Source organism: Xylanibacter oryzae DSM 17970, assembly GCF_000585355.1.
Classification (GTDB): domain Bacteria; phylum Bacteroidota; class Bacteroidia; order Bacteroidales; family Bacteroidaceae; genus Prevotella; species Prevotella oryzae.
This window is the reverse complement of sequence record NZ_KK073873.1, coordinates 336,703-798,075: the sequence shown is the minus strand read 5'-3', so window position 1 is coordinate 798,075 and position 461,373 is coordinate 336,703. Positions and strand designations below refer to the sequence as shown.

Here is a 461,373-nt window from a genome sequence, read left to right as displayed (position 1 = left end):
TATAATTTTTCGTAAGGGCCATAACACTTCATACATACAGCAGTTGATACAGCAGGTAGTTTCTTAAATTTGATTATAGAAGAGTCTTGCCCCATCTCCTCTACCTGTTCAAAGTATTCAATATCAACGTTTGTAGGTGTATATTCGTCTCCATGCTCTATACTGAAGCAATAGCCAGGCTGCGAACACTTACAACCTAATCTATACATTTCAGGACCTATAACATTTACACATAGAGGTCCAAGTTCACTAAAGTTTGCAATGATTCTACGATGTGATGCCACAATAATTTCTGGCAAAGACTGAATTGTAATTTTTTCCATTTCATTCATTTGTTTTTGAGAGTCAACTATCTGCATAAGTTGAGCACGCTGATTTAACAACTTATTGAGTCTGATATTACACTGCCTGATTTTCTCTTCCAGTTGGGAAATACTCGGTTTGTGAGTGTCTTTCTCAAGCAAGTCTCTTATCTCTTCTAATGAGAATCCAATGGCTTTCAACTGACGTATCTGACTCATCGTCTGCATCTGTGCCACATTATAATAACGATATCCGGTCCATTCATCTACCTCGTCAGGTACAAGAAGTTCGAACTGTTCATAATAACGTAACGTCTTGACGGTAACCCCTGTAAGACAAGAAAACTCTCCGATTTTAAACTTCATTTTATTTTTCATTAATCGTACGATTTTTGAATTCATTTGCAAAGTTACACCATGCCCTTAGGTACGAGTCAAACGTTTCTTTATATTTTATAAATTATTAACACACTCAATTTATTTGAATAAAAATGCTCTTATGTCAACTAAAATGTGTAATTTTGCAACCTGTAGTTTACAAAATAGACTACAAGAACCAATTTAAGGATAATAACAACAAACTATTTAAGAGTATGGAGAGTAATTCTTTTCAGGTGGTAAACGAAATATTTACTACCAAAGAAGCTATTGACGAGGCTAAAAGATGTCTAAATTGCAAGGTTCCTATGTGCAGAAAAGGATGTCCTATAGATAATGATATTCCAGAATTTGTACACCAACTTTCAATGGGCAATATGGGAAAGGCTATGAGTATCATAAATGATAAAAGTAACCTGCCTGCTATATGTGGTCGTGTGTGTCCACATGAAAAACAATGTCAGGGAAATTGTATTTTGAATAAAAAAGGAAAGGGCATACAGATAGGAAAACTGGAGTGTTTCATTGCTGACTTCGATACAGACATGAACCTTATACGTGAGAGAATCCAAAAAAATATACGCGGAAGAGTTGCGGTAATAGGTTCGGGCCCTGCCGGATTGACTGTTGCAGGAGATCTAGCACGTCAGGGATTTGATGTTACAATATTTGAAGGACAGAATGTTGCTGGTGGCGTATTAATGTATGGTATTCCTGAATACCGTCTGCCAAAAACCGTAGTTCGAAAAGAGATAGCAAAAATTGAGGCCTTGGGAGTAAATTTTGTCCTTAACTGTCTTGTGGGGGAAAATAACATTACCGTAGACAGTCTTTTCGATGAAGGTTATGATGCTATTTTTATTGGTACGGGTACTTCTATACCAATGAATATGAATGGAGTGAAAGGTGCTGACCTTAGAGGTGTAAACCAGTCTACATACCTTCTACACTGTGTAAACAGTTATAACGAAGGAGTTATAAGCCGTGACATGGTACCTATTAATCCGGGAGAAAGAGTCGCTGTAATTGGCGGTGGCAATGTAGCTATGGATGCTGCGCGTACTGCAATACGTCTTGGAGCTGATGTAACAGTGATATATAGAAGTACACAAGATAAAATGCCGGCAATACCCAGTGAGTATAATGATGCCGTTGCTGAAGGAGTTAAGTTTATGTGGGAATCTTCCACGATAGATTTTGTTGGAAATGAAAAAAATCGGCTTAAGGCTATACATCTGAACACTCCTGATGGTGAGAAGAATGTTGAATTTAGTCGCGTATTTCTTGCAATAGGCTCAAGACCGGCAAATCGTATTGTATCTACTACTGCCGGAATTGATGTGGATGAAAGAGGATATGTCATCGTCAATGAGCGCCCGATGGGTATGACCACACGTAGTGGCGTTTTTGCAGGAGGCGATGTTGTTCACCATCCTAAAACAGTAGTTCTTGCAATGAAAGCGGCAAAAGAAGTAGCATCTGGCATAGCCCAATATGTAGATGCAATCAAACTACTTGAAGACTGTAAAAAACTTGAAGAAAAAGGATAGTCTAATCACTTAACAGAAAGTGATTTGGCTACAACATATCCCATTGTCCAGGCTGCTTGCAAATTAAAGCCTCCGGTAATGGCATCAACATCCAAGACTTCCCCGGCAAAATACAAGCCGGGGCATGTTTTGCATTCAAGTGTACGTGAATTTACATTGTTTAATGCTATACCTCCACATGTCACGAATTCTTCTTTGAATTTGTTTTTACCTTCGATGTTATATATATTGTTTGTCAAGGTATTTACCATACGGTTATAACTTTTCTTACTTAGTTCACACCAACGCTGTTCAGGGTCTACCCCACTTTGCAACAATAGGTTTAACCACAAACGCGAATTAATATGTTCGGGACGTGTAGTGGAAAGTTTTTTCTGAGGATTGGCTTTTGCTGTCGATATAAAATGTTCTAGTACATCGTTCTCGTTTTTGTCACCAAACCAATTGACAGAAAGTTTGGCTTTGTAGTCATTATCAAAGAGACTACGGGCTGCATAAGATGAAAGCTTAAGTATTGCCGGTCCACTTACGCCCCAATGTGTAATAAGTAAAGGGCCTGATGCACGATGCTTTGTACCAGAAAGACTTACCTCTACTTCATTTACCACAGTACCTGTCATTTCAGTAATACTATTTTGTGGAAGACAAAAACTGAATAACGATGGTCTTGGTTCTACTATTTCTAGTGTGAAGTTATCAAGAAAAGCGAGCCCTTTGCTATGAGGACTACCACCGATAGCCACAACTACAGCATCGGCTTTTATATCTTTTATTTTAGTATCTGAAAATTTAATACGAAAATCATTGTTCTGTTCATCAGTATTATTTTTCTCTATATTGTCCACACGATGACCTGTACAAATTTTTATCTTATTCTTATTCATAAGATTTATAAGTGTATCAACTATCTCCATCGCATCCTGCGACTGTGGAAATACACAGTAGTCATCTTGCGTTATTAAGCGAACTCCTTCACGTTCGAACCATTCGCATGTATCTTTATTACTAAATTCATGTAGGAGTCTTTTCATAAGACGCTCGCCACGTGGATAAACAGCAGACAAGCTCTTTATACCATCAAAAGAATTAGTAAGATTACATCTTCCTCCGCCTGTTACAGAGACTTTTGCAAGAGGTCTGTTACCGCTTTCATATACAGTAACGTCAACAGATGGGTTTAATCTCTTCAGATTTATGGCTGCAAAGCATCCTGCTGCCCCTGCACCAATTATGGCTACATGCATATATATTATGTATCTTATTTACATAAAAGACTTACCGGTCCATTTAAGTGTTACCTTACGCAATACAGCATCTAACGCTTTTTTATCTTCTTTATTGAGAAGAGGCAGACTTAATGAATAAGTGATTGTGTTATCTTTCGAAGACAGGATTACATAATACATCACAGGTTCTACCATTTTTTTAAGTTGAACAAAACGCTCTGTATTAATACTATCCGGCTTTACAAAAAAATCGTCAAATGATGGAACTGCAGACTTTATATCCAGGGGTTTCCAGTTTAATGAGAAAAATTGAACCTTGCTATCAGCTTCCGGTCCAAAAAATGTAGTAACCATACATATTACCTTTGTCGAATCTTTAGGCAATAGTCTGATCTGGAGATTGGATACACTGCTCAATTCCACTTCAATGTAATTATCTGTAAGAACTTTCATCTCACTCTTTCCACCAAGACTATTGTTTACCTCTGCCTTCATGTTAGCATCCTTAAAATCAATAAAATCCAAACGATTTGTATTGGTAATATATGGGAACATGCTATCAGGCATCTGCTTGAAAACTTCTCTTATATTCTGTGCCACTACCGGAGCGGCAAGAAATAATATCAAAAATGATATATATACTTTTTTTAGTTTCATTTTGTACATTGTTATCCGCGTCCGTCACGGAGGTCTTTTACTCTTACGGCCTTTCCGTCACTCTGCGGTAACGTACCTTTTTTTACAAGTTTTACTTTTGGTGTCAAAAGTATCTCGTCTTTAAGTGCACGTTTTATATTATTTGTCATTCGTTCTAATTCTGGATAATTCTCTGTATTGAGATTATCAAGTTCAACCTCAACAGTCATTATGTCATTGTCGTTTTCTGTATCAAGTGTTATCAAATAATTACTTCCAAGTCCGTGATACTGTACAAGTATTTTCTCTACCTGCATTGGGAATACATTTACGCCCTTAATGATAAACATATCATCAGTACGCCCCTTTATACGATCTATACGACGATGTGTGCGTCCGCACTCACATTCACCGGGTATTATACGTGTAAGGTCATGCGTACGATATCTCAATATAGGCATCATCGTACGGTCTAAAGTTGTTAGAACCATCTCTCCTATCGTACCGTCTGGAACAGGCTCAAGGGTATCAGGATCAATTATCTCTACGATATAATTGTCTTCCCATAAATGCATGCCATTTTGATATTTGCATTCGAAAGCAACTCCCGGTCCGTTCATCTCTGTCATTCCAAAACTATTATATGCTTTTACACCAAGCATACGTTCTATCCTTCTCCTTTGTTCCTCTGTATGTGGTTCTGCGCCAATAAATAGTGTATGTAATTTGGTATCACGCGGATCAAGACCTTCTTCTTGAAAAACTTCTGCAAGGCGTATCGCATAACTAGGAATAGCATGCAAACATGTAGTACCAAAGTCTTTTATAAACATTATCTGGCGTTTGCTATTACCTGCTGCTGCCGGAACAGTTGTAGCTCCTAATTTTTCTGCACCATATTGGAATCCTAAACCACCGGTAAACATTCCATAACCTGAACTGTTCTGAAAAACATCTGTATTTCTACATCCAACCATATACATATTGCGAGCTATCATATTTGCCCATGAGTCTATATCATGACGGCTATATACTACTACTGTAGGATGACCTGTTGTACCACTTGATGAATGAATACGTATTGCATCTTTCATATCTCCACCAACAAGTCCGAAAGGATAATTGTTGCGCAAATCTTCTTTTGTAGTAAATGGAATTTTCCTTATATCATCAACAGTATTAATTGACTCTGCATTAATGCCAAAATCTCCAAGACGCCTCTTGTACAGAGGAGACTTCAAGGCAATGTTTATCGTACGTTTCAACTTTTCGACCTGCAATTTTTCTAACTCAGGTCTTGGCATTGTTTCAATTTCTCTTTGCCAAAATTCGCTGTCCATGATTTAATTTTAGATTTTCGGTTGGATTATTTGTTTGCGGAAGGTGAGGGATTCAAACCCCCGATACCCGAAAGGGGTATACCGGATTTCGAGTCCAGCGCATTCGGTCACTCTGCCAACCTTCCTTTAAACGAATACAAAGGTAACATTTATAATTGAAAAAAGGGTATGAGAAATTGAGAATTTATTATTTTTAACTGGGGTTCAGTTATTCGAAGGATAACTTTTTTAGTTTATTTCTCAATTGTTCGGCTTTGCTCTGTCTGATTGACATTGTAATTTCGCATGTATTATCATATGTCTGAGATATTATTTTAGGATCCATCTCTTTTATTATACGCATTACATCGTTCATCATAACATACGGAAAGCTATATTTTACTTCCTCTTCTACATACTTGCTTATTATTTCTGAATTTGCAATAGCCTCAGCTGCCGCAGTACGATATGCAACGATCAAACCTCCTGTACCCAGGTTCACCCCTCCATAATATCTTACAACAACAACTAATATATCTGTTAGTTCACTGCTATTAATCTGACCTAAAATAGGTTTGCCCGCAGTACTACTTGGCTCTCCATCATCATTAGCTCTGAATTCATGCCTGTCGGGACCCAATACGTATGCATAGCAAACATGCCTTGAATCATAATATTTTTTATGATACATGTCTAATATGTCTCTGGCCTCATCAACGTTCGAAATATGATGTGAAAAAGCAAGGAACTTACTCCTTTTCTCAGAATAAGTTCCTTCACCAATATTATTTATTGTTTTATATTCGTCTCCCATTTATGGTTATAGACTATAAATAATTAGCTTAGCTTATGAATGATAAGACCTGAACGCAGTTTAGGCTCAAACCATGTGGCCTTAGGAGGCATTATTTTACCACTGTCTGCAATATCCATAATCTGTTTCATAGATACAGGATAAAGTGCCAAAGCCATTTTCATTTCGCCATTGTCTACGCGGCGCTTCAATTCTTTAAGTCCTCTCAATCCGCCTACAAAGTCAATACGCTTATCAGAACGTAAATCCTTTATACCCAAAAGATCATCTAAAATCAGTCTGCTGGAAATGTCAACATCTAACACCCCAATAGGATCCTGATCATTGAATGTTCCTTGTTTGGCTGTAATACTATACCATTTCTCATCAAGATATAAAGAGAAATTATGCAGAGCTACAGGTTTATATATATCAGAACCTTTTTCTTCTACGTTAAAGTTTTTATTTAATGCAGACAAGAACTGTTCTGAAGTCATCCCATTAAGATCTGTTACCACCCTGTTATAATCAAGTATGGTAAGTTGTGAAGCCTGAAAACATACCGCCATAAAATAATTATACTCTTCTTTGCCTGTATGGTTAGGATTCTGTTTGGCTTTTTCTGCACCAACAAGAGCAGCTGCTGCTGAACGATGGTGACCATCTGCAATATACAATGATGACATCTTAGCGAATTCATCTGTTATTGTATTAATGTCTTTATCGTCAGTTACAATCCAGAATTGATGACGAAAGCCATCTATAGGAGCAATAAAGTCATATTCAGATTTCCCTGCTGCATACTTTTTAATAAGGGCGTCAAGTATTGAGTTGTCTGGATAAGCAAAAAATACCGGTTCTATGTTTGCATCGCACACGCGGACATGCTTCATTCTATCCTCTTCTTTGTCGCGGCGGGTAAGTTCATGCTTTTTGATTACGCCTGTAAGGTAATCATTGACATATGCACCGACAACCAGTCCATATTGAGTCTTACCGTTCATAGTCTGGGCGTAGATATAATATTGCTCCTTTTCATCTTGAACAAGCCAGCCTTTATTTTGGAATTTTTTAAAATTCTCAGCAGCTTTTTCATAAACACGAGGATCATACTCACTTGTACCTTGTTCAAAGTCTATTTCCGGTTTAATTATATGATATAGACTCTTTTCATTGTCACCTGCCTCTTCGCGAGCTTCCTCGCTGTTAAGCACGTCATAAGGACGAGATTCTACACTCTCAACAAACTCCTTTGGAGGGCGAACACCCTTGAATGGTTTTATTGTTGCCATCGTTTTTATTTATTTACCTGAAATTTAGTGCAACCGTCTTTAAAGAATGCATTTATCTGCTTTGCAGCAGCAATACCTGCATTTATATTTGCCTCAGCTGTCTGAGCACCCATTTTCTTTGGTGTACTGAAATAGCGTCCTTCAAACTTTGCAAATTCTGCATCAGCATCAGGTTTGATATCTGTAATGTATTTCAGATCTTCACGATCAGAAAGCAATTTGATAAGTTCTGGTTCATTAATAACCTCTTTACGGGCCGTATTTATAAGGATACCACCCTTCTCCATCATATTTACTTGTGCATAGTTAATGCTTTCCTTTGTCTCTGATGTAGCAGGTATGTGTAGAGAAACAACATCACAATTTTTAAACAATTCATTTTGACTGTCAACAGCATGTACGCCAGCCTCTTCTATAGCAGCTTTAGGACAATATGCATCGTATGCATATACATCCATGCCAAAACCTTTAGCAACACGTGCCACGTTACGACCAACATTTCCAAAAGCAAGAATACCAAGTTTTTTTCCTTTCAGTTCTACGCCTGATTTTCCATTATAGAAATTACGTACTGCATAGACTAAAAGTCCGAAAACTAGTTCAGCAACAGCATTAGAGTTCTGTCCGGGAGTATTCTCAACAACTACACCTTTTGTCTTTGCATAAGCTGTGTCTATACTGTCAAAACCGGCACCGGCACGAACAACAATCTTAAGTTTTTTTGCAGCATCAAGAACTTCAGGCGTTACTTTGTCTGAACGAACTATCATGGCATCAGCATCCTTAACTGCGTCAAGGAGTTGTGACTTGTCTGTATATTTTTCTAATAAAACCAACTGATTACCAGTTGCTTCAATTTCTGCTTTAATACCATTTACAGCAGCCGCTGCAAATGGCTTTTCTGTTGCTACTAATACTTTCATAGTTTTTTAATTAATATGTTGTTTAAAACGAATATAGGGCGGAATAAATCCGCCCTTTATTTGAAATGTCTAATTAATTCTGTGCTTCAAAATCCTTCATGCACTTCACAAGGGCGTTAACGCCTTCAATAGTCTGAGCGTTATAGCAACTCGCACGGAAACCTCCGACAGAACGATGCCCTTTTATACCAACCATACCCTTTGATATTGCGTAATCCAAGAAAGGTTTTTCAAGTTCTTTATATTCATCATTCATAACAAAGCATATGTTCATTACAGAACGATCTTCTTCTTTAACAGTACCCTTGAATAGCTTGTTACGCTCTATTTCTGAGTAAACTATTTCAGCACGTTCATTGGCTCTCCTGTCCATTGCTTCAACACCACCTTTTTTCTTAATCCAACGAAGATTTTCGAGTGCTGTATAAATAGGAACAACTGGAGGAGTATTAAACATTGAACCTTTGTCAACATGTGTACGATAGTCTAGCATTGTAGGTATCTCTCGTGGAGCCTTACCTAATTTATCATTTTTGAGAATGATAACTGTTACACCTGCCATTGACAAATTCTTCTGTGCACCGGCATATATACAGTCATATTTTGAAACATCTACAGGTCTGCTGAGTATATCAGATGACATATCTGATATCATAGGAACATTTACATCAAGATCTTTACGAATTTCTGTTCCGTAGATAGTATTATTTGATGTGATATGAAGATAGTCAGCATCTGCAGGACAAGACCAATCCTTTGGAATAAATGTATAATTAGCATCAGCAGAAGAAGCAACTTCGACTACCTCGCCAAAAAATTTAGCTTCTTTCATTGCCTTCTTAGCCCAAACACCTGTGTTCAGATATGCTGCCTTCTTTATTAAGAAGTTGAATGGAATCATACAAAACTCTAAGGAGGCACCGCCACCAAGGAATAATACGGAGTAGCCTTCAGGAACATTTAATAATTCCTTAATGAGAGCTTCTGCCTCATCAACAACTGGTTGGAAATCTTTAGCACGATGGCTGATCTCTGCTAATGAAAGACCAGAACCATTGAAGTCTAAAATCTGCTTTGCCGTGTTCTCAATCACCTCACGTGGAAGCATTGACGGACCTGCATTAAAGTTGTACTTCTTCATTTGATTGTTTATTAAAATATTTGTTTATTAATAAATTCTTTTTTTGAAAATTCGACGGCGAAGTTACATTTTTTCTTGCAATCAGCCAAATATTTCGACACAAATATAGGAATTTGGTACTTTTTTTGTCTATTTGACAATTTCAACAACAGTCTTTATACCTTTGATTTTTTCTCCTCTGGTAAGTTTCAATAATTGGTTCAGCATTGGTCTACTAACTGCTGCATATGTATAACGATCATTTACATCAATACGGCCAATCTGTGTTTTTTCAAGGCCTCCTTTTTTACATAAGAAACCTACTATATCGCCTTTACTTATCTTATCATTTTTACCTTTTCCGATATAAATGGTTACCATTTTCGGTAATGCTGGATCTGGCAGATCGGTTGGTATTTTAAATTCTTCAACATCGTCATTTATATATTCAGGCATCGTCTCATCTGGACCTAATATAAAGAAAGACTCTCCATGTGCTTTCCACCTTGCTGTACGGCCTACCCTATGTATGTAACTCTCTTCATTTAAAGGAAGATGATAATGTACAATATTGTCTATATCAGGAATGTCAAGTCCACGTGATCCTAGATCTGTAGATATGAAAATATTTGTAGAACCGTTACTGAATTTGTACAGAGCATCTTCACGTAATTTCTGTTCTAAGCCTCCATGAAATGCACTTGTAGCAAACCCTCTTTTATGTAGTAACTCTTCTGCTCGCTCTACACTATCTCTATAATTGAGGAAAACAATACTGCTCTCTTCTCCAAAACTCCGCAGAAGTTTCTGAAGGGTATCTATTTTATCTTTTTCTTGACTATGTACTTCATACAGCTTTATTCTATCTGGTACTTGCTCATCCTTATCAAGGAAGTTTAGATTAGTTGTCTTACCCATATTTACGAAATCGGGTATTTCATCAGCATCTGTAGCAGATAACAAGATATGACGCTGTGCACCTTTCAGTTTGCTGATTATATCACTCATCTCATCACGGAAACCCATCTCAAGGCATTTATCAAACTCGTCTATTACTATATACTTAATTGCATATGGTGATATATTTCCTTTTTTAAGATGATCATTTAATCTGCCTGGTGTAGCAAAGACAATTTGCGGATGTTGCTCACGTATTTTACGATGTTCATCCATAGCGGCACGTCCGCCATAGCAACAACAACTACGCAAACCTGAACCTGCATTCTTTAACACTGTATCAGATTGCAATGCCAATTCACGTCCTGGGACAAGTACAACAGCCTGAACATTTGAATTGTCGCTATCGACTAGACTGATTAATGGAAGAAGATACGCTAAAGTCTTACCTGAACCTGTAGCCGAAAGTATCACTATATCATTGTCAGAATTCTCAACAGCAGCTATAGAAGCCTGCTGCATTTCATTCAATTCTTTAATTTTAAGTTTCTCTAAAATTTTATTTAAATCCATATTTATTCTCTTTTATTTATCGCAAAGGTAACATTTTTCCGCGTTATTTTATAAAAAAACTAAAAATTTGCACAATAGTTAAGATAATTTATTATATTTGCACTTATAAGAATTAGCTCGCGTGGTAATGAGAACGAATGTTAAGAACAAAATTATACTAGCTCTTGGTTCAAACACAGACCAAGAAATGAATATGATGAAAGTTGAACAATTACTAAAAGATTTGTTCGGTGAAGTCGCATTCAGTACACAACTGTGGACTATGCCCATAGGCCTTACGTCAGAAAAATTCATAAATTGTCTTGCTTTTATAAAAACCACACATGGATTGCCACAAGTTTCCAGAGCTATTAAACAGCTGGAGCGTAAATGTGGAAACACTAAAGCGGAAAGATCTAAAGGTCTTATAAAAATGGATATTGACATACTTAAATTTAATGATACTATCTTTCACGAAGATGACTGGGAACGCAACTATATCAAGACATTAATGAAACAGGATCCTTTTGACATATAAAATTATAAATATGAAAAGATTATTATTTGCCGCAATTATAGTATGCGGCATATTTTTTTGCCAATCATCAAAAGCACAAAATTTTGATGATTATTTTGTTAATAAAACATTAAGGTTGGATTATATCTTCGGTGGTGATGTAAAACAGCAAAGCATCTTTCTTGATGAGTTGAAAACAGAGCCACACTGGTATGGAAAGAAACAAAAACTTGCAGAAATACCTGTTGAAGGTAATGGACAAATAACAGTAAAAGATAAAAAGACAGGCACTGTTATTTACCGTAATTCGTTTTCTACATTGTTTCAAGAATGGTTATCATATGATGAGGCAAAAGCTACAAAGAGATCTTTTGAGAATGTATTTCTAGTTCCTTTTCCAAAAGATACCGTCTCAATAACAGTTGATCTCAGAAATAACAGGCGTGAGATAATCTCATCATATACTCATATTGTTGCTCCTAAAGATATTCTTATACATAGTATAGGAGAACATAATGTTACGCCTTATATAACTCTTCAAGCAGCAGCAGACAGTAATAGATGTATACATATAGCATACCTGTCTGAGGGATATAAAAAGGATGAAATGCAGACATTTGAAAATGATGCAAGAACTGCTATGGAGGCACTGTTTGAACACGAGCCATTTAAATCAATGCGCTCAAAGTTTAATATTGTTGCGGTAGAGGCACCTTCTATAGAAAGCGGAACAAGTGAGCCATCTAAAGGTATATGGAAAAATACCGCTCTACATTCACATTTTGACACTTTCTATTCTGATCGCTATCTAACGACACTCAACCTGAAAGATATGCATGACATTCTTGCTGGTACACCTTATGAGCATATTATTGTTCTTGTAAACACTGAAAAGTATGGAGGAGGCGGCATACTAAATTCTTACAATCTTTCGATGACACATAATAAATGGTTTAAACCTGTAGTAGTACACGAGTTTGGACATAGTTTTGCTGGACTTGGTGATGAATATGCGTATGAATCTGAGCAAATTCCAATGTATCCTCATGATATAGAACCTTGGGAACCTAATCTCACTACATTAAAAGACTTTCACGGGAAATGGGAAAATCTGATATCAAAAGGAACGCCTATACCAACACCTGAAAGTAAAAAAGAGAAAACGCAATACACTCGTATTGGTGTATTTGAGGGTGCAGGATATAGCATGAAGGGGGTATACCGAGGTGTACAGAGATGCAGAATGAGAGATAATACGACTCCTGAGTTCTGCCCTGTTTGCATACAGGCTATAAAAAGACTTATAGATTTTTATACTGAATAATTACGAAGCAAAACAGTTTATTATTTAAATAAAATAATCCGCCATCCTAAATTCTCAACAAAACATTATTAGGATGGCGGATTTCATTATTTATATTGCTTTCATTTTCTCTTGTGATAAATTCCACCTACTGTTGTATTAGGGTTCACATCTTCTCCTTCTTTTGGAAAAGCAGGTATAAATTTCATATTTGAAATAATCTGACGCTGGCGTTTAAACATATACGATGAAGGATGACCAGAATCAAATTTACGAGGATTAGGCAATGACGATGCTATTAGTGCACATTGCAGTTTTGATAATTCGTAAGCATTTACTCCGAAATGTTCCTTAGCAACAGCTTGTGCACCGTATATTCCCTCACCCATCTCTATAGAATTAAGATAAACTTCCATAATACGTTGCTTGCTCCACATGAACTCAATGAGTACTGTAAAATAGGCTTCAAAACCTTTACGTACCCACGAACGTCCTGGCCAAAGGAAAACATTCTTTGCCGTCTGCTGACTTATTGTAGATGCTCCTTGTTTTTTTCCGCCATCAATATTATGCATAGCAGCCCTTTCTATCGCATCATAGTCAAAACCATGATGAAGGAGGAATCTCTGGTCTTCACTAGCCATAACTGAGACAGGAAGATGGGGAGATATTTCATCCATCGGTACCCAATGATGTTTCATTTTTAACGACTCGCCACTACCCATCTGCTGAAGACAGCGGATGAACATAAGTGGAGTAAAATAAACGGGAATAAAGCGGTAAGCTACAACCGAAAGGATTGTGGAGCCAAAAAAAGCAACCACAATCCATCGGATAATTTTTTTTACTAATTTGATTTTCACAAAACTATTTTTTCAACAATAAATTAGTTATTCAGATTTCCATTATTAGCTGCATTGATCATGTCTGTACTTGCATACATGTATACTTCAACACGACGATTCTGTTGACGCCCTTCTGCTGTTGAATTATCAGCTACAGGAGTAGATGAACCCTTGCCATCAACTGACTTGAAAACTCTAGACTGTACGCCACAGCTACTCAGATAGTTCTGCACACTCTGTGCCCTCTGAAGAGATAAAGGTAGATTGATACCATCATTGCCGGTATTATCTGTATGACCATATATTGCTATATCGCAATCTTTGTTGTTATTAAGTACTTGCGCAAACTTAGCCAGAGATGTCTTAGCTGAACTACTCAATTCAGATTTGTTAGTAGCAAAAAGAATTCCTGAATCAAAAGTGACCTTAACAGCCTGTAGACCATTTTTGTCCTGAACAGTTTCAACCTTAGCATTTTTAACTTGAGCCGCTTCCTGTTTTACTTTATCCATATGCTTGCCAATAACAGCACCGGTTCCTGCACCTACTGCTGCACCTACTGCCGCACCTACTGCCGTATTTCCTGCTATATTTCCAATTATTCCACCAAGTACAGCACCACCAGCAGCACCTATACCAGCACCTTTGGTAAGGTTATTACAACCGCTCAGTATTATTCCTAAACAAAGGAACAACGTGAATACTTTAAACTTCTTCATAATCTTTCATTTTAAATTGTTTAATAAATATCGTAATGCAAAGATACTCTTTTTTGAGTATAACAACACCTTTACCAACTTTTTTTAGTACTTTTGCAATCAAATTTATCAATAAGACAAGAATTTATGGCTAAAGAATTAAAAGAACTGACAAAAAGAGCTGATAATTATAGTCAGTGGTATAATGATCTTGTAATGAAAGCTGACCTTGCAGAACAATCTCCTGTGAGAGGATGTATGGTTATCAAACCTTACGGTTATGCCATATGGGAAAAAATGCAACAGCAACTAGACAAAATGTTTAAAGAGACGGGTGCTCAGAATGCATACTTTCCTCTGCTTATCCCTAAATCTTTTTTAAGCAAAGAAGCGGAACATGTGGAAGGGTTTGCCAAAGAGTGCGCAGTAGTTACTCACTACAGACTTCGTGCAAAGGAGGATAAAAGCGGTGTTGAGGTTGACCCGACAGCTAAGCTTGATGAAGAACTTATCATACGCCCAACTTCAGAGACAATTATATGGAACACATATAAAAACTGGATTCATTCATGGCGTGATCTCCCACTAATGTGTAATCAGTGGTGTAACGTTATGCGCTGGGAAATGCGAACACGTCCTTTCCTCCGCACAAGTGAGTTCTTGTGGCAAGAAGGACATACGGCACATGCTACGAAAGAAGAAGCTGAAGCTGAAGCACAGAAAATGTTACACATATATGCAGAATTTGCAGAAAAATGGATGGCTGTGCCTGTAATGCAAGGCGTAAAGAGTGAAACTGAGCGTTTTGCCGGAGCACTTGACACGTATACAATTGAGGCTATGATGCAAGACGGAAAGGCTTTGCAAAGTGGTACTAGCCATTTCCTCGGGCAAAACTTTGCCAAAGCTTTTGATGTAACATACCTAAACAAGGAAAATAAGCCTGAATATGTTTGGGCTACGTCATGGGGCGTTTCGACACGACTAATAGGTGCATTAATTATGACACACAGTGATGACAATGGTCTTGTTCTTCCACCACAGTTAGCTCCAATACAAGTTGTAATTGTGCCAATATCCAAAGGTGAAGAGCAACTAAAGTCTATTACAGAACGTCTCTCTCCGATTATTAACGGTTTGAAAGATTTAGGAATTTCTGTAAAATATGATGACGCAGACAATAAACGTCCAGGTTTCAAATTTGCTGATTATGAACTTAAAGGTGTTCCTGTACGTCTTTGTATGGGTGGCCGTGATCTTGAAAACGGTACTATTGAAATTATGCGCCGTGATACACTAGAGAAAGAAACTGTTGCCATAGAGGGGATAGTTGAACATGTTAAGGTTTTGTTAGATGAAATACAGAATAATATGTTTGAAAAAGCTAAGTCTTATCGCGATTCACATATATATGAGTGTGACAATTATGATGAATTTAAAGAGCGTATTAAAGATGGTGGATTCTTCCTTTGTCATTGGGACGGTACTTCTGAAACTGAAGCAAAAATAAAGGAGGATACTCAAGCTACTATACGTTGTGTACCTTTTGATTTCGAACAAACTCCTGGTACAGATATGGTATCTGGAAAGCCTGCGACAAAACGTGTACTAATAGCTAGAAGTTATTAATAATGAATAAGTATAGTTTATTATTAGCTATATGCTTTGTATTGTTGCTATCATCATGTGGGCAACAGTACAAAGCTAAAAGTCTAGTAAATGATTTTATGGAGGCCAATGTCAAGGACTTTTCTGTTATAAACGAGAAAAACTTTGGCAAAATTGATTCATCCAGTTTCATATCAGACAGTATGGTCATGGATATGCGTAAAAAGGCTAACGACCTAAAATTATATAAAAATGGTATTAAATATACAGCAGGGAAACTACCTGACGTATATTATTTTATACGGGTGACTTATAACACGCAATCTGGAAAAGGAAAGACACATAAGAATTTACAAACATTTTATTTTGACAAGGAAATTACCAGAATTATAGCTTTCAAATAAAAATAAGAGGATGTTGTACATCCTCTTATTTTATTCTGAATACCATCTACCTTAAATTAAACTATTACCTATTGAGATATTTTCTTTTTGTACTGCAAAGTTATTAATATATATCTTATTAAAATATATTTTTACTCTGTTTTTATTCAAAACAATGCTATTTTTGACTTAAATCAATATAACTGTTTGCGCTAACGACTATAATATACATATATTACAAATCGTTGCATTCTGCTAGCCATAAAGCACTGCTTGCATCTGTTGGCATACGCCAGTCACCTCTCGGACTAAGGCTTACGCTACCAACTTTTGGTCCGTCAGGTAAACAACTGCGTTTAAACTGCTGATTAAAGAATCGTCTAAAGAATGTAGTAAGCCATTTTTTAATTATTTCATCAGAATAAATTCCAACTTCTTTATGTGTACCATCAAATGCTTTTTTTGCAAGGAAGTAAATCTTTGAAGGACGAAATCCATAACGCAAAAAATAATATAAAAAGAAATCATGTAATTCGTATGGACCAACTAAATCTTCTGTTTTTTGCTTTATATTTCCTTCTTCATCAGCAGGTATGAGCTCCGGACTTATTGGTGTTTGAATAATATCGAGAAGGGTTACCCGCGACTTATCATCAATTCCATTTTCTGCCACATAATTAACTAGGTATTTAATAAGTGTTTTGGGGACTCCTACATTTATTCCATACATGCTCATATGGTCTCCATTATATGTAGCCCATCCCAAAGCCAATTCGGATAAGTCACCAGTTCCTATGACAAGCCCACCTAGCTTATTACTTAAATCCATTAGGATTTGTGTACGCTCTCTTGCTTGAGAATTTTCATATGTAACATCATGATTTTCTGCATCTTGACCAATGTCGCTAAAGTGTTGGCGAACTGCATCTGATATATTAATCTCTCTTGAAGACACTCCCAAGCTGTCCATAAGACTTACTGCATTGACATGAGTACGGTCTGTTGTGCCAAATCCTGGCATTGTAACACCTATTATACCTGTACGAGGTATATGAAGTTTATCAAATGTCTTTACGCATACTAGCAAAGCCAAAGTAGAATCCAATCCTCCACTTATTCCAATTACGACATGGCGACTTCCTGTATGATTAAGCCGCTTTGCAAGTCCTGCTATCTGAATATTAAAGATCTCCTGACAATTCTTTTCCATATCATTACCTGTTGGAATAAATGGATGTGGATTAACATCACGAAGAAACTCAAAATCTCTGGGCGTTACAGGTTTTGCATCTATTACTCTTGATACAGCACCTTTCTGAGCATTAACAAATGTAGTGTTATTGCGGCGCTCAGTACGTAATTTTTCTATATCTATCTGGGATATAAGCAATTGTTGTGAAAAACTGAAACGATCTGACTGAACTATCAGTTTGCCGTTCTCAAACACTAACGCGTTGCCCCCATATACTACATCCTGAGTGCTTTCACCATATCCACATCCACTATAAACGTATCCACATATAGTACGCGCACTTTGTTGAGAAAGTAGACTTACCAGATAATCATGCTTGCCAATTAGTTCGTTACTGGCAGAAAGATTAAAAATAACGTCAGCACCAGACAATGTAAGTTGATTGCTTGGAGGTGTAGGTGCCCATACATCTTCACATATTTCTATTCCAAAAGTCATTCCATCGCAAGTTCTGAATAATTGCGGTTCTGAAGATATTGTTATAACATTACCTGCAAAACGGAATTGAGATGGATTTATATCACGTGCAGACGCGAACCAACGTTTCTCATAAAATTCATTATAGTTTGGCAAATATGTTTTTGGAACAATGCCTAATATTAGTCCTTTCTGTATTACTACTGCACAATTAAGCAAAACACCACCAACAGCTATAGGAAGCCCTACAATTGTTATAATATCTAACTTTCTTGTAAAATCAAGCAGTTGAAGTATTGAGGTCTCAGCCTCATCCAATAGCATCTGACCGCGAAACAAATCCTGACAAGAATATCCTGTCAATGAAAGTTCTGGAAAGACGATTACTTCGACTCCTTTGCCTTCCGACTGGGCTATCAAAGACTCTATCTGCTGCACATTGAACCTGCAATCTGCAACTTTAACCGCTGGAATAGCGCTTGCCACTTTTATAAATCCGTGATTCATACTCGTTTGTTTTATTATGCTGTTAGCGTATTGTTACTTGTGTCGCTCCATAACCATATTCCTGAAAACTTGCGTCTTGATATGAATATTGCTTATAACGATAACTCAATTCATGTATCAAAGCATGGCGAAGTACACCTTCTCCTTTTCCATGTATAAAAACTATCTTAGTACCGCGTTTATCCTTAAAAGTCTCTAAAGTATTACGGAATTTTTCCAACTGAAAATTTAATATATCTGCAGAATTCATTCCAGCTGTTGTCTCTAATAATTCGTCTGAATGTAAATCTATTACTACAGGAGAGTTCTTATCATCTGTACGTCTGGCTGGCTGAGGAATAAGTCTATCATCTAAGTCTTTTTTCCTATACATCTCATGCTTCAATTTTTCAACATCAACAACAAGAGGGCGCACAGACTTGTCATTTTCTATTATTGTATAGATGAGAGCCGGAGTCTCAAAGAAGTCATTATCCTGAAATGTATGGAGTTTGTAAAATTTTACAGAGTCAATTCGAAATTGAACATCTACGGTAGGTTTTAACAAGAAAACTTTTTCTTTTTTATAAGCTACTATCTGAATGGCTACGCGTTCTATATCGCCCAATGCCTCTCTTCCGAATTCTTCTATAAACATCTTTGTATTAGGTTCAACCTCACCAGTATTGCGAAGGTGCCATTCACTGCCTTCAGCAGAAAGATACGTATAATGCATATAATAGTTACTGTCATTAACAAAGTATGCATCGAATGTTGTTTTGCTAACTTCTTTAATATCAACAGGAACAAAAGCTAGATATGCAGATAGTTTATCTCCACCTTTTCTCTCGTTCACCTGAGCTTTAAATGCAATAGGCCTGTCAGAAGGATCATAATCAGAATCATCTTCTTCTTTATTTGTTAATTTATCACTCTTTGCCTGTTTTGCTGTTGTACCTGGCGCAGCACCAGTATGAACTTTTGCTATATTATAATCGTCAGTCTCTACTATAACAATGTCATTTAATGGCGTAGGTATCTGAAAACCGTCCTCATCCTCAACAAGAACAGTATATTTGTCTTTGAAACCAGCTATAATGCCACCACCCGTTTCGCTTAAGAACCTTACTTTATCACCTTTTTTCATGTTTTTATGGTATTAAGAGTGAACTGTCGCCATAGCTCAAGAAACGAAAATCGTGAGCAAGGGCATAATCATATATCTTATGCCAATCACCATTAACAAAAGCACTTACTAAAAGTAATAATGTACTCTGAGGTTGATGGAAATTGGTTATAAGCATTTTTACTATTTTATATTTATAGCCAGGAGCTATTATTATTTGAGTACTAGTATGTAGTGCATTAAGACCATTACGGTCAAGATATGACAAAATTTCTTTAATTGAATCGACAGCCGACATCGTTGGATTAGTATCATATGGTTCCCACTGATTAATATGCAATTCCTCTTCTGTAGCTTCTGGATATTTACTTAAACGGACACCTATATAATAAAGGCTTTCAAGTGTACGTACGCTTGTAGTACCTACTGCTATAGCCTTACCTTCGTGGCGTATAAGTTTCTCTAGTGTGGAACGATGCACGCTAATATATTCTGTATGCATCTCATGATTTTCAATTTCTTTGCTCTTCACAGGTTTAAATGTACCAGCACCAACATGCAATGTCAATTCTTCACGGTCAATGCCATGATCATCAAGATCTTTAAGTACAGACTCTGTAAAATGCAAACCAGCTGTTGGAGCAGCCACTGAACCTTTTATTTTAGAGTAGACCGTCTGATACGTCTCCTTGTCACTCTCCTGAGTCTCCCTGTTAAGATATGGAGGTATAGGTAGTTCCCCTACAGTTTCGAGTATATCAGCAAAAGTTATGTTTGCATTATCCCATGTGAACTTGACTAGTTGGCTTGTCCCTTGTTCTTTTATACGCTCAGCAACGAGAGTAAGGTTTTCATCCTTTATCTCAAAATCACGCTTTAGAACACCTTCTTTCCATTTCTTAAGGTTTCCTACCATACAAAGCCATGAACAAGTTGATGTAGTCTGAAACATTAGTTCATAATCTGTTGGATCTGCAGGCTCTAATAGGAAAACCTCGATAAGTGCACCCGTTTCCTTCCTAAAATGAATACGGGCCTGTATCACCTTAGTGTTGTTAAATATCATTAGAGCGCCAGATGGCAGATATTTGGGTAAATTGTAAAATACATCCTCTCCCACTTCACCATGCTTATACAACAATAGTTTTGAATGGTCACGCTGAGCTATAGGGAATTTCGCTATACGCTCATCAGGTAAAGGATAATTGTAGTCACTGATTTTTATATGTTTTGTATCCATAATCATAAATTAAAAAAATAGCCCACATAGCATCGCATATATTATAGTAAACACAAATACAGATTCCGCCACATCTATATCAGCAAAGCTATAACCACTTGATGTATACTGAGATGAAATATAATTGTCTGGCGAAGTTATCTTACGATGAATACGCCAATATAATACATAAGAAATGAGACCTGAAACACATCCCCATAATATCCCGCAAATCACATCGCCGGGATAATGAACGCCAAGATAAATACGTGAATAACAATTAATCAAGGCCCATATTACCATAGTAACTGAAAGAACACGACTTCGCACTATGAGAATAAATAACATAGTTATACCTACCGTATTTGCCGCATGAGATGAGAAAAAACCATAAGGCTGTGCACCTGTTATTCCATCTACGGTATCAATTGTATCTTTAATAAAGGGATCATATGTAGGACGGAACCTCTCAACCATCGGTTTAACAATTCCTTCAGCCACCCCTTCTGATAAAAGTAAACACAATGCACTACATCCAACTACAAGTAATATCTGAGACATATTTTCATTGTTCCGCACAATAATATAGAAAAGCGCAAGATACAAAGGTATCCATGTATATCCTGATGAAATTGTTTTTATTAATCCATCAAGAAAAAGTGAATCACTACCATTTAGCGAATGTAGCAACTGTTGGTCTAATTCTATCAACCCCTGTAAACTCATTTTTATATAATCTCAATTTGTTTTATTGGAATCCAACCTTCTTTTCCATCTGCCACCTTTATCTCTTTCCAGCCCTTCATAGAGCCATCTGATATTGTGACTTTCGTACCTTCATGGAGTACAAAAAGATCGGTACCTCCTACTGATGGTGTACTTTTTACCGTCGCAGATGAGGATATTATAATAGCGCCTGTTCTATTTATCAGTTGTTGTTTCTGTTGGTACGCAAAAACATTACTCAAAAGGAATGATACAAAAAGAAACGCTCCAGCAAAAAAGCCTGTTTTACGGACCCAAACTTTACCTGAAAAAAGATAAAATAAAGCTAATATCAAAGATATAACAAGACTAACAAGGCCAAACTCAGCCCATCCATCTACACTCGTTATATTTACAAGAGAATGGTACCATGTAACAAAAAACATTTCACTTTCTGGAGTTATTTTATCTATAGTTTTGCTACGCGCTAGCTGCAGATTAAATCTAATATCCCTATCACCTGGTGACAAAAGCAAAGCCCTTTCATAATTGAGCACGGCCTTAGTAATATTGTCTGTACGATAATAGGCATTTCCAAGGTTATAATATATTGTTGCACTCACACCACTTTTAAGCAACTCTTCGTAATCAGCAATCGCCTGTTGATAATTCTCATGCACATAAGCACTATCTGCATTCATTTTTGTTATGGCATTAGCCGATAACGACAAAGAAAGCATGGCAAACATTATAAGCGATTTTGCCATAACATTTTTGCCAACGCGCACTTTTCCAAGTATACTGTCAATATTTTCAATAGCATTCATAGCTTTACCAAATACTTTTTCCATATTACCAGACGTATCTCCAGGTGCATAGCGTTCAAACTCACATTCATTTATTGCGTCTATAAAAGTGTATATCTTATCTGAATCGACACCACGTGATTGCAATTTATCACTTATATTATCCTTGGATAATCGCTCCACCGGTATGTTGAGTTTATCACCGACATACCCCCAAAGGGCCCTAAGCACTTCATCATAGAATTCATTATGTTTGCCTTCAAACATCAATTTACTAGCCATTTTAAGGCGTTTAGTGGCTATTTTATTAGCCTTCTTACCTCTCATCTTACCGATGTTCGCATTGTCAATAGCACGTTTTCTGAAAACCACTATTAATGTTACAAATGCTATAAGCAGTATTGACAGTAAAGTTACATATGTTGTCGAACCATAGAAGAAGTCGGTTATATCGTGCTGCTTAGTATCTCCAACTTTAATAAAATGTATATCACTATTCTGCAATCCAGCTTCATCTCCGCTAAAATCACTAACAGAACCATTGCCACTACCTTTAAGTACATTCAGCTCATACTTACTTGTCTTAATCGTCTTATAACTATTGGTACTAGTATCGTAATATGTAAATTCTACAGCTGGGATAACAAACTTTCCTTGGTGACGAGGTACTGCAATGAAATCATATATCATGTTACCCTCAACACCATTAGCAGTTAGCTTTGTTTTGTCTGTTATCTTAGCATCATACTTATCAAAGTCTTTAGGGAAATTAACAACAGGTTGCTTGATAAGTTTAAGATTACCCACACCACTTATTACGACTCTCAATGTAACAGGATCATTAGCACGAACCTCTTTCTTGTTGAGTTGGGCAGATATATTAAAAAGTCCAACACCACCAGAGAAATTGGAAGGACGCGTAGGAAGAGGATCTACCTGTATTGTCAATCCTGGTGCTTTTACTGTCTTACGTTGTTCAACATATCCGGAACCTCCATTAAAAAAAGCTTCGAAGGGATCAACATTTCTATTTTGCTGTACTACTACTCCATTAAAATCTATTGAAGGAATCTGCAATTTACCAGTCATCTGGGGATACATTACGTATTGGCTCCAAGTAACAGTGCGGTAAGCACGTCCATTCAAACGTTCCACACGAAAACTCTTTTGTTGTGGTAACGTAACCTCTTGTGTATGAAAGCCTTTAAGATCAGGCATTTTTCCTTCCAACTGAGTAAGATCTACCAATGTATATACCTTATAAGTCAACAATACAGGTTCTTGTTCATGAACCCTTGTCTTGTTTGCCTTTACTTTTATAAACAAGTCAGCTGAACTAACACGCGAACCAGCAGTTCTCATATGCGATTTACTATCATAATTACCGCCAGAATTTGAATTTGAAGAACTAGCATGTCCTGATACAGATATACGCAACGCATTGGAAGAGATGCTTCTTCCACCTACATTTATATGAGCAGGCGGAATAACAAATGTTCCATTCTTGTTTGCACAAATAATATAAGTATATGTAATACTAGAGGAACTACTAGTATGTCCATTCACCATTTGAAAACTTGACTGAGATGATGTACTAGGTCCCATTAAGACTTCCAGAGCGTCTGGAATATTGCCTGAATGAAATCCGTTGGCATTCTGCGTATTAACAGTATATGTTAATCTGAACTGTTCACCTACTGCTACATGCGAAGGCACTGATGCAACAAGACGTTGCGCAAAAGTAGCTGTAGTAATTATAGATAATATTATAAGTAAGTATAGTCTCTTCATATACGTTGATTAATAACATTATTACCAATTTTTCTGTAATTGACGGGTACGTGGCTGCTGCATAGCTTTTTTCAAACGTTCCTGTGTAGCCTGTTCCTGCTGTATTGCTGCATTAAGTAGCTGTTCAGCATTATCTTTACTCATCTGATTTTTTTTCTGCTGATCCTTTTTCTGCTGATCCTTATTTTTATCTTTGTCTTTATTCTGGTTTTTCTTGTCCTTTTTGTCCTTATCCTTGTCCTTATTTTTCTTATTTTTATTTTTCTTCTGTGGATTCTGCTTCTGTAGCCTCTTACAAAGTACGAGATTATATCTTGTTTCATTGTCACGAGGATTATTTCTAAGAGCCTGTTCATATGCCTTTATAGCTTCATCATACATCTGGTGAGCCTGACATATAACACCTATATTATGAAATGACTTTGAAAGTCTGATTTTATTTGTTTCCATCTTAGAAGCATTCTGATACTGATTAACAGCCAAAGAATCCTTTTTCTGCATAAGGAGTGCATTACCAAGATTGTATATTGCCTGTGCATTACGTGGATTCTTCTCAATAGCCTTTCGATACAGAATCTCAGACTTGGCATACTGTCCGCCATGGTAAAGCTTATTGCCTGCCGTAATATACATACGGTCTGTCTGGGCCATTACAGTCACATTGATGACTAATGCTATAAGTATGAATATATATCTTATACCTTTCATTTCCTACGGAATAATTTTATGTTTTTAAGAAGAGGATTCTTACGATCAAGAATACAAATCTCTATTACCAATACAACAATAGCAAGTATACCAAAAGCCTGGAACTGCTCGTCATATTCACTATATATGGTACTGTTCATATCTTTCTTTGACAATTTTGCGAGTTCCGAATTCAACTGTTCCTGGGCTGTACTATTATTGTCAACATGTATATATGCGCCTCCACCTGCAGATGCTACTTCCTTACACATATTTTCGTTAAGAACAGAAATTACAGTCTGGCCTGTATTGTCTTTCATATAACCACCTGAACCAGATAATGGTATTGGTGATCCCTTTGACGATCCTACGCCCAAAACATAAACACGCATACCTTTCTTCTTTGCAGCCTGCGCAGCTTCTACGGCACCACCTTCATGGTCTTCACCATCTGTTATCACTATAATCGCCTTACCAACACCTTCCTCTTGTGTAAAACAATTTGTCGCCATATCAATAGCGCCCTTTATGTCAGTTCCCTGCGTAGCTATCATGCTAGGATCGATGTTGTTCAAAAACATTTTTGCAGAGACATAATCACTAGTAATTGGTAACTGTACAAATGCATTACCTGCAAATACAATAAGTCCTATCTTATCATTAGTGAAATTGTCTACCATATTCTCTATAAGCATCTTACTTTTGTCAAGACGTGATGGCTCAACATCTTCAGCGCGCATAGAATTACTTATATCCAATGCAATAATTGTCTCTATACCATTACGTTGCTCGTGACTAATTTTAGTTCCCATCTGTGGACGGGCTAACATCACAATTAGCAGGAATAAAGCAAATTCCAATAACCAGAACTTTAAAGATGGGCGATACCATGATACATCAGGCATCATCTGTTTTAGTATTTCGGGGTCACCAAACTTGCGCAATCTCTTCTTTTGGCTTCTGCAACTGAAGAATCTGATGAGAGCCAATACAGGTATCACCAATAATAAATACAGAAATATAGAATCTTCAAATCGAAACATTTTCTTATTAAATTTAAATTACAGTCAAGGTATCCTACGTAAAACTGTTACACGCAGTAATATCTCAAGTAACAACGACAATACAGCTACTATAGCAAATGGCTGATATGCCTCATATTTTTTACTGTATTTCTTAACATTAAGTTTTGTTTTTTCCAGCTTGTCTATCGAACGGTATATCTGTTTCAACTGCGATGTATTGGTCGCTCTGTGAAAGTCAGCATCAGTAGTCGCTGCGATATCAGATAAAGTTTGCGTATCAATCTCAACAGGTATATTAACATATTGCACGCCACCTGCTACAGGCATAGGATAAGGGGCCATCCTATTTGTACCGACACCGATAGTATAAACTCTAATACCAAGACTTTTAGCTATTTCAGCAGCCGTCATTGGTGATATATCTCCCATATTATTTGAGCCATCTGTAAGTAGTATCACAACTTTACTCTTAGCTTTACTATCTTTTAGTCTACTTACTGCATTTGCCAGTCCCATACCGATAGCAGTACCATCCTGTATCAGTCCTCTTGCAGCAATATCAGTACGAACATTCTGAAGCAAATTAAGCAATGACTGGTGATCGGTAGTTATAGGGCATTGAGTGAAAGCTTCACCTGCAAATATAGTAAGGCCAATATTATCATTTGGTCTACCTGCAATAAACTCTGCAGCAACTGCCTTCGCAGCCTCTATTCTGTTTGGTTTCAAATCCTCAGCCAACATACTGGTAGAGACATCCATGGCAAGCATAATATCTATACCTTCTACATTTTCATGCTTCCATGAATTATGCGTCTGAGGACGTGCCAAGACCAATATAATCATTACAAATGTTATTATACGAAGGAAAAAAGGTAAATTTATAATTCTAACTTTCCAACTCTTTGGCGCATACCTATATGCATAAGTATCGCTCATTTGCATTGTAGGCTCACTCTTCTTGCGATACAACATGAACCACAAGATGTAAGGTATCAATAACAATAGCAAAAACAAATATTCTTTGTTGGCAAATTCCATGATTTTTCCTTTATATTAATTCTAACATCGTGTATACAATATATGTGAGCATAGCTGCACATACAACCACAATAAGCAAGATAAGAGTTCGTAATATTATGCGAGATTTTCTGCTTCGTTTCTCTTTTTCTGTTAATTGCGGAATAGCTTTCTCTGCTGTAGCCTGATTCTCTATCTTTGTACTATTGATAAAATCAATTGCATTAACAAGATTCATATCATTTTCGTTAATCAGTGTAGAGTACTTTGCAAATTTTACTAGATCAGCCGTACGGAATAACCCTTTAAGCTCTTCTATCATCTTCTGATCACCTGTATCTTGCAACCTGCTGATAATCTCACTACTAGTCATCTCCATTGCAGAGAATCCAAAGCGATCTTCTATATACTTTCTTAATGTATCTGTAAGACGCGTATAATATTCCTTTGCATTCTCTGATGTTACCATTTTATTGGCTTTTATCTGCTCTATCTCATTCATTGCCTTCTGATGTGGCAACAAGCGTTTAATCATCTTTATGTTTACCGATACTGGTTTATGACCTTTATATATAAGATAAAGATAATATCCTATACCACATAAAATTACCATTAATACACTAAACCAGAATATTAAGCTCCAATCATTCCATTCGAATGGATTGTTTTGCACATCTTTGGGACCAAAAAATTTTTCAGGATGCTTCATGTCCACATTAACCGTGAGCACTTTCAAAGCAAGGCTTTTACTTTCATATAGTTTACCATCAACAGTAACTTTCATTGGTGGCAAATAATACAATTTTTCATCAAAAGAAGTAAGTGTATACTTCTTTGATACTGATATCATATTATTATCTAGCGATATAGTATCTGCAGGATCAGAACCAAGCACTTCAACACCTGGAGTAATATACTGAGAAGCTTTGAATACAGGCATTTTAAGGTGCTGTTTTTCACCCATAGTAACAGTAAGAGTTATATGGACCTGTTCACCGACAAACATCTGTATAGAGTCAATTTTGGTCTCTACATTCACATTCTGAGCACTAACATTAAGTACTGCAACCAAACCTATAATAAAAGATAAGACTCTCTTCATTTTAACTTCTTTGAGAAAATAATTGCAATAGCGACTTGGCGAAATCCTCATTAGTAGCAATTGCAACATTATCAATGTTACTCTTATTAAAAATATTCTTAAGTGTTTTCTCTCTATTTATCCAATACCTCTCATGAGCCTGTCTAAGTCGCTTGCTGCTTGTATCAATGTACATTTCATGTCCTGTTTCTGCGTCCTTGACACGCATAAGACCTACGTCAGGCAGACGTTTGGCTCTTGGATCATAAACCTGTATAGCCACCATATCATTTTTTCTGTTACATATGGTAATAGCATTTTCAAAGTCATCCCTTGTATAGAAGTCACTAAGAATAAAAGCAGTGCAACGGCGTTTCATAACCCTTGTCAGATATTCAACAGCCATCTTTATATCTGTTTTCTGACTTTCTGGATGGAAATCTAACATCTCTCTTATTATATAGAGAATATGCTTGCGCCCCTTCTTAGGAGGTATATATTTTTCTATCTTATCAGAAAAGAATATTACACCTATTTTATCATTATTCTGGATAGCGCTGAAAGCCAATGTTGCAGCAATCTCAGTCACCATGTCTTTCTTCAACTGCCGAGCAGTACCGAAATCAAGTGAACCACTGACATCAATCAGTAACATTACAGTAAGTTCTCGTTCTTCCTCGAACACTTTAATATAAGGACGATGAAAACGTGCCGTGACATTCCAATCTATATCACGTACATCATCTCCAAACTGATACTCACGAACTTCACTGAACGCCATACCCCTGCCCTTAAAGGCCGAATGATATTGGCCTGCAAAGATATTATTGCTCAGTCCACGAGTTTTTATTTCAATTTTGCGGACTTTTTTTAGTATATCCGAAGTGTCCATTAAGGAACCTCCACTTTGTTTATTATCTTACTAACTATCTCTTCGCTGGAAATATTATTAGCTTCTGCCTCATAGGTAAGTCCTATACGATGACGCAAGACATCATGTGCAACCGCACGGACATCCTCAGGAACGACATATCCACGTCTCTTAATAAAAGCATACGCTCTTGCTGCCTTTGCAAGATTTATACTGGCACGCGGAGAACCTCCAAAGCTTATCAACTCTTTCATATCCTTCAGTCCATAACGGTCTGGATAACGCGTAGCAAAAACTATATCCGCAATATATTGTTCTATTTTCTCATCAATATACACATCACGCACAACCTCACGAGCCTTCAAAATATCTTCGGCTGTTATTACAGGAGTCACATTTGGCAGTCCACTAGTGAGATTCTCACGTATAATCATTTTTTCTTCTTCCAAAGTAGGATAATCAATAACGACCTTTAACATGAAACGGTCAACCTGGGCCTCTGGCAATGGATATGTGCCTTCCTGTTCTATTGGGTTCTGAGTGGCCATTACAAGAAACGGATTAGGCAACTTGAATGTTTCACTTCCTATAGTTATTTCATGTTCCTGCATAGCCTCTAGCAATGCACTCTGAACTTTAGCTGGTGCACGGTTTATTTCATCAGCCAATACGAAATTGGCGAACACAGGTCCTTTTTTTACATTAAATTTCTCCTCTTTCTGAGAATATATCAATGTACCGATAACATCTGCAGGCAACAAATCTGGCGTAAATTGTATACGACTATAATCTGCATCAATAAGTTTTGATAGAGTCTTTATTGCTAAAGTCTTAGCAAGTCCAGGCACACCTTCCAGAAGAATATGTCCGTCGCTTAACAGACCGATAATAAGTGAGTCGATCAAATGTTTCTGACCTACAATAACGCGGTCCATACCTGTGGTAAGGTTTGTAACGAACGCACTTTGTTGTTCAATCCGCATATTTAGTTCACGGATATCAATAGCTTCTGCCATAATCTCTATAATTTGATATTTATTGTTCTATATTCATTAAATTAGACGCAAAAGTAATACAATAATAGATGAACAGCGAAGAATAGCATCTAAAATATATTAAAAAAGTTTCTTAAAACTTACATTTTAAGAAACTTTTAAACCTAATGCGTCTTATGATGACGAAGTTCTAACTTCGGTATCTTTATTTTCTGTCCCTTATTGAACGTTTTAGATCCATTTATATCATTTATAACTGATATGTAACATTCCATCCCTGGCCCAAGCATACGATCTGAAAGACTTTTAACAGATTCGTCAGATTTCAACGTTATAATCTTATCTACACCTATTATACGATAAGCACCAGTCCTTACTTGTGCGTTTTTATTATCATATATAATAGATTGTGATTCATTATCTTTGACCTCAGCCAATTCTGATTTTGCTTTCACTTTATTATCTGAACCAATCGTAGGTTTCAAATCAGATTTCACTTTCGATTGAACATCTGACTTAGATATTTGTCTCCCCATATGCTTAACAGGAGATCTATATGCAGATTTATCTATCGGTTTTACTATCGGTTTATCTGCCTTCCCAAATATATTTGTACATTCCATCACATTGTAAATGCCTTTTTCTGACATATACTGACCTATACAGAACCCTACTCCGAATATTATCAAAGCAGCAAATATAGAAAATATAACTTTCAAAAACAAGTGATTTGAGTGTTCTTGCAAATCTACATCCTGGGAGTCTGTTGATATCTCTTTTTCCGATACATTTTCAGAATCAACCTCTTCTAATTTTTCTTTTACCAATTTAGGTTCTGTAACTGATTCTGATTTATTTACAGATTTAGAATCAACAATTTGTTTCGGCTGAGATGAGGATTTTTGTTCTGCTTCCTGTAATGGTTCTCTTTCACTTTTTGAGTATGATTCAGTGTGTTTTATTTGTTCTGCTCTAACTTCAGTATCCTGTTTATCTTTATTTACAGATTCAGGTTTAATTATCTGATTTGGTTCTATAACCGATTCTGATGATGATTCTTTTATTGATTCTGATTCTGTTACAGACTCAATTTCTATTGTTAACTTCTGTTCTGATGCTTTTTCAGGTTCAGGCTCTGACGTATATTCAGATTCAGGACTTTCATTATAATCATTAATCTCAGCTAATATAGCAGCGTCTTCCTCTTTATTATCTATCTCAGCAAAGTCTACATTATCATTGACTATTACCGTTTCGAATTGAGAAAAAGGTTTGTTAACCAAATCCTTCATTGAATTATCAGGTGTAAAACTTACCTTTCCATGGCCCTCTATCACCACTCGTTCACCTGTGTTCACATTTACACTCTCTCTGTCTTGCACTTCAATTATTTTAAAAGTGCCAAGTCCTTTCACCTTAACAATCTTGTCAGATGGTAACGCATCAGAAACAAGTTTGAACATCTCATCGACAAAATTGTCTGCCTGAATAGGTGGTAAACTATGTTTGTTAACAAGTTCGGCAGCTATATCCTTAATAGTCTTCTTACTCATCCTGCGTCGTGTTTTTAAGTTTCTCTTTTATACTTGTAACAGGCTTGAAGTTGAGCACCAATTTAGGTGGCACAAGCATTCTCTGCTGTGTAGAAGGGTTTACAACTATCCTTTCAAGTTTCTTTTTCACCTCGAAAGTTCCGAAATTTGGAATGGTAACTGAGTCTGCATTCTCAAAATTGTTGCTCATAGCATCAATCACCGCACGCACAAGTCGCTGAGTATCATCAGTAGAATAACCTGTACGCCTAGAAAGTTCTGTAATGAAGTCTTTATTATTCATAAGCATTATAATAAAGTGGTTCCGTATAAATCAAATTCTTCTGAAGAAGTAATTTTAGTCTTATAAAAAGTACCAACTCTTAGCTGTTTTTCAACTGTGGGGATAAGAACCTCTGGATCTACCTCGGGAGAGCAATATTCTGTTCTTCCAATATAATAGTCTCCCTCTTTACGATCTATAACGACAGTCATAACCTTTCCAACTTTTTCAGCCTCAATTTCAGCACTTATATTCTGCTGAAGTGCCATCAATTGGTCAAGTCGACTGTTTTTAACATCCTCAGGTATATCATCAGTATAATGTTCTGCGCTATATGTACCTTCTTCTTCAGAATACGTAAAAGCGCCCATACGTTCAAATCTGGCCCATTTCACAAATGCCATCAGTTCATTAAAATCTTCGTCTGTTTCACCAGGGAATCCAACCATAAGTGTAGTTCTAATATGTATGCCAGGCACTTCTTCACGCAGTTTGCTCACAAGATCATATGTATCTTGCTTACTTACATGTCTTTGCATTTTTTGTAACATATTGTCAGAAACATGTTGTAGGGCTATATCCAAATAGTTGCAAACATTATCTTTTTCTCTAATCACCTTCAACAGTTCCCAAGGGAAATGTGCAGGGTAAGCATAATGAAGTCTTATCCATTTAACACCTGGAATATCAGCCATTTTAGATATAAGTTCCGCAATATGCCTATTTCCATCTATATCTACGCCATAATACGTTAATTCTTGAGCTATGATCTGAAATTCCTTTGTACCATCAGCCACAAGTTGACTGACCTCATCTAGAATCTCTTGCATAGGTCTGCTTACATGTTTTCCTGTTATTATTGGTATTGCACAATAAGCACAATGACGGTCGCATCCCTCACTAATCTTTATATATGCATAATGTCTCGGAGTTGTAATGTGACGTTTTCCATCACATGCTTTCACCTCAGCCTTACCAAGATCCTGTAATAATTGCTTATAATTAAACTTTCCATAAAATTTATCGACTTGTGGTATTTCAGCTTCTAGCTCCTTTTGATACCTTTGAGAAAGGCACCCCATCACAAACAATTTATTTAGTCTGCCCTCATCTTTTGCCTGAGCAAATTCAAGTATAGTATTGATACTTTCTTCTTTTGCAGCTTCAATGAATCCACACGTATTGATTACAGCAATTTCGCCTTGAGGTTTTTTACTGTCATGGGTACATTTATATCCGTTAACCTCAAATTGACTCATTAGCAATTCGCTGTCTACAAGATTTTTTGAGCATCCCATTGTTATTATGTCTATAGTATTTTTTTTCATTCGCCGTTATTCATTAATACTGAATAAAGAATCAACAAACTGGCGTTTGTTAAATAACTGCAAGTCTTCCATACCTTCACCAAGTCCGATATACTTAACCGGCACCTTAAGTTGGTCGCTTATTCCAACAACCACGCCGCCCTTAGCCGTACCATCCAATTTAGTTATCGCCAGACTAGTTATCTGCGTTACTGCGGAGAATTGTTTAGCCTGTTCAAAAGCATTCTGGCCTGTACTGCCGTCAAGAATTAGCATAACTTCATCAGGAGCTTCAGGGAGCACCTTCTTCATCACATCCTTAATTTTCTTTAGTTCATTCATAAGTCCGACCTTGTTATGCAAACGTCCTGCAGTATCAATTATTACCACATCAGCGTCATTAGCTTTTGCAGAAGACAAGGCATCAAAAGCGACAGAAGCAGGATCAGACCCCATCTGCTGCTTTATTACAGGCACACCTACTCGCTCGCCCCATATACACAACTGTTCTACCGCAGCTGCGCGAAACGTATCAGCGGCACCAAGAAAAACTTTCTTTCCAGCTTTTTTGAATTGATATGCAAGTTTGCCTATAGTAGTAGTTTTACCAACTCCATTAACACCTACAACCAATATCACATAAGGCTTATGGTCACCTGGCAAATCCCAATTATCGTTATCATCTGTATTATTTTCAGACAGCAAAGCAGCTATCTCATCTCTTAGTATAGTATTAAGTTCAGAAGTACCAACATACTTGTCTCTAGCCACCCTTTCCTCTATTCTACCAATAATTTTCAGAGTAGTATCTACCCCAACATCAGATGTGATAAGTACCTCCTCCAAGTTATCTAACACATCATCATCCACCTTAGATTTACCGGCAATAGCACGTGTCAATTTATCAAAGACACTCTGCTTCGTTTTCTCCAGTCCCTTATCCAAAGTTTCCTTCTTTTGCTTATTAAAAAGTCCGAAAATTCCCATAAAAAGTTAATTACGCAAATACTCTATTATTTATGAGTGCAAACTTACACAAAAAAATCCGATTTAGCGAGTTTTTAATTAAAAAAGTTAAGTAAGGTCCTTAAATGAATAATGCCCAATTTGTTAGACTTTACAATAAAAAAATATGGTCACAACAAATGTTGTGACCATATCTAAATATTTTATTAAGAATTATTTCTTAAAGAAGTCCTGTACAGCCTCGTTAGGGACCATCTGCTCATCAAAAATATAAGCACCGGTCTTCGGGCTCTTTACCATTTTGATAACCTTTGTATAAGCGCGACCATCCTTTGAACCTTCATGGAGGGTAGCGACAACTTTCTTTGCCATTTCTTAGACTGTTTTATTCGTTATTACTTAATTTCCTTGTGGAGGGTCATTTTCTTCAGAATTGGATTGTATTTCATCAATTCCATTCTCTCTGGAGAATTTTTACGGTTTTTAGTCGTTACATAACGACTAGTTCCAGCCATTCCACTGTTTTTTATTTCAGTGCACTCCAATATGACTTGCACTCTATTACCTTTTGCTTTCTTTGCCATGGTATTAGTCTCCTATCACTTTAATGTCTTTCCACTCACAATAGCCATTAGAAACAGCTTTTTTCAGTGCGGCATCAAGACCTACTTTATTAATCAAACGTAGACCAGCAGCACTGATCTTCAAGCTAATCCAGCATCCTTCTTCTACATAGAAGAATTTTTTGCTGAACAGGTTTACATCAAAACTGCGCTTTGTGCGATGTTTTGAGTGGGAAACATTACAACCCATCTGGGCTTTTTTTCCTGTAATCTGACAAATCTTCGACATTACTATCTAAATTTTTTATTTTCTTTTAATACTTATTCCAAACAGGATGCAAAGGTACAAAGATAATTCGGAAAAAACAAATTATTTTTCTAAAAAACAGTACTTTTTTATATTTTTGTGCGTTTTAACCTTCAGAATCCTCTTTCTTGTAGTTTTCATCGAGGAATTTTAGGAACATCTGCAATGCTCTGTTGGTTGCAATAGCTAAATTTATATCGCGTCCGAAATCTTCTGTAAGTTTTTTCGTTACTATATTATCGGCTGTTCCACACGCCACCCATATTGTACCTACTGGTATACCATCTGTTGCTCCTCCTGGACCAGCTGTACCAGTTGCAGAAATAGCAAAATTTGTATTTAGCGTTTTTATAGCACCTTTTACCATTGCTATAGCTACATCCTCACATACGGCAGTTTTCTCCTCCAGCAGCTGATGATCCACATTAAGGAGTTCTTCTTTCACCTCGTTAGTGTAACATATTACGCCACCTTTAAAGTAAGTACTGCTTCCTGGGACTGATATTATCGACTCAGCTATTCTGCCCCCCGTGCAACTTTCGGCTGTAGACAGAGTCATACCTGATTCATATAATTTCTGTGAAATTTCACGACTTATAATTTTACTTTCGAATTCCATATTTTTTTTACTTTTTATTTAAAGGTTACCTTTGAAAACGCTGGCTTATCTATTGAACAGAAGTCACCATCGAGATATTTATAATAGCCTGTAATACCTATCATTGCAGCATTGTCTGTGGTATAACTAAATTTTGGTATATATATATTCCATCCATACTTTTCAGCATGTTCTCTGAAAGCATTTCTAAGTCCATTATTTGCACTTACACCTCCGGCAACAGCTACATGGTTAACGCCTGTCATCTTCACGGCCTTGCGCAATTTTTTCATCAGAATGTCAACTATTGTAAATTCAAGACTGGCTGCTAGGTCATTTTTATTATGTTCGATAAATCCAGCATCATCCTCTATCCATTTACGCAATGAATATAAGAACGATGTTTTCAATCCGCTGAAACTATAATTCAAATCAGGAATCTGTGGTTCTGCAAATTCAAATGCATGCGGATTACCTTGGCGTGCTAATTTATCAATTATAGGACCACCTGGATATCCCAATCCCATAACCTTAGAACATTTGTCTATAGCCTCACCTGCAGCATCATCAATAGTCTGTCCCAATACTTGCATGTCATTATATGCATTAACCTTAACTATCTGAGAATTACCACCGCTTACCAACAAACAGATGAAAGGTAATGGAGGTGCTGTTTTGTCATCATCACTCTCTTTTATGAAATGTGCCATAACATGCCCCTGGAGATGATTCACATCTATAAGGGGTATTCCTAGAGAACGGGCAAATCCCTTTGCGAAACTTACGCCCACAAGAAGTGAACCCATAAGTCCTGGTCCACGTGTAAAAGCGACAGCCGTCAACTGTTCTTTAGTGATACCAGCTCTTTTTATAGCCTGATCAACCACCGGAACAATATTCTCCTGGTGAGCTCTTGACGCCAATTCTGGAACCACACCACCGTAAGCCATGTGAACATCCTGACTAGCCGTAACATTACTCAAAAGCACACCATTAAGCAGTACTGCAGCAGAGGTATCGTCACAGCTACTCTCTATTCCTAATATATAAACATCTTTTGTTTCCATACTTTCTATTTTATTCTGTAAGAATTTCCAGGCCATGTTCTGTCATCACGAACGTATGCTCCCATTGTGCGCTAGGTTGCTCATCCGCAGAGATTACTTCCCATCCATATTTGTCATCTGCATCAATAAAGACTTTCCATGTACCCATATTTATCATTGGTTCTATTGTGAATACCATACCCGGGACAAGAAGCATACCTGTACCTTTGTGTCCATAATGCAAAACCTCAGGGTCCTCATGAAATTCAAGTCCAACCCCATGTCCACACAAATCCTTCACAACACCATAGTTATATTTTTCAGCATACTTTTCTATTGCATGCCCGATATCGCCAACAAAACTATATGGTTTTGCTGCCTCAGCACCTATTTCGAGACATTCTTTCGTTACACGTACCAACTGTTCCTTCTCAGGAGTCGTCTTTCCTATTATGAACATACGTGATGCATCGCTATAGTATCCATCCAAAATAGTAGACACATCAACATTTACGATATCACCTTCTTTAAGTACATCCTCCTCTTTAGGTATGCCATGACATACCACCTCGTTAATACTAGTGCATACACTTTTGGGATACCCCTCATAATTAAGAGGTGCCGGTATAGCGCCATGAGCCACAGTATAGTCATATACAATCTTATCAATTTCAAGAGTGTTCATGCCCTCATGTATCTGACTAGCCACTTCATCCAGAACGCCAGTGTTTACTATTCCGCTCTTTCTGATGCCTTCTATCTGCTCAGGAGTTTTTATCAATTCACGAGTTGGCACTAACTTGCCTTTATTCTCCCAATACATTACCTGTTTGTCCATTTCAGTCAGAGGCTGACCTGAAATAGCATGCCATCTTTTCTTATGAAAAATCATTATTAAAATTTTAATCGGTTGCAAAATTACAATTATTTCTTTAATTATGATATGATTTCACATTATTTTATTTCGTAATATTATTCTTAATACTCTATTTTTAAACATTCTATATTTTGTTTACTTCATCTAATCGTCCACTTTTATTATTACATCAAATTACCATGCGTTTCGATACATTCAATATTTTTTCTTTTTAAATTATTAACCTGTCCATATATCATTTTGATTTAATGTATGAAATAAAATAAATCAAGAACCAGCACTACTCATTATATAATATACTATTCAAGAAAGGCCTAACGGTAAAGAATAATACACATTATAACACACTGACAATAAAAAAAATAGTAAATATTTTGGTAATATGATTTTTTATCATTACCTTTGCAGCCGTTTTAATACAAAAACGACATACAAGACGTTTCCATCCGTGAAGCGTTATCACCAATTTTTAGATTTCATATATTCAATTTATATGTACAGTAAGGAAGATTTATTATCCAAAGATGTCTCCGATTTAGTAGACATCGCAAAGGACTTGGGCATTAAAGTAAGTACCAAAAATCCAAAAGAAGAAATAGTTTACGATATTTTAGATAAGCAGGCAGAAGAAGCAGGCAACAATAATCCTATGAATCCACGTCGAAAGCGTGCCCGCATAGCAAAGGCTGCAACCAACCGTGTCTACTCCGTAAACGGTAAGGAAGGTGAAAACTTCGACGTTAAGAAAAAGAAAGATATGACTAAAACTACGCCATCGTTATTCAACGATGAACCATTAAATAACTCCTTAGACGACAAAGCTGAAAGCGAAAAACTTTCAGTAGAGCCGACAGTAGCGCTACCTAAACACCGCGGACGCAAATCCAAAGCCGAAAAAGAGTTGCTTGCAGCTCAGGAAGCAGCACAAAAAGAGCATGAAGAGTTGGATAAAGCAGACAAACCAGCAAACATAAAGCCTGAATCAGAAATTATAACTGAAGAAGAAGCATATAATGATTCTGCAGCAGATGTCATTCCTGAAGCAGCTTTTGCAAAAGACGAAAGTGTTACAGCAGATGTAGACACAAGTGAGGAGAACGACCTCATAGCCCAATTACAAGCAAAGATAAATGCACACAACGTGCAGACAGCAGAACCTGTTGAGCCAACAGCGTCTGCAGAAGCCTCTGTAGATGGAATATGGGAAGGTGATCCGGGCGATGGCACAGACTTCATTACGGTTGTAGACCTGCCGATCTCAGATCAAGGAGCAATACCTACTACAGACATTTTTGATAATCCAACAATACCACAGCAGGCTGTTGCATCGTATCAGATACCACCATCTGCGCCATCAAGCCGCAAACCAACATACGATTTTACTGATATTGTATCTTCAAACGGAGTACTAGAGGTTATGCCTGATGGATATGGATTTTTACGTTCAAGTGATTACAATTACCTTTCATCTCCCGATGACGTATACGTATCAATATCACAAGTTAAAAAGTTCGGTCTTAAGACAGGTGATGTAATAGATGGAATGGTACGCCCCCCACACGATGGTGAAAAATATTTTCCGCTAACAAGCGTAAATAAAATAAATGGTCGTAATCCTGAAGAAGTAAGAGACCGTGTACCTTTCGAACATCTCACACCTCTCTTTCCTGAAGAAAAATTTACTCTCTGTGGTGATCGTGCCACTGCTAATGCCAGTGTACGCATTGTAGATCTTTTCTCACCTATCGGTAAAGGACAGCGTGCTCTTATCGTGGCCCAACCAAAAACAGGTAAAACTGTTCTTATGAAAGATATAGCCAATGCCATTGCTGCCAACCATCCAGAGGCATACCTCATGATGCTACTCATAGATGAGCGTCCTGAAGAGGTAACTGATATGGCCCGAACAGTCAATGCAGAGGTTATAGCCTCAACATTTGACGAACCTGCCGACCGTCATGTAAAAATAGCTGGTATTGTGCTGGAAAAAGCAAAACGTATGGTAGAATGTGGCCATGATGTTGTAATATTCCTCGATTCAATAACACGTCTTGCACGTGCATATAATACTGTAGCCCCGGCATCAGGCAAGGTTCTCACCGGAGGTGTAGACGCCAATGCTCTACAGAAGCCTAAACGTTTTTTCGGAGCAGCCCGCAATATTGAGGGTGGTGGTTCTCTTACCATTATAGCTACTGCTCTTATAGACACCGGTTCAAAGATGGACGAAGTTATCTTCGAAGAGTTCAAAGGAACCGGTAATATGGAGTTACAACTCGACCGTTCGCTAAGCAACAAACGTATTTTCCCAGCTGTAAACCTAGTCGCGTCAAGTACACGAAGAGACGATCTACTGCTTGACCGTCAGACCCTAGACCGTATGTGGATACTTCGTAAATTCATATCCGACATGAACCCAGTTGAAGCAATGAATACCATACATGATCGTCTGATACAAGCACGTTCTAATGAGGAATTCCTCGTATCAATCAATAGTTAGATTTTAATACTCTATATAAAACTTAAGAGGCATCCTTATTGGATGCCTCTCTAATTATTTGTAGTTCTATATTCTCGTTAATATAACGCAAAGACGGTATTAATTAACGATATTAACCATTAATGTTTAACAACCTTCTTGCCCCCTACTATGTATATACCTTTAGGTAAACTACCAAAATTAGAATAATCCTCAGATACGACCCTACCTTGAATATCAAAAACTTTCTTTAAACTGTGGTCATATTTAATTTTTGATATTGAACTCACATGATTGTCTATTAGATTCAACTTAGCATTTGATATATTCGAGTTGAAGTACCATCTATAAGGTTGTATTAACAATGGCTTTTCATTAGACTCTTTGCATTTCATAATGTCATTAACAGTTAATATATAACCGTTTTTTGCTTGCATAGATTTATAAACTCCAATGACATTACCATTATATTTTTGACCCGAACTAACAGGATGAATAGTTGTTGCATCTATTATGTATGGAGATACGTTGAATGATGAACCTTTTATTATATATGGAGTATTCGCATTCAACTTGTCTGAATTAATTTCAGTGAAATTTATTGTATTGCCTTCAACACACGAATATTCATAAGCAACAACATTATCGCCAAAAACTTTTTTATAATTTGGTACATCAAAAGGCAATATAAGTGTATTTTTCACATTATCCACAAAAGTTCTTTTAAGAACAACACTATCTACATCAAAAGATGAAAGATAAGATGGAAAATCTGAATTTTCGTCTAATGTCAATGTACTCAATTCGTAAATCTTTGGATACAAATATTCATATGGTTTAGCATGAGACGCCTTCTTTATAACCGATTCAGACACAAGACCATAATAGTTTCTATTCCGTAAAACGAAGACTAGATTAAGATTATCTGCGATGTGACTCTTTATATACTTATCATCTATCAGCCATTTTGAGGGTTCTACTCCATCAGGTTTATCTATTAGACTTATAGGAGAGTAAACTGTGGCATTTACATATGAGCCTCTGCATACGTTATACAAGTTCCAATATCCATCACCGGCATTTTTCAACTGAAATGTAAAATAATTATTAAAGTAATCATTGGAAGAAGGATCTGGTATACTGTAATAAACACCACTACGATAAAGATCATTTTTCATATGGTAGTATCGATTACCATACTCTGATATTATCAGATACACTCTTTGCTCATTGAGTGTACTTATTTGATCCACTTTTTTCCAGCAACCAGCTGACAATGATAAACTTATAGTTGCCAATAAAGGCAATAAATACTTTTTCATCTGTTTTTGTTTAAATTTAGAAATGCAAAGATAATATAAAATAATGAAATATACAAATTATATACAGGAGTATTCGGACTGTCATATGTGTTTTGCTTTCAGTAAACATTTAAAAGAATGAAAGCAAAACGCAAATAATTTCAAGCAATATACAAAAATATGATAGCTGATATCTTATGTATTCTGACTATAATGATATCTGAGTGTACAAATTTTTTACATTACAAACTAGCAGAAATAGTGTAAGTCATTTTGGCTTTAGGAGCAGTCGTAGTCACAGTCAATATATAAGTAACAGCAGTTGACGTCTTTGTCTGAGTAACACTAACCTGTCCATTCTTACTAGTAATTCCTGCAAAAACAAGCTTTTCTGTCGGTGAAATCCAAGCATAATCCAATCCTACGGAATTAGATGTATAAGAACTCCCCACCAGCACTAAAGGCGAATTCTTGTCTTCTGTAATTAAAAGACTACTGGGCGTAAGAGTATAATTTGTGTTATTTATTGTAATTTGTTCTATACCAAAAAGAGTGTTGTCCATAGAGAATGTCTCTTCTTTGTCTTTTTGACAAGAGAGAAGTAAAAAAACAGAGGCGATGAGTAATAGTATTTTTTTCATCTCTTAATTAGTTCATTTCTTAATTTTGTGGCAAAGATATACATAAGTTTCAAAATCACCAAATATATACTTCTATTACAGGCAAAATCTTTCACATCATTATATTACTTGTACAGATAATGTCAATATATTAGAAACAATAATTATGATAGTATTTATTTACGATTACGTATACGGTAATAATTATGTCTTGTAAGCAACTTCCGACTTATAAAAGTTACAATGGTACCTGTAATAAGAGCTGCGACAATAGTGCCTTCTCTTACACCCTCAATATGTTTTGACATAACTAGAGAGATTATAACAGCTAATATTACAAGAGCGATATCAAACTTTCGTTTAAGATTACCAAACTCTTTGTTATAACGATCTGATGCATACTTAACAAAGCCTTCTGCACTCATCATCACCACATTTGGTTTTACCTCAAGCACAACACCTGTAGCTTGAATAAGACATCCAATAAGCAAAAGAAAAATCGATGCAAAATAATTTGGAGGAATAATGCTGCTAGAAAAGTACATGTTGCTATCTATGAAAGCACAAAAGACAAAAGAAAACGGCAGTTGCAAAAGTATCTCCACAATTTTTTTTCTTGAAGACATTCCACGTATAAGCCAAAATTGACCTGCTATAAGAAAGATGTTCAGAATAAAGGTACATGTACCCAGAGATAAAGCTGTGTTAATACTCAGTACATAATTTACACTTGATATTGGTGTTGTGCCAAGAGCAGAACGAATTATCAATACTATACCCAAACTCAATAAATACAGGCCAGCTGTAAATATAAGATACCTTGCTAAAATTTTCTTCATTATTGTTATCCTTTTCGGTGTGCAAAGTTAATAAAAAAATATTAAAAACAGCAAACATTTCCTATTTTTATGGCAATTGGACAATATAATAAAGTACACTTCATAATATGCCACATCCCCTAATAAGAGATCAACAGAAACATTAATTTAAATTACGTACGTATATTTTTTGCGTATGTAAAAGAATATTAATACCTTTGCAGTCAATTCAAAAACGGGATAATAAAAACGAAAAAAAAGATAGTATGCGGAAACCCCGCTTTTTAATAATTTCACAAACTAAAATCAAGATGAACAAACAGGAATGGCAAGGGTTCGAAGGAACACTTTGGAGAGATGAGATTAACGTACGGGATTTTATTCAGAAAAACTACACAATCTACGATGGTGGTGAAGAGTTCTTGGAAGGACCTACAGCTGCTACAGACAAATTATGGGGAATGCTTCAAGACTTGCAAAAGCAAGAGCGTGCCAAAGGTGGAGTTCTGGATATGGAAACTAAAGTTGTATCAAGTCTTACATCTTACGGAGCTGCATATATAGGAAAGGACACAAAAGATTTAGAACAAATAGTAGGTCTGCAGACAGACAAACCGCTGAAACGTGCCTTTATGCCTTATGGCGGAATAAAGATGGCTGAACAAGCTTGTTCTACTTACGGATATACACCAGACCCTGAAATACACAAGATATTTACTGACTATCATAAGACTCATAATGAAGCCGTATTCGACGTTTATACTGACGAAATGAAAACGGTACGTCATAATCATATCCTTACCGGACTGCCAGACACATACGGACGCGGACGCATCGTAGGCGACTATAGACGTGTGGCTCTATATGGTATAGATTTCCTTATTGAAAAGAAGAAGGCTGATCACAAAAATTCAGGCAGCGGCACTATGAGTGACGAAGTTATAAGACTTCGTGAAGAGATAGCAATGCAGATTAAAGCCCTAAAGGGAATGAAAGAAATGGCTGCAAGCTATGGTTTTGATATTTCTAAACCTGCTACAACTGCTAAAGAGGCTGTTCAGTGGCTCTACTTCGGTTATCTGGCCGCTATCAAAACTCAGAACGGTGCAGCAATGTCGGTAGGACGTGTATCTACATTCCTTGATATATACATACAGAGGGATATGGAGAACGGAACACTCACAGAGGCACAGGCACAGGAACTGATCGACCACATGGTGATGAAATTCCGTATGGTTAAGTTTGCACGTATTCCTTCTTACAACGAACTTTTTTCGGGTGACCCTGTATGGGCTACTCTCGAAGTTGGAGGTATGGGACAGGATGGCAGGTCTATGGTAACTAAGAACGACTACCGTTTCTTGCATACACTTGAGAATATGGGACCTTCGCCAGAGCCAAACTTGACTGTTCTTTACAGTTCACGTCTACCTGAGGCTTTCAAAAAATACGCTGCAAAGATATCTGTAGTGACTAGCAGTATACAATATGAGAATGATGATGTTATGCGCCCTGTATGGGGAGATGATTACTCTATTTGCTGTTGCGTATCTGCTACACAGACAGGTAAGGAAATGCAGTTCTTCGGTGCACGTGCCAATCTTGCCAAATGTCTGCTTTACGCCATCAATGGTGGTGTTGATGCAAAAACACGCGAGCAGTGTGCTCCTGGCTTCAGACCTATTATCGGCGAAGTATTACAATATGATGAAGTAATGCCACGCTTTGACAAGATGATGGATTGGTTGGCTGGCATTTATGTCAACACCCTGAACCTGATACATTATATGCACGACAAGTATTTCTACGAAGCTGCCGAAATGGCTCTTATTGATACAGACGTAAGACGTACTTTTGCTACAGGTATCGCAGGTTTCTCTCATGTTGTCGACTCTCTTAGCGCTATAAAATATGCTCAGGTAAAACTGATAAGAGATGAAGAAGGCTTTATCGTTGACTATAAACCGGAGGGTGAATTCCCACGTTATGGTAATGATGATGATCGGGCTGATGATATCGCTGTATGGTTGCTAAAAACATTTATCACTAAGATAAAGAAGTTTAAGACATACCGCGACTCTGAACCTACAACAAGTATTCTTACTATCACTTCGAATATCGTTTATGGCAAGTATACGCCTAATTTACCTGACGGACGCCGTGGCGCTACCCCTCTTTCTCCCGGTGCAAATCCTTCTTACGGAGCTGAGAAAAACGGACTTTTAGCATCTCTAAACTCAGTAGCTAAACTTCCATACGAATATGCTCTTGACGGTATCTCTAATACACAGACGATAAGTCCTTCTGCTCTTGGTCATAATCAGGAGGAACAAATCGAGACTCTTACAGGAGTGTTAGACGGTTATTTTGATCGTGGTGCTCACCATCTCAATGTTAATGTATTCGGTGTAGACAAACTAATCGATGCAATGAACCATCCTGAGAAAGAGGAATATGCGAACTTTACAATACGTGTAAGCGGTTATGCTGTTAAGTTTATCGACCTGACCAAGGAACAGCAGATGGACGTTATTTCACGTCAGGCTCACGAGAAATTGGCATAACAAATTATGATAAAAGCAGCAGTACACTCAATAGAATCCTTCGGTTCGGTAGACGGACCGGGGATTAGATTTGTAATCTTCTTGAAGGGTTGCAACATGCGATGCAGATACTGCCACAATCCAGATACCTGGAAGATGACAACCGATGATATGCGAAGCGCTGACGAATTGCTGACGCAAGCTACACGATTCCATAGTTACTGGGGGAAGAAAGGTGGCATAACTGTAAGCGGAGGTGAAGCACTGCTGCAAATGGACTTTCTTATAGAACTTTTCTGTAAGGCTAAAGCTATGGGAATTAATACGGCTCTCGACACATCCGCACAACCGTTCGGACGTGTGGAGCCGTTCTTCTCTAAGTTTAAACAATTAATGCAATACACAGATCTTGTATTGCTTGATATAAAGCACATTGACAACGATGAGCACAAACAACTTACCGGTCATGGCAACGCAAATATTCTGGACTGTGCCAGATATCTCTCTGAAATTTCAAAACAGGTATGGATAAGACATGTGCTATTGCCGGGAGTAACTGACAAAGAGAGTGACCTATTGCGTCTGCACGATTTTTTATCTACACTTGACAATATTCAAAAGGTAGAAGTTCTGCCCTACCATACTCTTGGCGTATATAAGTGGGAACAACTTGGTATAAAATATACATTAAAAGGCGTTGAGCCTCCTTCAGCTGAAAGTATAAAGCGTGCAGAGCAGATTTTGAATGCAGAATAATAAAATAGCATGATATTTGCGTATTATCGCCTACCCTATTTTATTATTTTATAGTCTTTACCATCTGCAACGATGCTGCCTTCAGCTATAAGTTCGCTTATTGCACGGGCAAGTGACGGACGGGCCACACCGAGAATCTGTGACACTTGCTGTTGAGAGCCGATATATTTATGGGCTTTGATATAATTGAGCAAACGCGGTTTGAGATTCTGAAGTGCAAACTGATTCAGTCGGTCTGACAGCAACTGACTACGATTTGATACTACCATTATGAAATTGAGCATGGCATCTGGATACTGATGTAAAAAATCAAGGAACACTTCTTTATTGATAAGGATAACCTCACTGTTGGTTATTACTTCTACATTTACAGGAAACTTATTATTCTTGGCAAACACAAAAGCAGGAGAAAGGAGTAAAGGGGCATCAAGTACTTCTATCGTGATTTGCTTGCCTTCTTCATTTACCATCTGGGTTAACACCTGCCCCTCTGTAAGCAAGTATATTGAACGGCATTCATCACCCTGAAAGGCTATAAAAGAACCCGGACTGTAATTGCGACGACCGTTCCTTGGTGACAATAGCAGAGGTAAGACTTCTCTTTCTGTCATGCCCTTGAAAAAGGGAGCTTGCAAAATATAATCGATATTCATGATTTTTTTATTTATTTATCAGTCTGTGTAACATAAGTGACAGTTTTGACTCTTACATAGCCCTACCTTTGCAACATAATTTTTCACAAAAGTAATAATAAACAAATTAAAAAACAAGTATTATGGAAGAAAATCAGATGTTTTGTTTCCAATGTCAGGAAACTGCAAAAGGCACAGGTTGTGTATTGAAGGGGTTTTGTGGCAAAAATAGCAGTACATCAAAATATATGGATTTATTGCTCTTTGTTACCCGTGGCGTGAGTGTGGCAACAGACTTGCTACGTAATAATAATAAGGTTGTGGATAAAGGGGTAAACAACTTTGTGATAGACGCTTTGTTCTCTACTATCACTAATGCTAACTTTGACGATGAGAGTATCCTAAAGAGGGTACGAAATGGTATAGTACTTCGTAGCCAGTTGATAACCCAACTTAAGAACCGTAATATCAATGTACCTGATGTTTACGAAATATCTTGGAGCGGTGATGAGGCCACTTTCGACAAGACAGCTTCCATAGTTGGTGTTTTAAGGGAGAAGGATGAAGACTTGCGCTCACTGAAAGAACTTATTGTCTACGGACTGAAAGGTATTGCTGCATATATGGAGCATGCTATGCGTCTGGGATTTGACGATGACAGCTTGCATGTTTTCATACAGAAGACTCTTGCCACAATCGCTACAAAAGAAATGGCAGTTGCCGACTGGGTTTCGCTGGTTCTTGAAACTGGTAATATGGGTGTTAAGGCTATGGAGATGCTTGACCGTGCTAATACTACTTCGTATGGTAACCCTGAAATAACAAAGGTGAATATCGGTGTTAGCAACAAACCTGGTATATTGATAAGCGGTCACGACCTGCATGATATAGAGGATCTGCTCAAACAGACTGAAGGTACAGGCGTGGATGTATATACTCACGGTGAAATGCTGCCGGCACACTACTACCCTGCTTTCAAAAAGTACAGTCATTTCATAGGCAACTACGGTAATTCGTGGTGGAAACAGCGTGAAGAATTTGAATCTTTCAACGGTCCTATAGTATTCACGACCAACTGTATTGTTCCTCCGTCGGCTAATGCTTCATACAAAGAACGCATGTTTACGTCCAACGCTACCGGATTTCCGGGATGCAAGCATATTTATGCTAACGAAGACGGGCATAAGGATTACAGCGAAGTAATAGCAATGGCTAAAAACTGTAAGGCTCCTGATGAAATTGAAACTGGCGAGATCGTAGGTGGATTTGCTCACAATCAAGTCTTGGCTTTGGCTGACAAGGTGGTAGATGGTGTGAAAAGCGGTGCTATCAGAAAGTTTGTTGTTATGGCAGGATGTGACGGTCGCATGAAGAACCGAAATTATTATACAGATTTTGCAGATGCTCTGCCTAAGGATACTATCATTCTTACAGCCGGATGTGCTAAATACAGATATAACAAACTGGCTCTTGGTGATATAGGTGGAATTCCTCGTGTACTGGATGCCGGTCAGTGCAATGACAGTTACTCTCTAGCAGTAATAGCTCTTAAATTGAAAGAAGTCTTCGGTCTTGATGATGTCAACAAACTGCCTATCGTATACAATATCGCTTGGTATGAACAGAAAGCTGTTATCGTGCTGTTGGCCCTGCTGGCACTAGGTGTAAAGAATATTCATCTCGGACCTACATTGCCAGCTTTCCTCTCTCCTAATGTTACAAAGGTGCTTGTTGAGAATTTCGGCATCGGAGGCATTTCTGATGTTGAAAGTGATTTGGAATCAATGGGTCTTAATAGTTAATACGGATAATATGGAATTAAATATTGATATAAAGAACTGGCCTCTCGACTTGCTTGTAGATTATGTGCTGAAGATTTATCATCGTAATGCGCTTGAGATGTACTATATCCATACATAACAGATATGTATAATGCAGTGGCAAACGGTAGTACTCCTGAACCTATTCATTGCGGTTCGGTATCGCATCCGATAAATGTGATGGTAAGTGACCACGAGAACGAAACTGAAAGGTATAATAGAATATCAAAGTTGACTGGCAGTTATACCACTTCTAGAAGCAAGAGTGATGACTATAATCTTTTAATGAACAAGTTACAGTTATTTCATAAAGCTTTACTAGAACATATCTATCTTGAAAATGAGATAATATTTCCAAAGGCGATTGGATTCGAAAGCAAGTATGCCGGATGATTTATTGGTAGTGTGATTAAGGTAAAAAGAGAACTTGTATCCGACTCTTCAGCAGTATCTGAGGGGCTTCGGATACTTGTTGATTTTTAATACCTGCAACAACAAATTTAAGAATCACACGTTAATACTACAAGATGTCATAAATAAGAAATTGAACACGAATATAATGGAATACACTAATCAAGATGTAAGACGTCAGGATAGGCTGATGGATGAAAGCCAAGCTAAAGAAATGCTCGAGAATAGTGAATATGGTGTGCTGTCTATGCAGGCCCAGGATGGTGGCGGATATGGCGTGCCGGTCAACTATGTGTGGGATGGTAAAGACTCAATCTATATTCATTGTGCCATAGATGGCGAAAAGATGAGGTGCATTGAGAAGAACAAGAACGTATCATTCTGCGTAATAGGCCACACCCGTCTGATTCCACGTATGTTCACCACCGAATACGAAAGCATCATGCTTAAGGGTACTGCTCATATTGACCTTGATGATGATGAGAAGATGAAGGCTCTTATGATGATTGTGAAAAAATTCTCGCCTGATTTTATTACGTTGGGGGCTAAATATTCAGAAAAATCTTTTCACCGTGTAAACTTGATACGTGTTGATTTCACCAAATGGAGCGGAAAATGTAAACATGTCAAAGAATGATGTTTGGGTTCTAAATTTTTGATTTTTTGCTTCGTGTTCGAAGCGGTTGGTTTTCTTCTGTATCAGAAGCGGTTTTCCTCATCGTGAGGAGATATTGTGTTTTTCATAAGTCGGATCTTATGTACGATGGTTGTGTTGTCAGTTAGCTATGCGTGACGGTCGGCGACAGGTGATCAAACTGTCGGTGGAGAGGCCGTTTGGCTCATTTTCATTGACGGTTGCAAAGGTACGGCAAAACCCTGAGAACTCAAAATTTTTGAGGTACAACTTTGCTTTTCAACGAAACCTGAACTTTAAAAAAAGCTCTGAAATGCCTATCTATACAGATGTTTCGGAGGATACACAAATTTCATTTCAGCAGAAACTAAGTTTAGCATTTTGCACTGAACTGGTAGACAGAACTAAAAAAGTCTCGGTCTCAAGTCTCAAACATGTCGTTTAAGAAAATCCTATTAATAATCCTCCCTATGCTTAATTATAATATATAATAATATTATATATTATAATTATATTATTATTACATATAATATTTTTTTGAGATGAAATAGATGTTTTGAGACTTGAGACCGAGACCTTTTTGTTTTAAAATTACATATTTTGTAAATATAATATCAACAATGGCAGTACACAAATTTTACTTTTTTTTACGATAAAAGGTTTCATTCTCAAGTCTCAATGTAATAAATCAACTATACCGAATGTGTCTTTTTCTAATTTCAGTAGGCATTTTTTGATTATTTACTGAATTACTAGATATAACTTTTCTAACAAAGTAGACACTTCCTGAATCTTTTCAACTGTCAATAATTAATACTTATATTGGTAGCAAACAAACTTTATTCATCATCATTATAATAATCACTATCGAAACGAGTAGTAGCACTCTTGAATTCGGCGATGTGTATCTCCATCTCATCATAGAAGAAATCTCTATCCATAAATGTAAGTTGTTTTACAGCTCCCAATTTATTAAAGTAAGATGTCAGACCATTAGCCACACTCTCCATGCTTGGAATATTTTTTTCATTATCCTTTAAATACTGTAGAATACCAATCGCAGCTTCTTTATGTTGAATAACCTTACCTATACCAAATCGAACGTAACGCAAAATATAATTTTTGAATAACATCTCTGTTAACTCATATTTATTGTCTCTGCTTTCATCTACAGACAAATGAACCAACCACCACAATCCAGCCAATCCTTGTCTTATTAAGCCATGGGATTTTACTGTAAAGTGATTTAAGATTGCTTTTTGCAAATTCTTGGACTCTTTAAGATTCCAACGCTTTTGCATATAAGGGAATAAATCAGTCAAGGCTATCGACTCCCAAAATTGAATATTAATTGCCTGTAAGGGTTTTAGGGTTTTGTATGCATCATATAAAGCAATTGCAGATTTATAATCTTCTTCTGTAGTAGGTATCATTCTGTACAATAAATTTTCAGGTGCCTTTACCTGTGGGGTAATTAAAAAATTATCTTCTTCAAACGTTATATCATCTTGCAAAAATTTATCAAGCCCTATTCCATTCTCTACATCATCAAAAACTTTTTCAATGCATGTTTTTTTAAATATTTTTTGTAATGCCATAATTAGTCTTGTTCTGATTCATTTATTAAATAATCAAACATTCTCTCATAAGGTTTTCCTAGTAATATTTGAGAAAGTTTGTCCACTCTCCAATCAATGGGATCTTGGTCTTTAAACTCTTCTAATTCACTTTCTGTATCAATGCGTAACTTTATTGTCTGTGCCCATTTTTTTCTTCTATATAACGATCTATTCTGCACAAGACGTAAGTCAGAGAATTTAAGACCAATGATGAATGAAGTATGTCTGCTTTACTGTTTATAGCCTTTTCATCTCTATATTGTCTATAAAGTTTTGAAGGTAATCGCAGTTCAATTTTACTCTTATCAAGAATAGTAGATGGTAATTCTACATCAGTCTCTACAATTTCCATAAATGTACCTACAGCTTTCAATTTATCATACTTTATATCCGCTATGTAATAGAACTGGGCAAACATACATAACAAGTCTCCCGGTTCCATATTAAATTTATGACCATAATAATCTGGATGAAAACCTTTATTTACATAATTGCTTATTGATTTTTTTACTGTAATAGTACACGTAAAATTGATTTTACCAGCAACACTTTTACGTGGGATATCTATTAGTATATTAAGTTTTTCCCCTTTATAACATCTTCGATACTTTGTCATATCGCAACTTACCTCACAAACATAGTCAGCATAATCTTCATTAACTAAACTTTCAATATCTTTATTTTCATAAGAAAGTTTTATATCGAAATAATAGTTTTTTTTATCTTGAAATATTTTAACTTCAGGTTCATTTGGAGCAGGCATTATATCATCAAAACTGCCTAATACAGGATAAGGGAAAGATACATTATTCAAATTCATATGATGTTAATTTTATTGCATGTTTCATTTTATCAGCAAATTCCAATTCAATTACATTTTTGCACTTTGATGAAAACTTGAGATTTGTTATTATATTGCCAGATATTTTTCCCATTGATGAAGACACTATATCTATTTTTTCGTCATTGTCCTCACCGCAAACAAGAATTTCAATTTCGCCTCTTTCTACATCGTAATCTGAGTTAATGACAATTGTATGTATTATTTTACCATTTTTATGTTCTGCCATTACTCGATAACGCACCGGGATATTTTCCATAAAGTCTCCATGTTTTTCATTTTCCATTTGAGAGAATGCTGTCTTGTCTGGACTATTTCCTATACCAAATCTCGTTTTTTTGCCATTACTACGTTTATGTCCGGCTATAACTAGATTGCCGTTCTGTTCCCTGATTGGAATTAATAGTTACAACATTACCAAAAGAATCTTGGGGAATTTTGTCAATATGAGGAATTGGAGGTGCTATAATTGATATTGGTGATGCTCCATAATCTTGTTGTTCTTCACTTGGCTCCCCAAAGAAAGGATTGTCTTCTATGCTGTCTTTATCCGTGGCAATCAATTCTTCAGGCATGAAAAGATAGTTTTCCAGACCTGTTATAGCTAAAGGTCCACCGCCTTCCGACACGAAAGTATCATGCAGACTATTATTAATAAACTCATTTAGTTCTTCAATAATTTCTTTCCCGTTTTTGGGATTTCGTCTTTGCTCCCATTTCCTATGTGAAGGATCTTCTATTTTTTGCAAAAGTTTATTACAATGCAAATCTGTGCAAAGGAATACCGCAAAATAGCCATAACAACTCGAGTATAAGCGTGAACGATTAATAAACATACGTTGTCTCCTCATATGTACAACTGCATCTCTTGCTTCTTTATTTTTCCATATGAAAAGTAAAACATCTCCCAGAAGATCTAGATGTTGATTTATTTGAACAAAATCTTTTGATGTATTTGCATTTTTTACTGCTTCATAATATGGTCGTGGATTGTAGTTATCACCAGACTTAATTCTGTCAGTCATTTCAGGAAAGTATTTTTGCATCAAACCGTCCAATTTTTCAGCATTAATAAGTATTTCTCCAACTTTAACTTCAAGTTTATTATGCATAAAAGCCAACCAAAAATGGCGCAAAGCAGCCTCAATCATTTCATTATAAGCCCCTTTTCGCTTTTCTTCCGACCCGTCTACACCCATAATAAAGATGTCAGTACCAACCTCTTCCCTCTTGAATTTATTAGGGATATCGATAGGTGAGCATGAAGGTTGCATTCCTTTTTGGTTATCATAATAACCATAGTGTTGATATTTTACGGCATTTCCATATTCATCTTTATATAGATGAGTACAAAGACTGGCAGCCCCCTCAAAAAACATTTTATGATCCTCAGTCATTGTTGATACAAGTACTGTATGAATTGGAGACATCATAAAATAGGTAGCTTTACCAAACCCAAAAGAGCCACCAGAACTTTCGTCATTTTTAACAGTCAATCCAACAGCGCGTATGAAAGCATAAAATGGTGAATCATTAGGTTTATAGTTCATACCTTTTGTATTGTAATCAGAAACCTTAATATACTCAATAACATTTTGAAAGTTAAATCTTTTATCAAAGCAATTAAGCATCTCTTGATATTGAGGTTTTGCTTTATCACCATATAGTTCCAAAACACCATATATATGATTACGTAACTCATAAAACGCTTGATAGGTTAGACCTCAATAGACCAAATTCGAACTTCATTTTAACAGGTAACGTCTTATCTCTAACAGCATCTAACGAGTTTTGAATTGATTCTCGAATTAATGATGGATATGGTGTTGCCGTAAAGTGCTCTACGGCGGCATTATTTGGTCCTACGTCTTGACTAACATAAGGTTGTTTGGCAAAATGCCATGGACAATTACATTCCAATATATTCATATGCTTTTCTACATATTAGCTTAATAGATATTCAATTATAATGGTAGTCTAAACTCTTTATTTTTAAACTTATAATTATCAAAAAAGGAAACATGTCTTAAGTGAATAAATAAAACATAACGACATTTTAAATTGCAGAATTTTATTACCTTTTTTTATCTGAATATGGAGTTGATTTGTAGCCCATTACTTGAAGTTTACTTACCATTTTATCTAAAACAGGCTTCCATAAATTTTTAAACCAGGATGTTTTTCCGAACCGTTTTACTATTATTGGGCTAACAGTATAGTAAAATTCTATAAAAAGTCTCCCATACCATGATTTAGCCAGCCTGAAATCTCTATATCGTCTTAATGTCCATACTTCATGACAATCATAAGAACCATATATTGAAGTTGCAATATAACATCCTGATTTATAATTATGATGCTCATAAGACGGTTCTATTTCCGAGATTTTATCCTCATATTTATGGGCAATTTTTTCTAAAATCTGAATAGAATTAATATCCATTGCAGAATCAATCGCCGTTCCTAGATACATTACACCATTTTTCCACATTTCTAGAATTATGGTTTTATATGTATTATTTTCTTCCTCTGCTAAGATATCTCCCCATTTTAATATTACACTTATAGAACAACATGCATGAGTCATATACTCATCGTTAAACCGTTTTCTTATTGTTCCATCAATTTTTTTGAATTGAGTAATAGATGCATCAAATAACATATAGCCTAAAGATTTAACTTTTTCAGTAATTTCTATTATAGCATTGTCAGCATCTTCAAGAGAAAGATTCTTTTTTATTAGACTCAAAGTAGATGAATATGCATTACAAACTTTTTCAGCTGATAATGATATTTCTCCTATCTTGCACGACATAGCTTCAAAAAACACAACATAAAAATTAGCTTCCCAACTTTTAGGATCCTTTATAAGAATCATCTCATAATATTTAGCAGCTTTTTCACTATTATTACTATCTTTTGCACGCCTAGCTATCTCGTAAAGATTTTCCAGATCATCTGAACATTCAGCTTTTAAAAAAATATTTTTAATTGTCATTTTTTGCGCTTCCTGAACTCTAATTTTATTTCCACAATAAGAACAAAAACCTTCAGTTAGTTCATTATCTAGTTGGATTATGGCTCCACAATTGGGACATTTTACAGATATCAAACTCATTTTTTTTGTTTTTTAAGTTATTAGATTTTACATATAAACCCTTATAATTCGTTTCAAAATAAATATACTTATATATAATTGGTGAAACATTAAAATGTTGCAAGGTGTTTTTATAATTTACTTACTAACCATTTTCAGTTATTAAATATACAGCCAAAATTGCTTGTAGCATATTGGCAACTATAATTTTGAAATTTATTACCATTTACAAAGATACATATTGTTCTTGTAAAAATAAAAATAAACACGAATATATTTATATAAAGAGCCAAATTTATTGTTACTAACATAAATAAAATGTTTTACAACATATTTAATACTTATGAAAAAACTTTCATACAAAACAAATGCGAGCATACTATTTATTTGTTTTGAAATGTAATTTATCAATTATACTATGTTCATATATTTAGTATATAGCGTATCAAAAATTTAATGCTCGTACTGATATAATACAAAACACAAAAGATTATACAAAACATAAAATTAGATATATAAGTTTAGAAACTTGTAAAATATCAATCATATATCGTTTTTTTTGTGAAAGATCTAAGATCATCAATATTTAAGATTACGCTTATTCTCTTATTTACTTTTTGCAATAACAAAAAGCTATTTTAATATAGAAAGACTAAAAGGTCTCAGTCTCAAGTCTCAATGTAATAAATCAACTAGCTGAACTTATTATTCTCTTTTTCAATCTATGATAAAGTATAATGCCTGCCGGAACCAAGAACATATCTGCAAATATCCATGCAGTAGGATCGCCTAAACATACACCAAGGAAACCCAAAGCCGGTACAAGCCATAAGCTAATACCTGTACGTGCTATCATCTCTGCCACTCCTGAACACATAGAAAGATTACTATATCCAAGACCCTGAATGCTATACCTGAACACGGTAAGCACACCGAGCAATATATAGAAATAACTGTTTATCTGTAGATACATCGTTGAGTTTTTAACGATTTCGGTCTGTGATGGGTCAACAAACAGATATGTAAAGTCAGATGCAAAAAAGTACATGATAACCACAATTATTATTACATATATTACGGATATCTTTAATGCAGCACGTATTCCCTGTGATATACGCTGTATTTTCTTGGCACCTAGGTTCTGCCCGCAATATGTGGCCATCGCTACACCTAGATTTTCGAGTATACATGTGAAAAAATATTTTACTCTTAATGATGCCACAAAAGTTGCCACATATAATGTGCCCAGCGCATTATTTGCCCTCTGAAGCATAATTATTCCGATAGCTGTAATAGAGAATTGCAATCCCATCGGAATACCATTATTAATAAGAGTCAGGGTTTTCTTTTTATTATATTTGCACTCATTGCCTTTTGGTAAAAGTATATGCATATTCTTCTTAATATAGACATAGCACCAATAAGCAGCAAGGGCCTGCGAAAACATTGTGGCCAGAGCGGCTCCCTCTACTCCTATCTTCATCTCTATAATTAGAATGAAATCAAGTATGATATTTATAAGCGATGATAATATAAGGAAATAGAATGGTATCCTGCTATTACCTAGTGAACGCATAAAACTAGACAATAAATTGTATGCAATAATAAAGGGAATAGACAATACGGTTATAAACAGAAATTTGTAAGCATCTCCAAATACATCAGCCGGGGTTTGTACCATATGTAATATTGGTGTACACAATGTTGCTGCAACTATTGTAAATATTACTGCTATGACGACAGAGAGTCTTATTGCATTGCTTACATATGATCGCATTGATGAATAATCACCTGCACCAAACGACTGAGCTACAGGGATTGCAAATCCTGAACAACAACCGTTGCAGAATCCAAGAATAAGAAATGTTATGGATGTGCTCGAACCTACTGCCGCTAAAGCATCAACCCCGATAAAACGCCCTACAATTGCTGCATCAATAATCTGATACATAGACTGTAACATATACCCACAAATCAAGGGTACTGCGAATTGTAATATATGCCGTGCCGGCGAGCCGGTGGTCATGTCTATAACTTTACTAGCCATGTTGTTGTCCTTCTTTCTTTTAAAATAAATTTCATGGCATGTACGTGAGCACGTAGGCTTCTGTTATCTCATAATGAACGCTTACCGAAGTGGATCGCTTCATATTCTCTATTATGACACAGCCTTTATTGGCCGGCTGAATATGATGCATTTTCATTTGGAAGTATTCAAGGTTATCGGATGAAAAATACTTATATACCGTCTCTTTTGCCGACCAGTTTATCAACTGCGACAGCACATCCGGGGCTTCTTCATCTTCTCTTATAAACTTATTTGCTACCTTAGAGACTCTGTCTGAACGGTATTCTATGTCAACGGCTACGGCATCTTTCTCTGATACGATAAGTACAGCATATCCATTTGTATGACTTATGCTCACGTTATACCCATTACTCAATATGGGCTTGCCGCTCAATTCATGACTTACAAAAGGTGTATCATCTGGATATATCTCATGTAATAATGCACGTATGGCCAAGAACTCTTTTTTTCTGTTATCCGACCTAAACTTTAAGTCTACTTCCTCTCTATAAATAGACAGGTAAGGATCTTTTAAATAAAATTCGGCTGTGGATTCTGATATCTGCCACAATCCCAAAATAGTTCCCGGTGAAAAATGTCGAATATCAATTAGTGCCATTTTCTTCTGATGGATTTTCACGGACGATCACCTTAACCTTGCTGATACGGCGTTCTTCCAGTTCCATAATTTCGAATGTAAAGTTATGATACTCCAATTTTTCCTGTATCTTAGGAAAATCGCCCTTTAGTTCTAGCATAAGTCCTGCTAAAGTGTCAGCGTCACCTTCTATATCTTCAAAAATTTCATCATCAACTTTTAATATCTTGTAAAAGTCACTTAACAACGTTTTGCCTTCAAAAATATATGTGTTCTTATTAAGACGCACAAAGGCTTTCTCCTCGTCATCATACTCGTCATTAATCTCTCCTACTATCTCTTCAAGAATGTCTTCAAGAGTAACAATACCACTGGTACCGCCAAATTCGTCCACGACAATAGAGATATGCACTTTATTCTCCTGAAACTCACGCAGCAAATCATCAATCTTTTTAGTTTCAGGCACAAAATACGGAGGTCTGATCAATAACTGCCACTCGAAATTAGATGGTTTGTTTAGGTGTGGTAATAAATCTTTAATGTATAGAATACCTTTAATATTATCTGTATTGTCCTGATATACAGGTATACGACTGTAGTTATTGTCTACGATGCTTTTCAATACTTCATCAAAAGAACACTTAAAGTCAAGGTCAACAACGTCTTGTCTTGACGTCATTATCTCTTTGGCTGTCTCATCACCAAATCTTATAATACCTTGAAGCAGGTTCTGTTCATTTTTTATGTCATTTTTGTCTGTTAGCTCAAGCGCCTGTTCCAGATCATCTACACTTAAGATATGATTTTCTCGTTGCACGACTTTCTGAGCCAATATACCGCTACGCAATAAGATTGTCTCCATAGGCCAAAATAAGTTTCGCAAAAACATGATACCGTTAACAGCCTTGCGACAAAAACGCAAAGGGTTCTGGGCACAGTATACCTTAGGCATTATCTCACCAAACAGAAGAAGAATAAAAGTAAGAAGGATTGTTATACAGATAAACTGCAACCAATGAGAATTTCCAAAATTTATCATGCTTGAAAATATATAATTACAAAGCATAATTATAGTAACATTGACAAAATTATTGGTAATAAGAATTGTTGCAAGTGTACGCTCCGAATCTTCACGCAACTTGGTTATCATAGCATCACTTTCATTCTTTTCAGGATTCAAATCATCTATATCTTTTGGTGACAAAGAAAAGAAAGCTATCTCGGAACCACTCGCAAATGCGGATATCATAATCAATATAACAGTTATTACTGCTGTTATTACTACGCCTGTGGAAGGTTGTCTAAACGACACTTCGCGCAGGGCATCAATCAAAGGTTGTATATCCAATTATTATTTTCTAATTTAAAACGGAACTTCTCCACTTTCTGCATTTTCGGCAGCAGAAGAAGGCTTATTAGACTCATGTAGATTTTCTCCGGCGGGATGCGCATTGGCAGAAGAGCTCTTTGATGTAAGCATCTCCATATTATCTACATAAACCTCTGTAACATATCTTTTTATTCCTTGCTTATCGTCATAGCTTCTGGTGTGCAGTTTGCCTTCAACATATAGTTTGTCGCCTTTGTGCACATACTGTTCAACGACTTTAGCAAGACCACGCCACAAGACAAGATTATGCCAGTCTGTACGGTCTGGAACGACAGTGCCATTCGGCATAGTATATCCTCTCTCCGTTGTAGCCAGACGAACACTTGCTACAGCTACATCACTATCCACATAGCGGACGTCAGGATCTGCTCCCACATTTCCAATAAGCATTACTTTATTCATATCACTTGCATTGACCTAAAAAATGAAACTTAAAATTCTTGCCTTTTGCTGAAGGGAACTGACTGCGGTCATCTACTCTGCTACGAAGATATTCAACAATACGATTATAGCAATCAATGCCTGATTCAGCTTTACAGTCTGCAACAAAACGAGTATCAAAATATTGAAACTTTCCTGTTCCGGGGACTTGCATCACTCTCTTGAAGAGGATGTCACCTTCATACCATCCTAAAGCCGACTCACTTAAGCGGACAATAGAAGGGGATGTCAACTCACGCTTCTCTACCGGAGAAACCTGATGAACGGCTCTTTTTTCTTTAAAATCAATCATTGTTGCAGCCTCCGTTTTGATAATAATAAAATAAACCCTCGGTCTTATCTTATATCTCTTAGGATAATATACATTACTATCTGCATATTCCCTTATATCTGCCTCAAGTTCCGGGTTCATCCCTATTTCGGGAATCGATCCAATAAAGTCTATCGCTTGTTCGACATTATTGACTAATGTCTCTTTATCAAAATATCTTATATATAAATTCATTGATTTGTATTTTTCCAAAAAAAGAGCGGAAAACGGGACTCGGACCCGCGACCCCGACCTTGGCAAGGTCGTGCTCTACCAACTGAGCTATTTCCGCAAGAAAATAAAAATGTGTGAAGAGGAGGAGACTCGAACTCCCACGAAAAATTTTCACTACCCCCTCAAAGTAGCGCGTCTACCAATTCCGCCACCTCTCCAACATGTGCCATTTTAAATAAATATGTGCCCAGAACAGGACTCGAACCTGCACGTCTTACGACACACGCACCTGAAACGTGCGCGTCTACCAATTCCGCCACCTGGGCTTGAGATAAAAATCCCTTACCTTTATTCAAAATGTGAGCGGAAAACGGGACTCGGACCCGCGACCCCGACCTTGGCAAGGTCGTGCTCTACCAACTGAGCTATTTCCGCATTAGAATCCTTATTAATAAGGAGCATTTCTCCAAATGCGAGTGCAAAGGTAATATATTTTTTCGATTTCACAAATATTTGGCATAAAAAAAATGAAAAAAATATGTCTAAAGTAATCAATCCATCCTTTTTTTATAGTCTTCATAACTGTATTCACGCAGGATTTCAAGTTCTCCATCGGCATGCAATAAGCCTATTGATGGATGGGTTATTCCATTAAACATTGATGTCTTCACTGTTGTATAATGAAGCATGTCTTCAAATATGATGTTATCGCCTGCCTTTAATGGGGCTTCAAATTTCCATGAACCCATAAAGTCGCCTGACAGACAACTATTACCACCTAATCTATATATATTACCATCTCCAATAGGGGTATCTAAGGGCAATGTCTCGGCTCCTCTTACAGTAGGCTGGTATGGCATTTCCAGACAATCGGGCATATGACATGTAAAACTAACATTCAGGATGGCTGTTTTTATCCCATGGTCTTCTACAATATCCACGACCTGTGATACTAAAGGTCCTGTCTGCCAACCAAAAGCGCTTCCCGGTTCCAGGATGATCTTTAATGACGGATATCTTTTATGGAAATCTTGCATCATCTGAATAAGAAGAGAGATGTCATAGTCTTTTCTTGTAATAAGGTGACCACCACCAAAGTTTATCCATTTCAACTGAGGGAACCACTTTGCGAATTTCTCCTCTATATGAGATAATGTACGTTGGAATACATCTGCCCCACTCTCACAATGACAGTGACAATGAAATCCATCTATGCCTTCGGGCAACTCTTCAGGTAACTTATCTGCAGTAATACCGAATCTTGTGCCGGGAGCACATGGATTATATAGTTCTGTTTCAACTTCCGAATATTCAGGATTGATTCTGATTCCGCAACTTATATCCGGGTTTACCGAACGTACCACCTTATTATAATTATTAAACTGATTTAGTGAATTGAATGTAATATGACTGGAACATGCTGCAATATCAGCTATCTCATAATCAGTATATGCCGGTGAGAAAGTATGCGCCTTATTGCCAAATTCCTCTTTGGCAAGTCGTGCTTCGTATAGAGAACTTGCTGTCGTTGCATTTATATACCGGCGAATGATAGGAAATGTTTTCCATAATGCATATGCTTTAAAGGCAAGAATTATCTCAATCCCTGACTTATCAGCCACATCACGAATCACACTTAGATTGTGTATCAGCTTGTTTTCTTCTAACACATACATTGGTCGATTTAAACCGGAAAAGTTCAATTTATCTACTTTCATTTAAAATCAAATTACGTTTTTAGAGTACAAAGATAACTTTTTATCACCGTTAAATTGCATTATTAGCATAAAATTACTACATTTGCATCCTGAAAAGGGACTATACATATAATGAAACTTATTATAATGACTAAATCCACATTTTTTGTGGAAGAAGACAAAATACTTTCAGCCATGTTTGATGAAGGTCTGGAAAACCTACATTTATACAAATCTGGCGCGGCACCGATATACTCGGAAAGGCTATTATCACTTTTGCCTGACGACTGCTATAATAAGATAACGGTTCATGATCATTATTATCTGAAAAGCGAATATGGATTAAAGGGTATTCACATTGACGACCCTAATGCCCCCAATCCAGAGAATTACAAAGGAAACATCAGTAGAACTTGCCTTTCTATTGACAGTATTAAGGAGACTAAAAAGAAATCCGATTATATTTTTCTTAAAAATATATTCGATTGCATAGAATTCAAAGACGAAAAGGCTAATTTCACAATGAACGAGCTTAAGGATGCTGCCAAAAATGGACTTATTGACAAAAGGGTCTATGCTTTAGGAGGTATTGATATTGATAATATCAAAATAGCTAAGGACCTTGGATTCGGAGGTGTTGTAGTTTGTGGAGATTTATGGAACAAATTTGATATCCACAATGGGATGAACTATAAAGAGATAATATCTCATTTCGAGAAATTGAGAAAAGCAATAGGTTGATAATTCAAGTTTAAAGTATTAACATAACATAAACTAACAATAACAATGAGTGAACAAAACTCTTTTATGGTATTTTCCGGGACCAACTCGAGATACCTAGCAGAAAAAATCTGTCAAAGCTTGAAATGCCCCCTTGGCAAGCTTCTGATTACAAAGTTCTCTGATGGTGAATTTGCTGTATCTTATGAGGAATCTATCCGTGGTCGTGATGTATTTCTTGTACAAAGTACGTTCCCAAACTCAGACAATCTTATGGAGCTGTTACTTATGATTGATGCGGCTAAACGTGCTTCAGCAAGAAGTATCATAGCTGTAATCCCATACTTCGGATGGGCACGCCAGGATAGAAAGGACAAACCAAGAGTTAGTATCGGTGCTAAACTTGTAGCCGACTTGCTTAGTGCAGCCGGTATAGACCGTCTTATCACAATGGATTTACATGCTGATCAGATTCAAGGTTTCTTTAATGTTCCTGTTGACCACCTTTATGCTTCTGGTGTAATCCTTCCTTATCTTCAGAGTCTTAAACTTAAAGATTTGGTTATCGCTTCTCCTGACGTTGGTGGTTCTAAACGTGCAAACACTTACGCTAAATACTTAGGTTGCCCATTAGTTTTATGTAATAAGACCCGTGCTCGTGCCAACGTTGTAGACAGCATGCTGATTATTGGTGATGTAAGCGGAAAGAATGTTATAATAATAGATGACATGGTAGATACAGCCGGCACAATAACAAAAGCTGCTGATATCATGAAGAAAGCCGGTGCTCTTACTGTCAGGGCTTGTGCATCTCACTGTGTAATGAGCGGTCCTGCTAGCGAGCGTGTTCAGGATTCTGCATTGGAAGAAATAGTATTTACTGATTCTATCCCATATTCTAACAGATGTGCAAAGGTTAAACAACTATCTGTTGCAGATATGTTTGCTGAAACAATCATCAGAGTGGTAAATAATGAAAGTATAAGTTCTCAATATTTAGTGTAATACTTTATATACTAAATAAAAAACGTGTCTGAATTTTCAGACACGTTTTTTGTTCATTCTATTTTAGTCTAACCATTTGACATAGCAGAAATCCTGACGGTGTGGAAGAAGATCATTTTTTGGATACATTCTTACACAACTCTTATAAGAGCCTGCTCCATCCGGTTCTATCTTACCTTCGAAAGTATAGTTATTGCCTTCATGACCTACCATATTCAATTGACGTACATTGAACACATGCTCTTCTCCTGTTGAATCTGCTCTAACTGCTACGATTTCCAAACCTACGGCATCATTCAAACCTTGTTCGTCTATAACATACTTTAGGGTATATTCATGACCTGTCAGCATACCTCCGGATGGAATATTAGTCTCTTGAGACACAACGCGGATACTATCCCAACGCTCTGCAACAGATTCCTTCCAAAGTGCTATTTCTTTAGCTAAACGATTATCATTTTCAGATATTTTCTTGAAACGTTTTGCTTCTTTAATGTAGAATTTGTCATAATAATCATCCAACTGGCGCTTCATCGTATAGTGTGGAGCGATCTGTGCAATTGAGTTCTTAACGACTTTAACCCAGCCTTCGCTATATCCCTTATTACATGTGTTGTAATATAATGGTACTATTTCGTTCTCCAATAATCCATATATTGTAGCGGCATCAAGTTGATCTTGATATGCTTGATTCTGATAAGTTCGCTTCTCTGTAAGAGCCCATCCTGCTCCTTCTCTATATCCTTCAAGCCACCATCCATCAAGTACTGATAAATTTACAACGCCATTCATCTCAGCTTTTTCACCTGATGTACCAGATGCTTCAAGAGGACGGGTCGGAGTATTCATCCAAATATCAACACCCGAAACAAGACGGCGGGCTAGCTGCATATCATAATCCTCCAAGAAAATAATCTTACCCAGGAATTCAGGACGCTGACTTATCTCAAATATTTTTTTAATCAGTCCTTGACCTGCGCCATCAGCCGGATGAGCCTTTCCTGAAAACAGGAACTGAACAGGACGTTCAGGATCATTTACGATCTTTGAGAGTCTATCCAAATCTGTAAAGAGCAAATGAGCACGCTTATATGTAGCAAAACGACGGCAGAAACCTATAATGAGGGCATTAGGTGTGATCTTGTCCAAAATTGAGACAACACGAGATGGGTCGCCTTGATTTTTCAACCATGATTCGCGGAACTTGTCTCTTATGTAATCTACAAGTTTTTTCTTCAAAGCCATACGGGTATCCCATATTTCATTATCCGGAACATTATAGATAGCTTCCCATATCTTTTGATTACTCTGATCACTCATAAATGATTCATCAAATGCTTGTGTATAGAGTTTTCTCCATTCGGTAGCAGCCCATGTTGGGAAGTGAACGCCATTGGTAACGTAACCTACGTGATTTTCTTCCGGATAATATCCATTCCATATTGGAGCAAACATCTTCTGACTAACCCAACCGTGTAATTTACTTACTCCATTAACCTCTTGACATGTGTTACATGCAAAGATTGACATGCAGAATCTCTCTGAATGATCATCAGGATTTTGACGTCCCATACCTATAAACTCATCCCAGGTTATTCCTAGTTTATCAGGATAGTTTCTCATATATTTACCAAACAACGCTTCATCAAAATAGTCATGTCCTGCAGGTACAGGTGTATGTACTGTATACAAACCTGATGCACGAACTAGTTCCATTGACTGGTTAAATGATAGTCCACTGTCTACATAGTCGCAAAGACGTTGCAGATTGCAAAGTGCTGCATGACCTTCATTGCAATGATAAATATCTTTTTTTATTCCAAGTTTCTTTAATGTCAGAATACCACCTATGCCTAACAAGATCTCTTGCTTAAGGCGGTTTTCCCAATCTCCACCATACAGTGAATGAGTGATTGGTCTATCGAACTCAGAGTTCATATCATTATCTGTATCAAGTAGATACAATTTGATACGACCAACATTAACTCTCCATACATATGCATGAACCTGATAATTAACGTAAGGTACATCTACCACTACTTGTGTACCATCTTCGTTAAGCTCTCGCTCAATAGGCAATGAATTGAAATTCTGGGCTTCGTATTTAGCAATCTGCTGCCCTTCCATATTCAATGTCTGAGTAAAATAGCCATATCTATACAAGAAACCTACAGCACAGAGATTTACATTGCTGTCTGATGCCTCTTTAAGGTAATCACCTGCAAGCATGCCTAGGCCACCCGAATAAATTTTCAGAACCTGATTCAGACCATACTCCATACTGAAATAGGCAACTGATGGGCGTTCTTCATTAGGAGCTTCATCCATATATTCACGGAAAGAGCTGTATACATCCATTACCTTTTTCATTAAAGACTTATCTTTAACGATTTCTTCTTTCCTTTCGTAGCTCAACCTCTCTAACAGAAGTACTGGATTCTGTCCAACTTCCTCAAAAAGTTCAGCATCTAGAATTGCAAAGAGATCTCTTGCTTCATAATTCCAAGACCACCACATATTATGTGCCAATTCATCCAAACATTCAAGTTGCTTAGGAAGCGTTGACTTCACCATCGTTTCTCTCCACTTTGGAGTATTAGCATAATCTGATTTAATTTTCATAACCTATCAAATTTGAATAATAAAAATATTATTTGTTTATGTTTCTTTGTAATGTCTTCTCAAGAGCAATATCATATGCTTCATAATAATACTTTATAAAACTGCTCCACAATGCTTTCTTTGATAACTTTTCTGCGTTTCCTCGTGCTTTTTTTACTGCTGTATCATCAAAATTAGAATATTCGACAACAGCTTTTTTAATTTCATCAGCCACTTCAGAGTAATTATAGTCGGTGCGATGTATCACTTTTACTCCATCTGCTATTTCACTATACCCGCCTTTTTCTGTATTTGCCCATAAGCCAAACCCAGATAAATCGGTCGTAATACATGGAACTTTGAATGCTATCGACTCTAAAGGTGTATAACCCCATGGCTCATAATACGATGGATAGATACATAAGTCATATCCTAAAACAAGATCATAATATGGAATATTCATAATACCATCATTACCGGTAAGATAGCATGGTACAAATATGAATTTCACTTTATCGTTCTGTCTGTTCCTAATGTCAAGATAATTAAACATAGACATCACTCTATCTTCATCCATTTGATGCAACCAGTGAGTCAGCACCGGATTTTCTAGAGGAGTATCATATTCTCCCCCATTTTTTAATCTTTCAATTAAGTCTTGGCGAGGTTCTGCCACCCATCCCGGAACTTCAATAAAAGCTAACACATTTCTTGTCAATGAGTCATCTTTCAATAACCTGTTCATCGCTTCTATATATACATCGATGCCTTTATTCCTGAATTCATATCTTCCGCTTGTAGATACTAACAAAGTAGAATCATCTAAATCAGTTCCTAACAAAGCATTTGCCACATCAAGCATTTTCTTTCTTGCTGTATTCCTTTTCTTTATAAAGCTTGCCGATTTTGGTATAAAATTATTGTCAAATCCATTTGGAATTACAACATCGACAGGCTTATCCAGTAGTTCTTTGCACTCATTGGCTGTAATATCGCTCACTGTTGTAAAGCAATCCACATACTTTGCAGTCTGTTTTTCTATCGAATGCTTACTTTGCATATTAAGCTCTTGAGCCATCTGATCACCATTATACGCATACAAATAATCATACAACGGTTTATTATTACCGGCAATGCTTCTGCCTATACTAGTAGCATGTGTTGTAAATATTGTTCCTACCTGCGGCAACTTATTATTGATATAAAGAAGACCTAAACCAGTCATCCATTCATTTCCATGGTATATAACTTTTGAAGGTTCACTTATATTATATTTGTAAAAACTTTCTACCACCAAAGCAGCTGCATACGAGAACATTGAAGCTTCATCGTAATCACCATAAGCATGGAGACTATCCACTTGATAATTATCCCATAACCAACCATATATTTCATCTTTGATTTTAAAATAAGGTTTGAAATCAACCAGAATGGATATTGGATAACCGGGTATGTCCCATCGGCCTATTCGTATGTTTAATCCAGACGATAAAGCCTTTTTTCTCCACTCACTAAAGATATTACTATCTTCAATAAAATACGGATTATCATTACCGATCCATATATCTGGACCTATAAAAATAATCTTATCATTCATCACATCTTGTAATGTTTTTGCACGAGTAGAAAGTACTGTATATATTCCTCCAACTTTGTTACAGACTTCCCAACTTGATTCTAATATATAGTCAGGTTTCGACATCTCTCTCTATGTAAAATTTGCTTAATAATTAGCGCAAATATACTATTATTTTTCTAAAAAACAAATTCATAATAGATTATTTTTCTTAAATATGCCCATTTAATGATGTAAATTATTTATATTTGCAGAAACAAAATAAAATGAAAATGAAAAAGTTATTTATACTAAGTTTACTACTAATTAGTTCCTTCAATTTGTTCGCACAAGACAGTACAACTTTCAAATGCAAAATATACAATGATGAACACAAAATATACATAAATATGAATTTGTATTCTCAGGATATACTTGTCCCCGATCAGGAAATACTAGGAAAATTAGCCGGTTATGTTGGTTCACTACAATGTACACAAGTATGGGCAATTGCAACAGCAAAAATTATAGACAGCAAGACAGCAAAAATAACCCTGGTAAATAATTATGGAAGCGAAGATCTTACATGCACACTAAAACTTAACAATGATAATACCTATACTCTTAATAAAGAAGAAGGCAGTACATTGAAATTTCCGGTGAGAGGAAAATGGCAAAAGATACCCGGTAATCTTACTTTTCACAAATAGTAAGAACTGGGAATCACATTTCAGTCTTGCTAGAAGACAAACATATATATACAAAAAAAGCCTCGAAACATAATCGTTTCGAGGCTTAATTTTAAAAAAAGGCAGCCACCTACTCTCCCGCATTGCATTGCAGTACCATCGGCGCAGGCGGGCTTAACTTCTCTGTTCGGAATGGGAAGAGGTGGGACCCCGCCGCAATAACCACCTGATATTGGGTTTGACTTTTTCGGTACATGATAACCTTATCGTATTTCTCCTGCAAAAAAAAGCAGATACATCTGAAATTATGACTCTAAAAGGAAGTTTCGGGCAATTAGTAGTGCTCGGCTTTGGCGTCACCGCCTTTACACCTACACCCTATCAACGTCATAGTCTATGACGACCCTTATGTGGAGTTCTCATCTTGTGGCTGGCTTCGCACTTAGATGCTTTCAGCGCTTATCCTTCCCAGACTCGGATACCCGGCGGTGCGCCTGGCGGCACAACCGGTTCACCGGAGGTCTGTCCATCACGGTCCTCTCGTACTAGTGACGGCACCACGCAAAACTCCCACGCCCACGATAGATAGAGACCGAACTGTCTCACGACGTTCTGAACCCAGCTCGCGTGCCACTTTAATGGGCGAACAGCCCAACCCTTGGGACCTTCTCCAGCCCCAGGATGTGACGAGCCGACATCGAGGTGCCAAACCACCCCGTCGATATGAGCTCTTGGGGGGGATCAGCCTGTTATCCCCGGAGTACCTTTTATCCTTTGAGCGACGGACCTTCCATACGGATCCGCCGGATCACTATGCCCCAGTTTCCTGCCTGCTCGGGATGTCTCCCTCCCAGTCAAGCGCCCTTATGCCATTGCACTCTATGAGACCGGTTACCAATCGGTCCGAGGGCACCTTTGGAAGCCTCCGTTACGCTTTTGGAGGCGACCACCCCAGTCAAACTACCCACCAAACAATGTCCTCGTTATACGAGTTAGACTTCAGACAGCCAAAGGGCCGTATTTCAAGGATGGCTCCACACAGGCTGGCGCCTGCGCTTCGAAGCCTCCGGCCTATCCTACACATCGGATGACCAAAGTCAATGCTAAGCTATAGTAAAGGTTCACGGGGTCTTTTCGTCCCATCGCGGGTAATCGGCATCTTCACCGATACTACAATTTCACTGAGCTCATGGTTGAGACAGCGTCCGGATCATTACACCATTCGTGCAGGTCGGAACTTACCCGACAAGGAATTTCGCTACCTTAGGACCGTTATAGTTACGGCCGCCGTTTACCGGGGCTTCAATTCAATGCTTCTCCCGAAGGATGACATCTCCTCTTAACCTTCCGGCACCGGGCAGGTGTCAGGCTGTATACTTCGTCTTTCGAATTCGCACAGCCCTGTGTTTTTGTTAAACAGTTGCCTGGACCTATTCTCTGCGCCTCTCCCGGAGGAGAGGACCCCTTATCCCGAAGTTACGGGGTTAATTTGCCTAGTTCCTTAACCATGAATCTCTCAACGCCTTAGTATGTTCTACCCGACTACGTGTGTCCGTTTGCGGTACGGGTACCGTACGGATTAAGTTTAGCGGATTTTCTAGGAAGTATGTTTACCCACACTATCAGCCTTCCCCGAAGGGACAGCCGTACTATCAGGTTCGGATCTTGACGGGGATTTGCCTCCGTCAATCAACTCCTACACCCTTCAACGCGCAATTCCGTCTGCGCGCGGTGGTTTCACTGCTCCGTCCCCGCTTCACTCCGTACGCTAGTCACGGAATATTAACCGTGTCTGCCATCGCCCTCGCCGTTCGGCTTAGACTTAGGACCCGACTAACCCCGGGCCGATTGACGTTGCCCGGGAAACCTTAGTCTTATGGCGGGGGGGGATCTCACCCCCCTAATCGTTACTTATACCTACATTTGCTTTTCCAGACGCTCCACCGGGGGTTATCCCCCGGATTCAACGCAGACTGGAATGCTCCCCTACCGATACTTTTATTATTACTATCCCGCGTCTTCGGCATCTGCCTTATACCCGATTATTATCCATGCCCGGACCCTCGACTAGTGAGCTGTTACGCACTCTTTGAATGAATGGCTGCTTCCAAGCCAACATCCTAGCTGTCACAGGGACCAGACTTCGTTAGACTAACTCAGGCAGAATTCCGGGGCCTTAGACGGCGGTCAGGATTCTTCTCCTCTCGGGCACGGACCTTAGCACCCGCGCCCTTACTGCGACACTGCGGCCGTAGAGCATTCGGAGTTCGTCAGGACTTGATAGGCGGTGAAGCCCTCTCATCCTATCGGTCGCTCTACCTCTCTACGGGATCGTGCCACGCTGCACCTAAATGCATTTCGGGGAGTACGAGCTATCTCCAAGTTTGATTGGCCTTTCACTCCTACACTCAACTCATCCAGAAGCTTTTCAACGCTTATTGGTGCGGACCTCCATCCGGTGTTACCCGGACTTCATCCTGGTCAAGTGTAGATCACTTGGTTTCGCGTCTGCCTCCGCCGACTCAGCGCCCTATTCAGGCTCGCTTTCACTATGGCTCGGGATGTCTTCATCCTTAACCTTGCCGGCGACGGCAACTCGTAGGTTCATTATGCAAAAGGCACGCCGTCACCGATTGCTCGGCTCCGACCGCTTGTAGGCGCAGGGTTTCAGGATCTCTTTCACCCTTCTAATCGAAGTGCTTTTCACCTTTCCCTCACGGTACTGGTTCACTATCGGTCTCACGGGAGTATTTAGCCTTACCGGATGGTCCCGGTGGATTCGCGCAGAATTTCTCGTGTTCCGCGTTACTCAGGAGCTCGCTACGGCCTTATCGTCTTCTCATACTGGGCTTTCACCATCTATGGCCGTTCTTTCCAGAACGTTCCGATCGATTCTAAGGTCCGATGTCGCGGTCCTACAACACCGCTCTTGCGTTACCACAAAAACGGTTTGGGCTCTTCCCCGTTCGCTCGCCACTACTAGGGGAATCATTAGTTTATTTTCTCTTCCTGCAGGTACTAAGATGTTTCAGTTCCCTGCGTTCGCCTTTGGACATAAGTCCAAATGACAGTCCTTCAGACTGCCGGGTTGTCCCATTCGGAAATCTTCGGATTAACGGTTATTTGCACCTACCCGAAGCTTATCGCAGCTTATCACGTCCTTCATCGCCTCCGTGAGCCAAGGCATCCGCCCTGCGCCCTTATTTACTTTCTTTCTTACTATCCGGCTCTTGAGAGACCGGATGAGTAGCTCATACTTTCAGCTGTATCTTGAGATTGCTCTCTTTTCTTTACTTAAAAGTCTTACTTACAGTTTCATGTACCAATATGTCAAAGATCGTTTGGGAACTCTTTAAATCCTTGCGGACTGTTCCCGAGTGTGGAGAATAACGGATTCGAACCGTTGACCCCCTGCTTGCAAAGCAGGTGCTCTAGCCAGCTGAGCTAATCCCCCGTATGTTGTATATATACGTCCTGGGCCTTGTAGTCCCAGGCAGACTTGAACTGCCGACCTCCACATTATCAGTGTGGCGCTCTAACCAACTGAGCTATAGGACTCTATCCCGGTTTTATCGTTCAAGCCTTAGGGGCTTGTCCGCCCGGCTTCCTTTTCCTCTATATTTTATAAACAGTTCCGTGTACAAGAAGCTAAAAGGATAACTATATCCACTCGCCTCTTTATTCTTACTTTTATGGTGCCTCTCGTCTTGCATAACGTTGTATGAGAAACGTCTCCAGAAAGGAGGTGTTCCAGCCGCACCTTCCGGTACGGCTACCTTGTTACGACTTAGCCCCAATCACCGGTTTCACCCTAGGCCGACCCTTGCGGTCACGGACTTCAGGCGCCCCCGGCTTTCATGGCTTGACGGGCGGTGTGTACAAGGCCCGGGAACGTATTCACCGCGCCATGGCTGATGCGCGATTACTAGCGAATCCAGCTTCGTGGAGTCGGGTTTCAGACTCCAGTCCGAACTGAGGCGCGTTTTATAGATTCGACCGACGTTGCCGGCGGCCATCACTCTGTACGCGCCATTGTAACACGTGTGTCGCCCCGGACGTAAGGGCCGTGCTGATTTGACGTCATCCCCACCTTCCTCACACCTTACGGTGGCAGTATCCCCAGAGTGCCCAGCTTAACCTGATGGCAACTAAGGAAAGGGGTTGCGCTCGTTATGGCACTTAAGCCGACACCTCACGGCACGAGCTGACGACAACCATGCAGCACCTTCACAGACGCCCCGAAGGGCCTTGGCATCTCTGCCGCGTTCGTCTGCAATTCAAGCCCGGGTAAGGTTCCTCGCGTATCATCGAATTAAACCACATGTTCCTCCGCTTGTGCGGGCCCCCGTCAATTCCTTTGAGTTTCACCGTTGCCGGCGTACTCCCCAGGTGGGATGCTTAACGCTTTCGCTTGGCCGCTGACCACATGGGCCAACAGCGGGCATCCATCGTTTACCGTGCGGACTACCAGGGTATCTAATCCTGTTCGATACCCGCACTTTCGAGCTTCAGCGTCAGTTGCGCTCCGGTAAGCTGCCTTCGCAATTGGAGTTCTTTGTGATATCTAAGCATTTCACCGCTACACCACAAATTCCGCCTACCTCGTGCGTACTCAAGCCTGGCAGTTCGAACAGCAAGTCAGAGGTTGAGCCTCTGCATTTCACTGCCCGCTTACCAAGCGGCCTACGCTCCCTTTAAACCCAATAAATCCGGATAACGCCTGGACCTTCCGTATTACCGCGGCTGCTGGCACGGAATTAGCCGGTCCTTATTCTTCTGGTACCTGCAATAAGCCACACGTGGCTCACTTTATTCCCAGATAAAAGAGGTTTACAACCCATAGGGCAGTCTTCCCTCACGCTACTTGGCTGGTTCAGTCTTGCGACCATTGACCAATATTCCTCACTGCTGCCTCCCGTAGGAGTTTGGACCGTGTCTCAGTTCCAATGTGGGGGACCTTCCTCTCAGAACCCCTACTGATCGTCGGTTTGGTGGGCCGTTACCCCGCCAACTGCCTAATCAGACGCATCCCCATCTTTTACCGCTAAGCCTTTCGTCACGTTCTGATGTCGTCACGTGACCTCATACGGTATTACTCCCTCTTTCGAGGGGCTATCCCGTGGTAAAAGGCAGGTTGGATACGCGTTACTCACCCGTGCGCCGGTCGTCATCTGATCTAGCAAGCTAGATCAATGTTACCCCGCGACTTGCATGTGTTAAGCCTGTAGCTAGCGTTCATCCTGAGCCAGGATCAAACTCTCCATTGTAAAATATTGTTTCTACTTCTTGTCTCGGACATTACTGTCCTACACAATCCGTAAAGTTGTCTCTGTTTCAGAACGCTTCTCCGTAATTCAAGTCTAAAAGCACCTATTCATTATAAATGACGGTTCGTTTCTTTTTGTTACCCGAGTACCAATATATCAATACCAGCACTCGCTTCTTGTACTACTTCTCTGTCTATGTAAATCTTTTCAAAGAACTCTTTCTTTTTGCCTTCGTTTTAAAGCGAAAGCGGATGCAAAAGTAATGCAAATATTCTTTCCCTCCAAATATTTCTACGCTTTTTTTCTATTTTATCCTGAAATTTTCCAGTTATTTTACATATTTATGATATTAAGCATGTTTTTCGAGTAAATAAGACACAACGACTGTGTGATCAAAGAATATAATAGATAACAAAAAAGCAGTAGTAATACAAGAATCAACGCTAAAAAAGAAATATACTGAAGATAAACAATAAAGATTGAATTTTAATATATTATATATAAGGTGTAAAAAATCTATTTTTCCAGAGCTGCCATGGAAAATACCTCTGGCAAAAAAAACTTTTTCTAACCTCAACCTCACTAATTCTGCATAACGTATTCATTACCAAAGTATTATATACAGTGAGGTTTGTTTTTCAAACCTCACTACACTTTTTGCCAATCAACCATTACTTTTAGCTGATGTTTTTTATTTGGGCTATTTTTATTACCTTTGTAGACCCAAAACAAAAAAATTGGTATAATAGAAATTTATTAAATATGAAATTTACCTTAACGAGTATAAAGAATAATCGACGTACGTTGAAGTGTATAGAACAAGATGAGATAGTTAGGATGATTCGCAATATGGAACTGACTTATGAGGTCAACACGTTTCGCAATATGTCCCCCACTCTTTCTAATATTAAAATTATAAACAGCACACCTGTCTGCCTTGCTACAGAGGATAATTTACCGTCAGTGTATTTCTCTGCAGAATATTTTAATCTCAAAGGGCAGACAATGATAAGAAAAGCTAATCCTTTGTTTCTTATTGAAATCAGCCATCTGGTAGAATATAAAGAGGTAGCATATCTACGTAAACTTGCCGGGCAACTACCACAAACAAGAATGGCGTTTATAGGTGCCGACGGCAGATCTCTTGAGATTGTATGCGGGGCCAAAAGCGATAAGAACATTGAAGAGATGGAGCCTTCTGATGTAGAGAGACTGATCAAAAGAGCATACTCCATGGCTGTGAAATACTATCAAGCACAGTTGGGCACATCTGTAGATATGAATATTCCTACACTGGCATCGGGATGCAAGATGAGTGCCGACCCTGAAATTTACTACAACCCCGACAGCTTAGACTTTGCGGTCGTCAATATCGACGCTGAAGATGAAGAGATAAAAAAGATGGAGCTAACTAAGGATAGCGAACAGGTTCTACCGGGATTCGACCTTAGGCATACTCAGCGGATTCAGTATGAGAATTATCTATCACAAGCCATAGAGGCAAATCTTGATAAATCACCCGATGAGAGCACAGAAGGTATTATCCGCCGGCTCGCCTATTTGTGTCACGAGGACGGATTACCCAAGGAGATGTGCATATCCCGCACTCTCGGCAATCCGGCACTAGGGTCTGACGAAATGTATGTAAGGATGGTTTTCGATAACGCTTATCTCAAGGATATCGTGAAAGGAATGCCATTCAAGCATCTATCACCCGAAATGCTGCTCACCCTTAAAACAAAGGCTTTTATGGAAGATCGCTGGCAGATGAGACGCAATGTGCTCACAGGTGTAGTGGAATACCGTGTACGGGATGGTCAAGACCGTGCATTTGTGCCTCTTACCCAATATGCGATAAACTCAATGACTCAGGAGGCTTTGCTAGCCGGCCTGAAATCATGGGACAAGGACGTCAGAAGATATATCGACTCTGACATGATACCTGAATTTGATCCGATCAATGATTATCTGGAACGTCTGCCTGCATGGGACGGCGAAGATCGTATCGAGGAGCTTGCCCAAAGGGTGCCAACTGATAATAAGGACTGGGCACACAACTTTCATGTGTGGATGCTGTCTATGGTGGCTCATTGGATGGGCAAAGACTTGATACACGGTAATGCATACACACCTCTTCTTATAGGAGCACAGGGTTGTGGAAAATCATCATTCTGCCGTCGCATACTGCCACCGTCGCTCGACAGTTACTATTACGACCGTATTGACTTCAAGAACGAACAATCTGCCGACTTGGCTCTAACCCGTTTCGCACTTATCAATATAGATGAATTCGACCAATTGTCTACACGCAGGCAGGCTATTCTAAAGTATTTATTGCAGAAGTCGTCGGTTAAGACACGCCGTCCTTATGGCATGGCTATCGAGGAATTGCGCCGCTATGCCAGTTTTATAGGTACAACAAACAATCCATCACCGCTTAGCGACCCAACCGGAAGCAGACGTTTTATCTGTATAACAGTGGATGGCCTTATCGATTTCAAGTCGTCTATCGAGCACGACCAACTGTATGCGCAGGCAATAGCAGAGATAAACGCCGGCGCAAGATACTGGTTTGATGATAAGGAGACTGCCATCATCATGAAGCAGAACAAAGATTTCGAAATGGAGAACGGTCTGAGCACAATGGTCTCCACCTTTTTCAAGCCTACCAATGATGAAAGAAATGGTGAATGGCTTGGTATAGCAGAGGTTCTTCTAACTCTTAGGGGCAGGTTCAAGAATCTGAAAGATGATATCGGCACAATGCAGAAGTTGGGCAAACAACTCAAGGAGATGCACTTCGTTCAGCACCGCTCTACCGGTGGAAAAAGCAACTATCTTATTGAAAGAGTTTAGCTATCATATTGTGTAATTAAAGCTATGCTCTGAATAAGCAAAACAACTTGTTTTGTAAAGCCAATCAAGTTGTTTTGTCTAACAAATCAACTTGATTTGTTGATACAAACAGTCTATTTTTCAGAGCTGAGAGCAATTTCAAACCTCACTAAACCTCACTGGCAATAACATATTATGTATCAATACGTTACCAATAAAAAGTGAGGTTGAGGTTAAAAAAACTTTTTTATTTTTAGAGAGTGATTACATACATTTGTAAAACATAAAAAAACATATATGTCAGTAAAATACAGATTAATAAAGAGTAACATGAAGGGCAAGAGTAGCGGCCGCTATTATGCCAAAGCAGTAAGTCTAGGAGAGATTCACACCAGAGAGATATCTAAGAAATTAAATCATTCGGGAACTATTACCGAGGGAGATGTGTATGCCGTTATTACAGACCTGGTAAACCAGATGAAACTAGAGATGGCAAGCGGCTTAACAGTAGTACTAGATGGTTTTGGCCGTTTTAAGTTAGCTATCGACAGTGACACCGTTTCTTCGCCCGACGAATTTAATGCCGGTAAGCACATAAAAGGTTTGCGTTGCAAATTTATCGCCGAAGGCAAACATGCAGATGTAAGTACCAGTAGACTGAAGAAGGTTTTTACAGAAGGTGTAGATTGTACCCCGGCACCAATAAACGACATAAGAACTCATTAATAATGAGTTTTTATGTCGTTTAACTATATCTATTTTGTCATTACAATAGACTCCTTTTTGCAATACTAATTTCTAAACCTAATATGATTTTATCCACATTCTATTTAATCAAAAGAAATTATTACGTATTTCTTTTGCGATATATCTTCCCATAAGTTGCTGGCCCTCTGTTTCGGGATGTAATCCATCCCTTAAATATCGGCCATGGCCTTTAGACTGCTCAAATTTCTCAGTAATGCCGGAATTTGAATAACAATCTATCACTTGCACTGATAAAGCACGGCATATTTCCCGTAGAATTTCTATCTTTTTCAAATTTATCTTATTGTGTTCTACATCACCTGTTTGTATTGGTGTGCAAAGAAAAACGCGACATTTAGGGAAACGTTGCAAAATTGTCTGAATGGACCAACGAGCTCCACCTGCCATTGTCTTCACATCTACACTATCTAAGGTCTTCCCCTCCAAAGCTTCTGTGGCACTTCCCAAATTAGTATCATTGGTTCCCATCGAAAAGACGAAAACATCCGGTTCCGGATATGTTCCATTATCAACCTCTGAGATAAATTTCTGTATATGCACTTTAGACACATTATTATGACGTTTTTGCAGTTCCACTTTGTCTTCTGTAGGTTGCCATCCATTAGATATACCTGCAAAACCGGCACTCCCATAATCTTGAGTATCCGGATGACAAGCCCATGTAGCTGAACCTACCGCCACATTGTGATGAGTGGCAAATGCCAATAAATCTACAACCGTTTTAGACCATTGGTTACCGGCTGTTATGCTATTACCATCACATCCGAAATTCATTTTACTAAAATCCGCAAATTGCCTTATTTGTGCTTGAGCAAACAACCCCCCGATGCATAACATCGCAATTAAAAATATCTTTTTCATTTTATATTTAGGTTAATTCTTCTAAGAAACAAACACAATGTTACATGATATATTTCGTTCAGCACAAAGATAAACAATCAATCCAAACTTTCAAATATTTTGTTATTTTTATTCATTTCTATAACATCTTTATATTGAATAAGTTAATAGATATATGACATAATACTGTAAATAAAGAATCGTAATTGGCCCTATCTTGTAACCTTACTAAAAATAGAACAGAAAAGAACGAGCTATCATTTCACTTTAATAATTTCACATTTAAGGCTACTTATAAAGAATACTCTTTTATGATTTATGTAAAAGGACATTTTTTATATTAGTTCATAATAACTTTATTTGATTGTTTTTCTCCTTTTCATTCAGATAAATAGGATACAGCGAACTCTCTTCGTTCAGTGAACCAAATACAATGTTCTCTGCATGGTCTACAATATACCTATTACGAATTTCTGCCGTTGCTATCGAATTGCGAGGATTGTCTGAAAGTGATATGATAAGCACCTTACCCTTTTTGCAAGCCTCATCAAGTTCATCCGGTAGTTTCTTATACATTCTTCGGCCAAGAACCACGATGACAGGTATATCCTTTTTCAGCAGGAAGTGCAATACATCTCGTTCTATTTTCGACTGAAAGCCACTGATCACACAATCTGACTCTTTATCAAGCGATGTAGCCCAGTCATAACACTTCAGTATGCTTCCGCTATTTACCTTTCGTGAGCAGAAGAAAGCGGTTTTCTTTCTCTTGAGCAGTTCCTTGTTTCCTATTAGAGATAATTCTTCCATAAACACTATTATTTTTAAGTTCTTTCATATATAGTCTGTTAATTTTAAATTATACAATTTTGTCATAGTACTTTTACTCCTACCATAAACCACATAAAGCTTTACGAAACATTTCAAATTCCAGTTTCTTAGATTTGTATTTTCCATATCTATTTCCAAGATATCGGTTAAGTTCTTTTTCACTGCTAATTTCTTCATTCAAGTAATAACCTGAACCTTTTATAAGAGCTTTTATTATAGGACATTTAAATTCTTTTTCTAATAGCTTCAAATCTTGTAAAAAGACACAATCTGAATTCTCTATACGTTTAACTATTTCGATGAATTTATACTTGTAATCGTCTTTATTTGATAATTTTACAAAATGGTCTATTGTACTCATCATTGGATAATCATTGTTTATATTATAATATTCACTCATTGCTTACAATTATTTGATAAAAATAGAAAATATAGTAATTCCTAATGAAATAACAGATATTACTAGAACCCATAAACTTCTTTTGTTATTTTTAATCCTTCTATTTTAATAATATAGGCCTTATGTTAAAAACATTATCCGGATCGTTTTTCATGTCGTAATACTTTACTTTTTTACGACGAAGAGTATTCCTTATTGTTCTCTTATTCTTTTCTTCCATTTTAATCCCAAAATACACAGCTTCTACACATGATTCAGAATCTAATGGAACTCCATAAAAATGGCTAGAGACATCTGGATTATAGTAAATCAGTCTTACCTCATCTTCTTTTTCCCACACGTGGGATTTTGTTGCATAGGCAAGAGTTGTACCGATTTTAGTTAAATTCACAGATATATTATTCTGCTCATAGCTAATTTTTCTTAAGCATTGACTTATCAGTTTCTTATCGTTGAAGCTTTCAAAGAAAGATTTTGATAATCGATATCTCAGACATAGACCTTTATGAGAATCTGCATAATGCGACCACATTAATATCTTGCTAACGATGTTGTCATCAACGTCCATCGTTTCCAGATTGGCAACAAAACTGCGTATTTTGTAATAATCAAAAGATTCTTTGAATGGTTCTATATGTGTTTTTTCGGTACAAATATTCAGTAAATTCCTATTCCATTCAAAAACTAATGTATCAAAGGGGTCATTCATTTCTGAAGGATGACATACAGTTATTTCTTTATTTATTAGGTCAGCCAATGTATATTCATTAAATCTTCTGAAAGAATAAACAATAATGGACTTTTTATCAGAAAAACTTGATTTTGTTTTTAAATAAAACTGATATTTCTGATAGCATTCTAATGATTTTTTTTCTTCTCCTTTTCTTGCGAACAACTCACCAGCAAGGAAATAAAAATTAGATAATAATTTTTCATTATTTATATTATATATACATAATTTTTCCCCATTCATGAATTTTTCTAAAGCTGTATTTGGATCTTTCAATTCTATTTTGAATTTATTAATTTGATCTAGGGATTTATTAATTTCAACGAGAGCATGTTTATAATCCTTTTTAATATAATAAATATCAGCTTTAATATAATGAGACACCCAAGAATCTATATCTTTTATTTTTTCAAATAAACTTAATTTTGATTCATCTTGAACGTAGTCTTCTATTGCATTCTTAAAAATAGTTTCATTGTCCATAGTTACTAAATTATTCCAACTTTTAAATTTAGATTCAACGCATTTGATATTTCATCAAGTTGTTTCTTTTTCTGACCCGTTGATGAATGAGTTACAACTAGCCAGCCACCTTTTATTTCATGTTGGTTATAATAATCATCTTTTTGTTTTGAAATCAAAGGAAGTCCAAGCCATTTCATTCCTATATTTGCGACTTTTTCAACTCCAATGTTTTCTACTACTTCCAAGAATGTCTCGTAAGCAAAACGACGTTCTATTTTCTTACCATCGGGATACGTAACAGAAAGTCTTGTCTTTTGAGATTTCGAAGATGATGTTATTTTGCGACTTAGCTTTCTTTCAGATTGCTTTGGAACCAACGAATATTGTTTTGTATCGCTTTCGTCTGTAATAACACGCTTTCTAGTTAGGCGTACACTTAGTTCTTCATCAGGAATGTAATCAACAACTAAGACAATAGGTCTCTCTATTTTTGTAATAATCGGTTCAATACTTTCTGATAAACGAGGAATAATCTCATTTTTGATTAAATCTTCTTCGAGATTATTAACAGCTTCCAAGGTTTCTTCATTTAATGGCAATCCTAACTCCTTCAAGGTGTGGATTGACTTGTATAAATCTTCTAATTTACTCATTATTATTCCTCCTCATTATTTAATGCATCACCCATACGATACTTAATATCGTAATTAATTATATAGTCTAATTCTTCTTCTGTGAATCCGTAGTGCTGGGCTAATTTAATGTCTATATTATCTAATATATTTTTAGAAAGTCTTGGATAGAATTCTTGATATGTTATTTTTCCTGTTTTCTTTGAAGTTTTATCTTTAAATGAAGATTTTATTTTATAATCACTCATCAATTTTTCAGATAAAAATTTCAAGCTATCAATTATTTCATCATTTACCTTTATAATAGAAATTGGAAAATTATTTAAATCTGATGGATTTAAGTCACGGCTATTCGTTGTTAAAATAAAAAACCAATAGAAAAAAGAACTACTTAAAATTGCAATAGCTGCATTAAGTTTTGTATAGTTACTAAAGTATAAATGATTTTCACGGCTTGAAATAGAATTGGTTTCGTTTAAAATAAATTTAGGGGAAAAAGATGTGAAAATCTTCCAATATCTTCCGCCTCCAATTCTATAATATAAACAATAATCAGTTTGAGAATTAATAAAGCTCTCACCTAAAACCATTTTGTAATTAATCTTCTTTAATATGGTATTTTCTATATTGCAAGAGATTTTGGGCTCGATGTATGGACGTGGACATAAATCGACGAAATTATAATTGACATTTTTGAACAAAATATTACGTGATTCAGACTTCCACTTTGTGAATCCAGTATTAAATAATCCTTTGCCATTATTATATGCTATGAATATTGTTAATGCGACATCTGCACCTGTAAATAATTTACTAGGTCTTTCTGAATAATTGCTTAGCCAGACCTTCTTTGATAATAGAATATTTTGGACAATGGACATTCTTTGAGTACATGTCATACTAATAGGAACTATCATGCTGAAATATGCATTGTGTCCTATAATAGAATTACACCTTTCAATTATGAATCCATATAGGTTTCCACTAGATTCTGTTTTATAATTATTAATGCTGTACTGTTTTTTTACTTTACTGTATTCTACATACGGCGGATTACCAATAATAATATCAAACCCCTTATTCCCATTAATAATTTGATAGAATTCTGCTAGCCAGTTAAACGGTTGATAATCCTTTAACCATTTATCATAGTCGGCATCTGCATTGCCAATAGAAGCAAGGAATTGTTTATGATTCAGTGTGTCATTTAGTTCTTCCAATCTCTTTCTTAATTCAGATTTTGCCTGTTTGAAACTAACAATATCTTCATCTTGAATCAGTTGCAATTCTTTGAAATGCTCATAAGTCATAGCAACCTTTTCCATTCCTTCTTCAATTTTTGATTTGAATTCTTTATTAGCAAAAATATCTCCATAGGTAAGGTCTTTGTTCAGCTCTTCTTCAGTGGCATAACCAACAAGGGTATTACCACATCGAATGTTGAAATCAATATCTGGTAATGGATCTAGTCCCAGATTGTCTGCGTGTTTATCAACTTCGACCACAGCCACCATCTTCAAGAACAAGCGAAGTTTTGCAATTTCAGTGGCTTCGACCATAATGTCCACTCCATAAAGATTACGGAGAATGATGCTCTTATAGATGAAATACTGAATATTACTGCGATACTTATTTTCTATCTCACCGAGTTCATCAACGAATAGTTTGTCATTCTGCTCATGAAACTCCTGCATGCGGTCAATACATACTTCGTAAAGTGGTTCAAGTATGTTCATCGCTGCAAATAAAAAGGCTCCGGAACCACAAGTAGGATCGAGGATGGATACGTGTTGCAGGGCTGCATAGAAATGTTTTACGAATAGGTGGCCTTGCGTGTTTGCCAACAGATCATAGGCGAACTGGCGTATGTCGAGATTATAGGTTATAAAATCGTTGATCTGTGTTATTTCTCCACCGGTTATTTTGTGCAGTACGTCATCACATCGCTGTAGGCGTTCTATCGTTTCGCGCCATATCTCAGTGGGTAAGGCGAATTGTTCCGGTGTCTTTTCGTTCCAATGGCTGCGACGCTCTATCAGGTCAGGCTTCGTTGTGTCTATGCCGACAGCAATTTCTTCGGGTATCTTATCCATAAGTGGATAGCCTTTCTTTACAGCGTCATAGATGTACCTGTCTCCACTATCTCTTAGCGAAGTCCATACATAACCATTCGGTTTAAAGTCTTGCGGTGACTTCTTGGCTGTTTCATCCATAAGAAATGGAATAATGCAGTTCTTGCCGATATATTCGGTGATATCTTCTTTGGTATAGTAGGCTCCCATGGCGGCACGGTCATTGATATACTGCTCGAAGATGTAGCCCAGTACATCAGGGTTAATGTCTTTTCCGGAAGCCGTAATACGTGTATCAAGATGCCAGTGCCACTTATCGAAGAAATCAAACAGGCGTTCAAAGGCTTTATCATCAATGTCAAGATCGGCATATTGTTTCTCTAACTGGTGTTCATCGAACATGCCACCATTGAGATATGGTATACGACCGTAGATGTTTTCGAATTCATCAGAATGTTTAGGCGCATTTAGTCCACCATGAAACAGTTGGCAGAGGAAGCCTTTGTAGAATGAAGTGAAGAAAGTGCCTTCACCCTCTTGCTGCTGCACCTTTCTCAGCTTTCTGGGCAGATAGTCGGTATCACCATCAAGGAACCCTTTTTTCTGAATGAAATAACAGAACATCAGACGGTTGAGCATCACGGATGTGTACCATTGCTTGTCTTTCTTCATCTGGTCAGCATTGTTGCACTCGATGCCACTGATGAAATCGGCAAAGGCGTTGTGCTCTTTCTTGAAACCGGCATAAAAATCTTTGGTTATCTTTTCTGAATTTACATAGAACGCACGTTGTATGCGCTCTTTTACGTCAACAATGGTTGGTGTCTCTTCAAGTCCAAAACTCAAATCCTCGATTTTTGAAAACAGGAAATCTGCCTTGTCGGCTGTTTCATATTCGATTGTTACGAGGTCTCGTTTATCCACCTTCTTTATCGGTGCTACCCACTGGTGGTGTTCGCTGTCGGGGACAATATAGATGCAGATGTAATCGAAAGCACTACGGCGCAACTTTATATCGATCTTTTTGCAAATAGTGGCATTCGGTATATTTGCAACATGACATAGAATTATCTGAAAGCCATTCTTCTCTGCGATAATATTAAACCCATATTCAGTTTCATCAACGGTTATTGATGGTAATTGTGTCTGCCCTTTGGGATTGTTCCATCCCATCTCTGTGATAAACAACTCTTGGAAATTTGATTCCCTGATATATTGGTTGAATGACTTTCTATTCATGGTGTGTGTCTGTTATTCTGTTTTTAATCCCATTGAGCATATGATCTTTGGCTCTTTGGCTGTGTTGGTGTCTTCGTCTATATGGCATAAGTTGCCGTTTTTGCGCATCTCCATAACATATTCTACAATATCTTCGGCAGAGCTTGTGCGGAGCATACGCCCAAGAATAAACTTGGTGCTCTCAAAGAATGGGTAATTGTAAATATCGTCGATGGCATATTTAAGCATCTGTCGATTATCTTCGGTGAAAAACAAGGTGGTCGGACGGGCATAATAGTTTTCAAGCAGGGTCACAATCCTGTATTTGGTGCTAAAGCGACTACCTAAAACGCCACCCACATACGTATTCTCATCCTTCACATTTTCAACAGCCTTGTTGACTAAGTCAAAATGATTGGCTTGAGGCGGAAGTGCAGGCTCATTGATGGAGCAAGCCATTGCCTGAAGTATTTTCTTTTGAGACTGACTGATCATCTCGCCTTTGGAATTATACCACGACAAAAGGTCAAAGCCACTATGGGTGCGGATATAGGTGATGACTCCATCGTTGATAGAGCCGTTGCTCTGTTTAGTGGAGTAGATAATGTCACTGAGGTTGGGTATAATTCGTTGCAAGTCAGGGTTTGCGTCTATGGCATTCTTCCATATCTGGTAGGCTTGTGATGCCAAATCAACATCGTTGTCATCTTCATCTTCAAGGACTCCGCTTTTCTCATTGTACATATCGCGCAGGTTCTTCTCATTGCCCTCGAAGAACACCTCATCACTACCCACAATATCAGCAGCCTGATTGATTCGTTCGTTCAAGCGCTTACGCAACTTAATGATTTCTTCCACGCCGTCGGCCGGAAAGAATGAATAGCAGTTAATCTTTTGCGACTTCTGACCGATACGGTCTACACGACCGGCACGCTGAATAAGGCGGATTATAGCCCAAGGCAAGTCATAATTTACGATGATATGGGAGTCTTGAAGATTCTGACCTTCACTGAGCACATCTGTCGCTATCAATACGCGTGTCTGCTCTTCTGCCGGTATATCTGCCTTTTCATTACTTGCAGGTGAGAATTTCTCTACGATCGAGGTCGTATTACTACTGCTTCCGGTGGCAACGTCAATATTACTGACATTGTGTTTTTCCAGCTGTCTGTAAATATAGTTGGCTGTATCTGAATATTGCGTGAATATGATAATCTTGTCATCGTGATGTTTGCTATTAATCAGATATAGCAGTTTGGCCAACTTTTGATCAGTATCCGGATTCCATGCCCCACACAGGTTAATCATCCTTATTATGGTATCGCAATCGTTTTTAAGCTGGGATTTTAATGTGCGCTTGAAGTTTTTGGAATCTATCCATGCCACATTATTTTTCTGCGTTATAAGTTCATAATATTTTTTTGCTTCACGCATATATGTGTTTATGTCTTCAGAAACGGTGATAAAATCGCTATTGTTTACTATATTATCTTGATCTGAGTCTTTTCCAAATACAGTTTGATTGATGTCCTCATCCTCATAGAAGTCTTCAGGAATACTGTTTTCATCTCCTACAGGCAGGGGTAGTTTGTTATCAATGGCATAAATGTAGACAGCATTACGCAAAATATGACGATATAGGGTAAGCAAGAATGAGAAACCGCTACTGTCTATACGCTTGAAGAAGGTGCTTTTGCAGAATCCCATCATGCGTTGCCCTGCACGTGACAAGTTTTCTATCAGTTGTTTTTCATGGTTTGGGGCATTTTCTGCCTTTACCTTATCAAGGTAATTAATCAATCCGTAGCGTGGAAGTTTCAGTGAATCCATGATGCTGACCATCTCTTCAGAATACAAACGACTATACTGATCGTTAGTCTCTGTCTTGAATTTCAATGCGCACGGAATGCGCTCCGGAAAGTATGAACGTGAGCCGTCAGGAAACAGTAAATATTTACGACCGTCATTCTCATCTGTTTTGGCAAAATTATCTTTGATGAACGAACGTGTTCTTCTAACAAGGAACATTTTCATCAATTCACTCCAGTCATCAACAAAAGGACTATATTCAAAAGCTTTAATGCTACGTATAAAAACATCACTGTGCTTTTGTGCAAATTGATGGTCACCGCCAAGACTGCGGATATATGCCTCCGGGCGTATACCTAAGTCCTGATCTTCGCTGATAAATAATTTCAACTGACTTGCCAGATCTGAAAAGTCTTTATTATAAGGAGTGGCTGTAAGTAGCAAAACCTTGCTGTCCTGATGATTGATAAGATCCTTGATGTTACGGTATCTCTTGCCATTCTCATTGCGTAGGTTATGACTTTCATCCACGATGATCAATCTGTAATATCTGGAACTGTCAACGTCAATGGGCTTCTGCATTGACATGATATCTGCCTTGAGGTCATATTTCTTCACATATTTCTTCCACATATCCTGTAATCCTGCAGGACAGATGATAAGTGTGCTACTTGCAAATGTCATTTCGTAAATCTTGGCGATGGCACAGGCGGTGATGGTCTTGCCAAGTCCGACAACATCTCCTATCATTGCTCCGCCACGCTTCTCGTTATTAAGATGCTTGGCAGCTATTTTCACCGCATTCTGTTGAAATTCAAAAAGGTCTTTACGGAATTCAGGTGTAAGTGTGAACTCTTTGATACCGGAGCGTGCTTCCTGACTGAGAAAATATACTGTTTTAAGATAAATATAATAGGGAGGGATTGTGTTTTCACCGGCCCAACTGTTGTCTATGGCATCAATCAGTTGAGTGGTAATGTCAATGCAAAAGTTATCATTCCAACGGTTATCAAACCAATTGGAAAGTTTCTCTGCATTATCGCTGTCACCAAATTCGGCATTGAGTTCACCCTGCTTGGTCAAACCGCTATAGGTAAGATTACTGCTACCCATGATGGCTTGTATCTTATTGAAGTTATCATCAGGGCGATGTGCAAGATACAGCTTGGCATGAAGTGGTTCTTTGAGATAGAGTTTCACGCATACCTTCTTATCTTTCATCTGTGCGGAAAGTCTTCTTAATGTCCACTCGTCATTTTTGGTAGGTAAACCCAAGAGCAATTGTTTCTTGAACTCACGGGCAATTTCCAGTTTACACTGATTCACATAATCAGCATCCGGCAATTGCTGTTTACCTGAATATAATTTTCTCACCAATTCGTCATTGGGTCTGTGCATTCCAATAAGTAGACGACATATTCTGAACTCTTTATCATCTTGTTCGTAAACATAATCGCCGGGGATTGTGTCTATCTGATTAACGATCAGATTCCAGCCTCTTAAATTAAAATATCCGACACAGAAGTCAACACGTTTCACACCTGCATTTGTGATTATTCCCTGTAATCCTTCAGTGAATTTAGCTTCTATATTATCGTAAATTCTTGCCATTTCAAATATTAATAATCATTTTTCATTCATTCGTAAACAAATGTTCTCGCAAAGATAGTATTTTTTTTACAAATAAGCTCATTAATTCTTAAATAAAAGAAACGATTTCGATATTTTTCTCATTTAATATTTTGTCAGAACAAATATAACATGTTAGATTTATGGGCATTTGTATATAACATCCAGATGCTACTTTTTTATTAATATACATAACCAAATGCGATACACAATAAGGCGTATACAAAATTGTATACGCCTTATTGTGTATGAAATACAGACAATCGAATATATAACGAATAACTTAGTATTAACGACTTTTCAACTACTCATAAATTTCATCTATGCCATTATCTTCTGCTGCTGTATCTTCAGATGCACACGGATTGAAATTATCAGGCAAATCAAAGATAGCCTTCGGTGAATAACCGAGTCGGGGATCAGCAAAGACTCTCTGCATATAATATGCCCAGATAGGTAGCGCCATTGACGCACCCTGCCCCATCTGCATATTATCAAAATGGATATCTCGATCTTCACCACCTACCCAACAACCATTTACAAGTGTTGGAGTAAATCCTATAAACCATGCATCTGAATTTCGGTTTGTGGTACCGGTTTTGCCTCCCATCTCACATTGTATATTGAATTTAGAACGTATACGCCTACCTGTTCCTTCGTCTATAACAGCCTTCAGAAGTACAAGCATTTTATCTGCACTCTCTTCACTTATTACCTCATTCATTTTTGGCTGGAACTGTGTGATAACGTTACCTTCGTTATCTTCAATCTTTGAGACAAACATTGGAGCACACCTTATTCCATGATTTGCAAAAGCAGAATAAGCACTAACCATCTCGGCTAAAGAGATATCACATGTACCCAAGCAAAGAGACATAGAAGGATGTATATTAGGATTGGCTACGCCAAATTCGTGTATCAGTTGGACAAGAGCAGAAGGATTTAATTTACTCATAAGATAAGCAGATATCCAGTTGTTTGACTGGGCTATTCCCCATTTAAGAGTTACCATCTGTCCATAACGATTATGACTGGCATTTCTAGGTGTCCATGGTGCACCGGCTACCATATATGTACGCTGTACATTGGGCGCAAGATCACACGGAGAAAAACCATTTTCCATAGCAAGTGCATATAAGAACGGTTTGATAGTAGAGCCGACCTGTCTACGACCACCGGTAACCATATCATATTGGAAATGCGCAAAATCAAGTCCTCCGGCATAAGCTTTAACAGCACCTGTTTTAGGATCCATACTCATAAAAGCAGCCCTCAAGAAAGACTTGTAGTATCTGATAGAATCCATAGGCGTCATAACAGTATCTATATCTCCATGATAAGTAAATACGGTCATATCTGTAGGTCTATTAAAAGCTCTTTTTATTTCTGTTTCAGAGGCTCCCTGTGCCTTCATCGCTCTATATCTATCACATTGTTTCATAGACTTTAGCAGTATAGATCGTACTTGGTCTTTGTTAAGTGCGTCTGTAAATGGAGCATTAGGCTTTCTTCTATTTTCGGCGAAGAAATTAGGTTGCAAATATCTAGCTACATGCTTATACAAAGCATCTTCTGCATAATTCTGCATACGCGAGTCAATAGTAGTAAATACCTTCAGACCGTCAGTATATACATTATATGGAGATCCGTCTTTCTTAAAATTTTTGTTGCACCAACCATACAAAGGGTCTAAATCCCAAAGCGTTGAATCTTCAATATATTTGCTTTTATTCCAACTAGGATAATCACCCTTTTGTGGTTTCTTAGCCATCATATACCTTCTTAAGAAATCACGAAAATATACTGCAATACCATCTTTATGGTCAATTCTCCTAAAATTCAATTTTAGTGATTCAGCAGATAATGATTCTAATTGACCGGAAGAGATATACCCTGACTTAAACATCTGAGCCAGGACTACATTTCGTCTTTCTTTGCATCTTTCAGGATAACGCACAGGGTTAAAGAATGAAGGATTTTTGCATAATCCTATAAGCGTAGCCGACTCAATGATTGAAAGATCTTTGGGTTCTTTATTAAAGTATGTATTAGCAGCTGTCTTTATACCAACTGCATTATGAAGAAAATCAAAGTAATTGAGGTACATTGCAATAATTTCCTCTTTGGTATAATTGCGCTCTAACTTTACCGCAATTACCCATTCGATAGGTTTCTGAAGCAATCTCTCCATCGTACTGGAAGCGACTCCCGAATAAAGCTGTTTTGCCAACTGCTGTGTAAGAGTAGAACCTCCACCGGCACTTCTTTGCCCCATAATACCACGTTTAACCAATGCTCGTCCCAAAGCATAAAAATCTACGCCGGAATGATCATAAAATCGGGAATCCTCAGTAGCTACTAATGCCTGTACAAGATAAGGCGACAAATTGGTATAATCAACGCATATGCGATTCTCTCTATTAAAATTCCAAGTGCCCATAACCTTCCCATCAGAAGAGTACACCTGTGTTGCAAAACGGTTTATAGGATTTTGCAATTGATCTACGGGTGGCATATATCCGATCCATCCCTCTGTAATAGCTGTGAATGCAATAACAAGCATCAAGCAAACAACAACCAGTAGTCCCCATAAGCAATGTACAAAAGCCTTTCTCATTATATTTTTTCGATTTATATCTATCAGCCTAAGCTTTAATAATATTTTTTTCTGAGTGCAAAAATACAATTTTCTTTCTAATTATAACCAATTAATAAAAAATATTATGTAACTTAGCGGTCGAAAATAAAAATAATTTTACAAGAAATGATGGAACGCCATAATTTTGTAACCATAGCTGACCTAACAAAAGAGAAAATTCTCTATATGATAAGGATGGCTCAAGAGTTTGAAAAGCACCCTAATAGAGAAATTTTAAAGGGTAAAGTAATAGCGACTTTGTTTTTTGAACCTTCTACCCGAACGCGACTTAGTTTTGAGACAGCAGCCAACCGCTTAGGCGCTAAAGTAATTGGGTTTACAGACCCAAAAGTAACAAGCAGTTCGAAGGGCGAGACTCTAAAAGATACAATAATGATGGTATCCAACTATGCAGACGTAATAGTAATGCGTCACTCTATAGAAGGAGCTGCGCAATATGCAAGTGAGATTTCGCCGGTTCCGATAGTAAATGCAGGTGATGGTGCACATCAACATCCTTCTCAATGTATGCTTGACCTTTATTCTATATACAAGACTCAAGGTACTCTGGAAAATCTCAATATATATCTTGTAGGTGACTTAAAATACGGAAGAACAGTACACTCGCTAATTATGGCAATGAGACATTTCAACCCAACATTCCATTTTATTGCCCCAAAAGAATTAGCAATGCCGAATGAATACAAGATATACTGTAAAGAGCATAATATAAAATTCCAGGAACACACAGAATTCAACGAAAATGTCATTTCTGATGCAGATATACTCTATATGACAAGAGTACAAAAAGAGCGATTCTCTGATTTGATGGAATATGAACGCGTAAAGAATGTATATATCCTTAAAAACGATATGCTTGCAAATGTGAAAGACAACATGAAGATATTACATCCTCTACCCAGAGTGAATGAAATCGCATATGATGTTGACTCAAATCCACACGCATATTATATTCAGCAGGCACAAAATGGATTGTATGCCAGACAAGCAATAATATGCGATGTTCTGGGCTATAATTATGATGACATTATAAAAGACAACACAATAATAAAGTAACTGATTATGAATAAAAATGAGATGTTGGTTGCCGCCATTCAGAACGGAACTGTTATTGATCATATACCAAACGAAAAGACTAATCAGGTAGCGGAACTGTTAGGCTTGAACAGTCTGGACACTCCGGTTACTATAGGCAATAATTTCAGGTCTAAAAAATTAGGTAAAAAGGGATTAATCAAAGTGGAAGATAAATTTTTCTCTGATGAGGAAATTTCACGTTTAGCTGTTGTAGCGCCAAATATTGTATTGAACATTATCAAAGATTACGAAGTTGTAGAAAAGAAAACGGTTACGACTCCTGATGAAATACGTGGAATAGTAAAATGTAATAATCCCAAATGTATCACAAACAATGAGCCGATGTCCACTCTATTTAATGTAGTAGACAAAGAAAAGGGTATTCTGAGATGTCATTATTGTGATATGGAACAGGACATAAATAATGTGGAACTGATATAAACCAGACTAACTAGGAAGTTATTATTATTAAACATAAAATCTGCAACAATGAAAAAAGATCAAGAAATTTTTGACCTTATTGAGAAAGAGCATCAGCGACAGCTTAAAGGAATGGAGCTAATTGCATCTGAAAATTTTGTAAGTGATGAAGTTATGCAAGCCATGGGTTCGTACTTAACAAACAAGTATGCCGAAGGACTGCCAGGCAAACGCTATTATGGCGGTTGTGGCGTAGTTGATCAGGTTGAGACTATAGCTATTGAACGCGTAAAGAAGCTTTTTGATGCTGAATTTGCGAATGTTCAACCTCACTCAGGAGCACAGGCTAATGCAGCTGTATTACTCGCTGTTCTAAATCCAGGAGACACTTTCATGGGACTAAACTTGGCTCATGGTGGTCACCTATCACATGGTTCATCGGTAAACACTTCCGGTATATTATACAAAGCTATCGGTTATGACTTGGACAAAGAGACAGGTCGTGTAAACTATGAACAAATGGAGCAATTGGCTATTGAGAATAAACCTAAATTAATTATTGGTGGTGGCTCTGCATATAGTCGTGAATGGGACTACAAACGTATGAGAGAAATTGCAGATAAAGTTGGAGCGCTACTAATGATAGATATGGCTCATCCTGCAGGCCTCATAGCAGCAGGATTACTTGACAACCCTGTTAAATATGCTCATATTGTTACTTCTACTACACATAAGACACTTAGAGGTCCACGTGGTGGTATCATTCTTATGGGCAAAGACTTTGAAAACCCTTGGGGACTAAAAACGCCAAAAGGACAGATCAAGATGATGAGCCAGTTACTAAATAGTGCAGTATTCCCAGGTACACAAGGTGGACCACTGGAGCATGTAATTGCTGCTAAAGCTGTTTCATTCAACGAAGCTCTTCAACCGGAATTCAAAGTTTGGGCATTGCAGGTTAAGAAAAATGCAAACGTTCTGGCACAAGAGCTTATCAAACGAGGATTCACAATAGTAAGTGGAGGAACAGACAACCACTCTATGTTGGTAGACCTTCGTTCTAAATATCCTGATCTGACAGGTAAGGTAGCTGAAAATGCTCTTGTCGCTGCTGATATTACTGTAAACAAAAATATGGTTCCTTACGATAGCCGCAGTGCTTTCCAAACATCAGGAATACGTCTTGGAACAGCAGCTATGACTACACGTGGCGCTAAGGAAGATCTAATGATACTGATAGCAGATCTTATTGAAGAGGTATTAAATGCCCCTGAAGATGAGAACGTTATAAATAACGTACGAGCTAAAGTAAATGAAACAATGAAGAATTATCCTTTGTTCGCATATTAATATCATTAATAAAAATATTAAATTGGCATGCCGGATTTATATTTGGCATGCCTTTTTAGTTTATAAAATCAGAATATATAATATTAATTTGTATATTTGCAGCAAATAATTACAAAAGATGAGAATTGGTATAGAAGCACAGAGAATTTTCCGTAAGGAAAAACATGGCATGGACTATGTGGTACTGGAAGAAATAAAACACTTACAGAAAATGAATCTTGAAGATACCATTTTTGTATTTGTCAAATCGGATGTAGACAAATGTCTGAAAGACAGTGAAAACGTTCATATAATAGAGTTAAAACGCCAGAATTATCTTCTTTGGGAACAATATGTCCTGCCAAAAGAAGCAAAGAAATATAATCTTGATATATTACACTGTACAAGTGACACGGCTCCTATTTTCTGCAATATACCAATTGTTCTAACACTACATGATATTATTTTTTTGGAATCAAGAGACAAATCTAATAAATCTTTATATCAAAATCTTGGATGGATGTATAGAAGATTTGTAGTTCCGAAAGTTTTAAAAAAGTGCAAGAGAATTATTACTGTATCAAATTTTGAATATAAGAATATAAAGTCGAAACTAGCATTAAAAGACAAACTCATTATGATTTACAATGGTTATAATGAATGGTTTATGCCTCTTGAAGATAAAGATAACGTATACAAGAAATACACTAGCGAAAAAGGATATTTTTTATTCTTAGGCAATACTGATCCGAAAAAAAATACAGAACGTACATTAATTGCATATAGTAAGTATCTAAAGAATTCATCTATAAAAAGGAAATTGCTGATCGCTGATTTAGAACCTCAATATTTGGATTACTTACTTAAAAAAAATAACATAGAAGAGATTCGTGACAATATAGAATCGACAGGCTACATAATTAATAGTGATTTAGTGTATCTGTATAACGATGCATTTGCATTTCTATATACGTCTTTAAGAGAAAGCTTTGGTATTCCAATCATAGAAGCTATGGCATGTGGCACCCCTGTTATAACATCCAACACATCATCAATGCCTGAGATTGCAGGAAAAAGCGCAATCCTAATAAATCCAGAGAACGCGGATGATATTTCAAACTCAATGATAACACTTGAGAATGATAAAAACAAATATGATCTATTGAAAAAGACTGGTCTGGAAAGAGCGAAACTCTTCTCATGGAAAAATAATGTAAAGAGACTTGTTAAAGTCTACAAAGAAACTCACGAAGAGAATATTCAAAATAGTGACAAAGACTGATCGTCATCTATAACTATTTCATCTTCTTCTGTTTCAGCATATTCTTCATCTACAAAATTAAACATCAACTGATCAGATTCGTATGATTGCGTATTGATACGATAAAAACCGCGTTTACCTGTACTCTCTATAAAACTATTTCGGGAATAAACATTTTTATGCAAAAATGATAGTACATACTTATGCACATCATCAAAATTCACTTTTTCAAAAAAGGAACAATTTTCGTTATATATCTTTTTTGATATCTGTGTAACACACAGACCGTCAAGACCTGCTTCAGTAAGAAGCATAAGTATTTGTTTATCGTAATTCATTTTTAATTACACAAAAAAAGAAAGACCAGCTACACAAGTGTGACTGGTCTTCCTCTTAATATTTTATAGCATTACTATGCTAAAATAATTTTATGACCATCATCTTTTATTTTACCTTCTTTAAATAGCCAACCCATTCCGAGAAGAGTTTCATCTTCGTTAATTTTAGCTCTTTTTGCTATTTCAGCTACCGTCAAAGGCATATCTGCAGATGCCAATGCATTATATACATCACCGGCTCTAAAACCTACGTTCTCTGCATTAATAGCTAACTCTACATTCTTTGCAGTTACAACTTTTTTTGAAGTAGTAACTTTAACAGCAACTTTTTTTGGTGCTGTAGCTTTTTTTTCTGTTTTCCTTTCTGCCATAATTACAAAAAATTTATTCTACATTTGATTGATCCAGCATGAAATAGTTTCTGAATCGCTACAAAGATAATATTTTATTATCAAATGGCATGATTATTTACAAAAAAGAATGTACAAATCGGAGCGGTTAAACGCCTGTTGCTATTTTTCTTGACTTAAATCAACTTTAAGTTGCAACTCGTCCAATTGTTTTTTGTCTATTTCTGAAGGAGCATCAAGCATAACATCTCTTCCGCTATTATTTTTAGGGAACGCAATGCAGTCACGTATGCTATCTAAGCCTGCCATAATGGATACCCAACGGTCTAATCCAAAAGCAAGGCCTGCGTGAGGCGGAGCTCCATACTTGAATGCATTTATGAGGAACCCGAATTGTGACATAGCACGCTCTGGTGTAAAACCAAGAATTTTGAACATTTTCTCCTGCAATTGTCCTTCGTGTATTCTCAAACTTCCTCCACCAACTTCAATACCGTTACAAACAAAATCATACGCTTTTGCACGCACATTTTCAGGGTGTTCATCCAATAATGGTATATCATCCGGATTTGGCATAGTAAATGGATGGTGTGTAGCCATAAGTCTCTGTTCTTCTTCACTCCACTCAAACAATGGGAAATCAATAATCCAAAGACACTCAAATTTATTTTTATCACGAAGTCCAAGACGCTCTCCCATTTCCAAACGTAATGCACACAACTGTATTCGTGTCTTATTCGCATTATCGCCACTAAGAATAAGAATAAGATCTCCCGGATTGGCTTTAAAGGCCTCTTTCATATTCTGCAGTACATCAGAACTATAGAATTTGTCTACGCTGCTCTTAACAGTACCGTCTTCATTAACCTTAGCCCATACAAGACCTTTAGCACCGATCTGTGATCTCTTTACAAATTCGGTTAATGTATCTAATTGTTTTCTTGTATAATTTGCGCAACCAGGCACACAGATACCACCAACATACGCAGCTTCATTAAATACGCTAAACTCACCTGTACCTTTAAGGATATCCATAAGTTCTACGAACTCCATTCCAAAACGCAAATCAGGTTTGTCGCTTCCGAATCGACGCATAGCCTCATGCCAAGTCATCTGCTGTAATTTTGCCGGCAAATCTACACCACGTATTTCTTTGAAAAGATGCCTAGCCATGTCTTCAAACAAGTTGAGGACATCATCTTGATCAACAAAACTCATCTCGCAGTCTACCTGAGTAAATTCAGGTTGACGATCAGCACGTAAGTCTTCATCACGGAAACATTTGGCTATTTGGAAATAGCGGTCGAAACCACTTACCATAAGTAGCTGTTTCAATGTCTGAGGACTTTGTGGTAAAGCATAAAACTGTCCGGGATTCATACGAGATGGCACTACGAAATCTCGTGCGCCCTCTGGTGTTGAACCTATAAGAATAGGTGTTTCTACCTCAATAAAAGCCTTTGAATCAAGAAAATTACGAATCAGGATTGTCATACGATGACGCAGCTCCATGTTCTTGCGGACAACAGGTCGGCGCAAGTCAAGATAACGATACTTCATCCTTATATCATCACCACCGTCAGTATTATCCTCAATTGTAAATGGAGGTGTTAGACTTTCACTTAATACATTCAGTGAGTTTGTTATTATCTCTATATCACCTGTATCAATATTTTTATTTTTACTTTGACGTTCACTTACAGTACCTGTAACCTGAATACAAAATTCACGCCCCATTTTGTTAGCTCTTTCGCACAAGTTTTTGTCGATCTCTTCATTGAAGACCAACTGTGTGAGACCATAACGGTCACGCAAGTCAACGAAAGTCATTCCGCCCATCTTACGGCTGCGCTGAACCCAACCAGCAAGTGTAACAACAGTGCCAACATCTGAGAGCCTAAGCTCCCCACAAGTCTTTGTTCTATACATTGATTTCTCTAATTTTACTTAATTTAAGATGCAAAATTATATAAAAATGTGCAAACCAACAAATAATTAGAAATAAATACTTATTTTTGCGGGAAATTACTAATTTACTGAATGAAAAAAATATTTATTATGCTGACTTTGGCAGCAATGGCTATGCCTATGTCTGCGCAAAATGAGAAAATGGATGGCGTGATGAACACAACACGCAAAGTTAATAATTTTTTTATGCACAAGTATGCTGATCCAACTACACCTACAAATGTAGGAAGACTGAGACCAAGCAATCTTTGGACGCGTGCCGTATACTATGAGGGACTGATGAATCTGTATAACATTGATGCCAATCAATCATACATTGATTATACAGACAAATGGGCTGATTTCCATAAATGGATGCCAAGAAACGGTGTCAAAACTACTGATGCTGATGACCAATGTTGCGGTCAAACATACATTGATCGTTTTTTCCAGACAGGAGATTCTTCTAAAATCAATAGTATCAAAGAAAATATAGATTTACAGATAAAAAGCAATCGTGTGAATTATTGGACATGGATAGATGCTATACAAATGAGTATGCCTATTTATGCTGAACTATATAAAATGACAAAAGACAGATTATACCTTGACTATTGTATGAAGATGTACAGATGGAGCAGAAATGAGTGTGGCGGAGGCTTATATAACAATAAAACCGGATTTTGGTGGAGAGATAAAGACTATGTACCACCATATAAAGAGTCTGACGGTAAAGACTGTTATTGGAGTCGTGGCAACGGATGGGTATATGCTGCGTTGGTAAGAGTGATGAGCCAAATGGACAAGAAGGACAAGTATTATAAAGAACTTGAAAATGACTTTATAAAAATGAGTAAAGCGTTTGCTTCATGTCAACGCGAAGATGGTTTCTGGAATGTAAGTTTAGTATCTCCTAATACTTATGGAGGAAAAGAGGTTACAGGAACAGCTTTATTCCTTTATGGATTTAGCTGGGGAATAATGAATAACATCTTACCTGCAAAAACTTATAAAAAAATATGCGACAAAGCATGGAATGCTCTATCTAAGGATGCTGTACACGAAGACGGAATGCTTGGATATGTACAGGGTACCGGCAAAGATCCATCAGCAGGACAACCTGTAACTTACGATAAGATTCCTGACTTTGAAGACTATGGAACAGGATGTTTTCTATTAGGGGCAACAGAGTACTACAAATTGTTAAAGTTTAGACTTAAATGATGCATATATCGGAAAAACTACTTACATTTGCCAACAATTTTTAAATATCATAACTGATGAAAAAAATTATTTTTATGACTTTGATGCTGATAAGTGGTATTACATTTGCTTCAGCTCAAGCTACTAATGGGAAAAAGCAAGCAGAAATAAAGTTTGACAACTTATCTCATAACTTTGGTACTTTCTCAGAGAAGAGTCCTGTGGTAACATGTGTATTCACATACACTAATGTAGGCGAAGCACCATTAATTATAAATCAAGCTATCGCCAGTTGTGGATGTACAGTTCCTGCTTACACTAAAGCACCTATAATGCCGGGGCAAAAAGGTGAAATTAAAGTAACTTACAATGGTTCTGGTAAATTTCCGGGACACTTTAAGAAAACGATTACAGTACGCACTAATGGAGCTACAGAAATGACACGCCTTTACATTGAAGGAGACATGACTGAGGCAAAATAAAGATCATATATAATTTCAATATATGCCCCGAAAGTAAGATATAATACTTTCGGGGTTTTTTGTGTTTATTATTTCCATACCCTTTTTATTTCCCTGTTTTTTAATGCATCATCATGCAATGACTTAATAATTGTTGAGAAGTTTATTACCAATGCTGATGCTGTGGTTTCAAAACACACCGTCAAAGAATGCTTTACCTTTTGCAATATCAATGATATACAAATTGTCAAAAAGAAATGAGCTTGGTAATATACCAAGCTCACTATATACATATTATATTAATTGTTCAACGTTCATGGTTTTGCCATAATTGATAACTAAATGCTAGAAAGAATAAGCAAAACCAATAGAAGCATACTCTTGCAACTGCCAATACCCATTCTGAGCATCCTTAGCAGATCCATCATCAAAACGTGGATACACAAATAGATTCGTGCTAATGTACTGATTAAACTGGAATGTTATAGTATTTTCCCACTCTAGCTCAGCACGCTTATAGGTAGTATAACCATAAAGCCGGGTTTTCCACTTAATCATATCTGATAACTTCCAAGCCAAATCAAATGTAAATTCAGAACCATAGTCATTCATCGTATGACGACCATCTTTAAGTCCATACCTAGTTGCCAAACTCAAGTAGTCAACATATCTAAAGTTATAAGCTATCGGAGCTAAGTTTATGTTACCGGTCAACTTATTATCTTTAGTTTTTACGGTATAATCCATACCCAATGAAAGGTTTAGATTAAATGGAGCCATAAAAGATGAATAGACTTTATCATCATTGCTCTTAAATCCCTTGCAAAACTGAGTATAAGTTAATAACTGGAATGTATAGTACCAACTTTTACTAGCTTGCAGTCCTAATTTTCCAGTATATCTGATGAGGTCATCTGTCGTTTTAAATTTATGAAGACTATCACTCCTTGATGATTGGAGACCTAATTTTAATTCTAATTTATTATCAAACTTCAATCCAGACTTATTATTATAATTAGCCTGCATAGTGACACTACCAACCATTGAATAATTACTTTCACCTCCTTTATACCAATTATCCGTGACATAGTTTTGCATAAACTGCAGATAGTAATCACCGGTAATAGTCAAAAAATTAGGTTTATAGACTATAATATCCATTGGCATCACATCAGGCTCAGCAGGAACCGGTGCTATTTTATCTTTAAGAATCACACTATGCTTAACAGGCCTTTTAAGGTCTGCAGGTACTACACCATATTTATTAAGTCTATTCTGTGTATTAACAACCAAAGAAGGTCTGTTCATATAAATATAGAACAGAGCATCGTCAATTTGCTGATTTGTAATACTTTGACTACTTCGCTTATGCCATAGTAACAGATTATGATCCGCCACAGAATGATAAAAAGTAAGAGGCGCAAAAAGCTTAAAGAACCTTCCGTCTGCAACACTTTGCTCATTCAAAGAATCAGCCTTAGGTTTATAAACAGAGTCAAGCTTATTCTTAGCCATACTAAGAGAATCCGAATACGCTTTTACAAGGATTTGACTTTCACCCCTATTATATTGACGAGATGACAATCCAGAATAACGATTTTGAGCATTAACAGATATATTACCCAAAACCATTATTGATAACAATATTATTATATCTAATTTCTTCATTTCAGGGTGCAAATATATTAAATTTACTTGATAAGAATGATTATGCGACTGTATTTTTTGAACTTATTAATTTAATTAATAATTAATTTGGTAGGTAACTCTTTTTTTTGTAATTTTGCAGCTTGTATTGTATTTTGATAAATTAAAATAAAAAGATAATTATCGTGGCAGAAACAAAGTACATCTTCGTCACTGGCGGTGTTGCGTCCTCATTAGGAAAAGGAATCATCTCGTCATCAATAGGTAAACTCCTTCAGGCAAGGGGTTACAACATCACAATTCAAAAGTTTGACCCTTATATCAATATTGATCCGGGTACATTAAATCCCTATGAACATGGTGAATGCTATGTAACAGTTGATGGTCATGAAGCAGATCTTGACCTTGGACATTACGAACGCTTTACCGGTATCCAAACAACTAAAGCCAACAATTTGACTACAGGCCGTATATACAAATCGGTCATAGATAAAGAGCGGCGTGGAGACTATCTAGGAAAGACAATTCAGGTAATACCTCATATAACTGATGAAATCAAACGCAATGTTAAATTGCTTGGTCAAAAATATCACTACGATTTTGTAATAACTGAAATCGGTGGTACAGTCGGTGATATTGAGTCATTACCTTATCTTGAGAGCATAAGACAGTTGAAATGGGAACTTGGTAAAAATGCGCTATGTGTACATCTTACATATGTACCTTACCTAGCAGCCGCCAAGGAACTTAAAACAAAGCCGACACAACATTCTGTAAAAGAACTTCAGAGTGTAGGTATCCAGCCGGATATATTGGTTCTAAGGTCAGAGCATCCGCTTAATGACAATATCCGAAGAAAAGTAGCAAACTTCTGTAATGTAGATTTTGAAGCAGTAGTGCAGAGTGTAGACATGCCTACAATTTACGAAGTTCCTATACGCATGCAAGAACAAGGTCTAGACGCCACTATACTTAAGAAGATGGGTGAATCTGTAGGCGAAACACCAAGTCTTGGTCCATGGCGTCAATTTCTAGAACGCCGTCATAAAGCTAAAGAAGTAGTAAATATAGGTCTTGTCGGTAAATACGATTTGCAAGACGCATATAAAAGTATCCTCGAAAGCCTTTCACAAGCAGGCACTTACAATGATTATAAGGTAAAGGCCACATTCATAAATAGCGAAAAGCTTAATGAAGAAAATGCAGAAGAAAAAATTAAAGACATGGATGGTATCGTAATCTGTCCAGGATTCGGCCAACGTGGAATAGAAGGTAAAATTATTGCAGCACATTATACAAGGGTTCACAATATACCTACATTCGGTATCTGTCTGGGCATGCAAATGATGGTAATCGAATTTGCACGCAATGTACTTGGCTATGAAGATGCCAACAGTACAGAGATGGATGAAAAAACGGAATATAATGTGATTGACATCATGGAAGACCAAAAGAATATCACAAATATGGGCGGAACAATGCGTTTAGGTGCATATGAATGCATTCTTAAACAAGGTTCACGAGTATTTGAAATATACAAGAAAGAACATATCCAGGAGCGTCACAGACATCGTTATGAATTTAACAATGATTACGAGAAAGAGTACGAAAAAGCCGGTATGAATTGTGTGGGTCGGAATCCAGAAAGTGATTTAGTAGAAATTGTTGAAGTTCCGGGACTTAAGTGGTACATCGGTACACAGTTCCATCCCGAATATTCCAGCACTGTTCTTAAACCACATCCTTTATTTGTTGACTTCGTTAAGACAGCCATTGAAAATAAATCGAGCAAAAAATAAATATGAATAAAAATAGCATAATAGGTTTTGCTCTCATTGCAGCATTACTCATAGGTTACAGTTACTTTAACAAGCCTTCGAAAGAAGAGCAAACTGTGCAGATGAAACAAGATTCTATCGCACAGGTTGAAAAACAAAAGTCTGAAGAGGCTCTGAAATCTCAAAAACAGACACCGCAATTATCACAAAATGCAAGTGATACGACATTACTGTTTCATAAGGCATATAGCGGACAGAGCAAAAAGATTGTTCTTAAGAACAGGAAATTAGCTCTTACACTTGATACGCACGGTGGCAACATAGTTGATGCCAAAATATTAAATTTCAAAGACCGTAATGGTAAAAAGGATATTACCATATTCAGTGGTAAAGATCAACAGATGAAATTTATGCTTTCAGGCAAAAACGAGAATGTTGTTACAAGCGACTTATTTTTCACCGTTACCAATAAGACAGATTCAACTGTTACTTTGACAGCGAAAGCTAGTAATGGTGGTTCAATCAATTTCAACTACAAGCTTAATAAAGACTACTTAATTGAGTTTTCTGTATTAGCACAAGGTTTAAGTGGAATGTTTGCTCCAAACTATAACAATATGGATATAGAGTGGACAGACCATTGCCGTCAACAAGAAAAAGGTTTTACATTTGAAAATCGTTACGCATCTCTTACATATAAGAAGAAAGATGGAGGTACTGATTATCTGAATGAAGGCAAAGATGTTGTTGATGAGAAAGTTGAAGATGTGTTGGATTGGGTTGCATTCAAAAATCAGTTCTTTAGTGCTGTACTCATTTCCAAAAATGATTTCCAGGCTAATTCTCTGATGACAAGTCTCCCTCAGAAAAAAGGTTCTGGCTATCTTAAGCAATATGGAGCAAAGATAAAGACATTCTTTGACCCTAATGGAAAGACACCTACGGTAATGGAACTATACTTAGGGCCAAATGATTTCAGACTTCTCCAAAAAGTAGAAAAAGAAAGTAAAATAGGTAAGGATCTAGAACTACAACGCCTTGTATATCTTGGATGGCCACTGTTCCGTATAATAAACAGATGGTTTACTCTATATGTATTCGACTGGCTTACAGGTCTCAATATAAATATGGGTATAGTATTGATACTTATTACATTACTATTGAAACTAATCACATATCCGCTGGTAAAGAAAAGCTATATGTCTTCAGCTAAAATGCGTGTTTTGAAACCAACACTTGACGAAGCAACAAAGCAGTATAATAAGCCGGAAGACCAAATGCAAAAACAGCAAGCCATGATGGGGCTGTATTCTAAGTATGGTGTAAGTCCACTTAGTGGGTGTCTCCCAATGCTAATACAAATGCCTATATGGATTGCGATGTTCAACTTTGTGCCGAATGCGATACAACTGCGTGGTGAAAGTTTCTTATGGATAAAAGACTTATCAACATTCGACCCTATCATTACATGGAACCATAGTATTTGGCTTATAGGAGATCACCTTAGTTTGACTTGTATACTTTTCTGTGTTGCCAATGTTCTATATTCAGTAATGAGCATGCGTCAACAGAAAGATCAAATGGTTGGTCAACAAGCAGAGCAAATGAAAATGATGCAATGGATGATGTATCTTATGCCGGTAATGTTCTTTTTCATGTTCAATGACTATTCAGCAGGATTAAATTTCTATTACTTTATATCATTATTCTTCAGTGCTGCAATCATGTGGATACTGAGAAAAACGACAAATGACGAGAAATTATTATCTATACTTCAAGAACGTTATAAGGATAATAAAGGTAATCCAAAGAAAGCAACCGGAATGGCAGCCAGACTTGAGGCGTTACAAAAACAACAAGAAGAAATCAAACGCCGCCGTGAAGATTCATCAAAAAATAAAGGAATATAAACGCGATATTAGAGGCGGGCTTAATTTAGTCCGCCTCTAAAGTTCTAATTGAAGAAAAACAATGAAAAAAACATTATTATTGTCTGCTACATTACTATTAAGTAGCAGTCTTCTAAAGGCACAAACAGAAGTGGAACAAAATCCTATAGTAAAAAACAACATAACACTTAGTAGTGACTTGATGACGCCTGAAGCACTTTGGTCTATGGGTAGAATAGCATCAGTACAAGCATCACCTGACAATAAAAAAATTGTATATCAGGTAGGATACTATAGTGTACCTAAAAACAAAGGGCATCAAGTGATATGCGTAATGGATATCAATGGTAAAAATGCTCACCAAATTACAGTCAGTGCAAAAAGCGAGACAGACCCTGTATGGATAGAATCAGGAAAACGTATTGCATACTTAAGCAGCGAGAGTGGTACTAATCAAGTATGGGCAATGAACCCAGACGGAACAGGGCGCACACAACTTTCAAAATCAAAAGATGATATTGAAGGTTTTGTTTTTTCGCCTGATGGCAATAGTATAATTCTCATCAAAGAGATTCCTTTTCACGAAAGCATAAAAGAAAACCCTTCTGACTTATCTAAAGCTAGTGGAAGAGTTGTTACAGATCTTATGTATCGCCATTGGGATGAATACGTTGAAAGCATTCCACATCCTTTTCTTGCAAAAGTAAGTGGAAATAACATTAACGATGGTGTTGATATTTTAAAAGGTGAACCATTCGAATGTCCGATGAAACCATTTGGAGGCATAGAACAACTAGCATGGAGCCCTGATTCTAAGTCAATAGCATATACTTGCCGTAAAAAGACAGGACGCGATTATGCAATATCTACAGATGCAGACATCTATTTATACAATATAACTACAGGCACAACAAAAAATCTTTGTAAACCAGTAGGATATGTTGAACCGCAAATTGATGCTTGCCATTCAATGAAAGATCAAGCTGTAAACTCTGCTGAAAATCTTAAAAATAATCCAGGCTATGACGTTAACCCAAAATTCTCACCTGACGGCCAATATATATCTTGGCAGAGCATGGCTAGAAATGGATATGAAAGTGACCGTAATAGACTTTGCGTTTATAACCTGGCTTCTGGAAAGAAGACTTATGTAACAGAAGCATTTGACTCTAATGTTGATAACTACTGTTGGAATACAGATTCTCGTTCTCTCTATTTTATGGGTTGCTGGCATGCATGTATAAACATATATAAGACGAACCTTCAGGGACAGATAAAACAAATAACCGAAGGATGGAATGATTATGCATCATTGGATATAATAAATAATGGTAAACAACTTCTTACTTTACGTCAGAGCATATCTCAAGCCAACGAAATTTATATCGTTTCTCCAGGCAAAGAAAAGAATGCTAAAGTACAACAAATTTCTTTTGAAAACAAACATATATACGACCAGCTTACAATGGGTAAAGTGCAAGAGAGATGGGTTAAGACTACTGATGGAAAAGAGATGCAGTGCTGGATAATACTCCCACCCCATTTTGATCCAACAAAGAAGTACCCGACATTGTTGTACTGCGAAGGTGGCCCACAAAGTCCTGTAAGTCAGTTCTGGAGTTTCAGATGGAACTTTCAGATTATGGCTGCAAATGGCTATGTGATTGTTGCGCCTAATCGTCGAGGTTTACCAGGATATGGTAGCGCATGGAACGAAGAAGTTAGCGGTGACTGGACAGGACAATGCATGAAAGATTATCTTAGCGCTATTGACGATGCAACTGCCAACCTTCCATTCGTTGATAAAGACAGATTAGGATGCGTTGGCGCAAGTTTTGGAGGATATAGCGTATACTGGCTTGCCGGTCATCATGAGAAAAGATTTAAGTGTTTTATAGCACACGATGGAGCTTTCAATCTAGAATCTATGTATACAGATACTGAAGAAGAATGGTTTAGTAATTGGGAGTATGAACGTGCTTACTGGGACATGAAGGACAGCGAAAATGCTCAGAAAACATATGCAAATAGTCCTCATTTATTTGTTGATAAATGGGATACGCCAATACTTTGTATTCATGGAGAAAAAGACTACAGAATTTTAGCTAATCAAGGCATGGGAGCTTTCAATGCTGCTCGTATGCGCGGAATACCAGCTGAATTATTGATATTCCCAGATGAGAACCATTGGGTACTTAAACCACAGAATGGAATATTATGGCAACGCACATTCTTCGGATGGCTTGACAAATGGTTGAAAAAATAATAAATAATAAATATGACTGAAAAAATAAGACAAAAGTTGAGTGATTCGGCAGCAATGCGTTGGACTGCACTCGTTATAGTAGCTTTGACCATGATGATGGGCTACTTTCTTACAGATGTTATGTCTCCTCTAGAGAACATGCTTGAGACACAACTCCATTGGACAAGTAGTGAATATGGATTTTTCTCCGGATCATACGGGTACATAAACGTATTTTTGTTGATGCTCTTCTTCGGAGGCATCATATTAGACAAGATGGGAGTAAGATTTACCGGAATAATGGCATCCTCACTAATGGTTTTCGGAGCATTTATAAAGTTTTATGCCATTTCAAATATATCACCGGATGAATCTGTAAAGCTTGCTATTTTAGGATATACAGAAGGAATAAAGATACAAGTATTAGTTGCCTCTTTGGGATTTTCAATATTTGGTGTTGGTTGCGAGATAGCGGGTATTACCGTTTCAAAAATCATTGCTAAATGGTTTAATGGACACGAAATGGCACTTGCCATGGGATTCCAAGTTGCACTAGCACGTCTTGGAACAGCAGGAGCTCTAGCTATAAGTCCAAAAATTGCATCAACATATAATCTTTCAGCACCAATACTTTTTGGCGCAGTATGCTTGGTCATAGGATTATTATCATTCATTATATATTGTGTTCTTGATAAGAAACTAGATGCTTCTATTGAAAAGAACAATACATCAACAGATGAAGAAGAAAGTTTCAAATTCAGTGATCTAGGAGTTATTTTAAAGAATCCAGGTTTCTGGCTAGTAACGTTCCTATGCCTACTATTTTATTCTGGAGTATTCCCTTTCTTGAAATTTGCGACTAAACTAATGATTTACAAATATGGTGTTCCAGAAAATATCGCTGGATTCATTCCTGCAATATTACCTTTTGGAACAATTATACTTACACCTCTTTTTGGCACTCTATACGACAGAATTGGCAAAGGTGCTACACTTATGATTATGGTAGTATTATGTTAACTGGAGTACATATCTGTTTTGCTTTGCCTATTCTAAATGTTTCATGGTTCGCAATTATACTTATGATATTATTGGGCGTAGCATTTTCGCTTGTACCAAGTGCCATGTGGCCTTCGGTTCCAAAGATTATACCTATGAAACAATTAGGTTCTGCTTATGCTATAATTTTCTATATTCAAAATATTGGACTGTCGTTAGTACCTGTACTTATTGGAAACGTTATTGAAAAGTATTCAAAGCATACATTATCGAATGGAACTCTTGCATACGATTTTACAATTCCAATGGCAATCTTTGCCACATTTGGTATTGCAGCTGTAATAACAGCAATAGGATTGCATATACTTAATGGCAAAAAACATTATGGACTAGAACAAGCTAATATAAAGAAATAATAAGATATTGAATATTAAAAAAATAGTGTGTATCTTTAATTAATTTAGATACACACTATTTTTTAGATAAAGACCTAATGCAATCTAATTAAACTGAAGCACCAATGGTAAATGATCACTATATCCATTATTAAATCGATACCCTTTAAAAGTACGTTTAGGAATTACTCCACCATATTTTTTATCATCTTCCAAAAGAAAAGAGGCATCGTTTATTTTGCATGAATTGACTTTTTTATATAAACCAGAGCTTAGTAATATCTGGTCTAAACTATTCCATTCTCCTTTATATCTATATGTTGCTAAAGCTCCATTTCGACCTTTAGCCTTGCAAGAAATATTTGTAAGACTTTCATCCGCACAAACCTTAACAACAGCACTGTCTGTAAAATAATCATTAAAATCGCCCGCTACTATTATATTAGCATTGGGACTTATTACTCGTAAGGAATCGATTGCTCGACAAAGTGTACGAGCCATATGCATACGATGTGGGCGTGATTTTGCTTCTCCACCTACCCTACTCGGAGCATGAACAACATAAATGTGAAGAGTGTCTCCATCACTAACTATTCCTGATGCATATAGAATGTCTCGTGTTGCTCGCATACCAGACATAGGTGGAAGACGAAATGATATATAGTTTATAAGAGAAAATGACATTGGTAAATACGCCAGTGCAACATCAATGCCACGCGCATCTGCAGAATTGGTAACGACATACTCATAACCAGCATTACGCAGCAAAGAACGCTTGGTTAAATCTAACATAACACTGTCATTTTCGATTTCACACAAAGCCATCATATCTGGCAATCTCCAATCTGATGATTCCGTATTTTCTCCACAAGAGATAAGTTCTCTAGATATATTATTAATCTTACGCCAAAATTTATCTTTAGTCCAACTACGTTCTGACTGAGGAAGAAACTCATAATCATTTTTCAGACTATCATGAACACAATCAAAAAGATTTTCACAATTCAACTCAACAAAGGTGAAAAGAGATATTAAAAAAAGACTTATACACATAATGAAAAAGAGGCAGAATTATAATTCTGCCTCATATATTAAATTATTAGCATACCCGTTCAAGGCGCTTCATTAATGCCATCATAACAAAGAACGAAAGCAAACATACTACTATCAAAACAATCCAGACAGACCACAATGGCAAAGACCCCCACAACCATCCGGTAATCTGAACCATCATATTACCAACGGCAGTAGCAACAAACCATAAACCCATCATTGTGCCTTTCAATTTAGGTGGAGCTACCTTACTTACAAAACTTATTCCCATTGGACTCAATAATAATTCTCCAAATGTAAGCACTAAATATGTACTAATAAGCCAATTAGGAGACACGCGACTAAATGACGCACCTGCCTTTAATGCATCTGGTGAAGGTAAGCCTATAGAAGCAAAAGTCATTAGACAATAAGCTATCGCAGCTACAAGCATACCGTATGCTATCTTACGTGGTGCAGACGGCTCGTTCTTTTTTGAAGCCATATAACCAAATATTGCTAAAGAGACAGGTGTCAAAGCCACGACAAATGAAGGATTGAACTGCTGGAATATTTGAGGCAACACTGATATTTTAGAATCAGTAGTTCCCATATTGTATATAATGTATACTAATGGCAATACTATTAATGCGGCTGAAATTAATTTACCTCTTACTGTGCGATTTTGGAATATGCCAAAGGCTCCATAAACCATCAATATAGCTGAAACTAAATTAGTTACATCAAAAGCAAATCGCTCTGATCCAGAAACAGTCTGCTGTGTATAATCACGTGCAAAGAATGTAAGTGTAAGCCCGTTCTGGTGAAAACTCATCCAGAAAAAAATCACAACTGCAAAAACCAAGAAAAGTGCGACAACTCTCTGATGGGTTTCTTCCTTTGATAATTCTTCTTCCTGAACTCCAGCAGCTGCAGCTGTCTTACTATTATAATCAGCATTCTTAAACGAATTGCGAAATAAATAATAAATTGCGAATGACAATATTAATGAAAAACATGCTATGCTGAATCCTAAATTATATGATAGAGAAAGAGAGTCTATATACCTATGGCAGAAACTTGCTATTACAGAGGGATCATAACTATTAATACCCTGACCGATCATTAACGTATGCAACTGGCTTGTAGCTCCTGCTGTCATACCTGTTGGGCTATCCAGATATTGATGAGCCAACTGTGGTATTGCAGAATTGTATGTAAAACCTCCTTTAGTCATTATCCAATTTGTAACTAATGTTGCAGCCGTTGGCGCAAATAAAGCTCCTATATTGATTGCCATATAGAAGATTGAGAATCCTCCATCACGCTTACCCGAATAACGAGCATTTTCATATAAGTTGCCGACCATAACTTGTAAGTTGCCCTTAAAAAGCCCGGTTCCACATGCAATAAAAAATAGAGCGATAGACATTGCTATAATTCCTAGCATATTTGCAGCGAATGGTACAGCCATAAGTACATATCCAAAAAACATAATGAATATGCCTATTGTTACCATTTTACCATATCCCCACTTATCTGCTGCCATACCACCAAAAAGAGGTGTAAGGTATGCCATCATTAAGAATGAACTATAAAAAGCTCCAGTAGTCTGCTCTGAAAAGCCGAATTTAGCCTGGAGATAAAGTGTAAAAATAGCGAGCATTGTATAATACCCAAATCTCTCGCCTGTATTAGCTAAAGCTAATGCGTATAATCCTTTCGGTTGTCCTTCAAACATAGTATTTTATTTTTTTGTTTTTGTTATATCAAATAAATATGTCATTTTCAATATTATATTGCCCAAATTACTCCTGCTGAAATAATCTTTTTTTGAATTTCCATATATATCACCCAGACCATAATAATATCTACCTTCAAATAATATATGTCCTGCATGTGGTATTGAATATTCAACACCAAGACCTGCTGTAATTCCATAATCTAGCTTATTTGCCACTGACATAGTATCTTGTGCTATAGTCTGATTAGAACGTTCTGTTATATGCTCTTTTGCATATGCAATAGTGAAATTGGTTTTCTCTTTATCATTAATATATAAACCAAACTGCGGACCTGCCTGAAAAAAGAATTGGAAACCTTTTTCCTCTTTCCCCCATCCGAGACGAGCTAAAATAGGAAGCTGTATATAATTAAGGTCACGAGCATATGTCATAGGTTCTCCTTTGTCATTCAATATGGTAGCATCTTTAGCATCAAGTATCTTCTCTTTCCAACCTACCATGGAATAATTTAATTCAGCCTGTATAGCACATATACTATTAAAATATTTCTCGCATACATAACGGAAGGTGAAACCACCGCTAAAACCGCTATGCATTGATTGAGTTACTTTAGGTGTAAAACTTATGTTGCTTAATACATATCCGGCATTGAACCCAATACTAAGGTCGTTGCGATGCTCCCCTATTTGCGCTGAAGCCGAAAAAGTAGATAAAACAAATAATAAAAAAATGAAGAATCTGCGCATATCTTAATATTTGATGGTTTCTATTGTATGATTGTATTTATAGTGAACAAACATAAAACTTTTGTTCTGTAATCCACCATTTCCAACTCGTGAAAAATGAAGCGGCGTTTGAATTGGAATGTAATAAGAGGATTTAAGATTTCCATCGAAACTTTTACCATATAAATGAAATGCATTAAGGAAATAATATGCATGGTCAAAACCGGCTATTGCAAAACGCGGTAAATAAGATTGCATATCAGAATGAAATTGTTTTATATATTTCTGTTCAAAACTTCGCGTAGAAGATGATAATGAATTATAATAGAATGTACTTGGTATATATGTATCAAAACGATAAAAATTATCAAGATTATATTGAGTATACATCAACCACTCCGTATAACCATACATAGAAATGACAATTCCAGGTGTATTAACTAACATTCCATTAAGTTTGGCAAAAGCCACATTCAACTCTGGCGAACGGCTTGTATTTAATATTACAACATTAGGTTTGGTACGACTGAACGCCTTTGCAAACTGTATTTCACTAGATTTTAAATTCGTAATACCATATGAAATGCCGTGAGCTTCCAATTGGCGTCTCAATCCCATTGTAAAGATTCCCTTAGTACTAGTTGTATCGTTACAGTCGATAAAGACTGGGTGGTAAGCAGAGAAACGATCAAAATACTTTTTAATTGCAGTTTCATTAAGATCATTTGCTGACTGATATATTTGAAATATATCACGATTTCGTAATACTTCTGAACTAGATATAGAAAACGGAATTATCAACTTTATTCCATGACTCATGGCAAAATCAGAAAGAGGCTTTACTTGATTAGAATAGAGAGGACCAAATATTACATCACACTGTGAAGCAGCTTTATCCAGTAATATTATTCGTATATCCGTGTCTGCTGCAACATTCCATGAGTGAATATCTACAGATAGGCCACTTTTCTTTAAGCTGTCGCAAGCCATTAATAGTCCGCGGTAATATTCTATCATCCTATGACCATCTCCATCAGCATTATGTAGTGGAAGCATAACTCCAACGCGTATAACGCGCCCCTTAATATCATCAGCATTGTTCTTAGGTATTGTAGAATTAAATTCACCACCTTTTTTTACAATTACTTCTCTTTGATCTTTTGTATATGGTATGCAAATATAAGAACCCTTCTTCAATTCATAACCTGGGACATTCATTTCAGAATTCGCATTTAGAAGTTCTTCAACCGTCAAACCATACTGGTTTGCAATATTGAATAAAGTCTCATGCTTTTTTACTTTATGCATAGCCCTCCATTGAGTTGTAGTTTGTGCTAAACTAGACACACTTAATATGAGTATCAAAAGCATTGAAATATATCTAAAAAATCGTTTCATAATAAATATTTTATTTTTTCGCCTACAAAAGTACAAAAAAAGAGTTGCTAAATCAACATTATTCTGTAATTTTGCACAAATATATCTTATGAAGAGGAAAATAAAAATTATATTTGCATTTTTGAATACTATATTTATAGTAACAAATGCATTTGCAGACAAAATACCGACTATAGCTCCATCTGTATTATATACTTTATGCGATGGAAATAAGTCATATAGTGTAGATACAACAATGTCTGCACCTGTTACAGGTATTTTTTATGCAAATGTATCAAATTTAGGAACTTATGTTCCTAATTATGAATGGAGGTTTTATCTTGCTAACAATGAAGACAATCCTTATCTTATTAGATATGAAGAAAATACAGAATACTCATTCTCTAAAACAGGAACTCATTGTATAGTACTATACGCCAAATTCATTTCTAATAATGACACTATTGAATATACAAAAAAATTCTGGGACAAGAACGTTCCATTAAAATTAACTATCAGCGAAAGTAAATTGCAAATGCCAAATGCTTTTTCACCTAATGGTGATGGAATAAATGACATTTATAAAGCCAAAAATGGATATCAGTCACTAACAGAATTTCATGCCTCAATATATAACAGATGGGGCCAGAAATTATATGAATGGAATGACCCTGCTAGTGGATGGGATGGAACTTATAAAGGAAAAAATGTAGTTCAAGGCGTATATTATGTTTTAGTAAAAGCTAAAGGAGCAGACGGAATAGTATACAATATAAAGAGAGACATTAATCTGTTAAGGGGATATACCTCCAATAATACAACATCAGAATAGGTAAAAGGAAAAATGAATTGCGAAGACGGAAAAATTAATGTTTTTGGGGCCAGAGTTCACAATCTAAAAAATGTAGATGTAGAAATACCTAGAAATAGTTTGACAGTAATAACAGGACTTAGTGGTTCTGGAAAATCATCGTTGGCTTTTGATACAATTTATGCAGAAGGCCAAAGAAGATATATTGAAACATTTTCTGCGTATGCACGAAATTTTTTAGGTGGAATGGAGCGCCCTGACGTAGATAAAATTACGGGACTTAGCCCTGTAATAAGTATAGAACAAAAAACAACAAACAAGAACCCTCGTTCGACAGTAGGTACTACTACTGAAATTTATGATTATCTGCGTTTGTTATATGCTCGTGCTGGTACTGCCTATAGTTATGCGACAGGTGAGAAAATGGTTAAGTATACAGAGGAGAAGCTAATTGATATGATAATGCATGACTATGATGAACATAAAATATTAATTTTAGCACCGCTTATAAGAAGCAGGAAAGGCCATTATAGGGAGTTATTTGAAAGTATGCGCCGTAAAGGATACCTTAATATGCGAGTTGACGGCAAATTGCAGGAAATAACACGTGGCATGAAGGTGGACAGGTATAAGAATCACGATATAGAGGTTGTTATAGATAAACTAACTGTAAAAAACAAGGATAACGAGCGACTTAAAAAGAGTGTAAATATAGCACTGAGACAAGGAGACGGTCTACTTATTATTTTAGATAAGGACTCAGGTAATCAGAAATATTACAGCAGGAGACTTATGTGTCCAACTACTGGAATGTCCTATAGTGATCCTGCCCCCAATAATTTTTCATTTAATTCGCCACAAGGTGCATGTTCTAGGTGTAAAGGTCTTGGATACATAAATGAAATTGATTTAAATAAGGTAATTCCTAATAAAAAGGTAAATATCCACGATGGTGCCATAGTACCACTTGGAAAATACAAAAATCAGATGATTTTCTGGCAAATTAATTCAATTCTCGAGAAATATGGATGCGATCTTAAAACGCCAGTGAAAGACATACCTGATGATGCCTTAAATGAAATACTTTACGGTACAATTGAAGATGTGCGTATAAAAGCAGAACTCGTTCATACATCAAGCGACTACTTCGTAGCATTTGATGGCGTTGTGAAGTATCTTCGCACAGTAATGGATAATGACGATAGTGCAAGCGGACAAAAATGGGCAGATCAGTTCTTGGCGACCTGCAAATGCCCGGAATGTCATGGCCATCGTTTAAATAAAGAAGCTCTTTCTTATAAAATATGGGATAAAAACATATCTGAACTAGCTGAAATGGATATATCAGAGTTGCATGATTGGGCAAATCAAGTAGAAGAGCATCTTGATCCGCAACAGAAAAAGATTGCTACAGAGATTCTCAAAGAAATTCGCAACCGCTTAGTTTTTTTACTAGATGTTGGATTGGATTATCTTGCACTTAACCGGCAATCATCTACCCTATCAGGTGGAGAAAGTCAGCGTATAAGGCTGGCAACTCAGATTGGTTCGCAACTTGTTAATGTATTGTACATTCTAGATGAGCCAAGCATTGGACTACACCAACGAGATAACGAGCGACTCATCAACTCGCTTAAGGAACTTCGTGACATTGGCAATACAGTGATTGTTGTTGAACATGACAAAGATATGATGCTAAACGCTGACTATATAATTGATATGGGACCTAAAGCAGGTAAATTAGGTGGTGAAGTTGTATACCAGGGAACACCAACGGAGATGCTTAAGGAGAACACTGTAACAAGTCAATATCTTAATGGTAAAAGAAAAATAGAAATACCACAAAAAAGAAGAAAAGGGAATGGCAAGAGTCTTTGGATAAAGGGAGCATGTGGAAACAACTTGAAGAATATTGATGTGGAATTCCCTCTTGGTAAATTGATTTTAGTAACAGGTGTCAGTGGTTCAGGTAAGTCAACACTTATAAACGAAACTCTACAGCCTATACTCAGCCACCATTTCTATCGTGCTCTAAAAAAGCCAATGCAATATACTTCTATCGAGGGTATAGAAAATATAGACAAAGTTGTGAATGTAGACCAGAGTCCTCTTGGACGTACTCCAAGAAGCAACCCAGCTACATACACTAGTGTATTCAGTGATATACGTTCGCTATTCGTTAATCTTCCAGAAGCTAAAATACGTGGGTATAAACCAGGTAGATTCTCTTTTAATGTAAAAGGTGGACGATGTGAAGCCTGTTCTGGCAACGGTTATAAAACTATAGAAATGAATTTTTTGCCTGATGTAATGGTTCCTTGTGAAGTATGCCATGGTAAAAGATATAATCGGGAAACACTTGAAGTCAGATACAAGGGAAAAAGCATTGCGGATGTCCTTGACATGACAATTAATCAAGCTGTTGAATTCTTCGAAAATGTTCCAAACATCCTACAAAAAATTAAAACAATACAGGATGTTGGTCTTGGATACATAAGACTAGGACAACCGTCTACAACCCTTAGTGGCGGTGAAAGCCAACGTGTTAAATTGGCTACGGAACTTAGTAAACGTGATACTGGTAAAACAATGTATATACTTGATGAACCGACAACAGGATTGCATTTTGAGGATATAAGAATTCTTATGGATGTTCTTAATAAACTTGTAGATAGAGGAAATACCGTTGTGGTAATTGAACATAATCTCGACGTTATAAAAATGGCAGACTACATTATTGATATTGGCCCTGAAGGTGGACGCAATGGTGGAAAAGTGTTAAGTATAGGAACACCAGAAGAAGTTGCAAAAAGCAAAAAAGGATTTACTCCAAAATTCCTTGCTGAAGAACTGAAATAAATTATGAATAACATATTTACAAAAAGAATAGCTTTTGAGCTGAAAATATCTGAACATGGTGTTAGCAATACATTACAACTCCTTGAAGAAGGATGTACTATCCCTTTTATAAGTAGATATCGAAAAGAAAGAACTGGCTCTCTTGATGAAGTTCAAGTATCTCAAATAAGCAATTTGAATAATAAATTCAAAGATATTGCGAAAAGAAAAGAGACTATTATAAGAACTATTAATGAGTCTTTAAAAATGACTCCAGAACTAGAGAAACGTATTAATGAATGTTGGGATGTTACAGAACTAGAAGATATATACTTACCGTATAAACCGAAGCGTAGGACCAAAGCACAAATAGCTCATGAACAAGGACTTGAACCCCTAGCAACAATCATAATGATGCAGAGAGAAAAAGATCCTTCAACAATCGCACAAAAATATGTAAAAGGCGATGTAAAAGATGTCGAAATGGCCTTAAAAGGAGCCAATGATATCATTGCTGAAAACATTAGCGAAAACGAAATAGCAAGACAGCAAGTTCGAAACACTTTTAGTAGAGAAGCTTTTATTTCTTCCAAGGCTATTAAAACAAAGATGGAATCTAATGAAGCCCAGAAATTTTCTGATTATTTTGATTTTTCAGAACCCCTAAAAAGGTGTTCTTCACATCGACTTCTAGCAATGCGACGTGGTGAAAAAGAAGGATTCCTACGTGTTAGCATTTCTGTTAACGATGAAGAATGCATTGATAAACTAAAACGACATTTTGTATATAATAATGGAAAATGCGGCATCCTTGTATCTGAAGCTATTAATGACTCATACAAACGTCTTTTGAGACCAACTATTGAAACAGAATTTGCTACTGCTAGTAAAGAAAAAGCTGATAATGATGCTATTGGTGTATTTGTTGATAATCTACGCCAATTGCTATTATCGCCACCATTGGGTCAAAAACGTGTTATGGGTATAGATCCAGGATTTAGAACAGGATGCAAAATAGTGTGCCTTGACGCTCAAGGAAATTTACTACATCACGAAGCGGTATACCCACATCCTCCTAAGAATGACATTAAACTTGCATCTAAACAAATAGAACAGATGCTCGATAAATACGAAATAGATGCAATTGCTATAGGCAATGGAACTGCGAGTCGAGATACAAAGGAATTCATAGAAACTTTACATACGACAAAGAAAATTGACGCTTTTGTCGTTAGTGAAGATGGTGCATCAATTTATTCCGCATCTAAGACAGCACGGGATGAATTTCCAAATGAAGATATTACTGTAAGAGGAGCTGTAAGCATTGGAAGAAGACTGATGGACCCACTTGCCGAACTAGTCAAAATTGATCCTAAAAGTATTGGTATTGGACAATACCAGCATGACGTAGATCAAATAAAACTTAAAGAAAGTCTAGACCAGACTGTTGTAAGTTGTGTTAACTCTGTTGGTGTAAACTTAAATACAGCCAGTTCGCACTTATTAATGTATGTCAGCGGGTTAGGTCAAACACTAGCTAAAAATATTGTTGACTATAGAAAGAAAAATGGAGCATTTACAAGCCGTGAACAACTTAAGAAAGTTTCACGTCTTGGTCCTTCTGCGTATCAGCAATGTGCAGGTTTTTTACGCATAAATAATGCAGCAAACCCTCTTGACAATAGTGGAGTGCATCCTGAGAGCTACAAGATCGTAGAATGCATGGCAAAAGATTGCGATTGTACTCTATCTGATCTCATTAAAGATAAATCAAAACGCTCACAAATTAATATTAACAAGTATATTAATAAAGAGATAGGAATACCAACGCTCACAGACATATTAAATGAGCTTGAAAAACCTGGGCGAGATCCACGAGAACAAATAGAAACGTTTGATTTTGACAAGAACATAAAAGATATTAGCGATCTTAATATAGGTATTGAATTACCTGGTATCATCACAAATATAACTAAATTTGGAGCATTTGTAGATATAGGTGTTCATCAAGATGGCTTAGTCCATATTTCACAACTTGCAAATAAATATGTTTCAGACCCAACACAGGTTGTTAAACTACACCAACATGTGAAAGTTAAAGTATTAGAAATAGACAGAATACGCAACAGAATATCACTAACAATGAAAGACTTAAACTAATTTATAATAAAACATATATATAAAAAGACCGCAATCAAATTGATTGCGGTCTTTTTATATATAATTATAATAATTACTTAACTTTCTCAACAATTGCTTTGAAAGCTTCAGGGTTATTTACAGCTAAATCTGCAAGAACCTTGCGATTTATCTCTATGCCTGCCTTATGAAGGGCACCCATTAGAGTAGAATAGCTCATATCCTCAAGACGAGCTGCTGCATTAATACGCTGAATCCACAATGCGCGGAAATTTCGTTTTTTATTTCTACGATCACGGTAAGCATATGTCAAACCCTTCTCCCAGGTGTTCTTTGCTACCGTCCAAACATTTTTTCTTGCTCCATAATATCCACGAGTGAGCTTTAAAATTTCTTTTCTTTTTGCTCTTGAAGCAACGTGATTTACTGATCTTGGCATAATTTTCTTTCTTTAATGTTTGTTTGACTGTTGATTAACGTAAGCATAGCAAGTCACGAACCTGCTTCATGTTTGTCTGGTCTACAATTGTCTGATGAACCAGATTACGTTTTTGCTTCTTTGTCTTCTTAGTCAAAATATGACTATGAAAAGCATGATGTCTTTTAATCTTACCTGTTCCAGTGAATGAGAATCTCTTCTTCGCACCAGAATTTGTCTTTGTTTTTGGCATTTTTCTAATTTTAATTATTGTTATTTATTATGCTGTGGCAACGTATATACCAAGACGTTACGCACATATTTATCAATCTAAATTTAGCTTTTTTAAAGCATCACCACCATTCTTCGCATTATCAAAAAGTCCACCACTTTTAGGAAGGATCTCCAAATCAACATTTACTTCCGATGAATTGGTGTTCACTTTAGACTCTGCCTCTTTTTTCTCTCTATCTACTTTTTGCTGGCTTTTCTTTATCGTGCCTGTTTTTTTCGGAGTAAGCGTTATAAACATTTTTTTCCCTTCCAATGCAGGCATCTGTTCAACTTTTCCAAGCTCTTCCAAATCATTTGCAAAGCGAAGTAACAAAACTTCTCCCTGTTCTTTGAATAGAATTGAACGTCCTCTAAAGAACACATAAGCTCTAACTTTATTTCCTTCTTCCAAAAATTCTTGAGCATGTTTCAATTTGAACGCATAATCATTTTCACCTGTCTGCGGGCCAAAACGAATTTCTTTCACTTCAACCTTAATCTGCTTGGACTTCAACTCCTTTGCTCGTTTTTTCTGTTGATAAAGGAACTTAGAATAGTCTATGAGACGACATACTGGCGGTTGTGCATTCGGAGATATCTCAACGAGATCAACTCCTTGTTCACGTGCCATGTCCAACGCTTGACGTGTAGGTACTACTATTGATCCGCCTTCACCAGGAATACGGACTTCCCGTACGCGAATTTGTTCATTCACACGGTACTGATTCTTTAAATTGTCATTCTTCATTCAACTATTTTATAGTAAGCGGCTGCAAAGTTAAACATTTTTTGTCATTTCTGCAACTTCATCATTGATTTTCTTTGCAAAATCTTCTTTTTTCATTGTTCCTTGATCTCCCTGGCCTTGTTTTCTTACAGCGACAGTACCATCAGCCTGTTCTTTTTCACCAACAACAACCATATAAGGAATACGTTTTAACTCGTTATCACGTATTTTACGTCCTATTTTTTCGTTGCGGTCATCAATTGTGGCACGTACACCTACCAAATCAAAATATTTAGCCAAAGTCCTAGCATATTCATTAAATTTTTCACTTATAGGTAATATAGCTACCTGATCAGGAGTAAGCCATAATGGGAAATGGCCTGCAGTATGTTCAATAAGCACGGCAGTAAATCTCTCTAGTGAGCCAAATGGTGCACGATGAATCATAACAGGAGTCTTCTTTGTGTTATCTTCATCTGTATATTCCAACTTAAAGCGCTGAGGCAAGTTATAGTCTACTTGAATTGTACCTAACTGCCAACGACGTCCAATCGCATCTTTAACCATAAAGTCTAATTTAGGGCCATAAAATGCAGCTTCACCATATTCAACTTTAGCCTTAAGGCCTTTTTCATCACATGCTTCTATAATAGCCTGTTCTGATTCTTTCCATATTTCATCGCTTCCAATATACTTATCATGATCATTAGGATCACGTAATGATATCTGAGCTTCAAAATTATCGAAATGGAATATCGAAAATACTGATTGTATGATATCCATAACTCTAAGGAATTCATCCTTAACTTGATCTGGACGACAGAATATATGTGCATCATCTTGTGTAAAAGAACGCACGCGGGTTAAACCATGTAATTCGCCACTTTGTTCGTAACGATATACCGTACCAAACTCTGCAATGCGCAAAGGAAGATCTTTATAAGAACGTGGTTTCCATGCAAATACTTCACAGTGATGAGGGCAATTCATTGGTTTTAGCATATATTCTTCACCCTCTTCTGGCGTATGTATTGGCTGGAAAGAATCCTTACCATAGTGTGCATAATGACCACTTGTTACATATAAGTTTTTACTACCAATATGCGGAGTGATAACCTCTTGATATCCATAGCGTTTCTGTATCTTACGTAACATATCTTGCATACGAAGGCGTAATTCTGTTCCTTTTGGCAACCATATAGGTAGTCCCTTTCCGACACGTTCTGAGAACATAAAAAGTTCCATTTCCTTGCCTATTTTACGATGATCACGCTTTTTTGCCTCTTCAAGCATCAGCAAATACTCATCTAACATCTTTTTCTTAGGAAATGATACGCCATAAAGACGTTGCATCTGTTCACGATTAGCATCACCACGCCAGAAAGCTCCTGCAACACTAGTCAACTTAACAGCCTTTATTGCACCTGTATTTAGAAGATGAGGACCTTTGCAAAGATCTGTAAATGATCCTTGCGTATAAGTAGTTATTGTTCCGTCTGCAAGATCTTGCTCAATGTGTTCACATTTATATGTCTGACCATCAGCATTAAATTCTTTTAAAGCCTCAGTCTTAGAAATATCTTTACGTATAACTGGCTCTTTCTTTGAAGCCAATTCTTTCATTTTATCTTCAATTTTAGAAAAATCGCCTTCTTTTATAACCTCTCCATCTTTCAATAATACATCATAGAAGAAGCCATTTTCAATTGCCGGACCAAAACCAAATTGAATACCTGGATAGAGTTCGGATAGAGCTTCCGCCAAAAGATGTGCAGATGTATGCCAAAAGGCATGTTTGCCTTGTTCATCATCCCATTTGTAAAGTTCAATTGTTGAATTTTCATTAATAGGACGGTTCAATTCAACTGTTTCACCATTTACGCCACACGCCAAAACATCGCGTGCCAAAGCTGGTGATATACTTTCTGCAATCTGTAGTCCTGTTACACCTTGTTCATATTCACGAACAGATTTATCAGGAAATGTGATCTTTATCATAATTTTATATATAAATTTTCAATTTGGATGCAAAATTAATACTTTCTTTTGAGAATGACAACGATTTTATATTAAATTTTCGTCTTTGCTATTTGCGATACTTTTTTATAATACTGTATGCTGTATAAATGCCTAATTCTCCAGCCTTACTTAAATCCTGTATTCCACTTTTCTGATTATTATTAAAAATCTCAACAAGTCCTCTGTTGTAATAAGCTTCAGGGAAATTTTTATCTAACTTTAATGCTGTGTTATAATCTTCAATAGCTTTCCCATATTCTTTACACTGCGCATATATATTTGCACGGTTATAATAAAGATAAGCACACTGTTTGTTGAGGCTTATCGCTTTATCAAAATCTGAAATAATGCTCATAACTTTCATTTGAGCACCTAATCCCTGTGATGCTCTGAATTCATTCATCATAGACTGGCACACGGCTCTCTGCCAATATGCCAATGAAGAGGTAGAATCTACTTGTATATAGGCATTGAGATCTGCTACAGCATCTTCAAAATTTTGTATAACACTATATGCAACTGCTCTCTGCATCAAAAGTCCAGATTCGGCTACCATCGTTTTTGTTGTTGTCATCCGTTTGGATAGAGTATCTATAAGAGCAAAATATTTATTTGATTCACTCTCATCAAGAGTTTTTGGATTACAAGTAATACATATCTCTTTAATGGGCTTAAACGATATATTTAAGGACTCAAGATTCTTATCGTAAGCTTCGTAAGATTTCACTCCATTATTGTATTTAAGATAAGACAGTTGATATAATGGTTGGTAATCTATTTCTACTTTTTTATCTTGAATGCGACCTCTGTATTCACTTGAATACTCATGTTCAACATTGTCTTCATCAGCAACAACAAGCATACTGTACTTATCAAGATTTTGGTCACTTTTCTTTCTGATTTCACTTTTGCTCCATCGCCGCTGTATACCATACATTTTATTTAATTGAGCCTTAAATATTTTGAATTCATCCAGTTCAGCCTGTTTTGTATAACCTAATCTACGATAACAACTGGCTCTGTTCTGCAGTCCAGTCCAAAAATTAGGAAAAGTTTTAATTACCGATGAATAATCTCGTATTGCTCCTTTTAAATCACCCGTTTTATCCAACAAAAGAGCTCGATTGAATAAGGCCATCAAATTATCAGGCTCTAATTTAAGTACAAAATTAAAATCATAAATAGCTCTGTTATCATCACCGACTTGAGTACGAAGTAGTCCTCTATTATAATGCGCTAGAAAATTGTTTGGATCAAAGTCTAATGCTGTATCATAATCAGACATCGCTCCACGTAAATTATTAATTTTATATCTAGCCAAAGCTCTATTGATGTAATTGTTGACTATTTTTGGTTTCAAATGGATAGCACTACTTAGAAATCCGTCAGCCTCTTTCCATTTGTTACGAGCCAAACTTATCATAGCTCTCTGCATCCATACTTCGCCATCATAAGCATCCAACTCCAAACTTTTATCCAAAGATTTTATAGCCTCCGCTGTATCTTTTTTTGCGATATAAACATCAGCTCTAATAGAATATGCCTTAGCATAATTGCTCCAATGCCCAATAATAGTATCAAGATCCAATTGAGCATTTTTATAGTCTTTTTGCTGTATTCTACAAAGCACACGATTATACCATAAACCTTGATTATCTGGGTCGTTTTTTATAGACCTTTTATAATCGTCTATTGCTCCTGTATAATCATGTGTATGTATCCTGCATAATGCACGAAGTTCGAATATCCCATTAACGTAAGGATTACGTTCTATAGCTTCAGAACAATCGCTCTCAGAACCGACAAAATCATCTAAGTAAAATTTGGCAACTCCTCTGTAGTACCATGGTTCGTACAAATATGGCTTTGCTGATATTGCCTGATTGAAATATTGAATAGAAAGAACATAATCCTCATAATACAAAGCACTGCGGCCAGTCATTATAAGCCTATCTGTATTAAATTGCGCCATAGCTACTAACGGAAGCAAAGCGAACAAAATTAAATTAATCTTTTTACTCATAAAATTTCAAAAGTTCTGACCTATTTTCTTACTACTTTCACTCTGTATGAACACCGAACTTTCCCTTGCAGCATCGCTTTAAGTTTTCCTTTTATCAACTGCTTACGTAACGGCGACAGATGATCTATAAACATTTTCCCATCCAGATGGTCGAATTCATGTTGCATAACCCTTGCTAGGTAACCTTCAACCCACTCATCATGAGGTTGCATCTCTTCATCAAGATAGGTAACATGGATTCGAGTAGGCCTAGTAACATTTTCATGAATACCAGGTAAACTTAAACAGCCTTCCTCCATTGATTTTGTTTCACTATCATCAGTATCAACAATTCTAGCATTTATATAAGCCTTTTTAAATTCTTTATATTCTGGAAATTCATCGCCAAGTACTGTAAGATCTATAACAACCAATCTTATTGCTTTCCCAATCTGAGGAGCAGCCAATCCAACTCCATCTGATGCTGTAAGCGATTCGAACATGTCTTTAATAATTTGTTTCAAATCTGAATAATCAGGTGTTATGTCTTCAGCCAACTTCCTTAAAACAGGCTGTCCATAAGTATATATAGGTAATATCATTTCTTTTTTTTTGATTCTAAATAACTTTGTAATATAATAGTAGCACTGATTTCATCTACCAGTGCTTTATTTTGTCTAGCCTTCTTGTGTAGACCACCTTCTAACATTGCTCTATGAGCTAATACTGAAGTAAACCGCTCATCATAATATTCTATTGGAATATCTTTAACCAAATTTCTCCACCTGTTTACAAATTGCTGAACCCTAGCCAGATTTTCACTAGGCTGTCCATTAACCTGACGAGGCTCTCCTATTACGATTTTTTCAACAGATTCTCTATCAATATAGTTCCTCAAATAATCAAATAACTCACAAGTACGGACGGTTGCCAATCCTCCAGAAATAATCTGTAAAGAATCAGTAACCGCCAATCCTGTTCGTTTTTTTCCGTAATCTATTGATAATATACGAGACACGCCCTTTATTTAATATTATAAAGCAACCATGCATCTGGATACTTTGAGCGAAATTCGTCACGGCTACGTGCTGCATCTGCCTTTTGATCGAATGTTGCTGCAATCACACGATACATATTACGTTCGGCATTATATGCTAACTGTGCATCATAACCTGCATTTTTCAATTGTCCCTGTAAACCTTCTGCATTTGCCTTAAGAGAAAAAGAACCGACAACAATACTAAAGTTTTTTAAACCAGCACCGTTTAACAATGTAACTTTTTCTTGTCTTACTGATACATTGTCTGAATTGTCAACTACTTTAGTCTGGTCTGCAGGTTTTGTCTCTAAAGGTGTAACCACTTCAGTTTCACTATTCATAGGTGTTGTTGGCTGCTGGGCTGTTTCTTGAGCTTTTGCCTTCTCATAAGCTTTTTTATATGCACTTTCGCTAGATTTACAACTTGTGAAAGCCAATGCCGTGCATAAACCTGCACAAATAACCATGTACTTTTTCATTTTTCTATTCTTTATTTAAAGATTAAACTTCTGCATTTTTACTTTTATCTTGCGAAATTACACAAATTAGAGCAAAACCAAAGAAAAACGGCACATAAAGTTTGTTAAATGTCGAAAAATGCGATATATTAACAAAAATTGCAACCTATTTTGTTGCTATTCCAAAATGATTTATTATATTTGCTAACGATAATGAAAGGGATGTATGGCCATTCCTAAATATGTATAATCATAAAACATTAAGATTATGAAAACATTAGGTTATATCGGAGCTTTTTTAGGCGGTGCTATCGCTGGAGCTACATTGGGTTTATTATTAGCTCCTGAAAAAGGAACTGATACTCGTGAAAAAATTAATGATGCCGTTGACAACTTTTGTAAAAAGCACAACATCAAGTTAAGCAGAAAAGATATGGGAGATCTTGTTGATGATATCAACGATATCAAAGATGATACTGCTACTGAATAAATTAATCTCATATGTTTTCAAACGATAAAAACATAGAGTCTATAGGACAACTCATTGAGCTGTTGAAAGATTACGTCGGGCTTCAGAAAGAATACATGAAGCTCGATGTAATAGAAAAAATTGTAACTTTAATTAAGGCCCTCGCTATTTTAGTCGCAGGTCTTGTGATTGCTACCTTCATAATTATTTTTCTTTCTTTTGCAATTGTGTATTCTTTGAACAATTTTATTGGCATCGTTGCATCATATTGTATAGTAGCAGCTTTTTATATGCTTTTGTTCATTATCTTTGTCACGTTTAGAAAGAGTCTTATAGAACGCCCTTTAGTAAGATTTCTAACAAAGCTATTGTTAGACAAATAAATGTTACCATGGAAGAAATGAAATTTGAAACAATAAATGCCATTCATGAGCGTAAAGAGAAATTATTACAAGAAATACGTAATAATAGAAATAGAATTGATGAAAATTGGAAATCAATGTTCTACAATGAAATACCTAAATCTAAAAGCAATCGCTGGATTAACATCATAAATACAAGCACGGGGATTCTTGATGGAGTACTTCTCGGTTGGAAATTATACCGTAAATTTAGCAAATCTTCTAAAAAGTTCTAAACATATTAATTCCAAAAGATAATCAAGAACATCAAAAAAGCTAAACAGATTATTATTTATACATAAGTTTTTAAATAATCATTTTGCATGTAGATATATTTTATTAAAATAAAAATGGAGTACCGCCGTACTCCAACCTTTTCTTTGTTAACCTTAAATCTAATACTATGAAAAACACATCGCAAATTTATTTATTAATAATAATATAAACAAGCTTTTACGCATTAAAGTAGCTTACTGGCAACATTATTTAACCAATAATTTGATTTACAGATATTTACATAATACTTTTTAAGCATTATATTACAATTTTTTGCCCGTCATAAGCCATCTCAAAGCCATGTGGCAATATTTTATTTACATCATCATGTAAACCTATATGATGGCAAGAGTGTATCAAATAAGTTTTTTTAGCACCTACCTTACGAGAAAAATTAATAGCATCATCAACTAACTGATGAGAGTGATGCTCTTTTGTAAATCTTAATGCATTAACAACAAGAACCTTAACTCCACAGAGATAACTATACTCAGATTCATCAATAGACTTCATATCTGTAATATAGGCAAAACTATTAAATCTGAATCCTAATATATGCATATTACCATGAATAACCTGAATTGGCATTATATCAATATCGCCTATACGAAAAGGATTATGTGCTGATATAATATTAAGATTTATATTAGGAACGCCAGGATATAACTTTTCCTTATCTTCAAAACAATAAGGAAAAGCTCTTTTTAAGCCGAAAGCCGTTTCTTCATTTGCAAAGATTGGAATATCACCAAATTTACAAAAAGGGCGTAAATCATCAATACCGGCTACATGATCATAATGTATATGTGTGAGCAACACTGCATCTATTTTTCGGAATGGCTGTTTAAGCATTTGTTGCCTAAAATCAGGGCCACAATCCAAAAGAATTCTTGTGCGGTCTGTTTCAATTAATACAGAACAACGTAAACGTTTATCTTTAGGATTAGTACTTTTACATACGTCACAATTACAGCCAATAGAAGGTACTCCACCAGATGTTCCAGTTCCAAGAAATGTTACGTTCAATTTCATTTTATATTTACCTCCGGATAAATATCTATATCAAATTTTGATTTTACATCGGCTATTATAGTTGTACATAAGTTAAGAATTTCTTTACCTGTTGCTCCACCTTTGTTCACTAGAACCAATGCTTGCTTATCATGTACACCAGCATTACCCAATGATTTTCCTTTCCAGCCACATTGCTCAATCATCCACCCTGCTGGAATTTTCTCATGTTCAGAATCAATTTTATAATGAGGCATTTCGTCATACTTCTTAGCAAGTTCTTCATACTTACTAGTTAAAACAATAGGATTCATAAAAAAACTGCCAGCATTACCTTCTACTTTAGGATCAGGCAATTTAGAATTTCTTATGTCAATTATAGTATTACGCAATTGAACTGCTGATGGTTTTACTATTCCCATTTCCAATAATTTGGAACGTATATTGCCATAGTTAAGACGTGGAGTATAATTTTTAGAGAGTTTATAAGTCACATAAGTTATAATATACTTATCACGCCATTCTTTTTTAAATTTACTCTGCCTATAAGAATATAGGCAATCAGAATTGCTAAATTCGACAAGATTACCTGTCGCTAATTCAACAGCTTCAACTTTATAAATAAGATCTTTAGCTTCTACTCCATAAGCACCTATATTCTGAATAGCACTTGCCCCAACCTCACCAGGAATAAGCGATAGATTCTCCATTCCATACCATCCATTACAAACAGAAAACAAAACAATATCATCCCAAACCTCACCACTACCGCATCTAATTAATACACCATCATCTGTTTGGAGTATTTCATGTCCTTTTATGGCTGAATGTATAACGGTTCCTCGATAGTCGCCTGTAAGCAAGAGATTGCTTCCTCCACCAATAATAAGTAAAGGCATATCATTTTCTGAAATATTGCACACAATGTTCTGCAACTCCTCAACACTTTCAAATTCGATAAATTTACTACATGTAACGTCTATACCGAATGTATTGTGTCTTAATAGACTATAATTATTTTCTTCTTTCACTTTTAATTACTCAATTTAGCCAATTTCCAATGCTTTCCTATTTTCTTGAATGTAAGTTCTACCTCCATACCATTAGCAATACCACGCATAACAAAAATTTTCTGCATACTTGTACGATATTGTTGCCCATAAATTATATTATAGATAAGTCCAGAAGGCAACTTTGGTGCAAAAGCAGGCCAAGTATCAGGAGTTATGATACCTTCCATTGTGCTAAAATCATCATCAGGATCAGGACCCACAAAATGTACCGGATTAATAAGACTTACACTTTGGAATGCAGAATCAACAGCAAAATGCTGATAAAACTTCAAAAATGAAGCATTAGTAGATTGATATACAGCTTGATTGTTTATTGATGTCATCATCCATTGTCCATTTATCCGGTTAAATATATACTGTTTTACATGGTTTTTACGTAAGCTTATTTTTTCTATTACGACATGATTTATTGAAGTATCTTTAACAACATTCATTTGCTTCAAGTTGTCAAATATCAAGGTATAATATCCTTGACGCATAAAGAAATGATCCATTTTCCATTGCGACTTTTGCAAGGAATCTATTCGGGTACCATTATACACATGCAGCGGAAATTTTATTCGCTTGTACTGTAGTTTCCTATTGGCCGCAAAATTAAAGATAAAATCATCAAACAACTCATCTGCTGCTTTCGGCATTGGAGCTTCAGATATTAATTGTTCCATTGTATCAACTGCGGCAGTCCTATCTGTTGAGTCAACAGCAGTACTATCGTCTGTATTATGTTTTTTATCTGAACAACCTGTCCAACACATCGTAAATGATGTCAACATAATAACAAAAATCACAACCTTTTTCATATTTATTTAACTAGGAATTTTATCCTTCTCTCAAATTTGCGCAAAAATACAACTTTATTTTGATATTTTGCTCAATTTTGAAGTAAAAATATTACCTTTGCAAGAAATTATTTCAAGAGAACAAATTTATCATAAAATGATACTTGACAAAATAGACAAGCTTCTTAAAGAAGTTAATGAGTTAAAAGCCTCTAATGCTGAGGAGATTGAAGCTCTTCGCTTAAAGTATTTAAGCAAGAAGGGGGAAATAACATCCCTTATGGCTGACTTTCGTAACGTTGCATCCGACCAGAAAAAAGTTGTCGGCATGAAAATCAATGAATTGAAACAGGCTGCTTTTGAGAAAATAAATTATCTTAAAGACCAGTACGAAACAGCCGAAAATGATAGTGAAGATATAGACCTCACACGTTCAGCATATCCAATAAAACTTGGAACACGGCACCCTTTAACGATTGTAAAGAATGAAATAGTAGACATTTTTTCTCGTATGGGATTTACGTTAGCAGACGGTCCTGAAGTTGAAGATGATTTACATGTTTTTACAAAAATGAATTTTGCTGCAGACCATCCAGCACGCGATATGCAGGATACATTCTTTGTTGAAACAAATCCTGAAGATGTTACAAAAAACATTTTATTGCGCACCCATACCAGTAGCGTACAAGCTCGAATTATGGAGAATTCAAAACCTCCTATACGTGTAATATGCCCTGGACGTGTTTATAGGAATGAAGCAATTTCAGCCCGTGCACATTGTTTTTTTCATCAAATTGAAGGTCTTTATATCGATGAGAATGTATCTTTCAAGGATTTAAAGCAAGTATTATTGACTTTTGCTCGCGAAATGTTTGGAGCTGATACTAAAATTCGCTTGCGCCCAAGCTATTTTCCTTTTACAGAACCAAGTGCCGAGATGGATATTTCTTGCCATATTTGTGGTGGCGTAGGATGCGGATTCTGCAAACACACTGGTTGGGTAGAAATTTTGGGTTGTGGTATGGTTGATCCTAATGTTCTTGAACTATGCGGAATTGACAGTAAAAAATATACTGGTTATGCATTTGGTCTTGGCGTTGAACGTATTACTAATCTAAAATATCAAGTAAGTGACCTCAGAATGTTCTCTGAAAATGACACTCGCTTTCTGAAAGAATTTGAAGCTGCCAACTAATTGGTACAAAATACTTAAGAATTATCAAAAAATGATCTATTTCACTTAGGCTTATTTTTTGATGATTCTTATTTAAAATAGGACACATTACCACCATCACTGAATGCATATTTAATAAGTAAACGCTGAATAAATTCAGCATTCGCCTTAACAGTTTCAATATTACCATCATAACCATTTATAACAGCAAATAGATGAGTGGTCTCAATAGTCATTTTTGTCCGTTCATTATCACTCGTTGGTGTACCTATGCCACCATATTTATCACGATAAACAGGTAGATCTTCTATATTTATAGAACCTCTACCAATACCGACATAAGGTTCACCAAACTTACCAACACCAAGCGTAATAGTATCACCAGCAATTTTATCACTATCAAAACCTCCAATGCTATATCCATAAATAAGACTAGCCATATTAATCAAATCGACCAAGGTATCTATTTTATATAATTCTTTCCCATTAAGGATTCTTCGCATCAAAGCTTCTGCGGCAGGTCTATACCGACTGGGGTCTTTACCACATTCTCTATATACCATCCGAGTAGCCTTGATACCTGATATCTGTTTAATACTATCAATTGTATATTCAGTCTTGAATTTATCACAAAACGATATAATTTCGCCCCAAAGGTCGGTATTGTATTTTGAGTTTTTAACTTTAGCCTCAACAACCGCCCCTATAAAATTAGGACATAATGTTTTTATAGGTTCTGACACTATTATATTCATCTATGTATATGATATTATTATATCATCTTTAGAAATTCATCTTCACTTACAATATCAACACCTAATCTTCCTGCTTTTTCAAGCTTTGATGGCCCCATATTATCACCTGCAAGTATAAAAGAAGTTTTTCCACTTATACTACCAACATTCTTTCCACCATTAGATTCTATTATTTGCTTATACTCGTCACGGCTATGATACTTAAAAACGCCACTTATTACAATACTCTTACCCGAAAGTATATTACTAGACGTATCTACTTGTTCGCCGCTTAGTTGCATCTTCAATCCATAAGAACGCAACCTGTTTACGATTTCCATATTAACAGGATTATGAAAATAGCCAATAACACTTCCAGCCATAACTTCACCTACACCGGCTATCTGTTGCAAATCTTCCATTGAAGCATTAGCTAGCGAATCAATATTTTTAAAATGGCGCGCTAATAATTTAGCAGATGTTTCACCTACAAAACGGATACCTAGAGCATATACCAAACGCTCAAATGGAACATTTTTGGAATCAGCGATACCCTTTACTATCTTAACGGCACTTTTCTCTTTTTTTCCATCAAATCCATTAATATCCTGAACATGAATATCATATAAGTCTGCAAAATTTTTAATAAGACCACGACGATAATATTCATCAACTGTTTCTGGTCCAAGACTATCTATATTCATAGCTTTACGTGAAATAAAGTGTTCAATCCTACCCTTTATCTGCGGTGGACAACCACTATCATTAGGACAATAATGGGCAGATTCACCATCAATGCGAATCAGTTCTGAACCACATTCAGGACAATGAGTAATAAAATCAATTGGTTTGGCATCAAAAGACCGCTTTGTAACATCTACTCCTACTATTTTGGGTATTATTTCACCACCTTTCTCAACATAAACATAATCACCAATATGAAGATCAAAACTACGTATAAAGTCTTCATTATTAAGTGTAGCACGTTTTACAGTAGTGCCCGCCAACTGTACTGCTTGCATATTAGCTACAGGGGTTATTGCGCCAGTACGTCCAACTTGAAATGTGACCTCCTGAAGTGGCGTACAGGCACGTTCTGCTTTATACTTATATGCTATCGCCCAACGCGGACTCTTAGCTGTATATCCAAGAGCATTCTGTTGTCGTATAGAATTTACCTTGAGCACTATACCATCTGTAGCAACAGGAAGATTCTTACGTTCTGAATCCCAATATTCAATAAAATCATATATTTCTTGAAGAGTTTTAACCTTCTTCATGCCTTTGCTTATCTTAAAACCCCACCTCTGTGCTTCCATTAGATTTTCATAATGGCCATCACAAGGTAGATTATCACCAAGTAAGTAATATAGATAAGAATCAAGATGTCGATTAGCGACTAGTTTTGAATTTTGACTTTTCAACGTACCACTGGCTGCATTACGTGGATTTGCAAATAAAGGCTCCTCTGATGCCTCTCGCTGCCTATTAAGTCTTTCAAATTCATTCCATGGTAAAAGAATTTCTCCACGTATTTCAAACTCAGAAGGATATTCTTGTCCATGAAGGACCAAAGGAATACACCGTATTGTTTTCACATTAGCAGTGACATCGTCACCATTTACACCATCTCCACGAGTTACCCCCCTAACAAGTTTTCCATTAATATATGTGAGGCTTATAGACAATCCATCGTATTTCATCTCACAACAAATATCGAAATCTTCACCTTTAAGGCCTCTCTTAACACTATTATAAAAATCTGCTACATCCTGTTCATTATATGTATTAGCCAATGATAACATAGGATATTTGTGCTTTACATGTATAAACTCTTGGTTAAGATCAGAACCGACTCTGTTTGATGGAGAATTAGGATCTGCAAATTCAGGATGTCGTGATTCTAAATCAATGAGTTCATGCATCAAGAAATCAAATTCTTGGTCACTAATAGTTGGCTGGTTCAAAACATAATACTTATAATTATATTCATGAAGTTGCTTACGCAATTCTTCTATTCTATTTAATTCGTCCATTATTTATATTTTCAAAGGTCCTTAAGAAGAATATCACGGCTACTATTTATATATGCTTTACGTATATTATAAGCCCTACTCCATAATTTGCTTGTCGTTTTACGCAAGTCAATATTAAGAGTCCATTTGCCATGTGATTCCAATCTATCAATCATCATACCTATACTTATGTTACCGGTTGATTCCGCAGGTAAATATGTGCTTTCCTCATCTTTTTCATTATTAGAAATCTCTATAACAAGATGGGATTGCACCATATCATAAAGTAAATCACTTATTATACGTGTTGGTATATTTGTAGCCAATTTTAATTTTAATACTGTATAAGGTTTTTGTCCTTCATCAAATCTTTTGCATATAACACTAAGCAAAATACAACAAAGCATTAAACGATATTTATAACTTATATCATGTGTATCTGTAAATATATAATCTTCTGAATTCTGACTTGTATAACATAGTTCAGCGCCAAAGAGACATATACTCCATGAAATCTGCACCCAAAGCATAAACAAAGGTAAAGCAGCAAAAGACCCATATATTGCATTATAACTTGATACCCAAATCTGTGAATGTATATAAAAAAATTGTAACCACTGCATAGCGACGCCTGCCAATATTCCAGGAATAACAGCGTAGCGCAGTTTTACACGAGTATTAGGCATAAAAACATATAAAGTAGTAAATATTAATGACATAAACAAATATGGCATAAGAAAGACCATGCTACGTACTAATGGTCCTAGCAGCATATAATCATTCATCTTTGTAAATATTGTACCAACAAAAATTGATATTCCACTAGTTAACACAATAATGATAGGTATAAGAAAAAACATTGCCAAATAATCAGTACAAGTTCGAAAGAATCCACGTGTCTTTTTTACTTGCCATATATCATTAAAAGTATTTTCTATATCGCTTGTCAACATTAAGACGGTCCAAAGCATAAAGATAATTCCCAAACCAAGAAATATTCCACTTTTAGTATGAACTAGGTATGAATTTACAAACCCAATTATAGTCTCTGCTACTTTTGGTTGGCTTGTAAGTGCATCTCTGAACCAGGCTTCAATATACTTAGAATATCCAAATCCCCTTGCGATTGCAAAGACGACAGCCATTATCGGTACAATAGCAAGTAATGTAGAATATGTAAGTGCTGCGGCAGAATTCATAACACGCTTTGTCGTGAAGAACTTTATTGCGAGTATTACTTTTTTTATTACCTCATAAAAAAGATAGCGCAAAGGAGAGACATCCGACTTATCAATTTTCCAGATGCCAATCTTTAAGAAATTTACCAATCTGCTAACTTTCTTATCCATTGTATTATATCTAAATTATAAAAATAGAAAACAGAATCCCTGTAAGCCGGGTTCTGTACTATGAGTCACTCTCATGAAACACAGTGTCTGCCATTTATCTACTCCGTATGTTGCCACACGGCTCTAGCGTCCCACCCTCTATCGGAATTAGTCGGGCGGGCGACCCTCAGACGATAGTATACGCGAACTTGCAGCCTCCAGATGACACAGTCTGATGATCACCCATCAGCTGGTGGTCTCTTACACCACCTTCTCACCCTTACTGTAAAGAATTACAGCGGTTATTTTCTTCTGCCATTTCCTACTGTTGCCAATAGCTTCTAATTTGGGAAGTGGAGTACCCTATACTGCCCGGACTTTCCTCTCATACGCAAAAGCGTACCAGCGACAGACCGGAATTCTGCTTTCATGCTGCAAAAGTACAAAATAAAATTGAGAAAAGGCGAAGAACAAAATAAAATAATTATTTAGATTATTCGATTTTTCATATTTCAATTTTTGTAAAAACTTACAAGGTTCTATTTAAGAGCCGTTAATAGCTAGATTTAGAGTGTTAAAAGACGACAAATAATAGGACAAAATGACAGATTTTCATTTTTTGAACCTACTTTTGCAAGTAAGTTTTTAAGAAAATAACTAATAAAATAATAAAATGATGAACAAAATTTCCAGAAAAATTGTTTATGCCTTTATGGCAGTATTTTTTTTAGCTGTTCCTGCATCAGCATTGGCTGTTTCTGTTCCAGGACAACCAGTAGATTTAACTTATGCCGCAGAGAAATCACTACCATGTGTTGTACACATAAAATATGTACAAAACAGTAAAGTGCAGACTGTTGATGTTCAATCTGATCCATTTGGAGATTTCTTCTCAAGTCCTTTCGATTTCTTTGGACAAGGACAACAAGACCAAGGTAATAACGGCACTCAGAAAAGGAAAGTGCAAACCCCTAAAAAAGAAGCTTCAGGTTCTGGAGTCATAATATCTTCAGACGGATATATTGTTACCAACAATCATGTTGTCGATGGTGCTGATGAACTTACTGTAACATTAAACGACAATAAAGAATATTCTGCAAGGATAGTAGGTACAGACAAAACGACAGACTTAGCTCTTGTAAAAATAGATGCAAAAAATCTTCCTGCTATTGCAATTGGAAACAGTGAAGATTTGAAAGTAGGAGAATGGGTCTTAGCTGTTGGAAATCCATTCAACTTAAACAATACTGTAACTGCAGGTATAGTAAGTGCCAAAGCCCGTTCATTGGGAGCAAATGGAGTTGAATCATTTATTCAGACTGATGCTGCGATAAACGCAGGAAATTCAGGTGGTGCACTTGTCAATGTAAAAGGAGAATTAGTTGGTATAAATGCCATGCTCTATTCTCAGACAGGATCATATAGCGGTTATGGATTTGCAATTCCTACTGCAATCATGAACAAAGTTGTTTCAGATCTAAAACAGTATGGTAATGTACAAAGAGCGCTTATTGGCATACAGGGTTCTGACGTAAATAATTATATCGACAATCAGAAAGAACAAGGTAAGACAGTTGACCTTGGAACAATGGAAGGTATATATGTAGCAAAAATTATTGATGAGGGGTCTGCAGAAGCTGCAGGAATGAAAGACGGCGATGTAATTACGGCTATAGACGGACAACCTGTCAAAAAGATGGCTGAACTACAAGAATTCCTAGCCAAGAAAAGACCAGGTGATAAAGTAACAATTACTTATTTACGTAATAAGCATAAAGGTACGACTACTCTTACACTCAAAAATGAACAAGGTAACACAAAAGTAGTAAAAGATGCCGATCTTGATGTGTTAGGAGCTAACTTCAAAGAAATCACAGAATCACAGAAGAAACAACTAAATATAAATTCAGGTCTCGAAGTTCTTAAAGTAAGTAACGGAAAAATGAAAGAAGCTGGTATCAACCGGGGATTCATAATACAAAAAGTTAATGATAACACAGTAAAGACAATAGATGATCTACAGAAAATAGTTAAAGAATCTTCAACAAGTAAAGATCCAGTTCTGTACATTCAAGGTATATATCCGACTGGCAAGAAAGCATACTTTGCAGTTCCACTAACTGATTAAAGTTTGAAAAAGAAAGAAGTCCCACTCTATTCTATAAAAGAGGGGACTTTTTTTATTTTACGCAAAAATATTGCTAAAACTTACGAAATAGTTTTTTTTAGGCAAAAATATTGCAATAAATTTGGTAATTCGGGAAAATTGGTTAATTTTGCAGTGCTTAAATTGTACGATACATGAGACAACTGAAGATCAATAAATCTATAACCAACCGTGAAAGTGCATCTCTTGATAAATATCTTCAAGAGATTGGACATGAGGAACTAATCTCCGTTGAGGAGGAAGTTGAACTGGCACAACGTATAAAAAAAGGTGATAGAAAAGCTCTTGAACGACTTACGAAAGCCAATTTAAGATTTGTTGTTTCGGTTGCTAAACAGTATCAGAATCAAGGGCTAAGCCTTCCGGACCTTATAAATGAAGGAAATCTAGGGCTTATAAAGGCTGCCGAAAAATTTGATGAGACGCGCGGATTTAAATTTATATCATATGCTGTATGGTGGATAAGACAAAGTATTTTGCAAGCGATTGCAGAACAAAGTAGAATAGTAAGATTACCGCTTAATCAAGTTGGATCTGTAAATAAGATAAATCGTGCATTAAGTAAATTTGAACAAGAGAACGAGCGGCGCCCATCCACTGAAGAAATCGCCAATAAAGTTGATCTTTCTGAAGATAAAGTTATTGATGCCATGAAAGTAAGCGGAAGACATATATCAGTCGATGCACCTTTTATAGATGGTGAAGACAACAGCCTTCTTGATGTTTTGGTAAACAATGATGCGCCTATGGCAGACAATTCTTTGGTAATGGAATCCCTGCGAAGTGAAATTAGTAGAGCTCTTCTAACACTAAATGAAAGGGAACGTCATATTATTGAAGCTTTTTTTGGAATTGGTGAGCCAGAGATGACTCTCGAAGAAATAGGTGATAAATACGGTCTAACGCGAGAACGAGTAAGACAAATAAAAGAGAAAGCAATAAGGCGACTTCGCCACAACACAGACAATCAGTTATTGAAGTCGTACCTTGGCAGTTAAACGTTTGTAAAATATTAAAAATCAGATAATTTATAATGAAATTTTTAAAGTATTTATTTATAGTTGCCGTAGCATTGATGTCTTTTTCAGTGACTAATATCGCAGCAAAAGATGTGCGTACGCCCATTTATATATTCGGTTTCGCCGCATCGTTTAATGATTCTACTGTGTACTTCACAGAAGTACAGAAATTAGACAGTGCATGGGTTAACAACAAAACAAAATTTCTTATAAACAGAAACAATTATTCTTACCAGTTAAGAGATTATATACAGAACAAGATTGGCAAGAATCATCCTACATGTATTGTAATGTTTGCAACTAATCGCAAACAATGCGACAAAAAATACGCAGAACTTAAACTTAAATATTCTAATTATCCAAAAGGGAAAAAGAAACACGAGACAAACTATGATGTTAAATACATAACCCCTTCTGAGTTCAGTTTCAGTATTATTGATGCATCTCAACAGGCCGCAGAAGATAATAAACCTATGACCAAAGAACAGAAAAAAGCAGCAAAGAAGGCTTTACATGAAAAGAACATGCAGGAAAAAGGTATAAGACCTGAAAACGGTAAAGGACATAGATCAGGAGGCAGTTTCTCTGGTAATGGAGGTAGACCAAGAGGTATGGGTTCTGGAATGTAAATTAGTAATGATTTCTAATAGGACAAATAATTTTAAAATAGCTGATTTTTATATCAGTATAATCTTTACAGAATCTCATATTAACAATATGACTCTTCTGTCTTCTTTTGAACCGTTCAGAACTAATTATGTCTCTGGCGGTTTGTTTTTTAAACTAACTATTGATGATTCTATATCCCAAAGAAAAGCTAATGATGCCATTGGCACCTTTGACACTGGAAATGGCAATACAGAAGTATACAGTTTAGAAGATGGAGGCTATCAATATATTATAAATAACACGGAAGGAAAATACTGCTGTCTGTTGCAGACTAACAAAGATTTCTCAGAGTGTGTATGCGCTTTAAACGGTGATACACGCATGAGGGCATTTGGCCTCAACAATGCATTAATGCTCATATTTGCATTTGTAGGAAGCCTACATGAAACTCTTTTGATTCATGCATCTGCGGTTTGCCATAATGATAAGGGATTTGCATTTACAGGCAAAAGCGGTACTGGTAAAAGCACTCATACAGATCTTTGGATGAAATATATAGAAGGTACAGAACTAATAAATGATGACAACCCCGTTTTGAGGGTTTTAGGCAACAAAACATATATATATGGCTCTCCATGGAGTGGAAAAACGCCATGCTATAAACAAAAGAGAATTCATCTTGGAGCTATAACACAGATAGTAAGGGCAAAAGAAGACAAAATAAAAAGAATGAATCCGGCAGAGTCATTTGCAAGTTCATTACCATCTTGCGCATCTATGAAATGGGATGATAAGAAATACAATGCTATTTGCGACACAATAACAAAGATAATAGAAAATACACCTATATACACTCTATATTGTCTACCAGATGAAAAGTCTGCAAGAATATGTCAAAGAACAATATCAAAATAAACGAAATTATATTTGATAATTCTATTTTGATGCCAGAGATTGTAAGGATGCTTAAAAATGGACATACTGTAACACTCAGGCTTAAGGGAACTAGTATGCGGCCTTTTATCGAAGGTACACGAGATAAAGCAATACTTAAATCACCAAGCAGCCCGAAAGTTTCAGATCCAGTTCTTGCTGAAATAAATAATGGAATATACGTATTACACCGAATTATAGACATAAATGGAGAGGATGTTATACTACAGGGTGATGGTAATATATTCGTCGAACACTGTAGAATGAATGACATAAAAGGTCTTGCAATTGGATTTTATAGAAAAGGTCGTAAAAATAAGATAGATTATATTTATAGTAGAAAGTGGAAAATATATTCATATATCTGGATAAGAATGCTACCAATAAGAAAATATTTATTGGCATTTTACAGAATCATATGGTTAAAAGTTTTCCCTATTGAATAAAAGTTATATGAAGATAAAAAAAGGATTTAATAAACGTACAGTTTGCAACGAACAGATTATTGTAGCTGTCGGAAAAGAAAATATAGACTTTAGTAATATAATATGCATTAACGAATCAGCTTCGCTACTGTGGGACAATGTAATTGGAAAGGATTTTTCAATAGCAGATTTGGTAATATTACTAACCGAAAATTATGATGTAGATGAAACCACAGCTATTAATGATGCTAATAAAGTTGCTAAAGAATGGATAGAGGCAAGTATTGTCGAAGAATAATAGTTACGATCAAATAATATAAAAATAAAAGATATGAAAAAATTATTATTAGGTGATGAGGCTATAGCTCAGGGTGCGATTGATGCAGGTATAAGCGGTGTATATGCTTATCCTGGTACTCCATCAACCGAAATTACTGAATACATACAGACATCACCCTTTGCAAAAGAAAGGATGATTCACAGTCGCTGGTCTACTAACGAAAAGACAGCTATGGAAGCTGCTTTAGGAATGTCTTTCATGGGTAAAAGAGCTCTCGTATGTATGAAGCATGTAGGCTTGAACGTTTGTGCAGACCCTTTTGTGAACTCAGCAATGACAGGTACAAACGGTGGAATAATTGTATTAGTAGCTGACGATCCTTCTATGCACTCATCTCAAGATGAACAGGATAGTAGATTTTATGGCAAGTTTGCAATGATTCCGACATTCGAACCAAGTAATCAGCAAGAAGCATACGATATGATTGAGAGTGCATATGACTTTTCTGAAAAGATTCATCTTCCAATTCTTATGCGCGTAACAACAAGAATGGCTCACAGTCGTGCTGTTGTCAATATCAAAGATGAGGCAAGAAAAGAAAACGAATTAAATTATAATTCTAAAGCAAGTGACTGGGTCTTACTACCTGCTTTTGCAAGAAAGCGTAATGTCATAGTAACAGGTCAGCAATCAATGCTTGAAGAGGAATCCTTAAATAGCAAATATAATAAATTCATAGAAGGATCAAACCATAAACTTGGTATAATAACAAGCGGAATTGCTTTTAACTATCTAAATGAGTGCTTTCCAAACGGTTGTCCTTATCCTATACTTAAAATAAGCCAATATCCATTGCCAAAAATACTAGTAAATAAATTGACAGCCGAATGCGATGAAATACTAGTAATAGAAGAAGGCCAACCGTTTATTGAAGATGTATTAAGAGGTATAATGCCTGGAAATGCAATCATTAAAGGTAGACTTTCAGGAGAACTTCCACGTACAGGAGAATTGAATCCAGATATAGTAAAGAGATCATTAGGACTTCCATGTGAAGAAAGCTTCGCACCTTGCGAAGACGTCACTCCACGTCCACCTGCACTATGCCAAGGTTGCGGGCACAGAGATGTTTATCAGGCTCTTAATGATGTTCTAAAAGATTATCCTAATGCGCGTGTATTTGGAGATATAGGTTGCTATACTTTGGGATTTTTACCTCCATATAAAGCAATACATAGTTGTGTAGATATGGGCGCTAGCATAACAATGGCAAAGGGTGCTGCAGATGCAGGACAATGGCCTGCGGTAGCTGTAATAGGAGATTCAACATTTACTCATTCTGGCATGACAGGTCTATTAGATGCTATAAACGAAAATGCGAATATTACAGTTATAATAAGTGATAACCTTACTACGGCAATGACAGGTGGACAAGATTCAGCAGGAACAAATAAGTTTGAAGCTATATGTCGTGGCCTTGGTATTGAAGACAATCATCTAAAGGTTGTTGTACCACTGCCAAAAAACATGGCAGAAATTACAAACACCATTCGCGAAGAGATAGAATACAAAGGTGTTAGTGTTATAATTCCAAGAAGGGAATGTATGCAAACATTACGTCGTCACCTAAAACAGAACAAAACAGAAGACAAAAAATAAAGGAGGAATAACTAATGAAAACAGATATAATATTATGCGGTGTTGGAGGACAAGGTATTCTCTCTATCGCAACAATAATAGGTGAAGCTGCAATGAAAGAGGATTTGTATATCAAACAGGCCGAAGTACACGGAATGTCTCAACGTGGAGGTGATGTACAAAGCAATCTACGTATATCTTCAGAACCGATACACAGTGATCTTATTGCTCTAGGTCAAGCGGATGTTATTATTAGTATGGAGCCAATGGAAGCTCTACGTTATCTGCCATATTTGAATAAAGATGGATGGATTATTACATCTAGCAATCCTTTTATAAATATACCTAATTATCCAGATCAAGATAAGCTCAAGGCTGATTATGATAAGCTTAAAAATGTCATTTCCATTGATATTGACCAATTAGCAAAAGACAATAACGTACCACGTTCTGCTAACGTAATTCTATTAGGTGCGGCACAGAAGGCCCTAGGTATTGACTACGAAAAACTGGAGACTGCAATCAGCCGTGTATTTGCCAGAAAAGGTGATGCAATAGTATCGGCTAATATAAAGGCTCTATCTATTGGTAAAAAAGCTCAGAAATAAATATGAAAGCAACTCCAATAAAAAAAGAAATAATAGATAACGCCATAAAAGATTTTGGCATACAAGACTTTGCAAAAGCGACTATTAGAGAGGTTAAATCAATCGCAGCATATGCAGAAAAAGAATCTGGCGTAGAATTTATAAAAATGGAGATGGGTATTCCCGGACTTCCAGCTGCAAAAGTAGGTGTTGACGCACAGATTAAGGCGTTAGAATCCGGAATAGCTCACAGTTATCCTGATATACAGGGACTCCCTGCACTTAAATCAGAAGCATCAAGATTTGTTAAGGCATTTATAGGTGTTGACATCAGTTCAGAGGGATGCATACCTGTATGTGGTTCTATGCAGGGCACATTTGCATCTTTCCTCACTTGCTCACAATGTAATCCCCAAAAAGATACTGTTTTATTTATTGATCCGGGCTTTCCTGTGCAAAAGATGCAATTACAGGTACAAGGTGTAAAGTATGAGACTTTTGATGTATATGATTTCCGTGGTGAAAAACTAGCTCCAAAACTAGAAAGTTATTTGAGTAAAGGTAATATATGTACCATTATATACAGTAATCCCAATAACCCATCATGGATATGTCTTAATGAAGATGAATTAAAAGCGATAGGAACACTTGCAACTAAATATGATGCAATTGTAATGGAAGACCTAGCATACTTTGCTATGGACTTCCGCAAAAATCTCAGTACACCTTTTGCCTCTCCATATCAAGCTACTGTAGCCAGATATACAGACAACTATATTCTTCTTATTAGCGGTTCTAAAGCCTTCAGTTATGCAGGAGAGCGTATTGGAGTGACATGTATATCAGATAAATTATTTCACAGAAAATACGATGCATTGGCTGCAAGATATGAGGGTCTGCCATTCGGTTTGGTTTTTTCAACACGTATGCTTTACGCACTATCTTCTGGAACTAGCCATAGCGCTCAATTTGCAATGGCGGCAATGCTAAAGGCTGCAAGTGATGGAACCTTTGACTTTAGAAAAGAAATTAATATTTACGGAGAAAGAGCTCATAAACTAAAAGAAATCTTTTGCCGTCATAAGTTTTATATTGTATATGACAAAGATCTAGACGAAGATATCGCAGACGGATTCTATTTTACCATTGGATATCATGGCATGACAAGTGGAGAACTGGCTCATGCACTCATGTATTATGGTGTAAGTGCAATCTGCCTTATAACTACAGGAAGTCATCAAGAAGGCTTGCGCGTATGCACATCGTTTATAAAAGATAACCAATATGATTTATTAGAAGAACGTATGAAAATCTTCGAAGAGAATAATTGATAATTATCAAATAAAAAGCCCCCAAAAGTGTTAATACTTTTGGGGGCTTTTATAATATATCAGAATCACTTATAAGAAATTTCGAATGGCGATTTTAAGCTATTCAGATAAGAATTAATTCTTATCTGCCATTCTTCCTGTGATAGACAATCATACTTACTCCATGCTGCACCAAAGTAGTATGTATACTTTTCACCACTTTTGTAATCCTTTATTATACCAATCGCATGACCTGCATTTCCCCTTGTTGGATTTTCATACATAAGTTTTTTAGTAGAACTTACAAAATCAGGAAATAAGGTTCCAACATATATTTGGAAGTTTTGTCCTTTTGGATTGTCGGTAGGATCAGCGTATTGAACGTAATTTTTGCCTAAAACAACGCTAGTTGTATCTTCTGAATGAATGACTACGCCTGCACACAAATCGCAAGGTTTTGTTAGTCCATCATACCAAACAGTCTGTTTATTGAAATTTGAACCTTTATCAAGGCTCAACAAACGGTGCTCTATCACATTATTATCTCCTTTTATTTTACTTGGATTATAAGTCAAACTAACAGTAAAACGTAAAGGACCATTATCTAATATTTCGTAATCCTTATAACAATATGGAAATATTATTTTATCACCATCGAGCAATGCCGGAGTACCACAACCCAATGTTGGACCAACCTTATAACAATCAAATCCATAACCATGATCATAATGATAACTGGTAGCCTCTTCTAGAGCATCGGCACCTTCTTTATCTGTTTTTTTCAATTCAGCAATAGGCTCTTTCATTATATCTTCTGTATGGTATCTGTCTTCCTCTACCAAATCAGGAACATTTTTAAGCCAAACATCGTTACCATAGGCATCCTCACCTGTTCGTTGCAATGCCGGACCGTAAAGACGATAAGCACATCTGTCATTTTCCCATCCAATATCATCTACACGTTCAGGATACTGACGACCATAAACATAATTTTTAGGAGTAGCCGGCAAGCCCTTACTTATAATAAAAGAGGCTGTTCCCAAAGGACGTACAGATGCTTCTATAAGAATTTTGCCATCATAAGTCAGTTGATAAGGAACTTCCTGCCCTACTGCATTCTTAACAATAAACTGTCTTCCTCCTGATATACCTAGTTTATCAAAGACCGTTTTAGCATCCAATTCTACAACCTTATGGTACAAATTATTATCTTTATTTTTAATATCAACCTCAAAAGGTTTTATATTAGAGGCACTCACACTATTGTCATCAAAACGAACTTTCTCACATGCAGCCAAAAGAAAAGCACCAGTACCAAAGTTAGATATATTTTTAGCTGTCAACTGTTGCCCTTTTATTGCCTTTTCCCCTATTGGTTGTACATAACCAACAGAACCGTCATTTTGTAAAGCTACATTAGATAGATAATTCCAAGACTTATCAACAACGGGCTTATATGTAGCAACATCCAGAATTCCATGGTTCATACCCCATAGCAATCCGTAAGTAAAGAAGGCTGTTCCACTAGTTTCAGGCCCATTAGCTTCTTCAGCATCAAGCAATGAACGTGTCCAATAACCTTTTTTCTGCTGACATTTAGCAATTGATGAAGCAAGCTCTTTAAATCTCTGTAAGAAATATGAATAATGCTCATAAGATTTGGGCATATCTTGCAATACTTTAGCAAGTCCCGCAAAAACCCAGCCATCACCCCTTGACCAAAAGTCTTTATTTCCTTTAACAGTTTTATGTTCCGGATAAATGTACTTCGCATCTCTATAATACAGATGACTGTCTTTATCATACATCAGATTGTCTGCATAAGAAAAGTTTTTATATAGTTTATCAAGATACATTTTGTTACCTGTAACCTTATACAATTTAGTCATAACAGGCATTACCATATATAAAGCGTCAGACCAATACCAATAATCAGTAGCAGAAGAAGCACATTCAGAATCCATTACTTCCTTTGCACGAGCTATCTTGTAAGCATTAGGATTCATTTCATACATATCTATATATGTCTGAAAACAAATTTGCCAGTCTCCAAACAGTACATGTTGCTGATCTTCACCATACTTTTTATATAGCCATTTGGTAGGGTCTGCCTCTGTAGCTCCCTGCCATTTGTTATAACGTGCCCATTTATCACTGTACTCCAAATATTTAGCATTACCTGTAAGACGATAAGCTTCAATATTACCAGTAAAGTAAGCAGCATTATCCCAAAAAGCATTAACTTCAGGGCTATTAGTAGACTGCCAATGACTATTTACTTTTTCTATCATCTTCAATACAGAAGATGCAGAAGTGTCTTTTGTTTTTGCCTTCTGCTTTGCCTCTATAGGCAGTGTAAGTAGCATCATGCACAAAGACAAAGCAAAAATAGTTTTTAAAGTTTTCATTGATTTGTTTTATTATTATATTTATTTCATTTCTGTAAGAAAGAAATTAGTTATCTGTCTAAGCAAATGATTACGTGTATTACCTCCATATATACTATGATTTCTATTCACATATATATTTTCTTTAAAGTCCTTATCAGCTTGTACTAAAGCTTCGGTGTACTCTGCTGTATTCTGAAAATGTACATTATCATCGGCTAGTCCATGACATATCAGTAACGCTCCATGAAGATTATTTACACGGGCAATCGGATTTACTTCATCATAACCTGATTTATTCTCTTTTGGAGTGCGCATATAGCGTTCAGTATAAACAGAATCATAGTAGCGCCAGTTTGTTGGTGGGGCCACAGCAACACCAGCTTTAAATACACCTCTACCCTCACTCATACTCATCAGCGTATTCCAGCCTCCGTAGCTCCATCCCCATATTCCTATGCGATCTTTGTCTACATATGGTAGAGATCCCATATATAAAGCAGTTTCAACCTGATCTTTTGATTCTAAATCACCAAGTCGTAAATATGTACACTTTTCAAAGTCAGCTCCCCTTCCGCCTGTGCCGCGACCATCTACACAAACACATATAAATCCCTGTTGCGCCAAAGATTCTTCAAAGATAGCACCCTGTCCAAAAGCTCCTATCCCCCATTTGTTGAGTACTTGCTGATTCCCTGGTCCACTATATTGATATAGAATCACCGGATATTTCTTATTAGGATCAAAATCAGAAGGTTTTATCATCCATCCGTTAAGTTTTATACCTTCAGATGTTGTGAAAGAGAACATTTCACATTTTGATATATCAAATTCTTTTAATTTATTATCTAAGGCTTTATTGTCTATAAGTGTAACAAGTTCATGACCTGAATTATTACAAATCGTATATACAGAAGGGGTATTCATGCTACTGTATATATTAATAAAATATTTAAAGCCATGACTGAATATAGCATCATTCCACCCAGCCCTTTTTGTTAAGCATTCTACACTTCCATTTGATTTTGACACATATACGTCCTGTTGGGTTACTCCATTTTCGTTCGACGAATAATAAACGTTACCATTATTCTCATCATAACCATACACATCATTTATAACAAAGTTTCCTTTGCCTATCTTACGTATTAATTTGCCGTTGATATCATAGAGATATAAATGATTAAAACCATCTTTCTCACTCGGAAGCAGTATATGATTATCAGTAAAACAGATATTTTCAAGCCCTTCTTCCTTTACATATTTATCGGATTTGTCTTCTATTACCAACTGAGAAACAGTGCTTCGCGGATTTGCCATGTATATACGAAGATCGTCTTGATGGCGGTTGAATGTCATTACTGCTATTTTAGCAGGATCTTTCGTCATAACAATCCGTGGCATATACCCATCGGCATCAAGAGCTACCTTCATTTTACGTGTCTGATGAGATTGTATGTCATAACTCAATGCCTCTACAGAAGAATTGGCTTCACCTGGAACAGGATACTTGTAACTGTACTGTCCGGGGTATTCTGCGAATTCATTTCTTTCAGGCTCCAGCCCCTTAAACAACTGCAATGAATATTGCTTTACATTAGATTCATCATAACGTATCCAACATATCATCTTGCTATCTGCTGTAAAGACCATACTTCGAGCCGTAGAAAATTCCTCTTCATTAACCCAGTCAGGGATTCCATTGATAATCCCGTTAAACTTACCATCTATAGTAACCTGACTTTCTGAATTATCATAAAGCAACTTAACCAAATATATATTATTTTGTCTTACAAATGCGATGTTGTTACCATCAGGAGAAAATAGTGGAGTTTGTTGTGGGCCCCTATCACTCAATGGTACCATCTTATTGTTATTGATGTCATAAATATAATACTCGGCGGTAAATGAACGGCGATAGATTCTCTTTGTTTGCGTTTGTATAAGAATACGTTTCCCATCCGGGCTCATTATATATCCATCAACGTTTTGTATTTTTTTACCTCTAACTGTATTAACATCAAAAAGCGCTCCTATTGGTTTACCTGTTTTAAAAGAGTACTTAACGATCTGCTTACCATCTGAACTTATCTGTGCATATGCTTCACCGTCATTCAGAGTTGTTACGTCATCAAGCGTTTCCTGCTTGAAAGTATTATCAGTTATTTGCTTTACAGTAATTTTATTACCTGCATTCATTTGTATTGAACCAATTAGTAATGTAGTACATAATATAGAAAAAAATTTCATAAGCATATTATTTTGATTTATTATGTCGCAAAGATACAATATTTTTCGTATATTTGCGCCTCATAAGTTTTAAAATATATGAATAAAGCTCTATATAATGACTACGGTTCTTGGATTCGTAAAAAGTTTGATTTTCGCGTACAAAAAATATCCGTAAATGCAGGATTCTCATGTCCCAACCGTGATGGACGTATTTCTTTTGGTGGCTGCATTTATTGTAATAATAAGACATTCAACCCTGCTTATTGCGACAACACAAAGAGTGTTACAGAACAACTATCTGAAGGAAAAATATTCTTTGGTCGCAAATATCCTGAAATGAAATATATAGCTTATTTTCAAGCTTTTACTAATACATACTCAACAGTAGATGAACTTAAAGCCGTATACGAGGAAGCTCTAGAATGTGATGATGTCGTAGGCATAGCTATAGGTACACGCCCCGATTGTATATCAGGACCATTGCTTGACTATCTAGAAGCCCTTAACAGACAGACTTTTGTTACTATAGAATATGGTATTGAATCTACTAACGACGATACTCTCAAGAAGATAAATAGAGGGCATAATTTTGAATGCGCCAAAAGGGCGGTATTTGAAACTGCAGGCAGGGGCATAACAACCTGTGGACATATAATATTAGGACTGCCTGGAGAAAATGAAGTAGAATCACTTAGACAAGCACCCATTATTTCTTCTTTACCACTAGATATTCTAAAGATGCACCAGTTGCAAATAATTAAGGGTACAAAATTAGCTAACGACTATAACCAAACACCCTTTCATCTTTATACCGTAGACGAGTATATATCATTGATTGCTGAATATATACAATATCTACGTAAAGACTTGGTACTAGAGAGATTTGTTTCACAATCACCTAAAGACATGTTGGTCGCTCCATATTGGGGAATAAAGAACTATGAGTTTACGAACCTATTGAATAATAAGCTCAACTCTGAAGGTATATATCAAGGAAAAAAAATTAAGGCTGAGGTTGGACATTCTTAACCTTAATACCACTCTCACTTATTATTTTAGAATAGTTATTATCCTTCAATAGTTCGGCTATAGAAGTATCTGTATTCTTCATATAATAGCTTACTATCTTTACGTAATCGTTATTAAAAACCTTCTTCTTCATGACATGGTTTGCCACCCACTGAATTTTTCCAATGTGCATATCACGTTCTAGTTGACTGCTAGTCTCAAAATTTTTCAATGGATACAGACTTAAAATATAAAAATTAAGACAGTCTGGAACTATAGATTGCCTATTCATCATCTTACGTTGATCTGCTGAATAGAACTTTTTATACAATGGATATTTTTCTCCTAAATACTTATCTAGAGAGATACCTATACTATGATTACCAACTACTACGCTCTGGTCTAGAGCTCCTATTTGAGCATAAATGTGAGGCATCGGGAAATCTGGTATCAACTTATTCAATTTAGAAAAAGCTTCACTCATATTTTTATTCACATCATCCATATTAGCATACTCTACTTCAACATCAGATACTATACTTTGTAATATTGTATCTTGATAAAAATTAAGAAATTTAGAGTTTATCTCTGGGTCATTAACTTCGCCTAATTTTAATACGTCTTCTATCAATGTGCGGGTTTCCATGGGATAACCTGTGTTCATCTGTTGCAATGCTGAAAAATCACCTGTGGTAAGATAAGTACTTTCCAAACGATCGTAACGAGATATCTCTAATTCAGATTTTTCTCCATAACTATCGCTAGGCCTTAAATGAAACTCACAACTTATTGTAAGAATCATCAATACTAATAATATGTAATAAGCTTTACGCACTAAATATATCTACTTTTATTGAATACTGTTAAAATTGTACGCAAAAGTACTAAAAAATATATTCAAAACCAAATATAAAGCTAAAAAAATTAAATAATATGCACAATTTGTTGAAATTGTGTAATTATTTGTTGATAATTTAATATTTACTGCGCTATTTTATCTGTTTAAAGTACCTTTGCCTCTAAAATAAACAAACTAAAAACATTATGAGAAAATTATTTGTAGGTCTGTCCTTAATTTCGATAGCTCTATGCGCTTCTGCTCAGCAATCGATAAATATTACAGTATACAACAAATCAAGAATCGCGCGAGAAAATGCGCCTGTAGTCTTACAACTTAATAAATATGGTAAGGTCAAGTCCGCACTTGTTACACTTAATGGGAAAGAAATTCCATGCCAACTTGATGATATGAATGGAGACGGCACTAACGATGAGTTGTGCTTTGTCACGGATATCAACAAGGAAAGTAACCTAAAGTTCAATATTCAATTATTCGATAAAGGAACTCCAAGAGAATATCCGGCCAAAGTATATGCAGAAATGCTTATGACAAACAAGAAAATAACTAGCTCAAACAAACAGAATCTTTATATAAGCAGCCTTACGACCGACCGTGGTGTTAATCCATATTGGATGATGCATCATCATGGACCAGCTTTCGAAAGCGACCTTGTGGCATATAGAATATATTTTGACCACAGACAGACTGTAGATATTTACGGGAAAAACCACAAAGGACTTGAATTAAAACAAACTCAATTCTATCCCGACAAGACACAAAAGGCTGCTGGTACAGGTGATGATGTACTATGGGTTGGTGAAACTCTTGGTGTAGGTACTCTTCGTGGATGGGATGGTAAGGCCCCTGTTATGATTAGCGATGTGGAACACCGCACTGAACGTATTTTGTCTCGCGGACCTTTACGTACTGTTATTGAGATCGTTGACAAAGACTGGAAACCAAGTGCAAATGACGAACCAGTTGATATGATAACACGTTATACATTGTATGCAGGTCATCGTGACTGTGCTGTAGATATCAAATTTAGCAAACCCGTAAATTCTTACAAATTTTGCTCAGGAATTATTAATGTAAAAAATTCTGTTGAATTTTCTGATAAGCAAGGATTACGCGGATGCTGGGGCACGGACTGGCCTGTATCCGAAAAAGACTCTGTAGGGCACAAACGTGAGACTGTTGGACTTGGAATTTGCATAAATCCCAATAATATAATTAGCGAACAACCAGCTGATAAAGATAATTATGCATTCGTTATTTCAACAAAAACAGATGAACTACACTATGGAATCGTATTCTGCAGTGATAATGAGGACTTTGGATATCATAATGCGAAGACTTGGTTTAAATTTTTGAAAAGTTGGAAAGAAGAATTATGCAATCCTTTAGAGTACTAAGGCAATTCTGAAAATAGTTTTCGGCCTTTTACATAATATTGCCAGAGTAGCGAAAAGTCACGCTTCTCTGGTATTTTTTTTAACACTGTTGTCTGCTGTATATTTGTTCTATCTTCATCAAAAGTGTTCCTCCACTTCTTAAAAGCCTTCCTTGCCTTATAAATGGCTTTAAAGTCTCCTATATTAAAATTGATAAAGAGTGTTTCAAATGCTGCAATATAATCCAAGAACCAACGCACTCGCATAACATGTTTTAATTCGTCATCAGGCAGATTCTTGTAAAGCATGGTCAAATTATTGCGAAAATTCAGAAAGGTCTTCATCGGATTACTTTTTGGCAAAGTACCACCACCTACATGATATACATAACTTTCAGGTATGCAAAATATTTTGCGCCCCTTTAGTCTCAATCTCCAGCATAAGTCTATTTCCTCATTATGAGCGAAGAAACGACCATCTAGGCCTCCAACTTCTTTATAATCCTTAGCCCTTACCATCAATGAAGCACCTGTAGCCCAAAAAATCTCTGTAGCATAATCATACTGGCCGTTATCTTCTTCTACATTATTAAAAATCCTTCCTCTACAAAATGGATAACCATATTTATCTATGAATCCTCCACACGCTCCAGCATATTCAAAAGAATCTTTGTCTGCCTCTGATAGCAATTTGGGTTGACATGCAGCAGCTTCAGGATGAACATCCATAAATTCGATTAACGGTGTCAGCCAATGATGAGTAACTTCAATATCCGAATTGAGAAGCAAATAGTATTCAGCATCTATCTGCTCAAGGGTTTTATTATATCCATCAGCAAAGCCCCAGTTTTTTTCCAGGCGAATCAACTTACACATTGGGAAATCTTTTTTCAGCATTTCGAAAGACCCATCAGTAGATGCATTATCAGCTACATATATGGAAGCATCATCACGAGAATACTCTATCAATGAAGGCAGATATTGCTTTAACATCGACAGGCCATTCCAGTTTAATATTACTATTGCTACTTTATCCATTATCTATTACTTTAGTTTCGCTATTAAAGCTGAATTATCAAAATTAAAGCCAACAAGTTCCACATTTATCAGTTTATTATCCATCTCTACAGATGAATATTCTGCAGGCAATTCAACTCGTATATAATTCTTAGTAAAACCATGCATTGATTTGCCACGCGGAGCCTTCTCAAAAAGAACTTCGGCATCACAACCTATATGTTTGGAATAAAACTCATGAGTTTTCCTGTCTGATAACTCCAAAAGTCTCTTACTGCGTAGTTTTTTGTCTTTGTCTGAAACAACATACGGAATACTTAGTGCTGATGTACCAGGACGTTCAGAATAAGGGAACACGTGCAATTGTTTTACATCAAGAGAATCAAGAAAACGATATGTCTCTTCAAAATATTCAGGTGTTTCTCCCCTCGTACCAACCATAACATCTACGCCAATAAATGCATCCGGTATTTTTTCTTTTATGAGATTTATTTTATGAGCAAAAAGAGCACTATCATAACGACGGTGCATCAGTTTTAGAACAGAATCAGAACCACTCTGAAGAGGTATGTGAAAATGTGGCATAAAAGCTCTACTTGTTGCACAGTAATCTATAAGCGAGTCTTCAAGCAAATCCGGCTCCAAACTACTTATTCTGAAACGATGTATTCCTTCTACGTGATCTAGAGCTTTAACAAGATCTATGAAAGTCTCTCCGGTTGTCCTTCCAAAATCACCTATATTTACACCCGTAAGTACTATTTCTTTACCTCCTTCACTTGCAGCCGATTCAGCTTGAGCAATTAATGATGCTATTGTCGGATTTCTACTGAATCCACGTGCAAAAGGTATAGTGCAATAGGTACAGAAATAATCACAACCGTCTTGAACCTTTAGAAAATAACGTGTACGATTACCTCTAGAGCAACTAGGAGCAAATGACTTAATATCTTTCGTCTTTACAGAAAAATGTTGGTGCAAGGATTCATCTTTCTTAGAACCACTCCATGCATCGGACAAAAATTGAATAAGATTAGCCTTTTCGTCTGAACCTAGTACTAAGTCTACCCCATCTATATTACTTACCGTTTCAGGCTCTAGCTGGGCATAGCAACCTGTTACTACAACAAACGCATTTGGATTATTACGCACAAGGCGATGGATTGCCTGACGACACTTGTGATCTGCAACTTCAGTCACAGAACATGTGTTTATTATACAGATATCTGCCTGTTCATCAGTACGAGCAGTTTTTACCCCCATATCATGCAACATCTTTCCGAATGTAGATGTCTCTGAAAAGTTAAGCTTGCAACCTAAAGTAAAGTAGGCTGCCGTTTTGCCTTGAAAGGCGGATGAATCTATCATATTATAATGTATTGAAAACCTTGCAAAGTTACATTAAACCTATCGAAGAACAAAACAAAAAATGAATTTTATATACATTGAAAAATTAACACTTCACAAGCTGCTGATATTCAAGTAGTTATCAAAAAGTTACACTTTAATAAAAAAAAAGTACTAAAAAAAGGAACAACGTATTAAAAAAATACTTACCTTTGCAACGTTTTAATAAACAAATGATTGTTTTACAGATTTAAAAAGCAAAGAAAATGAAAAAATTAGTTTTAGCATTCGTAGCTGTAGTAGCTATCTCTTTCGCATCTTGTGGTAACAAAACAGCTCAGGCTCCTGCACAGGATTCTGACTCTGTAGCAACTGTTGACAGTGCTGCAAATGATTCAGCTGCTGCTGATTCTGCTGCTGTTCCAGCTGATAGCGCTGCTGCTCAGAAGTAATCATGAGATTCGCTTAAAGCGAGTGCGATGAAAAAATTGACCGCTAGACTTAGTCTAGCGGTTTTTTATTTTAATATCTGAATGGATAATATACGGCATGCAATTTTTGCGTAGATTTTATTAAGCGAATGATTTATTTAATTCTCAAATAAATTTGCAACTTTCATTTTTTTATAAAAAATACCACAATACCACTCTTGTATGTAAGTGGCTGATAATTAATACGTTAACTATTTACAAAGGCGCTCTGATGTGTCACTAAACGTCACTTAAATACCACTTATATTGCACCTATTACGATAAACATCTGTCAATTATACCTAAACTTAATTATTAAGTACCACTTTTAAATTACACACAACATAATAATGCATAAACCCAACCGGAAATATTGCTGAAGATGTATACCATAATGGTAATACGTTTTCCAAGATGTATACCAAATTCTGGCATAGTCAAACAGACAATGCTATTGCAGAACGTGTCAATGGCATCATAAAGCAGGAATGGATTTATCGTATGAAAAGGCCCAAGAATATGGATCAGGCAATCCATATATTAAAAAACATCATATACTTCTATAACAATAAGAGGCCACATATGAGTAACATGATGAAGACACCGGCAGAGAAAAGGAGAAATTATGTTGGATGTTAACGCTCTTTGGAGGCTTCACGCCTCCAGCCGCTTGGCAAATCACCGTAGTGTTTTTCATAGTTCTTATGTTGGATATATGGTATTTTTATTTAACTTTGTAAGCAACAAAACATACATAGAACAATATGTAAAACATTTTCTTTGTGTTAAGCAAATCAGGAAGGCTTTTATATTTCTGTAAAGTGGATCAGTAAAGATTTTAATAATTTGTATAGTAATTCAGTAAGTATAACAACAAAGATGTATACCTAATTCAGGCATAGTCAAACAAATCGATATCTTTTGTCAAAAGCATAGCTCTTGGGTTGCGGAAGCATAGCTCTTGGTTAGCTTATGGATAGCTTTAAGTTAGTAAAAGGATAGCTATTACATTGTAAAAGCATAACTCTTTTATGGTAAAAGTAGAGCTTTATATAAAGTGGCATTTAAGTGACGTTTAGTGACACATCCGAGCGCCTTTTAACATGGTTAACACATTAATTATCAGCTACTTACATACAAGAGTGGTATTGTGACATTCTTTTATAAAAAAGAAAATTAAAAAGCATTGAAAAATTCACAAAATACATAATACAGTTAACAGATAAACACCATAACTACAAAAAAAGTCCCGACCAAATTAATTGGGCAGGACTCTTAATGTATAATAAAATTGTTGCTTTACAGCGAAAATTATTCTGCTGATTCTTCTACGACTTCAGCCTTTGGAGCCTCCTTTGCTGGAGCTGCTGCAGGTTTAGACGCATTCTCTGCAAAAACTGTTACAGGAATTTCTACAACGACTTCCTTATGGAAATGTACAGTAGCGACATACTCACCAACTGTCTTAATATCCTTCATAGTGATAATCTTACGATCAACATCAATACCCTTAGCCTTAAGAGCGTCAACTACAGAAGAAACATTTACAGATCCATAAGTCACACCTTTTGCACTAACCTTAGCTGAAATTTCAAGAGAAACATCTTTAAGAGCTTCTGCCTTCTTTTCTGCTTCAAGTTTAAGAGCTGCAAGTTTATGAGCCTGCTGTCTTAGGTTCTCAGCGAGTACCTTCTTTGCAGATTCAGATGCTATAATACCTTTACCCGTAGGTATAAGGTAATTACGGCCGTAACCAGATTTTACGTTTACAATATCATTCTTGTAGCCTAAGCCCAAGATATCTTCTTTTAATATAATTTCCATTCTGTTTCCTCCACTAATTATTTCATCAAGTCAGTTACATAAGGAAGCAGTGCTATTTGGCGCGCACGCTTAATAGCCTGAGCCACACGACGCTGGTACTTCAAAGATGTACCTGTAATACGACGAGGAAGGATCTTACCTTGCTCATTCAAGAATTTCTTCAGAAATTCAGGATCCTTATAATCGATATACTTAATACCGCTCTTCTTGAAACGGCAATACTTTTTCTTCTTTGTATCCACTGAAGGCGGAGTCAAATAACGGATTTCTGATTCTTTTGCTGCCATAATTTATGCCTCCTCTTTTTTACCTAATTTGTTTCTTCTCTTCTCAGCATACTGTGCAGCATACTTTTCGAGCTTAACTGTAATGTAACGAATAACTTTCTCATCACGGCGATAAGCTGTTTCGAGAGTTTCGATTATTGTTGGCTCAGCTTTGAACTCTAACAGGCAATAAAAACCTGTTGATTTCTTTTGAATAGCATAAGCCATTTTTTTCAAGCCCCAAGTCTCTTCGTTCAAGATCTCTGCACCATTATCGGTGAGTACTTTCTTGAATTTTGCGACCGCTTCCTTCATCTGTTCATCAGACAAAACGGGAGTTAAAATGAAAACGGTTTCGTATTGATTCATACTACTTTTAAAAATTAATTGTTTATAATTTTGCAAAATGCGGTGCAAAGGTAATTCTTTTTTTTTATTATCACAAATATTTTTGTGTTTTTGAGACTAAAAAGAGGTAAAATAATAAAAAAGAAGATATTACAACAATAATATAAAACTTAAAAGCTGATATCAACGATTGTCAATACCAGCTTTTAATATCCATTGTTTTAAAATTATTCCTGTTCCGGAGTAATCAATTTGTATCCTTTACCATGAATATTGATAATTTCAATTTGATCATCATCTTTTAGATGCTTACGAAGTTTAGTGATGTAAACATCCATTGAACGTGCATTAAAATAGTTATCATCTATCCAGATTGTTTTCAATGCGAAATCGCGCTGCAGGATTTCATTTGCATGTGAGCAAAGAAGTGCAAGAAGTTCGTTCTCTTTTGTTGTAAGCTTTGTCTGCTTATCACCGATAGAGAGTAATTGTTTCTGCGTATCAAATGTGAATCTTCCAATATGATAAAGAGTACTTTCCTTGTTTTTCTTGCCATGTACACGACGAAGTATTGCCTCGATGCGCAGTACAAGCTCTTCCATTGAGAATGGCTTTGTGATATAATCATCAGCTCCTATTTTAAAACCTTCAAGAATGTCCTCTTTAAGAACTTTAGCTGTCAAGAAGATAATAGGCATTTCTGCATTAGCCGAACGAATTTCTTGCGCCAGCGTAAAACCATCTTTCTTTGGCATCATAACGTCTAATACACATATGTCAAATTTACTCTTCAGAAAAGCTTTAAAACCAGCTTCTCCATCAGGACACAATTCTGCTTGATATCCTTTTGCTTGCAGATACTCGCGAAGTAGCATTCCTAGATTTTCATCATCTTCGCACAACAAGATTTTCAGTTTCTCGTCCATAGTCTTAATTTTTAATTATTGGTAATGTTATTATAAATTTTGTCCCTTTTCCATACTCGCTTTCTACGCGGATATTGCCTTTATGCAAATCTACTATCTTTTTGACATAAGCAAGTCCCAGGCCGAAACCCTTGACATCGTGTACGTTACCAGTATGTACGCGATAGAATTTCTCAAATATTTTTTTCAGATTTTCTTTTTTAATTCCTAGTCCGTTGTCTTCTATTGACAGACAAACGTTATTCTCATCATTCCATGTAGCCACCTTAAGGAACATTTCCTCGTCGGGTTTACGATATTTTACTGCATTATCAATCAGATTGAACACAACATTAGTAAAGTGCATCTCATCTACATATATTGTAGGATAGATTGCTTTTAAGTCTACATTTATCTTACCGCCTGTATGCTCTACTCTAAGGCTAAATGTCCTTGAAACACTTTCTACAAGTGCATTGATATCAAGTTCTTTCTTTTTGAAAATAGCTTTTTTACGATCAAACATCGACATCTGCAAGACTTTTTCAACCAAGAACCTTAGTCGTTTAGTCTCATCGCTTATCACTCCTGCTAAATGTTTCATCATAGTAGCACTTTTTGTGACACTCTCATCATTAAGCATCTGTGCTGCCAGCGAAATACTGCTTATTGGCGTTTTCAACTCATGTGTCATATTATTGATAAAGTCATTCTTTATCTCTGTAAGCCTTTTCTGCCTGAATACAACTACAATAGTAAATATGAATGTAACAAGAAGTACTATCGTAAATATTATTGATGGTATCATAAATCTTACACTGCTGAATATATAACTATTCATATCAGGGAAGTGTATCTTTACGACTCCCATTTTTGACTGTGGGTCATTTCTAAAAAGCACTTGCGTATATGTATATTCTTCACCCTGAGGTTCATAATCAGGACAACGATAAACTTCTCTTCCATCTTGTGTGGAAACAGTGAAATGATACGGAATATCTATACCGTTATTAAGCAATTCAGAACGTAAATCCTGATCCAAAAGCTTAAAGTTTACGCGCTCTTTCAATGGTTTGTCTGATGCTGTATACAATATACTATAAACAACCTCATCTAATAATGCTTTCTGATATACATATCTATTTTTGACTATCTCCTGTAGTGATTTTGACGCTTCGGTAAGGGTGTTCTTATCATTACGGAGTATCATCGCCTTTGGCATTGTAGAAGGTTTAGTCGTAATCGTCTTTAATTCAAAAGAAGAATATACAGTGCCATCTTTACCTGTTACTGCATATTGATGGGAATGCTGTATCGGACCATTAATGTCAACTCCTCTCCTCCCTATAGAATCCTGCTTTAAAGATCTACGTTCTGTTTCGTTAACATCTTTCTCCAAATATCTTAGAGTCTCATTCAACTCAAGATTTCTGGATGCCTGATATAGACTTCGGTTGACAGACTCATCAAACTGTTCTTTTTTCATCTTTACCATCTCTTCGATGTATAAAAGCTGAAGAACTAACAGACCGATGAATGAAAAACCCATCACAAATGCTATTACCCAAATTGTTTTCTTTTTCATGTTGGCAAATTTAGTCTATTTATTTAATCAGTGTACTAATTAAGTTAATTATTTCCCCATATTTAACATAGTTAACGTAATTCATCTGTTATAATTGAAATATTTTAATTATAATAACCAAAAATAAATTTTATATTAATGTAAAAAAATAAATCCATTTATATGTACATCAAAAAGAAAAAAAAACTATATTTGCCATTGTTAATAAGAATCTTTTAAATATTAAAATTATGAAAATTGGTATTCCTAAAGAGATCAAAGACAACGAGGGTCGTGTAGGCATGACTCCTGCTGGTGTTGCCGAATTTGTAAAACACGGCCATGAAGTATACGTGCAGCACACCGCTGGTGACAACAGTGGATTCAGCGACAAAGAGTATGAAGATGTCGGTGCAAATATCATTTCTGGAATAGAGAATGTCTACAAAATTGCAGATATGATATTAAAGGTAAAAGAACCAATTAAACAGGAGTATGACTTGGTTAGAAAAGGTCAACTGCTATTCACATACTTCCACTTTGCATGTGATAAACCACTGACAGATGCGATGATAAAAAGCGGCGCTATATGTCTGGCTTATGAAACTGTGCAAAAGGATGACCACAGCCTGCCACTCCTTATACCAATGAGCGAAGTTGCAGGAAGGATGGCAACAATCAACGGTACTTACTATCTGCAAAAGACTAAAGGAGGAAAAGGCAAACTTATAAGTGGAGTGCCTGGAGTTAAACCTGCACATGTACTAGTTTTGGGAGGTGGTATTGTAGGCGAAGCGGCTGCTAGGCAAGCTGCCGGAATGGGAGCAGATGTAACTATTGCAGATATTTCACTTCCTAGGTTGCGCCAGCTGGCAATAGAAATGCCAGTCAACGTACATACATTGTATTCTTCAGAGCACAATATCCGTAAAGAGATTAAGATTTCAGACATTATCATAGGTTCTGTATTAATACCAGGTGACAAGACCCCAAAACTTATAACCAGAAGTATGCTGAAAGAGATGGAACCAGGTACTGTATTAGTAGATGTTGCTATAGATCAAGGTGGATGTTTTGAAACATCACATCCAACTACACACAGTGATCCTATATATATTATAGACGGCATTGTACATTATGCTGTAGCTAATATACCAGGATCGGTACCAAACACTTCTACTACTGCTCTTACAAATGCTACATTAAAATATGCAATAGCTCTAGCGGACAAAGGATGGAAACAAGCTTGCCGTGAAGACAGTGCGCTATACCGTGGTTTGAACATAGTTGAAGGTAAAGTAACATTCGAGGCTGTTGCCAATGTATGGGGATTAAAATACGAGAAGGTAAAACTATAAATACCTGTATAATAAAAGTAAAAGGACTCGGAAAATTCCGAGTCCTTTTTATTATAAGTTCATTAATTTTCTTTTTCTGCAATTTCCCTCTCGTGTTCCTGTATAAGTTGTTGTTGTATATCATTTGGAACCAGTTCATAACTTGCAAACTTTGTTGTAAAACTTGCTCTTCCTCCTGTAATACTGCTCAAACTTATAGAATAATTGGATAATTCTTTTAATGGTATTTTGACTTGTAATTTTTGGTATCCGGCCTCACTATCCATACCCATAATCATAGCTCTGCGCCCTTGCAGATCTCCCATAACATCACCCATAAAATCAGCAGGAACATATACTTCCAAATCATATATTGGTTCAAGAATTTTAGGACCTGCATTTTTGAATGCTTCTGAGAAGGCACTGCGTGCTGCAAGCATAAATGACAATTCATTACTATCTACAGGGTGCATTTTACCATCATATACAATAACCCGAACATCACGTGCATAACTTCCTGTAAGTGGACCTTGTTCCATCCTTTCCATTATACCTTTTAGAATAGCAGGCATAAATCTGGTATCAATAGCGCCACCAACTACAGAATTTATAAAAACAAGTTTGCCGCCCCACTCTAGGTCTACAACTTCCTTACCTTTTATATTCATTTTAAATTCCTGACCGTTAAACTTAAATGTTGTTGGGTCTGGCATTCCTTCGGCATAAGGTTCCACAATAAGATGAACTTCTCCGAATTGCCCAGCGCCACCAGATTGTTTCTTATGACGGTAATCAGCACGAGCCGACTTTGTAATAGTCTCACGATATGGAATACGTGGTTCTTGAAACTTTATCTGTATTTTATCGATATTCTCAATACGCCACTTTAATGTACGAAGATGAAATTCTCCCTGACCATGAACAATGGTCTGTCGCAGCTCTTTACTTTGCTCTACTACCCAAGTAGGATCTTCCTGACGCATACGTGTAATAGCTACCATCATCTTCTCTGTTTCTTGTTCATTAACAGCGCTAACTGCACGAGAGTATTTGGGATTAGGATATTTTATGAAATCGTATTTATTTTCACAATCTTTACCGTTTAAAGTATTTCCGGTCTTTACATCTTTAAGTTTCACGGTACAACCTATATCGCCTGCCTGCAATTCATCTACAGGAATACGAGTTGCTCCTGCACAAGCATAAATCTGAGCAATACGCTCCTTTGAACCACGGTCTGCATTAGTGAGATCATCACCAACCTTAACTTTGCCACTCATTACTTTGAAATAGCTAACCTCACCTATATGAGGTTCCATACCTGTCTTGAAGAAATAAAGAGATTCAGGTCCTGCCGCATTTGGTTCTACTTCCTCTCCACGAGAATTATGAACTTTTGGCATTTCACTAACAAACGGAACTACATTTCCTAAGAATTCCATCAATCGGCGAACACCCATATCCTTACCGGCACATACACAGAAGACAGGGAAGACTGAACGAGTAACAAGTCCTTTACGAATACCTTCACGCATTTCATCTTCTGTCAAAGTCTCTGATTCAAAGAATTTTTCCATAAGACTTTCATCATTTTCAGCAGCGGCTTCAACCAGAGTCTTGTGCAATTCTAAAGCTTTATCCATCTCTTCAGCAGGTATATCTTCTATTGTTGGAGCCCCACCTTCAGGCGACCATGAATATTTTTTCATCAAGAGCACATCTATAAGCGAATTGAACATAGCTCCTGTCTGCAAAGGATACTGCACTTGCACACATTTCGACCCGTATATATCTTGCATACTATTGATAATAGAATCGAAATCACATTTTTCACTATCCAGCTGATTAATCAAAAATATCACTGGCTTTTGTATCTTTTCTGTATATCTGAAATTATTCTGTGTCCCGACCTCAGGACCGTATTGTCCATTTATAAGAATTACAGCCTGATCTGTAACATTAAGAGCTGTAATTGCGCCACCAACAAAATCATCTGATCCAGGGCAATCTATTATATTAAGTTTTTTATTATTCCACTCTGTATGAAAAACTGTAGGAAAAACCGAGTAGCCATATTCTTGTTCTACAGGAAAGTAGTCGCTAACTGTGTTTTTTGCTTCTACGGAGCCACGACGTTTAGTAATACCACTTTCGAAAAGCATTGATTCGGCAAGAGTAGTCTTGCCGCTACCCGCACTGCCAAGCAATGCGATGTTCTTAATTTCGTTTGTCTGATATACTCTCATGTTCTTTAGGATTTAAAGTTTTTTAGATTATTTTGTCGGCGTCTAAGTTAGTGAAAAATTGGAATAATTGCAAAACAAATAACAAAAAAATCGCAATAAATTAAAACATATTAGTAAATTTGCATAAAAATTGAACGAACACTAGTTTTGATATTATGGCAGGTCTTTATATTCATATACCTTTTTGTACAAGCAGATGTATTTACTGTGGTTTCTATTCTACAACTTTATCTGAGATGAAAGATAAGTATGTTGATGCAATATGCAAAGAAATAAAATTAAGAAAAGATTATCTTATAGATGAAAAAATAGACACAATATATCTGGGGGGCGGTACACCAAGCACATTATCTGCAGAGCAACTGGAGAAAATATTCTATTGCATATATAATGATGTATATAACGGATGTAAGCCATTTGAAACAACAATCGAATGTAATCCTGACGATGTGACAGAAATGTTTGCAGATACCATTAGTAGGCTTCCTGTAAACAGAATAAGCATGGGAGCTCAGACGTTCTGCGACAAACGGTTAAGGTTTTTGCGCCGTAGACATTGCGCAAATGATGTTGGAATAGCTGTAAAAAGACTTAGACAAATTGGCATACGCAATATCAGTATTGATCTCATTTATGGATTTCCAAATGAGACGTTGGAAGACTGGCAGAAAGACATTTCGGAAGCTATACGACTTGGCATTGAACATATCTCTGCCTATTCGCTTATGATAGAAGAAGGAACACCACTATATGATATGATGGAAAGTGGTAAAATATCAGAGATAAATGAAGAATTAAGTAGAAAAATGTACGAGACTCTTATAGACAGAATGGAGAATGCTGGATTTGAACATTATGAAATAAGTAACTTTGCAAAAGAAGGAAAAAGATCTAAACACAATAGTTGCTATTGGAATTCAACACACTATATTGGCATAGGTGCGGCTGCTCACTCTTATAATGGAAATAGTCGCCAATGGAATGTATCTGACATTAATGAATATATCAAAAATATAGAAGTTGGTACAATACCTGCTGATAAAGAAATTTTAGATTTTTCTACCAGATACGATGATCTGATAACTACAGCATTGAGAACAAAGGATGGCATAAATTTAAATAAGCTTGTCAAAGAATTTGGTATAGAATATCGTGACTTTCTAATAGATAACGCTAAACAATACACAGACCGTAATCTCATGATTATTGATGACAACAATATAAGAATAAGCAGAGAAGGTCTTTTTATAAGTGATGCCATAATGAGAGACTTGATGCATGTATAATGTAGTATTCTATTATTTTTAATTTAAAAGATATTTCATTCTTGTTTATTACTTATTTTAGTGTTATATTTGCAGGCGATACTACTACCATTTAAATATGACAACCTTGAAAAATAAGCACAATAAACTGAAAGATTTTTTCGTCCATTTATGGCATGGAATTTCTTTTGCCTTTGACAGAGACACTAATAATATTATTAAAATGGCTCTTGAGAAAGGTGACATCAATATCTACCGCTATTCAATAAAAAATAAGCGACTAGATGAATTGGTTGGAAATAGATTCAAAAAAGCTGATTTTACACTCGATTATTTCGGTAAACTTATCTACAAAAAGGACAAGAAACGTTACAACTTCTTGCTAAGCAGGATTATTGAAGGAAAGATGACCAAAACAACGGTACAATATCTTATGCTCGATACAAAAAGTGAAAAATATAAATATAAAGAAATAACATACGATTCCTTAAAAGAAAAAGATTCTAATTCCAATAGTATATATATAGCAATACGTGACAAAAGCAATGAAATCAATTATAAACATGATCTTGATGTCAATAATAGGTGGATGGAAATGATCACTCAGGCTACAGAAACGACCGTCTGGAATTTTAATACTGTAGAAAGCAAATTTAGTTATGGTAATATGGGATTCTACTATGAAGGTAGGCCAACATTCATTTCAGATCTTATCAACAACACTCATTCTGACGATAGATATCTAATTAAATCACTTGCCGACCTGTTTAAGAAAAGACGTAACCAAGCCTTTAATATAGAAGTTAGAGTAGATGTAACAGAAGGCAAGGGGGTCTGGAATACGATAGTAATATATGGTTTGCCTATTGAGATAGACGAAAGTGGTGATGTAAATGTCTATTCTGGATATATGATGAACATAACAGAAAAAGTAAGTATAGAAAAAGAATTGGAAAGTGCTACATCTATAGCTCTTAAGAGTGAAGAAATGAAGAAGCAGTTTATTGCTAACATAAGTCACTACATACGTACACCTCTTAATTCTATTATGGGTTTCGGACAAATAATAGGACAATGTACTAGCGATGAGGAACGACAGATGTGCCTTGAAACCATGAACCAAAATAATGAGGATCTTCTAAAATATATTAATGATTTACTTGAATATTCTAGTATCTCTGCGGGATACTTCCAGTTAAAAAAAGAAACATTTGACGTATGCGATATTTTATATTCTGCTAAGTCTTTATTAGAAATTAAAAAGACTGATAATATTACAGAAGTTATAACAAAAAGCCCTACTGACAGATTTATAATAGAATGGGATAAAGACGAGATGAATAAATTATTTATATATCTCGTTGATAATGCTTTAAAATCGTCAAAAGAAGGAAACATAACTCTAGGTTTCTATGGTACAACAGAAGGAATAGAAATATATTGTATATTTACTGGCGATGAGAAATTGTCTGAAACCTTTAACGATAAGACAGACTGCTTCAGCAAGCCCGACTTTAACGACAGTCTTAACAGTTTGGAATTGCGTTTATGCAAACTAATAAGTGAAAAAGCTAATGGCCAGACAACCATCGAGGTTGATAATAAAAATCTAATAAACATATCTATACACATACCATGTGCCATCTTAGATGTTGGCAACAACGATACAAAATAAGTAGAATTCTCATGCATATTAAAATATAGAATCGCGAATATTAATATATTCATATGTGAACACCATGATAAAAGCTATAAAATTTAATAGGCTGTCATATTAGATAAAAGAACTTAAAGATTCTATTTTATAGAATAATAAATAGAAAAGACTTCAAACAAGAACTAGATAAAACAAAACTATTATAAAATAACAAATAGACAGTTGAAAAACGTGAAAATGAAGAAAATAATTTGGAAGATTAAGATTAATGCACTAACTTTGCAGAAAAGAACAACAAATTAGGTCGTATCGATTAGATTGGGATACTCATCAATTAAAAACGAAAAACCGGGATGACTTCTCTTGTTAATGGCGGGCCACGCCGAAAGGTAGCCGTAAGGTCAGTGGATTACAAAGACGGAGAGCTCTCAAATCTTGTATAACTCGGAGTTTTCATCACATCATCGGTACGACCGTTTTTAATACATCTATTTATTATGTTTTCTGGAATTATCGAAGAGTTCGCTACTGTAGTAGCAATAAATCGCGACCGCGAAAATATCGACTTAACACTAAAATGCTCATTCGTAAATGAACTTAAAATTGATCAAAGCATAAGCCATAATGGAGTATGCCTTACTGTTGTACAAATAAAAGACAACACATATACGGTTACTGCCATGAAGGAGACATTGGATTGCTCTAATCTTGGATTGCTCAAGGTTGGTGACAAAGTAAATGTCGAAAGATCGATGATTATGAATGGACGCCTTGATGGACATATTGTTCAGGGACATGTAGACGAAACAGCCAAATGTATTTGTTTGAATGACGCAGATGGTTCTACATATTTTACATTTGAATATAAAAAAGACTCAGAAATGACCAAACACGGTTATTTTACGGTAGACAAAGGAAGCGTAACAGTAAATGGAGTATCACTTACAGTATGTAATCCTACTGAAAACACATTTCAAGTAGCAATAATCCCATATACATTATCACATACTAACTTCTGTGACATAAGAGAAGGATCTATTGTTAATATAGAGTTTGACATTCTTGGAAAATATATAGCAAGACTGCATCAAATGGAATAAATGTTAAAATAAGACATTCTATAGAAGAATACAGCATTAAATTCTATTAACCGACAAATAATATCGATTATATTTTTTTATTGTCAACATTCTTCATATTTTTGCAATGTAGAATTATAATTGCTCCAATATGAAGAATGGTATTTTGTAAATACCTAAATTGCGGGGAACCGCATAAAGGCCTTCATACAAATAATATATGTCACAAGACAAAATATATGAAAAAACAAAATACAGACATTCGCAAAAATCCTGTTTTAAATTCGCAAGCAGCAATTCACATATCAGTTTGGCTTGTTGTATTTCTTTCTCCATTGATGTTTTTCAGCCATGGTGAGGAAATGGCCTTCAGCAGGTTTTTAAGACTAGGTATGGTACCATTTGTATTATGTATTGTCTTCTATACAAACTACTTCTGGCTTACACCAAAATACTTTCTAAGTGGTAATAAAAAAAAGTTCTACACAATTAGTGTAATTATGATAGTTACTTTCGCCATATACCTTCATTTTTACATGAGCCTAACGCATGATATTGACGGAAAAGGAGTACCACATCCACCATATATGCATAAACACCCTGCTTTCTATTTATTTCTTCTAAGAGATATATTTGATATCGCTATTGCTGATGCTATAGCTACGATGCTTGTACTTTCAGAGCGTTGGCATCAATCTGAGAATGGCAGGCGAGAAGCAGAAACAGCACGTACAGAGGCAGAACTAAAAAATCTTAGGAGTCAGATAAACCCACATTTTCTTCTTAATACACTGAACAATATATATGCACTAACTGCTTTTAATACAGAGAAAGCACAATATGCTATACAAGAGTTAAGCAAAATGCTACGTCACATACTGTATGATAACCAGCAACCATATGTTAATTTGACCGAAGAGGTTAAATTTATTCGCAACTATGTGAATCTTATGAAAATCCGTCTTACAGATAATGTTAACGTAGAGATGAATGTTGATATTCCTGATAATTGCACAGTAAGAGTAGCTCCACTTATTTTCATTTCATTAATTGAGAATGCCTTCAAACATGGAATAAGTCCTACAAAGCCAAGCTTCATAAACATAACAATATCTACTGATGGAAAAATGCTTGTATGTGATATCAAGAATAGTAATTTCCCAAAAGAATCCGCAGATTGCAGCGGACATGGCATAGGTTTAAAACAAGTTGAAAAGCGCCTTGAATTATCATATCACGAAAACTACGAATGGACAAAAATAAAAATTGACAACAACACCAAATATGAATCTAAAATTATAATATATGATACTAAATTGTGCAATAGTTGATGACGAACCACTAGCAGCAGAACTACTTAGTAGTTATGTTGAAAAGACTACATTTTTAAAACTTATCGGGACTTACAACAGTGCAATAACAGCAATGAAAGATCTACGTGACAATCCGGTAGATATAATATTTCTTGATATACAAATGCCTGAAATTAGTGGTATTGAATTTGCAAAGATATTACCTAAAGAAACACGCATAATATTTACAACAGCCTTCAACCAATATGCAATTGATGGGTATAGCGTAAATGCACTTGATTATCTATTAAAACCTATTAGTTATGTAGATTTCATGACTGCAGTCAGCAAAGCTATGGACTACTTTTCTTTTATACGCAAACAAGAGACATACAAAAAGGATAGATTTATGTTCGTAAAAAGCGAATACAAATTAATTCGTGTACCTCTTGACAATATTCTTTATATAGAAGGGCTTAAAGACTATATCCGAATATATCTTGAAAATGGTGCAAAAATAATGTCACTAATGAATATGAAGAAACTAGAAGAATATCTCCCAACGCCAGAATTTATGCGTACACATCGTTCTTATATTGTACATATGACAAAAATTAATTCTGTTGACCACTTCAGGATTGTATTCGGCGAAGACTATTTACCTATATCAGATACATATAAAGAAAATGTGTTGATGTACTTAGACAGACATACACTGAATTAATAGTTAAGCAATTGATTCGGTTCTGAAATAAAACTAGTAGCTCCATGTTCAATAAGAAAGTTTTTATCACGAAAACCCCATAAAACACTTATACATGGAAGCCCACTATTTTTCGCAGTGTTCACATCAACATCGCTATCTCCTATATATACAGCTGTTTCTCTTTCTGCGCCTAGTTGCCTAAGTGCTTCTAGAACAGTGTCTGGAGCAGGTTTTTTCCGAATATTCTCACGTTCACCGATGGAGACCTGAACAGAATCACAAAAAAAATGTCTGCATAATTTTTGTGTCGCATCATAAAATTTATTACTCACAACAGCTATTTTTTTATTCTTTTTTTTCAGTTCAGCCAAAGTTTCCAATATGCCAGGATATGGCTTCGTAGTATCCATACTGTGCTCTATATAATGCTCTTTAAACTTAGAGTAAGTCATTTCAAACTTAGGGTTATTAATTCCGTCTGGCATGGCTCTCTCTATTAATTTTTTAACTCCATTGCCAACGAATACTTTCACATCATCAACGGAATGCTCTGGCATACCAGCCCAATGTAAAGCATAATTTGTACTTACTGCAAGATCATTTAAGGTATCAAGCAAAGTACCATCTAAATCAAATATATAAGTAGAATATTCTTTCATAATCTTTTTATCTTTTACTTCTCTCAACCATAGTCTTAAACTTACGATTAAAGTTGTCTGCTGACAACAGTTCTTCTATATTAAGATGCATACGATATTGCCAATGATTATAACTATCAGATGGAACATTTATCCTTTCGTCCATTATATCATTTGAACGTAATTCAGAATCCATTGATATAACATCCTGAAATGACAAAATACATAACATTGAAGGAGAATAAAGATGCCGCGCCACTATTTCTTCAGCTAAAATAGGAGTAAGATGAGATGGAGCACGTCCTTCCTTTTGCATCATGGTAGTATAATACCTTTGTGCCTGTTCTGGATTTTCTTCCCACCACAATCTCAACGGAGCCATATCATGAGTAGATATTGTAGCCACGCTACGGTATGGATATCCACTTATATGGCTGAACTCTACCCCACTATCTTTAGGCATAGTCTGTATTTCTAATGACAAGATACGGAGTCTGTCTAAAACATTTTCTACACAACCAGGTAACATCCCAAGATCCTCTGCGCAAAACAGCATACTGTTGTCACCTATAACTCTTTGAAGTTTCCTTATTGCTCCTTGCCCCCAAAATATATCATGGCGGAAATAAAAATAATTATTATAAAGACGCATATAAGCATCCTTTTCTTCATTGTTTAATACATCAAAGACCTGTTCCTGGTAAGCACATATTCGTGGATGATACATTCCACATTGTCTTGGATCTGGAATGAATAACACATTTGCTATTATACGATATAATCCATCTCTAATCCAAATACTATTTTCGTCATTTTTGCCATCAAAAAAAGTTTTAATTTTTTCTTGTGTGTCATATTCCTGCTTAAGGTCATAAAAATTATATGACTTCTTTACTAAGAATTTATCACATACATAGATCGAGTGTATCCCAAAAATTTTATCAAGTACTTTATTATTTATAAAAGGACTCGTAAAAAGTTCCTTTCTGAAAGGCAAGCCATAATGTTCTATTTCTTCAACAGTAAGTGGTAATGATGGCGAGAAATGCCCAAGTGTCGCTAAAACTGCATTTTTGGGTATTTCCCATATTCTAAAAAAACCAAGAACATGATCAATACGATACGCATCAAAAAAACGTGACATATACGACAAACGCTTTTTCCACCATTGATACCCATCTTTTTCAATATTCTCCCAATTGTATGTTGGGAAGCCCCAATTTTGCCCATTGGTTGAAAATGAATCAGGAGGTGCACCTGTCTGAGAATCTAAATTAAAATATTGAGGATACATCCAAGTTTCCACACTATTGCGACTTACGCCAATAGGAAGATCCCCCTTTATTGCCACATGGTGTTTACGTGCATACGAACAAGCTGATTTCAATTGTTCATACAAGTTATACTGCACATAATAAATATAACATATTTCTGAATAATAATCAGACTTACTATTACATAGTATTTCTACGCTTTTATCATTGTATATAGAATACTCTGTCCATTCATTAAAATTCGCTGTATTATTTTTATCACGCATCACACAGAATGCTGCGTACGGTTTAAGCCATGATTTGTTCTTATCAAAAAATGATTTAAATTTTGCAGTTTTCAAGACGGCTTTTCCATTATCATTAAACGCGCTATGTAAATACGCAGACTTTACACGTTCCACAGCTTCATAATCGCTATAATTAAGAGTATTAAGCTCTTGTCTCTGACGATAGTAAGACGTCATCAAACGTTTGTCTTTTAATTCCCCAATCTGCTCAATATCCATATAATGTGGATGCAAAGCATAGACTGAAATTGAATTATATGGATATGAGTCAGACCAATGGTGAGTGGAAGTTGTATCATTTATAGGCAGTATCTGGATAATTTTAAGTCCTATTTTCTCAGCCCAATCTACCATACGCTTTAGGTCACCGAAATCTCCTACACCATAAGAATGTTTGCTCCGTAAAGAAAAAACAGGTATAACTAAGCCTGCAGCCTTCCACATTGGTTCACAAACCCTCAAAGTTTCACCGTATAGTACGATAACATCACCATCATTTACGTCCTCTGCTTGTATATATCTATTTTCACCTTCTTCCCAAGATATAAAAACATTCTCGTTCTCATTAATTATAACATATTTATATTCTAAAGGCAACTGCATTCCATCCAAATCTACGGTCAAAATCCATTCATAACCGCCACAATAATCCATTTTTAGATATCTAGTTTGATTCCAACATCCCATGGCAGGATGATTACCAAGAATAGCAAGTGCCTCACCTTTTTTCAATTGAGGTGCAGATACTCTGAATAATATTGTTTTTCGGAATAGAGGCATGCGTGGAATCTCAATATTATCAATGAGGTTACCACCAATTGATGTTATGTAAGCATTCGAATAAAGATGCATTTGCAAAGGAGTATCTCTCCATAAATCTCTAAATATATAACTGTGCCCAGAATCTACGGAATACTCTCTCTTGACCATATCCCATTCACTCCTTATTACACAGCCTTCTGCATCTTTGACAATATAATAATACCTAATTTTATCAACAGGATGTTGCTGTGTCTCAATAATGCTAGTATTAAGTGCCCAGAGACAACCATCATCAGTTTTCATCGGTACACATTTAGACATTTCCACCTTATCCCTATTTGTATATATGATATTAAGGTAAAGGCACTCACCCCATTGTGTATTATAATTTATATTGAATTTTAACTTCATTCTAATAATTAATGATTAAATCATCGCAAAGGTAATAAAAATATTGCATTTCGTTTCTCAGTTTTCAAAAATAGATGTAACTTTGCGCAAATTTTAAAGGACATTTCAAATGAGACCTATTAATTCTAATAAATACCTATTATCAATTGTAGCTTGCTTAGTGATAATATTTGGTATAGTTTACTATTATTTATTCTCTTCTTTTTCAGTAAAGAGAGATACAACTTACATTTACGTAGACAATGATGATAATATTGATTCTGTTTACGCAAAATTGGAACCAGTAGCAAGCAGACATGCGATGGCAGCTTTTAAAACGTTGGTAAGACATAGTTCTTACAGTAAGCATATACGCAGCGGACGATATGCGATACGTCATGGAGAAGGAGCATTCAAAGTATTCAGGCATCTCAAAAATGGGCTGCAAACTTCAGTAAACTTAACAGTTCCTTCAGTAAGAACTGTAAACGATCTTGCTGGAGCATTATCAAAAAAGCTTATGCTTGACAGTGCTACAATATCTAAAGCTCTTGAAGATGAATCAACATGTAAAAAATATGGTTACGACACGACTACAATAGCATGTATGTTCATACCAAACACATACGATCTTTATTGGAATATCACACTCGATGGCTTATTCAGCCGTATGAAGAAGGAAAATAAAAATTTCTGGAACTTTGAGCGTACAGAAAAAGCCCACCAAATGGGATTCACTCCTAATCAGGTTACTACTCTTGCGAGTATTGTTGATGAAGAAACCGCTAATAACGCAGAGAAGCCAATGATAGCAGGAATGTACTATAATCGCTATAAAGCAGGTATGCCTCTTCAAGCTGACCCAACAATAAAATTTGCACTAAAGAAATTTGAACTGAAACGAATATATAATAAATTACTATTTGTTAAGAGTCCCTATAATACATATAAGAACATAGGCCTACCTCCTGGACCTATTCGTGTTCCGAGCGTAGCTGGAATTGATGCCGTATTAAATCACGTACACCATAATTATCTATATATGTGCGCTAAAGAAGACTTCAGTGGTACACATAATTTTGCAAGTACATATGAGGAGCACATGCAAAATGCTAAAAAGTACAGTAAGGCGCTTAATGATAGAGGTATAAAATAACAGTAAACAAATATAATAAAAAACGAAAGGTCCTCTCTTCACAGAGAGGACCTTTCTATCTCAATAGGTATTAGCTTTTTTAAGGTAAAAAGATTGTATTCAGGATAACGGAAGCAAAGGTAACAGGTTTTTTACACACTTGCAAATATTTTTTTATGTTAGAAAACATATTTTTATATTTTCCTTAAAAAATTTTCATATTATGCTCAAGTATTGACAAAAAAACTAGTAACTTTGCCCATTGAAAAAACTTAGTAGATTATGGTTGAGAAGAATGAAACTAAAAACGAAGAGAAAAAAAGCATAAGCTTCGTAGAGCAATTCGTGGAAGAAGACATTGCCTCTAGTAAAAATGGTGGCAAAATACAAACACGTTTTCCACCAGAGCCAAACGGTTATATACATATTGGACATGCAAAAGCCATATGTATGGACTTTGGTGTCGCTGAAAAATATAATGGTGTATGTAATCTCAGATTTGACGATACAAACCCATCTAAAGAGAATACAGAATATGTAGATTCAATACTTAATGATATTAAATGGCTTGGTTTCCATTGGGGAAATGTCTACTATGCTTCTGATTATTTTCAGCAGTTATGGGATTTTGCTGTTTGGATGATAAAGAAAGGTCGTGCATATGTTGATGAACAAACATCTGAAGAGATAGCATCACAAAAGGGAACACCAACTGAGCCAGGCAAACCTAGCCCTTACAGGGATCGACCGATAGATGAAAGTTTAGAACTATTCAATAAGATGAACGATCAAGACTCTATTGAAGGTTCCATGGTTTTACGCGCAAAAATTGATATGGCAAATCCAAATATGCATTTCCGTGATCCAATTATGTATCGCATAATTCATACGCCACATCACCGTACTGGTACCAAGTGGAATGCATATCCAATGTATGACTTTGCTCATGGCCAAAGTGACTTCTTTGAAGGTGTTACTCATTCTATTTGCACACTTGAATTTGTTCCTCACCGTCCATTATATGACTATTATATAGATCAATTGAAGGAGTATAAAGGCGAAACAGATAATATTCATGATAATCGCCCTCGACAGATCGAATTTAATCGCCTAAATATAACATATACAGTGATGAGCAAGCGAAAACTGCACACACTTGTTGATGAGAATCTAGTATGCGGCTGGGATGATCCACGTATGCCTACAATATGCGGTATGCGCAGACGTGGATATTCAGCAAAAAGCATACGCGACTTTATTAATAGCATTGGATATACTAAGTTTGATGCCCTTAACGACTATGCACTTCTTGAGGCTGCAGTACGTGATGACCTGAATGCAAAATCATGCAGAGTATCAGCAGTTCTGAATCCTGTTAAACTTGTTATTACGAACTATCCTGAAGATAAGTCAGAAGAGATGGAAGCAATAAACAATCCCGAAAATGAAGCAGACGGTAGTCATACAATAACATTCAGTCGTGAACTGTGGATAGAGCGCGAAGATTTTATGGAAGACGCACCTAACAAATTTTTCCGTATGACACCAAATAAGGAGGTTAGACTTAAGAACGCCTATATCGTGAAATGTACCGGTTGTAAGAAGGACACAAATGGTAATATTGAGGAGATCTACGCAGAATATGACCCACAAAGTCGTAGCGGCATGGAGGGAGCAAACCGAAAAGTAAAAGGAACATTACATTGGGTATCAGTAAAAAATTGCCTGCCTGCAGAGGTTCGCATTTACGATAGATTGTTCAATGTTGAGAATCCATCATCTGATGAGCGCGATTTCCGCGAATTATTAAATTCAGATTCTCTAAAAGTATTAACAAATTGTTTTGTGGAAAAATATTTAGTCGAAAAGAAGCCAGGCAGTTTTTTACAATTCCAGCGTATAGGCTACTTCACACCTGATCTTGATTCTACACCAAACAAATTGATATTCAATCGCACGGTAAGTCTTAAAGACACTTGGAAGAAAATTAATAAATGATAAATACAAACGACGAATATCTGGATAGTAATGATTTCAGAAAGATTCTTGATGAATACGAGCAATCGGTCAAATCAGGGCGTCCTATTTTTATGGAAGCTGAAGAATTGACCGATATTGCCCAATATTATTCACTCGCACAAGAATGGGAAAAAGCAGAAGAGGCTGCCGAATATGCCATAAGTATTCATCCAGGTGCTGTGTCTCCAATTGTATTCAAGGCAAGATTAGTACTTCTAAAAGAGAACGATCCTGAAAAGGCAGAACAAATAGCTGAAACTGTAGAAGACAAGACTGATCTTGATTATTACTACATTAAAGCAGAGATACTTCTCTCACAAAAACATACAGAGGATACTGAAAAATATCTGATAAGCTGTATGGAAAGTGTCTCTGAAGATGATTACAATGATTTTGTATTAGACGTAGCAAATCTGTATGAAGATTACGAATTATATGATAAGGAGTACGAATGGCTCCTTCGCGCCAAAGACGACACATCTACGGAGTATAAAGAACTCATGGCAAGGGCTCTTTTCCAAACAGGCGAATTAGAAGAAAGCAAGACATTTTTTAATGAACTTATTGACAATAATCCTTACTCAGGCAAATATTGGAAAGCACTTTCACTTGTGCAGTCAATCAACGGTGAACTCAGCGATTCAATAACAAGTATAGAATATGCTATCGCTATAGATCCTAAAGACGAAGATGCAATTCGTAGTAAAGCAGAAGGCCTTTTCAAGTTAGAAAACTATGAAGAAGCTTTGATTCTTTTCAAACGTTACGCCGAATTACGCAATGAAGATGAGACAGGAGAAATGATGGAAGGCTTATGCCTATTCAATCTACAGCGTTACGAAGAATCTGTAATTCATCTTAAAAAGGCCGAACAAATTGCTGTTAAATCTTCAGATAAAGCCAATCTATTTCAGATATATCAAGAGCTTGCGTTCTCATTGAATGAATGTGACAAAAAAGAGGAGGCCCTATTATATATAGATAAAACAAAGTCCTTAGACTGCGACCATTTTGATATGGAAGTATTAAAAGGGCACATCTTGTTATCGAATGATAAACTAGAATCAGCACTAGAGTGTTTTCAGGAGGCCATTCGTGATTCAAAGATGTCACCAGATGTTTTATTACACATAGGAGTTTCAATACTAGACAATAGGTATATCAAAAAAGCCTATGAATTATTCCAGACTCTATTTAGAATAACTGATATCGAATGGAAAAAAGGATACTCACATATGGCTCTGTGCTGCAAAGAACTTGGCAAAGACGATGAATTTCTTGAGTACCTTAAGATAGCTTGTGATGTTAATCCAGAAGAAGCAAGAGATGTTCTAGGCGATATGTTCCCTAAAGAAATGGACCCAAAAGACTATTTTTATTATATGTATAACAAATTAAACCCAAAAGATTAATGAACTGGCTATCCGCACTACTTGGAAATTTGAATTATGGAACTATTCTATTATTAATGTTACTAGAAAGTACTGTTATTCCTGTTCCATCCGAACTAGTAGTCGCCCCTGCAGCATATCATGCAGCCGGTGGTAACCTTAATATATTTCTCGTCATCCTATTTGCAACAATGGGAGCAGACCTTGGTGCTACTATCAATTATACAGTAGCTTTTTATCTTGGTCGACCTATTATATACCGTTTTGCCAACAGCAAATGGGGTCGTGCTTGTATGTTAAACCAAAAGAAAGTTGAGAAGAGTGAAAAATTTTTCGATGAACATGGTATAACGGCGACAATAACAGGCCGCCTAATACCAGGAATACGCCATCTTATATCAATACCAGCAGGACTTGCAAAGATGCATTTTGGAAAATTTATTCTATACACAACAATAGGTGCAGGAGTATGGAATGGGATATTGGCAACTCTAGGATGGTATTTACATTCTGTTGTACCTGAAGATCAGTTAGACGACAAAATTAATGAGTATTCTGAGTATATCAAAGAGACTATCGTAATCTTTATAGTAATAGTACTTGGGTATTATTTAGTTAAATTTTTTATTAAAAGATACAAAAAGTATCATGAATGATAATAATAAAGCCTCACTTAAAATAGTGAGGCTTTATTATTATTTAGCTTTTGTGATTTATACATATTCCTAATTTATACCATTCATACAATCTATGTATACCCTCATCTATCTCTATTTTATGATGCCATCCTAGATTATGCAACTTAGTTACATCTGTAAGTTTTCTAGGAGTACCATCTGGTTTTGATGTATCCCAACGAAGTTTACCTTTGAAATCAATTTCTTTCATTATTTTTTCAGCAACCTCCTTTATGGTAAGCTCTTTACCTGTACCTACATTTATATGACAGTTACGTATTTGTTTATCACCATCATTATAAGTATCCTTAAAATCAACATTAAGAAGTACATGCACACTAGCATCAGCCATCTCTTCACTCCATAAGAATTCACGCAAAGGTTTGCCTGTTCCCCAAAGAGTTACAGACTCTGAAGATATACCAAACTTTGCAAGCTCTGCCAAGATTTCCTTATCAGAATTACTTCCATCAACACCTTCTACAGGACGTAGATTAATATCTTTACGTACGGCATCCCAAAGATCTTCGTTTAAGCATTTTGCCAGATATATCTTACGAATCATTGCAGGCAAGACATGACTATTTTCCAAATGAAAATTGTCGTTAGGGCCATATAGATTAGTAGGCATAACAGCAATATAATTACATCCGTACTGCAAATCAAAACTCTCACACATTTTCAGTCCAGCAATCTTAGCAATTGCATAAGGTTCATTAGTATATTCCAATTCAGAAGTAAGCAAAGTTTCCTCTTTCATAGGCTGTGGAGCCATACGCGGATATATACAAGTACTGCCAAGAAACAGAAGTTTCTTAACACCATGACGAAAACTTTCACCTATCACATTCTGTTGTATCTGCAAGTTTTGATAGATAAAATCAGCACGAAAATTAAGATTCGCCATAATTCCACCTACATGCGCAGCAGCAAGTACAACCGCGTCAGGTTTTTCTTTGTCAAAAAAATGCTTCACTGCACTTGGGTCTAATAAATCCAATTCATTATGTCCGCGCCCGACGAGATTATCATAACCTCTCTGCTTCAAATTATTCCAAATAGCAGAACCAACAAGTCCATGATGTCCTGCAACAAATATCTTTGTATTTTTATCTAATGCCATTATTATATTAATATTGAGGCGGACAAAACTGTCCGCCATTCTATAGTTTAAATCAAATTATTCTGGTAATTGAGCCTTAAGGTATAATTTACGCACGAATTTCATATCATGTTCAACCATTATTTTAATCAATTCCGGGAATGTTGTCTTCGTTGGATTCCAACCCAAAGTTGTTCTCGCTTTGGTCGGATCACCAAGTAACTGTTCTACCTCACAAGGACGGAAGTATTTTGGATCAACCTCTACCAGGACATTGCCTGTTTTCACATCAATACCCTTCTCTTCTGCGCCTTTACCTTCCCAACGCAAATCTATTCCGGCTTCTTTGAATGCAAGTGTGCAGAATTCTCTTACTGTATGCATCTCACCTGTTGCGATAACGAAATCATCAGGTCTTTCCTGTTGCAGTATAAGCCACATGCACTCCACATAATCCTTGGCATAGCCCCAGTCTCTACGTGCATCCATATTACCTAGATACAATTTATCCTGATAGCCCTGAGATATACGACAGGCTGCCAATGTTATTTTGCGAGTCACAAAGTTTTCACCACGGCGCTCACTCTCATGATTGAATAATATACCATTACAACAGTACATATCATAACTCTCACGATAGTTCTTCATTATCCAATAACCATAAAGTTTTGCTACTGAATAAGGACTACGGGGATAGAATGGAGTTGTCTCCTTCTGGGGTACTTCCTGCACCTTACCAAATAGTTCTGACGTAGAAGCCTGATATATACGGCAGCATTTATCCAAACCGCAAATACGGACAGCCTCTAGCAGACGTAAAACACCTACCGCATCTGCTTCCGCACTATATTCAGGGACATCAAAAGATACTTTTACATGACTCTGTGCTGCTAGATTATATATTTCAGTAGGTTTTATCTCACTTATTATTCTTACCAATGAAGAAGAATCAGTCATATCACCCCAATGGAGATTTACCAAACGGGTCTTTTTCATATCACGCACCCATTCATCTAGATACAGATGCTCTATACGACCTGTATTGAATGAAGAAGAACGACGTAAGACGCCATGTACCTCATAGCCTTTTTCTATCAAAAACTCTGCCAGGTAAGAACCATCCTGTCCGGTAATTCCTGTGATTAGTGCAACTTTTTTATCCATTGTATATATTATCTCTTAAATAATCAAATCTCTGAGAATTGTTTTATTCTCTGCTCGTCACTCAACTTACATATCAGTAACGTATCATCTTTTTCTGCTACGATATAGCCATCAAGCCCTTGAATTACAACCCTTTTTTCTTGCGTGGTATGTATCATGCAATTACGCGTTTCATACAAAGTTATGTTATTACCTATACAACTGTTACCATACAAGTCTTTTTTAGTTTGAGCAAGCAAAGAGCCCCACGTTCCTAAGTCACTCCATCCAAAGTCAGCCGGGCAAACAAATATTTCTTCAGCCTTCTCCATTATCGCATAGTCTACAGAAATACTATCACAGTCAGGGAAACGCTTATTAATTTCATCTGCCTCCTTATCTGTACCATAAATAGGTAACATAGATTCGAATATTTTAGACATTGCGGGCTCATAAACGCGGAAAGCATTTACTATCGTACTTACGTTCCAAACAAATATACCGGAATTCCAAAAATAATTATTTTTCCTGATATATTGCTGGGCTGTCTCCATATCAGGTTTTTCACGAAAAGAATAAACTCGATAAATTTCCTTATTACGAGGCGAGCTGCTTGTAAGATCTGCCTGAATATATCCATAACCCGTTTCAGGTCTGAAAGGCTTCATGCCAAGCGTTACTATTGCATCTGTCTCTGATGTAAACTGAAGACAGTCTGTGATAACTCGTCTAAATTCCACTGGATTGGTTACAATATGATCACTAGGAGTAACAACGATATTAGCTTTTGGATCAGTAGCCTTGATTTTCCAACTTACATAACAGATACAAGGAGCAGTATTTCTTCTACATGGTTCGCATAATATATTCGTTTCAGGTATTTCAGGCAACTGTTCCTTAACTATATTCATATAATCTATATTTGTGACCACCCATATGTTTTTGGCATCACAAATACCTTCGAAACGATCTACAGTTAATTGTAACAAAGTTTTTCCACATCCCAAGACATCAATAAATTGCTTTGGATGTTCCACGGTACTCATTGGCCAGAAACGACTGCCAACACCGCCTGCCATAATAACTACATGATTGTTAATTCGAGCCATTTTATATTTCTATTATATATAGTAAGTGGCAAAATTATAAAAAAAAAACAAGAAACTTGTACAAAAATTAAAAAAAATGCCAAACGCAGTAAAATAACTACGTTTGGCAATATTTTGAGATTAAAGTAAAATTACTTACAATACATATTTACAATAGCCTCATACAATTCCTGCTTTCCACTGGTCTGTTTAGGCTCACCATTCTTCTTAGCATAAGCTACTAAATCCTCTATAGTCATTTTGCCATCCTCGAATTTTTTACCTTCTCCACCATCAAATGAAGAATAACGCTCCTTAACCATATTCTGCAAAGGAGAATTCTCGAGTAGATCAGCAGCATTTTCAAGAGCACGTGCCATAGCATCCATTCCACTTATATGAGCGATAAATATATCCTCAGGATCAGTAGAATTACGACGAAGTTTAGCATCGAAATTGCTACCACCATTGCCAAGACCACCATTACGGATAATCTGAATCATAGCCTGAATTAACTCCCAATTATCAATAGGGAACTGGTCTGTATCCCAACCATTCTGATAATCACCACGGTTAGCATCGATACTTCCAAGCATTCCATTATCAACAGCAACAGCCAATTCATGATCAAATGTATGATGAGCCAATGTAGCATGATTTACCTCAATATTAACCTTGAAGTCCTTATCAAGACCATTAGCACGCAAGAAACCGATAACAGTCTCTACATCTACATCATACTGATGCTTTGTTGGTTCCATTGGTTTTGGCTCAATCAGGAATGTTCCCTTAAAGCCTTTAGCACGAGCATAGTCGCGTGCAGCTGTCAACATCTTAGCCAAGTGATCCTTCTCACGCTGCATTTGAGTGTTTAGAAGACTCATATAACCTTCACGTCCACCCCAGAATACATAATTAGTACCACCTAATTTTATTGTTGCGTCGATAGCATTTTTGATCTGAACAGCAGCACGAGCCACAACATCAAAATCAGGATTTGTAGCAGCACCATTCATATAACGCTTGTGACTGAATACATTAGCAGTACCCCATAGAAGCTTAATATCTGTTCCTTTCATCTTTTCCTGAGCATAGTCAGTAACAGCCTTAAGGTTAGCCTCATATTTAGCGATATCATCATCCGGATCAACAAGATCTACATCATGGAAACAGAAATACTGTATGCCCAATTTCTTCATTATTTCGAAACCAGCATCCATTTTGTCCTTTGCACGCTGAACTGCATCTTCTGAATCATCCCATGCATAAATACGTGTACCGCCACCAAATTGGTCACCACTTGCCTGTCCCAGTGTATGCCACCAAGCCATAGCGAACTTCAGCCAATCTTTCATTTTTTTACCCATAATAACTTTTTCAGCATCATAATAATGATAAGCCATTGGGTTTTTACTTTCTTTACCTTCGAATTTGATTTTTCCTACTTGTGGAAAATACTCTTTTGCCATAGTTATAAATTTTAAATTGGTTACTAAATCTTATGTTTTAATTATTTATTTTCTGTATTAACTGTTCCTTCCATTCGGCATAAGCATGCAGATATTCTGTACGATGTTTTTCATCGGGTTCAATTACTTGCAACTTCTCCAGAGTAGCGAAAGCCTCATCATGATCCTTATATATTCCGGCACCTATACCAGCTCCTTTAGCTGCACCTACGCTACCATCTGTATCATATAGCTCGATGGTCGCGCCTGATACGCCAGCAAGAGTATCCCTGAATACATCACTCAAAAACATATTTGCTTTTCCTGCATGTATTTTATGGATATCCATGCCCATTTGTTGCATTATTTCCATTCCATAACAGAAACTAAAAACGATACCCTCTTGAGCTGCTCTCATCAGATGAGCCTTACCATGTTTATTAAAGTTAACTCCATTTATAGAGCATCCTATTTCACGATTTTCCAATACACGCTCTGCACCATTTCCAAAAGGAATTGCAACAACTCCTTCAGAACCAATTGGCACATCAGCAATCATCTTGTTCATTTCAGCATAACTGATTCCTTCAGGAGCAACATTTCTGCGTATCCATGCATTAAGGATTCCCGTACCATTGATGCACAAAAGCACTCCTAAACGAGTCTGTTCCTTACTATAATTCACATGAGCGAATGTATTTACTCTACTCTTCTTATCATAGTTTACATCACCAAGCACACCATATACAACTCCTGATGTACCGGCTGTTGATGCAATCTCTCCCGGATTGAATACATTAAGAGATACTGCATTATTCGGCTGGTCTCCAGCACGATAAGAGATCGGGGTTCCCTCTTTCAGACCGAGCTCCTTAGCCGCAGAAGCAGATACTTCACTCTGAACACTAAATGTATCAACAATATTAGGTACCAGAGAAGAGTCGAATCCATAATATTTCATCAAGAAATCTGCTACGCGACCCTCTTTAAAGTCCCAAAACATACCCTCACTAAGTCCACCTATTGTTGTATTTATTTCACCGCTCATCTTCATTGCGATATAATCGCCGGGAAGCATGAACTTATCAATTTTAGCGAATTTATCCGGTTCGTTTTCCTTAACCCACGCAAGTTTGGCTGCAGTAAAGTTACCGGGAGAGTTCAGCAAATGCTGAAGACATTGTTCCTGCCCTATTTCACGGAAAGCTCTTTCTCCATAAGGTACTGCACGAGAATCGCACCATATAATAGAAGGGCGCAAAACATTTTGGTCTTTATCAACGCAAACCAATCCATGCATCTGATAAGAAATACCAATAGCCTTTATATCATCAGCCTTAGCGCCAGTTTCATCCATACACTTAGCCAGAGCCAACTTAAAGTTGTCCCACCACATTTGCGGATCCTGTTCAGCCCATCCAGCCTTTACAGCAGTAATAGGAGCCTCCCTGTCTGGAAAGAAAGCAGAAGCCGCACATTTACCAGTGTCCGCATTTACTAATGATGCTTTGACAGACGAGCTGCCTACATCAATACCCAATAAAAATCTGTTATTCATAATTAGATAAATTTCAAATGTCTATATATAAATACGAACGTCTTTCGTTTTCCCCTAATTTTTATTTCATTTTATTTCAAAAGACATATCACTTAAATACAAACTTACGCAAAAATACATCATAAAGTCGAATTCAGTATAGAATCGAACTTTATTTTCATAAAAACCACATTTTTTTTACATTATTAGTGTTTCTATTAATGAATTTTTGTTACCTTTGCCACAAAAGTTAATTCTATAACATGTAATCCTTATATTAACAGCTGAAAATATACGATGAAGAAGAAAATATTAATATTAGACGACAAAGAAACCATAGCCAAAGTTCTATCAATATATTTGATGAGTGACTATGATGTTGTATGGTTGCCAGATGGCATACAAGGTGTAAAATGGCTTCAAGCCGGTAATACCCCGGACCTTATTATATCAGATATAAGGATGCCTGGAATGCGTGGAGATGACTTTTTGGAATGGATTAAACAGAACGAGCTTTTCCGCCACATACCGGTAATTATGCTTAGCAGTGAAGACAGTACAAGTGAACGTATCCGCCTGCTCGAAATTGGAGCTGAAGATTATATTGTAAAACCATTTAATCCTATTGAGCTCAAAATAAGAGTAAAGAAAATAATTCAGTAAAACGACAGATTATGATTGGAATAGTCTATTTAGGGAAGAATCTTAAGACACAGGAACGTCTAAAGTATATTCCTGGGCACACAGTCAAATTTACATCTACATACAAGGATGCTGCTGAAGTGTGCACTACCAATCTTACAGACGAGCATTTTATTGTTTTTTATGAGCGTAGCGTACGCAATGAAGACCTTACAGCAATTACTTATTTACACAAGAAGTTTGAGAATTTATATATAATTCTTATTACAGGTCCACTAAGTAGTCAAGACAGACTTATTTATCAGAATTGCGGTATCAACGACACCCTTGATGTAGATGCCACAATTACAGAATTCAACAAGAAGATATGTTTCATCGCTGACCGGGAAGAAATTTTATTTAAGAAACAAACTCTGAAGAACCGTATTTTACGTTTTCATATTCCCATTTGGAAACGTTCTTTTGACATTGCATTCTCTTTATTGGCAATAATAATTTTGTCTCCGGTATTTATTTTTACCATCATAGCTATCAAACTAGAGAGTCGCGGTCCAATACTTTTCAAGTCGAAGAGAGTCGGTTCCAACTATAAAGTTTTCGATTTTCTTAAATTCCGTAGCATGTATCTAGATTCAGACAAACATCTTAAAGAACTTAAGGACGAGAATCAATACATTTCTTCTGAAACTTCACCACAAAAGGCAGGTGCACCATTAGGAGAAGAAGCGGAAAAAGCACAGATTGAAAGTGGCATTCCAACAGACCTTATGATAAGTGATGACGAAGTAATGCTCGTTGGCGACGACTTTGTAATATCAGAGAACGATTTCAATAAGCAAAAAAGCAATGATATTAACAATGCTTTTGTGAAGATAGAAAACGACCCACGTGTAACCAAAGTAGGTCGATTTATACGAAAATTCAGCATCGACGAACTTCCACAGCTTTTCAACATACTTCGCGGAGATATGTCTATTGTGGGCAATCGTCCACTACCACTTTACGAGGCTGAAAAATTAACAGCAGATGAATACATAGACCGATTTATTGCTCCAGCCGGTCTTACCGGTTTATGGCAGGTAGAGCGCAGAGGCAATGGTGGTAAGATGTCAGCTGAAGAACGCAAACAATTAGATATTAAATATGGACGCACGTATAGTTTTTCATTAGACTTAAAGATAATATTTAAAACACTTACTGCGTTTATACAGAAAGACGACGTATAATACAGATACATTAATTGATATGAAAAAGAAACTAATAATCACCTTACTTATAACCTGCATTTCATCTAATATAATAGCCCAGTCATACAACGATAGTGGCATAAGTGCAGGCTTTTTTGATTCAAGCAATGGCAACGGGAATATTAATTTTTCCAATTTTCACCTTCCACCATTGTCTGTTTTATTCGAAAATGCAAAACAGAATCCACAGATACTATCTTTGGCTAAAGCAGAAGAGATAGCAAGGGCCGAAGTGTCAAAACAAAAGAAGCATATATTTTCATACATTAACGGGCATGCAAGTTACAGCTATGGAATGACTGACATGTGGGGAAACAATTCAACTACATACAATCCAATTGTATATCAATATCAAGGTAGCCGACAGAGTTATTGGAATTTAGGAGCCAGCCTCAATATTCCGGTAGATGATATCCTTGATCTTGGCCAGTCTGTAAGACGTAAAAGATTAGCAGCCGAACAAGCTGAATATCAGAAAGATATAATATTCGATAATCTTAAGTTGCAAATAGCAACATTATACGTTAAAATAACGAATGACCTTGTTACATTAAAATCTGCGAGCGAGAGTGCTGCTACATACCAAGGAGCAGGAGCTTTAAACAAAGAAGATTTTCATAATGGTAACATGGATATATCAGCATTTGCTCAAACCAAAGAAAGAGAAGCCAGCGCAGTAGCACAATACCAGAATATGCAGACTCAGATTACAACAGATATCATAACACTTGAAATTCTCACCCATACACCTATTCTGACTAATTCAACAACAGATGTTACTATTGATAGTTTCAAAGATAGAGATACCAAAAGTATCCAGCAAAAACAAGTAAAAACAGAAAAGAGAGAACTTAATCAACGCATAAGAGAAGACAAAAAAGCAGAAAAGGCCATAGACGAAAAAGAGAAAAAGGCTACAGAAAAAGCTTTAAAGGACAATAAGAAAAACAATTAAGAATAAAGAAATATGGATATATTTAGATATGTAGTTCGATTACTTTACCGCATACGCTGGTATTTACTCATATTACCAATGATAGCACTTATAGTTGCGTGGTTTTACACACGCGATATGGATCGACAATATGATGTATCTACAACAGTATATACAGGTATGATCACAGGTTATAATATAGAAGGTGGAACCGGAATTACCGGTGGGGATCCACAGACTAATATTAAGAACCTAATGCTCATTATTACGACTAACAGTACAATACAGGAAGTATCTCTTCGCCTTTTTGGCCGTTGCATGATGTATGGAAATCCTAACAAGGACAACAATTATATCAGTGCCGAACATTTCAGAGAACTTAATGCTACAGTTCCGGCAGAAGTAAAAGCATTGATTAATCACAACAGTGAGGCTGCTACTTATGCTAATTTAAAGGCTTATGAGAAACCATTACCTGATAATTATTTATATGGTGTTCTTAATTATCACCCTTGGTTTGGTATTAACAACATTACAGCCAAACTAAAAGTCACTCAATTAGATCAAAGTGATATTATTAATATTGGCTATACTGCTAATGACGCAGGTATCGCTTACAATACTGTAGATATACTTAACGATGCATTTTCTAAACAGTATCAAGATATACGTTTCGGAGAAACTAACAAGGTAATTAAGTTTTTCGAACGCGAAGTAGCACGTTTATATAGAATACTATGCGGTTCAGAAGATGATCTGATCAAATATAATGTGTCAAAACGAATTATAAACTACGGCGAGCAGACTAAGCAGATTGCAGGCCTAGATGCAACCCAACAGACATCCGACAACCAACAGCTAATGGATTACACAACAACAAAGTCTTTAATGGATTATCTGGAAAGGCAATTAGGCAATCGCGCAAAAATTATCCGCTCCAACAGACTGTTTACAGACAGAGTCAATGAAATATCTAAGCTTCAGTCACGTATTTCTAATCTCCGACTTATGAGCAGCGAAGGTGGTAGCAGTAATGGTGAGGCACAACAAGAATTGGCAAAAGCACAGAACCAGCTTCAAAACACAACAAATAACGTGAGAAATCTCACAAAAGACATAGAAGCATCATCATACAATACAGAAACAGGTGTCAAAGCTAATACGATGATTGACAAATGGCTCGAACAAGTACTCCTGCTACAGAAGACAAAAGCAGAAATGTCAGCTCAAGACATTATGCGCGGAAAACTAGACCGCCAGTTCCTCTACTTTGCACCAATTGGAGCGACCTTAGCAAGAAAAGACAGACATATTGGTTTTGTAGAAAGCAACTATATGGCAATGCTTAACGCACTGAATGCAGCCCGTCTACGTCAACGAAATCTGCAAATGACGACAGCTACACTTCGTGTACTTAATCCACCATTGTTTCCTCTTAACGCAGAGCCAACTAATCGTATTATGATTTTGCTTGCTTCATACTTGCTCACATTACTTCTTGTAACAGTTTACTTCTTGACTATAGAAATACTTGATCGTACTCTACGCGACCGTATGCGTTCAGAACATATTACAAAGATACCTGTGCTTGGGTGCTTTCCAAAAGAGAGTAACCTTCGTTACCGTCGTTTCAATAAGACTATAAGCGATATGGCCCTACGTCATCTCAGTAAGACTATACTGCCCCACTTCAATACCGGTCAGCAGAATGTCATCAATTTGCTTTCAACAGATGCGAGCAATGGTAAAAGCTATCTTGCATCCGAACTTGAGAACTATTGGATTTCTATTGGTTTGCAGGTACGTCGCCTTACATACGACGAAGATTTCCTTGCAGAAGATAGCAAATATATTATGGCAAAGAGCATTAGAGACCTTTGTCCCGACATACTAGAAAACGAAATTGCGATTGTCGAGTATCCGAATCTCAACGACCATTCTATATCCACAGCATTACTCAATATCGGTACGGTCAATCTTATTGTCACACGTGCCAACCGCACATGGAAAGATGTTGACCAGAAAGCGCTTAAAGAAATTGAATCGCAGTTGACAGATCAGAACACCTTATATATGTATCTTACAGAAGCAAGTCGTTACGCTGTTGAAGAATATGTTGGTCAATTGCCACCATATTCAAGACTGAATAATTTTGCTTATAGAATATCTCAGATGGGACTTACTGCTACAGAAAATAGTCACACTTTGTAAATGCAGCATAAATGAATAAGGTCAATATAGTCGTGCAATACATAAAAGATAACGGAGGAAGAGCTGCAGTGCTCTTTCTCCTTTTCTTGATTGCACTGTACGAGCTATATTCAGGCGGGCTAAATTCATTTGCAATCATATGCACTCTCCCACTTATACCTATATTTGTATATGTCGGTATCAAAAATAAGATGACTATCTTCTGGACACTGTTTGTATTCAACTATTTTGTAATGTATCTTAATAAGATTGGGTATATGCCAATCCCTTCATCAATACCAAACGAAATTTTCGAGATACTTCTTATAGTGATTGCGTTAATTGATGCCAAAGACTTGCACATAAGCAACTTGAATAATGTTATGCTGCTTGCACTAATAGTATGGGGTGGCTTCTGCTGCATTGAGATATTTAACGACACATGTGGATTAGGTATTAATATTGGTGCATGGTATACAGGCGCAAGACTTATGGCATTCCAACTGCTTTATGCCTTTATAATATGTTCTCTGTATATATCCACACCCGAAAAAATCATAAAGTTTTTGCGTGTGTTCGCTATACTTTCAATATTTGCGGCATTTTGGGCCTGGAAACAAAAGACGTTTGGATTTACTACAGCTGAAAAGGCATGGCTTTGGGGATATGCAGCACGTACTCATGTCGTAAACGGTATTATAAGATATTTCTCAGTATTTAGTGACGCTGCCAATTTTGGTTGCAACATGGCATCATCTGCAGTAGCATTTTATATAGTAGGTATAACATCCCGTATAAAAAAAGACAAGATATTCTTTATTATAGCAGGAGCAGCATGCACATGGGCGATGTTCGCTTCAGGAACCCGTACAGCTATATTCTGTATGATAATAGGATTCCTTGTATTTATCTTTCTGTCAAAGTCAGTAAAAATTGCGTTACCTGTAACCATAGTATTCGGAGTCTTTTTATTCATATTAGCATTTACTACAATAGGAGGCAGTAACAGCATGATACGAAGGATGAGGTCCGCCTTCAACAGAGATGATGCGTCAAAAAGCGTCAGAGACATAAATAAAGAGTCAATGGCAAAATACGTTAAAGACGCACCTTGGGGAATGGGCATTGGTATCTTTACCGAGAACGTGCCACCATTCAATAAATATAAGATATTATCTCAGACTCCACCAGATTCCGAATACGTGTTTATCTGGGTGCATACAGGTCAGATAGGAATAACCGTTTTTGTAATAACGACTATACTCATGTTTATGGGAGGTTGTTGGACTGTCTTTTTCAGAATAAATAATTCCTCATTACGTGGAATAGGTGCTGCTTTCTGCTGTGCATTTGCAGCAATACATATAGGTGGATATGGCAACCAGATACTTATGCAGTTTCCTAATGTGCTTATCTTTTATGGAGGTCTTAGCATCGTATACATACTACCGTCAATTGAGAAAGATTATCAGATATTTGAAGATAAAAGATTAAAGGTTCAAACTGAAATAAAAGAAGAAAAGGCAAGAAAGAAACGTGAATCAAGAGTATGACATATCAATAATAACTGTCAATTATAATGGTATTAAAGATACCATGGAGCTAATTGATTCAATCCCTTTTGATGAATATTCATTAGAAGTGATTGTAGTGGATAATGCATCATCTCAAGACGAAGCCTCTATTATAGAAAACAAATATCCTAAAGTAAAAGTTCTTCGCAGTAAAATAAACCTTGGTTTTGCCGGTGGCAACAACCTTGGTATCAAAGCAGCAAAAGCTAAGTACATATTTTTTGTTAATAACGATACCTACTTCAAAGATTTCAATATAAATGCACTTATTCTAAGATTACAATCATCCACAGACATTGGTGTAGCTTGTCCTAAGATTCGCTTCTCTGATAATGGGCAGCACATACAATACGCAGGGTATACCAAATTATCCGAAATAACAATACGCAACAAGTCTATAGGATATGATGAACCTGATAATGGTCAGTACGATATTGCCCACCCTACTTATTATGCTCACGGAGCAGCTATGATGGTAAAACGTGAAGTGATTGAACATATAGGTATGATGCCTGAAGAATTTTTCCTGTATTACGAAGAAATAGACTGGTCTATCAGAATTAGGAATGCTGGATACAAAATTTGGTACGAACCTGCATGTACAATATTCCATAAAGAAAGTAAATCCACAGGCCGTAACAGTCCTACACGTGCATACTATCTTACACACAACAGATTCTTACTGGTAAAACGCAACTATAAAGGAATTAATAAATTCATATCATATTTATATCTCATTATAGCATCTTCGACAGATAGTCTTCTTAATTTAATTAGAGGTCATAATGACCTTTCCAAATCCATTATGAGCGGAATAATAACATTTCTAAAAATAGGATCATGAATATTTCATTTTGGATAATACTATATATTATTGATGCTATGCTATTCATTCCCGTAGCACTGACCACCATATACATGTTGGTTTTTGCAGCTGCATCACTCATCCGACATCGAAATATTATACCAAAGGCTAAACATCAGAATCGCTTTGTTATACTAATCCCCGCATATCGTGCTGATAAAACAATCATACAAACCGTCCTTTCTGTATTAGGACAGAGCTATCCACAGCGTCTGTTTGATGTCACTGTAATATCAGACCATGAAGACGAAATGACGAATTTTCGTCTCGCTCAACTCCCAATAACCCTAGCAGTACCAAATTTCGAAATCAGTACTAAGGCGAAATCACTGCAGTTTGCGATGAAGAATCTCCCTGAATTTAAGATATACGATGCTGTTCTTATCCTTGATGCGGATAATGTAGTTGCTCCTGAGTTTCTTGAAGCCGTAAACGATGCTTACGAAACTGCTGGTACAAAAGCTATTCAGTTGCACAGAGTTTCAAAGAACAGGGACACAGCAGCAGCACGTTTGGATGCGATCTTCGAAGAGATCAATAACTCTGTGTTCCGTCTTGGGCATATCAGTCTGGGAATTTCGTCAGCCACTATGGGTTCCGGAATAGTCTTTGATTTTAACTGGTTCCACGATAATGTTACCCAACTGAAGACTGCAGCAGAAGATAAGGAAATAGAAGCACTCTTGATGCAACAACATATCTTTGTAGACTATTTCAATGATATATACGTCTATGATGAAAAGACAAGGACAACCAAGGATTTTAACAGGCAGCGGAGCAGATTTATATCCACGCAATTTACCACAGCAATTAAAAACATGCGCTTCTTTATACCGGCCATGTTTTCAAAACGATATGATTATGCTGATAAGATATTGCAATGGATGCTTATTCCACGTACAGTTCTTATAGCCATCATCGTCATGATGAGTTTAATTCTTCCATTCATATATATGACCCTAGCTATAAAGTGGTGGATTACATTTGCTGTAATTATTTTTGCCTTTGCACTTGCCACTCCCGACTATCTTATTGATAAGAACTTTGACAAGTCGTTTCTAAAGGCACCATTCTTAATCGTATTGGGACTTATTAATTTGCTACCATTTTCTGGTTGGAAAAACAAATTTGTAAATAAGAATACAAAAAACAACTATCGCAGATGATATGGCAACTTATACATATAATAGACATTATGTTATGGATATTCATAGCAATTTCTGTCATGTATGTATTTTTCTTCTCTATGGTATCTCTTTTCCACAAAAGAAAGAAAAGAATCATCATAAAACAGGTAACCAAACTCAATAAATTTCTAATTCTTTTTCCTGCATACAATGAAGACAGGGTTATTACAAAATCTATTATATCATTTCTTGATCAGAATTATCCTTCAGATAAATACGATGTCCTAGTAGTTTCTGATCACAATAAAGCTGATACAGACGAAGCCTTAAGAGAATTATCAATAAAACTTGTTATTGCTGATTATCATAATAGTTCAAAAGCCAAAGCTATGAAACTAGCTATTCGTACAATAAAAGAAAACTATGATTATATAGTTATCCTTGATGCCGATGATGTGGTAAAGCACAACTTTCTTCATAGCCTCAACAATGCATGTGCAGATGGCAACAGAGCATTTCAATGCCATCGCTGCGCCAAGAATTCGGATACAGACATTGCTGTATTGGATGGGACAAGTGAAGAAATCAACAATACCATTTTTCGAAAGGCACACAATATTATTGGTCTATCATCCGCGCTCATAGGTTCTGGTATGTGCATTGATTTCGATTGGTTCAAAAACAATGTCGAAAAACTATCAACATCAGGAGAAGACCGTGAATTAGAAGCAATGCTTCTAAAAGATGGCATCTATATTCATTATCTTGAACGCATTCCTGTATTTGATGAAAAGGTCTGTGATTCTAAGAACTTCCAAAACCAACGTCTTCGTTGGATGACTGCTCAGATTCAATGCTTGCTACAAATGCTTCCTTATATCCCAAAGGCAATTCTTAAAGGCAATATAGATTATATAGACAAAACCATCCAGCAGATTCTTATCCCAAGAGTATTTTTAATCATATTACCACTAATTATAGCAATCATACATACCATATTCGTACCATGCTGGAGCATAAAGTGGTGGTGCTTGTTTATCATACTATGCATATCCTTGTATATTGCTATACCATTTAAACTACGTCACCATGTATTCTCCCAAAAGATTATCCATATACCATCACTCTTCATGCGCATGTTCCTCAATATATTCCATATAGACACAAAGAATAACGATTTTATCCATACCAAACATTGATATAAGAAAAAAGTATATCGCTCATAAACAATTATAATTACATCAAATTGATTAAGCATATGAAACTATCAATAATAACTATAAATTACAATAATTCCAAAGGTCTGGAGAATACTATAAAAAGTATTATTTCACAAGACTTCAAAGACTATGAATATATCGTAATAGATGGTGGATCTAATGATAGTAGTATTGATATAATTAAAAAGTATTCCGATAAAATTGACTATTGGGTTTCTGAACCGGATAAAGGTATTTATAATGCAATGAACAAAGGGGTAAGTCATGCACATGGTGAATATTCCAATTTTATGAATTCAGGTGACATTTTTTATAACTCAAGTGTTTTGAAAAGCGTCTTCTCTAATCATTATAAGGAAGACATCATAACTGGAGTTACCATAGGGACAGATGAGAATAGCATACGTTTTGATACAGAAAAAGACGTTACATTCCTAACACTTTATCGAAGTACAATCAGCCATCAAGCGTCATTTATTAAGACGGAATTCCTACGTAAATATCCATATAATGAAGAATTAAAAATTGTTTCCGACTGGGAATTCTGGATTAAGACATTAATAGTAAATAATTGTAGCCATGTATTTGACAAGAATATTATAGCAAAAGTTGATACAACAGGCATCAGTGTTACTAATAATGAAGAAAGAGAATCAGAACGCAGAAGTGTACTTATAGATAACATCCCTGCCAGAATTCTTAAAGACTATGAACCATTAAAATATGCGGATGATCAAATGATAAAATATATTGCAAAAATTAGTAAGACCTACAGACTTCATAAAATAACATCATTTTTACTGCGCACTATTTGTAAATTAATAAGATAGTATAATGCTAGTATCTATATTAGTTCCTATTTACAAAGTGGAAAAATATATAGCAAAATGCTTAGATTCCATTTTCCATCAAACATATCCGGAGATAGAATATGTTTTTGTTGATGACTGTTCTCCTGATAAAAGTTTAGCCATATTAAAAAGCTATATTGACAAAAAAAATATTGACAAAAGTAAGATAACGATTATTTCTCATCTTGAGAATAAAGGTATTGCCACTACAAGAAATGATCTATTAGACAATGCCAAAGGTAAATATGTTTTATTCGTAGATAGCGATGATTGGATTGAAGCAGACATGATAGAGCAAATGATTACAGTTGCAGGTGACAGCACAATAGACATTATTGGATGTGACTATACAAAAGACTATGGAAACGAGAGACGTACATTTCACTATGAAAACTACTCAAATGATTGCGAAGAAAATATCTTTAGACTAATAAATTATAATATTGGTCCAACGATGTGGAAAATTTTAGTAAAAAAAGATATTTTCAATAATATAAGATTTAACTCCGATATTGAGATCGGTGAAGATTATATAACTTCAATAAAGCTATATTATTATGCAAAGAAATGTTCTAATATACATAAGTATTTATACCACTATGTACAATATAATACTAATCGCTATTCTAACCAAATATCAAAAAGTATATCAGATCACATCAAGGCTATAACTAGCGTTGAAGACTTTTTGGTATCAGTAGGTTTATATAGTGAAAGATTCCAAAATGAACTAAAACTTAGAAAATTCAATATCAAACGCTATTATCTTTTTCCACCTCTAATAAATTACAAAAAATGGAAAACAACATTCCCCGAATCTGATAGGATGTGGCGTTATATTAATTATTCGAAGAAAGAAAAAATTAAATATTGGCTTTCAGAGAAACACTTATTCTTTATATTGAGATTAATTAGATTCATAAATTGAGATCTTCTAAGTAATTTCATACATCAACAACCTTTTTAAATATGACTTTAAATGCCATTTTAAAAAATCGACGGTAATTAAATCTTAAAGATTGAAGATAATCAATAATTTTCGCATTTAACGATTCTTGTATTAAAGCCCTTTCAAAAAATGTCTTAGAAATGGTATCATTTACACAATATTTATTTACAATAGGGAAATTCCTTTTTAGACACATAAAATGTTCTGGATTATTCATTACTGTACGAATCAATGCTTTATTATTATAAGAAAGTCCTTGACCTTGTATTCTATAAACAGACATTTGTTCATGCATTCCTCTTATATTGCCAACCATAGCACAGCACAAAATTATAAATATATCATAATTTTGTATCCTATTTGCATCTTTTATCCCTGCATAAAAATCCATAGCATCTTTTCTACAAAGTATTGATGCTGTAGGAACAGTCCAGTTAACAAACAAATCATTTGCATCATAATCTTTATCTTGAATATTTTCACAATTTATCCAACTTGTCGTTTGACATTCATACTTCTTATATGCACTGTGAAAACACATTGAATATTTAGGATTCGATTCTAAGAAATCCACTTGCATTTGCAGTTTATAAGGATTCGTCCAGTAATCGTCTCCTTCACAGAAAGCTATATATTTAGCTCTTCTATGTTTAGTGTTCATTAATTCAATTATATGTGGAAGGCCTCCCTTCTTCCATCTATTGTTCTGTTCAATATAAGGTATAATTATATTCGGATTTTTTTTTGCATATTCTTTTATAATGTCACTTGTGCCGTCATTAGAAGCATCATCATGCACAACAACTTCAAAATTAAAGTTAGTTTTCTGCATAAGAAAACCATTTAGTGCATCTTTTATATAATTTACCTGGTTATAAGTAAGACACCATACTACGACTAACGGTCTTATATCATTATTTGAACTACTCATTATAATAATTTATTTACATGATAAACGAAATTATTTCTAAATTTCCACCAATTATATCTCAAATAGCTAGGATTCATTGATGTGTCAAAATCATCTATTGGAACAATAATTGGTACATGTTTTATCCTTAAATGCTTATATTCACAGTATACATTTATTAATCTTTCTGACATATACCCAAATAGTCTGGATTGCACTGGATCAGAAGATATTTTGCAACGTTTTTCAACTTCAAAAAGTATTTTAAATAGCCACTCAGAATATTCATCAAAATAATTCCACTTTGTTATAAACATATTATAATTCGATGAATAATTTCTATGCTCCATGGTTTTTTCGAATGCAGGAATATATTCTGGAGATAACTCTTTAATAACGTCTTTAAGTATAACCCAATCATCAACAATATGAAATACGCCATACTGTGTTGCCATATTGTAAGGATAATTTCTAGTATTGGGAAGAATTATATCATATTTCTTTAAAATCCCTTCTAAATTAGGGAATTTATATGTTTTAGATAAAAAACTATCTGCAGAAATAAAACTCCTGTCAGGGGCAAATTTTAAAAAACGTTTTTCGAAATCAAAATATCGACGATAATGATTTAATCCAACGATTCCAACATTTTTAAGATTTTTCCACACCCAATAATGACAAGTCAATTCACAATAGTTTTTATTCTTTACAGAAATATTATCTCCAGTATTATCTGGTGTATAAGGTAAAATCTCACGTCCAATTCCAGTGCCAGCCTGTATTGGCATAAAAAATTCATGCTGAGGAAGTTCCACCTCCTTATGTGCACATATAAAAACTATAGTTTTTTCCATATAACTTATATTTGATTGTAAAAATACAAAATAAATCTGATATTTTGGTAATACAAAACGAATTAACTATCTTTGTAATCAAAAGATATTAAATATAATAATAAAATATTATGGAAGTATTATCAAAAGGATGTTTGTTGGTATACAAGATTCTCGACTATTGTGACTATTATTTAAATTGACATATAAAATCAAAAAGTAATAAAAAATATGGTAACATTATTTTGTATTAACACGTAAAATTATTATAAGCTATCAATTAATATATCACTTACAAATGAAGTATAACATTATAATACCAGTTGCATTTAAGGACTATTTATTCTTAAGAAAAACGCTGTATTATATAAATATGTTTCTAAATCCTGAACATATATATATAATAACTAACAAAGAAATGAGTTGTTGCTTACCGTCATCAATTAAAAAAAATAAAAAATGTACAATACTTGATGAGGACAACATTGTGCCTTTCATTACCTTTAAAACAATTGATAAGCTATTGCATGTTCACAAATCTCTACATCCAAGAACTGGATGGTATTTACAACAATTTATTAAATTAGGATTTGCACTAAGTAAATATTGTAATACTGATTATTATTTATCATGGGATGCTGATACCTTACCAATAAGACATATTGATTTTTTTGACAAAGATAGCAGGCCATACTTTTCAATGAAAAGTGAATATCACCAACCATATTTTAATACAATAAAAAAGATTCTTAATATTACAAAAGTAAATGAACATTCTTATATATCAGAACACATGATGTTTAATAAATCAATTGTAAAAAACCTTATAGAAAATATAGATAATAATATAATTTTGGGTAATAGTTGGTTTGAAAAAATCATTTTTGCTACAGAACCTAATGAATTATGTCCTTTTTCAGAGTTTGAAACATATGGTAATTTCTGCATGAAATATTATCCAGATTTATATGCAGAACGTCAAATGCCTAGTTTCAGATGTGGCGGATATATTATGGGAAGATTTATAAAAAATAACATCTTAAAAGAACTCTGTATAGATTTATATACCGTATCATTTGAAATGTACCACAAACCACCATTCCCATGGAGTATAGCTTCATGGTTTTATGAAAAATACATTAAAGACATAAAACACACAGAATATTTAATACGTAAAAGAATAAAAACTATAAAATTATTTTTTAAGCCTATAAATAAAAAATAAGAGTGTTAATAATTATACTATTGTCAATCCAATAAATCCGCTATCATATTGATTCAATGGCTTACCAAACCCTGATTGAAAGCCTTCACATTCTAAAGTACAACAATGAGGAGCCTTCAAATACCATTCAACCATAGGATGATGAATAAATAAATCAACAAAAACGACTCCTTTATTAATTATCTCTGGAAGTTTTATAACTCTTTTTATAATAAAGGGACCTATATTTTGATGCTGTATATCACCCATATTATGCCCCATTCCAAATGTTGCATAAGGGAATCCATCTTTATTCTTTATAATCACCATAATATCATATGACATATTTTCGAATGTTTCACCTTCTATTAGGACATCTAAACTATTTTGACAACTATTAATAATAGAATAAGAACTTTCGGTCTTATTGATTTCAATTTTTTTTATCTTGATTGAATTTTTCAACCATTTGATATTATTTATAATACTAGCATTAAAAACAGAGCTTTCTATGTTAATGTACCTATTTATGGTATCAGGTATATTACCAATAAAGTCAACACTACCATTATTGAGTAATATGCCTCTACTACACAGACTTCTTACTGCTGCCATATTATGACTAACGAACAAAACTGTTCTGCCCTCTCCTTTCGAAACATCTTGCATTTTCCCGATAGCCTTTTTCTGAAATTCAGCATCACCAACTGCAAGGACTTCATCAACAACAAGGATTTCAGGCTCTAAATGAGCTGCGATAGCAAATCCCAAACGGACTATCATACCTGAAGAATAACGCTTTACAGGTGTATCTATGTATTTTTCGACTCCGGCGAAATCAACAATTTCATCTAATTTACGACCTATTTCTTGTTTAGTCATTCCCATTATAGAACCGTTCATGTAGATATTTTCTCTACCTGTCATTTCTGGATGGAAGCCTGTTCCTACTTCAAGCAGCGATGCTATACGACCTTTTACTTTGATTGAACCAGTAGTTGGGGCTGTAACCCTTGAAAGAATCTTCAAAAGAGTTGACTTCCCTGCTCCGTTCTTACCAATAATACCAACAACATCTCCTTGTTCCACATCAAATGTAATATCTTTTAATGCCCAAACAAAACTACCGTCAGCTTTCTTAGATCGATCATTTACTTCACCGATTTTCAAGAAAGGATCCTCTTTACCTCGTATCTTTGCCCACCACCTGTTAATATCTTGACTAAGAGTACCTGTTCCAATAGAACCAAGTATATACTGCTTACTTATATTATTAAATTCAATTACTTTTCTACTCATAACGATGTTTACTTTAAATTACATCCATAAAGTTTTTCTGCACTCTGTTGAATACTATTATACCCAAAAATAATATCAATACTGTAAATACAAAGCTATACGCTAAATATCCCCAGTTGAAAACTCCTATTCCAGTAAATCCATACTTAAATGTTTCAAGAATTGAGGTTAATGGGTTTGCAACAATCACCCACATATAATGGGAATAATTATTTTTCATTACTGAAAGTGGATAAATTACAGGAGTTATATACATCCAAAGTTGAACACCGAAAGAAATTAAGAACCTTAAATCACGGTATTTTGTTGTCATTGATGATATAAGAAGTCCAAAGCCCAAACCTAAACAACCCAACATAACTAACAGCAAAGGTAATAACAATATGGTAATATTGATATGCATAATATCAATTTTGAACATATAGAAAATGTATACAGCTAAAAACAATGCAAACTGTATAGCCATCTTTATAAGATTAGAAATAACAATTGACAAAGGAACTACCAAACGTGGGAAATATACTTTCCCAAATATCTGTTGATTGGCATTAAATGTATCGGAACATTTTGATAAACAATCTGCAAAATAATTCCAGCATACTAAACCAGCAAGGTAGAAGACTGCCTGCGGAACTCCATCTGTTGAAATACCTGCAATTCCACCAAAAACGAACATAAACATTATGGTAGTTAACACAGGCTGAAGAACAAACCATAAAGGCCCCAATATTGTCTGCTTATAAAATGTTACGATATCCCTTTTAACGTACATTGCAAGCAAATCCTTATATTTCCAGACTTCTTTCAAGTCTAGACTAAATAGCTTGCTTTTATTATCTATTATCAGGTCCCATTGTTTTTCCATACAATTATCTCTTATATTCTATGCTACAAATATAAATATAAAAATTCATATATCACAGGTTTTCGAATAAAAAAATTGAATCAAAAGTTTTCTTTCAAAAAGGTACACAGTATGGATTAACATTCTGATTACAAACAAATTATGCGTGAAGGAATGGTAAAAAGCTACGCATTTCCTTCACGCTTTTGCTTAATTTGTATTACAAATCAGTCCAAGACATCCACTCTATAGGCCATTCCACAGTGTTTTCGCATTGACTGAAAACCATTTTGAGTTAGATAGCGGCCTAATTTCATCTGTATTCCGCCATCAGATTTTATATCATTGTATTTTCGTCTCAACTCATCTGCAATATCAGATAGGTAAACAAATCTGCCTTCTCCTATTTTAGGCATAGCAAACATGGAATTAAACATTAATGATATGCTTGACGGTTGATTAAACTTGGCATTGTTCCTCTGAATTGACTTATTTTCTTCTTCGTTAAACCAATAGCGGACACCTTCCTTAATCTCATACATGGCCTGAGCATATAGTTGAACATGATCAACAGGAGTAGTAAAATCTATCGGTCCGTTGACATTCACACATATAAAACGCCTGCTTCCGGTTTCATCTGTCAATGGCATTGAATTATTAGTTGTACCAATAAAACTGGCATAACGTGGATGATTCACAATACTCTGACTATAAAGTTTGCGGACTTTCACATCATTTTTCTGTACAAGATACTTAAGCAATGGTTGCTGACTCTTTTTTAGACTGTCAAATTCATCAAGATTAATAAGAGCAAATCTTGACAAAGCAAGTTGTACAGCATTATCATTGTCGAAACTTAATTTATCATTATAATAATCAAGCAGTTCCGAAGGAAGAATAATTCCACAGAAGGATGATTTTCCACTACCTTGATAGCCAATTAATAGAGGAACAATGGCATTACCGTGTTGGCTGTTTTTCCCTCTCCATTGAGCTACCATACTCAAAAACCACACATGAAAGTGTTCCATCCAATCTGGAGTATCTGTTGGCACGCGACCAGCCAATTGATCTATGCGGTCTATACCATCCCATCTGGGCAAGTTGTCAAGATAACTCTTAATAGGATCGTACTCAGGTAGTAAAGTAGAATCAAGAAGTCGGTTAAGATCTTTATCCCACGTCTTCAAACCAGATTTCAGAGCAGCTACTGTCATTGTGTTCTTCACCTTTGTTGTAAGTGGTTGAAACTCGAAATTATAACCATCCCAGCGTCGATACTGTATCTCACCTGTAATTATATTCTGACGCAGTTCGTATCTACTTTTTAGCATTGCCTCTGTCTTATAAGTTAGCAGAGCAGACTCTGGTATATGTTTGAGAGGTACTGCCTTATTAATTTTATTATGGTATTCGTTTTCAAAAACTATGCGTACATAATCCAGATCCTTACCCAACCGACAAGTCAGTCCCGTATGACAGATACACATCTCTAAAGGCAATTCTGACTCATGACAATAATGAGCCAATAGATTCAACGTTTTCTCTACATAAGTTTCTTCAGGCTCCAGCCTTGCTTTATCATACGCTTCTCTAAGACACCATTGAAACACATAACGTCTTGTTTCATTGAGATCATATCCGGGCATCAGTTTCTCAGTATCGACCTCATCTTTTCTTATCGGAACATACTTCTTTATCGGAGGCACATCATCATCTGGGTCTATATAAAAAGGAACCGCAAAAGGATTATAATGAATTTCAGTATCAACGCTTATCAGTGTAAATCTATTCAATATCGGTTCAAAATTATCTACAGAGATATTTAGTTGGGATGAATATACACTATGCGCCTTGCGATAAGCACGAGCATGAAAATCCCGTGCATCATCTTCAGTAGAAGGCATAGGAGAATCGACAAGTTGAGAACGACAAACTATCTTTACAGAACGGCCATCTGCTCCCATAAATGATAACAAAGTCTGAGGCATGCGTGAAGCCAATGCACTGATTTGCCGTGCGTCATCATAATTCATAAGATTATTAATTTCAAGAAGTTGAAGTCCATTATATCCCACAAACGTCTGTGTCTCATCAGAAATTTCATACAGACTGGCGAAACATACTCGGGGTATCTTCGAAGTAAATACATCCAAAGACTGGAATTTGTCATCACAGACAGCTTTAATAGGCAAATAAGGATAATTAGCACGTAGCTCGCCAACTTGCTGTGCAAACTTCGCATCTTTTACCATATCTACAAACTTGTCGATATCAATAAATCTGGACTTACGGGAATGTTCCCGCACATTTAATAATGTGATTTTTATCATAGGCTATATATTTTAAATGAATAATTATTTTCATTGCAAAGGTAATGCAATAAAAATGCATAAAAAAGTTATTCTTTAGAAAGAATAATCCAAAATGATATAGATGTGTGAAGGATGTGCGCATCTTTTCCAGCATCCTTCACACATAAAGTGTTGAATGCTAGATAATTGTACCAAACTGCGTACCTTTTTACCTGAAAACCTTTATTTTATCTAAAAAATCCGGTAATATAACTCAATTTTTCTATCGCTATGCTCTAGTATCACCAAAGCTATACCCCTATATAGTGAAAGCTATGCTTTTTCAGCACTAAAGCTATGAGTTTGCTGCGTAGGTAATCGGCAAAATTGAGAAACAAAAGGTAAAGAATTAGAATGTAGAAAACTTTATATTCTTTTTTTAATGACAGCAGGCACTCCTGCTACAAGTGAATTAGGAAGAACATCCTTAGTTACCACAGCCCCTGCTGCAATTACACTATGCCTACCAATTGTCACCCCTGGTAATATTACTGCATTGGCACCAATCCAAACATCATCGGATATTGTAATTGCAGAAATGGTGAATCCTTGTTTATCAATTAAGACATCTGGATCTGAATAATTATGATTGAGAGCTGTTACTGTTATATTTTGAGCCAGATTTACATTATTACCAATAGTAACAGGACCAATAATAATATTACCGATACCTATGCGTGTGTGATCACCTATAATTACGTCACCTACAGAATTATTAATACAACAGTATGACTCAATTATGCTATAATCTCCAAGACTTAATTTACGATAAGGTGGAGTATCCATCCTTACACTTTTATATATAATAGAATGTTTTCCACGGTGTTGGTACATAGCCGCGAAAATACGTATATACAATCGAGGACGCGCTTGAACTTTGTTCATGATCAAACTATCCAATAGCTTTTTTAACCTTGGACTTGATTTCAACCATTTTCTTATTGATTCTTTGTTCATTGTATATAATGATTATTTACATCATGACACGTTGCAAAGATAGTAAAAACATGCAATAATACGATTATTTTCATATGATAAAATGAAAACTGGAAATTTTCTATAAGAAAAAGTGCATATAAATATCTTCGTACAAGAAATATTCGTATATTTGCGATATAACAATATCATCACTATTGTAATGTTATTACTATGATAATAAATTAAATATGAAAATTTTCTATATATATACGGCATTAACTACAAAAGGTGGAGCCGACAGAATTATATCTAATAAAGCTAATTATCTTAGTGAACACGGATATGATATATCAATTGTTACAGATAGTCAAAATGGAAGAGAGCCATCCTTTCCTCTTTATGAAAAAGTTAAATTAATAGATTTAAATATCGATTTTGGAAAAGAATATGGTCATAACTTTGCCTATCGCACCTTTATGTATTTCATTCTTATGAGAAAATACAAGAAGGCTATAAAGGAACTTATTTTTTCTGAGAAACCAGATATAATTATTACGACCTTAGGGCGTGATCTTGATTTTATTACTTCGATAAAAGATGGAAGCATAAAAATTGGTGAAGCTCATACGAATAAGAAATATTTACGAAACTTTCATCTTTTAGAACAAAGAGGATTTCCGTTTAATTTTATCGCTAGATATTGGAAACATAAAATGGAGAAAAATGTAAGCAAACTAAATGCGATTGTATTATTAACAAAAGAAGATGAAAATTATTGGAAAGGACTTACAAAGACATTTGTTATTAACAATTTTGTGCCATTTTATCCTAAATCAGCTAGCACATGTATAAACAAACAAGCAATAATAGTAGGAAGGTATAATAATGCAAAAGGATATAAATATCTTATTGAAGCGTGGAATCTTGTAAAGGAACGACACCCTGATTGGGTGATAAATATATATGGTTCTGGTGAATATTATGATATTGTAAAAAAAGAGATACATGACAGAAATCTTGAAAATGTTATGATCATGAACGAGCCTACAGATGAGATAATAACTAAATATTTGAATAGTTCTATATATGTAATGAGCTCCAGATATGAAGGATTTGGAATGGTGTTACTAGAAGCTATGGCATGTGGCGTACCATGCGTTGCCTTTGACTGTCCACATGGTCCACGGAATATTATCAAAAATGGAGAAGACGGTATTTTAGTAAAATATTTAGATTCTAAGGCATTAGCTGACGGTATTTGCCTATTGATAGAAAATGAAAATCTGAGAAATGAAATGGGATCTAAAGCTAGAATTAATATACAGAGATTTTCAAAAGAATCCATCATGAATCAGTGGATACAATTGTTTAATTTATTATCAGAAGATGCATATGAATGTAATTAAATACTTGCATAACTATCTTATCAAAAATAAATATAATATTGGATTCGTTCAAAATGATATCAAAAGCATTCTGAATGGTGACCCTCTAAATATAAAGTGGCTAAAACATAGCTTCCGTGATAGGTGGTTTGCCGACCCATTCATTTTAGAAGTTAATAATAAAGAAATAACAATTTTAGCAGAAGAGTGGTATTACCCAATCAATAAAGGACGCATTTCAAAACTGGTTATTGATAAAAAAGACTATAAACTAAAATATATAAAAATAGTTTTAGAACTTGATACGCACTTAAGTTTTCCTGCAATAGAAAGAATTAATGATAATATATATATCCATCCAGAAAACAGTTTAAGTGGATACCATAAAATTTATAAATACAATAAACAAAAAGATATATTTGAAGAACATTCAACCCTATGTAATTTGCCATTAACAGATTCTATATGCACACAATTGTTTGGTTCTAAATTGATGTTTTCGACCAAACTGCCAGATGCAAACGGAAATGTTTTGGGTATCTACGAATGGGACGATGATAAAAGAGAATATAAATTTAAAGAAGAAATAATTTTAAATGACAATATTGCACGAATGGCCGGGAATTTTTTTACATTTAACGGATGCATATATAGACCTGCTCAAGTATGCATTAAATCTTATGGAGATGCGGTTTCTATACAACAAATTTCATATAATAATCAATGGACAATTAAAGAAATAATACGGCTGTATTCACCAAACAAAAAATTAGATTTGGGTTTCCACACTTTCAATATATATGATGGAAATATAGTTGTGGATGCTTTGGGATATCGCCATCCTTTTGTATGCCATTTAATACTATTAATATATAGATTATTAAAATTAAGAGAAACGAAAAAAGACTCATAAGTAGATATCAAATGGATATAATAGAACATTTACAATATAGGAAGTACACTAATTTGTATTGTACTTCCTATATCATAAATATAATCTTTTATTTACCCTCCATCACCTTACCGGAAACATGAGTTAAATACCAATCAGTACTTTTTTTAGCATCCTTTGCCCATGTAGCAAAATTATTATATGCATCTGTAACTGTTGTACGCTCTGTTGGGTATGACCAGTCTGTTGGTACGCATAATGCATAAGGAACATCACCTTTATTAAATCCAGATGTGAACGTGGGTATATGTACGGTTCTATCGTTACTTAAATCCACAATATAGAAGTCACCATTCTTTGATAGACTGAATCCACTTGGAACTTCTACATCCTTTGAAACGGCTGCTACATCTTTAGTTCCATTACCAGTATTAACAATATCAGAACTTCCTACTCCAAAAGCAGAATGAACCTCATCAAAAACAACCACATCTGTTGTTCCATTATTGAATCGTACTGCAAGTTTCTTTATAGCTCCTGCAGCTGACAATTTTACAGTATAATGAGTATCATCTTTCTTGCTAACTTTAAGCACAACGTCATTAAAATCATAATCTCCAGCTTCAGTTGTCATATCTTCAAATCCATATGTGCATACAGCCGCTTTATCTATATCATCACCACCTTTGTCTGTTGGCGTATATCCTATTGAACAGTCGCCTGATGAAATTGTTATACCAGCTTCTCCTGTACCAACCTCCTTTGCGCCATTTGTATATTTATCAGTTTTCTGCTGCCAAAATTGATATTTGTTTGCTTCTGCAGCCCAAGGATTGGAAGTTATATCTACATATATATTACCTGTAAAATTACAATTAGGTCCATAACCACTATTGCTTATATTGCCCAATACACATACAGCATAATCACCAGTTGTAGGACCTGCTACTGTAAAACTTTCGAAAGTAGTATTTTCTGCTTTAAGTATTGATGTATTACCCATTGTTATATTAGAATTATGCAGAATAATGTTTTTACATTGTATTGAACCACCATTTGATATAACTACAGCATTGGGAATAAAATCATTATCAACAACCAACTTGCATGAAGTTTTATAATTAGCATTATCATTACTATTAACAGTATTAACAAAATGGCAATTAGAACTACGGTTTATTAAAGTTGCATTTGTTGTTAAACATAAAGTATTGCCATATAATGAAGCTCCGTCTGCATTGTAGATATATCCACTTGCAGGAGAATTTATATTACCATTAAAGGTAGCTGTACCATAATTTATGAAATTCGTTGAAGTATTAAATGTAGCATCACCTAAAATCGTTAGATTGCCACTATTATATACATTGCCACTAGAAGTCCAATTAAATGAAGGTAATGACACTGTACCTGCATTATACAGATTTCCTCCATCTGTTTCTGTTAATGCAGATGAACCAGTTCCTGAAATTTCTCCACCTGTCATTACGATGAATGCATCACCCGACTTAGTTATCGAATTAAGCGTTTTCCCATTAATATTAATCTTACCCCCATTTGCAACAATAACGACTACTCCATCAGGCAAATTTCCTTCACTTCCGCTTACATTCCAAACTCCTCCATTTTTAACTATTACTCTTTTGCCTTTAAAATCGCCAGAATTAAGGTTATAAAAATTATTGATACTGCTTGAAATATAAAATGTTTGATAATTTTTATTTTTTATATCCTGAGATGCTACATCCATTCCATTTGTAATCTGTATGGCATCACTTGCTTTACAGAAATTATCTAATTGAATTTCGGTATATGGAATATCACGTTTTGCAACAGCAGAAGGATCATCAAAGTCTCCAATAGCCCTTGTTACCGTTCTTGACTTTGATTGAGAAATAGATGAATTAGAAAATACAATATTTGATGTTCCACCGTTGTTAATAGAAACAGGAAGAACTTCTCGTCTTGATTTTGAATCTACACGTGAAACATAAAGAGTACTGTCACCTGTTCCATACTCAAATGTCTGTTTTACAGATTTACCATTATCTACAGTACTCTTTGAAAGCAGTTGGGCTGATGTATTACCTATTGGATCTGAAGAATAAATCTTTATAGTATATGATTCTCCATAATTTTCATCTACACTAGTATTAACGGTTGTTGTTCCCATCATATTCCATGTTTGATCTGGATCAATATTCTGCACAGGAAAAGCCGCCTTTGCTATCTCCTGTAAATTGTCGTTATAAACATTTTGATCTTTAGAACATCCTGCAATCATTACAGAGCAAGTAATAAGTGTTGCGGTTGATAATTTTAAGTTAATTCCCATTTCAATTTTGTCTTTATATTAATATCGCATTAATTATGACGCAAAATTACACAAATTCTTTGTATTACATACAAAAAAGTATAAAATATATAATTTATTATTATTATTTTATTAAAAGGCGGGCATATTTGCGTAATAATGGCTGAATAAAATATTTTAAAATCATTATTTATTACAAATTTCAATTTATTTTGGAATATGGAATAAAAAAATACATATTTACAATATACAAATAATAAAAAAATAGTATATTTGCATATATGAGAATATTATTTCTAATATATCATGGATTCTCTGAGCATAGTGGAATAAGCAAGAAAATCAAATACCAAATCAAAGGACTGCGTGATTTGGGGCATAAAGTATTTGTATGTTACTATGATTATGACAATAGCGGAAACAAAGTAAGGTATATTAATGATGACATCATAAATAATTATGGCAAGAACTTTTTATCGGGCATAATACAAAGGATTGATTTTAGTAAAATTGTAAAGTTTACTATTGAAAATAGGATAGAATTTGTATATGCAAGATCATTCATAAATGCTAATCCTTTTACTATAAATCTATTCAGAAAATTCAAGGAACATGGTATTAAATCAGTAATTGAAATACCCACATATCCTTATGATCATGAATATGATGGATCAACAAGAAAGGAAAAGTTTGAATTAGTTGTTGACAAACTTTTTCGCAAGCAACTGGCAAAACAAACTGATAGAATTATTACTTTTACAGACAATAAAGAGATATTTGGACAGAAGACATGTTGCATCTCAAACGGTATTGACTTTGATAGCATACCACTAAAACTCAAGAAAGATAAAGGCTCAAATCAAATAAGCTTTATCGGTGTTGCAGAAATACAATACTGGCACGGATTCGATAGATTTATACATGGTATAGGAGAATATTACAAAAATGGAGGAACACATAATATAAAATTCCATATTGTGGGCGGTATAACTGACCATGAAATGCATGGTTCACATTTTGCGAGAGGGTTTAAAGATATTGCAAATGAATATAATATAAACGATAAAATTATCTATCATGGTCTGTTATTTGGAAAAGAACTTGATAATGTTTTTAATGAATGTGACTTTGCAGTAGGTAGCCTTGCTCGTCACAGATGTAATATATCTGAAATAAAGACTCTTAAAAATAGAGAATACGCTGCACGTGGAATTCCTTTTATTTATTCAGAAACAGATTCTGATTTTGACAAAAGGTCGTATATCATAAAAGCACCAGCAGATGAAAGCGCTATAGATATAAAAAAAACGATTGAATTCTACGAAGGTTTAAATATTGCTCCAAAAGATATTCGAAATTCTATTAAAAATTTATCATGGAAAAATCAGATGGGAAAAATCGTAAATGAAATTTTAAATGAATAAAAAATATAGAATTGTATATTGCACACCATCTCTTTATATTCCAGGCGGAATAGAGAGGGTTTTGACCACAAAAGCCAACTATTTTGCGGATGTTTTAGACTATGATATATATATTATAATTACTGATGGAAAAGGGAAAGAGCCATATTATCCATTATCAAAAAAAGTCCAGATTATTCAACTCGATATAAATTTTGAAAAATTGTGGGAACTTTCTTTTTTAAGGAAAATTCCTATTTACATAAAAAAACAAAGTCAATACAAAAAAGCTCTTACCAAAACGTTATTTAAAATTAAGCCTGATATAACAATAACGTTATTAAGAAGGGAAATAAACTTCATAACTAACATAAAAGATGGCAGCATAAAAATCGGGGAAATACATGTAAATAAATTTAACTACCGAAACTTTGAAAATAGTGAAAGTAACTTTTTAAAAAAAATATTTTCAAAGATCTGGATGAAAAACCTTTCAAGACATTTAGAACGCCTAGATAAATTAGTCACGTTAACAGAAGAAGACAAAAAGGATTGGAACGAATTAACTAACGTGATTTGCATACCAAATCCATTAACATGCATCCCATCGAAGCTCAGTACTCTAGAAAATAAAAAAGCTATAGCCGTTGGGAGGTATGTAACTTCTAAGGGTTTTGACTTACTTCTAGAAGCATGGAAAATTGTTACCTTGAAACATCCAGATTGGACCCTAGACATATATGGGACTGGTAATCGTGAGGAATACATTGAGATCTCTAAACATTTAGGAATAAGTGAGAAATGCAATATTAATGGTGCAGTAGTAAATATTAATGACAAATACAAAGAAAGCTCTATATATATATTAAGTTCCAGATTTGAAGGATTTGGAATGGTTTTAATAGAAGCAATGGCACTTGGCGTTCCCTGCGTTTCATTTGCCTGTCCAAGTGGACCTATGGAAATTATTAGTGATGGAATAAACGGATTATTGGCCGAAAATGGGAATGTCAAACAATTAGCAGATAAGATATGCATACTAATTGAAAATCCTGAAATGAGACATCAATTAGGCGACAATGCGCATAATAACATTTACAAATACGAGATCGGAAATATTGCAAAAAAATGGGTTAAGTTATTCAATAGCATCAAATAAAAATGGGGAAGAAAATTGTATATGTAGTTGGAGGTTTGCTGTCACCAAACGGGATGAGTCAAGTTCTTAGTCAGAAAATTAATTATCTGGCTGAGTATACAGACTATGAACTATATATGATATTAACAGAAAAAGCTGAAATGCCATGGTATTATAAGATTTCTTCAAAAGTAAAATACGTAAACTTTAATATCAATTTCGATGAATTGGATACAATGCCGTTATTAAAAAAAATATGGAATTACCGTAAAAAGCAGAAAAAATATAAAGGGATGTTCACAGATTACCTAATGAGCATCCGTCCAGACATTACAGTTTCTACATGCAGGAGAGAAATAAATTTCATAAATGATATTAAAGACGGAAGTAAAAAAGTTGGTGAAATACATTTTAATAAAAGCATTTATCGTAAAGCTAAATTTAGTTTTTTACCTCCTTTTATAAATAAGTTAATTTCACATTTTTGGATTAAATCTTTTATTATACAAGTAAATAAATTAGATAAGTTCATTGTATTAAGTGACGAAGACAGTAAGCAATGGAAAGGCCTTAATAATATAAATGTAATTAACAATCCAATAAAACAAATACCTAAAGAATATTCATCATGCAAAAATAAACGCGCAATTGCCGTAGGTAGATATACGTGGCAAAAGGGATTTGATTTACTTATAGATGCATGGAAAATAGTAGAGAAGAAACATTCCGATTGGTTTTTAGATATATATGGAGGAGGCCAAAATGATTATTTTGTAGACTATGCCAAAATCAATGGAGTTGAAAATATAAAGTTTAATAACGCAACTGAAGATATATATTCAAAGTATAAAGAAAGCTCATTATTCATTATGAGTTCTAGATATGAAGGTTTTGGACTTGTATTAGCAGAAGCTATGTCATGCGGGCTGCCTGTTATTTCATTTGACTGTCCATGTGGACCTAAGGATATTATCGAAGATGGAGTTAACGGACTGTTAACAAAAGAGGGAAACATAAAAATATTAGCCGAAAAAATATGTTATCTTATCGAGAACGAAGATAAACGTATAGAAATGGGATCAAAGGCAAAAGTTTCTGCACTAAGATTCAAAGAGGGAAGTATAATGCCAATATGGATAAAGCTTTTTAATGATTTAACACTATGAAAATAATATATATAATAAACTCAATCGCTATTTTAGCTGGAACCGAACGAATTATTGTGGATAAAATGAATTATTTATCCAAACATGGTTATAATATTTATATAATTACATTTGAACAAGGTAATCACGCATTTTCATTTGAACTAGAAAAAAATATAAAACATTATGATTTAAATACTCGTTTTTTCACTTTATATAAATATAGAATATTCAAAAGGATATACCTTCATCAAAAAATGAATATAAAATTTAATAGAGAACTAGAGCATATTGTAAATGATATAAAACCGAACTTATTTATTTGTAATACATATTCAATACACAACTTCAAACAAATATTGAATGCTGTAAAACCACATTGCAAAGTAATATTAGAGAGCCATGTCAGCCTGCCATTTTTATTAGAAGACAATATACACGGTAATAATATAATAAATAAAATAATACGTACATATATTAATCACAAGAATATGAAATTTATAAAATATTTTGATAGAATTGTGGTTTTAACGAAACAAGATAGTCTGTATTGGAGTAAATATTCACAAAACGTATCTATTATAACTAATTCAATAACTAATTATCCTAAAGAATTTAATTCTTTAGTGGATAGTCATAAAATAATATGTGTAGGAAGGCTTGAACCTCAGAAAGGATTCGATCTGTTAATCAAAGCATGGACTATGATAAATCAAAATCATAAAGACTGGTATATTGAAATTTACGGTGAAGGATATTTAAAAGAATTCCTTGATAATGAAATTATAAAATGCAATGTAAGCAATAGCATTTTTATAAAAGAACCGACACGATACATTTATAAAGAATACATGAATAGCGAGTTTCTTGTATTAAGCTCTCGAGCAGAAGGTTTTGGACTTGTATTAGCAGAAGCTATGTCATGTGGACGCCCATGTGTTTCCTTCAACTGTCCTTGCGGTCCTGACGAAATAATAACGGATGGAGTTGATGGATTACTGGCAAAAAATGGTGACGTTGATGATCTTGCTGAAAAAATGGAATGGATGATTACTCATGATAAGGAGCGCAAGGAAATGGGAATTAGAGCCAGAGAATCTGCTAAAAGATACGACAAAGAAAAAATAATGACTCAATGGATAGATTTATTTAATGAACTTGCAAATAATACCAATATATGAAAATATGTTTCTTTTGTGATTCTATCTTTAGTTTCGGCGGAGTCCAGCGTGTATTAGCTGTAATAGCAAAAGAACTGGCAAAGAGTAACGATGTGACAATACTTACCCTAGATGATCCTCTATTGGCTAGTAATGACATATACGAGCTTAAAAACAATAATGTTAATATCGTTTTTTTCAGCTTCGTAGAAATTAATAAACTTTCGAACTATATACATAAGTCATATAGCTGGGCATACAAGAAAGCCCAACTAAATGGACGTTGTGCTTCTAACATATATGCTAAAAGTTCTTTCCCTAGAAAGCAAAGAAAAGAACTTATTAGCAAATTAAATGAAATAGATGCTGATGTCGTAATAGGTGTGCATGCTTTTCTATCTATAAAATTGGCTACTATAAGAAAGCAGCTAAATGCAAAAAAAGTTATAGGGTGGATGCATAATTCTTATTATGCTTTTTTTGAAAAAGAACCGGCATATTTAGATGGTATAAAATGGCACTTCAAATATCAAATGGAAAGGCTTGACGAAATAGTAGTTCTTACAAAAACGGATGCAAACCTTTTTAAAGATAGATTAGGCTTGAAAACAAATGTTATATATAACCCCCTGACCATTGTACCTGGAAAAAGATGCGACACAGATGCTAAAAAATTTCTTGCTGTTGGACGTTTATCGCCAATGCACAAAGGCTTTGATATTCTAATTAATGCCTTTGCGGAATTTGCGAAAAGCAATAGTGAATGGACATTAGACATTGTTGGAGATGGTCCTGAAAAAGATAATTTGCTAGATTTAATAACAGCAAAAGAGTTACAGGACAGAATAAAAATACGCCCTTTTACAAAGGATATTCAATCATACTATTCAGCAGCAAGCGTGTTTATATTAAGTTCACGTTGGGAAGGATTTCCGCTTGTAATAATGGAAGCATTAGCACATGGATTGCCTATAATAGCATCTGACATACCTGTATGTAGAGAATTTCTCAGTGAAAAGGATTTCTGCTATCTATATGAAAATGAGAATGTTTTTTCTCTTTGTAATAAAATGACCAAAGTTTCTTCTTTAATGAATTTAAAAGAAACAAGTATCAACGCATTTGAATTTTCTAGAACACACGCCTCAATAATATCTATAATGAATCAATGGAAAATCACATTAAACAATGAAAATACTACACTTGTATAATTGACTCATTAAAAAAATGCATAAAAATGATTTTAATATTATTTTTTTTATGATATTTGCATCATGGAACAAATAAAGACATTCAAACAAATGACTGCCCATCTTAAGATGTGTACGTCACGCAAAAAAGTTGCGGTCGTCTGTGGCTATGACGCCCATTCTTTTTCTGCCATAGAACGAGGTATAAATGAAGGCTTTGCTGAATTCATTCTTGTAGGTGAAACTACAAAGTATAAAAATTCTTTTGACTTGGACAATGCAAGTCCATATATCACAACCGTTAATGTCAAAAACAGTGAGGAGGCGGCGCGAAAAGCTGTCTCTTTGATTAGGGAAGGTAATGCGGATATACTGATGAAGGGTATCATCAACACAGATGTATTGTTGCATGCCATTCTAAACAAGGATGAGGGCCTGTTGCCACGTGGTAATGTCGTCACCCATCTAGCTGTAATGCAGATACCAAGTTATGAAAAATTGCTTTTTATCTCGGATGCAGCTGTGATTCCGAATCCTACACTTGAGCAACGAGTGTCAATGATTGATTATTCTATTAATGTTTGTCATGAATTCGGCATTGCTAAGCCCCATATCGCAATGATTCATTGTACGGAGAAAGTCAGTCCGAAGTTCCCCGTTTCTGTAGATTATGCAAAAATAGTGGAACGTTACAAGGCCGGTGGTTTTCAAAACTCAGTGGTAGACGGTCCGTTAGATGTGAGTGTTGCGTGTAATAAGTCTAGTATGGAGATTAAAGGAATCAAGTCACCTATTGACGGAGATGCCGATGTACTTATTTTCCCAGATATAGAATCAGGTAACGCCTTCTACAAGTCAGTTACATTATTTGCACACGCAGAGATTGCAGGCTTGCTAATGGGGACGCTATGTCCTGTTGTTTTAACTTCGAGAAGTGATAGTGCTGAGACGAAATTCTACAGTCTTTGCATGGCATGTGTTTTGTAGAATAAACAAATTGAAGAATTGATTAAATGAAGATATTAGCAATAAATCCTGGTTCAACATCCACTAAAATTGGAGTATTCCACGATGAAGAACTTGTGATGCACAATACTATAAGACACACGCCTGAGACATTGTCTCATTTCTCTGATGCGATGGAGCAGTTTGCTTACCGTCGTCAATTAGTTATTGATACCCTTTCAGAGGAGCATATCCCTTTCGATTTTGACGTTATCGTCGGGCGCGGAGGATTATTGAAACCTATAGAAGCAGGTGTTTATGAAATAAACGAAAAGTTACTCTCTGAAACCAGAAATGCGGTGTATCGTCATGCTTGCAATCTTGGTTCGTTGATAGCTGCCGATTTAGCCTCTAGTCTACCGCATTGCCACGCGTTAATTGCGGATCCTGGAGTTGTAGATGAGTTAGAAGACATTGCCCGTATTAACGGTTGTCCACTTATGCCAAGATTTACGATATGGCATGCGCTGAATCAGCGTGCTATTGCGCGACGCTTTGCAAAAGAACACAATCAGCATTATGAGGATTTGAACCTCATTGTTTGTCACCTTGGAGGAGGCATTTCAATGGCCGCACACAAAAAGGGACGCGCTATAGATGTCAACAATGCATTAACCGGCGAAGGTCCTTTTACGCCAGAGCGATCAGGTGCACTGCCGGCATTGCCATTGGTAGATCTGTGTTTCAGTGGGGAATACACACGTGAGCAGATAATCAAATACGTAACATCGGGAAGTGGTATGATGGCACATCTTGGAACCAATGATGTGCCTACTGTTTTAAAACGTATAGAAAAAGGTGATAAGAAGGCAAAACTTGTACTCGATGCCATGATATACCAGATAGCTAAAGATGTAGGTAGTTTGTCTACTGTGTTATACGGAAAGGTGGATGCCATTCTGTTTACTGGTGGTGTAGCTAATAGCACTTATATTACTGACCAACTGAAGGAAAGAGTATCTTTCATCGCACCTGTATACATTTATCCGGGTGAAGATGAACTCACGGCATTGGCAATGAATGCGCTCAGTGCTATGAGAGGTGAGCAGGAAATAAAAGTTTATAGATAATGGGTGATTTTAACTTATTTTTCGTACTTTTGTACCCAAAACATTGCAATGAGAATAGATATAATTACGGTATTGCCTGAAATGCTGGAAGGATTCGTCAACGAGTCTATACTGGCACGCGCTCAAAAGAAAGGACTGGCAGAGATACATCTGCATAATCTACGTGACTATACACTAGATAAGTGGAAACGTGTAGATGACTATCCATATGGAGGATTTGCAGGCATGGTGATGCAATGCGAACCTATCGACAGAGCTATCTCTACACTTAAAGCTGAGAGGGATTATGATGAGGTTATATTCACTTCGCCTGATGGAGAGCAGTTTGACCAGCATATTGCCAATGACCTTTCTCTAAAGGGTAATATAATCATATTATGCGGACACTATAAGGGAATTGACCATCGAATAAGGGAGCATCTGATAACTAGAGAAATAAGTATTGGTGACTATGTCCTTACTGGTGGTGAACTGGCTGCGGCTGTGATGGCTGATGCTATTGTCAGACTTGTACCCGGAGTGATAAGTGACGACCAGAGTGCATTGTCAGACTGCTATCAGGATGACATGCTTTCAGCTCCTATATATACAAGACCTTCAGATTATAAGGGTTGGAAGGTTCCTGACATTCTGCTTAGCGGCAATGATGCTAAAATAAAGGACTGGGAGATTGAACAGAGTTACGAACGGACAAAAAGATTGAGGCCTGACTTACTCGAAAGAAGAAAAGAATAATATCTGATTGTATGGAAAAGATAAAAAGAATACCGCGTCTTAAATTCAGTGAAGCACTTTAAGTGGGACTGGAAAATATAAAGGACTTTGATGGAAGGGCCAGAAGATCTGAATTCTGGTGGTTTATGCTATCCGGAATAATCGCTATTACTGTGGTATTTGCATTACTGGGCATCGTAATGGAAATGGCTGCATTAGGGTGTATTGTGGCAGAACTTATTATGTTGGGATGTCTTAGCGTTACCGTAAGAAGGCTACATGATACAGGCAAAAATGGAATATGGGCTTTCTTGAGTTTTACACTTCAGATAATCGCTCTGATAATAATGCTTTTTAAAACTAATGGTGGGTCTATAAGCAATACTGACACTATAAAAGAGTTAATGGCAAGCAATTTGTTCATAGTAGTATGCGAGCTTAACTTGATAATAGATATCGTAATTATGATATTCTGTCTAATCGACAGTAAAAAGGAGGAAAATGATTACGGCGAATCAAACAAATACTTAAAAGAGGACTAATCTTTATAATATTCCATACAGAATTTCTCACCTAATAAGAAGCCTTCTTCATAGATGGCTTCTAATTTTTTAGTATCTTTCTCTATACGCCCAACTTCAACAGGACGTGCAGGACGTATACATATTATCTGTCCACTATCTTCCAGTTGGTCTATCATATCTAACTGACGGTCATAGGCTTCGCATCTGTGACTCAGAGCAACGCGCAAACGCGGATAATTTTTATAGAATACGTATTTTATCTTATGGTCCTTCTCGGTGGAGCGGTAACCTTTGTTACGAGTTAAAACAACTACATTTTTACTATGGCCCTGCTCCATTGCTCGCATTACAGGTATGCTGTCTACAATTCCACCATCAAGCATTGGTATACCGTCTACCATAACGATTTTACTCACATAAGGAAGACTACTGCTTGCTCGTACCGCATCAAGCAAACGCTGACGATCATCTTTTACATTGAGATAACAAGACCTGCCAGTAAGGCAGTTTGTTGTTACCATCTCGAAAATGTCAGGATTATTAAAATAGGTATCAAAATCAAAAGGCAAAAGTGTGTTGGGGAAATCTTCGTAAAGTAACTTTTGATCGAAGATACATCCTTGTGTTACAAGATGACGAAGCCCAATATAATTGTAACGTGCAAGATAGTCTATATTAGAAATACGGGCACGACGAGGCTGATGGCTCATATATGATAAACCATTGCAGGCTCCAGCAGATACCGCAACAACATAATGGAAGTATAAATCATGCTTCATAAATGCGTCAAGGACCCCGCTGGTAAAAACACCACGCATACCCCCTCCTTCAAGCACAAGGCCTGTATTTCTATCTATTTGCATAAAATCTGTTTAATTTTCCGTGCAAAGATAATAAATTTAGATTTAAAATGTGTAACTTTGCAATTATAAATTTTTAGAAAATATCATTATGTTCAGTAAAGAAACCTACGTAAGCCGCCGCGCAGAACTGCGAAAGCTCGTAAAGAGTGGCATCGTTATACTTTTCGGCAACAATGAATCGCCTGTTAATTATCCATCAAACGGATATTATCCGTTCCGTCAGGATTCGTCATTTCTATATTACTTTGGACAGAACAGGGACGGACTTGTAGGTGTTATTGATGTGGATAATGATACCGAAACACTAGTTGGTGATGATATAGATATTGAGGATATCGTATGGTTCGGGTCTGTAGACAGTGTCCACGATATGGCTCAACAGGTTGGGGTGGGAAGTTCGGCTCCTATGAAAGAGCTAAAGTCAATATGCAACGATGCAATGAGACAGAAGCGAACAATACACTATCTCCCACCTTATCGCTTTGACAATAAAATCCAAATTTTTGATTTACTTGGTATTCACCCTAATCAACAGAAGGAATCTGCATCTCTTGAATTGATTATGGCTGTAGTTAAGATGCGTTCAAGCAAAGAACCTCAAGAGATTGAGGAACTTGAGAGGGCGGCTATAATCGGCTATAAAATGCATACCACGGCTATGAAACTTACAAAACCGGGCGTAACTGAGCATTATATTGGTGGACATGTTGACGGTGTAGCCAACTCGTATGGAGCAATGGTAAGTTTCGCTACCATATTTTCTCAACATGGCGAGATAATGCATGGTAACCCTTCAATGGCAAAACTTGAAGCCGGACGCCTGGTACTCTGCGATGCGGGAGCTGAGACAATTAATAATTATTGCTCTGACAACACGCGTACTTATCCTGTAGATGGTAAATTTACACAGAGACAACTTGAAATATACAGCATCGTTGAAGCTTGTCATGATTATACTCTGCAGGTAGCTAAACCCGGCGTAAAATGGTATGATGTACACATGAATGTGTGTAAACTGATGACAGACAGGCTGAAAGACCTTGGATTGATGAAAGGGGATACTGATGAAGCCGTAAAAGCCGGCGCTCATGCTATGTTCCTACCCCACGGACTTGGACACATGATGGGTATGGATGTACACGACATGGAGGGACTTGGACAAAACTATGTAGGATTCGACAAAGAGATTCAACCTTCTACTCAATTTGGTACAAACTGCCTGCGTATGGGACGAAAGTTACAAGAAAACTTTGTTATGACGGATGAGCCGGGAATTTATTTTATTCCTGCCTTAATAGATAACTGGAAGGCAAGCGGACATTGTAAGGAGTTTATTAATTTTGATATGCTTGAGACCTACAAAGGTTTCGGCGGAATACGTATTGAGGATGATATTCTTATAACCAAAGATGGTTGCAGATTTATAGGAAAGGACCGTATACCTTATCATCCTAAAGATGTTGAGAATTTTATGAACAATTAAAACAAATAAGAATTATAAATTAAATTATGAGAAAATTTATGGTATTGGCTCTTATCGCTTTTGTTGCGATGAGTTCTGGAGCTGAAACAAAAAAGGATTCGGTAAACAAAAACAAACCAGTGTTTACCACAATCAAAGAAAACAAAATTACGAGTATTAAAGACCAAAACCGTAGTGGTACGTGCTGGGATTTCTCTACTATCAGCTTCTTTGAAAGCGAGATACTAAAGAAAACAGGAAAGACATACGATTTATGTGAAATGTTTGTAGCTAACAAGGATTATCTGGACCGCGCTACAATGTCTGTACGCATGCATGGTGATGCTTCTTTCTCTGAAGGTGGAAGTTCTTATGATGTGCTTTACTGCATGAAGAACTATGGAATATGCCCAGAGACAGCTATGCCATTGCCTGGTACGCTATATGGAGATACTCTGAGTAACTTCGGTGAATTCTTCAAAGCAATGACTCCTTATGTCAATGCAATAGCAAAGAGCGATTCTAAGAAACTTACTCCTGCATGGAAAAATGGTCTACAGGGTATTGTAGATGCATATATCGGAAAATGCCCTACTTCATTCTCTTACGAAGGAAAGAATTATACTCCGAAATCATTCGCATCAAGTCTTGGTATCAATTTTGATGATTATGTAAGCATAACAAGTTATACTCATCATCCTTTCTGGACAGAATTCCCTGTAGAGGTTCAGGACAATTGGAGATGGGCTCCTAGTTACAATGTACCGATGGATGATCTTACAAAGATTATTGACAATGCTGTGAACAATGGTTATACAGTAGCTTGGGGTGGAGATGTTACAGAAGACGGTTTCACTCGCAAAGGTATAGCTATCGCATATGATACTAAAAAGGCACGCAGCATGGCTGGAACAGATGCTGACAAATGGTTTAAGTTAAGTAAGGATGAGAAGACTTCAAAGCTTGACTCTCTTGGAGTAAATGCTCCTGAGATTGTACCTACACAGGAAATGCGTCAGGAAGGATTCGATAATTGGGAAACTACTGATGACCACGGAATGCATATATATGGTATTGCAAAAGACCAAAACGGTAAAGAATACTATATGGTTAAAAATTCTTGGGGAAAGTATGGTGATTATAAAGGAATATGGTATATGACTAAGAATTTCGTTCTGTATAAAACTATGGATATCATGGTTAACAAGAATGCGATTCCTAAAGATATCAGAAAAAAACTCGGAATCTAAAATAATAAATGTCCCAACTTCTTTTAAGTTGGGACATTTTTATATTTTATTACAAATCTATTTATACAGCTTATTTGTAAGCAACACATTAAGAATAATTAGTCATAATGGGTGGTTTTTTGAAATAGACTGGCAGTATTGTTTTTTATGAAAAAAAAACAAAAAGCACTATATTCTAGTTTTTTATTTGTAACTTTACACGCTAATCGTATGAAAGAAAATAAAAAACTATATAAATGGATTTCAAATGGAATTACAAACCACCAACAACAGAACAAAAAAAAGCGGCTAATGATTTCGGAGAAAAACTTGGAATAAGTCCGATGCTTGCCGATCTTCTACGGCATAGAGGTGTAGATACTGTTTCGGCAGCAAAACGCTTTTTCCATCCTCAATTAGCTGATTTGTATAATCCATTCCTTATGAAGGATATGGATGTGGCGGTTGATAGACTTAATGATGCTATGGGGCATAAAGAACGCATTATGGTTTACGGAGACTATGATGTGGATGGTTGTACTGCTGTAGCTCTTGTGTATAAGTTTCTGCAACAATTCTATTCAAATATTGAATATTATATTCCCGACAGATATGACGAGGGATATGGTGTCAGCAAGAAAGGAATAGATTATGCCAAAGAAACTGGTGTTAAATTAATTATCATACTTGATTGCGGTATTAAGGCAATCGATGAGATAGCATATGCCAACAGTGTTGGAATAGATTTCATTATCTGTGACCATCATGTTCCTGATGAGGTTATGCCATCAGCTTTTGCTATACTTAATCCTAAAAGACCGGATGATACTTATCCATTCAAACATCTTTCAGGATGTGGTGTTGGATTCAAGTTTATGCAGGCATTTGCTAAAAACAACAATATATCTTTTAGTCATCTTATTTCACTACTCGACTTCTGTGCTGTCAGCATCGCTTCTGACATAGTTCCTGTGATGGATGAAAACAGAATACTGGCATACCATGGTCTAAAACAACTAAATCAGAATCCAAGCATTGGATTGAAGGCTATTATTGATATCTGCGGACTTAACGGCCGTGAACTCTCAATGGGAGATATTGTATTCAAAATAGGTCCGCGTATAAATGCGTCAGGACGTATGGAAAATGGTAAAGAAAGCGTTGAATTGCTTGTTGAAAAAGACTTGAACATAGCACTTAATGAAGCTAAAAACATTAATGAATATAATGAACAGCGCAAGGATATTGACAAGCAAATGACCGAAGAAGCAAACCAAATCGTTGAAGATGTAGAATCACAAGAGCATCATTCAAGTATAGTGCTTTATGACGAAAATTGGAAAAAGGGAATTATAGGCATCGTTGCGTCAAGACTAACTGAAATATACTTTCGTCCTACTGTTGTTCTTACGAGAGACAACGAATTCGTAACCGGATCTGCTCGTAGCGTAACGGGATTTGACGTTTATGCTGCTATAAAGAGTTGCAGAGATCTCCTTGTAAATTTCGGAGGACATACATATGCTGCCGGACTTACAATGAAGTTGGACAAAATAGATGAGTTTAAAAAAAGGTTTCAACTTTATGTTGAGGAACATATAATGCCTGAACAGACTGAGGCGATACTGAATATTGATGCAATGATTGACTTTAAGGATATCACAAAAAAACTACAGGCTGACCTTAAAAAGTTTTCACCATATGGTCCATGTAACACCAAACCGTTATTCTGTACTAAGCAGGTTTATGATTACGGAACAAGTAAGGTTGTGGGACGTGAGCAAGAGCATATAAAATTAGAACTTGTTGACAGCCAGTCTAGTAACGTAATGAATGGCATTGCATTTGGTCAAAGTGCCTCTGCCAGATATATAAAATCAAAAAGAAGTTTCGATATTGTTTATACGATAGAGGAAAATATTTATAAGCGAGGCGAGGCGCAGTTACAGATAGAAGATATACGCCCGTCTGAAGAATAATAGTATCGTAAGTTAGCTTTTGTGGAATACAAAGAGATTCTTAAAACGTACTGGGGATATGACGACTTCCGTGGTATCCAGAAAGATATAATTGAGAGCATCGGTGCAGGAAAGGACACCCTTGGACTAATGCCTACAGGTGGTGGCAAGTCTATTACCTTTCAGGTTCCGGCTCTTACTATGGATGGTGTGTGCATTGTTATTACGCCACTCATAGCACTAATGAAAGATCAGGTAATGAACCTGAAAAAAAGGGGCATAAAGGCTGCTGCAATTTACTCTGGATTATCTCATGAAGAAATAATCACAACTTTGGAAAATTGCATTTTTGGTGGAATAAAAATTCTATATATTTCACCGGAAAGGTTATCTTCAAAACTATTTTTAACTAAGCTGAAACATACTAAAGTAAGTTTCATAACTGTAGATGAAGCTCATTGTATAAGTCAGTGGGGATATGATTTTCGCCCGGCGTATCTTAAAATTGCAGATGTAAGAGATATCGTAGGAAAAGAAATTCCTGTCTTAGCACTAACTGCCACTGCTACGCCAAATGTTGTAAAAGATATTGAAGAGAGATTGCATTTTACTCAGGACAATGTATTCAGAATGAGTTTTGAGCGCAAAAACCTTGCCTACATAGTACGAATTGCTACTGACAAACGCCAGGAAATGATACACATTCTGAGTTGTGTAGGTGGAAGTGCAATAGTATATACAAGGAGTAGAAGAAAAACAAAAGAAACCGCACAGCTACTTTTAGACAATGGTATTAGCGCAACATATTATCATGCAGGCCTAGACCATTCTGTTAAAGACGAAAGACAAAAAGAATGGCAAGACGATAAAGTCAGGGTTATGGTGTCAACTAATGCTTTCGGAATGGGAATAGACAAACCTGACGTTAGGACAGTTATCCACATTGACTGCCCTGACTCTATTGAAGCTTACTTTCAGGAGGCTGGAAGAGCGGGAAGAGATGGAAAAAAATCGTACGCTGTTTTACTATATAATAATAGCGATAAAAGAAAACTGGATAAACGTATTACGGATACATTCCCTGAGAAAGATTATATAAAAACAGTCTATGATCATCTGGCTTATTACTATCAGATAGGTGTAGGTTCCGGACAAGGTTCTACCATGGAATTTAATATAGACAAGTTCTGCAGAACGTTCAAGCACTTTCCTACTCTAGTTGATTCATCACTTAAAATACTAGAGAGGGCAGGATATATTGAATATGATGATATTGGTGATGATGCTGCCAGAGTAATATTCTTGCTTGAGCGCAATGAGTTGTATCGTCTTAACAATCAAAGCAATGATGAAGAAGCTGTCATAACTGCTTTACTACGCTGCTATGGAGGACTCTTTAGCGATTACGTATATATTGATGAAGGATTCTTGGCACAACAGGCAGGTATTAAGAAACAGAATCTATATGTTATTCTTAAGAATCTTAGCGCCAGACATATTATCCATTTTATCCCACAACGAAGAATGCCTACAATTTCTTACACATTATGGCGGGAAGACTCTGAGAAATTACATATTGGGAATGATGTCTACGAAGAAAGACGTAATCAATATAGCAAGCGTATTTATGCTATGATAGATTATGCATCGAATGATTATTTGTGCAGAAGTAGACAATTGCTTATGTATTTTGGAGAAAAAGATGCCAAGGACTGTAATCAATGTGATGTATGCAACGAACATAAAGGTGAAAGCACATCCGGGAATGTGACTAAATATGTAAAAGAAAAGATAATGGAGATGCTTAAAGACAAGAAACCACATATGATTTCTGACTTGAATGACTTATCTCTACCAGAAAACCAACTTAATGAAAGTATTGCTAATCTCATAAACGAAGAGATTTTAGGATATGAAGACGGCTTTATTTTTATAATAAAAAAAGGATGCTAAAATTAATCAACATCCTTTTTATATTTATATATAATAAGAGAAATTAGTCTTGTCCATCATTTTCGGGACGAAGTTTACGTACCGTAACGGCTGTACGCCACATCTCGCTATTGCGCATTGTCTTTAACTCTTCATTAAGTTTCTCACGATAGTCTGATTTTGAGTTGCTATCTATTGATATCTGTGCTTCATTACCAGTCTTAACTGAAAGATACAACCACTGCATAACCGGTTTGATTGCATCGCGGAAACGAGGAGCCCAATCAAGAGCACCACGCTGTGCTGTTGTAGAACAGTTAGCATACATCCAGTCCATACCCTTCTGAGCAAACAATGGCATCAAACTCTGTGTCAACTCTTCAACTGTTTCGTTAAATGCTTCTGATGGAGAATGTCCGTTCTCACGAAGTACCTGATATTGAGCTTCAAGAAGTCCCTCAATAGCACCCATCAAAGAACCACGCTCACCTGTAAGGTCTGATGTTGCCTCACGCTGGAATGTAGTCTTGAACATGTATCCAGCACCAATACCGATACCAAATGCTATTGTACGCTCTGTAGCTTTGCCCGTTGCATCCTGATATACTGCATATGAACAGTTAAGACCACGGCCTTCACAGAACATTGTACGAAGTGATGTACCAGAACCCTTAGGGGCTACCATGATAACATCTACATCCTTTGGAGGTATTACATTAGTACGGTCACTCCAGTTAATTGCAAATCCGTGTGAATAATATAGAGCCTTACCTGCTGTAAGATATTGTTTTATTTTAGGCCATACCTGAATCTGTCCTGCATCAGAGAGAAGCATACAAACTATTGTACCTTTCTGTGCTGCCTCTTCTACAGAAAACAAAGTTTTACCAGGAACCCATCCATCTGCTTTTGCTTTATCGTATGTTTTGCCTTCTCGCTGTCCGACAATCACGTTGAAGCCATTATCGCGCAGGTTACATGCCTGTCCAGGACCCTGAATACCATAACCTAGAACTGCGATTGTTTCATTTTTTAATACTTCACGAGCTTTTTCCAATGAAAATTCTTTGCTAGTGACTACTGTTTCTGTAACGCCACCGAAATCCATTTGTGCCATAATTAAATATATTTTTATTTATGCAGCCTATCTCAAAACTGCGGGTTTAAACTTTTTTTTAATATTTATTTTCGAGTTGCAAAGTTACAACTTTATATCGAAACACCAAATAAAACTTTCAATCTTTCACAAATTTAACCTTACATCTGCAAGTTTCGACTTCATTTTCGTTTTTTTCTTCCGATTTAGTTATTCTGATGCAATATTCTTCTTCACCACTTTTCTCTAAATAAAAGTTTAGTTTGTCACCAAAATGACTTTCTGCGACATATGCTATTTCGAATCGCTTAAGAAGAAAATTCTCGTATTGACTAAGAGGAAAAAGGTCTAATACATGTTCTATATATTTTACACTATTAATGTGACCATTTACATCTACATCATTATAATGTGTATCTAATGTCATTATCAATTGTGCGTCATTTGACATTTTAACCCTTGAACTCTTTTCTATTGGGCATTCCTTATCTGTATCTATATAGTCTATTATCTTACCGTCATGTATTTCAAGAATGTTTTGTGGCTGACGTGTCTGCGTATCTATCATTGCCCATACACTCTTACCGTATCCATATACTGTACCGTCTTCACCTTCTATTTTAAAATTTCTGTTGGTAAAATATCTCATGGCACTTTCTATCCATGTATCAACAAAGAATTTTTTATATTGGGTGGGATATTCTGCCATCTCTATTGCCAGACGTGACAATACCCATGTCTTATGAATCGGATTAAGATATGGCATTCCGAAACCACGGTCGTGCGAATGAAAGTCTGCTGCATTAAGCATATAATTACCAAGATGCCCAAATAGCAAGTGTTTAGTAAAGTCGCAGTGAAATGGTTCAGCCATAAATGGATAACGCCCAATCTTATTTGTTTCTATCATCACTATTCTTTATTATAAATATTATTCGCCTTTTAAAGCTTCTCGTTCAGCAAGAAACTCACTTACATGTTCTTCTGTACTGCGAGTCACGGCAATACGTCCTGAACGAGTGTACTGGAGTATACAGTCGAACTTATTGAGTTTGAAATACATACTTTGTATATTTTCGGTAATTCCACTTAGCATTACAATGCAATAGGTAGGATTAACCTCTATTATACGGGCATCAAATTTACGAATAGTACGTGAAATGTCAGGATTGTCTAAAACTTTTTGAGTAGAGAGTTTATACATACCAACTTCGCGTATAAAGAGTTGGTCATCTGTGTAGTAATTAGCTTTCACTACATCTATTTTTTTCTCTATCTGTTTAGTAATTATCTTTATCTGATCTTCGTCTTCACCCCAAGCTGTAATGGTATATTTATGTACACCATCTATACTTGAAGCAGAAACATTAAGGCTCTCTATATTAACCTGTCTACGTGTAAAGACAGCTGTTATCTGATTAAGTATTCCGGCTATATTCTCTGAATAGACCAAGAACGTATATAATTTTTTCTTATTTGATTCCATACTTTAAATATTGAAGGATTGTACGTTTGTTCAACAGTTTTATATGTTTATCTCAAGAAGCATCTCATCAACAGACTTGCCTGGAGGTGTCATTGGTAAAACGTTGTCTTCTTCTTTGATTGCGCATTCTAAAAGGTATGGACCATCTGAACTAAGCATTTTATCTACTGCTGATCTTAAATCTTTACGGTCTACAACCAAGCCATAAGGTATATGATAACCTTCACATATACTCTTATATTGTGGATTCAGCATCTTTGTGAATGACTTACGTTTTCCAAAAAACATATCCTGCCACTGACGCACATTACCAAGATAATTATTATTAAGAAGTATTATCTTAACAGGCACTTGCTGCTCCATTATTGTGCCGAACTCTTGAATGCTCATCTGCAACCCTCCATCACCACAAAACATACATATAGTTCTGTCTGGAGCACCAAAAGCCGCCCCAATAGCTGCAGGGAGTCCGAATCCCATTGTTCCCAAACCGCCACTTGTAACAATACTACGGTTTTTGTTATATCTAAAATAGCGACTGCTAAACATCTGGTTTTGACCTACATCATTGACTAAAACGGCATCACCATGTGTAGCTTCTGCCACTACATTTGTAACCTCTCCCATAAGCAGAGGTCCTTCGATTGGATGAATAGCTGGCTGAATTACTTTTTTGTTTTCTTCATCAAAGAATGGCTTGAAGCTATCACGCCATTTTCTGTGTTCATTTTTCTTAAGTAACTTTGTTATTGCAGGAAGAGAAACCTTACAGTCTGCAATTACAGCTACATCAGTTTTTATATTTTTGTCTATTTCAGACTTATCTATATCTAGATGTATTATTTTAGCCTGTTTTGCATAAGTCTTTGGATGTCCTGTTACTCGGTCACTGAACCTCATACCTACAGCAATTAGCACATCACATTCCTGTTCTTTCACATTAGGAGCATAATTACCATGCATTCCAAGCATACCTGTATCAAGAGGATGTCCTGTAGGCAATGCAGAAAGTCCAAGCAATGTACGTGCTGCTGGGATATCAGATTTCTCAAGAAACTCGATAAGTTCTTTCTGAGCTCCTCCTAATTCGACTCCCTGACCAACTAATGCTAATGGTTTCTTTGCATCATTAATAATCTGGGCTGCTTTGGCTACTGCAATATCATCCAATTTTGGATATGGTACATAACTACGCACAAAATCTACATGCTTAGGTTCATATTCTGTAGAAGTAACTTGAGCGTTTTTGGGAAAATCAAGCACTACAGGACCAGGACGCCCGGAGCGTGCTATATAGAAAGCACGACTAACGGCCCATGCCACATCTTCAGCACGACGTATTTGGTAACTCCATTTGCTAATTGGCTGTGCCAAACCGACAAGATCAACTTCTTGAAAAGCATCATTTCCTAATGCAGCAACACCAACCTGTCCGGCTATTACTACAATAGGGGTACTATCCATCATTGCATCCGCAACTCCTGTTAGGGTATTGGTTGCACCTGGACCACTTGTAACGATACAGACACCAACTTCCCCACTCACTCGCGCAAATCCTTCAGCTGCATGAGCTGCGCACTGCTCATGACGAACCAATATATGATTAAAACTTTTCTTTTCTCCTCTAGTGTATTCATAGAGCGCATCAAAGACCGGCATAATAGAACCACCCGGATAACCGAATATGGTCTTTATACCTTCTGCCTTTAATGATCTCATAAGAGCTTCTGCTCCTGTAATTACTTCATTACTCATTTATTATTAAATTAAGAATTAATAATTCTTCAATTTCTTAATTAGTTGCTTCTATTCAATTATTCGCACGCCACCCTTATCAGCAGAACTTACTGTCTGTGCATATGCTCTTAATGATTTACTTACAACACGATTACGTGTTACCGGTTGCTGAGGACGAGCCGCTAATTCTTCATCTGAGAGTTTTACGTTTATAGAACGATTTGGAATATCTATTTCTATTATATCACCGTCTTTTATCTTACCTATATTACCTCCTGCGGCTGCCTCTGGTGATATATGACCAATGCTAAGTCCACTCGTTCCACCGGAAAAACGTCCATCTGTTATCAATGCACATTCTTTGCCCATATGCTTACTCTTAATATAAGATGTAGGATAAAGCATTTCCTGCATACCTGGACCACCTTTAGGACCTTCATGTGTAATTACCACACAATCTCCTTTGTTAACTTTATCTCCTAGAATGCCATCACAAGCACTTTCCTGTGAATCGAATACAACAGCCGGTCCACTATATTTCCAAAGCGAAGCATCTACACCAGCTGTTTTTACTACACAGCCATCCTGTGCTATATTACCAAACAAGACTGCTAATCCACCATCTTTAGTATACGCATTTTCTAGATCTCGTATACACCCATTTTTTCGATCTGTATCCAAGGTTTCCCATTGAGAATCCTGACTACCCATAACAGTGGAGAATTTATATCCAGGAGCACTGTGATATATTCTATTGGCATCAGCATCAATATTATTAACAGTAATATCATATTTTGTTAATTGTTCTCCAAGCGTCTTGCCATCAACACGATTTACGCTACCATTGATTAATCCACCTTTAGCCAATTCATTTAAGATTCCAAATATTCCACCTGCACGATTACATTCTTGAACAGAATATTTCTGAGTGTTTGGTGCTAATTTGCAAAGACATGGAACCTTACGACTAAGCTTGTCAATATCACTCATCTTAAAATCGACTTCACCTTCTTGTGCTACTGCCAGCAAATGCAGTATTGTATTAGTACTTCCTCCCATTGCTATATCAAGAGACATAGCATTTAGAAAAGCATCGCGTGTTACAATATTACGAGGTAAGACACTTTCGTCACCATCTCTATAATATTTAAATGCATTCTCAACTATCTGGTGAGCAGCATCTTTAAACAGTTTAATACGATTCTTATGTGTAGCCAAAATTGTTCCATTTCCAGGAAGAGCCATGCCAATAGCTTCGGTCAATGAATTCATTGAATTGGCTGTGAACATACCGGAACAACATCCACACCCCGGACAAGAACAAGATTCTATTTTTTTAATATCTTCATCACTCACACTTTCATCAGCACCCTTTACCATAGCAGTTATGAGATCGGCATTCTCACCATTCCATCGGCCAGCTTCCATAGGACCACCTGAGCAAAATATTGTTGGAATATTAAGACGCATAGTTGCCATTAGCATTCCTGGAGTTATCTTATCACAATTGGATATACATATCATGGCATCTGCCTTATGTGCATTGACCATATATTCTACTGAATCTGCTATAATATCACGACTTGGCAAAGAATAAAGCATGCCATCATGCCCCATAGCAATGCCATCATCAATAGCTATTGTGTTAAATTCGGCTGCATAACAGCCCATTGATTCTATTTCTTTTTTTACGATTTGTCCTATCTCGTGTAGATGAGTATGACCTGGCACGAACTGGGTAAAAGAATTGACAATCGCAATAATAGGTTTGCCAAATTGCTCTTGTTTCATACCTGTGGCTACCCATAGAGCTCTAGCTCCTGCCATCTTTCTACCTTCTGTGCAAACAGCACTTCTCAACTGATGTTTCATTTTTATAATATTTACTTTCTTCAGAGAAGAATACTACTAAATTCAAAATTAGATGCAAAGTTAATCTGTTTTTCTGTAAAATCCAACGATTTTTCTGTAAAAGTTGCAATATATTTAAAAATCGTAAGAAAAATCATTTCAAAAATAATAAATTAAAACATATATTGCACTTTTATGTTTGAACTGTGCAATAAAAAACCTCCACACTATAAACAAGCGTGGAGGCAAGGACTGATTTATATAAATCGTTTAGTTCTAAAGTAATTAATTTATTGTATCTAGTCTATGTGAAATTTTATGTCAACTCCAAACTGCACCGGATTACCCTGTTGTGCGAAAGTCCTTTTGGTGCCATCAACACTGCTCTGAACCGCAAAAGTATTGTATTTAGTATCTGTTATATTCTTTCCCCAAAAGCTAATAGTAACTGCCTTTCCGAAATTAGCATCAACATGTGCACCGACTGCTGCATAAAATTTTTGGCTTGAAGTATTGTTTTCATCCCAATAAGTTTTGCCATTACCGTATACATTAGCTCCAACTACTATAGACGTTAATGCTTTGCAACTTGTATCAAATCTATAATCAGCAGTGGCTGAAAACGAGTGCTGGGGTACATATGGTACATATTTATTTTTATATGATACTTCTGTATTTTTACCATCAACTTTTACACTATCTTTATAATCTTTAAATACTGCTCGAGTATAACTGTATGTTGCGCTCCAATTCATATGATTATTGAATGCACGTCCACGGAAAGAAGCTTCAACACCACAACTGCTGCTCTTACCTGCATTAACCATCATTCTACCAAATCCATAATTCCCTGCCATTACAGACAACTGCTGATTACGTATCTGCATATAATATGTTGATAAATCAGCCTGCACTTTATTATCAAATAAATTAAGATGCGTTCCTAATTCATAGTTCCAACTTGTTTCAGGTTTATAACTTATAGTATTACTAACACGTTCATAATCAGCATCTTTATGAGGTACGTCATAACTTCCACGCATTGCGTTCTGACTGTTTGAATTCAATTCAGTCTGTAAAATATCTGAAAACATTTGAATATTATATCCACCAGCTCTGAATCCTTTACTTAAGGTTGCATAAACATTACTTCCACTGTCTGATATACGATAATTAAATCCAATTTTTGGCAAAAGCTGATTAAAATTATTATGTGTTTTATTATCAAGGTGCGAAATCAAATTATATACTGCCTGCTGACCCATCACATTTGCAGTCATAGCCATTATTGCCTGTGAATCGTAATGTACATTCACATGACTATAATCATAACGTAAACCTAATGTTGCAGTAAGACGATCTGTTATATCAATACTAGATTCATGATAAAAGCCTAAATTAAACTGTGGTGTATGGAATATTTCAGGAACATTTATAGATACATCCATAGATATCCCTCCCATTTTCTGTATCATTGCAATAGCAGCCTGCTGAGTAAGTCCGCGCTTCATAAAAGACTCAATCATAGCATTCTGCATTGCATTTTGTATACCATCCGCAATAGGTTTGGTAATACCATCTCCAAAGTAAACAGGTGCATATGTTTTCAACCATTGATAAGAGCCGAATATTCCAAATGTCCAATGCCAACTATTTGTATTATTGCTTTTCAATGTAAATTCCTGCGTGCAAGCATTTTGCAACTGGCGCTGCCCAATATGCATATAATCAATAGGCAAATAATCAATATCCATGAGCATGTTGTCCTTAAGATATTGCCAGCTACTATTAGAATAGAAATCAAGTCCATTCCCTTTTACTTTTATATTCAATCCTATATTAAGAATATTTCTCTTATAATTACCTTGATAATCTGTATTTGGATCTGATGTTACATTCGATGCTGAATTATATTCTCCATAAGGAAATCCATTCTGGCGGACAAATTGATAGTCTGTTATAAAATCTACAAGAACTTTTCTAATAGGCTTGAACATAAGTCTTAGTCTTCCGCCTGCTTCATTATATTTATCAGCCTTTTCACCACTATATGTGTTCGTAAAGAAGCCATTCTGACCATTATAAAAACCTGCAACAGAATAAGCGAACCAATCATTAACTTTGCTATAATGGGCAACTTCAGCATTACGATAAAAATGTGTAGCAATACCAAGATTTATATCCGTTCCTTGATAATCAAATGGATTTTTAGTATACATCCTTATAAGTCCGCCTTCTGTATTTTGGCCGTATAACGTACCTTGAGGACCACGCAACACATCAACACAGTCAAGTTGATAGGTATGGAAATTATATGAATTTTTGCTTACTAAAGGCATTCCATCAACATACATACCAACTGCAGGATTATTAATTCTTGAACCAATACCTCTTATATACATAGATGATGTTATACGTGAACCGTAATGCGGCATAACAAACGAAGGTACATAATATGCAAGGTCGGTTATGTCATTAACTTTAAGTGATGATAATTCAAAGTTTGTAAAAACACTTGAACTCAATGCTTGTCTACGTAATTTGTAATTTTCTTTTGGCTGAGCCACCACCACAACTTCATCTAAATCAAATACGCGTGATGTATCTGGCAACAATATTTTATTTAATTTGTCAGAAAACGAACTAGCGCTAGTTGCAACTGGCAGAGCCATTATTGCGAACGCTACTAAAATCTTTTTATCCATATATAACTAATGTATTAAATTCTGACTGCAAAGGTACTTCTTTTTAATAAGGGGTGCAATCCTCATTTATTATGATTTTAACAAAAAGAATATTCATCTTTTGTATATTCAAAATAATTTTGTAACTTCGCAGCCACTAATACATAGCAAAACGTAAGTAATAAGATACGAAATAATCAAAATTAAAAGATAAATCATGAGTAGACCTAAAAAATTCATTCTGACAGAAGATCAGATTCCAACACAATGGTATAATATTCAGGCGGATATGGTTAATAAACCTATGCCTCCACTTAACCCGGCAACTAAACAACCACTCAAGGCAGAAGATCTATTCCCAATTTTCAATGAGGAATGTAGCCGACAAGAATTGGACATGGAACATGCTTGGATTGATATTCCTGAAGAAGTAAGAGAACGATATACTTATTATCGCTCAACACCACTAGTTCGTGCTTATGCTTTGGAAGAAGCTCTTGATACACCTGCTCATATATATTTTAAGAATGAGAGTACAAATCCATTAGGTAGTCATAAAGTAAACTCAGCTATAGCTCAATGTTACTATTGTAAAAAGGAAGGTGTTACAAATGTTACAACAGAGACCGGAGCCGGCCAATGGGGTGCAGCACTTTCTTATGCAGCAAAAACATTTGGACTTGAAGCTGCTGTTTACCAAGTCAAAATAAGTCTGCAGCAGAAACCATACCGCGGTATTATAATGCGCACTTTCGGTGCACAGGTGACAGGTTCTCCTTCAATGTCTACTCGTGCAGGTAAAAATATTCTAACAAAAGACCCTAATTATTCAGGATCTCTTGGTACTGCTATTTCTGAGGCTATTGAACTTGCTACAACAACTCCAAACTGTAAATATACATTGGGTTCTGTATTAAGCCACGTGACTCTGCATCAAACTATTATAGGTCTTGAAGCTGAAAAACAAATGGAAATGGCAGGAGAATATCCTGATATGGTTATTGCATGTTTCGGAGGAGGATCTAACTTTGGTGGAATCTCTTTCCCTTTTATGCGCCATAACATACTGGATGGAAAAAAGACTGAATTTGTTGCTGCAGAACCTGAAAGTTGCCCTAAACTTACAAGAGGAAAATTTGAATATGACTTCGGCGATGAAGCAGGTTATACTCCATTGTTGCCAATGTTCACACTTGGGCATGATTTTCACCCAGCTAACATTCATGCTGGAGGACTTCGTTATCATGGAGCCGGAACTATCGTATCACAACTTATAAAGGATAATATGATGCATGGGGTGGATATTCCTCAATTGGAATCATTCGAAGCTGGAACTTTATTTGCGCGTACAGAAGGAATTATACCTGCTCCAGAAAGTTGCCATGCAATAGCAGCAACTATACGCGAAGCAAAGAAATGCAAAGAAAACGGCCAGAAAAAGACCATTTTATTCAATCTATCAGGTCACGGACTACTTGATATGACTTCATATGACTCCTACATAAATGGTGACTTACGCAACTATTCTATTTCTGATAATGAGATACGTGAGAATCTAAAAGAGGTTGATGCAATGAACAAGTAAACAATAATTTGTTATATAAAAAGCATCCAACATATGTTGGATGCTTTTATTGTTTTTATGCATTTATAAATTTCGTTCCATTATCTCCAGGCACATACGGCTATTATGATAAGGGCATTTCCAAAATCCAGCTTTATCATCGTCTAAATTAGTAGTTCCATCAGGATAAATCCCCCAGTGCCACTCTCCATTTTTCCAGTCAATAAGGTTTTTCTGGATGAAAGCCCAGCAACGCACTGCCTTACCTAAAGCATCCTCATCACCAAAATGTTCAAAAAGATTAATATGCCCTATTACATTCTCACATTGAACCCACCAATGACGCTCTTCATCTATTTTGCCAGTATCTATCCATCTCTCATACGCCATAGCGCCATCCTTACGAAGGCCTTCATCTGCTGCATCTGCAATTTTACGTATAATAGGTTCAATAAAAGCAAGTAATTTTTTATCAGCAAGAACTAAGGCTGCCTCATGAAGCAACCAACTAGCTTCTATATCATGTCCAAAACTCTGTATATTACGTTTACTTTTCCACTCTTTATCAAAGAAAAGGTCTAGATGATAAGTTTTTCTATTAAGAATATTCCCGCAAAAGATATCCAACAAATTACGAATTTGTTTTTCCAACTTAAGACTCTTCCACACACGATATAAATTTGTATATGGTTCAATTATGTGGAGATGAGTATTCATAGTTTTTGACTGATTTTCATCTTTATCACTAAGACGCATGTCATCTATATTGTCCCATTCGCATGTAAACGCCTCTGTATAGCCATTATTGATCTCGTCAAAAGCATGATCTTCTATATCCTGAAATAGACGTTTTGCCATATCTAGTGCTTCTTTATCACCTGTTGCACGAACATACTCAGACATACCATATATTACGAAACCAATAGCATATATCTGTTTTTTTGTATCAAGAGGTTTTCCTTTATAATCAAGACTCCAATATATCCCACCATTTTTATCGTCATAAAAATGATCTATAATATATCTCTTGGCCCTGGCTGCGGCTTCTAGATATTCTGTCCCCCCTATTACTCGGTAAGCGGCAGAAAAAGACCACAATATACGTGCATTAAGTATTGCTCCTTTTTCCGCAGTAGGGACTACGTTATCATGACCGTCAACTTGTCCATAGTATCCACCATTTTCATGATCTGTCATTTTATCTATCCAAAAGCGTAGGATATTATCCTCAAGAACTTCTTGCATAGATCTTTTAAATTCTTCCATTATAATGCTATTATGATTATTTGATAATGTTCATTCAGAATATTTGGATTTCTCGCGTTTGTTCTCTAACTCTTTTGTTATATTTTTCATTCTCTTTTCTGAAAGAGGATAAAATGCTATACACACAAAACTAAGCACTGTTCCTATTGCTGGTAGTATGCTCAAGAACATCTTTATGCCATTAATAGTTTCAGGATTCTGAGCACCATTTGCAACAAAACCAAATGCGGCCAACATCCAACCTGTTACAGCTGTACCAATTGCCCATCCAAATTTTTGACTCATCGATGACGACGAGAAAATCAATCCTGTAGCCCGATTACCAGTTTTCAACTCACTGTAATCGGCACAGTCGGCATACATACTCCACAATAAAGGGAAAATACTACCTGCACATATGCTAATAAATATCTGAAATACGAAAATTAATATCAACTGATCTTTATCGAAGAAATAGAACACGACACTTAATACAGATGCTATGGCCATAGCTGCCATAAATGTATGACGCTTACCTATCTTATTGCTTATAGGTGCCGCAATTATTACACCTACGATATTTGCGACCTGCCCTACAGCTAAATATAAACCACTTAATACAAATGGGATTCCAATAAACTTGATATTACCAAATGCAGTTTCATCAATAAAATATTTGAAATAATATACAGTAGCTCCATCTCTTACCGAATTGAAAACAAGTGATGCTACTCCTGCCCCCAAAAGTATCCACCATGGTGAATTGTGAAGAAGGTCCTTTATATCTGTTTTAAGAGGCGTTTTTGACTCATTTACAGGTTTTACTCTTTCACGAGTAAGTGAAAAACATCCAAAAAAGAGTACAGAACAAAAAAGTCCAATTACAACGACAGCCATAAACCAACCAAATTGAGGAGCAGTCATCCACCCATGCATAGATGCTGAAGGGAGATCGCCACCAAAAAAATTGACTAAAGGCATAAAAAGTAACAGCGCTATAAAACTGCCTATATATGCAAACATCATTCGATATGTTGCTAATGTATTACGATCCGAAGGATTCGGACTTATAACACCTAACATAGAAGCATATGGAACATTTATTGCACTGTATACCATCATCATAAGGGTATATGTAATAAACGCATAAACGATCTTACCTGTATTGCCGAAAGGAGGAGTCATAAAAGTCAACATTCCAATGGCAGCAAACGGCAAGGCAAGATAAAGCAAATAGGGACGGAATTTACCCCAGCGAGTATCTGTACGATCAGATGCGATTCCAACCACGGGATCGAAAAAGGAATCCCATATACGTGTAATAGCAAACATAGTACCAACTACAGCTGCCGACAGACCAAATACATCAGTGTAAAATATCATAAGATAAGCTCCAAATATCTTCCAGAACATACTTGACGACATATCACCAAAACCATATCCTATTTTTTCGCTTAGTTTCAACATATTATTATAATCGTATAATATTTTTTATTTATATTAAAGTCTCAATGTTATATTTTTACAGGCTTTTGTTTTTTACTACTAGTTTTTTTATAGCTTCAACAGATTTGCTGGTATAAAATCCATCCTCAGGTGTATTAAAGCAATAATCCACTAATTTATCTATCGTAGATGTAGCTACATGCATACGTGTATCTGATGATGCATAATATATAAAAACTGTTCCATCCTCATCAGCAATCCATCCATTTGCAAAAACGACATTCATGACATCACCTATATATTCATCTCCCTGAGGTACAAGAAAAGCACCGCCAGGCTGAGCTATAACATGAGTAGGATCATTAAGGGCCGTCATGTACATATAAAGAACATAACGCAAACCAGAAGCGCAACCTCTTACACCGTGAGCAAGATGTAACCATCCCTTTGGGGTCTTTATAGGGTGTGGTCCTTCGCCATTTTTCACTTCCATTATAGTATGATAATGACGACTGTTTATAATTTTTTCTTCCTTTATCTCTGCATTAGTAATATCCTCAACAAGAGCCCACCCAATGCCTCCACCAGAACCAGCATCAATAAATCCATCCTGAGGACGAGTATAAAAGGCATACTTATTGTCAACGAATTCAGGATGAAGTACTACATTGCGTTGCTGACTTTTTGTTTTAAGATCTGGCAAGCGATCCCAATGAACAAGGTCTTTGGTCCGCGCTATGGCTGCTGTTGCTGTAGCTGCTGATAAATCAACTGGTTTACTGTCATCGTGCCGTTCTGCACAAAATATGCCATAAATCCATCCATCTTCATGTTGCGTAAGACGCATATCATAAATATTAGTAGCTGGTATAATGTCATCTGGCATTGTTATAGGTTCATCCCAAAATCTAAAATTGTCTATTCCATTTGGACTTTCAGCAATAGCGAAGAAAGACTTACGATCTGCTCCTTCTACACGTACGACCAAAACATATTTCCCATTCCATTTTATTGCTCCTGAATTAAGAGTAGCATTAATCATTATCCGCTGCATAAGATATGGATTATCTTTCTCATTAAAATCATAACGCCACGCTAATGGTGTATGTTCACATGTCAATATAGGATATTTATACCTTGTATAAATGCCATTTCCCCACTCTTGAGGTTTGTTTTTCCTTGACAATAGTGCTTCATGACGAGCTTTTAATATTTCTACCTTTTTAAAGAAATCAGTCATAATTCTTATTTCGTTTTTATTTAATATCATTTATAAATAGAGTATTATCCGCTTTATAAAATTCTCTAAAATCTTTAGCACAACTTTTTTCGGGAGCAGGTCCGAAGTTTTCTTCCGGTTGGTCCCATGCATTACGCCATAAAAGCATATATGATATAGGATATTTATCTATTACAGGTTTTAATATTTTTGTAAACCATGTAGAATCAGGTGTGTTCCGAAATCCAGTCTCAGCAAGGCATATTAACTTATTATGTTCCTTTCCTATTTTTGTTAGCAGATTCAGTTCGTCATTTAGATTCTTTGCATATGTCTCACCTGTTTTATCAAACTGATATATGTCTACACCTATAATGTCTACATATTCATCTCCTGGATAATATTTCAAGAAATGCTCTTCATTATCATTATTTTCTGAATTTGGCGAAAAACAATATAAAATATTGTTTACACCTCTACTTTTCATATAATCACTTGTCATCTGATATAAACTTATGTAGTTATCTGCTGTGCATGATTTTGAGCCCCACCAAAACCATGATCCAGACATTTCATGCCATGGACGGAAAATAACAGGAATTTTTCTACCATCTGCGGTCCTAAGTGAATTTATAAATTGTGCCACGGCATTAAGCCATATTTCAAATTTAGAGTGCTGTGCTCCACCGTACAACACAGCTTTTACAGCATTACCACTATTATCCCATGCACTTTTACCTGTTACTGGATTATGAGGATGCCAACTTATAGTTATAACTCCACCTCTAGAATACTGGTTTATTATTTCTTCTCGTATACGGCTGAATGGTACACCATCAAGATTTTTATCAGCACCAAGTTCTATCATTCCAAGATCAAAACCCATAATGGCTGGATATTCACCACAAACGGACTTTACATCACTCTTACCATAATCCCATTTCCATGTAGTACCATATACAGGGTCATCCTGATGCCCTACAAGATATCCTTTTTTCTGCCACTTCATTAAATTCTTTTCTAGTTTTTGTACACTTTTGTCTTTTCCAAAGATTCCATTCTTTGTCGTTGCACATCCTTGTATTGCAAAAAATGTCATTGCAAAAGCTGTTAATATAAGATATTTCATAAGTTAGTATATTCAATTATTATTCATCAACAGTAAATTTTGCTTTAATTTCATCTGTGTTCCTACTACTTCCACCTATCAAAACTTCAAAATCACCTGGTTCAACACAATAATGCATATTTTTGTCATAGAAAGCTAATTTATCAGGTGTTATTGTAAACTCAACTATTTTACTTTCACCAGCTTTTAAATAAACACGCTTAAAGTCCTTAAGTTCTTTTACAGGACGCTCTGCTGATGCAACTATATCATGAATATAAAGCTGAGCTATTTCAACACCATCTCTACTGCCATTATTCGTTATTGTTACACTAGCTTTAACATTCCCATCTTTTTGTATATTTGTTTTATCTAAAATAAGATCACTATACTTATATGTAGTATAAGATAATCCAAATCCGAAAGGGTATAGAGGTTCTGATGTTCCGCATACCACTGGATGGAAAAATGCTGATGGCTTATGATTGTAGATGGACTGTATCTGACCTACCGAACGTGGCATTGTCATAGCAAGTTTTGCCGAAGGATTAACTTTTCCATATAGAATCTCTGCAATTGCCTGACCACCAAACTGCCCTGGTTCCCACGCATTTATTATCGCATCAAGATGTTCTGCTGCCCATGTAACACTTAGCGGGTGACCACTGATAATAACCAATATTGTAGGTTTGCCTGATTCGTATATTCTCTTTATAAGATCATTTTGCAATCCTACCAAATCTAAGTTGTCTCGGTCGGTATCCTCACCACTCGTTCGTTCTGTCCAACGGAAGCGCATCATATATTCTCCACAACAGACAATATTAAGATCACAGTCTTTAGCCTTTGCTACAGCCTCATCAACTTTCTTAGGGTCCATGTTGCGAGGATCCCATCCCTGATCAACAAACTCAAAATGTGTATTTGGTTCTATTTGTTGTAAACCTTTGAGTACCGTAGATACTTTATTCTCTGGCTGTGGTTCACTCCAATCACCCATTATATTCTGGTCGTTAGCATTTATACCTGTAACAAGAACCTTTTTGTATTTTGAAGCATCCAGAGGCAACAATCCATTCGCATTTTTTAAAAGGACGATGGAGTTGCGTGTAGCTTCAAGTGCAGTCTGTTTATGTTCAAGGTTATTAATAACCTTATCCCTGATTTTTACATTACCATAAGGATGCTCAAATAATCCAAGACGAAACTTTATATCAAGAATTCGTCTTACAGATTCATCTATACGACTCTCCTTAATTTTTCCTTCACGCACTAGAGCACATACATTTTCCTGCCATTCCAGACCATGCATATGCATATCCATTCCTGCCATAATACTTTGATAGAAAGCATCTTTATCATCCTTAGCTGTATGATGTTGATCTACACAATGCTCTATATCCATCCAGTCACTTACTATAAAGCCCTTGTATCCCCACTCATTGCGCAACAAGTCTTGCATCAACCACTTATTAGTATGACAAGGTATACCATTAAGTTCATTATGAGCTGTCATCAATGACATTGCACCAGCTTTAACGCCAGCGATATACGGAGGAAAAAAGACTTCTCTTAAAGTACGCTCTGACAAATCTGCAGGAGCACCATTTGTTCCATTTACAGGAGTACCTCCACAGAAGTGCTTTATGCATGCCAGCACATCCTGATCTGTATCCATATTTCGTTGATAGCCTTTCACTGTAGCTACACCCATCTGAGTTACAAGGTATGTGTCTTCTCCATAAGTTTCTCCACAACGCCCCCACCGAGGATCACGAGCTACTTCTATATTAGGATTAAATGTCCACTGCATATTCATTGCACGCATCTCTAGAGCTGTCTGACGGGCTATTTTATAAGCCATATCTACGTCAAAAGAACTTGCTAGTCCTATATTTGTTGGATATACTGTATTATTTTGGCATTTAGCATTACCATGAATAGCATCAATACCTATTATAAGAGGTATTTTTAGCCTGCTTTTCATATTTAATAGCTGAAGTTCGTTAGCCTCTTCTAATGTTAATACGTGTAGAAATGAACCTATCAATCCCTGTCTTGTCCAATTTGCGACATCCTTATCACTTATACCAGGATAAAATGCACTTGCTGTATTTGTTGCCAAATCTGCTGCTGACATTGTTTTACTGTTCTCACGTATATGCTCCAAACCAACAAATTGATTCATCTGCCCAACCTTTTCTTCTAAGGTCATGCGACTTAAGAGGTCATTAACTCTTTGCTCAATTGGAGCCTTTTGATTCTTATATATAGGCGCATTTTCTCTATTATTTGCACTAACGGTTAATGTCATTGTTGCTGCAGTTATTAATGTTAATAAATTGTTCATATTATTAGATTAATTATTAATTCCCATCTGATTTAATAGCCATTCTTCCCATTCATCCCATTGTTCCTGATACCAATAGTGACCCGTTTCAGGATAAATGTGCAATTCTTTTTTACCTCCTGTCACATTATATGTCCCATAAGCAGAAGTAGGAGGAACCACTTCGTCATTATATCCGAAAGAGAACCATCCATTGGCAGTAATTCTACGGGCAAAATTCACGCCGTCGTAATATCTTGAAGTTTCTATCTTCCTCTGGTCTATACCCTTATTGTCATAATAAAAATAATGTGGCCAGCCGCAAGCAATACCTTTAAGAGATGCTGTATGATCGCAAAGAGCTGCATGAACGGCCCCATAAAAGGTAACTCTTTTGTCTAAGGCAGCACAAACAAGAGATAACATTCCTCCTTGGCTACTACCAGTAACTCCAAGACTCATGCCATTCCATTCTGGCATTGATGCGATATAGTCTATAGCACGTACAGCCCCTATAAATACACGTTTATAATATGCTTTGTCACGATTATCCATATTATTGTCCCAATAGCAATATAAGGCTCCATTAGCCAGTTTGTCATAATAATCCTGAGTCATTGTTACAGGAATTCCATGTATACCTATTTCTAAAGTTATTGCTCCCTTAGAAGCAGTCAATATATCTCCTTGGTAAGGTCTTACTCCAGCCCCTGGTACCCTAAGCAATGCCGGATATTTTCCAGGTTTTACCGGTACACATAGTATACCATATGTGCGACTGCCAAATCGTATATTTTGGAAACTTACTTGATATACATTCACATCCTTTGTACAACGCTCGGGTAATAATTCTTTTGTTGGTTCAAGGCTTGTCTGACGTGCTTCTTTAAGAGAGTTGTTCCAGAACTCATCAAAATCTTTTGGACATTCAGTTGTAGGCTGAATTTTTTCTGGAGAAAAAGATGCTGTACAAAGTCCATCATAATCTTTTCCTGCTACATGTGCAGTAACCTTAAAACGATAAAAACCAGCATCAGTCATCTTACCACTCCATCTCATAGTCCCATCTGGTAGAATCACTCCGGTTTTCTTTACATTAGGGTACATTACAGGTCCAGCCTCATAATCCACTTTAACATTGTCAAGCAATGTACCAGACTTCAATACATTAACTATAAATGATGCAGTCTCACCAACTTTGTAATTCCAGTCTTTATGGTCTGGAGTTACAGTTACACGTATGTTATAACCTCGTATCTGTGCAGATACTGGTTGAATTGACATTAAGGTAACCAAAAGTATTAATATCTTTTTCATTGTAGACAAATTAAAGATGTAGCCTCCCCCATAATGGAGGAGGTCACAAACATTCACATTACTTAATTAACCTATACGAAATTACATCGTGCGAAGGTACTGTTATTGTTCGTTCTACACGATTTTCCTTTGAAGTCTTTCCCTCTGATTTATGCAACCATAGATTACGAACATGGTATTCTATCTTATCAAAATCTGTACTTTTGTCCGAGACTTGTGTATCCTTGAAGTTAAAATTCTGCCAATTTATGCCATAAGTTAAAGATTTCTGTGTTGGATTAAGTATCGTAATTGCCCAGTCACCATTTTCTAGAGGTTTAAACCATATCTGCAAACCATTCACATCAGAATGATGATATCCCTGTATCCCCATTTTATCTTGATTTACGGCTATCATTTCCTTATTCATAAGAATTGCTTTTGTCTCATTACTCATAGAACGTATGTCATTTCCAATAATAAGAGGAGACGCCATCATACACCACATAGCAAAATGAGCACGATCTTCACTATTTTTCATTCCATTCCCAACCTCCAACATATCAGGGTCATTCCAATGCCCTTTACCTGCATATTGACGTAAAGTATCATTCTTTGCAATGCAGTTCATTACACTATACTGAGTGTATGTTGGAAAAACACGAAGAGAATCAAATGAGCACCATATGTCTGGTCCGATACGCCAACTATGACCAATATTCCTTGCCCATCGCCAAGGCATATTGTCTCCCCATTCACACATACTATGTAGTATTGGGCGCCCGGCAGCACGTAAAGCGTCGCTCATTAGTTGATAAGCACCTTTTGCATTTATATTTATTGTATTGCACCAATCTTCTTTTAGATAGTCAATTCCCCAACGAGCGTATTGCAGAGCATCCTGATATTCGTGGCCTAAACTTCCTGGCATTCCTGCACAGGTTTTTGTACCACAGTCACTATAGATGCCTAGTTTCAATCCCTTTGAATGCACATAATCTGCAAGCCACTTAATCCCATGTGGAAAACGTTTTGAATTAGCTTGGATAAATCCGTTTTCATCACGCTCACCATGCCAACAGTCATCCATATTAATATATACATAACCTGCATCACGCAATCCAGTTGAAACCATTGCATCTGCAATAGTCTTTATGATTTCCTCATCAATATTACCTTGAAATTTATTCCAAGAGTTCCATCCCATCTGAGGTGTATCCGCAAGGTGTTCCCATTTTTGTGCACTTGCTGTAAAAGAGAAAGCACATAGAAAAGAAACTGCTAATAATTTTAATCCGTTGTTCATATCGTCTATATTATTTTACAATCACGAGGTGCATCAATTCGTATTATTATTTTAATAAGTTCAAATTTAAGAGTATTAACAAATCATTCTATTAATTATTATAATACATGATTAGGATATAAAACACTCTAATTATTTCTGCAAAGTTAATACTTTTGTATAATTAAATATAATACTTTATTGCCAATAGCTTACACTTTGCTTACGATCTATGTTAATAAACCCCAAAAGTCCTATAATATCAGACTTTTAGCAAACAATATAATATATCATCTACAAATATTACTCATACTTTCAATTTGCTCTTTTACGATAAAAAGTGTTGATGTATCTGAAGAAAATACAGAATTCAAACCCTGTTGTTCTTGTGCAGGATCTCCACAATAGTCATCCCCGACATTCCAATTCTCATGAGTAGGCTTGGCCATTCCTCCCCATCCCCAAAAATTACATCCTGCAAAGTTTCCTCCACTTTTGGCATTATCTGCTACCAGCGAGAAGACGTATTTATAATATCCATCACGACCTTTGGTAGTAGAATAAGGCGAGAAAGAAAAGCCATCTCTCGGATATCCGAACTCTTCCATTACTAATGGCTTATTAAGTTTAGAACATATTGTAAGGTGCCTGTCTATATACTCTTTTGTATTTCGACAAGAACGGTCTAGATTTTCTATCAAACTGTCTTTTTTTGCCCATCCCCAGTTATATGGCCAAAGATGTACGTTGCAGTAGTCAATATTCTTATCTGCACATATTTTTTCGTATACGTTATAATCTCCTTCACATCCCCATGCACCTTCACTGCCTATTGATACAAGATGGTTTTTGTCTATACTTCTTATAAGAGAAGAAGCCTCTGAAAGCCATTTTACAAATGGTTCCAATTCTTCTTTACCAAAAGCCCTAGGTTCATTACCTATCTGCCATGACATTATTGCAGGATCATCTACATACTTCCTATGTGTATAACGGTTTGTCCTATTTAGAATGAAATTTACATACTTATAGAACAGTTGGTGAGCTTCTTCACTTGTTGCATACTTACGTACAAAGTTCATGTATGCAGGATACCCTGCTTCATCAGGACGTGGTGCTTTTCCTTCTCCTGCATATTGCAGATAGAAACCATAACCTCCACTCCATTCCCATGAATTATTAAGATAAAGTACAGCCAGCATATTGCGTTTGCCCATTTGTTGAAGCAGATAATCCAATCCTTCCAAAATAGTATCATTATAAACTCCTGGTTTTATCTGCAAAGTAGGCTCCACTTTAGTCTTTATTCCACGTTCGCCATCAGCTCCAACAAGAATCCGAAGGTTATCTATACCCATAGATTTCATTTTATCCAATTCTGCACAAAGGCGTTTACGATTGCCACCTTGTCCTGTCGAACCCAAAATGGCTCCATACCAAAAATTTGTACCCACATAATAATATGGTTTTCCATCTCTCAAGAAATGACCTTGGTATACTTTTACAAAAGTATTATTGGCTGATAATGGCATTGCCATAAAAAAGGTAATGATTAATAATAATATCTTATTCATTCTTTAATTATATTTGTTAATCAATCATATATTTTATATATGATTGCGCTTGCAAAATTAAGGATTTTAGATATAAATAGATAATACTTTATTATCAAGAACTGACACTTTAGATTGAACACACGTTAATAAAGACTAATTAATATTCTACCTATATAATAAAAACAAGTTTTATTTAAATTCTAATACAATATATCATTTAACCGAATTCAACAATATTGTCGAAATAGACAAGCCGGACATTTTAAAATGTCCGGCTATCTTTTTAGTTAATATATTTGTATATTCTATTATTCATAATGAGTATCAAGATATGTTACATGTGTAACTAAGTATTCTTCCACACCATGTTTACCATCTGCGCCACCAATACCAGATTTTTTAACTCCGGCATGAAATCCTTGCATCGCTTCAAAATGTTCACGGTTGATATATGTTTCACCAAACTTAAGTTCACGACAAACTTTTGTTGCAGTATCTATATCTTTTGTGAAGACAGAAGATGCAAGACCATATTCTACATCATTCGCCCATGAAATAACTTGATCTATATTATCAAATTCAACTATCGGAAGTACAGGACCGAAGGTTTCTTCGTGTACTATATCCATTTCTTGCGTTGCCTCCATAAGTGTTGCTTCATAGAAATATCCTTTATCTCCTACCCTATGTCCACCACACAAAAGTTTTGCACCCTGACTAATAGCATGCTCCACTTTCTCTGCGACGCTGTCCAAAGCACGTTTTTCTATTAGTGGTCCCATATCAACATCCAAATATTTGCCAGGATCGCCCACAGATACTTTCATAAATCGCTCTAACAACATTTTTGTAAATTTATCCTTAACGTCTTTATGTACATACACGCGCTCTGCATTATTACATATCTGACCGTTATTGCCAATACGCGACTGTATGACACAGTCTGCAGCCAATTCCAAGTCTGCATCTGCAAAAACTATTGCTGGAGCCTTGCCTCCTAATTCCAAAGAAACCTTCGTTATATTAGGTGCCGCCGCCGCCATTATTTTAACGCCTGCGCCAACACTACCTGTAAGACTTACGATTCCAATCTTTGGACTAGCAGCCATAGCGTTACCTACTAACGAACCTTTACCTGTGACTACATTAAGAACGCCTGCAGGCAAGCCTGTCTCATCTACGATTTCTGCAAAGCGACAACAGTTTTCAGGAGTCAATTGTGAAGGTTTTAGGACTATAGTACAACCTGTAATAAGAGCAGCTCCCGCTTTACGAGCTATAAGAAAAAATGGGAAGTTCCAAGGCAGTATACCTGCAGCGACACCAATAGGACGTTTTGTAAGTATGATAGTTTCACCACGACGATCACTTGGTATTACTTCTCCCTCAATGGTACGTGAAAAACCGGCCATATAATCAAAGTAATCTGCAGTAACGCCAACTTCAACTTTAGCCCATGAAAGAGTTTTACCTTGCTCTTTCACAATGATATCTACGAATTCATCCAGATGTTGTCGTATTCCTTCAGCCATCTTATGTAAATACTTGCCTCGTTCTACAGCGGGAGTCTTTGCCCAGGCATCTTGTGCCTTTTCTGCAGCATCAATAGCTTCATTTACATCTTCAACCGTACCGTCTGGTTGCCTGCTTACGATTTCCTCAGTCGAAGGATTTAAAACATCAATAAATTTTCCTGATTTACCATCAACGAATTTGCCGTTGATATACATTTTTAGGTTTTTCATTTGTTTTATGTTTATAAAGTTAATAGTATGTCTTCTAGCTAGATTGTTCTTGCTGGCAAATATACAATAAAACAAATAAAAGCAAAAGAAAAAGGTCTGATTTTATATTTCTTTAAAAATCAGACCTTTATATTATATTTATTCCACAGTAACCGATTTTGCAAGATTACGTGGTTGATCGACATTCAAACCTTTTTCTACTGCTACGTGATATGCAAGCAACTGTAAAGGTATTACAGAAAGTAATGGAGCAAGTGGAGCTATTGTAGGAGGGACCTCTATAATGTGCTCAGCTAGTTTCCTTACGCTTGTATCACCCTGTGTTACAACTGCCAGCACTCTACCATTACGAGCTTTTACCTCTTCTATATTTGATATTATCTTAGTATACAACTGATGATGGGTAGCTACAAATACTACAGGCATCTCCGCATCGACTAAAGCGATTGGCCCATGCTTCATCTCTGCGGCAGGATAACCTTCTGCATGTATATAACTGATTTCTTTTAATTTAAGAGCACCCTCCATTGCTACAGGATAATTGTATCCACGTCCCATATACAAAAAGTTACGGGCATATGTATAAGTCTTTGCAATCTCTTTTATTCTATCATTTTGCTGCAATACAACTTTTATTTTCTCTGGTATTATAGACAGTTCATCTATTATTTCTTCATAATCCTTTTGTCCTATAGTTCCTTTAGCCTTAGCTAATGCCAAAGAAAATAGAGCTAGGACCATAACCTGCCCTGTAAATGCTTTAGTAGATGCAACTCCTATTTCAGGTCCGACGTGTGTATAAATACCTGTATCCGATTCACGTGCTACGCTTGAACCTACAGCATTAACGATTCCAAAACATAGTGCATGATGAGCTTTTGCCAACTGAAATGCCGCAAGGGTATCAGCAGTCTCTCCGCTCTGTGATATTGCAATGACTACGTCATCTGGCATTATAACAGGGTTGCGATAACGAAACTCAGATGCATATTCAACTGCTACAGGAACATCGCAGTAATTTTCTATATACTGTTTGCCAATAAGACCGGCATGCCATGATGTACCACAAGCTATGATAATAAAACGTTTTGCATTTATCAACTGTTCACGGTGAAGATTAATTGCGCTAAGTACAATCTGATGTTTCTTCTGCAGTAATCTGCCTCGCATACAGTCAGAGATAGCTTTCGGCTGTTCGAATATTTCCTTAAGCATATAATGGTCGTATCCACCTTTTTCAAGTTTGTCAATGTCTATATCAACTTGTTTAACATCAATATTGACATCCTCGTTTTTAAGATTCTTTACAGACATAGGCTGATTACGACGCAACAATACGACCTCCTCGTCATTTAGATATACCATGTTATGAGTATACCCAGCAATAGGTAATGCATCTGACGCAATAAGGAATTCCTTATTGTCTTCACCAATTCCTACCACAAGAGGACTACTCTTACGGGCTGCAACTAATTCATCAGGATGTTCTTTATCCATAACAACTATAGCATATGCTCCTACGACCTTACGCAACGCATAACGCGTGGCCTGAGCAACACAAAGGTTATATGTCTGCTGCATGTATTCTATCAATTGCACCAAAACCTCTGTATCGGTACAACTCTTGAATGTAAAACCTTTACCTGCAAGATATTTTTTAAGAGATGCGTAATTTTCAATAATACCATTATGGACAATGGCTAGTCTACCGCTTTGTGAAAGATGCGGATGGGCATTTATTGAAGATGGCTCACCATGAGTAGCCCAACGGGTATGAGCCATACCGATTGTTCCACTTAAGTCTTTGTCAGCTAAAGAATTTTCCAAAACTGCGACTTTTCCTTTCTCCTTATATATATTAAGGTGCTCATCGTTATCCGAAATAAGTGCCACCCCTGCACTGTCATAGCCACGATACTCTAATCTTTTCAACCCATTGATAAGAATGGGATAAGCATCACGGAAACCAATATATCCTACTATTCCACACATCTTTTATATGTTTTAAATTGCCCGCAAAAGTACAAATAATATCGAGACGTACAACAAATTAATCCATTTTTTTTGCAAAAACAGAAAAAATGTATATCTTTGCTGAACAAATAACCTAATTTAATATGGCAGTAACTCTTTTTGTCCCAGGCCGTCTTTGCCTGTTTGGTGAACATACCGACTGGGCTGGTAAATACCGTTCTATGAATGCAGATGTTGTTCCTGGTATGTCTATTGTTACAGGTATAGAACAAGGAATAGAGGCTGAAGTTGAAAAATCGAGTATCTTCGAAATATATTCTGAAGCTCCTGAAATAAAAGATATATGGCAGGATTTCGGATGCAGAATGAGTGAAAATGAACTCAAGCGTATTGCTAAATCAGGTACGTTTTTTTCTTATTGTGCAGGTGTAGCTTCATATATGCTGGAATGGTATAAGGTCGGAGGAGTGAAAATCACTATCAAAAAGATGTCTCTGCCTATAAAGAGCGGTCTATCATCTAGTGCGGCTATATGTGTGCTGGTAGCACGCGCCTTCAACAATATATATAGCCTAAATCTTAACACTATGGGAGAGATGAATATCGCTTACGTAGGTGAGTTAAGGACATCTTCACGCTGTGGACGATTAGATCAGGCTTGTGCCTTCGGTGTAAAACCTAATCTTATGATATTCGACGGTGATGAGATTGAGGTTAAATCAATAAACGTAAAAAAACATCTTTACTGGGTCTTTTCTGATCTTTGTGCAAAAAAAGATACAATTAAGATTCTTGGTGACCTTAACAAAGGTTATCCTTTTGCTTCAAATGAATCAGAAGAAAAAGAACACCGAGCTCTGGGAGAAAAAAATCAGGCGATAATAAAAAAGGCAATAAACTATATGGCAAATGGTGATGCTAAATCACTAGGAAAGTTGATGACAGAAGCACAAGACCTTTTTGACAAGGATATTGCTCCTATGTGCCCTGAAGAATTAACAGCGCCAAAATTACATAAAGTTCTTAAAGACTCTAATATCCTACCGCTTATTTATGGAGGGAAGGGTGTCGGTTCTCAAGGAGATGGATCAATACAGTTCATTGCACGTGACGAGAAATGTCAAGACCAGTTGATTGAATACCTTACAAAACAAGGTATGAAACCTTATAAGTTGACTATACGTCCAGTACATACTATACGCAAAGCCATTATCCCTGTTGCAGGTTTTGGCACTCGTCTTTACCCTTCAACACGTTCGCTCAAAAAAGATTTTTTCCCAATCCCCGACAAAGATGGTATGGTAAAGCCAGTCATACTAATTTTGCTTGAAGAACTAATAGAAAGTGGTATAGAAGAAGTTTGTATCATATTGGGATCAGAAGAAGAAAAAATAAAATATAGAGAATTTTTCGAAACACCATTACCAGAAGAGCACCTTAACAAGTTGAATCCAAAAATGCAAGAATATGAAAACAAGATTCTTGATATTGGAAAGAAACTGAAGTATGTTTATCAAAAAGAAAAAAAAGGTTTCGGACATGCAGTGTATCAAGCTGTAGACTTTACATGCGGTGAACCTGTCTTATTACTGTTAGGTGATACATTGTATAGAAGTTATACAAATAAACCATGTGCCTTACAACTTATCGAAAAATACGAAAAATTCAACATGGATATGGTAGCAATTCACGACGTACCTCTATCTGAAGTCTCTCAATATGGTATAATGACAGGGGTCTGGGAGGATAAAGATGAAACGGAGATGAACATCATTAATTTTTGCGAGAAGCCTAATGCCTGTTATGCAGAAGATTTCTTAGGAGTCAAAATGAAGAATAATAAGAGCAAATACTATTCTGTTTTTGGACAATATATACTTACTCAAAATGTCTTTGATCAATTAGGAAAAGATATATCTGAAGCTGAAAATAGCGACAAAGAAATCGAACTTACTAAAGCTCTTGATAAAGTAAGGAAGAATAAAGGACTCATAGGTGTAAGTCTAAAAGGACACATGTATGATATGGGTAATTATAATTCTTTTCGAAACGCGGTCGTCAATTTTGGAAACATAAATACATCAAAAAATCCATAAGATTTTATATGGCAACACTAAAAGACTATTTGAACGAGAAAGACCGTTTTGCTGCTAGCAATGGTTGTAAAATAATAGAAATTAAAGTTGGATATGCCAAAGCTGTAATGAAAGTTACCAACAAGCATATTAATGGTGGAAATGTGTGCCAAGGAGGTGCTTATTTCACATTGGCAGATATTGCGATAGCCGCAGCTATTAATAGTCACGGTACATTAACATTCGGTATACAGAATAATATTTCTTTTCTAAAAAGTGCTATTGAAGGAGATATCCTTACAGCAGAGGCTCAAGAAGTAGTTGATCATCATAGAATCCCTTATGTTGAAGCAAGGATTACAAATCAAAATAGCGAACTTATTTGTATTGTGACAGGAATAGGTTATCGCAAAGGTAAGAGCATGCCTGTAGATGGATTAATGTAATTTTTTCTATTTTTTCTTGCAAAAAGTTTGGTAATTAATAGAAAAAGTGTAAATTTGCAACGAAAATAACAAAATAAGCAATGATTAAGAATTTTAATAATGCATGGTGGTGGCAGAACTCAAGATTAAAAAGTCGTGAGTGAGGTTGCCGTATGTATATATAAAATATAAATATAAAAAAGGCCTGCCGTTCTTACGACAGGCCTTTTTATTTTTAGGTGAATTTCAAAATATAAATATAATATAACGATGAGCAAAACTTTTCAAGTAGATGACAAAGGCTATTATGGAGAATTTGGTGGAGCTTATGTTCCTGAAATCCTATATGCCACAGTGGAGAATCTTAAAAAATCATATCTCCCTATCCTAGAGTCGGAAGAATTCAAAAAAGAGTATTATGACTTACTAAAGGATTATGTTGGACGTCCTTCACCTCTCTATTATGCAAAACGTATGAGTGATAAATATGGCTGCAAACTGTATCTTAAGCGTGAAGATCTTAATCATACAGGTGCGCACAAAATAAACAATACAATTGGTCAGATCCTTCTTGCAAAAAAAATGGGAAAGACCCGTATTATTGCAGAGACAGGTGCAGGACAACATGGAGTGGCTACTGCAACAGTTTGCGCGCTAATGGACATGCCATGTGTAGTATATCAAGGTGCACTTGATGTACAGCGTCAGCATACTAATGTAGAAAGAATGAAGATGCTTGGTGCAGAAGTTCGTCCTGTGACTTCAGGTAACATGACTCTAAAAGATGCGACCAACGAAGCAATACGCGACTGGTGTTGTCATCCTTCTGATACTTTTTATATAATAGGTTCTACTGTTGGACCACACCCTTATCCTGATATGGTTGCACGTCTTCAAAGCATTATATCAAAAGAAATTAAAGTACAGTTACAGGAAAAAATTGGTAGGGACTATCCTAATTACTTAATGGCCTGTGTGGGTGGAGGTAGTAATGCTGCTGGTACCGTATATCACTATATTGATGACAATCGCGTGAAGATTGTATTGGCAGAAGCTGGAGGAAAGGGATGCGACACCGGACATACAGCAGCTACAATTCACGCTGGCAGATTAGGTATTCTGCATGGAGCAAAAACTCTTGTAATGCAAACTCCTGACGGACAGATTATGGAAGCCGAAACATTATCTGCTGGATTGGATTACCCTGGAATAGGACCAATTCATGCTAATATGGCCGAACAACATCGCGCAACAGTTTATTCAATAAATGACGATGAAGCTGTAAAAGCAGCTTACGAACTGACCAGAATGGAAGGTATCATTCCTGCCCTTGAAAGTGCACACGCTGTTGCAGCATTGAATAAGGTTAAATTCAATCCAGAAGACGTTGTGGTACTTACTGTAAGTGGTCGTGGAGATAAAGATGTTGAGACTTATTTGGAACACAAAGATATGGCTGAAGAATATGGAAATTTCTAAATACAAATATACGACTGTCTGTCGGAATATTCTGGCAGACTTATATACTCCTGTCGGAGTATACATGAAAGTGCGAGATATCTATCCCCAAAGTGCGCTAATGGAGAGTTCTGATTATCATGGTGGAGAGAATAGTCGTTCTTTTATAGGTATTAACCCTATAGCAAGTGTGTCTATCAATCATGGGTTCGGAATATGCACGCTGCCTGACGGGAGTACTGTCAGGAAAGAGGTTAATTCACAATATCGTTCGGATAATGTAATTAATGACTTTATCAAGTGTTTTGATGTTTCAGGTGAGTTCTCAAACTTATGTGGTTTATATGGTTATACAGCTTTCAATGCAGTACGATACTTCGAAAATATTGCAGTAAAAGACACAACAATGTCAAAGAATGATGCACCTGACATGTTATATATCCTTTATAGGGATGTTATCGTATTCGACCATTTCAACAATAAGATGACTATTATAACTCTTCTTAAAGATGGAGAAAAGGAAAAAGAAGGTCTAAAATGTATTCACGCCATAGAGAAAGCGATGAACAAGACGAATGTTAAACCTTTTGGTTTCCATCCTGTAGGTGATACTACATCTCCTATTACTGACGATGAACATAAGGCTAATATACGCAAGGGTATTAAGCATTGTATGAGAGGTGATGTCTTCCAGATTGTGTTGTCTAGAAGATTCGTCCAGAAATACGAAGGCGATGATTTCAAACTTTATCGTGCACTACGTAGTATAAACCCATCTCCTTATCTTTTCTACTTTGATTTCGGAGGTTTCAGAATCTTCGGTTCTTCTCCTGAAACACATTGCCGTATAGAAGGCAGAAAGGCTTATATTGATCCTATCGCAGGTACGACAAAAAGAACTGGTGATCCAAAAGCAGATCATATCGGTGCTGAATATCTGCGAAATGATCCTAAAGAGAACGCTGAACATGTGATGCTTGTAGACCTTGCACGTAATGATTTAAGCAGAAACTGCCATAACGTTAAAGTTGACTTTTATAAAGACTTGCAATATTACTCTCATGTTATACACCTCGTTAGTCGTGTAAGCGGTGAACTGGATGATAAAGCAGACCCTATAAAGTCTTTTATAGACACATTCCCTGCTGGTACTCTTTCAGGGGCACCTAAAGTAAGGGCTATGCAACTGATTAGTGAATATGAACCTCATAACCGAGGCGCTTATGGTGGATGTATAGGTTTTATAGGACTGAACGGTAATCTAAACCAAGCCATTACGATACGTACATTTGTAAGTCGTAACGGAGAACTTTGGTTTCAGGCTGGCGGCGGTATCGTTGCCAAAAGTAATGAAGATTATGAGCTGCAAGAAGTTAACAACAAATTAGGGGCTTTAAGGAGAGCTATTCTTCTAGCCGAAGATATGTAATATTATTATGAAAATAGTTATAATAGATAATTACGACTCATTCACATATAATTTGAGTCATCTTGTTAAGGAATTAGGTGCTGAAGTTACTGTATACCGAAATGATCAGTTTGATATGTCAATACTTGAAGAGTTTGATAAGATAATATTAAGTCCAGGTCCTGGCATTCCTTCAGAGGCCGGATTACTTCTGGATGTGATTAAGACGTATGCAGGCAAGAAGCCTATACTAGGTGTTTGTCTAGGGCATCAGGCTATAGGAGAATTTTTCGGAGCACAACTTAAAAATCTAAGTGATGTATTCCATGGTGTTGCTACAATCGGAACTCAATTAGGAAACGATCATATCTTTGATGGTCTACCGGAACGTATTACGATGGGGCGCTATCACTCTTGGGTGGTATCTAAGGATAATTTACCTGATTGCCTTGAGATAACTGCAGAAAGTGACGAAGGTCAGATTATGGGATTGAGACACAAAAAATATGAAATCCACGGAATACAATTTCATCCTGAAAGTGTACTGACACCTGATGGAAAGAAAATAGTAGAAAACTTTATGAATTTATAAAAAACACATATTATGGAAACAATGAAGTCTATTCTTGCACGTGTATTGAGCCAAGATGTTCTTACACGTGAGGAAACAAAAGAAATTATTTTTGGTATAACTAAGAACGAATATCCATCTGAACAGATTGTAGCCCTGCTTACAGGATTGCAGATGCGCGGCATCACTGTTGACGAACTGCTTGGTTTTAGAGACGGTATACTCGAAACTGGTGTTCCTGCTGTACTTGATACACCCGAATATATAGACATCGTCGGTACTGGTGGTGATCAGAAAAACACATTTAACATATCTACATGTGCTTGTTTCGTAGTCGCAGGTGCTGGATATAAAGTTGCTAAACATGGCAACTATGCAGCTACATCTGTTAGTGGCGCTTCTAATGTTATAGAAGCTCATGGGGTAAAGTTCACATCAGATATTGATAAGTTGAATCGTTCAATGAATGAATGCAACATTGTCTATCTGCATGCTCAATTGTTTGCACGGGCCATGAAATTTGTCGGTCCTATCCGTAAGGCTCTTGAATTTCCAACATGCTTCAATCTGCTTGGTCCTATAGTCAATCCATCACAGCCTAAATGCCAGTTATTGGGTGTTGCAAATCTAAACCAGATGCGCCTTTACAATGCTGTATATCAGAAAATGGGTATAAATTATGGTATTGAAACAAGTATCGACGGTTATGATGAAATTTCTCTTACTGGCGATTTTAAAGTGACTACCAATAATTACGAAAAGTTGTTCAAACCAAGCGACATTGGACTGAATATTGCTGATGCTAAAGATTTGGAAGGTGGTAAAACAAAAGAAGAGGCAGCTAGAATTTTTGATAGCGTGTTGGAAAACACATCTAAAATAGATCATAAAGAGGTGGTTATAGCTAATGCAGCTTTTGCTATACAAATTATGGAACCGGACAAGAGTATTGAAGAGTGTGTGGCTATTGCTAAAGAGAGCATAGAAAGCGGTGCAGCGCTGAAGACACTGAATAAATTCATTCAACTTAATTCATAAATACATATAAGTATGAAAGACGTTCTAGAAGAAATAATAGCGTGGAAACGTATAGAAGTTGAAAAATACAAGAGTGAGGTATCTGAACACGACATCCACATGCAAGTTGAAAAGATAATCAATTTAGACTCACCTACTGTATCTATGCGCAAAGCTCTTATTGAATCGTCTACAGGCATTATATCCGAATTTAAGCGCAAATCACCTTCTAAGGGATGGATTAAAGAAGATGGGAAACCTGATATTATTCCTCTAAGTTATCAGCAATATGGAGCATCGGCTATAAGTATTCTTACTGATGAAAAATACTTCGGGGGAAAGGATGAATTTATAGTTGAAGCGCGCAAATCAGGCGTAAATATTCCCATTCTATATAAGAACTTCATTATTGATGAATATCAGATTTTTCAAGCAAGGCTATGCGGCGCATCTGCCATACTACTTATAGCTGCTGATCTGAAAATATCAGAATGTAAATCATTACTATATACTGCTCACCAACTTGGATTGGAGGTTCTACTCGAGATGCATTCTGAAAGCGAACTGGATTATGCAGAACTAGAACCGGATATGTATGGTATTAATAACCGTAATCTTGGTACATTCATAACTGACATAAAAAATTCTTTTTATCTTTCATCACGACTTCCTAAGAATACATGCAAAGTTAGCGAAAGTGGCATAAGTGATCCTGACATTGTAAAAGAACTTAAGTTAGCTGGCTTTAATGGTTTTCTTATAGGAGAAAATTTTATGAAGACCAAAAATCCGGGTGATGCATTAAATGATTTTATCACCAAAATTCAGAATTAATATGATAATAAAAGTATGTGGAATGCGCGATAGCAACAATATCAGACAGGTGGTAGATCTTGGGGTTGACTGGATTGGATTTATTTTCTATCCTAAATCAAGCAGATATGTCTCAATGAAGTCTTCTTCATCAGGACTATTACCTGACATTGCTATCAATTATGACTGCAATAAATTATCGACACACAAATGTACTGTAAAAAAGGTTGGTGTTTTTGTTGATGACACTGCCCAGAATATAATAACACGTGTAGTAAATTATGACTTAGACATCATACAACTTCATGGAAGCGAGACACCTACTCTGATACGCAACCTTAGAAGTACTCTTGATCCTGATATACATCCAGACATACAATTTATAAAAGCTATAAGTGTCAAAGCCCCGAGAGATATTGACAAATATAAGCTGTATGAAAAAGATGTAGACTATTTTTTATTCGATACTAAATGCGAAACTATAGGTGGTAGTGGCAAACACTTTGACTGGGAAATTCTGAAACTTTACGACGGTGAAAAACCATTCTTGCTAAGTGGTGGTATAAAACCAGAAGATGTGGAGAAAATAAAACTATTCAATCATCCAAAATGTATCGGAATAGATCTCAATTCCAATTTTGAAATATCACCGGCACTTAAAGATATACAATCTCTCAGTAAATTTATCACAGAAATTAAAAAATAAAAGACATGAATAAGATTAATAAATTATTTGCAGAAAGAGGTGATGAAAAACTCTTGTCACTATACTTCTGCGCAGGTACTCCCAAACTAGATGGGACTGCAGATGTTATACGTACAATGGAACGCCGAGGTATAAAAATGGTAGAGGTGGGTATTCCTTTCTCCGACCCAATGGCAGACGGTCCTGTTATACAGAGCGCTGCTACCAAAGCTCTTCGCAACGGTATAACTCTAAAAAAAATATTTGGTCAACTCAAGACAATCAAAGATGAAGTTAAGATACCACTTATACTTATGGGTTATCTCAATGTCATAATCCAGTACGGAATAGAGAACTTCTGCAGAAGTTGTGTTGAATGTGGAGTATCCGGAGCAATAATACCAGACCTTCCTTTCAAAGATTATCAAGAGACAGTAAAACCTATAGCCGACAAATATGATATCCGCATTATTATGCTCATCACTCCTGAAACGTCTGAAGAACGCATACACTTTATTGATGACAACACAGACGGATTTATCTATATGGTATCATCTGTTTCTATCACAGGGGCACAAAACAACTTTGATGATGCTAAACAGGAATATTTCCATCGTATAAATAATATGGACTTAAAACATCCACGCATGATTGGCTTTGGTATTTCTAATAAACAGACATTAGAAAGTGCACAGAATAATGCTGCGGGAGCTATCATAGGAAGTAAATTTGTCACCTTGCTAGAAGAAAGCAAAGATGCTGATGAGGCATTGGATAAATTGTATGATGCTCTAAAAAAATAAGATTAATTAGCCCCACTTTAAGGGGCTAATTAATTATATAGTTATAGTTTCTATACCACCGTAAGTTGTAAGATGACTAAAACAGTCTTCCACAGGAAATAGTCCTCCATACACACCTGCACAGATCAATACACCACCATGTGCAAAGATAGCGACTTTTTTATACGGTTTTTTCTTAAGTTCATCCAGGAATCCGGCAACTCTGGCATACATAATAGGAAAACTTTCTCCATTGGTTGCTGCTAGATGCATGTAATCATTAAACCACAATTGCAAAGCTTCATCTTGTATCTCATCATATTTCTGCATTTCCCAATCGCCCATATTCATTTCTTTCAGTCTGTCATCTCTTTCTGCATCGGGATACCCACAGTACTCGGCTAATTTTTCCGCTCTGGATAAAGGTGACGAATAGACTTTATCAAAATTCATTTTTATTTTTTCAAGATTGGCCTTTGTTTCGGTTGCTTCCTCCAAAAAGGTATCTGCCAGTGGAACATCGCTCCAACCGTAACAAGTTCCTTTAGGAACGCCAACTTTGGTATGTCTTATCAACACTATTTCCATTGATATATATTACATTTTAGCATTAATAGTAATCAACATTACAATTGTAAGATAAAAACTTAATTCTATAAGAAGGAACAGAGCTCCACAGCAATCACCTGTATATCCACGCAACTTTCTCCATATCATTAAGTATAAGAAATACATTACAAGACAAGGTACAAATATTATCCACTGCCAGTTAACAAGCATCAAAGCCGGCTCCAAATAAAATAGTAAAGCTAACGGCAACAGTCCTTGAACTGCGAGACTTATACCTGCCTTAATGTTAATATTCCGATACACTACTTTTGCTTTTGCCTCTTCTTCTGTCCTTGCATAAGGCATCATCATTATGATCTGTCCTGCAACCATTTTTGAAAAAGGGTCAGCAGCTATTATAACAAACGAGGCCAATCTTACAGGCATACTTGAAAGAGAGAAAAAAAGTAGCAGACCATACATTATTATCCCTACTACGCCATAAGTACCAATTCTTGAATCTTTCATTATATCCAATATACACTGGCGGTTATTTCCTCCACCTCCGAATCCGTCAAAAAAGTCAGTCAGTCCGTCTTCATGCAATGCACCTGTTATGAGTAACCTCACGGATATAGCAAGAAGCACAGCTATTGGGTAAGGAAATATCATACTTGAAAAGTATAACACTGCAGCCATAATTCCACCGGTAAGCCATCCTACTAAAGGCCAATGTTCAACAACAGTTTTAAAACAATCCTTTGGAGGTTGATGTAATCTCCAGAAAGGCAACCGGGTAAAAAATATCAAGGCGGCCCAGATATTATCATACCATTTAGAAGTATTTAGTGATATTTGCATTTTCAAAGTTATTCATTTCATTCATCATCCTTACAGCACTATCAAGTATAGGGAATGCACAGATTGCACCTGTACCCTCACCCAACCGTAAACCTAGATTCAAAAGTGGTTTGGCATTCATTAGATGAAGCATCTTTTTATGTCCCGTTTCGTCTCCACAATGTCCAAATATAGCATATTCCAATACATCCGGGTAGAGTTTACTGGCTGCTAGCATGCATGCGCTCATTATGAATCCATCAACTAATATTATCAGATGCAACTCAGCTGCTCTGAGCATCGCACCTATAGCAGCAACCATTTCAAATCCCCCAAAATATCTGATGATGCTTTCAGCATCTGTATCCTTATATTTATTGATAAAGTTATCAACCGACTGATGTAATACTTCTCTTTTATGATCAATACCTTTTTTGTCCAGTCCAGCACCAGCTCCTATACACTCGTCTAATGGGATATTTCCAAAAAGACTCATCCATATACTAGATGGAGAAGTATTGGCTATTCCCATCTCGCCAAGACTTATCACGTCACATCCTTCATTGTAGCAATCAAAGACTAATGAAGAACCAATATTAATGGCTTTATTAAACTGTTCATTAGTCATGGCAGGACCATATAAGAAATTATTTGTACCTCCTGCTATTTTATAGTTCAGTATTCCTTTATAAGAAGACAAATCATAGTCAACACCAACATCTACGATTTTCAAATTAAACCCATGTTGTCTACAAAACATATTTACGCCCCCGCCGCCATGAGTAAAATTTATCATCTGCTGCCATGTAATCTCTCTTGGAGATACACTTACATGCTCTTTTTCAATGCCATGATCTGCACCAAACAATATATGAAATGGATTATGCAATGTAGGTTCCAACTTTTGTTCTATAAGACATATCTGCAAAGCAAGGCTTTCAAGTCTGCCTAAAGAACCCTTAGGCTTATTAAGATTGTCTATTTTATCCTGAATGGCTTTACAAATATCCATAACAGGAGATTTTATTTTAAACTTTTTCATAACTTATTATAACTAACATACTACTTTATTTTCACAGGAATACCACTGACCATGAGTATCACCTCATCTGATTTAGATGCTACATATTGGTTCATCCATCCTTCCAAATCTGTAAAACGGCGTTGTATAAGATTATCACTGACACCACCACTTCCTATTTCATTGGTTACGAAAATAAAAGTTGCATCTTGGTCTGTAAACTTATCAAACTCACTTTTGATATTATCAAGAGCATCGTCAACAGACGGCTGGTCCCATTCAGCAGCCTGCCGATTAAAGAAAAAATTAGTGCACCACAGAGTGATGCAGTCAATAACAACTACCTTACCACAAACATTGTGCTTGCTTATAAACTTCTCTTCCTCAATATTAGTCCAATTTTTGCCCCTACGCTGTTGATGTATAAGTACTCTTTGTCTGAATTCTTCGTCCCAGATATGAGCAGTTGCCAAATAAACAGGATTTGAACTTTTACTTAAAGCCAAAGTCTCGGCATATCTGCTTTTCCCTGACCTTTGACCACCGGTAATGAGTATAATTCTCTTCATAAGTGCAAATTTAATAAAAAAGCTATTTATAACACCATAAAAAGAATAATATAAAGTTTTTTTAATCATTAACACGGATTTTATGCTCTACGACATAAAATACAGGAGATATTGTTTGGTTATATCAATTTTTTTTCATAGCTTTGCGATAATTAAATTTTAGATAACATTTATTAATAACTAACTAATTTTAAAAAAATGAAAAAGTTTGTTCTATCTATTGCTGCAATCGCAATCACGGCTTCTGTTTCAGCTCAGACTGTTACAGAGAGCAAGACTTTTGACAATTTCTACATTGGTATCAATGGTGGATTGTCAACAGCTACTACACATAATGCTTGGTTCAAAAACCTGAATCCTAATGCTGGCCTTCGTATTGGCCGCTACTTTACTCCTGTCTTCGGTATGGCTGTTGAGGGCAATGCTTACTTCTCAAATAAGCCTGGAAAATCAAATGGCACTTTTGTTCGTAACACAAATGTCAGTGCCCTTGGAACTGTTAACTTCAGCAACTGGTTTGGCGGATACAAAGGTCAGCCACGTCCATTTGAAGTTATAGCTGTTTACGGTTTTGGTTGGGACCATATTTATGGAACAAAGTCTAACAGAGCTTTAATGTCTGGAAAAGGAAATGGCCTGACATCAAAAGCCGGTCTTGATTTTGCATTCAACCTTGGAGAACAAAAAGCTTGGCAGATTTACCTTGAGCCATCTATGAATTATATGCTTCACTCTAATGGCATTGAGAATGGCATTAAGTACAACATCAACAATTCATTTTTCCAGTTAAATGCTGGTATCGTATACAAGTTTAAGAACTCAAACGGTACGAACAACTTTACTATCGCAACTCTACGTGATCAGGCTGAAATCGATGGTTTAAATGCAAAGATCAACGATCTTCGTAATACAAACTCTGAGAAAGATACGCAATTAGCTTCTAAAGAAAGAACTATAGCTGATCTTCAGACCCAGCTCACAGATTGTATGAACAAACCTACACCTAAACCGAGAGCAGTAGCTGCCAACTTACAGCCATCTGTCATCTTCCGTCAAGGTAAGAGTGTTATTGATCCTGCACAGTATGCTAGCATTTCTATGATTGCTACCTATCTAAAGGCTCACAAAGATGCAAAAGTTAAGGTGAGTGGCTATGCTTCACCAGAAGGTTCTAAAGAAATCAATCAGAAACTTTCTGAAGAACGTGCTAATATAGTTAAAAAAGCTCTTGTAAATAGATACAAGATCAGTGCAGATCGCATTACAACAGAGGGTCTTGGAGCTACAGACAAACTCTTCGATGAGGTTGAGTTTAATCGTGTTGCAACATTCAATGATACGACAAAATAATCTCTGATTATTATAAATAACAAAAATCCCTGTCATTAATTTGTAATGGCAGGGATTTTTTGTAAATTTGTAGCCTTATATAAAAACAACTAAAGAAACGCAAATATGGAACTACCTGATTTCATGTCTTATGCTAACAAATTTACTGCTAATGGATTTGTCGATAAGATAGCAAGAATAGCAAAAATGGCTGGTGCCAAATTAGTCTATTCAGCTCTGATTTTATTCTATACGCTGCAAAGCGACAAAGTGCCAATTAAAGATAAGGCCATGATTATTGCGGCATTAGGCTATTTTATCAGTCCTATTGATGCAATACCTGACGCAATTCCTATTATGGGTCTGTCTGATGATTTTGCAGTGCTGATCTTCGTCTTAAAAAAGGTATGGGGTAATGTATCTGAAGACATTAAGGAAAAAGCAAAATCGAAACTCAAAAAATGGTTTGACGAAGATGAGATGAAGGAAATTAATAACATATTCGAATAATCAATTTAATTACATTATAATTAAGGATACCGCAAAGGTATCCTTTTTTATATTCAATAATATAAATCTATTATTTTCATCATTACGATGCAATCCAAATTGTTTAAAGATATAATATAAACAGAAAATCGGAAACCTTTTATAAAAGTTTCCGATTTTATTGAGAGGTACCTGGCAGAGTCGAACTGCCCTGCACGGTTTTGCAGACCGTTACCTAACCGATCGGCCAAGGTACCATTTTGCAGGCGCTATCATTTCTGATTGCGGTTGCAAAGGTAATATTTTTATTTCATTCCCACAAATTTTTCATTGTTTTTTATTAAAACAAATTGGCTTTTTCATTCCATCCTTACGTTTCTTAATAAGTTGGTCATGTAAAGCACACCCAGCGCAACCTGAGCAAGGATCATTCGCATTTTTTATCGCCTGCACTATAAGATAAGACGCATAAAATACGGCTGCTAAAATTACTATAGAAACTATTATTATTTGAATCATATCTATTTATTTTTTATATTAATTATTCGTACACTATATGCCGGAATGGCAATAACCCAATCATTGTTGTTAAATGTATATATACCGATAATCCGTTTTTCCTTTAAATCTTTTGGACTACCTTCAAAACCTTCATATTTTATATTATTTGCCAATTCCATTCCATCAACGTTCAATGATAATTGTACAGGCATAGCATTGACAATCTTAATGTATACATTACCCGACTTGGAATCTTCTACCACACTTGCTGCTACACGGTGCTTCACAATACTATCTGCAGATAACGAAGATGAGATATATTTGTCTCCAGAAGAAACTGAAAATAATCTTTGCGTTTCGTAACTTGGAGAGGTCCTTATACTTGTGTTATTAAAGTATATCATATCAGGATGCCAGTTCTGGTGTTTATCCTTTGACAAGAGTGGAGCATACGATGTCATATACACAACATCAGCATTCCTTTCTACATTGCAAAGATGCATGGCCTCTGCCAAAGCCACTTCAACGTTACTTGCCTTAGGATACGTATTTGCCGCATATTCACCTATATATACTTTGGGAGCATTCCTATCATAATTATCATAGTATGACTGATTATTCATAAACCAGCCGGTACTTTCATAATAGTGCTCATCAACCATGTCAACATATTTCTTATTATCTTTTGCAAATTTCCAGCCTTCTATATAATCTGATGAAGGATAATGAAATGGCCCCACTGTACCACACAGTGTAATATCAGGATATTTTTCCTTAACGGCCTTAGCAATCATAAGGAAACGTTCTTCAAAAACAGTAGATATTATATCTTCATTGCCAATACCAATATATTTTAGATTGAATGGTGCAGGATGCCCTGCTTCAGCACGCATCTTAGCCCATTTACTTGTATGCGGGTCACCATTAGCCCAATCTATCATATCAAGTATTTCCTGACAGTAAATCGGCATTTCAGACATGTTTATGCCTCCCTGCTGACCGCCATATCCTGATTCGTCTGCGACTGAGTTTTGACAAGGTACGCCAGCCGCCAATACAGGTAATGGTTCTGCGCCGATGTCTTCACAAAACTGGAAATACTCATAGAATCCTAAACCTCTGGTTTGGTGATAATTCCATATATTACGGTCTGGTTTACGATCATAAAGCTCACCTATAGTATTGTTCCAATGATAGATATTATCTATTCCGTCTCCATGGCTCATACAACCACCTGGAAATCTTACGAACTTTGGATGTAATGCTGCTATAGTATCTGCAAGATCTTTACGCAGACCATTTTTTCTTCCATGAAACGTATTCTGAGGAAAAAGGCTTACCATATCAACAGCAGCTTTTGCATTATTACTTGAAACTATCATTAGTTTTGCTTTGTCATTTGTAGCAGAGGCTGTTAGCGTTGAAGAATATTTATTCCATTGCTTACCAGATGTTTTTATTTTTGATTCTGACAATATTTTGCCATTGCTGTCTGTCAAGGCTATCGTAAAAGACTTCTTATTCTTATCAATATTACGTACATAAAAGCTGAAATCATATTTTTCCGCTGCTTTTATAGCTATTCCATCCCAACCTTCATTGCACAAGGTATCCTTCCCCACTACAACATAATGTGGGTTGTTTTTGCTCAACGGCTCATTCTCTTCTATATCAATCGGTGATGAACAATGCCATGCTGTTGTAGCACTCCATCCTCTATGATCATTAGGAGTGTATTCAAAATCGCGGTTCTGTATCATTTCTGCATACAATCCGCCATCCGCTGCATAACTGAGGTCTTCAAAGAATACACCTATCAAATGTTCACTTATCTTCTTTTGCTTTGTTTGATCAATGGTTAATGTCGCCTTCACAGATTTTTTCCCATCAATCGTAACTGTCTGCAAGTCAGGGAGTAGTTTAACACTATCTTCCACCATTGTTTCATTACATCTGATAGCGTTTTCTTTAAGAGAAGCAAAATACTTAAGTATGTTATCCAACTTATTTTTAGGTATGCTGAATGTATAACCTATCTGTTTTTTAGTCCCTATTTCCAGTGTATCTTTAGTTTTGCATTTTCTATTATCCATTACACGCACATCACTCGAAAAATGTCTGAAGTCAAATGAAGCAGTTGTACATCTCGCTATTCCATCTTTAGTATAAAAAACGATGTCAAATCCAGCCTTTTCATTTTTGCAATTGCCTGTATGACGATATATAACAGGTTTAAGACATTCTTTTACAGACATTCGCGGGAAATCCTGCGGACGCCAAGTCAAAAGGTCATCACTGTATGCAGCAGCAAAGCACGGGGCATGATCATTTACTTGCCATACAGCACGGAATGTGCCGTCACAAGCCTGCTCCACATAAGGATAATACATTTTTTTCTCAGAACCCCAACTAGAATAATCAGACGAGCACAATTGACCTATCTCTTTTCCATGCCCATCAGACAAGAAGTAAGCTAAATGCAATCCTTCATTTTCTCCAGGCGAATATATAAATATGCGCTGAGTTGTATCTTTTTCAGCATATTTCTGCCTTTGCACACGTTTTACAGCAGAAACATATCCGAAAGCAAATATGCAACATGATAACAATAGAACTCTATAAATTATTCTTTTCATGTGATGAAGTGTCTTTTATACAATAATTAATGCAAATATACAGAATTAAGTGATTGAGCATTAATAAATTACAGTTAATTATAATTAAAGGCAACAATAATAATAAATAGGAAAACGCGTTTTGATTTTTTGTAACATAACCATAAAAAACAAAACTGGCCCGGAATATTATCCGGACCAGTTTTTACTTCTTTATATTAAGATATTACATCTTTACTATTATCTTCTTTCCTTCTCCAAAAGCCTGCATGTTAAGAGGTATCAGACTATGATGGCGCTGTGGTAAAGTCTTATAAAGAGCTTTTTCAACACCGGCATCGCTGATAACCGGGCAAACGCCTAGCAATCCTCCAAGAACAATCATATTGAATACTTTTGAATTTTTCATCTCAGCAGCCTTGTCCATAGCATTTATACAATATACAGTTATATCCTTACGCGTCGGCGGATTAATAATTCCGTAACCATCATAAATCAATATTCCTCCAGGTTTGATTTTAGATTCAAACTTATCTAGAGAAGGCTGGTTTAGTACAATAGCTATATCAAACTTACTAAGTATTGGAGAAGATATACGGTCATCACTTACGATAACAGTAACATTAGCCGTACCACCACGTTGCTCAGGTCCATAAGCAGGCATCCAAGTAACCTCTTTGTCCTCCATAAGTCCCGAATAAGCAAGTATCTTACCCATAGACAAGACACCCTGTCCTCCGAAACCTGAAATTATTATTTCCTTTTTCATTTTATTGTGTCTTTTAAATCACCCTTTGGGTAGAATTTGAACATATTCTCCTGCATCCAGTCATTAGCCTTTTTAGGAGACATTTTCCAACCGCTATTACAAGTTGAAACAATCTCAACAAGACTACTTCCCTTGCCTTCCATAGAAGCTTCGAAAGCTTTTCTTATAGCTTTTTTAGCACCACGAATAGCAGCAACTGTTTCAACACTCTGACGTGTAACATAACATGTTCCTTCAAGAGTGGCAGCTATTTCTGTCATTTTCAATGGATATCCATGAAGTTCAGGATCGCGTCCGTAAGGACAAGTACTTGTCTTCTGTCCCATAAGGGTTGTAGGGGCCATCTGTCCACCTGTCATACCATAAATGGCATTATTGATGAATATTATAACGATATTCTCTCCGCGGTTTAATGCATGGATTGTCTCGCAAGCACCTATACATGCCAAATCTCCATCACCTTGATAAGTAAAGACCAGGCGATCAGGCCATAGCCTCTTGATACCTGTAGCTACAGCAGGTGCACGACCGTGAGCTGCTTCCTGCCAGTCAATATCAAGATAACGGTAAGCAAATACAGCACATCCCACAGGACAAACGCCGACTGTTTTATCTTCCATACCCATCTCCTCAATAACTTCGGCAACGAGCTTATGCACTACTCCATGAGAACATCCCGGACAGTAATGCATTGGAACATCATTCATCAGTGTCGGTTTCTGATATACCAGATTCTCTGGTGATATTATATCATTTTCCATTACTTAATCAATTTTGATTTTAAAGCTTCAACTATCTCATCAGGTTCAGGGACAATACCACCCAGTCTTCCAAAATATTCTACCGGTACAGCACCGTTTATAGAAAGGCGGACGTCATCAACCATCTGACCGGCATTAATCTCGGCCACAAGTATTCCTTTTTTACCCTTAGCTATATCACAAATCTGCTTTGTAGGGAATGGCCATAAGGTAATAGGACGGAACAGTCCTACCTTAATTCCTGCCTCGCGAGCCATTTCTATTGCTTTCTCTGAAATACGAGCGGCACTACCAAATGAAACAATAACATAATCAGCATCGTCACATTTTTGAGTTTCATATCTTACCTCAGTGTCCTTAATGGTCTGATATTTCTTCTGTAACTTGATATTGCGCTCTTCCATAACTTCAGGTTTCAATTCCAACGAAGTCATAATATTGGGTTCACGGTCTTTTGTTCTACCAAATGTAGCCCAAGGATACTTGCTTTTGATTTCATCTTCAGTCAATCGTGCCTTAAATGGAGGAAGAACAACCTTCTCCATCATTTGACCTATAACGCCGTCACTCAGAATCATTGCTGGATTTCTGTATTTGAAGGCTAAGTCAAAAGCCAAATCAACAAAGTCTGCCATCTCCTGAACTGATGCCGGAGCAAGCACAATCACGTTATAGTCACCATTACCTCCACCACGTGTAGCCTGATAATAATCACTCTGTGAAGGTTGGATCGTACCAAGTCCCGGACCGCCACGTTGCACATTTACTACCACACCTGGGATTTCAGCGCCAGCCATGTAGGAAATACCTTCCTGCATAAGGGCTACACCAGGACTTGAAGAAGATGTGAATGCACGTTTTCCGGCACCAGCAGCACCATAAACCATGTTGATAGATGCTACCTCACTCTCAGCCTGAACAACCACCATTCCGCTAGTTTCCCATGGCTTAAGAAGAGACAGAGTCTCAATAATCTCACTTTGCGGAGTAATAGGATATCCGAAGAATCCATCTACGCCACAGCGAATGGCAGCATTAGCAATAGCATCGTTGCCTTTCATTAAAGTTACTTCAGTTTTTGCCATAGCATTACTCCTCCATTTTTTTACGATAAACTTCAATACATCCGTCAGGGCAGACAATAGCACACGAAGAACAGCCTACGCAGGCCTCCGCTTTTACAGCCTCCACATAAGGATAACCATGAACGTTTACTTTTTTTTCAGCTAGAGCAATTACATCCTGCGGACAAGCATATACGCAAAGCGCACATCCCTTGCAGCGGTCTGTATTAACCACTATAGCCCCTTTCATTTTACTCATTTCTCATAAGTTTTAATTCCCATAATCGGATATTCCATTATGGATTATACATGTCTTTATTGTAATAATTCAAAATATCTTCTAGCATTTTCTTAGCTTCTTTGGCAGGACTTTCCGGATCAAGTGCTATGGCCTCCATATAATTATGAAGAGCCTCCTGCCAATTGCCTTGACGGCGGTATTCATTTCCCTTGATATAATATTCGTTTGCCGTCATATATACACAAATAAAATTATTTATAAAATTCTTTCTTTCCGGCTGATAATGTGTTCTTCATTAGTGAACAGATTGTCATCGGACCTACGCCACCTGGAACAGGTGTGATAAATGAACATTTGGGTGATACTTCGTCAAATTTCACATCACCATTCAGACGGAAACCTTTCTTTTTTGTAGCATCAGGCACACGTGTTGTGCCAACATCCACAATTACTGCGCCTTCTTTTACCATATCAGCTGTAACAAAATCAGGACGACCTATAGCTGCTATAATAATATCTGCTTCTTTGCAGTCTTCTTTTAATGTCTTGGAATGACTGTGACATACTGTTACTGTTGCATCACCATATTGCTTCTGCATCATCAACTGCGCCATAGGTTTACCTACTATGTTGCTTCTACCCAATACGACGCACTTTTTACCTGAAGTCTCAATGTTATATCTACGCAACAATGTGATTATTCCTAAAGGAGTGGCAGAAATAAAACAAGGAAGGCCAATAGACATACGTCCTACATTAATAGGATGGAATCCATCTACGTCCTTACGATAATCAATAGCCATGATGACCTTCTGCTCGTCAATATGCTTTGGCAATGGCAACTGTACTATAAAGCCGTCTACATCACTGTCTTCGTTCAGCTCTTTGACCTTAGCCAAAAGCTCGACCTCAGGTATATCCTCTTCAAAACGAATCAGAGTAGATTTAAATCCACAAGTTTCACATGCAATGACTTTATTTTTTACGTAAGTCTCACTGCCACCGTCATGGCCAACAAGGATAGCAGCCAAATGAGGTTGTTTACCACCTGCAGCAACGATCTGCTTTACTTCTTCGGCTATCTCTTCTTTAATTTTGGCTGCCGTAGCCTTTCCGTCTATAAGTTGCATAGTTTATATGTTGTTACATTCCGGGCATTCCGCCTTTCATTCCTTTCATAGCACTCATCATCTGACTCATCTTACTTCCAGTCATCATCTTCATCATCTTACGTGTCTGGTCAAACTGTTTCAGAAGTCTGTTTACCTCTTGTATATTTGTTCCAGAACCCTTTGCTATACGGTTTCTTCTGCTCTGGTTTAGTAGTTCAGGACTTGTACGTTCCTTTGGGGTCATACTCTGTATAATTGCTTCTATGCCTTTGAAAGCATTATCATCAATATCTACATCCTTTATAGCCTTGCCTACTCCAGGTATCATACCAGCCAGGTCTTTTATATTACCCATTTTCTTTATCTGCTGTATCTGATTAAGGAAGTCGTTAAAGTCAAATTTGTTTTTCTGTATCTTTTTCTGTAGTTTCTTTGCCTCTTCCTCGTCAAACTGTTCCTGAGCACGTTCTACAAGAGATACAATATCACCCATTCCCAAGATACGGTCTGCCATACGTTCAGGGTGGAAGACATCAATTGCTTCCATTTTCTCACCTGTACCTACAAACTTAATAGGCTTTGTAACTACTGTACGGATACTCAAAGCAGCACCGCCACGTGTATCACCATCCAGTTTTGTAAGAACGACACCGTCAAAATTTAGTCTGTCATTAAATTCTTTTGCTGTATTTACAGCATCCTGACCTGTCATTGAGTCTACAACAAACAGAGTCTCATCCGGATTTAGTGAGTCTTTAAGATTAGAGATTTCATTCATCATCTCTTCATCTACAGCCAGACGACCTGCTGTATCGACAATAACGACATCATTTCCTTTAGCCTTAGCTTCCTTAATAGCATTCTTAGCTATTTCAACAACATTTTTATTTTCTTCTTCAGCATATACAGGAACTTCTATCTGTTGAGCAACTACTTTCAACTGCTCTATAGCTGCCGGACGATAAACGTCACATGCCACAAGTAATGGATTCTTATGCTGTTTGTTCTTAAGCATATTAGCCAACTTACCTGTAAAGGTTGTTTTACCTGAACCTTGAAGACCGGACATCAAGATAATAGCAGGCTTACTTTCAAGCTTCAGTTCACTTGCTGTGCCTCCCATAAGTTCAGCCAGTTCATCGTGAACGATTTTCACCATCAACTGTCCCGGCTTAACGGCTGTAAGTACATTCTGACCCAAAGCTTTTTGCTTCACTGTATCAGTGAAAGTCTTTGCAACCTTATAGTTCACATCGGCATCCAAAAGTGCACGACGTACGTCCTTTAAAGTTTCAGCTACATTTATCTCGGTAATTTTGCCCTCGCCTTTGAGGATTTTGAAAGATCTGTCTAATCTGTCGCTAAGGTTTTCAAACATAATATTTTATTGTCTTATTTTTCGTTTATTTTGTTCGTTTTGCTTCACTGCAAAGTTAGTTAAATAAATAAGAAAACTAGAATATGAGCTTTCTATTTAAAGTATTTTAAAAAAGTTTTCGTCAAAAATGCGCATATATATTTACATTGTGCATAAAAATCTTACGCTTTTCGGTCCGCTATGTACATTCCGACAAGAATTAAGGCAGCTCCACTTATGAAATATACAGTTATTTCTTCACCCAAAACTATCCATGCAAATATTATAGTTGTTATAGGATTGAAATAAATCCAGTTGCTTGCCTTTACCACACCTAACTTATTAATGCACCATGTCCATAAAAGATAACAGAGCATCGAGGCCACACATCCAAGAAACAATAAATTAGCAAGAACATCCTGACGCATAAGTAGTTGTAAAGATGGGAAGTCTGGTTTTACGATATAATATGGTAATATTGTAACCAGTCCGTAAAAGAATGTTTTACGTGTAATGAATGCTGACGAATATCTATTGGATACCTTTTTCATCAGCACAGAATAGAACGCCCAACACAAACAAGCGCCAAAGGCCAGTGCATCTCCTATTGGTGACAGATGTAAAACAAAATGCCCGTTGAGTACGACCGTTGCCATGCCTGCAAGGGCTATAAGCGAACCAAGAATCTGCATTCGTTTAAAATGTTCGCTTTTGTATATTATGGATATTAGTATAGATGCGACTAGCGGACATGAACAGACTATCAAAGATACATTTGTAGCTGTTGATACGCCAAGTGCTGTATTTTCTGTAAGGAAATACATTGAGCCACCTGTAATTCCCAAAGCAGCGAACAGAAGTTCATCACGAATATTATCGGCCAATAGCTTTTTATGAAACATCGCCAGCATTAGCGAGTATGCGATAATAAACCGTAACGTAAATATCTGCGCCGGCGACAGACCATTGGTTATAAGCACCTTGCTGGCCACATAAGTAGTACCCCACACCGAAACGGTGAAGAGAGCCACAAGATGATATAATAATTCTTTATTCTTTATCATAAAAAGTCGGCACAAAGTTACGTCTTTGCGCCGACTTGACCAAACGGTATACTTTATTTTTTTTCTATTATGATATCATCCTTCACATTCTTACGTATTTTTGTAAGGTATGATTTCATTCCTTCCGCATCCTTATTATCAATAATCTGCAAAAGGTCTTTCAGTTCCTTGCGTATTTTTTCAACCTGTCCGGATGTATATGGATTGAAAAGTATTTCCTGCAATAGATAGTCATCTTCGTTCAATACCCCCTGAGCTATTTTCATATGGCGCTTGAAGGTTGTACCCGGAGCATCCTGATGCTTCATTACAGCAGCAAACACAAATGTACTTACAAAGGGTATACTAAGAGAGTAAGCTACCGTCTTGTCATGTTCATCAAAAGAATACTCATAGATGTTAAGACCCAGTTTGGAGTATAAGTCTTTGAAGAAAATACGCCCCATATAGTCACCTTCGGTTATTATGATTGCATTTTCCTCACTCAACTGGTTCAGATTTGCAAACGTAGGACCGAACATGGGATGTGTAGATACGTATCTTCTACCACTATTCTCATAAAACTCGTGCAGTCCTGTCTTAATAGACGCAATATCACTTATTATGCAGTCTTTAGACAGATGCGGGAGAATTTCTTCAAAAGCAGAGATAGTATATTTCACTGTTACGGCATTAATGACCAACTCTGGTTTAAATTTTTCTATCTCATCCATTGTTGAGAATCTCTGCGTATTATAAGTAAAACGCATTCTCTTTGGATCTTTCTCAAAGACCGCAGTTTCGTGGTCAAAGCTCAGTAAGTCAAGGAAGAAGCTCCCCATCTTACCGGCACCCATTACTAATATTTTCATTTTTGATTTACTATTTCCATTTGTTGACGAACACTTTCTTCATGCACTTCTTCGAATATTTTCCTTACAAATTCGGCATCCATTCCGCATAATGATCCTTGCGCTCCACGCTTATCCAATATTTCTCCATAACGTGCAGTCTGCAATACAGTCATATTGTGTTCTTTCTTATATTGACCTATTTCACGACACACACGCATACGCTTTGCCAAAAGATCCATCAATTGGTTATCCAGTTCGTCTATCTGCTTGCGCAACATTACGATACCCTCTGTAGAGACAGTCTCGCTACGAATTACGAGCAGGTTGATAATATAATCTAATACGTCAGGAGTAACCTGCTGTTTTGCATCACTCCATGCCTGATCAGGATTACAGTGACTCTCGATTATAAGTCCGTCTAGTCCTAAATCCATGGCCTGCTGACAAAGAGGAGCGATAAGTTCTCTCTGTCCGCCTATATGACTTGGATCACAGATAATAGGTAGATTTGGTATACGGCGACGGAGTTCTATAGGTATCTGCCACATAGGCAGGTTTCTGTATATTTTCTTATCATAGCTTGAAAATCCACGATGTATGGCAGCCATACGCTTAATGCCGGCCTGATTAAGACGTTCCATGCCGCCGATCCATAGTTCCAGGTCAGGATTAACAGGGTTTTTTACTAACACCGGTATATCAACGCCTTTCAAAGAGTCGGCTAAAGCTTGCATAGCAAATGGATTTGCAGTAGTACGTGCACCAACCCATAGTATATCAATACCATGTTTCAGACACATCTCCACATGCTCAGGGGTAGCTACCTCTGTAGAAGTAAGCATACCGGTCTGCTCTTTTACCTCTTTCAACCAAGGCAGAGCGGTTTCACCGTTACCCTCAAAACCACCTGGTTTTGTACGCGGTTTCCACACACCTGCACGGAACACCTTTATTCCTTTGTCAGCCAATTGCTTAGCTGTATTCAACACTTGTTCTTCTGTCTCGGCAGAGCAAGGGCCTGCTATTACCAAAGGACGTTTTTCTTCTACCCCCTCAAGTTTCAACGGTTCTAGTTCCAGTTCCATGTTATATATTTTTTAGATTTTTGATTCTTTCTACTGCTTCCTTTATCTTATCATCCTTAGCGCAAAGTGATATACGTATATATCTGCTTCCGTTGCTTCCGAATATGAATCCGGGTGTTATGAAGACTCTGGCTTCATTAAGAACTTTTTCTGTCAGTTCTTCAGCATCAGTGTACTTTTCAGGTATTTTCCCCCAAAGGAACATACCGACCTGTTCTTTATCAAAAGTACATCCTAATATTTTCATGATCTCTTCGGCCAGATTACGACGTCTTCTATATGTTACTATATTAGCCTGATGATGCCATTCTGCGTCATTGTTATAAGCCTCAGCGGCAGCAAGTTGCAATCCACGGAAAGTACCTGAGTCAATATTGCTTTTTACTTTCAATATCCACTGGACAAACTGTGTATTTGCAGCAATCATACCAACACGCCATCCGGGCATATTATGACTTTTACTCATCGAGTTCAGTTCTATACAGCAGTCTTTTGCACCTTCTACCTGTAACAGTGATATCGGTTTGTCGTTAAGAATAAACGAATATGGGTTATCATTTACTATTAGGATAGAATGTTTCTTTGCAAAATTTACCAGTTTACGGTATGTCTCAACCTGAGCATTTGCACCTGTAGGCATGTTAGGATAATTTGTCCACATTATCTTCACTTTACTCAAGTCCATCTTCTCAAGCTCTTCGAAGTCAGGCTGCCAGCCGTTATCTGCATCCAGATTATAGTTTACGACCTCTGCTCCTAACAGTTTGCTGAGAGATGTATAAGTAGGATACCCCGGGTTCGGTACTAGCACCTGCTCACCGGGGTTCACAAATGCCAATGTAATATGCAGAATACCCTCTTTTGAACCGATAAGTGGTTGTATTTCTGTATTTGGATCTAGTTTTACACCATACCATCTTTTATAGAATCCGGCCATTGCGTTACGCAATTCAGGTGTTCCGATAGTGGGTTGATAGCCGTGGGTATTATCCATACGCGCTACCTCACACAACTTATCTACTGTAGCCTTTGATGGCGGCATATCAGGACTGCCTATTGCCAGACTTACGATATCTTTGCCTTCCGCATTAAGTTTTGCTACTTCTTTCAACTTTCTGCTGAAGTAGTATTCGCTGACCAATTCTAATCTCTTGGCCGGTTTGATATTACAATTTTGGTTGCTTCCCATCTTGATATTCTCCTAATATTTTCAATGATTTAGTTAATGGTGTTATTGCATCTATTGACTGTCTGTAGCGTGTCAGATTATCATAAGTAACGTCTACATAGAACAGATATTCCCATTCATGACCTATAATCGGTAATGATTGTATCTTGGTCAGATTGATTTTATAAAACGACATGATACTAAGCACTTGCGACAGGCTCCCCTCCTCATGCGGAAGAGCGAAAACCATACTTGCCTTATCCGCTTTCTCTAATGGACGTAAAAAATCAGCCTTGCTTGGATTGCAAACTACCAAGAATCTAGTAAAGTTATGTTTATTATCCTCTATCGATTCTTCTAATACTTTCAGTCCGTATAGTTTGGCAGCAGAAGCATTGCATATTGCAGCCCATCCACTGCAGTTATTCTCTTTTATATATTTTGCAGCTCCTGCTGTATCTATACCTTCTACGACCTTGATATTAGGATGACGATCAAGAAAATCTCGACACTGCATCAAAGCAACTGGATGAGAATGAACCTCCTTAACCGTTTCCCATGAATCTTCAGGCAGACAACAGATACTATGACTGATGTGCAGTTTATGCTCTCCCACTACAGTGGTACCTGAGTCGCGCAGCAACTCATAGTTATGTAGCAGACTTCCTGCTATAGTATTCTCGATAGCAACCATACCTATCACTGTAGGATCCTGTCTGATTTGATCAAACACCTCTTCAAAAGTTGAACAACATATCAGTTGTATTTGTTCACCCTCGAAATACTGGTGAGCCGCAATATCGTGAAACGACCCTACAGAACCTTGTATAGCAATTCTTTTCATCTTTATATATATTTATAAACGAAAAAAGTCCCGCTCATTGTTATGAAGCGGGACTTTAATGTAATATTTTGTTTTTACTTAGTCATAAGTTGAATTTTACACGCAACTTCCCGCTTCACAATTCCTTGCAAAGTAAAAATAAAAGTAAAAGAAAGATGCGTTTAAAGTTTTCATTTTCTCATTATTTATTGTTTCTGGGTGCAAAAGTATAACTTTTCTATGAATTACACAAACATTTTGAAAGAAAAATAACAAATTTTCTGTTTTTGCTTATAATCCGAACGGGTTGATTTTGTTATATGCCTGTTTTGTTTTTTCTTCTACTCCCTCTGCCGAGAATTCTCCGTTTATGTCTGCTGTCTGCTTAGGATCAAGTTCTAATACCTGTTGCATATCCTCGGCAGCACCATCCTTATCACCTACTTCAAGTTTTACGGCTCCTCTCTCTCTGAAAGCGTCTATTGAAAACGGATTTACATCTACCACCTTATTATAATAGTTGATAGCCTCATCATTATTACCAAGCTTATGCTCTATGCGGGCCTTTAGTATCAGCACACTCTCATTGTCTGATTGTTTCTCCAATAGATATTTAGCATCCGCGTCAGATCCTTCATAATCACCCATCTTGAGTAATGTTTCCCCTCTCAACAGATATGCGTCACCATAATCGTCTTTAAGTAAGATTGCCTTAGTAAGCATAGCCACCGCATTTACATCATCGCCCTGTCCTATACATGCCTTAGCATATAGATATGAAACTTCGGCGTTATCTTTATCAATCAGCAGAGCTCTCTCGCATGAATCAGCCATCGCCCCATAATCTTCCATCATGAATGTTACATGAGCCATCTGCACAAAGATCTTCTGATTGTCAGGTTGCGCCTCAGCCAGTTTCTGTAACTGTTCGAAAGCTTTAAGTGGTTCGTTGGCAGCCACATAAGCCCGAGCCAAATAGTCACGGATCTCCAGATCTGTATTCTTTATCTCTATAGCCTTCTTAAAACATTTTATTGCATATTCATTCTGCCCTGTTTTAAGAGCTTTTACACCATCGTATTTTATCAAGTCAAAGTTTTTCAACTCTTCCTCTTTTTTTGTTTTTTCAGTGTCTTCTATCTTACCACCGAATAAAGCTTTAAAAAAATTCATTTTGTATCGTAATTTTGTATTGTTCTGCAAAAGTATAAAAAATAATCGTAATTTCTCACTATTTTTTAATTATTTCGTTGCTACTCCAATAGTAAAAAATATCATGTCTGTTTCAGCCACAAGATGGTGCATACTTTCGGCCGGTACCAAAACATATGTATTAGGTACAAATTCTATCCTCTCTCCATCTAAACATACGTATCCCCTTCCCGACAAACAGATAAAGTGTTCGTCCATCGTAAGATGTCTATGCTCGTCTACTGTTTCTCCGGCTTTAAGCCTAGACCTTGCTATCTGTGTGATAGCACTATCTGTCTCATCATTAGCTATAAGGACTTGTTTCATCCCTATGCCATGAGATGTCTTTTGCAACAATATTTCGTCTATGTTCCTTACTATTTTTTCCATATACTATGATTTTAGTTATATATGCAATGTCATGTATTTACTTTACGCCATAAAAAATGATATAGTCTGAATATTGGTTCCCAAAAACATTCTGAAGGATATTTAAACATAAATGAAGCATTTCTATAAAGGTGTCTAACTCCTCTAGTTGCCTTGCTCGCATTGCGGTATTGCAATATTCTCTTATCTGAATGCCCAAAGTTGCCGGTTCTGATTATTTCAGAAAGCAGTTTGCTGCCTTTTTCTGCATCAGGTGGTACAAGAAGGTATTTGCTATCAAGTCCAAAGACTTTCTGTTCTACGTACATCACCGACCTTGTTATATTATACAGGCCCATTCTGCGTATCAGTTTTACATCCCTATCACGTTCCTGTATCGTAAATCCTTGTTTCAGCACAAAGTAATAATCCATCATTTGTCTCATACCTATACCGCCTTGAAAGAAATGACGCACAATATGGGTCAACTGAAATATTCTGTTAAAACTTACTGTTGGCACACAGACGCTGCCTAAATTATCAGGCAACTCTTTATAATTAGAGAACTGCTCGTCAGAATGCATTGAAAAATAATGCTGTAAGTATCTGTTTCCAATCATATTATTGATAAAAGACGGACGGTAATGTATCTCAACGGGGAAACCTTGAAAATCATTAAATTCAATATGATGATAACAGAATTCATTTTTATTGCAATGCTTTCTGGCAAACTTCAATACGTTCTTATAGCCACCTTCAACCCATAAGTCGATATCTCCTACATTTCTTAAGCACGGGTCCGGATACATCAAGGCATTGCCTTGACCTTTAAGCACACAGCATCTGTAACCTTCGTCATTTATCCACTTGCATATATCAGCCACGGCCTTATATGCCTTATGATTTGTCACATCACAAGCACAGCATCTTACGAACCATTGTTCTCTCAGTTTTTCCGGTGGCATTTTAGCCCCTGTCAAGCGCATTACACCTCTATATAATATTCCAGACAAAGATTGTTTCTCAGCCATTTCATATATTAACGGCCACTCTGCTTGAGATATACTATCAGGCATATCATATGAACTATCAACCGACAGTCTTATTAATTCGTAGAATTTATCCGTTACATCCATTATTTAAATTATTCATTATCAATCCGATTACAAATATACAAATAAAAATGATATATCACAATTTTTCCAATAAATTACCATTGGTATCGATATTATTTATATATTTGCGATATAGTCAAAATAGATTATAAAATAAAAAAATGATTATTACAGATTTAAAGAAGAAAACAATGAAAAAGTACATTATTCTAGCTGCCGTTATGCTATCAGTATTTTCGGCAAGCGCACAAACAACATGGACAAATGATCCACAGCATTCCAGACTGGGATTCGTAGTTAAGCATCTTATGATATCTGAAATAGATGGCCGGTTTACTGACTTTAATGCAACCGTTACAACATCTAAACCAGACTATAGTGACGCTAAAATCACTCTAAAAGCTAAGGTAGCAAGTATTAATACAGATGTAGATGCTCGCGATGCGCACTTGAAGACGGCCGATTTTTTCGACGCAGAGAAGTACCCTATGCTTACATTTAAGAGTACTAAACTAGTGAAGGTCACTTCAAAGAAAGGATTTATATATGGCAATCTTACTTTTCACGGAATAACAAAGTCTATTAAACTGGATGTAACATTTTTCGGAAAAGTGGTTAACCCTATGAATAAACATACTACGGCCGGATTCCAAGTTAAAGGCGTACTTAAGCGTACTGATTATAACCTGGGTTCTAAGTTCCCTGAAGCTCTTATTAGCAATGATATTAAGATAATCGCTAATGTAGAATTCAGTCCTGACAAATGACCTTGTATAATGATTTAAATACAAATTGATAGGAGAATCACTAAGAATGACATCACTACTGCTAAAAAAATAGCAGTAGTGATTTTTTTATTGTACGTAGATTTCCCCAAAGTCTTTTAATTTAGCAGAAATAAAAGAAAGCAAATCATTAGTAATTGCATCAAAAAGCATATTTTTATTCAAAAAACAGATACAATATGATAGTATTTCGATCTAAAACGTTATCTTTGTGCCGAAATATCAAAGACGGAAAACAAAATAAATATGGGATTATTTACAACAAAGAGTATTAGCGACCTTCGGGCAGAAGCTTCAGAGAAGCACGGAATGAAGAAGACCTTGTCAACAGGTGCGTTGATTGCATTGGGGGTTGGTGTTGTCATTGGAGCCGGATTATTTTCAATTACAGGTATAGCAGCTGCAGATTATGCGGGTCCTGCCATCGTCATTTCTTTCATTATTGCAGCTATCGGTTGTGCTTTTGCCGGATTATGTTATGCAGAGTTTGCCTCTTCCATTCCTGTAGCAGGCAGTGCTTACACATACTCTTATGCTACGATGGGCGAATTTGTCGCATGGATTATCGGATGGGACTTGATTCTTGAATATGCCGTAGGAGCCTCAACAATAGCATCCAGTTGGTCAGGTTATTTCTATGAATTGTTACACTCACTGGGATTTTCTTTACAACGGCAGCTGATGATGACCCCATTCGAAACAGTTACGATGCCTAACGGTGAAATTCTTCGCGGAATCATCAATCTACCATCAGTTTTTATTGTCACCGTCATGTCTTTGATATTGATGCACGGAACAAAAGGGTCTGCCCGATTGAATAATGTAATTGTTGTGCTAAAGGTCGGTATTGTCCTGCTTTTCATCTTCATCGGATTTCACTACATTGACAAGAGCAACCTCACTCCTTTTATTCCTGCCAATCAAGGAAGTTTTGGTAAATTCGGTTGGACTGGTATATTCAGAGCCGCAGGACTGATATTCTTTGCTTACATGGGATTTGATGCTGTATCAACGACTGCCCAGGAAACCAAGAATCCGCAGAAGTCAATGCCTTATGGCATATTAGGGTCGTTACTGATCTGTACCATTCTTTATGTATTATTCGCACACGTACTTACCGGAGTTGCCAGTTACAAGTCATTCAGCGGTGCAGGAAACGATCTGGCACCTGTAGCTACGGCGATTAATCACATGGGTACTGTTGGTGCCAATGGTCATATTATCCCGGCATTTCCTTGGCTCAACAGGATCATTATGGTTGCTATCCTTTTAGGTTATTCTTCAGTTATTATGGTATTACTACTAGGTCAGAGCAGAGTCTTTTATTCCATGAGCCGCGACGGTCTGGTTCCATCTATATTCTCACATCTACATGAAAAATATAAGACTCCGGCAAAGTCAAATCTTTTATTCATGCTTTTTGTCAGTCTGATCGCAGCATTCGTTCCCGGAAAAATCATCGGAGAAATGAGCAGTATCGGAACATTATTCGCATTTATCCTGGTCTGCATCGGAATTATCATTATACGAAAGAATAATCCGGGTGCAAAACCGGCCTTTAAAACGCCGTGGGTACCTGTCATCCCTATATTGGGAGTTCTTGTATGCTTATCAATGATGGTTTCATTAAGTATAGACACCTGGATACGTCTGGTAGTCTGGATGATGATAGGTTTTGATATCTATATCGTACGCGGTCCCAAACACAGTAAACTGTCAAAAGATGATTCTGTAGAAGAAAAACAAAAGACAAGAAATGTAACATCTTATTGTGGATTGGCTCTCTGTGCATTATTGGCATTCTTCACTTATATGCACAATAAGTCTGATGCAGGCAACATGACGGAGCTCATCATTTTCAACTGTATTATAGCGTTTCACCTAATTTATTACTTAAGTTTCAGGTTTATAAAGAAAGTTACTTGCTAATAAGAAATTGAGATATATTTCTAGTGAAAGTGATGATAAATAACCATAGATAGAGGCAACTTATATGCATACTGCTAAAAAAACCATATCTATTTAGTTCAGGTTCTTCTCTTTCTACATGCAAAAAAGTTATTGTATCAAACTAATAATATTTAATACCATATTTATGGTATTTTTGAAAAAATACCATTTAAAATATTGTTATACAATAAATATATATATATCTTTGCCACGAAATGAGAAGATTAGTCACATATTTACTTATTGCTATCATGATGGCCGGAACCATCGGAATAGACAAAAGTGTTCACTACTGCAATGGTGAATTCATAGGATTTGAGACTAATGGATTCACATATAAGAATGAAAAAGGTAAGATGATGTCAGAATGCATGAATGAGCATTCTCATTGCAAACATTGCAAAACTATTTACAATTCTTATCGTATACCTTCTTCGCTGATACAGGGCGTTCATGTAAATACGCAACCATTACTCTCTTACAGAGATTGGCTTCATGGTGATTTATATTCAATTTTAGATACTTTATTATTAAATTTAAAAGATAATAAGGATGATTATGGTTCTTATCATCCTTCTCTTTATCTTTCCTTAAAAATCCCGATAACAAAGGGATTACGTGCACCACCTGTTGTAGCATAATTTATTTTATAGCATTCTAATATGGAGCCCAGTGTCGTATTGTGCCTCTACATTAGATATGTAACTAATTGTAAATTACAATAAATTATAAATTAATAAAATGCTCAACAAAATAATTAAGTATTTCCTGCAAAACAGGATAATTACTGCTATATTGTTGATTGTTGTCATTGTTGGAGGATTAGCAACTTCACCGTTTAATTGGAACAGCGGATTTATACCCCGTGATCCTATAGCTGTGGATGCTATTCCTGACGTAGGTGACAATCAGCAGATTGTAGCAACAGAATGGATGGGACGCTCACCTAAAGACGTGCAAGAGCAGATAACTTATCCGCTCACCACTTCCTTATTAGGTATTTCCGGCGTAAAGACAATTCGTTCCACATCCATGTTCGGTATGTCCTTTGTGTATATCATATTCAAAGATAATGTCGATTTTTATTGGAGTCGTTCCCGCATTTTGGAAAAATTGAACTCTTTGCCTTCGGGATTACTTCCCGAGGGAGTTAAACCAGCCCTTGGTCCAGATGCCACTGCATTAGGTCAGGTGTTTTGGTATACTCTTGAAGGACGAAATCCTCACACAGGTAAGCCTGCAGGTGGTTGGAATCCTGAAGAATTGCGTACGATTCAGGACTACTATGTCAAATATTCATTGAGTTCAGCTGATGGTGTATCAGAAGTGGCCTCGGTAGGTGGCTATGTGAAAGAATATCAGGTGGATATTAATCCTGATGCAATGCGTTCTTATGGTATTAATCTCATGCAGGTGATGCAAGCCGTTAAAAATTCGAATATTGATGTTGGTGCTGGCACGCTTGAAATCAATAAAGTGGAGTATCTTATTAGAGGATTGGGATATATCAAGAACCTGCATGATCTGGAGAATGCAGCCATTACTTCAAGAGACGGTGTACCTATTCGTATTAAGGATATTGCAAAGGTAAACTTTGGCCCTGGTAATCGCCGTGGCGGGCTTGATAAAGAAGGTCAGGAAGCTGTTGGTGGCGTGGTGGTTGCACGTTACGGATCCAATCCAATGGATGTTATCAATCATGTGAAGACCAAAATCAAGGAAATGAATGCAGGCATGCCTCAGAAGACATTAAAGGACGGCACTGTCTCAAAAGTCACAGTTGTTCCTTTTTATGACCGGACAAATTTGATTCGCGAAACTATTGGAACGCTTGAAAGCGCACTTACTCATGAAGTCCTTATTTGTATCATTGTTGTACTCGTTTTGGTTATAAACATACGTGCTTCAATCGTTGTTGCCAGCATGTTACCTCTTGCTGTTCTGGGCACATTTATTGTGATGAAACTTACCGGTATAGAGGCAAATATAGTGGCTTTGTCAGGTATTGCCATTGCAATAGGTGTAATGGTTGATGTGGGAGTTGTCTTTATGGAGAATGTGTTACGAAATCTGCATTCACGACATGATGAGGATGGACATATTCGCGGTAAAGAACTGGAGACCGTTATTTTTAATTCTGTCTCTGAGGTATCATCAGCGATAGTAACAGCCATGGTTACCACTATTGTAAGTTTTCTTCCTGTGTTTGCCATGCAGGCACAAGAAGGAAAAATGTTTCAACCTCTAGCCTTTACAAAGACGTTTGCCTTGGCATCATCTTTGATTTTAGGACTAATCGTTCTGCCAACTCTGGCATACTGGATATTTTCTTTACGCATTCCTATTTTTAAATGGCTATCTCCATTTGAAAAAATGGTAGCTTCATTTCGGCAACTCATGATGCCATTAAGAGAGCATCGTAAAAAGATGAATTATATGACAGTCGGTATTGTTGTGGTTGTGGCTGTTTATCTTCTTGCATCAATGTGGTTACCATTAGGTCCTGACAACGGAATTTTGCTGAACACACTGTTTGTCGGTGGAATTGTTTCAGTGATATTAATAATGCTTTGGTCTCTTGTCATTTATTATGAAAGAATTCTGCGTTGGTGTCTGGCCAATAGATTGATATTTATATTAATTCCAATCTCTACCTTAGTATTAGGTTTGCTGATTTGGACTCATACCGGTAAAGAATTTATGCCAACTCTTGACGAAGGCTCATTTATGCTGATGCCCACAAATATGCCACATACCGGTGTAGAAGCTAACATTGATTACATAAAGCTGCTTGACCGGCGTATCAAGGCTATTCCTGAGGTTGAATCTGCTGTGGGTAAATGGGGACGTGCCAATTCCGCTCTCGACCCGGCACCGATACAAATGTACGAAGTGACTATCAATTATTTGCCTGAATATATGCTCGACCAAAATGGTCATCGAGCCCGTTTCAAAACGGATATGCAAGGTCGTTTTATTCTGAAAGGAGGTAGTGTTTACGATCCTTCTAAAGAATTCCGTATTATCCCCAGCGATAGTCTTATCATTAGTTCGCATGGCAATTATTATCGTCAGTGGCGCAATATTATTCATACCAAAGATGATATTTGGAATCAGATTACAAAGGCAAGTTCATTGCCAGGATTGACTGGAGCTCCAAAACTACAACCTATTGCCACACGTATGGTGATGCTCTCAACGGGACTTCGTGCTACAATGGGACTTAAAATCTATGGACCTGATCTCAATTCTATTGAGAAAGCTGGTATGCAAATGGAAGATGCTTTAAAAAAGGTTCCTTCTATATTGAAGTCTTCAGTCTATTACGATCGTTCTACAGGCGCACCTTATATTGAGATAAAACTTGATCGTGAAAAAATGGCACGTTATGGGATACAAGTTGCTGATATGCAGAATATAATATCAACTTCTATAGGAGGAATGAACGAGGGTACATCTGTAGAAGGCCGTGAACGTTTCCCAATTCGCGTGCGATATGCTCGTGAACTTCGTGATAATCCAGATGCACTCAGCAATATTATGATACCTGCTGCAGATGGAACTCAGATTCCACTCAGCGAAATTGCTACATTACAATTTGCCAAAGGTGCAACGATGATCAAGAGTGAAAACACGTTTTTAGTGGGATATATCACTTTTGATAAAGTAGGTGATAAAGCTGAAGTAAATGTAGTGAATGAAGCTAAAAACATTCTGGATAGAGACGTAAGGAATGGTAAGATAATACTCCCTAAAGGCGTCTATTATCAGTTCACTGGTAATTACGAACAAGAAGAGCATGCAACAAAACGCTTAGCTATCGTTGTTCCAATTGCATTATTGTCTATTCTGATGATTTTATATTTCCAGTTCAAATCCGTTACCGCCTCACTGATACACTTCTCAGGAGTTTTTGTGGCATTTGCCGGAGGGTTTATCCTCATCTGGCTCTATGGCCAACCATGGTTTATGAATTTCAGCATTGCCGGAATGAATATGCGTGTTCTCTTTGATATTCATACTATCAATTTGAGTGTGGCTGTATGGGTCGGATTTATAGCTTTATTCGGTATAGCCACTGACGACGGCGTATTGATGGGCACATATATTCATCAGGTTTTTATTCACGACAACCCCCAAACAAAAGAAGCCATAGTAGAAGCTGTTGTAAAAGCCGGACTTAAGCGTGTTCGCCCTGCCTCAATGACAACGGCAGCTACTCTTATAGCCTTACTCCCTGTTTTGTCTTCAACAGGAAAAGGCGCTGATATTATGGTTCCAATGGCAATACCTACTTTTGGTGGCATGCTCATTCAAACCATGACGATGTTCGTTGTCCCTGTATTGCAATGCTGGTGGCGCGAGGGAATTTTACAAAAAGAACTAAAGAGGAGGAAAGATTATGAAAACAAATAAAAACATGCTCTGTTTGGTTGTTATGCTTCTTATGACTTCAGTTGTTTATTCTCAGACAGATAGTCTTAATTTATATATGATAATTGCAGCCCATAACAACCCAAAAGTAAAAGCTGCCTATAGTGATTATCTGGCATCTATCCAACGCGTGATTCCTGCCGGTCAATTAGATGATCCTGAGCTGTCGTTTAGTTTTTATACCAAACCAATGGAACAGGTCAATGGCAAACAAGTGGCATCAGTATCATTCATGCAGATGTTTCCTTGGTTCGGAACTCTTAAAGCAGCAAAACTTGAAAAATCATGGATGGCACAAGCTAAGTATCAGAAATACAGAATAGCTGGTATTGAGATAGCTTTCAGTGTTCAAAAGCTATGGTATGCAATGCTCTCTGTTCATGAGCAGATTGATGCAATCAATGATAATATCCGTTTGCTTAAATCTTTAGAGGAAGTTTCGCTCTATATGTACAAATCACCTTCAGCTATGTATGGAAAGGGAAATGGCATGAGTGGAGGCAATAGAATGAGTGATCAGTTACGCATTCAGGTCGAAGAAAATAAATTAGCAGAACAAAAGGAAAATGCAAAATCACAATTTGACCTGATGAAACGACAATTCAATATACTTCTTCATCGTGACGAAAACATAGCAATAGCTATTCCTGACACCATCTCGGAATCTCTTAAACCTAATTTAAATATTGAGGACATTGAGAGACATAATCCCGTGCTTTCGATGCAGAAAGCAGAAGGACAGTCTTACGTAGCTCAGAGAGAGATGGCAAAGAAAATGGGTATGCCCATGATTGGTACCGGATTAGAGTATATGTTCAACAAGAAACGTGACGGAATGAGTGATGGAGTAATGAGCAATATGAATGGAATGGATATGCTGGCGGTAATGTTTAAAGTGTCTGTACCTATTTATCGTAAAAAGATCCGGGCGCAACAGAAAGCTGCTAAGTTAATGGAGGATAATGCAAATGAAAGTTATGTAGCTATAATTGATGAGATACAAAGTCAGTATGATGATATCATGCGACGCCTTGATGAAGCCAAACGTAACATAAAACTTTGTGATACAGAGACTCATATATTGAGTAAAACGGTTCAATTGATGCATACAGAATACACAAACGGCTTATCTTCTATAACTGATATATTGCAGACTCAGCAAACTCTCATAGATTTCAGTCTGAAACGTTTTGATGCTGTTGCAGAATATAATACAGCGATTGCAGAATTAGAAAAATTGGCAGCAACAAATGATTATAGTATTAATAATAAGTGATGATGAAACAGAAAATAATTAATATATGGAAATCCAATAAATGGATAAAATATATAGGAATACTTGTGATTGGTTTATTTTTGGGTTGGATATTTTTTGGTCACTCTACATTGACTGATATGACAATGAAGCCCGTAAAAACGACCAGCAGTAAGAAAAAGATATGGACTTGCTCCATGCATCCTCAGGTTAGAGAAGATCATCCAGGAAAATGCCCTATTTGCGGAATGGATCTTATCCCTTTAAAACAGGAAAGTAAACAGAATGTGGATGCCAATAGTATACAAATGAGCGACGAGGCTATGACATTAGCTAATGTAGAAACTGCCATTGTAGGCAATCATAGTGGTAGCAAGGAAGTCCGCCTCTTTGGCAAAATCCAACCGAACCAGCGTATGCAGCAATCACAGTCGGCATATGTTGGAGGTCGCATTGAACGTCTTTTCGTAAATGCTGTTGGTGATCATATTACAAAAGGCCAAACTATTGCTATCATTTATTCACCGGAATTGTATACAGCTGAACAGGAACTTATAACGGCACTTCACTTTGGGGATATGTCGCAACGTAAGAATATGGTTGATGCTGCAATAGAGAAACTTCATCTGTTGAATCTTACTACAAAACAAATTAATAAGATTCTTCGAGATAAGAAAGCATCGCCTTATTCAGAACTTAAGGCTAATACTTCTGGAACGGTTATCGTAAAGAATGTTAATCGTGGTGATTATGTTAATCAAGGCAGTATATTACTTCAGATAGCAGATCTTTCCAGGCTATGGGCAATGTTCCAGGCTTATGAAGATGATTTGCCATTTATCCATAAAGGAGAATCTATTAGTTTTACCACTGATGCTATTCCCGGTCAGGTGTTTAGTGGAAGAATATCTTTTATTGACCCAATATTGAACAACCAGACTAGAACAGCTGGTGTGCGGGTAGAACTTAATAATAGCACAGGGAAATTCAAACCCGAAATGCTCGTTTCTGGAATTGTTTCTGTGTCAATGGGGCAATACAAACATAATATTATTGTTCCCAAATCAGCAGTTTTATGGACAGGCAGACGTTCTATCGTTTATGTGAAAGATCCGTACAGTAGTCAACCTACATTCACAATGCGGAATGTTGTGCTTGGCCCTTCTCTACCAAATAGTTATGTAGTTATAAATGGACTTTCAGATGGTGATGAGATTGTCGTAAATGGTACATTTGCTATTGATGCGAGTGCACAGTTGGACGGAAAGCATTCAATGATGAATCAGTAATTTAGTAATTAACAATTTAAAAAGAAAAAACAATGAAAAGAATGGTAATGATGATGATGATTGCACTCTCTGTCAGTGTAGCATCAGCGAAAACAGTTGAGAGTATTTTTTCAGTAAATGGCAAATGCAGTAGTTGTAAAGCCAGAATAGAAAAAGCTGCGAAATCAGTTGATGGTGTAAAAACTGCATCTTGGAATATCAAGAGTCACAAGTTGGTTATTACTTATGATGATGCAAAGACTTCTCCAAAGAAGGTGCAGTGGTCTATTGTCAAAGCAGGCCATGATGTTGGCAAAATGAAAGCCTCTGATGCTGATTACAATCGACTACCAGCATGCTGTCGCTATCGCAACAAATAAAGAGGTATTAAATAGAACCATAAATCAACCCGCGACAAATTGTCACGGGTTGAAATTTTTTGTTGATAAAATTCATTCACGCATCCACTTCCATACAGGAATAACGCGAATTTTCTTATCTTTAACTTCGATCGTTTCCTCCTCATCCATTGTCAATATGGATAAATTAGTGTTTTCTTTTGCCTTAGTCTCCTTGACATCCTTATATCTATTCACATCAACAACAACATGATCATAAAATTCCTTGAACACAAGAGAATATTCACTCCATATATCAGAAAAAGTCTTGTTGTCATCATTAAAAATGGTATAAGAAGGAACAACATAGCTCCAAGTACCAAGCATATTATGTTCATCAAAACTCATTCAGAATTCTTCATTTTGATTGACCACACGCATGATCACATACATAAATGTGGAATAAAACCGTATATTCAAGTTTTTAATCCTGCTCAGAAGCTCTGTGATATCTATATGGTAATTCACATTATACTTTGTTTTGATTATCTTATAATAATAATCAAAATAAGGTTTTCTTTCCCAATTGGATGAAACCGGTTCAAAAACAGCTTTTGTCATTTCATTCTTTCAAATATGATCTACCTGCAGAAGTAGACATTTTTATCATACACGAAATGATAAACAAATAAAATTTGTATATTTGCAGTCTAAACATTTTGAAGCATAGCAAAGCAACACAATATGACAAATTATAAAACAGAGCTATTTCCGGATTCAAGAATAGCAAGTATAGATGTTTGTGAAATTGGTAAACATAAACATCATATTGTAGGACTGCTTGAATTTGACGTTACCGACAGCAGAAGAAAAATCAGAGAATACAACAAAAAGAATCAAACAAAGATCTCATTTAATGCATGGCTGATTCATGTTATTGGAAAAACAATCAAGAAACACGAAACTGCGAGTTCCTATCTGATCGGTAAAAACAATTTGATGATCTTTGATGACATCAATATATCCATCATTGTAGAAAAAAAATTGGATGGGACAAAAGTCCCTTTTCCACTTGTTATAGAGAAAGTTAATGAAATCAGCATTGAATCAATAGCAGCAAAGATTTCTATGGCAAAAAACCAAGAACTTACCCAAAAGGATATCACTCTTCAAAAGAAAGCCAAACAAGCAGAACGTATTTACTATTTGCTCCCAAGATTTCTCAGATTACTTTTTTGGAAATATCTATTGAAACATCCCAAATTTGCATTCAATAGAATGGGAAATGTAGCATTTACGTCCATCGGAATGATGGGGAAAATCAATGGCTGGTTTATTCCAATATCTGTACACCCAATATGTTTCGGGATTGGCTCTATTATCAAAAAGCCGGCTGTAATAGATAACGAAATTGCCATTAGAGAGATATTAAATGCATCTATCCTTATAGACCATGATGTGATGGATGGTGCACCGATGGCACGGTTTATTAATGAGTTGAGAACAAATATCGAAAATGGATTAAACCTATAAATGAAAAAATAAGATAAATTCAAAGATAGAAAAGAGTGTAGGTAAAGACATTATTCCATTATATTCATCTACTATCGTACATTATAACAACACATTATTTCTTTATCATAAGGAAACTTTTTATTAATTTTTTCTTTCTATAAAAGACAAAATTAACCGTTTTAGTTCTTCGACCATGTCATTTTTCAGATGATGATTTTTATTTTCAAAAAAACGTTTTCTAACCTCAACCTCACTATTTTAATATAAACAATTGATTAGCAGCATTTTATGCGAGTGAGGTTTAGCTTTTAAACCTCACTAAACCTCACTATGTCTTTTTCCAAAGGTGGTTGACTGTTTAATTGTTAATTGACAATATAAGTTGTCTTAAATAATTACTTTTTAAAAATTATCACTCCAGGTTGACTTCGTAACTTGTTTGAGTACTAGACATGGAGTAGTCGTTGCAAAGATATTATATATCTTTGAACATTCAAAATTACTTTTCTATTATTTCAAGTAGTACCTCCTTCTTTTTATAATTAGTATTCCATCGTCTTCTTATATTTCCACTCATATGATAAGCTTCTTCTGGTGTATGATAATCAAGGCTTAAATGAGGACGTTCATCATTATATATATGAATAGCCCTACAAACTTTTATAAATCCATCATCCAATCCATAGATTACTTTATCACAGAGCATTTCATTTTTGATTGTTCCATTAATTCTCTCGGCAACGGCGTTATTTCTTGGGTCACCATCCGTATACATGCTAATTTGCATACCAACAGATTTGAGTAGATCCGTATATATTTTGCTATAATACTGACAGCCCCGGTCTGAATGATGTATCGGCATCACACCTGCAGGTAACATTGCCAAAGCCATCTTCAATGCAGACATCGCACCTTCCTGTGCAAGGCTTTCTGACAAATTCCATCCAATTATCTTACGGGAATATAGATCTGTTATAAGCCCAAGATAAATAAAGTCACCGGACTCTAGTCGGATATATGTTATATCAGCAACCCATACTTGATTAGGATGGTCTATGAATAGGTCCTTTATCAAATCGTGATATTCCAACCTATAAACGGTCAAGGTCGTTTGTGTACGATAGCAGCGCTTGTGTCGGATAAGACCGTGTATTCGCATCAGATCGTATGTTGCCTTCCTGCCTATTGTCAGATCCGAAGGAAGACGTTTTAATAGTATTCTATGAACCTTGTCACAGCTCAAATCCGGCATCTTTTCTCTTATAGAATATATCGCCTGAATAATTATTTCATGGCGCATAGCATCTTCTGATATTGAATTCTCATGTTTATAGTATGCCTGTTTTGTATATCCTATAATCTTGCAGAGAGAAACTACTGTATAAGTGTTTTCTTTATCTTCGAAAAGACTCTTCACTACTTCGAACCAAGTTTTTTTTTAATCTCGATGTGGAACAGCTTTTCGGCCACATCTATCATTGTATTGGCTATATCAAGACGCTCCTGAATATCCCTGATTTGGATTTCCTTATCAAGTAACTCTTTCTTGATTGAGGCAAGTTCAAGAACTTGGTCTTCAGGATGCATGCTCATTGACGAATGAGATTTCTTTGAGGTTATCTTTCTCATGGCTAACTCCTCCTTTACTTCTTTTCTTGATGCAAAGATAACCTTCCATCTTGATATATTGGTAGGATCAACACAATATTTTTTTGCCACATCATTACGACTCATGCCGCTTAGGACATCGATAACGGTTGCTATACGGATACACTCCGGTGTTCCATGGGGACCACGTTTGTTCTTGAATTGTAAACCTTTTTCTTTTAATACTTCCATCTTTTTATGTCTTTGGGAGTCAACCTATTTTGGAGTAAGACACTAAACCTCACTCCTCTTTTTCCAAAGGTGGTTGACTGTTTAATCGTTAATTGACAATATAAGTTGTCTTAAATAATTACTTTAATATTATCTCCATTTTTACATCATTATTCTATACTAAATATCTACGACAAAGATATACAATAGCAGTATTGTAAACTAAATTCACCACATTAAAAACATAGGTATTACAATACAAAACAACTTATTTTGTTAGACAAATCAACTTATTTTGCTTAACAAAACAACTTGATTTGTATATTGAAATAAGCTGTTTTCAAGAGTAAATTTGTAATATTTAATTGTCGTAAATTAAACAGTGAGGTTTAGTGAGGTTTAAAAACCAAACCTCACTCATTTAACGCACTTATAATCATACACTTACGCAAGAATAGTGAGGTTGAGGTTAGAAAACGTTTTTTATTCAGAACATAATTGTAAAGATTCATACATACAGATGGGTATAGAAATAAGCACGCAAAAACGAAAATGAAGTTTTGCCATTAAATATATTATTATTACCTTTGAAGACAAACTTGCTATTGCTGTATTTAATATAGAATATCAAAGGCAAAAAAATATTTTGAAAAAAATAACAATAAATCATGCAGTCTTTCTACAACTACCATATCTATACTAATTAAAAGACATTTCTTGTATGAATTTGGAAAGAGTTGTAGAACGAGCTAAGGAAGGAGATGCAGATGCTCTTGGAAGCCTATATAATGCATATGCCGACAAGATGAAAGGCGTATGCATAAAAATTATAAAGGGAAACAAGGACGATGCTGAAGATCTTGTCCATGACGCCTTTATAATAGCATTTGCATCTATAGGTAAACTGCGTAACCCTGAAAGATTCGGGCAGTGGATTACTACTATAACCAAACATCTATCTTTAAAGTATTTGGAGAAGTCTAAGTCAGTAAGACGTATTGAACTGTCTGCACTAAAAGAAGAGGATATCGAAATACCTGAAGAAGGATATAAAAACGATAATTCCATTTCTGTACATGAACTACTCGAAATGATAGAGAAATTGCCTGAAGGTTATCGTACCATTTTCAGACTTTCTGTTATAGAGGGTCTTTCACACAAAGAAATAGCTGACATACTGGGCATTGAGCCACATTCTTCTTCATCACAATTATACCGTGCCAAGGCTATACTTAGAAAGTACTTATCAGACTATCGTGCCATCACTCTTATTATCATTGCCATACTTATGCTGCCAATATACAAATATTGTAAAAGAAAGCAGCCATACAACTCTAATAAAATAAAGAATTCGTCTGAAGTCTGTAAGGAGATAAAGAATGAAAAGAATGCAACTCAAAGAAATGAAAGTGGCATAAATGGCAATGTGATTAAAAATCAGTATATGGCTAATAAGATTGAGACATCTCATTACAATAAAGAGTGCAACCCTTCTATCTGTAATGATACTGTTCAGGCCATCTGTGACTCAACAGACTCGCATAAGTCTGAAGCACCAAAGTCAAAAGATATACCTATTCCTGAGCATTATAATAAAATTGATTATGATAATATCCCAATAACACACAGACATAAAAAGAGCAAATGGAATATGCTGCTTGCTGGTTCTGCAGGTCCTGCACTTGCTCAGGGAGTATACAAGATGATTTCTTCTAATACATTAACAAGTGATGCCGGAAATATAACTACATGGGAAGAACTTTATAAGGACTTGGCAACAAGGACAAACGAACACTCTCCTGCCGATTCTATTGCTCTGATGAATATCGCCAAGAATAACAGTGGCCGTATTATCGAGAATGAGAAGCACGAAAAGCCTATCACAATAGGTCTTTCATTGACAAAGACACTGAACGACAACTGGAGTTTTGAAACAGGACTTCAATATTCTATGCTGAAATCAACATTCACAATGGGCAGCGGCAGCAACAATATATGCAAATACCAGAAAGTGCACTATCTCGGTATACCATTGCGTCTCTCATATCGCATAATAGGATATAAGAGAGTATCAGCTTACGGGTCTGCCGGACTATTGATTAATATCCCTCTAGGCGGAAAAATCAACGAACGGCTCCTCACCGACTCTATACCTATGGATATAGGCAGTAGTAAAGTGAATGTTCCTTTACAGTGGTCGCTGAATACAAGCTTTGGCCTGCAATATAAGCTGACACCTAACTTTAGTGTCTATCTTGAACCGACGCTCAACTATTACATACCAACGGGAAGCAGTACTCACACGATATGGACAGAACATCCATTCTATGTAACTATGCCATTCGGTATTAGGTTTACGTGGTAAAAAGAAGAAACGTCAAGCAGTCTTTTTGATTTTGGGGGACTATACTCATAGAACCCTTAAATTAAAAAGAATAATGTACAGTATTAGTGACTACGTCCATAATGGACGTCTATATCTCAACAATATCACTCGTCCGCAACATAAGACATTGAGTTCGCTGATGATATATTCTACGACTCTATGTCAGTCTAAGTGCAAACACTGCTCTATATGGAAAAAACCGGAGGAGCATCTATCACTTGACGACATTAAGAAAATAATGAAGAGTAAGTGTATAACAAGAAAGACCGTAATAGGACTTGAAGGTGGTGAGTTCGTACTCCATCCACAGGCAAATGAAATAATGGAGTGGTTTATGAATAACCATCCCAACTATACACTTCTGTCTAACTGTCTTGCTCCTACCAAGGTGAAAGATATGGTAAAAAGGTATCATCCGGCCCATCTATATGTTTCGCTCGACGGCAATCGTAATACATATCTGGAGATGAGAGGCAGAGATGGTTATGATAAGGTTATTGATGTAGTAGAGTCTCTTAAGGATGTTGTGCCCATGTCATTAATGTTTTGCCTGTCTCCATGGAATAATTTCAAGGATATGGAATTTGTTATAAATGTGGCCAAAAGGTATGGTATAGATGTACGTATAGGTATATATGGTACTATGTCCTTTTTTGATACTTCAGGCGAGCTGCTTTCTGCCGACATGGAGAATTACATCAGACATATCCCTAACAATATTCATGATACAGACGAGAACTATGATTTTGTAGCTTTTTATGATGAATGGCGTAATGGACATCTTAAGTTGCGATGCCAGAGCATTTTCAGCGAATTGGTCATTCATTCTAACGGCAATGTCCCACTGTGCCAGAATCTGGATGTAATTTTGGGGAACATACACGAGAAATCATTAGACGAGATTTTCAATTCCAAAGATTCATGCAGCATACAATGTAAATATACCAAAGAATGCAATGGTTGCTGGATAAACTATCATAGGAAATATGATATAATCCTTTTGAGAAATTTTGAGAAACTATTTCCCAAAAGGGTTATTGAAGCTTTTTATGGAGAATATCAATGGTCGGAAGACAAAAAACAGACTTACAAACAATATTTTGCAGAAATCGAAAAGTAATTTTACATAATATGAAATACATAAATGGATTAATACACAGGTACAAAGACATAAACAGTAGAAAACTATTGCGGAATGTCTATTACGGCAACTACGCATTTGTAGGGATAGGAAGCCATAGCCTTAATAACTTATACCCCATTCTGAATTACCTGCAAGTTAAATTAAAATATATCTGTTGCCAGTCTACCGATAAAGCAAAAATGATACAACACAAATATGCAGGAGTAAAGGGAACGACCTCCATTGATGAAATATTGGAAGATAAGGAAATTAAAGGAATATTTGTTTCGGCCTCACCTGCTTCACATTATAATTTAGCTTCAAAGATATTAAAAAGCGGGAAATCTCTTTTCATAGAGAAGCCTCCTTGTTATTCTCTTGAAGAATTGAATAATCTTATTGACAAGGTAAAGATATATGGTTCACCTGTCTCAATGGCTGGATTGCAGAAGAGGTATTCGCCACTCACAGACGCTTTGACAGATAGAATAAAACACGACAAATGCATAAGTTATAACTTGAAATACCTTACAGGCCTATATCCTGAAGGAGATCCTCTTTTTGATTTGTTCATACATCCGCTTGACTACGTAGTATATCTTTTTGGCGAGGCTAAGATTAAAGGTATCGATTATGTAAAGAATAAAGATGGTGGTCTGACCATTATGCTGATTCTTCAGCATTGCGATACAACAGGCATACTTGAACTTTCAACAGCATACACATGGGCTGATGCATGCGAATCAATAACTATTAATGCAGCCAACGGAACTTATTCTCTAAAACAAATGGAAGAGCTTGCATTCTCCTCAAAAAGCAAGGCTATATTTGGCGTACCAACTGAAAAGTTTATGCATAGACATTCTTCATATGTAAAATTATCTGCAAGGAATAATTTTTCACCAGTAATGGCAAACAATCAAATATATACGCAAGGTTATTTCAATGAGATAAAAAATTTTGTCGACTTGGTTGAATGCAAAAGCAGCAGTTGTCGTTCTTCATTTGAATCATTAAAGAACACCTATTCGTTGATCAAGGACATACGTGACATAATATCATAGTATAGAGAATCCTTTGAAAGGATAATGATATACTATTTATGAAGTGAAAGTAGCATCTTTTTCATTATTTCCTTTGCATTCCAATATCTTTTATTTATATTTGCCTCTGATTGAAACACTCTATTAATTTAAAAATATTACTATGGAAGAATTTGTAAAAAGGAATATCGGCTTAGTTGCACATGATGCAAACAAAAAGGATTTGATGGAATGGTGTCTATGGAATTCAAGCAAGTTGAGAGGTCATAAGTTCTATTCAACCGGAACTACCGGTAAACTTATTCTTGAAGCTCTTACTAAAAAGCATCCTGATGAAGAATGGGACTTCACTATACTAAATTCCGGTCCGTTGGGTGGAGACCAGCAAATGGGTTCATTGATTGTAGGCGGCAGTATTGATTATCTATTTTTCTTTACAGACCCAATGACATTACAGCCACACGATTCTGATGTCCGCGCATTGACACGTCTTTGCAGTGTAGAAAACATCGTGCTCTGTTGCAACCGCACTACAGCCGACCATATCATATCAAGTCCGCTGTTCCAAGATACAAAATACCAACGCGTTCGTCCGGATTATTCTTCATATGCAAATCGTTTTGCCAACAAATCGATGGTCGAAGAAGTCGTAGAATCTGTAAATAAGGAAAAAACGCACTAAAAGACCGTAAAATATAACATTCCTTTATAAGGGATAATTAATAGTAAAATGTTTGCAATTTCTATGATTTTTATTTTGTTATTTATCATAGATGTACTAACTTTGCTAACATGAAAAGAACTATTATTATTATATTCGCAATATTATCACTTTGTGCTGCCAATGCACAAAGTGATTTCAAAGCAGGCGACTTCAGACAGAAAGTTGCCGACAAGGGAAATTTGGCATCACCATCCGATATCGTCAACGGGATAGAATTCTCCGATAATGATATTGCTCCTGATAACAGTGGCTTACAGCCTGCAAAGGCTATAGCACCTGTAAACGATTCTATAACACTTAACCTGCCTACGCTCACCGACCGTGGCACAATGGCACCTATCAATATGTTTCCTTATTACTATTGGGGCTACAATTCATGGGATTTGCATCCGGGAATGAATGTGAATCTGGGTGCATCAGTATTCGCTTCTTTCGGAAAGGGAGCAAATAGCGGCGCCGGGTTTGCTCAAAACATCTCGATGATGTATGCCGTACCTCTTAGCAAAAAGCTATCACTGGCTCTGGGTGGATATTTCGACAACATTAATTGGGGGCGCTATTCATCTCGCAATGTAGGTCTCAACGCAGTGTTGGGATATCAGTTCGACGAGCATTGGTCAGGATATGTATATCTGCAAAAATCACTTGCTAATGACAGGTTTATGCCTCGTTACATGTATGGTATGAGTGATATAGGTGATCGCATCGGAGCAGCGGTAAGATATGCTCCTACTAAAAATTTCTCTTTTGAGGTTTCTGTCGAAAGTAACAGAAGATAATTCTGCGCCACTTTGCAACAGTATTAATTATCATCTTCAAAAGAAAAACAAATGGAAAAGAAAACTATAGCTGTCCTCGGGATGGCATGCGCAGGTTGCGCTACTAATGTAGAGAAAAAGCTCAATTCTCTGCAAGGAGTAACATCGGCGGCCGTCAATTTCGCAGCACGCACGGCTCTGATAGAGTATGACGATAAAGTGATATCACCTCAGACAATGAAAGACGAGGTGATTAAGATTGGTTATGACCTTGTGATAGAAGAAGAGCGCTCTGTAGTGGAAATAGAAAAGAATGCCTACAGGAATCTGAGGCGTAAAGTCGTTGTATCATGGATTTTTGCTATACTCACGATGAGTCTGTCTATGGGATGGATCAATATTGGCAACGATAACATATCCAACCAGACAATGATGCTATTGGCACTATTGAACATCATATATTGCGGTCGGCAGTTTTATGTCAATACATCAAAACAGTTGCTCCACGGCATGGCAAACATGGATACATTGGTGGCACTAAGTACCTGTGTGGCTTTCATATTCAGTAATTTCAGTACCATGCACTATTACGATGCATCGGTTATGATTATCACCTTTGTACTAACCGGCCGACTTATGGAGGAATGTGCCAAAGACGGTACTGCATCTGCCATACGGGCTTTGATGGGACTGGCCCCCAAGACAGCCCTGCTTGTTGATGGAGATAACGTAAGCGAAGTACCAATCTCTACACTTAAACCCGGTGATATGATAGAAATACATCAGGGTAATAAGGTGCCGGTAGACGGAACTATCATCAAAGGAGACATTTATGTTGACGAAAGCATGATAAGTGGCGAGCCTGTACCTGTAAGCAAGACTCAAGGCGACAAACTGATGACCGGAACCATGGTAAAACAGGGTATAGCCCGCTTTAAAGCCGAAGAGGTGGGCAGCAAGACTATGCTTGCCCATATCATAAAGATGGTACAAGAAGCTCAGGGCTCAAAAGCACCTGTACAGAGGGTTGTTGACAAGGTAGCTATGATATTTGTACCTTCGATATTGGCAATCTCTATAGTCACATTCATCGTATGGTGGATTGTAGGCGGTACAGCTATGCTGCCACATGCCATCACATCGGCAGTATCTGTACTGGTAATAGCCTGTCCGTGCGCTATGGGGCTGGCCACTCCTACTGCCCTAATGGTAGGCATTGGCAAGGCTGCTCAAAAAAATATACTTATCAAAGACGCTACAGCGCTTGAGAATATACGCAAGGTAGATGCCATGGTTATAGACAAGACAGGAACTCTTACCGAACCCAACAAGGACGTTGACTTCACCCGGTCAGACGCTCTTAGCTTAGAAGAACGTGAAACATTGAAGCCGCATGCGCGCGAGGCTATGGATAGTCTGCAGAGCCAAGGTATAGATGTCTATATGATGAGTGGAGATAAAGACGAGGCCGCACGTTATTGGGCCGAGAAAGCCGGTATTAAGCATTATCAATCCAAGGTTATGCCTCAAGACAAAGAGAATCTGGTAAGGAAATTGCAAGCCGAAGGCAAGCACGTGGCTATGGTAGGCGACGGCATCAACGACTCGCAGGCTCTTGCAGCTGCCGATGTGAGCATTGCCATGGGTAAAGGTACTGATATTGCTATGGATGTAGCTCAGGTTACGCTTATGGGTTCAGACCTACGCCGCATACCTGATGCTATATTATTAAGCAGAAAGACTACTCGTATGATTTATGAGAATCTGTTTTGGGCCTTTATCTATAACATAATATGTATACCACTTGCTGCGGGTGTATTATATAAGGTTTGCGACTTTCAGATTACACCTATGTGGGCAAGTGCCTTGATGGCTATGAGCAGTGTGAGCGTGGTTCTAAACAGTCTTAGGTTGAAACTCGTAGCATAATTGTAAAAATGGTTTATGTCGTATTGCGTGACGCTATTCGCGTCTATCGCAATATGGCACACTAAACCGGAATGTAGACCCGCATCCGAGTTTTGACTGCACTCCTATCCTACCGCCTAACTTTTTAACTATAGCCTTGCATATCGGCAGACCTAAACCTAATCCCTGAGAGAAATGGTCCAGTTTCTCAAACTTACCAAATATTCTCTTACGGTCTTCCACAGCTATGCCGATGCCGGTATCAGCCACAGACACATTAAACATATCACCGTCTACATTATAATCTACTGTTATGCTGCCTTTTGGTGTAAACTTGTTGGCATTCAGTATCAAGGCTTTCAGCACTCGTCTAAGGCTATTAAGGTCTAAACGTACATACTGCGGTTTGTGTACCTTTACTTTCAGTTCTACGCCTGCATGAATATAGCCGTGCAGGGCTTCTGCCAGGTCGTGCATCAGTGAGCTGATATCAAACTCTATCGGGGATATGGGATACTCACCGCATTCAAGAGAGGCCATCAGGAGCATATTGTCTATCATATGTACCAGCAGTTCGGTATTCTGATGTATGATACCTACAAAGAGATCATGCTCTTCGGCGGTTACATCTGTATCCAGTAGCTGCATAAAACCTACTATTGAATTTAAGGGCGTACGTATTTCATGACTCATATTATGAAGGAAGGCATTCTTTATGCCTCCTGCATGCTCCATTTCTAATGACTTCTCTTTTATTCTCATGATATTACTTTTTTTTAATGTACATGTATCAGATGACATCTGATGCTTTTATTTTAAAAGCATCATGCCGTACATTATGACCGCTGTAATCTCACGACCACAGGTGACAACACGGGGGTGTCTCCACTGAGAATATATTTGTCGACACTGCGAGATAATAGAAACGGGAAGGAATCGAGTCGACCCACATCTATTTCTTCGTTCATCATAATTACGGGCATGATGCTTGTTATATCTTATATCAAAACGTTTAACGATAAAAGCGTGGAAATGATTTTACTCTCTCTGCTACCAGTTGCCTATATATTGGACGCTCCTCAGATAATGCCATTAAACAGATTTTTTTATGTGTCGGCCGTCTAAAGGCAGTAATTAACTGATTCTTCATTTTTTTAAATTTCAAAGTAATAAATAGATTAATATGCTAGTACCGCCCTAACATAGTTATAACCGCTAATCTTATTGTCGCTGTTCAAGTAGACGTAAGAACTGACGAAGAGGACGCGCACAGCATAACTACCACCGATCTCTGACGCGCACCAAAAATAATAGGCACCTGAACCAAGTTTTATTTGATCTCCACCTGCTGCTGACAGTTTCGTGTTAAAACTATCAAAATACGTACTTGGCAGACCTGTTATCACATATGCACCAAGAGATGTAGTATTGGTCTGATTTGACTTTATCGTTGTCTTCTGTGCATCTGAAAAGCTTCCCAAATTTGCAGTCACATCCCACCAATCGCCTGCACTTGGGAGATACCAACCGCTGTTTGTAAAAGACTTTGTTGTACCATCACTGTAATTGTGGCAATAATAGTAAGCATAGTTTGTGGATGTATTGGCCATATTCTTATCTATTGTGCCTATATAACCGCTAGCAATATCTTCGTAAGCCGTCTTTAATGTGGTACTCCATATCAAGGTTCCATATGTAGAATTTGAGGTTTTGGCATTAGACTTACCTCCGCTTGGATTTTGGTATACAGATACTGTAACATGCTCGCCTGTCTTGTTGGGGAATGAACGGACAGCATCTGTTACAAGCTGATTGTTACTATCAAACGCAGACTGTGGACTGTAATCTATTGAATCGCCCGTAATCTGACCGGTAAAGGTCATCATACTGCGGAAGCCTGAAATGACGACACTATATGAACCATTTCCAAAGGTTTCCTTAAGCTGGCGTACAACTACTCTTAATGTTACAGGCTTGTTAAGCATTACGATACTGGCCTGGGTTGTATTAGTTCCCTGCCGGCCTGAAGTATAGTTGTATACCCCATAATAGAGAAGTGTACCGTTCGCCCTGGTTGTATTACCGGTACTGTCTGACTTATTGGAGGACAGATCCAGATGTATCAATGAAATATCTGAAAAGTCTGATCCCGGTACAGACGTTTCTGACGCACATGACATAAGAAATATACATAAAAAAGCAAGAGAGGAAACGGATTTTGACGCAAAAATATGGGCACGAATATAGCTGCCTAGATAGGCTAAAAACGGCAAAAAAAATAAAATTGACCAATTTTTTGAAGATATAAAATATATCTTCTTCAAAAAATTTAAGAGTCTATATAAGCTGTGTGTGTGTGTGTGTGTGTGTGTGTGTGTGTGTGTGTGTGTGTGTTAGCAAAATTATTCAATCTTGCAAACATATTAACATATTTAACGCTCACTTTTTTCATATCTTTTTATTAATTATTTTTGTAAATTCAAAGGTATGTCTATTTAAAAACTAAAACAAATTTTTATACCGATAAATAAGCGAAATACGTAGTATAGAATAATAATATGGAAATACAGAACAACACGATTATATATTTCCATATTACAAAACGAAATTAAGCTAATCCCACGAGTTCAATTTCAAAAATAAGTGTTGAATTTTTTGGTATACGTAAAGAACCATCCTTACCATATCCTAATTCAGAAGGGATACAGATTTCCCATTTATCACCTACATGCATACGCAGAAGGGCTATCTGCCAACCTGCTATAAGATCTTTAAGACGAAGAGCTTCTGCACAGTTACCGTCTGTATTGTCATCAAAAACTTTACCACTTATAAGCATTCCCTTATAGTATACTGATACTATACTGTCAGGTGTTGGTGACGGTCCATCGCCATTCTTAAGTTCTTTGTACAAGATTCCATCTGAAAGTTTCTTAACATCCGGCTCATGCGATTTTGACACCAAAAAGTATTGATTATCTTCTTTGTATTGTTTCTTACCCATCTATATATAATTTTTCTGTTGGCAAATTTAGGCATAAAAAGCCATAAACAAGAAATTTCTGTAACATTTTTCTAATCACTTTCTAATTTCAGATAAGAACAATGTAATCGGATTTCTTAATTTCTAACATAAAAAGGATGTAATTTTGCCACAAATATAACAAGAATAAAGTATGAAAATTAAAAGAACGTTTGTTTTATATTGTTTAATATTGTTTGCGGATAACATTATCTCACTAGGTAAAACATCGGCGGAGCCTGTCAAAATAACGATAGGCGACGCCGAGTGTTTTTTTGGCTTGTTTGCCATGAATACATATTAGAAACTTTTAATTCCACTTTAAGTTCTTTTAAGTGATTATTATGACTTTCTACTTTAAATATAAGTACTTTTGCACCCATAAATTTATTTAGTTAAAATATGAATAAACAAATGTTTATTTTTGCCGTTGGTATGGCGCTGATAACAACAAGTTGTAAATCTACTAAAGAAAAGGATGTATCTACTGTTTATTCAGTTACAACTCCGGAAGTGACAAATACGTCTATCTCAAAAGACTATGTAGCTAATATACAGTCGCAAAAAAATATTGAGATTAGAGCACAACAAGGTGGTATACTTCAAGATATATATGTTGACGAAGGACAGGTGGTTAGAGCCGGTCAGCCTTTGTTCCGTCTTCTTATGGTTGGGGCACAGCAGGAAGTAGAAAAGGCAAAAGCTGAAGCTGAGCAGGCTCGCATTGATTTACAGAATACTTCTACTTTGGCTGCAAATAATATTGTGTCAAAGAATGCTCGCAAGATGGCAAAAGCTAAGTTGACTGCGGCAATGGCAGATTATCGTATTGCCACTGAGCACAAGCAGTTGTCGCTTATTCGCGCTCCTTTTACTGGTATTTTAGGAAGAATACCAAACAAGAGAGGTAGTCTGTTGCAAGATGGTGACTTGATTTCAAGTCTTTCTGATAATAATAATGTATATGTTTACTTCAATGTGTCAGAACCAGAATATCTGGATTATCAACAGCATGCTGCAGAGAGAAATAAACTGCCACTTACTCTTATTCTTGCAAACGGAACAACATTCCCTGCAAAAGGATATTTTCAGAATGTAGAGGGAGAGTTTGACAATGGAACAGGTAATATTTCTTTCCGTGCTAAGTTTGCTAATGTTAATCATATTCTTAGAAATGGTGAGACTGGTACTGTTAGAATGAATATTCCTGCAAGAAATGCGATGCTCATTCCTCAGCAGGCAACTTATGAGATTCAAGATCAGAAATATGTTTTTGTTGTTGATGCCGGTGGTTATGTTCATGCGCGTCCTATAAAAATAGCTTTTGAAAAACAAAATATATATGTAGTAACATCAGGTTTGTCAGTTACTGACAAAATTTTGATAGACGGTATACAGAAGGTGAAGGACGGAGATCGTATTTCTATCCGTTATAAGAGTCCGGCTGAAGTGATGCAGTCTATAAAACTAAAAGCCGACTAATTATGTTCAAAAAGTTTATTCGTAGACCGGTTCTTGCAATCGTCGTTTCTCTTGTTATTGTGTTTATAGGTTTCTTGTCGCTGATCAATTTGCCTATTACCCAATATCCTTCTATATCACCTCCTAAGGTTAACGTTATAGCCGACTATCCAGGTGCTAACAATGAATTGCTGATAAAGGCTGTTGTTATTCCTTTGGAGCAAGCTCTTAACGGCGTTCCTGGCATGAAATATATTGAGTCGAATGCTGGTAATGATGGTGAGGGTGAGATTAATGTGGTATTCAAATTGGGAACAGATCCTAATGTGGATGCTATTAATGTACAGAACCGAGTTTCGGCGGCTATTAATAAGTTACCACCAGCCGTTGTACGTGAAGGTGTTAAGATTTCGCGTGAGGAACCTAACATCCTTATGTATATAAATATATACAGTAATGACCCAAAAGCTGATCAGAAGTTTCTTTTCAACTATGCAGATATAAATATATCTCCTGAATTGGAACGTGTAGACGGTATGGGTAGCTTGGATATTCTAGGTACTCGTAACTATGCGATGCGTGTATGGTTGAAACCTGATAAACTAACTGCCTACAATTTGTCTGCAGATGATGTTACTCAGGCTTTGGAAGATCAGAGTATCGAAGCTTCACCAGGTAAACTTGGTGAGAGTTCTGGTAAGCGACCTGAAAGTTTTGAGTATGTGTTGAAATATCCAGGCCGATATACGACACCAGAAGAGTATGGAAATATTATATTGAAGTCTAATCCTAATGGACAGTTTGTACGTCTTAAAGATGTTGCAACTATAGATTTTGGAACCGAGATGTATGATATCTATTCTACTCTTAATGGCCATCCTTCTGCTGCTATAACGTTGAAGCAAGCTTATGGCTCAAATGCTCGTGATGTTATTCAGAACGTAAAAAAGACAATGGCAAAACTGCAGAAAGACATGCCTAAGGGTATGCATTATGAGTTGAGTTATGATATCAGTCGATTCCTTGATGCGTCAATAGATAAGGTTATACATACACTTTTTGAGGCGTTCGTACTTGTAGCAATCGTTGTGCTTATATTCCTTGGTGACTGGCGGTCTGCAATCATACCATGTATGGCTGTACCTGTATCGTTGATAGGAAGTTTCGCCGTGATGTCGGCTTTCGGCATAACGCTAAATATGATATCCCTTTTCGCTCTTGTCATGGCTATCGGTATAGTGGTGGACGACGCGATAGTGGTGATTGAGGCTGTCAATGTGAAGATAGCCACAGAAAATCTTTCGCCTTTGGAGGCAACACAGGAAGCGATGAAAGAGATCAGTGGAGCTATTGTTGCCATAACGCTTGTAATGGCTTCGGTATTTATCCCTGTTGCCTTTATGGGAGGACCTGAAGGTATATTCTATCGTCAGTTCTCAATCACAATGGCTTCAAGTATTATCCTTTCTGGATTTGTGGCCTTGACGCTTACCCCTGCACTTTGTGCGCTTATATTGACTAGAGAACAGGATAAGAATATTAAAAAGTCATGGCTTCACAAGCTACTCGATAAGTTTAATGCAGGATTTAACAAGGGTGTTATTAGATATAATAAGGTGTTGGAGCATACAGTTTCCAACAAATTTGTCACATTGCCTTTGCTTCTATTATTGTGCATCATTGCATTTTTTGTAAATAATTCTCTTCCATCTGGTTTTATTCCAGAAGAAGATCAAGGTATGGTTTATGCCATTATTGATACTCCACCGGGTTCAACAATAGAGCGAACTAATATGGTGGCTCATCAGTTGTTGAACATCGTTGAGAAAGAAGATGGCGTTCAGAGTGTTTCTTCTCTTGCAGGATATGAAATCCTTTCTGAGGGAACTAGTGCTAACTCAGGTTCTTGTCTGATAAACTTGAAGTCATGGAAAGATCGTAAACATACTGCAAAGGAAATTATTGCTGATCTTGAAAAGAAATGCAAGTCTATCACTGGAGCTGACATAGAATTTTTCCAACCGCCTTCGATACCAGGATATGGTGCAGCATCCGGATTTGAACTCCGCTTGTTAGACAAAACTGGTAATAATGACTATCATCAGATGGAAAAGGTGAGCAAGGACTTTGTTGCTGAACTTAACAAGCGACCTGAAATCGGTTCTGCTTTCACCTTCTATTCAGCTAGTTATCCACAATATATGTTGCGTATTAACAATGATATTGCCGAGCAGAAAGGTGTAACGATAGGTTCTGCTATGGATAATATGTCTACAATGATTGGTTCTGATTACGAAACGGGTTTTATTCGGTTTGGAAAACCATATAAGGTAATTGTCCAGGCTGGTCCACAGTATCGTGCTTATCCCCGCAATCTTCTGGGACTCACGGTGAAGAATAACCAAGGTGAAATGGTGCCTTATGCCGACTTCATGCAACTTCAAAAGGTTTATGGTATGAGTGAAATAACGCGCCACAATCTTTACAATTCGGCTGAAGTTACAGGTGCGCCAGCGCAGGGATGTAGTAGTGGACAGGCTATCAAGGCTATAGAAGAAGTAGCAGCAAAAAAATTACCTCATGGTTTTGACTATGACTGGGCTGGTATTTCAAAAGATGAAGTAGATCAAGGCAATCAGGCTATTCTGATATTCATTATCTGTTTGGTCTTCGTATATCTTATTTTGTCAGCACAGTATGAGAACTTTATACTTCCATTGCCAATTATAACATGTCTGCCTGCCGGAATATGTGGCGCATTCATCTTCCTGAAAATGATGGGGCTTGAAAACAATATCTATGCACAGGTGGCGATGGTCATGCTGATAGGACTATTGGGAAAGAATGCCGTACTGATGGTGGAATACTCCGTGCAACGAAGAAATCTAGGAATGCCGATAAGACAGGCTGCTATCGAGGGAGCTATAGCTCGTTTCCGTCCTATACTGATGACTTCATTTGCATTCATTGCCGGACTTGTTCCTCTTGTCTTTGCACATGGAGCTGGTGCAATAGGAAACCGCACTATTGGTAACGCAGCCATCGGAGGTATGCTGTTCGGTACATTCTTCGGACTGATAATAATTCCTGGCTTGTATTACATCTTTGGAAGTCTTGCCGAGAAATTCAAGATGGTGAAATATCAACGAGATAAACCTCTGACTGAAACAAAAGACAAAAAGTATAAGAAATGAAAAAGTTACATATCCTATATACGGTATTGGTGTCTGCGCTCATCATGACGAGTTGCAAGACACCACAGGCAACCAATATGACAGACCATATTAAGTTGCAATTGCCTTCAAAATTTCAGAAGGATAGTGTAGCTGGCACTACTGCCACTATAACACCTTGGAGACAGTTCTTTTCTGATCCTGCATTGGCTTCGCTAATTGATACTGCTTTGGTAAACAATCAGGATTTGCGTATTACTATTCAACAGATAGCTATCGCCAAGAGCGGCGTGCTTCTTCAGCAGGGACTGATGATACCTACTGTATCTGGTGGTGGAAGTGTTGGTGTATCAAAGGCTGGTCGATACACTAGTGAAGGTGCTGGTAATGCGACAACAGAGATTAAACCAGGTAAATCAATGCCAGAGCCATTGATGGATTATCAGATTGGTGCTACTGCTGATTGGGAAGTTGACTTATGGCATAAACTGAGTTCAAGTAAGCATGCTGCTGTTGAGCATTATCTTGCTACCGTAGATGGACGCAATGCTGTATTATCATCTCTTATTTCTCAGGTGGCTTCAAACTATTATGAGTTGCTTGCGCTAGATAATAAACTGGATTTAATTCACCAGTATATTGACTTGCAGAAGAAGGCTGTTGAAATAGCAAAGATTCAGAAGAAAGCTGATGCCGATACAGAACTTGCTGTAGAGAAATTTGAGGCTGAACTTGCCAAGGCTCGTGCCGATGAATACACATTGAAGCAGCAGATTACTGAGAGTGAAAACAGTCTCAATTTACTGCTTGGCAGATATCCTACAAAGATAGATAGAAATAAGGATGCTTTTCTTTCAACAAATCTGCAAAAGGTTATGACAGGAATACCTTCTGAACTTCTTACAAATAGACCTGACATTAGACAGGCAGAACATGAATTGGCTTCGGCAAAATGGAGTGTAGATGCGGCAAGAAAGGAATTTCTTCCATCATTAAATATTTCAGCCTCACTAGGTTTGGATGCATTTAATCCTACATATCTCACAAAACTTCCTAAGTCTTTGGCCTTTAGTGTGCTAGGTGGACTTACTGGTCCGCTAATTAATAAAAAGGCTATTCAGGCAAACTTCCAGTCTGCTGATGCACAACAGATAGAGGCTCTTTATGAATATGACAAGACTCTACTCACTGCATATTCAGAAGTATGTACGCTGATGTCGAAGATAGACAACTTGGATAAATATTACCAATTGAAGGAAGAAGAATCACAGAAACTCGACAAATCAATAAATATAGCCCGTATGTTGTATATGAATAGTCGCTGTACATATCTGGATGTATTAATGGATGAACGTGATGCTTTGGACGCAAAAATGGAACTCCTAGATGCTAAGGCACAACAACTTTCAAGTATGGTTGATGTATATCGTAGTTTGGGTGGTGGACAGAGCCCTGCTCAGGAATAGTTCACTGATCAATCGCTTTCATGTAACAGACCATTACGTAAGAATAGTAACTACCTATATTCTCATTTCAGAAAGTTGAAGGTAAAATGTTCTCGCCACTGGCATATACACTGGGTTTTGCATTGCTTGGGGTTCTTATATTTACACTTGTGCCAGTAATGTCGGTATGCTACTAAAAAAGGATGTAAGAGAAAAGAAAAATAAATTCTTGAGTTTGGTTTCTAACGGTGCTATGCGTATCTTTGCATGAATCTGTCAGAAATAGTGTGCACTCTAGGGTAAGGCCAGTAGTGATGACTGCTGTGATGGCCACATTAGGACTTATGACTGCTACTACTTTCGTATTATTTGTATTCCCACTTATTGTACAAAAAATTTATGGCAATGTTTTGTACGATAAACATGGAAAAATGGTACAACGTAGGCTATAATTTATTAACTTTGTATATTTAATTCAACTATATATTATATGGCGAAAATATTATTGGTGGAAGATGAGGTTAACATTGCCTCATTTATAGAGCGCGGACTGAAGGAGCTTGGGCACAATGTGACTGTAGCTAATGATGGAGAGGAAGGATGGATGAAAGCCCAGACGGACAATTTTGAATTCCTTATCCTCGATATCATAATGCCAAAGATGAATGGCCTGGAGATGTGCGCTAAATATCGTGCCGAATACGGTTACAAAACGCCTGTGATAATGCTCACGGCTCTTGGCACTACTGATGATATCGTTAAAGGTCTAAAAGCCGGCGCAGACGACTATCTGGTTAAGCCTTTCAGTTTTACAGAACTGGAGGCCCGGATAGAAGCTCTGCTGAGGCGTGCATCTGACAATAACACTACTGCCGAACTACATTGTGCTGATCTGGAACTGAATTGCCGCAACAGAAAGGCAACGCGCAGGGGTAACGATATAGACCTAACGGTAAAAGAATATAAACTGCTGGAGTATTTTATGACTCATCAAAATACTGCAATAAGTCGTCTTACCCTACTTAAGGATGTATGGGACAAGAATTTTGACACTAATACCAATGTCGTAGATGTTTATGTAAACTATCTAAGGACAAAGGTGGACAAAGATTTCGATCACAAACTGATACATACGATAGTCGGGGTTGGATATATCATGTCTGAATAATAAATAAGGAGAATGAAGATAGGTCACAAAATTGTATTATTCTATACTTGCCTTACATTCGGTATAGCCATGTTCATCATTATGGTTTTCTATGTATTCACTTCCAGATACATAGACCGTGTGTTTGAGGCTAATCTTTGCGAAAAGGCATATCTTGCAGCTCAGAAACATTTCAAGGCTGACGAGATGAACGCTGATGAATATAAGGTTATAGAGCGTAAATACAGCGAACTGCTGCCACGTGCCAGTGAAACTGTTATGAGAATAAACGGTAACCGCAAGGCTTTGGATGATACGCTTAACCTTTATCTAAGCGAAAATGAACAAAAGGAAATATACAATGGTGAACCTATCAATTTTTCGAAAGGTGTGATGGACGGTGCCGTACTTTATTGTCCGGATAATCAAGGGAAATTCATAATAATTGTGATGGCCCACAACAAATACGGATATAAGATACAACAGCATACTCTATATCTATCGCTCATACTTCTCATAATAAGTATTGCTATTACTGTTCTAATGGGACATCTATATTCAGGCAGAATACTACGCCCTCTGAAACAGATTCTTGAGCATCTTAAAGGTATAAGGGGTAATGATATGGATGTACGACTAAAGGATACCGGCAATAAGGATGAACTGGATGGACTGGTACACAACCTTAATGATATGCTTGACCGTATCAGCGAAGCGTTCCGCTCTGAGAAATCATTTGTCAGTGCAGCATCGCACGAACTCAGCAATCCACTTACAGCTATACAGGGTGAATGCGAAATTACGCTTATGAAAGAGCGTAACCAAGACGAATATATTGAGTCTCTACAAAGGATATATTCGGAAAGTAAACGTATGTCTCTGCTTATTAAACATCTACTGTTCCTGTCTAGACATGATGATGATCTTACTCAACAGGAATCTACGACAATAAAGTTGAATGGTTTTCTGCAAGGTTTGGCCCAGTCAACCGAACGTGTAGTTTTCTCTGATGAGTCTAAATCAGACGTAATGCTTGATGCCAATCCATATCTGTTGCAGGTAGCTATACAGAATTTTCTGAATAACGCGACAAAATATTCTAAAAAACAGATAGACTTGCGTCTCAAACAGACTGTTGACAAGATTATAATAGAAATAGAAGATTATGGCATCGGTATACCTGAGTCGGAGGTTGAACATATTTTCCAGTCTTTCTATCGTGCCACTAACACTCGCGAATATGCGGGAAATGGCATAGGTCTGGCTCTCTCTGCTAAAATTCTCAGGATATACAATGCGGAGATAAATATTGATACTATTGAGAAAGTTCATACCAAGTTCACTATTTCATTTGATAAAGGTTAGTATGTTGCACAACATACTGTTATCGTACACAATTTTTGTGTGTCCGTACACATAATAGTTGATTTATATCAAGAATTTGGTACTTTTATACAAATATCATGATAAAAGTATTGACTTGATTTAAAAATCATTGTATCTTTGCATCATCAAAAGGTTAATAGTTAAGGTAAATAAGATTATTAAGGTATTAGATTAAGGTTAATAGGAAAATTTGTTTAAGTTATTAAAGGTATTAGATTAAGGTAAGTAAAGAAGATTGTAAGTTAGGGATGACAGGTATTAGATTAAGGTAAGTAAAGAAGATTGTAAGTTAGGGACAACAGGTATTAGATTAAGGTAAGTAAAAAAGATTGTAAGTTAGGGACAACAGGTATTAGATTAAGGTAAGTAAAGAAGATTGTAAGTTAGGGACAACAGGTATTAGATTAAGGTAAGTAAAAAAGATTGTAAGTTAGGGACAACAGGTATTAGACTAAGTCAATTAAGACGATTGTTAAATTTGAGAGAAAGGATGAGATGAGATGTCCCCTGTGTGCAGTAAGATACTGCAACAGGTCAATTCGGGGAGGGAACTTCTCGATTTTTTTTGTCCCTATGTTAAACCATTATTTAATTTTAATAATATTCATGCTCTTTTGCTGCTATAGCATGCATTTTGCAGAATATTTTATTAAAAAAATATTGTTCAGATTTTATTTATATCCACATAACCATGCATTACTGCATATATTGTAAGTGCGGATACACTCTTTAGACCAAGTTTATCCATTATGTTCTTACGATGCGTAATGACAGTAGACAGACCTATATTGAGCTTGTCTGCTATTTCCTTGTTTATAAATCCCTCGACAATAAGCGAAAGGACTTCTATTTCGCGGTCGCTTAGCAATTTTGCATTCAATACTTTGGGTACAGGTGGTAGATTTTTGCCGTGTGCATGGGCACTCTGTTCCAAAAATAGTAAAGACTTGACGAGTTGTTCCTCGTCTTGATTGATACACACGCAATGAAAATCACTCAATTGTGAGTTGGGATCATTAGATGTTGTGAGCACAATAGTCTTATGACGATTGTCTGTAAAGAACGGACGGTTGGCAAGTACTACATTTGTAGCTACAAAATAATGAAAAAAACTGTCTGCATTATTTGCCTCCATCTCTGCAAAAGATCCAAATGTCTCTACTGTAAGTATAGGCATAACATTCTGCAATATAGTTTTCAACCCCAACACTGCTAGAGTATTGGGGTCTATAATTGCTATTTTAGGACGTTGCATTTGCATATCGTCGGCAAAGATACATTTTTTTAACTGAAAGCCGGTTTATTTTTTCCAAAATCTTGGTGTAATATCTGTAAAATCATCACCTACCGCATGCTTATAAAGACGTTGATTGGTTGTTTTTTCTTTAAGACAACCAAGATGTTCGATATACGGTCCGACCTTAATATAATCAAAATCCGACTTTTTCACACTCTGTGGTATGTGCTGTCTGCCGCTGTACCATGCCACCCGATACTTGGGATGCTCACGATGGATATACCTAGCCAGGGTATTAACATAAGACGGTTCTGCATCACCACCCATAAAACATATACATGTAATATCATTACCATACTGACTAATAAAACTATCTATGGTCATGGACGTAAGTTGATCGCCTATATTCTCCCATAAATACTGGCTATGACAACCAGGACAATGGCATGGGCAATTGGAAATGTTTATAGAGAGTGTAACCTCATCCGGTATTTCCTGGAAAACGATTCCTGTATTTACGTAATTCAACATTTGTCTGTGCCTTTTATGCTTTACGCCTGAGTTTTTTCTGCATAATAACGACGGCTAGCTTCTTGCTGGCGTGCTTCAGAGAAATTGCTTACACGTTTAAGATAGCCTATAATACGTGTCATATAATCAACGTTCTTGCTGTGACATTTTGGACATTCATGCAAATAACGTTTGTCTATATATCCACATTCATTACAAATCGTATTAGGTATATTGAATGTGAAGTAATTACATCCTTCTTTGGCTGCGACCTTTAGCAACTGACGATACTGCGCCTTACTAAGATGCTCTTCCAGGTTCATATGTAGTGCGCTGCCACCTGTAAGGTGCTGGATATATGGTGCTCCGTGTAGCTTAAACTTATCTATTATATTAAGGGAGTCGTCTTCTACAACATAGAAATAGCTATTGTAACAGTCGCGCGGAACTAAATAACCATCCTCTTTATCCCATTTTGCATGTTTTACACCTACATTTTCTGCCGGTATCATCTCGCAGTTGAACATAACTTCTTTAGTACGGTACTGCTTGTTGTATTTCTCGACAATACCCAATACTGTCTGCACAAACTTCAGATAATCAGGATTATCATTTATCTTAAGTCCCATGAATTCTGCAGCCTCAACAAGTCCATTTACTCCTATTGTAAGATATTGACGACTCATGTTAATATAACCAGCATCAAACAAAGGAAGCATACCATGAGCCTGAAGTTCTTTAAGATTTTCATTGTAAGCCATCTGAACCTTATGGCAAAGGTCTACGATATTGCTCAAGGTTTCCTTATAATCCATCTTGTTGTTTACCGCATACTGTATACAACGGTTAAGATTAATAGTAAGCACACTCTTTGAACCGGTGCTTACACCTCCTGCGCCCAATGTGTAACTAAATCCATTGTCCTGAATCTCGTTACGTAGACGACAACAGCTACTCAGAGAATCGGCATTGTCACTAAGATAAGTAAAGAATGAATGGCCTTCTGAATACATCTCTGCTGTGAAATCGCCCCAATCTTTATCCATAGTATCACCATCCTTAGACAATAACGCCATAGTTTCTACCGGGAATGTTAGTACAGCCTTTGTACGCTCATGATTGAACCACTTCATGAATCGTTTCTGCAACCATGAAAGACCGTTCCAGTCGGGTTGACTACCGTCAGGAAAATAAAAGTTGTCAAACAGGCTATGGAAATAATACTGGTCGTAATAAGAAATGTTCCAGAATACAGCCTGATAGTTACGCGCACCTGTAGGCTGATTGATACTATATACAATCTGCTCAAAACAATCGGTAATTACTTTATCCATCGTACGCTGCTTCAGTGATAGGTCTACCACTTTATCTGTTTCATTATAATATTCCTTGCCATATTCAAGACCGATAAAATAATTCAGATACATGAGGAACTCAGGTGTGGCACATGCTCCACTAAGCATACTTGAAACCATAAACACCATATTTACAAAGCCACCACAGAAAGACTTCAGATTTGTAGGAGCCGAAGAATTACCACCGATAGCAGAAGTTCCACCTATCAACCATGGATACATTGTTATTGATGCACAATAATTGGCAAGACTGGTCTCGTCATTCTTATATATAAAATGATGTGTAAGCAAGTGAATATAATTATCAGACAATTCTTTACCATACATTTTTTTGATACGGTCTGTAAGCAGACGACGGTTAAGGCGGATAAAGTTTGACTTAGGCAATTCTCCTATCAAAGTTGCAATATTTTTGTGTTCGACATTAGCATTGGCATCATACTTTGAACCAGTTGCTGCATTAGCTGCTTCACAATAGTCTGCCAAAAAGTTCAACTTCTCCATTGTCTCACGGTCTTCAGTATGACGCTGTCGATACAGCATAAAACTCTTTGCTACCTTATAATAACCTTCGCGCATAAGAGCCTCTTCAACCTCATTCTGAATATCTTCTACCTTTATACCCTCCTTAATGTCTAAATGACTGAGTATCTTAGATATACAACCAAGATCTATAGGTTCATCAACTGATTCAAATGCTTTGATTATAGCATTCATAATCTTGTCTAACGAGAAGCGGTCTGAAGACCCGTCTCTTTTCGTAATGGTGAAGTTTTTTATTTCCATGTTTTTCTCTTTTTAGGAAACTTTTCTATTGTATTTTTTTAAAAAGTTTTCCATTTTGGACAACTTTATTTTAAAAACTTCAAAGAAAAATTTCAAATATGTTTTTTATATCTGATGCAAAGATAGTATAAATTTCTGTATGTTGTTCTCAAAACGACAAAAAAAATCAGTATAAAAGTAAAGTTTTCGTATTACTTTACATGCAAAATTATAACTTTTTTGAGTTAAATACTTGCAATATATAAAGATATGTATTTAAGATGAAGTTTCTATTTTAATTCGGTCTATCAGTCCCAATCTTCAAATTCCAGCTCCTGCTCAATCCACTCCCCCTTATTATCTTCAACTTCATCAACAGAATTAGAAACTGAAAGTCCAAGAAGTCTTATCCGTTTACCTTCATTATTAACCTGGTGCATCAAACTTTTTGCCAATGGCAGAATATTTTTCTTTTCAAACAAAATACTATTACTTGTGGTTCGGCGCGTTATCTGGGAGAAATCACTATATTTGATCTTTAGTGTAAGAGTACGACCGCGAAATTCGCTTTTACGCAATCTCTCTATAAGTTCTATTACCGTATGATATAGTTCTATTACAATCTCTACATGATCATCCAGGTCTTTTGCAAACGTCTGTTCGCAACCAACAGACTTGCGTTCACGATAAGGCTCAACCGCCCTGTCGTCTATGCCTCTTGCAAAGTTATAATATATTGTGCCTGACTTACCAAAGACCTCAACCAGATGTTTCTGCGAACAAGTAAGAAGTTGTGCGCCATTAAAAATGCCAATAAAATGCATTTTTTCTGCAGTCTTTCGTCCAACGCCCCAGAAATCTTCGATTGGTAATTTTTCAATAAAAGATTTTGCTCTATCGGGATGAATAACAAAAAGTCCATCCGGTTTACGGTATTCAGATGCAATCTTTGCGAGAAACTTATTATAAGACACCCCGGCAGAAGCTGTAAGGTGTAAACGGTCCTTTATTTTCTGCTTAATCTCTTTTGCTATATCTACAGCAAGTTCAATGTTGTACTTATTGACTGTTACATCAAGAAAAGCCTCATCTATAGATATCGGTTCTATTAAATCTGTGTACTCTCTGAATATATCATGTACCTGAACAGATACCTTCTTATATAACTCATAATGCGAGGGTACTATTATAAGATTTGGACACATTCTCTTGGCTACCTGTATAGACATAGCAGAATGTACACCGAATTTTCTTGCCTCGTACGAAGCTGTAGACACCACACCTCTCTCTTCGTCACGCCCAACAGCAATAGCTTTACCCTGCAGTTCAGGGTTCTCACGCTGTTCGACAGATGCAAAGAAGGCATCCATATCCACATGTATTATTTTTCTATTCGGCATTAATTATATAAAAGCGAATACACCAGACATCAATTATATATGCAAATGGCTATAGAAAGAATGTCTGGTGTATGTATTATCATTATGAATATATTATAGTTTTAGACGTTCACGTACTGAGTAATACTCTTTCATTATTTGTTCTACAGCTTCTCCGGCTGTCTGAATCTCTCTGATAGAAGACGCTACCTGACCTATTTCGAGTTCTCCATCTTTAAGATCTCCTTCGAAAATTCCTTTTTTAGCACGTCCTTTACCTAGAATTTCTCTAAGTTCATCTACTTTTGCACCATTAAGTTCTGCTTCGACTATACGCTGATACAGTTCATTCTTTATCATACGTGTAGGTGAAACCTGCTTAAGAGTAAGCTGAGTATCACCTTCATTAAGACCAATACATAGTTTTTTAAATTCCTCGCTTGCAGAACTCTCAACCGTAAGAGCAAAACGAGTACCCATCTGAACTCCGTCTGCGCCTAGTGCAATAGCTGCAAGCAGGCCCTGACCAGAAGAGATTCCACCTGCTGCAAGCAACGGTTTATCTGTAACTTTATGTACTGCAGGTATAAGACACATTGTTGTTGTCTCTTCTTTGCCATTATGCCCACCGGCTTCAAATCCTTCAGCCACAATAGCATCTACCCCAGCCTCTTCGCACTTCAAAGCGAAACGTGAACTGGCTATTACATGTGCGACCTTTATTCCGTTATCATGCAGACGAGATGTCCAAGTCTTAGGATTTCCGGCAGACGTAAAAACAATCTTAACACCTTCCTCTATTACTATATTAATGATTGAATCTATCTCTGGATACATAAGTGGTATATTAACGCCGAATGGTTTATCTGTGGCGGCCTTGCATTTACGTATATGTTCACGCAATGTTTCTGGATGCATAGATCCTGAACCGATAAGCCCAAGTCCACCTGCGTTACTCACTGCTGATGCGAGACGCCAACCGCTGCACCATACCATACCTCCTGCTATTATTGGATACTGTATTCCAAAAAGATTGCAAATTCTATTCATAATAGTTATTGTTTATATAATGCAAAGATAGTGCATTTTTATATTGCAACAACCATTTAAATCAAATTTCTGTCTTTAATCTTATGTCGGCAGACGACGCACCAATTTCTATTCGGCTGACATCAGTATCTCGTGGAATATAAAATTCAACATGTCTGGTATCTCCACGACTAATGTTAATACGGCAGAATGATTTCAGTTGCTTAATTGGTGTATCAGACTGATTACCAGACTTAACTACATATAACTGCGCCACCTCATCTCCATCTCTTGTGCCTGTGTTAGCGATATCGAAAGAGACTTTAAGGCTGTCTTTTCTTGATATTGAAACAGATAAATTAGAATATTTGAATGCGGTATAACTCAAGCCAAAACCAAACGGATAAAGAGGTGTTCCTCTAAAATACATATAAGTACGACCATGTGTTATGTCATAGTCCATCATATTGGGCAGATCTGTTATATCTTTGACCCATGTCTGAGTAAGTCGACCGGCAGGATTATATTTACCAAAAATAACATCACTTACTCCATGACCAAGTTCTTCGCTGCTATTTGCGACGTGCAATATGGCAGGAATAGCTTGTTGTATACGATTTATTGCATAAGGGAAACTGCTTATCAACACAGCCACTGTATTAGGATTAGCTGCATGTACCTGCATAACCAAATCTTCCTGATCAAGAATTAGTGACCGACGGTCTACATCTTCCTTTCCCTCACTAGCAACAGGAGCGACATCCCATGGGGCATTACAATATGGATGATTGCCTACACAAACAATGGCTACATCAGCCCATGCTGCTGCCACTCTTGCGCTGTCCATCATATTTTCGTGCACATAACGCACTTCAACATTGTCGCCAACCTCTTCACGAATAGCATTTAGTATATTGACTGCATAAAAAGGTTTTCCACTATACCAATCTTGAAGTACTTGCGTAGCACGCTCTCCAATAACAGCGATCTTCTTTATTTTCGATTTATCCAGAGGTAGTATGCTATTTTCATTTTTAAGAAGCACAATAGACTTGCATGTAGCTTCGCGCACTAATGCTTTAGTTTCAGGTTTCGTCCATGGAGCCTCATCATTATCAAGTCCTATTTTGGCATATGGATTATGGTGTACATCATTTCCATCCAGTAGACCTAACCTAAGAGAAATCCAAAGATTGCGCTTTACGGCATCGTCAATTTCCTTCTCTGTGATTAGTTTTCGCTTATATGCATCTTCTACAGCATCCTTATATCTATCAAGAAACTTTGTTATACCGGCTTTTATACATTCAGATGCAGCAAGTCCCCTATCATTGTCAAAACACTTGTGAGCAGAAAGTAAAAGTCCGAAAGCGCCTCCGTCTGTGATAAGCGAACCTTTAAATTTCCACTCTTTCATCACAACATTACGTAATACCGGTTGTATGATACACGGCGTTCCATTGTACGAATTATACGCAGTCATCATAGCCTGACTTCCCCCTTCGGTTATACCTTTATAAAAAGGATATGAATAATAATCCCTGAACAGTTTTTCGCTGAAATTGGATGAAGTGAAAGAACGGCCATACTCATTGCTGTTAGCAAAAAAATGCTTCATAAGCGAAGCCGAACGCCAATATTTTGGGTTATCACCTTGTATTCCTTTAACAAACGATACAACAAGACGAGATGTGAGATAAGGATCTTCACCATAACATTCTTCTGTGCGGCCCCATCTCGGATCACGCCCCATATCTGCATTTGGAGTCCAAATAACCAAACCACTTTTAGCAAAAGATGGATTTTGAAAAAGATAGCGGTTCTCTGTTGATATATATGTAGCTATGCGATATAACAGATCTGCATCCCATGTCTCACCAAGACCATAACTCTGCGGAAACACAGTAGTAGGCGTTTGAGGTCTATCACCATAAGTAGGTCCACCCAGAACTACTCCATGGAGTCCCTCAACTCCATTAGAACCTTTTATACCAAGTCGTGGTACAGATGTATTATTACCAAGTGCGTCTATCTTCTCATCAAAAGTCATGAGAGAGATAACATTTTCTATACGTTTGTTGTCAGACAACTTTATATTATTAAACGGATATTGCTTTTGTGCTGAGGCGTAAATAGGTGCTGAAGCAAGCGAAACTGAAATGATTAAATTTATTAAGTTCTTCATATATAGTTGATTTGTTGGCAAATATAAAAAAAATAGGGACACATTATAATAATATCGTGAAAAAATATGATATAATGTTTTGTTTTTTTTATAATATATGCATAATATGTTTTGAATTTATGATAATAAATAGTAACTTTGCAAACAGAAAATAAGAGTGCTTGCTACCTCTATAAAAACAAGAAAAATGTATTACGTAAAGAAAAGAATGGAGATTTCTGCCGCCCACAGGCTGAAATTGAATTATAAAAGTAAGTGTGGAAACCTACATGGGCATAATTGGATAGTAACCGTCTACTGTAAATCACAGGAGTTGGATGAAAATGGTATGGTTACGGATTTTAGCAAAATAAAGCAAAGAATAAGTGACCATATGGATCATAAAAACCTTAACGACGTATTTGACTTTAATCCTACAGCCGAAAATATTGCACGATGGATATGTGATAATGTTGACAACTGCTATCGCGTGGATATTACTGAATCTGAAAACAATACTGCCACTTATGAAAAAGATTAATGAGATTTTCTATAGTCTTCAGGGTGAAGGTATGAATACCGGGACTGCGGCAATATTTATAAGATTTTCAGGATGTAATCTGAATTGCGACTTTTGTGATACTCATCATGAAGATGGAACAATGATGACTGACGATGATATAATATGTGAGGTAAATAAATATCCTGCTAAAATGGTTGTTCTAACAGGAGGGGAACCTTCTTTATGGATAGACAAGGAATTAATAGAAAAGTTGCACGAAATAAATAAATTCGTAACAATAGAGACAAACGGCACTAATAATCTGCCTGATGGTATAGATTGGGTTACATGCTCGCCAAAAAAAGGTGGAACAGTAGTGCTAAATCATATAGATGAACTGAAAGTAGTATACGAAGGCCAATCTCTAAAAAAATATGATAAATACATAACATGCAACCGTTTTCTACAACCTTGCTCAAATAAGAATGTAAAAGAAACAATAGAATGCATTAAAAAGTATCCAGAATGGAGGCTAAGTCTTCAAACTCATATAATAGTCGGTATAAGATAAATGTGTCTGTATATAATAAAGAGGATTTACTCACGCAAATCCTCTTTACAAAAAGCTTAGTTCATGGCATAATCTATCAAACTACTTTTTAATCATTAATATTTCAATCAATCATATGTTTATACTTTTGTATCACTACATGCTGCAAAGGTACAACAAAACACGATTTGGCACAATACCTAAAAGTAAGTGTTCTTAATAAACAAAGTATTGGTATATAATTTACTTATTTATTGGTATTGCAAATAATAAAGTCATTTCGTAACTTTGCAACTGAAATGATATTTATGATTAATTATATTCTACCTATCAAAAAGAATATTATAGTTTATGTAAATGAATATTTTATAAACGGATGTAAATGATTAGATGGTTTCGGCATAGGATTTTGTGATGAAATTAATGTCGAAGCCATATTCATTATTACTAAGGTATAAACGATTATTTATAATTTTACAGATGATAAATCTACAAGATTATTGACAATGGCATATATGGTAAGGCCTGCAGGACTATGTATCTGGAGCTTACGGGCTATATTACGACGATGGGTAATAACAGTATTGGTGGATATGCACAAATGATCAGCAATCTCTTTATTACTCATTCCTTGAACAAGACTTATAATAACATCTTTCTCACGATCGCTCAATGCTTCTGTCTTGTCTGGTGCCTGACTGATCATATTCGAAATTTTCGCTGAGACATCATTCTGCTTAGACTTTTGCTCTAGTCTACGTATGGCAGGAATGAAGATGTGGTCTTCTACTTCAGAATGCTGCATAAGCCAGTCTTCATTATTATATATATCATAGAGTGTTGCTGTCAACTGGTTGTTATGCATATCATCACTTGGAAGATACTTTATGATAATATTTTTAAGTTCCTTTAGTTTCTTATCTACTTGGCCGTGATGCTTGGAAAATGTATCTATATCATAATTTATTGTCGACTGATTATTAAGAAGACCTTCAACATATGGAAAGACATTCTTTTCTTCATATCCCATATGCAGACGTATCTCATGTGCATACTCATCATATAACTTTAATATAAGACGGGCAAGATTATCATTCTCATCCAATGCACTTTCCAATTCTTTACGAATGAATGGCAACTGGAACCCTAGATAATAATCATGACTGGCTTTAAGATAATGAAGGAGCGTGGGCAATGATAAACGCTCTTGGTCATCAAAATCAGTATAGCCGTTTATCGTGAAGTTGACAACAATCAGAAAAGTGTAACAGTCTACGTTTTGCTCATCACAAACCTGACGTACTGTCTTATCTCCAAAACCAAGACTAAGGCCAAAACTGCCCAGGCTTTGCAGAATATTATAATTATCCCTTATAAGAGATATCATCTGATCATCTGCCTCATACATCTTCTGATTTTTCATCACCCTAATTATTAATTATTAATCGGTTGCAAAATTACACAAATTTAATTACACAAACAATAGTCATTATTAGGTATTTTATCATTAGTATATATGTTTTTCAGATAAACAGAGCTATAAATACCTAAAAATAATGAATACATTTTTTACCGGATTTTAAGTATTGTTCGACAATTATAATCATTGTACCTTTGCACCCAAGCAAAAAGAGGAAGCGCAATGATGTTTGCCACTCCCGTATTATATGATTATCATATCTTAATTCTTTACTTTTCACGATAATCATAAGCGAGACCGCAATCAGTAAAATGCCAGTTTCTCCCTTAGTAGCAGTTAATTTGCATCTTCTGCTACCGGGGCTTTTGAAAAATATATATAAATAAAATTATAATATGAATAAAATTAAAGTTGTTTTAATGATATGTGTATTTGCAGGTATTGGGGCAAGTACTCCTTTCGCTGCAAAAGCGCAAATTTCGGCATCAGATAGTGTTATGGCAAATGCCAATAAACAAAAACTCAGTGTAGGAGGATATGGAGAAGTTGCTTACAGTAGAGAGTTTTTTAGTGATAATGTTTATCGTTATGCAAAATCAGCTAACTATAAAAATGATCCAAGTCATGGTAGATTTGATATTCCTCATGCTGTAATATACCTAAGTTATGATTTTGGTAAAGGATGGACAATGGGATCTGAAATAGAATTTGAACATACCGGGACAGGGACTTCTTATGAAAAAGACTATGACGAAGGCGGAGAATGGGAACAGGAAGTGGAAAAAGGTGGAGAAGTAGAACTGGAACAATTCTGGTTGCAAAAGACTTTCTCAAAAGCTTTAAACATCCGTGCCGGACACATTGTTGTACCAATAGGACTAACGAATGCTCATCATGAACCTTTAAACTTTTTTACTGTATATAGACCAGAAGGTGAAAACACCATTTTTCCTTGTACTTGGCATCAGACAGGAATATGCATATGGGGTAAAATGCAGAAATGGAGATACGAGCTACAGTTTCTACCAGGCCTAGACGCTATGAATTTCACACGTGAAGGATGGATTCATAATGGAGCTAATTCAGCATTCGAATTTACGGTGGCCAACAGATACGCCATTGCTGCAAGAATTGATAATTACTCTATACAAGGACTACGAATGGGAATAAGTGCTTATTACGGACAAAGTTTTGATAACACATATAACCGTGATGCTAATAGTGATATTACAAAGAAAAAAGGTGCTGTAACTATCGGAACATTTGATTTTACTTACAATGCACACAATTGGATTATACGTGGAAACTTCGACTATGGGCACCTTGATGATGCATCTTATGTATCAAGTCTGCCGGGAAGAGCTACACGTATAAGTCCATACTCTCAAGATCTAGTTGGAAAAGCAGCAATTGCATCGGGGTTTGAAGCCGGATGGGATTTATTCTCGCAAATAAAGAAGATGCGTGAAGACAAACAAAAACTATATCTTTTCGGACACTATGAATATTACGATTATTATATACCGGCAAATAAAAAGGTAACGGATTATCCAGAGTCAAATATCAATCGTATAGCCTTAGGTCTTAATTACTACCCTATTCCACAGATAGCTATAAAAGGTGAATACTCTCACAGATTTTTGAAGAGCCAATATAACAACGAGCCATCTATATCTATTGGTATAGCTTATGAAGGGTTCTTTTTCTAAAATAATAAATATAAAACTCACTATTAACGACGTCTACAAAGACGTTTCACAACAAAATAAAGAAAATAATGAAGAAAATTTTTAAGTATTCGGCAATTCTGCTCATTGGAGCTGTGGCAACATCGGTATTATCATCATGCAGTGATGATGACAATACAGTAAGTAATGGATTAAGTGATGGTGACAAATTGCTACAAGAAGTGCTTTCTACTAATGTAGACAACACAATAAATCCAACTTATAAAGCACTCGCTGACAGTACGCAAATGCTTTACGAACAACTTGGAACAATACGAAAAGCATCAACAACAAACGGAGTTACTCAGAATATGGTAAACAAAGCTTGTGAACTTTTTATCGGTGCCCGTGCCAACTATGAAAAAAGCGAAGCCTTTCTTATGGGGGCTGCAGCAGACTTCAGTATTGATCCGCATATTGACTCATGGCCTTTAGATCTAACAGCTCTTTATAATTTATTAGTTAAAAGTTCATCTCTGGTAAAAGCTTTGGATAGTGATGACGGTGCTAACATAGCTAATAGTAATTTGGGACAAAGTCTACTAGGTTTCCATGGCATCGAATTTATTCTTTTCAGAGATGGGAATCCACGCTCAGCATTAGAGCTGAATGCCAATGGCAGAGATAGTTATAATAAAAACGGACTCAACTTTTCATTTTGTAGTGGTGAATACGAAATGATATATGCATATGCAGTTTGTGGAGACTTGAGAAACAGTGTTTACCGCCTAGAGACGTCTTGGAATGAGAATGCCCCAAAAGATCATATAAATAAAATGAAAGACCTAAAATGGTCTTATACCCTTACAAGTGGGAACTCTTATGGATATAATATGAGAAATGCCGGTGTTGCAGGCAGTACATACAGTAGTGTAAAGAATGCAATATCAGCCATACTTGTAGGTGACGGTGGTGCCGTTGGTATATCAGATGAAGTGGGCAACGTAAAAATATATAACCCTACAATGGGTAAGGATGTCAGCTATATAGAATCTCCATATAGTTGGAATTCGATTACCGACTTTACTCACAACATCCAAAGTATCGAAAGTGTATGGAAAGGTGGCATCTTAGGCAACCGCAATTCGTCAGCTTCTATGGAGGCTTATTTCAAAAAATACTCTCCTGAAATTAACACGAAAGTAGAAAATGCAATAACCAACGCAATCACTAAGATACAAGCAATAGATCATCCGTTTGTAAACTACGTAAATAGTAATACTGACAATTGGAACAAGAGCAAAGCGGCCACAACTGCATGCAAAGATTTGTCTGACGCGCTTACTGAAGCTAACAGCTTTATTCAATCAACAAGCAAGTAATAAAAGAAAGAGGAGAATACTAATAATATTGTCTTCTACTATAACTCTGAAATAATGCAACTTTTATGATTAAATTAAAAAACTGCAAGTATTTCTTTATTGGAATAACTGCGTTAAGTACTCTTGGTTGTTCGGACGGTGATACAAGTGACATCGTAAATCCTAATGCAGGTATCGATTCAGCAAATGATATCTTTACAGCTGCAGAATGGAACCCTGGAGGTGAACTTGGAACAACAAGTAATGAGCAAGGATGCTATTCGAACCCATCACCTTATGTGGAAAAAAATGGCATGTATCAATCTTTTAAAAAGGGTGAGACGTTCTTTGAGAATGATTTTACTCTCAACACGATGCCACGTAGAGGATTGGGCCCTGCATGGGTTCGCACAGGATGCATGTACTGTCATCCGTCTTATGGACATGGCAAACGTATGACAAAATATCGTGCTAACGACCAAGGTAATGGGTATCTGCTAGTAATATATCACCCGACAGCTGGAACAACTGCTGACGGTAAGACATATGCAGCAGACAGTTATATATCTGAAGTAACAGGTATGCCACAAACGAAGGCCATGGATCCGTTCCTGCCTCCCGTAGATGAAAATCAGATAAGCATAACATGGAAAAAAGCAACAGACCAACATGGTAATAAATTTTCGGATGGAGAAACTTATGACTTGATTTACCCTGATGTAAAAATTCCTCAGTCAGCATTTAACACTGACCCAAAACCAGATAACTATGAAGTTAGACTTGAGTCAACTATAGGAATCTATGGTTCAGCTCTACTAGATGCTATTCCTGACGACTCGCTTATAAATCAATATGTGAAAGAATCTCCTTATGTTAAACTCAATCCAATGATGTGGGATGCATCATCTAATTCGTTGGCAGGAAGCGCCTGGTATACATTAGCTGATGGAAACAAACGCATAAAAAAATTCACATATGCCCTTACTCGTGGTTCACTACAAGATGGTCCAGGAGCAAATGCGATGTGGAATATTACAAATGTAACAAGGAGCGACCGACATTATCTTTACACTACTAAGGCATGGGCTAAAGCGATGTCTGAAAACTCTGATGTAATAAAGTACATACAAGAAAATGGAGCTGACAAAAATTCATTGTTACACCCTTATTATGCAAACGGCAGCAAAGACAGCGTAAGTTATCTTGTAAACCTGCTTCTCGGGCTTAATTCAAAAAACGACACACCTACTTATGAAAAGTATTTTGTAAATAACGACCCTAAAGGTGACGAGATTAGCGACCGGAATTATTATGACTTCATGGTATGGCACAGAGGACTGGCTGTGCCAAAGGCACGCAACCTGAACACTGGAACTGTTAAACGAGGAAAAACTTTATTCTATCAGATGAGATGTACAGCATGCCATCGTCCATCATGGAAAACAGGAAATGATGATTACTGGCAAGATTACATTGTACGTAGTCAAGGAGCTCTACCTAGGTATGCAAATCAAAAGATTTGGCCATACACAGATATGGTACAACACAGGTTGCATATGGAAAATGATATCCGCGGAGGCTGGTGCCGCACAACCCCACTTTGGGGGCGTGGACTTTCTGAACAGGAAACAGGAGCACAGGATAGACTTCACGATTGTCGCGCAAGAAATGTAATAGAAGCTATAATGTGGCATGGATACAGTAAGAATAGCGATGCCTACAGTGCAGCACAGAAATTTTATAATCTCCCCAAATCTGACAGGGATGCAGTAGTCGCATTCATTAATGCAATATAAGTGATCAATATATAATATTCTTTGCGAAAGTTCGTTTTGATTACGGACTTTCGCTTTATTATTAATAAATTAATATATGAAACTAATAAAGAAATTTATCATAATACTTTATGCCGCTATTATTATAATAATGGGTATCGCAACTTTTATCGAACATAGTAAGGGTACAATGTTTGCTTCTACTGAAATATATGGTTCTTGGTGGTTCTGCGCATTATGGGGAATACTTACAGCTGCAGCTGTATTTTTTTTAATCATTTCACGTATAAGAAAATTTGGTACCATTCTTCTTCATGCATCTTTTGTGATTATACTTATAGGCGCATTGACTACTCATATATTTTCGATAAAGGGTATTATCCATTTACGAAAAGGAGAGATGACCAGTCAGTATATGGCTACAGACGAAAAAAATGATATGAAAATCCAGAACCTGCCTTTTGGAATAAAACTAGATAAATTTGATGTTCTTTATTACAACGGAACTACTGCTGCTAAAGATTATATATCAAATGTTACGGTAATAGATGGGAAAAACAGAGTGAAAGGAAAAATATCTATGAATAATGTTTTTTCATATCAATCATATAGATTGTATCAGAATTCGTATGACGACGACCTGCATGGTACTTATCTTACTATTAATTCAGACCCATACGGTATTGCCATTTCATATACAGGATACGCTTTGCTTTTCATTTCACTTATATGGATGCTTGTCAATCCAAAAGGTACATACAGAAAACTATTTAAATCTCCCTTGTTAAAAAAGGGACTGCTCAGTATCATATTATTATTTGTATTTACTCCAAATGGAATAAATGCGAATTCACTACCTGATGTATCTGCTGTGAAATTCGGTAAGCTGGATATTAATTACAATAATCGTATATGTCCAATACAGACATTCGCAATAGATTTCACAAAAAAGATTTACGGCAGTTGTAGCTATAAAGGGTTTATTGCTGAACAGGTTTTAACTGGATTCATTTTTTGGAGTAACGATTGGAATAATGAACCAATAATAAATATTAAAGATATTGATTTACGCGAACGTTTTGGTTTTTCGCAATATATATCACTAAATCAACTATTCAATAAAGAAAGGGGCGGATACATACTTGGGCCACTCGTCCAGGAGTATTATCAAGGAAATCAAGATAAAATGCATAAGGCTGTAATAAGCATAGACGATAAAGTACAATTAATAATGTCTTTAAGACAAGGAGAGCCTCTTAAGATATTTCCATATATGAATAACAATAACATAATATGGCTTGGACCAAAAGATATTATGCCCAAAAGTATGAATGGAAAACAATCTATGTTCATTAAGAATATTTTCACACTATTAAATCAAAGCGCTCGTACAAGTAACTATAAGCAATTCAACGACTATATTTCAAAAATCAAAATTTATCAGGAAAGAAATGGAGGAAACTCACTGCCTTCTATAACACAAATTATGGCGGAACTAACTTATAACAGAATTCCTTTCGCTACTATTTTATTTATAGTTAATCTCACAGTTGGATTTCTTTCATTATTTTACTCCATATACCAACTTACGCGAAAAAAGCAAATCAGACTGCATGCAGATAATATCATATCGTTAATATCATTAGGTATACTCATTTTTTCTTTTTTATGCTTAACATATTGCGAAATTTTAAGATGGATAATAAGTGGTAATATACCTATGGCTAATGGATACGAGACAATGTTAATAATGGCATGGTTCGTAATGCTTTTTTCTTTGATTGCATATAAAAGATTCCATATTCTAATCACATTTGGCTTTCTTATGTCAGGCTTTTTTCTTCTAGTATCGCATATAGGGCAAATGGATCCACAAATTACACCTATTATGCCTGTACTATCATCCCCTCTATTGAGTATCCATGTGTCTATAATAATGATGTCTTTCGCGTTACTGTCTCTTACCTTCATATGTGGACTCATGGCAATAATACTTTTTAGTATTAACAGAATATCAAATTCAAAATATTCAGATATAGAAAGTCAGTTGTCATCACTATGTTTACTATCACGGTTATTCCTTTACCCGGCCGTTGCAACATTAGGTATGGGAATTTTCATAGGAGCTATTTGGGCAAATGTGTCATGGGGACAATACTGGAGTTGGGATCCAAAAGAGGTTTGGGCATTAATAACATTCATGTTCTACGCTGTAGTATTGCACACATCATCATTACCAAAACTACGTAAACCATTATACTATCATGCTTATATAACTATAGCATTTCTGATGATACTGATGACATATTTCGGAGTAAACTATTTATTAGGCGGTATGCACTCTTATGCATAACGCCTAATATTAAAGATTGACTGTATAGCCAATACTAAAATTTAGAATTTTTTCTGTTACAGCCGACACATAATTGCGAATAGCATATTCTGCTTTTAACATCATATTTCTAACAGGACTAAAATTAATTCCTAAAGTATATTTATTCTTTGTATCTATTTTTTTTCCAGCAACACCATCGTATCTTATGAAAGGAACAAATTGAACTTTGTTTTTCAATAAATTACTTAATGTCATGATATCATAACCAAGCTCTAATCCAACAGACTTTGAAGTACCATTGCTACAATAAATTGCAGAACCATCTACAACAAATCCACTGTTAACATAATCCATATCTAAAGAAATATAATGTACATGAGAACTTTCAAATAAATTAGGAGCACAACGATTTATCATACCATGGCAAGATTTTCCTATATAACCACTAACTCCAACTCGTAATGGTTGTATGATATGATAATCCACTCTAGCTGCCATACCTAACATCTCTGCCGTATTTAATGGATAACTCAAATATGACGTCGCAGATATGGCATAATCAAAATTACCTATTATTCCAAAAACGCCTATCCCTGCTTCATGCCATGTGAGTGGAGTAAGATCTGATTCACAATCAGGGTCATAAATAGTAAGAGCCGGCCCACCATTATTAGTTAACCCCACTGGTACATCTATTATACCGGCTTTAAGTTGTAACGCATCTGTAAAATGCTTACGTATATATAATATATTTGTACAAAAATTATGCTGGAAATTATTTTTCCAGCCATCAGAAGAATAAGAACGTTGATATTCAAATTCGGCTGTTATAGACCAGCCATTATATAAATCTGCATTACCGTTAACTATGAAATGAGGAAAATCACATGTTGCATGTTTATTATCCAAACATTTAGGACCATAATTAATTTCCATACTAACAGAACCTTTAAATGAAGACACTTTTGCAGAATCATCTTGCGCCCTTAGTACTATACTATAACAAGATGATGTAAGTCCAATAAACATCAATTTAACTTTGCTCATAAATTATTCAATTCTTTACGGCTGCAAAGTTAATTACAAAATCATATCATATGCAATACCTAAAAATTATGATTTATATAAAAAATCCCTCGTTTAATAATAAACGAGGGATTATATTATGAGTGCGAAATATTTACTTTGCGTAAGAAACAGAACGCGTTTCACGAATAACAGTGATCTTAACCTGACCTGGATAAGTCATTTCTGTTTGTATCTTATTGGCAATATCTGCCGACAAAGCCTCTGTCTCTACATCATCCATTTTATCTGCTCCAACTATAACTCGAAGTTCACGACCTGCCTGAATAGCATATGTCTTTGTTACACCTGGATAACTCATTGCTATTGATTCAAGATCATTAAGTCTCTTAATATATGCTTCAACAATTTCACGGCGAGCTCCAGGACGGGCTCCTGAGATAGCATCACAAACCTGCACGATAGGTGCTAGAAGTGTATTCATCTCCATTTCGTCATGGTGAGAACCTATTGCATTAACGATATCAGGTTTCTCCTTATACTTTTCAGCTATTTTTGCACCATACAATGCATGTGGCAATTCACTCTCCTCGTCTGGCACTTTACCAATATCATGTAAAAGTCCTGCACGTTTTGCCTTTTTAGGATTCAATCCTAACTCAGATGCCATTACAGCACAAAGGTTAGCTGTCTCACGAGCATGCTGCAATAAATTCTGACCGTAACTGCTACGGTATTTCATTTTACCAATAATACGTATGAGTTCTGGATGTAGTCCATGTATACCAAGATCAATAGCTGTACGCTTTCCTGTCTCAATAACCTCATTTTCCAACTGTTTTTTAACCTTAGCGACAACTTCTTCAATACGCGCTGGATGAATTCGGCCATCAGCTACCAACTGATGTAAAGCCAAACGACATACTTCACGACGAATTGGATCAAAAGCTGAAATAACGATAGCCTCTGGAGTATCATCTACAACGATTTCAACACCTGTTGCAGCTTCAAGAGCACGAATATTTCGACCTTCACGTCCTATAATACGACCTTTAACTTCATCATTATCAATATGGAATACACTAACTGAATTTTCTATTGCCGTTTCAGTGGCCACACGCTGTATTGTTTGGATAACAATTTTTTTAGACTGAGCATTAGCATTCAACTTAGCCTCATCCATTATTTCATTAATGTAGCTTGCAGCATCAGTCTTTGCTTCATCTTTCAAACTCTCTACGAGACGTTGTTTTGCTTCATCAGCGCTTAAACCTGAAAGTTCTTCTAACTTAGCACGTTCCTGTATCTGCATCTTCTCAAGTTCATCCTGCTTTAATGCAAGCAACTTTTTCTCATTATCAATTCGTTGCTGCAATTGATCAACTTCCTGCTTACGGCGACCGATATCTTCCTGACGCTGATTAAGCGACATCTCGCGTTGTTTTAAACGATTTTCGCCTTGCTGAATATGCTGGTTCCTAGCCTGCACTTCTTTTTCCAATTCAGATTTTTTATTAAGGAATTTTTCCTTAACCTCCAAAAGTTTTTTCTCTTTGATTACGTCAGCCTCTTTAGCTGCGGTAGTAACCATTTCGTTGTACTTTCCGTTTACGACCTTCATAAATAGAAGATAGCCAACAAGTACACCCAAAGCGAGCGCCACAACAGACGCTATAATTATTGCTATTATCATTTATTAAAAATTTATTTTATTAATATTCCTTTTACTCAGTTTCATTATTAATTTACTCAAAAGCAAAGGGGACATTACTGATAACCTTAAGAATTTTTGTTCTTCATAGCTTCTTCTATCTCAGTTGTAAGTTTGCTGAGAGTATTGACGAAAGGCACAGTATCATTACGAAAATGATCACGCTCATACATCAATGCTATATCTATAAGCGCCATATAATGGAGCTCTTTTTCACTCTTACGCCCATTGTATATCTGGGCATATGCATTTATTCTATCTGAAATCAGCTTGGCAGCAGCACGATACAGAGATTCATCCTCACGAACTATGTTCACAGGAATATCGGTATCATAAACATGTAACCTAATATGAAGTTTTTCTTTGTTTTCGTCTGCCATCGCCCCTAGTTATTCAATCGTCGTTTAGCATTGTGATGCATTTGTCGACAGTTTTTATCAAACCGTTTATCTTCTTACGTGTACTATCTAAATCACCATCAGACACTTCTATCATTCGTGCCATTTTTAACGACTGGTAATCATTCTGTGCCTGAGTCAACTCCTTACTTAACTGTTTTATCTGAGATTCTAATTCTATAATTTTCTTTTCAAGAACATGCTGTTCGCTTTTCTGACTATCATAAGCCATGATAAGCTCTCTAACGCGAGTTTCAAATAAGGCTAAAGTTTTCTCTTCTACAGTCATGGTATACTATTTGATTCACAAAATTAATATTTATTTCTTATATTACCTATAATATATATATATTATTTTGTTTTTTTAAGTTTTCAGTCTCTTATTTCTTTGTATCTTCGTCTTTTTGACGTGGTTCTTTCTTTGCAAGCATTATAACTTGGAAAGCAAAATCAGTAATCCACTTCTGTGAAAAACCTAAACGGCGTTCATATTCTCTTATGGCCAAAACTGTTTTTATTACACCGGCATCACTAAAATCATTCTTATTAAAGATGTCATTTACTGTTTTTTCGGTCATCTGATAAATTGCCTTTTTAAAGAAAGAAGGCATACGAAGTTTCAACTTCATCATATTACCCAAAAGCATCATAAGATCTTGGGTTAATCCCTGAAACTGGATAAGATAAGTCTGTACATCCTGTACTTTATGACAGTTACGTCTAATGCTTTGATCAATCTCCTTGAAAAATATATCATCAGTCTTGTATAATTCTTTCAGCATTTTTTTACAACGACTTTTTTCACCTATTCCCAATTTATTATTGATAGTCTGAACATGCAATGTGGTTTTGAAGATACGCAAATCAGGAAGCATCGCAAGGTTTGTTATACCCAAATCAGCAGCAATAGCAGCTTGAAAATAAACCCTTATTAGGGTCATATAATCTTCCATACCACCGGTTTTCTTTTCTCCATCACTCTTCTTTGAGCCTATAATTTTTGATATTAATCCCATTTTTTATTCAATTTAGTACAAATTCTTTGCAAAGTTAGTTATTTTATCCCGAAAGTCATTATTTTACTGATAAAATATTTAAGTATATAAAAAAATATGTATCTTTGCACAGCTTTTCAGACTTTAATAGTCAAGCACGCGAGGGAGAATTTAGGATACGACATTCGACCAAAAGAAAATAGAGATGCGTCAATATAAGAATACAAATAACTTAATAAAGATATTCGTTGTGTTCGGTGACTTTTTGTTACTAAACGCACTCCTTTATTTATTTGTTTTACTTAGACATTATTTATATTGTCTAACTGATTGTTTTACAGGACACCTTCGAATCCTATTCTTAACAGCAAATTTTGCATTAGCAATAGGCGAATTTTTATACAGTACGATTATACATGAACGCCGTATAACATATGACGAAATTCTGATTAGGGTCATAAGACTTGCCTCTATACAGATTCTTGTGATGTACATGGCACTCAAATTCAGCACGTTCAGCGCTCCTCTTTTTGGTTTTATAATCATATGGAGTTTATGTTTCCCTTTTCTGCTTCTTACTTCTAGATTAATAGAGAGATTCTTTATTAAACGGTTTAGATCTATGGGAAAAAATACTCACTATGTACTTCTTATCGGAGAAGATCCTTCTCTGTTGATGTTATACAAAAGTCTTATTAATGATGCATCTACAGGGTATAAGGTTCTTGGATATTATGCAGACAATGAAATAAAAGACAAACACGAAGGACTAAGACATCTTGGAACGATAAAAGAACTAAATGAAAAAATAAATAAAGGTGGAAAAATTGATGGAGCAGATGATATTTTCTGTAGTTTAAGTCACACAGAAAATGATGAGATTTCATTTATTATGAGTTATTGCGACCACAACGTAGTGCATTTTTTCTACGTACCTAAAATGGTTGGCAACTTCAATCTAAATCTAAAATTAGAACATCTTGGTGATATTCCACTATTTACAAATTATGAAGAACCTTTGCTTACTCTTTCAAATAGATTTATCAAACGTGTATTTGACATAATGTTTTCATCTTTTATTTTATTATGTTTAATACCTTTTTTCCCTATAATAGCAATAATAATAAAGGTACAGAGTCCTGGTCCTATATTTTTTAAGCAAGACAGAACAGGTCTCAATGGGAAGAACTTTAAATTATATAAATTCAGAAGCATGCATGTCAATAGCGAGGCTGATAAAATGCAAGCGACAAAATACGATCCACGAAAATTCAAGTTTGGAGGATTCATGAGAAAGACGAACATTGATGAACTACCACAGTTCTTAAATGTTCTCCGCGGAGACATGAGTATAGTTGGTCCTCGCCCTCATATGCTTTACCACACTAAAATATATTCAGACCTAATTGATAAATATATGGTCCGACATTTCGCTAAACCAGGTATAACCGGATGGGCTCAAGTTAATGGTTGGCGCGGTGAAACTAATGAATTGTGGCAAATGGAAGAAAGAGTTAAGCATGACATATGGTACATTGAAAACTGGAGTATTCTGCTTGATTTCAGAATAATCTATCGTACAATACGAAATATTATAACGCATAACGATAAAAAAGCATACTAATATGAAAGGAATTGTTTTAGCTGGTGGTTCGGGTACACGACTTTATCCGATTACGAAAGGAATAAGCAAGCAACTTATACCTATATTCGACAAGCCAATGATATATTATCCGATATCTGTATTAATGCTTTCGGGTATTCGCGACATACTTATCATCAGTACGCCATACGATTTGCCAGGATTTAAAAGATTACTTGGTGACGGAAGCGACTATGGTGTTCATTTTGAATATGCAGAACAACCTAGTCCAGATGGACTTGCACAGGCATTTATAATTGGAGAAAAATTTATTGGAAGCGACAGCGTTTGCCTTGTTTTGGGAGATAACATCTTCTACGGAGGTGGTTTTTCAAGTCTTCTTCAAGACAGTGTATGTGCTGCAGAAAAAGATGGTAAAGCCACAGTATTTGGATACTATGTTAATGATCCAGAACGTTATGGAGTAGCTGAATTTGACAAAGAAGGTAACTGTCTTAGTATAGAAGAAAAGCCCGAGAATCCTAAAAGTAATTATGCCGTAGTAGGATTATACTTCTATCCAAACAATGTTGTCAAAATAGCTAAAAGCATAAAGCCAAGTAATAGAGGTGAATTAGAAATTACAACAATAAATCAAGAATATCTCAAGCAGAGAAATCTCAAAGTACAAACACTGCAAAGGGGATTCGCATGGCTTGATACAGGAACACAAGACAGCCTGTCTGAAGCCAGCACATTTATTGAGGTAATAGAAAAACGTCAAGGACTAAAAGTTGCATGCTTAGAAGAAATAGCACTCAAAAAAGGATGGATAAGCAAAGAAGAACTTATAAAAATGGCGCAACCCATGCTGAAAAATGCATACGGACAATATCTTAAACAATTAACAGAAGAAAAATAAATATAAAGATGGAAGAAAAAGACCTCAAACAAAACATCGGGGACCAAAGAAACAACATTACGAATAGTGAAGAGGATGAAAAGTCTTCATTAAATTTCAGTACTATTTTCCAAATTGTTATTCTGAATTGGCAATGGTTTGTACTTTCTATTATCATTTGTGTATGCTGTGCTGCATTATATCTGAGATACGAAGATCCTGTATATGAAGTGCAGAGTAGGCTTTTGGTTAAAGATGAACAGAATAAACGTAGCAATATGGGAAACCAAATGCTATCAAACATGCAGGATTTAGGATTTATGACCAATAGTGCAGGTATCGACAATGAAGTAGAAATATTGCAGTCTCACGTGTTAGCTGAACAAGCTGTAAGAGACTTGAAACTTTATGTTGAGTACAGGCTGGAAGGACATATTAAGAATTCAGAAATATATAAAACGCAACCTGTTAATGTAGATATAGATGAGCAACATTTAAATACATTGCCAGATATGTATATCCCTATATCAATGAAGATCTCAAAAAAAGGTGACGAGTACATAGTAAATGGCAAATATTATAAACAGGATAAATACAAAGAAATAAGTAAAGAGAATTACTCTTTTGAAAAGACATTTAAGTCTTTGCCATTTTCATTCTATACTGAAGTTGGAAAAATTACCATCACTGATAATCCTGGATTCTCTATGACAGAAGGACGTGACTTGTTTGTAACTATACACAACCCAAGACAAGAAACAATCAAGTATGTAAAGAATACGACTGTAGAACCTTCTTCCAAAACTACTTCAATAGCACTTATTACACTACATAATGCTGATGCTGACAGAGCTGTAGATTATCTTAAGCAACTGGCAGTCTGCTATAATCGCCAAGCTAATGAGGACAAAAACGAAATAGCTGTTAAGACTGAAGCTTTTATCAACAACCGCTTAGAGAAGATTAATTCAGAATTGGGTAATACCGAAGGGCAACTTGAAAGTTATAAAAAGCGTAATAAAGTTACAGAACTAAAACTTGACGCAACTAACACGATCGAATCTGCAAGCACATATGAGGATAAGTTAACTGAAGCAAGCACACAATTACAGTTAATCAACTATCTAAACGATTATATACAAGCGCCAAGCAATAGGAATCAAATTATTCCGTCAAATGTTGGACTTACAGATTTATCTTCCACTTCACTTATTAATTCATATAATGAAGCTACACTGAAAAGAAATAGACTTTTAATGACATATGCAGAAAGCAGTCCTAATGTAACGCCAATTACAGATGAGATGAACAGAATTATGCATAGTATAAGATTAGCATTAAGCCAAGCAAAAAGAAGTGCAGAAATCACAAGAAATGGTATTAAAAACCAATATAGCATGTATCAAGGACGCATAGGCAGCGCTCCTGAACAAGAACGAATGTTGACACAAATAGGTCGCCAGCAAGAAGTTAAATCCGGACTTTACTTGATGCTCCTGCAGAAACGTGAAGAAAATTCTATTTCTTTGGCAGCTACTGCTGATAAAGGTAAACTTATTGACACTCCTCAACTTATTGGTAAAGTAAGTCCTAAATCTTCTATCATAATGCTGATAGCATTAGTATTAGGAATTGGTGTACCATTTATGATACTATATGTATTAGAAATGCTAAGATACAAAATTGAAGGTCATGAGGATGTTGTACGTCTTACTAAACTACCTCTAATTGCCGATGTTGCAGTAGCAAATTCTGATGTCCTTAATAATGCAGGTATTGTTGTTCATGAGAACCAAAACAATCAAATGGAAGAAATATTCCGTTCGATGCGAACAAATTTGCAATTTATTATGCAGAAGGGCCAAAAAGTTATTCTGTTTACATCCTCTACTAGTGGTGAAGGTAAAACATTCAATGCAGCCAATCTAGCGATGAGTTTTGCACTCTTAGGTAAACGTGTTATATTAGTTGGTCTTGATATCCGTAAACCGAGACTTGGAGAGCTATTCGGATTACACAACCATTCTAAACTTGGTATTACTAATTTCCTTGCTAGTGACAATGGAACAAAAGAAGAACTTTTACATGAAATAGTTCCTTCTGGTGTAAATAAAAATCTTCATTTGCTAATGGCTGGTCCTATTCCTCCAAACCCAGCAGAGCTACTTGCTAGAGAAAGTCTTGATAATGCAGTACAATTTCTTAAAGAGGAATATGATTATATTATACTTGATACAGCTCCTGTTGGCTTAGTTACAGATACGTTACAAATAGGACGCTGTGGAGATGCAACAATATACATTTGCCGTGCTGATTATACGCCAAAAGAAAGTTTCTGTATGATCAACAGTCTTGCGGAACAAAACAAACTTCCAAATCTTTGTATCGTACTCAATGGTGTTGATATGTCAAAGAAGAAGAATGGATATTATTATGGTTACGGAAAGTATGGACGATATGGACATTATGGACGTTCAAACTATGGTTCATCTGGATATGGTAATTATGGTAGTTACGGTAATTATAGTAGTAGCCATTATAGTAGTGAAAATGATAATTCTGTTAAACATTAAATAGATATGATTATAGCTGTAGATTTTGATGGCACTATAGTAGAGCACAAATATCCGGAAATAGGAAAAGAGATTCCTTTTGCAACGCAAACACTTAAAATGCTTATTGCCGATCACCATAAGCTAATACTTTGGAGTGTACGAGAAGGTAAACTATTAGATGAAGCTGTAAAATGGTGTGCTGAAAGAGGTGTTGAATTTTATTCCGTTAACCGTGATTATCCAGAGGAGACCCTTGAAGGAAACAACCACTTTTCACGTAAGTTAAAAGCAGATGTTTTTATTGACGACCGGAATTTAGGAGGATTGCCAGACTGGGGCACTATATATAGAATTATTAGTCATCATAAAAAATGGGAAGAAATGATGTATGAGACACATTCTCAGGATGTACATAATGAAAAACCGTCACAACATAAGCATAAGAAAAAACATTGGTGGCAATTTTAATAAATAAAAAAGCTCTCCGTTATCTGGAGAGCTTTTTTTTATTATTTAAAAGTAATATCATTTATTACTTGTTTTGCTCTTTAAGTGATTTGGAACTTTGAAAGTTCCTAAAACAGGATTTCCTGTATAGTATTTTAACGCTTCTGGCATCTCTTTCTGTATTAAGGAAATACGATTAACATCAGATGGATGATCACTCATAAATTCAGGAGTAGAAGAACCGACTTTAGACATCCTTTGCCAAAAACTTATAGCCACATTGGGATTATATCCTGCCATTGCTGCAAAAATAAGTCCCATATAATCAGCTTCACTCTCATTACTACGCGAATAAGGTAACATTACCCCATATTGTGCACCTAGCCCATATACCTCTTGTGAAATCTGTTTGGTGCTGTTGCTAGCATTACCCAGAAGTAATTCTAATGCCTGAGCACCGTATTGCGCCTTTAATTGCTGAGACATACGCTCTGCCGAATGTCTTGCTACAGCATGAGCTATTTCATGACCAAGAACTATAGCTAGAGAAGCTTCGTCTTGAGTATACTGCAAAAGTCCTTCGTACACAACTATTTTTCCACCAGGCATACAAAATGCATTTGCCTCTTTGTCTTGTACAAGATTGAAAACCCACTTATAGTTTTTTATTTCAGATGCCTCATTGTGCTGTATCAGATATGATTCCACAGCATTGGCAAGACGCTCTCCAACCCTCCTCACCATAGCTGTGTTAGCTAAATTAGTTGAAGGCTTAGCAGACTTCATATAAGTCTGATATTGTTCATTGCTAAGGCTCATTACTTGTTCATCACTGACAAGCAAATGCTGTTTTCGGCCAGAAATAGGAACTATATTTGTTGTTCCACAACTACATAAAAGTAAGGTTGTAAGCATTATAAATAAGCTGATTCTAATTTTTGTCATATTTATTATATTTATAAATGAATTATGGCAAAGGTAGCTATTTTTATAATTTTCACAAAACAAACAATGTTTTTGTTTAATAAAAAAAGCGTACCAGTTATTATAACCGATACGCAGAATATATTGTATCTAAAAAAATTCTATAAGTAATCGCGATTACTTGTTAAGTCCGCGATTGTTGAGAGTAACGTTAAGAAGCATTACATACTTGCGATACTGATTGTCAGTAAGAACATAGTGCATGTACTTCAGATCCTTGTTAATTGCCTTTTCTACAACTGCTTGACGGTCATCCTTGTTTGTGTTCGCTGCGTTCATCATATCTGCGCAGAAAGTTCTGTGGATGTCCTCAACAGCTTCAAGCTGATCAATGTTCAAACCAAGAGTCTCACCAAGTCTGTAATAGTTTACTGTCATGTCATAAGCCTCTACGTTGTTAACGTTGTTTACTTTCTCATCCTTTGCAAATGTTGCAGTCATGCTTAGCACTGCTACAACTAATAAAAACAATCTTTTCATAATCCTTAATCTTTTAAAAATGTTATACCTGTTTATCTTTTGATATTGCAAAGGTAGATATATTTCTGATTAGTGCAACAAATTATTGCAACTGTTTGCGATAACAAGCACTTTTCTTGACGTAAATCAAAAATGAGAACCATTTTATCTTTCAAAATGACAAAAAAAGGTATTAATATTTTGTTCTTCAACCAACTTCCACTAACTTTGCAAACAATTACTAATTATATAATGTATAAAAACAATGGACAAACCACAAAACAAGTGCATATCAGTAGCTTACAAACTTTACAGTAATAATAATGGTGTAGAAGAATTTGTTGAAGAGGCTACTACAGAGAAACCGTTTCAATTTATTAGTGGTTTTGGCATCACTCTTGATGGATTTGAAAAGGCATTAGTGGGGCTCAACGTTAATGATGAATTTGATTTTTCGCTTGATAAGGATGAAGCTTATGGAGATTATGTTGACGAGCGCGTGCTGGATCTTGACAAAGGTATTTTTACGATCAACAATCATTTTGACCACGAACATATATTCAAGGATGCTATTGTACCACTTCAGAACGAAGATGGACAGAGGTTCTATGGCCGTGTACTTGAGATAAGTGATGACAAAGTAAAAATGGACATGAACCATCCACTTGCTGGCAAAAATCTTAACTTTAAAGGACACATAGTTGAAAATCGTGAAGCCACAAAAGATGAAATAGAGGTTATGCTCAATCGTCTTAGTGGAGAAGGTGGATGCGGATGCGAAGACTGCGGAGGTGATTGCGGCGAAGGACACGATCACGATTGCGGTTGTGGGCATTGCCATTAATTATATATAAATATGAGAAATGTTTTCGGCAATATATTTACACTGACATCATTTGGCGAAAGTCATGGTGAAGCTGTTGGGGGCGTTATAGATGGATTTCCGGCAGGCATAGAAATCAATTTAGACTTCATTCAGAGCGAGCTAAATAGAAGGCGCCCTGGTCAAAGTCACATTACAACCGGGCGGGATGAAGCTGATAAAGTTGAATTTTTCAGTGGTATTTTCGAAGGAAAGTCTACTGGATGTTCTATTGGATTTGCAGTCCATAATACCAACCAGCATTCTCAAGATTACAATAATATACGTAATCTGTTCCGTCCGTCACATGCCGACTACACCTATTATAAAAAGTATGGAATTAGAGATTATCGAGGCGGCGGAAGATCATCAGCCCGTATTACGATAAGTAGATGTGTTGCTGGAGCATTAGCAAAACTAGCACTAAAACAGTTAGGAATAACTGTTCAAGCATATACTTCTCAGGTAGGAAACATTTCTCTTGATAGAGATTATAATAAATATGATTTGGAATTAACCGAGAGCAATATAGTTAGATGTCCTGATAGTGAAAAGGCTAAGGAAATGGAAAGACTTATTGCAAAGGTAAAAGCAGAAGGTGATACTATTGGTGGAGTTATAACATGTGTAATAAAGGGCTGTCCTGTAGGATTAGGTGAGCCTGAATTTGGCAAGTTACATTCTGCTCTAGGAAGTGCTATGTTGTCTATAAATGCTGTAAAAGGATTTGAATATGGTGAAGGCTTTGAAGGTGTAAAAAGTAAAGGCTCTGAGCAAAATGATGTCTTTTGCAATGAAAATGGACATATATATACAAAGACAAATCATAGTGGTGGAATACAGGGTGGTATAAGTAATGGACAAGATATCTATTTCCGAACAGCCTTCAAGCCTGTAGCCACATTATTAAGAGAACAAAATACAATAGACTTAGATGGTAATCACACTACAATAAAGGCTATCGGTAGACACGATCCTTGTGTTCTGCCTAGAGCAGTGCCTATTGTAGAAGCTATGGCAGCAATGACATTGCTAGATTATTATTTGATTTCAAAGACCTGCAAATTATAGTTTTTTAGAATTAATATTCATAAAAAATGAGTTCGCATTGCAATTGTATCAATTAAATGTTGTACTTTTGCAGACATAAATCATTGGTTTGTGAAAATCATGATTTGTCTTAGTTAAGTCTAGTTTAGTTTTTGTGTTGGTTGAGAGCGATTCCAAAAAGGAACCGCTCTCAAATTTTTTATTTTAATTTTAGCCAAGCATATCAAAATTAAAGTATATCCTTGAAATATTAACAAGTCTGCATTTACTATTGAAACATAACATGGTCACATTTTTTTATTAGAAATGCCACTTCTAGTATCACTTATATGACAACAATCTATAACTACGCTTTTACACACTAGTATCGATGCTTTTCATTAAGTGTATAGATATTAACTCTCAAAAGCATCGATATGACTAAATTATATGCAAAATACATATTTAATACAATAATATGATTAATATTAAATATTATAAAACTCTGTCTAAATATAAACAGTGTACGATTCATTTAATATACTAACAGAAAAAACTGCAACATTAATTATTTATATTAATATTGCAGTCAACTATTTCAATCAAGCTCTTTTCTATTCAAGTGAACCTATTATTTCTTGTACTGATTTACATCCATGTGAATCCAACCAGCTATTTATACCGTCACGTATCTTTATGGTAATAGCAGGATCAATAAAATTAGCAGTACCTACTTGTATAGCCGTTGCACCTGCCATCAGAAATTCTATAGCATCACTCGAATTGCTAATACCTCCAAGGCCTACAACTGGAATTTTAACAGCTTTGGCAACTTGCCAAACCATCCTTAGAGCGACTGGTTTAACTGCCGGACCGCTTAAACCACCTGTTTTTATACTAAGCATAGGCTTGCGCTTCTCAATATCTATAGCCATACCCATAATTGTATTTATCAAAGACACACTATCAGCACCTTCAGCTTCACAAGCCTTAGCTATTTCAGCAATATCAGTAACATTAGGAGAGAGTTTAACAATCATCGTCTTATTATACCTTTGACGCACAGCCTTGACAACACTCGCAGCGCCTGCACAAGTCACCCCAAAAGCCATTCCTCCTTGTTTAACATTAGGACATGAGATATTAAGTTCTATAGCCGGTATATTATCCAAATTATCTATCCGACTAGCGCATTCAGCGTAATCATCAGGAGATGAACCGCTGACATTTACAATCATATTAGTATTAATGTCCTTAATCTCTGGATAAATATTATCACAGAAATAGTCTACACCTTTATTCTGTAGTCCTACGCAATTAAGCATACCTTGAGGAGTCTCAACCATTCGTGGATAGTCATTGCCTTGGCGATCATGTAGAGTCGTTCCTTTTACTATTATACCTCCCAAACCTTCTAGAGGAATAAAGTCTGCGTATTCTAATCCATATCCAAATGTGCCCGAAGCTGTCATTACTGGATTCTTAAGACTTAAATTATTTATTTTTACATTTAGAGCTGCCATGATAGTTTCTTAATATTTAACACCGGACCTTCTTTACAAACACATATATTGCCGTCTGTTGTCTTCTCTACACAACATAGACATGCACCTACACCACAGGCCATTTTATTTTCTAATGATACCTCACACTCAATATTATGCATTGCGGCATATTTGGCTACAGCCATCATCATAGGCTTCGGGCCACAAGTTGCCAACATTTTGAAATTAACATTTCCAAGTATTGAATGGTCAGTTACAAAACCTTTTTCTCCTCTTGTTCCATCCTCTGTTGTAATATATACATTACCAAGACTCTCAAAAAGATCCATTTCCAACAAATCTTTTCCGCTTCTGGCACCTAATAAGAAATTTGGCTTGCATCCTATACGCTTTAATTCATTCCCGTAATATAAAAGAGGTGCAACACCAACGCCTCCGCCTACAAGAAGTAATTCTTCATCTTTTGAATCAGGGATCGTAAATCCATTACCTAATGGCAGTACACAATTAAGTCTATCTCCTGCTTTCAGATGTGATAATCTTTTTGTACCATCACCAATAACAGCAACAAGAAGCCACAGTTCATTATTAGCACGATCTAAAAAATTAATAGATATAGGTCTGCGTAAAAATGTGGTCGGCGAATCGTCAACACGGACTTCTACAAATTGACCAGGAATCATATCAGGCAATTCTTCATCATCAGTAAGTTTAATCAAAACATACTTCTCATGAATTTGCTCAACGGAATTGACTTTTAAATCTAATATATATTTTTTCATTACGGTATATTTACAAGGTGCAAAGATACTGTAATTCGAGAGACTACAAAACAAAAACAAGAATAATCTTATTTTTTAGGTTCAAAAGTCTCATAGGTCAAGTCATCAAAATAGACTCTTATCTCTGTTATTTTACGTTGTGGTTTGTCAATATATTTGATTTCACTTCTTACTATCTCTTGGTGATGATTTTGAAATTGATGAGGAATAATAGGGTCGGAGGTTGTTGTTGATTGTACAGATGCTTCTGAACCGAAATCAAGTACGGGTTCAACTTCTGAATGCGAAGTATCAACAGCAACATTCTGTTCCTGATTATCTTCCACATACATACTGCCTGTACCAAATATTAACCATTCTGTATTAATACGTGGAATTTTATTTTTTATAGCTTCTACGGTATTAAGTGTTGGTTTTGTACGATCGTTGAATATGCTGCTAAGTGATGCAGGAGACATTCCTATGAATTGTGCAAAATTCATTTGAGTCATATGTAAGGACTCCATTAGTTGTTTTATTCTCTCTTTCATACTAATTAGTTCGTAAGAAGGCGCTTTAGCGCCGATTATTTTTGATTTTACAAAGGTAAAGTAAAAAATCGATATAAACAACATTTGTAGCGTATATTTATATATCTAAAGGTTTGATTTATGATTTTATATTTGTAAATGTAAAGAATATAAACGTCTTAATTTTAATTTATAAACACAAATGTAAATTTAGATGTCTAAATATTGACAAAGCCTTTATATAAGGGATTTATATAAAAATGTGGTTATAAATCAGTTATTTACATATCTGTATTGATAAATATCGCCTTCATGCATATATCGGTTCGTTTATGACGTGATTTTGAGCCTTTATGATTAACTAGATGCTATAAGTGACTGGTTTTTAGTATATTACATTTATAAAATATTAATGGATATTTATAAATTTGTATTTGTAATGTTTGGTGTTTTGCATTTCAATATCAAAATTAATATTTCATTATTTACATTTAAGATTGTTGATTTGCGTTTGTGATATGTAAACATAGCTGTTTCTTGTTTGTATATTGTAAACACAAATATACAAAGTTAAATATTAAAGAACGCTAATCGTAAATCATATAGGTACGTAGAACCTAAAAATAGACAGAATTCGATTATTCCTTACGACGTACGAAAGCGGAGCAAATTTTAAAGTTTTGAAGGGTTTAAAATAGCCTTAAAAGCCTATTTATATAGGGTTTACGGCATAAAAAAAGTGTTCCGAAGAACACTAAATCTAGAATAAAAATAAGCAAAAAAGCCTATTATTAGTGCAAAATAAAGAAAAGAAGTTCTTGCATAAGTTCCCCAACTGGTGTATTAGGATTATCTAGTCCTTTACTTTTAGCATCTATTTCTCTTATTTTAGAAATTATCTGCATCACTTTTACTCCTGAGAAATTTCTCATACCTGTGATGTAATCTTTTGTAGCCCACTTACCTCTTAATTCAAGATATGAAGCAAGACTATCAGGATCTTTACGAGGAGAATAATATGCTATCATAAGATTTTGAAAGTACTTGAAGATCATAGGTAAGAATGCGAAGATAGAACCTGCCTTAGGATTTTCGTCAAAATATTTCATTATCTGATTTGCCTTATAAATATTCTTATTTACAATAGAATCTCGGAGTTCGAAAGCATTGAAGTCTTTACTCACTCCTATTTGCTTTTCAACCATTTCAGGATTAACACGCTTGTCATTTTCTGGAAGAGAGATCATAAGTTTTTCCAGCTCACTTACTAATCTACTCAAGTCGGAACCTATCGAGTCTGAAATCATCTGAACTGATTTTGGATCTATGCCGACTTGGTTCTTCTTGAGATAGTTTTCTATAAACGCAGGTAACTGCCAATCTTTAATTTTATTGCTTTCTAACAACACCCCATTTTTGCTTATCAATCCTGGAAGCTTTTTCCTTTTATCAATTGAACCATTTTTGTAGCAAAGTACCAAAATAGAAGTTGGCATCATTTTACCTCCGACATATTTTTCGAGAGCATCCCAGTTTCTAAGATTTTGTGCTTCCTTGACAATAACAACTCTATGTTCAGCCATTACCGGATATTGCTTTGCTAAATTAACAATATCATCAGCATTTACATCCGACCCAAATATTAAGGCCTGATTAAAATCTCTCTCTTCCGGACTAAGAATTTTATCTGCAATAAAATCTGATATTTTATCTATATAAAACGACTCATCACCCATTAACAAATATATGGGCATATATTTACCTGATTTTAGGTCACGGATAACGCTATCATACGTTACCTTTAATGTTTCTGGCATATTCTTTTATGTTATTTTTGCTACGTAATGCAAGTTCTTTGCATCTTTTTTGTAACTTTGTTCGCAATTCAACAAGCTTACAGATTGCAAATTTAATAAAATGTATCGATTAAACCTACCACAATACGATATAAAAACAATTGAGAAGAGTGGAAAAATATCTATTTTTGATATTCTTCGAAACAAATACGTATCTCTAACTCCTGAAGAATGGGTAAGACAGCATTTTATACATTATATTATTGAGCACAAAAAATATCCACAGGCATTGCTAGCAAATGAAATTGAATTAAAAATAGGAAATAAGAAGTTGCGCTGTGACAGTGTCTTGTATTCCAAAAATCTGCATCCTCGAATGATTATTGAATATAAATCACCCAATATTGTTCTGACACAAAAAGTCTTTAATCAGATTTCGATATACAACATGATGCTTAAAGTAGACTATCTTATAGTAAGCAATGGCATTCAGCATTACTGCTGCAAAATGGATTATAATAATCAAAAATATTTATTTTTGAGTGATATACCAGACTACGATAATCTTTGACAATTTTACAAAAAAAATCCTTCGGTATAAAATTATTATTCAAAATTTTCATACCGAAGGATTACAATTTTATTACAGAAAATTAATTCTACATATCATTAACACTAGGACTATCGTCTGTTTTCTTTTTGCGAGCAATACGAGAAACCTTACGCTTTGGTTTATCTTCTACCGTTTTTTCAGTCTTTACTCCTGCTAAATCAGGATCAATCATTATACGACCACAATATTCACAAACGATGATTTTTTTATGCATTTTAATATCCAACTGACGTTGTGGTGGTATTTTATTAAAACAACCTCCACAGGCATCACGCTGTACATATACTACACCAAGACCATTACGCGCATTTTTACGTATACGTTTGAATGATGTAAGAAGACGTGGTTCTATTTTAACTTCAAGTTCTTTTGCTTTCTGTTTTAAGACCTCTTCTTCTGTACGTGTTTCTTCCATAATTTCATCAAGTTCAGCTTTCTTCTGTTCAAGATCTTTTTTCCTCTCGTCAATAAGTTGAATATTGTTTGCTAATTCAGCATTTTTTTCTTCAACCTTAGAATTAGCCTCTCTTATCTTTTTTTCGCAAAGCTGAATTTCCAATGTTTGGAATTCTATTTCCTTGCTCAAGGTATCATATTCGCGGTTGTTTTTTACATCATCCAACTGCTTCTGATATTTTTCCACACTAGCCTGAGCTTCTGTAATATCAGCCTTGTTCTTTGATACAGCATTTGTGAATTCAGAGACTTCTTTTTCCATTTTTTCGATACGTGTTGCCAAACCGGCAATTTCATCTTCCAAGTCTTGTACTTCAAGAGGTAATTCGCCTCTCAATGCTCTCTTGTCATCAATAGAAGACAGAGTGGTCTGCAACTGATAAAGAGTTTTCAGTTTTTCCTCAACTGACAAATCTGTAGGATCTTTTTTTGCCATAATATTTATAAGTAAATTATAGGATTTGTGTTTGTTTCTGCCATAAATATTGGTAAATTCTTGCACGCATCCTGTATTATTGATTTAAAAATTTCATTGGTATATTGTTCACTCTGATAATGACCTATTACTGCTATCTGAATTTTTTGATCATTACCAAAATATTCATGATAGTGCATTTCACCGGTAATGAACGCATCCGCACCTTCAGCTATTGCATCATTTATCAAAAAAGATCCCGCACCGCCACATATAGCTACGCTCTTAATCTCTCTACGCAATAATTGATTGCACTGAACACATTCCACATCAAAAGCCTTCTTTAGGTCTATTATAAAGTCATCAGCTGCCTTAGGCTCTTCGAATTCGCCTATTACACCGCTTCCACATTCTACTCCATCAACAATTTTATGACAGAAAAAGTGGACATTGCGTAGGTTCATTTTCTCAGCTATCTTGAAGTTTACACCCCCCTTTGCATTATCCATATTAGTATGCATTGAGATTACAGCAATACTATTCTGAATAGCTTTGATTACAATACGTTGTACATAATCAGCATCTGATATTTTTTTCAGCGGATGAAACAACAATGGATGGTGAGACACTATCAGATTACATCCCTTTGATATTGCCTCGTCAACTATTTTTTCTGTCACGTCCAAACACAATAAAGCCCCTGATAATTCCGTCTCTGTTAATCCTAATTGCAAGCCGGCATTATCGAAGTCTTCTTGCAGAGGCAGAGGCGCGAAACGTTCAAGGGCGCTAAGCACATCTTTTATTTTCATGCTTTACAGCATTTAAAATTTAAATTGAACTGCAAAAATAACTATTTTTTATCAGATTTACAAGCTTTACCTTGTTTAATTAAATTTTATTAGCTTTTTATCTTTTATTATTGACTCTACAATATAATTTTTGCAGTCAAAATAAGAATAAAGAAAGTTTTAAACCTGGAAAGACAGACAACCTTTTAGGTTCTTCTTCAATTTAGTTGAAAAACAGCCAACTCAAACTGATAAAGCCACAAACCTGCAACAGATAAAGTCAGTCAGTGACTGGCCATAAATATATTAAATTCTTTTCTTTCAACTAAATTAAAGAAGAACCACTGAAATCAGGAAAAGACATAGTGTCGTTTTTACTTTTGTAACTTGTAACTTTTGTAACCATTTCTATATATCTGCATAAATAATCGGAAAATCACACATGTAACCACGAGCATAAAGTATAAAATAATTTTACATAAAGTCAACAAACACAGAATTATATTTGTAAATATATTTTCAATATATACAATCACTAAAAAGTTAAAAAGGTTACAAAAGTTACAAGTTACATTTGTTACTTTTACATCTGCCTTTATTAAGCCTCCTGAAGCCTAATTATAATATATAATATATATTATTATATATTATAATTAGAATATTTTAATTACGTTTTTGGATTTCTTTTGCAGTGGAAAATCAAAAATAACTTTTGTAACTTGTAACTTTTGTAACCGTTATTTTTTGATGCCATCATTGTTGGGTTCTGCTAAGGTTTGCCGAAAATGAAATTTGTCGTATCGCTAAAGCCCCTTTGTTTATAGGCGTTTCAAGGGTGTTTTTTGAGTTGTAGAATTGGCGAAAGGTGGATTTGTACCCTAAAAGTTTTGAGTTTTCACAGATTTGCCGTACCTTTGCAACCGTCAATGAGAACAAGGGGCGACGACGCCGTCGGACAGACTGATCAACTGCCGCAGACAGTTTTCTCAACACTCGCTGACACCGCCTTTGTCGGACAATATAAACCGACCCATGGAAAACACAAAACACGCCTCACTATGAGGAAAACCGCTTCTGATACAGAAGAAAACCACAGGCTTCAAACACGAAGAAAAATTCAAGAATTTTCATAATGCCAATACTTTACAAGATGAAGTGCATCACCGCGCCACACACTTCGGCCTCGGGCAAATATTACGCTCTGACACAACATACGGGAACTTGGCGCACTCGAGAGGTTGCACGACTGATACAGGCTAACTGTTCGCTGAAAGAGAGCGACGTGCTCGGAGTGTTCTCCAAATTGGTTTGCACAATGAAATTGCTGTTGCAGGACTCGCAACGTGTGCAGTTGGACGGTTTCGGAACGTTCAAGAATAGCCTACAGCAAGAACTTCATTCATCACAATCAAAAAACACAACAAATTATGCCAGTACTTTACAAATTAAACAAAGACAAAAGAAAAACAGCCGCACTGCAGGATTATACTTCGCCCGTGCCGTACACGTAGGAGTAATTGATGCGGATGGCTTGGCCAAGATAATGCAGGCCAACTGTACCATCAAGGCTACCGATATCAAGGCGGTACTAACAGAGTTAGGCGAGACGATAGCAACTCAGTTGCAGAACTCTATACGTGTAAAACTCGACGGACTGGGTTCGTTCAAGATTGGCATACGCGGAATTGGAAGCAAGACTATCGACGAATATTCGGTGGCTAAAAACGTGAGGGATCTGCACACCAACTTCCAACCTGAGACCAAAAAGGATGCCACAGGTTTACGCCAAAGAGCGATGTTGGGCGGTATGAAGGTTCGCAATGAGAACATCGAAGAGAAGGAGGCTACAAAGGCCAAGAGCGCTCCTAGCACAACTGGAGGCATAAATAGCAAGGTACTGACTTTTATTTTTCTAAAACAGCCTATAACCGTACAGTAAACACATAACTAATAAAAGTTTTTCAGGAAAAGATCCTTTTTCAACTAAATTGAAGAAGAACCACCAAATCGAATCATAAATTATATATGCGTAAACTGTATTACTAAGTGCCTGAAAGCCCTATAAACAAAGAACTAGTGGCTTTGTGACATTTATTTATAAAAAACAGCATATTTATATTCACCTTCGAAGATTTGAGCGTGCCCCTAATGGAATGAAGATCTGATAAAAATGCGTGCAAAACAAGACATAAAGTAAAGAGATTACTACAAAGTTGAAAGATATGCAAGCAAAATAAAAAGACTCTCCTTTAACTACATTGAAGAAGAGTCACCTTATCATAATGCAAATACTGGTTTTTATTAAGACGCATTGTGGTGAATATAAAAGAAAACTGAGTTATAGGTTTTCACCTATAACTCAGTCCTTTTATTCTTATTTAAAAACTTATGCCGGTATATTAATTCGACCGTAGTTATACATTCTCAACATGTTGACACAATACTTGTTAAACATCTTGTTCTCAATCATTTTGTTAATCATTTTTTTCATAATCTTTTTACCTTTCTAATTCATTAATTAAATTTCATGTAGAATGTATCTTCACATTCTGTTATCCTTTTTCTTTTTATTTACGATGCAAAGGTAATACTTTCTTAATTAGATTATCCCACATTTCCCTGATAGTTTTAAAAGATTATGCTTTTTTTGACCTGTATCAATGCTGTTGACTTATGTCAATACTTTTTCTTTACCTCCAAAAGTCTTCCATAATTATCAAACGAATTTTTATTTGCAAAATAAATTGTTATCATCAAAGATAACATAGACGCAGTGAAGGTTATCACTATTATCAGCATTTGATATTTTATAGCAACATCTGGATCGGATCCTCCTAAAATCTGTCCAATCATCGTCCCCGGAAGTGAAACGATTCCCATAACTGCCATATTAGCTATACATGGAGAGAACGCTTTTTCCATTGCCTGTCTTACAAAAGGTGCGATTGCCTCAACATGTGAAGCTCCGTTACCTAATAAATAATAATATAATTGACGTTCACGTTGTAATCCATCATAATATGTATTCAATGCCATGACATTAACCCCCAACATATTACCCATAAGTATTCCCATTATCGGGATAAAATAACGAGCCTCAAACGGATGTTCAAGATGGACAACAAATATAAGAAAATAAAGTCCAACGAACAATGCTGTTGTAAAAAGTCCCACGCATAATGGAATAAACACCAGTTTCCTTTTTAATCCAGTTCGCTTGGTCGCTGTAGCTGATGCGACAAAAACCATTATCATAACCCATAAAAGGTTTATAAGCGGACTATTCCAAGCAAACAAATATTTCAAATAAAGTCCTATTAAGAAAAGCTGAACTACCATTCTAGCAGCAGCTATTATTGTAGACTTAACCAACTTTGCTCCAAATTTGTAGAAGAAATACAGCGGTATCAATAAGAGTAATAATCCAATTACCAAACTCCCATAAGTTATATCAATAGTTCCCATATTATATTCTTTATATATTAACAATCATATTGCATCTGTTCGCAAAATTATTATCATGCGAGACAGCTACAACTATAGCTCCTTTTGCTGCAAGACATTGAAAATAATCAGCAACAAGAGTCGATGTCTCTGCATCAAGAGCAGAAGTTGGTTCATCTGCCAAGATAATTAGTTTTCCCAGCATTCCACTTACAGAGATCATTATCCTCTGGCGTTGCCCACCACTTAGTTGAGAAACTTTCTTATCATATAAATCTTCCGATAAATTTAATTTGCCCCATTCTTTCATTAAATCTAACTTAGAATATTTTCGTTCCTTATTAGCCTTCAACGTAAAAGGCAATTTTACCATATCAGCTACATTTTCACTTGGCAAAGCTAACTCTTGGGGTATATATGTCATCATTCCACGGAAGACCTCTGCAGAATCTGCATTTATAGGTTCACCATTACAACTGATAACCCCTTCATCTAAAGGTAGAAATCCAAGAATTGCCTTTAGCAGTGTGGTTTTACCACAACCAGAATTACCTCTTATACATACAACGTCACCTTCTTTTAAGCTAAATGTCAGTCCTTTAAATAGTTCCTTGCCACCTAATTTTAACGAAGCATTTATTATTTCGAGCATAATATATATTATTTGCAGCAAAGGTATGAAAAATAAACGATATGCAATCAAATTTGAGGTCTTGTATTAGTATTAATAAGGTTAAATAAATTATTTTAGAAACCTTATTCCATTGAATATTAAGGCGATACAGAATATACTATTTATGAATATAAATATAAAAAAATTAGTATATTACAATTTTTATTACTACCTTTGCAAACAATTAACATCAGAGTTAGTATTGACATCCAATCATAACCGCATCTTCTCCGGCGGATTTTATACCTCTCAAGGATAAATCACTATCGATTCTTTGTTTATTATTTATACATCTATTATACGTATATTATGCGTATTATAGTGATTGTATATATATACATTTCAAAAAAGAAAAAGATTAAAACAATGACATTTAAAGAATTAAATATTGCAGAGCCTGTATTGAAGGCTCTTGAAGAAAAAGAATATTTGACCCCTACCCCTATTCAGCAACAAGCTATTCCATCTGCCAGTATAGGCAAAGATCTTCTTGGTATCGCACAGACAGGTACAGGAAAAACGGCAGCATTTGCTATACCTATTATTATGCAACTGATGAATAATGTTTCTTCTAAGTCGACTGGTAGTAATAGACCCATACGCGCACTCATTCTTACTCCTACACGTGAGTTGGCTATACAGATTGAGGAATCATTTACAGACTACAGCAAATATACTGACTTAAAGCATACTGTAGTTTTCGGTGGAGTGAAACAGGCTGGGCAAGTTAAGCAATTACGCCAAGGCATAGACATACTTACTGCAACACCAGGTCGTCTTCTAGACCTCATCAGCCAAGGTCTGATAACTCTGAATGGTATACAGCATTTTGTTCTTGACGAAGCAGACCGCATGTTAGATATGGGTTTCATACATGACATCCGTCGCATATTGCCTATGTTGCCTCAAAAAAAGCAGACAATGCTTTTTTCTGCAACAATGCCTTCTGAAATTGCAACTATATCAAAGAAATTGCTGCATAGCCCTATACGGGTGGAAGTTACTCCTGAATCATCAGTCGTAGATACTATAAAACAACGTGTATGCTATGTAGAAAAAGAAAAAAAGATAGATACCCTTGTAAATTTACTAAATGAAGAAAAAGAAGAACGCGTTCTAATTTTCTCGCGCACGAAGCATGGAGCTGATAAGATAGCAAAAAGACTCAACAAGCAAAAAATATCATGTGATGCAATACACGGAAACAAGTCACAAAACGCTCGTCAGCGCGCGCTAAACGACTTTAAGAGCGGTAAGAAGAACGTTATAATCGCTACTGATATCGCAGCCCGCGGCATAGATATACAAGACCTTGGAGTTGTAGTAAATTACGACCTGCCTGATATTCCTGAAACTTACGTACACCGTATAGGACGAACAGGACGTGCAGGTCATACCGGTTGCGCTTTCACGTTCTGTTCAGAAGATGAAATTCCAATGATAAGACGTATACAGAAGCTAACCGGAAAGAAAATTGAAAAAGTAGATATACCTGCATAACATTATAAATATATATAAATGGCAAAAAGAATTACATCAAACAAAAGAGACAGAGAAAAAGCAAAACACGAAAAACGCCTTGACAAACAGAAACGCAAAGAAGAGCGACTAAGTCAAGGTACTAGTTCATTTAATGATATGATAGCATACGCCGATGAATATGGCGTGTTACATTCATCGCCAGTAGATCAACCAGCAGAAGAGGTCGATGTCACACAGATCGCTGTATCTACTCCGAAACAAGAAGAGGTAGAGATAGTAGCACAGACTGGAATTGTCGAATATTTCAGTTCAAACAAAGGCTTCGGATTTATACGCGATTCACAAAGTCCCAATAAGTATTTTTTCCATATATCCAATGCCCCTGATATTATTCAGGAAGGAGACAAAGTATCATTCTTCACTGAACAAGACCAAAGGGGCACTAGTGCTGTAAATATCAGCATAATAAAGGATTAAAATGTAAGCCTGAACATAAAGCGTATGCCTTGCTTGTGGGCTGTAGGTAAATTAAGGTAATTTAGTCTACGTACATATTCCACATGCATTATCTTAAATATATTATGTACTCCGGCTACTAATTCTACATATGGGCGATTATTATCCATTACATAACAACCTTCAGGGAATGCCATTAATTGGTTTTCACCTTTATTTTGAGCAAGTTCTGGATTATTTTTATCGCTCAGCGATCCCCAAAGACATTTAACGCCAAGATATTCACGCCATTTCAGCTTTTTCAGCAACGGAATGCGGTTGAATATCTTACCGTTGAGGTCCCACGAAACATCAAGACTAGCATAGCGGTCATTTAAAAATTCCATATTATTAATAAGATTGAATGTTTCATCTTCTATTATATATGAAAGATTTGCTGCCGGCATTATCAACAATGGATATGGAACTTTATTCCACTCTATTCCACCGCGTAAATGGCAGTCTATTTTACCCCAACTGTTCATCCAGAAACGTTTGTAAATACTAGCCTCTGTGAAGTTGTATCTATAATCACCTCCTAATATACCCTTAAAACCAATAGTATGACTTATTGTATACACTGGAGCATCAAGATTTATAGGAAGCCTTCGCTGTTTCGTATTAATGAATGTCTGACCTGGAGCAAAAAGTATCTCGAAACTAGCTTCTGTCGTACGAATACTATGATTAGGACGCGCATCATTATAATTCATTTCTGAAAGCGGAGTAAAAAACATACTTCCACAAGCTTCATCTTTCTCTGTTTTCAAACTAACAGAAGTTTTCAATCCCCAATCTTCCTCACGCTCAAAACTTAACTCCTGACTATTGTAAAACATCATTTTATCAACAGTAGCCCACTTGAACGCAGTAAAAACATTATCTTTATCCGTATTCACAAACTTATCTGACGGTGAACAGACATCATAGGTTGATGTAAAGGACAATGTACGCTTAGGAAATTCCCTTGGCAAATAATCTTTCTTATTAAATGAATATGTTACGTCGCCTTTATAATAATTTTTATTACTATCCCAGCCGTGAGCATAATATCCGGAAAAGAATAAATGCTTGTCTAGATTTGCAGTAGTTTGAGCACTTACACGCGTACGCCAACCGTCTATAAAGTTCTTTGTTACCATTGTATTTATTGGTCCAATGTCAACTTTACTAGGGTGTTTTTCATCCCCAGTCTCAACAAAATTCTCAACAAGAGCTTTCGCTCCAAAAAGAATATATTTAAAGCCCTTTATCTGTTCTATATGATGTATAAATGCGTCCATATCACTTTCGCTCTTAGTAAGCGAGACTGTTCTATATTGTTTCCAGAAAGCCTCATCCTTCATCATAGCATCGGCTTCTTTACGCTCTTTAGCTTTGCCTTTGAATATTTTATCAGGCAAGGCATCAAAAGCATAATCACTAAGTCGAGTCGTTCTTATAACAGCGACCTTACTCAGAAATTTGGCCAGTTTCATTTCTACTAGCATATCATCAGTTGAAAGTACCCACTCACCATCATCAAGTTTAGTGTATTCCTGCTGTATCTGAAGATTTTCAACGAAATTTACATCACTACGTTTCGGTATAGTAAGATTGCATTTTTTCACATGCAGTGTAGAATCTGCAAGGATGTAAAGTTCTCCACGAAATCCAAAGTCCTGCTGATTATTTGGAAGAAACTCAAGATGATAACATTTTTCCCTGTTAACAAAAACAGTATCTACTATATAATACCTATAGAAAGCTATAGCATTTTTACCTATAGGACTAGTAAACGGATATTGCAACAGACGCACTTGATCGTCATATATATTAACATCCGTAAAGACATCCTTTAGTGTAACATTAATAATATCTCCAGTCTCAAGAAATTGATTAATTCCAGAGCTATTCTGCCCCATTACTATTGTTTTTGCGGTTTTCGGATTTTTACGGAATATATTCTGCGTTACTGTCTCATCAACAGAAATAGGCAAAATAAGTTTGTTGTTATAAGGACAAACCTCAACCTGATTTACAAGCCATTTTTTATTTTTAAACTTGCCACTATCAAGTTGTGCTGGCGTTATATCGTTTACTGCCAGTGTTATTTTTTGATATTTATTATATTGGTAATAGTCATGATTTTCTAGATTAGTACGCATCTTAGCGGCTATAACACGCCGCATAAGCTCTACCGCCGGATTCTCTTTACGGCTGTACCTTTTGCGCTTAGCTTTCACTACCACTTCACTCAGTTTTCTTGTGTCAGGTTTCAACTTGACATTCAAACTATTAGAAGTATTTCCGTTTATCAATATACGCTGCGGCTGATAGCCTACCGCACTAAATGTAAGATACCATCCTTCGTGTCGCTCCACGGAGTATCTGCCAGATCCATTGCTTGATACAGCAATATGATTGCCTTTGTAAGATGCGCTGGCATATGGAATGCTGTCGCCTGTAACAGCATCAATAATTACTCCTGTTACCTGTGCGCTGACCTTTGTGGCCAGCGCTGATAACAGGAGTATTATAAATAAGGTCTTAATCGATTTCTTCATCTGCTTCGTAACCGCCCATTTCGCGGATTGCGTTCTTCAAGATAGAGTACTGCTTGAATAAGTCGTGCACCGGTAAATTTTCATCATCGTGCATCGGACTCTTAAGGAAGAATGACAACCATGTCTGTATGCCCCATTTTCCTGCACGTACGGCAAGATCACAAAGCAATGTAAGATCTAGCAACAATGGTGCTGCAAGAATAGAGTCTTTGCATAGGAAATCTACCTTAATCTGCATAGGGTAGCCCATCCATCCAAATATGTCTATATTATCCCAACCTTCCTTATCGTCATTGCGAGGCGGATAATAATTGATACGCACTTTATGGAAAATATTACTATAAAGATCTGGCATCTCGTCATCCTTAAGGATCGTATTTATTACAGAAAGTTTTGAAACTTCCTTTGTTTTGAAGTTTTCAGGACAATCAAGGACTTCTCCATCACGGTTTCCTAAAATATTAGTTGAGAACCAGCCACTTACTCCAAGACATCTTGTACGGAATGCAGGAGCTAAAACTGTTTTCATAAGAGTCTGTCCAGTCTTGAAGTCTTTACCGGCAATAGGCATCTTCGTTTTCTCTGCTAGTTGCCACATTGCTGGTATGTCTACGCATGTATTAGGAGCTCCCATAATGAATGGTGCACCTTCTGACAATGCAGCATAAGCATAACACATTGATGGTGCTATATCTGTTTTGTCATCAGACTTCATAGCAGTTTCTAATGCTGTAAGATCATCATGTACTTTTTTGTTACGAGGTACATAGATTTCTGTCGATGCAGCCCAAATAACAACGATACGTGAACAGTTATTTGCTTTTTTGAATTCGCGAATATCCTTACGAACCTGTTCCATAAGATCCCAACGGTTTTTACCATTTTTAATCCAAGTTCCATTAAGTCTCTTTACATATTCAGGATCAAATACGGCTTTAAATGGTTTGATGGCCTCCAGTTCTTCCTTTACTGGATAAATGTCGCGGTCTTTAAGAACCTCAGCATGCATTGCACTTTCAAAGGCATTCTCCGGGAATATATCCCATGCTCCGAATACGATATCATCAAGATTAGCAAGTGGAACAATTTCTCCATAATGTTTGTACTGCGCGTTAGCACCTCTGCCTACACGCATTTTGTCCATCTGAGTCATTGAGCCAACTGGCTTTCCCAGACCTTTTCTGATCATTAAGGTTCCTGTGATAAAGGTAGAAGTGACGGCACCAAGACCGACACACATAATACCTAATTTGCCTTCTGCTGGCTTTACACTAGTTTCTTTCATTTTTGTTTTATTTTATATTGTTAAGTTGACTTATGCTATTATTTAATTGCTTTAAATCATATATTACACTATCAGGGATACTTTCATCATATTCTTTTTCAGTCCAGCCTTCGCCTTTAAGCCAAACAGAATGGCAACCAGCCTTTATAGCCGGTTGTATATCCTTATAGAAACTGTCACCTATTACAACAGTTTCTTCTGGTTTAAGACCGAGGGCGTTAACACCTAACGAAAAAATACGATGATCGGGCTTTCGTATTCCAACGACAGCCGACTCTATTACGTTACTAAAAAATCCATCTAGATGAAATTCTTTAAGGACCTCTTTGATATTGCCGTAAAAATTACTTACAAGTACCATTTTATAATGTTCATTAAGTTCTTTAAGAATCTCAGCATTCTTATTAGTTATATCAACAACTTTACTATATAAGTCATCTAATACGACATCATGCTTATTTCTGAATGTATCTTCATCAGCCACCCATTTATTATTCATAAGTAGCCATTCCATCTCTAGACGTATTTTAGCATCAAGAGTCTTATGGAAAGTGAAATCAGACTTGACTATATGGCCATTCCCTAAAGTTTGTTCACCGTATACGTAAGCATCCCTAAAATTCTGTTCAGACACAGGTACATTATTGCGCTCGTAAGCGTGCCATAGCATCTGCCCCCAATGACATCCGGCAGTATCAAGTGTACCACCGTAATCGAATATCAATCCTTTTATCATTGTATTTCTTAAAATTCTAATTTTAATAGTTCTCTGCAAAGACTCTCATGTTTTTTGTGCATATATATATATATAATATTTAGCAAAGTAATTTCAATAATTAAATATATCCATGGACAATTTAGCAAACATGTTATATAAATACATATTGCTCTTATATTAAATGTAAGTATATTAGTATACATCATCAAAGGCCTGCTACCTAAAAGAAATTTTTCTTTTATATCAGAAGGAATATCTTCTGGATTAGGATATGCCTGCATAATCTTTGCGTTCAACCTTTGGAATTGTGGAGTTCTTTTCTCCTGACTTTTACAATAGTTCGCATAATTCTTATAAAAAATACGGGCTAATATTGAACCTTTTTTAGGAAGAGATTCGTATATTGCTCGTTGCTGAGCATAGTTATCGAGTTCACTTCCTTCTTTCCCTTTTAAGAAATACAGATGTATCTGTCTGTAATAATCTGCTAATGAACTCTGAGGTGAATGGCTCATAAATCCTGAAAGGAATACAAGTACCCATATCCATATGCCCCAATGTATATCTGTACCAGGGATTATCTGAAATTCTAATCTTAGTGAGATTGCCACATATATAGCAAAAAACCACACATCTCCAGAAAATCCATCAAGCACTCTGCCTACAAGCGTTTTTTGTCCTGTAAGCCTTGCCAATTGCCCATCTGTACTATCGCAAAAATTAGCGAACATAAGTAATACAACACCTAGTATATTATGCTGCAAATCCGTGAAATAAAACATGTATCCAGCAGCTATGCCTAAAAAAATAGAAATAACAGTTATTACATTAGGATGAACGCCCAAACGTTTCCATATAAGAGCAAATACCAAACCTATTGGTCTAGTAAAATGCATATCCAACCATTCTTCTGTATCGTTTGACTTAAATGAAGCCTTAAGTAATTCATTAAATTTGCTCATGTATCGTTTTTATGACGTTTCTCTTTATAGCAATGCAAATATAAAATATTATTAACAGACAACGAAACTATTTTCATTTATTTAGTTTTTTGTTGAAATATTTATATTTAGTTCATGCAATATATTACATAAATAAAGACAAATAGAACATTTTACACCTACTTCTTTACAATATTGGTGATTTAGGGAATTCCCTAGGCTATTTTAGGGAAATACGCTTGTAACGACATCATTTTTATTGTATTTTTGCAGAATAATTAATTAACGTTTAAAATTTTATTATTATGAAAAGATTTTCTAGTTTATTATCACTTATAATTATTACCATTACAGTTATGACATTTACATCATGTGATAGAGATGCAGATGAAGCAGATGCTTTATTGGGAATATGGAGAGGTCAAATAGAGGGAAACAACTCCTATACTGGTTATTACGACACTGAAATAAGATTCTATGGAGATTATGCTACTAGTGGAAGCGGTGATGAATATGATCAGGACCCAGTTGATCCGAATAATTCTTATTATTCCACTTTCAATTGGGAAGTAAGAAACAATACAATCTATATATATTACGACAATTTAAATGATTTCAGAAATGTTGCTATAACAGATTATAGGTTTAATAGTAATTACTTCGAAGGATATATGAATGGGTATAAATTCAGTTTGACAAAGACGGTCAACTGGTCAGACTGGCATGCAAAGAAAGCACCAGCTGTATATGCTCCCACTAGTACTAAAACTATTCCTGATTCAACATCTACTAATAAATAGTAACAATATAAGGCAGACTTCTCAGGTCTGCCTTATTATTTGATATATACAACAAAGTATCCGAAACATAGGACTATCATTTCCTTTATCTTTTGATTTAATATTACAATAATATTCTAATAAAATGAAGAAAATTATCTATATTATCATGTTATGTTTGCATCAAGTTTTTCAGGCCATACAAGAACTGTAACTTTTTGATAACGAAATGGTTATACAAAATAATAGATCTGTATCCATGTGAGGGTATTCTATGCATGGAAGAACTATCAATACAGTTTTTAATCATAAACATTATACGATTAAATCAAATACAATATGCATGATAACAACGGATATCCAGTGACTCCATTTGAATATTAGAATTTAAAATATCAGATAATTTAAAATAACAGACAGAGAACTTAAAATCTTTGTCTGTTTCTGGTTTATTATGTTTATTTTTGCAGTTCAAACAAAATAAATTATGATCAGATTAAATGTTTTTATTAAAACAACTTCAGCCAAACGTACTGAAGTAATTGAAACGGCCAAAGAATTAGTAACCGCTTCGTTAAATGACAAGGGTAATATCGCTTACGATATTTTCGAAAGTGATACCCGTAATGACGTTCTTATGATTTGCGAGACATGGGAGGATGCTGAATCATTATTAGCTCACGAGCAATCATCACACTTTACCACACTAGTTTCTAAAATAAAAGAAATGGGAAAGATGAAGATTGAAAAATTCAACTTCTAAAATCTATAAACAACAGGTCGTTTTTTGTAAATTCGACCTGTTGTTTTAGATAAATTCTAAATATATTTAATTTAATAGTTATTGTTTATTATGGACCTAATATTATTAGATCCTACCATTCTTCCTTTTTTTCGAAATCCCCACTATCAACAAATTTCTTTTTCTTTCCAAATTCAGGATCAATCTTCAACAATGCCGAAACAATAAATGTCAATGCACATGCCACAACAACAATTATAAAGAACATACGATATCCTACAGCTTCCTGTATCATACCCGAAAATAGTCCTGGTAGCCACATAGAGAAAGCCATAAGAGCAGTACACAATGCATAATGCGATGTTTTAAACTCACCCTGACAATAATATATAAGGTATAACATATAAGCCGTAAATCCGAATCCATAGCCAAACTGTTCAATAAATATACATGTATTTATTATCCAAAGGTTGCTTGTAAGCGAATAACTAAGATATATATAAACCGCATTAGGGAGTGATATTGAACAAACCATTGGCCAAAGCCATTTTTTCAGTCCGTCTTTACTTGCTACTATACCACCCAAGATACCACCTACAGTAAGCCCAATTACGCCTACAGTTCCCTGAACAAGGCCAAACTCCTGTGGTGAAAGTCCCAATCCGCCATTATGTGGTGCATCTATAAGAAACAATGCAGAGATTTTTGCCAAAAGCCCTTCCGGCATACGATAGAAAACCATGAACAAGATTCCAACCAATACTTGTGGTTTGTCAAAGAAAGACTTTACAGAATGCCATAATTCCTTAAAGAGTATCTTAGCTCCTACATTACTTGCTCCTCTGTCTTCTGCAGGGTATGGTAATATATAATGGTGATATAGCCACAGAGCAATAAAAAGTCCTGCCATAAAATAGAAGATAAGACTCCATGAATATTTTATATTTCGTGTCCAAACCTCCATATTACCGGCTATCATTACCAGAATTCCTTGACCGAATATTGTAGATATGCGATAAAAAGTGCTTCTTATACCAACAAATAGAGTCTGTTGATGCTGATTTAGTCCTAGCATATAGAAGCCATCTGCAGCAATGTCATGAGTAGCACTGCTGAATGCCATTAACCAGAAAAAGCATAGTGTACCTTGCAAGTATAATGGTCCTTGTATCGTAAAAGCCACACCGCCTAGAGCTGCGCCCACCAACAACTGCATACTTATTATCCACCATCTCTTGGTCTTGATAAGATCTATAAATGGACTCCATAACGGTTTAATCATCCACGGAAGATACAACCAAGAAGTATAAAATGTTATGTCTGCATTTGACATACCTAACCTCTTATACAATATCACCGATATTGTCATTACTGCTACATAAGGCAAACCTTCTGCAAAATACAAAGAGGGTACCCATGCCCAAGGATTTCTGTGTCTTTTCATTACTATTTATAGATTTTCTTTATTTTAGCTCCACGATAGTAGTGCAGCAATATTTCGTTATATTTATATCCTTCAGCACCCATTACGGCAGCACCAATCTGGCAGAGTCCTACTCCATGCCCCCAGCCGGCACCTCTTATAATAAAATTAGCAGGTATACCATCTGCAGAGATATCTGTCTTATCCACTACGAATGCACTACTATATAGATGTGTGTTACTAAGGGTGCGACGAATCTCCAGTTCTTTTCCTATAACAAAGGTTTTCTTTGTACCAACAATTTTCAATTTACAGATACGACCGCTCTTGCCCCTTTCTATAGGTATAAGATCTAGAATATCTCCAAAATCCTCTTTTATTTTATCTTCTATAAGAGTTTTTATTTCCTTCTGAGTATATTCCACTTTCCATCGATAAAAATCAGATGTTTCCTGATCGTAATCATTAAGAATCTCCGAAAGGATTTTTTTATCATGAGTATTACAGAAGGAATCTGGAACATCTGTGCGAATCCATTTTTCAGCCTGTGCTTCATCTGTAAGGTCTGGTATAGGTGTAATAGAACTACTATCAGCTCCCTGTTTATTATCTCTTATTGCCAAAAGATATGGCTTAGGCATATTCTCCCAACAATATTGGAATTCCTCTGTCACACCTCCACAGCACTTAGAGAAACGTGCATCGCATATTTCATCACCATACATTAAAATTTGACCTCGTGTAGCACATATTGCTTCTACTACAGATTTATTGTTAGCCTTTGTTATACCTTGGTAGCGTTGACAATGATCGTCTGCACAGACGTCAAATATCGTATGGTCTTCCCTATCATACCATCTTATCAGTTCATCATCTTTCTTAATAAATGAAAAGAATCCGTTAGAACCGTTTTTCATCTGACGTCTTTTCTCCATTTGCGCAAGTAGCCAACTGCGACTTATCACAGAATGTGCCTTAAGCAATTCTACGGATGATGTAGCATTCATCTCACTTGAAATTACACTAGTAAGATAACACTCTACAGGTATTACATTTATTGCTGTTATTTTGTCCGCCTCAACAACTAAGTTTAGTGAACCATTAAACATTTGCGTTTCTTTACGTTCCCAATGAAAATTAACCCCGATTGTTACATCATATATTGAGAATGACGCTTCTGGTGATTTAGGAGTAAACTTAAGTTCTTGATATTGATTACCATTCCACAATATTCCACCTTCAGAGAGTTCCACAAGTTGATCGCCTGTTATTGTCTCTCCCTTAGCAAAATAAGTCGAATTAAGAGAGAAATGTATTTTCTGTCCACTGATTATACCAACACTAACTTGCGGTTCTTTAATATATGCCGTTCTTAATCTGTCTTCTATACTTAAACGGCCACATTCCTTTATTTTTTTCAGTATAGTGGCGAACGAATCCTTTGATACAGTGACCTCTGATAATATAGATGAAGCCCTTTCTGCTGTCATACGCTCAAAGTCCTCATGACGAGGTGTAATTATCATTCCTGCCATATCCAAAGCTCCTGGACTAACCAGATATTGCCTGTCGCCTTCTGCCGAATAACAATCAGGGCGATGTTTCTCTCTCGGAAATACAACTGTCATATGTCTGTCGCCATCCATCCAAGAGATGATATTCATCATCGGTTCATATTCATTTTCACGTACCGGCATTGCACTATATACTCTAGTGAACATCTCTTCATCACTCTCTGCAGATTTGCTACGTATCAGTATTGCCGGTACAGGATAATCACTTATCACAGATATATCCTCATCATCATTAAAAGATAGAATAACATTGAGGTTACGACTCAGTCGGCCCCATTGCGCCTGCAAAGGGAGTATGCCATTTGTACCTGCTTGAAAATGCGCATGATCAGGAGCAGAAGCTCCACACTTCGGTCCGTTATAAAACACCATAAACTCAGGATACACAGACAGCAGTTTGTGTATTTCGCCATAGTTGGCTAATATTGCTTGTGGTTGGTGTTTATGTGCAGGTATTGTAAAGTGTTCAGGAAGAATAGGGAATGGATTTACCAGTATATCAAATTTTTCATCGAATACTTTTATCCTCTGTTCTGCAGGTCTATTTTTCTCACACAAAAAACACGGACGCATCCCAATATTCTGCTTATCAATCTTAGCTGCAGTTGATACTATCCTTGCAGGATTGAACTGTACTGTAAAAGTAAAGTTGCCTGCATTCAGTTCACGTATATTTATATTTTTTAGTTCACGGAAATTATTTCGTGCCTTATCCCATTTTTCCAACTGATGACTAAAGAAACGATGTAACTGACTATCCATCATTATATCCTTTTTGCCTGCTATCATTTGCTGGCGTGCATTTATTTCAAGTGTACGCAAACGGTCTTTATACAAATTATTCGCATTCACCTTATCAATAGAAAGTGCAGCATCGCTGTTTCCACCCCATCTTCTACATAGATAGAGTTCTGAATATATACGTCCTATCCTATAATAACGAGAGAACATCAGCCCCATAGCATAGTCCTCTCCATAACTGGTATTAGGAAACTGTATCTGTCGTGCCAATGGCGTAAAGAATGCTCGTGGAGCTCCCAGGCCATTAATACGCAAGGCATTATTACAACCATTTTCTTCTGTCCATTCCTTATGATCTATCATTCCTGGAGGTAAAGTATTTAATTCAAAATCGCACATACGATATGAACCGATAATCATTGCTGCTTTCTGTTTATGGAATGCATCAACTATTGTCTGTAGAGTATTTGGTGAGGAATACAGATCATCACTATCCAACTGGACAGCAAACTTTCCACATCTATCATCATTTATAGCTCTATTCCAACATCCGCCAATACCAAGGTCAAAAGTTTCAGGAATTATATGAACTAGCCTGTCATTATCTTTGTAATCATGTAGCAAAGCCGTTGTTCCATCTGTTGAGTGATTATCAACAACGATTACATTAAAGCCAAAATCTGTTTTCTGTCCCAATGCACTATCTACTGCATCTTTAATGGTTTTCACCCTATCCCTTACAGGTATTATCACCGAAGCTTCAACAGGGAAACTCTGTTCCTTAAAGTCAGGTTCCAAATAGTTATTTGTATCTATCAGAGCTCCAATCTCCTTAAGATGAGCAGTAGCAGCCTTTTCCATCTCTATCTGCACATTCAGATTAGCAGGATCCACATAGTCAAACTGTTTCTCACCACTGGTTCTTGTATCCAATTCTTCTTCAGTATACAAGAACTCATTAATATGCATTATTTCACCTTTACGACTTAAGAACAACCTTAAATCATACAGACCTGCATAATCATATTCTCTTGTTTCTATTTCATGAACATACAGATGCAACAATGACGATTTTATCAGCAAAACGCTACCAAAGTCAAAATCATTTCTTATACTACCTTTTTGATAATCGATTGTAGGATGTTTTACCTGCTTTCCATTCTCAATAGAGAAATGATCACTATATATTAATGCCGCATTAGAATCAGATGCTACGCATAACAAGCGTTCCAGAGCATACGGACTGAAACTTAAAGGAGAGGCCTTTAAGTATAATAAGACATAATCTGCATACGTATTTTTCTCTACGTTAAAGATAGTGTTACTGCTTGATATGCTGTCTGCAACTATAAATTTGCAATTATCCGGAACAGTGTTCTCCTTTGCGAAATCTTCCGAAACAAGAAGATGGATATGTTGTATTGTTTTGCTTTCTCTAAGTTGATTTACCAGTTCTTCTACAACCGGCAGATTATCACATAGCAGAAAACAATCTATAAATTCACTCATCAGTATTAATATTTATTACTAGATGGCAAAGTTAATACAAACCTCGTGAAATACAAAACAAAAAAACATAAAATCATTGCTATCACAATTTTTTTAGTTAATTTTGTACCCAAATATTATATATAATATGGAAGAAGGCAAAAAGAATCTTCTCGGAAAAACTATTGGTGAACTACAATCAGCTGTTACCGAATTGGGGATGCCAAAATTTACAGCATTGCAGATATGCGAATGGCTGTATCAGAATCATGTGAAAAGCATAGATGAGATGACTAACATTTCTAAGGTTAACCGTGAAAAGTTAGCTGCTGAATATAATGTAGGTTGTTTACCTAATCTGGGATTTCAAAAATCAAAAGACGGAACTATAAAGTATCTTTTCCCTACTGCTTCAGGTTATTTCGTTGAAACAGTATATATACCTGAAAAAGACAGAGCTACACTGTGTGTCTCTTCGCAGGTTGGATGCAAAATGAATTGTGAGTTTTGCCAGACAGGAAAACAAGGGTTTGACGGAAATCTTACTGCCTGCGATATTCTAAACCAGATTTACTCACTGCCGGAGCAAGACAAGATTACTAATATTGTCTTCATGGGCCAAGGCGAACCAATGGATAACCTTGACAATGTGTTACGAGCTACAGAAATATTGACAGACGAGAACGGATATGCATGGAGCCCAAAACGCATCACGGTTAGTAGCGTTGGAATAACAAACAAGTTGAAGCGTTTTCTTGATGAAAGCGAATGCCATGTAGCAATAAGTTTGCATTCACCTATACATGAGCAGAGGGAAATGATGATGCCTGCAGAAAAGGCCTTTCCTATCAGTGAGGTTATTCAACTATTAAGGCACTACGATTTTTCTCATCAACGCAGACTTTCTTTTGAGTATATAATGTTTGGAGGTTTCAATGATACCACCACACATGCTCGTGAGATAGTAAAACTGTTAAGCGGACTTGACTGCAGGGTAAACCTTATACGATTTCATCAGATACCGGGAGTAAGCCTGCATGCGTCCGACGAAAAACGTATGGAATCAATGCGAGATTATCTCACTAAACATGGAATATTCACGACTATAAGGGCAAGCAGGGGTGAAGATATCTTTGCAGCGTGTGGACTCTTAAGTACAGCTAAAAATAATAATAACAATAATAAATAGTATAGTGTGTAATTTTACTGTTTTAATAAACACGTAATAATTAGACAAAAGACATTAAATAAAGATATAAGCATGGAAGAAAATAAAAAGATTCGCGTAGCAATAACGCATGGCGACACTAACGGTATTGGATACGAAATAATATTCAAGACTTTCTCAGACCCGGCGATGCTCGAGTTGTGCACCCCTATTATATACGGTTCACCTAAGGTTGCTACATTTCATCGTAAGATGTTGGATTTGCCTGTCAATTTCACTATCATAAATACAGCAGAAGATGCTCACGAAGGCAAATTAAATCTTCTTACCACATTCGATGAAGAAGTAAAAGTAGAAATAGGCCAGCCATCCAAGGAAGCAGGTTCTGCAGCGCTGAAAGCATTGGAAAGAGCTATGACAGACTTCCGTAATGGACTTTTCGATGTTCTAGTTACAGCACCTATAAACAAAAACAACATCCAGAGCGAAGCATTCCATTTCGCAGGACATACAGAATATATAGAGACATCTGTAGGTGAAGGAAATAAGGCGTTGATGATACTCCTTAACGAGAAACTACGTGTTGCACTAGTTACTACCCACCTGCCTATAAGCGAAGTAGCTAAGTCTATAACAAAAGAACGAATAGAAGAAAAAGCTACGATTTTCTATAATAGTCTTAAACGCGATTTTCGCATATCCAATCCACGCATTGCTGTATTGGGACTAAATCCACACGCAGGTGATGGAGGCGTAATAGGAAATGAAGAACAGGAATTTATAAAACCTGCAATAGAAGAACTTTCAGAAAATGGGATACAGGCATTCGGTCCTTATCCTGCAGATGGATTCTTCGGCAGTGAGTCATATAACGAATTTGATGGCGTTTTAGCAATGTATCACGATCAGGGATTAGCTCCTTTCAAGACTATTGCAGAAGACGATGGCGTAAACTTTACAGCAGGTTTGCCTATAGTACGCACCTCTCCTGCCCATGGTACAGCTTATGATATTGCAGGAAAAGGTACCGCAGACGAGAATTCATTCCGTCAGGCCGTTTATCTGGCGATTGATGTATTCCGCAATCGCATCGAATATGATGAGCCTTTAGCCAATCCGCTCAAGAAGCTTTATCACGAGCACAGAGACGAAAGCGAGAAAGTGCGTTTTGCTATTCAGAAAAAGCGCGAAGAATAACTCACACTTCATACTATCATCAATGAAAAAGAAATATCAGAACATATTTTTTGTATTCGGTCTTGTTTTGCTTCTTTTAATGCTGACGCAGCTAGATCTGTCACAAGTATTGGCAGGCCTTAAGAGAGCAGGTTATTGGTTTGGAGCAGCAATTGTTCTCTGGGGAGTACTATACATGCTAAACTCCTCAGCATGGTACTTGATAATAAAAAGTGGTAATAACGGTAAATCAGATATTAAATTCTGGTGGTTGTACAAAGTAACTATAAGCGGCTTTGCACTAAACTATACAACCCCAAGTGGACTTATGGGAGGTGAGCCTTATCGTATAATGGCATTATCTCCAAAGATCGGTCCTGAACGTGCGTCATCATCAGTTATATTGTATGCTATGACACACATATTCTCACACTTTTGGTATTGGCTATTGTCAGTGATTATTTTCGTCGCTTGCCGACCTGTAAACCTGTTCATGGGCATCATGCTGGCATGCATTGCAGCATTCTGTATTCTATGTTTATGGCTGTTCTTAAAAGGATACAAAGGTGGAATAGCAATGAAGGCGATGCGTATACTACGCCATTTACCTTTGATAAAGAAATGGGCACGCAAGTATATCGAAAGCCATAAAGAACAGCTTGATACGATCGACCATCAGATAGCAGCATTACACAGTCAAAGTCGTAATACTCTTGTTTCAGCAGTTTTGTTAGAACTTTTATGTCGCTTCTTAAACAGCTTCGAGATATTTTTCATACTACTAGTAATAACGCCCAATGTAAACTTCATTGATTGCGTATTTATACTAGCTTTTACCAGTATGTTTGCAAACATGTTGTTCTTCCTTCCTTTACAGTTGGGAGGTCGAGAAGGTGGTTTTGTGATGTCTGCGGCAAGTTTAGGACTTACAGCAGGTGCCGGTATATTCGTTGCACTTATTGTACGTCTACGCGAACTTATATGGACTGCAATAGGATTATTACTGATAAAAATAAAAGAATAGACAAAGGGCCTGCGACTTCATTTTCCTATAAAATTATGTCAAAGTTGCAGTGTTTTCAAATAAAATGTGTAATTTTGTCAGCTAAATGAATACAACAGAACTACAGAAAGTAAAACAACGGTACACTATTGTCGGAGATTCCGACGAACTGAACCATGCTTTAGACGTTGCATTACAGGTAGCGCCTACAGATCTCTCTGTTTTAATAATAGGTGAAAGCGGTGTAGGAAAAGAGGTTCTGCCAAGAATAATACACGACAACAGCCCACGCAAGAGAGAGAAATATTTTGCCATCAACTGTGGTTCTATCCCCGAGGGAACTATTGACTCAGAGCTTTTCGGTCATGAAAAGGGTTCGTATACAGGAGCTATAAATGAGAGTGACGGTTACTTCGGTGTTGCCAACAAGGGCACCCTGTTTTTGGATGAAGTAGGCGAATTACCTATGCCAACACAAGCAAGGCTCCTACGTGTATTAGAGACAGGAGAATACCTACGCGTTGGTGGCACAGACATTCGCAAGACCGATGTACGAATTGTAGCTGCTACCAATGTCAACTTAGTAAAAGCCATAAGCGAAGGCCGATTCAGAGAAGACCTATATTATCGTCTTAATACTATTCCTATCAAGATGCCACCTCTCCGTGAGCGTGGAGAGGATATAGTATTGCTTTTCAGATTATTTGCCTTGCAAATAGCACAGAAGTTGAGCATGGACAAGATAGCGCTTACAGATCAAGCCAAACAGATGCTCATGCATTACAAGTGGCCCGGTAATGTGAGACAGTTGAAGAATATTACCGAACAGATTTCTGTTATCTGTCGTGAACGTATTATTACTCCTGAAATATTAGGTAAGTTTATACCTACCGATACAGATAGTACGCAATTAGCAACTATAAACAAGAATGACGGGGAGCACTCTTTCGAGAATGAGCGCGAAATATTATATAAGATTCTATTCGAACTGCGCGGTAACGTCAATGACCTCCGACGCGATATGACGATACTCAAAAAGCAACTTGGTGATTCTCAAGCCGAGGCTGCAACTATAAAGGCAAGCACAGACCTTGCGGCCAAATCGCAGGCATCTGCATTAGCCCAAAAGCCGATATTCATACAGCCTGAGCAACCTAAACAGTCTATTGCAGAAGAAGCTGAAGTAGAAGAAATCGACGAACCCGAGAACCTTAATCTTAGTGCTCTTGGCAAGCAGATGCTTGAGAAAGCTTTGGAACGCAATGGAGGCAATAGAGAAAAAGCAGCTAAAGAACTGGGCATTTCAGCCCGTACATTATACAGAAGAATAAGACAATATGGATTGGGCTAAAAAATATATAATACTCATTTTATCAGCAGTATTGCTCATATCATGCAAAGTATCATACAAATTTGACGGTGCTAGTATAGACTATAACAAGACAAAGACTATACAGATCAACGATTTCCCTATACGTTCAAGTTATGTGTGGGGACCTATGCAGAACATATACAACAATCAGTTGAAGGATGTATTTGCCAACCACACTCACCTTGTACAAGTAAAACGCAACGGTGACATGATTATAGACGGTGAGATAACCCAATATTCACAACGCAACAAATCTGTATCAAGTACAGGACAATCTGCACAGACAGAATTGTCAATGACAGTAAATGTACGTTTCACCAACAAAGCTAATCACAAGGAAGACTTCGAACGCCAATTTACGGCCACATCATCTTATGAGAACACACAGTCACTGTCATCTGTACAGGAAGAACTGGTCACACAGATGATAAAAGATATTACAGATCAGATATTCAACGCGACGGTAGCCAACTGGTAAGTCTGCCCTCTTGATAAACACCTTTTATATATACGTATGGAAATTACAGAGCTAATCAATCATCCGGAGTTTATGGACCGGGATTCACTTTATGAGCTGCGCTCTACGCTAGCTCTATATCCCTATTTCCAGACAGCCAGATTGCTTATGCTCCAGAATCTCTATCTGCTTCACGACCCATCTTTTGATGAAGAATTACGCCGTGCAGCATTATATATAACAGACAGGAAAGTAATATTTGAACTGATAGAGGCTGCTCACTACAAACTAAACATCCAACAGCCCACTGTGAAGACAGAGAGCGAACCTGAAAAAGAGAGTCGTACGATATCTCTTATAGATACATTCCTCGATTCAATACCAAAAGAAGAAGAAGAAGAGGAGGAAAAAGGAAACAAACCGAAACGCAAGCCAACACCTGCAGATGCAGCCATCGACTACGTATCATATCTTATACAATCCGAGAGCGAAGAACCGTCAGAAAAAGAGACAAAAGAAGAGGCACCTCAGATGAAGGGCCAAAGTCTTATCGACGATTTCATAAGAAATGACACAGGTAAGATAACTCTTAACGAAAATCCGGAATACCTGCCACAGATATCCGATAACGACAACGATGAGAGTAAGAATGTCGAGGAAACATATTTTACAGAGACATTAGCAAAGATTTATATAAAACAAGGCCGATATTCTAAAGCTTTGGAAATTATTCGCCAATTAAGTTTGGAATATCCAAAAAAAAATGCTTACTTTGCAGACCAAATACGTTTTCTTGAGAAATTGATAATAAATAATAAAAATAAATAACAGCAAAAATGGGATTATACACATTATTCGTAATTTTGATTGTACTGGCAGCTATAATGATGGTGTTCATCGTATTAATCCAGGAATCTAAAGGCGGAGGTTTGGCATCAAACTTCTCATCTTATAACCAAATAGGTGGTGTTCGCAAAACCACAGACTTCATCGAAAAATCTACATGGGGTCTTGCCATTGCCATGGTTCTATTCAGCATTGTATGCGCTTACGTAGCTCCTAAGGCCACAACATCAGAGAGTGTTATTGAGCGTAGCGCTACAGAAGATAGTTCTACAAATCCAAACACATTACCTGGATTCGGTGCAAGTCAGAACAAACAGTCTGCACCTGCACAGAAAGGCGGAGCACAGCAAAAAGCTCCTGCAGCTCCTGCACAGCCAGCAAACTAATATGCAAAAATTTTAGGGATTTATTTGGAGATTTCAAATAAATCCCTTACCTTTGCACTCGCTTAAGAAAAGCAACCAACATGGTGGATGTAGTTCAGTTGGTTAGAGCGTCAGATTGTGGTTCTGAATGTCGTGGGTTCGAGTCCCATCTTCCACCCTTAAAGCTTATAAGTCCTATAAATCATTGATTTATAGGATTTCTTTTTTAACACATTTCAAAATTTCTGCCTTTTTATTCAAGATTTGACCATGCACATAAATATAACGATATAAAATTATATCAAAGATATACTATTTAGAGCATTATAATAGTCAAGTTAAATATTACGGTAGAAAATAGGAACTGCCAATAATAGATAATTTAATCGGTGGATGTTATATAACGATAACAAAAGAAACAAACAACTATTTTCTGAATTTTTCAAACTTATTCTACGTTTTAAAACATCTATTTCGTATCTTTGCAGTTAAAGAAGAATTTTATGCTTCTTGCCTGATATAGATATTCTATGGAAAAAATATTAAAACGCCTAATTGGAGAAAACACTACTTGTGATTTCAAGGAGTTTCTGGAACGTAAACAATATAAAAGTTGGTTGAAGAGTGTAAGCGCTTTTGCCAACGGAATTGGAGGTTCATTATTCTTTGGTGTAAATGATGATGGTGAAGTAGTTGGACTGAAAGATGCAAAATCAGATACGGAATTTATCAGTGATAAGATAAAAAACATTATAGATCCCATACCTGACTTTGAATTAAAATCAATTCAGACAGAAAATGGTAAGACAGTTTTGGAACTTCATATTCCGTCAGGAAGTATGACGCCATATTATTTCGTTAATAGTGGTAGCCGCATTGCTTTCATCAGAATTGGCGATGAAAGTGTTATTGCGTCATCAGGTCAATTAAGCAGTTTAGTACTCAAAAGCAGAAATGTCACATATGATTCACTACCTACAGAATATACATTAAAGGACATGACATTTGAAAAGTTGGCAAAAACTTATGAGAAGCAAACAAATTTATCATTTAAAGAAAAGTTACTCCGTTCTTTCTCTCTAGTTACCGATAAAGGCTTTTTAACGAATGCCGGTGTCCTATTCGCTGATCAATGCCCATTTAGGCATTCAAGCCTATATTGTACTAGATGGAGTGGCATTCATAAAGATGATGCTAAAGATTCTAGAGAGTATCAAGGGAATTTGTTGACTTTACTAAATGCAGGAGAGCAATTCGTAGATTTGCATAATCTCAAAGGTTGGATAAAGTTATCAAACCGCCGTCTGAACACTCCTGATTATTCAAGTAGAGCTGTGTTTGAAGCGCTGGTAAATGCGTTCATACATCGTGATTATTCAGAATTGGGAAGTGAAGTCCATATTGATATCTACGACGACAGATTGGTTATATATTCTCCCGGAGGTATGTTCGACGGCTCGTTAATACAAGATAGGAATTTGGATGATGTATCTTCAAAACGACGTAATCCTATATTAGCAGACGTATTTTCCCAGTTGAACTTTATGGAAAAACGAGGTAGCGGTTTGCGTAAAATTTGCAACGAATCAGCTAAATTGCCAGGCTTCTCAAGAGCTAAAGAACCAAGATTCCGTTCACAAGCGACCTCGTTCTATACAGAATTGCTGAACAATAATTACAAGAAACATATAAATGACCCTGTAAATGACCCTGTAAATGACCCTGTAAATGACCCTGTAAGATTACAGAATTTATTGCAGTTAGATTTGATAACACTACTGAAAGAAGATCCAACTATAACTAGACCAGAACTATGCGAACGTCTAAATGTGAGTTTGGCAACAATCAGACGAGCACTAGCTCAATTGAAAAATCTAAAACTAATCGAACGAGTCGGTTCTGACAAATCAGGACATTGGAATGTAAGTAATATTATTGAAAAAAATTAAAATATTCAAGTAAATGAATTAGAACTCTTTTATATGTCGACTAATATTTAGCTATTTTTTTCGACTTTTCTTTGTTATAGTCGTATAGTTAAATGTAGTAACATAGAATACAGATGGAGCAAAGAAGACTAAACAGTATTATCCTAAAATGTAAAGATGGCGATACAGAAGCTTTCCGCTTACTTGTATCTGAATACCAAAACATGGGATTCTCACTTGCGCTGAAGTTGCTTTGCTCCGAATCAGATGCAGAAGATGCTGTTCAAGAGGCTTTTGTCAGTGTTTGGCAAAATATCAACCGATATTCTGAAAGCAAAGGTAAGTTTACAACATGGCTTTACAAAATAGTTTACAGAGTCTGTCTTGACCGACTGAAACATAAGAAAATCACGTCTCCCCTACCAATAGACCAGACTGTATTCCTAACATATGTATCTGCGCCTGATCCTGAACAACAGCTAATGAACAACCAATGGGTGGCTATCGTTAAAGTTCTTGTTTCAGAACTTAGTTCAAAACAACAGATCGTTTTCACGCTCAGTGTACTTGAGAACATGGAGACAAAAGAAATCGAGAAGATCACAGGATTAAGTGCAGACAATATAAAAAGCGATCTATATGTTGCAAGGCAGAAAATTAAGAAACAATTAACACGCTTAGGTTATGACAAATAATGAACAACTGATTGATAATATATTTAAGGATCTGCAAAATAAGCACCCTAGGCTTAGCCATCCTAACAAAATGACAGATTCCATTATGCGCAAAATAGAGAAAGAATCACGACCTAATAGATGGTTTGTTCCTGTAAGGAATTGCTCTATCGCAGCCGCGATATTACTACTCTTTATCTTCACATTTCAGATGATAACAGTAAATTATGCCACAGACGGAGCAAGCATAATTGCCTATCAGAACGAGACATTAAGTAAGACGCGCCCCATCAAGGACGGGGACTTATATATAAACTATATACAAAAGAAACTCTACGATAAGAGTAGTTACGAACTTTTAAAGAAGAAAATTTATGAAAGCAAATATTAACCTTTCATTCCTTCTGTTATTCCTGCTATTGATTGCATCATGTACAGACCGGAAATGCAGAATGAGTACTGTTATCAATAAAGACGGATCATGCGAGCGTACTTTTGAGGTTCAGCTTGATTCTTCCCAGTTGGTCAGCGGTAAAATTGATACCATCCACAATATTGTAAGAATCGGAACAGGCTGGCAGTTAAGTTGGTCTGTAAAGGGACAAAATGCCAGACATCCATTTCCATTCAGCCGGCAGACATACGACTCTATCCGGTCACATATAAGCAGAAGAGCATGCGACACTATTGCCGTATTTATATCCGGAAAGTGGAGATCAGCAAAAGATATGGGCGAACATACATGCTTCAATCTTGATAGCGTAAAAACCCTTAAACCCCAAACAGAACTAAAACGTTCATTCAGATGGTTTTATACCTATTATTCATATCGTGAAACTTACCACAGACAGAATTTATCCTTCAAAGTTCCACTCGAAAAATTTATGACCGGAGCCGAAATAGGCTTTTGGTTCACAGGTTTTCCTAATCTTACCAAAGGATTGAATGGCATTGAGCAGGACGATATCATGAGTAACATTAAAGATAAATATAGTAAATGGCTAACAACTAATTATTTTGAGACAATCTACCAATTAATCGTCGACAACTACAGTCTTGTCAATAAAGCCCCTGTCAGCAAACAAGGGTTCATCCATCTTCATGATGCTATCTTACAAAGATTCATGACCAAAAAAGAAGAGGTTATTGAAGAAGAAAACACAAAAAAGTTATTTAGTGATTTCTTCCATTCAGATGCTTTCTCAGCAGTTTTGGATAACGAAAAATTGAAGGAGAACGCATATAAGACACTGTCCGACTATATAACATTGACCCAGTTCTCTGTAGATTATCAACTGTCAATGCCAGGTGTCATCACAGATTCAGGAAGAGGTATTATTGGAAATAGCCTTGCCGGCAACGATCAGCACGTCATTAGCTACCGATTGACAGGCGAACGTCTAATTTCAGGCAACTATTCCATAACAGCTCAGTCTAGAGTGACAAATATCTGGGCTTTTGCTATCACCGCAATCGTTATTTTCACAGCAGTATACCTTTATATTCGCAAAAAGCGGAAATAAACATGTAGTACATAATCTGCATATTTTATATAAAAGGCATTGTGACTCAAAGTTTTATAGATATCTTTACCGCATGAAAATAATACATGATACAGAAAACGAGAAAGCGTGTACCGAAATAGAGGGCTACACAGCTTATGTGGAATATGAACTGACAGAAGGAACGTTGGATATTCTTCATACATATGTTCCTTCTCAATTAGAAAATCGAGGAATAGCTTCGCAATTGGTGAAGTATGTTTACGACTATGCCATCCAACAAGGTTTAAGACCTGCAGCGACATGCCCCTATGCCAAGAATTGGCTTAAAAAACATCCTGAATACGACAAATAATTACCTTTATTTTCTCCCCTATGCGATTTTGGGGAGTACGCCGAAGCCGGGAGGGATAGGTACAACACCAAAAGCAATAAAGCAGAATTTATAGTTTGAGACTTGAGACTGAGACTTTTATAAGACTCAGTACAACAGCCATTTCACCATATTAAGGATATTATAATATTTTTTGCCTTACAAATACAATGTTAATTTAATAAATTATAGTAATTTTACAACTTCAATAATAATCTACTACATAGTAAATACTATGACTATTAAAACAAAAATGAATAGAAAACCGGTAAAAACAATTGATATTATTTTAAATTTTTGTACGATAATCAAAAAACATAAGATTTTTTTGGCAACTATTATTTTCTCTTTATCATTCTTATCAATAATGGCACAAGGATCAGATGACAAAAAGCCGCCTAAGTCCGATCTTTATGATTTATGCGGTTCAGCTTACGATTCATTCCTTCACATACCATTAGAGGCCAAAGTCTTTTTACTTGACAAAGACTCGGTAATATTAGACACAACAACATGCGATATCGACGAAAAATACTCCAATTATGAGTTTAAAGTCCCAAAAAAGGAAAATCAGTATATCATCAAGTGCGTTAGAAAAGGATACGAAGACTGCTATCAAAGTGTTAGCATAAAACCCCGCGGACGCAGTTATTACACACTAGTACCTCAGCATCTTATGAAGAAGAAGAAAGATATATACAAGAATGTTGATCTAGACGAAGTGAAGGTGGTAGGAACAAGGATACAAATTGCCTATCGCGGAGATACCCTCGTATATGACGCTTCGGCATTCGTACTGCCTGAAGGCTCGATGCTCGATGTACTGGTCAGGAAAATACCCGGTGCACAACTAAAGGATAATGGTGACATCTATATCAATGGGCAGAAAGTGGATTACCTCACATTGAATGGAAATGACTTCTTTAAGGGGAATAACAAAATAATTCTCGACAACCTGCCCTACTTCACCGTCAAAGATATTAAAGTGTATCATAAGGAGAAAAATTTAGCCGAGCAATACACTACGATGGGGCCCAAAAAGGACTTTGTTATGGATGTGAATTTAAAGCGTGAATACAGGCACAGTCATCTGGCTAATGCAGAAATCGGCGCCGGTTCCAATAACCGCTGGAAATCACAACTTTTCAGTCTTGTCATGACAGATCATTCTAATATCGCCGTCTTTGGCAATGCCAATAATGTAAATGAGGATCGTGAACCCGGTCAGGATGGCGATTGGAAGCCATCAGATTCCTCTCAAGGTACTAAGACTAGTAGGCAGACGGGGTTTTATTTGCAAACCGAAGACAAGAATAAAACACTGAGCGAAGAGCTAGACGGTGTTGTAGACTGGAGCGACAGCTATCAAGACAGCCACGCTCATAGCGAAACATTCTCTTCGGATGGCAATATCATCAAAGGCAATTCTTCTACTGAGAAGAACAAAGAATTCCATGTAAATCTTAACAATACCTTTCAGCTATTTAAACCATTTGTAATGAGTTGTTTCTATTCGTTAGACTATGGCAAAACCAAATCATATTCAGAGAACAGAGATTCTACCTATAGAGACTATTTGATTAACCACACATCAAGAGATACAAAATCGCTTATAAATAATATTGATACACGAATTCATTTAAGTATGTACAAAGACCTCCCATGGGGAGATATGCTGGGTTTGTCCTTGAGTGGAAATTATTTGTCTAATAAGCCCGATGAATTGTATTCCAAGAATCACACTGTTTATGAAAACCCGACCAATAAAGACATTCGCGACTATTACACAGACAATAACCATCATGGATATGAATATCAGGCCTCATTAAACTATAGTTACTCCTTACCACGAAACTGGAAAATAATGCCCTTCTTGGGTTATGGTCAGTCCTTCAGTTCGCAACATAATGCCAACTATCGCCTAGACTGGCTGAAAGACAGCACCTACGACGAACTTGGCGACTTGCCTTCTAATGAAATATTACAGGCACAGGCATTCGACTCTAATAACAGTTATCAATATAATGATATAAATAGGAAATACATGAGCGGGATATGTATCGATACAGGAACCAAAAACAGTTTTTTCAGCATTAACTTCCCGTTTAATTTCTATAGAGAACACATTCATTACCGGCAATCTTCTCTTGATACGATAGCCCGCCGTTCATACTTTTCGTTTACACCTAATATAACATACAACAGATATGGGCCTAACAAACGTAGTTTCTCTTATAGCATGAACGTTGAAGAGCCGAAATTCTATATGCTGATGCCCTTTGCAAATAATACGAACCCCCTGTCGTTGCGCATTAATAATCCGAATCTTAAAAAAAGAATAATACATAAGCTCTCGGCCAATGCCACGTTTCATCCAGACTCTACCGATCTAAGTTATTGGGTTGGCGTAGATGCCAAATATATACACAATGCCTGGGGTACGCGAGTAACATACAATACCAACACGGGAGCTTTCACCTATATGAGCGACAACGTGAATGGCAATTGGAATGCAGCTCTCAAAGGAGGTTTCTTTCGTTCTCTCGACAGAAAACGCCTTTTTAGTTTGAATGTCGACGCGAATGTAAATTATGACCATAGTGCAGATTTTGACATCGCCTATAATTCAGAAACATCAGCTATTAGTAATGTCAATACCATTAATACAGGCCTTAACGTAAGGTTGGGATACAGATTAAGAAGTTTTTCTGCAGGTATAACGAGTAAGTTTGCGGGGCGTTTCTCACGCAGTGATCGTAAGGATTTTGAGAATATCAATGCCTGTGATTATCAGTATGGTGGCAACTTACAATATACGATACCTCTTATCAAACTAACGCTGGCAACAGACATCAACATGTTTAGTCGCAGAGGCTATAACAGCAATCAGATGAACACCGACGATCTGATATGGAATGCCCAGTTAACGGAACCTATCTCTAAAGGTAACATTCTGTTTAAACTTCAAGCCTTTGATATTCTGCATCAGCTGTCAAATAAGAGCTATACAGTAAATGCTCAGGGAAGAACAGAAACATGGTACAATAGTCTACCCCGCTACTTTATGTTTTCGGTTGCCTTCAAGTTTAATCAAAAGATGAAAGACAAATAAAGAAAACACGTGCCTAATTTGATCCGCAAGTGCCCCTTGATAAAAGTTCTTTCACTTATTTTATTCTCCCCTATGCGATTTTGGGGAGTACGGGGAAGCGGTAGGGATACGTGCAACAGCAAAAAAAGTAAAGTAGTAATTCAGAATTAATAGTTTGAGACTTGAGACCGAGACTTTTTATAAAACATCAGATGCTGTACAAATATAGAAAACTATAAAAAAGTTTGGAACTTTACATATAAGTAACTACATTTATTACGTTATTATGCTATAACAACTTAACCATAACAAAAACAACATGAAAAAATCACTACTTGTATTTATTTTTCTCTCGATGGCTATTTTTGCCATTGCCCAGACCGTTTATGTCACCAAAACCGGTTCAAAATACCATTCTGACGGTTGTCGTTACTTAAGCCGTAGTTGCATTCCAATGAGTCTTTCAGAAGCCAAATCCGAAGGATATGCACCATGCAGCGTATGCGATCCTCCAACACAAGTATACAAAAAGCACGCTACTGCCAATAAGAAACGCCATGTAGCAAGTAAAAAATATTACAAAATACATCGTCCTTCATATAGACTTTCTTAAAAGTTTACTATATAAAGATTGTTAGGACAATTAACATATTAAAGATAGTTCCATTGTTTATTAGATATTCCGGTTGATACCAGTTCATCGTCAATACTCCGGAATATCTAATAAGCGGTTGCATTATTCACTTGAATTTGGGTAATAACATTTCAATAATATAGAATCGTATTAATGACATTTGCTCATTATCTCATTTAATACTTCAACAGCTTTCCTCTTGTCTAATCCACTTTTCACTGCAACAGCTATAACATCATCATCAGTTGGCATGATGCTGTCATTAAATATTGTGGTGTGATAACCGTTCATGCCATAGCTTGGCAGCAGATCATAGGCTGGAGCAAAATGCCAAGAACCATCACGAACTATAAAAGAGAAATTCTTTGCATGGTCATCTTTATTTTCAATAACGTAATTAAATACAGCAACCCGATATAATTTCCATAAGTCAAGTTCGCTATTTGTCAGTCTTCTGCAAAGAGCCATCAAGTGCAAGTAATCAATACTCGGTACACGATAGTCAGCACAAAGCAATCCGGCAGCACTAGCTACATGATATTTATTGCCATTGCTATCACGGTCGAAACGTTTTACTCCAAAATACTTATGATCAAACAACTGCGTATCCGGCATGTCTATACCACATTCTTTTGCCAATAAAGAATAGTCATATTCTTTTTTACCAATGTCCTTAGAGTCTTCTTGTGCCGGAAATTTCACAAGCCATTCGCAATCATTATAATCTAAAAAAACTTTTGGTCTGGCACCACCAGGAGAACCACCTTGACGATAGAGCGTATCAAGATTGTCTCCCGTGTAATCATTATTAACAAGTAGCAATCCTATTTCCTTAGCCATATCTTCTATTGTCATAGAATTAGTATCATGAGCTACACTCTTATCAGGTATAAATTCAAGTGCACCTCGTCCATTTCCTCCTACTAATGAAAGGCGGTCAAGAATGGTCAGTTCGTTAGGATTAATATTGTGTAGGCGAAGATAGCGATCTAGTATTAGCAATCCCCAACTATCGGGAAGACTATCGTCAAACACACCAAATCCACCTTCGAAAGGCGTAGCACGCGCTATCTTAACACCACGTTCCAAAGGCAACTCTAATGGTGATATAGAGAAACCATCTTTAAGCCACTTGCCATCATATTCGAAAGCACATAGCAGATTTTGAGTCAATGCGATTTTCCCAACCATTTTTTTGTCAATATGAACTTCAACTTGATTAACTTTACTCATTTTTTTTACCTCGCTTTCTGCTATTTATTTTGTTTGAATTTATTACATCTTCTATTGAATTGTATTTTCTTTGAGAGAATAGACGATTTATATCGTCTGTCATTCCCAATACAGAGGCAATCTTTACCAAATTAAGAAATGCAATTTCTCCTGTTTTTTCAAACCGCCTATAAGTATTTATATTCACGCCTGAGCGCTGAGCCATACCAGTTTGCGTAAGGTTCATCTCCAGTCTACGTAATCTTACTTTGTCAGCAACTTGCAAACAAAGTTTATCAGCATTCACTTCATTAACTGATAATATATTATCAATATCTATCATATTTTACTATTTACTATTAAAATATTATCAGTTACAAAGATAATATATTTATTTGAATAAATGAAATAAACTAAGAGTTTTTTACATCCACAGACGAGTTTAACTAGTGTATAATACAGAATATATATCTTGGCAGAATAAAATAGTACAAGGTCTACTTATTTGACTATAAGCGGGTATCGAAGCGATGTAATATTACTTCATCAAACACCTGACATCCTGTTTATTTCAGCGACAGAACCGAAATATTCCTTTATTTTCTATTCCTTGTTCGAGCTATTCCTATAGGGATGTCAATTTAAAAATTGGAGTCGCTAATAGACAAATTGTTTATAAACTCTTCTCTAATCCCTTTAGTTGAATCTCTTAGATATGTTATAATAACATTTGATTTGTTTTTGGAATAACAGGTTCTGCTTTAAAAATATCAAATTGATTAATACTTCCCAATTGTCTGATGAAGAATTCATTAATACATATTTTCCGTTTTTTCAATTAAACAAAAAAATGGCCATTATAAGTTGGTTTATATTATACTAAAGTCATATTTAAATTTTCCTGTAGCATTTTTAATGTAAGTTGTTTTGCCTATATTAGATGCTCTACTAAAAGATCATATTATTGCAAATTTAACATACAAATTAATTAAGATATATCTATTATTTTAGCTTATTAAATATGTTTATAATACCATTTCATAGTGTAAATTTTAGCTAATATAATTTGAGGACTATAAATATTAAAGTAAAATTTTCAGTTAATGTCTATCTTAAGCAGATAATCTGTTTCCTCTCTAATCTTCGCCCAACATATAACGACGATTAATTATAGTTAATTACGATTAATTAAAACATTTAAAATGAGTATAATAGATTTATATATATATTTGCTGTAGTTTATGTATTTCTATATTTAATCTTTTAATTAACAATATTATGGTCATTACAATTTTAGTAAATGGAGTACTTGTATTTTGTCTTTAACGGCTGAATTAGTACCATTATGAAAAAATAGCCCACTAAACTTATTAGTAATAGTAAGTTAGTGGGATTTTGGTAATTAAAACCAACCCAGTATATCTAAAATAGCTAAACTTCTTGTTTTGATTTTATTAGCTGGTTCTTCTTATATTCAAGATAGTCCAATCCCGTTTTTTTGATGTAATATTTTTTACATCTTAAGAAGCACTCTAATGCTTTCTTATAATAAATATCTGCAGCTTCAATTGACGAAAAATTTGTCATACTGACATACCAACACACGTATGTGCATCCGTTTGTATATGTGTTATCATCTAAATCATCTGGTAAAATGTTTAAAGATTCTTTATATTTAATTTCGCCATCCTGAAATCGGCCTCTATTATAATAAAAATCAGCAAGTGCATTTAGATTTTCAACTTTTGACTTATCCGTTTTTGAATTTTCAATAGCTAAAAGAATATATTTTTCAGCACAAGGAAAATTACTCGTCAAGTTATAAGATTGAAATAAAAGTCTATAGTGGTAAGATGTGACAAGTACTTTTTTCTCAGTGATAAGTGAATCCAAAATACTAGTTATTAAATGAATCGACGTCATATTTGATTGGTGCTTTTCGTAATCCCTATATGCAACTTTAGGCTGATTTATTTTAGCATTATCTTCTAACAATAATATTAGCTCATTCGATGTTTTAGTCATAAAGTCATTGTATGACAAATTATTAATTCTATTTTGAAGTATTACATAGAAGAGATAATACCCAATAGAGGATATTATAGTAAAGACGCTAATAAGTATTGCCATTTTTATATATTTAAATTAATTCTAATCATTATTATTATAACGCTTTCTTTTATTAGACATATTTTATTTTTTATAATGTTGAACAAAAATTGGCATATGTCTTTCATTCTTATTGCATTATTTTTATATAAAGATATTTCTTAATATCTTGCAAATTTATTATTTTATTTTATTATTTCAAAGTTTTTTTATTTTTATTTTATATTTAGACTTATTTATTAATATATTGGAAATATTTGATTTGGAAGACGAATTAAATTAATTCACGTCAATCATACAGTTGTCGTTTTTCAATATACGAAGAATCTGATTGTTAGCAATAATATTGTATCTTCGTAAAATAAATAGCAGTTAAAAGAGATAACAGAATATGACAATGTAATAACTGGCATAATTTGTTAATAACCGAAAACAAAATGCTAGCAATGGGAATCAACAAAATAGTGGATAAAACTTCACCTTATAATAAGTTCCGAAAATTATGTAAATTTTAATTACAAGAATATAAAAATATGTTTTTATTATTGCGATTTTCAAATATAAATTATATTTTTGCTGAAAATTAAACAACATTTATCAAAAAACGCCAAGAAGAAAAATGTTTATTTTCAATCTTAAATCTAGAAAAGAACAATAAAAATTTGCAATATTCTACAAATTTACATATTACAAAGTTATTAATTTAATATTATTTAATACATTTATAAAGGAGGTTATTATGTCAGAACAAAGAAATGAATTAAAAGACAAGGCTGTTTATGCATTAATTTATGGAGGAGGTGCAGCAATAAAATATGGAATTTTTGCTGCAGCTATCGCAGCACATTTAATCCACCCAGCAGCTGCAAGGGGTATTAAAAACGCAACAAGAAATGCAACTAAAATGCAACTTGATCAAATGTGGAATGAATATAAAAGAACTGGGAAAATTTCCTCAATTTTCGATGTACTATAAATACAATACATACACATGGAAAAATTAGCATTCCCTTCAAGATACAAAAACTTAGACAACGTATCCGATCTTGTTACAGGATGGGAAGACGTTAAACGTTCAATTCGACCTGATTATAGAGATGATAGAAATCTTGAAAAAGCAAAAATTGCTATTGGTGCAGAACTAAATGATGCCGCAATAAATTATATTTGGAATCTTTCTATTTTTGATTTACAAAATAAAATAATTGCATATGGAATTGAATATTTTTTAACTGCAATCAATTGGGACGGACGCCCTCTCAAAACATTAGACGATCTAAGAGAAATCAAAGACTATCAAATAATTTCAGGTGTATTTGGACTAGGAATAATATCCGCAGAGGCTCACTTTTTTTTAGAAAAATGCCGTGAATTACGAAATGAATTTTCGACAGCACATTATCCATTAGGAAACTTAGATAAGTTAGAGACATTTAATTTTATAAAAAACTGCATAAAATATGTTTTAACATTCGATTTACCAGTGCCAGGACTACGAATAAAAGATTTAATCGAAAATCTTACAATTGATAAATTTGAAAATGTTGATGATATTTTTGCTATTATTGAAAGTCAATCTCCCAAAATACATGGTCCAATACTTCACAATCTATTTTCAAATTTTATAAAACAAGATTGTAATCTAAATCTAAAGCATAATATAAAGTTAATAGCTCCAAAATTATGGGAAATAGTATCTGATGAAGTCAGAAGTAGCATTGCTGCAAAATTTGCTTCACTAAGAGATGTAAAAGGAAAAGATGCAGCAAATGAAGCCTTAGCTTTTCTTAAATTAGTTGATGGTATAAACTATATTCCTGAGTCATTTAAAGATATTATATTTAAAAAACATTCTCAACTTCTTATAGATGCACATTACGGATGGAATAATTTTTACAATGAAACAGAATATGCAAAAGACTTAGCCTCTTTAGGAAAAGAAGTACCTATATCTGCTATATATACTTATGTAAAAGCTATTATTCTTTCCTTTGTCGGAAATTCATATGGAATAGCAACAAATGCGCAACAATATAACAAGTTGATGATTTCTAATTTGTCTCAAACCAGTATAAGAACCCTTTTCAAAATTATAGATACAGATATAGATGTCATACGTGAACTATCTAGCAATAAACCTACTCGTAGATTACAAGACTTAATGATTTTAGTTAATGATAAAACAATGTTACCAAGACAAAGAGAAATATTTGACTTTATTACTACCAATAAAACAGAAAAGATTAAGTTTTTCTTCGAAAAAAGATATTGGGATTTAGCAAAAAAATAAATTAGTGAGAAAATTTATAACCTGTAAAATAATAAAATTAAAATAATCGATATTAACAATAGCTGAAAATTAATATGCAAGATGCCCATATTCTCTAAGGCATTACAATATATTATCATAAAGATGTGGTCATAGCTCGCAAATTTATAGAAATCTCACATATCGGTAATATTCTTGCACATGCAACTGATACAGTAAGGTGGCTATAATACATGATTTTAAACATTGCGTCACCATGATATACACAAAAATGGCCACTGTTTAACTTTGATTTTAATAATACAATAAAGGCATTTTTATAACAATAAGGAATATCGCTAGGTCTTAATTTGCGTTGTATAAACTAATAGTTTGAGACTTGAGACCGATACTTTTATAAAAACCAATGTCTTAAATAACAATAAGTAGACACATTTATAAAAATATGTCTACTTAATTGATTATAAGCCGCTATCCAAGCAATGTCTGATTACTTAATCACACACCAAATTTCCTGTTTAGTTTCAATGGCAGTATCAAGATAATCTTGGATACTTTCCATGGCCTGCCTACTCTTCAGCACTAATCCACGGATGGTGTTATAACCTACAATGATGCAACCCTGAGTGTTCTTGGGTGTGTTGCCCTGATGTATCATTACACCTTTAAAATGAGGTACATCCATTAAGAATGGCATCTGTTTTTCAAATTTTGATGACATCTTCATCATTATTCTGTATCTACCCTCGGGTATTGCCGTCTTACCTTTTATTTTTGTCTCTGTTGCCCAGTTTATGCAGTGCGGCTCCAGCGTGTCGCATATCCTGTGGCCGTTTATTGTCAGCCGCCCTATCGTGTAATCAGCCTTCTTGGCTATTCTCGTAATTGTTATTTCCATTGTAGTTTCTTAAATCTATTTTTACTGATCTTTTCTATCAGTCCATTTTGTTTCCATCTCCAAAGTACTTGTTTTACAGGACTCTTATAGCCGGCCTGCATACGCAGAAGTACAAGTTGCTCTACAGTGAACTCATCCGGCAGTGAACCCAACAGTGGCTGAAAATAAGTCGATTTGTCCTTTCCCGAATATAATGATTCTCCATCAAACATCAGGCGGTTCATCTCCTCGCCGAAGAGGTCTAACTGCTCTGCAAGCGCATAACTTGCCACCCATGTGGCGAATTCTATTGCCTCGTCTGTCTCTTTTTCGTCAGAAAGCAACACTGCGAGTAGTCCTGCTCTGAACCCGATTACGGCTGAGCGACGGCGGAAGATGTCGAGTGCGGGGTTCTCCTGTGTCTCCAGATATTCCAGACGGCGAGATTCTAGCCAGTCCCATATGGCCTGTTTCACACGAGGGATGTCGTACTCCACAGGTTCAGATGTCGGCAGTTTGTTTGAGCTATTGCCCGATTCGTCCGCCTCACCTGCGGCATCAGATTCTTTTCCGGCTTTATTCAGTCCGATAGCCATCAACTTTTCAGCCCATTGCGCCACTTCCACCTCTTCATCTTTCGACAGACGTCCGAAGATAGGCATCTGAGCGCCGAGCATATCAGGCAGTTGCGAGAAGCACACACGGCTCACCAGTCCGCCCTCCACGTCGTTGTAATATCGGTGTACCGCCACAGGAGTACCGCACGTCAGCGTGTTGTAAAACACCTTCACCATTGCGCTCCACGAGTTATCGCTCATGTAGTCCTGGCCGCAAATCGAGTTGTCGAATGCCTGACGCATTATGTCGTCTTTCTGACTCCATGCCCCACTCTTTCGGCCCTTGGATAGCGTATCAATTTCCTCTGCGTAAGTAAATAGATGCTCACCGTCCGAACAGTCCAATCGTTTGAACAGCATGGCATTGGATATTGTGGCAGGCACTATTCTTATTTTCGCGCGGGGATCTTCAGGCTGTTGCTTTGAGTTCTTGCGGGCCTTCTTCTCTTCCATCCATCGGCGCTCCTTCTCGCGCTCGTCATTGTCTTGCTTTTGCAGTCGTCCGAGCAACATATCGACCAACTTTCGTGTACAACTCTTTCCACTCGCCTGTGGCGCAACGATGCAGGTCAAGAACGACAGCGAATGCTCAGCTCCGTCAAAATATCTAGCCCTTGCCCTTGTGGCCAGAGTGCCGAGGATAGGCATAGCAGACATCAGGATGGCGGCGCGGTATTCTTGCGGATAACTCTTGGTAAGCAGGTCTAACAATCGCGGCAGATGCTCTGGTAAAGGGGGTGTCTTATCATTGGCAGATGATGGGACTATGATTTTTGCGTCGGCCTGTTCTATACCTGCCGCAGCATCAGCTGTAGCCGCATTCATCTCCATTTGCTGTGATGTAAGCAGGCGTAGCGTCTGTCCCAGATGTGGCGGCAGTTCTGTGCGGCGCACAGTCGACAGAGCCGATTGTACCGTTTGCGCCACCTCTTCTTCGCTCATTCCCCATCTTGGCACTACCTGCATTAATCTTGATTGTGAGAAGTCGCAGATATATCGCAGTTGACGCACCAGATTGTAAAGTGTGGTGTTACGCTCACCCTCAGCAGGTTCGCCGTCTACACCCTGTGCCAATAGCAGTCTGTCAATGATCAACTTAAAAGGTATGCCCTTGAAATTCGGTTCGTCTACTAGTTCTTTTGCAGATTCTACACCCTTGCTTGCTGTTTTTTCTGTTGAGACCTGAGACCTGAGACTTTTTTTCGGCTCAATATCGTTTTTCTGTTCCTTAGCTTCCACTTGTTCATTTACAATTGGGTTCTCGGCAGATGGATTTTTGTTCTCTGCAAACAATCCTTCTTCGTCTATCATCAGCACATACGCCTCAGGCACTGCAAATGAAATTCTGGCAAGATCTTTGGTGCACCCGTCGTATTGTTCGATGCCCAGTTGACCGGCAAACCACAGTTGCGCCTGGGCGATAGTCATGCCTTTGGGTGTGCGAAACACATATCTCAGTCCGCGGGTGGATGGAGTGATGTGAGCAAGCACCACACCAATGCTCTTTATTTTCTCGGCCGTCTCTTCGTATGTAGCCTTTGGATCTTCCAGATCATCCACATCAAACATACATAGTCCGCTTTCTTCGGCGCTTTTATTATGCCGTTTGCCGTCGGTATAGTGAGCTTGAAAACAGAAGGCAGGCAAGCGTTTCTTCAACTGTGCCACTTCCTCCCACAGTGCCTTCTCGTCCTTTTCGAGAGCCGCGATGTCGCCCGGTTCGGTGGTAGCGGCTATCTGCCGCTCTACCTCTTCTATCTTAGTCCTAACCAGATTGTCAATCTCCTTGCACGTCTCTACCACCACTTGCGAACACAAGGTATTGTGTAATATTTCTTTCGTACAAAGGACAGGTCTACCATTAAATTTATTTACAATATCGAACATTTCAACTCCTCTCTTTTCTTCATGATTACCTCCACGGCATTATCCATCTCGTCATCCAGTGCGTCTTCTATTTCAACGTCTTCCATCGTCAAAGGCACCTTAACATGTACGATAAACGAGCGGCTTGTCATTTCTATTCTTAAAATACCATTGTCGTGTATTTTCTCTCTCATAGGAGCCATCTGCATCTGTTTCAGCATCTGCGAAGGGGTGAACGTCAGTCCGCCGTCAATCAGATATTCCATGCGTCCCATTCTCTGCACCTTCTTTGGCAGATTAGGTTTGTCGGCTTGCGTTTCGTCAGCCTTAAATTTCACTATTCCCTCTTTATTTATTGTGGTCGTACCACAGAGACTTATGCTATCAGTCTCGATTTTTATCTCGTCCATTTGTTTATTTTTTTTAGAACGTTATCGGGCTTTTGCCCGCAGTAATAGTAATACGGATGTACGTATTCCTCCCCCTTCGGGTCTCCCCTATTCCTCCCTTTTGATGAGGGAGGTATCACGAAGTGACGGAGGATAAGTAACAACCGGAAGAGTAATTAAAGAGTAGAGCTCTTATTGCAGCCTAACCGAATAAGCATTCATCCTCATCCAACTCACCATCTCATCAACAGCCTTATCCAAAGAATCAGCCATTAAAATAAAGTCATCCATCCTTTTCAGCACCATTTCTATCCGGAAACAGCCGCCGCCGAGTGTAAGTTCCGCAATACGAGTGCGGTGCAACACTTTGCGTTTACCCTCGTGTAGCGGCATCATATACCGTAGTCTTTCAGCCATATTGTAACAATCAAAACTACCGGCCAACCATTCACCAGCCATGTGCATCTCTTTTTCAGCCCAGTCGGCAGCCCTCAGCATTCCAAATTCCATTGGTAATCTAAAGTTCACTACCACGTCACGTTCGTTCAAATCCATGGTTGTAAAATAAGCCGCGAACACTGTCTTTTCGTTCTTTCCTAATATCTTCATCATGATAATTCTACTTGTGTAAATGTAAATATAAATACAACATTATACTCTATCTATTATCTCCTCATCAGTCATTCAGTGCACTGCCTCAGGCAAAGGCAACTGCGCATACTTCATGCCGATAGCCCTCAGTTCAGAGAACCAACGTCCCTCATATTCGCGACTCGACATACCGACGCCAACCTCAACCGTGCGCCCTATTTGTTGCGCCCAAGGCACAAGTTCGCCAAATGCAGTCAGCGCCAAAGTCTGCGGATAAGCCTCAATGGTTTTGATAATAATCGTACATTTTGTAACACACTGTCCGTCGCGTCCCTGAAAACTCTCTGCGGGAGTAGCACCCGCAATTCTTGCAATTACTGTTGTAATCATTTTATTATTGTTTTAAAATGCAATCAGCAACTGCAGCGAGTCAAGCCCGGGTTCATGCCCGCCACCATCATTGCTGATTGACGAGTGCAAAAGTCAGAAAAATAATTCAATAGGCCTTTTATGCCAAATATGCCGAATTCAATTCGGCATAAAGAAATAAGAGCAATACATCTGTATTACCCTTATTATAAACAAGTTATGTTATATCAAAAAATATTCTTAGGTCAAACTAAAAAACCAGTTAGGCATAAGAATTGTTTTCTCTTATATAATTCTCAATGCTGCCATCGAGGATTATATCAGCGTCATCATCTTTTATTTTCAGTTTGATCCAGTTGCTAAAAGTTTTCTCGGTAGTAGCACAAGGCAGCCCGCAATCCTCTGTAAGGAATCTGTAACAGGCACTGCCGTTGACAGTTCTTTCCACGCATCCGTTATTCATCCAACGGCGATAAAAAGATACAAAGACCTTTGCTATATAGTTATCCTTCTTTGTTTCTAACAAAACACTAGATGTAGAATGATGTTGCGCCAGAAAGCCTGTGAATGCAGCAACATTATGCGTTGTTATATTCTGATCCTTTATGCCGTTGACATCCATAAACAAATGCGCCTTTCTGCGTCCACCTGTTTGAGACTTGAGACTTATACTTTTGGTTCTATCAGCAGACTTCAGTTCATCTGTCGACGTATTACCTTGTACAAAAAATTTACACCCCTTAGGTTCATTGTTTTTCATTTCCTCCCAAGCACTCAAATCATCAAGAGCAGAATCATATAGATGTCCATTCTCCCTACTGAAATCAGACAAAGCACCTTTTATTTCCTTAGCAGTCTCCATGTCTCCATGTCGTTTTATAGAATTAATAAAATCCTGCATTAGTGTTACTTTCACATATTCAGAATCTATAGGCTCGCTAGCCATAAAAACAGACGTACGTTTCAGCACCTTTTCGTAATGATATTCCGCATTATTTGTATCACCACCTACATATACAAGGAGCATGAAATCTTCACGCAAAGGATGATAATATACCGCCTCTGCCAGACGCAATATTATATCATGCTGCATCTGTTCGTCTTGCCACGTAATCTTAGTAACAAGCAGAAACAGTAGTGTGATAAGTACTAGAAACGCTGTGCGTTCGGCATCCTCCATACTACGCTCAGAACAATCGCTGAAAGATAGATATTCGTTAGTCAACAGCCCTACAACCTCTTTTATTTTAACCTCCGGATGTTCCGACTTCACCAGTTCGCAAGTCAATCTCATTGCCTCAGTCCATATCTCCACAGGCGACAGTTCAGTGCAGCATTTGCCATAATATTCTAACACAGGCATAAGCAGTTTAAACAGATTATCTTCACAATATTGCCTTTGCAAACGTTTTGCCTCTTCGTCTGTTATTCTCTTATACCGAAAATTCCCCATTCTGTTTTAGTATTAATTATAGCTTATTTAGGGGACAATTATTGCCCCTTCTCGATTTCTTATTTTAAACGAAGTGCAAAATTAATAAAAAAATACGAGATGATGAAATGATGCATAAAAAACCACAGCGTTAGAAATACGGAACATGCCAATAGCTCGTTTCCTGAAAAGTTTATTAATGTATGAGTATTAATTGTTTTAAAAAAGACGGACCATAAGGTGTCAGTCTTTTTATTAAAGAATAATTTTTTATTAAAAAATTAGCACATATAAGAAAAAAAAAGTACCTTTGAAGTTAAAATCATTAATGACATGAAAACATGATACATTTATATTCTTACCAATCACTCTTTAGTTTGATTGGAATAATATAGAAAAAGTATTTCATAATAAGTTGAACTTATTTTATGATTTATAACGATAAGACAAACAAGGAATAATAAAAATACAACAATAAGATATGGAAATTCAAAAAAAAGATGGGAAAATCTTTGCACCTTTAAAAGATAAATGGCTAGTAGATAAACCAGAAGAACTTGTTAGACAAAATTACATTTGTAGATTAGTTAATAATTACGGTTTTTCACTAGAACAAATGGCCCAAGAAATTACAACTACAGAAGCTTCTTCAAGAGGTACTGGAACAGCACGGGCAGACATCGTAATATGGAGCTCTTCTGATGATAAGATAAATAAGAAAAGAGCTTTAATTGTTGTAGAATGTAAAGCAGAGTATATTACGATTCACCAAGAGGATTATTTTCAAGGTTTTAATTATGCATCTTGGATGCATGCTAAATTTTTAGTAACAACAAACCAAAAAGAAACAAGAATATTTAAACTTACAGAAGACACTATACCACAGACATTTGTTGACCTTAAAGAAATTGCAGATATTCCAAGTGCAAAAGATGCGAATGACGAGAAAGCTATTAAGAAGATTCTAAACCAAACTAAATCTTTTACACGCGATGAATTCTCAAAATTGCTTTCGAAATGCCATGATATAATCCGGGATAACGACAAATTATCACCTGAAGCAGCTTTTGATGAAATAAGTAAAATTTTATTTATAAAGGTACGTTATGAACGAGATAATAACGAAGGACAGATTTTTTCAAAAGAACGTTTTATTGAAAATCGGAAAGCCTATGAAAAGTTAAATAAGGAAATGGGGATAACAGATGCAATACCATTTTATCAGAATCTTTTTGAAAGAACAAAACAACAATTTGCAAATGATCACCTCTTTGATGATAATGCAAAAATAGAAATTCGTGAAAATAGTTTTGAACAAATCGTAAAAGAATTACAGATATATAACCTTTCAACAACATCAGATGATGTTAAGGGTCTTGCGTTCGAAAAATTTCTCGGTACAACATTCAGGGGTGAACTAGGACAATTTTTTACGCCACGTACTATTGTAAATTTTATGGTCTCTGTTATTGATCCACAAGAAGGTGAACTTGTATGTGATCCATGTTGCGGTAGCGGAGGGTTTCTAATTAAAGCATTTGAATATGTTCGTGAACATATCGAAGAAGATATTAAGATACAAAAAAAAATATTAAAGGATACATTCTTCGATGATGACTATGAAAAATTAAGTAATAAACAAAAAGTTGAAGTTGAAGAAAATATTGAAAAAATTTTTACTGTTATAAATGAAGAACTTAATATAAATAATAATAAAGGTCGTCTGCGTTCACTTTCATTTAATTGCATTTATGGAACTGACGCGAATCCTAGGATGGCGCGTACTGCTAAAATGAATATGATAATGCACGGCGATGGTCATGGTGGTGTACATCATCATGACGGTTTACTGAACGTAAACGGTATTTTTGAAAATCGTTTCGATGTAATATTAACCAATCCGCCTTTTGGAAGCCGCGTAGAAAAAGACTCATTGGTATCTGAAGCCGACCGTTTTACAGATCAGGAAAAAATTGCAAAATATAAAGAACGTTATGGTCTAGCATACGAAGATGCGCTAAAACAAGTAAATAGTAATATCGGAAAATCCATTCTGGGTCTATACGAAACAGGTAAAATATGCGGACTTACAGAGGTTCTCTTTATTGAGCGTTGCCTCAATTTACTAAAACCTGGAGGAAGAATGGCGATAGTATTGCCAGAAGGAGTTTTAAATAACAGCAATCTCCAGAGAGTTCGTGATTTTGTTGAACAACATGCAAAAATTATTCTTATTGTTTCTATTCCACAAGATGTCTTCATGGCATCAGGGGCTACCGTAAAACCAAGTTTGCTTTTCTTTAAAAAGTTTACAGAAGAAGAACAGAAAGAATTTATAAGAATAAAAGACGACGCTACAAAAGAAATAAATGAAAAATATAAATCCGAGATTGACGGATTATATGAAACTATTAAGAAAACGACAAAGGGATTATCGAAAGAATTAAAAGATATAATTTCTAAAAATAATAAAACTGCCAAAGCTAAATTAAAAGAAATTGAAGTAGTTAAAGAACAGGAAATAAAACAACTTGTAAAAAAACGCTTTGACTATGAAATACCTTTTGCTGAAGTTAAAAATGCAGGAATAGACGCCACGGGAAATGATACTGAAGATAAAAACGAGCTAAGACCTCTTGAAAAAGAATTTATTGCATATTGTAATAATAAGCATTTATGGAATAAGACCATAAATTCCACATCCTATAAAATCTTTGGAGATGATGTAATGCGTATTCGTGTAACTGATGGAATAGCTAGTAAACCCGAAATATTTTACACAAAGCAAAACAAATGATGGAAACGAAAACACATAACAAATACCTCAAATTCTTACGATTCCAAAACGTTCAAAAATGGGATATTAAGAGATATTTCACAACTCAAATAAAATCTGCATTTGAAATTATAGATTTATCAAATGTTATTACAGAACAGAAAAATAAATATAGCATCAGTGATCCACAAACAAATTATGGAATATTAGGAGTAAATAATAATTTTGGAATTTTTGATGCTTATATAGAAAATGGCTCTAAAATAAAACAAAAATATAAACGAATGGAATATGATTGGATTGCTTATAATCCATATCGTGTAAACGTTGGTTCTATAGGAATTAGACAAGAAATCAATCATTACGAATATATTAGTCCTGCTTATGTAGTATTTAGTTGCAAAAAAGAGATAATACCTAGATTTCTTTTTTTAGTAATGAAAACGAATCTTTTTCATAATCAAATTTGCGAAAATACTACTGGATCTGTTAGACAAAATTTATCTTATGATATTCTTAAAACTCTCCAAATACCACTTCCATCAACACAAGAGCAGAACTCCTTAATTTCAATCTATGATGAGAAAATCAAACAAGCTGTTACATTAAAAAAACAAGCTAGTGAAATCGAAATAAATATAGAGAAATATTTAATTAATGTGCTCGACATTCAACGGGATAATATTCAAGATTATTATGAAAAAAAAGAGTTCTTACAAAAAGTAAGTTTCAGAAATATTGTCGAATGGGGCATAAATAAAATTAAAAAGTCGCAATCAATAAAATCGGCATACGATATATTCAAAATTAAAGATATTAAACTATCAGCATTTAGAGGTAAGAGCCCTGTATATAAAGAAGGAACAACTTCATATATTCTAAATCAGAAATGTAACAAATGGGACTTTATAGATAAAAGATACATGAAATCGGTGGATGAAAAATGGTTATCCAATATAGAATCTTCTTTCTTTACAAAAGAAGGTGACATTCTCATAAATTCTACAGGAGAAGGAACGATTGGACGATCAAGCTATATATCTTCTGATTCGGTTGATCTATTATGCGATACTCATATACTACTATTAAGGCTAAAGCAAACTGTAAATCCGCATTATTTTGTATACTTCTTCAATAGTAGTATAGGACAAGAACAGGTAGAAGGTGTAAAATCGGCACAAGCTACTAAACAAACTGAATTGGGTATTGATAATTTATGTAAAATAACTATTCCTTTGCCAGACAAATCTATTCAAGATAGTATTGTTGCTCATATAAATACTGAGAAAGAAAAAATAAAATACATGAAAGCTGAAGCAGAACGACTAAGAAATGAGGCTTTAACGGAATTTGAAAAATCAATATTTGAATAATATGAGATTACTAAAATTAACAATAGAAGATGGGTACAAGAATTTGACAGGAGAATATGATTTCTCCTGTCAGGACGGTTATATTGCATTAATTGGCCTTAATGGTTCAGGTAAAAGTAACTTGCTCGAAGCTATTAGTATAATATTTAATGGTCTATTAAACAAGTGTCATATACCCTTTAAGTATGAAATCGAATATGAATTAAATGGGAAAAAATATTATCGTACTAAGGGAAAAGCCAAAGAAGAAGGTACTGTAATACAGAACAAAGATATGCAATACCCAACTTCTGTTATAGCTTGCTACAGTGGCGAAGATTTGCGATTATGGCATAAAGCTTACATGATTTACCACATGAAGTATTTTAAGAAAGCTGTCAACGAGAACTCTTTTAGTCCAAAAATGTTATATGTTAACAAATATTGTTGGGCAATTGCTCTAATAGCATTGCTTTCTTCAGACGAGAATAATAAGCATATAAAAAATATTTTAAAGATAAATGATTTAGATGAAGTATCTGCAACTTTTTATGTTGATGTGAATAAATATAGTTCTTTTAAAGAGCATGATGCTATAAGATGGTTTAATAGATTTGTAAATAAAGAAGAAGAATCTTGTGAAGTTAATTTGAAAGCATTGTACTCTTACGACATTATGCATAATGGAATACCTCTACCACTTAAAAGCAGGGCTATATTTCAGTATTTGTATTTATTAACGCAACCTAAAAAATATACCACAAATAGCATTGACAAATTAATAACAGGAATTGATATCAAAATAGGGAATATTAGTTTAATTAATTTAAGTGAAGGTGAAAAGAAAATAATTCTAATAGAATGTATCACTAAAATTTTGGCAGACGAAAATTCTTTAGTTTTGCTTGATGAGCCAGATGCACATGTACATGTTTCAAGAAAGAAGGAACTTTTAGAAATCATAAGCGATTTTAAAGGCCAAACTATATTTACGACCCATTCTCCTATATTTTTAAATTTAGACACGACTAAAGAACAAAATATATTCTATATGAGTAATGGAAAGTTAGAAGATAAAAAAGTATTAGAACAAATCCATGAATTATCAGGAGGTATGATAAACCTTTTCGAAGGAGTATCTATATTGAATTCTGAATATATTCTTATGGCAGAAGGTGTTTATGATAAAAAATACCTAGAGAAAGCTATATCTGTATTTTCACGTAAGGATGAGAAATATAAAATATTAAAGAATATTTCTATTTTACCATGTGGAAGCGCCGGAAATGCTCTGAATATGTACCACGAACTTTTAATCCCTAAAAAAGACAAGTTTAAAAAAATTGTTTTTATATATGATTGTGATTGTGGTGGATTTGATGGTTGGAAAAAGACAAAAAAAATTAACGATGAAAAAGTTATGTCTATATTTTATCAAGAAAACTACGAAAAAGATTTTTCTCCTTCTGAGAAGGATGATATAAAAAATAATAACACCATTCTTATTGAGGATTTCTTCTCTAAAGAGTCTTACGAAAAAGAAAAAGACAAAATGTATTCAGAGTTTAGTAGACGTTCCACATGTAAAGAATTCAGAATAAACAATAAAATTAAAGGAGAAGAACGCATAAAAACATACATAGAAAATAATTATCAGTCTTTTAAGGATGAATGGTTTGATGGATTTCAACCAGTTCTTGATAAATTACTTGAAGTGTTTTTTTAATATAATTTATAAAATGGCAAAAACTAATGCAAAAGAATATCTAATGGATATGGCGGCTGGCTCAAGAGAAGAATGGCTCAAGAGCCTTATATATGCTACAATAGAGACAGATGGAAACGTAACAGACGAAAAATTACAAGAGATTGCAGATGCATATGTTCGTGGTTCTGCACAGAGCTATAGAATTCCTACATCATTTTCTAATGAATTAATAGGTACTGTAAAATTGACGGCCTTAAAACATACTTCTGGAGTGAATGCTTTAATGGACAATCAAAATATAGATTTTTCGCCTAATATCACTATTATTCACGGTATGAATGGAACTGGTAAAAGTAGCTATTTCCGCATATTAAACAAAATGACAGGTGGTGATGTTGAGGAAAGTATTCTTCCAAATGTTTATAAGGATATTTCAGAACCGATTTTGGTAAAAATAAATTATATTAAAGATGATACACCTAAAGAGAAAGAATGTAGTGGATCAATTGAAACAATACCAGACTTAACTTTCTGCAAGGTTTTTGATTCCAACTATCTTAATTCTCTGATTTCAAAACGCAATGTTGATGCTACTGTAATTGAACCATTGGGGTTATCACTTTTTCAAAAGATTGTTGACTATGAGATTCAAATTCAGGACATACTTTCTTACAAGATTAATACAATTACGACAGAATTGCCAAGAATCGCCACTGACAAATTACTAGAACAGAATAAAGGGGTATTCAATAATAAACATTTTGATGTATCCCAAAGAAAAGCGATAGAAGCATCATATTCATTTGGTGACGATAAACAAGCGCAACTTAAAAACTGCAAAACACAATTGGAAAGTCTTTTAAAGTTTAATATTGATACAACATTAAGGTTATTAAATTTTGAAAAGGATGCTCTATCTAATATTAAAAGAGAACTGATTACTAAATTTAAATCAGCGAAGGACTTAATTACGGAATGGAACGTTTGTTTATTAGATTATGTAAAAGCAAAGAATAACCACAGTGAAGCTATTAAACAATTTGCTATACTGACTACATTGTCTAATACATCAAGTCCAGAATGGCGTAACTTCATTAATGCAGCTGACCAATATAAAAAAATAACAGGAAATGATGATGAATGTCCATACTGCCATAGACCGTATGATGACGGGGCTTTGAAAATAGTACAAAGTTATACTAGTTTTCTATCTGATAAATCGGAAACTGAGTTGAAAAACAAAGAAAAAGCTCTTTCAATTTATAATAATAAATTGTTACGATATGTACCAGATATTAATTTGGATGACAATATAAAAAAAATATTGAGAGCAATTGCTGTTAATGAAAGCCAAAGCCTATTAGAGATTGTTTTACATTCAATAGACGCTAATAAAAACCTATATAAAGAACTTACAGGTTGCGTGAATGAGAAAAAAGAAATGAATTCACCTGTTCTATCTATTGAAATCATAAACAAAAAATTAGACGAAGAAATTAATACTGTTGATACTAAGATAGCTGAAAGTCAAGAAAAGGATTCAAAGTTGCAACCTAAAATAGCGAATTTAAAAGAAAGAATAACCATATTAGAAGATGCAAAGTCAATAGCAGCACAAAAAGACGCCATAAGAGATTGGTTTAATAAAATAGACTCGATTTCGACTATAACTGATAAAAAAGAACATTTTAAAAGTCGTCCAATTTCTTTGCTTTCTACTACGGCACATAATGAACTTATAACTGAAAAACTTGCTAATACGTTTCAGAATAAATTACAAGAGATTGGGCTGAAACGCTTGGGGATGAAAGTTCAGAAAGCGAGTAATCATCATGGAATATATTCTACTGAATTAGTACTAAGTAATAACGAGAATAATATTCAACAAATTTTGAGTGAGGGCGAGCAAAAAGGCGTTGGACTAGCTATGTTTTTCGCAGAAATAGAACTTCAAAGCGGTTTAAATCCAATAATATTGGATGATCCTGTTAATAGTCTTGACAATGAGATTGCGAAGTCGTTTGCTCAAATGCTTTATAAACTGAATAATCAGGTGATATTATTTAATCATGAGTTGTTATTCCAAAGTGCTTTTGAGAGCATGGACCATATATGTCCAAATTATGATGCACAGGGATGTAGGAAACAAGGAAAGCATATATACATCTATGAAACAGAAGAATTTAATGGTAATAAAGGACTAATTGTTTCCTATAAGAAGCAAAACGCAAAGTTTTATTTAGATAAAGCTGAACATTTCTCTACAACTCCACCTTTCTCTGATAATGTAGGGGAAATCACAAACGATCTACGCCAGGCAGTTGAACATTTGATTGATGAAGTTGTTTTTCGTAATCAAATCCCGACTAGGTACTCCTGTAAGAAAAGTCGGATACAATGGGGTAAACTGAAGACCCTTGTGAATGATTCTGAAACAATTGACAAACTAAACACTATCCATAGTCGTTTGTCTGGCTCTAGTTTGCATAATGGCATTGAATCTACTTATAATCAACTACGTCAATGCGAAGCAAATGAATTTATTAGAGATTTAAGAGTTATATTAAATAAGTAGAAACTAGATATCCCGGACCATTGCCACCCACCCTGCAATGTGTTTTCTATTTTTTCGGAGCATGTCCATTCACTCCTGTTTTTAAAAATGACTTTGCCAGTTGATAATATTGAGACTTGAGACTGAGACTTTTTTATTGCAGAAGCAAGCATTACAAGGCATAATTATTTGATATTATTTTTACATATACCGTTAATTATTTTCCTCGTATTTTTGGGTAAAATTTATAAAAAGTCTCGGTCTCAAGTCTCAAAAAACTATATTTAAATTTCTTGCTTTAAAAAAATATTATATGTAATAATAATATAATTATAATATATAATAATATTATATATTATAATTAAGCTACTGGAGGATTATTAATGGGATTTCAAAACGACATGTTTGAGACTTGAGACTGAGACTTTTTTATCGTTTTGGAATCAAGCCAATACGGCTAGGTCGTTATTAGGATTTTGCAAAATGAAATTTGTCGTATCTCTGAAACACCTGTGTTTATAGGCATTTCAAGGGTGTTTATTGAGTTGTGGAATTGGCGAAAGGTGGATTTGTGCCCTAAAAGTTTTGAGGTTTCACAGATTTGCCGTACCTTTGCAACCGTCAATGAGAACAAGGGGCGACGACGCCGTCGGACAGACTGATCAACTGCCGCAGACAGTTTTCTCAACGCTCGCTGACACCGCCTTTGTCGGACAATATAAACCGACCCATGGAAAACACAAAACACGCCTCACGATGAGGAAAACCGCTTCTGATGCAGAAGAAAACCACAGGCTTCAAACACGAAGCAAAATTCAAGAATTTTCATAATGCCAATACTTTACAAGATGAAGCGCATCACCGCGCCACACACTTCGGCCTCGGGCAAATATTACGCTCTGGCACAACACACGGGAACTTGGCGCACTCGAGAGGTTGCACGACTGATACAGGCTAACTGTTCGCTGAAAGAGAGCGACGTGCTCGGAGTAATCTCCGAATTGGTTTGCACAATGAAATTGCTGTTGCAGGACTCGCAACGTGTGCAGTTGGACGGTTTCGGAACGTTCAAGGTCAGCATCACCAACGAGCCTGTTACGTCGCCTGAGGACTTTGACCCGAAACGCAATGTGAGATCGCTGAGGATTATTTTCTGGCCTGAATATACTTTGGCGGCTGACGGTAGTCACGAGACGATGCTGCTGGATGGGGCGCAACTTGTTAGAGCACCTGATAATCCTGCCAAGGGACGAAGAAAAAGATAAAACTTCTATTATTACTCTTGCTGATGTTGAATATGCTGATGTACGTATCCCTCCCCCCTTCGGGGTACTCCCCTAACTCGCGGAGGGGAGAATAAAACGCAACAGCACAAGACGGACAGACTACGACGCAAGACAACAGCGCAGTAGCAAAGACAAGACAACAACACAAACATGGGATGAAGATCCCAAAACGGAATGAAAGAAACTGAGGGTCGAAAATCGACATTAAGAAGTTCATTCATCACAATCAAAAAACACAACAAATTATGCCAGTACTTTACAAATTAAACAAAGACAAAAGAAAAACAAGCCGCACTGTAGGACAATATTTCGCTCGCGCCATCCACGTTGGAGTAATAGACACTGACGGTCTGGCCAAAATAATGCAGGCCAACTGTACCATCAAGGCTTCGGATATAAAGGCGGTACTCACCGAGTTGGTTGAGACTATGGCCACTCAGTTACAGAACTCAATGCGTGTGAAACTTGACGGACTGGGTTCGTTCAAGATTGGCATACGCGGAATTGGAAGCAATACTATCGATGACTATTCGGTGACAAAGAACGTGAAGGGATTGCGCATCAACTTCCAACCTGAGACCAAGAAAGACTCAACAGGTGTACGTCAAAAGGCGATGTTGAGTGGCACAAAGGTACAGGAGGCTCCTCGCAATGAGAACATTGGCGAGAAAGAGGCTGCAAAAGCCAAGGGCGCTCCAAGCGCAGGCGGAGGCACTAAATAGCAAGGCACTGAGTAGACCAAAGACGGTGTGGTTTGAATCCACACTGTCTATTCCTAAGAAAGAGAACAAACGATGTACCACTAAAGAAACAAAACAACGATGGGGCTAATAAAAAAGCACCATAAACCACAAAAACTAAACGAATGATGAAAGCAAAAACACCATGGGGGCAAATACTCCGACTGCTTATTACGGTTCTTACGGCCATTGCCACTACCATCGGGGTGACTTCGTGCACAGGGCACGGACCGTTTTAGAATGAACTAGAACAATAAAATTAACTCAAGAACTTCAAGTCGCGAATAACGACAAATGAAGTTCTTGAGTTTTTTGTTCGGATAAAAAAAGTCTCGGTCTCAAGTCTCAAACTATTTTACTACATATTTCTTTCCGTTTACTATATATAGGCCATTTGGCAATCCATTAAGATCCTTGGCCTTCTTCTTGACCATAACGCCACACTGGTTGTATACATTATAATTCTCAGAAGCTACATTCTTAATCGTTTCTATGCCTGATACTGAAGGATAACTTGTTTCGGCACCCTGCATGATGGCGCTGACAGAGAAATTGTCAATCTGCGACATATTGCTGTAGCGGTTGAACAGTCCGTAAGTTTCCTTGCCTGTGCCCGTAGAACCGTTATCCCACAAGAAAGGCACTACGCCATGAGATTTGGCCTTGCTGATGAATGTCTTTAAGAAATAAGCTCTCGAATCGTTCATGGCTGATGTTGGAGAGGTATGGCGTATTGCTCCACACTCACCCATTATGACAGGATAACCCTTGTCTACAAAATTAGTCTTCATCTTATTGAAAATGCCATCCAGATAGGCCTCTTGCGCCCACGACTCAATGCCGTAACTCTGATAAGGCGCACCCCAATATTTATACGGCTCGGCCTCGTTCATGGCATAATCGTATGGCTCATAGGCATGAACCTCTACGATCATTCGCGACGGTGTGGGGTCTTTTGGAACTGTGAAATGGTCTATCCCCCATGCAAAGTTGCAGGCGTATGTCTGCACTACAAGATTGCGATACTGATTCTTACCACCTGTGGCGCGAACCTGATTGATAAATATCTGATTGAACTTATTCTGCACAATGGCATTTTCGGTGGTACACTCAGTCCATACGCCATCAAGATGCACCTCGTTAGTGCCGGCAAACAAGAGATGCTCATCATAATCGCCAAAGGCTGTGGCAAGGGCAGTCCAGAGGGCCCGCTCTTTTGCAAATACTGATGCAGAATCGGCATAGGTGGCATGATTTTCCATCCACAGTTCGTGATGGGTGTTCATAATGACATACATGCCATCATTAAGACAATAACCTATCACCTGCTTTACACGCGACAGCCAAGCGGCGTCGATCGTAACAGTTCCATTATTGTAAGTGAAATGGGGATACCATCTTACGGGAATCCTGATAGCATTGAATCCGGAAGCCTTCACGGCGTCTATCATCGCTTGAGTAGTACGTGGATTGCCCCATGACGTCTCGCTGTCGGCCGAAGAAGCATCATAAGATTCGAGAGAGTTCCCGAGATTCCATCCCACCTTCATGCTGTAAGCGAGTTGTTTTGAATCACTGGGCATATCTGCCACTGAGGCTGATTTAGCACTAATAGCCGACATAAAGGCGATAATAATTGTCATTAATTGTTTCATGTTCACTAAAGGTTAAATGCTTATAATAGTTATATGATTTCATAGTACACGATACCATGCGCCGTGCAAAGTTAAAAAATAATTTTAGATTCTACCGTTTTCGGTTAAAAATTATTCAGATGGCAGTAGGTTGAGCTTTCTTTATAGGCAATTATTATCAAATCTGTTTCTAATCTGCTGAAGACTATAGCGAAGAAATCAACTGTTTTATTTTTGCTTCTTCGATCTTCAATTGATATTGGAAATTAATGAGTCGGGTTAACGACTCCATGTAGTTCTCTTGTGCCTGGTGAACTTCGAGCGATGTGGTCTGACCTAACTTTAATCTACTAAGAGAGATCTCCAGGTTCTCTTTAGCCAACAGGTCGTTATCTCTCTCAATGGCCAACAAATCCTGTTGCGTCTTAAAGTCTTTATAGGCATTCTGAAGTTCGATGCTGACTTGTAACTTGGCATCGTCTAAATTGTATTGGGCTGACAGCAATTGCATCTTTGCCACGGATACCTTTCTCTTCGTCTCTCCAAAATTATATATCGGTACAGAAAGCGTTCCGCCTATCTGGAATCCATGCGAATTGTTGTTAAGCATGGTTCCTTCTGAATAATGCAGCTGAGATAAAGAATATCCGCTTTGCAGGTTTAACGTAGGATAATATCCCTTTTGAGTCTCTTTTAAGGCTAATTTGGCTATATCGATTTGTTTCTTATAAGATAGGATATCGGCATTAGATGACTCTATTCTTAAAAGCAACTCGTTTATATCAGGTACTTTCGACTCGGGTATCGAATCTGCCACATCAAACTCTTGCTTAGCATCTTGGGCAAGAACATTATTCAAGGCTTTTTGGGCTTCGCTTATCGCGTATTTCTGATTAATGGCACTCTCGGTAGCTACATTCAGATCTATTTGCGCCTGTAAAAGTTCGGTCTTAACTATCTGACCTGAGGCGTAGCCGGTCTTTGCTATAAGTACTCTCTGCTTGTTATAGTTCATGACCTCATTCATTGACTTCAGCTCCTGTTTCTGTCTTACGATGTCATAGTATGCAGCTATCACATTGTAGGTGACCTCCATCACCTTTGACCGGAACTGCAGTTCGCCCAACGATTGTATTTCAGCAAGTTTATTCTTGGTGATAAACATTTTACCACCGTCGTACAAGGTCCATGAAAGTTGAACGTTGGCACCTAAATTCGTGCTGGATTGCGACGAGAAACTGTTTGTAACACCGGTAGAGAGTTTCTGATAAACATTATTAAGGCCATACGTCCCCGTGCCATTCATATTGATTGTAGGTAGCATACCGGCATTGCCCCTCGTGTTGTTGACTCTGTCAATATCAGCGTCATTGCGTGCAACCAATATATCAAAATTACTTTTTAAGGCCAGGTCGACAGCCTCGTCCAAGGTCAGCATCTTCTGAGCCTGAACGTTTGCCGACAGTATGGCAATGAATGATAATATCCAAATCTTTTTCATTTCTTATTTTTACTTGATAAAACGATATAGGTTACAGGGATTATAAACAATGTAAGTATCAAGGAGAAGAGCAATCCGCCTACGACGACAGTACCCAAAGGGGCCCTGCTTTGCGCTCCTGACCCGAGAGACAAGGCTATCGGCATACAACCGAAGAAGGTTGCTAACGAGGTCATGACGATAGGACGGAATCTGGCTGAAGCTGCTTCGAAGGCTGCTACCCTTCTGTTTAATCCCTGCTTACGTTTCTGATTGGCAAATTCAACGATGAGGATTCCGTTTTTGGTGACTATACCAATAAGCATGATCATACCTATCTCGGAGAAGATGTTTAACGTCTGACCGCATATCCACAACGAAAGCATGGCGCCTGCTATAGCCATAGGCACTGTAAGCATGATGATCAATGGATCGCGGAAACTCTCAAACTGTGCGGATAATATCAAATAGATTAACAGCAACGCCAAAATCAGAGCGAATGATATATTGGAACTGCTCTCGGCAAAGTCTCTCGAAGATCCTGCCAAATCGGTATTAAAGGAATTGTCAAGCAACTTGCTCGATATTCTTTTCATTTCGTTGATTCCTTCTCCCAAGGTACGTCCGTTTGCTAAATTGGCCGAGATAGTAGCCGATTTATAACGATTATAATGGTATAAGATTGGTGGACTGCTATTCTCGTCTGCCCTGACAAGATTGTCTAACTGTATCATTTCTCCTGATTTGGACCGTACATACAGTGATTTTATATCGGCAGGTTTGCTACGATCTTCTCTGTCTACCTGACCTATCACGTAATACTGCTTATTATTAATTAAGAAATAGCCATATCTGCCTCCGCTATACGCGAGGTCTAAGGTGTTGGAAATATCTTTCTCGTTTACGCCCAGACTATTAGCTTTCAAGCGGTCGACAGTGATATTTATTTCAGGTTTATTGAATTTCAAGTCAACATCAACGTTGCTGAATACAGGACTATTCTGAGCCTCGTCCATAAATTTAGGCAATATCTTATGCAATTTATCAAAATCCAGGTTTTGTATTACAAACTGAACAGGAAGTCCCTTGGATGCCGATGTTGTAATCGTGGGTTCCTGACTTGGTATGATTCTGCCATCTGGGATAGTGGAATAAATCGCCGATAACTTGTCGTAAAGTTTCTGTTGAGATGCTTTTCTGTTAGAAGGATCATCAAGAAAGGCAGTGACATTTCCTGCGTTGGCACTAGAGTTGACGGCATACCTTGCGAGTACATATTTCACGCCGGGAATAGAATCCATATTGATCTGTGCTACTTTATCTATCAACTTTTGATTGTAGAGATATTCTGTACCTTCGGGAGCTGTAATAGACGTCCTTATATAACTATGGTCTTCAAGAGGTGCCAATTCGGACTTCAACGCTCTCGACAATGAGAAGATGATAACAATACAAATGCCAAGGATGGAAAATGCTATCCATCGATTTTTGATAAAGAAACTTAGGATTTTCCTGTATTTATTCTCCATACCGACAAAGAACGGCTCTGATGCTTCATAGAATTTGGAATGATGTGAAGACGATCCTCCCAAAAAGACATTCAGCACAGGGGTTAATGTCAGTGAAACAACCGCAGATATCAATACTGCACTTGCAACGACAATACCGAACTCACGAAACAGGCGACCGGTAAATCCCTGAAGGAAAATGACAGGTATGAAGACAATGGCCAATGTCATCGAAGTAGAAATTACCGCAAAGAAGATTTCGCGTGTCCCTTCGAATGCTGCTTTCCACTTATCCATACCTTTCTCTATACGCTTAAAGATATTCTCGGTCACAACGATGCCATCGTCAACCACCAGACCTGTAGCCAGCACTATTCCGAGCAAACTTAAGACATTGATAGAGAATCCGAAGACATACATCACAAAGAAGGTGCCTATAAGCGACACCGGAATATCAAGCAAGGGGCGTAAGGCAATTATCCAGTTTCTAAAGAACAAGAAGATGATAAGCACTACCAGGAAGATAGATATAACGAGCGTTTCTACAACATCTTTTACCGACTGCCTTACAAATAAAGACTTGTCGCGGGCAACATTCAGTTCTACGCCTTTAGGCATCGTCTTTTTAATTTGAGCCAATCGCTTATTGAATTCGTTGGCTATTTGAATATCATTTGCACCCGGTAGAGGTATCAGGTTGAGCATCACACCGGTTTCGCCATTTACCTTTGAACCGGATTCTTCATCCTGAGGTCCCATCGACGCTTCGCCGATGTCACTAAGGCGGACAACCTGATTATCACTTTGCTTGATAATAAGATTATTAAAGTCGGCCTCGGTTGTCAACCTTCCGTGAGTCTTGAGGAGCATTTCAGTTGCATTTCCACGTATTTTGCCGGCAGGCATTTCTACATTTTCGTTAGAAAGGGCCGTATTGATGTCAGAAGCCGTAATACCGTATGCAGCCATTTTTTCGGGCTTGAACCACAGACGCATGGAGGGTCTTTGCTGTCCGTAAATAGATACAGAACTTACCCCCGGAATGGTTTGCAGTTTCTCTTGTAATATGTTTTCGGTGTAGTCACTCAGTTGGATAGGACTCATTCTAGTGCTTTTCACCGAAAGCATGATGATCGGGTCGGCATCCGCATCAGCCTTTGTCACAGTAGGTTGGGCATCTATATCCTGAGGCAGGGTCTTAGTAGCCTGAGACACCTTGTCGCGCACATCATTGGCCGCTTTTTCGAGGTCTGTGCCCAGATTAAATTCAACGGTTATGGTGCTTGCGCCTATTGTGGATCTTGAAGATATTGACTTTACTCCTTCTATGCCATTGATAGATTTCTCAAGAGGTTCTGTAATCTGTGATTCGATTATTCCTGAATTTGCTCCCGAATATGACGTCTGTACAGTTATGATAGGAGGATCTATCGCCGGATATAATCTTACCCCAAGGAAGTTGAACCCCACTACACCCATTAATATAATTATAAGGCTTAAAACAACTGACGCTACAGGCCTTTTTAAAGCAATATCCGAAATAATCATTATTGTTTATTTATTAATTGATGAATAGATAATTTTTGATCCCTCTTTCAAGAACATTAAGCCCGAAGTCATGATTGTGTCGCCCGGTTCCAGACCTTCGGTGACTTCTATTTTAGACGATTCGCGGATTCCTGTCTTAATATTAACGAAATGAGCTTTGCCTTGGCGTGCAATGATGACAGAGTTATCTTCTTCGGCAGGAATAATAGACTGAGTAGGTATCATCAGCGCCCTTGTATTTTCACCAAGTTTCAGTTTTACATTGGCAAACGCACCCGGTACAAGTTCTTTGCCTGAGGTGTTGATGATTGCCCTGACCTTCAGATTACGCGTCATATTATCAATGCCATGTTCGGTAGCTATGACCTTAGCATAATATAATTTATCATTATTCGACATTGTGAATGACACCCTCATCCCGACAGTAATCAGCGCGCTGTATTTTTCGGGAACAAAGAAGTCAAGTTTTATTTTTTGGTTCGTTCTGATGGTGGCAAGCAAGGTGGATGGACTGACGATTGCTCCAACGCTTACATTTCTCAGTCCAATAGTGCCATCGAATGGAGCTCTCACCTCTGTCTTACGTATCAAAGCTCTCTCTTCGGCAATATCGGCACTTATAGAATTGAGCTGTAACACAGTTTGTTCATAATCGTTCTGACTGATTCCATTGACCTTGAGAAGTTTTGACTGCCGTCTATAAATGCTTTTCTGGATAGCCAACTGCGCTTTCAATTTAGACAGCGCTGCTTTCAGATCATCATCGTATAGTTTGATTAGCAACGTGCCCTTTTTCACGAATTTACCCTCAGGCAAATTTACCATGACTACCCTTCCCGACATCTCATTTTTAAGATCCACTTCATCGTAGGCTGCAAGCGAACCTGTAACTGTGATATCAGAGGTAAGCAATGAGGGTGTAACCACAAAAGCATCAACCTTCTTATTAGTTTTCTCCTTTTTTTCTTTGTCTCCTTTTGGCTTTGTAAATCCTACCTTAATGAAAAGGACCGTTAAGAGTAGTAATGCAATAGCTATTATGATATTTGTCTTTTTCATTCTCCTATTTCATCTTTTAGACATAAAATATTCTTCTTAATTAAATATAGAGTGGAATACAACTCATCAATTTTTTCGGGTGGTATTCCTTTAAATGCAATTTCTGACAAATCACCAATAGTCTTTTCAATATAAGGTATGGCTTCGCGTCCGCTATCAGTAATGTGCAGTTTGTATTCGCGTCTGTCTTTGGGATTTTGTATTCTTTCTACATAACCATTTCCTGACAGATAATCAATAATGCGTACAACTTGTACTTTGTCAATGCACAGTTCTTCGGCAAGATCCTGCTGTGTAAGTTCGTTGTTTCCATTGTTAATTAATAATAGAGGATAAAAAGAACGCTCGATATTAAGACTTGCCAATCTCTTTTTGAGTGTTCCAAAGAAAATCTTGCTTATCCGTCCTGTTATACGTCCAATAGGTTCTCTCGGCAGTTTTTTTTCTTTTGCGACCATTTTATATTTTATTTTTATAGAATGCACAAATATAGTTATTCTTGTTAATAGTAAACAATATCAACTATTAATTTGCATATAGATTAACTTATATTGTACTAAGGACCAATATTTTATACATTTTATACTAATGCGAGTGATAAAACATGAAGATAGACAACTATCTATCTCAGCAAGACTCAGAGTATAAACGTAAAAAACGGTAGGCATGGCCTACCGCTTACATACAGCTAAAAGAGTATGTGTAATATAGTGTCTGAAAAACTATGTATTAAAAGTAACAACAAAGCGGCTGCCTTCTCCCGGTTTGCTATCCACACGGATTGTGCCACCATGAGCCTCAACAAAGTCCTTGGATATTGAAAGACCAAGTCCACTGCCTTGCACTTTTGTGCCCGGTACTCTGAAATAACGGTCGAAGATGGTTTTGTGATAACGTGGATCTATTCCCTTACCGAAGTCCTGCACAAATATCTCTACTTTCTTGTCTAACTGTCTTGCACCAATTATCACACGAGCATTCTCTGATGAATAATGTATCGCATTAGACAGTAAATTGGTGATCACCCATGCTATCTTCTCGCTGTCGACAAAGATTTTGGAGATCTTATCTTCAGGATAGTCAACCTCTATATTGCAATTCCAATGCTCGGCCAGTACCCTTGTGGCATTTATTGCATAATCTATCAGTTCTATAGGTTTTGTTATCTTCGGATTCAGGTGTAATACACCGGCTTCTACCTGAGTCATCTTAAGCAGTTCGCCTGTGATGCTAAGCAGTCTGTCGCTGTTATCCTGAATATTCTGTGCCAACTCTTTCTGTTCGCCATTCATATTGCCTACCCGTTCATCTTCCAACAGTTTAAGACTCATAAGAATAGCTGATATAGGCGTCTTCAATTCGTGTGATATCACTGATATGAAATTGGTCTTGGCATCATCTCGCATCTTAAACTTGGTGACATCGCTAAGCAGTACTACTGTGCCTGAATTTTTGGAGAGAGGCAGGTAATGTACTTCATAATAACACTCTTTATTATCAGAATAGATCTTTAACGGACTGTCATTATCCTTATCCTTATTATCATCATTATCTTTCTCCTTATCATCATCACTATCTTTTTTATCACTACCTTTTTCCATACCTCTAATCAGTCTCCTCAGCAAATCGTTAGACAATGACAGATCCAGTGCAGACTTATCAATAAGTTTTTCGGTAGGAATATTCAGAATCTGAGTAACAGCAGTATTGGCAAACAAGATATCCTTTTTATCACTAAGTCCCAAAATAGGTTCTTTTATCGCATTTATTACTGTTTCCAGATACTGCTTTGTGGATATAATACGAGACATACTGCTCTCTTGAAACACAGACAGTTCTTTGGCCATATTATTAAACGACTTCGCAACATCGGTAAATTCAGAATTCGGACCAAAATCTAAACGCTTATCGTATTTATGGTTAGATATTTCTATGATTCCCTCAAGAAGTGCCTTTATAGGTGATGTAAACATCTTCGGAAATCTGAGTAGCATAAATATTGCTATCAGAGTACTGACCAAAGACAACAAGATGGTGTAGAACAATACGCTTTGAGCACTGTCGACAGCTTTTTCAGACTTCCGCTGGATAGCATCGGTATTTAGTTTGATGATACTGTTTATTGTACTTTCCAATCTGAGTCTGCTGCCCGCATCCTTTACTTTCAGAAATAAGTCATAATCATGAATCAATTGTTTTGTGGTCTGTTTCTCATTCCACTCCGTCTCATTATGTTTCTGAAGGTTCATGTTCTTTACAAACAAATTCATGGCAGCAGTAGAGTCGCTGTCGTAAATGCTTATTGCCTTCAACATATTCTGAGAATACATCACAGAATTATAATTATCTTTAAGGATATTCTCTGTATTTAATTTTATCATCTGTATTGACCGAGATGCAAAAATACCAAGACTGGCTATGACAATCAGCAATATACCGATAGAGAATGCTATTTTGTTCTTTGTTTTCATAACTATGATAATATTATTAAATCGATATTAGACTTTGACAGGGCATCAAAAAGATGCCGGTAGCGTAATGCAGAGAACATCAACGACCAGATACTAAGTTTGGGTTTGCCAACGCATACAGAACTAATATGATACTTATCGCAAACCTCTACTATACCAGTGATAATATCAGATGCCTCATATTGTATTATCTCTGCGCCCAAATCTATAGCCATAATAAAATTGTTGATGAGATGACGTTGTTTAGCAAGACTTATCTTATCATTACTGTATTGTGGCGTGCGGACATAAAGGACAAGAAACTTTGCATTATCACCCGAAGATAGTCGGGCTACCTTACGTATTAATTGCTTAGCCCTGACATCATCTGTACCTATACAGCATAAGAATTGCTTCTGAATGCTATTGCCATTATTACAAACCTCTGTTTCAACCTTTTTTGATACGCTCAATGCAACTTCTCGAAGAGCAAGTTCTCTCAATTGCAGGATATGCTCGGGGGTAAAGAAATGATTAAGAGCATTCTCAATATTTGCCTCTTTATAGATCTTACCACTCTTAAGCCGCTCAATAAGTTCTTCAGAGGTCAAGTCTAAATTGACAACTTCGTCTGCAGTCTGTAACACCTGATCAGGAATACGTTCTGTAACCTCAATGCCAACAATAGTCTTGACATCCTCATTAAGACTCTCTATATGCTGTATGTTGACAGCAGATATAACATTAATCCCTGCATCAAGTAGTTCCATTACATCTTGCCATCTTTTCTCATTGCGACAACCTTCAACATTGGTATGTGCCAACTCGTCTACAATAACAAGCTCAGGATGAACTCGCAAAATGGTGTCTACATCCATTTCTTCCAGTTCTTTACCTTTATAGAATATCTTTTTAGGAGGTATTATAGGCAAACCTTTCAGAAGTTTCTCGGTATCAACTCTTCCATGTGTTTCGACAAAACCTATCTGAACATCAATGCCGTCTTTAAGCATGTCTTTTGCATCGCGTAACATACGGCAGGTCTTCCCTACACCTGCAATCATGCCGATATAGATTTTGAATTTCCCTCGTTTTGATTTCTGTATCAAATTAAGGAAATAATGTGCATCGTTTATTCTTTCGTTCATATCTGTTACTGTTTGCAAATATGCATATTATAATAACTGCAATGATACTAATTCGTTATTTTTTTACCTCAGTCTTATTAACGATTAGTTTGTCTAAAGCAATGTTCATTTTAAGGACATTGACTTTTTCTGTCCCAAAAATTCCCAACAAAGGCTTTTCAATAGACTTGTCTACAACCTCCTTAACTAATGTCTCGCTACATCCACGGGCCATCGCAATACGCCTTACCTGTATATAAGCCGATTCCGGGGATATGTCAGGATCAAGTCCTGAACCGCTCGCAGTAACCATTTCGGCAGGAATATCTTTGCGTTTAAGATAAGGATGGTGCTTAAGAAATACTGTTATACGTTTGTCTACTTCTTTAAGATAAGCACTATTCATAGGTCCTTTATTACTGCCACTCGATTTGGTGGCATCATATCCATTGCCTGCACAAGAAGGACGGCCCCAAAAATAGATATCTTTGGTAAATGACTGTCCTACATTTGTAGCTCCTACCACCTTGCCATTAAGCTGTGATACAGCTACATTACCTTTATTGGGTCCTGCCACTCTTGCGAATATCCACAACACAAGTATATATGATACAGCTAAGAAGATGCAGAATACCAAAGTGAACCTTATTGATTTAATAAATGTCTTCATTTTTTTAATCTTTTAGAAAAATAAACCTATAAACATATCTAATATCTTAATACCTATAAACGGTACAATAACGCCACCAAGACCATATATTAAAAGATTTCTCCTTAATAATGCGGATGCGCCGATAGGCTTGTAACTGACGCCCTTAAGGGCCAATGGTATTAAAATAGGTATTATAAGTGCATTAAATATTATTGCCGAAAGAATCGCACTCTCAGGTGAGTGAAGCCTCATTATGTTAATCGCCGAAAGTGATGGGATGGATAACATGAAGAGGGCCGGAACTATTGCAAAATATTTTGCTACATCATTGGCAATAGAAAAAGTGGTCAAGGTACCACGGGTCATCAGCAATTGTTTGCCTATCTCGACTATCTCTATCAATTTTGTAGGATCGTTGTCCAGGTCAACCATATTACCTGCCTCTTTTGCTGCCTGAGTACCACTATTCATTGCTACGCCTACATTAGCCTGAGCCAGAGCCGGAGCATCGTTTGTGCCATCACCCATCATAGCGACCAACTTACCAGACATTTGTTCTTTCTTTATATATTCCATCTTATCTTCAGGCTTTGCCTCTGCGATGAAATCGTCGACACCGGCAATATTTGCTATGTATTCAGCTGTAAGAGGATTATCACCTGTTACCATTACTGTCTTTACGCCCATTTTTCTCAAGCGCTCGAAACGTTCATGAATGCCCGGTTTTATAATATCCTGCAACTCAATTACGCCTGCTACACTTTTGTTTACGCAAACCACCAAAGGAGTACCACCATTGCCGGAAATCTGTACGATAAGGTTTTCTGTCTCTTTGGGAAATTCATTACCTGCCGACTCTACAATTTTGCGGATTGCATCATATGCTCCTTTTCTTATTTCAGTACCATCTTTTAGATTTACTCCTGATGATCTTGTTTCAGCAGTAAAATTGATAAGGACATCTCCTGAATTGATTACCTTTACATTCTTAACTCCGGATTTTGAACCTAGTTCAACAATAGATTTGCCCTCGGGGGTCGAATCTGATACAGAAGACTGCATGCAAGCAGTTACAAAAGTCTCATTTGTTACTCCGGGTGCAGGATAAAACTTTGTTGCTTTTCTATTGCCAATAGTAATAGTACCGGTCTTGTCTAACAGCAGAGTATCAACATCACCTGCAGTTTCTACAGCTTTGCCTGATTTTGTTATTACATTCGCTCTCAATGCACGGTCCATTCCGGCTATACCGATAGCAGAAAGTAAACCACCTATCGTTGTTGGAATCAGACATACAAAAAGAGAGATAAATGATGCTATCGTAATAACTGTACCAGTATAATCAGCAAATGGTTTGAGAGTAATACAAACAATAATGAATACAAGGGTAAAGGCTGCCAATAGTATAGTAAGGGCAATCTCATTAGGAGTCTTCTGACGTGAAGCACCTTCTACAAGTGATATCATCTTGTCAAGAAAGCTCTCTCCGGGTTGTGTGGTTACTTTTACGCGTATGGTATCAGAAAGGACCCTTGTTCCTCCTGTTACAGAACTTTTATCTCCGCCACTTTCACGTATTACAGGTGCAGATTCTCCTGTTATGGCACTTTCGTCTATTGATGCCAATCCGTCTATAATCTCACCGTCTGAAGGAATGATATCACCAACTGTACATTCAAAGACATCGCCCTTCTTAAGCATGCTACTGCTAACCGTCTTACATTTATTACCTACAATCAGTTTTGCAGGAGTTTCTTCACGTGTTTTCCTCAGACTGTCGGCCTGTGCTTTACCTCTTGCCTCAGCTATAGCTTCTGCGAAATTAGCAAAGAGCAATGTTACAAACAGTGTAATAAAAACTAGTGTATTATATATAAAAGAACCCTGCGAAGTGCTATATAATGAATAAATAGAGACGAATAACATGATGATAGTGCTAACCTCTACTGTAAACATTATAGGATTCTTTATCATAATTGCAGGATTAAGTTTAGCAAAAGACTGCTTCAAACTATCTATAACCTGTTGTTTTTGAAACAAGGATGTTGCTTGTCTTTTCATATCTTTATATTTTTAATTAATGATATATTATAGAGTCAATGTTTCGGCAATCGTGCTAAGGGCATGTACCGGGAAGAATGACAATGCTGCAACAATGAATATAACGGCAAAGGTCATAATTCCAAATGTTACGGTATCTGTCTTAAGTGTACCGGCACTCTCCGGTACAAACTTTTTATTGGCCAGTAAACCTGCGATAGCCACCTGACCGATTATTGGCAGATAACGTCCTAACAGAAGTATTATTCCACAAGAATAGTTCCAGAACCGTGTATTGTCGCCAAGACCTTCAAATCCCGAACCATTATTTGCCGCAGAAGAGGTATACTCGTACAGCATTTCGCTAAGGCCATGATAACCTGAGTTATTAAGCCATCCACCTTCACCGGCAACAAATGCAGGTGCATGCACAAACAGGTATGTAGCTATTGCAGTACCTGTTAGAATAATAAAAGGATGGAGTAATGCTATCATTGATGCAATTTTCATCTCACGAGCCTCAACCTTCTTGCCAAGCAATTCGGGCGTACGACCCACCATAAGTCCACTTATGAATACTGCTATTATCATGAATGTAAAATAATTCATCCAACCTACTCCTACTCCACCAAACCATGTATTGATCTGCATATTAAGCATTTCTACAAGACCTGATAATGGCATCATCGAGTCGTGCATGCCATTTACCGAACCATTGGATGTTGCTGTCGTGGCTACACTCCACAAAGCAGTAGAGGCACTACCAAGCCTGACCTCCTTGCCCTCCATCGCACCATGACTCTGATTTATCCCCAGCGATGCTATTCTCGGGTTACCGTTAGTCTCTTCATGCACATTTACAGCAACTCCGATAAGAAACGCAGTAAGCATCACACCAAATATACAGTAGCCTAGTTTTTTCTTCTCTATATAAAATCCAAATGCAAAAACCATTGCCATTGGTATAAGAAGAATAGAACAGCATTCTACAATATTGGTAAGATAAGTAGGATTTTCCAGTGGATGAGCTGAATTGGCACCAAAATATCCACCACCATTTGTACCCAACTGTTTTATTGCAATGATAGCAGCTGCAGGTCCTTGTGATACGGCCTGCGCATTACCCTCTATAGTATTTATCATCATTTTACCGTCAAAGCCCATTGGTGTTCCTTGAAGAATAAGTATGAAACCTACTATCAATGAAAGCGGCAAAAGAATCCTAGTACAACTAAGAACCAGATAATGCCAGAAGTTACCTATTGTCTTAGTGGTTTTGGCAGCAAGTGCTTTCATAATACCTGCCATTGCAGCCATACCTGTAGCAGCTGTAATAAACTGGAACAGCATAACGACAGACAACTGTGTGAAATAAGTAAGTCCGCTTTCACCACTATAATGTTGTAAATCACAGTTTACGAGGAAACTTATGGATGTATTAAAAGCCTGATGACAAGTCTGACCAATATTACCATCCGGATTCAAAGGCAATACTCCTTGTGCCATAAGAAGGATAATACCCCAAAAGAACCAGAATAAGTTAACAGTCAATAATGTACGCAAGAACTGTTTCCAATTCATTTCAATATCAGGATCTATTCCTGAAAGTTTGTACATGAACTTTTCTACCGGTTTCATAAAATCCAATATGGTATGTTCACCTTTATAAACTTTAGCTATGTATTTTCCCAATGGATAACTAAGAGCCACCATGAGAACAATCTGAACAATAACTCCCCAAATTTCCGTATTCATAATCACAAATATTTTAGAATTTTTCAGGCTTTATAAGAACATAGAGCAAATAGCCGAAAATTATCAACCCTATTATAAATAAAACTGTATACATTTTTATAACCTCCTATAATATTAAATTTTTTCAAACCAGTTAATGCATCTGTAAAATATCAGAAAACACACTAATACGCTGACTATGCATATTAAGAATTCTATTGAAATGAAATTCATACTTTTAAATTTTAAAATTGTTATTATATTAAATCATGCAATTACCTTATTCCTATAATACCAATAACGTGCCAAAAAAACGCACATATTTGTATTACGCTTATATTAAGCAAAATACAGATATAACATAAATATGAAAAAAATTTCACCTTTTCATTTTGAAAGGGTGAAATTTTCAAAATGGTATGAATCTAAACTATAATTGATTATGATATACCGTATTCTTCTATCTTTCTATAAAGAGTAGTCAGTCCTATTTTCAACAAGCGTGACGCTTCCGTCTTATTTCCCTTGGTATATTGAAGGACTCTGGTTATGTGTCTTTTCTCCATCTGAGCCAATTCAAACTCAGTATGAGTTTCTTCTTTTTTAGTTTGCATTTCTATCGGCAAATCTTGTAAAGTAAGGTCTTCATTACCAACAATAATACTCCGTTCTATAACATTGCGCAATTCACGAATATTCCCTTTCCACTTAAATGATTTCAAGGCATTAAGGTATTCAGGAGTCATTGTTACAATTTTCTTCCCTGACTTACTCTTAAAATAATTTATAAAATGTTGAGCAAGCGGTTCAATGTCTTCTGTCCGCTCGCGTAATGGTGGCAAGGGTATTTGAAATACAGATAATCTGTAGTATAGATCCTCACGGAAATTCTGCTGTTCTATTTCATGGGTTAGATTACGATTGGTGGCAGAGATTATCCTAACATCTACTTTTGTGGTCTGGGTATCCCCCAGCATTATATACTCGCCTGTTTCTAAAACGCGCAATAACTTTGCCTGCAACTCAAATGCCATTTCTCCTATTTCATCTAAAAACAGAGTTCCTTTATCCGCCATCTGAAAGAGTCCTTTCTTCTCTTTCATAGCTCCTGTAAACGCCCCGGCCTTAAAACCAAACAGTTCACTTTCGAGCAGATCTTTACTGAATGCCGAACAGTTAATAGCCACAAATGGTTTTCCACTTCGCTTGCTTCCATTGTGTATCGCCTGTGCAAAGACTTCCTTACCTGTGCCAGTCTCACCATTAAGAAGTATACTTACGTCTGTTGTTGAAGCCTTTTGGGCTAATGAGATAGCCTGTTGTATGCTTTTAGAATTTCCACAGATGCTATCAAATGTATATTGTCCATTTACTTGAAGAGTTTTAGTTGTATCAGTTTTACCTTTCGCCTCTTCCATAGCACGGTTGATGAGTGGAATTATTTTATTGTTATCATCACCCTTGGTTATATAATCAAAAGCTCCATTTTTTATGGCCTGTACACCGTCATGAATATTTCCATGGGCAGTAAGTAATATCACTTCTGTTTCAGGATTAGACTTCTTTATGGTCTTTACAAAATCCACGCCGTTTCCATCCGGTAAGAAGACATCACATAAAGTAACTTGAGGATTATGAAGCCTTAACTGCTTCATTGCCGAATTGCAATCAGCAGCCTGTAAGACCTCATAACCCTCTAGTTCTATTATACGAGACAAAAGTCTGCGTATCTGTTGTTCATCATCTATAATAAGTACACTGTCCATTTGATATAAACTTAATTGAATACAAAGGTATACAAATTTGGCTAAGAATTATAACAGACAATGAATTATTATATACGACAAGCAGCTGTTATTAATATATTTGCTCTATTTAGACATCCAGTGTCCGTGCAAATTGCAATATTCACGAGCTTTAACGTCTGTTGCATCAGTCATGAAAGTAGCAGTAGGCTTATCACCCGGTTTCAGATATTTACGATACACTCTATCTTCTGTTATCAATTCAATCCACATGATATAATGTTCTTCCATCATAGGATGCTCAACAGCACCAACTGTTACTTTATATCCACCGTGTATTTTCTCAATGATAGGAACATGTTTCTCTAAAGCAGCATCTTTAGTGTTCTCTTCCAAAAGTTCCATAGGCTGACCGCAACATGATAGTGTACCTCCTGCTGGATTAACCACCTCTACGATGTTTCCGCAAATATTACAGCGGTAAACTTGTTTTTGCTTTGTCATAATCGTAATGCTTTAAATTAGTATTTTGGGTTAGTATCTAACATATAATATTATCTTGAAACTTATCTCTTTATAACAAGACAGTAATTATAACAATCGCAAATATATGAATTCTTTTTCAAATGCAACTATTTTTTCAAAGATATTTTTTCTTTTTTAAAGGGTGATACTCCTATAGCATTATATATCAATAATATAAAAGATAGCAGTCTGGTACATGATACTTTCACATTATATGAAAATACATTATCATAAAGTTCAATCGTTCTCGGTCAAGTCTTTTATCTGATCAAGGATTTCGGACATCATTCGTCTATCGCGTCTGAAAAATGAGATACCCAGAATGCCGCCTATAATGCATCCAAAAATTACACCGATTAATACGTACTTTGCATCGTATGCGTCAAGATTTTCTACAATAAACCATGACAGCCACAATATCATGAATGGTATACTGAACTTAAGCCAATTAAAATGCATACGTTTCATCCTTATAATATCACTACTAACATCAACAAGATTCCCCTCCATAAGCTGATTAGCATGTATATGCTTATACGTGAAATAATTATAGATAATAGCAATCAAGAAGAATATATCTGTTACAACAACAAACCACCATGACATATTAAGAAGATACCTATTAGCCCATGTACAATAAGGTATGCCTATCATTGCTATGATAGAAATTATCCAACCATTACGAGTGATGTTCTTTGCTTTATTTTTCATTGCATTTCTCATCAAACGGTCGTTTACTATTGTCTCTTTCTCTAATTTGCTCTTTAATATCGACAATTGTTCTCTGAGCTGTTCAAGCTCCATATTTTCATTAAGACATTCCATTTCAATAATTTTTAATCGTTAGACATACTTTTTAGTTTTTCTTTTATCCTCAACAAACGTGACGCTACATTAGTGGTAGATATGCCTATGATGGCTCCGATCTCATCATAACTGATATTCTCAAGCCAAAGTAACACGATTGCTCTATCAAATGGTTGCAACTTGTTAATCCTATCATGTAACTTCTTTACCTGAAAGGTAGCCTCATCCTTATCTTCAAAGATATTGACATCCATGGTAAGAGGTATTGTAGAAAACTTTCTCTTCTTTCTATCAGCAGAGATGCAAGTATTGAGGGCAACACGATAAATCCATGTTCGTACATTGCTATGTGACTTAAAAGATCCAATACCTTTCCATAGATTAATCAGTACTTCCTGGAATAAATCATTGATATCTTCCGAATCATTTGAAAACATATAACACACAGTATAAATAGTGTCCTTGTTTTCTTTCACTATTTGCGCAAATTCTTTTTGTAACGTTTCCATCTGTTTATTATAAAATATGCTTATTAGACGCAGACATAACTTAAAAATCACATCAATTTCTGTTTTTTTACGGAAAAAATAAAAAAGCCACAAAGTATAATAACCTTGTAGCTCTTTTAATTCATATGTTTACTACTTTTTTAGTAAGCTTGCTTCAATATCTCCAGTATCTCTTCGGAAGTCATCTTCTTATAACCACCCATTGGTACTGTAGATTTAGCTATCAATGGCAACATCTCTTCTGTTGCATTCAGGTCGCGCAGACGAGTTACCATTCCACTCTTTTTTATAAAATGCTCTAGGGCATCTATACCGGCTTTGGCCAATTCCTCTTGTGTTTTGCCTTCTTCACTTATATGCCATACCTCTCTGGCAAAACGAGCGAATTTGTGCAGACCGAACTTGCTTACATATCTATAATATGGTATAGATATTGCGGCCAGTCCCATGCCGTGAGCGCAATCCGTATAGGCGCCCAACTGATGTTCTATCATATGGACTTCCCAATCTTGGGCCTTACCAAGGCCGACAAGTGGGTTCATTGCAAGTGATGAGCACCACATCAGGTTACTTCTTGCTTCGTAATCTTCCTTATTTGCTACTGCTACGCGTGTATTATCGATTATTGCGCGCAACAATCCTTCTATTATATAGCTGGATGTTCCGTCATCATCTCCTGCAAAATATGCCTCCATAAGATGTGACATCATATCAAAAATGCCACTTAGCATCTGATATTTTGACACCGAAAAGGTGTACTCCGGGTTGAGTATTGAAAAACGTGGATTGACATCTGCATTAAACACACGGCCCATCTTTATTTTGAGGTCTTCGTTAGTTATGACAGATCCGGCGTTCATTTCAGAACCTGTTCCTGCCATAGTAAGAATCGAAGCTAAAGGCACAAGTTTGTTATCTACAGGTTCAAAATTGGTAAAATAACGCTGCCAGGCATCTCCTTGACAATAAGATGAAACAGATATAGCCTTTGCACAGTCGATAACAGAGCCACCGCCAACAGCCAATATCAGGTCTACATTATTATCTTTAACAAGTTGACATCCCTCAAGAACTTTTTTATAGGTGGGATTGGGCATTACTCCTTGTAACTCAACTACTGTTTTGCCGAGACTTTTGCAAATATCTAGCACCTGATCATAAATACCTATTTTCTTTATAGCTCCCTTGCCATAAGCTAACATTACGGTTTTACCATATTTAGGAAGCTCAGACCTAAGTCCATCCATTGCTGTACGACCAAAGTAAATTTTGGTTGGATTCTCGTAAGTAAAATCTAATTTCATAATTTTCTCCTTTTTATTATATTACGTATACACATTATTATATAATATGTATACACAAATATTCTTCTTATCTGATATCTATGCTATCCTAACTACTAATAAAAACATCTTTATCAGTAATCATCTTAATAAATCTATTTAAAGACCTTTACACGATCTTCTATAGAACTAAACTGTTTTACGTCCGGCTCTGAGAGTGGATTTCCAAAGGGCATTTCTGATATCAACTTCCATGATTCAGGTATAGACCACTCTTTAGCAACATCTTTATCTATCAAGGGATTATAATGCTGTAAATTCACACCAAGTCCCAAGTCTTCAAGCATAGTCCAAATAGCCAACTGGTGCATTGCTGACGTCTGTTGAGACCATACTGGGAAGTTATCGGCATATGAAGGATAAGAATTCTGCAAACCTTTAACTACATTCTGATCTTCAAAGAAAAGAATAGTACCATGACCTGACAGAAAACAGTTATCAATTTTATTTTCGGTGCCTTTAAAGGCATCAGCCGGAACAATATTTCTTAATATATCTTTTGTTATATTCCACAAACGCTTATGATTTTCACCTAATAATACAACCACACGTGTGGATTGTGAATTAAATGCACTTGGCACATTCTTAACTGCGAATTTAACTACTTCTTCTATTTTATCATCACTGACCGGTGACTCATTACCAATGGCATAGAAAGTACGGCGACTCTCCAAAGCCTGCTTAAAGGTTCTTTCCATAATCTGCTACTTTAAAATTATTACATCGCAAAGATATAAATTTAAATATCAATTGTAGTCATTATCACGTCTTTTTTTGATTACAAATGATAAAAACACCATTTTAATAATAATGGGATAATCCATTAATTGAGACAACAATCATGACTCCTATGCTGTTTGAAATGGTATATGTAGGTATAATCATTATATATTAGTGTTAAATACTGATAAAATATTTAATGATAAAAATATTTTTTTCTTGTTAAATACCAGTTATCCAGAAAAAGGTGTACCTTTGCACCGCAAATTTAAAATATATCTATATATGGACAGTGACCCGGCAAATACGAACAATTTAATAACCTGCGCCTAGCGAAAAGGTCGGATCACTCCTATCTTCTCTCTGACGCGTAAAAAGAGAGGAGGTAATTCATGACTTCTTTAACAACATTCTATCTAAGCCGACTTCTCGGCTGCAATATTTTCGATACCCGAGATAATATTTTGGGACGTATTCATGATGTATACATTCGTATACGTCAATCTTCTGATGATTACCAATCAAACAATCCGCAAGTAATAGGATTCGCAGTACATGTGAATGGAAAAAACAGAGATGCGGTACTTGATAATCTACAAATTGTAAAATTTGGAATCCATTATAAGGTGCAATGCCAGTCTATGACGATCGTTGGCCATAATATAGTTTCAGATGGTGTCTTACTGAAAGAAAGTATTTTGGATCAGCAGATTGTAGACCTCAATGGACGAAAGCTGGTTAGAGTAAACGACATCCGGATGGTAACAATCGCGGCTGGAACATTTGTTGTAGCTGTTGATGTAGGTACTGAAGGCCTCTTACGTCGTCTTGGCGTTAGTATGTTCTTCAAAAAAATATTGAAACCTTTCGGAGGTAATATCCCTTCTAAATTTATTCTTTGGGATGATGTTGAAACAATCGACCCTGACACATTCGATATTCAACTATCACAGACTCGTTCGAAACTCAATACAATTCATCCCTCTGATCTTGCTGATATTATTGAGGACATGAGCAAAAATTATCAGACACCAATATTTTCTTCTCTTGATGAAGAACACGCAGCCGATGTATTGGAAGAGTTAAGAGTAAAAGAGCAAGTGCATATCATTGAAAGTCTGCCGCTGGAAAAAGCAGCTGATGTGTTGGAAAAAATGCCTGCCAATGAGGCTGCTGATTTGATGGATCATCTGGAAGACGACAAAACAGAGCAACTGTTGCTCGAGATGGAACCAGAAGTATCAGAAGAAGTAAGAGACCTACTGGAGTATCCAGACGGTACAATAGGTAGCTTGATGACTTCGGATATTCTCACTTTCACGGCAAAGCAAACGGTATCGGAAGCGATCGACCAGATCAGATCAGAAAAACCTGAAATGGAATCTCTTTACAGCTTGTTTGTTGTTGATGAGAAAAACACATTGAAGGGTATTATCACCATGCGTGATTTATTGATAGCAAACCCCCAAATTCCTTTGGAGGGAGTGATGAATACTAATCTGAATTGTGTAAATGACTATGATGGACTTGATGAAATATCCGGTATCGTGTCGAAATATAATTTACTTGCAGTTCCAGTCATCAATGAACATAACGAGTTGGAAGGCATGGTGGTGATCGATGACCTCTTCGATGAATTGCTCGGAAAAAGGAGAGCTTCTTAATTAATCCAACTATTAATATAGCATTCAGGGTGCTATTTAATATACATACAAATTATGACCTTTAAAAAAATTACTAATAATAAATTATTAAAAAAGATAGGATTGTTTCTTGCAATTCTCGGACCGGGAATAATAACAGGCAGTGTGGACAATGATGCCGGAGGTATAACCACTTATTCTGTTGCGGGAGCAATGTATGGCTACAATCTTATCTGGACTTTGATACCATCTTTCTTAGTCTTGTTAGTTGTACAGGAAATGAATGCCCGTATGGGAATTGTGACAGGTAAAGGATTGGCTACTCTTATTCGTGAGAATGCAGGGGTAAAGATAACTTTTTTTATTTTTTTAGGTCTGTTATTAGCAGATATAGGCAATACGACCACTGAATTTGCCGGAGTAGCAGGTAGCCTTGAAATATTTGGGGTCAGCAAATACATTTCGGTGCCTTTGGTTGGTTTCATCGTGTGGATTTTAGTGGTGAAAGGAACATACACCGTTGCTGAGCGTATTTTCCTTATTTTCAGCGTTTCACTGCTTACCTATGTTGTCTCGGCTTTATTAGGGCATCCACATTGGGCTGAGATAGGACATGCGATAGTTATGCCACAAGTCAAAGCTGATGGATCAACAATAGCCATGGTATTAGGATTAGTAGGAACCACAATTGCTCCATGGATGCAGTTTTACATGCAATCTTCTGTGATAGAGAAGAAACTAAAGATCTCTCAATATAATTATGTCATGGCTGATATTATTATCGGGTGTATTGGGACAGTCATTGTAGCCTTCTTCATTATGGTTGCTTGCGCATCTACACTTCACGAGAATAACATTATCATAAACGAAGCTAAAGATGCAGCATTAGCACTAAAGCCACTAGCGGGAGCCTTTGCCTCTCAGTTGTTTGCCTTCGGGTTGTTCATCGCATCTATCTTTTCTGCAACCATATTACCATTAGCTACAGCCTTTTATGTGTGCGAAGCTTTTGGCTTTGATGCGGGAATCAGTAAGAAGTGGGGTGAGGCACAAGAGTTCTACACCCTCTATACAGCCATTATTATCATATCAGTAGGCATTATTCTTTTACCAAAGGCCCCTTTGATAGGTATCTCTATATGGTCGCAGGTAATCAATGCGATATTGCTTCCGGTTGTCCTTATTTGCATGATTATGTTGGTGAATAACAAGAAAATTATGGGCCGGCATATCAACAAGCCCATTATCAATCTCATTGGATGGGTTACGGTTGCCATATTAGTCGGATTATCTCTTATGTTACTCGTGTCAAGTTTCATTGTGAAATAAGAGAAAAACAAGTCTGGAAAATGAAATTTTAGTTCATTAAATGAGGAATTTTTAATGCATCGTTCATAGTACCTATAACATTAAGATTTAATAAAAAAACTACATAAGCAAAAAGTGCTGTGAGTTTATAAATAGGAGACTGTACGAATTGTTCCGTGCAGTCTCTTTGGATTTATATAGGGTAATATTCTTCTAAGTTAGACCTTTTCATTTTTTAAGACTTGGGGAGTAACCTACGTTTGAGTAAAACAACAGCTCTGATTTATTAATGGTGTTGCCTTTCACATATATTTATTAATAATGGGAACTCAATAAAGACTAATTATCTTATGAAATTAGTTTTTAGAGGCTCTTCTGTTTTGGGCATCTCTATACCGGCTTTAATGGCCACGTCTTTGCATTTCAACATAAAAGCCATATTTCTACCTAGAGTTCTCATAATCTGCATGCCTTCTATGTCCTGTTTTACCTCTTCCGGGGTATTACCATGTACCATATTCCAATACTGAGAAGAGACAATTGGCATTTGTGCTAAAGAGAAATACTTATTTATTTCATCTATAGTAGATGTTGTACCAGCTCTTCTGGCAGATGTTACAGCTGCAGCCGGCTTTAAATAAAAACTCTCTTTCCCTCTTCTTAAACCAGCAGTAAAAAGGCGGTCCATTAAAGAAATTAAAGAACCGTTTGCTGATGCATAATATACTGGTGAACCAAATATAAAGCCATCAGCACTAGCCAACTTATCCAAGCATTCGTTAACTTTATCGTCTAAAATACATTTTTTAAGTTCTCCACATTTTCCACAACCGAGGCAACCTGCAATAGGTTTTGTACCAATATAGAAGATTTCAGTATCTATACCCTCCTCATTTAATGTATTAGCTACTTCAGACAATGCTGTATAGGTGCAGCCATTTTTTCGAGGACTGCCGTTTACTAATAAGACTTTCATTATTATATCTTTTTGTTTTTACTAAATGACAAAATTAAACGAAAAAAATCAATTACACAAATAAAAATATCTGTTTTTTTATCATATAAGACATACGGATGTTGTATATCCACAAATAAGTGTTACATTTGCACGTTTTTAAAGATATAGTAAATATGAAAATTAAAAGTACTATGTTTTTCTTGATGCCAGTATTATTTTTATTTAATTCGTGCATCAAGGATGAAGCTTTAAATAGTGAAGCCGATATAACATCATGCAAAGTTGATAACCGAATTTTAATACGAGATCCTGTTATTACAAACGAAAGTGTTAAACTGTATGTGAAAGATTCTGTTGATATTAAAAGTCAAAGTCCGCAATTCACATTAACTGATGGAGCAACAATATCACCTGCCAGTGGTACTACTCTCGATTTTTCCAAACCACAGACTTACATTGTGAAATCTCAGGATGGGAATTGGCAAAAGCCTTATACCGTAGAATTCACATTCTCTAATATGCAGACCCAATATGACTTTGAAAATATAAGATATGGTAATTTATCAGATGATGGAACAGGAAACGCTACAACAGGATTTGATATCTTTTATGACACAAATACAGAGGGCGAAAAAAATGACTGGGGTAGCGGAAATGAGGGGTTTGCTATATTAAACTCAGATAAGCCGGCTAATCAATATCCAACATTCCAAGATGATAATGGATATATCGGAAAGTGTGTTAATATGACTACCCGCAGTACGGGTCAATGGGGAGCTATGTTTGGTACACCTATCGCAGCCGGAAATTTATTTCTAGGTACATTTAATCTAGACCTTTCAATCCCTGCAAAGTCAACTCATTTTGGAATTCCTTTCAAACACACTCCAACAGAACTTGTTGGGTATTATAAATACAAAGCCGGTCCTATATTTACAGATGCTAAGAATAACCCGGTACAGGGAAAAACTGATACATTCGACATTTATGCCGTGCTATATGAAGTAACCAAAGACGTACAGTATCTTGACGGAACCAATTCTCTTACAAGTAGTAATATAGTTGCAATAGCTCGTATAACAGATAAAAAAGAGACTGATACATGGACTCGTTTTGCAATACCATTTGTTATAAGAGATGGCAAAAGTATAGATGCCGATAAACTACAAAATGGGAATTATAACATTTCTATAATAATGTCATCAAGTGAAGATGGAGCAGCATTCAACGGAGCTGTTGGAAGTTCATTATGTGTTGATGAAATGCAATTGTTCTACAAATAGAAAATAAGAAATGAAAAGAATATTATTAATTACATACATTATAGTATGTTATGTATCAGCTGCATCTGCAGATAAGACGCATATAGATACGTACAACAGTCAAGATTGGGAATATGAGTTGAATTGTGGTATAAACATAGGAGGAACAGCTCCTTTATCCATACCACGTGAAATACGATCCATAGATAGTTATAATCCGAGATTCAACGGAGTAATTGGAGGTGATGTAACAAGGTGGCTAAATAAATATTCTCATTGGGGATTATCTGCCGGGCTACTTATAGAATCAAAAAGTATGCACACCGGAGCAACGGTAAAAAGTTATCATACGGAAGTCTCATACGACGATAATAGCAAAGTTAGCGGCTACTGGACTGGATATGTAAATACTAAATATAGTAATACATTCATCACAGTACCTATTCTTGCTAATTACAGACTAGACAGTAGATGGAAATTTCGTGCAGGCATCTATCTTTCTTACGCTATTCACCGTGACTTCTCAGGCTATGTGACTGATGGATACTTACGGCAGAATACACCTGTTGGCCAAAAGATACTTTTTACAGATGGTAAACGTGGTACATATGATTTTTCTGATAATCTGCGCAGATTGCAACCGGGATTACAAATCGGAGGATCATGGATGAGTAAAAAACACCTTTGTCTAAATGCAGACATGTCTTTTGGCATGAGTAATATATTTGAGAGCAGTTTCAAAACTGTAACCTTTAATATGTATCCTATCTACCTAAGACTTGGTTGGTCGTATAAATTCTAAAAAAAGAGCATCACGTCAATTTGCTTAACGTGATGCTCTTTATTTTACCATTAAACATAATGCCATCATGGGCATCTTCTGCTCCAAAAGAATTGACTTTATATTGAACACATATTATTATTTCGATTTCACCTGTATTTTTCAATGCTTGTTTTGCATCTGATGCAACCCTAACAATACTGCCTTCTGAATTTTTTCTATTTCTTTAATAATCGTATTTTATTAATCATTTATTATTAATATCATTTGCAAAGTTACTGTTATAAAGCATATTAAACAAGTAGGCACGTAAAGTTAAGTCAGTTACTATTTCGAGAAACAAGCACATTATAAATTTAAGTTTTACATAGTTTAACAAAATATTTTTACGACATGCGCACTCTTTAAATAATATTAGTTACTTTTGTATACTAAAGAATAAATGATTATGACAAAAAACGAAATAAAAGAATCACTAAACTCTAGATGCCCTGTACGTAATGTACTTTCTCGTATAGGAAACAAATGGTCTATGCTAATATTCTTTACTCTTAATGGAAATGGCACAATGAGATTCAATGAGTTACAACGTAAAATACCTGATATATCACAGAAAATGCTGACAACAACCTTAAGAACTCTTGAAGCAGATGGTCTTATTTACCGTAAAGTATATCCAGAAGTTCCTCCGAAAGTAGAATATAGTTTAACAGAACGTGGAAAGTCTTTAATTCCAATTATAAATAATCTTTTATTGTGGGCAAAACAAAATATGAATGATATTATAGAAGAACGGAAACAGCATATAACTAAATAAAAAGCTAGTTATAAGCGATTATTTTTCCCATCTTAAAAATATAATTTTGAATAGTAAAATATTAAATTAAAGCATTAAATGATTATATGGTGTTAACAAATCATATTTTTAATCTAGTGCATTATATTATAAATGCTTTATCCATATTTTACAAACATAAGACGAATTAATTAAAGCACCTATACTTATGTTTCTTAATTAAGTAGATATTAATTCATAATTGAAAATACAAATTTACTGGTATCATACCCTCTTTTATGTGCTTCTGTAATAATTTTTTCTATCGTATCTTGAGAGAGACTTGTATTTCGTGATAATATCCATAAATAATCAGAATTACCGGCACCGACTAAAGACCACTGATAATCATTATCAATCATTAGTACTCTGTAGTCTGAATAGAATTTCCAAAAGAATGATACACGTAGTAGCCCTTGCATGGATGTGGTTTTTGCATGACCTATTATTCTACTTCTAATACCCTTTTTAGTATTCCATCCTGAATTTTCGACCTTAATTGATCCATCTTCTTTCAAAGAATATTCAGCCATAACATCTGTTAAACCACGTTCAAATCTATTTTCAAAGCGTGCCAGTTCATACCAAACGCCAAGATATCTTTCTATTTCTAAATTTTCTACTGGTTTTATATCTAAATGATCAGATCTTCTTTTGCTAAAAAAACTTTTCATATTAAACCCTCCTTATGTTTCATTTATTATTCTTCTATCATTGTACTTAAAGTTATCAAGTTTATTTCCGGCCAAGCGCCAAGCCTGAATGGAACAGTACCACCAATTCCTAATGAAACACACAAAGTTTGCATTCCTTCTTTATATATTCCACCCCATTCCCTGAAAGCCAATCTTGATGGAGAAAGGTGACCAATCTTTAATTGCATACCATGAGTATGTCCAGACAAGGTCAATTGTATATTTGTTTTAGGTAATACTTCACGACGCCAATGCGTTGGATCATGACTTAGCAAAACTTTAAAGGCATCTTTTGGTATTCCTTTTATAGTTTTCTTCAAATTCCCATAAGATGGGAATGGAGGTACGCTGTCATTTTCGACACCAAGTATGTAAATATATGAGTCACCACGATTTATTTTGCGATTCTCATTAAGCAATAAATCCCATCCCATCTTTGCTTCAATACTTTTAACTGCTTCAATGTTCTTTTTCAACCTGGATATAGTAGTATTCTCCCTACTATATTTACAGTAGTCATGATTTCCAAGTATAGAAATAACGCCATCAGGAGCTTTAAGATTTGACAATATTTCTATATATGGTTCTATTTCTTTCGCATCAGCATTGACTATATCACCTGTAAAGACTATCATATCAGGATGCAGACTTCGTACCTTTACAACAACAGATCGTATGAGTTTCTTACGATTTTCGAATGTCCCTAAATGAAGATCTGTAATCTGCAATATTTTGTATCCGCTAAATTCTGAAGGCAAATCACGGGATTCTATTTTTATGTCTCTAACCTTAAGCATTCGCCAACCAAATACAAAACCATATGCAAAAAGTACACAACTAATAACAGCGAGTGTTATTCCTACCATATTAGGTATATTAGTTGAAACATGCAATATAGAGTTGATAGCAATACCTAAAACAGATGATATAACGAACAAAAATTTTGGTATTGCTATACAAGTAAATAATCCAAAGAAAATCCGAATACGGTTTATATTATAGACTCCAACAGCAGCGATTATCATCAACAGTATAGCAGCCAATGTTGGTAACCAATATAAAGTACTCCATAACATACCAATATTACAATTGATGAATTCAGACCATATATAGTAATCTGGTAATACAAACAGAGCAACTATCAATAGGGATACTAATATCATCATGGGCGTTTTATATTTTGTAGTTACGGCAAAGATAATATTTTTCACTTAATGACAATAGTATTTACAATAATTTATACATATAAAAACATAGCGAGACATGCAATAATCAACTTATCATTTAGTTATATAAACAAAATGAATATAATTAATGACTTTATACATATATATCACAGTATCTGCTTTTATTATAAGTGCCTTATGCGGATTTGTGTTTATTCCCATCATATTAAATTTCTGCAAAGAAAAGAGGCTATACGATATTCCCAATTACAGGAAATCACACAAGAATGCCATTCCAAGACTTGGAGGTATATCATTCATACCTAGTATGCTTGTGGCATTCATCATTGCGTTAAGCCTTCTCTGTTATAATAGTAATCATAATTTGACAATAAACTTATGGAGTCTTTACTTTCTAGTAGGTATCCTTCTTATATATGGGATAGGCATTATAGATGACCTAATTGGTCTTCCTGCTATGCTAAAATTCATTGTACAAATTATTGCAGCTTGCTTTATGCCTTTATCAGGACTTTATATAAACAATATGTATGGTTTTTGTGGAATATGGGAGATCCCATTATATATCGGTTGCCCAATAACAGTGCTTATCATAGTTTTTATAACTAATTCTATTAATCTTATCGACGGAATAGACGGACTGGCAGGCGGTATTGTCATAATAGCATTAACTGGATTTGGGTATCTGTTCGCATTGCAAGGAGTTTGGGCGTATGTTATATTAATATCCGGACTTATTGGTGTACTAGTGCCATATCAATATTTCAACATACTAGGTAAAGTTGAAAACAATAGGAAAATTTTCATGGGAGACTCAGGTAGTCTTACATTAGGTTTTATATTGGGGTTCCTCTTCGTAAAATATTCGATGAACAACCCTTACGTAATGCCATATAGAAAAGACGGTCTGCTATTGGCTTACACACTTCTAGTTGTGCCGACATTCGATGTAGCAAGGGTAATTCTTATAAGACTACGTAATAAGAAGCCCATTTTTGGTGCTGATAAAAATCACATACATCATAAACTGATGAGGACTGGAATGAATCAGCATCAGACAACAATTTCTATATTAGCTATTTCAACCCTATTCATTATAATTAATACGGCACTTTATCATTTATGTTATACTAAATTCATTGTCTTAATAGATATAATAATATACACAGGATTACATTGGGTTGTAGATTTGATATTAAAAAAGAAAATGAAAAGTTCAGATGCATTAAAACATTACGGGTAAAACTTTTTATTGGGTCTGCTATACTCTACTATGGTACATATATTCACGACACTACGTCGAATATAGAAGTAATTCATAAGATAGTGATTCTGGCCGCAGCCTATCATGAGTAGTTTTCTATGATGCTTAAGAGCTATTAGTTGAACAGATTTTATATGACATTTTTATTATCAAAATTACGCATTAATTTCACCAAATATTGATATATAGGGTTTTTCCCCTAGCATTTTAGGGAAATTCCTTTCTATATAACGTATTTTTATAGTTTCTTTGTAACGTGATAAATAAAAGAACAATTTAAAACATACGATTATGAAAAAGTTTATAATAGCCTTAACAACTCTTTTTATGATAGCTGTATCAACTAACGCAATGAGTTACGAGCAGGCACGTAACGAAGCCCTATTCCTAACAGACAAGATGGCATACGAGTTAAACCTTACAGACGATCAGTATGAGGCTGCTTATGAAGTTAACCTTGACTATCTGATGAGTGTAGGCAGCTATGATGACATAAATGGACCATATTGGACTAGACGTAATCTAGACTTGAGTTATATACTCTATGACTGGCAGTACAATATGTTCAGCAATGCAGTTTATTTCTACAGTCCTCTATATTGGGGTGGAGGATATTGGCACTTCCGTATATACTCACGTTACCCACAAAGGAGTTATTACTATTTCGGCAGACCATCTTTTTACGCTTCTTATCGTGGAATTCATAGTTGGAGATATAATGGAGGACGTAGTTATTATCAAGGGCGTTCTTTTGGAAGGAACGAATATGGTATGAGAGACGGATTTGACAATGGAAGAAATCGTAGTGGTACTTTCAATCATAGTGATTTTGACAATCAGAACAGATTTAATAATAACCATAGATTTGGCAATACCAGATATGGACATGAGAGTTCTACACGCACCACTGTGACGCATAATAATGATTTAAACAATTCAGATTTCGGTGGTAGCCGCTCTCCTTCTGGTGGTAACAGGGGCGTATTCAATAATGGAGGTCAGAATTCAAACTCTTTCAAATCATCTGGTACTACTCCTACATCAAGATCTTTCAGCACACCTAGCCGCAGTAATTCTTCTTCTGGATTTGAGAGAGGAAATTCGAACTTTGGAGGATCAAGAAATAATGGAAGTTCAAAATCTAATGAAAACGGCACAAACGGAGGTGGACACTTTGGTGGAGGACGCAGGTAAGTGATTATTTGGATGCCAAATATTTCAATTGACTATAGAAATTGATATAATCGATGGGAGCGATATTTTCGCTCCCATCTTTTTTATTGATTACGAAATGATCTACCTTAATACCTTTGCCACTTATATTCAACTCCCTTGATGTCGTAATAACAACAGAAAGTTTCTTGTTATTTTCCATAAGTCTCTTTATTGGACTCAAGTCTTTACTGTCATAGTCTTCGATTATTGCCAATACATAATGATTTATATCACATACAAAATTAATATTTGTTGCTATAGTATACTTCCTTAAATTTTCAGGAATTATGCCTAATATCCATTCGGTCTTTCCGCTGTATCTTGCTTGTGACTCAAGAATAAGTATTCTATTATTCTGAAAAGAAGGTCTTGTTAACGATTTATACATATCTACGGCCCATGACGTGAAGGTGTCTGCAAAATATGCACTATCGTTTGTTGACAATAGTCTTGCAAAATCTCCTATTCGATCCTTCCTGTCCCAATCAGGAAGAATTGAATCAAAATCTTTTATAGGGTCATAAATTGCTTTACCTACATAGTTGTCTAGAATCCACTTAAACTGATTATATGTAATGTATGTTAATCCATCATTGACATATTTTACGAGTAAATCATTAAATCTGTCGTCTACGGTTCTCCAATTTACAGACTCAGGCAATGCATTTTTTAAACTAACCTTCACTCGTCCTTCCAGGCACCTAAGAAGTGTATTGTATCTGAATTCATACCTGCTATTTAAAAATCCACATACCTTATTTTCAATGTCCGGTATATCTTTTTTAAGTTTTTTATTCTTTATCTCGGGTACAAGTATACCCATATCCATAGGTTCAAAATTTTCCACATTACGGAAAAAGCAATCAGGATCATACCCTACAAAACTTAGTCTCGTAACATCAATATATTTATCATCAGCCTGCAAATTGAACATCTGTTCAAAATATTCCTGAAGCGGATGATAAATCATTTTGTGTTCATCCATACCTGTATTTACTAATACAAATACACGAAATCCCATTCCGCTCTTTGTTACATAAAATCCTATGACAGATGGTATATCACGGCATATATCACGACATTGGTCTATCCTCTCCATTCCCTTCTCATCATGAGAAATAACTTTATTAAAATCAATACAGACAATGTGATTATATCTTACCACATTAGCAGCCTCATCACCACCAGTGAACGTTACACTTACACCAAAAGCAGGCAGGCGCTTCTTTAGTTCATCCATACCCATAGCCTCATTTTGGCATTTTTCAACTATATCGCGCCAGTATCCAGTGCGTATGCGATGCATAAGTTCCGTCCATTCAATAGCAAAAATCTCTATATGGTCTTTTTGGTGGAATAGTGTTAATTTCATTTTATCTTAAGATTTGGGTTTTCTCGAATAAATTGCAACTGATCAGGCGACAGAATATTAGCAAACCTAATATCCAAATAGAAAAGCAAAAGAGCAGCCATTGTACTGCGTGGTGACGATGAATGCTTTGACAGCCACATTATATAGTCGATTACTTCATCATCGGATATATCAATAGCACATATGTCAGGACTAGTATTAACATACCAACAAAATTCTCTTACAAGCATTACCGGATTTTCTTTCGCATTACGTATTATGCGTTTCAGTATATTTGATTTGCATATACTAGTGTCATAATAACTAAAGAGCCCTATTGTATGAACATCACGCACAAAACGTATCTTAAACCATATCGGTCCAGGGCATCCTTTGTTCCATATCATATCCTTACTGATATAAGGTCGATATCCTATGTTGCCTAAAGAGTAGATGAGATCTTCTTCACTTATACTGTCGTTTGCAATAGTACATAAATGATGAGCCAGACTTTCAGAGCAAAGAGGAAACAAGTGTTTAGCCGGTATTACATACTGGTCTAGAATCTGGCTCAATTCTCTAAATGTAAGTCTATCCATAATACATCATAATATCAATATTCTCACTTCTCCATTTGCCATCTTCGATATTTCACTCATAGTCTTATTATAATATACCGCCTGAATCGCTTTATTTATTATTCCATGACCTACAGCTAATACATGCTTGTCCTTATAGGATGCCTTTATATATGTAATAAAGTTGTGTGCCCTAGCTATCATGTGTTCAAGGGTTTCTATATCGTCAGGCCACACTTTATCTTTAAGGTCCGGTATAAACTCACCAGTAAATCCACCCCAGTCACGTTCACGCAGCAATTGTATTTTCTCCACTTCAAGACTGTGTGGTTGAGCTATTATCAAAGCCGTATCAACAGAACGCTGCAGATCGCTTGAAACTATAGCGTCGAAATGAGATTTTTTTAAGTTATCTCTCACTTTTTCCGCCTGAAGAATACCATTTGGAGTCAATTGCCCATCTGTCTGCCCCTGCAATATTTGATTTACATTATCTACTGTTTCTCCGTGCCGTACTAAATATAAATAAGTCATATAAAAATATTTTCCTACAAAATTACAGAAAAATTTCTATTTTAAGCACAATCTCATTAAATTTGCGTAATATTGTGTAAACAAATTATTATATGAAAATATTACAAAGTTCTATTTTTCGCGCTATATGCGCAATTATCATCGGGATACTACTCATAAAATACCCTGATAAGACCATTACAGGCATTACGATTTGTATTGGTATTCTTTTTATCTTACCTGGCGTATTTTCTGTCGCCACATACTTGTCAACCAGAAAGAATGCAAGACCTGAACAGTTGTTAGATGCTAACGGTAAAATAATATCCGGTGGAAATCCATCATTACCTATTGCTGGATTAGGTAGTATTATATTAGGACTTTTTCTTACTCTTATGCCTGACACATTTGTATCTCTACTGATGTATCTACTTGGAGCAATAATAATATTAGGTGCAATAAATCAATTTATTATGCTTGTAAATTTGAAAAAGATTAGCGATATATCTTGGGCATTCTATTTAGCCCCATCAATAATACTGCTTACAGGACTATTCGTTCTTATATACCCAATAGAATCAGCAAGTCTGCCTCTCATTATAATAGGTTGCTGCTGTATCGTATACGGAGTTTCTGAATGTATAAATGCATATAAGGACTATAAGCTTAGAAAAGAAAACATATCTCTATAGTAGTCAGCTTTTTTTTCAATCTTCATTGGATATGCCCTAGAAGAACTTGGCATTCGGTAGAGACGCATTTGTCTGCCTGCATAATCAAACTCAGTGTAACTACCTACTTTTGGTTGCAAAATTGAGAAACGTTCAACAATCTGATCCGTAGCCTTTTGCCCTGTAGTTATTATTGTATGACAATAAGGCATAGCCATTAACATAGCATTTATATCAGTCCTCTCAACAATTTCCAGGTCTTTGTCAGATGCTGTATTCTTAATTCTTCGCACAGCAATAGCAGTATCATATATAGCTATTCTCTTCTGTTTTAAAAAAGAAATTATAGACTGACGGTCAAAACATTTTTCATCTTTGATAATAAAATGTTCTTTATCAGAAAAGAACACTAATCCAAAGATACGCCACATATCATTTATAAAATTAGGGTAGAAAAAATCCATACACCAACGTTTCTTTGAAGGAGGAAAACTGCCAAGCATAAGCAATCGTGCACCATCAGGAATAAAAGGCTGCAATGGATGATATTCTATTTCTATGTTATCTGTACTCATAATTATTTGAATGCAAATATCGCTATTTTTAATCAGTATACAAAATAAATATGAAAAATATTTGCATCGATGAAAAATAGTTAGTACCTTTGCAGCTCGAAAGAATATAATAATTTTAGATAAATAATAAAATGAGAAAAGGAATTCATCCAGAAAACTATCGCCCCGTCGTATTTAAGGATATGTCCAACGGTGATATGTTCCTATCAAAGTCTACATGCAAGACTACAGAAACAGTAGAATTTGAAGGCGAAACTTACCCAATGGTAAAAATAGAAATCTCTAGTACATCTCACCCGTTCTACACAGGTAAGAATAAGCTTGTCGATACAGCAGGTCGCGTAGACAAGTTCATGAACCGTTACGGTAAAGCTAGCAAGAAATAAGATATACAATCAATATTAGAAATGCGTTGAATAGTTGCATATATTCAACGCATTTTTGTTTATATACTAAAAAAAACGGATTAAGACCCCAAAAAAGGTAGTCAACCGGTTCAATAAAGCCCCCAAACGTTCATAAAGAATCATTATCATTCCTCAAGGCATCACATTTTCTCTTTATTTTTTTGTATTAATACAAGACAAATAAATACATTCTATTTTTTTTACGATACACTTATCTTTTTGCATTATGTTTTACAATGCAAAAAGACAACATTCAAGAATTGAGCATATAAGTCAACGGCCTATTATACACGATAATAAGTTTATTTTTAGCATATAAAAACCATTAGCGCAATAATATAAGATACAATTTGCTATTTGGCTTTCAAAATACGTTATGTTAATAATATGTAATGTCCTTGCAGTTAATTAATTATTTAGTATTTTTGTAAACCATTATATAATAAACACAGAAGAATTAGAATAAAGATGAAAACAATTTATGATTTCACTGTCAAAGACAGAAAAGGCAATGATGTAACACTTAAGGAATACACAAATGAGGTATTGCTTATTGTGAATACAGCCACAAAATGCGGTTTTACACCACAGTATGAAGAACTGGAAAAGCTATATGAAAGATTTCATAGTAGAGGTTTTGAGATACTGGACTTCCCTTGTAACCAATTCGGTCAACAAGCTCCTGGAACGGATGACACTATTCATAATTTCTGTAAGCTAAACTATGGTACAGAATTTCCTCGTTTCAAGAAAATAAAAGTCAACGGAGATGAAGCAGAACCTCTATACAAATATCTAAAAGAACAAAAGAGCTTTGCAGGATGGGATATGTCACACCCTATAGCAAAAATTCTAGATGATATGCTATCCAAAGAAGATCCTGAATATAAAGAAAAACCAGACATAAAATGGAATTTCACGAAGTTCCTTATAAATAAATTTGGATTAGTAGAAGCTCGTTACGAACCAACAGAGAAAATTGATAATATCGCAAACAAGATAGAGGAATTACTAAATAAATAAGAGTTACTTATGGAGAAAATAGAAAAGGTCCGTTGCCTCATTGTAGGTAGTGGTCCTGCTGGATATACTGCTGCTATATACGCTGCCCGTGCCAACCTGAAACCTGTGGAATATGCTGGAATACAACCAGGTGGTCAACTTACTCAGACCACTGAGGTAGAGAATTTCCCAGGATATCCAAATGGCGTGGATGGAAATCAAATGATGATGGATATGCGCGAGCAGGCTGAGCGTTTCGGTTGCGACATACGCGATGGCGAGATTGTAAAAGCCGACCTCTCTAAGTCTCCTTATCAACTAACTACAGATGAAGGGAATATCATTGAAGCAGAAACTGTTATAATAGCAACAGGAGCTTCAGCTAAATATTTAGGTTTGCCTGACGAGAAAAAATATAACGGAAAAGGGGTTTCAGCATGTGCTACATGTGACGGATTTTTCTATCGTAAAAAGACTGTAGCCGTCGTTGGTGGTGGTGATACAGCATGCGAAGATGCATTATATCTTTCTGGACTTGCCAATAAAGTATATCTGATAGTACGAAAAACTTTCTTGCGCGCATCAAAGGTAATGCAGCAACGTGTTGCCGACAAAGAGAACATCGAAATACTTTTCGAACACAACACTCTCGGGTTATTTGGTGAAGATGGTGTAGAAGGAGCTCATCTTATAAAACGCAAGGGAGAAGCTGATGAAAAGCTTGTTGATATAGCTATTGACGGGTTCTTCCTAGCCATTGGTCACAAACCGAATTCTGATGTATTCAAAGAATGGCTTGAAACAGATAAAATAGGTTATATAAAGACTATTGCAGGAACTCCAAAAACAAAAATACCTGGAATATATGCAGCAGGAGATATAGCCGACCCACATTACCGACAAGCTATAACAGCTGCCGGCAGTGGCTGTAAGGCTGCGATTGAAGCAGACCGTTATCTATCTGAGATAGGAAAATAATATTAGATGTTCAGTAGTTCACTGAAGTCATTTATAATATAATCGGCATGAGACTGCACTAGTTGCACTCTCGTGCCATTTCCATATGTGACCCCACAAGTAAGACTTCCAGCTGATTTACCCATTTCTATATCGAATGTGGTATCCCCTACGACAATTGATTCATCCGGTTTACATTTCGTTTCTTCTAATATATTATAAACCATATCAGGGAAAGGTTTTGCTCTATCTACATCAGAAGCACTGACTACAAATGAAATGTATTTATTAAGTTTCATCTCGTCAATAAAATTCAAAAGAGATTGTCTACGCCTGCTACTTGCTATAGTTATTATGCATCCACTTTCATATAACTTTTTTATAGTATCCAGTACATTAGGAAATACAGGAACAGCACCAGGCACATTATTCTTCGCAAAGATTCTAGTATATGTTTCAGCACACAGGTTTCCCATATCATCATCCATAGGTATAAGATCCGTGAATGTCTGTTTCAATGGTAATCCTATCATTGAAGCACACTGATTATCTGTACGTTTTGGAAGTCCCAATTCAGCTATAGTTTGCTGCATTGTCTTCACTATCAGACTACGGGTATCACCCATAGTTCCATCAAAATCTAATATATAAGTTTTAACCATAATTCTATATTATAACATTGCCTTTGTTAAATAAAAAGGGCCTCGCTGTCTCAGCGTGACCCTTTTCTCAATACTTTAAAAAAACTAAATTAATCAACCATAAACCTTAACCATTAAATTTTATATCTATACTGATATATTGAATATCAGTACTTTATCATTTTTATTGATGCAAATATACATCATTTTCTTTTCAACCAATATTTTTTATGGCTATTTTTTTGCCGAAAAATTAGTTTTTTTTCATCTATATAAATTCCATGCGAAAAATTTTACCTTAAAAAGACACGTTTATTAATATTATATAAATATTTGTGATTTAACATAATGTATGTTATTTCTTTCTCAGTAAATATAAGCCCAAAAATGTTAATAATCCATTCAACATTAACAGTTCATAGCCAAATTCATATCCCCAAAATTTTGACGAAAAGATATTAATTATATAACAAATTAATGGAGATAATAATGCGACTACTGGCACCAAGTTATCCCTTACTTTATATTTGGTAAGTAATCCGAATGCAAACAATCCAAGAAGTGGTCCATATGTATATGAACATAATATGTATATTACATCTATCATACTCTTAGAATTAATAGTCTTGAATAGTAATATAAATATTATGAATAAGACAGATATCATCAGATGCGAAATTTTACGTAAGCGTTCATCTTCAGGCTTACCTTTTATGTCAACACAGAAACTTGTTGTAAGTGCTGTAAGAGAAGAATCTGCACTACTGAATGAAGCGGCCACAATACCTATAGTAAATAATATTACGACAAGATCTCCTAATTTGCCTGTTGCAGCAAACATAGGTAACAATTCATCTCCTGTAGCAGGAATGTTTATGCCCTGACGCGAAGCGAACGTTATTAATAAAACTCCTAATGATAGAAACAAAAGGTTAGCCGGAACAAAAGCGAAGCCATAAGTACACATATCTTTTTGAGCCTCTTTCAAAGTTTTGCATGTAAGATTTTTCTGCATCATATCCTGATCAAGCCCTGTCATAACAATTACTATAAATATACCACTAAAGAACTGTTTAAAGAAATTTTGCCTGGAAACCCAATCATCAAATATAAAAATTCTACTTTTCGAATCTGAAATTATGGATGAGACGGTATCACCTACTCCCATATTCATAGAATGTGCTACATTTACTATAATAAGAATGAGAGCTGCAAACATACATAATGTCTGAAAAGAGTCTGTCCATACAAGAGTTTTTATGCCTGCTCTATGGGTATAAAGCCATATCAAGCCAACCATTACAACTACTGTTATCACAAATGGAACATTTAAGGCATCTAAAACGAATTTTTGCAAAATGATGCAGACCACATAGAACCTCACGGCTGCACCTGTCATCTTAGACAGTAGAAAGAAAGAAGCTCCTGTCTTATAAGACATTTTGCCTAATCTACTATCAAGGTATGAATATATCGTAGTAAGTCTCAACTTATAATATACAGGTAGTAGGATGAATGCAACTGCAAAGTAACCGAAGATAAAGCCTATGCAAGTCTGCATATAAGTCATATCTGTCTTTTCTACCATTCCTGGTACTGATATAAATGTAACGCCTGATATAGAAGCTCCTATCATACCGAAAGCGACCATGTACCATGGTGATTTGCGGTTTGCCCTATAAAAAGCATCGTTATTATAAGACTTTCGGCTAGTTAATCTACTTAGCATTAATAATATAAGAAAGTATATTAATACCGTTATTACTATTATCATTTATTTATTTCCTCTAAAATTGTGATTCCTTGTTCCACAGACTTAACGTCTGATATTACCATAGAACGTTTGCCTTTGTTCTCACGCAAATTACAATGGCGCGGATTTGCTGCTATATAATTTAATATTTTATCAAAAGCACTACTTCTATAGTATGCGCTATTCGAATTACTTACAAAATAAAGACTCATATTACCTCCCTTTAGGAAAATCTTTTCACATCCAAGACACTTGCCTAAACGACGTAATGATACAACTCTCATTAATTCTTCTCCTTTGGAAGGAACATCTCCAAATCTATCAATAAGGTTTGCTCTGAAAAGTTTTAAGTCTTCATCTTTCTCAATACTGTCAAGTTGCCTGTATATAAGTATTCTCTCACTGCTATTAGGTACATATTGCTCAGGAAAATATAATTCCAAATCGCTCTCCAGTAAACAGTCGTCTACAAATATATCACCTGTGATTTCTTCTTGTTTTATATCGTCTGCATATAAGTCACTAAATTCCTCATTTTTAAGTTCGGTCATAGCTTGATTCAAAATTTTCTGATATGTTTCATAACCAAGATCAGCAATAAAACCACTCTGCTCTGAACCAAGAAGATTACCTGCACCTCTAATATCAAGATCTTGCATCGCGAGATGAATACCACTACCTAAATCTGAGAAGGTCTCTATTGCCTCTAGTCTACGTCTAGCTTCAACATTAAGTTGAGATATTGGTGGAGCTAGAAGGTAACAGAAAGCTTTCCTATTTCCTCTACCTACACGACCTCTCATCTGATGTAAGTCACTAAGTCCGAAATGTTGAGCATGGTTGATTATTATGGTATTAGCATTAGGAATATCTATACCATTCTCCACTATTGTAGTAGATAAAAGCACATCATAGTCGTAGTTTACAAAACCTAATATGATCTTTTCAAGTTCTTCAGGTTTCATCTGTCCATGTCCAATGGCTACTCTTGCATCCGGAACTGTTTCGTGAATAATCATCTCTAGTTCTGGCAGACTTGATATCCTGTTACTTACGAAAAAGACCTGTCCATTACGGCTCATTTCAAAGTTGATAGCATCCTTTATTATTTCCGAACTAAAAGTACGCACTTCTGTTTGTATCGGGTATCTGTTGGGAGGCGGTGTCTGTATTACGCTCATATCTCTCGAACCCATTAAAGAGAACTGAAGAGTTCTTGGTATAGGCGTGGCGGACATTGTCAATGTGTCTACATTGACTTTAATCTGACGTAGTTTTTCTTTTGTAGATACACCGAATTTTTGCTCTTCATCTATTATAAGCAGTCCTAAATCTTTGAATTTAACAGATTTACCTATAATTTTGTGTGTCCCTATAATGATATCTATCTTACCTGAAGCAAGATCGGCAAGAACTTCTTTTGTCTGTTTAGCACTTCTGGCGCGTGACAGATAATCAACTCTTACAGGGAAGTTTTTCAACCTTCCTAAAAATGTTTTGTAATGTTGATATGCAAGCACCGTTGTAGGCACCAATACAGCTACCTGTTTACTGTCTGCAGCGGCTTTGAACGCAGCACGTATAGCTACTTCTGTTTTCCCAAATCCGACATCGCCACATACCAGCCTGTCCATCGGCAGGGCTTTTTCCATGTCAGCCTTTACATCATTAGTAGCTTTAAGTTGATCAGGAGTGTCTTCATATAAGAAACTGGCTTCCAATTCATGCTGCATGAAAGAATCAGCGCTATAAGCATATCCTTTCTCCTTCTTTCTTCGTGAATACAATTTTATAAGGTCGCGGGCTATATCTTTAAGCTTTTTCTTGGTACGCTCCTTCATATTTTCCCAAGCGCCGGTACCTAGCCTACTCAAATGTGGCGGTTCTCCATCTTTACCTTTATACTTGGAAATTTTATATAGTGAATGGATTGAAACGTAAACTACATCATTGTTCTGATAAACAATACGTACCATTTCTTGATAGCCGTCTCCTTGAGGAACTCTTACTAATCCACCAAATTTTCCTATTCCATGGTCTACATGAACAATATAATCGTTTATATTAAGCTCGTTTATCTCCTTTAGAGACAGTGCTACCTTACCGTTTCTTGCTTTATCAGAACGGAGATTATATTTGTGATATCTGTCAAATATCTGATGATCAGTGAAAAAACAAACCTTTAAATCATTATCAGCAAAACCTTCATGTAATGTTTTGTCTACAGGAGAAAAAGCTATTGGCGTAGTATGAGAAGCGTTACCCATCTCATCAAATATATCACGAAGCCTTTGATTCTGCTTCTGACTGTCAGCCAATATATACAATTCATATCCTTTACCAATATACTCTTCTAATGCACTTGCAAGTAAATCAAAGTTTTTGTGGAACATTGGCTGGGCAGTAACATTAAAAGTTATCTTCAGTTGATGGTTCACATTAGATGGGTGTAAAAATTCTATGCGCCTATAGCCAATTGCGTCAGATGTAAACTGAACACCACTTATCAATTGGCTGTCTTTATCCATCTCCTCATATATCTGTTTCTGTTCCTGTTCTGTAGCACCTTCCAATCTTTCAGTTATTGCCTGGTCACTAAAACCTTCTTGATATATTTGATCTATCTTGTCACGTACAAAAATAAAATCTTTCATTACCAGCATTGTCATCTCCGGCAGAAATTTCATCAGAGAGACCTTATCCAAGGACTGTCCTTTAAGTTCTGGAACGATTTCAATCTGATCTTTACTCTCTTTTGATAATTGGCTTTCTACTTCAAAAGTTCTTATCGTATCAATGTCATCACCAAAGAAGTCTACACGATATGGATATTCGCTGCTATACGAATAAACATCCAGAATACTACCACGAAGAGCAAACTGACCCGGTTCGTAGACATAGTCAACCTCGTCAAACCCAAGAGATATAAATTTCTTTTCCATATCTATCACATCGACGGTCTGTCCTTTAGCCAATCGTATTGTACGCTCATCGAGTCGATTTTTTGAAACCACGAGTTCACCAACGGCAGCAGGATATGTCACTACATATAGACTCTCATTATTATTACCAAGCCTGCGTAGAACCTCTGTTCTCAATATTTCATTAGCCGAATCATGCTGGCCATACTTTATAGCCCTTCTATATGACGATGGGAAAAAAAGGACATTACTTTCCCCCATGACCTGTGTAAGATCATGATAGAAGTATCCAGCCTCATCAGCATCATTCAGGATAAAAAGCAATGTAGATTTATACTTATTGTAAAGGCTGCCAAAAACCATTGGGGCAGCAGAAGAGACGAGCCCATCAAGGAAAATACTCTTCACCTGATTATTTTCCAGAGACTCAGCCAAAGCACCAATCTGAGGCAACTTGGCATAAAGACTTTGCAGTTGTTTTATTTCCATTATAAAATTCGTCACAAAATTACTAAAAATCCACGATATAACATTCTGTATTAATAAATAAACTTATATTTATTTTGTATTCCGCTCTATTTGCACTACCTTTGCGCAAAAGTATAATCATACGACGATGAACGAAAGCGACAGCATTGTTATAATTCCTACTTATAATGAAAAAGAGAATATAGAGAAAATAATACGTGCAGTTTTCTCTTTAAAAAAGTGTTTCCACATACTTGTTATTGACGATGGCTCTCCTGATGGAACCTCAAAGATAGTACACAATCTTATTGATAATGAGTTTGGAAACAGACTTTTCATAATGGAACGTTCAGGCAAACAGGGACTGGGAACTGCATATATATCGGGATTCAAATGGGCTCTACAGCGTGATTATGAATATATTTTTGAAATGGATGCCGACTTCAGTCATTCGCCAGAAGACTTACCTCGTTTATATGCTGCATGCCACAACGACGGGTATGATTTAGCAATCGGCTCTAGATATGTAAGTGGCGTTAATGTTGTGAATTGGCCTATAGGAAGAGTACTTATGAGCTATTTTGCATCAAAATATGTCCGTTTCGTTACAGGTTTTAAAGTTAATGACACAACTGCAGGATTTAAATGTTATCGTCGCCGGGTATTAGAAACAATAGAACTGGATAAAATACGCTTTAAAGGATATGCATTTCAAATAGAAATGAAGTACACAGCTTATAAAATAGGCTTTAAAATTAAAGAGGTACCGGTTATCTTCATCAATCGCCGCGAAGGTATAAGCAAAATGAATGGTGGCATTTTCGGTGAAGCATTTTTCGGAGTAATAAGATTAAGAATAGACAGTTGGACTAAAAAGTATCCAAAGTTACCTATACAATGAATAAGATTCTTACTGATGGACTACCCATGCCAGCGAGGCTATGGGCTATAATTTCTGTATCACTCACAATCGGTATGTCATGTTTGGACATGAATATTGTGAATGTTGCGTTACCTGCACTTTCCGTTCAATTCGGAGTATCTCCCTCTTCCACGATATGGATAGTTAATATATATCAGCTAGGTATTATTTCTACAATATTAGCATTCTCTGCATTAGGAGACATCTACGGTCTGAGACGTGTGTACCTTACTGGTATCATCGTTTTCGTAATGGCATCCATAGGATGCGTTTTATCACAGTCATTTACTATGCTTATCGTTGCTCGAGGTTTTCAGGGACTTGGAGGAGCCATGCTTACAGGTGTCAATCAAGGACAACTAAGATATATATATCCTAAAAGCAAACTTGCTACAGGAATGGGGATCAACGCCATGGTTGTGTCATGTTCAACACTGGCAGCACCTAGCTTGGCCGGAACAATATTATCTGTAGCAACATGGCACTGGTTATTTATTATCAATGTTCCTCTAGGACTAACAGCATTCTGGTTCGGGAAAAGATATTTACCGCGTCAGGAGTTGAAAGTTGATGCCAAGTTTGACTATTTAAGTGCAATTATGAATGCGCTTGTATTTGGATTACTGGTATTCTCACTTGAAGGATATGCTCATGGAGAATCGATACATCTTGTAGGCATTCAATTACTCCTATTTGCTTTTATCTTTTTTTTCTATATCAAACATGAGAAGAAAAAAGAAGTACCATTGTTACCACTTGACTTATTCAGAATTCCGATAATATCCTTTTCTGTATTTACAAGTATATGCTCTTTTACAGCTCAGATGCTGATGACTATATGCATGCCCTTCTTACTTTTAAAAGGACTTCACTTTAGCATGATTACCACTGGTGTTTTGCTTACTGCATGGCCTATAGCTACAATGATTACGGCTCCGCTTGCAGGTATGATGGTGAGCAAGATTCATCAGGGAATATTAGGATTCATCGGACTGGCTATAATGTCAGTGTTTTTATTCTCATTAACATTAATACCTGAGCATCCATCTTTTACGAATCTATTTATACGTATGTTCTTTTGCGGATGTGGTTTTGCTATGTTTCAAACGCCTAACAACAATACGATTGTAACAAACTCACCACCAGCACGCAGTGGCGCAGCTAGTGGACTGATAGGCACAGCGCGCGTTATAGGTCAGACTACCGGTGCGGCCCTTGTTGCTATGTTTTTTGCGATGAACGAATCAATAATGACCAGCAGCGATATATGTTTATATACAGGAACAGGAGTAGCTGCTCTTGGCGCAATATTAAGCATAACAAGACTAGATATGAAAAACAGAGGGCGTGCTAAGAAATAAAAGAAACTACTGATCTGTATTTTCTACATATCCCTGATACTCGTCAACCAGACCTGACATAACAACATCATAACTTTCGTTTTCCATCGCCTTTATATTATCAGCACCTTTACTCTGCGGATATATCGGTTTGTGAATAGTAAGAGTAAGCGGATGTCTTGTTATCCAATGAAAATCTCTCATTCTCGGCATCACATTGAAAGATCCATTTATTGTAAGCGGCACTACTGGCAATTGTAATTCGTCTGCCAGCATAAATGCGCCACGTTTAAATTTACCCATATGCCCTGTAAAGGTACGTGCACCTTCAGGAAAAACAACAAGACTCATTCCATCTTTCAGATTTTCTCTTGCCTTATCGTAAGAAGCTTTTATCTTGCTAGGGCCACGTTTGTCTACAAATATCTGATGAGAGTATTCACATGCAATACCTACAAAAGGCATCTTTCTCAGCTGGTACTTCATCATCCATTTGAAATTTCGGTGCAGAAAACCGTATATCAGAAATATGTCAAACATTCCTTGATGATTGGCTACAAACACATATGATTGACCTTTCTTCAGATTTTCGCGTCCCGTAACGTTCACTCTGAGAAGGAATAAATGAACGGTAACTTTTGACCATAATAGACCGGGATAATAACCCCAAAAATGTCCATTGCCTATTATGCAACCGATTGTTGTAAAGGCAGCTGTCAAAATGGTAGCTACAAAAAATAGCGGTAAAGCTATAAAAAGCTGATAAATACGATAAATATATTTCATAGCTATAATTTATTATTTTGATTTATGAAGTTTAATTACTACAATTTCTCCAGATGCTCCGAAACGGAACGGAACAAATCCACCCAGACCTACTGATACATTCATGGCTCTATCACCTGAATAATACATACCTCCCCATTCAGAATATAACCACGATGCGGGTGATTTACCAAAAATTTCAAACTGCATGGCGTGTGTATGCCCACTCAACGTAAGTTGAGCGTTTGATTTTGGCAATATGCTACGGCGCCAGGCTGAAGGATCATGCTGAAGCATTACTATAAAATTCTTATTTGACGTTCCTTTTAAAGTTTTCTTTATATCACCGAGCTGAGGAAATGGCGGTTTACCATCGTTTTCCTCACCGGCAATTATTATAGAATCTTTCCCTCGCTGTATTGAATGGTTTTCATTTCTAAGGAGATTCCATCCAAAACTTTTCTCTAATTTTATTGTTTCACGCTCATTTGCTCTTTTCTGATCTGGAGTACCGCCTATATATTTTGAATAGTCATGATTTCCCAATACAGAGAAGACACCATCTTTTGCCTTTAAACTGCTCAAGCGACCTATATGCCTATACATTTCCTGCGGTGCCATGTTTTGTAAATCTCCAGTAAATAATATGACATCAGCTTTTTGGGCATTAATACTATCAATAGCTCTTTGTAGTATGGTCACTCTGCTACCTGTATAGACCCCAACATGTGCATCAGACCATTGTATGATCTTATATCCTTCGAAGGATGCAGGCAAATCCTTTGAGTAATAATCAACATGCCTTATAACAAGTTTTCTAAATCCTATGGTAGAACCATAAATCAATATATATATAGTTATTAACGCCAATAACAGGCCCACAAAGTTACCCCAATTTTTCCTTGAATGATTTAGTTTACAATACCCCCATCCTATAATAGAACACAGAGCAAAAAACGCTTTCGGAATTACCATAAAACCGATTAAAAACAAATAAACATTTAACCAAGAGAGATTATCAGGAGCATAATTTTTAACTGAGGCTAAAAGTATTGTATATATGACCATCAGGATATCCGGAAGCCACCATAACAGTCTTTTCCACCATCTGATATTTTTAAGATGTCTAATATAGTGCGCATCAATATAAATATCAGACAGCACTATCATCAATAATATATATATGAATATTCTAGCTATCATATTATCCTTCTATTTCAGCAAACTGCTTTGTAGAAAACGTCTAATCATCTCTACAGGTACGCAACGCCTTTTCGCATAATCAACCAACTGATCCTCTCCTATTTTTCCAAGATCAAAATAAAATGACTTTGGATGTGAAAACATAAATCCTGACACAGACGCATGTGGTTTCATTGCTCCACTATCTGTAAGTCTGATACCTATTTCTTTCATATTCAATATCTCATCAATAATGAAATTTATGCTTGTATCTGGAAGAGATGGGTATCCTACGGCAGGTCTTATACCTTGATATTTCTCCAGATGCAACTCATTCATTGTAAGATTTTCATCCTTAGCATATCCCCAATACTCTTTACGCACCTGTTCATGCATTTTCTCTGCTGTAGCTTCAGCCAGTCTGTCAGCAAGTGTCTGCACCAGCATCCTCTTATATGGGTCATCTTTATAATCTGTTTCCATCCTGATATCTACAGATGTTGCAAATAATCCGATCCGATCTTTCTTACCTGAATCTATTGGACGAATGAAATCTGTTAGACACAAATTCGGTTTACCATCTGATAATTCTTTTTGCTGCCTTAACATAGGTATACGCATCTTATCAAATACGAGATCGTCACAATCGCTATTAACATCATATAAGCCGAAAAGCCCTTTTACAGTATATTTCTCATTCAGTTCATCAAGCATGAGTAATGCTTCTTTACGCAAGCGTTCTTTAGCTTCTTCAGGCTTACCTGTCATATTCCATGCATGGAAGAAGTAAAGCCAGTTGATATATGGCTCTAAATCACACACACTATATGATAATACCTTTCTCAATGCTATATCAAAAATTGAATACTACTTCTTGTCCATGATATTCATTATAGAAGTCACCTGCGCTATACACAGCATGACCGTTGCAGAATGTATGCACAACTTGCCAGTCATATTTATGGCCCGTCATAGGACTCCAACCACATTTGCTCTCTATACAGGCAGGTGAAACGGTCCAAGGCGAATGAGGCTTTACTATCACCAAGTCGGCCTTGTATCCTTTTCTAATAAAACCTCTTCCTTTAACGCCAAATAAGCTAGCCGGATGATGACACATCAATTGCACCATCCGTTCAATACTAAGCACTCCTTCATCAACAAGTTCTAGCATTGTTACCAGCGAGAACTGTATAATTGGCATTCCTGATGACGCCCTTGCTGCTCCTCCTACTTTATCTGTAATAAGATGCGGTGCATGATCTGTGCCTATTACGGCAATACGACCGTCATTAAGTGCTTTTCTCAATGCATTTCTGTCGGCTTTAGTCTTTATCGCGGGATTAACTTTAATACGACTTCCAAATGTAGCATAATCCTCGTCAGAAAAATAGAGGTGACCGATTACAGCCTCTGCAGTTATCTTATCATTGCTGCTATCAAAGAGTTCCAGTTCTTTAGCTGTTGTTACGTGAGCGACATGCAAGCGAGTGCCTAACTCTTTAGCCATACTTACAGCTAACGCGGTAGAGTTATAGCAAGCCTCCTCTGAACGTATAAGCGGATGATATTTAATGTCCGGATCATCTCCATAAAGTATTTTGGCCTTAGCCATATTACGATTGATTATAGATGTATCCTCACAGTGTACCATCAATGGTTTATCACCTGCGCTCTGAAATATCTTTTTTAATGATTCAACATTATCCACAAGCATATTGCCTGTAGACGATCCCATAAACAACTTAACGCCTGGTATTCTGTGCTTGTCAAGCTGGTCGAATAATCCAACATTTGTATTGGTTGCACCAAAGAAGAATGAATAATTAATATGACTTTTTATCTTGGCGGTCCAGAATTTGGCATTAAGATTTTCAACATTAGTAGTCTGCGGAAGAGTATTAGGCATATCAAAAAAGGTAGTAACGCCACCAACAGCAGCTGCTCTGCTCTCTGTCTCAATATCAGCCTTATCTGTAAGTCCCGGATCACGGAAGTGTACATGATCGTCTATAATACCGGGCAGAAGATAGCACCCTTCTGCATCTACGACACAATCGAAGATACCTGTAGGCACCTTCGATTCTTCGTTTATCTCTTTTATTATTTCGTTTTCAACGATAATACTGCCTTTGAAGGATCTACCTTCATTTACAATGACAGCATTAGTAATTAACGTTTTCAATGCTTAAAAGTCAAAATTCTATTGTGGAGCATTAGTAAGAGAACCCGTTGGTTGTTGCTGAGATGATGGTGGAGGCCCTGCCGGTTCAAGACCATTCATTCGATTCTGGTTCTCTTGAGCTGTTTGATAGTATTCCTTCACATAAGGGTCATTCTTAAATTTTTCTGTAGCCTTGGTCATTATATCTTCAATCCAAGGATTCAATATCGGATATTGATAACTGCTTGTAATCATCATAAAGACACCTGGGCCCAATACATTATCATAGTTTTCTACAATAAATGAAGTCACAAGTTTATCTTCCTGAGATGATATTTTATCTGCTTCGCCCGACAATTTTATATTGATATTATCAATATTGCCACCATTCATAATCATCTGGCTCTGCTTATGGCTAAGTTCGTTCATCTGATTATCCAATTGATTGTGCTTATCAATAAACTTATATAATTTTTCGTTAAGTGGTGTACCTGTAATGCTCTGCTGTGCATTATCTATTTTGATAACAATCTGTCCGTTCTCCAAGACAACAGGCATAACACTCTCATCATCCATGTAAATACTCGCCATACGGGTAGAATCAATTACACCGGAAAAATGAAATTTACCATGTACTACGTCACACGAATCTATATTTTTCAATTCTTTATTCTTAACTACTTTAAGAAACAGCATACGCCCATCAAGAGTTGAAATAGAACTAGTGCCTTCAATGTTATATGATTCTGTGCAGCCAGTCAATACTGCCAAAGATATTAATGCATAGAGAATTTTATTCATATATTATTCTTTTCTTATTATTGCAAATGTACAATGTATAATCGATGTACGGAAATAAATTTATGCTATTTAAAATAAAAGAGGTCTATTTTATAGTTTTTTTGCCTCTTTGTTAAGTTCGTTGTTGATTCTATGAGTAGTATACATCTCTATAATTGCTGCACAAAGCAATATCACTACCCAATTATTGTGTATATATTTTACATAGTATAGAAAATCCAGTTTAATGAACATAAATTTATCTTCAATCATCATCAGACCTGCTAAGACAAAAAATGCATCTCCGGCAAGTTGTATTCTACGCAATCTTTTAATTGTAATATTACGCCCTTCATAAGCCTGCTCATATTGAATATAGGCGAACGCCACTGCTCCTACAGAATATATCCACGGTGCAGCAATCCACTGAAAGATAAATGTTCCGGAACCGACAACCATCAGTATGGCACCTATCAACATCACTATATTCTGTATTTTGGAAAGTTGTTTCATAATTAATAGTTCTTAGATTTATTTTCGTCGTCACTCAGCACAAAGATATCCTCATCATCTGCTTTCATAAAATATCGTTCACGCGCAATTTTCTCTATTGCCTTTGGATTTCTGTCTAGCATTCTCAACTCGCGCATATCTTTGTTATACATATTATTATATTTATCGATATCTTCATGCATATCGTTTATATGCCTACGGTTTTGTATATGGTTCCATACGCTGTTCTCGTCAGCAAAACCAACTAGCACTACAGAAGCGAAAATAACTATATAGTATTTATAGCTACGCAGGAATCCGATGACAGAACCAAGCCGACTCATTGTTGTTCATATTATTTAGGTGCAAAGATAGTGCATTTTTTCGATTTATAAAACTTAAAATAGATATATTTTGTTTACTGTCGTAATAAATTGATCGTGCCTACATAATCAACACCTCTTAAATAGTTTTGTATTACTAAGTCGCATTACATTTTGCAGATCTACTTTACTGAGATAATGATTCGCCTGTAACTCGTCAGGTTTGGTTTGCCGTTGTCAGTAACTTCACATATTATATGTATTTCATGTTTTGATGCGTCTTTAGGAATATTGAGATAGATACATTCCGAATTTTCGTCTTCTATATTTAGTTCTTTGTGATAAGTGCCCGACTCCGCCATCTGCCACCACTTCACTGACAACTTATCACCATCAGGATCTATCGATTTTGTTGCATCCAATTTTATTTTTTCCCCTGCTTTTGCTTTAACTGCTAAAGATTGAATACCGGATACTCCATTTACGATAACTGTCGGATTTCTGTTTCCCTTGCCGAATTCAGCCCAATCCATACGTGCTGCAAAATCATTAAACTCGGCCTGATAAAAGTAATTCGCATACTTTTCTGCTATTTCTTTTGCCTTACCTGTATGATTGGTCCAACAGTTTGTTTCTTTGTCCATACCTATTCCCCACTCAAAATATCCTCCCCAGCCTGCCTGTCTTGGATCTTGTGGATTGCTTAACCCATTTGGGGTAATGTAAAGATAAGAAGGTGTGTCTCCTTCTACCCCATATTTGAAGTTAGGATACACTCTGCCTAAATATCCATGTCCCTGTATATACTTGGCATATGAGTCCCAATGCTTTGAACCATTTCCACACTGAGAGAGCCAAGCAGTTTCGTCCCAGATAAATTTAAGTTTGCCTTCAAATTCACGACGCATCCACTGATGAGAACTGAATGGATAATTGGTATAACGTTGATCCCAACCTACATCCTGATCTGTTATGGTATAGACACACAATTTTGAGAGGAACTTATTCAATTGTTCTGTGGTACGAGTTTGCTTAACTTTCCATATCGCCTGTGCCAAAGTATTTGCTCCTCCCCAGGTGGATATATAAAGAGGACGTTCATCCGACTCATCAACCAGACGGATTATCATATCACTTCCCTGCGTATTATTGTTTGCACCTATCTCTTTCATACCCAATCTACTACTACCAAGGGCCACCCTACTCTTGAGGTATGCTGCACTTGGCCAATATCCTAACTTCTGTTTTCCGTTTTCCTGTCCTAGTGAATTAAACCCTTTTTGATTTGAACGCTTCATCAGATTAGGAAGATCTTTGCTATAAGCATCTATTGCCGTAAATATACTATTCATCCATTCTGCAGGATAAGCTCTGCCACTACTATTCCACCCACCGGTAGCTATCAGGGCTTCGATCTCATATTGGTCAGCATGTGCCAGAAGCCGAACCATAGATTCCATATCATCAGGTTCTATATCTCCGGGGGCTATATCTGTGAGGATAACGACTCTAGGTTTTAACTGCTGATTATTCACAACTAATTTAGACACACGCGCCTGACAATAGGTAAATGGTATAATTAGAAAAGAAAACAAGTATAAAATTTTCATATTTATATAGATTTGTGGTATAATGGCTTTTATCCAATGGTGGATCATAATCTCATGCAAAGTAAATAAAAATATTCAAAACTCAATAATATTTTTAATGAAAACTGAGTTCTTTATCAGATATATAACACAAGACAATTCTAATTTAGTCCATTGATTCGATTATGTAAATATTAATTAACAAAAAAGAGGTTTTTATTTAACGAAAATGAAAAAATAATCAATAAAAAACTTGCGTTATTCACTATTTTATATTTACTTTGCATATTCGTGGTATTGTGAAGAACAATAAATAAATCAAATAAATAATTTCAAAATGGTACATTTCTTATTATTAGTATTTAGTATATAGATAAGTAACTTTAACTAAAAATAAAAGAAAATGAGAAAGAAAAACATTGGGAAATTAATTAGAGCCACTGCAGTGATACTTATATCCTGCTGCATGTCATGCGCCAAGACGGACATCGAAGAAGATTATGGTGACGGATATTCTTTGATAAACGTGGGTGACAAATTACCTAGTTTTAGCGTTGTAGATAATTTTGGTAATGCTTACAGCGACAAGACCATAAATGGGAATGTGAGTATGATTGTTTTTTTCAACACCTCATGTGGAGATTGTCAGAAAGAATTGCCTATAATAAATGATGTTTATATAAAGTTCAGTAACAGGAAAGATTTTAAACTAGTCGCAATAAGCAGAGAACAGGATAAGATTTCGGTTGACAACTACTGGACAGACAAGAGTTTTTCTCTGCCATTTTGTGCTCAGAAAGATAGAACTGTCTATGACAAATTTGCGATTCAGACTATACCGAGAATTTATATTAGCAACAAAAACAACATTGTTTCATTCAAATATGATGACGAAGCTATGCCTGATACTCTTCAGTTAGCAACGGCCATTAGGTCTTTATATTGAAAATATTCTTTTATTAATAGCTTTTGATTAACTGTAAAACTTATGGATCGTTTCATGTACTTTGAAATATTCTTTCAAGCACTGATTTTGGTGGTTCTTTTCCGCATCAGTTGAAAGAGAACCACTTTTATTTATTACAGGTTTTAGCCCTTTATCTTGTTATTTGTTTGATGGCTTTTATTTATTAAAAAACTTTTTCAACCTCAAACCTCACTAATCTTGTATAAATATATGTGTATCAGTATATTATATGAGTGAGGTTAAGTTATCTAACCTCACTAAACCTCACTCTGTCTTTTTCCGAAAGTGGTTGACTGTTCTAATCTTCCTTTTTGATATATTGTGATTTAATACCGCAAATAATTCCATATTTTTTAAACATATTAGACTAACATCAAATATTGACTGGTAAAAATATTTATATATAAACAATTAAATTATTGAATACCAATATATTATATTTGCTTATACTATGAAATGCATTTACTAAAGCATTGATAATTCAGCCCAAAACAACTTATTTTTAGATACAAATCAACTTGTTTTG

Annotated in this window: 386 protein-coding genes, 9 tRNA genes, 3 rRNA genes, 1 other RNA gene and 4 pseudogenes (1 of these 403 only partly in view); 170 read left to right on the top strand and 233 right to left on the bottom strand. The window is 36.3% G+C overall.

Going from position 1 to position 461,373, the window contains the following annotated elements:
• Positions 1 to 668 carry the 5' portion of a MerR family transcriptional regulator gene (locus XYLOR_RS03210; RefSeq protein ID WP_245601938.1) on the bottom strand. Its footprint begins 151 nt before the window's first position, so only the first 668 of its 819 coding nucleotides appear in the window; it begins with the start codon at positions 666 to 668; its stop codon lies off the left edge, out of view.
• 227 nt (positions 669 to 895) lie between these two features.
• Between XYLOR_RS03210 and XYLOR_RS03205 the strand changes: the two genes are divergently transcribed.
• Complete coding sequence (locus XYLOR_RS03205) at positions 896 to 2,230, top strand: NAD(P)-dependent oxidoreductase (RefSeq protein ID WP_036880586.1); 1,335 nt, start codon at positions 896 to 898, stop codon at positions 2,228 to 2,230.
• A 5-nt stretch (positions 2,231 to 2,235) separates the two neighbouring features.
• Here XYLOR_RS03205 and XYLOR_RS03200 read toward each other — a convergent pair whose 3' ends face one another.
• The 9 genes from XYLOR_RS03200 to XYLOR_RS03160 all read right to left on the bottom strand — a co-directional run bounded on the left by XYLOR_RS03200 (position 2,236) and on the right by XYLOR_RS03160 (position 11,009).
• Positions 2,236 to 3,474 carry a BaiN/RdsA family NAD(P)/FAD-dependent oxidoreductase gene (locus XYLOR_RS03200; RefSeq protein ID WP_036876922.1) on the bottom strand — a complete coding sequence of 413 codons (1,239 nt, stop codon included), beginning with the start codon at positions 3,472 to 3,474 and terminating at the stop codon, positions 2,236 to 2,238.
• An 18-nt stretch (positions 3,475 to 3,492) separates the two neighbouring features.
• Positions 3,493 to 4,113: a DUF3256 family protein gene (locus XYLOR_RS03195; protein WP_169730547.1), complete on the bottom strand. Its 621-nt coding sequence runs from the start codon at positions 4,111 to 4,113 to the stop codon at positions 3,493 to 3,495.
• 11 nt (positions 4,114 to 4,124) lie between these two features.
• Positions 4,125 to 5,432, bottom strand: a complete 1,308-nt coding sequence (locus tag XYLOR_RS03190) for a phenylacetate--CoA ligase family protein (RefSeq protein WP_036876920.1) — start codon at positions 5,430 to 5,432, stop codon at positions 4,125 to 4,127.
• Between the two features lie 37 nt (positions 5,433 to 5,469).
• A tRNA-Ser gene (locus XYLOR_RS03185) sits at positions 5,470 to 5,557 on the bottom strand.
• An 83-nt stretch (positions 5,558 to 5,640) separates the two neighbouring features.
• The gene (locus tag XYLOR_RS03180) at positions 5,641 to 6,225 is read right to left on the bottom strand and encodes an IMPACT family protein (RefSeq protein ID WP_036876918.1); all 585 of its coding nucleotides are present in this window, start codon (positions 6,223 to 6,225) and stop codon (positions 5,641 to 5,643) included.
• Between the two features lie 23 nt (positions 6,226 to 6,248).
• Positions 6,249 to 7,496 (bottom strand): DUF1015 domain-containing protein, encoded by a 1,248-nt coding sequence (locus tag XYLOR_RS03175; protein ID WP_036876916.1) that lies wholly within the window; start codon positions 7,494 to 7,496, stop codon positions 6,249 to 6,251.
• Between the two features lie 5 nt (positions 7,497 to 7,501).
• Positions 7,502 to 8,419, bottom strand: coding sequence for an NAD(P)-dependent oxidoreductase (locus tag XYLOR_RS03170; RefSeq protein ID WP_036876914.1), 918 nt, complete (start codon positions 8,417 to 8,419; stop codon positions 7,502 to 7,504).
• Positions 8,420 to 8,492: 73 nt separating this feature from the next.
• Positions 8,493 to 9,560, bottom strand: coding sequence for a 3-phosphoserine/phosphohydroxythreonine transaminase (serC, locus tag XYLOR_RS03165; protein WP_036876912.1), 1,068 nt, complete (start codon positions 9,558 to 9,560; stop codon positions 8,493 to 8,495).
• 129 nt (positions 9,561 to 9,689) lie between these two features.
• On the bottom strand, positions 9,690 to 11,009 hold the full coding sequence (locus tag XYLOR_RS03160) for a DEAD/DEAH box helicase (RefSeq protein WP_036876910.1): 1,320 nt from the start codon (positions 11,007 to 11,009) through the stop codon (positions 9,690 to 9,692).
• A gap of 127 nt (positions 11,010 to 11,136) precedes the next feature.
• Here XYLOR_RS03160 and XYLOR_RS03155 point away from each other — a divergent pair, with 127 nt between their 5' ends.
• The gene (locus tag XYLOR_RS03155; RefSeq protein WP_036876908.1) at positions 11,137 to 11,526 is read left to right on the top strand and encodes a 2-amino-4-hydroxy-6-hydroxymethyldihydropteridine diphosphokinase; all 390 of its coding nucleotides are present in this window, start codon (positions 11,137 to 11,139) and stop codon (positions 11,524 to 11,526) included.
• 10 nt (positions 11,527 to 11,536) lie between these two features.
• Positions 11,537 to 12,829: a M64 family metallopeptidase gene (locus tag XYLOR_RS03150; protein WP_036876907.1), complete on the top strand. Its 1,293-nt coding sequence runs from the start codon at positions 11,537 to 11,539 to the stop codon at positions 12,827 to 12,829.
• A 101-nt stretch (positions 12,830 to 12,930) separates the two neighbouring features.
• Here the strand turns inward: XYLOR_RS03150 and mtgA are convergent, their stop codons facing one another.
• Positions 12,931 to 13,671, bottom strand: coding sequence for a monofunctional biosynthetic peptidoglycan transglycosylase (gene mtgA / locus XYLOR_RS03145; RefSeq protein ID WP_036876904.1), 741 nt, complete (start codon positions 13,669 to 13,671; stop codon positions 12,931 to 12,933).
• Between the two features lie 23 nt (positions 13,672 to 13,694).
• Positions 13,695 to 14,372: a YiaD family glycine zipper/OmpA-like lipoprotein gene (locus XYLOR_RS03140; RefSeq protein ID WP_036876901.1), complete on the bottom strand. Its 678-nt coding sequence runs from the start codon at positions 14,370 to 14,372 to the stop codon at positions 13,695 to 13,697.
• A 126-nt stretch (positions 14,373 to 14,498) separates the two neighbouring features.
• Between XYLOR_RS03140 and proS the strand changes: the two genes are divergently transcribed.
• Together proS and XYLOR_RS03130 are read left to right on the top strand one after the other, a co-directional pair.
• Complete coding sequence (gene proS, locus XYLOR_RS03135) at positions 14,499 to 15,980, top strand: proline--tRNA ligase (RefSeq protein ID WP_036876899.1); 1,482 nt, start codon at positions 14,499 to 14,501, stop codon at positions 15,978 to 15,980.
• Between the two features lie 2 nt (positions 15,981 to 15,982).
• On the top strand, positions 15,983 to 16,363 hold the full coding sequence (locus tag XYLOR_RS03130; RefSeq protein WP_154655648.1) for a hypothetical protein: 381 nt from the start codon (positions 15,983 to 15,985) through the stop codon (positions 16,361 to 16,363).
• Positions 16,364 to 16,577: 214 nt separating this feature from the next.
• Here XYLOR_RS03130 and XYLOR_RS03125 read toward each other — a convergent pair whose 3' ends face one another.
• From XYLOR_RS03125 to map, 21 genes are all read right to left on the bottom strand, one after another.
• Positions 16,578 to 18,518 (bottom strand): NAD(+) synthase, encoded by a 1,941-nt coding sequence (locus XYLOR_RS03125; RefSeq protein ID WP_036876896.1) that lies wholly within the window; start codon positions 18,516 to 18,518, stop codon positions 16,578 to 16,580.
• Between the two features lie 22 nt (positions 18,519 to 18,540).
• Entirely contained in the window at positions 18,541 to 19,644 is a 1,104-nt protein-coding gene (locus XYLOR_RS03120) for a DUF2027 domain-containing protein (protein ID WP_036876895.1), read from the bottom strand.
• 4 nt (positions 19,645 to 19,648) lie between these two features.
• Positions 19,649 to 20,869 (bottom strand): S-adenosylmethionine:tRNA ribosyltransferase-isomerase, encoded by a 1,221-nt coding sequence (locus tag XYLOR_RS03115; protein ID WP_036876893.1) that lies wholly within the window; start codon positions 20,867 to 20,869, stop codon positions 19,649 to 19,651.
• Positions 20,870 to 20,872: 3 nt separating this feature from the next.
• Entirely contained in the window at positions 20,873 to 21,568 is a 696-nt protein-coding gene (locus XYLOR_RS03110) for a phosphatase PAP2 family protein (protein WP_036876891.1), read from the bottom strand.
• A gap of 2 nt (positions 21,569 to 21,570) precedes the next feature.
• Complete coding sequence (locus XYLOR_RS03105; protein ID WP_036876889.1) at positions 21,571 to 24,144, bottom strand: BatD family protein; 2,574 nt, start codon at positions 24,142 to 24,144, stop codon at positions 21,571 to 21,573.
• Positions 24,145 to 24,165: 21 nt separating this feature from the next.
• On the bottom strand, positions 24,166 to 24,852 hold the full coding sequence (locus XYLOR_RS03100) for a tetratricopeptide repeat protein (protein ID WP_036876888.1): 687 nt from the start codon (positions 24,850 to 24,852) through the stop codon (positions 24,166 to 24,168).
• Positions 24,849 to 25,874, bottom strand: coding sequence for a vWA domain-containing protein (locus XYLOR_RS03095; RefSeq protein WP_036876887.1), 1,026 nt, complete (start codon positions 25,872 to 25,874; stop codon positions 24,849 to 24,851). Before XYLOR_RS03095 ends, XYLOR_RS03100 begins: the two co-directional genes overlap by 4 nt.
• A gap of 24 nt (positions 25,875 to 25,898) precedes the next feature.
• Positions 25,899 to 26,897: a vWA domain-containing protein gene (locus XYLOR_RS03090; RefSeq protein ID WP_036876885.1), complete on the bottom strand. Its 999-nt coding sequence runs from the start codon at positions 26,895 to 26,897 to the stop codon at positions 25,899 to 25,901.
• 10 nt (positions 26,898 to 26,907) lie between these two features.
• Entirely contained in the window at positions 26,908 to 27,978 is a 1,071-nt protein-coding gene (locus XYLOR_RS03085; RefSeq protein ID WP_036876876.1) for a BatD family protein, read from the bottom strand.
• A gap of 1 nt (position 27,979) precedes the next feature.
• Positions 27,980 to 28,849 (bottom strand): DUF58 domain-containing protein, encoded by an 870-nt coding sequence (locus XYLOR_RS03080; protein WP_036876874.1) that lies wholly within the window; start codon positions 28,847 to 28,849, stop codon positions 27,980 to 27,982.
• Complete coding sequence (locus XYLOR_RS03075) at positions 28,849 to 29,844, bottom strand: AAA family ATPase (protein WP_036876873.1); 996 nt, start codon at positions 29,842 to 29,844, stop codon at positions 28,849 to 28,851. Before XYLOR_RS03075 ends, XYLOR_RS03080 begins: the two co-directional genes overlap by 1 nt.
• 143 nt (positions 29,845 to 29,987) lie before the next feature.
• Positions 29,988 to 31,376 (bottom strand): HU family DNA-binding protein, encoded by a 1,389-nt coding sequence (locus XYLOR_RS03070; protein WP_036876872.1) that lies wholly within the window; start codon positions 31,374 to 31,376, stop codon positions 29,988 to 29,990.
• Positions 31,369 to 31,659: an HU family DNA-binding protein gene (locus XYLOR_RS03065; protein WP_036880582.1), complete on the bottom strand. Its 291-nt coding sequence runs from the start codon at positions 31,657 to 31,659 to the stop codon at positions 31,369 to 31,371. The genes XYLOR_RS03070 and XYLOR_RS03065 overlap by 8 nt, the downstream gene beginning before the upstream one ends.
• Before the next feature lie 5 nt (positions 31,660 to 31,664).
• On the bottom strand, positions 31,665 to 32,966 hold the full coding sequence (rimO, locus tag XYLOR_RS03060) for a 30S ribosomal protein S12 methylthiotransferase RimO (RefSeq protein WP_036876871.1): 1,302 nt from the start codon (positions 32,964 to 32,966) through the stop codon (positions 31,665 to 31,667).
• Between the two features lie 6 nt (positions 32,967 to 32,972).
• The gene (gene ftsY, locus XYLOR_RS03055) at positions 32,973 to 33,932 is read right to left on the bottom strand and encodes a signal recognition particle-docking protein FtsY (RefSeq protein ID WP_036876869.1); all 960 of its coding nucleotides are present in this window, start codon (positions 33,930 to 33,932) and stop codon (positions 32,973 to 32,975) included.
• A 192-nt stretch (positions 33,933 to 34,124) separates the two neighbouring features.
• Positions 34,125 to 34,283, bottom strand: a complete 159-nt coding sequence (locus XYLOR_RS13535; protein ID WP_084608509.1) for a DUF4295 domain-containing protein — start codon at positions 34,281 to 34,283, stop codon at positions 34,125 to 34,127.
• A gap of 23 nt (positions 34,284 to 34,306) precedes the next feature.
• Positions 34,307 to 34,495 carry a 50S ribosomal protein L33 gene (gene rpmG, locus XYLOR_RS03050; RefSeq protein WP_036876867.1) on the bottom strand — a complete coding sequence of 63 codons (189 nt, stop codon included), beginning with the start codon at positions 34,493 to 34,495 and terminating at the stop codon, positions 34,307 to 34,309.
• 4 nt (positions 34,496 to 34,499) lie between these two features.
• Positions 34,500 to 34,763, bottom strand: coding sequence for a 50S ribosomal protein L28 (gene rpmB / locus XYLOR_RS03045; RefSeq protein ID WP_036876866.1), 264 nt, complete (start codon positions 34,761 to 34,763; stop codon positions 34,500 to 34,502).
• A gap of 124 nt (positions 34,764 to 34,887) precedes the next feature.
• Positions 34,888 to 35,400, bottom strand: coding sequence for a CinA family protein (locus XYLOR_RS03040; protein ID WP_036876865.1), 513 nt, complete (start codon positions 35,398 to 35,400; stop codon positions 34,888 to 34,890).
• Between the two features lie 14 nt (positions 35,401 to 35,414).
• Positions 35,415 to 36,446, bottom strand: coding sequence for a tRNA (adenosine(37)-N6)-threonylcarbamoyltransferase complex transferase subunit TsaD (gene tsaD / locus XYLOR_RS03035; RefSeq protein WP_036880580.1), 1,032 nt, complete (start codon positions 36,444 to 36,446; stop codon positions 35,415 to 35,417).
• Positions 36,447 to 36,456: 10 nt separating this feature from the next.
• A complete protein-coding gene (gene map / locus XYLOR_RS03030; protein WP_036876864.1) occupies positions 36,457 to 37,317 on the bottom strand; it encodes a type I methionyl aminopeptidase in 861 nt (286 codons plus the stop codon).
• A gap of 478 nt (positions 37,318 to 37,795) precedes the next feature.
• On the opposite strand from map, the gene rho reads away from it, so the two are divergent.
• Complete coding sequence (rho, locus tag XYLOR_RS03025) at positions 37,796 to 39,802, top strand: transcription termination factor Rho (protein WP_036876863.1); 2,007 nt, start codon at positions 37,796 to 37,798, stop codon at positions 39,800 to 39,802.
• Between the two features lie 119 nt (positions 39,803 to 39,921).
• Here rho and XYLOR_RS03020 read toward each other — a convergent pair whose 3' ends face one another.
• From XYLOR_RS03020 to XYLOR_RS03010, 3 genes are all read right to left on the bottom strand, one after another.
• Positions 39,922 to 41,103 (bottom strand): hypothetical protein, encoded by a 1,182-nt coding sequence (locus tag XYLOR_RS03020; RefSeq protein ID WP_036876861.1) that lies wholly within the window; start codon positions 41,101 to 41,103, stop codon positions 39,922 to 39,924.
• Between the two features lie 221 nt (positions 41,104 to 41,324).
• A complete protein-coding gene (locus XYLOR_RS03015) occupies positions 41,325 to 41,723 on the bottom strand; it encodes a hypothetical protein (protein ID WP_036876853.1) in 399 nt (132 codons plus the stop codon).
• A 155-nt stretch (positions 41,724 to 41,878) separates the two neighbouring features.
• Positions 41,879 to 42,541 carry a YczE/YyaS/YitT family protein gene (locus XYLOR_RS03010; RefSeq protein WP_036876852.1) on the bottom strand — a complete coding sequence of 221 codons (663 nt, stop codon included), beginning with the start codon at positions 42,539 to 42,541 and terminating at the stop codon, positions 41,879 to 41,881.
• Positions 42,542 to 42,831: 290 nt separating this feature from the next.
• On the opposite strand from XYLOR_RS03010, the gene pflB reads away from it, so the two are divergent.
• Both pflB and pflA read left to right on the top strand, forming a co-directional pair.
• Positions 42,832 to 45,084 (top strand): formate C-acetyltransferase, encoded by a 2,253-nt coding sequence (gene pflB / locus XYLOR_RS03005; RefSeq protein WP_036876851.1) that lies wholly within the window; start codon positions 42,832 to 42,834, stop codon positions 45,082 to 45,084.
• A gap of 6 nt (positions 45,085 to 45,090) precedes the next feature.
• Positions 45,091 to 45,819: a pyruvate formate-lyase-activating protein gene (pflA, locus tag XYLOR_RS03000; protein ID WP_036876849.1), complete on the top strand. Its 729-nt coding sequence runs from the start codon at positions 45,091 to 45,093 to the stop codon at positions 45,817 to 45,819.
• Between the two features lie 35 nt (positions 45,820 to 45,854).
• Here the strand turns inward: pflA and XYLOR_RS02995 are convergent, their stop codons facing one another.
• A complete protein-coding gene (locus XYLOR_RS02995; RefSeq protein ID WP_036876848.1) occupies positions 45,855 to 46,472 on the bottom strand; it encodes a Crp/Fnr family transcriptional regulator in 618 nt (205 codons plus the stop codon).
• A 122-nt stretch (positions 46,473 to 46,594) separates the two neighbouring features.
• Here XYLOR_RS02995 and hcp point away from each other — a divergent pair, with 122 nt between their 5' ends.
• The 3 genes from hcp to XYLOR_RS02980 all read left to right on the top strand — a co-directional run bounded on the left by hcp (position 46,595) and on the right by XYLOR_RS02980 (position 49,319).
• Positions 46,595 to 48,253 (top strand): hydroxylamine reductase, encoded by a 1,659-nt coding sequence (gene hcp / locus XYLOR_RS02990; RefSeq protein WP_036876846.1) that lies wholly within the window; start codon positions 46,595 to 46,597, stop codon positions 48,251 to 48,253.
• Between the two features lie 123 nt (positions 48,254 to 48,376).
• Positions 48,377 to 48,664: a hypothetical protein gene (locus tag XYLOR_RS02985; RefSeq protein WP_051508831.1), complete on the top strand. Its 288-nt coding sequence runs from the start codon at positions 48,377 to 48,379 to the stop codon at positions 48,662 to 48,664.
• 166 nt (positions 48,665 to 48,830) lie between these two features.
• On the top strand, positions 48,831 to 49,319 hold the full coding sequence (locus tag XYLOR_RS02980) for a pyridoxamine 5'-phosphate oxidase family protein (RefSeq protein WP_036876844.1): 489 nt from the start codon (positions 48,831 to 48,833) through the stop codon (positions 49,317 to 49,319).
• Between the two features lie 836 nt (positions 49,320 to 50,155).
• Here the strand turns inward: XYLOR_RS02980 and XYLOR_RS02970 are convergent.
• The 15 genes from XYLOR_RS02970 to nspC all read right to left on the bottom strand — a co-directional run bounded on the left by XYLOR_RS02970 (position 50,156) and on the right by nspC (position 61,572).
• Positions 50,156 to 50,914, bottom strand: a complete 759-nt coding sequence (locus tag XYLOR_RS02970) for a DUF6339 family protein (protein ID WP_036876841.1) — start codon at positions 50,912 to 50,914, stop codon at positions 50,156 to 50,158.
• A gap of 151 nt (positions 50,915 to 51,065) precedes the next feature.
• Positions 51,066 to 51,755, bottom strand: coding sequence for a hypothetical protein (locus tag XYLOR_RS02965; protein ID WP_036876840.1), 690 nt, complete (start codon positions 51,753 to 51,755; stop codon positions 51,066 to 51,068).
• Positions 51,742 to 52,062, bottom strand: coding sequence for a hypothetical protein (locus XYLOR_RS02960; RefSeq protein WP_036876839.1), 321 nt, complete (start codon positions 52,060 to 52,062; stop codon positions 51,742 to 51,744). The genes XYLOR_RS02965 and XYLOR_RS02960 overlap by 14 nt, the downstream gene beginning before the upstream one ends.
• A 67-nt stretch (positions 52,063 to 52,129) precedes the next feature.
• A complete protein-coding gene (locus XYLOR_RS02955; protein WP_036876837.1) occupies positions 52,130 to 53,449 on the bottom strand; it encodes a hypothetical protein in 1,320 nt (439 codons plus the stop codon).
• Between the two features lie 401 nt (positions 53,450 to 53,850).
• The gene (locus XYLOR_RS02945; RefSeq protein WP_036876832.1) at positions 53,851 to 54,894 is read right to left on the bottom strand and encodes a TFIIB-type zinc ribbon-containing protein; all 1,044 of its coding nucleotides are present in this window, start codon (positions 54,892 to 54,894) and stop codon (positions 53,851 to 53,853) included.
• 667 nt (positions 54,895 to 55,561) lie between these two features.
• On the bottom strand, positions 55,562 to 56,920 hold the full coding sequence (locus XYLOR_RS02940) for an MATE family efflux transporter (protein ID WP_036876829.1): 1,359 nt from the start codon (positions 56,918 to 56,920) through the stop codon (positions 55,562 to 55,564).
• A gap of 31 nt (positions 56,921 to 56,951) precedes the next feature.
• Positions 56,952 to 57,560 carry a 4'-phosphopantetheinyl transferase superfamily protein gene (locus tag XYLOR_RS02935; RefSeq protein ID WP_036880577.1) on the bottom strand — a complete coding sequence of 203 codons (609 nt, stop codon included), beginning with the start codon at positions 57,558 to 57,560 and terminating at the stop codon, positions 56,952 to 56,954.
• Complete coding sequence (gldE, locus tag XYLOR_RS02930; protein WP_036876827.1) at positions 57,547 to 58,887, bottom strand: gliding motility-associated protein GldE; 1,341 nt, start codon at positions 58,885 to 58,887, stop codon at positions 57,547 to 57,549. Before gldE ends, XYLOR_RS02935 begins: the two co-directional genes overlap by 14 nt.
• 15 nt (positions 58,888 to 58,902) lie before the next feature.
• On the bottom strand, positions 58,903 to 59,331 hold the full coding sequence (locus XYLOR_RS02925) for a single-stranded DNA-binding protein (protein ID WP_036876825.1): 429 nt from the start codon (positions 59,329 to 59,331) through the stop codon (positions 58,903 to 58,905).
• Between the two features lies 1 nt (position 59,332).
• On the bottom strand, positions 59,333 to 59,875 hold the full coding sequence (locus XYLOR_RS02920) for a hypothetical protein (RefSeq protein ID WP_036880574.1): 543 nt from the start codon (positions 59,873 to 59,875) through the stop codon (positions 59,333 to 59,335).
• A gap of 24 nt (positions 59,876 to 59,899) precedes the next feature.
• Positions 59,900 to 59,972: transfer RNA gene (locus tag XYLOR_RS02915), tRNA-Gly, on the bottom strand.
• 17 nt (positions 59,973 to 59,989) lie between these two features.
• Positions 59,990 to 60,072, bottom strand: a tRNA-Leu gene (locus XYLOR_RS02910).
• Between the two features lie 26 nt (positions 60,073 to 60,098).
• Positions 60,099 to 60,180: transfer RNA gene (locus XYLOR_RS02905), tRNA-Leu, on the bottom strand.
• Between the two features lie 36 nt (positions 60,181 to 60,216).
• Positions 60,217 to 60,289: transfer RNA gene (locus XYLOR_RS02900), tRNA-Gly, on the bottom strand.
• A gap of 116 nt (positions 60,290 to 60,405) precedes the next feature.
• Positions 60,406 to 61,572 (bottom strand): carboxynorspermidine decarboxylase, encoded by a 1,167-nt coding sequence (nspC, locus tag XYLOR_RS02895; protein WP_036876823.1) that lies wholly within the window; start codon positions 61,570 to 61,572, stop codon positions 60,406 to 60,408.
• Between the two features lie 111 nt (positions 61,573 to 61,683).
• On the opposite strand from nspC, the gene XYLOR_RS02890 reads away from it, so the two are divergent.
• Together XYLOR_RS02890 and XYLOR_RS02885 are read left to right on the top strand one after the other, a co-directional pair.
• On the top strand, positions 61,684 to 62,292 hold the full coding sequence (locus XYLOR_RS02890; protein WP_036876821.1) for a beta/alpha barrel domain-containing protein: 609 nt from the start codon (positions 61,684 to 61,686) through the stop codon (positions 62,290 to 62,292).
• Between the two features lie 45 nt (positions 62,293 to 62,337).
• A complete protein-coding gene (locus XYLOR_RS02885) occupies positions 62,338 to 63,276 on the top strand; it encodes a ribose-phosphate pyrophosphokinase (protein WP_036876818.1) in 939 nt (312 codons plus the stop codon).
• A gap of 63 nt (positions 63,277 to 63,339) precedes the next feature.
• Here the strand turns inward: XYLOR_RS02885 and glgP are convergent, their stop codons facing one another.
• The gene (glgP, locus tag XYLOR_RS02880; protein WP_036876816.1) at positions 63,340 to 65,898 is read right to left on the bottom strand and encodes an alpha-glucan family phosphorylase; all 2,559 of its coding nucleotides are present in this window, start codon (positions 65,896 to 65,898) and stop codon (positions 63,340 to 63,342) included.
• 28 nt (positions 65,899 to 65,926) lie between these two features.
• Entirely contained in the window at positions 65,927 to 67,579 is a 1,653-nt protein-coding gene (locus tag XYLOR_RS02875) for a glycogen/starch synthase (protein ID WP_036876813.1), read from the bottom strand.
• A gap of 146 nt (positions 67,580 to 67,725) precedes the next feature.
• Between XYLOR_RS02875 and XYLOR_RS02870 the strand changes: the two genes are divergently transcribed.
• Positions 67,726 to 68,142, top strand: coding sequence for a hypothetical protein (locus XYLOR_RS02870; RefSeq protein ID WP_036876811.1), 417 nt, complete (start codon positions 67,726 to 67,728; stop codon positions 68,140 to 68,142).
• Between the two features lie 96 nt (positions 68,143 to 68,238).
• Here the strand turns inward: XYLOR_RS02870 and rrf are convergent.
• The 5 genes from rrf to XYLOR_RS02845 all read right to left on the bottom strand — a co-directional run bounded on the left by rrf (position 68,239) and on the right by XYLOR_RS02845 (position 73,388).
• Positions 68,239 to 68,351: ribosomal RNA gene (gene rrf / locus XYLOR_RS02865) — 5S ribosomal RNA — on the bottom strand.
• An 85-nt stretch (positions 68,352 to 68,436) separates the two neighbouring features.
• Positions 68,437 to 71,335 (bottom strand): 23S ribosomal RNA (locus XYLOR_RS02860).
• A gap of 166 nt (positions 71,336 to 71,501) precedes the next feature.
• Positions 71,502 to 71,575: transfer RNA gene (locus XYLOR_RS02855), tRNA-Ala, on the bottom strand.
• A 30-nt stretch (positions 71,576 to 71,605) separates the two neighbouring features.
• Positions 71,606 to 71,679, bottom strand: a tRNA-Ile gene (locus tag XYLOR_RS02850).
• A 180-nt stretch (positions 71,680 to 71,859) separates the two neighbouring features.
• A 16S ribosomal RNA gene (locus tag XYLOR_RS02845) occupies positions 71,860 to 73,388 on the bottom strand.
• Together the 16S, 23S and 5S rRNA genes with 2 tRNA genes alongside form the textbook arrangement of a ribosomal RNA operon.
• Positions 73,389 to 74,150: 762 nt before the next feature.
• On the opposite strand from XYLOR_RS02845, the gene XYLOR_RS02840 reads away from it, so the two are divergent.
• Both XYLOR_RS02840 and XYLOR_RS02835 read left to right on the top strand, forming a co-directional pair.
• Positions 74,151 to 76,244, top strand: a complete 2,094-nt coding sequence (locus XYLOR_RS02840) for a VapE domain-containing protein (protein WP_169730546.1) — start codon at positions 74,151 to 74,153, stop codon at positions 76,242 to 76,244.
• 276 nt (positions 76,245 to 76,520) lie between these two features.
• Entirely contained in the window at positions 76,521 to 76,949 is a 429-nt protein-coding gene (locus tag XYLOR_RS02835; RefSeq protein WP_036876808.1) for an HU family DNA-binding protein, read from the top strand.
• Between the two features lie 108 nt (positions 76,950 to 77,057).
• Here XYLOR_RS02835 and XYLOR_RS02830 read toward each other — a convergent pair whose 3' ends face one another.
• From XYLOR_RS02830 to XYLOR_RS02795, 8 genes are all read right to left on the bottom strand, one after another.
• Positions 77,058 to 77,828 carry an SGNH/GDSL hydrolase family protein gene (locus XYLOR_RS02830; RefSeq protein ID WP_374057294.1) on the bottom strand — a complete coding sequence of 257 codons (771 nt, stop codon included), beginning with the start codon at positions 77,826 to 77,828 and terminating at the stop codon, positions 77,058 to 77,060.
• Between the two features lie 348 nt (positions 77,829 to 78,176).
• On the bottom strand, positions 78,177 to 78,641 hold the full coding sequence (locus tag XYLOR_RS02825) for a DNA-processing protein DprA (protein WP_154655647.1): 465 nt from the start codon (positions 78,639 to 78,641) through the stop codon (positions 78,177 to 78,179).
• Positions 78,642 to 78,720: 79 nt separating this feature from the next.
• Entirely contained in the window at positions 78,721 to 79,062 is a 342-nt protein-coding gene (locus XYLOR_RS02820; RefSeq protein ID WP_036876804.1) for a hypothetical protein, read from the bottom strand.
• A gap of 100 nt (positions 79,063 to 79,162) precedes the next feature.
• Complete coding sequence (locus tag XYLOR_RS02815; protein ID WP_036876803.1) at positions 79,163 to 80,275, bottom strand: DUF2971 domain-containing protein; 1,113 nt, start codon at positions 80,273 to 80,275, stop codon at positions 79,163 to 79,165.
• 5 nt (positions 80,276 to 80,280) lie between these two features.
• Positions 80,281 to 80,910 carry a hypothetical protein gene (locus tag XYLOR_RS02810; RefSeq protein ID WP_036876799.1) on the bottom strand — a complete coding sequence of 210 codons (630 nt, stop codon included), beginning with the start codon at positions 80,908 to 80,910 and terminating at the stop codon, positions 80,281 to 80,283.
• A gap of 2 nt (positions 80,911 to 80,912) precedes the next feature.
• Positions 80,913 to 84,200, bottom strand: coding sequence for an Eco57I restriction-modification methylase domain-containing protein (locus XYLOR_RS02805; protein ID WP_036876797.1), 3,288 nt, complete (start codon positions 84,198 to 84,200; stop codon positions 80,913 to 80,915).
• Positions 84,201 to 84,212: 12 nt separating this feature from the next.
• Complete coding sequence (locus XYLOR_RS02800; RefSeq protein ID WP_036876794.1) at positions 84,213 to 87,599, bottom strand: helicase-related protein; 3,387 nt, start codon at positions 87,597 to 87,599, stop codon at positions 84,213 to 84,215.
• Between the two features lie 322 nt (positions 87,600 to 87,921).
• Positions 87,922 to 90,234: a transglycosylase domain-containing protein gene (locus XYLOR_RS02795; RefSeq protein WP_036876792.1), complete on the bottom strand. Its 2,313-nt coding sequence runs from the start codon at positions 90,232 to 90,234 to the stop codon at positions 87,922 to 87,924.
• A gap of 150 nt (positions 90,235 to 90,384) precedes the next feature.
• On the opposite strand from XYLOR_RS02795, the gene pyrB reads away from it, so the two are divergent.
• The 4 genes from pyrB (at position 90,385) to XYLOR_RS02775 (ending at position 94,384) form a co-directional block, all read left to right on the top strand.
• A complete protein-coding gene (gene pyrB, locus XYLOR_RS02790; protein ID WP_036880569.1) occupies positions 90,385 to 91,332 on the top strand; it encodes an aspartate carbamoyltransferase in 948 nt (315 codons plus the stop codon).
• A 6-nt stretch (positions 91,333 to 91,338) separates the two neighbouring features.
• A complete protein-coding gene (gene pyrI, locus XYLOR_RS02785) occupies positions 91,339 to 91,794 on the top strand; it encodes an aspartate carbamoyltransferase regulatory subunit (RefSeq protein ID WP_036876790.1) in 456 nt (151 codons plus the stop codon).
• A 48-nt stretch (positions 91,795 to 91,842) separates the two neighbouring features.
• Positions 91,843 to 93,123: a serine hydroxymethyltransferase gene (gene glyA / locus XYLOR_RS02780; RefSeq protein WP_036876788.1), complete on the top strand. Its 1,281-nt coding sequence runs from the start codon at positions 91,843 to 91,845 to the stop codon at positions 93,121 to 93,123.
• Between the two features lie 118 nt (positions 93,124 to 93,241).
• On the top strand, positions 93,242 to 94,384 hold the full coding sequence (locus XYLOR_RS02775; protein WP_036876787.1) for a glycosyltransferase family 4 protein: 1,143 nt from the start codon (positions 93,242 to 93,244) through the stop codon (positions 94,382 to 94,384).
• On the opposite strand, the gene XYLOR_RS02770 is transcribed toward XYLOR_RS02775, so the two are convergent.
• From XYLOR_RS02770 to aspS, 3 genes are all read right to left on the bottom strand, one after another.
• Positions 94,363 to 94,701 (bottom strand): hypothetical protein, encoded by a 339-nt coding sequence (locus tag XYLOR_RS02770; protein WP_036876786.1) that lies wholly within the window; start codon positions 94,699 to 94,701, stop codon positions 94,363 to 94,365. The genes XYLOR_RS02775 and XYLOR_RS02770 overlap by 22 nt on opposite strands.
• A 74-nt stretch (positions 94,702 to 94,775) precedes the next feature.
• Complete coding sequence (locus tag XYLOR_RS02765; protein WP_036876785.1) at positions 94,776 to 95,072, bottom strand: winged helix-turn-helix domain-containing protein; 297 nt, start codon at positions 95,070 to 95,072, stop codon at positions 94,776 to 94,778.
• A gap of 141 nt (positions 95,073 to 95,213) precedes the next feature.
• Positions 95,214 to 96,980 (bottom strand): aspartate--tRNA ligase, encoded by a 1,767-nt coding sequence (aspS, locus tag XYLOR_RS02760; RefSeq protein ID WP_036876784.1) that lies wholly within the window; start codon positions 96,978 to 96,980, stop codon positions 95,214 to 95,216.
• A gap of 111 nt (positions 96,981 to 97,091) precedes the next feature.
• Here aspS and XYLOR_RS02755 point away from each other — a divergent pair, with 111 nt between their 5' ends.
• Together XYLOR_RS02755 and XYLOR_RS02750 are read left to right on the top strand one after the other, a co-directional pair.
• Complete coding sequence (locus XYLOR_RS02755; RefSeq protein ID WP_036876782.1) at positions 97,092 to 98,222, top strand: glycoside hydrolase family 88/105 protein; 1,131 nt, start codon at positions 97,092 to 97,094, stop codon at positions 98,220 to 98,222.
• Between the two features lie 56 nt (positions 98,223 to 98,278).
• Entirely contained in the window at positions 98,279 to 98,683 is a 405-nt protein-coding gene (locus tag XYLOR_RS02750; protein ID WP_036876780.1) for a DUF1573 domain-containing protein, read from the top strand.
• Positions 98,684 to 99,007: 324 nt separating this feature from the next.
• On the opposite strand, the gene XYLOR_RS02745 is transcribed toward XYLOR_RS02750, so the two are convergent.
• Positions 99,008 to 100,330: a DUF3078 domain-containing protein gene (locus XYLOR_RS02745; protein WP_036876778.1), complete on the bottom strand. Its 1,323-nt coding sequence runs from the start codon at positions 100,328 to 100,330 to the stop codon at positions 99,008 to 99,010.
• Positions 100,331 to 100,494: 164 nt separating this feature from the next.
• Here XYLOR_RS02745 and pyrG point away from each other — a divergent pair, with 164 nt between their 5' ends.
• From pyrG to XYLOR_RS02725, 4 genes and pseudogenes are all read left to right on the top strand, one after another.
• Positions 100,495 to 102,108 carry a CTP synthase gene (pyrG, locus tag XYLOR_RS02740; protein WP_036876776.1) on the top strand — a complete coding sequence of 538 codons (1,614 nt, stop codon included), beginning with the start codon at positions 100,495 to 100,497 and terminating at the stop codon, positions 102,106 to 102,108.
• Positions 102,109 to 102,110: 2 nt separating this feature from the next.
• Entirely contained in the window at positions 102,111 to 103,997 is a 1,887-nt protein-coding gene (yidC, locus tag XYLOR_RS02735; RefSeq protein ID WP_036876775.1) for a membrane protein insertase YidC, read from the top strand.
• Between the two features lie 61 nt (positions 103,998 to 104,058).
• Complete coding sequence (dpp5, locus tag XYLOR_RS02730; protein ID WP_036876772.1) at positions 104,059 to 106,242, top strand: dipeptidyl-peptidase Dpp5; 2,184 nt, start codon at positions 104,059 to 104,061, stop codon at positions 106,240 to 106,242.
• A 12-nt stretch (positions 106,243 to 106,254) separates the two neighbouring features.
• Positions 106,255 to 107,636 (top strand): annotated as a pseudogene (locus XYLOR_RS02725) (MFS transporter).
• Between the two features lie 84 nt (positions 107,637 to 107,720).
• Here the strand turns inward: XYLOR_RS02725 and XYLOR_RS02720 are convergent.
• Genes XYLOR_RS02720 through XYLOR_RS02705 form a run of 4 tightly spaced genes read right to left on the bottom strand, consistent with a single transcriptional unit; the run spans position 107,721 to position 112,515 of the window.
• On the bottom strand, positions 107,721 to 108,668 hold the full coding sequence (locus XYLOR_RS02720; RefSeq protein WP_036876770.1) for an endonuclease/exonuclease/phosphatase family protein: 948 nt from the start codon (positions 108,666 to 108,668) through the stop codon (positions 107,721 to 107,723).
• A gap of 46 nt (positions 108,669 to 108,714) precedes the next feature.
• Positions 108,715 to 110,388, bottom strand: a complete 1,674-nt coding sequence (locus tag XYLOR_RS02715; RefSeq protein WP_036876769.1) for a peptide MFS transporter — start codon at positions 110,386 to 110,388, stop codon at positions 108,715 to 108,717.
• Positions 110,389 to 110,394: 6 nt separating this feature from the next.
• Positions 110,395 to 111,138, bottom strand: coding sequence for a porin family protein (locus tag XYLOR_RS02710; protein ID WP_036876767.1), 744 nt, complete (start codon positions 111,136 to 111,138; stop codon positions 110,395 to 110,397).
• Positions 111,139 to 111,141: 3 nt separating this feature from the next.
• A complete protein-coding gene (locus tag XYLOR_RS02705) occupies positions 111,142 to 112,515 on the bottom strand; it encodes an amino acid ABC transporter substrate-binding protein (RefSeq protein WP_036876766.1) in 1,374 nt (457 codons plus the stop codon).
• Positions 112,516 to 112,603: 88 nt separating this feature from the next.
• Between XYLOR_RS02705 and XYLOR_RS02700 the strand changes: the two genes are divergently transcribed.
• The 3 genes from XYLOR_RS02700 to XYLOR_RS02690 are packed head-to-tail and all read left to right on the top strand — an operon-like array spanning position 112,604 to position 118,303.
• Positions 112,604 to 113,326, top strand: coding sequence for a T9SS C-terminal target domain-containing protein (locus XYLOR_RS02700; RefSeq protein ID WP_036880567.1), 723 nt, complete (start codon positions 112,604 to 112,606; stop codon positions 113,324 to 113,326).
• Between the two features lie 12 nt (positions 113,327 to 113,338).
• Positions 113,339 to 116,164, top strand: a complete 2,826-nt coding sequence (gene uvrA / locus XYLOR_RS02695; RefSeq protein WP_036876764.1) for an excinuclease ABC subunit UvrA — start codon at positions 113,339 to 113,341, stop codon at positions 116,162 to 116,164.
• Between the two features lie 3 nt (positions 116,165 to 116,167).
• Positions 116,168 to 118,303, top strand: coding sequence for a Tex family protein (locus XYLOR_RS02690; RefSeq protein WP_036876762.1), 2,136 nt, complete (start codon positions 116,168 to 116,170; stop codon positions 118,301 to 118,303).
• Between the two features lie 73 nt (positions 118,304 to 118,376).
• Here XYLOR_RS02690 and rplT read toward each other — a convergent pair whose 3' ends face one another.
• The 8 genes from rplT to XYLOR_RS02650 form a co-directional block, all read right to left on the bottom strand.
• A complete protein-coding gene (gene rplT / locus XYLOR_RS02685; protein ID WP_036876761.1) occupies positions 118,377 to 118,721 on the bottom strand; it encodes a 50S ribosomal protein L20 in 345 nt (114 codons plus the stop codon).
• A gap of 34 nt (positions 118,722 to 118,755) precedes the next feature.
• Complete coding sequence (gene rpmI, locus XYLOR_RS02680) at positions 118,756 to 118,953, bottom strand: 50S ribosomal protein L35 (RefSeq protein WP_036876759.1); 198 nt, start codon at positions 118,951 to 118,953, stop codon at positions 118,756 to 118,758.
• 72 nt (positions 118,954 to 119,025) lie between these two features.
• Positions 119,026 to 119,721: a translation initiation factor IF-3 gene (gene infC, locus XYLOR_RS02675; RefSeq protein WP_036876757.1), complete on the bottom strand. Its 696-nt coding sequence runs from the start codon at positions 119,719 to 119,721 to the stop codon at positions 119,026 to 119,028.
• Positions 119,722 to 119,751: 30 nt separating this feature from the next.
• Positions 119,752 to 121,698: a threonine--tRNA ligase gene (gene thrS, locus XYLOR_RS02670; RefSeq protein ID WP_036876755.1), complete on the bottom strand. Its 1,947-nt coding sequence runs from the start codon at positions 121,696 to 121,698 to the stop codon at positions 119,752 to 119,754.
• Between the two features lie 88 nt (positions 121,699 to 121,786).
• Complete coding sequence (locus XYLOR_RS02665) at positions 121,787 to 123,742, bottom strand: tetratricopeptide repeat protein (protein ID WP_036876753.1); 1,956 nt, start codon at positions 123,740 to 123,742, stop codon at positions 121,787 to 121,789.
• Between the two features lie 20 nt (positions 123,743 to 123,762).
• Positions 123,763 to 124,323, bottom strand: a complete 561-nt coding sequence (gene def / locus XYLOR_RS02660; RefSeq protein WP_036876751.1) for a peptide deformylase — start codon at positions 124,321 to 124,323, stop codon at positions 123,763 to 123,765.
• On the bottom strand, positions 124,320 to 124,739 hold the full coding sequence (gene ruvX, locus XYLOR_RS02655; RefSeq protein ID WP_036876749.1) for a Holliday junction resolvase RuvX: 420 nt from the start codon (positions 124,737 to 124,739) through the stop codon (positions 124,320 to 124,322). The genes def and ruvX overlap by 4 nt, the downstream gene beginning before the upstream one ends.
• A gap of 5 nt (positions 124,740 to 124,744) precedes the next feature.
• A complete protein-coding gene (locus XYLOR_RS02650; protein WP_036876747.1) occupies positions 124,745 to 125,239 on the bottom strand; it encodes an SPOR domain-containing protein in 495 nt (164 codons plus the stop codon).
• A gap of 247 nt (positions 125,240 to 125,486) precedes the next feature.
• On the opposite strand from XYLOR_RS02650, the gene XYLOR_RS02645 reads away from it, so the two are divergent.
• Genes XYLOR_RS02645 through XYLOR_RS02635 form a run of 3 tightly spaced genes read left to right on the top strand, consistent with a single transcriptional unit; the run spans position 125,487 to position 126,324 of the window.
• Positions 125,487 to 125,708, top strand: coding sequence for a YtxH domain-containing protein (locus XYLOR_RS02645; RefSeq protein WP_036876746.1), 222 nt, complete (start codon positions 125,487 to 125,489; stop codon positions 125,706 to 125,708).
• Between the two features lie 11 nt (positions 125,709 to 125,719).
• Positions 125,720 to 126,070, top strand: a complete 351-nt coding sequence (locus XYLOR_RS02640) for a phage holin family protein (RefSeq protein ID WP_036876743.1) — start codon at positions 125,720 to 125,722, stop codon at positions 126,068 to 126,070.
• Positions 126,071 to 126,078: 8 nt separating this feature from the next.
• The gene (locus tag XYLOR_RS02635; protein WP_036876742.1) at positions 126,079 to 126,324 is read left to right on the top strand and encodes a hypothetical protein; all 246 of its coding nucleotides are present in this window, start codon (positions 126,079 to 126,081) and stop codon (positions 126,322 to 126,324) included.
• Between the two features lie 298 nt (positions 126,325 to 126,622).
• On the opposite strand, the gene XYLOR_RS02630 is transcribed toward XYLOR_RS02635, so the two are convergent.
• From XYLOR_RS02630 to XYLOR_RS02620, 3 genes are read right to left on the bottom strand one after another with little or no spacing between them, the layout of a single operon-like run.
• Positions 126,623 to 127,390, bottom strand: coding sequence for an MBL fold metallo-hydrolase (locus tag XYLOR_RS02630; protein ID WP_036880566.1), 768 nt, complete (start codon positions 127,388 to 127,390; stop codon positions 126,623 to 126,625).
• A gap of 2 nt (positions 127,391 to 127,392) precedes the next feature.
• Positions 127,393 to 128,406, bottom strand: coding sequence for a UDP-N-acetylmuramate dehydrogenase (gene murB, locus XYLOR_RS02625; protein WP_036876741.1), 1,014 nt, complete (start codon positions 128,404 to 128,406; stop codon positions 127,393 to 127,395).
• Between the two features lie 2 nt (positions 128,407 to 128,408).
• Positions 128,409 to 129,248, bottom strand: coding sequence for a DUF4348 domain-containing protein (locus tag XYLOR_RS02620; RefSeq protein ID WP_036876739.1), 840 nt, complete (start codon positions 129,246 to 129,248; stop codon positions 128,409 to 128,411).
• Positions 129,249 to 129,384: 136 nt separating this feature from the next.
• Here XYLOR_RS02620 and pheS point away from each other — a divergent pair, with 136 nt between their 5' ends.
• Positions 129,385 to 130,422: a phenylalanine--tRNA ligase subunit alpha gene (gene pheS, locus XYLOR_RS02615; RefSeq protein ID WP_036876738.1), complete on the top strand. Its 1,038-nt coding sequence runs from the start codon at positions 129,385 to 129,387 to the stop codon at positions 130,420 to 130,422.
• 68 nt (positions 130,423 to 130,490) lie between these two features.
• Here the strand turns inward: pheS and XYLOR_RS02610 are convergent, their stop codons facing one another.
• The 4 genes from XYLOR_RS02610 to rnpB form a co-directional block, all read right to left on the bottom strand.
• Positions 130,491 to 131,156, bottom strand: coding sequence for a B3/B4 domain-containing protein (locus XYLOR_RS02610; protein WP_036876736.1), 666 nt, complete (start codon positions 131,154 to 131,156; stop codon positions 130,491 to 130,493).
• Positions 131,157 to 131,173: 17 nt separating this feature from the next.
• A complete protein-coding gene (gene ligA, locus XYLOR_RS02605) occupies positions 131,174 to 133,171 on the bottom strand; it encodes an NAD-dependent DNA ligase LigA (protein ID WP_036876735.1) in 1,998 nt (665 codons plus the stop codon).
• Positions 133,172 to 133,182: 11 nt separating this feature from the next.
• Entirely contained in the window at positions 133,183 to 134,499 is a 1,317-nt protein-coding gene (locus XYLOR_RS02600; protein WP_036876732.1) for a YihY/virulence factor BrkB family protein, read from the bottom strand.
• A 26-nt stretch (positions 134,500 to 134,525) separates the two neighbouring features.
• An RNA gene (rnpB, locus tag XYLOR_RS13490) (RNase P RNA component class A) lies at positions 134,526 to 134,903 on the bottom strand.
• 287 nt (positions 134,904 to 135,190) lie between these two features.
• Here rnpB and XYLOR_RS02595 point away from each other — a divergent pair.
• From XYLOR_RS02595 to XYLOR_RS02555, 9 genes are all read left to right on the top strand, one after another.
• The gene (locus XYLOR_RS02595; protein ID WP_245601937.1) at positions 135,191 to 136,606 is read left to right on the top strand and encodes a Do family serine endopeptidase; all 1,416 of its coding nucleotides are present in this window, start codon (positions 135,191 to 135,193) and stop codon (positions 136,604 to 136,606) included.
• Positions 136,607 to 136,779: 173 nt separating this feature from the next.
• A complete protein-coding gene (locus XYLOR_RS02590) occupies positions 136,780 to 137,643 on the top strand; it encodes a sigma-70 family RNA polymerase sigma factor (protein ID WP_036876731.1) in 864 nt (287 codons plus the stop codon).
• 35 nt (positions 137,644 to 137,678) lie between these two features.
• The gene (locus XYLOR_RS02585; protein WP_051508828.1) at positions 137,679 to 138,293 is read left to right on the top strand and encodes a hypothetical protein; all 615 of its coding nucleotides are present in this window, start codon (positions 137,679 to 137,681) and stop codon (positions 138,291 to 138,293) included.
• Between the two features lie 7 nt (positions 138,294 to 138,300).
• Positions 138,301 to 139,188 carry a phosphoenolpyruvate carboxykinase (ATP) gene (locus tag XYLOR_RS02580; RefSeq protein WP_036876730.1) on the top strand — a complete coding sequence of 296 codons (888 nt, stop codon included), beginning with the start codon at positions 138,301 to 138,303 and terminating at the stop codon, positions 139,186 to 139,188.
• On the top strand, positions 139,164 to 139,652 hold the full coding sequence (locus XYLOR_RS02575) for a S24/S26 family peptidase (protein WP_036876729.1): 489 nt from the start codon (positions 139,164 to 139,166) through the stop codon (positions 139,650 to 139,652). Before XYLOR_RS02580 ends, XYLOR_RS02575 begins: the two co-directional genes overlap by 25 nt.
• Positions 139,653 to 139,659: 7 nt before the next feature.
• Positions 139,660 to 139,929 carry a PqqD family protein gene (locus XYLOR_RS02570; RefSeq protein WP_036880559.1) on the top strand — a complete coding sequence of 90 codons (270 nt, stop codon included), beginning with the start codon at positions 139,660 to 139,662 and terminating at the stop codon, positions 139,927 to 139,929.
• A gap of 33 nt (positions 139,930 to 139,962) precedes the next feature.
• Entirely contained in the window at positions 139,963 to 141,570 is a 1,608-nt protein-coding gene (locus XYLOR_RS02565) for a thiamine pyrophosphate-dependent enzyme (RefSeq protein WP_036876728.1), read from the top strand.
• A 14-nt stretch (positions 141,571 to 141,584) separates the two neighbouring features.
• A complete protein-coding gene (locus XYLOR_RS02560; protein ID WP_036876727.1) occupies positions 141,585 to 142,157 on the top strand; it encodes an indolepyruvate oxidoreductase subunit beta in 573 nt (190 codons plus the stop codon).
• Between the two features lie 2 nt (positions 142,158 to 142,159).
• On the top strand, positions 142,160 to 143,467 hold the full coding sequence (locus XYLOR_RS02555; protein ID WP_036876724.1) for an aminotransferase class I/II-fold pyridoxal phosphate-dependent enzyme: 1,308 nt from the start codon (positions 142,160 to 142,162) through the stop codon (positions 143,465 to 143,467).
• A 65-nt stretch (positions 143,468 to 143,532) separates the two neighbouring features.
• Here XYLOR_RS02555 and XYLOR_RS13890 read toward each other — a convergent pair whose 3' ends face one another.
• Both XYLOR_RS13890 and XYLOR_RS02545 read right to left on the bottom strand, forming a co-directional pair.
• Positions 143,533 to 145,854 carry a BT3233 family polysaccharide utilization protein gene (locus XYLOR_RS13890; RefSeq protein WP_036876722.1) on the bottom strand — a complete coding sequence of 774 codons (2,322 nt, stop codon included), beginning with the start codon at positions 145,852 to 145,854 and terminating at the stop codon, positions 143,533 to 143,535.
• A 21-nt stretch (positions 145,855 to 145,875) separates the two neighbouring features.
• Complete coding sequence (locus XYLOR_RS02545; RefSeq protein ID WP_036880557.1) at positions 145,876 to 148,083, bottom strand: S9 family peptidase; 2,208 nt, start codon at positions 148,081 to 148,083, stop codon at positions 145,876 to 145,878.
• A 78-nt stretch (positions 148,084 to 148,161) separates the two neighbouring features.
• Between XYLOR_RS02545 and mnmL the strand changes: the two genes are divergently transcribed.
• Entirely contained in the window at positions 148,162 to 149,094 is a 933-nt protein-coding gene (gene mnmL / locus XYLOR_RS02540; protein WP_036876719.1) for a tRNA modification radical SAM protein MnmL/YtqA, read from the top strand.
• Here mnmL and XYLOR_RS02535 read toward each other — a convergent pair.
• Positions 149,069 to 149,908 (bottom strand): gliding motility protein GldB-related protein, encoded by an 840-nt coding sequence (locus XYLOR_RS02535; RefSeq protein ID WP_051508827.1) that lies wholly within the window; start codon positions 149,906 to 149,908, stop codon positions 149,069 to 149,071. The two genes, mnmL and XYLOR_RS02535, sit on opposite strands and share 26 nt — an antisense overlap.
• Before the next feature lie 209 nt (positions 149,909 to 150,117).
• Between XYLOR_RS02535 and XYLOR_RS02530 the strand changes: the two genes are divergently transcribed.
• Entirely contained in the window at positions 150,118 to 151,329 is a 1,212-nt protein-coding gene (locus XYLOR_RS02530; RefSeq protein WP_036876716.1) for a DUF4861 domain-containing protein, read from the top strand.
• On the opposite strand, the gene XYLOR_RS02525 is transcribed toward XYLOR_RS02530, so the two are convergent.
• Positions 151,326 to 152,345: a glycosyltransferase family 2 protein gene (locus XYLOR_RS02525; protein WP_036876713.1), complete on the bottom strand. Its 1,020-nt coding sequence runs from the start codon at positions 152,343 to 152,345 to the stop codon at positions 151,326 to 151,328. The two genes, XYLOR_RS02530 and XYLOR_RS02525, sit on opposite strands and share 4 nt — an antisense overlap.
• Positions 152,346 to 152,351: 6 nt before the next feature.
• The gene (gene mtaB, locus XYLOR_RS02520; protein WP_036876711.1) at positions 152,352 to 153,692 is read right to left on the bottom strand and encodes a tRNA (N(6)-L-threonylcarbamoyladenosine(37)-C(2))-methylthiotransferase MtaB; all 1,341 of its coding nucleotides are present in this window, start codon (positions 153,690 to 153,692) and stop codon (positions 152,352 to 152,354) included.
• Between the two features lie 245 nt (positions 153,693 to 153,937).
• Here mtaB and XYLOR_RS02515 point away from each other — a divergent pair, with 245 nt between their 5' ends.
• Entirely contained in the window at positions 153,938 to 154,123 is a 186-nt protein-coding gene (locus XYLOR_RS02515; protein WP_036876709.1) for a PG1828 family lipoprotein, read from the top strand.
• Positions 154,124 to 154,555: 432 nt separating this feature from the next.
• Positions 154,556 to 154,780: an integrase core domain-containing protein gene (locus tag XYLOR_RS02510; protein WP_036876707.1), complete on the top strand. Its 225-nt coding sequence runs from the start codon at positions 154,556 to 154,558 to the stop codon at positions 154,778 to 154,780.
• Between the two features lie 672 nt (positions 154,781 to 155,452).
• Here XYLOR_RS02510 and rplI read toward each other — a convergent pair.
• The 5 genes from rplI to XYLOR_RS02485 all read right to left on the bottom strand — a co-directional run bounded on the left by rplI (position 155,453) and on the right by XYLOR_RS02485 (position 159,069).
• Complete coding sequence (gene rplI / locus XYLOR_RS02505) at positions 155,453 to 155,965, bottom strand: 50S ribosomal protein L9 (RefSeq protein ID WP_036876705.1); 513 nt, start codon at positions 155,963 to 155,965, stop codon at positions 155,453 to 155,455.
• Between the two features lie 17 nt (positions 155,966 to 155,982).
• The gene (gene rpsR, locus XYLOR_RS02500; RefSeq protein ID WP_036876703.1) at positions 155,983 to 156,252 is read right to left on the bottom strand and encodes a 30S ribosomal protein S18; all 270 of its coding nucleotides are present in this window, start codon (positions 156,250 to 156,252) and stop codon (positions 155,983 to 155,985) included.
• A 3-nt stretch (positions 156,253 to 156,255) separates the two neighbouring features.
• Positions 156,256 to 156,600 carry a 30S ribosomal protein S6 gene (gene rpsF, locus XYLOR_RS02495; protein WP_036876698.1) on the bottom strand — a complete coding sequence of 115 codons (345 nt, stop codon included), beginning with the start codon at positions 156,598 to 156,600 and terminating at the stop codon, positions 156,256 to 156,258.
• Positions 156,601 to 156,806: 206 nt separating this feature from the next.
• Entirely contained in the window at positions 156,807 to 157,505 is a 699-nt protein-coding gene (gene rprY / locus XYLOR_RS02490) for a response regulator transcription factor RprY (RefSeq protein ID WP_036876696.1), read from the bottom strand.
• Between the two features lie 4 nt (positions 157,506 to 157,509).
• Positions 157,510 to 159,069, bottom strand: coding sequence for a sensor histidine kinase (locus XYLOR_RS02485; RefSeq protein ID WP_036876693.1), 1,560 nt, complete (start codon positions 159,067 to 159,069; stop codon positions 157,510 to 157,512).
• Between the two features lie 230 nt (positions 159,070 to 159,299).
• Here XYLOR_RS02485 and ald point away from each other — a divergent pair, with 230 nt between their 5' ends.
• Entirely contained in the window at positions 159,300 to 160,406 is a 1,107-nt protein-coding gene (ald, locus tag XYLOR_RS02480) for an alanine dehydrogenase (RefSeq protein ID WP_036876690.1), read from the top strand.
• Positions 160,407 to 160,468: 62 nt separating this feature from the next.
• Here ald and fusA2 read toward each other — a convergent pair whose 3' ends face one another.
• Positions 160,469 to 162,631 (bottom strand): elongation factor G2, encoded by a 2,163-nt coding sequence (gene fusA2 / locus XYLOR_RS02475; protein ID WP_036876686.1) that lies wholly within the window; start codon positions 162,629 to 162,631, stop codon positions 160,469 to 160,471.
• A gap of 155 nt (positions 162,632 to 162,786) precedes the next feature.
• Here fusA2 and hemW point away from each other — a divergent pair, with 155 nt between their 5' ends.
• The 5 genes from hemW to XYLOR_RS02450 all read left to right on the top strand — a co-directional run bounded on the left by hemW (position 162,787) and on the right by XYLOR_RS02450 (position 168,648).
• Entirely contained in the window at positions 162,787 to 163,917 is a 1,131-nt protein-coding gene (gene hemW / locus XYLOR_RS02470; protein WP_036876684.1) for a radical SAM family heme chaperone HemW, read from the top strand.
• A gap of 97 nt (positions 163,918 to 164,014) precedes the next feature.
• Positions 164,015 to 165,571, top strand: coding sequence for a sensor histidine kinase (locus XYLOR_RS02465; RefSeq protein WP_036876682.1), 1,557 nt, complete (start codon positions 164,015 to 164,017; stop codon positions 165,569 to 165,571).
• A 479-nt stretch (positions 165,572 to 166,050) separates the two neighbouring features.
• A complete protein-coding gene (locus tag XYLOR_RS02460) occupies positions 166,051 to 166,653 on the top strand; it encodes a riboflavin synthase (protein WP_036876679.1) in 603 nt (200 codons plus the stop codon).
• A 218-nt stretch (positions 166,654 to 166,871) separates the two neighbouring features.
• Entirely contained in the window at positions 166,872 to 167,963 is a 1,092-nt protein-coding gene (locus XYLOR_RS02455) for a sensor histidine kinase (protein ID WP_036880552.1), read from the top strand.
• Positions 167,938 to 168,648, top strand: a complete 711-nt coding sequence (locus XYLOR_RS02450; protein ID WP_036876678.1) for a LytR/AlgR family response regulator transcription factor — start codon at positions 167,938 to 167,940, stop codon at positions 168,646 to 168,648. The genes XYLOR_RS02455 and XYLOR_RS02450 overlap by 26 nt, the downstream gene beginning before the upstream one ends.
• Here XYLOR_RS02450 and XYLOR_RS02445 read toward each other — a convergent pair.
• Both XYLOR_RS02445 and XYLOR_RS02440 read right to left on the bottom strand, forming a co-directional pair.
• On the bottom strand, positions 168,645 to 169,289 hold the full coding sequence (locus XYLOR_RS02445; protein WP_036880551.1) for an HAD family hydrolase: 645 nt from the start codon (positions 169,287 to 169,289) through the stop codon (positions 168,645 to 168,647). The genes XYLOR_RS02450 and XYLOR_RS02445 overlap by 4 nt on opposite strands.
• Before the next feature lie 7 nt (positions 169,290 to 169,296).
• A complete protein-coding gene (locus XYLOR_RS02440) occupies positions 169,297 to 172,002 on the bottom strand; it encodes a 4-alpha-glucanotransferase (RefSeq protein ID WP_036876677.1) in 2,706 nt (901 codons plus the stop codon).
• A 109-nt stretch (positions 172,003 to 172,111) separates the two neighbouring features.
• On the opposite strand from XYLOR_RS02440, the gene mltG reads away from it, so the two are divergent.
• From mltG to XYLOR_RS02420, 4 genes are all read left to right on the top strand, one after another.
• Positions 172,112 to 173,137 carry an endolytic transglycosylase MltG gene (gene mltG / locus XYLOR_RS02435; RefSeq protein WP_036876675.1) on the top strand — a complete coding sequence of 342 codons (1,026 nt, stop codon included), beginning with the start codon at positions 172,112 to 172,114 and terminating at the stop codon, positions 173,135 to 173,137.
• Between the two features lie 261 nt (positions 173,138 to 173,398).
• Positions 173,399 to 175,114 carry a glutamine--tRNA ligase/YqeY domain fusion protein gene (locus XYLOR_RS02430; protein ID WP_036876673.1) on the top strand — a complete coding sequence of 572 codons (1,716 nt, stop codon included), beginning with the start codon at positions 173,399 to 173,401 and terminating at the stop codon, positions 175,112 to 175,114.
• Positions 175,111 to 176,547, top strand: coding sequence for a tetratricopeptide repeat protein (locus XYLOR_RS02425; RefSeq protein WP_036876670.1), 1,437 nt, complete (start codon positions 175,111 to 175,113; stop codon positions 176,545 to 176,547). The genes XYLOR_RS02430 and XYLOR_RS02425 overlap by 4 nt, the downstream gene beginning before the upstream one ends.
• Positions 176,547 to 177,182: a DedA family protein gene (locus tag XYLOR_RS02420; protein WP_036876667.1), complete on the top strand. Its 636-nt coding sequence runs from the start codon at positions 176,547 to 176,549 to the stop codon at positions 177,180 to 177,182. The genes XYLOR_RS02425 and XYLOR_RS02420 overlap by 1 nt, the downstream gene beginning before the upstream one ends.
• A 43-nt stretch (positions 177,183 to 177,225) precedes the next feature.
• On the opposite strand, the gene XYLOR_RS02415 is transcribed toward XYLOR_RS02420, so the two are convergent.
• The 5 genes from XYLOR_RS02415 to XYLOR_RS02395 form a co-directional block, all read right to left on the bottom strand.
• Complete coding sequence (locus tag XYLOR_RS02415; protein WP_036876661.1) at positions 177,226 to 178,326, bottom strand: GDP-L-fucose synthase family protein; 1,101 nt, start codon at positions 178,324 to 178,326, stop codon at positions 177,226 to 177,228.
• A gap of 57 nt (positions 178,327 to 178,383) precedes the next feature.
• Complete coding sequence (gmd, locus tag XYLOR_RS02410; RefSeq protein WP_036876658.1) at positions 178,384 to 179,469, bottom strand: GDP-mannose 4,6-dehydratase; 1,086 nt, start codon at positions 179,467 to 179,469, stop codon at positions 178,384 to 178,386.
• Positions 179,470 to 179,492: 23 nt separating this feature from the next.
• Positions 179,493 to 180,557 carry a mannose-1-phosphate guanylyltransferase gene (locus tag XYLOR_RS02405; RefSeq protein WP_036876656.1) on the bottom strand — a complete coding sequence of 355 codons (1,065 nt, stop codon included), beginning with the start codon at positions 180,555 to 180,557 and terminating at the stop codon, positions 179,493 to 179,495.
• 131 nt (positions 180,558 to 180,688) lie between these two features.
• Positions 180,689 to 182,005 carry a xylose isomerase gene (xylA, locus tag XYLOR_RS02400; protein ID WP_036876645.1) on the bottom strand — a complete coding sequence of 439 codons (1,317 nt, stop codon included), beginning with the start codon at positions 182,003 to 182,005 and terminating at the stop codon, positions 180,689 to 180,691.
• A gap of 37 nt (positions 182,006 to 182,042) precedes the next feature.
• Positions 182,043 to 183,542 (bottom strand): xylulokinase, encoded by a 1,500-nt coding sequence (locus tag XYLOR_RS02395; protein WP_036876644.1) that lies wholly within the window; start codon positions 183,540 to 183,542, stop codon positions 182,043 to 182,045.
• Positions 183,543 to 183,818: 276 nt separating this feature from the next.
• On the opposite strand from XYLOR_RS02395, the gene XYLOR_RS02390 reads away from it, so the two are divergent.
• Genes XYLOR_RS02390 through XYLOR_RS02345 form a run of 10 tightly spaced genes read left to right on the top strand, consistent with a single transcriptional unit; the run spans position 183,819 to position 195,099 of the window.
• Positions 183,819 to 184,184: a response regulator transcription factor gene (locus XYLOR_RS02390; RefSeq protein ID WP_036876642.1), complete on the top strand. Its 366-nt coding sequence runs from the start codon at positions 183,819 to 183,821 to the stop codon at positions 184,182 to 184,184.
• 11 nt (positions 184,185 to 184,195) lie between these two features.
• Entirely contained in the window at positions 184,196 to 185,389 is a 1,194-nt protein-coding gene (locus XYLOR_RS02385) for a sugar transferase (RefSeq protein ID WP_036876641.1), read from the top strand.
• Between the two features lie 19 nt (positions 185,390 to 185,408).
• Positions 185,409 to 186,365 (top strand): TolC family protein, encoded by a 957-nt coding sequence (locus tag XYLOR_RS02380; RefSeq protein ID WP_036876639.1) that lies wholly within the window; start codon positions 185,409 to 185,411, stop codon positions 186,363 to 186,365.
• Between the two features lie 12 nt (positions 186,366 to 186,377).
• Complete coding sequence (locus XYLOR_RS02375) at positions 186,378 to 188,555, top strand: GumC domain-containing protein (protein WP_036876637.1); 2,178 nt, start codon at positions 186,378 to 186,380, stop codon at positions 188,553 to 188,555.
• A gap of 11 nt (positions 188,556 to 188,566) precedes the next feature.
• On the top strand, positions 188,567 to 190,087 hold the full coding sequence (locus XYLOR_RS02370) for an O-antigen ligase family protein (protein WP_036876634.1): 1,521 nt from the start codon (positions 188,567 to 188,569) through the stop codon (positions 190,085 to 190,087).
• Positions 190,088 to 190,130: 43 nt separating this feature from the next.
• Entirely contained in the window at positions 190,131 to 190,952 is an 822-nt protein-coding gene (locus XYLOR_RS02365; RefSeq protein ID WP_084608633.1) for a glycosyltransferase family 2 protein, read from the top strand.
• Positions 190,949 to 192,139, top strand: a complete 1,191-nt coding sequence (locus XYLOR_RS02360) for a glycosyltransferase family 2 protein (RefSeq protein ID WP_036876628.1) — start codon at positions 190,949 to 190,951, stop codon at positions 192,137 to 192,139. Before XYLOR_RS02365 ends, XYLOR_RS02360 begins: the two co-directional genes overlap by 4 nt.
• Entirely contained in the window at positions 192,136 to 193,299 is a 1,164-nt protein-coding gene (locus tag XYLOR_RS02355) for a glycosyltransferase family 2 protein (protein WP_036876626.1), read from the top strand. The genes XYLOR_RS02360 and XYLOR_RS02355 overlap by 4 nt, the downstream gene beginning before the upstream one ends.
• A gap of 59 nt (positions 193,300 to 193,358) precedes the next feature.
• Entirely contained in the window at positions 193,359 to 194,150 is a 792-nt protein-coding gene (locus XYLOR_RS02350; RefSeq protein ID WP_036876624.1) for a glycosyltransferase family 2 protein, read from the top strand.
• 4 nt (positions 194,151 to 194,154) lie between these two features.
• Positions 194,155 to 195,099, top strand: coding sequence for a glycosyltransferase family 2 protein (locus XYLOR_RS02345; RefSeq protein WP_036876621.1), 945 nt, complete (start codon positions 194,155 to 194,157; stop codon positions 195,097 to 195,099).
• A 16-nt stretch (positions 195,100 to 195,115) separates the two neighbouring features.
• On the opposite strand, the gene XYLOR_RS13215 is transcribed toward XYLOR_RS02345, so the two are convergent.
• Both XYLOR_RS13215 and XYLOR_RS02335 read right to left on the bottom strand, forming a co-directional pair.
• A complete protein-coding gene (locus XYLOR_RS13215; RefSeq protein WP_245601935.1) occupies positions 195,116 to 195,952 on the bottom strand; it encodes a glycosyltransferase in 837 nt (278 codons plus the stop codon).
• A gap of 98 nt (positions 195,953 to 196,050) precedes the next feature.
• Positions 196,051 to 196,884, bottom strand: a complete 834-nt coding sequence (locus XYLOR_RS02335) for a DUF4422 domain-containing protein (RefSeq protein WP_036876618.1) — start codon at positions 196,882 to 196,884, stop codon at positions 196,051 to 196,053.
• Positions 196,885 to 197,161: 277 nt separating this feature from the next.
• Between XYLOR_RS02335 and XYLOR_RS02330 the strand changes: the two genes are divergently transcribed.
• Positions 197,162 to 198,088 (top strand): DUF6492 family protein, encoded by a 927-nt coding sequence (locus XYLOR_RS02330; RefSeq protein ID WP_051508825.1) that lies wholly within the window; start codon positions 197,162 to 197,164, stop codon positions 198,086 to 198,088.
• A 12-nt stretch (positions 198,089 to 198,100) separates the two neighbouring features.
• Here the strand turns inward: XYLOR_RS02330 and XYLOR_RS02325 are convergent, their stop codons facing one another.
• From XYLOR_RS02325 to XYLOR_RS02310, 4 genes are all read right to left on the bottom strand, one after another.
• Entirely contained in the window at positions 198,101 to 199,366 is a 1,266-nt protein-coding gene (locus XYLOR_RS02325; protein ID WP_036876616.1) for an ABC transporter ATP-binding protein, read from the bottom strand.
• Between the two features lie 13 nt (positions 199,367 to 199,379).
• Positions 199,380 to 200,231 carry an ABC transporter permease gene (locus tag XYLOR_RS02320; RefSeq protein ID WP_036876614.1) on the bottom strand — a complete coding sequence of 284 codons (852 nt, stop codon included), beginning with the start codon at positions 200,229 to 200,231 and terminating at the stop codon, positions 199,380 to 199,382.
• Between the two features lie 206 nt (positions 200,232 to 200,437).
• A complete protein-coding gene (locus XYLOR_RS02315) occupies positions 200,438 to 202,543 on the bottom strand; it encodes a VapE domain-containing protein (RefSeq protein WP_036876612.1) in 2,106 nt (701 codons plus the stop codon).
• A 387-nt stretch (positions 202,544 to 202,930) separates the two neighbouring features.
• Positions 202,931 to 203,521 (bottom strand): acyltransferase, encoded by a 591-nt coding sequence (locus XYLOR_RS02310; protein WP_036876610.1) that lies wholly within the window; start codon positions 203,519 to 203,521, stop codon positions 202,931 to 202,933.
• A gap of 209 nt (positions 203,522 to 203,730) precedes the next feature.
• Here XYLOR_RS02310 and XYLOR_RS02305 point away from each other — a divergent pair, with 209 nt between their 5' ends.
• Both XYLOR_RS02305 and XYLOR_RS02300 read left to right on the top strand, forming a co-directional pair.
• The gene (locus XYLOR_RS02305) at positions 203,731 to 204,888 is read left to right on the top strand and encodes a glycosyltransferase family 4 protein (protein ID WP_036876608.1); all 1,158 of its coding nucleotides are present in this window, start codon (positions 203,731 to 203,733) and stop codon (positions 204,886 to 204,888) included.
• Positions 204,875 to 205,780 (top strand): glucosamine inositolphosphorylceramide transferase family protein, encoded by a 906-nt coding sequence (locus tag XYLOR_RS02300; protein WP_036876605.1) that lies wholly within the window; start codon positions 204,875 to 204,877, stop codon positions 205,778 to 205,780. Before XYLOR_RS02305 ends, XYLOR_RS02300 begins: the two co-directional genes overlap by 14 nt.
• 88 nt (positions 205,781 to 205,868) lie before the next feature.
• Here XYLOR_RS02300 and XYLOR_RS02295 read toward each other — a convergent pair whose 3' ends face one another.
• Complete coding sequence (locus tag XYLOR_RS02295; protein ID WP_084608507.1) at positions 205,869 to 208,094, bottom strand: LruC domain-containing protein; 2,226 nt, start codon at positions 208,092 to 208,094, stop codon at positions 205,869 to 205,871.
• A 260-nt stretch (positions 208,095 to 208,354) separates the two neighbouring features.
• Between XYLOR_RS02295 and XYLOR_RS02290 the strand changes: the two genes are divergently transcribed.
• From XYLOR_RS02290 to XYLOR_RS02250, 9 genes are all read left to right on the top strand, one after another.
• Complete coding sequence (locus tag XYLOR_RS02290; RefSeq protein WP_036876600.1) at positions 208,355 to 209,497, top strand: glycosyltransferase family protein; 1,143 nt, start codon at positions 208,355 to 208,357, stop codon at positions 209,495 to 209,497.
• Positions 209,490 to 210,635: a glycosyltransferase family 4 protein gene (locus XYLOR_RS02285; protein ID WP_036876597.1), complete on the top strand. Its 1,146-nt coding sequence runs from the start codon at positions 209,490 to 209,492 to the stop codon at positions 210,633 to 210,635. Before XYLOR_RS02290 ends, XYLOR_RS02285 begins: the two co-directional genes overlap by 8 nt.
• 2 nt (positions 210,636 to 210,637) lie before the next feature.
• On the top strand, positions 210,638 to 211,780 hold the full coding sequence (locus XYLOR_RS02280; protein ID WP_036876595.1) for a glycosyltransferase family 4 protein: 1,143 nt from the start codon (positions 210,638 to 210,640) through the stop codon (positions 211,778 to 211,780).
• Positions 211,777 to 212,940 (top strand): glycosyltransferase family 4 protein, encoded by a 1,164-nt coding sequence (locus XYLOR_RS02275; protein ID WP_036876594.1) that lies wholly within the window; start codon positions 211,777 to 211,779, stop codon positions 212,938 to 212,940. Before XYLOR_RS02280 ends, XYLOR_RS02275 begins: the two co-directional genes overlap by 4 nt.
• A complete protein-coding gene (locus XYLOR_RS02270) occupies positions 212,937 to 214,130 on the top strand; it encodes a glycosyltransferase (RefSeq protein ID WP_036876592.1) in 1,194 nt (397 codons plus the stop codon). The genes XYLOR_RS02275 and XYLOR_RS02270 overlap by 4 nt, the downstream gene beginning before the upstream one ends.
• Before the next feature lie 63 nt (positions 214,131 to 214,193).
• On the top strand, positions 214,194 to 215,096 hold the full coding sequence (locus XYLOR_RS02265) for a phosphate acyltransferase (RefSeq protein ID WP_036876591.1): 903 nt from the start codon (positions 214,194 to 214,196) through the stop codon (positions 215,094 to 215,096).
• A 26-nt stretch (positions 215,097 to 215,122) separates the two neighbouring features.
• A complete protein-coding gene (gene buk / locus XYLOR_RS02260; protein ID WP_036876589.1) occupies positions 215,123 to 216,184 on the top strand; it encodes a butyrate kinase in 1,062 nt (353 codons plus the stop codon).
• A gap of 48 nt (positions 216,185 to 216,232) precedes the next feature.
• Complete coding sequence (gene trmD / locus XYLOR_RS02255; protein WP_036876587.1) at positions 216,233 to 216,919, top strand: tRNA (guanosine(37)-N1)-methyltransferase TrmD; 687 nt, start codon at positions 216,233 to 216,235, stop codon at positions 216,917 to 216,919.
• Positions 216,920 to 216,981: 62 nt separating this feature from the next.
• Complete coding sequence (locus XYLOR_RS02250; RefSeq protein WP_084608506.1) at positions 216,982 to 217,440, top strand: DUF805 domain-containing protein; 459 nt, start codon at positions 216,982 to 216,984, stop codon at positions 217,438 to 217,440.
• On the opposite strand, the gene XYLOR_RS02245 is transcribed toward XYLOR_RS02250, so the two are convergent.
• Entirely contained in the window at positions 217,437 to 218,285 is an 849-nt protein-coding gene (locus tag XYLOR_RS02245) for a patatin-like phospholipase family protein (protein WP_036876585.1), read from the bottom strand. The genes XYLOR_RS02250 and XYLOR_RS02245 overlap by 4 nt on opposite strands.
• Positions 218,286 to 218,373: 88 nt before the next feature.
• Here XYLOR_RS02245 and XYLOR_RS02240 point away from each other — a divergent pair, with 88 nt between their 5' ends.
• The 4 genes from XYLOR_RS02240 to XYLOR_RS02225 all read left to right on the top strand — a co-directional run bounded on the left by XYLOR_RS02240 (position 218,374) and on the right by XYLOR_RS02225 (position 224,887).
• Positions 218,374 to 219,768, top strand: a complete 1,395-nt coding sequence (locus XYLOR_RS02240) for an aminopeptidase P family protein (RefSeq protein ID WP_036876583.1) — start codon at positions 218,374 to 218,376, stop codon at positions 219,766 to 219,768.
• Between the two features lie 26 nt (positions 219,769 to 219,794).
• Entirely contained in the window at positions 219,795 to 220,997 is a 1,203-nt protein-coding gene (locus tag XYLOR_RS02235; protein ID WP_036876580.1) for a C1 family peptidase, read from the top strand.
• Between the two features lie 236 nt (positions 220,998 to 221,233).
• A complete protein-coding gene (gene recJ / locus XYLOR_RS02230; protein WP_036876577.1) occupies positions 221,234 to 222,955 on the top strand; it encodes a single-stranded-DNA-specific exonuclease RecJ in 1,722 nt (573 codons plus the stop codon).
• A 21-nt stretch (positions 222,956 to 222,976) separates the two neighbouring features.
• Complete coding sequence (locus tag XYLOR_RS02225; RefSeq protein WP_036876574.1) at positions 222,977 to 224,887, top strand: RecQ family ATP-dependent DNA helicase; 1,911 nt, start codon at positions 222,977 to 222,979, stop codon at positions 224,885 to 224,887.
• 43 nt (positions 224,888 to 224,930) lie between these two features.
• Here XYLOR_RS02225 and ilvC read toward each other — a convergent pair whose 3' ends face one another.
• The 6 genes from ilvC to XYLOR_RS02195 form a co-directional block, all read right to left on the bottom strand.
• Positions 224,931 to 225,983 carry a ketol-acid reductoisomerase gene (gene ilvC / locus XYLOR_RS02220; RefSeq protein WP_036876572.1) on the bottom strand — a complete coding sequence of 351 codons (1,053 nt, stop codon included), beginning with the start codon at positions 225,981 to 225,983 and terminating at the stop codon, positions 224,931 to 224,933.
• Between the two features lie 118 nt (positions 225,984 to 226,101).
• Positions 226,102 to 226,872, bottom strand: a complete 771-nt coding sequence (locus XYLOR_RS02215; RefSeq protein ID WP_036876571.1) for an acyl-[acyl-carrier-protein] thioesterase — start codon at positions 226,870 to 226,872, stop codon at positions 226,102 to 226,104.
• A gap of 21 nt (positions 226,873 to 226,893) precedes the next feature.
• Positions 226,894 to 227,448: an acetolactate synthase small subunit gene (gene ilvN, locus XYLOR_RS02210; protein WP_036876569.1), complete on the bottom strand. Its 555-nt coding sequence runs from the start codon at positions 227,446 to 227,448 to the stop codon at positions 226,894 to 226,896.
• Between the two features lie 39 nt (positions 227,449 to 227,487).
• Complete coding sequence (gene ilvB, locus XYLOR_RS02205; RefSeq protein WP_036876567.1) at positions 227,488 to 229,203, bottom strand: biosynthetic-type acetolactate synthase large subunit; 1,716 nt, start codon at positions 229,201 to 229,203, stop codon at positions 227,488 to 227,490.
• A gap of 51 nt (positions 229,204 to 229,254) precedes the next feature.
• Positions 229,255 to 231,057: a dihydroxy-acid dehydratase gene (gene ilvD / locus XYLOR_RS02200; RefSeq protein WP_036876564.1), complete on the bottom strand. Its 1,803-nt coding sequence runs from the start codon at positions 231,055 to 231,057 to the stop codon at positions 229,255 to 229,257.
• 278 nt (positions 231,058 to 231,335) lie between these two features.
• Entirely contained in the window at positions 231,336 to 233,741 is a 2,406-nt protein-coding gene (locus XYLOR_RS02195; protein WP_036876562.1) for a TonB-dependent receptor, read from the bottom strand.
• Between the two features lie 196 nt (positions 233,742 to 233,937).
• Here XYLOR_RS02195 and XYLOR_RS02190 point away from each other — a divergent pair, with 196 nt between their 5' ends.
• Positions 233,938 to 235,305 carry a TrpB-like pyridoxal phosphate-dependent enzyme gene (locus XYLOR_RS02190; RefSeq protein WP_036876561.1) on the top strand — a complete coding sequence of 456 codons (1,368 nt, stop codon included), beginning with the start codon at positions 233,938 to 233,940 and terminating at the stop codon, positions 235,303 to 235,305.
• Positions 235,306 to 235,368: 63 nt separating this feature from the next.
• Here XYLOR_RS02190 and XYLOR_RS02185 read toward each other — a convergent pair whose 3' ends face one another.
• From XYLOR_RS02185 to glmS, 10 genes are all read right to left on the bottom strand, one after another.
• Positions 235,369 to 236,556, bottom strand: a complete 1,188-nt coding sequence (locus XYLOR_RS02185) for an AGE family epimerase/isomerase (RefSeq protein WP_374057293.1) — start codon at positions 236,554 to 236,556, stop codon at positions 235,369 to 235,371.
• Positions 236,557 to 236,580: 24 nt separating this feature from the next.
• Positions 236,581 to 237,996, bottom strand: coding sequence for an MFS transporter (locus XYLOR_RS02180; RefSeq protein WP_036876559.1), 1,416 nt, complete (start codon positions 237,994 to 237,996; stop codon positions 236,581 to 236,583).
• 55 nt (positions 237,997 to 238,051) lie between these two features.
• Complete coding sequence (locus XYLOR_RS02175) at positions 238,052 to 239,215, bottom strand: glycoside hydrolase family 130 protein (protein WP_036880542.1); 1,164 nt, start codon at positions 239,213 to 239,215, stop codon at positions 238,052 to 238,054.
• A 16-nt stretch (positions 239,216 to 239,231) separates the two neighbouring features.
• A complete protein-coding gene (locus XYLOR_RS02170; protein ID WP_036880539.1) occupies positions 239,232 to 240,323 on the bottom strand; it encodes a glycoside hydrolase family 26 protein in 1,092 nt (363 codons plus the stop codon).
• Positions 240,324 to 240,342: 19 nt separating this feature from the next.
• A complete protein-coding gene (locus XYLOR_RS02165; protein ID WP_036876558.1) occupies positions 240,343 to 242,652 on the bottom strand; it encodes a glycoside hydrolase family 3 N-terminal domain-containing protein in 2,310 nt (769 codons plus the stop codon).
• A 9-nt stretch (positions 242,653 to 242,661) separates the two neighbouring features.
• Positions 242,662 to 243,948, bottom strand: coding sequence for an acetylxylan esterase (locus tag XYLOR_RS02160; protein ID WP_036876557.1), 1,287 nt, complete (start codon positions 243,946 to 243,948; stop codon positions 242,662 to 242,664).
• 58 nt (positions 243,949 to 244,006) lie between these two features.
• Positions 244,007 to 245,233, bottom strand: coding sequence for a glycoside hydrolase family 27 protein (locus XYLOR_RS02155; RefSeq protein ID WP_036876556.1), 1,227 nt, complete (start codon positions 245,231 to 245,233; stop codon positions 244,007 to 244,009).
• Between the two features lie 269 nt (positions 245,234 to 245,502).
• Positions 245,503 to 246,786 (bottom strand): glycoside hydrolase 5 family protein, encoded by a 1,284-nt coding sequence (locus XYLOR_RS02150; RefSeq protein WP_036876555.1) that lies wholly within the window; start codon positions 246,784 to 246,786, stop codon positions 245,503 to 245,505.
• A 290-nt stretch (positions 246,787 to 247,076) separates the two neighbouring features.
• Positions 247,077 to 248,513: an aldehyde dehydrogenase gene (gene aldA / locus XYLOR_RS02145; RefSeq protein WP_036880536.1), complete on the bottom strand. Its 1,437-nt coding sequence runs from the start codon at positions 248,511 to 248,513 to the stop codon at positions 247,077 to 247,079.
• 138 nt (positions 248,514 to 248,651) lie between these two features.
• Positions 248,652 to 250,505, bottom strand: a complete 1,854-nt coding sequence (glmS, locus tag XYLOR_RS02140; protein WP_036876554.1) for a glutamine--fructose-6-phosphate transaminase (isomerizing) — start codon at positions 250,503 to 250,505, stop codon at positions 248,652 to 248,654.
• A 125-nt stretch (positions 250,506 to 250,630) separates the two neighbouring features.
• Between glmS and XYLOR_RS02135 the strand changes: the two genes are divergently transcribed.
• From XYLOR_RS02135 to trpA, 9 genes are all read left to right on the top strand, one after another.
• Positions 250,631 to 252,583 (top strand): sugar phosphate nucleotidyltransferase, encoded by a 1,953-nt coding sequence (locus tag XYLOR_RS02135; protein WP_036876553.1) that lies wholly within the window; start codon positions 250,631 to 250,633, stop codon positions 252,581 to 252,583.
• Positions 252,584 to 252,591: 8 nt separating this feature from the next.
• Complete coding sequence (locus tag XYLOR_RS02130) at positions 252,592 to 253,008, top strand: PaaI family thioesterase (RefSeq protein ID WP_036876552.1); 417 nt, start codon at positions 252,592 to 252,594, stop codon at positions 253,006 to 253,008.
• A gap of 249 nt (positions 253,009 to 253,257) precedes the next feature.
• Positions 253,258 to 254,466: a tryptophan synthase subunit beta gene (gene trpB / locus XYLOR_RS02125; protein WP_036876551.1), complete on the top strand. Its 1,209-nt coding sequence runs from the start codon at positions 253,258 to 253,260 to the stop codon at positions 254,464 to 254,466.
• Complete coding sequence (locus XYLOR_RS02120; protein ID WP_036880532.1) at positions 254,459 to 255,874, top strand: anthranilate synthase component I family protein; 1,416 nt, start codon at positions 254,459 to 254,461, stop codon at positions 255,872 to 255,874. Before trpB ends, XYLOR_RS02120 begins: the two co-directional genes overlap by 8 nt.
• Positions 255,875 to 255,881: 7 nt before the next feature.
• Positions 255,882 to 256,445 carry an anthranilate synthase component II gene (locus tag XYLOR_RS02115; protein ID WP_036876550.1) on the top strand — a complete coding sequence of 188 codons (564 nt, stop codon included), beginning with the start codon at positions 255,882 to 255,884 and terminating at the stop codon, positions 256,443 to 256,445.
• A gap of 21 nt (positions 256,446 to 256,466) precedes the next feature.
• The gene (trpD, locus tag XYLOR_RS02110; protein ID WP_036880530.1) at positions 256,467 to 257,462 is read left to right on the top strand and encodes an anthranilate phosphoribosyltransferase; all 996 of its coding nucleotides are present in this window, start codon (positions 256,467 to 256,469) and stop codon (positions 257,460 to 257,462) included.
• Positions 257,463 to 257,474: 12 nt separating this feature from the next.
• Entirely contained in the window at positions 257,475 to 258,275 is an 801-nt protein-coding gene (gene trpC, locus XYLOR_RS02105) for an indole-3-glycerol phosphate synthase TrpC (RefSeq protein ID WP_036876549.1), read from the top strand.
• 1 nt (position 258,276) lies between these two features.
• Positions 258,277 to 258,960 (top strand): phosphoribosylanthranilate isomerase, encoded by a 684-nt coding sequence (locus tag XYLOR_RS02100; protein WP_036880528.1) that lies wholly within the window; start codon positions 258,277 to 258,279, stop codon positions 258,958 to 258,960.
• A gap of 5 nt (positions 258,961 to 258,965) precedes the next feature.
• Positions 258,966 to 259,742 carry a tryptophan synthase subunit alpha gene (gene trpA, locus XYLOR_RS02095; protein ID WP_036876548.1) on the top strand — a complete coding sequence of 259 codons (777 nt, stop codon included), beginning with the start codon at positions 258,966 to 258,968 and terminating at the stop codon, positions 259,740 to 259,742.
• Positions 259,743 to 259,775: 33 nt separating this feature from the next.
• On the opposite strand, the gene cobC is transcribed toward trpA, so the two are convergent.
• From cobC to XYLOR_RS02075, 4 genes are read right to left on the bottom strand one after another with little or no spacing between them, the layout of a single operon-like run.
• The gene (cobC, locus tag XYLOR_RS02090) at positions 259,776 to 260,309 is read right to left on the bottom strand and encodes an alpha-ribazole phosphatase (protein ID WP_036876546.1); all 534 of its coding nucleotides are present in this window, start codon (positions 260,307 to 260,309) and stop codon (positions 259,776 to 259,778) included.
• Between the two features lie 9 nt (positions 260,310 to 260,318).
• Entirely contained in the window at positions 260,319 to 261,131 is an 813-nt protein-coding gene (cobS, locus tag XYLOR_RS02085) for an adenosylcobinamide-GDP ribazoletransferase (RefSeq protein ID WP_036876545.1), read from the bottom strand.
• Complete coding sequence (gene cobT, locus XYLOR_RS02080) at positions 261,106 to 262,152, bottom strand: nicotinate-nucleotide--dimethylbenzimidazole phosphoribosyltransferase (RefSeq protein ID WP_036876543.1); 1,047 nt, start codon at positions 262,150 to 262,152, stop codon at positions 261,106 to 261,108. The genes cobS and cobT overlap by 26 nt, the downstream gene beginning before the upstream one ends.
• A 20-nt stretch (positions 262,153 to 262,172) precedes the next feature.
• Complete coding sequence (locus tag XYLOR_RS02075) at positions 262,173 to 262,700, bottom strand: bifunctional adenosylcobinamide kinase/adenosylcobinamide-phosphate guanylyltransferase (RefSeq protein WP_036876540.1); 528 nt, start codon at positions 262,698 to 262,700, stop codon at positions 262,173 to 262,175.
• 198 nt (positions 262,701 to 262,898) lie between these two features.
• Between XYLOR_RS02075 and XYLOR_RS02070 the strand changes: the two genes are divergently transcribed.
• Together XYLOR_RS02070 and XYLOR_RS02065 are read left to right on the top strand one after the other, a co-directional pair.
• The gene (locus XYLOR_RS02070; RefSeq protein WP_036876538.1) at positions 262,899 to 264,050 is read left to right on the top strand and encodes an OmpA family protein; all 1,152 of its coding nucleotides are present in this window, start codon (positions 262,899 to 262,901) and stop codon (positions 264,048 to 264,050) included.
• A 105-nt stretch (positions 264,051 to 264,155) separates the two neighbouring features.
• Positions 264,156 to 264,539, top strand: coding sequence for a YkvA family protein (locus tag XYLOR_RS02065; protein WP_036876536.1), 384 nt, complete (start codon positions 264,156 to 264,158; stop codon positions 264,537 to 264,539).
• 165 nt (positions 264,540 to 264,704) lie between these two features.
• Here the strand turns inward: XYLOR_RS02065 and XYLOR_RS13750 are convergent.
• The 18 genes from XYLOR_RS13750 to XYLOR_RS01980 form a co-directional block, all read right to left on the bottom strand.
• Positions 264,705 to 264,775, bottom strand: a tRNA-Cys gene (locus tag XYLOR_RS13750).
• Between the two features lie 70 nt (positions 264,776 to 264,845).
• Positions 264,846 to 265,037 (bottom strand): FeoB-associated Cys-rich membrane protein, encoded by a 192-nt coding sequence (locus tag XYLOR_RS13885; RefSeq protein WP_036876533.1) that lies wholly within the window; start codon positions 265,035 to 265,037, stop codon positions 264,846 to 264,848.
• Between the two features lie 2 nt (positions 265,038 to 265,039).
• Positions 265,040 to 267,655, bottom strand: coding sequence for an alpha-L-arabinofuranosidase family protein (locus XYLOR_RS02055; RefSeq protein WP_036876532.1), 2,616 nt, complete (start codon positions 267,653 to 267,655; stop codon positions 265,040 to 265,042).
• 205 nt (positions 267,656 to 267,860) lie between these two features.
• Complete coding sequence (locus tag XYLOR_RS02050; protein WP_036876530.1) at positions 267,861 to 268,403, bottom strand: 2-oxoacid:ferredoxin oxidoreductase subunit gamma family protein; 543 nt, start codon at positions 268,401 to 268,403, stop codon at positions 267,861 to 267,863.
• Positions 268,400 to 269,164 (bottom strand): thiamine pyrophosphate-dependent enzyme, encoded by a 765-nt coding sequence (locus XYLOR_RS02045; RefSeq protein WP_036876528.1) that lies wholly within the window; start codon positions 269,162 to 269,164, stop codon positions 268,400 to 268,402. The genes XYLOR_RS02050 and XYLOR_RS02045 overlap by 4 nt, the downstream gene beginning before the upstream one ends.
• On the bottom strand, positions 269,164 to 270,249 hold the full coding sequence (locus XYLOR_RS02040; RefSeq protein ID WP_036876525.1) for a 3-methyl-2-oxobutanoate dehydrogenase subunit VorB: 1,086 nt from the start codon (positions 270,247 to 270,249) through the stop codon (positions 269,164 to 269,166). Before XYLOR_RS02040 ends, XYLOR_RS02045 begins: the two co-directional genes overlap by 1 nt.
• A 4-nt stretch (positions 270,250 to 270,253) precedes the next feature.
• Entirely contained in the window at positions 270,254 to 270,487 is a 234-nt protein-coding gene (locus tag XYLOR_RS02035; RefSeq protein ID WP_036876522.1) for a 4Fe-4S dicluster domain-containing protein, read from the bottom strand.
• Positions 270,488 to 270,524: 37 nt separating this feature from the next.
• Positions 270,525 to 270,704, bottom strand: coding sequence for a tetratricopeptide repeat protein (locus XYLOR_RS02030; protein WP_036876519.1), 180 nt, complete (start codon positions 270,702 to 270,704; stop codon positions 270,525 to 270,527).
• A gap of 16 nt (positions 270,705 to 270,720) precedes the next feature.
• Positions 270,721 to 271,599 (bottom strand): bifunctional methylenetetrahydrofolate dehydrogenase/methenyltetrahydrofolate cyclohydrolase FolD, encoded by an 879-nt coding sequence (gene folD / locus XYLOR_RS02025; protein WP_036876517.1) that lies wholly within the window; start codon positions 271,597 to 271,599, stop codon positions 270,721 to 270,723.
• Between the two features lie 13 nt (positions 271,600 to 271,612).
• Positions 271,613 to 272,959 carry a signal recognition particle protein gene (ffh, locus tag XYLOR_RS02020; RefSeq protein ID WP_036876516.1) on the bottom strand — a complete coding sequence of 449 codons (1,347 nt, stop codon included), beginning with the start codon at positions 272,957 to 272,959 and terminating at the stop codon, positions 271,613 to 271,615.
• Positions 272,960 to 273,120: 161 nt separating this feature from the next.
• The gene (locus XYLOR_RS02015) at positions 273,121 to 274,002 is read right to left on the bottom strand and encodes a DMT family transporter (RefSeq protein ID WP_036876514.1); all 882 of its coding nucleotides are present in this window, start codon (positions 274,000 to 274,002) and stop codon (positions 273,121 to 273,123) included.
• 53 nt (positions 274,003 to 274,055) lie between these two features.
• Entirely contained in the window at positions 274,056 to 274,853 is a 798-nt protein-coding gene (locus XYLOR_RS02010; protein WP_036876512.1) for a prephenate dehydrogenase, read from the bottom strand.
• Positions 274,850 to 275,920: a bifunctional 3-deoxy-7-phosphoheptulonate synthase/chorismate mutase type II gene (locus tag XYLOR_RS02005; protein ID WP_036876509.1), complete on the bottom strand. Its 1,071-nt coding sequence runs from the start codon at positions 275,918 to 275,920 to the stop codon at positions 274,850 to 274,852. The genes XYLOR_RS02010 and XYLOR_RS02005 overlap by 4 nt, the downstream gene beginning before the upstream one ends.
• Before the next feature lies 1 nt (position 275,921).
• Positions 275,922 to 277,109: a pyridoxal phosphate-dependent aminotransferase gene (locus XYLOR_RS02000; RefSeq protein ID WP_036876507.1), complete on the bottom strand. Its 1,188-nt coding sequence runs from the start codon at positions 277,107 to 277,109 to the stop codon at positions 275,922 to 275,924.
• Positions 277,087 to 277,932: a prephenate dehydratase gene (locus tag XYLOR_RS01995; RefSeq protein WP_036876505.1), complete on the bottom strand. Its 846-nt coding sequence runs from the start codon at positions 277,930 to 277,932 to the stop codon at positions 277,087 to 277,089. The genes XYLOR_RS02000 and XYLOR_RS01995 overlap by 23 nt, the downstream gene beginning before the upstream one ends.
• A gap of 270 nt (positions 277,933 to 278,202) precedes the next feature.
• Entirely contained in the window at positions 278,203 to 279,084 is an 882-nt protein-coding gene (locus XYLOR_RS01990) for a tetratricopeptide repeat protein (protein ID WP_036876503.1), read from the bottom strand.
• Positions 279,085 to 279,153: 69 nt separating this feature from the next.
• Positions 279,154 to 279,492: a cupin domain-containing protein gene (locus tag XYLOR_RS01985; RefSeq protein WP_036876500.1), complete on the bottom strand. Its 339-nt coding sequence runs from the start codon at positions 279,490 to 279,492 to the stop codon at positions 279,154 to 279,156.
• A 29-nt stretch (positions 279,493 to 279,521) separates the two neighbouring features.
• A complete protein-coding gene (locus XYLOR_RS01980) occupies positions 279,522 to 280,607 on the bottom strand; it encodes a nucleotidyltransferase family protein (RefSeq protein WP_036876497.1) in 1,086 nt (361 codons plus the stop codon).
• A gap of 170 nt (positions 280,608 to 280,777) precedes the next feature.
• Between XYLOR_RS01980 and XYLOR_RS01975 the strand changes: the two genes are divergently transcribed.
• From XYLOR_RS01975 to XYLOR_RS01945, 7 genes are all read left to right on the top strand, one after another.
• Positions 280,778 to 281,353: a YceI family protein gene (locus XYLOR_RS01975; RefSeq protein ID WP_036880519.1), complete on the top strand. Its 576-nt coding sequence runs from the start codon at positions 280,778 to 280,780 to the stop codon at positions 281,351 to 281,353.
• Positions 281,354 to 281,617: 264 nt separating this feature from the next.
• Entirely contained in the window at positions 281,618 to 283,300 is a 1,683-nt protein-coding gene (locus XYLOR_RS01970; protein ID WP_036876494.1) for an amino acid permease, read from the top strand.
• A gap of 236 nt (positions 283,301 to 283,536) precedes the next feature.
• On the top strand, positions 283,537 to 283,962 hold the full coding sequence (locus XYLOR_RS01965; protein WP_036876492.1) for an HYC_CC_PP family protein: 426 nt from the start codon (positions 283,537 to 283,539) through the stop codon (positions 283,960 to 283,962).
• 100 nt (positions 283,963 to 284,062) lie between these two features.
• Complete coding sequence (locus XYLOR_RS01960; protein WP_036876489.1) at positions 284,063 to 287,737, top strand: efflux RND transporter permease subunit; 3,675 nt, start codon at positions 284,063 to 284,065, stop codon at positions 287,735 to 287,737.
• Positions 287,724 to 289,031 carry a TolC family protein gene (locus XYLOR_RS01955; protein ID WP_036876487.1) on the top strand — a complete coding sequence of 436 codons (1,308 nt, stop codon included), beginning with the start codon at positions 287,724 to 287,726 and terminating at the stop codon, positions 289,029 to 289,031. The genes XYLOR_RS01960 and XYLOR_RS01955 overlap by 14 nt, the downstream gene beginning before the upstream one ends.
• Entirely contained in the window at positions 289,031 to 290,299 is a 1,269-nt protein-coding gene (locus XYLOR_RS01950) for an efflux RND transporter periplasmic adaptor subunit (protein ID WP_245601934.1), read from the top strand. The genes XYLOR_RS01955 and XYLOR_RS01950 overlap by 1 nt, the downstream gene beginning before the upstream one ends.
• Positions 290,300 to 290,331: 32 nt before the next feature.
• Positions 290,332 to 290,658 carry a heavy-metal-associated domain-containing protein gene (locus XYLOR_RS01945; RefSeq protein WP_036876485.1) on the top strand — a complete coding sequence of 109 codons (327 nt, stop codon included), beginning with the start codon at positions 290,332 to 290,334 and terminating at the stop codon, positions 290,656 to 290,658.
• Positions 290,659 to 290,730: 72 nt separating this feature from the next.
• Here the strand turns inward: XYLOR_RS01945 and XYLOR_RS13980 are convergent.
• Positions 290,731 to 291,237: pseudogene (locus tag XYLOR_RS13980) on the bottom strand (CatA-like O-acetyltransferase).
• A 123-nt stretch (positions 291,238 to 291,360) separates the two neighbouring features.
• Here XYLOR_RS13980 and XYLOR_RS01935 point away from each other — a divergent pair.
• Positions 291,361 to 292,149: a 2-oxo acid dehydrogenase subunit E2 gene (locus XYLOR_RS01935; protein ID WP_036876484.1), complete on the top strand. Its 789-nt coding sequence runs from the start codon at positions 291,361 to 291,363 to the stop codon at positions 292,147 to 292,149.
• A gap of 481 nt (positions 292,150 to 292,630) precedes the next feature.
• Here the strand turns inward: XYLOR_RS01935 and XYLOR_RS01930 are convergent, their stop codons facing one another.
• Entirely contained in the window at positions 292,631 to 293,548 is a 918-nt protein-coding gene (locus tag XYLOR_RS01930; protein WP_051508822.1) for an IS3 family transposase, read from the bottom strand.
• A complete protein-coding gene (locus XYLOR_RS01925; protein WP_036876010.1) occupies positions 293,548 to 293,970 on the bottom strand; it encodes a hypothetical protein in 423 nt (140 codons plus the stop codon). Before XYLOR_RS01925 ends, XYLOR_RS01930 begins: the two co-directional genes overlap by 1 nt.
• A 700-nt stretch (positions 293,971 to 294,670) precedes the next feature.
• Between XYLOR_RS01925 and XYLOR_RS01920 the strand changes: the two genes are divergently transcribed.
• From XYLOR_RS01920 to XYLOR_RS01895, 6 genes are all read left to right on the top strand, one after another.
• Entirely contained in the window at positions 294,671 to 296,314 is a 1,644-nt protein-coding gene (locus tag XYLOR_RS01920; RefSeq protein ID WP_036876482.1) for a sigma-70 family RNA polymerase sigma factor, read from the top strand.
• Positions 296,315 to 296,387: 73 nt separating this feature from the next.
• Complete coding sequence (locus tag XYLOR_RS01915; protein WP_036876479.1) at positions 296,388 to 297,455, top strand: radical SAM/SPASM domain-containing protein; 1,068 nt, start codon at positions 296,388 to 296,390, stop codon at positions 297,453 to 297,455.
• 11 nt (positions 297,456 to 297,466) lie between these two features.
• Positions 297,467 to 298,522 carry a Gfo/Idh/MocA family protein gene (locus tag XYLOR_RS01910; protein WP_036876477.1) on the top strand — a complete coding sequence of 352 codons (1,056 nt, stop codon included), beginning with the start codon at positions 297,467 to 297,469 and terminating at the stop codon, positions 298,520 to 298,522.
• Positions 298,523 to 298,664: 142 nt separating this feature from the next.
• Positions 298,665 to 299,183, top strand: coding sequence for a methylglyoxal synthase (locus XYLOR_RS01905; RefSeq protein WP_036876475.1), 519 nt, complete (start codon positions 298,665 to 298,667; stop codon positions 299,181 to 299,183).
• A 110-nt stretch (positions 299,184 to 299,293) separates the two neighbouring features.
• Positions 299,294 to 300,004: a hypothetical protein gene (locus XYLOR_RS01900; RefSeq protein WP_051508821.1), complete on the top strand. Its 711-nt coding sequence runs from the start codon at positions 299,294 to 299,296 to the stop codon at positions 300,002 to 300,004.
• 51 nt (positions 300,005 to 300,055) lie between these two features.
• On the top strand, positions 300,056 to 301,912 hold the full coding sequence (locus XYLOR_RS01895; RefSeq protein ID WP_036876470.1) for a heavy metal translocating P-type ATPase: 1,857 nt from the start codon (positions 300,056 to 300,058) through the stop codon (positions 301,910 to 301,912).
• A gap of 33 nt (positions 301,913 to 301,945) precedes the next feature.
• On the opposite strand, the gene XYLOR_RS01890 is transcribed toward XYLOR_RS01895, so the two are convergent.
• The 3 genes from XYLOR_RS01890 to bamJ all read right to left on the bottom strand — a co-directional run bounded on the left by XYLOR_RS01890 (position 301,946) and on the right by bamJ (position 304,895).
• Positions 301,946 to 302,653, bottom strand: coding sequence for a sensor histidine kinase (locus XYLOR_RS01890; protein WP_169730544.1), 708 nt, complete (start codon positions 302,651 to 302,653; stop codon positions 301,946 to 301,948).
• Positions 302,654 to 303,069: 416 nt separating this feature from the next.
• On the bottom strand, positions 303,070 to 304,071 hold the full coding sequence (locus tag XYLOR_RS01885) for a FimB/Mfa2 family fimbrial subunit (protein WP_036876469.1): 1,002 nt from the start codon (positions 304,069 to 304,071) through the stop codon (positions 303,070 to 303,072).
• Between the two features lie 428 nt (positions 304,072 to 304,499).
• Positions 304,500 to 304,895 carry a BamJ family beta-barrel-assembly machinery protein gene (bamJ, locus tag XYLOR_RS01880; RefSeq protein ID WP_036876467.1) on the bottom strand — a complete coding sequence of 132 codons (396 nt, stop codon included), beginning with the start codon at positions 304,893 to 304,895 and terminating at the stop codon, positions 304,500 to 304,502.
• Between the two features lie 420 nt (positions 304,896 to 305,315).
• Here bamJ and XYLOR_RS01875 point away from each other — a divergent pair, with 420 nt between their 5' ends.
• The 6 genes and pseudogenes from XYLOR_RS01875 to XYLOR_RS01855 all read left to right on the top strand — a co-directional run bounded on the left by XYLOR_RS01875 (position 305,316) and on the right by XYLOR_RS01855 (position 313,504).
• Entirely contained in the window at positions 305,316 to 306,395 is a 1,080-nt protein-coding gene (locus XYLOR_RS01875; RefSeq protein WP_036876465.1) for an efflux RND transporter periplasmic adaptor subunit, read from the top strand.
• A gap of 2 nt (positions 306,396 to 306,397) precedes the next feature.
• Positions 306,398 to 309,568 (top strand): efflux RND transporter permease subunit, encoded by a 3,171-nt coding sequence (locus XYLOR_RS01870; RefSeq protein ID WP_036876463.1) that lies wholly within the window; start codon positions 306,398 to 306,400, stop codon positions 309,566 to 309,568.
• On the top strand, positions 309,565 to 311,013 hold the full coding sequence (locus XYLOR_RS01865) for a TolC family protein (RefSeq protein ID WP_036876462.1): 1,449 nt from the start codon (positions 309,565 to 309,567) through the stop codon (positions 311,011 to 311,013). The genes XYLOR_RS01870 and XYLOR_RS01865 overlap by 4 nt, the downstream gene beginning before the upstream one ends.
• Positions 311,014 to 311,063: 50 nt before the next feature.
• Positions 311,064 to 311,257, top strand: a pseudogene (locus XYLOR_RS13950) (efflux RND transporter permease subunit); the annotation flags it as partial.
• A 225-nt stretch (positions 311,258 to 311,482) separates the two neighbouring features.
• Positions 311,483 to 312,160 carry a response regulator transcription factor gene (locus tag XYLOR_RS01860; RefSeq protein ID WP_036876460.1) on the top strand — a complete coding sequence of 226 codons (678 nt, stop codon included), beginning with the start codon at positions 311,483 to 311,485 and terminating at the stop codon, positions 312,158 to 312,160.
• Positions 312,161 to 312,172: 12 nt separating this feature from the next.
• Positions 312,173 to 313,504, top strand: coding sequence for a sensor histidine kinase (locus tag XYLOR_RS01855; RefSeq protein ID WP_036876459.1), 1,332 nt, complete (start codon positions 312,173 to 312,175; stop codon positions 313,502 to 313,504).
• A gap of 685 nt (positions 313,505 to 314,189) precedes the next feature.
• On the opposite strand, the gene XYLOR_RS01850 is transcribed toward XYLOR_RS01855, so the two are convergent.
• The 6 genes from XYLOR_RS01850 to XYLOR_RS01825 all read right to left on the bottom strand — a co-directional run bounded on the left by XYLOR_RS01850 (position 314,190) and on the right by XYLOR_RS01825 (position 321,985).
• Entirely contained in the window at positions 314,190 to 314,780 is a 591-nt protein-coding gene (locus tag XYLOR_RS01850; RefSeq protein WP_036880512.1) for a response regulator transcription factor, read from the bottom strand.
• Between the two features lie 45 nt (positions 314,781 to 314,825).
• The gene (nrdG, locus tag XYLOR_RS01845) at positions 314,826 to 315,293 is read right to left on the bottom strand and encodes an anaerobic ribonucleoside-triphosphate reductase activating protein (RefSeq protein ID WP_036876457.1); all 468 of its coding nucleotides are present in this window, start codon (positions 315,291 to 315,293) and stop codon (positions 314,826 to 314,828) included.
• Between the two features lie 20 nt (positions 315,294 to 315,313).
• Positions 315,314 to 317,413: an anaerobic ribonucleoside-triphosphate reductase gene (gene nrdD / locus XYLOR_RS01840; RefSeq protein ID WP_036876454.1), complete on the bottom strand. Its 2,100-nt coding sequence runs from the start codon at positions 317,411 to 317,413 to the stop codon at positions 315,314 to 315,316.
• A gap of 287 nt (positions 317,414 to 317,700) precedes the next feature.
• A complete protein-coding gene (gene dinB / locus XYLOR_RS01835; protein ID WP_036876453.1) occupies positions 317,701 to 318,792 on the bottom strand; it encodes a DNA polymerase IV in 1,092 nt (363 codons plus the stop codon).
• A 93-nt stretch (positions 318,793 to 318,885) separates the two neighbouring features.
• The gene (locus XYLOR_RS01830) at positions 318,886 to 319,821 is read right to left on the bottom strand and encodes an NAD(P)H-dependent flavin oxidoreductase (RefSeq protein WP_036876451.1); all 936 of its coding nucleotides are present in this window, start codon (positions 319,819 to 319,821) and stop codon (positions 318,886 to 318,888) included.
• Positions 319,822 to 319,882: 61 nt separating this feature from the next.
• Complete coding sequence (locus tag XYLOR_RS01825; protein ID WP_036876450.1) at positions 319,883 to 321,985, bottom strand: glycoside hydrolase family 3 C-terminal domain-containing protein; 2,103 nt, start codon at positions 321,983 to 321,985, stop codon at positions 319,883 to 319,885.
• Between the two features lie 187 nt (positions 321,986 to 322,172).
• Here XYLOR_RS01825 and queD point away from each other — a divergent pair, with 187 nt between their 5' ends.
• On the top strand, positions 322,173 to 322,505 hold the full coding sequence (queD, locus tag XYLOR_RS01820; RefSeq protein WP_036880510.1) for a 6-carboxytetrahydropterin synthase QueD: 333 nt from the start codon (positions 322,173 to 322,175) through the stop codon (positions 322,503 to 322,505).
• A complete protein-coding gene (locus tag XYLOR_RS01815) occupies positions 322,492 to 323,037 on the top strand; it encodes a 7-carboxy-7-deazaguanine synthase QueE (protein WP_036876447.1) in 546 nt (181 codons plus the stop codon). The genes queD and XYLOR_RS01815 overlap by 14 nt, the downstream gene beginning before the upstream one ends.
• 445 nt (positions 323,038 to 323,482) lie before the next feature.
• Here the strand turns inward: XYLOR_RS01815 and XYLOR_RS01810 are convergent, their stop codons facing one another.
• The gene (locus XYLOR_RS01810) at positions 323,483 to 324,439 is read right to left on the bottom strand and encodes a LuxR C-terminal-related transcriptional regulator (RefSeq protein WP_036876445.1); all 957 of its coding nucleotides are present in this window, start codon (positions 324,437 to 324,439) and stop codon (positions 323,483 to 323,485) included.
• Between the two features lie 392 nt (positions 324,440 to 324,831).
• On the opposite strand from XYLOR_RS01810, the gene XYLOR_RS01805 reads away from it, so the two are divergent.
• The 4 genes from XYLOR_RS01805 (at position 324,832) to XYLOR_RS01790 (ending at position 331,592) form a co-directional block, all read left to right on the top strand.
• The gene (locus tag XYLOR_RS01805; protein WP_036876442.1) at positions 324,832 to 326,145 is read left to right on the top strand and encodes a hypothetical protein; all 1,314 of its coding nucleotides are present in this window, start codon (positions 324,832 to 324,834) and stop codon (positions 326,143 to 326,145) included.
• A 68-nt stretch (positions 326,146 to 326,213) separates the two neighbouring features.
• The gene (locus XYLOR_RS01800) at positions 326,214 to 327,485 is read left to right on the top strand and encodes an imelysin family protein (protein ID WP_036876440.1); all 1,272 of its coding nucleotides are present in this window, start codon (positions 326,214 to 326,216) and stop codon (positions 327,483 to 327,485) included.
• A gap of 65 nt (positions 327,486 to 327,550) precedes the next feature.
• A complete protein-coding gene (locus XYLOR_RS01795; protein ID WP_036876439.1) occupies positions 327,551 to 329,260 on the top strand; it encodes a di-heme oxidoredictase family protein in 1,710 nt (569 codons plus the stop codon).
• A gap of 76 nt (positions 329,261 to 329,336) precedes the next feature.
• Positions 329,337 to 331,592: a cytochrome c biogenesis protein CcsA gene (locus XYLOR_RS01790; RefSeq protein WP_036876438.1), complete on the top strand. Its 2,256-nt coding sequence runs from the start codon at positions 329,337 to 329,339 to the stop codon at positions 331,590 to 331,592.
• A gap of 9 nt (positions 331,593 to 331,601) precedes the next feature.
• Here the strand turns inward: XYLOR_RS01790 and XYLOR_RS01785 are convergent, their stop codons facing one another.
• The 5 genes from XYLOR_RS01785 to XYLOR_RS01765 form a co-directional block, all read right to left on the bottom strand.
• Positions 331,602 to 332,621, bottom strand: a complete 1,020-nt coding sequence (locus XYLOR_RS01785; protein ID WP_036876436.1) for a hypothetical protein — start codon at positions 332,619 to 332,621, stop codon at positions 331,602 to 331,604.
• Positions 332,622 to 332,754: 133 nt separating this feature from the next.
• Positions 332,755 to 334,293 carry a ribonuclease Y gene (gene rny, locus XYLOR_RS01780; RefSeq protein ID WP_036876434.1) on the bottom strand — a complete coding sequence of 513 codons (1,539 nt, stop codon included), beginning with the start codon at positions 334,291 to 334,293 and terminating at the stop codon, positions 332,755 to 332,757.
• Positions 334,294 to 334,379: 86 nt separating this feature from the next.
• On the bottom strand, positions 334,380 to 334,691 hold the full coding sequence (locus XYLOR_RS01775) for a cell division protein ZapA (RefSeq protein ID WP_036876432.1): 312 nt from the start codon (positions 334,689 to 334,691) through the stop codon (positions 334,380 to 334,382).
• Positions 334,692 to 334,704: 13 nt separating this feature from the next.
• Entirely contained in the window at positions 334,705 to 334,998 is a 294-nt protein-coding gene (locus XYLOR_RS01770) for a coiled-coil domain-containing protein (protein ID WP_036876431.1), read from the bottom strand.
• A 91-nt stretch (positions 334,999 to 335,089) separates the two neighbouring features.
• Positions 335,090 to 335,725, bottom strand: coding sequence for a DUF8491 family protein (locus XYLOR_RS01765; protein WP_036876429.1), 636 nt, complete (start codon positions 335,723 to 335,725; stop codon positions 335,090 to 335,092).
• 184 nt (positions 335,726 to 335,909) lie between these two features.
• Between XYLOR_RS01765 and XYLOR_RS01760 the strand changes: the two genes are divergently transcribed.
• From XYLOR_RS01760 to XYLOR_RS01745, 4 genes are read left to right on the top strand one after another with little or no spacing between them, the layout of a single operon-like run.
• A complete protein-coding gene (locus XYLOR_RS01760; RefSeq protein WP_036876426.1) occupies positions 335,910 to 337,328 on the top strand; it encodes an undecaprenyl-phosphate glucose phosphotransferase in 1,419 nt (472 codons plus the stop codon).
• Between the two features lies 1 nt (position 337,329).
• Positions 337,330 to 338,208 carry a glucose-1-phosphate thymidylyltransferase RfbA gene (rfbA, locus tag XYLOR_RS01755; protein ID WP_036876425.1) on the top strand — a complete coding sequence of 293 codons (879 nt, stop codon included), beginning with the start codon at positions 337,330 to 337,332 and terminating at the stop codon, positions 338,206 to 338,208.
• A gap of 8 nt (positions 338,209 to 338,216) precedes the next feature.
• On the top strand, positions 338,217 to 340,760 hold the full coding sequence (locus tag XYLOR_RS01750; RefSeq protein ID WP_036876424.1) for a GumC family protein: 2,544 nt from the start codon (positions 338,217 to 338,219) through the stop codon (positions 340,758 to 340,760).
• 6 nt (positions 340,761 to 340,766) lie between these two features.
• The gene (locus XYLOR_RS01745) at positions 340,767 to 341,210 is read left to right on the top strand and encodes a BT0820 family HAD-type phosphatase (protein ID WP_036876422.1); all 444 of its coding nucleotides are present in this window, start codon (positions 340,767 to 340,769) and stop codon (positions 341,208 to 341,210) included.
• Positions 341,211 to 341,267: 57 nt separating this feature from the next.
• Here the strand turns inward: XYLOR_RS01745 and XYLOR_RS01740 are convergent, their stop codons facing one another.
• Together XYLOR_RS01740 and XYLOR_RS01735 are read right to left on the bottom strand one after the other, a co-directional pair.
• Complete coding sequence (locus XYLOR_RS01740) at positions 341,268 to 342,134, bottom strand: M48 family metallopeptidase (RefSeq protein ID WP_036876421.1); 867 nt, start codon at positions 342,132 to 342,134, stop codon at positions 341,268 to 341,270.
• A 156-nt stretch (positions 342,135 to 342,290) separates the two neighbouring features.
• A complete protein-coding gene (locus XYLOR_RS01735; RefSeq protein WP_036876420.1) occupies positions 342,291 to 342,653 on the bottom strand; it encodes a hypothetical protein in 363 nt (120 codons plus the stop codon).
• Between the two features lie 244 nt (positions 342,654 to 342,897).
• Here XYLOR_RS01735 and XYLOR_RS01730 point away from each other — a divergent pair, with 244 nt between their 5' ends.
• Together XYLOR_RS01730 and aroC are read left to right on the top strand one after the other, a co-directional pair.
• Positions 342,898 to 343,476, top strand: a complete 579-nt coding sequence (locus XYLOR_RS01730) for an FKBP-type peptidyl-prolyl cis-trans isomerase (RefSeq protein WP_036876418.1) — start codon at positions 342,898 to 342,900, stop codon at positions 343,474 to 343,476.
• 12 nt (positions 343,477 to 343,488) lie between these two features.
• A complete protein-coding gene (gene aroC, locus XYLOR_RS01725; RefSeq protein WP_036876416.1) occupies positions 343,489 to 344,565 on the top strand; it encodes a chorismate synthase in 1,077 nt (358 codons plus the stop codon).
• 572 nt (positions 344,566 to 345,137) lie between these two features.
• Here aroC and XYLOR_RS01720 read toward each other — a convergent pair.
• The 4 genes from XYLOR_RS01720 to holA form a co-directional block, all read right to left on the bottom strand.
• Positions 345,138 to 346,046: a dihydroorotate dehydrogenase gene (locus XYLOR_RS01720; protein ID WP_036876415.1), complete on the bottom strand. Its 909-nt coding sequence runs from the start codon at positions 346,044 to 346,046 to the stop codon at positions 345,138 to 345,140.
• On the bottom strand, positions 346,034 to 346,810 hold the full coding sequence (locus XYLOR_RS01715) for a dihydroorotate dehydrogenase electron transfer subunit (protein WP_036876414.1): 777 nt from the start codon (positions 346,808 to 346,810) through the stop codon (positions 346,034 to 346,036). The genes XYLOR_RS01720 and XYLOR_RS01715 overlap by 13 nt, the downstream gene beginning before the upstream one ends.
• A 68-nt stretch (positions 346,811 to 346,878) precedes the next feature.
• A complete protein-coding gene (locus XYLOR_RS01710) occupies positions 346,879 to 347,340 on the bottom strand; it encodes a helix-turn-helix domain-containing protein (protein WP_036876411.1) in 462 nt (153 codons plus the stop codon).
• 770 nt (positions 347,341 to 348,110) lie between these two features.
• Complete coding sequence (gene holA, locus XYLOR_RS01705) at positions 348,111 to 349,136, bottom strand: DNA polymerase III subunit delta (RefSeq protein WP_036876410.1); 1,026 nt, start codon at positions 349,134 to 349,136, stop codon at positions 348,111 to 348,113.
• A 100-nt stretch (positions 349,137 to 349,236) separates the two neighbouring features.
• On the opposite strand from holA, the gene XYLOR_RS01700 reads away from it, so the two are divergent.
• Entirely contained in the window at positions 349,237 to 349,686 is a 450-nt protein-coding gene (locus XYLOR_RS01700) for a type I restriction enzyme HsdR N-terminal domain-containing protein (protein ID WP_036876408.1), read from the top strand.
• An 88-nt stretch (positions 349,687 to 349,774) separates the two neighbouring features.
• Here the strand turns inward: XYLOR_RS01700 and XYLOR_RS01695 are convergent, their stop codons facing one another.
• Both XYLOR_RS01695 and XYLOR_RS01690 read right to left on the bottom strand, forming a co-directional pair.
• Positions 349,775 to 350,620, bottom strand: coding sequence for a zinc ribbon domain-containing protein (locus XYLOR_RS01695; RefSeq protein ID WP_036876407.1), 846 nt, complete (start codon positions 350,618 to 350,620; stop codon positions 349,775 to 349,777).
• Between the two features lie 5 nt (positions 350,621 to 350,625).
• A complete protein-coding gene (locus XYLOR_RS01690; RefSeq protein ID WP_036876406.1) occupies positions 350,626 to 351,411 on the bottom strand; it encodes a Nif3-like dinuclear metal center hexameric protein in 786 nt (261 codons plus the stop codon).
• A 1,111-nt stretch (positions 351,412 to 352,522) separates the two neighbouring features.
• On the opposite strand from XYLOR_RS01690, the gene XYLOR_RS01680 reads away from it, so the two are divergent.
• The gene (locus XYLOR_RS01680; RefSeq protein WP_154655645.1) at positions 352,523 to 353,329 is read left to right on the top strand and encodes an HU family DNA-binding protein; all 807 of its coding nucleotides are present in this window, start codon (positions 352,523 to 352,525) and stop codon (positions 353,327 to 353,329) included.
• A 737-nt stretch (positions 353,330 to 354,066) separates the two neighbouring features.
• On the opposite strand, the gene XYLOR_RS01675 is transcribed toward XYLOR_RS01680, so the two are convergent.
• Both XYLOR_RS01675 and XYLOR_RS01670 read right to left on the bottom strand, forming a co-directional pair.
• On the bottom strand, positions 354,067 to 354,855 hold the full coding sequence (locus tag XYLOR_RS01675; protein ID WP_036880504.1) for an ABC transporter permease: 789 nt from the start codon (positions 354,853 to 354,855) through the stop codon (positions 354,067 to 354,069).
• A 10-nt stretch (positions 354,856 to 354,865) separates the two neighbouring features.
• Positions 354,866 to 355,486: an ABC transporter ATP-binding protein gene (locus XYLOR_RS01670; protein ID WP_036876404.1), complete on the bottom strand. Its 621-nt coding sequence runs from the start codon at positions 355,484 to 355,486 to the stop codon at positions 354,866 to 354,868.
• 387 nt (positions 355,487 to 355,873) lie between these two features.
• Here XYLOR_RS01670 and XYLOR_RS01665 point away from each other — a divergent pair, with 387 nt between their 5' ends.
• Together XYLOR_RS01665 and XYLOR_RS01660 are read left to right on the top strand one after the other, a co-directional pair.
• Entirely contained in the window at positions 355,874 to 357,007 is a 1,134-nt protein-coding gene (locus XYLOR_RS01665) for a DEAD/DEAH box helicase (RefSeq protein ID WP_036880502.1), read from the top strand.
• 18 nt (positions 357,008 to 357,025) lie between these two features.
• Positions 357,026 to 357,466 (top strand): cold-shock protein, encoded by a 441-nt coding sequence (locus XYLOR_RS01660; protein ID WP_036876403.1) that lies wholly within the window; start codon positions 357,026 to 357,028, stop codon positions 357,464 to 357,466.
• Here the strand turns inward: XYLOR_RS01660 and XYLOR_RS01655 are convergent.
• Genes XYLOR_RS01655 through XYLOR_RS01640 form a run of 4 tightly spaced genes read right to left on the bottom strand, consistent with a single transcriptional unit; the run spans position 357,463 to position 362,995 of the window.
• A complete protein-coding gene (locus XYLOR_RS01655) occupies positions 357,463 to 360,030 on the bottom strand; it encodes a DUF5686 and carboxypeptidase-like regulatory domain-containing protein (protein WP_036876401.1) in 2,568 nt (855 codons plus the stop codon). The genes XYLOR_RS01660 and XYLOR_RS01655 overlap by 4 nt on opposite strands.
• Positions 360,014 to 361,315, bottom strand: coding sequence for an inositol-3-phosphate synthase (locus XYLOR_RS01650; RefSeq protein WP_036876400.1), 1,302 nt, complete (start codon positions 361,313 to 361,315; stop codon positions 360,014 to 360,016). Before XYLOR_RS01650 ends, XYLOR_RS01655 begins: the two co-directional genes overlap by 17 nt.
• A 7-nt stretch (positions 361,316 to 361,322) precedes the next feature.
• On the bottom strand, positions 361,323 to 362,051 hold the full coding sequence (locus XYLOR_RS01645; RefSeq protein ID WP_036876399.1) for an HAD family hydrolase: 729 nt from the start codon (positions 362,049 to 362,051) through the stop codon (positions 361,323 to 361,325).
• Positions 362,052 to 362,059: 8 nt separating this feature from the next.
• Positions 362,060 to 362,995, bottom strand: coding sequence for a CDP-alcohol phosphatidyltransferase family protein (locus XYLOR_RS01640; RefSeq protein ID WP_036876398.1), 936 nt, complete (start codon positions 362,993 to 362,995; stop codon positions 362,060 to 362,062).
• Positions 362,996 to 363,279: 284 nt separating this feature from the next.
• Here XYLOR_RS01640 and XYLOR_RS01635 point away from each other — a divergent pair, with 284 nt between their 5' ends.
• Positions 363,280 to 363,774, top strand: a complete 495-nt coding sequence (locus tag XYLOR_RS01635; RefSeq protein WP_036876397.1) for a hypothetical protein — start codon at positions 363,280 to 363,282, stop codon at positions 363,772 to 363,774.
• 466 nt (positions 363,775 to 364,240) lie between these two features.
• Positions 364,241 to 364,516: a putative quinol monooxygenase gene (locus tag XYLOR_RS01630; RefSeq protein ID WP_036876396.1), complete on the top strand. Its 276-nt coding sequence runs from the start codon at positions 364,241 to 364,243 to the stop codon at positions 364,514 to 364,516.
• A 112-nt stretch (positions 364,517 to 364,628) separates the two neighbouring features.
• Here XYLOR_RS01630 and XYLOR_RS01625 read toward each other — a convergent pair whose 3' ends face one another.
• Complete coding sequence (locus XYLOR_RS01625) at positions 364,629 to 365,939, bottom strand: MFS transporter (RefSeq protein ID WP_036876395.1); 1,311 nt, start codon at positions 365,937 to 365,939, stop codon at positions 364,629 to 364,631.
• 2 nt (positions 365,940 to 365,941) lie between these two features.
• On the bottom strand, positions 365,942 to 369,742 hold the full coding sequence (locus tag XYLOR_RS13530; RefSeq protein ID WP_084608505.1) for a DUF4922 domain-containing protein: 3,801 nt from the start codon (positions 369,740 to 369,742) through the stop codon (positions 365,942 to 365,944).
• A gap of 127 nt (positions 369,743 to 369,869) precedes the next feature.
• Here XYLOR_RS13530 and rlmN point away from each other — a divergent pair, with 127 nt between their 5' ends.
• From rlmN to XYLOR_RS13745, 15 genes are all read left to right on the top strand, one after another.
• A complete protein-coding gene (gene rlmN, locus XYLOR_RS01615; protein ID WP_036876394.1) occupies positions 369,870 to 370,910 on the top strand; it encodes a dual-specificity RNA methyltransferase RlmN in 1,041 nt (346 codons plus the stop codon).
• Positions 370,911 to 370,982: 72 nt separating this feature from the next.
• Positions 370,983 to 372,086 (top strand): 4-hydroxythreonine-4-phosphate dehydrogenase PdxA, encoded by a 1,104-nt coding sequence (gene pdxA / locus XYLOR_RS01610; RefSeq protein ID WP_036876392.1) that lies wholly within the window; start codon positions 370,983 to 370,985, stop codon positions 372,084 to 372,086.
• 22 nt (positions 372,087 to 372,108) lie between these two features.
• Positions 372,109 to 373,089 carry a lysylphosphatidylglycerol synthase transmembrane domain-containing protein gene (locus XYLOR_RS01605; RefSeq protein ID WP_036876391.1) on the top strand — a complete coding sequence of 327 codons (981 nt, stop codon included), beginning with the start codon at positions 372,109 to 372,111 and terminating at the stop codon, positions 373,087 to 373,089.
• An 85-nt stretch (positions 373,090 to 373,174) separates the two neighbouring features.
• The gene (locus XYLOR_RS01600; protein ID WP_036876389.1) at positions 373,175 to 374,419 is read left to right on the top strand and encodes a sigma-54 interaction domain-containing protein; all 1,245 of its coding nucleotides are present in this window, start codon (positions 373,175 to 373,177) and stop codon (positions 374,417 to 374,419) included.
• The gene (lptE, locus tag XYLOR_RS01595; RefSeq protein WP_036876388.1) at positions 374,406 to 374,918 is read left to right on the top strand and encodes an LPS assembly lipoprotein LptE; all 513 of its coding nucleotides are present in this window, start codon (positions 374,406 to 374,408) and stop codon (positions 374,916 to 374,918) included. Before XYLOR_RS01600 ends, lptE begins: the two co-directional genes overlap by 14 nt.
• 36 nt (positions 374,919 to 374,954) lie before the next feature.
• Positions 374,955 to 375,725 (top strand): DUF8458 domain-containing protein, encoded by a 771-nt coding sequence (locus XYLOR_RS01590; protein WP_036876386.1) that lies wholly within the window; start codon positions 374,955 to 374,957, stop codon positions 375,723 to 375,725.
• An 8-nt stretch (positions 375,726 to 375,733) separates the two neighbouring features.
• Positions 375,734 to 376,129 (top strand): preprotein translocase subunit SecG, encoded by a 396-nt coding sequence (gene secG, locus XYLOR_RS01585; RefSeq protein WP_036876384.1) that lies wholly within the window; start codon positions 375,734 to 375,736, stop codon positions 376,127 to 376,129.
• A gap of 82 nt (positions 376,130 to 376,211) precedes the next feature.
• Positions 376,212 to 376,287, top strand: a tRNA-His gene (locus tag XYLOR_RS01580).
• A 351-nt stretch (positions 376,288 to 376,638) separates the two neighbouring features.
• On the top strand, positions 376,639 to 378,057 hold the full coding sequence (locus XYLOR_RS01575) for an RNA-binding domain-containing protein (protein ID WP_036876382.1): 1,419 nt from the start codon (positions 376,639 to 376,641) through the stop codon (positions 378,055 to 378,057).
• 113 nt (positions 378,058 to 378,170) lie between these two features.
• On the top strand, positions 378,171 to 378,731 hold the full coding sequence (locus XYLOR_RS01570) for an RNA polymerase sigma factor (protein ID WP_036876380.1): 561 nt from the start codon (positions 378,171 to 378,173) through the stop codon (positions 378,729 to 378,731).
• Positions 378,721 to 379,101, top strand: coding sequence for a hypothetical protein (locus XYLOR_RS01565; protein ID WP_036876377.1), 381 nt, complete (start codon positions 378,721 to 378,723; stop codon positions 379,099 to 379,101). Before XYLOR_RS01570 ends, XYLOR_RS01565 begins: the two co-directional genes overlap by 11 nt.
• Positions 379,085 to 380,233, top strand: coding sequence for a hypothetical protein (locus XYLOR_RS01560; protein ID WP_154655644.1), 1,149 nt, complete (start codon positions 379,085 to 379,087; stop codon positions 380,231 to 380,233). The genes XYLOR_RS01565 and XYLOR_RS01560 overlap by 17 nt, the downstream gene beginning before the upstream one ends.
• A 73-nt stretch (positions 380,234 to 380,306) precedes the next feature.
• The gene (locus XYLOR_RS01555; protein WP_036876373.1) at positions 380,307 to 380,567 is read left to right on the top strand and encodes a GNAT family N-acetyltransferase; all 261 of its coding nucleotides are present in this window, start codon (positions 380,307 to 380,309) and stop codon (positions 380,565 to 380,567) included.
• 385 nt (positions 380,568 to 380,952) lie between these two features.
• Positions 380,953 to 383,697 carry an outer membrane beta-barrel protein gene (locus tag XYLOR_RS01550; protein ID WP_169730543.1) on the top strand — a complete coding sequence of 915 codons (2,745 nt, stop codon included), beginning with the start codon at positions 380,953 to 380,955 and terminating at the stop codon, positions 383,695 to 383,697.
• Positions 383,698 to 383,995: 298 nt separating this feature from the next.
• Positions 383,996 to 384,289, top strand: a complete 294-nt coding sequence (locus tag XYLOR_RS13745; RefSeq protein ID WP_051508818.1) for a hypothetical protein — start codon at positions 383,996 to 383,998, stop codon at positions 384,287 to 384,289.
• Between the two features lie 171 nt (positions 384,290 to 384,460).
• On the opposite strand, the gene XYLOR_RS01540 is transcribed toward XYLOR_RS13745, so the two are convergent.
• The 3 genes from XYLOR_RS01540 to XYLOR_RS01530 form a co-directional block, all read right to left on the bottom strand.
• On the bottom strand, positions 384,461 to 385,543 hold the full coding sequence (locus XYLOR_RS01540) for a type II toxin-antitoxin system HipA family toxin (protein ID WP_036876369.1): 1,083 nt from the start codon (positions 385,541 to 385,543) through the stop codon (positions 384,461 to 384,463).
• Positions 385,536 to 385,865, bottom strand: coding sequence for a helix-turn-helix domain-containing protein (locus tag XYLOR_RS01535; RefSeq protein WP_051508817.1), 330 nt, complete (start codon positions 385,863 to 385,865; stop codon positions 385,536 to 385,538). Before XYLOR_RS01535 ends, XYLOR_RS01540 begins: the two co-directional genes overlap by 8 nt.
• A gap of 1,088 nt (positions 385,866 to 386,953) precedes the next feature.
• Positions 386,954 to 387,547: a hypothetical protein gene (locus XYLOR_RS01530; protein WP_036876367.1), complete on the bottom strand. Its 594-nt coding sequence runs from the start codon at positions 387,545 to 387,547 to the stop codon at positions 386,954 to 386,956.
• Between the two features lie 823 nt (positions 387,548 to 388,370).
• Here XYLOR_RS01530 and XYLOR_RS01525 point away from each other — a divergent pair.
• A complete protein-coding gene (locus tag XYLOR_RS01525; RefSeq protein WP_036876364.1) occupies positions 388,371 to 388,607 on the top strand; it encodes a hypothetical protein in 237 nt (78 codons plus the stop codon).
• A gap of 15 nt (positions 388,608 to 388,622) precedes the next feature.
• Entirely contained in the window at positions 388,623 to 389,921 is a 1,299-nt protein-coding gene (locus XYLOR_RS01520; RefSeq protein WP_036876362.1) for a hypothetical protein, read from the top strand.
• A 469-nt stretch (positions 389,922 to 390,390) separates the two neighbouring features.
• Here the strand turns inward: XYLOR_RS01520 and XYLOR_RS01515 are convergent, their stop codons facing one another.
• The 7 genes and pseudogenes from XYLOR_RS01515 to XYLOR_RS01490 form a co-directional block, all read right to left on the bottom strand.
• Entirely contained in the window at positions 390,391 to 390,798 is a 408-nt protein-coding gene (locus tag XYLOR_RS01515; RefSeq protein WP_036876360.1) for a DUF5675 family protein, read from the bottom strand.
• A complete protein-coding gene (locus XYLOR_RS01510; protein WP_245601933.1) occupies positions 390,789 to 392,726 on the bottom strand; it encodes a DUF3987 domain-containing protein in 1,938 nt (645 codons plus the stop codon). The genes XYLOR_RS01515 and XYLOR_RS01510 overlap by 10 nt, the downstream gene beginning before the upstream one ends.
• A 117-nt stretch (positions 392,727 to 392,843) precedes the next feature.
• Positions 392,844 to 393,281 (bottom strand): annotated as a pseudogene (locus XYLOR_RS14130) (BT4734/BF3469 family protein); the annotation flags it as partial.
• The gene (locus tag XYLOR_RS01505; protein ID WP_036876356.1) at positions 393,266 to 393,670 is read right to left on the bottom strand and encodes a hypothetical protein; all 405 of its coding nucleotides are present in this window, start codon (positions 393,668 to 393,670) and stop codon (positions 393,266 to 393,268) included. The gene XYLOR_RS01505 and the pseudogene XYLOR_RS14130, both read right to left, overlap by 16 nt.
• Positions 393,671 to 393,841: 171 nt before the next feature.
• Entirely contained in the window at positions 393,842 to 394,261 is a 420-nt protein-coding gene (locus tag XYLOR_RS01500) for a hypothetical protein (RefSeq protein ID WP_036876354.1), read from the bottom strand.
• 72 nt (positions 394,262 to 394,333) lie between these two features.
• On the bottom strand, positions 394,334 to 394,630 hold the full coding sequence (locus XYLOR_RS01495; RefSeq protein WP_036876353.1) for a DUF3127 domain-containing protein: 297 nt from the start codon (positions 394,628 to 394,630) through the stop codon (positions 394,334 to 394,336).
• A 241-nt stretch (positions 394,631 to 394,871) separates the two neighbouring features.
• Entirely contained in the window at positions 394,872 to 396,062 is a 1,191-nt protein-coding gene (locus tag XYLOR_RS01490) for a hypothetical protein (protein ID WP_036876350.1), read from the bottom strand.
• A 460-nt stretch (positions 396,063 to 396,522) separates the two neighbouring features.
• On the opposite strand from XYLOR_RS01490, the gene XYLOR_RS01485 reads away from it, so the two are divergent.
• The 7 genes from XYLOR_RS01485 to XYLOR_RS13740 all read left to right on the top strand — a co-directional run bounded on the left by XYLOR_RS01485 (position 396,523) and on the right by XYLOR_RS13740 (position 406,696).
• Positions 396,523 to 398,838, top strand: a complete 2,316-nt coding sequence (locus XYLOR_RS01485; protein WP_036876347.1) for an N-6 DNA methylase — start codon at positions 396,523 to 396,525, stop codon at positions 398,836 to 398,838.
• A complete protein-coding gene (locus tag XYLOR_RS01480; RefSeq protein WP_036876344.1) occupies positions 398,835 to 400,190 on the top strand; it encodes a restriction endonuclease subunit S in 1,356 nt (451 codons plus the stop codon). Before XYLOR_RS01485 ends, XYLOR_RS01480 begins: the two co-directional genes overlap by 4 nt.
• A 1-nt stretch (position 400,191) precedes the next feature.
• The gene (locus XYLOR_RS01475) at positions 400,192 to 401,895 is read left to right on the top strand and encodes an ATP-dependent nuclease (RefSeq protein ID WP_036876342.1); all 1,704 of its coding nucleotides are present in this window, start codon (positions 400,192 to 400,194) and stop codon (positions 401,893 to 401,895) included.
• 13 nt (positions 401,896 to 401,908) lie between these two features.
• Entirely contained in the window at positions 401,909 to 404,452 is a 2,544-nt protein-coding gene (locus tag XYLOR_RS01470; protein WP_169730542.1) for an AAA family ATPase, read from the top strand.
• An 809-nt stretch (positions 404,453 to 405,261) separates the two neighbouring features.
• On the top strand, positions 405,262 to 405,696 hold the full coding sequence (locus XYLOR_RS01460; RefSeq protein WP_051508816.1) for an HU family DNA-binding protein: 435 nt from the start codon (positions 405,262 to 405,264) through the stop codon (positions 405,694 to 405,696).
• 266 nt (positions 405,697 to 405,962) lie between these two features.
• Entirely contained in the window at positions 405,963 to 406,439 is a 477-nt protein-coding gene (locus XYLOR_RS01455) for an HU family DNA-binding protein (RefSeq protein WP_036876334.1), read from the top strand.
• A gap of 143 nt (positions 406,440 to 406,582) precedes the next feature.
• A complete protein-coding gene (locus tag XYLOR_RS13740) occupies positions 406,583 to 406,696 on the top strand; it encodes a smalltalk protein (protein ID WP_309477138.1) in 114 nt (37 codons plus the stop codon).
• 111 nt (positions 406,697 to 406,807) lie between these two features.
• Here XYLOR_RS13740 and XYLOR_RS01450 read toward each other — a convergent pair whose 3' ends face one another.
• The 17 genes from XYLOR_RS01450 to XYLOR_RS01375 form a co-directional block, all read right to left on the bottom strand.
• On the bottom strand, positions 406,808 to 408,112 hold the full coding sequence (locus XYLOR_RS01450; RefSeq protein ID WP_051508815.1) for a glycoside hydrolase family 5 protein: 1,305 nt from the start codon (positions 408,110 to 408,112) through the stop codon (positions 406,808 to 406,810).
• A gap of 184 nt (positions 408,113 to 408,296) precedes the next feature.
• Positions 408,297 to 409,592 carry a TolC family protein gene (locus XYLOR_RS01445; RefSeq protein ID WP_036876331.1) on the bottom strand — a complete coding sequence of 432 codons (1,296 nt, stop codon included), beginning with the start codon at positions 409,590 to 409,592 and terminating at the stop codon, positions 408,297 to 408,299.
• Positions 409,589 to 412,627, bottom strand: coding sequence for an efflux RND transporter permease subunit (locus tag XYLOR_RS01440; RefSeq protein WP_036876329.1), 3,039 nt, complete (start codon positions 412,625 to 412,627; stop codon positions 409,589 to 409,591). The genes XYLOR_RS01445 and XYLOR_RS01440 overlap by 4 nt, the downstream gene beginning before the upstream one ends.
• 6 nt (positions 412,628 to 412,633) lie before the next feature.
• The gene (locus tag XYLOR_RS01435) at positions 412,634 to 413,686 is read right to left on the bottom strand and encodes an efflux RND transporter periplasmic adaptor subunit (protein ID WP_051508814.1); all 1,053 of its coding nucleotides are present in this window, start codon (positions 413,684 to 413,686) and stop codon (positions 412,634 to 412,636) included.
• The gene (locus XYLOR_RS13195) at positions 413,683 to 414,144 is read right to left on the bottom strand and encodes a MarR family winged helix-turn-helix transcriptional regulator (protein ID WP_051508813.1); all 462 of its coding nucleotides are present in this window, start codon (positions 414,142 to 414,144) and stop codon (positions 413,683 to 413,685) included. The genes XYLOR_RS01435 and XYLOR_RS13195 overlap by 4 nt, the downstream gene beginning before the upstream one ends.
• A gap of 264 nt (positions 414,145 to 414,408) precedes the next feature.
• Entirely contained in the window at positions 414,409 to 416,157 is a 1,749-nt protein-coding gene (locus tag XYLOR_RS01425; RefSeq protein ID WP_036876327.1) for a sensor histidine kinase, read from the bottom strand.
• 2 nt (positions 416,158 to 416,159) lie between these two features.
• Positions 416,160 to 417,284 carry a histidine kinase gene (locus XYLOR_RS01420; protein ID WP_036876325.1) on the bottom strand — a complete coding sequence of 375 codons (1,125 nt, stop codon included), beginning with the start codon at positions 417,282 to 417,284 and terminating at the stop codon, positions 416,160 to 416,162.
• Between the two features lie 55 nt (positions 417,285 to 417,339).
• Positions 417,340 to 417,933 (bottom strand): K(+)-transporting ATPase subunit C, encoded by a 594-nt coding sequence (locus tag XYLOR_RS01415; RefSeq protein WP_036876323.1) that lies wholly within the window; start codon positions 417,931 to 417,933, stop codon positions 417,340 to 417,342.
• Positions 417,934 to 417,945: 12 nt separating this feature from the next.
• Positions 417,946 to 419,976, bottom strand: a complete 2,031-nt coding sequence (kdpB, locus tag XYLOR_RS01410; protein ID WP_036876320.1) for a potassium-transporting ATPase subunit KdpB — start codon at positions 419,974 to 419,976, stop codon at positions 417,946 to 417,948.
• A gap of 27 nt (positions 419,977 to 420,003) precedes the next feature.
• Positions 420,004 to 421,710 (bottom strand): potassium-transporting ATPase subunit KdpA, encoded by a 1,707-nt coding sequence (gene kdpA, locus XYLOR_RS01405; protein WP_036876318.1) that lies wholly within the window; start codon positions 421,708 to 421,710, stop codon positions 420,004 to 420,006.
• Positions 421,711 to 421,723: 13 nt separating this feature from the next.
• On the bottom strand, positions 421,724 to 421,804 hold the full coding sequence (gene kdpF, locus XYLOR_RS13520; protein WP_084608503.1) for a K(+)-transporting ATPase subunit F: 81 nt from the start codon (positions 421,802 to 421,804) through the stop codon (positions 421,724 to 421,726).
• Positions 421,805 to 422,129: 325 nt separating this feature from the next.
• Positions 422,130 to 423,455, bottom strand: coding sequence for a sigma-54-dependent transcriptional regulator (locus XYLOR_RS01400; protein WP_036876315.1), 1,326 nt, complete (start codon positions 423,453 to 423,455; stop codon positions 422,130 to 422,132).
• A gap of 105 nt (positions 423,456 to 423,560) precedes the next feature.
• Positions 423,561 to 423,938: a desulfoferrodoxin gene (locus XYLOR_RS01395; RefSeq protein WP_036876313.1), complete on the bottom strand. Its 378-nt coding sequence runs from the start codon at positions 423,936 to 423,938 to the stop codon at positions 423,561 to 423,563.
• Between the two features lie 258 nt (positions 423,939 to 424,196).
• Positions 424,197 to 424,784 (bottom strand): hypothetical protein, encoded by a 588-nt coding sequence (locus XYLOR_RS01390; RefSeq protein WP_036876311.1) that lies wholly within the window; start codon positions 424,782 to 424,784, stop codon positions 424,197 to 424,199.
• 11 nt (positions 424,785 to 424,795) lie between these two features.
• Positions 424,796 to 425,275: an RNA polymerase sigma factor gene (locus XYLOR_RS01385; protein ID WP_036876308.1), complete on the bottom strand. Its 480-nt coding sequence runs from the start codon at positions 425,273 to 425,275 to the stop codon at positions 424,796 to 424,798.
• Positions 425,276 to 425,415: 140 nt separating this feature from the next.
• Positions 425,416 to 426,579, bottom strand: coding sequence for an iron-containing alcohol dehydrogenase (locus XYLOR_RS01380; RefSeq protein ID WP_036876306.1), 1,164 nt, complete (start codon positions 426,577 to 426,579; stop codon positions 425,416 to 425,418).
• 134 nt (positions 426,580 to 426,713) lie between these two features.
• Positions 426,714 to 427,316: a nitroreductase family protein gene (locus tag XYLOR_RS01375; RefSeq protein WP_036876304.1), complete on the bottom strand. Its 603-nt coding sequence runs from the start codon at positions 427,314 to 427,316 to the stop codon at positions 426,714 to 426,716.
• A 414-nt stretch (positions 427,317 to 427,730) separates the two neighbouring features.
• Here XYLOR_RS01375 and XYLOR_RS01370 point away from each other — a divergent pair, with 414 nt between their 5' ends.
• Together XYLOR_RS01370 and XYLOR_RS01365 are read left to right on the top strand one after the other, a co-directional pair.
• Positions 427,731 to 429,002 carry a magnesium transporter MgtE N-terminal domain-containing protein gene (locus XYLOR_RS01370; RefSeq protein ID WP_036876302.1) on the top strand — a complete coding sequence of 424 codons (1,272 nt, stop codon included), beginning with the start codon at positions 427,731 to 427,733 and terminating at the stop codon, positions 429,000 to 429,002.
• Positions 429,003 to 429,056: 54 nt separating this feature from the next.
• Positions 429,057 to 430,310: an Nramp family divalent metal transporter gene (locus XYLOR_RS01365; protein ID WP_036876300.1), complete on the top strand. Its 1,254-nt coding sequence runs from the start codon at positions 429,057 to 429,059 to the stop codon at positions 430,308 to 430,310.
• A gap of 322 nt (positions 430,311 to 430,632) precedes the next feature.
• Here the strand turns inward: XYLOR_RS01365 and XYLOR_RS01360 are convergent, their stop codons facing one another.
• Positions 430,633 to 431,265 carry a flavodoxin family protein gene (locus XYLOR_RS01360; protein ID WP_036876298.1) on the bottom strand — a complete coding sequence of 211 codons (633 nt, stop codon included), beginning with the start codon at positions 431,263 to 431,265 and terminating at the stop codon, positions 430,633 to 430,635.
• Between the two features lie 155 nt (positions 431,266 to 431,420).
• On the opposite strand from XYLOR_RS01360, the gene XYLOR_RS01355 reads away from it, so the two are divergent.
• The 3 genes from XYLOR_RS01355 to XYLOR_RS01340 all read left to right on the top strand — a co-directional run bounded on the left by XYLOR_RS01355 (position 431,421) and on the right by XYLOR_RS01340 (position 434,107).
• Positions 431,421 to 432,530 (top strand): PCMD domain-containing protein, encoded by a 1,110-nt coding sequence (locus XYLOR_RS01355; RefSeq protein ID WP_036876297.1) that lies wholly within the window; start codon positions 431,421 to 431,423, stop codon positions 432,528 to 432,530.
• Positions 432,531 to 432,540: 10 nt separating this feature from the next.
• A complete protein-coding gene (locus XYLOR_RS01350) occupies positions 432,541 to 433,311 on the top strand; it encodes a porin family protein (protein ID WP_036876296.1) in 771 nt (256 codons plus the stop codon).
• A 427-nt stretch (positions 433,312 to 433,738) separates the two neighbouring features.
• Positions 433,739 to 434,107, top strand: a complete 369-nt coding sequence (locus XYLOR_RS01340; RefSeq protein ID WP_036876294.1) for a winged helix-turn-helix transcriptional regulator — start codon at positions 433,739 to 433,741, stop codon at positions 434,105 to 434,107.
• A gap of 209 nt (positions 434,108 to 434,316) precedes the next feature.
• Here the strand turns inward: XYLOR_RS01340 and XYLOR_RS01335 are convergent, their stop codons facing one another.
• The gene (locus XYLOR_RS01335; RefSeq protein ID WP_036876292.1) at positions 434,317 to 434,799 is read right to left on the bottom strand and encodes a lipocalin family protein; all 483 of its coding nucleotides are present in this window, start codon (positions 434,797 to 434,799) and stop codon (positions 434,317 to 434,319) included.
• A gap of 26 nt (positions 434,800 to 434,825) precedes the next feature.
• Positions 434,826 to 435,986 carry a metallophosphoesterase gene (locus XYLOR_RS01330; protein ID WP_036876291.1) on the bottom strand — a complete coding sequence of 387 codons (1,161 nt, stop codon included), beginning with the start codon at positions 435,984 to 435,986 and terminating at the stop codon, positions 434,826 to 434,828.
• Positions 435,987 to 436,134: 148 nt separating this feature from the next.
• Between XYLOR_RS01330 and XYLOR_RS01325 the strand changes: the two genes are divergently transcribed.
• Together XYLOR_RS01325 and XYLOR_RS01320 are read left to right on the top strand one after the other, a co-directional pair.
• Positions 436,135 to 437,250: an MraY family glycosyltransferase gene (locus tag XYLOR_RS01325; RefSeq protein WP_036876288.1), complete on the top strand. Its 1,116-nt coding sequence runs from the start codon at positions 436,135 to 436,137 to the stop codon at positions 437,248 to 437,250.
• Between the two features lie 312 nt (positions 437,251 to 437,562).
• Positions 437,563 to 438,465: a hypothetical protein gene (locus XYLOR_RS01320; protein WP_036876286.1), complete on the top strand. Its 903-nt coding sequence runs from the start codon at positions 437,563 to 437,565 to the stop codon at positions 438,463 to 438,465.
• Positions 438,466 to 438,469: 4 nt separating this feature from the next.
• Here the strand turns inward: XYLOR_RS01320 and XYLOR_RS01315 are convergent, their stop codons facing one another.
• From XYLOR_RS01315 to XYLOR_RS01305, 3 genes are read right to left on the bottom strand one after another with little or no spacing between them, the layout of a single operon-like run.
• The gene (locus tag XYLOR_RS01315) at positions 438,470 to 439,858 is read right to left on the bottom strand and encodes a BT4734/BF3469 family protein (RefSeq protein ID WP_036876284.1); all 1,389 of its coding nucleotides are present in this window, start codon (positions 439,856 to 439,858) and stop codon (positions 438,470 to 438,472) included.
• Positions 439,855 to 440,436 (bottom strand): hypothetical protein, encoded by a 582-nt coding sequence (locus XYLOR_RS01310; RefSeq protein WP_036876282.1) that lies wholly within the window; start codon positions 440,434 to 440,436, stop codon positions 439,855 to 439,857. The genes XYLOR_RS01315 and XYLOR_RS01310 overlap by 4 nt, the downstream gene beginning before the upstream one ends.
• Positions 440,437 to 440,442: 6 nt before the next feature.
• Positions 440,443 to 440,949, bottom strand: coding sequence for a histidine phosphatase family protein (locus XYLOR_RS01305; protein WP_036876280.1), 507 nt, complete (start codon positions 440,947 to 440,949; stop codon positions 440,443 to 440,445).
• A gap of 92 nt (positions 440,950 to 441,041) precedes the next feature.
• On the opposite strand from XYLOR_RS01305, the gene XYLOR_RS01300 reads away from it, so the two are divergent.
• A complete protein-coding gene (locus tag XYLOR_RS01300) occupies positions 441,042 to 441,620 on the top strand; it encodes an HdeD family acid-resistance protein (protein ID WP_036876277.1) in 579 nt (192 codons plus the stop codon).
• On the opposite strand, the gene XYLOR_RS01295 is transcribed toward XYLOR_RS01300, so the two are convergent.
• Entirely contained in the window at positions 441,587 to 442,174 is a 588-nt protein-coding gene (locus tag XYLOR_RS01295) for a uracil-DNA glycosylase family protein (RefSeq protein ID WP_245601932.1), read from the bottom strand. The two genes, XYLOR_RS01300 and XYLOR_RS01295, sit on opposite strands and share 34 nt — an antisense overlap.
• Before the next feature lie 131 nt (positions 442,175 to 442,305).
• Between XYLOR_RS01295 and XYLOR_RS01290 the strand changes: the two genes are divergently transcribed.
• The 3 genes from XYLOR_RS01290 (at position 442,306) to trxB (ending at position 444,561) form a co-directional block, all read left to right on the top strand.
• Positions 442,306 to 442,560 carry a type B 50S ribosomal protein L31 gene (locus tag XYLOR_RS01290; protein ID WP_036876273.1) on the top strand — a complete coding sequence of 85 codons (255 nt, stop codon included), beginning with the start codon at positions 442,306 to 442,308 and terminating at the stop codon, positions 442,558 to 442,560.
• 489 nt (positions 442,561 to 443,049) lie between these two features.
• Positions 443,050 to 443,604, top strand: a complete 555-nt coding sequence (locus XYLOR_RS01285) for a glutathione peroxidase (RefSeq protein ID WP_036876271.1) — start codon at positions 443,050 to 443,052, stop codon at positions 443,602 to 443,604.
• 9 nt (positions 443,605 to 443,613) lie between these two features.
• On the top strand, positions 443,614 to 444,561 hold the full coding sequence (gene trxB / locus XYLOR_RS01280; protein ID WP_036876270.1) for a thioredoxin-disulfide reductase: 948 nt from the start codon (positions 443,614 to 443,616) through the stop codon (positions 444,559 to 444,561).
• Between the two features lie 2 nt (positions 444,562 to 444,563).
• Here trxB and XYLOR_RS01275 read toward each other — a convergent pair whose 3' ends face one another.
• From XYLOR_RS01275 to mfd, 3 genes are all read right to left on the bottom strand, one after another.
• Positions 444,564 to 445,202 carry an HAD family hydrolase gene (locus XYLOR_RS01275; protein WP_036876269.1) on the bottom strand — a complete coding sequence of 213 codons (639 nt, stop codon included), beginning with the start codon at positions 445,200 to 445,202 and terminating at the stop codon, positions 444,564 to 444,566.
• Between the two features lie 334 nt (positions 445,203 to 445,536).
• Positions 445,537 to 446,955, bottom strand: coding sequence for a sodium:solute symporter (locus XYLOR_RS01270; RefSeq protein WP_036876267.1), 1,419 nt, complete (start codon positions 446,953 to 446,955; stop codon positions 445,537 to 445,539).
• The gene (gene mfd / locus XYLOR_RS01265) at positions 446,952 to 450,344 is read right to left on the bottom strand and encodes a transcription-repair coupling factor (RefSeq protein WP_036876265.1); all 3,393 of its coding nucleotides are present in this window, start codon (positions 450,342 to 450,344) and stop codon (positions 446,952 to 446,954) included. Before mfd ends, XYLOR_RS01270 begins: the two co-directional genes overlap by 4 nt.
• A gap of 127 nt (positions 450,345 to 450,471) precedes the next feature.
• On the opposite strand from mfd, the gene XYLOR_RS01260 reads away from it, so the two are divergent.
• Positions 450,472 to 451,224, top strand: coding sequence for a polyprenol monophosphomannose synthase (locus XYLOR_RS01260; protein WP_036876263.1), 753 nt, complete (start codon positions 450,472 to 450,474; stop codon positions 451,222 to 451,224).
• Entirely contained in the window at positions 451,221 to 452,606 is a 1,386-nt protein-coding gene (locus XYLOR_RS01255; protein WP_036876262.1) for an MFS transporter, read from the top strand. Before XYLOR_RS01260 ends, XYLOR_RS01255 begins: the two co-directional genes overlap by 4 nt.
• A gap of 6 nt (positions 452,607 to 452,612) precedes the next feature.
• Here XYLOR_RS01255 and XYLOR_RS01250 read toward each other — a convergent pair whose 3' ends face one another.
• From XYLOR_RS01250 to XYLOR_RS01215, 8 genes are all read right to left on the bottom strand, one after another.
• Entirely contained in the window at positions 452,613 to 453,371 is a 759-nt protein-coding gene (locus XYLOR_RS01250; protein ID WP_036876260.1) for a lysophospholipid acyltransferase family protein, read from the bottom strand.
• Between the two features lie 12 nt (positions 453,372 to 453,383).
• Positions 453,384 to 454,553 (bottom strand): metallophosphoesterase, encoded by a 1,170-nt coding sequence (locus tag XYLOR_RS01245; protein ID WP_036876257.1) that lies wholly within the window; start codon positions 454,551 to 454,553, stop codon positions 453,384 to 453,386.
• Between the two features lie 9 nt (positions 454,554 to 454,562).
• Positions 454,563 to 455,378, bottom strand: coding sequence for a vitamin B12 dependent-methionine synthase activation domain-containing protein (locus XYLOR_RS01240; RefSeq protein WP_036876255.1), 816 nt, complete (start codon positions 455,376 to 455,378; stop codon positions 454,563 to 454,565).
• A 7-nt stretch (positions 455,379 to 455,385) separates the two neighbouring features.
• Positions 455,386 to 456,717 carry a dihydroorotase gene (locus XYLOR_RS01235; RefSeq protein ID WP_036876253.1) on the bottom strand — a complete coding sequence of 444 codons (1,332 nt, stop codon included), beginning with the start codon at positions 456,715 to 456,717 and terminating at the stop codon, positions 455,386 to 455,388.
• An 18-nt stretch (positions 456,718 to 456,735) separates the two neighbouring features.
• Complete coding sequence (locus XYLOR_RS01230) at positions 456,736 to 457,497, bottom strand: DUF4369 domain-containing protein (RefSeq protein ID WP_051508812.1); 762 nt, start codon at positions 457,495 to 457,497, stop codon at positions 456,736 to 456,738.
• Between the two features lie 90 nt (positions 457,498 to 457,587).
• A complete protein-coding gene (locus XYLOR_RS01225; protein WP_036876251.1) occupies positions 457,588 to 457,989 on the bottom strand; it encodes a hypothetical protein in 402 nt (133 codons plus the stop codon).
• Positions 457,990 to 457,991: 2 nt separating this feature from the next.
• Positions 457,992 to 458,312, bottom strand: a complete 321-nt coding sequence (locus XYLOR_RS01220) for an FtsB family cell division protein (RefSeq protein WP_036876249.1) — start codon at positions 458,310 to 458,312, stop codon at positions 457,992 to 457,994.
• Positions 458,313 to 458,473: 161 nt separating this feature from the next.
• A complete protein-coding gene (locus tag XYLOR_RS01215) occupies positions 458,474 to 459,901 on the bottom strand; it encodes a DUF1593 domain-containing protein (RefSeq protein ID WP_036880465.1) in 1,428 nt (475 codons plus the stop codon).
• 382 nt (positions 459,902 to 460,283) lie between these two features.
• Here XYLOR_RS01215 and XYLOR_RS01210 point away from each other — a divergent pair, with 382 nt between their 5' ends.
• The gene (locus XYLOR_RS01210) at positions 460,284 to 460,826 is read left to right on the top strand and encodes a TlpA family protein disulfide reductase (RefSeq protein ID WP_036876248.1); all 543 of its coding nucleotides are present in this window, start codon (positions 460,284 to 460,286) and stop codon (positions 460,824 to 460,826) included.
• Positions 460,827 to 461,373 lie beyond the last annotated feature (547 nt).

Bases quoted from the DNA above. Each gene is read 5' to 3' on its own strand.
- XYLOR_RS02350 (WP_036876624.1), top strand. From the start codon at position 193,359: ATGAAACTATCAATAATAACTATAAATTACAATAATTCCAAAGGTCTG.
- rpsR (WP_036876703.1), bottom strand. From the start codon at position 156,252: ATGGCAGCAAAAGAATCAGAAATCCGTTATTTGACTCCGCCTTCAGTG.
- XYLOR_RS01910 (WP_036876477.1), top strand. From the start codon at position 297,467: ATGAAATACATAAATGGATTAATACACAGGTACAAAGACATAAACAGT.
- XYLOR_RS01490 (WP_036876350.1), bottom strand. From the start codon at position 396,062: ATGGGGAATTTTCGGTATAAGAGAATAACAGACGAAGAGGCAAAACGT.
- XYLOR_RS01285 (WP_036876271.1), top strand. From the start codon at position 443,050: ATGAAAACAATTTATGATTTCACTGTCAAAGACAGAAAAGGCAATGAT.
- XYLOR_RS02450 (WP_036876678.1), top strand. From the start codon at position 167,938: ATGATACTAAATTGTGCAATAGTTGATGACGAACCACTAGCAGCAGAA.
- XYLOR_RS03100 (WP_036876888.1), bottom strand. From the start codon at position 24,852: ATGAAAGGTATAAGATATATATTCATACTTATAGCATTAGTCATCAAT.
- XYLOR_RS01675 (WP_036880504.1), bottom strand. From the start codon at position 354,855: ATGGGAACTATTGATATAACTTATGGGAGTTTGGTAATTGGATTATTA.
- XYLOR_RS02100 (WP_036880528.1), top strand. From the start codon at position 258,277: ATGATAATAAAAGTATGTGGAATGCGCGATAGCAACAATATCAGACAG.
- XYLOR_RS03115 (WP_036876893.1), bottom strand. From the start codon at position 20,869: ATGATTATGGATACAAAACATATAAAAATCAGTGACTACAATTATCCT.
- XYLOR_RS01650 (WP_036876400.1), bottom strand. From the start codon at position 361,315: ATGAAAGAAACTAGTGTAAAGCCAGCAGAAGGCAAATTAGGTATTATG.
- XYLOR_RS03015 (WP_036876853.1), bottom strand. From the start codon at position 41,723: ATGAAAAAAATACTATTACTCATCGCCTCTGTTTTTTTACTTCTCTCT.
- XYLOR_RS01560 (WP_154655644.1), top strand. From the start codon at position 379,085: ATGAAAGCAAATATTAACCTTTCATTCCTTCTGTTATTCCTGCTATTG.
- rho (WP_036876863.1), top strand. From the start codon at position 37,796: ATGTACAGTAAGGAAGATTTATTATCCAAAGATGTCTCCGATTTAGTA.
- XYLOR_RS02190 (WP_036876561.1), top strand. From the start codon at position 233,938: ATGAGTAGACCTAAAAAATTCATTCTGACAGAAGATCAGATTCCAACA.
- XYLOR_RS01360 (WP_036876298.1), bottom strand. From the start codon at position 431,265: ATGAAAGTCTTATTAGTAAACGGCAGTCCTCGAAAAAATGGCTGCACC.
- XYLOR_RS01920 (WP_036876482.1), top strand. From the start codon at position 294,671: ATGAATTTGGAAAGAGTTGTAGAACGAGCTAAGGAAGGAGATGCAGAT.
- XYLOR_RS01760 (WP_036876426.1), top strand. From the start codon at position 335,910: ATGCGTCAATATAAGAATACAAATAACTTAATAAAGATATTCGTTGTG.
- XYLOR_RS02460 (WP_036876679.1), top strand. From the start codon at position 166,051: ATGTTTTCTGGAATTATCGAAGAGTTCGCTACTGTAGTAGCAATAAAT.
- glmS (WP_036876554.1), bottom strand. From the start codon at position 250,505: ATGTGTGGAATAGTAGGATATATTGGTTTCCGTGATGCTTATCCCATT.
- XYLOR_RS01495 (WP_036876353.1), bottom strand. From the start codon at position 394,630: ATGATTACAACAGTAATTGCAAGAATTGCGGGTGCTACTCCCGCAGAG.
- XYLOR_RS02050 (WP_036876530.1), bottom strand. From the start codon at position 268,403: ATGAAAAAGGAAATAATAATTTCAGGTTTCGGAGGACAGGGTGTCTTG.
- XYLOR_RS01785 (WP_036876436.1), bottom strand. From the start codon at position 332,621: ATGAGCAAAGTTAAATTGATGTTTATTGGACTTACATCATCTTGTTAT.
- XYLOR_RS01485 (WP_036876347.1), top strand. From the start codon at position 396,523: ATGGAAATTCAAAAAAAAGATGGGAAAATCTTTGCACCTTTAAAAGAT.
- ald (WP_036876690.1), top strand. From the start codon at position 159,300: ATGAAAATTGGTATTCCTAAAGAGATCAAAGACAACGAGGGTCGTGTA.
- XYLOR_RS01275 (WP_036876269.1), bottom strand. From the start codon at position 445,202: ATGGTTAAAACTTATATATTAGATTTTGATGGAACTATGGGTGATACC.
- XYLOR_RS02365 (WP_084608633.1), top strand. From the start codon at position 190,131: ATGGAGCTAATTGATTCAATCCCTTTTGATGAATATTCATTAGAAGTG.
- XYLOR_RS02300 (WP_036876605.1), top strand. From the start codon at position 204,875: ATGAATGTAATTAAATACTTGCATAACTATCTTATCAAAAATAAATAT.
- XYLOR_RS01270 (WP_036876267.1), bottom strand. From the start codon at position 446,955: ATGATAATAGTAATAACGGTATTAATATACTTTCTTATATTATTAATG.
- XYLOR_RS01720 (WP_036876415.1), bottom strand. From the start codon at position 346,046: ATGGCAGCTCTAAATGTAAAAATAAATAATTTAAGTCTTAAGAATCCA.
- XYLOR_RS01730 (WP_036876418.1), top strand. From the start codon at position 342,898: ATGGACAAACCACAAAACAAGTGCATATCAGTAGCTTACAAACTTTAC.
- XYLOR_RS03170 (WP_036876914.1), bottom strand. From the start codon at position 8,419: ATGAAAGTATTAGTAGCAACAGAAAAGCCATTTGCAGCGGCTGCTGTA.
- XYLOR_RS02940 (WP_036876829.1), bottom strand. From the start codon at position 56,920: ATGGCTAGTAAAGTTATAGACATGACCACCGGCTCGCCGGCACGGCAT.
- XYLOR_RS02445 (WP_036880551.1), bottom strand. From the start codon at position 169,289: ATGAAAGAATATTCTACTTATATATTTGATTTAGATGGTACTTTGCTT.
- XYLOR_RS01350 (WP_036876296.1), top strand. From the start codon at position 432,541: ATGAAAAGAATATTATTAATTACATACATTATAGTATGTTATGTATCA.
- XYLOR_RS01640 (WP_036876398.1), bottom strand. From the start codon at position 362,995: ATGAGCAAATTTAATGAATTACTTAAGGCTTCATTTAAGTCAAACGAT.
- XYLOR_RS02640 (WP_036876743.1), top strand. From the start codon at position 125,720: ATGTTTTCAAACGATAAAAACATAGAGTCTATAGGACAACTCATTGAG.
- rpmG (WP_036876867.1), bottom strand. From the start codon at position 34,495: ATGGCAAAGAAAGCAAAAGGTAATAGAGTGCAAGTCATATTGGAGTGC.
- bamJ (WP_036876467.1), bottom strand. From the start codon at position 304,895: ATGGGTAAGAAACAATACAAAGAAGATAATCAATACTTTTTGGTGTCA.
- XYLOR_RS02150 (WP_036876555.1), bottom strand. From the start codon at position 246,786: ATGAATAAGATATTATTATTAATCATTACCTTTTTTATGGCAATGCCA.
- XYLOR_RS01970 (WP_036876494.1), top strand. From the start codon at position 281,618: ATGGGATTATTTACAACAAAGAGTATTAGCGACCTTCGGGCAGAAGCT.
- XYLOR_RS02995 (WP_036876848.1), bottom strand. From the start codon at position 46,472: ATGAATATCGATTATATTTTGCAAGCTCCCTTTTTCAAGGGCATGACA.
- XYLOR_RS02875 (WP_036876813.1), bottom strand. From the start codon at position 67,579: ATGTCGAAACCTGACTATATATTAGAATCAAGTTGGGAAGTCTGTAAC.
- XYLOR_RS01800 (WP_036876440.1), top strand. From the start codon at position 326,214: ATGAAGAAAATTTTTAAGTATTCGGCAATTCTGCTCATTGGAGCTGTG.
- XYLOR_RS03155 (WP_036876908.1), top strand. From the start codon at position 11,137: ATGAGAACGAATGTTAAGAACAAAATTATACTAGCTCTTGGTTCAAAC.
- XYLOR_RS02610 (WP_036876736.1), bottom strand. From the start codon at position 131,156: ATGAATATAATAGTGTCAGAACCTATAAAAACATTATGTCCTAATTTT.
- XYLOR_RS01950 (WP_245601934.1), top strand. From the start codon at position 289,031: ATGATGAAACAGAAAATAATTAATATATGGAAATCCAATAAATGGATA.
- trmD (WP_036876587.1), top strand. From the start codon at position 216,233: ATGAGAATAGATATAATTACGGTATTGCCTGAAATGCTGGAAGGATTC.
- XYLOR_RS02035 (WP_036876522.1), bottom strand. From the start codon at position 270,487: ATGAGTAAAATGAAAGGGGCTATAGTGGTTAATACAGACCGCTGCAAG.
- XYLOR_RS13535 (WP_084608509.1), bottom strand. From the start codon at position 34,283: ATGGCAAAGAAAGTTGTCGCTACCCTCCATGAAGGTTCAAAGGATGGT.
- XYLOR_RS01385 (WP_036876308.1), bottom strand. From the start codon at position 425,275: ATGGAAACGTTACAAAAAGAATTTGCGCAAATAGTGAAAGAAAACAAG.
- nspC (WP_036876823.1), bottom strand. From the start codon at position 61,572: ATGAAAGTAGATAAATTGAACTTTTCCGGTTTAAATCGACCAATGTAT.
- aspS (WP_036876784.1), bottom strand. From the start codon at position 96,980: ATGTATAGAACAAAGACTTGTGGGGAGCTTAGGCTCTCAGATGTTGGC.
- XYLOR_RS01850 (WP_036880512.1), bottom strand. From the start codon at position 314,780: ATGCAACGTCCTAAAATAGCAATTATAGACCCCAATACTCTAGCAGTG.
- XYLOR_RS01695 (WP_036876407.1), bottom strand. From the start codon at position 350,620: ATGGCAAAAAAAGATCCTACAGATTTGTCAGTTGAGGAAAAACTGAAA.
- nrdD (WP_036876454.1), bottom strand. From the start codon at position 317,413: ATGGAAATAAAAAACTTCACCATTACGAAAAGAGACGGGTCTTCAGAC.
- XYLOR_RS13890 (WP_036876722.1), bottom strand. From the start codon at position 145,854: ATGAAAACTTTAAAAACTATTTTTGCTTTGTCTTTGTGCATGATGCTA.
- XYLOR_RS02130 (WP_036876552.1), top strand. From the start codon at position 252,592: ATGGCAACACTAAAAGACTATTTGAACGAGAAAGACCGTTTTGCTGCT.
- pflA (WP_036876849.1), top strand. From the start codon at position 45,091: ATGATAAAAGCAGCAGTACACTCAATAGAATCCTTCGGTTCGGTAGAC.
- XYLOR_RS02040 (WP_036876525.1), bottom strand. From the start codon at position 270,249: ATGGCAAAAACTGAAGTAACTTTAATGAAAGGCAACGATGCTATTGCT.
- ilvD (WP_036876564.1), bottom strand. From the start codon at position 231,057: ATGAAACATCAGTTGAGAAGTGCTGTTTGCACAGAAGGTAGAAAGATG.
- XYLOR_RS02375 (WP_036876637.1), top strand. From the start codon at position 186,378: ATGGATATATTTAGATATGTAGTTCGATTACTTTACCGCATACGCTGG.
- XYLOR_RS02960 (WP_036876839.1), bottom strand. From the start codon at position 52,062: ATGGAAAATGAAAAACATGGAGACTTTATGGAAAATATCCCGGTGCGT.
- XYLOR_RS01420 (WP_036876325.1), bottom strand. From the start codon at position 417,284: ATGAACGAAAGAATAAACGATGCACATTATTTCCTTAATTTGATACAG.
- XYLOR_RS01985 (WP_036876500.1), bottom strand. From the start codon at position 279,492: ATGGAAAAAATAGTAAGGAACATAGACGAAATATTGTTGCAAAAGACA.
- XYLOR_RS01460 (WP_051508816.1), top strand. From the start codon at position 405,262: ATGCCAATACTTTACAAGATGAAGCGCATCACCGCGCCACACACTTCG.
- XYLOR_RS02115 (WP_036876550.1), top strand. From the start codon at position 255,882: ATGAAAATAGTTATAATAGATAATTACGACTCATTCACATATAATTTG.
- aroC (WP_036876416.1), top strand. From the start codon at position 343,489: ATGAGAAATGTTTTCGGCAATATATTTACACTGACATCATTTGGCGAA.
- lptE (WP_036876388.1), top strand. From the start codon at position 374,406: ATGGATTGGGCTAAAAAATATATAATACTCATTTTATCAGCAGTATTG.
- XYLOR_RS13195 (WP_051508813.1), bottom strand. From the start codon at position 414,144: ATGGTCGCAAAAGAAAAAAAACTGCCGAGAGAACCTATTGGACGTATA.
- XYLOR_RS03090 (WP_036876885.1), bottom strand. From the start codon at position 26,897: ATGGAATTTGCCAACAAAGAATATTTGTTTTTGCTATTGTTATTGATA.
- XYLOR_RS02170 (WP_036880539.1), bottom strand. From the start codon at position 240,323: ATGAAATATCTTATATTAACAGCTTTTGCAATGACATTTTTTGCAATA.
- XYLOR_RS01805 (WP_036876442.1), top strand. From the start codon at position 324,832: ATGAATAAAATTAAAGTTGTTTTAATGATATGTGTATTTGCAGGTATT.
- XYLOR_RS01305 (WP_036876280.1), bottom strand. From the start codon at position 440,949: ATGACTTATTTATATTTAGTACGGCACGGAGAAACAGTAGATAATGTA.
- XYLOR_RS01355 (WP_036876297.1), top strand. From the start codon at position 431,421: ATGAAAATTAAAAGTACTATGTTTTTCTTGATGCCAGTATTATTTTTA.
- XYLOR_RS01540 (WP_036876369.1), bottom strand. From the start codon at position 385,543: ATGAGTAAAGTTAATCAAGTTGAAGTTCATATTGACAAAAAAATGGTT.
- XYLOR_RS03085 (WP_036876876.1), bottom strand. From the start codon at position 27,978: ATGAAGAGAGTCTTATCTTTTATTATAGGTTTGGTTGCAGTACTTAAT.
- XYLOR_RS02530 (WP_036876716.1), top strand. From the start codon at position 150,118: ATGAGAAAATTATTTGTAGGTCTGTCCTTAATTTCGATAGCTCTATGC.
- XYLOR_RS01525 (WP_036876364.1), top strand. From the start codon at position 388,371: ATGTCAGAACAAAGAAATGAATTAAAAGACAAGGCTGTTTATGCATTA.
- XYLOR_RS01925 (WP_036876010.1), bottom strand. From the start codon at position 293,970: ATGGAAGTATTAAAAGAAAAAGGTTTACAATTCAAGAACAAACGTGGT.
- XYLOR_RS01765 (WP_036876429.1), bottom strand. From the start codon at position 335,725: ATGGGATTAATATCAAAAATTATAGGCTCAAAGAAGAGTGATGGAGAA.
- XYLOR_RS01395 (WP_036876313.1), bottom strand. From the start codon at position 423,938: ATGACAAAGCAAAAACAAGTTTACCGCTGTAATATTTGCGGAAACATC.
- XYLOR_RS02750 (WP_036876780.1), top strand. From the start codon at position 98,279: ATGAAAAAAATTATTTTTATGACTTTGATGCTGATAAGTGGTATTACA.
- XYLOR_RS02620 (WP_036876739.1), bottom strand. From the start codon at position 129,248: ATGAAAAAGGTTGTGATTTTTGTTATTATGTTGACATCATTTACGATG.
- def (WP_036876751.1), bottom strand. From the start codon at position 124,323: ATGATATTACCTATATATACTTATGGACAGCCTGTTTTAAGGAAGTTG.
- XYLOR_RS03075 (WP_036876873.1), bottom strand. From the start codon at position 29,844: ATGGCAGAAGCTATTGATATCCGTGAACTAAATATGCGGATTGAACAA.
- rlmN (WP_036876394.1), top strand. From the start codon at position 369,870: ATGGAAGAAGGCAAAAAGAATCTTCTCGGAAAAACTATTGGTGAACTA.
- XYLOR_RS02600 (WP_036876732.1), bottom strand. From the start codon at position 134,499: ATGGATAAGAAAGTTAGCAGATTGGTAAATTTCTTAAAGATTGGCATC.
- XYLOR_RS02755 (WP_036876782.1), top strand. From the start codon at position 97,092: ATGAAAAAAATATTTATTATGCTGACTTTGGCAGCAATGGCTATGCCT.
- XYLOR_RS02920 (WP_036880574.1), bottom strand. From the start codon at position 59,875: ATGAATTTATATATAAGATATTTTGATAAAGAGACATTAGTCAATAAT.
- XYLOR_RS01945 (WP_036876485.1), top strand. From the start codon at position 290,332: ATGAAAAGAATGGTAATGATGATGATGATTGCACTCTCTGTCAGTGTA.
- XYLOR_RS02455 (WP_036880552.1), top strand. From the start codon at position 166,872: ATGAAAAAACAAAATACAGACATTCGCAAAAATCCTGTTTTAAATTCG.
- XYLOR_RS13885 (WP_036876533.1), bottom strand. From the start codon at position 265,037: ATGATTCAAATAATAATAGTTTCTATAGTAATTTTAGCAGCCGTATTT.
- XYLOR_RS02835 (WP_036876808.1), top strand. From the start codon at position 76,521: ATGTCAGTAAAATACAGATTAATAAAGAGTAACATGAAGGGCAAGAGT.
- XYLOR_RS02270 (WP_036876592.1), top strand. From the start codon at position 212,937: ATGAAAATATGTTTCTTTTGTGATTCTATCTTTAGTTTCGGCGGAGTC.
- XYLOR_RS01230 (WP_051508812.1), bottom strand. From the start codon at position 457,497: ATGAATAAAATTCTCTATGCATTAATATCTTTGGCAGTATTGACTGGC.
- XYLOR_RS02065 (WP_036876536.1), top strand. From the start codon at position 264,156: ATGGAACTACCTGATTTCATGTCTTATGCTAACAAATTTACTGCTAAT.
- XYLOR_RS03040 (WP_036876865.1), bottom strand. From the start codon at position 35,400: ATGGAATTCGAAAGTAAAATTATAAGTCGTGAAATTTCACAGAAATTA.
- fusA2 (WP_036876686.1), bottom strand. From the start codon at position 162,631: ATGAGAGTATATCAGACAAACGAAATTAAGAACATCGCATTGCTTGGC.
- XYLOR_RS02320 (WP_036876614.1), bottom strand. From the start codon at position 200,231: ATGGAAAAACAATGGGACCTGATAATAGATAATAAAAGCAAGCTATTT.
- aldA (WP_036880536.1), bottom strand. From the start codon at position 248,513: ATGAAAAACCTAAAAATGTATATCAACGGCAAATTCGTTGATGGTAAA.
- XYLOR_RS02315 (WP_036876612.1), bottom strand. From the start codon at position 202,543: ATGATAAAAATCACATTATTAAATGTGCGGGAACATTCCCGTAAGTCC.
- hcp (WP_036876846.1), top strand. From the start codon at position 46,595: ATGGAAGAAAATCAGATGTTTTGTTTCCAATGTCAGGAAACTGCAAAA.
- XYLOR_RS02595 (WP_245601937.1), top strand. From the start codon at position 135,191: ATGGCAGTATTTTTTTTAGCTGTTCCTGCATCAGCATTGGCTGTTTCT.
- XYLOR_RS01575 (WP_036876382.1), top strand. From the start codon at position 376,639: ATGGAAAAAATATTAAAACGCCTAATTGGAGAAAACACTACTTGTGAT.
- XYLOR_RS02290 (WP_036876600.1), top strand. From the start codon at position 208,355: ATGAGAATATTATTTCTAATATATCATGGATTCTCTGAGCATAGTGGA.
- pyrB (WP_036880569.1), top strand. From the start codon at position 90,385: ATGGAACGCCATAATTTTGTAACCATAGCTGACCTAACAAAAGAGAAA.
- XYLOR_RS02650 (WP_036876747.1), bottom strand. From the start codon at position 125,239: ATGAAAAAGTACATGGTTATTTGTGCAGGTTTATGCACGGCATTGGCT.
- XYLOR_RS13740 (WP_309477138.1), top strand. From the start codon at position 406,583: ATGATGAAAGCAAAAACACCATGGGGGCAAATACTCCGACTGCTTATT.
- XYLOR_RS01960 (WP_036876489.1), top strand. From the start codon at position 284,063: ATGCTCAACAAAATAATTAAGTATTTCCTGCAAAACAGGATAATTACT.
- yidC (WP_036876775.1), top strand. From the start codon at position 102,111: ATGAATAAAAATAGCATAATAGGTTTTGCTCTCATTGCAGCATTACTC.
- XYLOR_RS01870 (WP_036876463.1), top strand. From the start codon at position 306,398: ATGTTCAAAAAGTTTATTCGTAGACCGGTTCTTGCAATCGTCGTTTCT.
- rpmB (WP_036876866.1), bottom strand. From the start codon at position 34,763: ATGTCGAAGATTTGTCAGATTACAGGAAAAAAAGCCCAGATGGGTTGT.
- XYLOR_RS02965 (WP_036876840.1), bottom strand. From the start codon at position 51,755: ATGAATTTGAATAATGTATCTTTCCCTTATCCTGTATTAGGCAGTTTT.
- XYLOR_RS01810 (WP_036876445.1), bottom strand. From the start codon at position 324,439: ATGAAAAATCAGAAGATGTATGAGGCAGATGATCAGATGATATCTCTT.
- XYLOR_RS03070 (WP_036876872.1), bottom strand. From the start codon at position 31,376: ATGAGTAAGAAGACTATTAAGGATATAGCTGCCGAACTTGTTAACAAA.
- XYLOR_RS03010 (WP_036876852.1), bottom strand. From the start codon at position 42,541: ATGAAGAAAATTTTAGCAAGGTATCTTATATTTACAGCTGGCCTGTAT.
- XYLOR_RS01480 (WP_036876344.1), top strand. From the start codon at position 398,835: ATGATGGAAACGAAAACACATAACAAATACCTCAAATTCTTACGATTC.
- pheS (WP_036876738.1), top strand. From the start codon at position 129,385: ATGATACTTGACAAAATAGACAAGCTTCTTAAAGAAGTTAATGAGTTA.
- XYLOR_RS01530 (WP_036876367.1), bottom strand. From the start codon at position 387,547: ATGACTAAAACATCGAATGAGCTAATATTATTGTTAGAAGATAATGCT.
- XYLOR_RS01515 (WP_036876360.1), bottom strand. From the start codon at position 390,798: ATGGAAATAACAATTACGAGAATAGCCAAGAAGGCTGATTACACGATA.
- XYLOR_RS01690 (WP_036876406.1), bottom strand. From the start codon at position 351,411: ATGAAAATAAAAGATGTGCTTAGCGCCCTTGAACGTTTCGCGCCTCTG.
- XYLOR_RS02360 (WP_036876628.1), top strand. From the start codon at position 190,949: ATGAATATTTCATTTTGGATAATACTATATATTATTGATGCTATGCTA.
- XYLOR_RS02420 (WP_036876667.1), top strand. From the start codon at position 176,547: ATGAACTGGCTATCCGCACTACTTGGAAATTTGAATTATGGAACTATT.
- folD (WP_036876517.1), bottom strand. From the start codon at position 271,599: ATGCAACTTATAGACGGAAAGGCTACGGCAGCCAAAATTAAAGAAGAG.
- XYLOR_RS02165 (WP_036876558.1), bottom strand. From the start codon at position 242,652: ATGAACAATTTATTAACATTAATAACTGCAGCAACAATGACATTAACC.
- XYLOR_RS02345 (WP_036876621.1), top strand. From the start codon at position 194,155: ATGCTAGTATCTATATTAGTTCCTATTTACAAAGTGGAAAAATATATA.
- cobT (WP_036876543.1), bottom strand. From the start codon at position 262,152: ATGAAAAAGTTTAAAATAAAATCTCCTGTTATGGATATTTGTAAAGCC.
- XYLOR_RS02285 (WP_036876597.1), top strand. From the start codon at position 209,490: ATGAATAAAAAATATAGAATTGTATATTGCACACCATCTCTTTATATT.
- ilvC (WP_036876572.1), bottom strand. From the start codon at position 225,983: ATGGCACAAATGGATTTCGGTGGCGTTACAGAAACAGTAGTCACTAGC.
- XYLOR_RS02890 (WP_036876821.1), top strand. From the start codon at position 61,684: ATGAAACTTATTATAATGACTAAATCCACATTTTTTGTGGAAGAAGAC.
- XYLOR_RS01645 (WP_036876399.1), bottom strand. From the start codon at position 362,051: ATGATAAAAGGATTGATATTCGATTACGGTGGTACACTTGATACTGCC.
- trpA (WP_036876548.1), top strand. From the start codon at position 258,966: ATGAATAAGATTAATAAATTATTTGCAGAAAGAGGTGATGAAAAACTC.
- XYLOR_RS02715 (WP_036876769.1), bottom strand. From the start codon at position 110,388: ATGTTTGAAGGACAACCGAAAGGATTATACGCATTAGCTTTAGCTAAT.
- recJ (WP_036876577.1), top strand. From the start codon at position 221,234: ATGGATTTCAAATGGAATTACAAACCACCAACAACAGAACAAAAAAAA.
- XYLOR_RS01505 (WP_036876356.1), bottom strand. From the start codon at position 393,670: ATGGACGAGATAAAAATCGAGACTGATAGCATAAGTCTCTGTGGTACG.
- ilvB (WP_036876567.1), bottom strand. From the start codon at position 229,203: ATGAGTAATGAAGTAATTACAGGAGCAGAAGCTCTTATGAGATCATTA.
- XYLOR_RS02355 (WP_036876626.1), top strand. From the start codon at position 192,136: ATGATATGGCAACTTATACATATAATAGACATTATGTTATGGATATTC.
- XYLOR_RS02135 (WP_036876553.1), top strand. From the start codon at position 250,631: ATGGCAGTAACTCTTTTTGTCCCAGGCCGTCTTTGCCTGTTTGGTGAA.
- ligA (WP_036876735.1), bottom strand. From the start codon at position 133,171: ATGGACGAATTAAATAGAATAGAAGAATTGCGTAAGCAACTTCATGAA.
- XYLOR_RS01660 (WP_036876403.1), top strand. From the start codon at position 357,026: ATGGCAAAAAGAATTACATCAAACAAAAGAGACAGAGAAAAAGCAAAA.
- XYLOR_RS02710 (WP_036876767.1), bottom strand. From the start codon at position 111,138: ATGCGCAGATTCTTCATTTTTTTATTATTTGTTTTATCTACTTTTTCG.
- XYLOR_RS02405 (WP_036876656.1), bottom strand. From the start codon at position 180,557: ATGGCTCGAATTAACAATCATGTAGTTATTATGGCAGGCGGTGTTGGC.
- XYLOR_RS03205 (WP_036880586.1), top strand. From the start codon at position 896: ATGGAGAGTAATTCTTTTCAGGTGGTAAACGAAATATTTACTACCAAA.
- XYLOR_RS01745 (WP_036876422.1), top strand. From the start codon at position 340,767: ATGATTATAGCTGTAGATTTTGATGGCACTATAGTAGAGCACAAATAT.
- XYLOR_RS01425 (WP_036876327.1), bottom strand. From the start codon at position 416,157: ATGAAAACAAAGAACAAAATAGCATTCTCTATCGGTATATTGCTGATT.
- XYLOR_RS02330 (WP_051508825.1), top strand. From the start codon at position 197,162: ATGAAGTATAACATTATAATACCAGTTGCATTTAAGGACTATTTATTC.
- XYLOR_RS02570 (WP_036880559.1), top strand. From the start codon at position 139,660: ATGAAGATAAAAAAAGGATTTAATAAACGTACAGTTTGCAACGAACAG.
- XYLOR_RS02195 (WP_036876562.1), bottom strand. From the start codon at position 233,741: ATGGATAAAAAGATTTTAGTAGCGTTCGCAATAATGGCTCTGCCAGTT.
- rpmI (WP_036876759.1), bottom strand. From the start codon at position 118,953: ATGCCAAAAACAAAGACAAATTCTGGTGCGAAGAAGAGATTCTCATTC.
- XYLOR_RS01445 (WP_036876331.1), bottom strand. From the start codon at position 409,592: ATGAAAAAGATTTGGATATTATCATTCATTGCCATACTGTCGGCAAAC.
- XYLOR_RS01440 (WP_036876329.1), bottom strand. From the start codon at position 412,627: ATGATTATTTCGGATATTGCTTTAAAAAGGCCTGTAGCGTCAGTTGTT.
- ilvN (WP_036876569.1), bottom strand. From the start codon at position 227,448: ATGGAATCAAATAAGAAAAAATTATATACGTTCTTGGTCTATTCAGAG.
- XYLOR_RS02765 (WP_036876785.1), bottom strand. From the start codon at position 95,072: ATGGCAGAAAGGAAAACAGAAAAAAAAGCTACAGCACCAAAAAAAGTT.
- XYLOR_RS02515 (WP_036876709.1), top strand. From the start codon at position 153,938: ATGAAAAAATTAGTTTTAGCATTCGTAGCTGTAGTAGCTATCTCTTTC.
- trpB (WP_036876551.1), top strand. From the start codon at position 253,258: ATGAGCAAAACTTTTCAAGTAGATGACAAAGGCTATTATGGAGAATTT.
- XYLOR_RS01455 (WP_036876334.1), top strand. From the start codon at position 405,963: ATGCCAGTACTTTACAAATTAAACAAAGACAAAAGAAAAACAAGCCGC.
- XYLOR_RS02795 (WP_036876792.1), bottom strand. From the start codon at position 90,234: ATGAGAAAGGCTTTTGTACATTGCTTATGGGGACTACTGGTTGTTGTT.
- serC (WP_036876912.1), bottom strand. From the start codon at position 9,560: ATGAAGAAGTACAACTTTAATGCAGGTCCGTCAATGCTTCCACGTGAG.
- rny (WP_036876434.1), bottom strand. From the start codon at position 334,293: ATGATAATAGCAATAATTATAGCGTCTGTTGTGGCGCTCGCTTTGGGT.
- XYLOR_RS01300 (WP_036876277.1), top strand. From the start codon at position 441,042: ATGAAAATATTACAAAGTTCTATTTTTCGCGCTATATGCGCAATTATC.
- XYLOR_RS03150 (WP_036876907.1), top strand. From the start codon at position 11,537: ATGAAAAGATTATTATTTGCCGCAATTATAGTATGCGGCATATTTTTT.
- XYLOR_RS03200 (WP_036876922.1), bottom strand. From the start codon at position 3,474: ATGCATGTAGCCATAATTGGTGCAGGGGCAGCAGGATGCTTTGCAGCC.
- XYLOR_RS02555 (WP_036876724.1), top strand. From the start codon at position 142,160: ATGAAAGCAACTCCAATAAAAAAAGAAATAATAGATAACGCCATAAAA.
- XYLOR_RS02440 (WP_036876677.1), bottom strand. From the start codon at position 172,002: ATGAAGTTAAAATTCAATATAAATTATAATACACAATGGGGTGAGTGC.
- XYLOR_RS01825 (WP_036876450.1), bottom strand. From the start codon at position 321,985: ATGAAGAACTTAATAAATTTAATCATTTCAGTTTCGCTTGCTTCAGCA.
- XYLOR_RS01390 (WP_036876311.1), bottom strand. From the start codon at position 424,784: ATGGAATGTCTTAATGAAAATATGGAGCTTGAACAGCTCAGAGAACAA.
- rpsF (WP_036876698.1), bottom strand. From the start codon at position 156,600: ATGAATCAATACGAAACCGTTTTCATTTTAACTCCCGTTTTGTCTGAT.
- XYLOR_RS01890 (WP_169730544.1), bottom strand. From the start codon at position 302,653: ATGAGAATAAAAGAGAAGTCATTAGAAATGGAGCATGCAGGAGGCATA.
- XYLOR_RS02245 (WP_036876585.1), bottom strand. From the start codon at position 218,285: ATGCAAATAGATAGAAATACAGGCCTTGTGCTTGAAGGAGGGGGTATG.
- XYLOR_RS02665 (WP_036876753.1), bottom strand. From the start codon at position 123,742: ATGAGTAAAAAGATTAATTTAATTTTGTTCGCTTTGCTTCCGTTAGTA.
- XYLOR_RS02325 (WP_036876616.1), bottom strand. From the start codon at position 199,366: ATGAGTAGAAAAGTAATTGAATTTAATAATATAAGTAAGCAGTATATA.
- XYLOR_RS01220 (WP_036876249.1), bottom strand. From the start codon at position 458,312: ATGAGTCGGCTTGGTTCTGTCATCGGATTCCTGCGTAGCTATAAATAC.
- XYLOR_RS02815 (WP_036876803.1), bottom strand. From the start codon at position 80,275: ATGGACAATGAAACTATTTTTAAGAATGCAATAGAAGACTACGTTCAA.
- XYLOR_RS01815 (WP_036876447.1), top strand. From the start codon at position 322,492: ATGAAAAAGATTAATGAGATTTTCTATAGTCTTCAGGGTGAAGGTATG.
- rprY (WP_036876696.1), bottom strand. From the start codon at position 157,505: ATGGACGAGAAACTGAAAATCTTGTTGTGCGAAGATGATGAAAATCTA.
- XYLOR_RS02045 (WP_036876528.1), bottom strand. From the start codon at position 269,164: ATGGAAAATGATATAATATCACCAGAGAATCTGGTATATCAGAAACCG.
- XYLOR_RS03160 (WP_036876910.1), bottom strand. From the start codon at position 11,009: ATGGATTTAAATAAAATTTTAGAGAAACTTAAAATTAAAGAATTGAAT.
- XYLOR_RS01990 (WP_036876503.1), bottom strand. From the start codon at position 279,084: ATGAATTTTTTTAAAGCTTTATTCGGTGGTAAGATAGAAGACACTGAA.
- XYLOR_RS01955 (WP_036876487.1), top strand. From the start codon at position 287,724: ATGAAAACAAATAAAAACATGCTCTGTTTGGTTGTTATGCTTCTTATG.
- queD (WP_036880510.1), top strand. From the start codon at position 322,173: ATGTATTACGTAAAGAAAAGAATGGAGATTTCTGCCGCCCACAGGCTG.
- XYLOR_RS01935 (WP_036876484.1), top strand. From the start codon at position 291,361: ATGACAAATTATAAAACAGAGCTATTTCCGGATTCAAGAATAGCAAGT.
- XYLOR_RS01325 (WP_036876288.1), top strand. From the start codon at position 436,135: ATGACTTTATACATATATATCACAGTATCTGCTTTTATTATAAGTGCC.
- XYLOR_RS02805 (WP_036876797.1), bottom strand. From the start codon at position 84,200: ATGAATAGAAAGTCATTCAACCAATATATCAGGGAATCAAATTTCCAA.
- XYLOR_RS02820 (WP_036876804.1), bottom strand. From the start codon at position 79,062: ATGAGTGAATATTATAATATAAACAATGATTATCCAATGATGAGTACA.
- XYLOR_RS02830 (WP_374057294.1), bottom strand. From the start codon at position 77,828: ATGTTATGCATCGGGGGGTTGTTTGCTCAAGCACAAATAAGGCAATTT.
- buk (WP_036876589.1), top strand. From the start codon at position 215,123: ATGAAGATATTAGCAATAAATCCTGGTTCAACATCCACTAAAATTGGA.
- XYLOR_RS03180 (WP_036876918.1), bottom strand. From the start codon at position 6,225: ATGGGAGACGAATATAAAACAATAAATAATATTGGTGAAGGAACTTAT.
- XYLOR_RS02425 (WP_036876670.1), top strand. From the start codon at position 175,111: ATGATAAATACAAACGACGAATATCTGGATAGTAATGATTTCAGAAAG.
- XYLOR_RS03125 (WP_036876896.1), bottom strand. From the start codon at position 18,518: ATGAATCACGGATTTATAAAAGTGGCAAGCGCTATTCCAGCGGTTAAA.
- nrdG (WP_036876457.1), bottom strand. From the start codon at position 315,293: ATGTTGAATTACGTAAATACAGGAATCGTTTTCCAGGAAATACCGGAT.
- kdpA (WP_036876318.1), bottom strand. From the start codon at position 421,710: ATGAATACGGAAATTTGGGGAGTTATTGTTCAGATTGTTCTCATGGTG.
- uvrA (WP_036876764.1), top strand. From the start codon at position 113,339: ATGAATTGCGAAGACGGAAAAATTAATGTTTTTGGGGCCAGAGTTCAC.
- XYLOR_RS13745 (WP_051508818.1), top strand. From the start codon at position 383,996: ATGAAAAAATCACTACTTGTATTTATTTTTCTCTCGATGGCTATTTTT.
- proS (WP_036876899.1), top strand. From the start codon at position 14,499: ATGGCTAAAGAATTAAAAGAACTGACAAAAAGAGCTGATAATTATAGT.
- XYLOR_RS03120 (WP_036876895.1), bottom strand. From the start codon at position 19,644: ATGAAAAAAGGTGATAAAGTAAGGTTCTTAAGCGAAACGGGTGGTGGC.
- XYLOR_RS03195 (WP_169730547.1), bottom strand. From the start codon at position 4,113: ATGAAACTAAAAAAAGTATATATATCATTTTTGATATTATTTCTTGCC.
- XYLOR_RS01500 (WP_036876354.1), bottom strand. From the start codon at position 394,261: ATGATGAAGATATTAGGAAAGAACGAAAAGACAGTGTTCGCGGCTTAT.
- XYLOR_RS02070 (WP_036876538.1), top strand. From the start codon at position 262,899: ATGAAAAAGTTTGTTCTATCTATTGCTGCAATCGCAATCACGGCTTCT.
- mltG (WP_036876675.1), top strand. From the start codon at position 172,112: ATGAGACCTATTAATTCTAATAAATACCTATTATCAATTGTAGCTTGC.
- XYLOR_RS01830 (WP_036876451.1), bottom strand. From the start codon at position 319,821: ATGAATAGAATTTGCAATCTTTTTGGAATACAGTATCCAATAATAGCA.
- XYLOR_RS01655 (WP_036876401.1), bottom strand. From the start codon at position 360,030: ATGAAGAAATCGATTAAGACCTTATTTATAATACTCCTGTTATCAGCG.
- XYLOR_RS02075 (WP_036876540.1), bottom strand. From the start codon at position 262,700: ATGAAGAGAATTATACTCATTACCGGTGGTCAAAGGTCAGGGAAAAGC.
- XYLOR_RS13530 (WP_084608505.1), bottom strand. From the start codon at position 369,742: ATGAGTGAATTTATAGATTGTTTTCTGCTATGTGATAATCTGCCGGTT.
- XYLOR_RS02280 (WP_036876595.1), top strand. From the start codon at position 210,638: ATGGGGAAGAAAATTGTATATGTAGTTGGAGGTTTGCTGTCACCAAAC.
- infC (WP_036876757.1), bottom strand. From the start codon at position 119,721: ATGAAGAATGACAATTTAAAGAATCAGTACCGTGTGAATGAACAAATT.
- XYLOR_RS02000 (WP_036876507.1), bottom strand. From the start codon at position 277,109: ATGGGAAGCAACCAAAATTGTAATATCAAACCGGCCAAGAGATTAGAA.
- XYLOR_RS02870 (WP_036876811.1), top strand. From the start codon at position 67,726: ATGAAAAAGTTATTTATACTAAGTTTACTACTAATTAGTTCCTTCAAT.
- XYLOR_RS02370 (WP_036876634.1), top strand. From the start codon at position 188,567: ATGAATAAGGTCAATATAGTCGTGCAATACATAAAAGATAACGGAGGA.
- XYLOR_RS01215 (WP_036880465.1), bottom strand. From the start codon at position 459,901: ATGAAAATTTTATACTTGTTTTCTTTTCTAATTATACCATTTACCTAT.
- XYLOR_RS02635 (WP_036876742.1), top strand. From the start codon at position 126,079: ATGGAAGAAATGAAATTTGAAACAATAAATGCCATTCATGAGCGTAAA.
- XYLOR_RS01715 (WP_036876414.1), bottom strand. From the start codon at position 346,810: ATGAAAAAATATATATTAGATTTAAAAGTCAATTCCGTTGAGCAAATT.
- XYLOR_RS02925 (WP_036876825.1), bottom strand. From the start codon at position 59,331: ATGAATAAAGTAATGCTTATTGGAAATGTGGGAGCAGATCCTGACGTC.
- pflB (WP_036876851.1), top strand. From the start codon at position 42,832: ATGAACAAACAGGAATGGCAAGGGTTCGAAGGAACACTTTGGAGAGAT.
- XYLOR_RS03110 (WP_036876891.1), bottom strand. From the start codon at position 21,568: ATGAGTTTACAGGGGTTGATAGAATTAGACCAACAGTTGCTACATTCG.
- XYLOR_RS03020 (WP_036876861.1), bottom strand. From the start codon at position 41,103: ATGAAAAAGTATTTATTGCCTTTATTGGCAACTATAAGTTTATCATTG.
- XYLOR_RS01605 (WP_036876391.1), top strand. From the start codon at position 372,109: ATGAAAAAGAAATATCAGAACATATTTTTTGTATTCGGTCTTGTTTTG.
- XYLOR_RS01365 (WP_036876300.1), top strand. From the start codon at position 429,057: ATGACCTTTAAAAAAATTACTAATAATAAATTATTAAAAAAGATAGGA.
- XYLOR_RS02800 (WP_036876794.1), bottom strand. From the start codon at position 87,599: ATGGCAAGAATTTACGATAATATAGAAGCTAAATTCACTGAAGGATTA.
- XYLOR_RS02395 (WP_036876644.1), bottom strand. From the start codon at position 183,542: ATGAATAACAGATTTTTATTGGGTATTGATGTAGGCAGCTCGTCTGTC.
- XYLOR_RS01895 (WP_036876470.1), top strand. From the start codon at position 300,056: ATGGAAAAGAAAACTATAGCTGTCCTCGGGATGGCATGCGCAGGTTGC.
- XYLOR_RS02005 (WP_036876509.1), bottom strand. From the start codon at position 275,920: ATGGAACTGGAACTAGAACCGTTGAAACTTGAGGGGGTAGAAGAAAAA.
- XYLOR_RS02235 (WP_036876580.1), top strand. From the start codon at position 219,795: ATGAGAAAATTTATGGTATTGGCTCTTATCGCTTTTGTTGCGATGAGT.
- XYLOR_RS13215 (WP_245601935.1), bottom strand. From the start codon at position 195,952: ATGCAGAAAACTAACTTTAATTTTGAAGTTGTTGTGCATGATGATGCT.
- XYLOR_RS01740 (WP_036876421.1), bottom strand. From the start codon at position 342,134: ATGACAAAAATTAGAATCAGCTTATTTATAATGCTTACAACCTTACTT.
- XYLOR_RS01315 (WP_036876284.1), bottom strand. From the start codon at position 439,858: ATGAAATTAACACTATTCCACCAAAAAGACCATATAGAGATTTTTGCT.
- XYLOR_RS01635 (WP_036876397.1), top strand. From the start codon at position 363,280: ATGAAAAGATTTTCTAGTTTATTATCACTTATAATTATTACCATTACA.
- XYLOR_RS01250 (WP_036876260.1), bottom strand. From the start codon at position 453,371: ATGAAATATATTTATCGTATTTATCAGCTTTTTATAGCTTTACCGCTA.
- XYLOR_RS01415 (WP_036876323.1), bottom strand. From the start codon at position 417,933: ATGAAGACATTTATTAAATCAATAAGGTTCACTTTGGTATTCTGCATC.
- XYLOR_RS01520 (WP_036876362.1), top strand. From the start codon at position 388,623: ATGGAAAAATTAGCATTCCCTTCAAGATACAAAAACTTAGACAACGTA.
- XYLOR_RS01770 (WP_036876431.1), bottom strand. From the start codon at position 334,998: ATGACTGTAGAAGAGAAAACTTTAGCCTTATTTGAAACTCGCGTTAGA.
- XYLOR_RS01290 (WP_036876273.1), top strand. From the start codon at position 442,306: ATGAGAAAAGGAATTCATCCAGAAAACTATCGCCCCGTCGTATTTAAG.
- mtaB (WP_036876711.1), bottom strand. From the start codon at position 153,692: ATGATAGATTCATCCGCCTTTCAAGGCAAAACGGCAGCCTACTTTACT.
- XYLOR_RS01380 (WP_036876306.1), bottom strand. From the start codon at position 426,579: ATGAAATTAGATTTTACTTACGAGAATCCAACCAAAATTTACTTTGGT.
- XYLOR_RS01790 (WP_036876438.1), top strand. From the start codon at position 329,337: ATGAAACTAATAAAGAAATTTATCATAATACTTTATGCCGCTATTATT.
- rplI (WP_036876705.1), bottom strand. From the start codon at position 155,965: ATGGAAATTATATTAAAAGAAGATATCTTGGGCTTAGGCTACAAGAAT.
- XYLOR_RS01475 (WP_036876342.1), top strand. From the start codon at position 400,192: ATGAGATTACTAAAATTAACAATAGAAGATGGGTACAAGAATTTGACA.
- XYLOR_RS02180 (WP_036876559.1), bottom strand. From the start codon at position 237,996: ATGTTGAAACTAAGCGAAAAAATAGGATATGGTTTTGGTGATATGTCG.
- XYLOR_RS02575 (WP_036876729.1), top strand. From the start codon at position 139,164: ATGTCAAAGAACAATATCAAAATAAACGAAATTATATTTGATAATTCT.
- XYLOR_RS02390 (WP_036876642.1), top strand. From the start codon at position 183,819: ATGAAGAAGAAAATATTAATATTAGACGACAAAGAAACCATAGCCAAA.
- XYLOR_RS01555 (WP_036876373.1), top strand. From the start codon at position 380,307: ATGAAAATAATACATGATACAGAAAACGAGAAAGCGTGTACCGAAATA.
- XYLOR_RS02465 (WP_036876682.1), top strand. From the start codon at position 164,015: ATGACAACCTTGAAAAATAAGCACAATAAACTGAAAGATTTTTTCGTC.
- XYLOR_RS02560 (WP_036876727.1), top strand. From the start codon at position 141,585: ATGAAAACAGATATAATATTATGCGGTGTTGGAGGACAAGGTATTCTC.
- XYLOR_RS03190 (WP_036876920.1), bottom strand. From the start codon at position 5,432: ATGGACAGCGAATTTTGGCAAAGAGAAATTGAAACAATGCCAAGACCT.
- XYLOR_RS01245 (WP_036876257.1), bottom strand. From the start codon at position 454,553: ATGATAGCTAGAATATTCATATATATATTATTGATGATAGTGCTGTCT.
- XYLOR_RS03080 (WP_036876874.1), bottom strand. From the start codon at position 28,849: ATGGACACTTCGGATATACTAAAAAAAGTCCGCAAAATTGAAATAAAA.
- XYLOR_RS02335 (WP_036876618.1), bottom strand. From the start codon at position 196,884: ATGGAAAAAACTATAGTTTTTATATGTGCACATAAGGAGGTGGAACTT.
- holA (WP_036876410.1), bottom strand. From the start codon at position 349,136: ATGCCAGAAACATTAAAGGTAACGTATGATAGCGTTATCCGTGACCTA.
- XYLOR_RS03175 (WP_036876916.1), bottom strand. From the start codon at position 7,496: ATGGCAACAATAAAACCATTCAAGGGTGTTCGCCCTCCAAAGGAGTTT.
- XYLOR_RS01630 (WP_036876396.1), top strand. From the start codon at position 364,241: ATGATCAGATTAAATGTTTTTATTAAAACAACTTCAGCCAAACGTACT.
- XYLOR_RS01665 (WP_036880502.1), top strand. From the start codon at position 355,874: ATGACATTTAAAGAATTAAATATTGCAGAGCCTGTATTGAAGGCTCTT.
- cobS (WP_036876545.1), bottom strand. From the start codon at position 261,131: ATGCAAATATCACTAAATACTTCTAAATGGTATGATAATATCTGGGCC.
- mfd (WP_036876265.1), bottom strand. From the start codon at position 450,344: ATGGAAATAAAACAACTGCAAAGTCTTTATGCCAAGTTGCCTCAGATT.
- XYLOR_RS02485 (WP_036876693.1), bottom strand. From the start codon at position 159,069: ATGAAAAAGAAAACAATTTGGGTAATAGCATTTGTGATGGGTTTTTCA.
- XYLOR_RS01875 (WP_036876465.1), top strand. From the start codon at position 305,316: ATGAATAAACAAATGTTTATTTTTGCCGTTGGTATGGCGCTGATAACA.
- XYLOR_RS01570 (WP_036876380.1), top strand. From the start codon at position 378,171: ATGGAGCAAAGAAGACTAAACAGTATTATCCTAAAATGTAAAGATGGC.
- XYLOR_RS02885 (WP_036876818.1), top strand. From the start codon at position 62,338: ATGAGTGAACAAAACTCTTTTATGGTATTTTCCGGGACCAACTCGAGA.
- XYLOR_RS01965 (WP_036876492.1), top strand. From the start codon at position 283,537: ATGAGAAGATTAGTCACATATTTACTTATTGCTATCATGATGGCCGGA.
- rfbA (WP_036876425.1), top strand. From the start codon at position 337,330: ATGAAAGGAATTGTTTTAGCTGGTGGTTCGGGTACACGACTTTATCCG.
- XYLOR_RS02415 (WP_036876661.1), bottom strand. From the start codon at position 178,326: ATGGCATTAGATAAAAATACAAAGATATTTGTTGCAGGACATCATGGA.
- XYLOR_RS01700 (WP_036876408.1), top strand. From the start codon at position 349,237: ATGTATCGATTAAACCTACCACAATACGATATAAAAACAATTGAGAAG.
- XYLOR_RS01295 (WP_245601932.1), bottom strand. From the start codon at position 442,174: ATGAGTACAGATAACATAGAAATAGAATATCATCCATTGCAGCCTTTT.
- tsaD (WP_036880580.1), bottom strand. From the start codon at position 36,446: ATGGAAACAAAAGATGTTTATATATTAGGAATAGAGAGTAGCTGTGAC.
- XYLOR_RS01470 (WP_169730542.1), top strand. From the start codon at position 401,909: ATGGCAAAAACTAATGCAAAAGAATATCTAATGGATATGGCGGCTGGC.
- XYLOR_RS02825 (WP_154655647.1), bottom strand. From the start codon at position 78,641: ATGGAAGAATTATCTCTAATAGGAAACAAGGAACTGCTCAAGAGAAAG.
- XYLOR_RS01210 (WP_036876248.1), top strand. From the start codon at position 460,284: ATGAGAAAGAAAAACATTGGGAAATTAATTAGAGCCACTGCAGTGATA.
- XYLOR_RS02705 (WP_036876766.1), bottom strand. From the start codon at position 112,515: ATGAAACGATTTTTTAGATATATTTCAATGCTTTTGATACTCATATTA.
- XYLOR_RS01565 (WP_036876377.1), top strand. From the start codon at position 378,721: ATGACAAATAATGAACAACTGATTGATAATATATTTAAGGATCTGCAA.
- XYLOR_RS03065 (WP_036880582.1), bottom strand. From the start codon at position 31,659: ATGAATAATAAAGACTTCATTACAGAACTTTCTAGGCGTACAGGTTAT.
- XYLOR_RS02265 (WP_036876591.1), top strand. From the start codon at position 214,194: ATGGAACAAATAAAGACATTCAAACAAATGACTGCCCATCTTAAGATG.
- XYLOR_RS01330 (WP_036876291.1), bottom strand. From the start codon at position 435,986: ATGATGATATTAGTATCCCTATTGATAGTTGCTCTGTTTGTATTACCA.
- xylA (WP_036876645.1), bottom strand. From the start codon at position 182,005: ATGGCAAAAGAGTATTTTCCACAAGTAGGAAAAATCAAATTCGAAGGT.
- ffh (WP_036876516.1), bottom strand. From the start codon at position 272,959: ATGTTTGAAAACCTTAGCGACAGATTAGACAGATCTTTCAAAATCCTC.
- XYLOR_RS01670 (WP_036876404.1), bottom strand. From the start codon at position 355,486: ATGCTCGAAATAATAAATGCTTCGTTAAAATTAGGTGGCAAGGAACTA.
- XYLOR_RS01855 (WP_036876459.1), top strand. From the start codon at position 312,173: ATGAAGATAGGTCACAAAATTGTATTATTCTATACTTGCCTTACATTC.
- XYLOR_RS02240 (WP_036876583.1), top strand. From the start codon at position 218,374: ATGTTCAGTAAAGAAACCTACGTAAGCCGCCGCGCAGAACTGCGAAAG.
- XYLOR_RS01590 (WP_036876386.1), top strand. From the start codon at position 374,955: ATGGAAATTACAGAGCTAATCAATCATCCGGAGTTTATGGACCGGGAT.
- XYLOR_RS02690 (WP_036876762.1), top strand. From the start codon at position 116,168: ATGAATAACATATTTACAAAAAGAATAGCTTTTGAGCTGAAAATATCT.
- trpD (WP_036880530.1), top strand. From the start codon at position 256,467: ATGAAGTCTATTCTTGCACGTGTATTGAGCCAAGATGTTCTTACACGT.
- cobC (WP_036876546.1), bottom strand. From the start codon at position 260,309: ATGGAAATAGTGTTGATAAGACATACCAAAGTTGGCGTTCCTAAAGGA.
- XYLOR_RS03140 (WP_036876901.1), bottom strand. From the start codon at position 14,372: ATGAAGAAGTTTAAAGTATTCACGTTGTTCCTTTGTTTAGGAATAATA.
- XYLOR_RS02775 (WP_036876787.1), top strand. From the start codon at position 93,242: ATGAGAATTGGTATAGAAGCACAGAGAATTTTCCGTAAGGAAAAACAT.
- pdxA (WP_036876392.1), top strand. From the start codon at position 370,983: ATGGAAGAAAATAAAAAGATTCGCGTAGCAATAACGCATGGCGACACT.
- ftsY (WP_036876869.1), bottom strand. From the start codon at position 33,932: ATGGGAATTTTCGGACTTTTTAATAAGCAAAAGAAGGAAACTTTGGAT.
- XYLOR_RS02810 (WP_036876799.1), bottom strand. From the start codon at position 80,910: ATGAGTAAATTAGAAGATTTATACAAGTCAATCCACACCTTGAAGGAG.
- XYLOR_RS02590 (WP_036876731.1), top strand. From the start codon at position 136,780: ATGAGACAACTGAAGATCAATAAATCTATAACCAACCGTGAAAGTGCA.
- mnmL (WP_036876719.1), top strand. From the start codon at position 148,162: ATGAATAAAGCTCTATATAATGACTACGGTTCTTGGATTCGTAAAAAG.
- XYLOR_RS01550 (WP_169730543.1), top strand. From the start codon at position 380,953: ATGGCACAAGGATCAGATGACAAAAAGCCGCCTAAGTCCGATCTTTAT.
- map (WP_036876864.1), bottom strand. From the start codon at position 37,317: ATGATTTTTCATAAGAAAAGATGGCATGCTATTTCAGGTCAGCCTCTG.
- XYLOR_RS02945 (WP_036876832.1), bottom strand. From the start codon at position 54,894: ATGAGTTTGATATCTGTAAAATGTCCCAATTGTGGAGCCATAATCCAA.
- XYLOR_RS02770 (WP_036876786.1), bottom strand. From the start codon at position 94,701: ATGAATTACGATAAACAAATACTTATGCTTCTTACTGAAGCAGGTCTT.
- XYLOR_RS02580 (WP_036876730.1), top strand. From the start codon at position 138,301: ATGATTTCTAATAGGACAAATAATTTTAAAATAGCTGATTTTTATATC.
- XYLOR_RS02645 (WP_036876746.1), top strand. From the start codon at position 125,487: ATGAAAACATTAGGTTATATCGGAGCTTTTTTAGGCGGTGCTATCGCT.
- kdpF (WP_084608503.1), bottom strand. From the start codon at position 421,804: ATGTATACAGTTTTATTTATAATAGGGTTGATAATTTTCGGCTATTTG.
- XYLOR_RS01435 (WP_051508814.1), bottom strand. From the start codon at position 413,686: ATGAAAAAGACAAATATCATAATAGCTATTGCATTACTACTCTTAACG.
- XYLOR_RS02565 (WP_036876728.1), top strand. From the start codon at position 139,963: ATGAAAAAATTATTATTAGGTGATGAGGCTATAGCTCAGGGTGCGATT.
- XYLOR_RS02010 (WP_036876512.1), bottom strand. From the start codon at position 274,853: ATGAAAATATTAGTAATGGGTGCCGGTAAGATGGGGAGCTTCTTCCTT.
- XYLOR_RS02310 (WP_036876610.1), bottom strand. From the start codon at position 203,521: ATGAACAAAGAATCAATAAGAAAATGGTTGAAATCAAGTCCAAGGTTA.
- trxB (WP_036876270.1), top strand. From the start codon at position 443,614: ATGGAGAAAATAGAAAAGGTCCGTTGCCTCATTGTAGGTAGTGGTCCT.
- XYLOR_RS01980 (WP_036876497.1), bottom strand. From the start codon at position 280,607: ATGGATGTAACGGATAAATTCTACGAATTAATAAGACTGTCGGTTGAT.
- XYLOR_RS01865 (WP_036876462.1), top strand. From the start codon at position 309,565: ATGAAAAAGTTACATATCCTATATACGGTATTGGTGTCTGCGCTCATC.
- XYLOR_RS03095 (WP_036876887.1), bottom strand. From the start codon at position 25,874: ATGTTTCGATTTGAAGATTCTATATTTCTGTATTTATTATTGGTGATA.
- XYLOR_RS01885 (WP_036876469.1), bottom strand. From the start codon at position 304,071: ATGTCATGTGCGTCAGAAACGTCTGTACCGGGATCAGACTTTTCAGAT.
- XYLOR_RS02935 (WP_036880577.1), bottom strand. From the start codon at position 57,560: ATGGCACTAATTGATATTCGACATTTTTCACCGGGAACTATTTTGGGA.
- XYLOR_RS02055 (WP_036876532.1), bottom strand. From the start codon at position 267,655: ATGAAAAGAATAATTTATAGAGTTCTATTGTTATCATGTTGCATATTT.
- gmd (WP_036876658.1), bottom strand. From the start codon at position 179,469: ATGGATAAAAAAGTTGCACTAATCACAGGAATTACCGGACAGGATGGT.
- XYLOR_RS02015 (WP_036876514.1), bottom strand. From the start codon at position 274,002: ATGATAAAGAATAAAGAATTATTATATCATCTTGTGGCTCTCTTCACC.
- pyrI (WP_036876790.1), top strand. From the start codon at position 91,339: ATGAATAAAAATGAGATGTTGGTTGCCGCCATTCAGAACGGAACTGTT.
- XYLOR_RS01310 (WP_036876282.1), bottom strand. From the start codon at position 440,436: ATGGATAGACTTACATTTAGAGAATTGAGCCAGATTCTAGACCAGTAT.
- XYLOR_RS01375 (WP_036876304.1), bottom strand. From the start codon at position 427,316: ATGGAAAGAACCTTTAAGCAGGCTTTGGAGAGTCGCCGTACTTTCTAT.
- XYLOR_RS02970 (WP_036876841.1), bottom strand. From the start codon at position 50,914: ATGGCATTACAAAAAATATTTAAAAAAACATGCATTGAAAAAGTTTTT.
- XYLOR_RS01450 (WP_051508815.1), bottom strand. From the start codon at position 408,112: ATGAAACAATTAATGACAATTATTATCGCCTTTATGTCGGCTATTAGT.
- XYLOR_RS01625 (WP_036876395.1), bottom strand. From the start codon at position 365,939: ATGAAAAGACACAGAAATCCTTGGGCATGGGTACCCTCTTTGTATTTT.
- XYLOR_RS01710 (WP_036876411.1), bottom strand. From the start codon at position 347,340: ATGAAAGAGAGAATAAAACAACTAATGGAGTCCTTACATATGACTCAA.
- XYLOR_RS02700 (WP_036880567.1), top strand. From the start codon at position 112,604: ATGAAGAGGAAAATAAAAATTATATTTGCATTTTTGAATACTATATTT.
- XYLOR_RS02585 (WP_051508828.1), top strand. From the start codon at position 137,679: ATGAAATTTTTAAAGTATTTATTTATAGTTGCCGTAGCATTGATGTCT.
- XYLOR_RS02380 (WP_036876639.1), top strand. From the start codon at position 185,409: ATGAAAAAGAAACTAATAATCACCTTACTTATAACCTGCATTTCATCT.
- XYLOR_RS01260 (WP_036876263.1), top strand. From the start codon at position 450,472: ATGAACGAAAGCGACAGCATTGTTATAATTCCTACTTATAATGAAAAA.
- XYLOR_RS01775 (WP_036876432.1), bottom strand. From the start codon at position 334,691: ATGGCAGACGAAAACAAAGAAAAACTTCATATTAGGTTACATGTTTAT.
- XYLOR_RS02525 (WP_036876713.1), bottom strand. From the start codon at position 152,345: ATGGATAAAGTAGCAATAGTAATATTAAACTGGAATGGCCTGTCGATG.
- XYLOR_RS03130 (WP_154655648.1), top strand. From the start codon at position 15,983: ATGAATAAGTATAGTTTATTATTAGCTATATGCTTTGTATTGTTGCTA.
- secG (WP_036876384.1), top strand. From the start codon at position 375,734: ATGGGATTATACACATTATTCGTAATTTTGATTGTACTGGCAGCTATA.
- dinB (WP_036876453.1), bottom strand. From the start codon at position 318,792: ATGCCGAATAGAAAAATAATACATGTGGATATGGATGCCTTCTTTGCA.
- XYLOR_RS01995 (WP_036876505.1), bottom strand. From the start codon at position 277,932: ATGAAAAGAATTGCTATACAAGGTTCTGTAGGGTCGTTTCACGATATT.
- XYLOR_RS01915 (WP_036876479.1), top strand. From the start codon at position 296,388: ATGTACAGTATTAGTGACTACGTCCATAATGGACGTCTATATCTCAAC.
- XYLOR_RS02305 (WP_036876608.1), top strand. From the start codon at position 203,731: ATGAAAATTTTCTATATATATACGGCATTAACTACAAAAGGTGGAGCC.
- XYLOR_RS01535 (WP_051508817.1), bottom strand. From the start codon at position 385,865: ATGATAGATATTGATAATATATTATCAGTTAATGAAGTGAATGCTGAT.
- rplT (WP_036876761.1), bottom strand. From the start codon at position 118,721: ATGCCAAGATCAGTAAATCACGTTGCTTCAAGAGCAAAAAGAAAAGAA.
- XYLOR_RS02545 (WP_036880557.1), bottom strand. From the start codon at position 148,083: ATGAAATTTTTTTCTATATTATGTACTACATTACTAATTGGTTCAATA.
- XYLOR_RS01255 (WP_036876262.1), top strand. From the start codon at position 451,221: ATGAATAAGATTCTTACTGATGGACTACCCATGCCAGCGAGGCTATGG.
- XYLOR_RS01975 (WP_036880519.1), top strand. From the start codon at position 280,778: ATGAAAAAGTACATTATTCTAGCTGCCGTTATGCTATCAGTATTTTCG.
- XYLOR_RS02745 (WP_036876778.1), bottom strand. From the start codon at position 100,330: ATGAAGAAATTAGATATAATAATATTGTTATCAATAATGGTTTTGGGT.
- glyA (WP_036876788.1), top strand. From the start codon at position 91,843: ATGAAAAAAGATCAAGAAATTTTTGACCTTATTGAGAAAGAGCATCAG.
- XYLOR_RS01750 (WP_036876424.1), top strand. From the start codon at position 338,217: ATGGAAGAAAAAGACCTCAAACAAAACATCGGGGACCAAAGAAACAAC.
- XYLOR_RS01320 (WP_036876286.1), top strand. From the start codon at position 437,563: ATGAAAAAGTTTATAATAGCCTTAACAACTCTTTTTATGATAGCTGTA.
- XYLOR_RS01680 (WP_154655645.1), top strand. From the start codon at position 352,523: ATGCCAATACTTTACAAGATGAAGTGCATCACCGCGCCACACACTTCG.
- rimO (WP_036876871.1), bottom strand. From the start codon at position 32,966: ATGAAAAAAAATACTATAGACATAATAACAATGGGATGCTCAAAAAAT.
- XYLOR_RS01860 (WP_036876460.1), top strand. From the start codon at position 311,483: ATGGCGAAAATATTATTGGTGGAAGATGAGGTTAACATTGCCTCATTT.
- XYLOR_RS02385 (WP_036876641.1), top strand. From the start codon at position 184,196: ATGATTGGAATAGTCTATTTAGGGAAGAATCTTAAGACACAGGAACGT.
- dpp5 (WP_036876772.1), top strand. From the start codon at position 104,059: ATGAAAAAAACATTATTATTGTCTGCTACATTACTATTAAGTAGCAGT.
- XYLOR_RS01905 (WP_036876475.1), top strand. From the start codon at position 298,665: ATGGAAGAATTTGTAAAAAGGAATATCGGCTTAGTTGCACATGATGCA.
- trpC (WP_036876549.1), top strand. From the start codon at position 257,475: ATGAAAGACGTTCTAGAAGAAATAATAGCGTGGAAACGTATAGAAGTT.
- XYLOR_RS02720 (WP_036876770.1), bottom strand. From the start codon at position 108,668: ATGTGTATAAGTCTTTTTTTAATATCTCTTTTCACCTTTGTTGAGTTG.
- XYLOR_RS01340 (WP_036876294.1), top strand. From the start codon at position 433,739: ATGACAAAAAACGAAATAAAAGAATCACTAAACTCTAGATGCCCTGTA.
- XYLOR_RS02985 (WP_051508831.1), top strand. From the start codon at position 48,377: ATGTATAATGCAGTGGCAAACGGTAGTACTCCTGAACCTATTCATTGC.
- XYLOR_RS01370 (WP_036876302.1), top strand. From the start codon at position 427,731: ATGACTTCTTTAACAACATTCTATCTAAGCCGACTTCTCGGCTGCAAT.
- glgP (WP_036876816.1), bottom strand. From the start codon at position 65,898: ATGAAAATTAAATCAGATTATGCTAATACTCCAAAGTGGAGAGAAACG.
- XYLOR_RS02510 (WP_036876707.1), top strand. From the start codon at position 154,556: ATGTATACCAAATTCTGGCATAGTCAAACAGACAATGCTATTGCAGAA.
- hemW (WP_036876684.1), top strand. From the start codon at position 162,787: ATGGCAGGTCTTTATATTCATATACCTTTTTGTACAAGCAGATGTATT.
- XYLOR_RS01225 (WP_036876251.1), bottom strand. From the start codon at position 457,989: ATGAAACAACTTTCCAAAATACAGAATATAGTGATGTTGATAGGTGCC.
- XYLOR_RS02275 (WP_036876594.1), top strand. From the start codon at position 211,777: ATGAAAATAATATATATAATAAACTCAATCGCTATTTTAGCTGGAACC.
- XYLOR_RS02175 (WP_036880542.1), bottom strand. From the start codon at position 239,215: ATGACTGATTTCTTTAAAAAGGTAGAAATATTAAAAGCTCGTCATGAA.
- XYLOR_RS02160 (WP_036876557.1), bottom strand. From the start codon at position 243,948: ATGAAAAAGATATTAATACTTTTGGTTACCTTAATGTCAATTCAACCA.
- kdpB (WP_036876320.1), bottom strand. From the start codon at position 419,976: ATGAAAAGACAAGCAACATCCTTGTTTCAAAAACAACAGGTTATAGAT.
- XYLOR_RS02030 (WP_036876519.1), bottom strand. From the start codon at position 270,704: ATGACGGCAAACGAATATTATATCAAGGGAAATGAATACCGCCGTCAA.
- XYLOR_RS03105 (WP_036876889.1), bottom strand. From the start codon at position 24,144: ATGAAGAGACTATACTTACTTATAATATTATCTATAATTACTACAGCT.
- XYLOR_RS01795 (WP_036876439.1), top strand. From the start codon at position 327,551: ATGATTAAATTAAAAAACTGCAAGTATTTCTTTATTGGAATAACTGCG.
- XYLOR_RS02215 (WP_036876571.1), bottom strand. From the start codon at position 226,872: ATGATAGAAACAAATAAGATTGGGCGTTATCCATTTATGGCTGAACCA.
- XYLOR_RS01735 (WP_036876420.1), bottom strand. From the start codon at position 342,653: ATGAAAAGATTGTTTTTATTAGTTGTAGCAGTGCTAAGCATGACTGCA.
- XYLOR_RS01400 (WP_036876315.1), bottom strand. From the start codon at position 423,455: ATGGACAGTGTACTTATTATAGATGATGAACAACAGATACGCAGACTT.
- XYLOR_RS01600 (WP_036876389.1), top strand. From the start codon at position 373,175: ATGAATACAACAGAACTACAGAAAGTAAAACAACGGTACACTATTGTC.
- XYLOR_RS02155 (WP_036876556.1), bottom strand. From the start codon at position 245,233: ATGAACAACGGATTAAAATTATTAGCAGTTTCTTTTCTATGTGCTTTC.
- XYLOR_RS02980 (WP_036876844.1), top strand. From the start codon at position 48,831: ATGGAATACACTAATCAAGATGTAAGACGTCAGGATAGGCTGATGGAT.
- XYLOR_RS01335 (WP_036876292.1), bottom strand. From the start codon at position 434,799: ATGAAAAGTTTTTTTAGCAAAAGAAGATCTGATCATTTAGATATAAAA.
- thrS (WP_036876755.1), bottom strand. From the start codon at position 121,698: ATGATAAAGATCACATTTCCTGATAAATCTGTTCGTGAATATGAACAA.
- XYLOR_RS02430 (WP_036876673.1), top strand. From the start codon at position 173,399: ATGGTTGAGAAGAATGAAACTAAAAACGAAGAGAAAAAAAGCATAAGC.
- XYLOR_RS02840 (WP_169730546.1), top strand. From the start codon at position 74,151: ATGAAATTTACCTTAACGAGTATAAAGAATAATCGACGTACGTTGAAG.
- XYLOR_RS02295 (WP_084608507.1), bottom strand. From the start codon at position 208,094: ATGGGAATTAACTTAAAATTATCAACCGCAACACTTATTACTTGCTCT.
- XYLOR_RS01900 (WP_051508821.1), top strand. From the start codon at position 299,294: ATGAAAAGAACTATTATTATTATATTCGCAATATTATCACTTTGTGCT.